The following is a 461,373-nucleotide window of genomic DNA, read 5'->3' as shown; positions in this document are numbered from 1 at the left end:
ACTCATTCACCACTTATACCGATGATTTTGGAACAGCACCTACTGCCAGTACGACCTACGGTGGAGGTGAGCAGATATTCTACGTAGGTCAATCCGGAGCACCTGGAGTCGCTTTGACGAGCCTTACCCCCAATACACTATACCATTTTCAGGTTGATGCCTACAATGAATGCACGGGTTTTCTGAATTATACTACTCCGCTTAGTTATACCTATACGACTTGCGGAGCAGCTCCAAGTGCGATCACAGCAGTGGATGTAAGCGCCGTGTCAACCACAGAACTCAAGATCAATTCTTTCACTGGAGGAGCTGCCAATCACCCTGATGCAACATTAGGATACGTGGTAAAGATCAATACCGCTAATTCATTTACCGCACCTACGAATGGTAGTTTACCAACTGCAAACACCGTTTATGCAGGAGGAGAACAAGTCGTATATGCAGGGACAGCAGCTTCCCCCAATGTGACGATTACAGGTCTTACGGCAACTACTCAGTATTATTTTCAGGTCTATACCTACAGCCTTTGTAGCACTGTTCCGTACTTTGAAACAACAGGTTTTAGTACTGACCTCTACACGTGTGGACCCCCACCCAATGGTTACAATTCTGGAATTGGTACAACCGGTGGAAGTGTTGGTGTAAATAATTTGGCTCCGGTAGTTTTCAGGAGCAACACCCTGACTCCCTCAGGATTTCTCGTATATGTCAATGATGTGAACAGTTTTACAGATCCCGACGCTACTTATATGACTTTACCGACTCAAAACACTGTATATGAGAATGCTGGTCAGCAACTGATTTTTGTCGGAGGTGCATCAAGTGCCCTTGCTTCAATATCCAATTTGGACCCCAATACCCCTTACTATTTCAGGTCCTATGTGTATTACACCTGCAATGGCACCAGTTATGTTAACGTGGCGGACTATAAGGAGATCACACTTACCACATGTAATTTTTCTGACAATACAGCTACGAATCCGGTGTTTGGGACGGTCACTGGCAGTAGCATGGAACTAAATTCATTTACTCCGCTTTCCCCAGATGAGCCTGCAACTGCACCTGATGGCTATGTGATCAGAATGAACACGACCAATAGTTTCACTTCTTTTGCCAATGGTACAGCCGTACCAACCGGTGATCCAGCGTATGCCGGTAGCGGTGAGCAAGTGATCTATGCGGGCAATTCAGCTACACCCAACATCACGGTCACGGGGTTAAGCACTAATACTACATACTACTTCAACATTGTCGCACATTATCCTAGTTGTCATTTGAATGGAGTTTTATGGCAACAGCAAGGTTATTCCTTCTCAAAATCCAATGACGTAAGTCTTGTCGATCCGACAATCACTTTTAATGATATTTCCAAAGGATTATCCGATCCTGATTTTACTTTGGCTGCTTCTTCTAATTCTACAGGAGCGATCAATTACCAGATCATTGACCAAACCGGAATTAATACCTCGCTAAGTGGAGCTAATAACGCAACAGTGACTTTGGGCTCTGCAGGGACTGTTACGATTGAAGCGACCCAGGAACCTTCTGGTGGATTTGCAGGAGGTACTGCAACAGCGACACTTACCATTACTGCTCCCGATGCCATGATAAGTGGAGACCCATTTCTCCTCATCAATTCCTCATTGGATTTGAATACCCAGATCACGAGTAACTCTCCTGGGGCCTTTACCTACAGCATCTTAGGTCCGGATCTAGGAGCGAGTATTTCCGGGAGCACAATAAATTCAGCAGGTTCCACAGGAAACATAGTCATTAAAGCCACTCAGGCAGCCACTTCTCAATACGCAGAGACCGATTATTTTGTCCTGGCTTTAATTTGGGACGGGGTGGTTTTTAAGCTTGACAGGGCGTTCAATATATTTGATGCAACCGTTCAGGCGGGAGAGTCACTTGCTATCATTCAGGCTAATGACTTTGACAATACTGATGTCACTTATACGATCATCGCCCCTGACGCTACCGGTTCAACATTTAACAACATTACAGATGTATTTTCAGCGGGCTCTCCAGGTTCTGTGACACTAAGAGCATCTTCACCCGATAATTCATTTTACAATGCTTCTACCAAAGATGTCACCATTACCATTGAAGGTCAACCTCAGAGCATAACCTTTAATCCATTGGCTAATGTCACATTAGGTGACCCGACATTCAATCTAACAGCGACAGCCAGCTCTGGCTTAGGGGTGACTTTTACAAGCGCTAATACATCAGTGGCCACTGTTTCGGGAAATACAGTCACGATCGTGGGTGAGGGAACTACCAACATTACTGCAAGTCAAGCAGGAGGAGGGGTTTATGATCCAGCATCGGATGTGATACAAAGCCTTACAGTAGATCCAATTGGCTTAATTGATCAAACTGTAAGTGCATCTGAAACATCAGCAATTTGTGAAGTGACTACCACTGTTTCTGTAGGAAGTACACAGCAAAATGTTAATTACTATCTAAGGGATAATTCGGATAATTCTGTAATTCAAGGTCCTGTGGTAGGTACGGGCGCTGGTATCTCATTTACTGCGGAAACTCTGACAGCCAGCAAGACTTATGAAGTATATGCCGAGTTGGGATCAAGCTCATTAGTCATGACTGACAAGCCTGTTGTGACAATTACTCCCATCCAGGAGCAAACAGTTGTATTAACGCAATCGAATGCCACATCAGCAGATGTTTCTTTGAGTAGTTCGCAACTAGGCGTTGATTATTACTTGAGAAATAACTCTGATAATACGGTTCTTCAGGGTCCTTTGGCAGGAAATGGCTCGGTGCTGGCGTTTACTACAGAAACGATTTCCGCTCCTACTACCTACAATGTGCTTGCTGCTGCCAGCGTGCCAGGAGATGGTGTCAGAAATTCCTTAAGTTTTGATGGTGCGGATGATTATGCAACAATACCTGTTTTATCGGGAGGGACTATTTTTCAATCAACAGTTGAGACATGGGTATATATCCCATCATCTGATGATACAGATGTGAATGCATCCATTATAACCCATGAACAATTTGATAGTGGTTTTGGAGTAGGAATTCCATTATACATTAACATATCAGGAGGGCTGATATTTGCAGGTAATTCTGATCCTGAGGAAGGGGTAACAAATACTACTGGAGTTGCTTATCCAAAAGATGAATGGTTCCATGTCGCTGCAAGTTTCGATGGTAATTCATTATTATTTTATCTAAACGGAATTCAGGTTGGAAGTGGTTTTTCATTCGGCTTTGGGACTTCTTTCGGCGGTAACTGGAGATTAGGAAGAAATCATGAAGCCACCAGTGATGCAACAAAGTTGATCGGTGGTGCTGTAGCCAATACCCGTATTTGGAGTGTGATCAGGTCCGCTTCGGATATCGCTAACAACATGAACACCACTTTCACTACCCCGCAAACCAATCTGGTATTGAATTATACCTACAGTGAAACATCCGGCAACAGTATAGCTGATTTGTCCGGTGGCAACCATACCGGAACATTGGTAAATGCCCTTGGTAATAACACCAACTGGATCGAAGAGTTGATCTTGAATGGGCCTTGTTCGTTGCAAATGACAGATACGCCAACCGCATTTGATAAACCCCAAATTACTGCTTCTGATGTGACATTCAATGCGCCAGCAAGCCTGATCTTCGATGGGACTGAAAAAGCTTATACCGTAAGTGTGGCTACCTTGACACCTCCTATTCCTGTTGGGGATCTTGAACTGACCTATGAGGGAAGAAATGGAACTACCTATGCTAGCAGTGCAACAGCACCAACTAATGCTGGTGACTATACGGTAACTGCTTTCGTGAAAGCTTCCAATACTGATTACGCGGGCAGTGTCAGTGAAGACTTTTCAATTACAGCTTTTGCGACGACTATAAGTCTGAACTTGCCAGGTACCAATCCGGAATACTCAGGGAGTCCACAGGGAATTAGCCCAACTGCCAATGATATTAGTAGCAATCCTACACTAGCTATTCTGACGGAATACAAAATTCAGGGGTCCGCCGATCCATTCAGCAATACGGCACCAACCAATGCAGGGATTTATGATGTTCGAGCAAACCTTGCTTCAAGTGAGATCAATTATTCCGCTGCTGAAGTAACAGGCACCTATACGATCGATCAGGGCTCACAAACGATCACTTTCAATGCCATTCCTGAAGTGGCATGTGGGCAAACAACGATTGATTTATCGCTTTATGCTACCTCAAGCACAGGTGCTACTTTGACTTTTGTTAGTGATGATTTAGGTGTGGCGACCATCTCTGGTAACATTGCAACCATAGTCGGTGCCGGTTTTGCTACTATTACCGCTTCTCAGGCGGGTGATGTGAACAACGCTCCGGCAATTGATCAGCAGCAAATACTGACGATCGCCGCTACACAAGAGAATTTTTCTGTTGATAATCCGGCAGACGTTTTGGTCTGTGATGGTAGTCCATATGTGCTACCAGCCTTGACTTCAGGAAATTATTTTTCAGCACTTGGTGGTATGGGTACAGCATACAGTGCCGGAGATCCAATTACCAGTACGGCTACGCTGTACGTTTACGGAACGGGTGTAAATCCATCCTGTATCGATGAGAATAGTTTTACCATCACAATCGAGAACTTGCCCGTTGATCAATTGGCAGATGTTACCACCATTGGTACATATACGTTACCAGGTCTTACTAATGGGAACTATTTCACTGCAACAGGAGGAACAGGTACACCCTTGAGTGCGGGAGACCCGATAAGCAGTACACAAACAATCTACATCTTCAATGAAGATGCGGGTACTGGATGTACAAGAGAATCCAGTTTTGTTGTTACCATCAACCCAGCACCAGCCCTGCATTTTGATCAGGCAGGTAGTCTGTCAAATTATGATTACCTCTCGGTTCCAGATGCTAATTCATTGGATGTTAATGAATTTACTTTCGAGGCATGGCTGAATTTTGATCAATTGAACACTGTGGCTGCTGGTCTTGATTGGAGAGCTATATTTAGTAAATCGAGATACAGCGATAGTTATGGTTTGATGGTCTATGCCCCATCTAAATTGATGCGCTTTTATCATGCTGGTGTTGGTGCAGGATTTACAGATTATACTTGGTCTGGACTAACTGCTGAAACATGGCATCATTTGGCTGTGAAATGGGATGGTACAGCTCAAAAAACGTCTATTTTGATAGATGGAACTGAGGTTTCATCAAATACATCTGTGACTGGTACTATGGCTACAAATACTGAGCCTTTGTTAATCGGAGCAAGTAGGGATGTTGCCGGTGATCCATATCCGTTTGATGGAGCTATGGATGAGATCAGATTGTGGAATGTGGCCCGTACTGATGCTGAAATTCTTGCAAACAAAGACATTGAACTTCAAGGTACTGAATCAGGACTTGTGCTGTACTACAACTTCAGCGAAGGAACCATCAATGGAGATAATACTGGGTTGACTCAGGTACCTGATCGAAGCACCTCTGGAAATAACGCGACATTTAACTCCTTTGCTTTGACTGGTTCTGTCAGTAACTATGTGGATGGCTCCGGAAACGGCGTAGTGGAGGGATTGCCACAGTCCATCACTTTCAATGCGCTTTCGAATGTAACTTTTGGCGATGCAGATTTCAATTTAGGGGCTACCGCCTCTTCAGGTCTTGGGGTAACATATGCAAGCTCTGATCCTGCTGTAGCCACCATCTCCGGAAACACTGTTACAGTAGTAGGAATAGGAACTACGACGATTACAGCCTCGCAAGCCGGCGATGGTACCTATTTGCCGGCAACAAATGTGACACAAAATCTAACGGTCGATCCTTTTGCCTCTACTATCAATTTGAATCTGCCGGTTACCAACCCTACTTATTCAGGTATTGGTCAAGGCATTAGCCCTACGGCCAATGATGCTGGAGGAAGTCCGACTTTGAGCCTGATGATCGAATATAGCCCTGAGGGAACTGGAACCTTCAGTACGACCTTACCAGTAGACGCAGGAGCTTATGATGTGCGGGTAAATCTCGCGGCGAGTGAAACAAATTTCACTGCAACACAAGCAACCGGTACGTTTACTATTGATAAGGCGCCGTTGACCGCTCGTTTGGATGATGCAAGCATTGTCTATGGTGAAATCGGCGCCAATAATCATCCGGCTACTTATACCGGGTTTGTAAATGGTGAAACCGAGTCTGTTCTCAATGTAACTTTAGGCTCACCAACTGCCATCTTTCTGAATTTGGGAACAGGTGGTAATTACAACGTTGGTGGGCCTTATGTCGGTGCCATTACCTGGGAAAGCAATCCGGAACTGCGCATAACCTCGAATAATTATGCCATCACTTTTGAGTCAGGTGATATTACTTCCGTAACTGCGCGTCCCGTGAATGTCACAGCCAATCCGAAATCGATCACCTATGGTGAGGATGCGAATACGGGACATTCGGTGATTTTCGAACCCTATGATGAACCAGGTAAGCGTGGCCTGGCCAATGGAGAAACGGCGGCGGATTTTGCCGGTACGGTCTTGTTCGACATCATCACAGAGGTCAACGTGGGAGTGTATGCAAGTACCATCATCCCAAATGGAGGATTGACCAACGCAAACTATGCCATCAACTTTGAGGCAGGTGAATTGACCATTACGGAGAAGAATCTCACGATTACAGCGGATAACCGCAGCATTACTTACGGCGACGATGCCGATGCAGGAAATACGGTTACTTATTCAGGGTTCATTACCGGCGAAGATGAAAGTGTGCTAGGTGGAGACTTATCATTCACGAACATCACAGATGTAAATATCGGAACCTACTCGGGAGTGATCATTCCTGAAGGTTTGACCTCTTCGAATTACAATATCTCGTTTGTCGAAGGGGATTTAACCATAGGGACAAGGTCAATCTTTGTCCGAGCACAGTCAGAGGTCAAAATTTATGGTGATGTCGATCCGTCTATTACTCCAATTATTGCATCGGGAAGTTTGGTAGGAAGTGATGCATTTACTGGTGCTATGACCCGAGATGTTGGTGAAGATGTGGGTGCCTATACCATCCAGCAGGGAACGTTAACCTTAGGCGCGAATTACCATATCACTTTTTTGACTACTGGTTCATTGTCCATTACCAGAAGAGATATTACGGTAACGGTTGATGCGAAAAGCAAGACTTATGGTGACGCTGATCCAGCTTTTACCTACCGAGTGACTGCCGGAGACTTGCAGGGAAGCGATGTGCTTATCGGCAGTCTGACTCGTGTCGCTGGTGAAAATGTGGGTACGTATACCATCGAACAGGGCACGATTGATAACAGCAACTATGCCATCACTTTTGATTCCAATGATCTGAGCATTAATGCCCGACCGATCAACGTAACTGCTGATGCGCAAAGCAAGGTATATGGTAATGCAGATCCCACATTGACCTATCAGGTTACTACTGGAGCATTGCAGGGAAGCGATGTGCTGACAGGAGATATGTCACGTGCTGTAGGTGAAAACGTCGGTAATTATGCCATTGAACAAGGGACATTAGATAACAGTAACTATGCAATCACCTTCGTTTCCGATGACCTTACGATTAACCCATTAGGCATATCGGTGACCTCAGAAATCAAATCCAAATTGTATGGGGATCCCGATCCTGAATTGACCTTTGGTATATTTAGTGGTACGTTGATCAATGGCGATGTGCTTTCTGGTTCTTTGGAAAGAGTAGCAGGTGAGGACGTGGGCACCTATTCCATCAACCAGGGAACGCTTGGAAATCCCAATTATACCATTTCGTTTCTCTCCGAAAACCTGACCGTTACAGCCCGCCCAATCACGGTGACCGCAGATCCATCTACAAAAGTGTATGGTGATGCTGATCCATCGCTTACTTATCAGGTGACAAATGGCAGTCTGGCAGTAGGTGATACCTTTACCGGAAGTCTAACTCGCGAGTCTGGCGAAACGATTGATGAGACCCGGTCTGGACTTCCTGGTGGTTTGCCCTTAAATATCAATCAGGGTGATTTGTCTGTTACCAATGCTGGAAATTATGATTTAACTTTTGAATCAGGTACTTTTTCCATCACCCGACGCCCGATCACCTATTCCATAGAGGACGCAACAGTCGTTTACGGTGAAAGCTTCCCCGGGGCAGTATTTAACATCTCTGCAGGTTCTGTAGCACCAGGAGAAACACTAACCTTAACGGAATCATCAGTTTTTGTTCCCATTGTTCAATTACGCGGCGTAGGAACTCATGTATTCACCGAAAACAATGTGAATGATGCTACTGGTGTTGAAATTTTAGATGGTAGTGGTGTAGACCGTATATTCAATTACGATGTGACCACCTCCAATAACTTCAACCTCTCCGTGACTGCAAGACCCATAACCGTCACCGCGGATCCAAAAAGTAAAACCTATGGTGATGCTGATCCGGTACTGACGCATCAAATAACTAATGGATCTTTGCTAAGTACCACAGCAAGCACGGATGTTATCTCAGGTAGCTTGTCGCGTGTAGTTGGTGAAAACACTGGAGCTTATACCATTGAGCAAGGTACGTTGGATAATGCCAATTACCATATCAGTTATGTTTCAGATGATTTGACTATTGGCGCAAGGGCAATAACGGTAACGGCGGATGCGACAAGCAAGACCTATGGTGACCCTGATCCTTCGCTCACCTATCAAGTTACCTCAGGTGCACTACAAGGAAGTGATGTTCTTTCCGGGGCACTGACCAGAGATGCGGGAGAAGGGGTAGGAGCATATTCTATCAACCAGGGGTCCCTGGATGCGGGCAGTAACTATACGATTACCTACCAATCAGAGGACTTGACCATTAATGCTCGACCCCTCTTTGTGAGGGCGCAATCAGAGGTTAAAACTTATGGGGATATTGATCCTGCATTTACACCGATTATCGCTTCTGGTACTTTGGTGGGTAGCGATATGTTCACAGGTGATTTAACCCGAGACCTGGGTGAAAATGCAGGTACTTATACGATCAGGCAAGGTACCTTAACGGCCGGATCAAATTATGACATTACGTTCATCAGTAATGGTTCTTTGTCTATTACTGAGAGAATCCTTACGATAACGGCGGATCCTCAGAGTAAAACTTATGGTGAACTGGATCCTACGTTTACATATCAGATCGCAAGCGGCGCTCTGCAAGGAAGCGATGTGTTGAGTGGGGCGCTAGGTAGAGCCAATGGCGAGGATGTTGGAAATTATGCCATCAATCTGGGTACACTCGATGGAGGGATCAATTACTTTTTGAATTTTGTGAGTAATGACCTGACCATTGGTACCCGTGCAATTACCGTAACTGCTGATGCACAAACTAAAACCTATGGTAATTCCGATCCTCTGCTGAGTTATCAGCTTAGTGATGGAGCTTTGCAGTTCAGTGATGCTTTTACCGGGGTGTTGACTCGGGATGCCGGTGAGGACATAGGTACTTATGCCATCAACCAGGGTACATTAGATGCAGGGTCTAACTACGATTTGACCTATGTTCCTGATGATTTAACCATTAGCCAAAGACCCATTGGGCTTCTTGTTTCCAGTCCTGATAAAATATATGGTAATAGTGATCCAGAACTGACTTACAGTTTATTTCCAGGCTCCATTCTGGTAGCTGGGGATGAATTTACCGGGACATTGGCACGTAATCCGGGCGAAGATGCGGGAAGCTATGCTATTGGTTTGGGAACACTGTCGGCAGGACCTAATTACACGCTTTCCATCGTATTGCCCGCTACATTGACTATCGATCCAATTGCCTTATCAATTACAGCGGACAACAAAACGAAAGTACAAGGTACGGCAGATCCTGCGCTCACATACACGCTCACTTCAGTGGCTCTGATCAATGGAGACCAACTGACTGGTAATCTTCAAAGGGTAGTTGGAGAGACGTTGGGTGATTATGCAATTCAGCAAGGAACGTTGACAGCAGGCGGAAATTACAACATCAACTTCACGGATGGCACGTTGACCATCACCGATAGATTGCTGCAGATGATCACCTTCAATGCGTTGACTGATGTGACTTATGGAGATGCGATGTTCACTTTGGGTGCAACCGGCGGAGCCTCTGGAAATGCGGTAACCTATATAGGGGATAATCCTGCCGTTGCCACGGTAACAAGTACGGGCGAGGTAACGATCGTAGGAGTGGGTATGGTGAACATTACTGCCAATCAAGCTGGGAGTGCGACGTTTGCAGCAGCCGATCCGGTAATTCAGACTTTGACGGTGAATAAGAAAGACCTGGTGGTGACGGCTGATGACCAGAGCAAAACTTATGGTGCTGCAAATCCGGCTTTGACGGTGAGTTACTCAGGTTTTGTGAATGCAGATGATGCCGGTTTTTTGAATACAGTTCCGGTTGCCAGTACCACCGCTACTGCTGCAAGTGTGGTAGGTGACTATGCGATTACTGCTGCTGGTGGAGTGGATGATAACTATTCCTTCACTTATTCAGACGGCACTTTAACCGTGAATAAAGCCACATTGACTGCTCGATTGGATGATGCCAGCTTTGTCTATGGAACTACTACGGTCCAAAACCATCCGGTGACCTACTCTGGCTTTGTAAATGGTGATGATGCGAGTGTATTGTCGATCAGTCCTGATGGGATCATCGCGGATGTGAATGAAGGCGGAACACTTTATATCAATGGCCACTATCTGGTGGATGCGGTGCCTTATGTAGGTGCGATCAAGTGGTTCGACACGAACAATACGATCACTGCAGCCAATTATGAGATCAACTACACCAATGGAGATTTGACGGTTACCCAAGCTTCCTTGACCATCACTGGGGATAACAGAACGGTCACTTATGGGGAAGATGCCAACACTGGTAACACTGTTAACTTCGGCACTTTTGTATCGGGAGAAGATGAGACGTTCCTGACTGGAACCCTGGCCTTCAACAACATCTCCGATGTGAATGTAGGCACTTACAGTGGCGTCATTGTTCCAACAGGCTTGACCAGTGATAATTATGTTATTACCTATATAGCTGGCGACCTGACGATCAATCAGGCGACTCTTACCGTAATAGCTGACGATCAGAGCAAGATCTACGGTGCATCTAACCCAAGCTTGACTGTGAGTTACTCAGGTTTCCAGAATGGCGATGATGAATCGACATTGACGACAGTACCAACAGCAAGCACAACCGCTGATGAAACAATTCCTACGGGATCTTATGCGATCACATCAAGTGGTGGCCTAGCGGATAACTATTCGTTCACTTACACCGATGGAACCTTGACGGTCAATCAGGCTACACTTAGTGTAACTGCAGATGACCAGAGCAAAACGTATGGTGCAGCTAATCCTGCTTTGACCGTGAGTTATTCAGGCTTCCAGAATGGAGATGATGCCACGTCATTGACGACTGAACCTACTGCAGCAACTACTGCTGATGAAACAAGTTCTACGGGAAATTATGCAATCACAGCTTCAGGAGGGGTAGCGGATAACTATACGTTCACTTACACCGATGGCTCATTGACTATAAACCAGGCTACACTAAATGTAACTGCTGATGATCAGAGCAAGACATATGGTGCAGCCAATCCTGCTTTGACCGTGAGCTATTCAGGCTTCCAGAATGGGGACGATGAAACAAGTTTGAGTACAGCACCAACCGCAGCAACTACTGCTGATGCAACAAGCGCAGTAGGTACCTACGCAATTACGGCTTCAGGTGGCGTAGCGGATAACTACACGTTCACTTATACTGATGGTACCCTGACGGTAAATCAAGCTACACTAAGTGTAACGGCTGATGACCAAGGCAAAACGTATGGTGCGGCTAATCCTGCTTTGACAGTCACTTACTCAGGCTTCCAGAATGGAGATGATGAGACGTCATTGACCACCGAACCCACAGCCAGTACCACGGCTGATGAGACAAGTCCTACGGGAACTTATGCGATCACAGCTTCGGGTGGCTTAGCGGATAACTATACGTTCAACTATACCGATGGAACATTGACGGTAAATCAGGCTACACTAAGTGTAACGGCAGAGGATCAAAGCAAAACGTATGGTGCAGCTAATCCTGCTTTGACCGTGAGTTATTCAGGCTTCCAGAATGGAGATGATGAAACGTCATTGACCACTGAACCTACTGCAGCAACTACTGCTGATGAAACAAGTTCTACGGGAAATTATGCAATCACAGCTTTAGGAGGGGTAGCGGATAACTATACGTTCACTTACACCGATGGCTCATTGACTATAAACCAGGCTACACTAAATGTAACTGCTGATGATCAAAGCAAGACATATGGTGCAGGTAATCCAGCATTGACAGTCACCTATTCAGGCTTCCAGAATGGGGACGATGAAACAAGTTTGAGTACAGCACCAACCGCAGCAACTACTGCTGATGCAACAAGCGCAGTAGGTACCTACGCAATTACGGCTTCAGGTGGCGTAGCGGATAACTACACGTTCACTTATACTGATGGTACCCTGACGGTAAATCAAGCTACACTAAGTGTAACGGCTGATGACCAAGGCAAAACGTATGGTGCGGCTAATCCTGCTTTGACAGTCACTTACTCAGGCTTCCAGAATGGAGATGATGAGACGTCATTGACCACTGAACCCACAGCCAGTACTACGGCTGATGAGACAAGCCCTATAGGAACTTATGCGATCACAGCTTCGGGTGGCTTAGCGGATAACTATACGTTCAACTATACCGATGGAACCTTGACGGTCAATCAGGCTACCCTAAGTGTAACGGCAGAGGATCAAAGCAAAACGTATGGTGCAGCTAATCCAGCATTGACAGTCACCTATTCAGGCTTCCTGAATGGGGACGATGAAACAAGTTTGAGTACAGCACCAACCGCAGCAACTACTGCTGATGCAACAAGCGCAGTAGGTACCTACGCAATTACGGCTTCAGGTGGCGTAGCGGATAACTATGCATTCAGTTATACCGACGGGACGTTGACGATAAACCAGGCTACCCTAAGTGTAACGGCTGATGACCAAGGCAAAACGTATGGTGCAGCTAATCCAGCATTGACAGTCACCTATTCAGGCTTCCGGAATGGGGACGATGAAACAAGTTTGAGTACAGCACCAACCGCAGCAACTACTGCTGATGCAACAAGCGCAGTAGGTACCTACGCAATTACGGCTTCAGGTGGCGTAGCGGATAACTACACGTTCACTTATACTGATGGTACCCTGACGGTAAATCAAGCTACACTAAGTGTAACGGCTGATGACCAAGGCAAAACGTATGGTGCGGCTAATCCTGCTTTGACAGTCACTTACTCAGGCTTCCAGAATGGAGATGATGAGACGTCATTGACCACCGAACCCACAGCCAGTACCACGGCTGATGAGACAAGCCCTACGGGAACTTATGCGATCACAGCTTCGGGTGGCTTAGCGGATAACTATACGTTCAACTATACCGATGGAACATTGACGGTAAATCAGGCTACACTAAGTGTAACGGCAGAGGATCAAAGCAAAACGTATGGTGCAGCTAATCCAGCATTGACAGTCACCTACTCAGGCTTCCAGAATGGAGATGATGAGACGTCATTGACCACTGAACCCACAGCCAGTACCACGGCTGATGAGACAAGCCCTATAGGAACTTATGTGATCACAGCTTCGGGTGGCTCAGCGGATAACTATACGTTCAACTATACCGATGGAACATTGATGGTAGATCAGGCTACCCTAAGTGTAACGGCTGATGACCAAGGCAAAACGTATGGTGCGGCTAATCCTGCTTTGACAGTCACTTACTCAGGCTTCCAGAATGGAGATGATGAGACGTCATTGACCACTGAACCCACAGCCAGTACCACGGCTGATGAGACAAGCCCTACGGGAACTTATGCGATCACAGCTTCGGGTGGCTTAGCGGATAACTATACGTTCAACTATACCGATGGAACATTGACGGTAAATCAGGCTACACTAAGTGTAACGGCAGAGGATCAAAGCAAAACGTATGGTGCAGCTAATCCAGCATTGACAGTCACCTATTCAGGCTTCCAGAATGGGGACGATGAAACAAGTTTGAGTACAGCACCAACCGCAGCAACTACTGCTGAAGCAACAAGCGCAGTAGGTACCTACGCCATTACGGCTTCAGGTGGCGTAGCGGATAACTATGCATTCAGTTATACCGACGGGACGTTGACGATAAACCAGGCTACCCTAAGTGTGACTGCTGATGATCAAAGCAAAACTTACGGTGCCACTAATCCAAGCTTGACAGTGAACTATTCTGGCTTCCAGAATGGAGATGACGCCACGAACTTAACGGCTGAACCTACGGCAAGCACGACCGCTGATGAGACAAGCCCTACGGGAACTTATGCGATTACCGCATCAGGCGGCGCAGCGGATAACTACACATTCACTTATGTGGATGGTATGCTGACGGTGGATCAGGCAGCTTTGAGTATCCAGCCGATCGATCAAACCATTTCTTATGGCGATGCGATCCCAAGCTTTACAGTGAAGTACGCTGGTTTTGTGAACAATGAAGATGCGAAGATTCTGACTACCTCACCGACGATTAGTACCACGGCCACCAGTACGAGTGGAGTAGGTACCTATCCGATCACTGTATCAGGAGCCACTGCGACCAACTATGTGATTAGCTATACAGATGGTACCCTGACAATTGATCAGGCGACCCTGACGGTGACGGCAGATGATCAAAGCAGAATGTATGGTGCGGTTAATCCAACCTTGACGTTTACCTATTCAGGATTCCTGAATGGAGATGATGCAACGGTCATCACTACCGTACCTACGGCTACTACCACTGCTGATACGACCAGTCCAGTAGATACTTATGCGATCACAACTTCAGGTGGAGCATCTGATAACTATTTGTTTAGTTATGTAAATGGTACCTTAACCATCAATAAGGCGACATTAACGGTAACAGCAGAAGATAAAAGCAAGACTTACGGTGCTGAGAATCCAACGTTGACGATTGCTTATGATGGCTTCGTGAATGATGAGGATGCCAGTGCCCTGGATGTATTGCCTACGGCCAGTACGCTGGTGAAGGTGACCAGTGAGGTAGGTACTTATGCCATCAATTTGAGTGGACGGGCAGATGATAATTATGAGCTCAACTATGTCAGCGGCACTTTGACGGTCAACCCTGCGGAGTTAGTCATTTCAGCTGATGATCAAAGCCGAGCATTTGGTGAAGCGAATCCAACCTTGACAGTTACCTATACAGGGTTCGTCAATGATGAAAACCAACTGGTGCTTTCCACAATTCCTGTTATCAATACAACTGCTGATGAATCCAGTACTCCTGGAGACTATGCGATTGACGTATCAGGAGCAGAGGCAACGAACTATAGTATTACGCATGTGGCAGGCACCTTGACGGTGATGAAAGCAGACCAACAAATCGCGTTTGACTTCCTACCGGTGAAGACCACTACGGATGAGGCGTTTGATCTGACAGCAACAGCCAGTTCAGGACTCAATATCAGCTACACCAGTACAGATGAAACTGTGGCTACGGTCAATGGAGCTACGGTAACCATCATCGGAGCAGGTACCACGCTGATCACTGCAAGCCAGACGGGGGATGACAATTACAATGCGGCAACGGATGTAACCCAGCAACTGGTGGTGACCCAGGCGAATGACACGCGGATCACTTCCAGTATTGAGATTGACCCGATTGCTGATCAGACGGTGGGCAATGCTCCAATCACATTAACGGCAATTACCCGCCCGGTAGATGCTCCAATCACCTGGGAGATCATATCTGGTCCGGCTACCATCACCGAGAGTGTGCTGACTTTAGGAGATCAAGCAGGGTTGGTACAGGTGAAAGGATCAATCAAGGAAACTGACGAATATAAAGGTTCGGAAGATGTGGTTGAATTTGCTTTACTGGATGCGAGCCTGGTTACTCCGATCATTGATTTCATCTTGCCAACCGAAGTACTAAACACAGCAACCATCACCTTAACATCCACAGTAGATGTGCAAGGAGCGACGACTGTAAGTGAAGCGGATGTGATCTACACGGTCGTGTCTGGACCTGGTACGATCACCAATACCAATGAGCTGTCGTTCACGGATATAGGAAGGGTGATTGTAAGTGCGAGTTTAGCGGCTACGGCAGAGACAAATGCGATCTCGGCTCAGTCAAGCGTGGAAGTGATTGCTTTATACAGCATCACAGGAACGATCAGAGATGAGAATGGGGACCCGTTCACAGACGGCATTATCATTGTGGGTGACTTGAATGACTTGACGAATAGTCAGACAACCGCGATCAGTGCAGACGGCACCTACACTTTCTCGCAACTACGATCAGGCGATTATGAATTGTTTGTGACTCCCTTCAGCATTGACTATGTGATGACGTTCTATGGCGATATATCTCCGGTGATCGATGAGGATGCCATTCCTTTAGGACTAAACATCACCACAGATCTGACGAATGTGGATGTGACGATGCAATTGGCCCCACAATCGAACATCGATTTCCTGCCAGCGGAAGAAGGCGGTATGATCAGCTTCTTTGCACAGAACAATCAGGGCAATGGGAACCGATTCGTGCAGGGCAGGGTAGAGAACGGCGATCCACTACCCAACACGCTGGTGATCTTGAAAACAGCAGCGGATGAATACGTAGCAGCGGATGTGACGAATGACCTGGGCTTGATCGAGTTTACGGGCTTACCGACAGGGGACTACAAACTACTGGTAGACATCCCTGGAGTGGGTACGATGAGTGCATCCGTAGGGGTGATAGAAGGTCAACAAGTGGATGTCACGGCCTTGATCGATGAGTCGGGTGCGGCCTTCAATGTGGATGAAGTGCTGAGCACCATTCCAGCGGAGATGAAGCAGATCCGGGTTTACCCGAATCCGGTACAGGACTACTTCGAGATCAGGAGTCTGAAGCGAGTGGAGCAGGTACAGGTCTATGACCTGAACGGGCGATCAGTCCAACAATTTGGACAAAGAGATCAGTACGACATCCGGGAATTACCTGAGGGACTGTACATGGTCAGGATTATCACCAGCGAGGGTGCGACCATCCAGCGATTGATGAAACAGTAACACCAGTGATCATTTCACTTGATATGAAGTGATCACTAACTCTCCCAACAACAGGAAAGAAGCTGTCTCGATAGGGCCAGCTTCTTTTTGTTTTGGTCAAGGCTAATTTCTTTTAGAGATAAACCTTTAAACAGACTCTTCCTCAAAACCTGATTGGATAAAAGTCAATGCTTCTTCCAGGCTACCTACTTCATAGTTATTGATGCCGCCTAATGCTCCTTGCCATCTTTTGTTCGCATTATTCGACAGAAAACTTGTGCTATTCACCGTGATAATATCCCGGACTCCCAGTGCAAATAGCTTTGGTACATTTACTTCCCCCCACCATGCAATGGTGTCAGGTAAGAAAACACTTTTCGTGTTGTGCATATCAGCGATAATCGTAGTGACTTGATGTTTTTCTACATGAATGTTGATGAGTTCTTCCCAGGTTTTTGAGACGATGGTCACTGGAGCGGCATTATGATGCCATTCAAGACGAACCACATTCAGGTCGGAATGATACCAGATCGTGGCATACTTATCCATTTTTCCGATTTCGGTTGGCATGTATTTTAAATCTATTGGTTTAAGTAAATAACCTAAACAAACCTCAATAGTTTTCATATCTAACCGTACAGGCGCTGAGCTGGATTTAAAGAGGCTGAACCTGTTGATATCTGGTCTGAATTACATACTTCACAAATGTTCCGGTCTCTTTTGCTTAATTGGATTATAATCAACCCTAAAACCTGATAAAAATATTGGCTTATTACGTCCCACAAAACGTCTGATAACTCGCATCGAAGTTGGCGGGGACCATCTGAAGGATGGAGGAGTCATCATAAGGAGAAGCCAGTTCATTGAGCAGCAGGTGGAATGGTTGCATTTCTCCCGAAACCGCGGCATTTAGTACATCTTCTACCATGTGATTTCGTGGGATAACGACCGGATTGGTTTGTACCATCAGTGCCTCACTTTCAGCAATTGTAGCATTCCTTGATCTTGCAATTTCCCATTTTGAATGCCAGGAATTGAAAGATTCATCTTGACTCAGACGGTCAATCAATTCACCACCACGCCTCAGCTCGGTAAAGAAGTTGGTATAATCGACGCGATGATTTACTAATTGATGCAGACATCCTTGCATCAACGCACCATCTTCTTGAATAGGATGTACAATGCCCAGTTTTTGGGCCATCATGTCGAAATTTGCACTGGAGAAATCTTCAGGAAAGCGATCCAACGCTGCTTCTGCTTTTTCTTTAGCAATTGCTTCGTCCTTATCAATCAAGGGAAGGAGTGCATTGGCAAAAACACTCAGATTCCAGTAAGCCATGTTAGGTTGGTTTCCGAAAGCATACCGCCCTTGTGTATCGATGGAACTAAATACCGTTTTAGGGTGATAGGCATTCATAAAGGCACATGGACCATAATCAATGGTTTCACCAGACAAGGCCATGTTGTCCGTGTTCATCACACCATGGATAAATCCCACCCGCATCCAGTCGATGATCAGGTCTTTCTGCTTTTTCATAACCGTCTCCAGTAATGCCAACGCATGATTTTGATGATCCAGTAGTGCCGGATAATGCCTTTGTATGGTGTATTGCAGCAGCGCTTCCAGGTCGCCGGGTGCACCAAAAAAGCGTGCATACTCGAACGTGCCTACACGGATATGGCTAGCAGCTACACGGGAAAGGACCGCACCCTCACTTACTTGCTCCCGGTACACCGGATCGGTGGTTTTTACAACCGCCAGGCTCCGCGTGGTTGGGATACGTAATGCATGCATGGCTTCACTGATCAGGTATTCCCGCAACATGGAATAGAATGTCGCGCGACCATCTCCTCTTCTTGAATAAGGCGTTTGTCCCGACCCTTTGAGCTGCAGATCGTATGTCCCTAGTTCAGTTTCAATTTCGCCCAATAGTACGGCACGACCATCACCCAATTTGGTGAAATGACCGAACTGATGTCCGGCATAAGCTTGAGAAATCGCTTTGCTACCCGGTACCAATTTATTGCCGGAGAGATAGGCAAGGGCTTTTTCCTCTTCCTGTAGATCTCCTCCGATTCCCAGGGAATTGGCCAGTGATGCATTGTACAAAACCAGGTCTGGATTTCCTATGGGTGCTGGTTTTTGCGCCGAGTAGAAAGTACCGGGAAGTTGTGTCGCGTATGTGTGTTTTAGCCAGGACATGAAGATGCGTTTGTTGTCTAACCAATAGCGAAAATAATTGGTTCTGGCGAGGTGTTAATCGATGCAAGTCTTTACCCCGATAAAAACAGGCCACAATCCCATAATCGAATTTCCCTCCTAAGGACAGAGGGAAATATGTCCGACAAATGCTTACATAAAGGCAATGATCATTGCGGCAATCACAAGACTAAGAAAGTGGTAGCCTGTATTGATGAAAAATAACGTCCATGATTTTCGTTCCCAGGTGACAACACCAATATCCACAGGTAAATAAAAGCCCATCCAGGTGAAAAAAGCGGCCATCATTGCCACACCATAAGCTGGATAGGGAGAAGGATCAAAACCCCAGGTGAGTGGATTATAAGCTGCCATGTTGTTGGCAAGTACCCAGGCAAAAAGAAAGTTTCCGATCACCATAGCAATCATTCCGCCAATCATCAGATTTTTAGGGGGTTTCTCATCCGGGTCAAACCCCATTTCTCGAGACCAGACTTTTCCGAAAAGTGGTGTATACCAGGCGAATCCAAAGAAAAAATTAGCGACAACTGCAATGAGTACAGCAGTCATATTTACACTTATTTCAGGCATATTTTAAGAAGGTTTAAGTTTTTCGTTAACAAAGCTATTGGGGGTGAAACTGCCATGAGATGGTCATTAGAGACATACTGTGGGGTTGATAGTGACCAAACCACGTGGTACTTTTGATCAGGACTTAAAAGCTCAAAAATGAAACATGTATCGGTACTCGTACCAGAAGGACCGGCAGTGCTCAGCAGCATCGTTGGCCCTTTCAAGCTCTTTGGTCAGGTGAATAATTTCCTGGCACAACAAGGGTATCCGCCTTATTATGATATTCAGTTAGTCGGTCTCAATAAAACCACCACTTTATACGATGGCATCTTTACCATCCAGCCCCACGTCACCATCGATCAAGTTGATAAAACAGACCTCATAGTAGTCACAACGATCATGGGAGATATGGAGGATTCCTTATCCAAAAACAATGCTTTCCTGCCGTGGATCAATGCCAGGTTTAGGGAAGGAGCGGAAGTAGCCAGTCTTTGTATGGGGGCATTTTTGTTGGCAGCCACAGGTATTTTGGATGGCAGACGAGCCACCACTCATTGGGTCGGAATTGATCAATTCAGTGAGATGTTTCCGGAGGTATTGCTGCAACAGGATAAGATCATTACAGATGAAGATCGGACCTATACCAGTGGTGGTGCCTATTCGTTTTTGAACCTGTTGATCTATCTGATCGAAAAGTACAATGGCCGGGACATGGCCATCATGAACGCAAAACTTTTTGAGATAGATATTGACCGCTACAGCCAATCGGAGTTTGTCATATTCGAATCCCAAAAGACCCACAGTGATACTTCTATTCAAAGTGTTCAGTCGTTCATTGAAAGCCATTTTGGAGAAAATATCACTTTGGAGGCGCTCTCGGAACAGGCGGCGCTCAGCAGAAGGAACCTGATCCGGCGGTTTAAGAAAGCAACACAGAATACGCCTTTTCAATATTTACAAAGAGTGAGAGTAGAAGCTGCTAAAAAATTGCTTGAACGGACAGATAAAAACATCACGGAAGCAATGGTGGAAGTGGGCTATTCTGATAATAAGGCTTTCAGGTCTGTTTTTAAAAAATATACCGGCATATCACCTGTTGACTATCGCAATAAGTACAACAGTCATTTTTCCAGGCAATCGTAATTTCAATCTCTATAACCTGGGATTTTTCCTGAGAAATAGTGCCGGATCGATTGTCGCTATTTTATTGAAAGATTACCGGTATTAAGGTATTTGAAGGAAGAACACAAGGTTGCGACAAGGGACCAATCATGTATGGTAGGCCGGTCCAAGGCATTCGCTGCAAATGCACTTTTGACCATCTTTTAAGAACAGATTCCCCAAAGATATTTTTCAAGACTCCACAGGTTATTATTTTTGTTGGAAGTCAACCAGATTCTCCCTATTTCTATTTATTGCGATTCCTGAATACTAAATTGTGTCAGGATCTTGGAATAGAACCGTTTGTGGCATGATGGCATGTAGGGTAAGTGAGCCCTGGCCTGGGTGCTTCTTTTGATGATAAAATGATCAACCAACCTATACCAAAGGCATTTTTTGCCGCTTTAGCTGTTTGCCTGAATGTTTCAGTTCTGGCCCAGGATACCCTGAACGTTGTTCAAACTCATGATTACATAGAGGCTGGGAGTAAAGTTGAAATGACCCTCGAAAAATTCGGGAAAGCCATTTACCGATTGGACAGCCAACAAATTGCTTCCAACAAAGGGAAAGACATTTCCGATCTACTCAATGAAATTCCGGGTATCCATGTAGATGGAAACTTCGCCGCCCCGGGAACGAGCCTTAATCTGTGGATCAGAGGAGCCCAAAGTGATCAGACTTTGGTTTTGATTGACGGAATACCCTTTAATGATCCCTCGGGTACTGCCCAGGAGTTTGATCTAAGGTTACTAGATCTCCTTCAAATTGAGTCCATAGAAGTGATCAAGGGGGGGATGGGGTCCCTCTACGGAACGGGGGCATCCGTAGGCGTGATCAGTATCGTTACAAATCAACCAGCGAATGAAAAGTTCGTTGGAAACCTCAATTTCGATTTGGGTAGTTTCAACACGTCTGCTACTCATATCGATTTGTCGGGTACCTCCGGGGGCTTCAACTACCTGGTCAGCAGTACAACCCGTGGTTCCGGTGGTTTTTCTGAAGCAAGAGATACTTCCGGAAAACAAAATTATGATGATGATGGGGCCAATTCAGTCAACTTCCTTGGGAAGGTTGGCTATCAATTCTCAGATCAATTTTCAATAGGCTTTACTTCTGCCTATCATCAAGTTTTGAGTGATATTGATGGCACGATGTTTTTGGATAATGTTTCATTTGCGGATTTGAGCTTGCTTCGAGTGGCATTTAATGCTAACTACAATTGGTCTAAAGGAAGTATACGTGGCAATTTTTCTTATCATAGAAACAAACGAACCAATGATCTTCAGGGTATTGGTGGTCCCGCGGATCGTAAGATCTTCAACTTCAGTGGTAATTTTTTACAGGCCGATGTGATGGTCAATCAGAAGCTTTCGAATGAATTAGAAATGATCGGAGGTATCAATCTTCAGCAACCCACCTGGGAACCGGAAGAAGAAATGGCAGATACAGTAAGCTTTACAATGTTAGATCCTTACATGTCGTTCATCTATAATAAGGAAAACCTCAATGTCCAACTCGGTGGCCGATTGAGTTTTCATAGTATTTCCGGTACCAATTTTGTGTGGGATATTAACCCGAGTTATTTATTCGATTTGGGGTCAGGTAAACTCAAAGTATTTGGAGCTTATGCTACCACTTTTCTTACACCGACTTTGAGGCAGTTCTACGGAGGGGATTTAAATCGGCTGGTAAACGATGCAGGAAACCTGGACCTTGACGCGGAACAATCTGAAACCATAGAAGGAGGAGCTAACTGGATTGCGATAGGCAAATTGAGTGGCGGAGTAGCTTATTTCTTTCGGAAAGACAAAAACTTCGTCGAGTTGGAACTCAATGAGGATAGGACAATAGGCAGGTATGTCAATCTCACAGCCGAAAGGGAAGTGAATGGGCTGGAATTGAATGCCCGGTATGCGTTTTCGCCACAACTTAGCTTGTCGGGCTATTATACCTACACGAATGCACTGACGAGATTTACTGTCTTAAGAAGAATACCTAAAAATAAATTCCTCTTCACCCTTTCTGCTTTACCTGTGGAAAAACTGCTGGTAAAATTGACATACTTAGCTGTTGGTGAAACGCGTGAAAACAATGACATCTCACTTGATACCTACGACGTTTTCGATTTGGATGTCTCTTATGATTTGAGTGAATCCATTTTTATAGCCGGGAGTATCAACAATGTGTTTGACGAGGGTTTTGTGTCCAGGAATGGATTGAATTCCACTAAAAGAAATTTCAATATCGGGTTGAGATATCGCTTCTAGTCCTTCAACTCATCCGTGAGCTCATCCATCACGCTATTGATTTTCTGTTTGAGGCCACTTAAGTCTACATCAACGTCCTTCAACAGATCATCCGTTTGTTTTTTAATGTTTTCCCAATTCTCATCGGATGCCTCAGCTACCTCCTTCATGGATGCGTTGATGTCCTTTTTCGTTTTTAATAATTCCTTTTTGGCTTTTTCCAGGCGTCGTTTCGTTCGCCCTTTCTCACTGGCAATTTTAGTATCCAGTTCTTCAATGGCCTGATCAAGGTCCGCGCCAATGGATTCAAATTTGCCGGTCAGCTCTTCCTTTTCTTTATTGAGTTGGTCTAATCTCCGATCCTCTTTCGTCCCGCTGCAGGAGGTAATGAGTAAGGCAAAGGCGAGAAAACACGTGATGATTACTGGCGATGTGATTTTTTTCATGTCGGTCAAACTTATGATCAATAATTCGAATTTTCCAGATTTTAGTTCCTTTTCGTAAATGCTTTTTGAATAGGCGAGTAGGTCGTATTCCATTATGAAATCAACTAATAATCACTGCGATTCTGATTTTAATAATTGTATGCGTTATGCTCTAAATACGTCAAAGTTGGATTTTTGATTTGGAAATTGATTTACATAATTTCGTGCCGTTACTGGTTTCATGGATGCGAAATTGTAGCCATGAATGAAAAGGGAATCTTGTTAAAATCAAGAGCTGTCCCCGCAACTGTAAGTCCATAATTGTTGAAGTCATATCTAATCCACTGTTGAGATCTTGAAGGTTTTGATGGGAAGGAAGCTAAAACAGGACAAGCCAGGAGACCTGCCAATAACATGTTAAGCGGATGCTTTCGGTGGAAGAGCTGAAGATGACGATCGTATGAATTCCAAAGACCATTTCGGCTAATTTGTCTGTAAGTATAGTCCACGAAAGTTCCGCATTAATTAGAAAACACGTTAATCATAACTGACCTTGATTTATTACATCAGTGGAGGCGAGCGATCAGGTAAAAGTCGCTATGCGATGGACCTGGCAAAGGGATTGAGCGATATGCCAGTCTATTTGGCGACTGCCAGACGGTGGGATGAGGATTTTGAAGAAAGGGTGGCTCGCCATCAGGGTGACCGGGATGATCGTTGGGAGACATGGGAAGAAGAGAAGGCGATCAGCCAGTTGGATCTGGAAGGTCGTGTGATTGTCATAGATTGTGTGACGCTCTGGTTGACTAACTGGTTTGTAGACCTGAAACAGGACATAGATGCTTGTTTGCAATCCTGTAAACAAGAGCTTGAACTAATGTTCGAGCAGGAAGCCACTTTGATTTTTATTTCCAATGAGATAGGCATGGGCGTTCATGCCGAAACACATGTCGGACGTAAGTTCGTCGAACTGCAAGGATGGATCAACCAATTCATTGCGCAACGAGCGGACAAGGCATTTTTTATGGTATCAGGTTTACCCTTACAATTGAAATAACTACTAGCAAAACATGAAGAACAATGACTCAGAATGGTCAATCGCATCCGTAGACACTACCCTTGATCAGGAGATTTGGAATAAACTGAACTTGAAAACCAAGCCACCCGGTTCTTTGGGAAAATTGGAGCAGTTGGCGTTTCAGGTGGCACGAATTCAAGGCAGTCTCAACCCATCATTAAATAAGCCCGTGGTACTCGTCTTTGCTGGCGATCATGGCATAGCCAGCTCGGGTCTGGTGAATCCCTACCCACAAGAGGTCACGCATCAGATGGTTATGAATTTTCTTCAAGAAGGGGCAGCGATCAATGTCTTCGCCAAGGTGGCGAATATGCAGGTAATGGTCGTCGATTCGGGCGTCAATCATGCGTTCGGCGAAACGCCCAATCTGGTCAACGCTAAAATGGGTATGGGTACTACAGATTATCGCCAAGGACTGGCCATGTCCCCCGAAACCTGTCGCCAGGCACTTGGAAAAGGAGCGGAGATCGTGAAGCAATTGGTCCGAAAGGGAACCAACGTGATTGGATTCGGAGAAATGGGAATCGGCAATACTTCGGCCGCTTCATTGATCATGAGTACGGTCTGTGACCTGCCTTTATCATCCTGTGTAGGCAAAGGAACCGGAGCCGAGGATGATTTCCTAAAGCAGAAATTACAAACATTGGAAGAGGTCAGTACCTTTCATGGGCTGGATGCCACGACAAAACCTGAAGAGATCCTTGCGACTTTCGGCGGCTTTGAAATGGTCCAGATGGTAGGAGGGATGTTGGCTGGTGCTAGCAGTAAGTGCCTGCTTCTGATAGATGGCTTTATCTCTACCGCGGCCTTTCTGATTGCTCAACAGATCCGACCTGAGGTCAGGGATTATGCCGTGTTTACCCATCGTTCAGAGGAGCAAGGCCATATCGGTATGCTGGCTCACCTGAAGGCCGACCCTTTATTGGAACTAAACATGCGATTAGGAGAAGGGACTGGTTGTGCGACCAGCTATCCGTTACTGCAAATGGCAGTAAATATGTTAAACGATATGGCCAGCTTTGATACAGCTGGTGTAAGTACTTCTACCACATGAGAGAGGAGATCAAAATATTTTTCACTGCGCTAATGTTTTACACCCGAATCCCATCCCCGTCCTGGGTGGATCACAGTCCGGAGTACATCAACAAATCGGTACGGTATTTTCCAATGATTGGCTGGATCATCGGTGCACTCTCGGGAATAGGCTTGTTGGCTGGAAATTGGATGGTGAGCCCCTTGTTTGCCAGCATGATATTTATTGCCATCTCTGTGTGGTTTACGGGCGCTTTTCATGAGGATGGGTTTGCGGATGTTTGTGATGGTTTTGGCGGCGGCTGGACCAAAGAACAGATCCTGACCATTATGAAAGACAGCCGGGTGGGGACTTATGCCGTAGTAGGGCTTTTGATCCTATTAGGGTTGAAAGTATCCCTTTTGATACAGATCATCCCAAAATATGACCCATTGCTGTTGTTACTCATCGTCATCAATGGACATACTCTCAGTCGAATGATCGCCGGTACCGTGATATTTACCCATGAGTATGTAAGGGAAGACGAGCAAAGCAAAGCAAAACCCGTAGCCAAGTCCTTTTCGATCACTAATGTTATCGTATCGCTTCTGGTGGGCCTGATCCCCACCGCGGTGATTGCCTTCATGACCAATGATTGGTGGTGGTGCCTGGTGCCATTGCCTTTGTATTTGTTCAAGATGTATTTGAGTCGCTTCTTTCAGAAGCGGATCGGTGGATATACCGGAGACTGCCTGGGAGCTACCCAGCAGATGGTAGAAGTAGTGTATTATGCCGTCGTAGTGATCTTATGGAAATATATTTAGTTCGTCACACCACCCCCGACATTGCTAAAGAGATCTGTTATGGGCAGTCCGATGTGCTTCTGTCCGGCAACTTTCCAGAAGAAGCGAAAGCGGTCTTGCAACAACTTCCCGACAAGATTGATGCAGTGTACACCAGTCCTCTAGATCGATGTAAGGCATTGGCAAAAATGATTCCCAGTCCAAAATTGACGGAAGCAGCTGAGATGATGGAAATGAACTTTGGAGATTGGGAACTCCGGCCCTGGTCAGCTATTGACCAAGAAGAACTTGACCCATGGATGGCGGACTTTGTGCACCATCAGGTACCCAACGGAGAATCCATGCAACTCCTGGTCAATCGCGTCAATACCTGGTACCAAAACCTGTTGCAAAGCACCGACACACGGGTAGTAGTGGTATGCCACGCTGGCCCCATCCGCGTTTTGCTTTCCCTCATCAACCATACACGGCTGGAAGAAGCTTTTCAGCGCTACAGCGTGGCTTATGGAGAGGTGAAGCGTGTGGAAGTTCCCGGTTCTTAGATGATCGTTTTGGATTTTCTGCTAAGAGTGGTTGGGTTATAATGTAACGCGATCTGTTTCGATGCAATTGCTAATGAATTAAGCGCCGAGTCAATCCCAGGATTCGTAATGATAAGGTATTTAGTTGATAACGTTTCAAGATACGTCTAAAACTCATTAGCTTAGTTACTATATTAGAAATAGAAGGAATAAAGAACATTCTATTTTGATGTTGTCAACAACAATCACCACTCGATCATTTTGCGAATATGAACCGAATCGACTTTCCCACCTTTAGTTACCTCATCATTTCAATTATGGGCGGTCTCCTAATGTGGGTTGGAGCCTTGACAAAGGAGTTGATTTACGCTTCAATTGGAGGGGCGCTAATAGGTACTGGAATTAGCGGTTTGATTGAAATTTTCAAAAAGAAGAGTCAGTATGATGATTTCAATAACATATTGAAGAACTCGCTTAATCCAGAAGGCTTCAAATCTCGAGAAGAGGATATAAAAGCGTTTAGAAGAAAATGGCATTTATACTGGTCAACTGTCAACAATAGTGGCTTGGAATTTTGGAACTATACTGTTCTTGATTTTTCGAAAAAACCAAGTGTTGGCAACTTAACGGCTGAACTTAAACTTCTTAATTATGAGAAGAAAGAATTCAATTACAATCTTGAGGCTTTTAAGAAAGATAATTTGAGTCCGTTCACTATGATTCATCAATCTTTGAGTCACAACGAAGCGAGAGCGATCTATATTTTTCAGGATTTGAACTTGGAAGCTCTTTATGGCTTTCAATATCATATGGACTGGCAAAAAGAGAGAAGGATTTCTTGCACAATTATGAGTCCTGACCCATTCTTTAAAAACCAAAAAACTGGACCTCTTGACAATTCTCAAGGAGACGAACTCCAGTCCAAATGGGATCAGAACTTTAAGAGAAAGACTAGAATTTTCACTAACAAAAGCTGATAACAGTTGCTGAAGTTGCATATGCTGACGTGCTTCTACTACTTCTGTGTAATCCCGCTCGGTAGCTTTTGCAATGCTGTCGGATGTTTTTGGTTTATAATATCACAGAGGTAGAACGAAGCAGGTTCGCAGGAGTGGGGGAATGGGGTAGCTCTCTATAAGCGCTTAGTTGTTGGTTTTAGGTTTTTCGCAGTAAATGGCTTGGTGATGGGAGGGGTATGTTTTATTTTCACTGTTTCAGTACAGTTGTACTTAATTCCAGCAACAAGCGCTTGGGATTGATCTCCAAGGTTTAACGCTTAAGCATAATACGCATTTGTACTTGTTCTATGGATATTTTAGTCATCACTCGAAAGTTATGAGAGAAAAGATATGGGGTAACTTTATTCGAACTAAATATCAGGCTCTTTATTTGAGTCATTTCAATTCGTACATCCGAACCTTTGATAGGATAGCCAATGTAACAGTTGCAATTGCATCATCTGGAACAATAGGCGCCTGGCTTATTTGGAAGGAATACCCTATTGTTTGGGCATCAATTCTTGGTGCCTCACAATTAACTAATATCATCAAGCCATTTTTGCCTTATTTGAAAGACAAACAGACACTTGCAGAGTCATACATATTTTATGAAACTCTTCATCTCGATTACGAGAAACTTTGGAGTGAATTTGAAACGAACGAGGATGAAAAAATGGCAACCGAGAAATACTTTCAACTTAGAGACAAAGAACTCCAAATTCTTGACAAACTAAAAAGTATTAAGGTGAACAATAATAAAAAAGTTGAACGATTAGCACGCAATGAGTGGGCTAACTTTCTAAGTTCAAATTATAATGTAACTGTTGAAGACTAATGGCAAATGAGAGATCAAATCCAACACCAAGGCCAACTCCACCGACAAGGCCCACTCCGCCACCTCCAAGTACCCCTAAGAGGACAAATATTCCAACACCAAGAAATCCACCACCACCGCCACCTAGAAGGTAAGAATTAATATGTATTAGTCATGTGCCGCCAGCTTTTATAAAGTGTCTATCCATCAGCATTCTCATTACTGGTGGAATGTTTAGGTATCTCATACGCCTTCAAAGGAATTTACTTTATCAAAAGAATTGAATTTATGCAGGTGTAGAGAAATAGTATTAACCCCTTTGGAGAAGTTCAGCTTGCAAATGCTAGTTTCATTGCCCACATTAATTATTTACCATCCATCATGGAGCTAGATTATTGCTATCGGTGTGGACAGCCAGCAAACTCGAGAGAACATGTTCCTCCGTTATGCCTTTTTCCCGAATTTAAGGACGTTAAACTTAACCTTAGAGAAAATTTGATAACGGTTCCATCATGCGATCTGCATAACTCAAGAAAGTCCAAGGATGATGAGTTTTTAATGTTATCAATTACGAGTCTATTCCAAAATAACCTTATTGGATTTCTACAAACACGTACTAAGATTAACAGAGCATTTCGGAGAAAAAGCAAAGATTTTTTGAATAAAGAGATCGTCAGAAATGCAAAGTCAGGTGTCGTACGGACTAAGTCAGGAATCGAATTTCCAGTTTTACAGGGGAATATGAATACTGATCGCTTAATAGATTGTTTTGAGAATATTTCCTACGGGCTTTATCGGCATGAGTACAAGAAAAACTTTAATGGAAAGATTACAATACTGCTTGGGTTTGCCACATTTCAAGAAAAGAACGATGAAACAATGAAAAATTTCATTGCTAGAAGATTTGAATTAGAAGAAAGAGCTTTAGCTATACGTGGGGCTAACCCACATGTATTCACATACCAATTCTGCTCACCCGATGAATTTGGAATAATTGGAATGAAAATGACTTTTTATGAAGGAACAGCGGTTTATGTTGCGTATTTACCATCGGGCACAGAGAAACCGTACAACCTGGGGTTTGATTTGATAAAGCAAGGGTTTCGAACAACAGTGTCCCTAGGTGATGAAGAATTTACGTTCAATGAAAACGACTAGACTAATTGCTTTTGGGAATAAACCAATTGTCTGAAACACTAATGTAAAACAACCCCCCACTCGCCACAACTTGCTTTTTGTCCATTCAAATGCCTCTAAAGCACATGCGCAATCCAATTACGATCTAAAGAAATCATTCTTCTTTTTTTCATATTAACTTGATAAGAAGAAATCACACCAGGACATCATGAATAGCAGCAATTCCGAAATACAGAATAAGGTACAGGATAGAACAACAAAAGCCTGGCGGAAGCTTTGTGAATACATAGAAGAACTTGCTGAAAATGGGGAAGATGAGTTTGTGCCGAGGGAGTTTTTGGGAGATGAATTATTTGCACAGATTCATACCTTGCCAGAGACCATTTCCAAACTCAAGAAGGTCAGAAAAGTTGGGCTGTACGGAAGTGCTCTGAAGAGAATTCCGCCCGAAATTGGGGAAATGGAATCCCTCGAATATTTTGATCCTTATACCTCCTATGATTTACACTGGTTGCCATATGAGCTAACCAAATGCAAGCAATTAAAGGACAGTCGAATCAGTACGAGGGCGCTGTATGGTAACTACAAAAATCGAATGACTTTCCCATCGCTGGATCATAATCCTGTCAGGTATGATGGGGCTGTTTTGAGATGTAGTGTGTGTGAAAAAGAACTAACCTACGAAACGACCAACCAAATGTGGATCAGCGCCTATGTTGGGACCGACACAATACCTATGCTTGCGAATCTCTGTTCAAAAAGGTGCGAACAGGATTTACTGACTCCCCCTAAAGATTATGTTCAGGTTCCTCATAAAGGTGGGGTTGATTTGATCCAACCCCCTGATGAAGATGAATTATGGAAACTTGAAATAAAAGCACTAGAAAAAGCTGAGAAGGAAAATCACCACAAGGAAGAACTTGTCAATCGATCAAATAAGGATCCTGAAAAAGTTAAATTGAATATGTCGAAACTTCCGATGTTAAAACTTGTTCGCAAAATTTGGGAGAAGTAAAAATGATAGTCCATTCTCCAGGAAAGACCAATAATGATGAGGTGAAGGAAACAACCTCATTCGTATAACTTTCTATGCCGAAGATCACCATTAATCATCCGAATTGTCTTCGAGGAAATTGGCTATCTTTCTCAGGAATTATCTAATGCATCTGCTCATTTTGAATGCAAGTGACTCGTGAACTAAAACATATTCTACTTTACGGTCTCATTTTAGCCGCGCTTATATTCGGATTGAAGTGGCTGCAATGGAATTTTTTGATACTGGATAATGCCATAGATATTTACATCGGTTTGATAGCAGTAGTTTTTACCGTGTTAGGAGTGTGGATCGCTTCGCAAAGTATCAAGCCAAAAACCGAAACTGTCATCGTAGAGAAAAAAGTAATCGTACCGCAATCCAAAACATTCATTTTAAATGAAGCGGCTTTGAGGGAGCTTGCTCTTACCAATAGAGAATTTGAAATTTTACAATTGATCGCGAAAGGGCATAGCAATTCTAAAATAGCTGACCACTTGTTCTTGTCCTTAAGTACCATAAAAACGCATGTTTCCAACCTTTTTACCAAGATGAACGTCAATAGCCGGTTCCAGGCCATCACCAGGGCCAAAGAATTGGAACTTGTGGAATAATACTTTGGTATGACATTTATGATTTAGGCACAATCGGTACCAAAGTATGAAGTGCTTTATCCGCTAACATTCTAGTTTCACTGGAAATTTAAATCGAATACCTATGAAGAAGGTCATCTTAATTTTTGGCAGTGTGATCGGGTTAGTATTAGCGACGAATTCCATATTCCACATGGACATGATGTATTCCAATCCCGACTATGTAGGGAACGATGTAATTGGATATGCGACCATGGTCATTGTGTTTTCAGTGATTTATTTTGGCGTAAGGAATTACAGAAACAAGTTGCTGGATGGCCAAATTAGTTTTCTGAAAGCCTTGAAAACAGGTGCCTTAATTTGTTTCGTAGCTTCTACCTATTACGTGGTTTTGGGTCTGCTGTATTATCATTTTGTAGTGCCGGATTTCATGGACGTCTATGCGGATTATATGATTAAAAATGCGCCGGCCAGTGAGGTAGAGGCCACAACAGCTCAGATGGCAAGTTTTAAGGAAATGACAAAGAACCCGTTCTTCCTTGTTTTATTTTCTTATTTCGAAGTGTTGCCCATCGGTATGATTGTCGCGCTTATCTCCGCATTGATTGTAAAGAAAAAGTAAGTGCTACCAGCGTAAGCTGGATGGTCACGTGTATGATCAGGGATTGACTCTCCTCACGACTACAGCATTTGGAGTGATCAAGCCTCCTTTGCCCGGCGTGATACGGTTACTTACAAAGGAGCCATTGCTGGTATACATGGGAACGGAGGAACTGCCACTGGCTCCCAGCAGGAGATTTCCATTCAATGTGGCCACGCCTTCTGGTTGCGCAACCCCGGAGATAAAGGTTTCCAGAAAAACGCCTTCCGAATCAAATCTTTTCACACTATTAGCCGACCAATCATTGACGAGCATATCCGATCCATCAAACCAAATGTCCGTGGGCCCCACCAGATTGGTATTGATGAATGTGCCGATCTGGTTGCCCTCCGGATCGAATTGTAATACGAATCCACTTCCGCCATCATTGAATGAAGCGACATAGAGGTTGCGTTGATTATCCCACGCCATACCGATGGCTTCATCGATCGAGGTATCGGTAAAGTCATCGACAAAGGTCCCATCTTGCTCGTATCTGCGAACTGGTCCGCCATTCCACTGAATGGCATAGATGAGCCGGTCAGGCCCAATATCAATCCGTGTGGGTCCGTTAAGGTTGGCGGCAAAGGTGCCTTTGAACTCACCTGTTTCAATATCGTATTGATTGATGTTGTTACCGCCGAGATTTGAGACCAGCACGATCTGCTGATCTTCCAGAAAGATGATGTCCTGAGGTCTGGATAAGGCGGTAGAGATGAATGCTTCGGGATGTTCTCCGTTCTCGTCATATCTCCAGATACGATGCGGCCCGTTTCTGTCATTGCCCACGTCACTGACGTATATTTCGGTTCGTGGAGCTGAACTGTCCCAGATCGAGAGGCTGGCTTCGGCCCGGAGGTCGGAAACCTGCGCTACGACAATCGCTGTACCTACCGATTGGGCCGTAAGTACGCCATTTTGAGTGATGGTGGCGTGATCATTTTCAACAGACCAGAGGATTTCATCATTGATCTCAAAAGGTTGATTGTTCTGGTCAAATCCGTCTAACTGCAAGGTGGTTTGTTCGGAGGAAACGACATCTAGCCTGATCCCCTGGTCCGTTACAATTCGTATTGTGGTAAGCACCAGAGGTGGTTCCTCATTAGAGCTACAAGAAGTGACAAAAAACAGGAAGATGAAAAAATAGGTAAGGTGTCGCATGAGGTGGGCTTTTGGGATTAACAACCCGAATGGCCAAAAACCTCATATGGAGGGGCCTCGTAAAAATATGAGAATACGCCTGCCTTATAGGTCACAAATAATGGAAAAATGGAGTTATTGCACGTGAGCTAAGGTTCCTTCACTTCGACCGTCAATACTTAGATCAACAAGGGACCGTTTTCGATCGGGAATCCTTCTACGGGATTACCGGATAGTTTGACATCCTTGTATTCAAAGTGGGCCAGGGCTACAATTGAAGACTGTAAGGCAGTTGTCATTTATTGTTAATTCAAAAAGGGATGTGCTCCATAGTTTTTATTCCTTCTCAAATGTCCTTGTCTTTGATGTATGAAGAACCACCTTACTATTTTCTTGACCCTGATGATCTGCTATTGTAGCAAGCACACAGTAGCACAAGATCTGACAAATAAATCCCCTGTCTATAAACATAACATGGCGGAAGACTATGAAGTCAGCTTTCCTGAGGATGGAGGACAGGCTACGCTTGTTTTGTTTGGTGGATTTCCTCAACGGGCGACTGACATCAAGGAGGAATTTGATTTTTTGGAACTTGCTAAAATGCATCAACTGTCCGTAGTGTACATGAACTACAATCGAAAATTGTGGCTCACGGATGCGGAGAAACAATCATTGAGTGAAAGGTTGGTTGCTATTTTTAATACCCTCAATCTATCTACAGATAAGGTACATATTGGAGGCTTTTCCAGTGGAGGAAACATTGCCTTACTGCTTTCTAATTATCTGGTAGCAAACGAGCTATCCGTGCAACCCCAAGGTGTATTTGTGGTGGATTCACCGGTTGACTTGCTGGAACTCTATCGGTTATGTGAGCGGAATATTACCCGACAGTTTTCTCAAGCCTCCATGCAGGAAGCTGCCTTTTTGGTGCGGTTCTTTGATCACTTTTTTGGTCCTCCTGAAAAGGATAAGGAACCTTACGAAGAACATTCTCCATACACTTCGGAAACGAAAAACATCGAGAACCTTTCAAGTTTAGATGGTGTGAAAATCCGGTTTTATTCCGAACCCGATGCACAGTGGTGGAAGGACAATAGACAAAACGAACCAACAGATATGAATGCCCATTGGATTGAGAAGCTATCGACGCAGTTAGCTGAGGAACTACCGAATACCAGGGTAGAATACATTACTACTGAGGACAAAGGCTACCGTGCCAATGGCGACCGGCACCCCCATAGTTGGTCCATTGTAGATCAGGAAGAATTGGTTCGCTGGATGCTTGGCAATTGATTGAAGTTATGCTTTTACCGCAGCCAAATTCCCTTCGATTGCCTTCTCCAACACCGAATATTCACTACCAGGCCCTACCGTTAGCAGTTTGGGTCCGGTAGTTGGTTCGCCGTAAAAGGGGCGAATGTTGATGGTTCCGTCCGGGGTGCGCTCAAAGAATGTGTAGTTTTCCTCTGTACCTATTTTGGTACAGCCTTTTACGCGGAGCATGCTTTTGGGTAATTCTTTGCAGATGTGTTGAATACAACTCATGTCTGGCAAAACAGGGAGGTCGATGGAGCATGAAGACCAGTGGGCTTTCAGGTGATCCAACTTTGCGGCTTTATTGGTAGAAGGCACAAGTTTAGGAAGGAGCGATACATCGATTTCGTCTGAGGTGATGATCTCCGCGGTAGGATTCAGTTCGGCGATGCCTTCTCTGACTTCCACTTGTCTCTCAGGTCGGGTATTTTCCAGATGGGTGAGCACAATCAGGGAAGAGACCTGGATTTGATTCCTTTCTAATTCATTGTGTTCGGCTCGTCGTTGCCAGTTTTTGACATCCACCACAGAAACCTGTACCGGAGGTAAAAACCGATCTTCCAATCCAACTCCTAGAAAACCCATCAATGAACATGCATCGGAGGTGCCATTCGCTTCAATCAGGGTAATGCCATTTTCTCTTTCCGGGATGCTGTTGACGTAATATCGAAGTTCACCGATACCACTGCAGCATATGCAACTGCCATTGAGTGGCATGATCTCTTTCGGACCCAGCTTTTCCAGGAACTGCTGCATGTCAAGGGAAGCATTTTCATAGTCATTGAGGATGATATATGGACTCCAACCTGTCTGCAAAAAACGATTGGTCAATTGCTTGAGCAAGGTGGTTTTACCTGCTCCTAAAAACCCTACTATGGTGATGATTGCTTCCATAATTACTTGTTTATCTCGTCATTGCGAGACTTCCGAGATGGCTATTCGGGAGTTGCGGCAATCTTTTGACGAGAATAGGCATAGCCCCGCGAGATTAACTCTATTTGGAGGTCGCTTAGTTCCTGCGAAAGTAGGCATATCTCCACTTCTTACTTGTTTGCGACCAATGGAAAAGTTTAAGCTTCAGCATCCACTTCAGCCTCATTTATTTCTCTCAGTAAGCCCGATAAAGACTTGATCCTTCGGATGTAAAAAAACCAGGCATATCCGAAAAGTGTCAGATTGATGATGATCAGTAAAAAGATGAGTAGCACACCGCTGGATGCAGACAACCATTCACCCCAAGGAAGGCTTGGAGCAATTCGTGATTTTGCGGACACCACCACAATGCAGGCGAAAATTTCTACGGTAAGCATAAAGGTGATGACAAAGGACTTCAAGATGCGGATACAATTCGTGAGGAATTCCCGTAGTTCATCCAATAATTCTAGCCTTTTCAAGCGCCAGAGGGTACTCAGGTTTAGGATTCCACCGACAATGGAAACGAGGCAGACCAATACAAATAACTCAACACCCATCAGGTCTACTGCGAACCAAAAAGGGATCAAGAGACCAAAAGAAGCCAACATTTCAACCTTCAATACTTTTTTGAATCGGTCGATTTCTGATACTGACTTTCCACTTATAATGTTTTCCACGACTTTCTCATCCGAAGGACTTTCGGGAATGTCATTCCATATCTCTTGCAAATCGTTCATCAACAATTTCTTTTAATTTTTTCTTAATTCGATTGACTTTTACTCCGACGTTTGTAGCGCTTAACCCAACGACATCCGCAATTTCCCGGAGATCTTTTTTCTCCAGATAGAGCATGATAATGGTCCGGTCTATGGGACGCAACAAGGCAATGGATTCGTACAATATTTTTACGGGACTATCAGGCTTAAAAAATTCATGATTTTGTTCCTGCAAATCCCGAATGACTTGTGCTTCTGTTGGATGATCCACCCTTTTTTTCCTCTTACTCAGGTTATAAAGACAAACATTCAGGGTCAGTCGATAGACCCAGGTGCCTGACTTTGATTTGCCCTCGAATCGATCGATGGATTTCCAAAGTTGATAGTACACCTCCTGTACATTGTCTTCAAAGTCCTGCACGGAATTGGCATATCCACGGCACAACTTATGGATGATACCCCGGTGCTCTTTCAAAAAGAGATTGAATCGCGCTTGTTTTTCCTTTTGGTTCATGCTCCCTATTAGGCTCCGTGGGGATTAGTGCAGCTCTTCCTCGATTTTTTACACTGATGAAAAAATATTTTTTGAAATGTAAAAAACAGCTCGATCTCATTACTGATGTCTCCAAACAATCCTTAAAATGAAAGTCATAAAAATCATCATCGTGGGAATCATAGTAGCTATTATTTCCATGCGTCATGTCGTCGGACAAGACCTGTTGATCTACAACGTACATGTCATCGATGTAGAAAAAGGCATACTTAGTGAAAATCAGGATATTCTCATTGAAAATGGTATGATTGTCCGGATGGCCAAAACTAAGAAGCGCCGAAAATTGAAGTATGCAGGTAAGGTAATTGACGGCACGGGCAAATATTTGTCTCCCGGTTTCATAGAGACCCATGTTCACCAAACCATGGGACCGGCGGATTTGTCTTTTGTCAACAGGAAACCGACGCTTCGTTTAAATCCATCAGATAGTCTGCCTGAGATTAGCGCTAAACTATTGTTAGAACATGGGATCACTACTGCCAGAGACCCGGGAGGAAAAACGGAATTAACGGTCAGGGCAAAATCGGATATCGAGTCAGGAAAGCTCTTAGGGCCTGAATTCTTTGTAGCAGGCGATATTTTGGATACCCTGGAATTCATTAATCTGACGGTAAAAGTGACCAACGAAGATGAAGTAAGGAATGAAATACTTCTGCAAAAGGAATCTGGTGTGGACTTTATTAAGCTATATACTTCACTGACTCCAGATTTACTTGGGTTTGCTATTAATGAATCTCAAAACTTAGGACTCAAGACTATTGCGCATTTACATACTACGTCATGGACAGAAGCGTCCGAACTGGGAGTGGATAACATCGTCCATATTGTGCCGGCGCATGAGCGATATCTACCAGAAATGCATAGAGATGATTATCGAAGGGCGGCCATGATGGGGGCCATTGGATTCTACAAATGGTTTGAGTATGTGGATTTAGGTAGTCAAGAAATATCTGAATTGATTCAGACCTTGAAAACAAACCATACTTCGATTGATCCTACCCTGGTGGTTTTTCATGCCACGTTCTTTGGAAATACGCCGAAGTATACTTCCAATGCGATGTTGGATAAGCTTCCGAAAGAGTTGGTAGAGAACTGGAAGACCACTTTTAATTTTAATATCGGTTGGTCGGAGCAGCATTTCACTGAAGCCCAGCGCGCATGGCCAAAGGTGCAGCAGTTCGTGAAAAAACTCCATGATGGGGGCGTTTTACTCACTGCTGGAACAGATAGCAATAATCCGTGGATTGTTCCCGGAGATAGTTTTCATGATGAATTAGCGTTACTAAAAGATTGTGAGCTGACCCACGCGGAAGTGCTCAGAATAGCTACGTTAAACGGTGCTGAAATGCTGGGTATTGATCATCGAACCGGAACCATTGAAATCGGTAAGGAAGCAGACCTGGTGCTCTTAAATGCCAATCCATTAGAAGACATACGACATAGCCGGGATATTCATATTGTATTGTCGAATGGTATGGTTATAGAATAAGTGATTAGCAGGCACGTTGTTGATTCTTAGCTGTCGCGCGATTAAAATAAATCGCGTGACTTTAAATATTCGCGTTGAAAACGCGTACAAGCTTTAGGCAACTATCAGGATCCGCTGATGATTTAAATTCATGCGACTATGGTTGATTTATGTTAAATTCATCTTGATGCAAACCGATATCATAAGACTTTTTGCGACAGTTGTCCTGTTGATCTGTTTTCGACCAACTATACAGGCGAAGGATTCCATCAACTATCGGCTTTACAACCATGTGGTTGACATTCCGGATAAATACGAAAGGAGTAAAAAACGATTCATCAAATACCTTCAACTTGAGGCGAGCAACGATGCCGAAATGGTAGAAAGTATCTATTACTGGATGACTTTCAATATTGCATACGATCAAGCTATTTATGATAAGACACAAAATCTTTACCTTTTTACAGACTCCTTTTTTTCCAGAAAAGGAATTTGCTCGGAGTATTCCCGGCTATTTGTGGAATTGTGCGATTTGGCTGGTTTAGAAGTAGAGTTTTTGGCTGGTTATGCCAGGACAAATACGTTTACAGGTGCGTTGGATTCCAATGCCCGCCATTCCTGGAATAGGGTAAAACTCAATGACGAATGGAATTTGATAGATACGACCTGGGGAAGCAGATCAAAGCTTAAAGGAGAACAAGTGATCAAAAGAAAACCAAATCTCTATTACCTGTTTATCAGTCCTGAAGACCTGATCAAAACACACTTTCCTGCAAAGACTGAATGGCAAATGCTGGATAAACCATTGACGGAGCAGGAGTTTTTGAGTCAGTGAAAATTGCAAATTGTATTTTTCCTATTTTATCGAAAACAAGTTTTGGAGAGTAGCGTAAAAGCGAAAGGTCAAAAGCCAACTATTTCATGATAATTATACGATTTGCGAGGATTTTGCTTGTGATGATTCTCCTGATTGCTCTTGCTGGAGGTTGTAAGCCTTATGAGCGATTACCCATACCTCCTTACGATTTAAAGGAGCCTGCGATTGATAGTCCCTATTTTGAGGAATGGTTGTCTTCCGGATGGAAGTTGGAAGGTTCAAAAGCTGATGAATTAGTAAACGAACCTAATGATGTAATTTCTCTGGCACAACATCGGCCAGAGGCATCCATGTCTCACCTGGATAGTGCGACGCAACTTGTCGTTTCACATCGACAGATCAAATTTGAAAAAGTGCTAAACTTTCGAGATCTCGGAGGGATCAGGACGGTAGACGGTCGGCAGGTGCGATGGGGAAAGATCTATCGATCGGGTAAGCTGGAAAAGCTTCAATACGATGAGTTTGAAGCCATGAAAACGCTCAATATCAAAACGGTCGTGGACTTGAGAACGGTAGGAGAGGTAGACCATGCGCCTGATAAAATTCCACCAAATCAAGGAGTAGATTGGATACACATTCCTATTTCCGGGATTACCGATGAAGAGTTAGAGAGAACCAATAAAGAGATCAGAAAGCAGACTGCAGAAGAATTTAACGGAGCAGGTAAAATGGAAACGGTGATGGAGCGCTTCGCCGATCAGGGTGCTAAGGATTTCGCCAAAGTATTCAATTTATTGCTAGATGAGGATAACAATAGTTTGGTCTATCACTGTACCGCTGGCAAAGACCGAACGGGGTTGCTTACTGCGCTAATACTGTCCGCACTTGGGGTGTCAGAAGAAGTGATCATGCAGGAGTATTTACTCTCCAATTATTATCGGCATGAGAAGATGGAGCGGAATGCCCGACTGGGTGCACATATTTTGGGTATTGAAACAGCGGCTTCACGAGCGATCATGGATGTACGACCCAATTACCTGAATTCCTCTTACAAACTGATGAAATCAAAATACGGTTCGATTCAGAACTACCTTCGAGACGGACTTGGACTGAGTACTCAGGACCTGGATCGGATGAAGGCACTGTACTTGTATTGATTCCTTTTCATCTAGCCTTTATTGCCCTCGTTCGTGTCTCCACGAACGAGTTTTCGGTTGTAGCTACTTTCATTTCACGTTTGTGAGGACACAACGTCGGCGTAAGATTCCTTTCCATCTAGCCTTTATTACCCTCGTTCGAGTCTTCACGAACGAGTGTTGGATTGCGATTATTTCACGTTTGTGAGGACACAAACGTAGGCCGCAAGAAGCATTAGCAAGCATTCAAAAACACGGATAATCCCACTTAAACAGGGGGCAAGGGGGATTTTTTAAAAATCGTTTTTGAATATAGAGTTAGTAGAGACTCAAATTTAACTCCCATTCCTCACCGGATATCCCATTTGCGCCCAAACCAGGATACCTTCATCGATGATTACCGCATTTTCAAAGCCATTACGTTTCAGGGTATTCCTCACACGATTGGAAGCTGCATGGGGACATGCGCAGTAAATCACGATTTGGGTGCCATCATTGGGAATGTCATCGATGAAGTTTTCAGGGTCTTCATAGTACGGGACAGGTATTGCACCCGGAATGTGCGTCTGACGCCAGGCCACTTCTGATCGCGCATCCAAAATGATCATGCGCAAGCTGTCCTGATACGCTCGGTTCACTTGTTCCGCAGCTACATATTTACCGTCTTTTAATTCGAAAACCGGATCTTCTGCATCGGGATTGAGCACATATTCCTCGGGTGAGGGGACGGAAACGGTATCGGACTCGGGAATGTCCCATCCGGACGCTCGACTTCTCAAAAATGCGGTTAATCCATCAATCTCCTTGGCATTTAAGCTGTCCTTGAATCCGATCATGGGTGTGCCATCACGCCCTTGGGCAATAGCATATCGAAGGAAATGGTCAGTGGCTGTAGCCAACAGCATCGGATTGCCTAATGCCGGGGCTGAAATGCCTTCTCCGTTTGCTCCATGACAAACCGAACAATTTTTGGAATACAGTTCAGCACCCAATGCTACATCGCCAAGTACCGGATCTCTGGGAATTTCTACGGATTCATCCACTTCGCTTACCTGATAAAGCCATTCCAGGAGTAGCTCAATTTCAATGTATTCCATCGGTCCACCTTGCGTGTTAAGATAGCCCGCCATGGCCGTATTGGCACGACCGTACTGCATGGTATATCGCATGAAATTCGTTTCCTTACTCGATGCAAGCAACGATTTTGAACGAAGCGAAGGCGCATGGTCAGCGGCGTATCCTTCTCGGTCTGACCCATGACACAAGGAGCAGTACTTGTCGTAAAGTCCTGAAGCATGCTGTAGGGCCAGACTGTCCAGTTCATCTTCTGGTGTCAACCTTTTTGCCAATTGACTTTGAGAATCAGGCTCTTGCACAAATTCCAATTGAACCCCGAACGCATGTTCTGGTTGAATAATCACATGTTCTGCAGTTCTGGAAATCGCCTCTGAAGGTAGTTCTTTTTCCAGGTACTGGTAAGTAGAATCCAGATTAGTAACGTCAAATCTTACGGCGAATACACCTTCTCCTCGCGATGTGACAAATGCTGTGAGTTGCGGGTTGTTTTTCGCTGAGACCAAATGCAATTCCTGATGCCTGAACACCTGAAACCGGATGATCGAATCACTTTTTTCGATTAGCTCAAGTCCCATTTCCTGATAAGTCTTATGCGCTTTGATAAGGTCTGCTACTGCTATCCGAATTGCGGATGTGCCTACCACTCCATTCGGATGGTCATTGAACCACCGACGATAGATGTAATATGTCCTCCAGTCCTTTTGAACATCAGCATATCCATAATCGATCTTTTCGATGAACCTGGGAAGGAATGCAGGCGGATCTGTTGCATTGAAATCTAAACTTCTTCGTTTTGGAGATCCATCATCCCAGGACCAGCCTTCTGGAGTTTCTGAAGAAGTGCGGTAAGATTGGATGGAGTCCAGTTGATGACCAATCGAAGTGAGGCCCAACAAGGTGGAATCGGTGGAAGAAGTGGATAAGGAGTATAAACGAACGCCTTCGTTGGAATCAAGGAATGACTGCATGAATTCCGATTTTTTATTCTCTTCCAGCGAGTCAGCCATTGACATCAGTTCGAAGGTAGTCATGTCTCCCAGGTTGATGGAAGCCGTGATGGACCCAGCAAATGGACCTTCGTCTCCACTTCCTCTGATGTTGAAACCAAGGGTATCTTCAAAATAGGTGATTGCCGCTTCCAGGTCATTGACCATTAAAGTGGCACCATCGATCCCAGTACCCCGGCCCGTGAGGAAAGGGGATTTTACTTGTTTAGGTTGGCAATTGATGAAAATCAATCCCGAAAGCCACAAGATTAGCATTGATCGAACCATTGGAATAATTTTCATCTCTATTCGAATTTTTGGCCTTACGGCTTTATACGTCAGTAAATATGATGAAACCCGGATCACTGTTGATGCATGATCCGGGCTTTAACTTTTCGTTTATTGGATTACTCATCCTTTTTTAGGCCTGAAAACTTTCATGTGTGTTTCATCAGTTTCCAGATAAGGGCCTTCTATCAGATCAATGCAATAGCAGGAAACACTGCTTCCAGGCACTCACTAATCGATTTGGGTTTTCCTGGAAGGTTGACAATCAGGGATTTACCACGGATACCAGCCGTCTGTCGGGAGAGGATCGCGGTAGGTACATATTGAAGGCTGACTTGTCGCATCAGCTCTCCAAATCCGGGAAGCAGTTTTTCACTAACAGCCATGGTGGCTTCAGGAGTCACATCTCTTATGGCCGGTCCCGTGCCTCCTGTTGTGACGATGAGACAACAACCTTCCTGATCTACCATCCGGATCATCTCCGTTTCTAATTGATCTTGTTCGTCAGGGACTACCGCGTAAACTGCCTCCCATTCTGACACCAGCCACAGATCTAGAAGGCGTTTTACCTCTTTTCCCGGGAGGTCTTCATACTCACCCCGAATGGCGCGATCGGAAACATTAATGATGCCTATTCTTGCTTGCTCCACGTCATTTTGGGTCTTGAAAATGCAACATGGTTGCAATTGTAAGCATCAAAAACTAATTTTCTCCCAAATCGAGATGAATAGGCAAAATATTTTGAGGAAAGTATCTTTCGTAGTATCCATTGCTGCGATGGTGTACTTTTTCGTTTTAGAGAAAGATAGCCCTAGTTGGCATGCCCCATCTGACGATGCTTCCTTCAGTCATTGGAAGATGTTTGCTGAAATCACTTCGGAAAGGAAGTATGTTGAATCAGCCAGCAGTCATTATCGTTTACCCGTTTTCACACCGGATATCCTGGAGATGGAAGGTAGTGATATCAAATTGTCTGGTTACTTTTTGCCTTATTCGAAATGGGATTCGGTCATCATCATTTCGCGATTTCCCAATTCCAGTTGTTTCTATTGTGGACACGCAGGAGTTGAATCCGTTGCGATGGTAACGTTGGAAACTGAAGCTCCTTCGTTTCGAACTGATCAGCGTCTGGCGGTGACGGGAAAACTCGAGTTAAACAACAGCGATGTTAATAAATTAGCGTTTATCATAACTGGTGCCAAGGTGACAAAAGAAGCCTTTTAACCAATTTGCTGAAGATAAAAAGTTATTTAGTATATGGTTCAGCATCTGTGAGAATGAAATTGCATTGATCAAAGTCATCCTGATTTAATTTTAATTTTCCCCTGATGGCCACTCGCTGATCTATTGTGAATTTAGGATGCCCCGGTTTTAATTCTAATTGTACAATAGAGTCAGGTCCGGCAGCTCCGCAGAAAAAACAAGACGCTAATGGATATCGGGAAAGAATATGGAATGTTGCTTCAGATTCCATGATCAGCATGAAGCCCTTGATAATGATTTCCTGACCTTCCAGTTCCTTCACCGACTCACCGAAATTTGGATAGTGAAAATTAGCATCATATTCCTCATTATACTTTTCGGACCAGTCTACGTCCTGCAATGTTTTCCAGTTGATTTTGGTTTGTGCGAGCATCGGAAAAGCCATTGAGAAAGAGAAAAAGAAAATGAAAACCAGTCTAACCATGATGTTTGATACAGTCAATTGAGAACAAAACTAAGTAACTATCATTCTTAAACGCAACTTTGTTGCATCTATGATTGTTATGGTTCTATATTTGCCGCCTTTTAATATGAATTAACGCTCGGATTACCCGGCGGCTTCGGAGTTTAAACACAGATATGAAAAATAGATTCGTAGGACTGCACATAGATTTTATTGGTTTCAGTGCGTCTATGACCTGTGCCTTGCATCGCATTACCTTTTTTACTCACATTCGCACCATTAGCTGGTCTTGAAGTGCTGGAGAATCCATGGATTGAATTTTCTTTCATTGCCGCAAGTTTTGCAATTGCTATTTCATCTTTATCGCATGGCTACAAGAAACATCACCATAAGCCCCTGTCATTGATCGTTGCTGGATTAGGATTTCTAATGATCAGTGCTGGTCAGCTGATCCATTCGGAAGCTTTGGAAGTTCCATTGATGGCTGCTGGGGGATCATTGGTTGCGATTGCACACCTGATCAATTGGAAACATATTCAACAATCGGAGGTGGAGTATCCGGATTGTTGTGAGGAGTAATATTTTTTTGTAGATGCATCGGTAATGAGTGCACCTTACCAACACTTAGCATCCTAACTTTGGAGCAGCTAGTGTAATCATTATGATCAAAAAAATAACCTTCACTTTCCTCTTTGGTTTATTCGTTCTCGCCAAGGTTGAGGCACAGGATATCAACACCCTCAAACAAGCTATCAATGAGGTAATTGACGGGAAATCAGCAACGGTTGGTGTCGCTATCTGGGGGAATAAACCGGAAGATAAGATCAGTGTCAATGGCAGTAAGCACCTGCCGATGCAGAGTGTTTATAAATTTCATCTGGCACTCGCGGTATTGCATCAGGTAGATCAGGGAAAGCTTAGCCTCGATCAAGAAATATCAATTGATAAGTCCTTCATGGAAACTTATCAGCACTTATGGAGTCCACTTCGTAAAAAGTTTCCTGATGGTGTTGAAATCAGTTTAGCGGAGGTTGTTCGGTATACCGTGGCCTGGAGTGACAATGTAGGCTGTGATGTGCTTTTTGAGTTGGTAGGAGGCACTGAAGTGGTTCATGACTATATCCATAGCCTGGGAGTTAAGGATATTGCGATCAAGTACCCGGAAATTGTCATGCAAGACAAATGGCATATTCAATATGAGAACTGGACAACTGTTGATGCGGCAAACCAGTTACTCCAAATTTTCCATGAAAACAAAGGAAATACCTGGAGCGACGAAAGCCATCAATTTTTGCTGCAGATTTTAAAAGATACTCAGACTGGCAAGAAAAGAATTCGGGGGTTCCTTCCAGCGTCTACGGTCGTTGCACATAAAACCGGATACTCAGGAAAGAATGAGGAAGGGCTCTCTGGAGCCGTGAATAACATCGGGATCGTCTTTTTGCCAGACGGAACCTATTTCTATATCAGCGTATTTGTGAGCGATTCTATGGAAACCGATGACACCAATCAGGAAATCATCGCGAGGATTGCAAAGTTGGCCTGGGATTATTTTAATGATTGAACCCATATCAACCTCAATCCAGTTATTCGTCTTTAAATTGAAAAATATCAAGTGAGCAATACAACAGAAAATAATGCTTCAAACCGAATCCCAGCAGTTGTCCTGAATGGATTCCTGGGATCGGGGAAAACAACGCTTTTCCGAAAATTACTGGCCCAATCCAAGAAGAATAACATTCCCGTTTGTGCCATTGTCAATGACATGAGCGAATTGGATGTAGATGGCGAATTGATTGCGGGTACGGATGCTGTGGAGGACAACAATCAGATCATGGAGTCCATTCATGGTTATGTTTTAAGCAGTAAGAAGGGATTGGAATTACTTGATCAGGCGCTTGAAAAGTTGTTATCTACTCAAAGCCCTAATCTCATCATTATAGAGACATCCGGGAGTTGCCATCCACTTCCATTGACCGAATACTTTAATGGCCATGAGCAAGTTCAGCTTGTAGGTATGTTTGCTCTGGTAGATAGTTTGATGCTGGCGCATGATTATAACTACGGTGAGAGTCTTATTCCCCGCTTACAACGAAACCTGACACAAGGCAAGCGTGACACGACCAACCTGTTAGTGGAGCAAATCATGTTTTGCAGTCATTTGATCCTCACAAAAGGAGACCGGATCGAGGAAGGTCGGCTGACAGAAATTGCCTCCTACATTCGACAGATCAACCCCTATGCTTCAACGCATTCTGTTTTCTTTGGCAAGCTCGCAATCGATTCTTTGTTTGAGTTGGAGGAATACAACTACTTCAAGATTGGCAAACTGGTCAAAGAATTGAAGCCCGTATTGGAGGAAGAGGAGGAAAAAGCGGACCGACCTTACGATCTGGCTACACGGGTCATCAAAGATGACCGGCCCTTCCATCCGCAACGCCTCTGGGACGTTTGCCATCAGCACCTTGATCAGCGCATTTATCGCAGTAAAGGATTCTTCTGGCTGGCCAGTCGTGATAAACTATCTCTGCTATGGAATCAGGCCGCAGGTAGCATCAGCCTGGAATTGATCGGCTACTGGCGTGCAGGAGTTGTTGAAGAGGATAATCCCAACATCTCTGATTTCGAGATCCAGGAATTGAAGAAGATGTTGGAGAAAGAGCCTGGTCGCTTCGGGGATCGATGCTGTGACCTGACAGTAATTGGAGATGAGGGACAAGTAGACCGCTTTACTGATGCCTTAAAGGCTTGCTTCCTTACTGACGAAGAAATAGACCTGATGCACTCCGGACACCAGTTTCCCGATCCATGGCCGAAGAACATCGTGCGTGTGGGGGATTGAGATATCTGTCAAATAGATATACCCAAAACTCGAATGAACTTTTTGAAGGATAAAATCGAAATTACGCTATCATGAAACATTTCATTTTAGTTGCTGTGATTTTAGTCTATGGCTGCGGCAACACTAATCAAACTGATCATCGTTGGATCAGGGCATATTCGGACAAGACTATCGAATCGGCAACAATACTCGTAGAGGAGAAGGGTCAAATGAGTGAGGATATGCGGGTGCTAGCTAAAATGAAGGACCTGAATTTACAGATGTCTAATTTATTTGATTCTATTCACGTTCTTCCTAAAGAAGAAATACTGAAACGAACTTCAGTATTCATCGAGGAAATGGAAGTGCAATCAAGTCTCCTGAACAAGTTTTTTAACCTGACTGCAACTTCATCAGATGAGGATTTTCAACTTCAATTATCCTTATTAGAAATTGAACTGCTGAATTATTATCAATCCAGAATTGAAATAATGGAAGTAGCCTTTGATCGATTGGAGCTAATTTTCATCCCAACAGAGTTTAGTTCCAAAAGAATCAAGGGTGAAGTAGTTTTTGTTGCTATCAGTGATAATGTCGAGAAGTTTTCAAAAATTTACATTAACGGTAAGGAGATAAAAGTAAAGAAAGGACGTGGACTCGTGGACATGCCTGTTTCTGAATTAAAGGATGGTAATGTGAATGCGAAAATCGTCATGGAAAATTCACAATATCAGGTAGAACAGGAGCTTAAGTTACTTCGTGAATTCTGATAGCTTTTTTGAAAGATGAAACTATGAAAGTGAATCCTTCCCACCCAAAACCTATCGGGGAAACGACAATTAAAATATCTATTCGGGCAATTGTATAGTTAATTGAAGAGATTAGTAAACAAATGGTTTAACCTTCCGTTATCGCAAGAAAATTAGAATACTATGAGATTATCGATTGCCTTTACGCTAGTCCTTGCATTCCTTACCGGGGCTTGCCAGACAAAATCCGGTTCAACAGAGGAATTAAACTCATACCCCATCCAAAAAACTGACACGGAATGGAAATCACAATTGTCGGATTTTCAATTTTACGTACTGCGTGAGCAGGGAACAGAACGGGCTTTTTCGGGAGAATACTGGAACAACAAGAAAAAAGGGATCTATTATTCTGCGGCTACCGGCCAGCCTTTGTTCAGTTCGGAGCATAAGTACAGATCAGGGACAGGATGGCCAAGCTTTTACAAGCCCATCGAAGACAATGCTGTTGCAGAGATCGTTGACAGAAGTCATGGCATGGTCCGTACAGAGGTCGTAGATACCGGAAGTGGCTCTCACCTGGGACATGTGTTCAATGATGGTCCGGCACCTACTGGGCTGCGTTATTGTATGAATTCTGCTTCTCTGCTCTTTGTAGCAGAAGGAGATGAATTGCCGGCCATCGTCAAAGAATGGCAAGCAAAGCAGGGTGAGTGATTGTCCGTATTCCTGATTTATGCAGAAGATTTCTCAAAATGAGACTTATTGGTCAGATTGATTAGGTGTGGCCAGTCTGGTGTTTGTTAATAGGAAGAATCTCCTTGCTTGCAATCAGCTGCAGAATCCGATATTTTAGACGTATAAATTTCCGTCAAATCTCTCTCTTTCATGGATGATTTGACGCCAAATTCGTGGAGATGAGGAATCTGGTCTTATTCGCTTGGTTATTTGGTTTCACTCAGGTTTTAGCCCAAAACCTTGAACCATCTCAGGTAAATGACGACTTGACTTATCTAGCGGATAACATTAAGACATATAATCCTGCGCTTTCATATTATCACCCGGAATTTGATCATCGATCCAATCAACTCATCAGTCAATCCGCGGGCGAAGAACGATCTACCTTACATTTTTTCTCTCTGGTAAGTCAACTGTGCGCCATGGCCAATGAAGGCCATTTTGTGGTGCATGATTGGGAAGATGAGCTTCATCAAGGGTTTGGAAACAATACTTATGCCTATCTGCCCATTCAAGTAAAGATCAGAGCACAAAGGCTCTATGTCTACGGAGATTTTACGGATGAACAGCCATTTGAGAGAGGAGATGAAATCATAGCTATCAATGGTGTCAAAACCGAACAGATCTTACGTGAATTAGTCAAGCATGTTCCTTCGGATGGAGACATCCTGACGTACGCCCATCGGAAAATAGAAGATCGATTTTCCACATTGTATTATTTATACCTCGAACAGCCCCAGACCTTTGAGATCACCTTTTACGATAAAAAAGGAGTGGAGCAAATCGTGTCATGTGCTGCGCTGGTACGGGAGGCTTTAGTGACTAACTTAAGAAAATACTACCCATCTGAGCCAGGTAATACCGCGACAAATGAACAAGGGTTTTATGATTTGGATTATCATGCGCAATACGCCTATTTGAAGTTGCCTTCATTTGACTTTAGAAGAGTCAACAAGTACCGTGTTAAATCCAAAAAGATGTATAAAACCATCTTTGAAGAGTTGCAAAACAAGGAGATCAAACACCTGGTCATTGATCTCAGGAATAATACAGGTGGCAGGAACGAGTTCGCAGATGATATGATTCCTTTCATCTCAAAGTCATCAATCAATGATCCCTTTGTAAAAAAAACGATCTCATGGGATCAGCAAGAGAAAACTTACAAAAAGCCGAATCCCTCAAAACTGGCTTTCAAGGGTGAGATATATGTTCTGATAAATGGGAAGACTTATTCTGCTGGAAATACCTTGGCCAGGTACCTGAAAGAATACGGTAATGCGAACATGATTGGTGAAGAAACAGGAACACGATACGAAGGCTTTGCGGCGGGATCGACACAGGAAATCATTTTACCTCATTCAAATCTAAAAATTGGAATACCCAGATATCTCATCAGTTTTCCGGCCTCAGCTAAACAAAAGACTTCAAATAGGGGGCTTTTGCCTGATCATGAAATTGAAAATGCACTTGAAGTTCCCGTTGCTGGACCTGACGCCTATCTGAGAAAGGCCATTGAGTTAATCACCGAATCTGATTTTAATTAATCCCCTGGAAGAAATCAATTTTTGCAATGCATCACTTCAACTATAAAAACAGATCCCTAACTTCCGGTCCCCATCTGATCGGTGCACTGTTCATTCTTGCCGGCTTGTTTGCGCTAGCGAGTCCATATATTTTCAATATGGTGGTTTCTACAGAACGTGTAATGGCTGTAGGGATCGGTGCCACACTCTTTGGCCTCTTGATCGTTACTTCATACAGCGGGGTATTGATTGACTATAGTCAGAAAAGGTATAAAGAATATACCTCCGTTGCTGGTTATAAGTTTGGCGAATGGGAGGTGCTTCCGACGGTATCAGAAGTTCAGGTCTTGTCTATTAGTTACATTCATACAAACTCGCCGAATGGTGTAAGCCCCACGCTTTCAGGTAGAGTGACCGACTACAAAACATTGCTTTATGCGGATGATGGGCAGCCCTTGCTTTCATTGGACTACACGAATAAGAATCAAGCCGTAAAACAAGCTGAGGACCTGGCGTCCAGTTTGAATGCTGAACTGGTGTTCAAGCTTTCCTAATTAAAGGGGAGATCAGTCTTTTCGGGTATTTTGTTGTCAATTAAAATCACCCCGGAGTTGTGTTTCGTGGTGATTTTACAATTTTTTCTGTTCGACTGTAATATTTCATTGACTTGAGCGACTAATGCCTCAGAATCGAATGAATGGCCCAGGTATTACTGTGAAAAAGTAATGATCAGGTACAACATTTTTAAATCTCAAAAGTCAAAAATCAAACTATCTCAACAATGAAAAAATCACTTTTCTTTCTATCATTAATCCTCCTGGTCGGTGCATTGAAAGCACAGACCGTAGAAGGTGATTGGAGTGGGAAATTGAATGCCGGAGGGCAGGAAATTCCCCTGGTGTTTCATTTCTCAGGAACCGATGATGCCCTCACCGCTACCATGGACAGCCCTTCACAAGGTGCGAATGGTATTCCTGTTGAAAAGGTCAGTTTTACCGATGGTGAGCTAAACCTTTCACTAATGGGAGGGGCAATTGCTTATGTTGCTCAGATCAGCGGAGACAAAATGGAAGGTACTTTCAAACAAGGAGGTGCTGAACTGCCACTGAATATGTCCAAAGGGGAATTGGAAAAGCCAGGGAATACCACATTGCCAAGCACAGAAGATCAACTGGCGGCCCTATCCGCCAAAGAAAGAGGCAATTACAAATACTCGGTTGCAGATTACTTCGCCAAACCTGCTTCTTCCTCGTTCCAATTGTCTCCGAACGGAACTTACATGAGTTATCGTGAAAAAGATGAAAAACTGAAAAATCATGTTTATGTCAAAAACGTTCAGACCGATGAGGTCAAGCGCGTGACCACGGAGGGTGAAGAATTGGTGCGCGGTTACGGTTGGGCCAATGAAGACCGCTTGATTTACGTAATGGACAAGGGGGGCAATGAAGATTATCACTTGTTTGCCGTGGATGTGGATGGAGCCAATGAAAAGGAACTGACGCCTTACGAAGGGGTTAAAGTGAACATTCTGGCCTTGATCAAAGAGGACAAAGATCATATGATCATTTCCATGAACAAGAATAATCCTCAGGTGTTCGACCCGTATAAAATCAATATCAACTCAGGGGAATTAGTGCAGTTGTACGAGAATACAGATCTAGCCAATCCGATCATGGGCTATGAATTTGATAAAGATGGCAACCTTCGTGGCTTTGCCAGGCTGAAAGGTGGCATCAATACCGAAATGTATTATGCAGTAGAAGAAGGAGATTATCAACTGAAGAAAACGGCCAAATGGGACGATACTTTTAGTATCCTTAGCTTCAACTACGCAACCGAGAATCCACATGATGCCTATGTGCTTTCCAATCTGGAGTCGGACAAGACCAGGATCTACCTCTACGATTTAGAGAAAGACGAAATGATTGAAGAGCTATTCGCCAATGAAAACTATGATGTTTCGGGAATGGACATTTCTCGCAACCGAAACTGGGAGCTGGATTATTTCAGCTATGAAGGTGAGAAATACAAAATCGTTCCGGTAAGCAAATACTACAAGAAGCTGCATAAGAGACTAGAGAAGGAATTTCCTGATTACGCTTTTTACCTGACAGATCAGACAGATGATGAAGGTCAATATTTGATCTATGTAACAAGTGATAAATTATATGGTAAATATTATTCCTATGATGTTGCCAAGAATGAGATCAAATTGTTGTTTGACCTCATGCCGCAGTTGAAAGAAGAAGACATGGCTGAAATGCTTCCTATCTCTTTCACCAGCCGTGATGGAATGTTGATCCATGGATACATCACGTTACCAAAGCAAGCACTACAGGGAAAGAAAGTCCCTGTCATTGTGAATCCACATGGAGGACCACAAGGCATCCGCGATTCCTGGGGCTTTAATCCAGAGTCGCAATTATTTGCCAGCCGGGGATATGCGACCCTGCAAGTGAATTTCAGAATCAGCGGGGGATATGGCAAGGAATTCCTCCGAAGTGGATTCAAGCAGATTGGACGTAAAGCCATGGATGACGTAGAAGATGGCTTGCAATATGTGATTGATCAGGGCTGGGTAGACAAGGATAAAGCGGCCATTTATGGTGGTAGCCACGGTGGATATGCGGTTTTGCGTGGAATGACCAAGACTCCTGACCTTTATGCATGTGGTGTGGATTATGTTGGCGTATCCAATCTCTTTACTTTCATGGAAACGATTCCTGCATATTGGGCACCTTATCTTCCCATCCTGAAGGCGGTATGGTATGATCCAGAAATTCCGGAAGAAAAAGCGATCATGGAGGAGGTATCTCCGGTATATCATATTGATAAGATCAAAAAGCCACTATTGGTGGTGCAAGGAGCCAATGATCCAAGAGTGAATATTGACGAGAGCGATCAAATTGTAGAAGCACTTCGTAGCAAAGGAATGGATGTTCCTTATCTGGTGAAGTACGATGAGGGTCACGGATTTGGCAAAGAAGAAAACCGAATGGATTTGTACGAAGCGATGATGGGCTTCCTGGCGGTTCATTTGAAAGAAACCATCGAGATAGGTACAGACTAAGATTGAATTAATAGAAATATTGAGCACTACTAGCGAAATGAGAGGTTCATTTGCGCTGGTGGTGCTTTTCTTTTTTTAATCGATTTGTTGGCGTTAATTACCAGCAGCACCAATGAGTAAGTGCTGGTCAGTAACTGGATATTTTTCAAAGGTTGAAATGAAATAAGTCGATTAAAGATAAGTGATATATTTCTGTATTTGCAACATAGTTGCATTTTAATATTTGCAGGTATATCTTCGTTTCTAATTATGTAGAATTAACCATTCGACATTAGTTGTAAAGTGTTTCCTGATGACTATTTCAATTGGAACTGCGGAGAGGCAAGGAAACAAAATCAATAAAATCAACATGCAATTAATTGATTCAAATCAAAATAGGTTTATCAGAAACCGCTCAGAGACAATGCCACTCAAGAGTTTAACTATGATGTTGCTCATCGTCACAATTTTAGGCGTTAGTTGTAGAAAGGCATCAACAGATAGCGCAACCGAAGAGACATCTGTTACATTTTATGAAGAGCTCGCGATTCCTGATTTCACAATTGCAACTATTCAAGACAGTACCGGTTTCAGTTTTTCCAGTGTAGCTCAAAATGAATTGGTACTCATTAAGTATTTCAGCCCGGATTGTGACCATTGTCAGCAAGAAGCGCAAGCCATTGTATCAAAGAAAGATAGCTTGCGAAATATCAAGATGATCTGGGTGGCTGGCGAGTGGGCGAGTTTGACTGCTGTAGAGGAATTCGCTGAAACTTATCAATTAGAACAGCTCAACCCTCTTGTCATTGGTAAAGATGCATTCCATGATCTCGGACCATTTTACGAGATAACTGGTGTCCCTTTTACTGCGGTTTATAGAGACAATCAATTGATCAAAGAATACCGTGGATCAATCGATTTTGATGAATTGATTGGTATCAATGATGGTACATACACGCCTGAACCTATGGTGCCTGAATTATAAAAGGAAGAAAAACCTGAGGATGAAGAGAAGTAAATGCCAGAAGACGACCTTATGCTGACAGAAGAACGACAATATCCCAATGCCATCTGTGGAACACAAACTGAGCTTTTGGAAGAAATTCATCAAAAGGAAAATAGCATTGCTATCTACCAGCGCGACATCCAGGCACTTGACTATGAGTTGTCAAGAATCATCCATAAGGATATTACCCATAAAGGGAGTGGAACATTGGAAGAAATTGCTTCTGGCCTGGCCTCATTTTTCGGTCAGGAACTACCTCAATGTGAAAGATTGCCTTTAGATATTTTGAATCTTGTTAGGCTCTTCGATGACGTGGTGAAAGGTGAATCTTATCGTCTGCTATTTTCGACAGTGAGCGGTAACATGTGTCGAAAATTCCATACAGACATCAATGATTTGAGGCTGATCTGTACCTATTTCGGAGAAGGAACGCTATGGGTTGCTGAAGATGAATCTTCGAAAGTGAAAGAAGACGATTCAATCAATGATGAATACATTCATCAGGCGAATGCAGGTGATGTCCTCATATTGAAAGGGGCACTTCATCCGGAAGGAAATCCTGTCTTACATCGGAGCCCAGCTATCGAAGAAAATGGTAGTAGACGTCTTCTACTTAGACTCGATACCAATAACCTGCTTGAGTTTTAATCTCTTTCTGGAATTATTGCAGCACTTTGTAGCTGGTTAAATCTATCCTGGTTTTTGATGGTGCATCTATCATTTGGTACAGTGGTGTTTATACCGCGTATACAAAGTGTTGCATTATGAAGTTCAGGCAACTCTTTTGAAACTTGCCACGTCTAGTCAGCGTCAATCCAAAACATAGCTGGATTGGTAATCATAGTGGTTGATTTTCGGGATGAGTCGGTTAGTAAATTTTCCCGGAAATCGCATTAGCGGATTGCGTCAAACCTTTCCGCAAGTGGTGATCAATTTTGGCGGATTAGATCATCACGCAGGTGAGCAACCTCCATGTAATTGGAGGTTGCTTTTTTTGTTTTAATTCAAATAGCTTTTTGTGAGTTAAAGCGAAAACGGAATAAGCGGAATTTCTGCGCATCCAACTCTAAAAGTGGAAAGTTTGATTTACAGTATCCTGCCACTGTTGTATTAAGAACCGCCGCGATCCTTTGTAAGAAATAAGAAATCGCCATTGCAGCATTCAGAAAACCAAGTGTCTTATTAACCCAATCGTTTTGATCAGTTGAAGAATAGGAATACTCTCATGGAATTCGGATTGATCGGGAGTTTGTTGTTCAATGCTTTAATTGTCAAAGGAATTAAGGCATTTAAAAGAACATCTGCTATATTTAACTGAACACCGATTTTTCGGTAGTTCGATACACCTGCATGAGCTTAAAATACCTGACCGATTCCTGCCATAAGGTCGCATTCCATAAGATGGGATGGATATTCCTGCTATGCCTCTTAACTCTTGTGCCGAGACCCACTTACGGTCAGGAACTTGGACTACCTCCCTATCAATATTATAGTCCTCAGGATTATCAAGCTGCAAGTCGTAATTGGTCCATTGTGACGGATTCCACAGGAGTGGTTTATGCAGCCAATGAAGATGGCGTTTTACGTTATGATGGTATCAGATGGGAATTGATTGAGCTTCCTTTTCAACAAAAGGCCTACTGGGTTGAAATTGACGAAGAAGACATTATTTATGTCGGTGCCAATGGAGATTTTGGCATGCTGGTCTCTGATTCAGTAGGTAAGATTGTCTACCAATCTCTAGCCAAAGATTTGCCTGAAGCATTCATGGATTTTAATGTTGTTTGGGAGGTGGTTTCTACCCGGTACGGTGTGGTATTTCGTTCGAGGAATTACTTGTTTCGATACTTTGGAGGGGAATTGGAAGTGTTTTCAGTACCTGAAAAGGGGAGAATTTTCGATGCAGCATACACAGACCGTGGTATGGCTTATTTTCGAATATATGATCTGGGGCTTGGGTATTTGGATGAGGAAGGTATTAAGGTCTTGCCAAACTCTTCTTTTTTCGCTGAAAGAAAAGTAAACGGTATCTATGGTTATGGGAAGGATAAGTTGCTTATTGCTACAAGATTTGAAGGCTTATTTCTGTACGATGAAAGAGAAATCGTACCCTTTAGGTCCGAAGTTGACGAATATTTAATCGAGAATAAGATTTACGATGGCCATCATCTGGCGGATGGTAATTATGCATTGGCAACGATGGCTAGTGGACTGGTGATCATTACACCGGAAGGAAAAGAAGTAATGAGGTTCGATTCGTCCAATGGATTGGGCAATAACGCCACGCTTTTTGTGACTGAAAGTAATGGTCATTTGTGGCTGGCTACTAAAAATGGCATCATCAAGATGGCGCATGAAGCACCCTATCGATTGGTAGGTAAGGAGTTCGGGTTGAGGGGACAAGTCAGCGATATCTTTGAATGGTCCGGTGAGCAATATGTGGCTTGCAACGATGGATTTTATCGTTTAGACAAAGATTCACGAACTCCTATTTTTCAGTCGGTTAATGAAAATACGATCATTGATTGTGTCAATCTGTTTGATCATGATAATACACTGCATGTCACCAGTCTGGAAGGTGTATATCAATATAGTAAAGCGGAACTAACAAGACTGTCCCGGTTTTCAGGAAGAGAAGTCATTCCAACCAATATCAAAAATACTTATCTGGCATCCGAATTTTACTTCGGGTTGTACTTAGTCACCATAGAAGACGAAACATTAAGTGAGACCAGGGTAGAAGGTATCAATCGAATGATTACGCAAATTGTTCGAATGGAAAATGACCGTTTTTGGATTCGTTCCATTGATGATGTACTGTACCAAATTGTGGTTTCGGAAGCGACTGACGGCAATGCCGTCGCTCGAATAGAGCAGGAATTACCATTATCTCCCGATACGTATATTTTGAAAAAAGGAGCGGAGATTTTGTTATTGTCTGGAGATCAATTGTTTCAGATAGTAGACGGTAAACTGACAAACACCAATCACCAGATGTCATTTCAATATCAACCTCAAAAAATTGTCTTCGCGGCTTCTTTAATAACAGATACCTGTTTAATTTGTTATGAGGATGCTCAAAGCAGCACATTTTGTGAAAAGTTTAATTTTGATCAAAGTGGAAACCTCGAAACTGCAGGAACCTACATGTACGTAGGATTTCGCCCAAATACTTTGTTTTATGATGTTGCTCGTAATGAAATCTGGTTAGGCGGCGCAGACGGTATCAGCATATTTTTTGATCAGGAACCTGCAAGCGAACAAGAGTCTGCTATTTTGATCAGACAGATGATGGTGAACGATTCAGCAATTAGTTTAAAGCCTGGTGTTCTTCATGAATTATCACATCAGGAAAATAATATAGAGATTTCATTTACCTCTAACTCTGGATTAAGTGAGGGTAAGTCGCTTTTTCAGTATCGTCTGTTGGGTGGAAACGAAGATTGGTCAAATTGGTCAGATGAACTGAAAGTGATTTACACAGATTTGAGCCCCAGTAATTATGAGTTTCAGGTCCGAACAAAATCTCCATACTCAGGCCTATCTGATATCAGTATCCTGGTTTTCAAGATTTTGGACCCCTGGTATAAAAACACCTTCGCTTATCTGTTTTACTTTTTCATGACCATCATCATGGTGTATGTTGCTTATAGGATAAGGGTAGCAGCATTAGTAAACAATCAAAGACTTTTGTCCAAGTCTGTGGAAGAAAAGACAGGTGAATTGGCCAGGGCAAATAGTGATTTGAAGGATAAAGCAGAGAAACTAGAACGACTCAGTGAATTCAAGTCCCGTTTTTTGTCCAATGTATCCCATGATCTTCGAACGCCCATTGCGTTGCTCTCGGGTAGAATACAATTACTTTCCGAAGACGGTGGAAGTCAGCTATCGGATCAAGCCAGTCTATACCTGCAACGAATAGAAACTGACACCTCCAAAATTCTGGGTCTGGTCAATGATATTCAGGAATTGGTACAGATGGAGGAAGGTCAGCTCTCAATGAATTTTCAAACGCTTGAAGTTGACCCTTATTTCAAGAGTATTTCAAGTTTGTTTGAATCCTCCTGCCACGAAAAGGGGATTGAGTTGAGGCTCAATTCGAGTATTGAGGCTGGTGTGGAAGTTGAGTTGGATCCTCATTATTTTGAGCGAGTCGTTTTTAACCTGATTTCCAATGCTCAGAAATTTACCAGGAGTGGAGGACTGATAGAAGTGATCCTCAAAGAAACTGTTCAATACTTAATCATTGAAATCAATGACACAGGTGTAGGCATTCCTTCATCGGAGATTGACGAAATTTTTAATCGTAGTTTTCAAGCAAACAATCAGCTTAAACACGACCAAGGCCTGGGAATCGGTCTAAATGTGGTACGGGAGCTGGTTCATATGCATCGCGGTAAAATTCAAGTACAAAGTGAAGAAGGTGTAGGGTCTAGCTTTTCAGTTTCTATTCCTTGGAACCAGGAAGCTGAGGATCAATAGTCAGGGGATTATAAGGGATTACTTGTCTAGCCTTAGACAAGCCCGTCTGTCGGAAAGGGCAGGCTCAGGCTGACAAATAAAGAAATACCATCCCATTGACAGGCACTCGATTCTTAAAGCGCGTAATATTTCTCGGTGTTACCGAGTCATAAGTATTACAATCCAGCGACCACCTGGCCATTCTCTACCAGAATATCGTAATAGTATCCGGAACCAAAGTCTTTCTTTACAGCTACTGTACCGGTTAAGGTGATCTGGTGACCCACAGGCACATTGGTTGCGCTGGTCACGACCAGATCAAAGTCATCTTTGCTGCCGTCTTTGAGGTGCAACCAGTTTCGGCCCATGATACGTGCATTTACCTTGGTGCATTCAGCCGTCAGTTGGATGGTCTTTCCCGCATATTTTTCAGGATTACTGATTAATTCTGCGATTTTGATCGAGCCGGGAGCTGCTTCGATAGGGCCTGTTTTTCTAGTGTTTTCACTACTTGCATCGGGGGTTTCATTGCCCGTCTTACGGCCATGATTCACGGGCACCAATGAAGAAACCAAATACAATTTATCAAACGTGCGATTGTGTTCCTTGCTGCGAAAATTTCGCTTCAGTAGACCGGCACGATAAAAGTAGGTGTCACCGATCGCCACTTCCATTTTATTGGTCGCTACCCAGTATTCCTCTCCCTTCTCATCCACTTTCAGGTAGATGTATTTCGAAGTGGGCAAGGTTTCCTTCACAACGATGGTGTGCAATTCAGAGGTGCCTGCCGTTGGTTTGCTCCCTGTAGTATTGAGGTCAATCAGAGGTTGCTTTCCTTCATAGAAAATACCTAATTGATATTGTTCCTTCTCCGCACTAGTCGCTTCGATGACCTTGGGTTGGTCCGAGCAGCTGAGGAAGAAAGTGGCGAGAGCAAGTAAGCTTAAGAATTGTGGTTTTTTCATGATTAATATGCTTAAATCCCCCTTTGTAAAGGGGTGACTAAAAGGCGGGGACTTTAAAATCTTTTGGTCAATTGAATATTGAATCGGTTTTTATACTCTGATTGTCTTAGGGAGAATTCTATTAATCCCCCTAGTGAGAATTTGTCGCCGAAGAAGTAATTGAACTGCGTCCCAGCAAATTGTTGCAAGATGGTCACGTCTCTTTCCGGATTGTGTGAGTAGGCCACGCTTCTCAAGTAAGTAGATGCACTTACTTTAGTTCTAAAGTAATAGCGACTGTGCCTCAATGTCGTGGAAACCGAATTCAGATAGTTCGATTGATTGACATTCAGGTTGGCGCTGATCACACCACCAATGACTGGCATGTTTCTGATAGAACCAAATAGGTTGTAATTATCAGAAGCATTGGCCATGTTATTTTGATAACGTTTGCCATAAGCTGCGCCTAAGGTTACGCGCTTGAATGGTCTGATTGTTACCCTGGCTCTTATTCCTTGCCTGGCTTCATCATCTGCAATCAATCGTTCAAGATTTGTCTGGAAGGTTTCGTAAAAGATAATTTGTTTTCTGGTGTCATAGTTGGCCGAAAATCGAACCATTTTATTGAGTCGATAATTCGCAGAAATATGAAAGTTGGTCAACCGATTACCGCCCTGAGTCAGGTCTGAATTGAGGGTGTACAAATCCATTTCGGCTGAAGAGAACAGGCTGAATCCATATCCCAGACTGGCAGTGCCCTGGACATAGACATACCTGCGATCAATGGCATTTCCATTCTTTTGTTCCAATAAGCCAACGGTGAAGTCAAATGAGTTTTCTTTTCCTTGATGAGAAACACCCAGGTATCCACCCATTTGGGGCATGTTGGTGTTGAATCCATTGTTCTGGAAATTGGACCGAAAACCGGCGATACCGCCTACATGAAAACTGCCTAATTGCTTCTCAAGGTGCACTCCATCGATCATGCCCAGGGAAGCAACCCTTCGGTTGATCTTACGCCCAACTCCAATAGAATAATCGTCCTCTTTTTCGTATTTCAAGAACAGGTTATAGACATTGAATAACCCCGGACTTTGATAGATCGTGTCTTCAGAAGCTTCCAGGTTTTGTCGGTATATTAAGTGCGTTGACAATGAGAACCGGGAATCATTGATCTCATTCATGCGTAATCTAACTCTGGCCAGGTTCCTGGCATCGAAATCGGTGGCCGAGGAGGCCTGTACATTGGAACCTGCGGATATAGAACCCCTGATCGGATCTTTTTTCCTGACCAGTATTTTCTTTTCAGGAACATTGGTATCCTTAGTTTTCAAGTTTTTTCCATTGAACTGCAATAGATCTCCTTTGCTCAGCTTTTGCTCAGCTATTGATGTAGCCACAATAGAAAGCGAGGACTTTTGTCCCACCACAGCAGCAGGAACCAGCTTGTTGTCCTGGAAGCTGTAAAGCGTATCGCCCTTCTGTATGGTCTGTGTGTTATCAAACTTGACGTACACCCTTGTTGAGGTAACATATGAAACCATACCTGTTTGTGTTTTGCCTGATTGAGAGAACGAAAGAGTAGGCAACAGGATGGCTAGTAAAACTAATAGGTAGCCACACACTCGTCCTTGTTTAAAACTGGGCCGCGTAGGTGCAGGATGACTAATGATCTGCGTTTCAAACGCGGACCAGTTCTTGGTCATTACTTTTAAAAAATTCATCTTAATCCTCCTCTCCGTTAGGGTGGCACCTTAAACATTCGGAACTGACGTAGCTGTATCCGGAAACGTCATCATGCTCATCGTCCATGTCATTACGGTTGTGTTCATGACATTCCAGACAGCTGAATATGGAGTAGTCATTCGGGTTGATATGACACACCGTACATTCGTTCCATACACCCCGCGCGTGATTGCCCCTTGTAATCGGGAAGTACATGTTGTCGTGATCAAAATTGGCATCTTCCCAATCATTGATGTTATGACAGTCGATACAATCTGTCGAAAATCCAACTTGTAAATGATTAGGATCAGTAGTCGCATTGTAATCATCCAGATGACAACTCACACAATCCGGATCAGCGTCACTGAAGTTATCAGTCACATGACAGGCAGCACAATCATTAATGTCATGTCCTCCTGTGAGGGGGAAGAAGTCGTGATTTCCTGCATTGAGTGTATTCCAGGAAAATATGTCGTGACAGTCGTCACATGCCTGACCATAGCCCACTTGTTGATGGTTAGGCATGGTAGTAGCGAAGTAGTCATCTGAATGGCATCCGAAACAATCATTCGGTATGTTGTCATCATCATAACCGCCATCTACATGACAATCGGTACATGCAGTACGGTGACCACCTAATAAGGGGAAGAAATCGTGATCGAGCGTTTGACCTTCCCAGCCAAAAGCAATGGCATCGTGGCATTCCAGGCATTCCAGCGAATAACCTTTTTCAATATGATTCGGATCTTCTGCTTCATTGAAATCATCAAGGTGGCAATTCACACATTCATTGCCCAGCCGATCAAACCTCAGATTGATCTCACTCGCATGACAATCCACACAATTCAATGTCGAGTGGGATCCGGTGAGTGGGAATCCATTTTGTTCATGGATCTGTGGAATGTCGTTGACCAGCCAGCTGTCCTCATCATGGCAACGGGCGCAATCTCTTCCAACCGAACCACTGTGTACATCTTCATGACACCCTGCACAATCCAGTGAAGCTTCACTGAAGACAAGTGTTTGGTGACACTCGACACAACTAATGTCTTCATGAGCGCCCACCAGCTCAAATTGAGTGGTGTCATGGTCAAAAGGCAAAGGGTCGACCAGGGTCCACCAATCTCCAGCCACATGACAGGTTTTACAGTCTGCCGGGCCATCATCTCCATGAGGAGAATTCTCCTGAGCAGCTAGCCAAAAGCTACTCAACAGGCCGATTATAAGGAATGACAGTCTACACATTCAAATTTTGGGATCTGATATTCAACAAAAGTTTCACCATCAATTAGGGTAGGCTTGTGGCAGGCGGTGCATTCTACTTCGGCATGTCGGCCTTCCAAAGCAAATGCGGTATTATCGTGATCGAACAGACGTGGGAACCAGTCTTCAGAATCATGGCAGATTGTGCAGTCGGTGGTGCTTGCTCCGCCACCAGGCGAGACTGACTCAGCAAACTGACCTTTATGGATGTCGTCGTGACAATCAATGCAATCAGCTCCCAGGTTGCGGAATGTCCAGTGAGCGGGTTCTTCATCTGGTAAATGGCAAGCGGAACAAGGTGTTGCCAGGTGTGCACCTTCCAGCGGAAAATTAGTATCTTGATGTTGCTCAATCGTATAAATTGTTTCTTCGAATCCAACCTCAAGGGAATGGCATTCCACGCAATTGGTTTGCACATTATCGACCAGGAATTCTCCTTCATGATAGTCATCATGGCAATCGAAGCAATTGTCGAAGGCCAAAGCGTCGGTATATTTCTCAGTGGTGTGACACTCTTTACAATCAACCTCTCTGTGCATGCCTAAGAGTGGGTAGTTGGTCATGTCATGATTGAAGTCATCCAGTACACCAGCCATTAGCCAGTTTTCTTCATTGTGACATTCGGCACAGTTTTCCCCAAAACGACCTTCATGAATGTCCTCGTGGCAAGCAATGCATTCGCTTTGCCCAACATTCAAGTGATCCTGGAAGACAGCAAGTGGTTCTGAGGTATCCCGATGACATTCGAAGCAGCTGACGTCCTGATGTTTTCCTCGAAGCTCGAAATTGGTGGTATTGTGATCGAATCCAGTGTCGCCAATGAAAGTGGTAAAGGCTTCTACATTGTGACATTGGGTACAAGTTCCTGCCAACTGACTTTCATGTGGGTCTTCATGACAGGATACACAGTCGCTAAACTCCAGACCGGTAAATTCCTGAAATTCTTTTCCATTTCTGGTAGTCATCGCGTGACATTCGATGCAATCCACTTCTATATGTGCGCCAACCAATGGAAACGCTGAGTCATCATGATCAAATCCAGGAGCAGGTCGAAAATCCTCAAAACCATGACAAGAAGCACAATCGTCTACCAGTGTGTTTTGGTGATAATCTTCGTGGCACGTTTTACAGTCTTCTTCCAGGCCTAAAAAGGTATTTTCCCTGGCGGCAATCTCAGGGGCCATAATGTAGTCTGGATTGTGGCATTCTCGACAATCAATGTCAAGATGACCACCTTCCAACACGTAGCCTGTAAGGTCATGATCGAAGTTGTCTTGGTCAAAGCGCATCATGTCAAAATCACGTCCATGATGCTCGCTATGACATTCCACACATTCCTTATCCACGACCTCTTTGCTAGCATGATATCCCCGGTTCATATCGATTAGGGACTGGATGTCTTCGTGACAGGCCAAACACTTGGCGGTCGAGGGAAGTCTTTCGCCCAATACATGGCATTCGGTACAGTTACCCATACCTTCTAGCTCTTTATGTGCATCGGTGAGGTCCCCAGGAGAGATTTGGGCGAAGGTGGTGAATGTGAAAGATAAACACAGAACCGTCATTGCGAGCTTGCGAAGCAATCTTAGACTAAGAGGATAAAATCCCCCGCCTTGCAGGCACCCCTGCTTCCGCGTACGGCTCAGAATGGGGATTAATTTCCAACTCGACTGTCCCGCCTCTTTTACAGGCGGGATTGAGCCGATTTCCCGTTTCGGCGTACCGATCGTTCCGGCGAACCGGGGTTGAACGTCTAAGCGGTTATCTTTATCTCTTGACAGAATCCTACGCATGCTGTTTGAGGATATAATTGAAGCGCTTGGTGATTTCCACGCCAGCATTCTGTAAAAAATTGCTCGGCAACTCACCTCCAGCAAAAATGTATACCAGGTCGTTCGGCACTTCGGTAGTACAGCCTTCCTGCTCAATGAGCACCCGGTCTTCCAGAATGGAAACAACATTGGAGTTGTACCACATATCAATTTCCTGACCATCGATGCATTCCATGATGCGTTCCCGGTTTTTGGGTTTGATCCGGGCAAACTTGTCTTTTCGGTAGGAGAGGATCACCTCATTTTGATCTTTAAGCAGCATCGCAGATTCCACGGCCGAATCACCGCCACCGACCACCACGATCTTCTTGCCGGAGATCTGCTCAGGGTCAAGTAATCGATAAGCGACCTTTTGAGATTCTTCACCAGGACAACCTAGCTTTCTTGGACTACCTCTTCGACCGATGGCCATCAACACATGATTGGCCATGTAAGTCTCTTCAGCATTGGTTTTCACCTTGAACGTGTCATCCTTCATGGGAATTATGCTCTCTACTTTGACACGTTCATGGATTTTTAGATCATTTTCCGTGATCACTTTCTCCCAAAGCGTGATCAATTCGTCTTTGTTGGTCACCTTCATCTTGACCTTACCATGGAGCGGTAATTCCATCGGAGAAGTCAAAACGATCTTGTTTCTAGGATAGGTCGCCACCGTACCTCCAAGTGATTCTTGTTCCAGTGTAATGGCATTAATTCCTTGCTTTTTAGCTTCCAAAGTCGCGGCGATACCTGCCGGGCCAGCGCCTATGATCACCACATCATAAACCCCTTCTTTTTTTGGCTTGTTGTTTTTGACCATGTTTTGTACGGCCTGACTTCCTTGTTCAATGGAGTTTTTAATAAGTCCCATACCACCCAATTCGCCGGCAATGTAGATGCCATGCATGTTGGATTCGAAATTTTGATTCACATGAGGGAGGTCTACACCACGCTTATCGGTACCTATCCTGAGTGAAATGGCTTCTACAGGACAGGCATGGAAACAGGCTCCGTGTCCTACGCAGTTGGAAGTATTGACCACAGTCACTTTACCATCGACCATTCCCAGGATGTCTTTTTCCGGGCAATCCACAATACAGGCAGCACTGCCAATACATGTATTTAGGTCTATGTGCGGGTACAGCGATACGGGTTCATGAAGGCCTTCTTCTTTAGCGATGGCAACCTTCTTTAGGGTCTCTTTCGTTTCTTTGCGGTGACGGTACAAGTAGATGCCCACGATGATCGCGCACATCAAAAAGACGATCCCATACACCAATATTTGTTCTCCTAACAATCCCATTCTAAAAAATCCAGGTGTATCCAAAAGCAATAGCCACGCCCACGTGAAGCACCACAATGATCAACATGATCAGTGCGAAAGGTAAGTGAGCCACATGCCAGTATTTAAATAATTTTTGCATTGTTTGTAGCCGTTCGATCCGACCTGCCAGGGTGATTTCCTCATTCACCATTTTTAGGATGTTCCTGCGTTCACGTGCACGGATATCTTTTTCCGTTAAGGCCTTCTTGATGGTAGAAATGGCATTTCTTCGATTGAAATATCGTTGAACGTATGAGGCATTGGCTGTCGTGCCATCCGTGAAACTGGTGATCAACTGACTCATGTCCTGATCCAGGCCGAAACTCACACGCAGGGTTTCGGATAGGACCGACTTCATGTGCTTGACCTGTCCCAGTGTCATTTCCCGGCCTTCAATGGTTCTTGGGATCTGTATGTAGATAAAACGTCCGATGACCCCACTTGCCACGATGGCGACCATGCTCCAAAAAGCAATCGATACAATGCCTCCGAATTTGAAAGCAGTATGGAAAAGGACCATGATCGGCCCGATGGTGCAGAGGAAAATATGAAACTCCAGTAGGTACTTCAAGCGAAGGAACTTACTCAGGAAGTTGTATCGCTTTCTCAAGATATAGATGACTACACCAATGACCATCAAAAGGGTCCCAATAACCCCCAGACCCTGTCCAAAGATCCCGCTGGGTTTGAACCAGTCATGTGAATCGAGGTAGAAACGGTCCGTTTCCGGAGTAGCATAATATTCGAATCCAGCAACTGCCAGGTAGATCGTCAATGCTACTGTAATCAGTGACATGCTCCATATGTAGATCTTATGTCCTAGTTTGCTCACTGCTGATTCAATTGAGGTTTAAGATCCATTTTTGGTTTAATGACCATCTTTTTATCAGATGGTTTAGTCGAGGATAGGTTCACTCTTCGATGCTGGATATATGCAATTATCGTAATGGACAGGATAGCTGTTACGACGATGTAAACCCAGTCAGGAATCGGAACCGGATCACCCGCGGCATAAGAGTGTAATCCCGATAAGTAGTAATTCACTCCGTAATAAGTCATGATCACCGAAGCCAACCCGAAAATGGTTGCGAAGTTGTAAGCGAACAGCCCAAATAACTTAGGAATGATGCGCATGTGCAGGATGAATACATAGACCAAGATGGTGACTAGAGCCCAGGTTTCTTTAGCATCCCATCCCCAATAGCGACCCCAGCTTTCATTGGCCCAGATACCTCCAAGATAAGTTCCTGTAGAGATCATGATCAATCCACCGATGAGCGTTAATTCACTTAGGTAAGACATTTCCTTAACTTTCCGATTGACCCGGTCCTTGTTGCTGGGGGTAAGGAACATGAAAAGGATCAGGTTAATGATTCCGATCACGGCACCCAACATCAGAAATCCATAAGAACCGGCTTCCAGTGAAACGTGAATGGTAAGCCAATAAGATTTTAATACGGGAACCAAAGGAGTGATCTCCGGATCCATATGACTCAACAAGGCCACTAGTAGAACCGTGGCTGCCAGAACAGAGGTTGCTGCAAGTCCACCCCAGGATTTTCTAGTGAACAGAATACCGGCGAGCATGGTGGTCCATGCGATGTAAATCATGGATTCATAACCATTGCTCCATGGTGCTCGACCGGATACATACCACCGCAATCCTAAGCCGGCCGTATGATAGACAAAACTTAAAAGCAATGCACCGAAGACAATTCGATAGGCCCACTTCAGGTTAACCTGAGGTTTGAATACGGTAAAAAACAGAAAGAACAGAAAGACCACACCAAGCAGGGCATAGATTCCTGCCAATCGGTTGAAGACGTTCATTTGATTCAGCATGATCTCCAGGTTGATCGTGGCGGCTGAGGGTCGTACCTGGCTTCCCACTTCCTCTTGATAGGCATTTAGTTCTCTTAGGATCTGGTCAGGTTTGGCATAATTGCCTGATTTTAGCGATTTGACCAGTTCGCTGCGATAAGTATCAAAAAATCGTTTGGCTACCGTGAGGTCAGCATCGCTGCTGTGGTTATGGCCCTGATGTGAACTCATCGATGAAGTCCATTCGTTGTTTTCATCTCCGGCTAGCGGCACTAGTCGGAACATACGTCCGGAAAACACCATGTTCAGGATATTGACGCGTTCGTCGATTTTGAGAAGTTCTTTTTCATAAATTCCACGATCGATGGGTTCGAGGCTGTATACCTCTCTTACCTCGTCTCGGAATTTGTATGCGCCTTCTTTTGTGAAAAAGTCACTGTATCTCGCTCTGGGACCTGCAACACCCAATTGCTCATGGATCTTAGGGTGTTTGCCTAATTTGATCAACGGAACATGCAGCCAGTCTCTTCGATTGGCGAACATGCCTAAGATGACCTGATCAGCACTCAACCCCAGTACACTTTCTTTACGCACCACCTTTCGCATGATCTCTCGCGAAAGGGTATGCATGGGCTTCATTCTGCCTCGGTGATCCTGTACCACAATCTTGCTGAATTTTTCAGCGTGCTCGGCACTGATAAATATTTGATTAGCTGCCTGATCGATGACTTTTTGCGCATTTCCAAGGTTTGGCAATAGCACAAACAGAATAACTACAACTCCAGCCGTTCTCATTTTCTTCAGGCTTTGTTGCACCTGATAAAAGCGACTTTTCTCGCTAAAGAGTGCCAGTACCATGCCCAACGTCAGCATGAAATATCCGACATACGAGATCCATGTGCCCCACCAGTCATGATTGACACTCAGATAGGTCCCTAACTCATCCCGATCAAAAGAACTCTGGAAAAAGCGATATCCTCCATAATCTAAAATGTGATTCATGTAAATGCGATAGTCGTATTCAGTGCCTTGGTTTTTGTCAATAAGACGGACTTCACTTGCGTAAGAGGCCGCATTGTCCGTACCTGGGTAACGTTCCATTTGGAAGTCATGCAATTGGATAGCGAAGGGCAGTTCCACTGGTTTTGATCCATATGAAACGCCAATGGCCAGATTGGACAACTGTGCCTGTACAACTCTGCCTGGCATGCCTTTCTGACCATAGACATACAATTCTTCTTGGTCACCATTCACAGTGACATCAAGTTTCAGTGCGGTATGGCTTTCTCTTTTGACCTTTTGATCAGTTGAGACGATAGATACTTTGCTTTGAGGGTGGTAATCCCCAAAGACAAACCGGCCTGAATTAGCAGTATACAGTGATCTCAGCATGAGTGGTTTCCAGGTGCCATCGGCCAGTAATGTATCTCTCTGTTGAGTAGCCATCACCATCTGTGTAAGCCCTTCATCTGACTGAATCTGAAGCCGATCTCCGGCTTTTCTGATGTTAATTGCACCTGGTCTGAAGTCACCCCGGAAGTTGAAAATCAGGTTTTTGATCCGTTTTGCTTCTCCTTGTGAGATGAAGTATTCTTCACGTCCGTTGCCACCTCCGAATACTACTTTTAAGGTTGGTTTTCCTTCTGGATCGGCATTGAGCGTTTGTTGTGGATTGGGAATGAATTCCGTGACTTTTACCTCAATCAGATCGGTCCCCAATAAATATTGTTCTTCAAAGTCATTGTTGCCCAGGGAGGCAAACGATACTTGTTCATCAAATTTGAAGAGTTGATCCCCTTTTTGAACTTTGAATTGGAGGTAAGTTTCTGAGGATAGAAACGAATTGGAGGATTCATTTTCACGAATGTGCATGATGCCTTCAAAACCAAAATATCTCGTTACTCCTGCACCGATCAGAATGACGATCATGGCCAGGTGAAACATCAATAAGGCCCATTTTTTCTGCTGGATCATTCGGAATTTCCAGATGTTGACCAGAATACTTAGTCCAAACAATAGCAGGAGTAGCGTAAACCACCACGACTGATAGACCACTTTTTGTGCGGCACTTGTCCCAAAATCATTTTCAATAAAAGTCGCTACGCCAATGCTGATAGCAAAAAGCAGGATGTATGCTCCTGCTGCACGTGTATCAACCAGGCGGAGGCCAATAGCTAGTAGTTTTTTCAAAATTTTGTTCATATCACCTACGTCGGATCAAAAGATGATTCGCTGCCCGGACGTTCGTTGAGTACAAACGGTTGCCTGAGGTGATAAATTATTGATTAAGATGGATTATTGGGAAGATGTAACACTTTGTCTATGGAAGCAACCATTCTCAATACTTCTTCGTCCCGTCAACAACATCACCAAACTAAAATTTAAAATGAGCCAGAAATTGGACCTGAAGATCGTTGGGAGCGGACTCGGAAGAACAGGAACGCTATCACTAAAACATGCACTTGAGACCATTACCGGAGAACCATGCTTCCATATGACGGAGCTTTTGAAGGATACGGGAGACCTCAAATTCATTAAGAAGAAAGATTGGATTGCCTTTAGTAAAGGCTATGGTTCCGCCGTGGACTATCCGATTTGTCTATTCATTGAAGACTTATTGCAACTCAATCCCGAGCTAAAAGTAATCCACACAAAACGTGACCCTCTAGCCTGGTATGAGAGTGTCGAAGAAACCATTTATCGTCCCTCTCCAAAAAGCAGTAAAGATGTATTGAAGATCATTTGGAGTGCCATTCGTTTTCCGGAGTTCCGAAGAGTAGCGCCTGTGTTTCGATACAATGAGCAGCAAATATGGAAAGGTCAGTTTGAAGGTAGGTTTCAGGATAAGGCATTTGCTATTGATGTTTTTCAACGCCATGAAGCTTACATCCAAAAGGTTGTTCCGAAGAGGAATTTGTTGATGTATGAAGTACGGCAAGGTTGGAAGCCATTGTGTGATTTTTTGCAGCGGCCTATCCCTCACGCTGAATTCCCCAGGACGAATGCGAAACAAGAAATCAATCAGAAGATTGATCGGTTGTTCGAAAAAGGGGAGTTGGTATTTTGACCATTAATAACTGTCTACAAATCATCGACAAATTGTTACGAAAAGAGTCATTTTAACTGATCCCTATATGAAATAAAAAATATTCACCTCAGGCAACCACCGATCAAGCTCCAACGTCTAGGCGACGTTCAAAGGAACAAACAGACTAGCACTATGAATATTTTAAACCAACGAATTGAACGTTTCAGGGGTTTAAAGACGGTTTTTCGTCTCAAAAGCTCCATGAAGAAAAATATATTACCAAACGGGAAGAGATTTCCGAAAAGTCCTCTTTTGTGCTAGTCAGGATTTTTCAGAAGATGGGGGTGGCGATTATGCCCCCCTTATGTCCTTCCCATCGAATGAACAGGGAAGAGATATCTTTGCTCAATAATGGTTGTGGATTCATGTTTATATGAAACAGGCGACCCTCATAAAAGAAGACTCTTCCCGGTTAATGATATTGCGGAAATCCTCGGAACTCAAAAAGTTGCTGAAAAAAGCTCAGAAAGGTGATCAAAGAAGCCAGTTTGAGTTATATGAGCAATTTTATGGGTATGCGATGAGTGTCGCTTTAAGATTTTGCGATTCTCGCGAAGTAGCGAAGGAAGTAGTGCATGATGGCTTTATTAAGGCTTTTGCGAAACTGGCTTCTGTTACGGGCGAGGATTCCTTTAAACCTTGGCTAAGAAGAATAATTGTGAATACAGCCATCGACTATCACCGGAAGGAGATGAGCAGAGGAGTTCATATGGATATCGTGGAGCATGATGTCGTTGACGTGTCAGAAGACTCTTTGTCCAAACTATCTGCAGAAGACATTTTCGAAGCAATCAAACTGCTTCCTCCTGCCTATCGCATGGTTTTTACATTGTATGCGGTTGAGGGCTTTAAGCATGAAGAGATTGCTCAAAAGCTTAATATTAGTGTTGGAACTTCTAAATCAAACCTATCTAAGGCCAGAGTGAAGCTTCAGGGTATATTGTCACAAATGGAAACGCCAAAGTTGATGAGCAATGGATAGTTCACGATTTGACAATATCATCAAAAATAAGCTGGAGGATCATGTAGACCCTTCAGGACCGAGTGCGGCTGAAATGAGCCGTATGCTGGATAGCATGCCCCAAACACCAGGGGGATTGAGTGGTATTTCTACAGCCACCAAGATCTCAACCGCTGCGAGTGTGATTTTCATGATAACGACGATCTTTTTGATCTATCGAACTTACTTGCTGAACGACACGCTTACTTCGGTGCAGCACGAGCTCATCAATTTGGGTAAGCAAAATCAAGAAATACTTTACAAATACGACACCTTGTATTGGAACAGCCTGCAGCATTATACACGTCAGGCCATTCGAGAACAATACACACAGCAACCAGTTCCTGTTACGAGTCAGCAGCAGGCAGGTTTCCAGTTCAATGCCGCGGATTCCGAAAGACTGGTCGGGCAATTATTGAAAGATCTGCAAAAGGCCATTGAAGAAGACCCTGAGTTTCGAGCTACTATTTTGCAACAGTTGGACCTGCCGGAACAAGAATTGCCTGCATTTGAGCCATTCGTGACAAATGCTGAAGAAGATGAAAATCCCATAAAAGAGGAAGAGGGATTGATTAAGGCAGCAGTGACCCAACCGACCAAGACAGACCTGACAGCTGTTTTATTGGACCTTGCCTCGAATGAAGAGCATGCGAAAAAACTGACCAATATTTTAATGGGCATGGATCCGGATACCCCGGAAGAAGACCAATTGACCATGCCGGCTTCCGATGTATTGAAGGCTGAGTTGATGGCCATGTCAGAGGAAGAACAAGCTGATATGATCACGGACTTTTCCAGAAGTGAACCGCAAGTGACCAATGCATCTATCAGAAGTCTTGGTTTAGATAGTGTCTTTGAAAAAACGCTGGATAGGAACGAGTTTTTGCTAAGTACCCTTACCGTAGAAGAAGACTCACTTCAGCTTTCAAATACTACAGAAGATGAAATGCCCCCTGTAATTCGAAAGGAGAAGAGGCCGGTTGCCTGGTGGCTCAATGTAGGTGGAGGAGCTGGACTTGTAAGTATTAATTCTGCAGGAAATCCTTCTACTACCATTTTTCACGCAGGTGTGGAAAGAAGAATAGGGGATCGCATAGGAATTTTGGCTGGTGCAGAGTTTCAATCGACAGAAGGTGAATCATATGATGTAGAGAATTTTGATTTCTCTGTTTTTGATGCCTTCGAATCGGAAGACATCAAAGAGATTAAGACCTATTTGACCTGGATGGATATTCCAATAGAGGCGCGCTTCTATGTGCTACCTGGGCGAAAGGTCAATCCGTTTTTAGGTGTTTCTCTAAAGGTGAGGTCCTTGCTTCGAGAAAGGTACGTAGTGGAGACCAATTCCGGAGGAGAGCTGACTCCAGCCTTTACAAACAATAACAGTGCGATTTCATTTCCGGCCTTCGGAGCAGGTGCAGGTGCCCAATTCTATCTCAATCCACGACTATTCGGAGAGGTAAAAGTTAGTCAGTCCTTCGGTGGTAGTGAACTGGACCTTTTAGGTGATCGATTGAATAGTTTGCAAGCGCAGGGAAGCCTGTTTATACGCTTGTCTAAGTAGCACAGTTTAATTTCAGTCGTCAGTGCTTTGCCTTCGGAAAAACAGGAGGTATTCTTGCGTTTCTAGCAATATTCAACCTGTATAGAGATTCATGTATCGCTCCTTCCTTAAACTGGACTTTAATAAGAGAATTATAATATTTCTTTTAGTGGCCACCACGTTCGCCTTTCTTGTGCTTCGGGCAGCGATCTTTATTGGGTATCCCAATGGCTCAACTCCCAAGTTGCAGGGATATTGTTGTGCATATTGCGAACATAAAGAAGCCTGTGTGAAAGCGGCTGTCAATAGCACCCCTGGAGCAGTATTGCCGGATTCAGTTTGCAATATCTGTGGAGACCAAAGAAGAAAATATGAAAATTATCGTGGCCATTCGGTCAGTGTCCCTATTGCGCCGTTTGATACCTGGACCAATGTCGCTTACATTGTCATTGGCCTGCTTCCTTTTGCACAGCGTATTCGGACCAGTACGTTTAGCACACTCTTTAGCGTCTTTACGATTGCTTTAGGGTTTGGTAGCGGACTTTTCCATGCGGGTGGTTCTGTTACCGGACAATTGGCGGATATGGTTGGCATCTTTTTGGTTTTTGGCCTGATTGGAGCACATGCGATTCAGATTCTTTTAAGACAGAAGAACGACCTGTTGTTGATTGTACTGTTGGTCGTTCTTGTGATCATTCAGTTCTACTTAAGACATTTCAGCGGAAACGTTACCGCACTGCTTACCATTGGTTTAATCATTGTGGTCCCGCTCTTGATTCGAACTGATGATAAATCCCTGAGGCTTAAAATATTGTTCAGTGCGATCATTTTCGCCATTGCAGAGACCTTCAGACAGCTAGACCCATATCTATGCAATAAAGTAGCCGAAAATGCCCTATTCTTTGGCGAACAATCAAAAATCCAGGCCCACGGACTTTGGCATGTTGTATCCGCCATTGGTATTGGGTATGTATTTTGGATGGCGCAGGAGATCATGGCGGCAAAACAGCAATCAGGAGAGATACAGGAGTTCATAATGGACTGAAAAAGATGTTACCAAGTCAGTCCGAAAATCAAAAATGGTAAAAAAGCCCAGGTTTTTTTATTCCGTCGATTCATAAATGGACTGGAATTTGCTGTCACCGGGACATTTCCTTCAAACCCTCGAAACCATGAGATTAGCCTTTAGCCTGTTGACTTTGATATTTTTATTTGCACTGATTAGTTGTAGTGATGACGATCCAACTTTTTCTTGTGATGATCAGGCAGTCATCAGTGATAGCGAACTAGATACAGCACCACGAGATGCGGTTACTATCCAAAGTCTTGAGATCGATGGGAATTGTCTGAAGATCCGTTTTAGTGCAAGTGGATGCGATGGCGATTCGTGGCAAGTGCGATTATTGGGATCTGAATTGGTCATGGAGTCTTTTCCGCCACAACGCGGAATGCTTTTATCCCTGGATAACGATGAATTATGTGAGGCAGTCATCACCCGGGAAATGACTTTCGATATCACCTCAACAGAAGTAGATGGACCATCCATCTGGCTAAACTTCATTGACACAGATCAAAGGATTCTCTATGAGTATGAGTGATTCTTGATAAGTGATGAGAATCACTTCAATCAATAGATTATTATCCCAAGTTTATTATAGCGTTTTATTTCATATTCTATTTATGTAGATTAGTGTATGTCGTAAGCACTTTGAAATAAATACGAATGAGTTTTTTATATCGATTCCTGAAAAGGCTGCTTTCAATTTTTTCTGAAAACGAGTTTCAGACCACCCAAAAGCTTAATCCAAATGATCATGCGCCGCAGTTTCCCAGTTTACTTCAGGGTTTCAACAGGCGTTGGTATGCCAACAATTGTTTAGCTGTTTATTTGTGCTATTCGGCAGATGGTGTTCAAAATGCACTGGAAGAGGCCATAGGACTTTATGGAGGTGCGGTGAAGGTTAAGAGCGGCGGGCACTGCTACGAAAATTTTGTATTCAGTGAAGAAACCAGAGCCATCATTGACGTGACAGGTTTAGATAAGGTCGGATATGATGATGCCAGAGGATTTTACCTGGGAAGCGGAGGCACCAATTGGGGGGCTTTCAAAGCACTGTTCCGTGACTATGGAAAAGTATTGCCTGCGGGTTCCTGTTACTCAGTGGGGCTTGGAGGGCACATCTGCGGAGGAGGCTACGGCCTGCTTTCCCGGCTCAATGGCCTTACTATTGATTGGCTCACGGGAGTGGAGTTGGTCGTTAAAGATAATAAAGATCAACCTGCCAAAGTCATCTATGTCTCCAAAGAAGACACGGGTGATGAAGCGGACTTGTTTTGGGCACAGACAGGTGGCGGAGGGGGTAACTTTGGTATCATTACACGCTACTATTTTAAAACGTTGCCCGACGCACCCAATAGCGCTTACATCACTACTTTTGCATTCGAATGGGATCAATTGACCCCTGCAATTCTTTACGACTTGCTGGAGTGGTATCGCCTCTTTTCAGCAGATAAAAACAACTGGAACCAATTCGGTTTATTCAAGCTCAATCATGAAGCAAACGGAGAGATCCATTTGATCATTCAGACGTCTGTTCATCAGGGCATGGCCTCCGCACATGAGTGTGAATCATTGATGAAAATGCAATCGGATGAATTAAATGCCATATGCCCGCACCGAGCGCCGCAATCACCTATTGTAGGGCATAGTAGCCATTACAATCCATTGATGTCTGTTGATAACGTCAACTATACCATCTATGAAGCCACGCAAACCCTCAATGGCTCCGGGCCTAATCAACGAGGAAAGTACAAGTCGGCCTATATGCGTAAAGGTTTTACCATGGAGGATGTGCAAGCCATTTACAAAGCGCTGAAAACAGTTCCTGCGGGCGTTAGCGCCACGGATATGAAGCAGAGCTTGTTACAAGTAGATTCTTATGGAGGGAAGATCAATACGGTACCTTCTGATGCCACTGCGATACCCCAACGTGACTCGATCTTTAAGCTTCAATACCAGACGTATTGGTCCTATGAAAAAAATGATGCCGCCTTTTTGGGCTGGATTCGCGATTTCTATGGTGCAGTATACAAGAATACCGGAGGGACTCCTAATCCGGCTTTGGATCCGACTAATAATGTCGATGGATGTTACTACAACTATCCGGATGTAGACCTCAACGATCTGGTGGGTGCAGAGGGAGCATTACAATTGTATTTTCTCGAGAATCTGGATCGTTTAAAGCGAGTAAAGAGAAGATGGGACCCCAACAATTATTTCAATCACGCACAATCAATTCCTGTAGTATAGCTGAATCTTAGGGTTTCTTTGTAGCTAACTTCTCAAGACCGGAAATCAGCCTGAGTTATGAGGGTGATCTGGGATAGCTAAATATCAGGAAAATTCTAAATCATAAATTTCGTAAATGATAATCATAAAAAAATTAAAAATGATTTATGATTATTTTACCACATCTTTACAAAAAGTAAACCCTAAGTATCCTGACATTCAAAAGGTTAAGAGGCTTGCTTTCATTGATTCAAAAAAAAATTATACGATGAAGAATACTATTTCCCTAATAGGACGGAGCCTTATCCTGGGCGGTGGATTTGGTGCTACGATTGGACAATTCCTTGGACAATACGCAGCAAACCAATGGGAGTTGATCGGCTTATCGACAATTATCGGTATTGTGATCAGCCTGGTATGCGTAATAGGAATTTATTCTGTTCGCCCCTTGTCTCAGCAGCAATTTACCATGGATAGCTCATCGTATGGACTTTCCGGGAGTGGGTCGCTACAAGAAAAGAGAGCAGCCTAACGGCCGTATTCCTATATATATAAGACATTCTTCAAAAGCTGATCTTCACGGTCAGCTTTTTTTTGGCCTTTGCGTTGTTGAATACAGGTTTCATTCAAGGTAAGTTGTGTTTCAATACTTGCTAGCCGCAACAAGAAACGTTATTTTTAGAGGGTATTAATACTGCTTATCCCACCTATGAAACGTTACCTGATCCTGATCCTTGTCGCCTCGAGCGCCTGGCCTGGACAATGCCAGAAGCAAGAAATAGCTAAAACATTACCCGCAGATGTTATTGAAGCCATTGAAAAACGCATTACCGCGGACTATTCGCCCAGTATGGCCATAGCATTGATAGATTCGTCAGGTACTTACTATTTTAACTTTGGAAAAGCCACCAAGGATGGAAAGCTGGTAGATGAAAACACGATCTATGAAATTGGTTCGATCTCCAAGGTATTTACCGGGATTCTTTTGGCGCAGCAGGTATTAGATGGTGATTTGGACATTGATACGAAAGTCAATGAACTATTGCCCAGAAGTGTGCAAGTCCCGGTAAAGGGAGAACAGGAGATTACTCTGGGCCACCTCACCGATCATACGTCTGGCCTTCCCAGAATGCCAAATAATTTCACCCCGACTAATCCAGCAAACCCATATGCAGATTACTCGGTTGAACAGATGTACGCTTTTATCAGTAGTTATACGCCTACAAGAGCAGTGGGAGAATCTTATGAATATTCGAATTTAGGACAGGGACTATTAGGATATGTACTGTCAGTTAATAAGAAACAATCCTTTGAGCAGTTAATGGTCCAGACCATTGCCGATCCCCTGTCAATGCCGAATACGCGGATTGCCTTTACCGAAGAAATGAAAGCTAATTTGGCACTAGGACATAGTGGAGGCGAGATTGTAGAGAATTGGGATATTCCCACCCTGGCAGGTGCAGGTGCCATCAGGAGCTCTACGAAAGACATGATCAGGTTCATCGCAGCGAATTTGGGCTACATCAAAACACCTTTGAGGGCGGCCATGGATTTATCACATCAGCGGAGGCATGATAAAGCAGGCGAAATGTCTGTGGGCATGGCCTGGCACATCAAAAAAGGTGCTGATGGAGATGTCATCTGGCACAATGGAGGAACCGGAGGCTATCGGACATTCGCAGGTTTTGTGAAAGAAACAGGAAAGGGAGTAGTCGTGCTTACTAACTCCTCTCAAGGTTCTGATGATATTGGATTCAATTTACTGGATTCAAATTCTAAGCTGGCCAACCCAAAATTAAAATCTGATGCGGTCAAATTATCTGAAGCGACACTTTCCAGGTATGAAGGCGTTTATGCATTGAGTCCACTGTTTATGATCACGGTGACGAGAGAAGGAGATCAGCTATTTGGTCAGGCAACTGGACAAAACAAGTTTCGGATGTATCCTGAAAGTGATACCCTGTTTTATTTGAGGGTGGTAGAAGCCGAAATTTCCTTTCAACTCGAAGAGGATCAAGTCAAAAGTTTGACGCTCTTCCAGGCTGGACGTGCCATGCCTGGAAGGAAGGTCGAATAAGAATGAGCGCTTATGTTAACGAAAGCGAAAACAATCACTTTATTTGTCCTTGTAATGCTGTTGATCAGCAGTCAAAGCAACGGTCAAAACCCTTATGTGTACGAAAGAGGGACCTGTTGGCTGACGGATGCTTATGACCTCATCACGTCCGATGATCCCTCTACATTTGAAAATCTGGCTTATGTCAACGAAGCAAATGCACAAATGTGGGATCGGGAAGCCAACAACGATCAGGGAGCATGGGTTACACCCCTTTCATGGATCTATCAGTTGACATATGAGGATGGCATCACTTCCAAAATCAGGGTCCGACAATTAGGTTTTACGAAAACGGAGGCAGATTCTCTGGCAGCACGATATGGTTATCAAATGGGGCAATTGCCAGCTTGCTTGCGGCGAGGAACGGAACTAATCAACATCATGCGGGGGGATGCGCTTTATGGAGGCAACATCTGGAATCATTCCATCGATATTACTATCGGAAAAACGTCAGAGCTTTATCATAGAACAGGCAACATGGAAGAAATCCTGTTCCATGAAGCGACACACGCCTCTTTGGATTATTTGTACAGGGAGAATTGGAACGATTACAGTAATGAAGATCCCAGATACATTTCGAAATATGCTTCGGATAATCCTGATCGAGAAGATATTTCGGAGAGCTTTTTATTGACAGCCGGCCTTACCTTCAGGGCGGAAAGAATTCCATCTTTGGCCGATCGGATCCTTAGTAATCTGGCGAATCGAATGAAATACCTGGAAATCCTTTCGCTGGACATGTATCCGTTTACTGATAACATGGAAGAAGAAGATTCTGAAAAGGTTTCAGCACCTGTTGAAGCACTTGATTACTATCGATTGACTTGCTCGTGGCTTGGGGCTGAAAAATCACTAACAGTGATCAATAATCAAGTACAGATGACCACTTCCAGTAATTCCGCTTCGCAGCAATGGAAACTTGAACCTTTAAGTGAGGGCTATTATCGATTGACCAATAAGTTGAAGGGTGTGGGTTACTCCTTAGATGTCATTAACGATCACATGGCAAATAAGCTTCAGCTTGCATCTTCTGGAGATTATACCGGACAATTCTGGAAGTTGGAAGCATTGGAGGATGGTTACTATCGTTTGACCACCATGTTTCAGGGCGAAGGAAAGTCCCTGGATGTGATCAATGATGGCCAGAACGATAAGTTACATCTGGCGCCATCAGGCAATTATTCCGGCCAGCTATGGAAGCTGATAAGGATCAAATAAGCCTGAAAACTTCCTGATCTTTTTTGGATTATTATAGAATAGTGCCATCGAAAAATTGCGATTGATCCCCTCTTGGGAGGGGCGTAGGGTGGGTTATACCTCCCTATTTTCCTATTATGAATTTAATTTATTATGCTTTTTTCAGGTTATTCACTTTACGTTAATAACAAAATCATAACCCCCGACATTCCTAACATTCAGAGATTTTGATTAGATCGCATATGGATTTAATCACTGACTCATGCGAATCTTCCTCTACGCGATCATCATAATAAGTTTCCTTTCGGGTTATAGCCAGTCTGATCTTCCTCACCGTATCAAAGCCGGAAAAGGAGAAAAACAGGCCAAAGGTTTTGTGTATCACGATACCAATAGCAACCGCACAATGGACGATGGAGAAAAAGGGATTGCAGGCGTACTGGTCTCTAATGGAATGGCGATTGTGCAGACGAATGCCGAAGGAGCTTATGAGTTACCGGTTGCTGATGATGCTGTCCTTTTCGTGATCAAACCGAAAGACTGGATGACACCCGTCAATGAACACAATTTGCCTCAGTTTTATTACCTGCACGATCCGCAAGGATATCCTGATAACTTCACCTACAAAGGGACTGATCCTACTGGAAAACTCCCTAAGACAATCAATTTTCCACTTTATCCCGAAAGTGATGCCGATGAGTTCAAAATGGTTGTTTTTGGTGACCCACAGCCTTATAACACTGATGAAGTAGACTTTTTCGCAGAGGATGTGGTGACAGAGCTCATTGACCGGACGGATCTTGAATTTGGAGTGACGATGGGGGATATTGTTGGGAATGACCTTGAATTGTTTTCTCCGATCAACGAGGCGGTGGCTAAGGTAGGAATTCCCTGGCACAATGTGTTGGGTAATCATGACATCAATTTTCAGGCGCCCAATGATCGTTTGTCGGATGAAACGTATGAACGTGTTTATGGCCCGGCCACCTATGCGTTTGTGTATGGCGATGTGCATTTTCTGGTGGTGGATAATGTGATCAAGGAAGAATCCATCGGTTCAGGGAATTATATAGGAGGCCTAAGGCCCGATCAATTCGAATTTGTCACGAATTACCTGGCCATCCTTCCCAAGGAAAATCTAGTGGTGCTCATGATGCACATTCCTTTGGCACAACATGATGAAACCTTTCGCAAAAGCGATCAGAAAAAGCTATTTGATCTCTTGAAGGCATTTCCAAACACCTTATCCATTTCTGCCCATACCCATAAGCACGACAATCGCTTTTATCATGCTGGTTCTTCCGATTGGCAGCGCGAAGAACCTCATCATCACTTCAATGTGGGAACGACTTCCGGCAGCTGGTGGAATGGCATGCGCAACGAAAAAGATGTACCCCATACGATGATGCGAGATGGGACGCCCAATGGCTACTCTTTCATCACTTTCAAAGGCAAGGAATACGTCATTGACTGGAAGGTTGCAGGTAGTCCGGAAGATCATCGCATGAACATTCATGTGCCCAGAGGGATCGTCGCAAATTCTACTGAACTGACCAACCTGACAGTGAACTTTTTCAATGGGAGTGAACAGTCCAAATTGTTTTATCGGGTGAAAGGCCTGACCGATTGGCAACCCATGAAAAAAGTGGAGAAAGACGATCCTTATTTCGCATTGTTGGGAAAACGATGGCAGAAGTTCGACAAGATCAATTTCAAAGCCCAGTGGAATGCAGATAACACTGTAGACCTGCCCAAATTAGGGGTATGGGATCTGCCAGAACCAGAACCAAGCACCCACCTCTGGGAAGCTAATATCGGTACCAACTGGCCCGCCGGCAGGCACGTCATCGAAGTAAAAGCCGAAGATCGCTATGGCCGAACGTTCACGGCCTATCACATGATGCGGGTAGTGGAGTAAGAATACTTTTTTTCCGTCATTCGGGTTTTTGAAGTGAAACGGAGAAATACCGCCAGGCGGCCCTGAGGAATCTCAAGAATACAAGTACTAAATAATTTTGAGATCCCCGCATACGCGAGGATGACGTAATAACATTTTTGGGAAAGTTGAAAGCTTCCCCCGTCCACATTTAAGTCCTCTCAAACGATCAATAATAGGGTCCACAGTCTCAAGCCTACCAATAACATTCCCACAAAATGATTTGATCATTATTGCGGCATGTGTTATATTGATGGTGCAACGAAACACCAATGCAATGAGCAAGAAGCCAGTAGTGATGATCAGCAGTACGGCCAGGGACCTAACTGAATACCGATCCATGGTCATGGATGCCTGTCTACGTGTGGATACTACACCGAAGATGATGGAGCATCTACCTCCATCAGACGCTGATGCGATTGAGGCTTCTCTGGAGATGGTGGATGAATCAGATATCTATATTGGAATATTTGCACATCGATACGGTTATATACCTAAGGGCCATGACATCTCCATTACTGAAATGGAATACAATCAGGCGGTAGATAGTGGGATTCCTATTTTGATCTTTATCATTGATGATGACGTGCCGGTAAGGCCCAAGGACTTTGAAAGAGGAGAGGCTGCCGAAAAGCTCGATACGCTCAAAGGCCTGCTCAAGCAAGAGAGAGTCGTGGCTAAGTTTAAAAGTCCGGAGGATCTGAGAGGATTGGTGATACATGGTTTAAGTAAAGCCAAAAAGCAGCTACAGGAGAAGGAAGAGGAGCCAGAAGATAGAGGTAAAGTATTAGCAAAAAGCCTGCACCACACTTCGGCAATTCCTGAAAAACCACAGCCATTTATAGCTCATCCGTATACGCTTCTTCAAGTAAAGGGACTCATAGGTAGGCAAAAGGAATTGGGATTACTCACCGATTGGATTACCCAGCCAAATTATGAAGAGATCTCAATTTACAATGTGGTAGCGATTGGAGGTATGGGTAAATCAGCCCTCACCTGGCATTGGTTCAATGAAGTGGCACCACAAGAAAAAACATGGGAAGGGAGAATCTGGTGGAGTTTCTATGAAACCGATGCCACGTTTGATCATTTCATTACCAAGACCTTGGCTTACGTTTCTGGTAAATCTTTAGAAGAGATCAAAAAACTATCCCCATCAGAACAACAAGATACCTTGTTTCAAATTCTAAATAATCATCCTTATTTGATTGTGTTAGATGGACTGGAAAGGATTTTGGTGGCTTATGCAAGTCAAAATGCCGCATTTATAAATGATGATAATGACTTAGATGAAGAAACAGCGAATAGAGTTGCAGGTGCCATTGGTTTGCCAGAAAGCGGTGCAAAATCATTTGTGGGCAAACATCGCCTAAGAAAAACGACAGATACCCGAATCGGTCATTTTCTTAGAAAATTGAGCCAGGTTCAAAAAAGTAAATTTTTAGTCAGTACCCGACTTTATCCGGCCGATTTACAGGCTGTAGACGGTAATCCTATTTCAAGGTGTTTTGCCCTTTTTCTACCTGGACTTAGTGATCAGGATGCGTTAGACCTATGGCGGGCTTATAGAGCAAAAGGATCCAGGGAAGCAATGTTACCTGTATTCCAAAGTTTTGACAAACACCCGCTGTTGTTGAAGCTGTTGGCTTCTGAAATCGCGGAATTCAGAGATGCTCCGGGTGATTTTGATGCCTGGCGAAAGGCCAATCCTGATTTTAATGTATTTGGTTTACCACTTGTACAAGTACAGTCTCATGTGTTGACCTATGCTTTGAAAGGACTTTCTGAAGCCGAGTTGCGTACCCTTCAGGTAATTGCTGGCTTCAGAATGCCAGCTAGTATGATGACTTTGAAAGCACTTCTATTCGAAAGCGGGGATAATGAGAGCGGACGGAACCCTGTTTTTACTTCAGAAACTGCCTTAGATCGGGCTCTTACCATTCTTGAAGATAAGGGGTTGCTGGGCTGGGATCGTCATTCTAATCGCTATGATTTACATCCCATTGTTCGAGGTGTAGTCTGGAATAATTTAGATTCCGATAAACGACTTGAGATTCATGGTTCCTTTAAGAGTCATTTTGAGGCAATGCCTGTCATCGAAGATTATGCTCAGGTTGATAGTATTGAAGATTTGAGGCCTGCCATTGAATTGTATAATTCCTTGATTGAAATGCAGTTGTATGATGAGGCATGTGATGTTTTTAGAAGTAGTTTATATAATGTGTTTTTTCGCAGATTTAGTGCGAATCATTTAATTGTAGAATTTTTGGAGAGATTATTTGCGAGAGAAAATGATCAATTTCCAGCTCTAGGTTCGAAAGAAGAGCAATCATGGGTTGTTTATTCCTTAGCAATGGCGTATAACCTTAGTGGTTTTCCTGAAAAAGCAATTTCACTTTTTGAACGTGTCCAAGAATTTCTTTCAAGTTTTAATAACCACAGGGATCTAGGAATATCATTAGCTATGTTTTCGAAATCATTAAGGTTCTCAGGTCAAATATTTAGAGCAGAATATACGGCGAAGAAAGGCTTAATTCTAGCCAGGGAGCTTAATGAATATTTTCCTGTATTAACAAATTTAGGTTACCTGGGACAGGTAATAGCATTTAGAGGTAGGCACGATGATGCTAAAAAAATATTGGATTTGAGGTTGAATCTTGCTGTTAAAAGAAAGTCGAAACAAAACGAATGTGTAAGTAAAGCACATCTCTCTCTAATTTCAATATTAGATGGTGACAGTCGTTTTGCTCAAGAAAAGGCTGATGAGGCGTGGGAAATAGCGTCAGTAAGAAAGAATGAGCGCGACATAGTTAGCACTGCTTATTACCAAGGCTTGGCTTCCTTAAGAAATAATGATTTTGATACAGCCAATAAACGTCTGCTCTTTGCCTTGAAACGAGTTCGAGCTATTCAATTAGTAGATTTAGAGCTCCAAATTCTGATCGCTTTGGCTGAGTTTGATCTAATCCAAAATGATCGAGAAAAAGCCAGAGATCACTTAGATGAAGTTTGGGATTATGCTGAACAAGGTCCTTTTCCACTTTTATACGCGGATGCCCTCAATGTGTTGGCGCAAATTGAAATAGCCGAAGGTAATCAAGAAAAAGCTATAGATGCTGCGACGCTAGCCTATCAAAAAGCCTGGTGTGATGGGCCGCCCTATACTTATCACTATGGGTTAGAAAATGCGAAAAAACTGTTGAAACAGTTGGGTGCTCCTGAACCTGACATGCCACCTTTCGATCCTTCCAAATTTGAACCCATGCCGGAGGTAGAGATAGATCCCGAGGGGTTGTTGGATTAGTAGCAGAAATTATGCGGCAGTCTGTCCCGGCATCAATTTCAAATTCCTGAATTGCTTGACCATCACATCAATGCTGATGTCCAGGGCAAAATCAACAAGACTGTAAAAAAGTCCGCTGGATTGAATGAATCCCAGGTCTTTGAGGACGGCCATGAACAGGTTTTTGGCATAACTCTTTTTCTCAGGTCCTGAAGCGTTTTTTAATCCTTCTGCGAGATTGATGATGTCAGTGAGGATGTTCAGAAAGGCCTTCAGTTCTTCCTGATGGTGTCCGATCCAGATCAGGGCATCTACGCCTGTTTTTACATGATTTTTCTTTTCACCCTGGTTCCAGACTGCTACCAGACGATCTACTTTTTCCGTGAGCGCCGGTGATAGTTTCGGAGTTCGTGTTGGGTTGAGTTTTGCGATCAGGAATAAAAGAGGAGTAAAAAGTTTTGCGATAAAGCCCGCCACCTTGAACCACCATATTTCTGGATAGACCCATCGGCTTTTAGGAGCCTGGCCAACGCCATCCCAGGCTCCACTGTTTTTATTGTACAGCTGAACCACTATGGAGATCATCCAGTCAACCGCTTTATTGATGATGAAAGGCTCCAAATAATCAGGAACATTGGGCAGGTCAATGTCTTTCTTTTCGAAGAGGTATTTCACCGTGGCTTTCACTCTTCGTGCTTTCAGTTTTCCGAGGTTGCGCTGTTTTCCGAAAGTCTTTTCGTTTTCTTGTACCAATTCTCCAACCAACTCAATGAAAGCCGTTAGAAAATCAATGATCTGTTGTCTGTTATCACCTGTTCTGGATAATAGGAATTTGATGTCCGCCTCTATTTCGGGCGTAAGCAGCCGGTTGAGATTGGCACGAAAAGTCAGGATGGTAGCGGCAAAGGCTTCTTGCTGTTTTTTGTCCTGGGACCTGGATGTTGAACCCCTGAACAATAAGCAATTGTCGATCAATTGTTGGGTAATAGGGGTCATTTTAATTTAAAAATTTGAATGAAAAGCCAAACCCATAAGAGTCCCAGGGTTGCCCCAAGCCCAATGGTCGATCCGGCTCCAAATAAGTTTTGGATGGTTGATGAGCCCAACAGAATGGCTACGCCTACAGAAACCAATCCAACGGTGATCATTTTTACCCGCTTATTGCTGGCCTGTCGGTCTTTATTTGATTCGATCGTATTGACTGTGATGGCGAATTTGTTCTCCGCCAATTCGGTAAGGATGCCCAGTAACATCCCTGGGGTCTCTTTGAAAAGGTTAAAGACGTTCAATAAGACCGGTTGTATGCTTTCCGGCCGAAGGGAGCGCATGATTTCATCAATCTGAAAGCCTTTGAAAAACTCACGACCTACATCACCGAGATTTACTTCAGGGTCCAACTGATGAGCTACGGATTCGGCGGTCAGCAATGCCCGGTACATAGACAATACCCTTGCTGGAACAGAAAACTTGTGCGTTCGAGCAGATCGCATTACATCGATCATCCAGGTGGCATAAATGGATTTTGTCTGTTCACCCGCCTGACTTTCACGCATGAACCGATCGGTATGCTGATAAAATGCTTCTTTGAAGCCGTCTTCATCGGATTCCGGGGTTCGGTTAAGGACTTCCATGATCCCATAATAGATGTCCCTGGATTTGCCTTCATATAAGGCCTGCAGGTATTTAAGTTGCTTGCTTTTCACGTTTTCATCTATTTGGTCACACAAACCAAAATCAACGTAGCCTATGGCATTGCCAGACATGGCAAATAAGTTCCCAGGGTGAAGGTCGGCATGAAAATACTGGTACCTGAATATTTGATTCAGGTTTGTTTGGATCAGGTTAGCCGCGAGCTGCCTCAAATCGTAACCATGCTTGTGCAAGTGTTTCACGCCTTCAGGTCCGGATTGTCGGAATTGTAGAATATCACTGAAGGAAAGCCCCTGGATGTAAGAGATGGTTAAGATCCTTTCTGTCGAAAATTGTGGGTAGGCATTGGGAATGACCTCAGCCTTGGGTTGATTGGCCAGACGCTTAAGTCGCTGTACATTCCGTAGTTCCTGCTTGAAATCAATCTCGCTTTGAAGCCATCGAATGATCTCTTCAGCTACTTCTTTAGGTGAGGTGATGAACTCCGCACCAAAAGTCTCCAACAAACGGGCTACTTTACGGAGCCTTGCAAAGTCATTGCGAAGCTGCTTCTGAATACCAGGGCGAAGTACTTTGATCGCTACTTCCTGTCCATCGTGAAGACGGGCGAAATGCGTTTGGGCAATCGAACCAGATCCAATGGGCTTATGTCGAAAATAGCCGAATATTTCCTCGATGGAACCACAAAGGTCTTCTTCTACGATCTGGCGTGAGATTGCAGGGCTGAATTCAGGCACCTGATCCAATAGCTGCATCAATTCGTCCCGATAAGGTTTCTCGACCAGATCGGGTTGTAAGGCCAGGTACTGGCCCACTTTGATGAATACCGGGCCCATTTTGGTTAGTTGCTTTCTGAGCGCCACCGGATTGCTGATCACGCGCGATATCAAAGGGATCCAGGTCATGAAGTTGATTGATTGATGCGGAGGAGGGCTACCACCTGCCAAAGTGATAAAGTTGCCGGTACAAATAGTAGAAGTTGTATGACAGATGAAGACAGTCCCATGGTTCTTCCGAAGAAGACCAGAAGGATAGCATTCATAAGGAAGAACGCAATTTTATAATACCTGGCATCCACAGAAGGACCATGATGCCTCACCCTCGCTATGGTTTGGGTGGGAGGATTATTTCGCAATGCCAACAGCTGAGGATGTATTTCGGCCCATTGCTGCTGTAAGTACCTGCCTTCCTCGCTGTAAAAAGAGTCAGCGACTTCTTTGACAAACAAGCTATTTTTCTCTTCGTAGAATTTTTGAAGGACATCCAGCAACTTGAACGAAGGGTCTAGTAAGGAAGGGATGGATTCTAAGAAGATCAAGGCCCTCCAGTACAGCAGGAAGTCCATTTTCATTCTAAGATTATCACGTCGCATTTGTGCGGTGGCACTGAAATAGAATGATCCGGGTGAATGTGATTCCGTGTCGAATTGTATGGATTGGGTCCATTTGGCCAGATTACTTTGCACCATTTTTTTGTAGGAATCGTAATCTGAATCTTCAGTAACGATACATAGCTTGGTTAGGTACAGGGCTGAAATTGCTGTATTACCCAAAGCAAGGTTTCGAATGTAATTGTTGGTGATGATCAGGTCTTCTTTCGACAGATTTCCGAAAATGCCGAAATCGACGAAACCTACTGAGTTGTTTTCCATGACCAGAATATTGCCAGGATGTGGGTCTCCATGGAAAAAGCCATTGTTAAATAGTTGGTTCAATACGGCATTGCAGAGATTGTTGAGAAGCGTGGTAAGGTCCAGGCTGGGGATCAGCCCTTTGGCTGCTGACAGGCCATGCTCTTTGATGATCTGGCTGACTTTTGCGAAGCTGTTCCCCTTCAGGAAAGTCATGGTCAATATCCGACTAGTAGTAAGCTCCCAGTGAATCTTAGGAACCACTTCAAAGGAAAGGGCATTACGTCGCAATCGATCTGCAGTTTGTCCTTCGGAAATGAAATTAAGCTCGCGGCTGGTATAATCCCCAAACTCTTTCACAAAGTCCTGCATGGAAATGGATTTGAGCAATTTAAAGGCATCTACCACACGGGCGATCCGGGTGAGGTTGCGAATGTCCGATGCGAAATCCCGGTTGACCCCACTACGCTGAACTTTCACGGCCACTAATTCACCTCCTTTGGTTGTGGCCTTGTGTACCTGTGCTACAGATGCTGCGGCGATAGGTACTGGATCAAACCACTGGAATAATTCTTCGATTGATTGTCCTAATTCCTGCTTTACACGACGGCTAATGGAGTCATAGCTTTCAGCAGGAACGGACTCATAAAGTTTGTTGAGCTGGGTGATGTAATTAGCGGGCACCATGTCATGACGCATCGCAATGAACTGGCCAAGTTTCAAGTACGTCATTCCCAGGCTTTCGAGCGTGCGACGTACGGAGAACGCCATGCTAGCCTTCGTGCTACTGCGATTAAATGCCGAGTGTGCTAGAAATACAATAAGTTGCCTCACGACGACATAAAGAACGAATCCTGTTCTTTTGAGGTCGGTGAGGAGGTTGGAAATATGCTGCGAGGTAATTACTTGGAAGTTACGTCCTCTTTGATCCGCCCATTGAACTTATCCATGGTCTTCTTTGGGATGTCGAAGATCTGATCTACTACATCGTTAACCGCAGAATCGGTTTTGGTAATGGCATTCAGATAATCAGCCATGGCATTGGTGGTCAACCTAAAGCCTTCAACGCCGGCTTCAACGGAACCACGGAGCAGCCGAGAAGACTCATCGATCATGGTATTTGCACTGTCAGTGAAGGCATCTGCACCTGTACGATCCTTTGATCCTTCACCAGCATTTCCTTTGGACAATTGAGCCTCGAGTTCACGGACTCTTTTCTTAAGTGCAGCGATTTCTTTATTCTGATCTTCGGCCATGGTCTTAGAATTTTTACTAAAGTTACGTGTTTCGGCTGAGAAACCGAACTACTGTAATGTAAATTAATGGCCAATAGAATATTTTTTGCTAAACAACGTAAGATAGTTATTTGAAATAAATAGGTGATCAGCCATAAATTGAAGTAAGTCTATGAAGTTAACCCACACAAATTACAGCTTCATTTCTCATAGTCGAAATCGTTGACTTGCCTGTGTCAGCCTCTAAATGCATGGTGATTAGCAGTTCATCCTTATATTGCTAGATAATCTAAATGCAAATGGAAGAGAATAACGTCAATAAAGGGTTTATCATTTTGATCACGATTGTAGCCGCGCTAGGAGGTTTCTTGTTCGGATTCGATAGTGGTGTGATCAATGGAACAGTCAAAGGATTGGAGACCGCTTTCGACTCACAGGATGTGGGTAGTGGATTCAATGTTGCCTCCATGTTGCTTGGCTGCGCCGTGGGAGCCTTTTTTGCCGGAAGCCTGGCCGATCGCTTTGGGCGAAGAGCCATGTTACGCTTAGCTGCGTTATTTTTTCTGGTTTCTGCATTTGGATCGGGGATCGCGACATCTTCATTCGAATTCATCATTTATCGAATCCTCGGTGGTCTTGCAGTTGGGGCAGCTTCAGTAATGGCTCCTGCCTATATCAGTGAGATTTCGCCGGCGAAGTATAGAGGCGCATTAGCAACTACCCAGCAAATTGCCATCATATTAGGGTTGTTCACTTCGTTTATCAGTAACTATTTTCTGGCAAAGTATTCAGGGTCTGCAGAAAACATCCTGTGGCTCGATTTTGAAACCTGGAGATGGATGTTCTGGATGGAAATGCTCCCTGCGTTGATCTTTCTGGTTGCCTTATTTTTCATACCGGAAACACCTCGTTATTTAACTGCAAAAAACAAAGAGGAGGAAGCGACTACCGTTTTAGAGAAGCTGTACGGAAAGATCGCAGCCTCTCAATTGCTCAAAGATATTCGGGTGTCCTTGTCCAATGATCATTCCCCATCATTCAAAGACCTCATTGATCCCTTAAGTAAAAAAGTGAAGATCATTGTTTGGGTAGGAATTGGATTGGCCACTTTCCAGCAATTAGTAGGAATCAACGTCGTGTTCTACTACGGGGCCGTACTCTGGCAGGCAGTAGGGTTTGAGGAAAGTGATTCCTTATTGATCAATGTAGTTTCAGGAGCCCTCAGTATTGTTGCTGTGATCCTTTCATTGCTTTTGGTAGACCGTATCGGGCGAAAGCCGATATTGCTAATAGGATCCATTGGTATGACGGTTACATTGGCAGCAGTAGCGTGGGCGTTTGCCAGTGGAGTCATCAACTCCGAAGATGTATTGGAACTACCCGGAAATCTAGGGATAGTAGCGCTGGTCTCAGCCAATCTTTATGTAGTCTTTTTCAATTTTTCCTGGGGTCCGGTCATGTGGGTAGTGCTTGGTGAAATGTTCCCCAATCAAATGCGTGGATCCGGCCTTGCTGTCGCAGGCTTAGCACAATGGATTTCTAATTTTGCCATTACATTGACTTTCCCGATCCTGCTGTCATCTTTAGGACTATCCTTTGCTTATTCGATCTATACCTTCTTTGCATTGGTCTCTATTTTCTTCGTCATTCGTTATGTTCAGGAAACCAAAGGCAAGTCTTTGGAAGAAATGGATGCAGTTTATGAAGATTAGTGATCTGATCAATAAATCATTTTAACGCTCAATTCGCTATAGCGAAATCGTCAATCATAAAGCCTGCAATCTTGAAAGATTGTGGGCTTTTTTTTGCTCCATTTTATAAAGGCTTCAGGGGAAAAAGGACTATCCTTTATCGCAATCCGATATCCCCTGAGTTTTTTAATGCAAATACTGCCTACGTTGTGGCTTCTTCCAAATATGGATCGATTTCTTCAACGATCCATTTTCGCGCAACCCATTCCCAGTCAGAGGTCTTAGAGGCGTCCACAAACCTTTTAGAATCGATCACATGCGATGCTTTCGATAATCTTCGGAATTGCATAAACAAGATTGTACTGTTCACCACAGTTGCGGATCGGGTGAGACGCTCTGCCACAAGCCCCTGTGAAGAAGTGATGATGGCTTGACTTTCCGGGCCGAGTGGTTTTAACTCCCGCATATCCACGAGGATCCCGAATTTTTCTGGCAAGGAAGGCAGTATTCGGGCCAGTTCGTCTTTATATCCTTGCGCCTGTTCCGGCGCCAGATGGCCGGAAAATATGACCTTAAAGCCAAAGTCAGTTAATTCAATTTCGTACATAATAATAATCAGTCAACATGGTTTGAATCAAGGTAGAAGGATTCAGTAGACTTCCCTTTTTTGTTCCTCCAAGCCGAGTATATGGCCGTTGAATTGGTTTTTTTCCATTTGAAAGATTGATGTAGGGAGTATACAGCACCGTTAGTTATTCTCCGAACTAGGTAGAATTTGATCTGGACATTTATCTGGTAGTCAAATAAAAACAAACAATCATGTCCCTGGTATCTCAAACACACTACCGCCAAACCCTATAGGTGAACTTCATCTTGGCTTTGCATCACTGAAGATCTATTTCAAAAGCAAAACTCTGATGGAAATAGCTCTTTGATGTATACATATTCCAGATAAAGAGATAATTATTGCTGATGTTAAGTTTGAATTGTTGGAGTTAAAGGCTTTTGAATGCTACGATCACTATAAACTTCTGGTCATCTATCTTTATCCCATGATCAGAACCCTTTTATTACTATTTGCCTGCGCTATACTGATTTCTTGTGGTTCATCAAGTGAACGAAATACTGAAGAGGTAACAGCACACGAGACGACCCGAATTCAGCAACATACATTTGGTAAGATGCCAGATGGAGAGGAAGTACATGAATATACCATAAGCAATTCTAACGGGATGCAGGTATCCATAATCACCTATGGTGGCATCATCCGTACACTATTGGTGCCTGATAAAAATGGGGAGTTGGCAGATGTGGTGTTGGGGTACGATAGCCTTCAGGGCTACCTTGATAGCAATCCATACTTTGGTGCCATAGTTGGCCGATATGGCAACAGGATAGCAAAAGGGCAGTTCTCACTTGACGGAGCTGATTATCAACTGGCTACCAACAATCTCGGTAACCACCTACATGGGGGTGTTATCGGTTTTGACAAAGTACTGTGGGAAGCAACTGTTATGCAGGAAGGAGCAGGTCCAGTGTTAAGGATGACCTATCTCAGCAAAGACATGGAAGAAGGCTATCCGGGTAACCTGGAAGTGACTGTCGATTATCGACTAACGGAAGAGAATGAATTGTCTATCGAATATCAGGCAACAACTGATAAGAAGACCATTGTCAATCTTACCAGTCATAGTTATTTCAATTTGTCAAGTGCGGCTGATATCCTTTCACATCAATTGCAGATCAATGCGGCGAATTACCTGCCTATAGATGAGACCCTGATCCCTTTAGATATTACTCCTGTGGCGGATACTCCCTTTGACTTTAAGATATTGAAGGCCATTGGAACGGACATCAACCAGCAAGATGAGCAATTGACAAACGGAGCCGGATATGATCACTGTTGGGTTTTGGATGCATCGGATGAGCACATGAATCTGGCGGCCAGATTGTACGATGCCCAATCTGGAAGGAAAATGGAGATGTACACGACCGAACCCGGACTGCAATTCTATTCAGGCAACTTTCTGGATGGAACCATTACTGGCAAAGGGAGTAAGGTTTATCATAGACGATCGGGCCTGTGCCTGGAAACACAACACTTTCCTGATTCCCCCAACCGACCTGATTTCCCTTCAACAATATTAAGCCCGGGAGAAGTGTACCGTACGAAAACGGTTCATAAGTTTTCGGTAGAGTAAGTGTGTAAAGATTGACCTTATCCAAAAATGGACCGGGTCAATAGGGTAGAGGCAGCAGTTTTATTGCGCTGCAATTCGAATATGCTATGAGAATTGGCCGGGCCAAATAACAATCCTAAACCCAAAAAAATGGCCAATTCAACATAGCAAGGAGTTTCGTCAACTATGGGTTTTAGTGACTTCATTTTTGGTTGAAGGTTCAATCTGATCCCATATTTCTTTCGTAGCGAAGAAGGGCAGGTCTGGAAACAGGTGATGCGACAAATGATAATTCTGACCTAACATGACCCAAAACAAGAGCGTATCGACTCGGCTTTGCATGATCCGGGTGGCTCCAAAGGGTTTTCTCCGTTGGGTATGCCGGTACGGCACATGTGGTAGATAATCCAAAAACAAGGTCAAAAAAAACAGGGCAATCCGGAATGGAATGATCCAAAAAACCAAAAATGATCCAAGTAAAGGTCCCTGGATGATCCATAGAACAATAATGACAAATAATCCTAGCTGCAGGATTTGATGGACTTTAGCTGATCGGCTTAGCTTGTACCAGTACTTTAAGGTATATAGCATATATCCCAGATCTGTGGTCATCCATTTGATAGGTAGCAATAATTTGAAGCGGGAATTGGCCCAAACATCAGGATCCCTATCTAATTCGTTGGTAAAATAGTGATGTCTCAAGTGGATCATTTTGAATGTTTCAAAGGCAAAGCCGGGGTGAAAAAGGAATACTGTCAAGTGACCTAGCAAGGTATTAGCACGCTTACTTTTGAAAATGGCATCGTGTGTTGCATCGTGCATGACAATATATAGCAGGTAAAAGGCCAGACTATTCAACAGTACGATCGCCCAGGGAAGTGAGCCAATAATCAGCATTAACATGGAAATGCTTAAAAGACTAATGGCTGCAACGAATACTCCTATCGTCTTCCACTGGACTGCTTTAGCCAGATAGTGAACTGCCAAACCACGCACAACTGGACTAAAGACTTTTGAAGATTCACTCATGAACGTTGTTTTTTTTCATGGTCATGAACAAGTTGATTCCTGTGTCATCAGCAAAGACCTCTGTATGCTCATAAGGAGAAAGCTGTTCGAAGCATAGGAAGTCTCTGTATATCAAGGGCCAGTCAAAGATGACATTCATCCATGCTTTCTCAGGATTGGAAGGGTGCATGTTTGTCGTGAAGAACATCCCATCTTTTCGAAGGAATTGCCACAAATACTGAATGAGTTCCTTGCAGATATTATCTTTTAGGTAGTCCATGATACCCGCACTGTAAACCAGGTCAAAGTAATCCTTTTTAAAAAAGGCATTGCCTGATCGATTGTAGCGTAGCAAACTTAATAGGGACGCTTCGGCCGTTTCAACATGCACATCCAATTGATGTTGGTCAGCTACCTGATTCAATTGCCTGGAGGCAAATTCCAGCGCTTCAGGATCATGATCAATCAATAGAATTTCAATAGGGCCTTCTGGTTGAGTAGTTAAGAAACGTTCCAATTCCCAGGCAGGCCCACAAGCAAGTGATAAGATTCGAGTGGTCTGCGATGATTTTTGATGGGATTCCTGAATATAGGACAGCATCCTGTCACTGCGATTTCGAACTGATTGAGGTATTCCGGGAAGCACATTCAGTAAATGCACCACTTTTTCGAAAGGTGAATTTCCTAGCGGAGCAGGCTTCAGGATCATGTTCATCATCTCATAATCACCCGCGTACCCTCGGGGCTTTTTGAACGCGCGTGCTACAAATGGAGCATTGAGCAACAGGGGATGCAACACCGTTCTTACTTGATTGATCTCTTCTTGGTTGAGGGGTTTTTCACTGGCTATCTTCTCGAACTGACGATAGGTTGGCATCCAGATTGGGATCAGTGCCTTAGCAAAAGCAATGTAATCCTTATCAGTACTGAGGCCGGCAGGGTTGCTTAGTTTTTCCTGAAGGAGTTTAAGATAGTCTTCAATTTCCTGAACAGAATCTTGCAGAGACATGGTTGGATGATTCATAGCTTATGTATTAGATCGTCTTTGATTGGATTTGTGTAGCGCTAGGTGATTTCAGGTCCCAGACCCAGCCTAAGGCGGCGAAAAACTCCAGTAACCACCTGCCTGGGTCCAAATGATGTTTTTTCATTTGCAGGTGGTAGGAATAAGGAAATGCATGGTGATTGTTGTGCCATCCCGCTCCCCACATCAAAAGGGAGATCAGACCGATATTCGTACTATTATCCCTGGTGAGAAATGACTTTTTTCCGAAACGGTGGCAAAGAGAATTGATGGCCCAAACGGTGTGTTGAGCAAAGGCAACCTTAACAAAGCCTGCCCATAGAATAAGGTCGACGAATGCTGCAGTGGTTCCGTCGGTGAATGGAAACATAATTATTGCCGGTGCAATGAGTGTCAGGACGAAAATTAGGAGATAATTCCTGTTGATACTTCTGATGTGTTTTTCTTTTTGAAGGTCACGAATAGGAGAGGTGCCTTCATTGATTGAGACCGACAGCAGCCATCCAAAGTGTGCATGAAGGAGTCCCTGTTTTCCCTGTGCTTTGAACGGTGCATGCGGTGAGTGTGGGTCACCATGCTCGTCGGTGTGTCGGTGATGTGTCCGATGATAGGAGACCCAATAAAAGACGGGCCCTTGTCCTCCTGCTGTTCCCAGAATGAGCAAAATGGATTCCAACCACTTTTTTGCTTTAAATGATTTATGAGAGAAAAGTCGATGATAACCGATTTCAAGCCCTGCGGCGGTGAGCGTATAAGCTACTAACGCCGCACCTATTGTGACCAGTGAAACTCCTTGTGTAAAGGCCCTGAAAATCGCGATGATCGTAAAGAAAAGAGGAACAGTGATGGTGAGAAGAGCCATGACCTTCTTCCGTTGTTCCACGTGAAGATTGATTTTCATTTATTGTCTTTCTAGCATCTACGTAAGTCACTTTTCTAATGGATTATGTGTGGATAGATAAATTGAAAATCAGCGTGGGAAAACGCTTATGTTGTTGATGCCTGGGTTCTTTATTCGAATAGGGATTGAAGCTGCGCCTATCCTAATAATTTTCAGAAGGCATGCTCTGTAGCTATTGCATTGCCTGCCCCGGCTCAGGCACAATTGTATTGCCTGCCTCGGCAAGGCGGGTGGCTGCTTCTTATGCCGCATTTGCAATGCCTCCTCCCTCACTGGTCTTAGCGTCTCGCTGAGACACTTAAATAGCCCACTCCCTCATCCTCTCAATCACTTCCTGAAAAGCAAGACTCGTCTCGTGCGTGACGACTTCTGATTCGGTTTTACCGGCAAGCAGATCATTGTTGACTGCTTCGATCTGGTATTCAAATCCATTGCCTTTTCGCTGATCGTCAAAAGTGTCGATCACTCGCTCCCCTTCGTAAAGCACGCAGCCACGGGCACGCCAGATGTCGTGGATGTCGATGTAGCCCTTTTCTCCGATGATATACAGATGATTGTGCAGCTTGCAACGAAATGACGAATGTAGGATAGCGGACACCTCTCCATAGTTGATCTGCGAGAGAACGTCATTATCTACTCCAGTGGGCGCATGATGCATCTGGGTATGAATGGTTTGTATGTCCTTTCCGATGAAAAGATGTGCCATGGCCACGTTGTAGATGCCCATGTCCAACAAGCAGCCACCTGCCAGGTCCGGGCTATAATATCGGCTATTTTCAGCATAGGGCACCGGATAACCAAAGCTGGAACGATCATGAAGCACGGCACCAATTCGTCCTTCTTCTACCCAGGATTTTGCTGTTCGGATCGCAGGCAGGAAATACGTCCACATACCTTCCATGAGGTACAAGCCTTGGGATTGGGCCAAATGGATCAGCTTTTTGGAGGAATCAGGTTCTTCTGTCAAGGGCTTTTCACAAAGGACAGCTTTGCCTGCTTCCATGGCGCTTTTGCTCTGCTCAAAATGAAAGGTATGCGGCGTGGCGATGTAGATCGCATCGATATCCTGGTCCTGATAAAGCTGTTCGTAGTTGTCATAAGCATGAGGAATGCCATATGTACTAGCAAATGTTGAAGCACGTTCAGCAGAACGAGATGCCACTGAATGAACGATGCCATTGGTCACGTGTGCGAAATCCTGCACAAATTCGTGTGTGATGATGCCCGGACCGAGTATGCCTCATTTGATCTTTTCCATAGGATCAAAACTCATTCATATTTCATCAAGAATAGGTATCCAAATGGCCTTGACGTAGTGATGAAAGCCAGTTGAAGTAAACATGTCGTAGGTGATTGAGGTGTATTTGGAAAAAAGCGAGACACATTTGTGAACAAACTATTGAACGCATGGATTACGCTTTGTTGGCAAAGGACTTTAAAGAGCAAGGTTACTTGCATATCCCCGCTTTTTTTGATGACGAATTGATGACCCGCATCAATCGCACCTGTCTGGCGCATTTTGGAATGAACCCGGATTGAGAACATACCGACGAGTTCATCAAAGCATCCAATTGTGAGATTGTGCCCTGGTTTCCCTTGCGGGAAGGAGTGGAGGAGTTCCGAGCAATAGAAGAACATTCGGGACTCAATCAATTGACCCAAGCCATTCTTGGCAATGGCTGGAATAGCCTCTATTGTATGTCCATGTTTTCCAAGCAAGGCACCGCAGGTCAGGTGTGGCATCATGACTCACCACCCGATGATTCCAGCCAGTTCAATCTGAATCGTTTGGTCTACACGCATGAAATCTCCGAAGCAATTTGTGGCCAGGTGGTAGTCGTGCCGGGCTCTCATAAACGAGGGATCATTACGGTGGGTGACCCCAATGAAGTGTTTTGTGACCAGACTGTACTACTGCCGAAAAAAGGTGATTTGGAGCTGTTACATGGACATTATTGGCACAGTGTGTTACCCGTGACAGGCGCTTATCGTTTGTCAACCAATTTTCGCGCCATGCCGAACGGAACACCAGCGGAGATCACTGATACAGCCATCTACCGAAACATGAAATACTACTTTCCGACCAATGAAGTGGTAGAGGAGCGTGTTTAGATCTTTGGCGTCATTCCGGCCATCGCTATGGTATTTAGATTTCTTTACATTCCAAGATCGATGTGCCGGAATCTCAAGATTTATTAGCAGGTATTCCTTTTGTTTGAGATTCCCGCCCGCCTGCCGGTCGAGGCACGGTACGATCAACTGAAAATTGTGGTAGTGTTCTTGATCCCGTTGTGATCCCGGGAATGACGGATAAAGTGATGTTTGCTGGAACCCATTGAGATCAATAAATGTCACAATCATCTAATATTGGCCGGGATTTTCAATATACTGACGTATCATTGACGTAATTTTAAAAAGCAATTGCGTCGTGTTGTTGATAGGGTATGACATAGGGAGTTCTTCAATAAAGGCAGCCATTTTTGATGCGGCTAAAAATCAGACCATCGGAGTGACGAGCTATCCGGAATCGGAAATGGACATGATCTCCCGTCAGAGCGGCTGGGCGGAACAACAACCCGAAATCTGGTGGCAGGACCTAATCTATGCTACTCGAAAGCTGTTGACTGATACCGGCGTAAACGGCAAAGAGATCCGTGGCATTGGACTTTCCTATCAGATGCATGGACTTGTACTTGTAGATAAAGACAAACACGTATTGCGCCCTTCGATCATCTGGTGTGATAGCCGTGGGGTAGAGATCGGGAAAAAAGCCCTGGATGAGATGGGAGCGGACTATTGTTTTGAAAACCTCCTGAATGCACCAGGGAATTTTACAGCCTCCAAGCTGAAATGGGTCAAGGACAATGAGCCAGATATCTATCAGAAGACAGACAAATTCATGCTTCCCGGGGATTACATCGCCATGAAACTGACGGAAGAATGCCGAACTACTTCTGCCGGCCTATCCGAAGGGATCTTTTGGGATTTTCAACAAACTGGCGTATCAAATGAGGTGCTGGATTATTACGATTTTGATCGTGATCTGATTCCTGAGCAGGTGCCAATCCTCGGTGAACAGGGGATGCTCAGCCAGATGGCAGCTGATATGTTGGGACTAAAAGCAGGGACGCTTGTAACCTTCCGGGCAGGAGACCAACCCTGTAATGCCCTTGCTTTGAATGTCCTGAAACCAAATGAAATCGCAGCCACTAGTGGTACCTCAGGGGTGGTATATGGCGTGGTGGATCGACCCATTTACGACAAGAAATCACGTGTCAATTCCTTTGCTCACGTCAACTATGAGACCAATCATGATCGTATTGGTGTGCTGTTGTGTCTCAATGGGGCGGGTATTCAATACAGTTGGATGAAACATCAGGTAGCACGTGGAGACCGGAATTATACAGACATGGAGCGCATGGTATCTACTGTGCCGATTGGGAGTGATGGCCTGTGTATCCTGCCATTTGGCAATGGTGCCGAAAGGATGTTTGAGAACAGAAATGTTAATTCCCACATTTTCAACATTGAGTTTACTCGGCATAACCGTGCGCATTTATATCGTGCGGCGCTGGAAGGGGTTGCCTTTTCCTTTGTTCGGGGCATCAACGTTCTGAAAGAGCTAGGTCTCAACGTAGATGTACTTCGGGTTGGGAATGATAACATGTTCCAATCAGAAGTTTTTGCTTCAACCATTGCCACCATGCTGGATTGTCATATCGAAATGGTGGACAGTACCGGGGCCATTGGTGCCGCCCGAGCGGCGGGTGTCGGTATCGGGGCGTTTAGCAGTCTGGAAGAAGCCATGATGGGGGTCACGACCGAAAAGATCTACGAACCAAGGCTTAACAAAGCGCTGGTGAGTCAGGCTTACAATTTTTGGGAGTCTTGTTTGGGAAATGTATTGAGTCCTTCTCAAAGTGGTCCAAAAGCGTCTACGGATTCTTTGAAAAATCAGATCCTGACCCAGGAGAAATTGATTTCAGATCGGGAAAAGCAATTGGCCACCACCAATTTGAAATTACAATCCAAGGATGATTTTTTAGGAGAGATCCGTAAAGAATTGAAAGACCTTTCGAAGCAGCTGGACGACAAGACCCGTACCCGTCTGGAAAGACTGTCCCGTAAGATCGAATCCAATCTGAATACAGATTCCTGGAAATCATTCGAAGAACATTTCGAAATGATCCATACCGATTTTTTCAAGAACCTGAAAGGTAATTATCCCGAATTGTCAACCGAAGAGATCAAGCTGTTGGCTTATCTCAAGATGCAGGTGACGACAAAAGACATTGCCCAAAAACTGAACCTTTCGGTCCGTGGCGTTGAGACACGACGTTATCGTATCCGTAAAAAGCTCAATCTGGCTAAAAATCAGGGGTTAGATCAGTTTTTGGCGGGAGTGTAGCCCGTACTTAGGTACACCGGTAATGTCGCCTAATATTCATGAAGTGCTGATTTATCAAAAATTATGCGGGTGTTCATCAGTGCTTTTAATAGACTAGTTGTTAGTTTGTAGTTGTCAAAGACCAAAAGTACTACCACCATCCTATGCTAAAAGGATTGTCCATCCGTCTGAAAATGTTGGTCCCGATTCTGGGAGTAGCATTGATCACCTATACAGCTTCAGTCATATATGTTGGCCGCGTGATGAGCCAAAACTCAGTTGAGAATGCACAAAAGCTCACAGACCTGGGATCAAGAGAAAAAGCACGCTTGATCCAGGCAGATTTTGAAGGGTACCTCTCTTTGTCAGGAGCCATGTCTAAGCTCATTGAAGATTATGTAGAATTATCAGGTGTCGAGCGCCTTGCTAACGAACGACAATTGCTACAAAAAGTCCAGGAGAGTGATCCTGAGTTGAGGTTGGTGTGGATCAGTTGGGAGATGAGTGTACTGGACCCAAATTGGCAGAATGATTTTGGCCGCGAAAGGCACGCCTATGTGATGGATGCAACCGGAGCGATAGCAGAATTTCAGGATACTACGGATGTTGAAAGTTTTGATCCTGAGAACTTCTATTATGTCATTCGCGAAAGCAGAACAGAAGGGGCCGCGGAACCTTATTTGTACAATCCGGTCGCTTTTCCCGACGATCTGGGAACGAGCATTGTGAGTCCTATCCAAAAGGGAGACCAGTATTTAGGCCAGGTTGGCTTTGACTTTTCCATTGATCGCTATCAGAGCACCACTTCATTCGAAACTTTCGAAAGAGGCTATGCGATTGTCATTTCTGACCTTGGAAGGATAGTCGCACACCCAGATGAGTCATACATCAACAAATATGTGGATCAATTGAGCTTATTTGAAGACGAAGATATTCTTCAGGTAAGGTCAAGCTTATCTAAAGGTGAGGCCGTTCCTTTGGAGAAATTTGATGCCCATCTAGGGGCAGAAGCTTACGCCAATTTTGTGAACGTGCCTATCGGAAATTCCAATTCTTTCTGGACCGTAGGAACCGTAGTTCCGGCGGCAGAAATCAAAAAAGACGCCCGGGTGATCATTCGAAATGCTTCCATATTAGGTGTGGTAGGATTGCTCGCATTAACCCTGGTGATCGGACTCATCACTCGACACATTGTAAACTCCCTGCGTAGATCTGAATCACTACTCAATGACCTGGCAAAGGGCAATATTGACAATAGCAGCCGGTTGGTCATCGCCGGGAATGATGAATTGGGAAGGACTTCCAGGTCAGTAAATGCGTTACAGGAAGCGCTGAGCCGCAAAGCGGCATTTGCGGAAGAGATAGGCAATGGTAACATGGAGAGTGCTTTTGAGATTTCGGGAAAGAATGATCAACTGGGCCGGTCGTTGGTTCAGATGCGCGACAACCTGCTCGATGTGCTGAATGAATTGAAGACGGTCGTGTCCGCTGCTGCGGAAGAGGGTGACCTGAATTTACGGATTGAGGCAACTAACAAACTGGGTGCCTGGCATGAACTCACTCATTCCATGAATAATTTGTTGACGTCATTTCACCAACCGTTCCAATCGATAGAGACCATTGCCCACCTCATGGCAGAAGGTGATTTGACGGAAAGGCTTGATGAAGACATGCATGGCGACATTGGGGCAATGATGCGGAACTTGAATCAGGGGCTACAGAACCTGACCTTGCTTTTGTCGGAAGCTACTGCTGCAGTGCAGGATATTCGAGGATCCGCTGAAATCATGCTTCGTGATGGATTGGAAATGGATAGCAGCACTTCAGAAATCGCCCAGTCCATTCACGAAATGAGCAATGGTGCCAAAAGTCAGCTGGATCAAATCGATCGATCTTCGCAACTTATTGAGCAAATCATGCGATCCTCAGAGGAGATGGAAGGGCAAGTACAAGACATCAATGAAGCGGCCAAGAGTAGTGCGGAGAAGAGCCAACAAGGTCTTAGCCTTATTACGAATGTCAATGAAAACATGGGAGATATTTCCAATTTTTCCATGAAAACTAATGCCTCTTTCAGGGCCTTCGTAGAGCGGAGTAATGAGATATCCAGGGTACTGAGTGTGATCACAGATATTGCTGCCCAAACCAATCTTTTGGCGTTGAATGCGGCCATAGAAGCGGCGCAGGCCGGAGATGCTGGCCGGGGCTTTGCAGTAGTCGCGGAAGAGATTCGAAAACTGGCCGAAGACTCTCGCCAGTCAGTCAAATCCATTGCTTCCCTGGTGGAAGATGTGCAATCGGATTCCAAAGAAGCGACAGAAGTGTTGTTCATGATGAACGAACGCATTCAAGCGGGAGCTAAAGCATCGCAGGAAGCTTCAGAAGCATTTAAAGGCATTACCGAAGCCACCGACGGTACACTCGCGCTAACCGAAGGCATCAATGTGACCAGTACCCAACAAAAAGCGGCGATTCAGGATGTAGTGGGTATCACCGAGTCTGTGGTGATTATCGCTGAGCAAACGGCAGCAGGTACCGAAGAGGTGGCTACATCAGCCACACAACTGGCCAATGGCATGGCAGGGTTCAAAAAACGCTCAGAGGAGTTGGAGCAAATTACCCAAAGGTTGATCGCCGCCTTTGAGAAGTTTAGGCTGAAGGATTGAGCTAAGTAATAAGGTTACTTAAGTAACCTGGTCTGTAGGGAGTAAGGGTGACCTGGATCCGGTTTTGAAAGATTTGTAGGCTTTGTTATTTTGGAGGTACGATTCACAGCTGTCAATTAACCACAACTAAAAGAAAAATCACACATGAGAAACCCCGAACTTTGGGCAAAGCTTCAAGTATTCCAACTCGACGATCCCAACAGTCAATTCACCTTTACGCAAAGACTGGCTAGAGATAATAACTGGACGGTGGAGTTCAGTAATTCGGTCATCATCGAGTACAAAAAATTCCTTTATCTCTGTTGTGTCAATTATGGAGAGATCACGCCAAGTGATGCCGTGGATCAAGCCTGGCATTTACACTTGACCTACACAAAATCATATTGGATTGAATTATGTCAACAAACGCTTGGTAGACAAGTACATCACAATCCTACGAAAGGAGGTGCTCAGGAAAATAAGCGTTACTCCAATGATTATGACGTTGTTCAAGAAGCCTATCTCAAAGAATTTGGAGAAGTTCCTCCAAAAACCATCTGGCCTGGTAATGAAGAACGATTTTCTAACTTCAACTTCAAGCGAATCAATCTGTCGGACTATTGGATGATCAAGAAACCTGGAATAGGGCATTCGCAGCTGACTTTATTGCTTCTCCCGATAATCGCTATGCTCTTTATCCAGTCAGAAAATTCAGTTCCATGGGGTTCGCTTATTCTGGTGATTTTCCTTCTGTTAATCGTTGTTCGGACCATTAAAGGAAGTGGTAAAAAAGGAAGAAGAAGAGGAGGTGGTGGAGGTTCTGCGACGGGCGGCACTTGGTGGGATGATTTCTGGGGATGCTCGAGTGAAAGCTCAGGCTGTAGCAGCGGATGCAGTAGTGGCTGCGGCGGAGGTGGCTGCGGTGGAGGTGGTGATTGAGTAAAAAACAAATCAGGTTACTTGAGTAACCTGATTTGTTAGGTGAATCTTATCTACCTCCTTCTCCGCCACCTTCATCATTTCCGCCTCCGGATTTCAGGTCGTCATTGGAGACCTTCTTGACTTTCTTAGGCGCACGTTGAGTCAGCTTACCAATACGGTAGCTGAAGTTGATTCTGAAGTTCAGTAGCTGCAATTCGCGTCGATTTCTTTGGATCAGGAATGGCGTATCTACTTCAGAATCCAGGATGTTTCTCGGGGTAGCAAAGTTGTTGGCACCAATACCGATGCTACCTTTCTTGTCATTGAAGTTGCGGTTGATGCTCAGACTATAGATGTAGAATGGATTGCTGAGACCCTGGAGCTGCACCCTTTGGCTGCGGTAAAATCCAAACATCTGCAAAGTCCATTTGTCTGTGAGCTTGTAGCTACCAAACAGACGAGTATTGAATACAAATCCTTCGTTCTCTGCGCGGAACAACGGATCATCAACGTTGTTGGTCAGTATGGAGTAGAATGCATCGATACCACCGTTCAAAGTCAGTTTACCTTTTCGAATACTTCCGAAGATATTCACCCCATAGGCATCTTCTTCACCAATATTCTGGAAGGTGGTGAAAACCGTGTCCTGACCAATGGTCTCTCTAACCGACTGGATACTACCATTGGTGGACCGGACGAATGCAGTGATATTCAGTGAAGTAGCTCGCTTAAAGCTGCTCAAAGAGAGCTCTACCTGATCCGTGAATTCCGGTTGCAAGTCAGGATTTCCCTGAGAGATGTTCAGTGGGTTTGCTGCATTGATGTTAGGGTTAAGAAATTGTAAGCTAGGCCGGGCGATCCTCCTGGAGTACCCCAATTTCAAGGTCTTGTTGTTCTTCAATTTCTTTGAAGCGTTCAAGCTGGGAACGAACGTACCATAGTCACCGATCTCCAGATCGACTTCATCCGAAAAGTTGGCACTGATAGTGGTATACTCGTATCGACCTCCTGCCTGTATTGTAAAATCAGCGGGAAGTTCTACCAGACCAGAAACATATCCTGCAGATACGTTCTGCACATACCTGAAATCATTGCTAAAGTTTGTTCCTTCTACCGCAGTATAGGGGCCGTCTTCCTGTCTGCTGAATAGCTGAAAGTCACTGGTCACCGTTCTGGAAATATTCTTCAATCCGGTCTCGAATTTGGCTTTGTCACCAATCGGTTCGACATAATCCAATTGCATTGTGAATTCCCGATTGATACTCTTGTTTTCGTTTTTAGTCCCTCCGGGCGTGTTCAGGTCATCGATACTGAAGTCATTGTTACGAGAATCCTGGCTATACAGCGTGATGAAGCTGACCTCTTTGTCCTTTTTGTCAAATGATCGGATGTAATTGAAATTTACATCCACACTATTGGAATTCGTCAATGTGAATACATCCTGTAATATGGAGCTCGATCGGGTAGGGCTGGTAATTTCCGTAAGTCGATCATTCTGATCACCACGCGAATCAAAGATTCGGTAGTTGACACCTCCACCGATGAAGTGGTACTTGTTGAAGGTATAATCCCAACCAAAGTTGTATCGGCCAGAAACCCTGGAGCCGATTGTTTTTGCTGTTTGGTTGGTTGTCGAAAGCTCATTACCAGCCGCATCGGTAGCAATTTGACGGTTGTCCAATGCACCTCGAATGTTGTAACCTGCATAACCATTTCCACCCAAGGTCAATCCTAGCTTTCCAGTTCGATAACCCGCATTCAATCGTAAATTAGAGCCCTGATAACCAACACCCGAATTGATAGAAAGTGTCCCGCCCTGGAGGTTGTTCTTCTTGGTAATGATGTTGATGATCCCTCCGGTGCCTTCCGCATCATATCTGGCAGAAGGAGAGGTAATGACCTCCACCGATTTGATTTCATCGGCTGGAATTTGCCGAAGGGCATCCGCAAGGTTCCCGGCTGTGATAGTGGAAGGCTTACCGTCGATCAAAACCGTGATGTTACTGCTTCCACGTAGGGAAACATTGCCATCCAGGTCTACAGAGAGTAAAGGCACTCTTCTTAGTACATCAGATGCATCACCACCGGCCGTGGTAAGGTCTTGTTCCGCATTGTAGACGATCCGGTCTACTTTATCTTCAATCAATTCACGCTCACCTTCCACGGTGACGCCCTCCAGTGCAATGGCTGATTGCTTCAGCGGCAATTTCCCGAGGTTATAGGATTCACCTTTCCCCGTCACCGTGAAAGGCCCTTGCTCTAGTGGCTCATAACCAATGAAAGAAATCGTGATTTTAAATTCGCCTTCCGGAACGCTTTTGATGACCCACTTGCCGGCTTCATCGGTGATCGTACCATTCATCAATTTGTCATCTTTGGTGTAGGCTACTTTGATCGTAGCATAAGGCACAGGTTCGCCGGTTTCGTCCAGTACGGTACCACTGAATTTTCCATATCCGACTTTAGGGCCGGAATTCCCTTTTCCACCATAACCCGCGGGAGGACCACCCGGTCTTTGTGCGTAGACGGTTGTAATACTAAAACAGGCAATCACTGCCAGAATAACTAGGTTGCGTAAGCGTTTCAAAGTCGTTGGTTTTCAAATTCAACAACAAGACAATGGAGTTACACGGATTGTTTTGCCAAATGAGGTTTTTGTGATGAGTGGTTGGTCTTTTATAAACCTATGAGGTTTGATCTAAAGCTTTTTATGGACCTCATAAGGTTCTATTGAAATTGATAGGTAGAATAGTCTTTGTACCTTAACCCTATCAGAGTTTCTACCCTCTAATAGGGGTTAAGTCTAACGATGATACAACAAATCATAAAGCCCCTCTGAGGCCTTCAGGTACTTCTCCTGGCTGGTGATTCTTCTCCAGCGAGCACTAATGGAATCATTGAGATGCAATCGGGCATCTATGCCTTTGAAGGTTGGATTATTCACCCACATAGGATGGGAATCCCAATGACAATTGATGTAGCTCACTGCTTTTACCACATCCGGATTTTCATCGATGGCCTTGAAGAAAGGAATGAACCACTTCTGCCAGGCTTCCTCTGCTTGAGTAAGATCGGAAAGCTGCGTCTGGATGGTATTGCCGGTAAACTTGGTATTAAAGTCAGAGATGGTAGGAGAGGCTTCCGCAATGAACACCGGTTTTCCTTTTTTACGCGCATACTCGAACATTTCTATCTCTCTCCAACGATTGAAGAAGGATACACCACACCAATCTACGTACTCATCTCCCGGGTACCATGCATCCAGTTGATCCGGGTGTGAAATGAAACCTGTGGATTGCCACACATACGCCGTGTTTTCTACCCCCTTAGCTCGTAATCGATCAACGATTCGGCGATAAGCGGCGACCGTACTTTCCCGATCATAGTGGTTCCAGGGATCACCATCAAATTCATAGGCGATACGAAGAAAAACAGGGCGTTCACCCAATTCCAGAAGAAAATCACCCAACCGATCGATGTAGGCATCATGAGCTCCTGAAGCTACTTTCTCTTCATGATTCACGAATTGCAATCCGATCGCCATGGCCATGTTGGCATAGTCCGGATCATTGTGTTGCAGCATGGCATTGTAATCATTGTCACCCCAGTCATGCGTATCCCACAAGCCATCCAACCCTTCCTGTACTCGGCCAAAAGACTCTTCACCTGGATTGATATTGGAGTAAGTAGTCCATCCACCAGGCGCATCAAAGTGGTCCATGTAACCATCACTGTACAGGTCATTGGCCCCGACAGCTTCCAACTCCTGGCCAGCAAACAGGATCACCTGTCCGTGTTCTGGTTCGAACTTGGCAAGAGGGCGAGTCCTTTTCGGAGTTTCTGTTTCTGTAGTTTCCGCTCCTTCAGGACAAGGTTGTTGGCAAGCAAGAAGCAGGGCAAGCGATAGGAAAGGGATGAGTTTGTGCATGATAAATTCTTATTTGATGTTTGATTTAGGGGAAAGATTGCGCATCATACTTTGATTGATGTGCAGGATAAAAATTTGGTTCGTCATCGCGAGTCTACCTGGCGAAGCGATCTTACTATGTTGATCTTGCACTCCCGCAATAGATTGCTTCGTTCCTCGACCTGGAGGCATGAGAAACTCGCAATGACGGGAGATTGTATTTATATAAGATGAGAGAATTCATCATGAATGATTTTCTAAATACTGGAAATGTTTAAACTGAGCGATGGCCCCGCCATCAGATAAGTCCTGGCAGCAGAGGCCAACAAATGCACCTGTAAAAGCAGCTTTGTAAGTACCATTGTCGTGCTGTACATAGTCATCTGAAAGGATAGAACCATCCAGGGTTTCGCCAATAGCATTCCAATCACCACCTGCTTGCTTCCAAAAGAAACGAATGGCATTACGGATGAATTGACCCTTCAATTGAATAGGGCCATCGATAATCGGACTTTCTGCTACAACTTTTTCATTTCTTCGATCGCAAGTAATGATCTTGAGTTTTCGCCCTTTATCGAAGGTGAGGTGCAGGTAGTGATAGTGACCCGAATTGTAATAGAAAACCAATCCAGCCATTTCTTCAGAAGAACCAGGCTTGAATTGTAATTCAGTAATGACTTCAATATCGAAAGCCATCACTCGTCTCGCAATCAGGCTTTGATTTTCCCAGGATTGCAACGATTGTCGGCCTAGCAAGGTCAGACCTCCGGTACCGATGTTCAGCCATTCTTTGGCGATGGGTTCTCGCAATGACTGCCAATGAAACTGCAGAGACGAGCCACTCGTGAAATCATCAAATGTGTTCGCAGCAACCTTAGGATTCGGTTTGCCTATTTGTACCCTCGGAGCATCGTTTGGCCCTTTCAATTTGGGCCAGCCTTCTTCCCAAATGATTTCTTCCATGGCCGTTTCGCGTCCGAGGGTGCACCTGCCTCGTGTTGTAAGTGGACGTCCCGTCAGAAAAACCACATACCAATTGCCATGGCCATCATCGACCAGATCTCCGTGACCCGTTTTCTGAAGTGGCCACTCCGGATGGTGCATCGTGCATACGATTGGCCCGAAAGGACTGGCTTCATATGGACCATGGATGTCCTTCGACCTGGCAACAGAAACCGCATGGTCATATTCCGTACCACCTTCAGCGGTGATCAGGTAATAGTATCCATTGATTTTATATAGGTGCGGCCCTTCGGTTTTTCCCAGTTCGGTTCCTTCAAAAATGACTTCAGGTTCCCCGATTAATCTCTTCTCCGTAATACCATATTCCTGTAGGATGATCCCTCCGAAGATGTTTTTACTGTCTTCATCCAACCTGAGACTCAGGTACCATTTGCGGCCGTCATCGTCGTGGAATAGACTCCCATCAAAACCTTCATTACTTAAGAAGATCGGGTCGGACCAACCTGCAGTGAGATCTTTCGTAATGACCAGGTAATTAGGAGTCTGCCCCCAAAGTGGTTCAAACGACTTGACATTGGAATAGACCAGGTAATAAATTTCTTCATGATAGGAGAGACAAGGCGCCCAAACACCGCACGAGTCGGGTGCGCCTTTCATGTCCAGTTGACTGACCCGATTCAAAGAACTCGGAATCAATTCCCAGTTTTCAAGATCTTTACTATGATGAATTCTAACCCCCGGAAACCATTCAAACGTAGATGTAGCAATATAGAAATCATCATCTACTCGAATGATAGAAGGGTCAGGATGAAATCCCGGTAAGATCGGGTTATGGATGTTGATCATTTAATCAAGTCTTTTTCAAGTGTTTCCAGCGATTTTCCTTTGGTCTCGGGTAAATACCGGGCGATTAAAAGTACACCGATTGAGGCAAAACGATATAGAACTTAATAATGGTCATTCAAAGATTGCACCTATTCTTCATACTGTTTTTTTTGGACTCCAAAACAAGACATTTCACTGTCTATTCTGCGAGAAATGCCTACTGCATCCTTACACCAAAACTGGATAGAAAATACGTCAATACTACGTCATCGAAGTGATGGAGAGGATTGGAATCGGTGTAAGATGAGGGATTGCTGACGTAGATAAGAATGATGGTTGACGAGATGATGTAGTACTGTTTTAGGAGATATCAATGAATAAATAGGTCTCATTTGTGCCAAATAAATTCAAATGAGGAAGTATTTACTAGGTTTTGATGTCGGTAGTAGTTCCGTAAAAGCAGCATTGGTAGATGCAACTACCCAGGAAAGCTTAAGAACTACCTTTTTTCCAAGAGTAGAAATGGATACGGTTTCCCGTCAAAAGGGCTGGGCGGAACAATCTCCCGAAGTATGGTGGGACAACCTGTGTCACGCCTGCCACCGACTGTTGGATAAAGCCGATATTGATCGAAATCAGATAGCCGCAATTGGTATTTCCTATCAAATGCACGGCCTCGTGCTTGTCGATAAGGATAAACATGTCTTAAGACCAGCGATCATATGGAGTGATAGCCGTGCAGTGAAAATAGGTGCCGAAGCTTTCTGCAAAATCGGTCCGGAGAAATGTCTGGAACATCTACTGAATTCACCAGGAAACTTTACGCTTTCCAAGTTAAAGTGGGTATGTGATAATGAGCCGCAGGTTTATGATCGCATCCATAAGTTCATGCTGCCGGGTGACTACATCAACATGAAACTTACCGGAGAGATCAATACTACAGTAAGTGGATTGTCTGAAGCCATTTTATGGGATTTCAAAGAAAATCAGTTGGCAGACTTCATTTTGGACTACTTCGGGATTGATTATTCACTAGTACCGAATGTCGTCCCAACTTTTGGGGAGCAAGGAGAACTGTGCGATGAAGCAGCGAGACTTTTGGGTTTGCCCTCAAGAATTCCTGTGACTTATCGTGCAGGTGACCAGCCCAACAACGCACTTTCCCTCAATGTTACAGAACCAGGTGAAGTGGCTGCAACAGGAGGTACTTCCGGAGTAGTATATGCAGTAACAGATCAGCTTGCCTACGATCAAGGCTCGAGGGTTAACAGCTTTGCCCATGTCAATCACGACATGGATCAGACAAGGATTGGCGTTCTCTTATGCATCAATGGTGCCGGCAGTCAATACAGCTTCATGAAAAATCAGGTGGCGCGCGATGGCACAACCTATGAAGACATGGAGCGACTCATCAGTTCCGTACCCATCAGTTCCGAAGGGCTGCGTGTTTTGCCTTATGGCAATGGAGCTGAGCGGGTATTACATAACCAGGAAATCGGCTCACACATCATCAATTTGCAATTTAATCGGCATGGACGCGCGCATTTGTATAGGGCGGCCATCGAAGGGATTGCTTTTTCATTCAATTATGGTCTGGAAGTATTGAGAGGAATGGGCATACCTCTGGATATGATCCGTGTAGGGAATGACAACTTGTTCCAGTCAGAAGTATTTACGAATACGGTAGCCATGTTGTCCAACTGTGAAATTGAAGTGGTTGGTACCTCCGGCGCCGCAGGAGCGGCATTGGCGGCAGGCTTTGGAAAAGGACTGTATCCAACCTTGAAACATGCGGTGAAAAAGCAACAAGTCGTCAAGCGATACCTCCCTGACGGTGATAACAGTGAATACGTTAGGGCATATGAAATATGGAAGAGTGATCTGGAGAAACTGATCCACTCAAATAGTCAAGTAGTAGTAAAATAATTATTGAAAATGAACGCAATTGATACACTCCAGGTGGTGACCGGAGATAAGAAATTTTTTCCTGAAATTGGTCGAATTCCTTTTGAAGGCAGAGGCTCGGATAACCCATTGGCCTTTCAATACTATGATCCGGAAAAGGTGGTGGCCGGAAAGTCGATGAAAGACCACTTTCGATTTGCCATAGCCTATTGGCATACCTTGTGTGGGACAGGAGGAGATCCATTTGGTGCAGGAACCAAGGACTTTCCCTGGTTGACAAGCAATGATCCTGTCGAACAAGCCAAACAGAAGATGGATGCTGGTTTTGAGTTCATCACGAAAATTGGTGCTCCATATTACTGTTTTCACGATTTCGATTTGATTGAAGAAGGGGACACGCTGGCGGAAAGTCAAAGGAGACTGGAAATCATCACCGACTATGCACAGGAGAAGCAAGCTCAATCAGGCGTGAAGTTATTATGGGGTACCGCCAATCTGTTTTCGAACCCTCGCTACATGAATGGGGCAATGACCAATCCGGATTTTGACGTGGTGGCCTATGCGGGCGCGCAGGTAAAACACGCCCTGGATGCAACCATCAAGTTAGGTGGCGAAAACTATGTGTTTTGGGGAGGTCGTGAAGGATACATGAGCTTGCTCAATACCGATATGAAAAAGGAACTCGATCACATGGCGCAGTTCCTGCATATGGCCAAAGATTACGCCCGCGAACAAGGATTCAAGGGTACCTTTTTCATTGAGCCTAAGCCCATGGAACCCAGTAAACATCAATATGATTTTGATGCCGCAACAGTCATTGGTTTCCTCCGGGAATATGGCTTGATGGATGATTTCAAATTAAACTTAGAAGTCAATCATGCAACGCTGGCACAGCATACGTTCCAACACGAACTTCAAGTAGCGGCTAATGCGGACATGTTGGGTAGTATGGATGCCAATCGTGGCGACTATCAAAATGGATGGGATACGGACCAGTTCCCCAACAATCTTTATGAATTGACAGAGACCATGTTGGTCTTTCTAGACAGTGGAGGCCTTCAGGGTGGCGGGATCAATTTTGATGCAAAGACCCGAAGGAATTCAACGGATCTGGAAGATATCTTCTATGCCCACATCGGAGGGATGGATGCATTTGCCCGGTCTCTGGAGATTGCTGATGCCATCCTACAGGATTCGGAATATTTGAACTTGCGGAAGGCGCGCTACAGTTCCTTTAGTACCATTGATGGGAGTGCTTTTGAGGCAGGTAAGCTCTCATTGGAAGACCTGCACCGCATGGCTTCGGCCAATGGAAATCCACGATTGAGAAGTGGGCGTCAGGAACTGTTTGAAAACCTGATCAATCAATATATCTGAAGACATTTCTAACTCCTTGTTCTTCAGCTTTAGCACCAGCTCCTCGAAGATCCGCTCTTTGCAGGGGTTGGTGTCTATTAATTTAGCGTTAATAATCTTCTTCTTCGTATGGCTCCTCTGAGGTAGATCCATCAGCATTGAAGAAAGGCAATTTTTCTAAATAGGGGATGAATGCTTCGTGATAGCTCAATTGCGGAATCGACAATGCTTTGATGGCCTGGTCCAGATTCGTGAAATTCGATTGGGGGAGATGCAATGGGATTTTATAAAGTTTCTCGTCATGCTTATCAAAAGGACAAGCAACCTTGGAGCCATAGAGTAAGGGCAATAGGCTGATGCTGCAACTCAGCGCAATCCGATCAAATTCATAGTAATCAAAAAGTTCCTGAAGGGTAGTGTTGATGTTTTCGAAAAAAGTGGTTGTTTCTGCTAGCCTGACCCTTGATCCGGCCCTGGATTTGCCCTTTTTATTCAAGTACTTGATTTGACTATAACCTTGCTTTTTTCGAGTCATATATGCACCGAAAGTCGTGTGGTACAGGTTTTCTTCACCTTCCGTGATATTTATTGCCGCGCTTCCAGATTCAATAGCAATATAGATGGCCGTTCCCCAAACGTTGATAATTGCTAATGATGAGTCAAGTGTTAAGTGAAGAGGTAAACGTAAATAGCCTTTCGTGTCATCATTTTCATCCTGTAACTCAATCAAATGCCGTTTGTAATCGTATTTCAGTCCCGGAATCTTAGATGGTAACGCCGTAATTATCTCATCATAAGAATAATCGGTTAAAGTCAATTGATGCATGAGCTCAAAGTTACTGTCAAGCTACATTCAATCTGATTGATCGTTCTTCAACTTTGGATGTGTAAACGCCATGAAAGCGAAGGCTAATCCAAAAACGACATATACACCCGTCATGATGAGTAGGGTTGTAGAACTAGCATCCTTTATGACCAATTTAATGAGCGCAAAACCGCCGATCATGAAATGAGCAAAATTGGCTATGACAATAGGCCTGCCATAAATGCCTCCTAGAATTTTTTCCTTATTCATCCAGTTAAGCATGGCGAATCCCATGTAGCCAGCACCCAATAATTGTAGGAGTATGGGATCACTTTGCAATGCCAAAGCGCGGGCAATTTCCTGTGGTAAAAAAGAGAGAGCTACTCCAAGTGCACCAAGGATAAGCGCATTGGTGGTCATCAGTAATTTCGTATTCATAAAAAAGAGTTGATGATCCTTACGTTGAAATGGATACCTCAGCCGAAGAAAAAATCATTTTCTGTCTTTAGGCAACTCCGCCCATGAACGAGAGCACTTTACTGGCAGCTTCAGCACCTGCCTGCATGGCTTTTGAAATATCCTTAAGCTGCAGCCAGTTGATAGAAAACGCGGCCTGGAAGGCATCACCACAACCAGTTGTATCAACGACTTCCGCAACTTCAATGGCTTGCTGGTTATAAGTTTTGCCATCATAAAACGCAATACTTCCTTTGGCACCCAAAGTTGTGACTATCATTTTTCCATATTGACTGGAAAGTGCCTGCAACTTAACCAGTGATTCTTCTTTTCCACTCAAAAACACGATATCGATATTTGCAATATGCTGTTCGATAAAGTCCAGTGCTAAATAATCAAGAAAGTCAATCACGACCAATTGATCATCATGTCTTCTATGGAGTAATGCTTCAAGATTAGGATCACCTCCGGGCATGGCAATTAGATCACTTTCCTCAACTAATTTCCAATCGTTCTCAGACAATCGAAATGCATCGAAAGCACCACCTTGCCAACTGTCCGCGTTGAAATACCGGTCACCTGCTTCATTGACGTATATTTTATTGGAGGCTGTAGGCTCGGCGATGGTGTATAAATGACGATGGTTGATTTCGGCCTTCTTCAAATGGTCGCTGATCAATCGCCCAAATTCATCATGGCCAATCCCTCCGATCACAGAGACATCCTCAATTCCTGACTGCTTGCATTGCGTTGCGAAGTTCAGCGAATTGCCACCTACATAGATTTGATCTTGTTCTGGGAAAAAGTCCGCGCAACAGGAAGTTAGGGCAGTGATTTTCATGATTGATATTTAATGATGTTCAATTCTCCCTTTGAAAATATCGTTTGGCGTAAACTGTCAAATCATTGGCTCAAAGGGTCAAGCAATCAGCTTGTTCAACATTCAATTTTACTTCCGAATTCAAAATCAAACAAGAAGTAACATGAAACACAACATCTTAGTCATCGGAGGAACTGGTAAGACCGGTCGCCGAGTTGCAGAAGGATTGACACAATTGGGGCATGATGTTCGTATCGGAACACGTAGCAATGATCCTAAATTTGATTGGGAGGATTTCTCCACTTTTGGGCCAGCCTTGCGAGGGATGGATCGGGCATACATCGTTTATTACCCGGATTTAGCTGTTCCTGGGGCTAAAGAAGCGATCACCGCATTGACAGCCGCCGCTCTGAAAGAAGGGTTAGAAAAAGTCGTACTGCTTTCCGGGAAGGGAGAAGCTGAAGCAGAAGCTTGTGAGCAAATTGTGGCCAACTCCGGATTGAACTACACCCTGGTCCGTGCTTCATGGTTCAACCAGAACTTCAGTGAAGGAGCCTTTTTGGATTTTGTGTTAGCCGGACAGGTTGCCTTGCCGATGCCTGACGCAGAAATACCTTTTGTGGATGCCGGGGATATTGCAGATGTTGTCACCAAAGTGTTGGTAGATGATACATTCAATGGTGAAACGATCACAGTTACAGGCCCCAGAAAAATGACTTATCGTGAAGCGGTTACTGCAATGTCAGAAGCGATTGATCGGGAAATACAATACCAGCCGATTTCTATTGAAGCGTTCAAGGAAGGAATGAAAGCTGCTGGATTACCTGATTCCTACGTTTGGCTGTTTGGGTACTTGTTTCTGGAAGTGTTGGGTAATCCTGATAATCAAACGGTATCTAATGATATAGAAAGAGTGCTTGGTAGAAAGGCCCTGGATTTTAAAGCCTATGCCAAAGCTACGGCAGCTACAGGTGTTTGGAGCCAAACCATTCCACATAGTATCTGAGTTTGTTGAGTCTGCAAGGTTGAGATTTCCTCACCCTTGCTGGCTTTTTGGTTGTTCCATAATTAATTGAAAGTCTTTCTTTTCCGTCTCACGTCCATTGACAATGACCGCTACTTGATGGAGCCCTGGATATAATTTTCGAGTAGTAATGAGTTTAAATGGCTGCTGTCTGGTGATGTGGGTCATAGAATCTCCGTCGTATTCCCTTTCACTGATCTTGAAGACTTTCCTGGATAGATTGCCATTTGCTTTCATGAAATAGATGGCATATTCCAGTCGGATCAGCTGTGGCGCTGTGTCCTTATTGATCAGATCAAATGAAAAACTTAAATCATAGCCAATAGCTACACTGGGTGTTTTGATTTCAAGTTGTTTGATTTCAATATTTCCTGAAGAAGCAAACCCAAATAGTGGCATGATCTCAGGATTACCTTGCTTAAGTAATGTCCGACAGCCATGCTTGACCACCCAGTCGGTAGTTTTGCTCTTTCCGAACAACTTTTTTGCCAAATGGATCACCACATCCGGGTTGTCTTTGGCGATATCATTCATATTATTAGCGACGCTTCTTCTGACAGATTCCGATTCATCATCGTTCAGCTGTTCCAGGATTGGAATGACATCTCCAGGATCTTTTTTGAAAGCAGGAATAGCAATTGCCCATGGTAGCCTTGGTCGTGAACCTTCTGAAGCTAATCGCCGCACCATTGGGTGTTCATGATGGGCCCATTGTAGAAGTTGATTGACCATGACTTCAGGGTATCGAAGAATAAATGGTCTTACCGCAAATTCGCAGCTGGTGAATTGGGTGATGTACTCCATGGCCTGTATGGAAGCTTCTTGATGATCGGTGCCATACACTTCGATATAGTCAGGAAGAAACATGTATTCGAAGCTGTTTTCTTTGATGCCATTTGATCGGAGTTGCCGAACTATGTCTATTAGCAAAGTTGCATTTTGCTCAAAGTCATCAGTTAGATACGCGTGTAAGGTTACCGCGAGGTGTCGCATTCTTTGTTTTAGCTCTTTTCCGGGCCATTCATCATCAAAAATGGCATTGATATAAGCAGCACGATCAAAGTTGGGAATAACTTGAGTCACAGCTTCGGTAAACGGTTCCAGGAACTGCTGATCGTAGACATTTTTTAGAAGTTCTGCCATATTGAGTAAGCAACGAAATCGTCTGAGTCGTGTTACTATTTCTTCGCGTTTTCGTATTGAGCTTTCAGTTCCGGCGAATTTGGATAGTAAGTAACCGCCAGTTCTAATAGTTTCAATAGCGCCGGCTTTCGACCTTGCCGGTTGAGCCTACGGGCCGTTCCCTTAAGGGTTTGACCTGCGTAGAAGGCATCTTCCAGTGGAATAATTTCAAACCCATAGGCATCTGATAATTGATCGTACCAACGTTTCAGTTCACTGGCTGGATCTTCCGAATTCCAAAATGCTCGATAAGGAACGGTCCACATGTCAGGGGGATAGATGTTCTCCAAACCATGCTCAATTCCAGCAATGGCCATTCCATAATGATTCTCCTCTTCTAAAATTTCTATCCGGTAATTGATATTGGGATTAGCTGTGTTTTCAAGTTTTTCGTTTAGTTCCGCATAAGCGAGGCGTTCAGCTTCAGGTCTACGTTTTAGGTCATCGCCTGCTTTACCAATATAAATAGCACCCTGTTGACGATCCGTGTCCTGTATAGCCTTGAGTAACTTTTCTTTCACCGTTTCTCCGCTTGAAGTAGTGAGTGACACTTCGGCTGCAAGGACAATATGTGCGTTAAACAGGTCAGGTTCGTCCCAGAATGATTGCAGAACAGGCCCGAAAGTAGGAGACATTCCAATAATTGTTTGGTGATGATTGACCCGATAGCGATTTTCGATAAAGGGTACGACCTCCTGCGCCAAAAAGGAAAGGTAATCATTGATCTTGGCCCCGTCTGCGTCACCGAAAAAACCACCACCATCAGGAAATCGCAATTCCATGGCCATGTCATAGCGACCGTCAGCCGTATTGGGTATTCCGATGACAATGCTCTCGGGCATTTCATTTCGGGAGGATTTGATATTTACAATTGATCGGGTGAGTTCAAACAAATATTCTCCATCTAAAACCAGGATCACAGGATATTGATGGATATTTCGGTCATAGTTATTTGGTAGAGAGATCAAGAGGTCCCGTTGTTCATTCAATACTTCGGAGAATAGACTAATTCGATGGCCAATGACCACACCCTGAGACGATACTTTTTGTGACTGGGCAATAAGAATCAATTGACTTGCTGCCAGCATCACTGCGATGAGATACCTTTTCGCCTTCATTTTTCAGAAAGTTTAGCTGCTCTATCCAGATACTCTTTTGCTTCCTCTTCCTTGCCAGCGGCGGTCATTGTGTTCCCGATCTTTGTTAATAGGATGACGGATTCAGGATACTTTTCAAGCAGAAATTGATACAATCGAGTGGCCTCCTCATGACCTGCATTTTTGGCAAAATAATCAGCCAGATCGCTTATTCTGCTATTGGATAATTCTGGAAAGAATTCTTCGAGTTTGAGCGCTTCACTGAAATGAATAAAATTATCGTATTCATCGGCACGCATGGCACTTCTGATAATCGTGAACTTGGTCCAGGGAGAGAGTTCTTCTGAATATCCATAAGCCTGAGCCCTGATTTGATTATACTGAATGGCATATTCGATGGATCCCTGCTCAAGGAATTTATCCAGATTATCTATCTGCAGTTCTGGGTAATATTCAAAATATTGCTTGATGCCATGATAGAGTGTAGGATAAGGAGTAGATCGGTGTACTTCTTCCGATAACTTGAGATAAGTCCACTCCAGACCCGTAACATTCCCTGTAGATAAGATGGAATCCAATCTATTCACGCCGTGATTTACGGAAAATTCATCAGGACTCACGGAGAAATAGAGGCTCTTATTGTCAAATGTTTTTTGGGCCATTTGAACCGTCTCATTGAATACAGGGAACGGGCTGGCGAGTAGATAACCATTGAACAATGCCTGATCTGAAAGCAAGGTGTGAAAAACCATGCTTCCACCGTATTCCCAGCCGAATAACAACCTTTCATCGGAAACGCGATAGTTACTTGCTATCAGGGGGATCAGTTCGGATTTTATGAACGAAAGAAAGTCATTTTTTCGATTGCTGAAATAACTGAACCGTTTTGGATAGTTGGTGGAAATGCCGACAACAATAAATTCGGGAGTAAGATTGTATTGCTGATAGGTTTCCAGCAGACTAACGCCATAAAGAAAGAACCTTTGGCCGTCCAACAAATAGAGCGTCGGATACATTTCTTCTGAGTTTTGATAACCTTCAGGCAAGTACACCTGAATTTGTAGTGAATCACCTAGAGATTGCGTGTGGATATGATGGAGAAAACCTACGCGATTATCTTCTACTTGCCCAGAGGCATATTGTAAGAAGAGCATGCAAAGCATGAGACCAAGGAGACGGAAGTGCATATTTGAGTTTTTGAGTCTTTCCGCAAATCAACGACAAATTGAGGAAGAGACATGGCTCATGAAGACAGAATCAATAAAAATTGGAAAATTGCAGATCATTTTGACTTTGGAGATCCAATCCCGTAAGGAGGATGGTCTTCGGTTATCTTTGTCCTAAATTTTTGAAGTTTATATGAAAGCCTACCTGCTTAACCGATCTGGCAAGCCAGAAACCCTAAAGATACATGAGGTGCCAGAGCCTGTTCCAGGTGAAAGAGAGGTCAAAGTAAAAGTGGAAACCATAGGGATCAACTATGCTGAAATTCTTTCCAGAAGAGGCCAGTATAGATGGGCGCCAAAAAGGCCATATATACCCGGGATGGAAGCGTACGGCGAAGTGGTTGAAGTTGGCAGTGGCGTGAAGGATGTTCAGGTTGGGGCAAAAGTGATTGTAGGTAATCAATATGGTGCCTATGCGGAATTCATTTGCGTTCCTGATCACCTGGTATTTGCAGCCAATTCTGAAGTGACTCCAGAGGAGAATGCAGCACTTGTGGTAAATTTTATGACAGCCTGGGTTGGATTGGTCAAACAAGCGCGTGTATCAGCAGGAGAAACCGTCCTTGTACAGGCTGCAGCAGGAGGTGTAGGAACAGCCGCCATACAATTGGCCAAAGCGCTTGGATGTAAAGTGTACGGTACTGCCAGTCGGACATCAAAACTTGAACTGATCCAACAACTTGGGGCTGACCAGGCGATCAATTACGCATCAGAAGATTTTTATGAGATCATCAAATCCAGAGAAGGAGGAATTGATTGTGTGTTGGAAGTAGTCGGAGGGGAGGTTTTCAAGAAAAGTGTATCATTACTGAATCCATTCGGAAGATTGGTGGTAATTGGATTTGCCAGTATCAGTTTCAAGAAGTGGAATCCACTTACCTGGTGGAAAACATGGAAGGATGCTCCGAAAGCCAATGTGATGGCCATGGCGCAGGGAAGCTATGGGATATCAGCCAGTCACATAGGATACCTGACTGAAAAGCCTGCAATCGCCAAAGGAGCCTATGCAGAGATGATCGAATTCATTAATCAACATCAAATTAAACCTCATGTGGGCAAAGTCTTTCCGTTTGAGCAAATGGCAGAGGCCCATCGATTCATTGAATCAAGAGAGAGTACAGGCAAAGTTGTCGTAAAACTGAATAATATCAATTGATATAATTTTGGATGAAAGTATAGCAAATGATAATAATATTTTGTTTTTAGCAATATTTTGAAATAAAATTTTGGTACTTAGCGTATGGTTCTTATATTTGTATAGTCACATGGTTAAGCCAGCTAGGGACCTTTAGTTGTTTAGGAGGACTTCATTTCTTGGAGTCCTCTTTTTTTGTTTAAAACTGAAAACACTTCCTGATATCGCCTATTCAAGGCAATCAGCATACTTTTTGACATAAATCCAGGAGCATATACAGCCCGAGATGAGATAAGTATAGTTCTTTCGTCTACTCTTGAAATTTAACATTATAGCAATTGATAGCTTTTGAATAAATCTATATTCAATTGATATAAATATTTGGCAAAATTATTTATTGATAAAATATAATTTTGAATAAGACCAATTTAGTGTTTACCTTAGTAGAGTAGATATTATCCAGCTATGGGATTTTACTCCCTATTTAGGAGAGCTTTTGATTAAGGGGCTCTCCTTTTTTATGTTTTACATGAAACCCTATCAGTGTTCTGAAACGGCCCTGGCCGGGGCTGGTAATGATATTATAGCAAATGATAATAAATAGATATCGATTTGTTTGCAATTTTATCATTTGATATTATTTTTGAGTCAAATAGTGAGTATCTATTTTCCATAGCTGGTTCTTAATGAGGAAGGATTGCGTTTAGTAATCCTTCTTTTGTTTTTAGCTATTGCATTTTTTGCGACATCAATGTATCTTTGGTCATAATGATCATTAACGACCGTATCAATCAACTTATTGAGGTTCTAGATCAGAATCCCAATTCCTTTGCTGAGTTAATAGGTGTAAGGGGTGCGGTAGTATACAACATCATTCGAGGAAGACGTAGCAAACCCAGCTACGACGTGCTTAATAAAATTCTGCTTCGATTCAATGAGGTAAACTCTGAATGGTTATTAAGAGGAGAAGGTAAAATCCTTGATTACACCCGAAAGGCAAAAGATGCCAAGGAGTTAAAGTCCAAACGAGCTACAGTAAAGAACCTCAAAGTAAGCATTGAAAGGCGTCTGTATGAGTTATTTGATGAACTGAAAATCGAAGGAGTGGCCATCGAACAAGTTCAGGAAATCTCCGAGCTCGTGAGTCACCTTATTCGTGAGAACGAAGAGCAAAAGCTCAAAATTCTGGACCTACACGAAGGCAATGCCAGCCTGGTCAAAGTGGTTCGGGAAAAACTCAACCTGGAGGTTTAAGCTCCGATTTCATCCGACTTATTTTTATTGCATTCGCTCGGCTACTTGGTAGGCCTTAAGTATTTATCCTGATTAATCAATATTTGATCATTTAGGAAGTTTTAAGTCATAATCCTTAAGACCTTCCTTCATAAAGTCTATTCTCCAATAAAGGCTTAGGATTGACGTCAAGACATTTTTCGGAGAGAAAGAAGATCTGCTCAATAATTCTAAAGTACTGGCTTATATGGCTTCCCATTTATGTACTTAGGTCAAAAAGATAGGGAGGGGCTGCCTTTTTGACGAGGAATTAATTCACCCTTATGCATTTATGCTAGATGCAATGTATGGAAATTACAATGAACCGCTGAAAGGTCTAAAGTGCGCTTTTAATGTAGGGCTTGAGGGAAGCTTCCAGGTCTTTGCGTAGACGATACTTGCGGTACTGAAAGAATGCAATGATCAGTACAATCAACGTTACCAGGAACGAACCGCCAACGGCAGAATAGTATTGGATTTGTTGATTGCGCTCTTGTTCGGCAACTAAAGCAAAGTATCGTTGGGTGATTAGATCAAGGTTGTACTTTTTATCAGTCGCTTCCACTTTTTGTTGCTCTTTCAGGTAGTTTTCGAGGCTACTGGCATATAAGTCCTGATATTCAGTATACAGATTGATATTCCCTTGCGCTTTTGCTACGAGGCCAATGAATTTGAAAAGTTCGTAGTAGTTTGAAGTATTCTTGGATTGTTCGTAATGTGTTTCAGCTATTTTCAAGTAGTGGATTGCGGAATCGTAATTTCCAGCAAGGAGATAAGATTCTCCAATATCCTTCGATGTAATGAAAATGGATTCTGATTTGTGTGAGAATTGATGTTTTAGTTCTAATGCCATTTTATAATTGGCTATAGCATCATCGTAATTCCCTTGATCGAAATAGACATTTCCTAAATTATGAAATGCCCTGGTTGTATATTTCTTGAATAATTTTTCCTCATTCTTAACAAAATCAAGCAATTTATCAAAATTGATTTTTGCACTTTCCCAATCATTTGCCCTAATAGAAATTAGGCCAATTTGATTATAAATGTTAGCAATTGTTTTCTTGCTAATCAAATTGAAGTTTGAAAATGTACTTTCCAACAATGCTGTGGCTTCAGCATATTTACCTTCCTCTTTAAGAACCATTGATGTTAAGTATATCAAGTGCGTATACTTCTCAATGTCCTCATCCAGGGAAGCAACATTCATTGCTTTTTGATAATATTCTTTTGCCAGGCTGTAATTGCCGAAACGCTTAAATATGATGCCTGAATTCTGTAATAGGTTAACTAAGTCCTTATTTGCCTCTGGATACTCTGCCGATTCTGCATATCTGATTCCCTCAAGATAGTAGATCACAGATTTTCCATAATCTCCCTCTGATTTTTTAAGGTAACCTAGAATATAATTGCTTTTAACAAGCCCGAAGCTATTTTGGGTGTTTTTCGCTTCTTGTAAAATTTGTAAGCTAAGACTTTCGCAAGCTATTTTGTCCTTCGATAGTAAACTTAAGGCACTATCAATCTTTGATTCAATAGAGATTGCCTTCCCAAACAGGGGTATCATCAAAATAGTGATTAATACCACCGTGGTGAATACTGTTTTCCGCCTTGTTCTTATTTGCACCTTGCGAATATAAAAAAAAGCGAGGTTAACTCGCTTTTTTATTATTCAAAAAAGTGACTTCTTTTTATTATTATCGAATTATCCCTGTCCTGTTGCTGAAGGAGGAGTGTCCCCTTCGTCTTCATCATCTGTATCCAGACTTGGAACCCCTAGTTCTGTATTATCGATGATTTCTTCTAAGATTGCATCCTCTGCACATGAAGATAACGTGAATACTGAGATCAGGATAAAGGCATAGCTGAGGAACTTAAGTCTTTTCATAACGTTATATTTAATATTCTCTTTGTTTTATTGATTTCTGCTGCTAAATTGGGCTCGCATTCCCGAAAAAATGGCAAATAAGGGTAAAAGAAGTTAACAAGTTGTGAACAGCTAATCATCTTAAAATCAGATAGTTATGCACAGTAAATGGATGGTATCAAGAGGCTTATTCACAAAGAATTCACTTGTGAAGAGTGTGTTGTTTTTGTTATTAACTTTGTAAGTTTTTTCAAGGCACTACAAAAACTAATGCACCTGACTTACAATTGGGGTAGCTGGAACTTATCTGAAAGGGTCTTAGGTAGATGATATAGGAAACCTTGGCGGGTTTCGACAGTATGCCGTGGTTAATCCGGGTTTACTGCTCTTTATGGCTGTACGATGTTATCACAACTTTGGGTAAATCACAAAGCCTAATCGATAAATAAACATGATTTTTCGACTAAAAATGATAAGCGGCAAAGTTTTTTTTAATTTTTTTTAGAAATAAATGCAATTATTTCAGGTAGTGCCAATTCTTAATGGAGCTTAAGTGACTTTTATGTAATAAATAACTGTAAAGAGTAAACGTTAATTTAACTGCTATACAGGCTTCTTGATTTCTTTTTAATGAAAATTTGGCGAAAACTGGTTCCAGTGACCATGCCAAACCCAGAGATCAAACCTCCAATTAATCCTGTTGCAATGATTAAGTAGATCACTTCATTTACTGGAAACAATTGAACGATTCTGTTTGATAAAACGGACTGAGTTTCATTATCAATCATCCAGGCAAGTACCAGCCATACTGCTCCACCACCCAAAAAGCCTGAAATGAATGAATTTAGCGCATGACCTGAAATCACAAAGCCAATGATCATCGCAAAAAATGCAAGCGTCCACCAGGGTAGGACATAAGGAACAAAATACGCGACAAGTCCTATAAGAATGATTCGAAGTAATATTTTCATGGTTCTTAGTTAATTGGCACTTGAATCGGGTGAAAGTTTGATGTTTTTGATGATCCTTTTGTCATCAGCGGAAATTTCTGGTTCAAACAACAACTCGTAATAATTGCCAGAAGCCCAATCATCGATCATATGAGCGTAATCAGGGTTGCCAGGGTTACCACTTTGACTTCCGGGATAAACACCCCACCCTTTTGTTCCTTTCTCAGTTAATTGAACAACCATTCGCCAGGAAGGGCCGTGACGACCACTAGCCGCATTGACTATATTATGATTGCCTCCTATTGGTACTCCCGAAACAGAAAAAGGAGTTAATGGAGGCAGTAGATGTTGAATGGTCGTATTCTTGAATTTATACCATGCATAGTCTTCAGAGTTGTCCGTTTTCCATTCCTGCAAGGCCTGAGAAGCTTCATAGAACGCTTTTCTATAAAGATCACCAGTGGTTTCGATTACGTTGGTGGATTGAATATCTATGAATGAAAATGTAGGATTATTTTTCAGAAGATAGATTGTGTTATACGAATTGGGTCGTGCCAGACTTACTTCCTGGGACTCATATTCATCCCAAACGATGGGGTATAAGTGGTCCCACCATAATTCAAATACCGACGGTGCCTGTTCGTCTGGGTGGTTAAAGTAATCCCAGGTATTCAGCTGCTCAAATAATACTTTGTCAGACTGACTCAGGGATAAAGAATCTCTATTCAGGCTATCCAGCATCGATGGTAAGATCTCAGAGGCGATGTAATTAAAGTTATCGTGCTGGAGTTCCATCATGTCCTTCACTGTGATATTGGTCATTACTTTCAGGCGATCATTGATACGCCGGTTCCGATAGTATTCAAAGGTTGCATCATAATCGTAATAGGGATAAGTGCTATCTCCAGGGTGTTGATTCGCAGAGCTTACGAAGTTTCGTGGTGGGTTGAACGATTCATAAATGTGTTCATAAGGCATAAAAGTTTTCCATTCCTGTCGGGAATCACGACCGTCCATGATGAATTTTCCCTGGCCTTCCCATTTTACGGGGAACTTGCCGCTGATGCGGATCGCAATATCTCCGGAAGCTGAGGCAAAAGAGACGTTTTGCGGTGGTCCGGTATAGTAGCTATAGGCCTCTTTAAAATCATCATAGTTGTTGGCCTTGTTCAATAGCATGAAAGCTTTGAAGTCTTTCGAGGCGTCATGAGCAGTCCAGCGCATAGCCAGATTGATCTTTTCAGAATTGACCTGAAAATTACGATCGTAAGTCACTGGACCGTAATGCGTATAGACGATCGTGTCATAGAACGTCTGGCCATTTTTCACAGTGATCTCTTCAACAATCTTCTGTGTTTTCAGCCATTTATTGTCGTATCGGTACTCCTCTCTTCGGTCATCTCGAAACTCGATGTGGTACCAATCTACCAGATCACGTTTAGCATTGGTGTCTCCCCAGGCAATGGAGTCATTGAATCCGATGACAATCCCTGGTGCTCCAGGTAAACTCCCACCGATGGTGTTATAGGAAGGACTATTCAGATGAGCCAGGTACCAAATGCTGGGTAGGTTAAGAGCCAGGTCGGGTTCATTCGTGAAAATAACACTCCCGTCGGCTGTTTTCTGCCCATTAACGATAAAGCTGTTACTGCCATTTCTTTCATCGGGCTCTTCTATTTTTTGTTGGGTGAAAATTTGAGGGAAAGTCACATCGGGCTTGTCGACAAGAATGGGTTCAAAATCAAAAGATGTCCCAACTGGTACAACAGGATCCAGTCCAGGGTGGGTTTCCGGATATAATAGATCAAAGACTTCTTGCCCCCATAGCTTTAGCGCATTGGTGTTTTGCAAATCTCGTTCGCCTCTGGAAAGCTGATCTGACATTTCTTTCATCAAAAGCACGCATTTAAAAACAGTCCAGGGTTCCGGTTCGTAATCCAGAAATTTATATTCGATCGGAAGGTCGGCATAGGATAATCCACTGATATAGGCATTCACACCATTAGTGTAGGCTTGAAGCATTCGGAATGCCTCAGGATCTTTTTTAAGTTCTTCTAAACCGCGCTGTGCTCCGTAAGTAAGGCCGCTTCTGCGTTTTCCTCGATCATAATCCAGTGCTCGATCCCCGAATACTTCAGACAGTCGTCCCGCTGTAGAGAGCAACTGAAATTCCATTTGCCACAATCGATGAAAAGCCGTGATATAGCCTTGCGCATAGAACAAGTCCTCGTCGTTTTTTGCGAAAATATGTGGGATCACCTGCTCATCGAAACGAATCGTAACGTCTTCCTTCAGTCCGGGAAGATTCAACTCTTCCGGGATGGTAATGGCTTCTTTTTCAGCATTTTGCCAAAACCCTTGATGTGGGTTGAGTAATTTTCCAAGAGGAGGATTTCCTTGAAACGGGTTATTAAGAATAAGGATGAGGGCAATGGTGATCGCCAGAAAGAAAGCGAAACGAAATACTTTCATCGAAGGGGGTCAGACAAGAAAACAACTATAAAGGACTAAAATGTTCAAAAAATCATTGCTTTCAAACCGAAGGAAGAATTGTTTTCAAACTTCACTTTAATTTCGCTTAGACATAGCAGAATTCTATTGTATTACTGTGAGTAACTCAAGAATCTATTTAAGTCCACCTGAGTTCGGAGTTCAGGAAATTGAACACATTACTCACGCGATTCAGAGTGGGTGGATATCCACGGTAGGTGAGCAAATCACAGTATTTGAACAAAAGTTAGAGGCACTAATTAAGACAAAACGAGCCTTGGCACTCAACTCCGGAACGAGCGCATTGCACCTGGCATTGAAGCTCTCTGATATGAAACCGGGAGATCGTGTAGGAGTTAGTACGTTGACGTTTTGTGCCTCTGCGAATGTAGTCTTGTACGAACAAGGAGTACCTGTTTTTATCGATAGTGAGATGGAAGGGTGGAATCTGGATCCTGCCTTATTGGAAGATTACCTTTCCAAGCATCGGCTACATGCATTGGTTCTTACTCATCTGTACGGAATGCCTGCCCAAATTATTGAAATTAGGAGAATTTGTAGGGAACATGGGGTAGTGCTGATCGAGGATGCGGCGGAATCTCTTGGAGCTACGGTTGCAGGAGAATATACAGGTGCCATTGGTGATTTCGGAATATTCTCATTCAATGGAAATAAGATCATTACCACTAGTGCAGGTGGGGCCTTGTTAGGAAATAAAGCTTCGTATGAAAAAGGATTGAAATGGGCAACGCAATCCAAGCATCAGGATTCGCTGGCCTACCACCATGAGGAAATTGGTTACAATTATCGGATGAGTAACCTGTTGGCTGCTTCGGGAGTGGCTCAGCTGGCAAAATTGGACGAGTATTTGATTAGAAAAGAAAAGATCCATCAGTTTTACAAAAGACACCTGCCAACTTCTTGTTTTGAGTTTCAGCAATCCTGGTCTCCGGAAGTGAAAAGTAACTTCTGGCTAAATGGCGTACAAATCAATGCGTCTCTGAGAAAGGAGATCAGCCCCATGAATATAATTGCCCAACTGGAAAAGTCTAATATTGAATCCAGGCCGTTTTGGAAGCCGATGCATTTACAACCTTTGTATAAGCAAGCGGAAAGAATAGGGGGAGAGGTTAGTGAGGTGCTTTTTAACTCTGGGTTTTGTTTGCCTTCAGGAGTGGGGTTGACAGATAGTGATCTGGATCGAATTGTAACTGTTATTCAGGAGTTGTTAGTAAGCCGAGGGCTTCTTGAATAAGGGCCCTGTATTTTTTCGCGGTAGAAAGACTTCTAACCGAAAACTAATGTATAAATAACTGTCATTTCGATCAGGGTTACCCCTGGGAGCTCCTGCAACTTGTGCATCGTAGTGTTCCTGATTCACAATGAAGAACTCATTATCCCTGGTTCGGACTTCATCTTTTCTGTTTGAAAGCCGACCGGCAATGGATCCATCACTTTCGATAAATACAGTAGAGACGTCATCCAGATAATCTGTGAAGGCATATCGATACCCCAGTTCCATGTTGAAGTTTACAAATTCATTGAATCTCATTTTTACTCCGAAAGTAAGTGGTAGGACCAGTGCAAATTGGCCATATTCAACACCTTCGGTTTCGAGTTCTCTTAACTTGTATGTGACACTGTCCAATTCAGCAGTTGGGCTGTAGGTCGTCACTCCAACTCCCAATCCCATGTAAGGGTCGAAGGCCCACCTTTTGTGATAGTCACCTCTATATTTTCTGAGAAAAAAGATGCCCTGAAGATTTGCTTCAACATTTCTGGAGAAAAAGGAAAGGTTCCTTTGGCGATTGAAGCTGCTGTCCTCGGCGTAAAGGTCATCACCTTCCAAAGAGTAGTAAATGACTTCAGCTCTTGCAGCTACACGACTCAATAGACGTGCCTCAAGTCCTATGGAAAAGTTTGAAAATTCCTGTCTTATGCGGTTATTGTCATTGAGTTCGCCGAAGTATGCGGTCATTCCACTTCCAGCGATCAGGGAAAAATAGCGGTCATTGTACTGCCAATTGAAAAAGCTTTGAGAAACTCCTTCAACGGCGAGCAAAATGAATATAAGTGCTATCAATCGCTTCATAGTGCCAAAATAGGTCATGGTATCTATTCTAGAACTTAATTTATTGTCATTTATTTCTGAGGAACAACAATTATTAAGCCGTTTTAGCCTCCAGGTTATGACAAACAGGAAATAAAAAACCCTCAGAAGTTACCTGAGGGTTGTCTGGAGGTTCCGAGCGGATTCGAACCGCTGTAAAAGGTTTTGCAGACCTCTGCCTAGCCGCTCGGCCACGGAACCTTGATGTGTTCGCAAATGTAGTATTTTATATTAAGTCGGTCCCTGAATCAGGAACCGACTTTTATATAATTTATTCTGCGTCTTTGTCGCCACCTTCCATCTGCTGTTTCAAAGCAGAAAGTGCAGCGATATCTCCCAAGGTAGATTTCTCTGAACCTTGATTGATCTTATCGAGCGTCTTATTCTTATTACCACCGCCGGTACTGGCTTTCTTCTTAGGTGCAGGTGCTGGTGCATCCGCTCCTTCTTTCCAGGTAGCTGTGTGGCTCAAAATAATTCTTTTCTCATCCTTGGCAAACTCCTGAACTTTGAAGTCAAGTGTCTCTCCTTCATTGGCCATGCTGCCATCTTCTTTCTGAAGGTTTTTGTTGCTACACTGTCCTTCCAGACCGTATGGCAACTCAAGCAACGCGCCTTTGTCGGTTTTGCCGATGATCGCACATTTGTGAACCGTTCCTTTCATGAATACGGTCTCGAAAGTATCCCATGGGTTTTCTTCCAAATGCTTGTGGCTCAATGCCAGTCTGCGATTTTCAGTATCCAACTCCATTACAACTACTTCCAGCTCGTCACCAACTTTCACAAACTCTGAAGGATGCTTGATCTTCTTCGTCCATGACAGGTCAGAAACGTGAACCAGACCATCGATTCCTTCCTCAAGCTCGATGAACAAGCCGAAGTTGGTCAGGTTGCGGATGATACCACTGTGCTTGGTGCCTACAGCGTATTTGGTAAGTAGGTCTTGCTTCGTCCATGGATCTTCGGTCAATTGCTTGATACCCAAAGACATTTTTCTTTCATCTCTGTCGATGGTAAGAACAACTGCTTCCATTTCATCGCCAACTCCCATGAAATCCTGAGGATTTCTCAAGTGCTGAGACCAGGACATTTCAGAAACGTGGATCAATCCTTCTACACCAGGGATGATTTCAAGGAATGAACCGTAATCTGCTACGTTTACGATCTTACCTTTCACCTTAGACCCGATATCGATAGTAGAATCCAAAGAATCCCAAGGATGAGAAGTCAATTGCTTCATACCCAGAGAAATTCGCTTCTTATCATCGTCAAAGTCAAGTACTACTACATTCACTTTCTCATCAAGTGCAAGCACTTCCTCTGGGTGATTGATACGACCCCAGGAAATATCTGTAATGTGAAGCAGACCGTCGACACCACCCAAATCGATAAATACACCGAAGTTGGTCATGTTCTTGATCACACCTTCCAGTACTTGTCCTTTTTCCAGGTTGTTGAGGATCTCCGTTTTCTGCTGCTCAAGATCTTTCTCGATCAGTACTTTGTGAGATACTACTACGTTATCATTGGTGTAATTGATTTTCACAACTTTCACCTCCATTTTCTTCCCTACAAAGACATCAAAGTCTCTGATAGGCTTCACATCAATTTGTGAACCAGGAAGGAACGCCTCAACACCGTAGATGTCAACGATCAAACCACCTTTGGTACGTCTCTTAACCATACCGTCGATGACTGAATCATTGTCAAGAGCACTTTGGATGTTCTCCCATGCTTTAACGATTTTCGCCTTTCTGCGAGAAAGGATCAATTGACCGTTAGCATTTTCCTGCTCTTCAATATAGACCTCAACTTCGTCTCCGGCTTTGAGATCTTCCATGTCGCGGAATTCTGAAAGAGCAACCAGACCATCAGATTTAAATCCGATGTTCACAATTACATCTCTGTCAGTGATTCCTACTACAAATCCTTTGATCAGTTCTTTTTCAGCGATCTCAGTAAGCGTGGAAGTATACAGGTCTTCCATTTGCTTTCTTTCTTCGTCGCTGTAAGTATCACCAAAACCATCATCTTCGCCCATTGACCAATCTTCGATTGCAGGCTTGTCTTCAGTCTTAGGTGCTTCTTTTTTGGCTGCTGGTGCTTCGGCTGCAGGAGCTTCAGCGGGTGCCTCTTCTGCTACTGGAGCAGCCTCCTCTGCGGGAGCTTCTTCTACTGCAGGTGCAGTTTCCTCAGGTTGGGCCGCAGCCTCTTCTGTAGGTTCTGTTGAGCTTTCAGGTGCCGGAGTAGCTTCTGTGTTGGCCACTTCGTCGTTTGAAAGTTCTTTTTCTTCGTTTTCAGACATAATAACGTAAACGTCGATCCTTTGTACTCCATCAAGATCGGATCAGGTGATGATGGAATTAAATGAAACAAAAATTTCGTCCCAACAGAGAACGAAACCCGATTTTTTAAACCGGAGCGCAAATTTAAAAGATTAAGTAGAAAATGGTAATGAAAAGAGAAGATATTAGTTCAATGTTATTGGCTTAAGCTTCGTCATTGCGAAGAATGAAGCAATCTATTTATAAATCCCTGCTCGAAATGGTATTAAGATTACCGCTCGGCGGTCCGATTCGTAGACTCGTAATGACGGTTCTTTTTCCTTAAGTCAATGACAATGGATAATCATTATAAATTTCCTCTGTATTATTTTTATTGAAAACAGCAGCACAATTATTAGCTAAATCGAATCATACACTTTCATCAAGTTACCCGTGCATTTTTCAGGATCAAAGTGATGCAGGGCATAGGCGTAATTCATTTCGACTGTAGCCTGATCCGTATCCAAAACCTTTTTTAACCCGATGACCAGACGTTCCACATCGAATGGATTCACTAAAACGGCACCTGGCCCAGCAGCTTCCGGTAGAGAAGACGTGTCTGAAGTTAAGATAGGAATCTTACACAAGGCTGCTTCTACTATTGGAATCCCAAATCCTTCATACCAGCTTGGGTACAAAAAGGCCTTGCTATGTTGGTAGATGCATTTGAGTTCTTTTGTGGAGTCAATGTTTTCAAGGAAAATCAATTGATCAAGGATTTTCAGTCGCCGGGCTTCATTCAGTAATTGGGTCTTGTAATTTTTAGTGCCTCGACCTAGCAAAACCAAAGGTGTGATGTCCTTGACTTGTGCATAGGCTGTGATCAAATTCAATAGATTTTTTCGGGTAGCAATGGCACCCACATATAATAGGTATTCATCGGGTAAGTTTAAGTTCGTGGGTTTCGGAAGTTTTTCCTCATTATAAAACAGAGGATCACAAGCCTGATACACCACACTGACTCGTTCTTCATCCAGATTGAAGTACTTCAGTAAATCGAGACGTGTGTGTGAACTGATGGCTACAATATGGTCAGCATATTTCAGGGCATATTTCAAGCGCTGTTCGTAAACCGTTCGGTCAATAGATGAATACGTTTCAGGAAAGATTTTATGGATCAGGTCATGGATGGTGACGACTGATTTGATTCCTGTATGATGAATACCTCTAGGTAATTGATGGCTCAGACCATGAAAAATTTGGATGCCATCTTTTTTAAGATCCTTCGTGATGGTGTGCGACCTCCAAAATGGTTTGATCAAGTGAGGGCTATGTTTTTGGAAGATGGGTTGGTGAAAGTCCACGGTGTTATCATTGACCGGTGTTTTTGTCGCATATAAATGATAATGATGTTCTGGATAATAACGCTGTAGATTTCTGACGAGGGTGCGGCTGTAATTGCCCAACCCTGAGGAGTTGTTGAATAACCTTTTTGCGTCAAAACCAATTTCCATGTAGTACCCTGGCGTTAAGTAATCACGAAACTACCGAATATCCTTTGACAAAAAGCAATGTCCATGATGACTCCTTGGTCTAAATTTGCCGGCCTATGAACGATTATGGCTTGACAGAGCTTGAGAATGGCATCCGGGTGGTCCATCGTGAAATCACACACACGAAAGTGGCACATATAGGTATCATGCTGGATATTGGTAGTAGGGATGAGTTGCCTGAGGAGCAGGGTATCGCTCATTTTTGGGAGCATATGGCTTTTAAAGGCACGGAAAAGAGAAATTCATTTCATATCATCAATCGGCTGGAATCGGTAGGTGGGGAATTGAATGCCTACACGACCAAGGAAAAGATCTGTTTCTACGCTACCGTGCTCACAGAACACCTTGATCGGGCACTGGAACTATTGGTTGACATAGTCTTTAAGTCAACTTTTCCTGAAAAGCAGATCGATCGCGAAAGGATGGTGATTCTGGAAGAGATGTCTATGTATCGCGATACACCGGAAGATTCCATTCAGGATGACCTGGATGAGATCGTATTTCCAGAACATGCCTTGGGACGAAACATCCTGGGCACAGAAGACACGGTTTCGAAATTCGGGCAGGATGACTTCAGGAAGTTCATTGATCGGAACCTGAATACAACCAAAATTGTGGTTTCGACAGTCGGGAACTTTAAAGAACAGCAACTCAATAAATTGGTCAAAAAATACCTGACAGAGATTCCTTACAAGAATCATACAAAGGATCGGGATTGTTTTAAACCTCTAGCTGCACAGCAAAAGCTGGTCAAACGACCCATTTCGCAGATTCATGTGGCATTGGGTAATCATGCCTATCCAATTAGTGACTCCAGAAGAGTTCCTTTGTTCATGTTGACGAATATCTTAGGAGGACCCTACATGAATTCCAGACTGAACATGTCTTTGAGGGAAAAAAATGGGTTGGTCTATCACGTTGAGGCCAACTATTCATCTTATTCCGATACTGGATTGTTTTCGATATTTTTCGCTACAGATCCCCGCAATTACAAAAAGAGCGTGAAGTTGGTCAATAAGGAGTTGGATCTGCTACGGTCAGCAAAGATGAGCGCTACACAATTGGACAAAGCCAAGCAACAGATCAAAGGCTTTTTGGCCATGTCGGAAGAGAACAACAATGCCACGATGTTGATGATGGCCAAAAGCCTGCTGGACATGGAACGTATCCCGTCCTTGAATGACGTCTTTCATCAGATTGAAGAGATAGAAGCCGAGCAATTGCTGGAGATAGCCCAGGATATTTTTCCCGAGGAAATGAATTCTCTGATTTACGAGCCGGAGCCCTAGAAGTAAAAAACAGCTTTAAATAAGAGCCGGAATAAAAATTCAAGATTTTTGATCAGAGGTGACTCAGTCAATTGGGGCTTCTCTAACTTTGTAACCTATGGATTTTTTATCCCAGGACCTGAATTCCTATGTCCAGCGACATACTGGGTCTGCATCCGAATTGCTAAATCGGATCGAACGGGAAACCCACCTCCATGTATTAATGCCTCGAATGATCAGCGGACACCTGCAAGGAAGGGTGTTGAGCATGCTCATGAAGATGATCCAGCCTAAATTTATCCTGGAGATCGGTACTTACACCGGATATTCCGCGTTATGCATGGCAGAAGGATTAGCTGCTAATGGCAAACTGGTCACTATCGATAAGAACGAAGAGTTGGAAGATCGTGTCAAAGGTTATTTTGAGGCCTCTGCATATCAGTCACAAATTGACTTTTTAGTAGGCAATGCCATGGAAATTGTACCAACATTAGATCAACCCTGGGATGTGGTTTTCCTGGATGCGGATAAAACCAATTACCTCAATTACTATCAAATGGTTTTTGATCAGGTTCAGCCAGGGGGCTATATCATCGCCGACAATGTGCTGTGGAGTGGAAAAGTGCTGGATGAAAAAGTGCTTGATGAAGATACCGAAGCTTTGAAACTCTTTAATAAGGAGGTTCAGGCCGATTCGAGAGTAGAGAATGTGTTGTTCCCACTCAGGGATGGAATCATGATTGTTAGAAAATGCTAAGAACAAAACGACTGCTTTTCCTCGCTTTTTTCCTTGTGGCACTAGGAGGTCATACTCAGAACATACCGCAAGTACCTTCAAAAATTCAAATCGCGGACATTAAAGTAACCATTACTGAAGGGGCGAAAAAGGATATTCAGAAGGATGTGAATATGCTCCGTTCCAGCGAAAAGTTTTTCAAGATCAAACTGGATCGAGTGGTGTTATATATGCCATTAGTCGAGCGTATCCTTAAGGAGGAGGGAATTCCGAATGACATCAAGTACCTGGCCATTCAGGAGAGTTCATTTATTCCTGATGCGGTATCTACTTCTAAAGCAGTTGGTTATTGGCAGTTTAAGGATTTCACGGCCCGGGAGGTGGGCATGCGGGTGGACAACAAGGTCGATGAGCGAAAAAACATCCATGCTTCAACCAGAGGAGCTGCTAAATATTTTAAGACGCATCAAAAGAAATTGGATAACTGGGCCAATTCGATCAATTCCCATATGACTGGCCTTGCGGGAATTCAAAAATACCTTTCTCCTAAAGACAAGGGTGCCAAGAAAATGACAATTACCAAAAAGACGCATTGGTACCTCAAGCGATTCATTGCTCATAAAATTGCCTTTCAGGATGAGCTTGATTATGAGAATTCCAAAGGCCTGGAACTGCTTGAATACAAAAACGGAGCAGGAAAGGATCTGGCGAAGATTGCAAAAGAGTTTGATGTGGATGTTGAAAAGCTGAAAGCTTACAATAAGTGGTTAATACATGGACGTATTCCCGGGGACAGGAGATATGTTGTTATAGTTCCCGTACAACGTGGTAATCGCAAAGCAAGGAAACTGGCGGAAAACTCAGACCTCATTGAAAGAAAGAAAGCAAAAATTGAGACCCCTGCTAAATCTCAACCAAAAGCAGAGGTGGTTTATCCGAAAGGTAAAGTTGCAAGCTTTGTAGGAGAACAAGCTGGAGTAATCCGCATCAATGGGGTGAAAGCCATATTGGCGAGTAGTTCAGATGATTACGAATCCATTCTGGTGCGATCCGGATTAAAGGAGAAGAAATTCCTGAAATTCAATGACCTGGGTAGCCGGCCACAAGTGAAGGCAGGAGACATATATTTCATCAAAAAGAAAAAGAAAAAATCTTCTATGGGCTTCTACACGGTGGATCGTGGAGAGTCCATGTGGGATGTTTCCCAGAAACTGGGAATGAGATTAAGTGCCTTGATGAAAAAGAACCGGATGACCATTCGAGACGTTCCTAAGCCGGGTAGAGTACTTTGGTTAAGTGTCAATAGACCATCCAACGTTGAAGTCGAATATCAGGAATTGCCCCCTCTGGTTGAAAAACCGACAGAGTTTTATACCAAGAAGACAATTGCGAAGAATCCTCCGGAAGCGGAAGAAGTCAAGCCGGTTCAGCAGGAGAAGGTAGAAGAAGTAGAGCCAAAACCTGAACCAGAGATTGAGGAAGAGGAGCCACCTCTCAATACGCATATCGTACAGACAGGAGAGACGTTTTGGCGAATTGCAAAAGCGTATGGCGTTACGGTAGCAGAGATTTTGAATTGGAACAATTTAAAAGAAGGGACAGCTTTAAGCGTCGGACAGAAATTGTTGATCGATGGCGTAAAGCGTGTATCTGCTGAAATCAAGGAAACTCCCATAAAAAAGGAGAGACCGACCAAAACGCATATTGTTCGAGGCGGAGAAACCATTTTTGCCATTGCGACTAAGTACGAAATGAACGTCAACGATTTGTTGAAATTGAATGACTTGACAGATGCAGACGTCCTTTCTGTCGGGCAGGAGCTGAAGGTGTTTGCAAATGCTACCGAAAATGATTCCGATACTAAAGAAGTAGAAGCAAATGAAACTGGTCCGGAACCAGTGGAAAAGGGAGCTTCCATACATATCGTGAAAGCGGGTGAAAGTTTTTACGGGATTGCACGGCAGTACGGTCTCAAAGTCGATGAGCTTTTGGAATTGAATGGTATGAATTCAAACGCGGTACTTTCTATTGGTCAGGAATTAATGGTAACAGGTACTCCTGCGCAAGAGGAAAAGCAACCAGAACCCATTCCGATGCCGGTTAAGCGTGAAACCACCACCCATAAAGTGGTGGCAGGTGAAAGCTTTTATGGGATTGCAAGACAGTATGGACTCAAAGTTGACGAGCTATTGGAATTGAATAATCTGGAGGCAGATGCCGTATTGTCCATCGGTCAGGAATTAAAAGTTGAAGGCAATGCTTCGAAAGCAGAGGAAAAAATCGAAACACCTGTGTCGGATAAAAGAAAAACGACTATTCATGAAGTGAAAGCTGGCGATACCTTATATAAAATCGCCAGGGAGTACAACATGACCCTGGATGAGCTGAAGCAACTCAATGATAAGCAGGACAACAGCCTTTCTTTAGGTGAAAAGTTGAAAGTGTACGAGTAAAAGTCTTCAAAACGCGACTAATCCCTCTTTTTAAAGATGGTGAAGGGAAATTCTTAAAAGAAATAGTTTTGTAGACTGTTGATCTGAAAATAGATGACCCTCAACCTGGATGTTTGGAAAATTAAGATCCCTTCCCGGATTTTAGCCTTGATCCATTAATTTCAGGTATTCAATGATTCCTACACCTAACCCTTACCTATGAATTGGCTTGATTACGTGATTGTCGTAGCATATTCCGTTGGATTCTTGTTTCTTGGAAATCTGTTCAAAGGTCAAAGTAGTAAATCCGAATACTTTCTGGGTGGGCGCTCTTTCGGCTGGTTACCTCTTGGTTTGTCCGTTATGGCTACACAGCTTTCAGCCATCAGTTTCATTTCAGCACCTGCATTTGTGGGATTGAGAGAAAACGGCGGTATGCAGTGGTTGAGTTTTGAATTTGGCGTTCCTCTTGCCATGATATTCTTATCGCTGTTCCTTTTGCCAAGATTGTACAAGGCCGGTGTAGTGAGTATCTATGAGTATTTGCAACGCCGATTTGACCGATCCACCCGGTTATTGATCAGCGCTGTTTTTCAGATCAGTCGCTCTTTTGGAACGGCGGTTATGGTATATGCCGTGGCTCTCATCCTCATGAGTATTTTGGATATCCCATTTTGGCAAACAATCCTGGTTATTGGAGTGATCACTTTGATCTATTCCTATCAGGGAGGAATGAAAGCAGTGGTCTATGGAGACATGATCCAAATGATCATTCTTCTCATAGGAATTGGTATATGCATGGTGGCTGGCTGGAGCTACCTGGGAGGTTGGTCGGAGTTGACGGCAAATGTAGATGCATCGCGATTGAATGCAGTAAATTTTGAAGTGCTGGGCATTGGAGGAGATGGAGGCTTTGGGTTCCTACCCATGGTTTTCGGAGGGTTTTGTTTGTATGCTTCTTATTATGGAACTGACCAGTCACAAGTACAGCGCTTATTAAGTGCCAAAGACTTCAAGACGGTCCAAAAAACCTTATTATTCAATGGGCTGATCCGTTTCCCTATTACATTGTTGTATTGCCTGATGGGATTGGTGATCGGTACCTACGTATTGACTACTCCGGAATTCCTGGCTAAGATCCCTTCTGATCAGGTGGATTTGATGATTCCTATTTTCATCAGGGATTACTTGCCGCACGGGATCATTGGTTTATTGATCGTAGCTATACTCTCTGCAGCCATGTCTTCTTTGAGTTCAGCCATCAATTCGTTGAGTGCAGTAACCACGGAGGATATTCTGGTTGGGAACAAAGAAGTGTCTGACGAACTATATGCCCGATATTCTAAAGGAGCCTCTCTGTTTTGGGGGGTAGTTTGTATTGTGCTGGCCTTCTTTGCGGGTGACATTGCCGATACGGTCATTGAGGCCATCAATAAGATTGGTTCAGTATTCTATGGTCCGATACTAGCCACCTTTATTGCGGCGGTAGGGTTGAAATTCATCAAAGCCCGAGCGATGAACATAGGACTGGTACTGGGTGTTGGAGTGAACATCTTCTTGTGGCTAGTCGTCGGTGATAACCTGTTCTGGTTCTGGTGGAATTTGGTGGGAGCAGTAGTCACTTTAGGAGTGGCTTTATTGGCTGCGATGGTGATGAAAGAGACTTCTACCGAAGCAGAAACAGCTTCAGATGATATGGACGTGAGCGCCAATCGTCAGTACATGCTGATGCTTGTGGCTTCATTTGTGTTGATGGTACTGATCAGCTTATCGATCAAATATTGGTTTTAATTCAATGTATGAAGCTGTCCGAAGGATAGATCATTACCCTGAGCCACACTGAGGTTCTCGAAGTGAGGCTCCTCAAGAATGGTCCAAGAATTTTCTACCTATTCTTTAAACGGTAAAACCAATCATTACCGACTTGGTTAACTTGGTCATATGATCATTTAACCTAGTACTACTTATGAGATTTTTTTTCACGCTGGCTTTTTGCGTGATCGCGAGTAGTCTCATCGCACAGGAGACCTTCCTGAGCAATGATACACCCGATAAAAGGCCAACCTCCTATGCATTCACCAACGCGACCATCATGGTGGATGCCACAACCAAACTTGAAAATGCCACCCTCCTGATCGAATCGGGAAAAGTGGTTGCAACTGGGGCAGAGGTATCCATTCCCGCAGGGACGACCACCTTCGATATGGAAGGAAAGTTCATTTACCCGGGCATTGTTGATCCATATACCAATTATGGCTTACCAGCTGTCAAGAGTCAGAGAAGAAGATCCGGAGAAACACCACAATATGTTTCCGAAGTTGGGACTGCCAATAGCTGGAATGAGCACAATCAGGCGCACTACAATGCCATTTCTGAATTTAAATTAGATAGCAAAGCTGCAGCAGAAATGAGAAAGAATGGCGTCGGTGCAGTGATGAGTTACCGACCAGATGGTGTTTTGAGGGGCACTTCTGTATTGTCCCTCCTCGCCGATGATCCAGTTAACGAGGTAATCATTAACGACAAGGCTGCTGCTCATTATGCATTCCGTAGAGGTTCTTCAAAGCAGATCTATCCTAATTCTATCATGGGTATGGTTGCGCTGATCCGCCAGACATTTTATGACGGTGCGTGGTATGCTGCTCAAGCTGATCCTGCTTTTAATCAGACATTGGACAATTTCAATGCCAGCAGAAACCTACCACAGGTCATTGAAGCAAATTCCAATAAGCTCCGAGCTTTAGTTGCCGATAATCTGGGAGATGAATTTGGAGTGCAATTCATCATTAAAGGAAATGGTGATGAATACCAGCGATTGGATGAGATCGCAAGAACCGGAGCTTCTTTTATCCTTCCTGTGAATTTCCCTGCGGCTTATGATGTAGAAGATCCATACAAGGCCATTGATGTCACCCTCGCTCAAATGAAACATTGGGAAATGGCACCTGCCAATGCAGCCATGCTTTCAAAGGGTGGCGTGCAGTTTGCTTTTACTCATGCTGGTCTAAAGAAAAGTTCCGAATTCTGGGGAGCCGTAAAAAAAGCAGTGAAGCATGGACTTTCAAAGGAAGATGCCTGGAAAGCCATGACATCAAACCCTGCCAAAATGCTTAAAGCTGAAGGTCAACTCGGATCATTGAAAAATGGTCGGTTTGCGAATCTGATCATTGCAGATGGTGACTTACTTGAAGATGGTGATATCCTGGAAACATGGGTCAAAGGTGATCAGTTTGTGATCAAAGTAAAAGAAACTGTTGGCCTGGCAGGTACTTACGACCTGAGGGTAGGAGCGACGGCCTACGAAATGGAGGTCTCTGAAAAAGAAAACAAACTATCTGCCAAAATCGAAGTGAACGATAGCACCTCCATTACTGTACGCATCAATGTGACCGGTGAACGAGTGAATTTATCATTTGTTCCAAATGGGGCTGACAACAAGACACGCCTGACTGGCTGGAGAGTAACAGCTACCGATTGGAAAGGCACAGGTGTGGACGGATCAGGTGAGGGCGTAAATTGGACGGCTACCAGAACAAAAGCGCAGGAATCCAGGTCTAGAAAAGATAAAGCTATGGACGCTCCTGAATTTGGAGAAATGATCTATCCTTTTGTAGCCCATGGCTGGATTGAAAAACCCACTCAGGAAACCATTCTTTTCAAAGGAGCCACCGTGTGGACACTCGAAGGAGAGGGGAAATTTGATAATTACGATGTGCTGGTTGAAGAGGGAAAGATCAAGCAAGTAGGGCAAGACCTGTCTGCGCCGGGAGCCAGGGTAGTAGATGCTACAGGCAGACATTTGACACCTGGAATTATAGATGAACATTCACATGCGGCACTTAGTGGAGTGAATGAGTCTTCGCAATCAGTCGTTGCAGAAGTGAGGATGAATGATGCCATTGATTCGGAAGACATTGATATCTATCGGCAATTGGCAGGTGGAGTCACGGCCGCACAGTTGCTGCATGGCTCAGCAAATCCGGTTGGAGGTCAGTCTGCGGTCGTGAAGTTCCGTTGGGGATTGAGTCCTGAAGAAATGAAGATCAAAGGAGCGGATGGCTATATCAAATTTGCACTGGGAGAAAATGTGAAGCAATCCAACCGTTCCAGTGATTGGGTCAACCGATTCCCACAAACCAGAATGGGCGTAGAGCAGGTTTTCGAAGATGCGTTTACCCGGGCAGTAGAGTATGGTAGAGAATGGGATACCTATAATTCATTGCCAAGAAAATCAAAAGCTGCTGCAACTGCTCCCCGACGAGATTTGCAAATGGAGACTTTGTTAGAGATTGTCAATAAGCAACGATTCATCTCCTGCCACTCTTATGTTCAGTCCGAGATCAATATGCTGATGAAGGTGGCAGAACGCTATGACTTCAATATCAATACATTCACGCACATCCTGGAAGGATATAAAGTGGCGGATATCATGGCTACGCATGGTGCAGGGGGTTCGACTTTTGCTGATTGGTGGGCTTATAAATATGAGGTGAAAGAAGCGATTCCTTATAATGCGGTGCTGATGAGTCAGGCGGGCGTGGTTTCGGCCATCAATTCTGATAATGCAGAAATGGCGCGTCGATTGAATCAGGAAGCAGCCAAATCCATCAAATATGGCAGTATGGATGAGATCGAAGCTTTGAAGATGGTGACCTTGAATCCAGCTAAACTCATGCATTTAGACAAACGCATGGGGAGTATTGAAGTAGGCAAGGACGCGGATCTGGTTCTTTGGAACGATCATCCTCTTTCTATCTATGCGCGCTCTGAAATTACGATGGTGGATGGCTCCATCTACTACAGTATGGAGCAAGACAATGCGAGAAGAAAAGCGATTGCTGATGAGCGAACGAGACTGATCAATAAAATGCTCAAAGTCAAAAACAAAGGAGGTAAGACCCAGCCTGTCAGGAAACGCGAAAGGCGTGCCTGGCATTGTGAAGACGATGTAAATGATTTACAACTTTTAAAAGAGGCCCATAGTCATGAGTAAGTACATAAAAACCCTATTCCTGGCCTTATTGGCATTTACAGTACAAGCACAGGTGCCACAGCCCGCTGATCCTCAGGAAGGACCGATCGCGATTGTGAATGCGACAGCTCATTTGGGTAACGGTCAGGTCATCGAGCAATCGGTGGTCGCTTTTGATCAGGGAAAATTGACGGTAGTAGCTGATGCCAGCACGCGCCCGGACTTGTCAGGTCACCGCGTCATTGAAGCGGAAGGAAAGCATGTTTATCCTGGATTCATCTTGCCTAAATCTACACTGGGACTTGTGGATATAAATGCCGTACGCCCCACCCGGGATTTTGCTGAAGTAGGTGAGTTTACACCACATGTAAGATCGTTGATCGCATACAATACGGATTCAGAATTGATCGCTGCTCTGAGGTTCAATGGGATATTGCTGGCTCAATCTACGCCTACAGGTGGACGAATTTCAGGGACTTCCAGCATTATGATGTTGGAAGGTTGGAACTGGGAAGACGCTGCTTACCGAGCCGATGACGGCATTCACTTAAGTTGGCCAGCATTGTCATTTGGTGCTCGGTGGTGGTTAGGCGAAACGGGTAGAAGAAAGAACGACCGATATGCGGATCAGGTCTCCGAATTGTTGACGTTTTTGCGCGATGCAAAATCATACCATAAAAAGCCTACAGCGAAGAAGAATCTTTTGCTGGAAGCGACCCGTCCTTTGTTCACGGGCGAAAAGCAGCTGTTTGTGGAAGCCAACAATGCTGCTGTGATCGTAGAAGCCATTAACTCTTTGAAAGCAACAGGTGTGCAAAAGATTGTTCTGGTCGGTGGGCGAGATGCCTGGCATGTCAAAGACCTCCTTGTACAAGAAAATATACCAGTATTACTTAATGAGGTACATAGTCGTCCCAACCGGGATGACGAAGACATTGATCTTCATTTCCGGATGCCTGGTATTCTGACTGACGCTGGGGTTAAAGTAGGATTGATGTATCGGAGTTTACAGAGCTCAAGGAACCTGCCATTTTTCGCGGGATCTGCAGTGGCCTATGGAATGGAAAAAGAAGAGGCTTTGAAATTGATCACTTCTAATACTGCTGAGATTTTAGGAATAGGTGATCGTGCTGGAACACTTGAAGTGGGTAAAGATGCCATCTTATTTGTTTCACAAGGAGATGCATTGGACATGCGGACAAGTAAAGTCGAAATGGCCTTTGTTCAGGGAAAGGAACTGGAGCTGGTCGGAAAACAGCAAGTCCTTTTCAATCGCTTCAAGGAAAAGTATGAAAAAGGGGAATAATGCCGCTTTCCCGTACGGAAGCATGTTTTTTGAAATGAAAACCATTTTTTATTCTATGATTTAGGAATAAGCATTGAAAATATTTTAATTGATTTATGTAACTGAATTTCAGGTACTTGCATTTTTCATTAAGCCGTTTAACAGAGATAGACGGCTTTTTTTGTGTTCATTAAACCATATTTTTTGAAAGTCTTAAAATTGAAATCGCTATTCATTCCAAATTATGTAAATATTTCCCAAGTGAATTAAATATTTCCTTACAGAACGCCTTAAAAATTATTTTGTTGATAGCATTGCTGCGGTTTTAAATCAAAAAATTTAAAAAATTCCTGTTTTGATTGAAACAATCAAAATGAGATCACACTACCTAAAATCATGAATGTGAATTCTGTAAGTACGTTAGAAACTTCGCCAGCCCTTGAGGAGACATCAAGTGTCGCGGAGGTTGCGGTAGCAGCTGTGGATTATTCCACCCAAATCGGAGATGCGGTATTTACCGCAAACAATGTATGGATGATGTTAGCTACTGGTTTAGTATTCATCATGCACCTTGGCTTTGCGGGTGTAGAAGCGGGGTTTGGGCAATCTAAGAACACGGTTAATATCTTGTTCAAGAACACCCTTACACCGATTATCGGCCTGGTTTCTTATGCACTACTAGGTTTTTTCCTGATGTATCCTGGTTTTGAGACGCCAGGTTGGTTTGCTTTTGATGGTTCCGGCTGGAACATGTTCTGGTTTGCTTCAGACAAAGCAGACGTTACTACGGGTTATGCTAGTGGTGGCTATACTTACTGGACTGATTTCCTTTTCCAGGGAATGTTTGCTGCAACGGCAGCTACCATTGTATCAGGTGCAGTTGCTGAGAGAATCAAGCTTTCTGCATATTTGGTATTTACGGTGATTTTCGTTGGTATTGTCTACCCGTTGATCGGAAGCTGGAAATGGGGTGGTGGAGCCCTTGATGATATGGGATTCTATGATTTTGCAGGTTCTACGCTTGTACACTCCGTTGGTGGATGGGGCGCGCTTGCAGGGATCATCGTCCTTGGACCCAGATTAGGTAAGTATGTAGATGGTAAAGTAGTTGACAAGCCAGGTTCAAGTGTGCCTTTGGCAGTTATCGGTGTATTCTTACTTTGGTTAGGATGGTTCGGTTTCAATGGTGGATCCGTATTATCTGCCGATCCTGCATTGACTTCTTTTGTATTGGTGACTACTTCCCTGGCTGCATGTGCAGGTGGACTGGCTGGTTTCATCACTGCTAAATTTGTATTCAACAGATTGGACCTGGGTATGGTGCTTAATGGTATCCTTGCCGGGTTAGTAGGTATCACTGCCGGTGCAGATGTAATTCCTCCTTTGTATGCAGTACTAGTGGGATTGATTGCAGGTGTTTTGGTTGTATTCTCGGCCATCACACTGGATAAATTCAAGCTGGATGATGTGGTAGGTGCTGTATCTGTGCACTTGACTTGCGGTATCTGGGGCACTTTGGCTGTAGGTATTTTCTCAACAAATCCGGAGCACAGTTTCCTTACTCAATTGATTGGTGTAGCGATCTGTGGTGCGGTTGCTTTTGCTGCTGCAATGATCATCTTCTATGTACTTAAAATGACCATGGGAATCAGGGTTACAGAAGAGCATGAAGAAGAAGGATTGGATAGCCATGAGCACGGTATCAGAGGTTATACCATCACCGTCGAATAATCAGAAAAATAAAATGGGGTGTTGAGGAAGACTAGTCGGAATCGACACCCAACCTTACAAAAATTCAAATAATAAAGTTGGCCTCCTTGTTCAAAGTTGGACGCTCGGAAGCAAGAAGGCCTGCATTCAAACTACATAATAAGATGAATACGTTTACAAAGTTAAACATTAAAATGTTGGCCTTGGCGATGCTGGTATCATTTGCCGCTGTTGCCCAGGACGAAGAGGAGGAAGTGCAGTCTTTTTCAATTTCAGGTTCCGTTGATACTTATTTTAGAACCAATTTCAATACAAGTGACGATCCCGATGAATTCATGATGGATGCAGATGGAAACGAGATTGGAAACACGTTGGCTCCGGCAACTTCTTTCGCTAATCAGCCAGGTTTTTCATTAGGGATGGCTAATATCATTGCTTCATATGAAGGCGATAAGGTTGGATTCACAGCTGACTTGGTATTCGGGCCAAGAGGAGCAGAGGCTGTTTTTGGTTCTGAGGCACCGTTGAATATTGTCAACCAGTTGTACGCATACTGGAATGTGTCAGATAATGTAACCCTGACGTTTGGTAACTTCAACACCTTCCTTGGTTATGAAGTCATTTCTCCAACGGGGAACTTCAACTACTCAACGAGTTATATGTTCTCTTACGGACCATTCTCGCATTCTGGGTTGAAGGCTGACTTCACATTTGGGGACTTTACCATGATGTTGGGGGTATTTAATCCAACGGACGCTACGGATTTCAATCCTACAGGTGAATATGTTGGAGGTGCACAACTGGGATACGGTGGTACATACCTGAACTTCTTGTTTGATAATGACTTTTTCCAGGTTGACCTTACTGGTGGCTGGGACTTGTCTGATGCTTTCTACCTCGGAGTTAATGCTACATCAGCTTCTGACAGCTTTTATGGTGGCGCCTTTTATTTACAGAATTCATTCTCTGATGATTTTGCTCTTGGAGTTCGAGGAGAGTTCTGGCAAGATGAAGGTGTAGGCGTTCTGTCTACAGGGGAAAGTGTAATTGACCTTACCTTAAGTGCCAATTACACGGTTGGAAACCTGACATTCATTCCTGAGTTGCGATTAGATAGCTTCTCTGAAGACGATGTGGTTATCACCAACGCAAGAACAGGTGAGACAGCCAATTCCTTGTCTTCTTTCTTGTTGGCAGCTGTTTACTCTTTCTAAGAGAAAGAAAATTATAATGGTTTTGAGTCTCTCCACTATCGGGGAGACTCATTGCTATAAGTTGAATTGATAGAAAATTGATTACTAAAAATTAATTGCTCCGAAAAATGGCAAAAAGCAAACTCGAATACATTTGGTTGGATGGCTACAAGCCTACCCAAAGTTTGAGAAGTAAAACGAAGATACTTTCCAACTTCAGCGGTAAGTTGGAGGATGCACCCATGTGGTCTTTTGACGGAAGTTCTACCGAACAGGCAGAAGGTAACTCTTCCGATTGTCTGTTGAAACCCGTTGCGATTTTCCCCGATCCTGCACGCAAAGACGCTTACTTGATCATGACAGAAGTCCTCAATGCGGACGGAACTGCACATGAATCTAATGGTCGTGCCACGATCGATGACGATGACAATGACTTCTGGTTCGGTTTTGAGCAAGAGTATTTCCTGTGGGACCCTCAAACAGACTTGCCACTTGGCTTTCCGGCTGGAGGTTACCCTGCTCCGCAAGGACCATACTACTGTAGTGTAGGTGCTAAAAATGCTTACGGTCGCGAGATCATCGAAGAACACCTGGACCTTTGTCTGGAAGCAGGTATCAATGTGGAAGGAATTAACGCGGAGGTAGCAGCCGGCCAGTGGGAATTTCAGGTTTTTGCCAAAGGAGCAGCTGAAGCTGGAGATCAGATCTGGGTGGCCAGGTATATCCTGGAAAGAACTGCTGAGAAATATGGCTTGGCCATCAATTGGCATCCTAAGCCACTCGGAGCTACTGACTGGAATGGATCAGGAATGCATGCCAACTTCTCCAACTCTACATTGAGAGAAGCAGGTAATAAAGAGACTTACGACAAGATCTGTCAGGCGTTCGAGCCAGTAGTTGCAGAACACATTGCTGTTTATGGAGCAGATAATGATCAGCGATTGACCGGTCAGCATGAGACGCAATCCATCGATCAATTCAGCTACGGCGTATCCGATAGAGGTGCGTCTATCCGTATCCCTGTAGCGACCGTTGAGAATGGCTGGAAAGGTTGGTTGGAAGACAGAAGACCTGCTTCCAATGCTGATCCTTACAAAGCCGCTGCCAGAATTATCAAGACCGTAAAAGGTGCTTGATACTTATCAATTGCAGATAGGTTATAGATAATTTAATAAAAGTGATTAAGCCTTCTTCGTACTGAGGAAGGCTTTTTCTTTGGCGAACAGTCGCTATTTTTAGGCATGGCCTTCTACCAGTTCAAACAACAGCAATTCATTCCCGCGACCATGGATGAAGTTTGGGATTTCATTTCCTCGCCTGCCAACCTCAAAGAGATCACTCCTGATTACATGGGTTTTGATATCACTTCCGGAGACCTAGCCGAGAAAATGTATGAAGGGATGATCATAAGTTATGAAGTAGCTCCGGTTTTTGGGATCAGAACCACCTGGGTCACGGAGATCACCCATATACGAGACAAGGAATACTTCGTAGATGAACAACGAGTAGGACCATATGCACTTTGGCATCACCAGCATTTTATCGAACTAAGGGATCAAGGAGTATTGATGAAAGATATCGTGAGCTATTCACCTCCATTTGGAATACTCGGAGCCATCGCCAATTCCCTCATGATCCGAAATAAACTCAAAGAAATTTTCGACTACCGCACCGAAGCGATAAACAAAAAATTCCCCTCTTGAGACCGTCCGCGGAAGCGGGGGCAAAGGTGTGTATTCCACTACCTACACTAGATAATTCCTCAGTTTTACCACTAATTGCAATATAAGCGCACTGATTTCAATAGGATTACTTAAGCCCTGGACATGTTTTCTACCTAATTAAATCACAATTCACTTCGTGTATTCTAAATATTTATGCCTGTCTAATACACCCCAATCCAATCTTTTCCTTATCATTATTTCTAAGGTAAGTATCAATTAATTAATAATCATTTCACTAACTTTAATCAGTTAGTAACAAGTAATCATGGAGCCAGCCCAATTTGAGGAGACTGTTGAACGAATGATTCAGATCAGTAAGGAAAAACCCTTGCTGCCAGAAGAGTTCGTCCCATGGGATGATGAGCCGACTTCAGACACCTTGTTTATGCCTGATGGACTTGTATCACTGCAAGGCCATGAGCGCTGGGATGACCTGACCAAAGAACAGCAAATTGAGCTGGGAAAGCTCGAAATGGTACAAGTGATGTACTCCTATGCCTGGTCCGAAACGCTAGCTTGTCAATTTTTTAATCGACACTTACTGACACTTAATCCCAACTCGGTGGAATACCGCTTTTTGGTGCGTGAAACGATCGAAGAATACCGCCATCAGGAGATGTTTGGGATGGCTGTAAGAAAGCTTGACAGAGTGCCGGAATTGCCAACCGGACTGCATAAACTATTTGGAAATCTGGTCACTCGATGGTTCCCTTCCTCATTGGTTTTTATGTCGGTGCTGTCAGTGGAATTAATGGCCGATATCTATGCCAAGCATATTCGCAAAGACGAACGTGTCTTTTCCGTGCTGAGAAAAACCTCCGAGTTGCATCACATCGAAGAAGGTCGACATATTTTCTATACCAAACTATGGCTAGACAAGTATACGAAGAACGCCAATTTTATCATGCGTTCTACCTACAGCCTGATCATTATGCTCAATGTCTTTTTCATGCGGACGCTCTATGTGAGAAGGAGCTTTTTCGTACAATTAGGCTTAAAAGAACCAGACAAATATTTTAAAATCGCCAGGGCGAACTTCACTAAGAAGTTTCCCGACTTTGCTATGGATGAGGCGGTTTCGTTTGTGGACTCTTTCAAAGGGTTCAATTTTTTCACTAAACCACTATGGAAATGGATACTCAAAGTGAACGTGTGATGCGTGCATCCATTGTGGATGTAGATACCTATTTTCCTCAGCGAGTCGTTGATGACAAGACGATACTGGAGCGGATCAATTATAACAGTCCCAGTATTAGAAATGGCACCTTGGAACGGCTGATTGCGACGAAAGACAGGCGTCATGCCGAAGAAGGAGTGCAGGTGAGTGATTTGGCTGCTTGTGCTGCAAATAAGATTCTGCAAAGAAATCCCAAAATCAAACCAGACCTATTAATTTTTGCTGCAGCCTCTTCCGACCTGATTGAACCAGCCACGGCGAATATCATACAGACCAAACTTGGCTTGCAATGTCCGGTGATGGATATCAAGAATGCCTGCAACAGCTTTGTTACCTCCATGCAAGTGGCCTCCTCTTTTATCGATTCAGGCGTATATCAGCATGTACTGATTGTCAATGGGGAGAAATTGAGTGAAGTGATCAATTACCACCCTACCGACGATGAACACCTCATTCAATGCATTTCATCTTTTAGTCTGGGCGATGCAGGTGCCGCAATCTTGATGGGAGCACACAAGCGAGCGCAGCTGATCTATCAAAAATTTTGTTCATGGGGTGATAGCTGGGGGTTGTCAACGGTAAAAGGAGGGGGGTCGCTGGCTTTTCGTGACCTGAGTCAATACTATTTTGAGAGCAACTCAGCCGAGCTCAATAAAGTCATGGCAGTCAGACTGCCAGAGTTTGTTTCAGGGGCGTTCAAAGAAGCTGGGTTCAGCTACAAGGATGTAGATCATTTGCTTACACACCAAACCTCCAATACCACCATTAATAAGATTGGTAAATACATGGGGATATCTTCAAAGAAGTGGGTCCGAACTTATGATAAATATGGAAACATTGGCGCTGCAACCATTCCAGTGTCGTTGACACAGATCATCGCAGAAAAAAAGCCAAAAGAAGGAGATTTAATTTGTATCATTGGGTTGGCGGCTGGTATTAGCATTGCCGTTCAATTGATTCGCTGGTAATGCTGTATACCAATTTTTTTGTCGCCTCTCTTCAAAATGCCGCTCCTGATAAGGTTTTGCTGGAAGCAGACGGCAAGGAAATTCAGACCCAATTACTGTTAGAAGGGAGCATGGCCATGGCCATGGCGTTACAGCAAAAAGGAGTGAAAAAAGGAGATCGGGTCATTCTGGCAGTGAAACCTGATATCCAATTCCTGAAGATCTTCTATGCCAACATGATGATTGGGACGGTGATGTCCATAATCGATCCTGAGATGGGTCGGGACAACTACAAAGCCAAATTACTTCAGTTTGATCCACAGGTCGCCTTTGTAGATAGCAGACTGGTATTGTTGAGTGAGCATCCCATTGCCCGATGGGCGATCAATAAATGGAGACCGGGATTGCCTTATATCCCCATTTTGAAAAAATGTAAAGTATTTACGGCCGGACCTTGGCTACCCATCGTTCAGAAGCACCACCCAGTAGCCACATTATCGAGTGAAGTAGCAGAACAGCCAAAATTGCAGGCACTCGATGAAAAGGAGGAGTTTCTGGTCACCTACACCAGTGGTACGGTCAATGAGCCCAAAGGAGTTTTGCACAGCTATGCCACACTCAGAGGTAGTATTCATAATCTTTCGGAACTCTTTCAACAGAATAAGGATGAATCAATTGCCACGCATTTACCACCCTTTGTTTTAGTAGGGATCAGTAGTTCGATCAAGGTTTACCTCTGGGATAATGATTGGCCAGCGGATCGAAAGATGGAATTCATCACGAAAAACAAGATCACTACCCTGTTTGGCCCACCGAGTGATTACCTTCCCTTGATGGCTTACTGTCAAGAAAACGGAATGCATTTCCCAAAAAGCCTCAAGAATATTTACCTGGGTTCTGCGCCGGTTTATACGGCGTTTTTAAACGATATTCTAGGTTATGTAGGAGCAGAGGTCAATGTCGTTAGCATCTATGGGATGACCGAAAACCTTACTGTAGCCTATGCCAATGCCCGGGAGAAAATCGTCAGAGAAGCGGACGGAGATTGGGTAGGGTTTCCTTTTCCGGGAGTGGAAATTGCGGCCAGCGAAGATGGTGAACTGGCACTGAATTCTAATCAACTTTTCATGAGGTATTGGCACTTGCCGAGTAGACAAACGCCCCATCAAACGGGTGATTTGGGAATGATCGATACCGATGGTAGCGTAGTACTTCAAGGTAGGAAAAAAGACATGATCATCCGGCGAAATTTCAATATCTACCCAGGCTTATATGAACCTACGATCAATAAGATCAAAGGAATCACTGAAGCAGTCATGATCGGTGTATACAGCGAGCAGAAAGCAGATGAAGAAATCATTCTAGTGGTGGAAGGCAAGGAAGGTCTGGATGGAAATGCTATTCTGGAGAAGTTGAAATTCGGGGAGTATTCAATCGACAAGGAAGCGTGGCCCGACCGGGTGGCCTTTATGCCTCTTCCTCGCTCCGGAAGACAAAACAAGGTCAACAAGAACCAGCTTCGAGCAGACTTAGAACAAAAGCGATTGTGAAAATTCTGATCACAGGGGCTTCTGGTTTTATCGGTGGTTATTTAGCTGAGCAATTAGCTGGCAATCCCGAATTTCAGATCCTGGCTACAGGTAGGTCAGTCTGTCGGCGATTCGATGACTTAACCAACGTGACCTATTTCAGACTTGATTTATCAGTTATATGCTCTGAGAAAATTGAATGTGATATATGCATCCATGCAGCGGGATTAGCGGACGACCAATCATCAGAGGCAGAATTGATGCGAGCGAACGTAGATACGGTAAACAACCTGGCTGAATCGATCAGCAACTGCCAGTGTATGATCCATATTTCATCCTCTTCCGTGTACGATTATTCGGATGGGCAGGTGAAGTCAGAGACTGATGCTACTTTGGATAAACGCCTTTCTGATTATGGGAAATCGAAATTACTCAGTGAGCAAGTAATGGCTAAGGTGGGAATTCAAAGGATTTACATATTACGTCCCAGGGCTGTATACGGACCTGGAGACCGGACCTTATTGCCGCGTATTCAGAAACTGGTACGAGGTAGCTTCATGATTGCTCCAGGAACTTTGCACTTTGAAAGTAGTCTTACACATGTGAGACAACTACTTGATGCGTCTTTGTTGTGCATGGACCAGTCCAAAAAGGGATTGCATGTCTACAACATAGCGGATGATCGGACCTATCTGTTGGAAGAGGTCTTTTCCGAAATAGCCTTTCACCAAGCGGGTCATCGGAAGCTAAAGCACATCCCTGCTTCTCTGATTGAAAAAATCATCGCGTTAAAGGAGTGGTTAGGGATCAGAGTAGGCGTATCCAGGCAATCATTTGATTATTTGAATCAGCATTCGGTATTGTCCATTGAAAAAGCTAAAACAGAATTAGGGTATGCTCCTAAGACAAGCTTTTTCGATAGTATCTCTGAATGGTTTAATAAGCGAAATGATTAAGCCTCACCATAACTAAGCGTAATCTCCTTCAGCTTATCCAGTAGCTCCTGCTTGTTTTTGATGTCTTTCAGGTCACTGAAAGGGACCACATCGCCGATGGTCACATTGAGGCTTTTACCCATTTTATTGCGCGCTTCGTGCAGTAACATACCCATGCGTAGTGTCTCGTGGATATTGGTCGCAATCTGAAAAAGCCGACTGTTTTTTCCGTGGAAATAGATTGGAAGCACATCAGCTTCCGCCTTGGTGATCAATTTCACCACGAACCGCTTCCATTCCAAATCCTCAGCCGGACCAAATGGCGTCTTCGAGGTGGCGACTCCCCCGGAAGGGAAGATGATCAATCCTTCTCCACGTTCCAGTCGCTCAATAGCGATTTTACGGGTCTCGATATTGGTGGCCTGTGCTTCTTTGGTCGCATCAAAATTGATTGGAAGTAAGGAATCACCAATTCTAGGGTCCAGTTCACACAATGCGCTGTTGGTGAGAATGGAGTAGCTTTCACGAACCATCGCTCCGATTTCACCCATGATCAGACCATCCACCACACCAAAGGGATGATTAGCAATAACTACCAGCGGCGTATTTCCACGCAATCGTGTTAGCTTATCACGGTCAAAATCCCGTTTGATCTCCAATTTATTCAACGCAATCGACCATGACTGATGTGTTTCATAGTCCATTTTTTGGATCTCATCATAAAGCCGCTGGATCTTGGGCCTTCCAGTAAGGATTTCCAGCAAATTGACTAACACCTTTCGGATCGCAGAATCGTTTTCCGAAACGTATGTCAGCTTATTGCGGGATGTGCCTTCCTGGCTCATTTCACTTGCGTGGCAATGTAAGATTTGAATATTTTGATCAGGTCCTGCTCAGCCGTTTTTGCGATGGCAATGATCTCCTCGATGTTTACTGCTTGCAGGTTATCCGGATCACAATCATCGGTCAATACCGAGATTGCCGAGACGGGTAATTCCAGCTGATTGGCTGCAATGATTTCAGGTACAGTAGACATGCCCACTACATCAGCCCCGGCTGCGCGTAAAAATCGGTATTCAGCTTTGGTTTCCAGATTTGGTCCGGCAACGGATACATAGGTGCCTGTGTGTAGAGGGATATTGTTTTCGGCAGCTGCTTCCTGAAGCCCTTTATTGATAGATTCATCGTAAGGTGCGCTCATATCAACGAAAAGGGGTCCGAATTCCGCAGCACCGTTTCCTCGAAGGGGATTGTCAGGCTGTAAATTGATGTGATCTGTGATCATCATCAACTGACCTTTTTTCCATGAAAGGTTCATGTTTCCCGCGGCATTGGAGATCAGTAATTGTTCAATACCCAGAAATTTCATCACCCGGATGGGGAAGACCACCTCTGCCATGGAATAGCCTTCATAAAAATGGAAACGTCCATTCATGGCCAGTACTTTCACGCCATTTATGGTGCCGTAGATCAGCTTGCCCTTGTGGAATTCTACCGTTGAAACAGGGAAATTAGGGATGTCCTCATAAGAAACTTCTTTTTCAACTTCAATTTCTTCTGCGAGTGCACCTAGTCCTGTGCCCAGGACGATTCCTATTTGTGGAGCGTCAATTCCAGCCTCTTTTAAAAATTCTACCGTAGTTTCGACTTGTCTTTTCACAGCTATTGGTTTTGGTTCAATGATCTGCGCAATATGACGTAAAATAGTCGAATCACGACTATGTATTTGCAAAATTCAAAGCCATGAATTGCATCGGTGGAAAAAGAATTGATGCGGAATAATAGCATAGCTTGCACACTATTTATAAATTGAATCCGTTTTTGGAATTGTTTGACAAATTATGAGAAAACTATTTTTTGCATGTGCGCTATTGGGTTTCATGAGCTCATATGCACAATCTCCACTCACCACCACAGATTTTGAATTGTACGGTGATCATATTTTTGTAAAGGTCAGTGTGGATGACTCTGAGCCTCTGGATTTCATTTTCGATACAGGCGATGTATTGACTGTGATTGATATGGATGTTGCTCAAAAATTGAATTTACCGATCAATCACAAAGAAACTGCGACTAGTGCGCAGGGAAGCATTTCCGGCGCATTGATCAAACACAATAAAATTCAGGTCAATGACCTGGTTTTGGAAAAGAACATCAAAGTATATGCAACGGATCTGGATCACCTTGAGATCAGTATTGGTCGTAATATCGATGGAATTGTAGGTTACGAGATGCTACACCACCACGTGGTTCGTCTGGACTATGATGCCATGAAATTGGAACTTTATGATTCAGGAAGCTATCCTAAGAGGGGCGAAGAATTGGCGTTCAAATTTCATCACACGGTCCCTACAGTGGAGGCAACCATCATGCTTAACAATGGTGAATCATTGAGCGGAAGCTACTACATCAATACCGGTGCGGGTACCACTGTGGATTTCAATACACCTTTTGCCAACGCAAATAACATCATTGATAAAACAGGAGAACACTATTCATACCTGGTTAAAGGCTTGGGCTCAAAAGAGACACGTCACTATGAAGGACGGGTGAAAAGCTTCACTTTTGGTTCTAATACCGTTGATAACCTGCCTATTGGTATCAGCCAGGTAACAACCGGGATCCAGGGAGAAAAGAAAATTGCTGGGATCATAGGAAACCGGGTAATGAGTCGATACAATGTGTTGTTTGATTATAAAACACATAAGATCTATCTGGAGAAGAATGGAAGAAGCGGTGAGGAGTATGCAGTCAACTGTAGTGGACTTGATGTCCAGTTGAATAAGGATAAATCAAAAGTTTTGATCCATCAGGTATTTGAGGGTTCACAGGCAGCATCAAAAGGTATCAGCGTCGATGATGAGTTAGTAAGTATCAATGGAGAGTCAGCGCTAGGTATGGGATTGCCTGCCGTAGAGAAAATGCTCAAGAAATCAGGGAGTTCAGTGACTTTAACTTTGAACTCCGGAGGTTCTACTAAAGAGGTTTCTTTAGACCTGAAGTCTTTGCTATAAGATATCACGGGAAAGATTTTGATAGAGCCGGAGGTGAAAACTTCCGGCTTTTTTTTGCTAAGACGTCACTCCCCGGATTGTTGAGATGGCGTGAATTTTTGTAGCTTTTCAATACAATGATAGGGGAGTCTCTCCTTTATTCCTGATGCTTATTTACATTGCGATAGAAGTGAATCTGATTGGCGTCAAGGATTTTCTATCGCCTCCATGATCTTACCACACGCAACACGAATTTCATCTTCGGCAATCGTCAATGGCGGTGCGATTCGCATAGAATAGTCATTGAATAAGAACCAGTCAGTGATCACACCAAGTTCAATGGCTTTATCAATGATCGGTTTCACTACCTCAAACGATTCAAATTCGACGGCCATCATCAAGCCAATACTTCGGATCTCTTTGATCTTCGGATGTTGGAGTAAGTCTCGGATCATAGCTTCCTTTTGCGGAACAGTCTCAAGCAGTTTTTCCTCCTCAATGGTCTTCAAAGTAGCCAGGGCCGCAGCGCAATTAACAGGGTGACCCCCAAATGTGCTGATGTGCCCAAGGATAGGGTCATTTTTCAAGACACCCATGATTTCTTGCGGAGCAATAAAACATCCAATGGGCATTCCACCACCTAAGCCTTTGGCACTAACCAGAATGTCAGGAGTGACACCATAATGCTCAAATGCCCAAAGTTTACCCGTACGCCCGGAACCACACTGAATTTCATCAAAAATCAACAAGGTTTCAGTTTCATCACACTTCTCCCGTAATTGGCGAAAATATGCTGTATCTGCTTGCACGACACCTGCTTCACCCTGCACCGTTTCGATGAGTACAGCCGCAACATTGCTATCAATTTTGTTGATGCCTTTTTCACAACCGAATTTGAGATGCTTAAAACCAGGAACCAACGGGCGAAAATTTTGCTTGAATTGCTCGTCTCCACTAGCGGAAAGCGCACCATGCGAAGAGCCGTGATAAGCATTCTTAAAAGTGATCACATCCGGTTTTCCCGTATACCTTTTGGCTAGCTTGATGGCTCCTTCAACCGCCTCACTACCTGAATTAAGGAAATAGACATTATTCAAGTGCTCTGGCAAGGTTGCGGACAAAGCCTGAGCCAGCTTGACTTGTGGGCTCTGCACATATTCTCCATAAACCATGATGTGGAGGTATTTATCCAGTTGCTCCTGAATGGCTTGTATGACTTTAGGATGCCGGTGACCAACATTGGACACCCCGATACCAGAGATCAAATCGATATATGACTTGTCTTTGTCGTAGAGGTAGACACCTTCTGCCCGTTCTATTTCCAGGGCGAGTGGAAAGTCAGAAGTCTGTGCAACGTATTGCTGAAATAACTGTCGTTGGGTAAGAATAACTGTATGGGTTTGAAGAGATGCAAAAGTAGCAATAACCCTGCAGATGCTTAAGTCTGTTGTTTCCAGTTCCGACCAAAAGAAAAACTCCCACCTTTTTGATGGGAGTTCGTATCATAAGATTTGGCTTGCTTGTCGAATACTCTAACCTGACTGGGCGTCCCCGAGTCAATCGAAGTGTCAGGTTGAGCCTGCCTTGTCGGCAGACAGGCCTGTCGAAACCTAGCCTTTTCTTCCAATCACTTTCTGAGCGGCAGTCACTATGTTCTGGGTGCTCAAGCCATACTTGTCCAGTAATTCTTCGGGTTTGCCACTTTCTCCAAACGAATCATTTACTGCAATCATTTCCATCGGGTAGGGCGTATTTCTAACCAATGTTTGAGCAACGCTCTCGCCAAGGCCGCCATTCATTTGGTGTTCCTCGCAAGTCACGACACATTTGGTTTTAGCAACGGATTTCAGAATAGCTTCTTCATCCAGTGGCTTGATGGTGTGAATATTGATCACTTCAGCACTGATACCAGTGGCTGCCAATTGTGCTTCTGCTTCGATGGCTTTCCATACCATGTGTCCAGTGGCAATGATGGTTACATCAGACCCTTCGATCATATTCACTGCTTTTCCAATCTCAAACTTCTGATCGGAGGCGGTGAAAATAGGCCATTTCGGTCGGCCAAACCTCAAGTAAACAGGTCCGTGATAATCAGCAATCGCGATGGTGGCTGCCTTCGTTTGCTCGTAATCACAAGGTACTACCACGGTCATATTAGGCAACATCTTCATCATGCCTACATCTTCCAGGATCTGGTGGGTTGCACCGTCTTCACCCAGTGTCAGACCTGCATGTGAAGCACATATTTTGACATTCTTTTCAGAATAGGCAATGGATTGACGGATCTGGTCATAAACTCGGCCAGTAGAAAAATTGGCAAATGTTCCTGTGAATGGGATTTTACCTGCGATGGCCATCCCAGCAGCAACGCCCATCATGTTAGCTTCTGCAATTCCGATTTGCGTAAATCTTTCCGGAAACTCCTTGATGAATGCGCCCATTTTCAGGGATCCGATCAAGTCTGCACAAAGTGCTACTACATCAGGGTTGGTTCTGCCTAGCTCCAACAGGCCATCTCCGAATCCTGAGCGTGTGTCTTTCTTTTCAGTGAAGGTATATTTCGTGTTCATCTGTTTCTTTTCTTAAGGTTGATCAGTAATCCCCAAGGGTTTCTTCTAATTGACTCAAGGCACTGGCTAGTTGCTCATCATTCGGAGCGACACCATGCCACTTGTGCGTACCTTCCATGAAGTCCACACCTTTGCCCATTTCAGTTTTCATGAGGATCATGATGGGTTTACCATTTCCTTCTCTCAAACCAGCTGCTTCAAGTGTAGCAACCAATTCTGACATGTTATTGCCATCGCATTCCATGACATCCCAGCCGAAAGCTTCATATTTCAATTTCAGATCACCCAGGGTATTGACCTCATCCACGGGACCGTCAATCTGCTGACCATTATAATCGATCGCAGCAATTAGATTATCTACTTTTCTACTAGCAGCTAACATCGCAGCTTCCCAAACCTGACCTTCTTGCTGTTCACCGTCTCCCATCAAGCAATAGACTTTGCGGTCATCCCCGTCCAGTTTTTTAGCAAGAGCGGCACCTACTGCGACAGACAACCCTTGTCCGAGTGAGCCAGAAGCGACACGAATTCCTGGGAGCCCTTCTTCAGTGGCAGGATGGCCTTGCAACCTGGAATTAATTTGACGGAAAGTCGCTAATTCCTTCACATCGAAATAACCCGACCTACCCAATACGCTGTAGAATACAGGAGAGATATGTCCATTAGAAAGGAAAAACAGGTCTTCTCCTTTACCTTCCATGTTGAAACCGGTATCGTGTTTCATTTGATGGAAGTACAATGCCACTAAATAATCTGTGCAGCCCAGCGACCCTCCAGGGTGTCCTGACTGGCACGCATGTACCATTCGTACAATATCGCGACGAACTTGCGAAGCGGTCTTTTCGAGGTTAGATATGTCGGCCATAATCGATAATAAATTGCTAGGCGAAATTAAACAATAGATGTACACTTCAGACCATACGTCGTTTAAATCGTTTGCATGATCTCGAAGAAGATTGGTAATGTCTTATCAGTTTCAGAATGCCGATTTGTTTAGAGGATAGATCGATAGGAATGAAGTGCTTTCTCAAGTAAATTACATTCCGCAATCATTAACAGTTAATCAAACAAAACTCATGAATCGAAGACATTTCATTTATAGCACGGCCATGACCTCTCTGGGCTTTGTATCCTTATCCAGATGCACTTCAAATTGGGGCGAGAAAGCACAATCGGCTTCAGTCGGAGAAGGCCAATTGGAAATCGTTCCTGACCCGAAGCAGTATCTAGATTTACCGAAAGGGTTTGAATACCGCATCATATCCAGGTCTGGGAATAAGATGTCTGATGGGTTATTCGTTCCAGGGAGACCCGATGGAATGGGTGCCTTTTTAAATGAACAAGGGCAGTGTGTGTTGGTCAGAAATCATGAGAACAGTCCAGGGTCTCTGAAGCATAGTGCATTTGGTGAGAATGACGAATTTTTAGGTGATGTAGATATGGGTCTTTTGTATGATGCAGGTCGCGGAAAAGTGCCGGCTCTAGGAGGAACTACTACGGTCATCTATGATGAAAAAACAGGAGAAGTGATCGAAGAATACCTAAGCCTCGCTGGAACCACGAGAAATTGTGCAGGAGGCGTTACACCATGGAATAGCTGGTTGACCTGTGAGGAGTCCGTAACGAAAGCTGATGAAGAGACGGTTGAAAAGGACCATGGATATGTATTTGATGTGCCGGCTTTCAACAAAGGCCTGGCGGACCCAAAGCCGATTGTGGGAATGGGCAGGTTCAATCATGAGGCAGTGGCAGTTGATCCGGAGACGCACATTGTGTACCAGACCGAAGATCGGCCTGATGGCTTGATCTATCGATTTGTACCAACGGATAAAACAGATCTTCATCAGGGTGGGCAACTGGAAGTTCTGGCGATCAAAGGAAAGAAATCGCTGGATACCAGAAACTGGGAAGGAAAAACGGTGAATTTAAACGAACCTATGGAAGTGGCCTGGATGCCCATAGATGATGTGGAATCACCTGAAGATGATCTGCGATTTCGAGGATACCATAAAGGAGCAGCAAGATTTGCTCGAGGTGAAGGCATGTGGATGGGAGACCAGGAAGTTTATTTCGCCTGTACCAATGGTGGACCCAAAAACTTTGGTCAGATCTTCAAGTATGATATTCAGGACAATACCCTGGAGTTGTTTGCTGAATCTGAAGACAAGACGGTATTGAACATGTGTGATAACCTGACGGTCGCTCCAAATGGGATGCTTTTTGTGTGTGAAGACAACAGCGATCTGAATCGAATCCACTATATCAACAAAGAAGGGGAAGTGAAGCAATTTGCTATCAACCGAAGCTCAGATTCAGAATTAGCGGGTGCCGTGTTTTCACCTTCTGGCAAGACTTTGTTTGTTAATATTCAGGTGAATGGAGATACTGTAGCCATTACTGGACCCTGGGAGAATTTGGTTTAAACATTACTCGTCCAGAAAAGGGAAGTTTAATCTCCATATGATACCGTCTACAGACTCGGTTTGTTCAAAATCATCATTAATTTCCTGGGCTAATTGTTGATTGGACAAGGTTGAAAAACTATTGTAAATACAGCCTGAATAAGGACTGATATTGCTTTTCATGATGATGAACCTGATTATCACTGATCAGCGTTTTAATAAGCAATTCTGGTTGCGAGGATGTACGCATATGCTTTAGATAGCTGCTGATCAAATTATTGATAATCAAGTCCATTTGTTTGGCTTTGGCAGCATCGACTTTGATGCGTGTTAGTTACCATATGGGTTCCCTACCAAGATCGAATTCGGCCATCATTTTCGAGAACAGGTCCTTTAAATATTCATCCAGACAGAGGTCCTTTTCAAATTTGGAGTCTGAATGATTTTTGGAGGGATTGACTTGAATGCTCGAAAAAGATTCTTCAGAAGGAAATGACTGGATATTGGACGATAACATGACAATTAATTGAAGTATGAGAAATGAGAATTACTTCAATCAAGTTTTTACAAATCCAGGGCAAGACAAAAAAGTTGAGTGTTCACATGCTTTTTGTGAGGGATGACCAAGGTTTATTTAGGAAAAGATTTTATGCCGTTTTTAGCCGTAAAATCAATGTACATTAAAGCCTGCTGATCAGATTGAAGATTTCTTCTCGGTATTGTTGACTAACTGGAATTCGCTTGTTTTCAACTAACAAGGTATGGCCCTCATACCCACCAATGGCTTCAATGTTGATGACATAGCTGCGATGCACCCTCATAAAGTGTGATTTAGGGAGTTTCTTTTCTAACTGCTTGAGCACAATTGAGTAGAGGTATTGACCATACTTGGTGGTTACAGAAGAATAGTTGTCTTACGCTTCTAAATAATGCATCTCGCTGATCTTGACCCGTTGAAAGGAAGTATTCTTTCTTAAGAACAAGCTGTCTTGAAGAAGTAAGGCCCTATTATCCCCGGAACTAAAGTTGGGTTTATCGTCCGGTCCTTTTGATGTTTGATTCCTTTCGAAATTGACGAGAGTTCATATATGGATTCCCAATATAATTGGCGACAACATAACAGAGTTCAGAATTTCTAAAAAGTATTGGATTTTGGGACTGGCTAATACTCAATTCGTATAGTTATTTCGGGACTATTTCCAACTTAACCCTACCGTTCCAATCCTTTTCTGGATAACTCTTTAAAACGAGTCCGGTAACATCTATTGGTAACCTCATACTTCCAGTTTCATTAAATGAAAGGTACATTCGATCTTCAAATATTGATTCATTAAATGCCCAACTTCTCAACAAGTCTTCGGGGTTGCTTTTTTTTGATAAGGTTATTACTATTCCCTTGGCTATAATTGGGATGACAGGAGTTGAAAGCTCACCAACAACAGTTTGTGTTTGATTTTGCATTTTTTTAATGAATAAATGATTAAAAATAATTCTTAATCCAATAATCCATCACCAATCATGATTCCACAAACAGATTCGTAAACCACCCCTTTCTCTGAGGCAACTAGACAATTTTCTGAGGATTGCTTTTCTCTGATGTGTCGTTAACCCTACTTCCCCAACCACTCCCATAAAATCTGCCTGTTCAATTCAGTAGCCCTCCATAAATTACCGGCAGATCACAATTAACCTGGTTCTCATGAAGCGATTCTTCTACCTATTGGCCTTACTGGCTTGTTCTTCTGTTTCTGCGCAATACCTTACTTCCGATCCAAAAGTCTACGACATCATCAATGATGTGAGTGCGGAACGACTGGAAGCGGATGTGAGAAAACTTGCTGGATTTGGTACGCGACATACCATGTCGGATACGGTTTCTGATACCCGAGGAATTGGTGCAGCCAGACGCTGGATCAAAGCCGAATTCGAGAAGATCTCACAAGAATGTGGAGGATGTTTGGACGTGTATGAGCAACGTACGCTGGTGAAAGGGGATAATAATACCCGCATCGCCACGGATACTTATATCGTGAATGTCTATGCCGTTAAGAAAGGAACGAAATACCCTAACCGCTACATCATCATGAGTGGGGACATTGACAGTCGTATTTCAGATGTGACAAATTTTACCGATGATTCCCCCGGTGCGAATGACAATGCTTCAGGGATGGCGGGTGCCATTGAATTAGCGCGTGTGTTGTCCAAGCATGATTTTGCTTCCAGTGTCATGCTGGCTGGACTAAGCGGAGAGGAGCAAGGACTCTATGGAGGTAGGTTCCTCGCTGAAAAGGCCAAGGACGAAGGCTGGGAGGTAATCGGCATCCTGAACAATGACATGATCGGAAATATCGAGGGAGTTGATGGGGTGATTGACAACCGATCTTTCAGAATATTCTCAGAGCCTTATTCCGTGACTGAAACCGAGCGGGAATTAAAAAGAAAACGTTTTTATGGCGGTGAAAATGACAGTCAATCACGGCAACTGGCACGATATGTTCATCAGGCCACGCGGACCTACATGCCGGAAATGAATCCCATCATGATCTACCGACTGGATCGATTTGGTAGGGGAGGGCACCACCGACCCTTTAATGAAGCTGGCTTCGCAGGAGTTAGGATCATGGAGGCGCATGAAAATTACAATCGCCAGCACCAGGACCTTCGCACCGAAAATGGCATTGCATATGGAGATGTTATAGAAGGTGTCAACTTCCCATACTGCGCGAAGATGACCGCTGTGAATGCGGTTAGTATGGCTACGTTGGCCATGGCGCCACCTAAGCCTCAGGAAGTGCGAATTGGTGGTATTGTTCGTCCTTCTACACGCTTGGCCTGGGAAAAGGTGGACGGTGCTGTGGCTTATAAGATCTACTGGAGAGATACGACTTCACCAACCTGGCAATTTTCTCAATTAGTGGATGGAGACCTGACGGCTTACACCCTCAAAGGCATCGTGATTGATAATTTCTTGTTTGGTGTAGCTGCAGTAGGTGCCAGTGGTCACGAAAGCATGGTGAGCTATCCAAGCGGATTGATTCCGAGATAGTACAGCTGCTAGTTCAAATAAATTTCTCACCCTCTAGGATTGTGCTAAATGAAATTGATCAAAAAACTGATTTACAGAATTAGTTATTCAATTCCACGACAGTAATATAAAACGCCCCGGTATCTTCATTTCCACGCGGGATGTACAGGGTATTGTTCTGCTGATCAAAACTGAGGTCACTCATATAATCCCTCTCCACTAATAGGGGAGCGGCTTCCCAGTCGGAACTAACATGAAATAATGAACTCGTACCTGCAGACGTGATGAAATAACCATTCTTGCCGTCGCTGACAATTCCCTCCAGGTCTTTGATGCTTGGATGGGTGTGTATATCGTCTAGTCGTTTGGGATCGAATTGTATACTGCTCAGGTTAAATCCAGCGACCAATACATCTCCTTTTTGGCCCAACAATCCATTTGCATACTTGAGCTGAACTTTGTCCTGCACCCACAATTGCAAAGCCCCATCCACTAACTTGAAAACAGCACCTAATCGTGAAGCCGAAACATAAACATCACCATTGTCATCGATGGTGACATCATTCAATGCGGAGCCCTGGATACTTTCTTCATACCTTTCAATAACCTCACCAATTTTAGTATTGATCCGTAATAATTGATTGAGATCAGCCACATACAATTGATCACCTTTTAATGCCATACCCGTAGGCCTGTTAAGGCCAGTGATCCATCTAAGGTCAATTTCAGTGCCGTCTACACTGGCTTTGGAAATAAAGCCATCTGTTCCGGGGATATAGTCCTGGCCGTTGGTGATATAAAGGACTTGATTCTGTTGATCGTGGAGTACACTTTCCACGTTTTCGAGTCCCTGATCTAAAAACAAGTTCTTAGAAGACTTTACCTGCCATGGGCTAGAATGGTCATGTTGGTGACTGGTTGTACAACCAAAAATGATAAGTCCTGAAAGTAAAATGAGGTAGGTTGAAATCTTCATCTGCGATTATAATAAATCTACGGATGAAGTCGTCTTTAAATTGAATGAGGGTTGTTTAACACAAAGGTTTTTCCGGAGCTTACATCAAGGCAGTCTGAAGCTCTCGAATTAATATCGAGTTACTCATGGAATTGGTATTAAGAAACGCTGAGGCTCTCGAAGCGTGAAGCTCGAACCATCACCCCAACTTCTCCATCGTCAGATCAGCCACTTGTTTTCCAATAGCAAGACTAGAGGTTGCAGCCGGAGAAGGTGCATTCCCCACATTGATGATGTTATCATTCTCCAATACCAGAAAATCGTCCAATAGGCCACCTTTACGATCACAGGCCTGGGCCCGAACCCCTGCGCCACCAGCGACAAGGTCTTTCTTCTCTACCTCAGGGATCAACTCTTGTAGTGCTTTGGTAAAAGCACTTTTTGAATAGGAACGGTACAATTCTCCAAAACCGGTCTTCCAGTATTTTGCGGCTACTTTTCTGAAGCCGGGATAAAACAACGATTCGAAAAATTCACCCAGATGAACGGCTGATTTGGTATAGCCTTCTCTGCGATAAGCAAGAACCGCATTTGGGCCCGCTTCAATGCCACCATGGATCATTCGTGTAAAATGGACGCCAAGGAATGGAAAGTTGGGGTCAGGCACCGGATAGATCAGATTTTTGACCAAATGCTCTTTCTCGGGTTTCAGTTTGAAGTACTCGCCACGGAAAGGGATGATCTTGTAATCCACTTTGGTTTGCGTGGTTTTGGCCACTTTGTCCGAGTAGAGTCCAGCGCAGTTGATAAGAAATCGAGTAGTTAGCGTTTCATGACTGGTCTCCACTTGAAGTAGCTTGTCCGTTCTTTTAGTGACTTTCTTGATCTTATTATCCGTGAAGATCTCACCTCCAAAATGCTGGAACTTCTCGGCGTATTTATTGGCTACTTCAACATAATCTACAATACCCGTTTGTGGAACGAAGATTCCAGCGATGCCATTGACATGTGGTTCATATTCCTGGATCTCTTCTTTGGAACTTAGTTTTCTAAGCCCTGACAACCCGTTGGCATTTCCACGCTCATACAAAGTCTCTAAAGGTCCTAACTGACTTTCTTGTGTAGCGACAACTACCTTGCCACAGATCTCGTAAGAAATGCCTTCTTCCTCACAGAAACTGACCAGTGAATTGTATCCCGAAATGCAATTTTTGGCTTTGTAACTACCGGGTTTATAATAGAGGCCGGAATGGATCACACCACTATTGTGCCCGGTCTGATGACTGGCGAGTGTTTTCTCCTTTTCAATGACCGCAATCTTGAGCTTGGGATTAGCTTCTTTGAGTCTCAAAGCCGAAGCCAGACCTACGATTCCCCCACCTACAATTACAACGTTGTACATATGCACCTGAATTGACGTGCAAGAATAAAAAAAGCGATGAGTAAACCCATCGCTTCTTTGGATTATCGTTCAATTATTTTTTACTCATCCAACTGGATCGCGTCGATCTTAGCGGCGTAAACAGCTTCGTTGAATGCTTTCACCTTATCCGTCACGATCACCATCAATTGATCAAGGTATTTATCGATCTCGGCAGTAACTTCCTTCTTGAAGGCCACAGCCTGATCGGTTGGTTTCGCATCACCGATACCTTCCAATGATGCCAGATGCCCCAATTTGTTATTCAATCGGATCGGGAAGTTCAAAGGGTCCTGACCACTTTCATTTTTGGTCTGATAAAGTGCTTCCTCAATGGATTTCATCTCTTTCAACATTTCCTTGCCGAGTGTTTTGATGTTCTCATCCTCCGTGCGGGACATCACACCTTTGATTTGCCCTCGAGCTTTACGAATATCAATGATGGCTTGATTAGTCTCCGTCAATTTATCGCGAACAGACATTAAGAAATCGAATTGAGTCTCGAGATCAGCTTGAGTAGCACTGCTCCTTGGGTCCTTCATCAATTCGAAACTGGTTTCCTGACTTGTTCCATTGACGTCCATCTGAACCGTATACGTGCCTGGAGTCACCTTAGGGCCCTGGGTAGTTGCCCACCACAAAATCATGCCTTTGAAGGTTTTAGCACCTGGGTATCTCATGTCCCAATTCATCATGTTCAGTCCTGGCGCTACTTTGAGTTTCCCTTCGTTATCATCCTTGTTAGGATGGGTTGAGAACTTCCGTATAAGGTCTCCGGACTGAGTTTTGAAAGCAACACTGATCGTGTCAGTTGAACTCGTGTCCTTCACATAGTAATGGACCATAACTCCTCCAGGATGATTAGTTCCTGATGTTTTAGACGTTCGTCCATTGCCACCACCCATGCGATAAGTAGGCATTGGAGCAAACAAGTGATGTGACTTCTGAGCTACGTCATTGTTCAACTGATGCAGCACAGTGAGGTCATCAATCAGCCAGAAACTTCTACCTTGAGTGGCTGCGATGAGGTTGTCATTTTTGATGGCAAGATCAGTGATCGGTACAATCGGCAGGTTCATTTGTAGGGATTGCCAACTAGCACCATCGTCGAATGAGGCATACATGCCATTCTCCGTTCCGGCATATAACAAGCCTTTTCTTTTTGGATCCGCTCTTAACACCCGCGTGAAATCCTCCGCACCAATGCCATTGGTGATCTTTTTCCAGGTAGCACCATAGTCCTCAGTTTTGTACAGATAAGGCGCATAGTCTCCAAGCTTATATTTCGTACCTGCTACGTAAAGCCCTCCTTTGTTAAAAGGATCGATCTCTACACTGTTGATCATCATCCATTCTGGCATTGCTGGAGGAGTCACATTTTGCCAGTTTTCCCCACCATCTTTGGTGACGTGGATCAGTCCGTCATCGGATCCTGCCCAGATCACACCTTCTTCATGATAAGACTCTACCGCTGCGAAGATGGTACAATAGTACTCTACACTGGTGTTATCCTGGGTGATAGGTCCGCCAGAGGAACCGAGCTTACTTTTGTCATTACGAGTCAGGTCAGGACTGATCACTTTCCAGGATTGCCCTTCATCTGTACTCAAATGCAATTGGTTGGAAGCAGTGTAAAGTTTGCTGGCATCGTGCGGGGAGAAGAAGATCGGGAAGTTCCATTGGAAACGATATTTGAAATCTTCTGCACCGTGCCCCATGGGGTTGTCCGGCCATACATTCACTGCACGCACTTCACTGGTTTCATGATTGACACGCGTCAAAAATCCATCATAACTGCCACCGTAAACGATCTCATCATTTTCAGGATTTACTGCAATGTGAGCGCTTTCACCTCCTGCCGTAGGTTCCCAATCACTGTCACCGATGAATCTTCCATCTGTTCTGTGAGCAATTCGTACGGTACTGTTATCCTGTTGAGCACCATAAATTCGATAAGGGAATGCATTATCCGTAGTAACTCGGTAGAACTGCGCGGTAGGCTGATTGTTGTAGGTAGACCAGTTTTCTCCAGCGTCGAATGAGACTTGCCCTCCGCCATCATCGGCGATGATCATGCGCTGATTGTCCGTTGGGTCGATCCATAAGTCGTGGTGATCGCCATGTGGTGCGTTGAATGTCTGGTAAGTTTTACCTCCATCTTTGGATCGATGGTAACGCACATTCATGACGTATACCATGTCTTCATCCTGTGTATCGGCGTATATCTTGGTGTAGTACCAGGCTCTTTGTCTCAATTTACGCTCTTTATTGACCAGATTCCAGGTTACTCCAGCATCATCTGACCGATAAACACCACCATCTTTGTTCTCAATGATGGCCCAAACGCGATTGGAATTTACGGGAGAGACCGTAATTCCTGAGATTCCCCAAACTCCTTTAGGCAATCCGGTGTTGCCGGAAATATTTTCCCAGTTATCGCCACCATCGGTACTTTTCCATATCGCTGATCCAGGACCACCACTGGAAAGGCTGTACGGAGTTCTTCTGATTCTCCAGGTGGAGGCATAAAGGACTCTTGGGTTATTTGGGTCCATCACCAATTCAACAGCTCCTGCATCACTGTTCACAAAAAGGACCTGTTCCCAGGTTTTTCCCCCGTCTTTGGTTCGGTAGATCCCGCGTACATTCGAAGATTTGTAAAGGTCTCCCATCACAGCGGCATAGACCAGATCAGGATTTTTTGGGTGAATTCTCAACCGTACGATGTGGCGGGAATTATCCAGGCCAATTTTGCTCCAGGTTTTGCCAGCATTATCTGATTTCCACATGCCACTTCCGGAGGAAACATTTCCGCGAACGGTCACTTCACCGCCTCCGACATACATAATATTTGGATCCCATTCACTAACGGCAATAGCACCAATCGATCCGCCAAAATAGCCGTCTGATATGTTTTCCCAGGAATTTCCAGCATCCGTAGTACGCCAGATCCCACCACCAGTCGCACCGAAGTAGAACAGGTTTGCTTTTCCGGGCACGGAAGTAACGGCTGCAGATCTGCCACCTCTAAAAGGGCCGATGCTTCGCCATTTTAGACCCTCATAGAGCTTTTGATCGAATTTGACCGTGGCTGGAGCGGAATTGCCCCGACGCCTGCGCTGTGCTTCCAGTGAAGTAATGCTAATGAGCATCACACCGAGTAGGAAGACATATTTTGCCATTTTCATTTCTTTATTAGGTTAGTTTTTGATTCAATATTCGCTTTAAACTTGGTGTACTTGCTGTAAGTTTGAAACAAGAAAGGGCGTGAACGGAGTATTTCCGTGATCAGAGTATTCAATTTTTAACCTAGTGATACCCGTTGATACTGTCAATTTCTATGTTGATCCGTCATTCTTAAAAAAGAACTAGCGGCTCTCTTAATTTCCGCCCTGATTAATTAGACAAATAACCTAAACGTAGGATTTAACTTTCTATCCTTTGGAATCCACATCGCAATTGAAAGCGGAGCTGAAAAAAGCCCAGGACCAGATCGCCGAGTTGCATCGCGAAAAGAAGAGCTTCTTAAAAATCGTATCTCATGATTTGAGGTCGCCCATTAGTCGGATCATTGGCTTTGCCGATCTTCTCAAAAGAGATTTGGTAGATGATGAAGACCTGCGTCCATTTGCCGAAAATATCGAAGCGGCTGGCTGGAATTTAAGCAAAACCATTGCCAGGATTGTGGAAGTAGAACATTTTCTGTCAGAGGACCGTGAGTTAATTTTTCAATCGGTGGACTTGCATGCCAGCGCCGAATCCCTGGTTTTTGACTTGCAAGACAAATACCCTTCGGCACAGATTGTCATTTCCGAATCCGCGGACCCTGTTGAAGCCAAAGTCGATAAGCCCTATTTTGATCATATTTTCACAAATTTGGTGAGTAATGCTTGCAAATTTTCTGATCCGGATACACCGGTGAAAGTCTCGTTTGAGGCAAAACCAGACGCTATTTCGATGTTGGTTTCAAATGTGGGAAATGAAATTCCAGAAGAAGAACACCCACTCTTGTTCAAAAAGTTTGCTAAGATCAGTACCCGCCCGAATAATGAAGAAGCCAATGTGGGACTAGGCTTATTTGTGGTCAAAACATGCGTTGATGCACTCGGTGGAGCAGTCAGCCATGACCGAACCCCGAAAGGGGAGACCATCTTTAAAGCAAATTTTCCTGTGGAGAATAACTGATCTGCGCACCTGTACGTACATGTAACCTGCAAACCATTTCAAGTACGGTATTCCCCTTTCATCAATTTTCTTAAGGTTGTTGTAACAAAAGTCTGTTAAGACCAGTCTTATGTATCCAACAATCCTTTACAAATTTTTTTTGGTCAAATACTAACTCTAATGAAGTCCCGTCAATTAATCGTTGTGGTTCTAGCGGTTTCGATCATCGGTGGATCGGCAGCGCTTGCGGCATTTTTTGCCAGCCAGAAAGCTCCTCCCGAGGAGAAGGAGCTTACCGTATCAGTTCGTTATGTAAAAACAGCGCCGGTTGAATATTCCGATGTAGAAACCAGTGTTGTTGCCTTCGGGCGTGTTGAAACTGCCCAGTCTTTAGATCTGCTTTCGGAAGTGGGTGGAAGAATGTATGAAGGTAAAATCCGACTAAAAGCCGGACAGAATTTCAGGAAAGGTACCTTGTTGTTCTACATCGATGATGACGAAGCAGCATTGAACCTTAAATCTCAAAAAAGCAACTTCTTACGTGATCTGGCGGCGATTCTGCCTGATTTGAAGATAGATTTTAGCGATTCTTACGATAACTGGCAGGAATACTTTTCCAAAGTTGATATCGATAATGCGTTACCAGAGTTGCCTGAGAACAGCGATGAGAAAGAGAAGACATTCCTGGCAACAAAAGGGATTTACTCTTCTTACTACAGCATTAAAAGTGCGGAAAGCAGGTTGAAAAAACATCGCTACTACGCGCCATTTGATGGAAGTATTTCCGAAGTGGCCATGGAAACAGGTGCATTCGTAAATCCCGGTACCAAAATTGGTAAAATCATAAGAGCCGGAGCTCATGAACTCAAAGTGAGTGTGGAAACCCGCGACATCAGTTGGATACAAGAAGGGGCAGAGGTAAAGATCTTCAGTGATGAAACCCAACAATACTGGGATGGGAAAGTGCTGAGAATCTCAGATTTTGTGAATCAAAATACACAATCTGTAGATGTCTTTTTGGCCATTCAATCAAATGGTCAGCGTCTTTACGATGGGCAATTCCTGCAGGCGGCTATTCCCGCAAGAACGATCAAAGATGGCATGATCATGCCCAGAAGCGCGATCTACAATCGAAGTGAAGTTTTTGTACTGGAAGATACCTTATTGAAAGTGAAAAAGATCAATGTAGTTCGATTAGAACAGGAGTCGGCGATTTTCACAGGCCTTGAAGAAGGAGAAGCATTGGTAGTGGAGCCTCTGATCAATGCACACAATAATATGGTGGCGAAGAAGCTTGAGGAAAAGGAGATTGACCTGGAACGCAAGACCGATGCTCAGGGGCGTCTCGTGTCAGGATCTGCAGGGAATTAAAACCTAAGCCATGAGAAGCATTATCGAACATTTTGTCAAGTATCCGATACTTGCCAATATCGTCATTGCGCTTACGCTATTTGCGGGTGCGTTGGCGTTGGTTAATACCAAGAAGTCGTTCTTTCCTACGGCTAAGGATAAGATCATTAACATCAGTGTCGCGTATCCTGGTGCCTCTCCCGAGGAGATGGAAGAAGGAGTTACCCTAAAGGTAGAAGAGGCATTGAAATCCATTGCAGGAATCGATGAGATCAATTCTACTTCCTCTGAAAATTCAGCAAGCATTTCCATTGAAACGCTGGACAACTACGACATTGACGAGTTGTACACAGAAGTGAAGAATGCTGTAGATGGGATCAGTTCATTTCCGGCTGGTGCAGAGAAGCCCATCATTTTCAAGCAGCGATTTCGGACAACAGCACAATGGCTGGGGCTCACAGGAGATGTGGACCTCAAGACGATGAAGTATTATGCTGAGATCATTGAAGATGATCTTCTAGCCAGACCAGGGATCAGTCAGGTCAATGTGACGGGCTTCCCTCCATTAGAAGTTTCCATTGAGGTCAGTGAAGAGACCTTGCGACGTTACAACCTCACCTTTGACCAGGTAGTGGCCGCCGTTCGATTGAACAACCGGGATGTTTCTGCTGGTTCTGTGAAGTCAAGCCGGGAAGAGATCCTGATTCGATCAAAAGCAAAAAGTACGGATGCGGATATCATCGGTGAAATGGTCGTTCGCAGTAATCCTGACGGAAGTGACCTCTTGTTGAGAGATGTGGCGGTTGTCAAAGAACAGTTTGCAGATCAGCCGTCTAAAAGTTTTCTCAATGGCGAGGAAGCGGTTTTCATCGAAGTGCGGAAGCTTGAAAATGAAGACCTGGAGCAGATCTCGGTAGAGGTTAATGATTACGTTGAGGAGTTTAACCAGAAATACAGTGCAGTTACACTTGAGGTAAACTGGAACTTCATGGAGGTATTGCAGCAGCGACTGGACCTCCTTACTGGAAATGGCCTGGTAGGGCTTTTATTGGTTTTGGTGGCTTTAGGGTTATTCCTGAACATCAAGCTTTCTTTCTGGGTAGCCTGGGGAATTCCTTCTTCCTTTTTGGGGATGTTTATCCTCGGAGCTTTTGTCGGATTGACCATCAATATGATCTCGCTTTTCGGGATGATTCTGGTCATTGGAATTTTGGTGGATGATGGAATTGTAATTGCAGAGAACATCTATACACACTTTGAGAAGACGCAGAATCCAATCAAGGCAGCAGTAAATGGTACCATGGAAGTACTTCCCGCGGTAGTAACCTCCGTTACCACGACAATTGTGGCCTTTACGCCGCTATTATTGCTAACTGGCGGATTCGAATTCCTGAAAGACATGGCCTTTGTTGTGATCTTTAGCTTAGGCTTTTCATTGCTGGAGGCTTTCTTCGTGTTGCCGGCGCACCTGGCCAGTAAGAGTGTGTTAAAAGTGAAAAAAGAGGATACACGTAGCTACAAGATCCGAAAAGCCATCAATGGTTTCATTGATTATTTAAGGTATCAGTTGTATGGCCGGGCGTTATCCTGGACCATGCGCAACCGCTACATTTCCTGGTCCATCAGTGTCAGTTTTGTTGTCTTGATTGTAGGTCTGCTGATGGGTGGGCAGATCAAAGCGACGTTCTTTCCTAATATCCCGTTCAACAGTTTTCAGGTGAACCTGGCTTTCAAGCCCGGAGAAAGAGAAGACAAAGTGGAAAAATTTCTCAAGCGTTTTGACGATGCGATTTGGTCAGTCAATGAGAAGATGCAGGAAGAATTTGATACCGACGAGGACATCATTCGCTTCACCTTCATGAACACCGGATTTGGTAGTGGAGAAACGGGTTCGCATGCAGGACAGGTCAATGTGATCTACGAAGAGCTGGATGACTATGGCATGAACCAATTTGATTTGATCGAAAGGATCAGAGATGAGATTGGATCTGTAGATGAGGCAGAGAAGTTCAGTGTAGGTGCAGATAGTAGATTCGGCAAGCCAGTATCCGTCCGGTTGATCGCCAAAGATTATGATCAATTAACGGCGGCAACGGCTGCGCTGAAAAAAGAACTTACGACCATCTCCGAATTAAAGGAAATCGAGGATAATGTGGCCGTCGGTAGACGCGAAATGCTTTTTGACCTCCGTCCGGAAGCTTATTTTCTGGGTCTGAATCACAGTGATGTAACTACTCAGATTCGGCAAGGATTCTTTGGCGAGGAAGTGCAGCGATTCATGAAAGGAAATGATGAATTGCGCGTATGGGTGCGTTATCCCAATTCCGGAAGACAAAGTGTGGGCCAGTTAGAAGACATCAAAATCAAAACCAATAGCGGCCAGGAATTTCCTTTGACACAGTTGGCCGATTATGAAGTGGAGCGTGGAGTTGCTGGTCTAAGGCATTTTAATACCAGCCGTGCTGTCACCGTGGATGCGGAGATGGTCGATCCTTTCGGAGAGGTACCACCGATCATTGAGAATGTGCAGAAAAACATCATTCCTAAACTTCAGGCAGATTTTCCATCCGTAAAATTCGACTATGGGGGACAAGCTGAAGAAAGCCAGAGAGCTGGGCAGGAGATTGGTACCTATTTTGGAGGTGCCTTTATCGTTATCTTCTTCATTCTGATGATTACATTTCGGTCGGCTTATCAAGCCGTATTGATCGTAGGAATGGTGCCAATGGGGTGGTTTTGTGCCATGTTAGGGCATGGAATTGAATCATGGATAAACCCCGACGCTGATTTTCCGGTTTCCATATTGTCAGCCTGGGGCATGTTTGCATTATCGGGGGTTATCATCAACGATGCCGTGGTGTTCCTGGCAAAGTTTAATTCACTGGTGAAAGACGAGGGAATGACCGTTTATCAGGCAGCTTATCAGGCGGGTATTGCACGATTCAGAGCGATCATGCTGACCTCCCTGACGACTGTGGCGGGTCTGTTTCCATTGATCAAGGAAACCAGCTTTCAGGCACAGTTCCTGATTCCAATGGCTATTTCAGTGGCTTACGGAGTGTTGTTCGGTACGATCATTATTCTGCTGTTTTTCCCTGTTTTCATCCTACTCATGAACGATCTTCGCGTCGGAATCAAGTGGTTGTGGACAGGTAAAAGACCCGCAAGGGAAGAAGTAGAGCGTGTGATGATCGATGAAAAACGCCTTGAAGAATACCGGGAATCCGCATAATCAACCTGACCAATGAGTAAAATGAAACATAAGTTTTTAACGGCAATCCTTCTGGTAATCACGGTTTTGCCGTGCGTGAAGGCGCAGGATGATCTTTCGCTCAATGATGCGGTAATCATAGGGCTTGAGCGCAACTTTGATATTAAAGTTGAACAAAGGAACATCGAGATCGCACAGATGAATAATAACTGGGCGGCCCTGTTTCCCAGTTTATCTGCCAGCCTTCAGGGTAGCAGAAACACGTTCGATAACCGAGAGGCCCTGAGTCCATTTGCTATTTTAGCAAAAACGACAACCAACCAGATCCAACCTGGTGTAAATGTGAACTGGAACCTGCTGAGTATCGCTAACATTACTGTTGGGAAGCGGCAATTGGAGCAATTGCAGGCCGAATCTCAAGGCAATGCAGATATCGTAGTAGCTAACACCCTACAGGCCATTGTGCTTGGTTATTATGGGGCAGTTTTGCAAGAGCGAAGACTTGACGAGTTCGGCAAACAATTGGCACTAAGTAGTGACAAGTATGAACTATTGAAGGTTCGGTTGGAAGTAGGTACGGCAGTTACAACGGACTTGTTATTGGAAGAAGGCAATTACCTGACGGATAGTGTTAATTACGTCAACCAGTTGCTGGTTTATCAAAATGCAGTTTCCAATTTGAATTTCCTGTTGGATGAACCTAATCCAGCTCGACAGTACAATTTCACGGATGATCTTGATGTGGAATACAATGAGCTTTCCTATGAGGACCTGGAACAACAGATTGAATCACAGAACGTGGATCTACGCAAACAGTACCTCACGCAGCAAGTATTGGCATCAACCACAAGGTTGCGTCAATTGGATCGTTATCCGACTTTGAGTTTAGGAGGAAATTATTCCTGGACCCGAAATCGGCAGGATATCAGTGACTGGCCGCTTGATTTCAGAACTGATCAACAAACAGGTGCAGTTACGAATGCAGGGAACAATGAAAACTTTACCTATGGTATAAACTTCACCATCTCCTGGAACCTCTTTCAAGGAGGACAAGTAAATCGTGCGATCCGAGAAGCAGTATTGAGAGAAGATATCGCCAATATTCAGACAGAAAGACTGAAAGCCACGATTCGTAGGGACCTGGTGCAAGCATTGGACCAGTACCGGGTTAGAAAGCAGTTATTTGATATCAACGATCGCCGCTACCAGGCATCCGTTCAGAATCTGGAAATTTCTGAGGAGCGATTTAAGAATGGTACCATCAATTCCTTTGATTATCGAACGGTGCAAAATAATAATCTCGCCGCAGCGACAGTTCGATTACAATCCATCTTTGACCTGCTGGATTCTCAGGTTACATTGATGCGACTTACCGGGGGACTGACGCAGAAATACGGTCAGTAAGAATCACGGATATCTTCAAGCAGGGTCTGCATGGCTCGCTTGATCTCTGCATTAGATCGGGTAAAATGGTTGTTCATAAAACTGAAGATCAACGTTTTACCCGATTTTGTTTTTATGAATCCACTGAGACAATGGTTGTGCCTTAAAGTCCCGGTCTTCGCAAATACATAAGGTGCTTCCGCACCATACCAGCTCCTGATCGTACCACTAACACCCCCCGTTGGGAATACCACCTCGATTTCAGGCCATGGCGTATTGAGATAAGTTTCGTGGAGGATACTGACAAGGGTCCGCGGAGTTAACATATTGTATCGACTTAGTCCAGACCCATCGACCCAGATCAATGAATCCGGAGCGAATTTCATGTCTCCAGTTTTCATGCTATGAATGAACCCTTCCATGCTTCCTGATTGTTTTTGAACAGCCGCCATGTACAGCATTTGTTCTGCGAGGAAATTATCACTTCGAAGCATCATCAGGGCCGTCATTGGGAGAGAACGTCCGTTGAAAATGGTATCCGGTAAAGAATATTGAGTGGCTACTTGTGAAATGCCCGCCTTTAAGGTATCAGCGAGCAGTTCATGTACCAGTTCTCTGGATGGAACAAAAGGTGAGACCTGGATCAGGGTGTCGAGATCGGGTGATTTTTTGATGAATTGAAACAAGTTTTGGTTCCTGTCCCGGCGATATGGAGGACGTACCTCCGTAAATTCTACAAAGTCTTCAAAGAAATCAGGTGTTACTTTGGTTGCTGAATGCTGTTCTACCCAAACCAAATTGCCATAAATCGGGAAAGCATTGCGTTCAGGCTGAAAGGCGTACCCGAAATCATCCCACGACCATCCGGGACCATAACCCGGAAAATCAATTTCAGGATACTGGATGTATAATTTTTTGAGCCCAAAACCCCTTAATCGCTGTATGGCAACCTGTTGCTCAAAATCAGGATGCAGGAACGTGGGGTCACCTAAAGGTTGAATAATCAGGCTGTCGCCGCGCTGCGTGTAGGCGAACGTTGGAATGGAATCTTTCAAGTTCAATTCCGACGCATACAACGTCAGTAACTTGGTATTCGAGGCAGGAGTAAAATACTTGTCTGCATTGATGTCGACCACATATTTCTCTAAATAGGGATCGTAAACGGACATTCCGATCAATTCATTTCGGAAGACATCAGATTTATCGACCAGGCGCCTGACATCCCTTTCTACTGCAATTCGCTTCACTGAAGAGCAACTGATCAATATCAGGCTAACCCAAAATATTGCAATCGGAAATAGGTAGGTTTTACGACTCATGGATTGTAAAAAACGCCAATATCTTTGAAAATGACATAAGTTTTGCTGGATTTCGCCAGATGAATTTAAGGTGGCTTGATATTTTTTTTGTAATATTTTTATTCTTACTTTGGGTCGATTTTTAAAGGTATGAATTACACCTATCGCCAATGAGTATTCTCGACCTAATCACGCTGCTAATTTTTCTGGCAGCTGTATTTACATTGATCAACATCACAGTACTGAAGTTGCCCTCTACCATAGGGTTGATGGCTATTGCTCTGATGATGTCGGTTGTGATCCTATTGCTTGGATACGTATTTCCTGCAGTCGGTGGGGTTGCAGAATCTATTATAGAAGAATTTGATTTTCAGGAAGTCCTCCTCAATGTCATGCTCAACTTCCTGCTGTTTGCAGGAGCATTAAGTATCAATTTGAAGAAATTAATGGAAGAAAGGGTGCCGGTATTTACCCTGGCGACACTTGGGACGCTCATGTCCACTTTCATTGTTGGATACCTGATCTACTGGACTTTCCCAATACTGGGTTACAAAATTGAATTGATCTATTGTTTGTTATTCGGGGCATTGATCTCACCTACAGACCCAATTGCAGTATTGGCACTCGTGAAGAAATTCAACCTCTCCAAAAACCTGGAGATGAAAATCGCCGGAGAATCGCTTTTTAATGATGGGGTAGGTGTTGTGGTATTCCTGACTATTTTGGGAATCGCCGCACCAGAAGCCATGCATCACGGAGGAGCAGAAGCTGCTGAAGCACATGCTCCTGGGGCGGCTGATATCGCCATGCTGTTCGGAAAAGAAGTGATTGGCGGCGTGCTTATGGGAGCTATTTTTGGTTTCCTGGGTTTCCGATTATTGGATTTTATTGATAATGATCACGTAGAGCTTGAAGTTCTCGTTACCCTGACACTTGTCATGGTAGGCGGGCGCATTGCTGAGTTGCTACACGTTTCAGCTCCTTTGGCTATGGTGGTGATGGGACTCTTCATTGGTAACGAAGGTCGGGATGAAAATCTCGCAAATGCGACCGGAGAGTACGTTTTCAAATTCTGGCACTTACTCGATGAAGCTTTAAATGCCATTCTGTTCATATTGATCGGATTGGAAATGATCGTTATTGCGAAAACTTTCTCTATCGACATGATCATTGTTGGTGTAGTAGGGATTATGATTGTGCTATTTGCCAGGTTTTTGGGAGTTTCTATTCCTATCAGTATCCTTTCGCTTCGCAGAAAGTTTGAAGAAGGGACCATAAAAATATTATGGTGGGGAGGCCTTCGTGGAGGTATTTCTGTTGCGCTGGCGCTTTCTTTGTCTGATGTAGCGGGTATTCCTGAAGAAGTGAAGAATATTATATTGTTCACCACCTATTGTTGTGTGGTGTTCTCAATCCTGGTACAGGGGCTTACCATCCCTATGCTATTGAAAAAGTAAATGTTTTTTCCAAAATTTGCATTTGGAAAATAGAATAGGTTCGATTGGTCAATCCCTCAACCAGATCGTCAATTGGACTCAATCATTATGAAGAACCACCAGGCATGCAACGACCTGAAGGGTTAAGCTGGAGAATCAGAACCGAATTCTCTCAAGTTGCAAGACGAAAAATGCTGTAGACTGATGAAATTAAGTATCGCTGAAGGATTATATCTCATTGCTATGGATGATGAAGAGGGTAGATTGTTATCTGCTGCTGAGAAAAGAATCATCCCTGGTGTTATTAGTGCGATTGTACTCGAACTATACATTACCAAGAAAATTAGCCTGGAAGGAGGCGTCGTTAAAGTGATTAGTCAGGAGGGAACTGGTAACAAGATCCTCGATGACGTTGCTAAGAAAGTAGTTTCCGGGAAAAATGTAGTGACTCAGGTAGAACACCTATCTGATCATTTCAAAGATATTTTGGCGGACCTGGATGAATTACTCTCTCAAAGAGGAATTCTGAAACGTGAGGCCACCAAATTGCTTTGGATCCCACTATCGGAGCGAATGGGTAATGCCAACTATGCTTACGAGAAGGAAATTAGAAACATCCTGCGGGCCATGGTATTTAAGAATGCCAAGCCTACTCCTGCGTTCGTTGTGTTAATGTCCCTGATCTATGATTGTAACATTCTTGATGAAGTATTCAGAGATAAGGACGAATTGATTGATGCAGAGAAGGTGGCGAAGGATGTTGCCGATTCTATTGCGGTTGATCCTGATACATCAAAAGCATTGCACGATCTGCGTGCTTACTTTGAGAGACTTCCTTAAAGAAGGAATAAAAATTAATGATTGATAGATGCCAGTACTTGAATGTGCTGGCATTACTTATTTGTCCTTGTCTTCCTTGGGTCTTCTTCGGGTCCGGGTACTCACAAACTCTTCAGATTCCAGCTTCTGAATTTCCTTCAGTTGAGTACTTAGATTGTCTTGTAGCAACTGATCAGTGAGCACCTGGGCTTCTTCCAGAGGGGTTTTTGTGAGTTCTGCGTAAATCCGTGTTTGCATATCCGTGACGGTCTGTAAATACGCCATCAATGAATCTTGCTTTTCGATTAATACATTGGCTCTAAAAGCCATGAAGCCAAACCCTTCGTGAGGATTGTTGTTGTCTCTTTCCAGAATCAGGTAATCCACGCCATCTACTTGGATTGGGTCAAAGTGAAAAGTTATGTTCTCATGGCGTTCCTTTGGTTTGAAGGCTTCTCCTTCATTGAGCGCTTTGTTTCTGCAACCTGCTAGAATTAGTACCAGCATGATCATCGTAAGGATGGATGTGATTTTGCTACGCATCTTACGATTTTTTCTTGTTCTTGAAAACACCCTCTTCAACGTTGAAGACCTTCTTCAGTAGTTTGAATGCCTTTCCATTCAGGATCACGATCAAGTAGTCACCCATGCCGATCTTCAGGTCTCCTAATGGATTTTTGATCAATCTTTTGTTGCCGTATTTATCTCGCTTGGTAATACCAATCAATACAGAGTTGTACTTCTTTTTCAGTTCAAAGAAGGTCTCCTGATACGTTTTGCCTACATAAGGATTGCTAGGTGTCACCAGGAATTGCTTGATGTCATAGTCGCCATCTGACTGTGCAAATGACATGATGGACTCACTGTAAGAAGCAACGTCCGGCTCAAACATATAGCTCGCCAGAAGTTTGGACGAGATCTCATGTTTAGAAATGGTGTTGGTCACTCCGGCACTGATAAAAGTGTTCTTTAGGTCGCCATTCTCCAACGTCACTACAAATTCCAGATCGGGGTATACTTTCCTGATATTGACTATCCATACCAGTTTATCCGTATCATCCGGAAGATTTACAAAAACGATAGAACTGTGCGTTATATTGACTTTTTCCAACGCTTCAAAGTTTTTCAAGTCGTTGTAAAAGACAAATATGTTTTTTGTATCGTACGTCTCATAGATGTGCTCAAGCTCCAATTTATTGTCAGTAACGATCACAATCTTTTTACCCACCCCCATGAGCTGTTCTACGACCATTTTTCCAAAGTCATCCCATCCGATGACGATGGCATGATCAGTGAAATTAATGCCAGCGAGGCCAAGTTTTCGGTTTTCCTTTATGGTTGACATGAGATTAACGAAAGTTCCAATTAATACGATATGAACGCTCAGGCTGAGCAAAACAAAAACTGCTCCAATGAACCGGCCATAGACTGTTGCAGGGAACAGGTCGCCATAACCCACCGTAGTGAGCGTGACAATAGAATACCAGAATGCATTGGAGTAGGTGGTGAGTGCTGATTGGTCACTGATACTTTCGACCCGTACAAGGGTAATAAGCAGTATCACATAGATGACAACACCGACAAAAATGTCAAACAAAATCCCTAACTGAGGATTCTTGAAAAATCTTCTAAACATGTATAAGACGGCTTGGTTCAAATATAACCAAAAGCTTGGATTACCATCACTAGCACGACATGAGGCTTTGAAATAATCCGAAGCTGCCGATCAAGATAGGTATAAGTTGCTAAAATTCAAGTATCGATCGCTTAGTTGATTATTTTGGTAAAAAAATGAATTCATTCTGTTTAAATCTATAATTTTTCATTGTTTTCTTTAAGAAAATCATATTTCTTGCGCTTTCATTTTATTTAGATTCCCGATGAGCAGACATACTTATGATTATGGAGTGATTGGAAATTGTGCTTTTACAGCGCATGTTCACTTAAATACTAATATTTCCTGGCTATGCTGGCCCCGGTTTGACAGTAGCTTCATATTTGGAGGAATGATCGATCCTGAAAAGGGTGGGGAATTCTCCGTACGGCCACAAGGCGATAAGCTCATTTCTTCTCAATATTACATTGAGAACACCAACGTGCTTTGTACGGAGGTAGAAGGAGATAGTGGCGTGTATCGGATCACGGATTTTGCTCCTCGATTTTATCAGCAAGACCGATACTACAAGCCATTGATGTTGATCAGAAAGATCGAACGAGTCAGAGGGAATCCAAACATCATAGTGAAATGTCAACCTAAAGGGGGATACGGTGAAGTAGAGCCACAACATAGCCTCGGAAGCAACCATGTCCGTTTTCTTGGTTTGGAATCGGAGGTTAGGTTGACGACCAATATTTCGCTCAACTACATCATGGAGGAACAGAGCTTCATCCTGAATGAGACGAAATACCTGGTCATGACCTGGGGACCGCCAATGGAAGCTGCCCTGGAAGAAACGGCGGAAGTGTTCTTGAACAAAACCACCAAATATTGGCGAGATTGGGTAAAAACGGCGAGTATCGTTAACTTTTATCAACGTGAAGCCATACGGTCGGCATTGATCCTGAAGATCCATCAATACGAAGATACAGGTGCGATCATTGCAGCGACTACAACGAGTTTGCCGGAATCACCCGGAAGTACCCGAAACTGGGATTATCGCTATTGCTGGATGCGAGATACGTTCTATACACTCAACGCCTTCAATAATATTGGCCATTTTGAGGAATCGGAAAAGTATTTCCACTACATCCTCAATACCACGCATGATGAAAAAGATCGGTTCCAGCCACTTTATGGCATCACCGGAACCAAGAGTCTTGATGAACGCTCTACGGACCTTTCAGGATACATGGGTAATGTCCCGGTTCGGGTAGGTAATCAAGCTTATACGCATATTCAGAATGATGTCTACGGTCAGGTATTGGTGTCGCTGTTGCCATTGTACAACGACATGCGGATCATCTTTACAGATCGCTTTGATACTTCGGAATTGATCTGGAAGACCCTGAAAATGATCGATAAGACTTTTGATGAGCAGGATGCGGGTCTATGGGAATTCCGAAACCTGGCACAACATCATTGCTATACCTACTTGTTCCATTGGGCAGGTAGTAGTGCGGCGATGAAGATCGCTAAGGTTCTGGGAGACCAGAAGATGGGTGATTTGGCGGCCAAACTGAAAGTGAAATCTGCCAAAATGATTGAGAAGTGCTACGTGCCGGAGAAAAAGGGTTTTGCTCAGGCCGTAGGGGTGGACCGAATGGATGCGAGTACTTTGCAGCTCATCATGATGAATTACCTCCCTGGGAATACCGATAAAGCCAAGGAGCATTTGAAAGCCATGGAGAAAGAACTTCATGCGTCAGGTGGACTGTTTTACCGATACAAGCATCAGGATGATTTCGGTGAGCCTGAAACTACTTTCCTGATCTGCGCTTTCTGGTATGTGGAAGCATTGGCCTGTGTTGGTAGATTGGATGAAGCCATCGAGTACTTCCAAAACCTGGTTTCCTATAGCAATCACGTTGGTTTACTCAGTGAAGATGTGAAGGAAGGAGACGGAAGCATGTGGGGGAACTTCCCTCAGGCGTACAGCCATGTTGGATTACTCAATGCGGCAACACGCATCGCGAAGAAACTGGATCAACCGGATTTTTATTGATCATACGATCTTGGACAATAAAAAAGGCGCGAACCTTCATGATTCGCGCCTTTGTTTTTTATTCGTATTTGGTGATTTAAGCCCCCAACCCAGACAGCAATTCCCGAATCGCTACGTAATTCTCCACCCTATATTTTGCGACGGATGAAGTTGTACCTACTTTGATGGTATACGCATCTTCAGGCATGTTACGAAAGGTGTCTTCATCGGTCCAGTCATCACCACATGCCAGGTAGAATTCTGCTTTGTTTTTCCGCATCCAGGCTGCAGCCGCTTTTCCTTTGTTTACCTGAGAGTTTTTGATCTCAACGACCATGTCACCTTCCAAGACTTGCAGGTCTTTATCGTTGGTGATATACTTCAAGTGACTGGTAAGCTCACGGGTTCGGATCTCACCTAAACCTGTCTCGACTCTTCGGTAGTGCCAGACCAGCGAGTAGTCCTTGTATTCCACGAATGAGCCAGGTGTTCGATCCACGTAGCTTTTCAAGAGATTGTCGATTTCTTCCTTCCAGTCATTGTTCATATGGGTCAACATCTTCCAATCGCCATCATGGGCTTTGTTCCAGACGCCATGTTCTGCAATGATGTCGATGGGGTAAGCTGCAAGCCATTTCTCCAGTGTTTCTTTTCCGCGACCACTGATCACGACCACCTTATTTTTAGGATCACCGGTTAAGTTTTCCAAAATGTTTTTCAATGCTTTGTCCGGCTTTGAGTCATTCGGGTCGGAATGGAAGCCAACCAGGGTTCCGTCATAATCGAGGAACAATAAGCGTTTCTTGGCTTCGGCGTAATGATCCATGACCTTGTCCTTCAGTGCCTGGGTCATTGGTTTGGTTCTCAAACCTTCTTGTTCTTTTTTGATGAATTCCAATCGGGACATGAACAGTTTCACCCAATGATGGATGTTGTAGTGCTTCAGCGACTCCTGCATGCTGTCCATTCTCCGGATCTGTTCCTTTTCAGGCATGTCCAGGGCCTCTTTCATGGTTTGGGCTGATTGCTCTATGTCATTAGGATTGATCAGGATCGCATCCGAAAGCTCTTTTGAGGCACCCGCCATTTCACTCAGGACCAAAACGCCTTTCTTATCCAGTCGACTGGCAATGTATTCCTTACAAACCAGGTTCATTCCATCACGCATAGGTGTTACCAGTGCCACATTGGCCATGCGGTAAAACGCAGACAAGGCTGTAATTGGGAAACTGCGGTAGAAATAATGAACAGGAGTCCAGTTCATACGGCCGTACTTACCATTGATCCTACCAACCAACAGGTCAATTTCTTCTTTTAATTGGGCGTATTTCGGTACTGTATCTCGAGAAGGCACCACGACCATGATCAGGGAAACTTTGGATCGATAGTCAGCATAGGTTTCGAGAAATCTTTCAAATGCTTTCAGTCGCTGCGGAATGCCTTTAGAGTAATCTAGCCGATCGATGGACAACATGATCTTGTGTTGACCGACAGACGTTCGATAACGTACTTCGCGCTCCAGCGTTTCCGGCATGGCAGCTGAAGCAGCATACTTATCATAGTCGATACCCATAGGCATGGCATCTGCTAAAACCAGTCGCTGACCTACACTTATCTGCCCGTTCGAATTGCCGAGCCCGGCCAAACGGCTGACTGATGAAAGAAAGTGACGCATGTCATCATAGGTGTGGAAGCCTAAAAGGTCCGCACCTAACATTCCGTTCAATAATTCACGTCTCCAGGGTAATAATCGAAAGGATTCGTATGAAGGGAAGGGGATGTGCAGGAAAAATCCGATGGCCACATTGGGCATAATGCTTCGGATCATCTCTGGTACCAAAAGCAGCTGGTAATCATGGATCCAGAGAGTGTCACCTTCTTCAACCACGCTTTCCAATTCCTTGGCAAACTTCCGGTTCACTTTTTGATAAGCCTTCCAAAGTCCCTCATCATAAACCGTGTATTGGTTGAAATAATGAAAGTTGGGCCACAGGGTTTCATTACTGAATCCCTCATAGAAATCCTCAATTTCCTGAGCACTTAGGAAAACGGGTTTCATACTCTCGGTGGCGAGATGTTCAACGATCTCGGCTTTTTGTGAGGCTTTCGTGACAGCAAGCCCAGGCCAGCCTACCCAGATGTTATCGCCTTCGCGATAAATGGAACCAAGCCCGGTGGCAAGTCCACCTTCACTGGTGTGATAGGATAATTTATTTTTTTCTTGCGAGATCTTAACCGGTAAACGGTTAGATACAATGATGGTTTTTGCCATGATTGACAGTAGTACTTTCTAGAATGTAATATATACTGAAAACCTACAGCGGGGTGTATTGTAAGTCTTAATCAAATTTAACCCAGAATTATCTTCTGGGTTCAAGGGTTATCGGATCACTTACCGAAACTCTTCAATCTAAGTTGGGTCAATTTTCGTTTGGTGTCAAGCGGGAAGTCACCTTTCATCATCCAATCATAAAAACTGGGTTCTTTTTGAAGGACTTCAAGGACAGGCTTTCCACGGTGTTTTCCAAAATTGAAGCGTTCAATACCTTTATCATCGTAGACCATTCTTCCGGCCAGGTCAATCATCTTTTTATTGGTGAGATCATCGATCACATCCATGTCATTGGCGATGTTTCCAACTTTCTTGCCCAGTAGATCAAATACTTCCTGACCATCGTAACGCTCAATTTGTGCCTTAAACACATCCAATGTGGCCTGGGTATCGGCAAGAGCACTGTGTGCGTTGATCAAATCCTTGCCTGTGTAGAATTTAAGCGCTGCTGATAAATTTCTTTTTTCCATCATATGGAAAATCTTCTGGGCATCCAATAGCCTTCTGCTGTCCACCTCGAACTCTACATTGGCCCGTAGAAACTCTTCAACCAGTACGGGAACATCAAATTTCAGGATGTTGAATCCAGCCAGATCACAACCTTCAAGAAATTGTGCCATGCTTTTGGCTACTTGCTTGAAGTTTGGTTCGTCCTTTACATCCTCGTCGTAGATGCCATGGATCAGGCTGGTTTCCTTTGGAATATGCATTTCCGGATTGAGCCGTCTCGTTTTTTCAATTTCTTCCCCTGAGGGCATGACCTTGATCATTGCGATCTCTACAATTCGATCATGAGCAATATTGGTTCCCGTGGTTTCAAGGTCAAAAACCACTAGAGGACTTTTTAGATTTAGTTTCACTTGTCTTTAGTTTGGGTAGCTCTGGTAAGCTTTATCGAACATTTCGTCCGTAATTCCTATTCGTTTCAATAATCCCTTGGCTGCGCTGGCCCTTTCATTCAGGTTATCGATATTGCCGTACTCGATCAGCTTAATGTCTTCGCGCTCACGTTCTCCTGCAATCAGGTTGGCTACATTGTCATCCTGATAATACAATATCGTTCCCCCTTTGGGTGTTTGATCTGCCAGATTTTCAAACTGAGCCAGATAAGCTTCGAAGGAGCCGTAGGATTCCGGAAACTGATCTGACACGTGATGCAATACAATGATATGATGCTGACAATCAAAGAATTTGGCCTTATTCCCCTCGGAGGCCTGATCTTGTGCTTCTATGAGAATGACGGGTGCATCACTGAGGGAATGTTTGCCACTGGCCCACCAGAAGTCAAATTTCCGTTCATTTTGGTCAAGTACGTGCAACGCAATTTTCATGATTTCAGAGGACCCCTCACTGTCAATGATCACGATTCGCTGCTTATCCTGGATCTGCTCAAATTGTACTGGCATGCAATTGGGTTAAAGCTGCTAAAATAAGCCAATTTTAGGTGTCGAACCAATTCACTTTTTGGCTGTTGATAAGCTGTTAACATCGTGGTAGAAAACTTATTCTAATTTACCCGATATGACGACCCGATCATTTGCCGTAAGTTTGTCTTCGGTCCTTAAAAAATCTGTGTCTAATCGCCAATGGAAAGCAACAAAGCCGAAGCCCTCCGTGTAAATCCACGAACCCGAAAAACTGGTATTCAAGAACTATCAAATCAGTTGGGGAAATTGCCTCCTCAGGCGGTAGAAATTGAGGAAGTGGTATTAGGAGCGCTGATGTTGGAACGTGATGCTTTATCTACGGTAATTGACATCCTAAAACCAGCAAGTTTTTATCGCGATGCGCATAAACTGATCTATGAAGCCATTGTTGAATTGTTCAACAATACGGAACCTGTAGATATCAAAACAGTCGTACACCAACTTCGAAAGACTGGAAACCTTGAAGTGGTGGGTGGGGCTTATTATATCGCAGGCCTAACGACCAAAGTAAACTCTGCCGCGAATATTGAATACCATGCAAGGATCATTTCCGAGCAATCGATCAAACGGGAGTTGATCAAGATTTCAACAGAATTGCAGCAGGAAGCCTACGAGGATACCATTGATGTATTCAAACTATTGGATAAGGCCGAGCAAGCTTTGTTTGATGTGTCTGAGTCGCATATTCGAAAGAACTATGACAAGATGAGTTCTTTGCTGAATCAGGCCATTCAGGAAATAGAGGATCGTAAGAATAAGGAAGATGGCCTCACTGGAGTGCCTTCCGGATTTACGGCACTGGATCGGGTTACTTCAGGTTGGCAAAAAACGGACTTGGTCATCATTGCAGCACGTCCTGGTATGGGTAAGACAGCTTTTGTGGTTTCCGCGATCAGGAACGCGGCCATTGAATTCAACAAACCTGCGGCCATATTTTCGCTGGAGATGTCTTCCGTTCAGTTGGTCAATCGTCTTGTATCTGCAGAAGCAGAGCTTGAAAGTGAAAAACTCAAGCGAGGCGACATGGCGGAGCACGAATGGCAGCAGTTATTGCATAAAACCAAACAACTTGCAGAAGCACCTATTTATATTGATGATACCCCTGGACTAAGTATCCTGGAACTCAGGGCCAAGGCGAGACGTCTGGTAGCCCAACATGGTGTTAGCCTGATTGTGATTGACTACCTGCAATTGATGACAGGAGATACGTCAAAGAGTGCGGGGGGTAATCGTGAGCAGGAAATTGCTTCGATTTCCAGGGCTTTGAAGGGGATTGCTAAGGAATTGGATGTTCCGGTAATTGCACTTTCTCAGCTGAGTCGTTCCGTTGAAACACGTGGAGGCGATAAACGACCGCAACTTTCCGACCTCAGGGAATCAGGTTCGATTGAGCAGGATGCGGATATGGTAATGTTCCTTTATCGTCCGGAATATTATGGCATTACCCAAAGTGAAGATGGCATGCCTTTGCAGGGTACAGGTGAAGTGATCATCGCCAAGCACAGGAATGGTCGATTGGAAAATGTGCAACTGAAATTCATCGGTAAGTTCACCAAGTTTGCTGATCTTGACGGTGTAGATATGAGTGGTGGCGGAAACGAAACGTATGGCAATAGCTTCCCATCTGCAGGACCGCCCAATACTGATTTTACCATCACACTTCCTAGTAAGGCCAATGGAAATGACGGTCCTCCTTCAAATGACGATGTGCCTTTCTAAGTACTCGCTTTTCTTCAGATAAGCGAATTCACAGATTCATTTCGGATTTTTACCGTTGACTATCTTTTTTGCAAACAGGTAAGAAATGTTCCAGGATATTTCTAAATTGTTAAAGACCTGGATAATTGAACCCTTTGTCTGGAACAAATCAGTAACTGTCTTTTAAGTTGGATAGTGCCGAATCGTTGAAGACAATTTGAGGGAGTTTTCCTTAGCTATGGAAATGTACACACACGACTTTAAAGCATTTTTCGATCATTCGACGGACCTGTTGAGTATCACCAGTTTTGATGGCTATTTTCTAGAGCTAAATAACCAATGGAGCAATGTGCTCGGGTTTTCGCAGGAGGAATTGACTACAGCTCCATTTCTGGACTTTGTACATCCCGAAGATCGTGAAAAGACAGCTCAAAGAGTACAGGATTTTTTAGCTGGTTTGCCCCGAAAAAGCCACTTTGAAAACCGCTACAAAACCAAGTCCGGAGAAGACGTATGGTTGGAGTGGAATTCTACATTAGACAATGAAAAGCGAATTATCTATTCGGTGGCTCGTGACATTACAGCCTTTAAAAAAAGAGAAGAAGTCGAACGTCAATTCAGTAAGATCGTACTTGAACATTCCAAACTCAGTACGCTGGATACCTTAAATATTGATGACTTTACCCAGTGTTTATTGAATGCTACCATTGGGCTTTTTGAAGTTGATAGTGTGAGCTATTGGCGTTTATCCACGGACCGAAGGAAGATTTATTGTACCCATTCTGCTGAGCGTGATAATGCCATTCCCAGAAAAAACAAAGAATTACTGGAAATGGATGCACCCCGGTATTTTGAAGGGATACTTAGCAATAAAATTATCTCAGCAGATGATGCAAGGATCCATCCGAGTACGACTGAATTCAATAGTGGCTACTTACAGTCATTTGATGTCTGTTCCATGTTGGATGCTCAGGTCACCGGCGAATCGGGGTTGTGGGGGATCATTTGCCTGGAGAGTTCAGTAATCCTTAAATGGAGTGTTGACGAGCAGAATAGGTTACTATCTCTGGCGTCAGTGCTGTCTATCGCTTTGCTCAATGATGAAAGAAACAAATCCAACCAACGACTGGAACGCCTCTCAAATATCCTGGATAATGTGAACGAGGGGGTGTTCATTACTGACGCCCGGGGTGAGCTGACATTAATGAACCGCGGGTTTGAGCGGATGACGGGTTATGAGACTTCAGAACTGAGGGGCCTGGATATGGAGGCGATGCTTCAAATGTTTCAAACAGATCTGGGTCATTCAAACTTGATTTTGGAAGGGATACAGATGGAAGCACCTTTCAAACAGGAAATGCGACTCCATACGAAAGCAGGGGTCCGCATCTGGACAGAATTATCTATTGCTCCGTTTTACCAGCAAGAAGGAAAGTTGGAAGGCTTCTATGGCTTTCAGATGGACATTACCCGCCGAAAACAGGCGGAAACAGAACGAGAAAAACTGAATCGTTATTTTCAGCAACATCACCGGCTTTCTACCCAACAAGCACTGGATAGTACTGCCTTGATGCAAGCCTATGTTGAACTTGGACTGGAACTCTTTCAGCTGGAAACCGGCGTAATCAGCCGAATCAATGGCAATTCTTATGAAATCTATGCAGAGGCTTCCCAGTTGGAGGAGCCTTACCGGATTGGGGAGTCTTATTCACTTGAAAATACCCTTTGTCAGGCCCTGATTAAAAAGGGTCAAGCCATTGCAACAAATAATGTCCCTGAGAGTGCCGTAGGACTGCATACTGTTCAAAAAAATGAAGGTGTGATCGCTTATATCGGTGCTCCTATTTTTGTTAATGATGAAATCTATGGGATACTGAATTATTCTTCTCAGCATCATCGGGCCACAGACTTCAGTGAAAAAGAGATCAGTTTGCTGGAACTCATGGCACATGACTTATCAAAAAGGCTAGAGGCGGACCATACCCAGCATCAACTTCGTGAGAGTGAGGAACGGTATCGTTCAGTGGTAGATGCGTTGAGCGAAGGAATTGTAATGCAGGATACGCAGGATGCTGTGACCATGTGCAATGAAGCAGCAGCTAGCATCCTGGGACTTACCACAGATCAATTGATCGGAAAAGATTCCTATGACCCTCGCTGGAAGGCCCTGGACATGAAAGGCGATCCGATTTCACCAGAAGATCATCCTTCGATGGTCACCTCCAAAACAGGCAAGCCTGTTAGGGGGTTTTTGATGGATGTTTGGAAAGCGGATGGAGAACGGTCCATCATTTCCATTAATTCAGAGCCGGTAATCAACGAACTAGGTGAGCGATATGCGGTGGTTGCCTCTTTTTCGGATGTGACTGCTCAAAAAGAGGCGGAACTTAGCCTAAAGAAAGCTTTAGCAGAGAAAAATTTGCTTTTCAGAGAGTTGCACCATCGGATCAAGAACAACCTGAACATGGTCAATAATCTCTTGTACCTCAGGGCGCGATTTACGGAAAATGAGGAATTGATGGACTTTATCAAGGATACGCAAAACAGGATTTTATCCATCGCGAAAACTTATGATCTGCTATTGAAACTGGAGGAGTTTGACCGACTCCACACGAAAGCGTACATTGATGATCTATTGACGAGTCTGGTCAGGATCTATGCCACCCATCCTGATCGGTATGAATTGAAAATTGCCATTGAAAATCATAAATTAGATGTAGATAAAGTGGCTACTCTTGGACTGCTGGTTTTCGAGATCGTAACGAATATTTTTAAATATGCCTACGATCAAAACGAGGGTGGCGTAGTAACGGTCGATTTGGAGAAAGTCAATGATCGGTTGGAGCTGAAGGTGTCGGATAAAGGAAAAGGGCTTGATAGCCAGAAATATATGAATGGCTCTTCCATGGGAATGAGCCTGATCAAAGCCTTCGTGGCGCAACTGAAAGGAGACCTTCAAATTGAAGGAGAAGGGGGAGTTTCTTATTTAATATCATTTCCAATGACCTGATATGGCGAATAAAGTGCTGATTTACGAGGATGATCTGATTGCTTCCATGGTACTGGAAATCATGATGAAAGATCATGGGTGTGAGATTCTGAATAAATACGATTCTGCAGATGATCTGGTTCAGAATGTGTCAGATCATGCACCGGATTTCATTTTGCTGGATATCATGTTAGTAGGTGAAAAATTGGGAACAGAAGCAGCCATTGAGTTACGAGAGCATTCGAATTTACCCATCATTTTTACCTCGGCGCTAAATGATAAAGGTACGATCGAAACGATTGATGCATTAGGTAACGCTGTTTTGGTCAGCAAACCCTATGACTCAGATCGACTTGCTGAAGTGATGCGCGAGTTGCTGGATTAACGGCTGCCATTGATCAATTAGGCTCTGGTGTAGCCGCCCATTTGGCGGTCCTTAGTTTCTTGCGTCGGATCAATGATCCTGGCAAAATGAGCGCAGCAGCGGCCATGCTAAAAGTTGCCGAACCAACGTACAATTGCTTTTCGAAATCACCACCCGTTAACGATTCTCTCACGCCAAGAATTAATCCTAATGCCGCAGGTATAGCGACCAGTGTACCTTTACTGATCAATTCTCCACTGATCATTTGCTTTTTGAAGCCATGAAAAATGATCATATAATTCAGCGACCCCATTGGAATGGAATGCAATCCCTTTTTGGTAATGACCGTTAATGTATCTGCAGATAGAGTATGAAGAAATCCTTTCAATCGCCTGTTCTTAAAGGCTTTGGCCTTTACTTGTGTGCCTTTGATGACTGTGATGGACTTGCCTTTTTTCGATCGGATCTTTTTGAAGATCAGTGAGTCTGCTTGCCAGACAGGTCTTTTTAGTGATTGATGGATGTGATTGGTTTGTGCCTGGGTAAAATGGATCAGGCTGGTACAGATCAATAGCAGTAACGATAGCAGTTTCATCGGTTTTGTAGGCAGGTTTCCTATTCAACGACAGAAATGGCCATTCATTACAGGTCGAGCAAAACAAACGTAGAAAAAGCTTGAAGCTGTACACTTTCTAATGATCTAAACTTGTCCTTAGCTCCTTGCGGATTCATGATCCAGTAGCCAACGTTTCCTTTCCAATCCTCCTCCATAACCAGTGAGCTGACCACCTTTTCCAATCACCCGATGGCAAGGCACCATAATGGAAACCCGATTGTGACCATTGGCGGAGGCTACTGCGCGGACAGCTTTAGGATTGCCAACATGCACCGCTTGCTCCTGATAGCTTCTGGTATTACCATAAGGTATGGTGAGCAGTTGATCCCATACTTGTTGCTGAAAATCGGTGCCGGGCGTGTCAAGAGAAACTTCGAATGCGATCCTTTCACTGGAGAAATATTCCCCGAGTTCTTTTTTGGCTTGCACAATGTGTTGATTTTCCCCTGTAATGATCTGTGCCTTGAGCAACCGTTGAAGGTCTTTCAATTCCGTTTCAAGCATACGTCGGTCCACAAATTCCAGTAAACAGATCCCTTTGTCCGTGGCGGCAATAAACATAGGCCCTAGCGGTGTTTCCGTGCGACTGATCAGGATCAATGGCTGTTCCCGTGTATTGGTTGGAGAGCTTCCAGTGAGCTTTTTGTAGGTGTAGCCAAAACCACTTAACGATTCATAGCCATTACCGAATGCAGCATGAGTGGCCCGGTCTCCTTGTTTGAGCTCCATGTAAGCATTGTTGATCCGGTACATGCGTTGGTAAGTCTGAAAGGTAATCCCATATTGACTTTTGAACCAGCGGCGTACTGCTTCAGGACTAATACCTTGTTCCCTTAATCGATAATCGGTGATCTTTTCTTTGGGATGATCCCGCACCATGGAGATGGCCGTCTCTACAAAATCGGGGGCCGTATTGGCATTTTCAGTAGGGCGACAGATCTTGCAGGGACGATACCCCTGATCCAATGCATCCTTGAAGGAAGTGTAGAATTCGACGTTTTCTTTTTTGGGTTTTCGGGCCCGACATGTGGCAATACAAAAGACAGATGTCGTTTTTACACCGGCATAAAAGATGCCGACATAATCTGACCGCTTTTCCACCAGGGCATCATAATACGTTGTAATTCTATTGGGGTCAGTCACCAGCATCCTTCAAATCTTTAATTTTTCTCAAAGAAACCCAAGCCTTCAAGGATACTGCAACCGAAAATTGGACAAGTATTTTTTAAATGATCAGATGCTATGAGAAACATTCAATGTTGTCATCAGTGGGCTCTCTAGGGAGAACAAGTTTTGGTCACAGACCGAATTGGGTATAGACAATTCAAATCGATCAGCAGCAATGATAACGATGGTTCTGAGCAAGTATTCATAGGCGCTGTGGTCTGGTAATTCCGGGAAGCATTCTCTCACCTGTCGAACCAGTACACTTCTCGGATATGAAAGGGCAGGCATGCCATTCACGTCGAAGAATTTGAGCGTGCCATCTTCATCCATTCGAGCGTCGACCCGTGTGACTCCAGTGATTCCCACGGCTGCAGCGAGTTTTGGCATCTGATCTTGCAGTTGTTCCAGAACTAAAGTGTCTTTTACAGGAGGCATGATGATCGATGAACCTCCCCACGGACCTGTACCAATGTCCCGTTCCACCACATGGGTGTTTCCTGATACTTCTAATGATTGATAATACGTAGGAAGCAATAATTGCTGATCTCCCATCGCCAGATAACCACAGGTGACGTCTTCGCTGGGTAAGAAGGTTTCTAATAAGGCATCGCTATTCGGGAAGTCATGAAATAATTGAGTGATATGTTCTTTGGCTTCATCAAGGTTTTCTGCTTTTAGAATTCCCATGCTGCAGGATTCACTGGAGGGTTTAATCACAATGGGCCATTGCAATGCGCTTTTTTCAATTAGACGGTCTATTTGTGTGAGTCGATGGCGTGAGATGGTCAAATGAGCGGGTACCGGAATATCTGCTGCTTGCAGAAGTTGATGTGTTAGATTCTTATGGAGCATGTTCTTTAACCCTTGAACCGGGGTACCAACATAAGGCAATCCACGTTCTTCGATGTATTCCTGCAACCAGACCACCTCACCTAATGCATTGCGAGTGTAATAGGCATTGGGCCAGAGCAATGTCTGATAGGGTAGGCGGCCCAGTAACGATTCAAGTGCTTCAGATGACCGTATTTCCTCGCAATTGACATTGATGCCAAAGCCTTTGAGGGTATCCATGGCGTATTTAATGCCGGTGGGAGTATTGAGCCATCCATTGAGCCAGAAGTGCTCACTATTGATAAAAAGTATGTCCATGATGTCTGAAAAAAAATCAGCTGGTAGTATTTCTGATGAATATTAATGAATATAACTAAAACAGTTTTAAGAAATACATAGGATTTGATGAATAGTGTTAAGATTCAATGAATATGCCATTTCGTGGTTTCGGGATCATTACCGTGGAGCAAAGGATGCTGCTTTCCAAAAAAGGTAGCTAGGACTAAACCTATTCCTTGAGCGCGTGTTATCCAGTCAGATGAAACTTCGAATCACTACTTCGGTAAAAGCACCACTGCAAACTGTGAAAGATGGGTTTACCCAGGATTTATTTCTTTCACTAAATCCTCCTTTCCCACCGGTTAAGCTGCAACAATTTGATGGTTGCAAAAAGGGAGATAAAGTCCAGTTAGAATTGAACTTCATCTTTTTCAAACAACAATGGGTCAGTGATATCACAGAAGATGCAGAAACAGGAGATCGTTGGTACTTCATTGATGAGGGATCTAAACTTCCTTTTTTTCTAAAATCCTGGAAGCATCACCATTCTGTGGAGCAGCGAAACGATGGCTCCGCCATTATTGATGATATAACTTTTTCCACTGGCACTATTTTGACAGACCTGCTCATGTATCCCGCACTGTTGGGACAGTTTTTGTATCGAAAGCCGGTGTATAAACGGACTTTTGCAGGAGTGTAACAATTACCTGGATTCAGATCTGCTATGCTGATTGTATGGATTGTTGAAACCTAATTTGATAAAGTTAGTTCATAATAGGTAACAACAGATACAGCTAAATCATGCGCATCCGGCCTTTAGTCCTTATTATTTCTTTGTGTTGGATTCCATTTCTGCTATTTGGGCAGGATAATCCTGTAAATGAAATCAAGAACCCGGGACCTAAGCGAATAAAGAAATGCCGGAAATATTACGATATTGTTTCGAAACTCCCGATTGATGTACGCTACGACCTGGAGGTGAAAAACGGAGAGATCTATTTCTACTTTCGGGACAAAGATTACTTTGACAAAATATTTGATAAGCGTAAGGATGGAATTGCGGTGGACATCATTGATCGGTCTCAGATAGATTGTGAAACTGGCAACCAGTTGGGAGATAGTTGGGCACACAGAGGTGAACTACTTCCACCTATTTTCCGAAAAGAACTTAAGAAAAAGATTATCCCTTATGGCAATGGGGTAATGATCAATTTTGGTCAGTTACCAAAACATTATGATCCCTCAGAGATTGAATGTAACCTGATTGTACTGCAAAAACGATTTCATTGTGGTTATTACCTGACTTCTGGAATGGAATTCAATGATTGGGAGTTACTGGAAATGGGGCTATACAGTGACTCCATCCCCAGGGAGATCCCAAACGAATTTGAAGCAAATAAATCGTTGACGTTCACTATTCCATTTGAAAAGGATCGGGCGGCATATGAACCAGATGATATTCGTCCGATATACGATTCTCTACACCTAAGTGACTATGATATCAAATCCGTAGACATTCGGGCGTACACTTCGGTAGAGGGCACGACCACTCGAAATGAAGCATTGCAGCATCAGCGAGCTGCAAGTCTGATCAAAGCAATGGAGGCGTTTCAGCATCATGAGATTCCTTTTAATGTGTCCGCAATAGAGAACTGGAACTCATTTTATCTGGACATACACGGAACTCAGTATCAATATTTATCCAGAAAGCAGCGAGACAAAATCAAAGAAGAACTTCAGGAGTTGTCAGAAGAAAGTGAAATGGAAGCAATTCTGTCCAAACATCGAATCGGGGTGATCACAATGAACTTACAGAAAAAGGTAACCGTATTTGACGATCCCGAGACTTTGGTCGAAGTGTTTGCCCAGAAGGTCAAATTAAAGCAATTGACCTCTGCCAGGTTCCTTCAATATACCATTTTTGAGCAGATCAGAAACGAACGACTACCTGACGACTTCATCGGGCGTCTGGAAATACCACAAATAGCGGCCTTAGGTCCTTTGATGGTGAATGATCTGGTTTTTCAATACGGATATGGGAGATTTTCTGATGATGAACTTTTGAAGGCCTTTAAGGAATTATCAGTACTTATTCCAGATAATCCGAAAGTACAATATAACCTGATTGCGTTGCAGCTCAGGTCGGCCAATAGCGTTACTTTCGGAAAGGACCGGAAGTCCATATTGGCCTTGATCAAAAAGTTGCGACACAAAATAGACCCGACGTTATACACCCGGATTTGGGTCAATTACAACTTACTCGAAACAGGTTTTTTTGATCAACGCAATGCCTATCGGCATAAGAACAAGGCCATTCGTGCGATCTATCAGAATTACAGGTCTCTAGATCTTTCAGATGAAGAAAGGTTGTACCTGGCCAGGTTTCTATCACGGTACAGTCGATTTAATTGGGCTGAAAAGGTTTTGGCACAGCGAGTATATGACGAAGATGTTGACCCTGAATTGATTGACTATTACTTCCGCCTGACGCTGAAAAATTCTGAATATTTGAAGAAATCCAACTATCAGCAGCTCATTGCCTTTACCGCAGAAAATCACAATGCCATCTTTTGCAACCTGTTTAAAACCAAAGCCAAAGGAGGATATACTTTTCAATTGCTACTGAATGAGTCCCTTGCCGATACTTACTGTGCGTCCTGCAATTAAGTAACGATAGATGATCTCATCGTATTTATTGTCTCTAATTACACCAATCATCTATTAATCATGTCTGTTGGTCTAATTCAAAAAGCCACAGCCAACATTTAGAAAGGTCAGTCGGGTACAGGGGAGAAGTTTTTTAATGATAAACATCAAACCATGCTCAAGCTTACCTCAACAAGCATCAGGAAAAGAATGAGCTCCAGCTTATTTCTAATGATATGCCTCATAGGTGCTACCTATGAATTACAGGCCCAAAACCGATATTATATTGAAGAAGGGAAAGTGGCCTTTGAGTCCGATGCTCCTCTCGAATTAATCAAAGCCAGTACGGGTTCCATTTTGGGAATTCTTGATCGTGAGAAAAAGGCCTTTGCGGTATCTATTCCCATTTCTACTTTCAGAGGATTCAATGCCCCACTTCAACGGGAGCACTTCAATGAAAACTATATGGAAACGGAAAAGTATCCCAAGGGCATATACAAAGGGTTGATCACTGATGACATTGATTTTACCAAGAATGGCTATTACACCGTGACGACCGAAGGGAAATTGCTCTTACATGGGATCGAACAGGCACGTACGATCAAATGCGACATTGTGGTGGAAGATGATGTCGTTCGACTCGCCTCCAAATTTCAAGTTGAACTAGAGGAACACAACATTAAGGTCCCAACAATTGTCAGTCGGAAATTGTCCGAAGTGATCACAGTAAATATTGAAGCTGATTTTGTTTTAAAGAAATGACGGTAATAGGAAATAATAAACGAAAAGTATTCGAATATTTCTTCGAATTCTTGGTGCTCTTTGCCAGTATTTACATTGCCTTTGAACTGGAGGAATGGGATGAAGACTCGGATTTCACTGATCGGGAAATTGCCTATCTGGCCAGTATGCATCAGGACCTGTCCAAGGACTTTAATCAACTCAATAGAAGGATCATTGAGTACGATGAAAAAATCAACAGTGCATACAATGTGCTGGAGTTACTGGAGAACCCTTATACTTCAGTTCGAGCGGATATACAGCAGGAATTCAAATTGCATTTGTTTTCACACTTCAATTACAATCCAATCAATAATACCATTGAGACCTTAAAAACCAGTGGTGATCTGAAGTTGGTCAAAAATCACGGTTTCAAAATACTGCTATCGGAATTGGACAAGTCCTATGTCTCTACGGTGCATCAGGGAGAGATCTTTAATGATTACATCGAGGGAATGGAGTGGTCCGGATTCTTCATCAATCATTTCGATATGAGTAGCTTTCAGGTGTTTGATGATCAGGGGAACTTCTCCATATTGTTCCGTAATCGTGTAAGGCATTATATCTCACTGGTTGAAAACTACTACTTCCATATGCAAGGGAGCTTAAAAAAGACGGAGGAAGTGAAACTGGCTTTGGAACAGGAAATGTCACGTCGAAACATTCAATACATACCTGCCGAAATTGTCCAAACCAGTACTTCTGAAGAAGAATGGGATGACCTTAATGATGAAATGGATGCCTTTTTAGATGCGAGTGATTCCAGTGAAACGCCATCAAAAGAGAAGGAATCTGGTTCGAATATCGATACTGAAACCGATGACTTACTCGACGAATTGAACAGCATTGGGAATTGAACCAAGCTTCAGGGAGCAAGAATTTTCTATTTTGCATGATTGATACTAGAAAACAATCTAATGCTGAATTCGATCTGCCGCCTGGCGATGGTGCTGATCTGTACCTGTTTATGCTCCCCACTTAATGCCCAAATTTCAATTGATCCTGCATTATGGTTGGATGCAAATAAAGGGATAAAGGTTCAGGGGATTCGAGTCGTGGACTGGGAAGATCAGTCCCGTCATCAAAGAGACTTGAACCTGTTGCAAGGATACAATCGGGCAGATTGGGTCGATGGCGTTGACGGAAAGAAAGCGGTAGCCTTTAGAAAAGCGCACTTTGCTTTTGATGGAAGTTTTTTAGCTTATTCCGATTATACGGTTTTCATCGTAGAGGACAGGAGAGGGGCGCACCTCGCTAACTTTTTTATGGGAGGAAGGTCTTCTGTCAGGAATAGCAATCTGGTTTTAGGCTATGAACAATCCAGTCTACTTCGAATGGCGCATTATGCCAATGACCTGGATGTAAGGGTACCTCCCAATTACCTTAAACCGGGTTTGTCAGCTTTTAGGTTCAGCAGAGCAGAAGGCCGATCCATTTTCAGGCACCTGAAGGAAGTGCAATCAAGCAACACGTCGAACGATCGACAGCCACTCACTTCGTACCAGGGTGCAGTAATTGGAGGTTTTCCAGCGTTGGGACGCAGTTATACTGGTAGGATCTATGAGTTGATCATTTTTGATAGGGCCTTGTCTGATCAAGAGCGAATAGCAATCAGTGATCATCTGATCCGGAAGTATCAATTATCAGTAGAGCCACCAATACCTACAGCTGCTAAAAAAGAGATTTCCTTTACTCCTATAGATATAGAAAACATCCGCGAATTGCCAAGGTCAACGAAAACTAATTGGAAGTCTTATCAGCATTTTCCTGTTTCGTCTATTGGTGAAATAAACTCTATCACCTTGTTTGTGGATTTTGGGGACGAACCAGCAGATGGACTTGAAACCATGGCTGTAGCCTTAAACCTTCAAAAAACAGATACACTGGCAAGCTTTTATAAGAAAGTAAGTCGAGGTAAGCTCAGTGTGCGTCACCGATTCATTCACGGCTGGCGAAGGATGGAAAGTAAAGCCTATGAATTTCATGAAGGACACATCGTTATCGGGCCGAAAACTCCCAGAAAATACATTCAAGAAGCAATGGCGTTGTTCCCTGAGATTGACTTCACCCAATATCAGATTGTGAATGTGGCCACGCCGCCGATCCGGGAGTTTAGTTTGTCACCAACCCATTATTACATTAAAACACCTTCAGGAAATCGGGTTGGTTCAGTGACGATCGGTTGGGATTCACATCATGCAAGAATTCCGCCTCACAAGATTCTTATTCATGAATATGGTCATCAATTGGGACTTCCTGACCTGTATCCATATGCAGGTACAGCCGGACCGAAAGATCCGAAATCTGTACAACAAATTGCGATTGGGGAGCTGGACATGATGGCCAATGTCTATGGTTCCTGGGACATGTTGGGCTGGCATCAGTATTATTTGGGTTGGTTAAGTCCTGATAATATCGCCTTCGTTGAAGGGAAATCCTGGCAGGGCAGTATTTCGCGGATCATGGGTGATGAAGGAACTACCATGGTACTTTGGCAAAAGGAATTCAATGAAAATGAACGACCGATGATCTATGCCATTGAACAGATTGACCCACCTAAATACTATAAGAGATGGCAAAAATCGGTTGTTGTGTATTCCATTGATGTCATGATAGGTTCAGGTAAGCATCCGGTTTGGTTACATCGGAATGAAGGCGAAACCTTCTATGAAGCGCCATTACTGGTAGGAGAGAAACTAGATAATTCTAAACTTCCATTTACGGTCGAAGTGCTAAGTGAGAAGGGCGAAGACTTTGAAGTGAGCGTGGAAGTGAGGGAATAAAAAAGTCCGAGCGAGAAGCTCGGACAAGTATGTGTTTTGATGGTCTACCCTTCCTACCTGTCGACAGACAGGGTTCTCGAACCCTACTCTTCCAATATCACTGCTGGCAGCCCCAACTCCTCATACATGTCATTGAAGGCTTTCAACTCCACATCTATCAATTGCTTTTTAGCATCAGCAAAAATTTTCCATTCGGCCATTAGGTCATCGTGACGTTCCGCTGCACCGTCCGTTACCTGAGGTTCGGCTACGTCAATGGCACCTTTCAGGTACATCAGGTGGGCATTCAATTGGTTATGGAAATTGATCACATCCTGAAATGTCTTTTGTTTCGGTTGTATCAGGTTGTTTTCCCATTCTTCAATTTTAGTCACCAACGACTTGGCCGTATCCAATAATGCCTCAGCAGTTTCATTACCTTTCAGTAATTTCTGGTAGCCCTGCAGCTGGCTTTTGGCAGATCGCATGGTGTTTACCGACTCGTGGATATCCCGAATGGTCTCCTCAATTCCAGTCAACTTGCTTTGCTGGTTGGCCCAGTCAAGAGGACTGGCTTTGATAGATGGATTGGCTAAGATAGAAACTGTGGTTTCTACCGAGTCATCTTCATGGATGAGCCGCAAAGTGTACTCGCCTGGACCTACTCGCGAACCCCGATAATCTCCGAATGCAAAGACTTTGGAAACCGCGGGTAGTGTGGCTCTTCGGAAATCCCAGGTGAAGCGATTGACACCTTTCTTGGCTGGAAGAGCAGCTGGTTTAGGAGGTCCGCCGGCCCAACCTCGGAAGTCTTTCGCTTCTTCAGATGTATAACTTCGGATCTCTGCACCATTTTGAAGTACTTTCAAAGTGATGGAAGTACTGTCCAGTTCATTAGGTAAGTAGTAATCCAGCGTGACACCTTCTTTTGGGTTTTGTCCCCATCCGGGTGATGGCATGTCCTGACTACCTCCGAATAAGCGGTAGGTATCTTTCGGGGAATACAGTGCCAGGGCATCTCCAAATTCACCTTTGGATTGCTGAATAGCCCCCAGGTCATCAAGGATCCAGAAGGATCGTCCAGCCGTAGCAGCAACCAGGTCATTTTGACGTACCATGAGGTCGTTGATGGGAACGACTGGCAAATTCAATTGGACTTTTTGCCAGAAGGCACCATCGTTAAAAGAGACATAAAGTCCGGTTTCTGTTCCACCATACAACAGGCCTTTCACTTTGGGGTCTTCTCGTACTACCCTAAAAAAGGAAGGGGCTTCATCGATACCATTGGTGATTTTAGTCCAGCTGGCTCCATAATCATTGGTCTTGAAGGCCAGGGGAGTAAGGTCATTGAACTTATAGCGCATTACGGCGATGTAAGCAGTTGCAGGATCGTGTGGTGATACTTCGATGGAATTGATGATCCCTTCCTGTAAGCCTGTGGGAGTGACATTGCTCCAGTTTTCTCCACCGTCTTTGGTCAGGTGCACAAGTCCGTCATCGGATCCAGCCCAGATTACTCCTTCTTCATGAGGGGATTCGGTTAGGTACATCAACGTGTTGTAATTCTCACCACCAGCTGCTTCATTAGTGAAGGGTCCACCACCTTTTCCCTGCTGATCGGGATTGTTTCTGGTGAGGTCGGGTGAGATTGCTTCCCAGGATTGACCTCCATCTTCCGTTTTGAAAACCACATTTCCTCCATGATAGATCACGCTGCGATCATGGGGTGAGGAAATGATAGGCGCATTCCAATTGAATCGATGACTGAAGTTAGCAGGCACATTTCCCAGACGTAACTCAGGGTATTGATTGATCAATTTGACTTCTCCGGTAGCTTTGTCCCACTTTTCAATGATGCCTTGATAGCAACCTCCAAATACGACTACTGGATTGTCAGGATCAAAAGCAGCGTAAGCACTTTCACAACCTGCCACGGAATACCAGTCTTTCCATCCGATGCCACGACCATTCGTGCGGCTTGCGATGGCAATTGCTGAATTATCTTGCTGGCCTCCGTACACGTTGTAAGGAACCAAATTATCCGTATTGACCCGGTAGAATTGAGAAGTGGGTTGATTTTGTTGTGTAGACCAGCTCTTTCCACCATCGAAGGTTACGTTAGCGCCACCATCATTAGAGTTGATCATATTTTGATTGTCATTCGGATTGATCCAGATGTGGTGGTTATCGCCATGTGGAGTAGGGAGATTTCCGAATGAACGGCCTCCGTTAATAGATTTCGTGACAGGTGCATTGGCCACATAAACCACATTTTCGTCGACAGGGTCGGCAAAGATTTCCATATAATACCACGAACGAGCAATGTTCACCCGGTCTTTATTGACTTGCGTCCATTGCTTACCTCTGTCATTGGACCGATATACGCCTCCTTTATCTCCTTCTGCTTCTATTACTGCGAATACCAGATCGGGATTGGCTCGGGAAACAGAGATCCCGGACTTTCCGAAAGCTTCCGGAAGCCCTTCCTCCATTTTCTCCCAGGATTCCCCCATATCTGTTGATTTGTATAAGCCAGAAGATTCCCCACCTGACTGCATGGTCCAGGCATAACGGCGGTGTTCCCACATGGAAGCGTAGAGAATACGTGGGTTGGTGTAATCCATAGAAAGGGAAGAAGCGCCTACATCGGAATTGACTTGTAAGACGGGGCTCCATGAATCGCCTCCATCGGTAGATTTATAAACCCCTCGCTCGGGACTGGTACCGTATTGTGGACCTTGTACCGTGACGAAAACAATATCGGGATTCGAAGGATGTATGACCACATCTGAGATATGTTGTGAGTTTTCTAATCCAACGTGCTCCCAGGTACGACCAGCATCCGTAGATCGATAGACTCCATCGCCGCTGGAGGTCATTACTCCCCGGATGGCATGTTCACCCATTCCTACGTAAATCACATTAGGGTCAGATTCAGCCACAGCGATCGCACCAACGGTTCCTGTTTTGAAGAAGCCATCGCTGATGTTTTTCCAGGTGATCCCTGCATTAGTGGTTTTCCAAACGCCACCACCAGTTCCACCCATATAATAGGTCATCGGATCACCCACTACACCGGTACTGGTAACGCTCCTACCACCGCGATAGGGGCCAATGTTTCGCCATTTCAGACCAGAAAGTAGTTCCGTGTCAATTTTTTCATACTGTGGTTGATTTTTCTTTCTTTTCTGGCCGAAAACCAGGATTGGAATTGTCAGCAGTAGCAATAGGACAATCTTCTTCATTGGAGATTTATGGTTAGGTTGGTATTGAACGTGGATCACCAAAATAATAAAAAGTGATCAGTCCTTCGGGAGTTGTTTGATTGACGGTAGGAGGGTAATAAAAAAGGCACCATAAGGTGCCTTGATATCATGTATTGTACGGGACTTAACCCAAAATCTGGGCCGTGTGATCTTTGGTCTTGACCTTTTCTATCACTTCGGTGAGTGTACCTTCCTCGTCAATGACGAAAGTAGTTCTCAAAGTACCCATATAGGTTTTACCATACATTTTCTTTTCACCCCAGGTACCAAATAAGTTGTGAATGGTGTGGTCGGTATCTACCAGCAAGGTGAATGGAAGTTCATGTTTGGCAATGAACTTTTGGTGAGAGGCTTCACCGTCCTGACTTACACCCAGTACCTCGTAACCCTGTTTTTGCAGTTCCTCATAATTATCTCTTAGGTTACAGGATTGCGCTGTACAGCCTGGGGTATTGTCCTTGGGATAGAAGTACAGGACAATCTTTTTTCCACGCAAATCGGTTGATTTAACGAGATTACCATTTTGGTCTTTCCCTTCAAATTCAGGCGCTTTATCACCTGCTTTCAGTGTGATCATGTTGTAGGTATTTGTTTTTCGTAAATCCGTTCGTTTCCAGCATTATCGGTAATTTCTAGTCTGAAATTCCCTTCAAGGGGCTGGTCCTTTACTCTGGGTACGGCCCAGATTTTCTTTTTCTTAGCGTCATAGGCCATCATGAGCCATTCGCCATTTAGAAATGCTTTGTAGCTTTTGATACCGGATTTGGCATCATCGATCAATAAAGTGATCCCGTCCCGGGCCATTTTCAGGTTGCGGACGGTGGGAGGGCTGATGTCTTTTTCTATGGTGAACTTGCCCAGATCACGCGTGTAGAAGGTGATTTTTCCGTCTTTCCATTCCCCTCCGATAAAGGAGGATTTTTTACCCCAGACACTGTATACATGATGTTGCTCAGTATATTCCTGTTCAGGGCTCAGCGTAACTTTAACGGGTCTGCGCAGCGGAAAATCAGCATGTGGTAAGTCCCAATATTCCTTTGTTCCCTCGGATGATTTTTCATACCTCAGATAAAGGGTGTCAAAAAGAACCGTCTTCTTAAACTCAATGTCGATACCTTCCTGCGCAAAGTTGATGGTTTGGTTATTGGGAATGGTTTGTTGAAATCGAAAGTCCACCGTATCTGAACTCGTCATGAACTGTGTGGGCAATCCCTTTCTGAGGTCCCACAGATAGAACTGTTTTTTCAATTGTGTGTATGGCTCCAGGCGAACCGTATCATTTTGCAGCACTACCTCAGCAGAATCGCCTAATGCTGATTGCAGATGCAGCCAGTTTCGCCGAAGCAGAAAACTTCTGAACGTTGGTTCCGGTCGATTGACTATTTTTCGGTTGTTTACTTTGGTTTCAAGAATGGAAAGATTGCCATAGGCATCCTGAAGATAAATGTTTAGTAAACTACCTTCCGAATTAAATTTCACACCTTCATTATTGATCAGGTAAATGCCCAGTGTATTGCCTTCATCTTTGAACAGTTTGTTGAATTTCCTTCGTCGATTGACGTAGGTTTCGTAATCCATGTGGACCACAATGTTCCTCATTTCATTAAAGGCCATTCTGGCTTTTCTTTGATGGAATACCGTGTCATTATCAACGGTCATCATGATTTCAGGAATACCATTTCTGGCGCTGGAACCATTGTGCCGATCGATGTAATCAATTTCCACTCCAATTTTCCCTTCAAGTTGCAATGGCTTAGGAATACGGTATTTCCCTTCGTTTTGGATCACTTCAAATTCAAACCGACCAAAAACGCCATTCACCCGGGCTTTATCATCCAGGCAGACAAAGGCTACTTTTCGAAGTGTCGGAGCGATATTGTCCCGGATTTCTTTAAAATTAAATTTTAACGGGTCAAGTACGCGCTGCTTGGAATCACGGATCTCAAAATGTAAATGTGGTCCGCTTGAAGATCCGGTATTGCCGGAATAGGCCAGCATTTCTCCCTGTCGGAAGGGGAAAGCATTCTTATCTGGAAAAAGATCTAATTCGTAAGACTTTTTTTTGTATTGCTGTTCCCGCAAGTATTCCTCTAATTCCGGTGCAAACCGTTTGAGATGCGCATAAACAGAGGAAGTGCCATTCGGGTGTTGCATGTACAGTACATGGCCGTAGCCACCTCGTTGGACCCGGATTCGGGAAATATAACCATCGGCGGTGGCCAATACGGGTAATCCTGTTTTACCACCCGTTCTGATGTCAATGCCTCCATGGAAATGTGTCCCACGCATCTCACCCATGGTTCCTGCCAGGTAATGGGTTTGGCCAGGATAGATCGGGAAAAGGTAATAATTTTCAGAGGTGAAAGTCGGTGACTGAGCTCCCAGAAATAGGGGCAACACCAATACCACCGTATATAAAAATCGCCAGTTAATTATCGTCATCTGCTAGTTGAACCGCTAAAAAATCGAAATTAGTATGCTTCATGACGAAATAGAAGGCGATTTACTCAAAATCACCCTGTGAGTTGCGTATTTAACAAAAGATAGTGTGGGTTTTGTTTCAAAAAATGAAAAGAATTATTGTCAGTAACCAGAAATTAAACGAGGACTGCTTTTCGGATTTTTCTCCGGCGCAATTTATCAATTACTCTTAGCGCTACATGATAGCAAATAAAGGAGAGTGGAATAGAGATGATTAGGTTGCCAACTAGCATTCTGCGGGTAAAGTGCACGATCTGATTCAGGAATTCGGCATGAAAGTACACTTTGGCCTCGTTGGAAAATATAACTTCTCCAAGCCAGGCACTTAAGGCGAAGATGGGGATCAATGTCCAGATGTTCCAAATGACCATTGCCAGCAATACGCCCGGACGAGAAGCGGGTTTCATTAATGCTGCTACACCTAATCCGATGAAAATGCTTAAACCAGGAGTCGGTAATAGTGCTATAAAGGACCCTACACCAAACCCAAGAGCAACAAGATGCTCTTGTTCATCCATCAGGATGGTTACTAACCTTCTTTTCAAATTGAAATTGAACCTTCTCAAATAATTGACCAACACCACGTACCAACAAGTTTTGTTCACCTTGTATCGTGAAATGAGGAGGTAAGGTTGCGGTATTTGAATTAGTAAAAGTTAAGGCTGATATAAGTGAAGATCGAACTACATCTCTAAAAACAACGAGTATAAAAAACGCCCCGAAGGGCGTCTTAATATTCTCAATAGATGCGATATCTATTATGCAAGTTGAGCAGCTAATTTCTGATCCAATACAGCTTTAGGCACTGCTCCAATTTGTTTGTCAACGATCTCACCGCCTTTGAAAACCAAAAGGGTCGGTATAGAACGAATACCGAACTTGGCAGATACTTCAGGATTTGAATCCACATCTACTTTGCCCACTACCGCTTTGCCTTCGTATTCGCCGGCCAATTCTTCAACTACGGGTCCGATCATCTTACAAGGACCACACCATTCCGCCCAGAAATCAACTAGTACCGGTTGATCTGAACCTATTACTTCTTCGAAATTCGAATCAGTTATTTCAATTGCTTTTCCCATGGTATTTATAATTCTACTAAGTCAACGCAAAGCTACTGTAATTGTTCTAGTTACGTTTAAAGAAACGAATATATGTAAGTACACAGACAATGTCGCATCGAATGCCTATTTGTTATGACAATTTATTTATTAAACATAGCTGTTTATTTATACTTCAATCGTCCTACCTGTACGTTTAATGCTTCCGAGCCGGGTTGTGTATTGGCAAAATACAGGTAGTCATTTTGAACAGCCATTTGAGGAAATCCGCTAAGTCGGGCGCCCGATGTTTTCGTGATCACCATCTCTTTCAGGACCATACCAGATTTATTAATGATTTTGAGTTTGATCAAACCCTCTTCTCCATTCCTGGCTAACCAGGTCACGCCAATCAGATCTTCACTCAATAAATTCACAGCGACTCGACCAAAGGGTTCTTTGCTGTCAATGAGAATGGGCGTTTCAAAGGATGTACCTCCGTTTGAAGATATTGCCAATTGTACCCTGGGCTTATTTTGTGCGCCAGTGAACCAACCTAAGGCAACCAAATTTCCATTAGCATCAATACTCGGTCCATTGACCGGACACCCTGCGATTTCCCAATTATCCATGGATATAGATTCATTGTATACCCAGCCCAATTCAGATGATTCCATCAATTGCACCAATGAAATATCGCGAATTTCATCTGGGGAGCGATCCCTGTAAGCGACTATTGGACCATTGGTAGTCGCTACCGCTGCTGTGGCGCAACAATCACAAACACGCTCATCCAACCGCGTTCGTTCAGAAACATTGCCGGAATGATCAATCATGGCCGTTCTCAGTGTCATGGCACCTTCATGGGCTCCGGTAGTATTTCTGCCATCCAACCAAACCAGCCGAAATTGATCACCCGCTTGCGGAATGATGGAAACGAATCCGTGTTCTGTTTCCGTGGAATCATCATGTACTTTAAAGGGTTCACTCCAACCTGATGAATTTCGAACCTTGACTTTTACATCATAGGCGTAAGTATCCGGGGCACTCTTCTGCAGATAATGTGCGATCATTACATTTTCCGATGCCGATATTTTTGGATAATCGGCCCAATTGACAAACCAATTTGTGCCACTGGCCACTTTCTCAGGGGTAGTCCATTGCTCATTCTGAAATGTTGAAAACTTCAAAGTGGCAGTATCCCCGGAAGTTTCGACCCAGGAGCATCGTAATACCCCGTCCAGACCTGTTTCCAAATAGGGAAGGCCATTGTTACCAATTGTGGGTAAGTCGAGCCATTCTATCTCATGAAGTTCAGGTTCCGGTTGAGAACAGGCAAATAGGAATCCTAGCAGAAGCAAAAGAAAATTTCGCATCAATGATCGTTATCATGGCCGCCATCGCGGCAACAAAACGGCAAGTTAGTGTAAGCTTTTGGATCTCTTTTAACCGAATCAGCATTGTATCCAACACCAGAAATGCCCTTTCTGATGTCTTCAACAGAAATCTTTTTAGGATTGAATTCAACCGTTACGATTTTTGAGTCAGTATCTAGCTCTACGAACTTGATCCCCTTGGTGAAGGTCAATTCATATTCGATGGTTTCCTTACACATTTCGCAGATGGCACTTGTAAGGATTTCCGCTTTCTGGGTTTTGTTTTCCTGGGCGAGAGCTGTGCCACTCAATAAGATGGCAAAGCATAGGGTGGTCAATAGATTTTTCATGTTTTTAATTTTCAATGCTCTTGGAGAAAGGTTTTGGTGAAAACTGAGAATTGCAAAAAAACACCCTTGTATTCCCTGAAGGGATGTTCTGTTCTCACCTTTAGGGGTAAAGGGGCTTTTCGAGTATCGTCAAAACCTTTCAATTATTAATTTCTTTTAATTCTGTATCTAAATCCGGCATATACCAGCCGGCCGGCAATAGGTCCCCATACCAGTGACCCATCGAATTGTTCTCCAAAAGGATTTTCAGCATCGATGATGGGGTCATCTTGTCGGAAATCCAGCAAGTTTTCCGATCCGAGGTAAATACTTCCCCAGCGAAACCCTCGGGAAATTTGCGTGTTGACAAGGGAATAAGCTGGAGCAAAGGATGCTTTTTGAAACTCTGCTGGTTTGTCCTGAGTATTGGGTAAGCGTTTTTTACCTACCCAGTGCAACGTGGCATCCCATGTCCATTTGTCAAATTTGGTGGCGTAGCTTGCGTTGACAAAGAACCGGTTACGGGCTGTAAACGGTACCTGCCGTTGCACTCCGCCAAACTGACTTTGGACGTTGTAGTACTTGTAAGCACCCTTTAGTGCCCAATGCTCATTGATGCGCATAGAAGCTTCGAACTGCAAACTGTGTGCAAAAGACTCGTTTGCCAAATTAAAGAACTGCACTTCCCTGGAATTGGCATCCAGATCCATTACCAGTTGGTTTTCGAAGAACGTGTAGAAGTAGTCTGCGATCACATCTATTTTACGTTCTCCCAACTGAACAGCTGTTACAATACTTCCACCAGCATTCCAGGACACTTCTGGTTCGATGGCTTCTAATACCCGAATGGAACGATTGGAAATCAGTACACGGGTATTTTCTGCGATTACATTTGGTGTTCGATACCCACGTCCTACAGAAGTCCGCAAGGTGGTGACTGGATTGAGTTGATACCGGAAATGAAGCCTTGGAGTATAATAAGTGCCATATAGGTTATGAAAATCAGTCCTTGCTCCGGCCACCAGGGTAATGTCCTCTGTGGGCAACCAGGAGTATTCAAAGTACGCACCAGGCACTTCTTCAGTCCTGGAAAAGGCTGAATCTGCATAGCTTTCCTGATAGCGATCGTAAAGGAAACTAACCCCGGTTTTGTATTGATGAAATGAATTCCCGATGATGTTTTGATGGATCACATTCCCGTACAAAGTTTCCTGACGGCCGGAATAGTCATTTCTACCGAAGTTGGAATCCATGTCCTGAATGGTACCTGAGTAAATGAATCCCCAACCTTTGTATGGCGTCTTAGGAAATAATAAGCCAGTCTTTCCAAACACTTCGAACTTCTTCGTCAGGTTGGAAAACCCATATAGCGAAGAGGTACTGGCGTCATCGCCAAACCCGAATCCTGTTTCTCCACCCGCTTTTTGATCAACCATCACATTTACTCCAATTTGTGAAACCAACTTTTCGCCCTGGAATTTGTACCGGTTCATCAGGTTGATCTGCCTTGACTTGGGGAGGTCCAGAAAACCATCATCATTGCGATCAATTTCATTATCAAAATAGTCGGAATGAAAAAGGACCGCACTGCTCCACTTGTCATTAAGGTCGTATGCCGAATTGAAATTGAGCTCGGATCTCCCAAACGCATTTGCATAAGCATTGAGGTAGACCTTTTCACTGTGTTCAGGCTTTTTGAATTCCAGGTTGATCTGTCCTGTCATGGATTCGTACCCATTGACCACAGATCCCGCACCCTTGCCTACATCTATGGACTGAATCCACGTACCAGGAATATATCCCATACCAAATCTGGAGGTAAGTCCTCGAACGTTAGGAACATTTTCTCGCTGGATCTGTACGTATTTTCCGTCTAGTCCCAGCATCATGATCTGCTTGCTGCCGCTTACCGCATCACTAAAAGAAACGTCTACAGATGCATTCGTTTCAAAGCTTTCGCTCAGGTTACAGCAGGCCGCCTTTAATAATTCCGACTCCAGAATGACCTGATTGTGAATCGGATCCAGTTCATCGTAAAAACTAGTTTCCGCTTTGATGACCACTTCCTGTAATTCTGAAGCTGCAGGTGCTAATTGTATGATCGCTGGAATGTTGTTGGCAGCAATTGTATCATTCGTATAGCCAATGAAAGAAAAGACCAGGTCACGGTCTGGGTGATGAATGGCTAATGTAAAAGCGCCATTAACATCTGTGGTAGTACCATGAGTAGTTCCAGATACGAAAACTGCTGCTCCGATCAACGGGTTATTGTTTTCGTCCACGACACGCCCTTTGAGGGGAATTTGCGCTTGAGCCCAATAAATTGAGCCAATGAACATTAAGGTTAATATTTTTTTAAACATGTTTAGATCTGAAATGCCAATTCAACAAATGAATGATCAGTGCTATCGCTATGCCTGGATAGCAATGGGATCACTGATAAGAATTGGGATCAGATCAAATCAAGAAGGTATCGTACAATACAGGGAGGTCGCTCGCAATGAGCGGAGGGGAGTATTGGTAGTAGGGAAGTTTTTTTAACGGAATCTGCTCTTCTGCTATTTCGTCTACTTCCAGAAAGCTGATAGGAAGCAAAAAGGATAGCTTTTGATCCAAATCGAATTGGAATGAAACAAATTGGTAGTTGTCTACCTCAAAATGTTCCTCCGTATCGTGGCAGCAGTCCATGGGGCAGGGGGTTCCTTTTTCAAGACCCATTTTTTCGGCGCAGTTCTCTGCTTTATGCAGGATACTGACCTCTGCCAACCTTCCCATGCAATAGTGTTTGTTAAGGGTAATACCCATCGTACTCACCATCAAGAGGAGGGCGAGCATTGGAGAGAGATATGTCCTTAACTTTTGCACGTTGTAAAATTACGTAATTCGGATCAGAAGGTTTAGTGACACGCTTTGTTGAACTTCTTCAACTTGAAGTAATTGTAGGGCAGGGGAGTAATGAAGCCTGCAACCAGTGCCGGGACCAATGCCAGCCAGTATTGCCATTGATCAAAAGCCGCTTTGCCACCAGTGAACATGAAATCTGTGGCCGTCATGGCAATTTCCATGGCTACCATAGAGATAAAAGACATCCCAAAGGCGGTCTTCAAAGCCAGGGACCAGTCAAACTTTTCGCGTCTTTTCAACAGGATGGTTTCCAGCGCGATGGAAGTCATCAGACCAGCAATGATGGCCAGGGTCATTTGCCAAACCATCGGTGTGTTTGGATAAAAGGCTTGTAAAAAGAAGATCATTCCAAAATCCCCGATGGAGCAGCCAATGAGGCAATTCAGGGTATTGAAAGAAGCTCTTTGCCAAACTTGATTATCCAGCCAAAATGAAGGTTTTGGCGGATTGTTTACAATGGAATAGCCTTCTTGTGACAATAAGCCCTGTAAATAACCAGGATTGACGCCTTCGCCTACCGCACTCAAGGTTTTCACACCGTCTTCCGTATCAATCGACCAATTATTGATCATGCTTGCTTCATTCAGCAATGGCGTCACTTTTTGTACACAGTGATCACAATGCAAGTCCGTCTTCACTTTTACCGCTTCCATATCGGCAAAGAAAACATGCGGCTTCTCCAAAGAATTCCAAAATTCAGGAAAAGAGTTATAGATTTTTGCAATCAGACCTGATCCAGACCTTTTCTGGTCAGTTGATTGGATTTCAGGTACTGCGAAGGGGTTACACCGACGATTTTTTTGAATTGGGTGGAAAGATGTTGCACACTGCTGTATCCCAAATGGTTAGCGATCTCACTGATGGACAATTCACCGTAAGAGATCAGCTCTTTGGCCCGTTCTATACGCTGATTAATGAGGTGTTTTTCTATGGTTGTTCCCGTCGATGAAGAGAATATCCTGCTGAGGGAAGTGTAGTCTTTTTCCAGGCGCTGCTCCAGGTAGGTAGAGTGATTTTGATTGCCTAACAGGCCTGGTTCAAGAATGCTTTGTAGTAATGCTGTTTTTATTCGTGAAACCCATTGCTCATTGCTGTCTTCGAGCAGTTGAAAACCTCTTTTTTGTAAATACAAGGCCAATGATTCGAGTTGCTGCTGGTTGGCATGCACACCACTGACCTGCCCCAATTGTACTTCACGAAAAGGAATATGGGCGGATTGAAGCGCTTCGGTTACCGCTTCGATGCATCGGTCACATACCATATTCTTGATATGCAACGATTCTTTCATTACATATCTGATTTATTCCTGAATGTTCGAGCGGTCAAAACCAATACCACCAATCCCCATACGGCAAGTAATGACATTTTTGTCTCAGTGCTCCATTCGGCACTATTGTCCAAGACTTCTTCCGCCTCCTGAACCTTTTCCTGGGCCAGAAGAATGCAAGTCATAAAAAAGAACAAAAGAAAAGAGAATACACGCTTCATTCGACTAAGATAAAGAAAGACTGGAAACCTTGTGATTAATCCGATTTGGGTTCACTTAGCAATTGCTTGATCACTGTGATCTGTTCCGGAAGTAGCATGCCCGTTTCATTCATGAAGTAGGTGATGTACCGCTCAAATTCCGGATCGATGTTCATTTCCTTGCATCGCCACAAATTGGCCACAATAAAATCCCGGTCTTCTTCCAGGTGTTTACTCATCATGAGGATTCTAGGTAGATGGAATTCAATGGCAAAGCGTAAGAATCTGATTTCCAGATTATCCATTTCCTGGTCTACCGCATCCAGGATCATCTTCTCATACCGATTGACTTGTGAGAGTTTGGCCAGCGGATTCCAGAGCGTTTGAGCCATCATAGCTTCACCGGCTGCCTGATAAGCCATGATCGTAGGAGAGGTTTGATCTACTTTTTCGATGAATTTGTGATAATTACTAATGCTATCCTGACTCAATACTGCCTGATGAAACCGCTTTCTGATCTCTTCCAGACCTTGTCCGTAAGACAGGCTGACTGACATCATCAGTAAGAAAAAAGAAAGCGCGTATTTCATTGTAGCATTTAAACGACCAAAGTTCAGTTATGGTGATCGAAGTAGGAAAATAATTGGAATAATTCGTCCGATGGCAGACGCTAGACGATGGATTATCTTAGAATAAAAATAGAAGCAGCAGCATAATAGCAATGCCAATCAGTAGCCATCGATAGGCTGGATTTTGAGTTGGAAACTCGTATTGGCAAATCGGGCAGATCTCTTCCTCCTTATCTACCTGCATCGCACACTAGGGACATTCTTTGGTTTTCATTTAGGGTGCGAAGATAGACGGATTATGATGGGATAGTCGCCAAATCGGACAGCATTAGATAGGAGATTCAACTATATGGAACCTTTAAATAAGTACAGGAAAGTGCGGACGAATTATTCATCGGACCATCTGTCTAGTCGCTTTTTCACCACAAAAAACCGGATAACACCGACTAGAAAGAGCAGGATTGCTAATCCCATGAAAAGGTAACCAAGCGATTCCAGATTATTGAGGAAGTCAACTTTAACAAGGGTCAACCCTGATCCAAAAACCACCACAAAGGTTCGGAAATAGGCCAGGAATGTTCGTTCATTGGCCAATTTGGTTCTCTCCAGGGCTAACAAGTCTGTCTTGTTCATTTTTCAAAAATTGTTCATTGATCGAGAATGAAATCAAAAGCTGCCTTTGTGTGGACTTTTACGGTATCAAATATCGGAATATTTAAGTCTGTAGCTTGGATCAAAATTGGAAATTCAGTGCAGCCTAAGATGACGCCTTCTGCACCCTGATCAACCATTTCCTGAATACAGTTCAAAACAAAGTCCTTGGAAGAAGAAATGATGTTACCCAAAACCAATTCCTGATGAATGATTCGATGCAACTCTTCAAGTTTTTCAGAGCCAACGGGCGTAATTACTTCGATATCGTGTTTTGAAATTCTATTGGTCACGAAATCTTCCATCATCGTAAACTTCGTACCAATAAAACATACCTTTCTTAATCCCTGTTGTTGAATTGCGTTTGCAGTTGCGTCAGCAATGTGAAGAATAGGGATAGCCATTGTTTTTGATACAGATTCATATACCTTATGTGTGGTATTTGCACAGAGAAGCAGTGCCTCAGCACCTGCTTTTTGTAGCCTTTCGCCTGCATCAATCACCAATTCTGCAATCTTGTCCCAATGGTTCTCTTTTTGATGTTGATGAATAACCGCATGATTCAGATTAAACAGGATCAATGGCGGGTTGGAGTTATTGCCAAAATGCTCATTAATGGATTGATTGATATTTTGGTAGTAATGAATCGTCGAATGCCAGGAAGTTCCACCGATCAGTCCAAGAGTTCGCATGTTGCTCATAAAAATGGTTGCAGTTAAAAAGTCGTTAGTTGATGAATTACTCTAGGTAAATCTAAGGTTATGACATGGTTTTCGTTGAATCCGGTCGGCTGCTACAGTTCTCAATTCGGAAACTTGAATTAACAAATTCTCATCCTGATCAATGATTTCAGCTCTCTTATTGATAAAAATCAAATGAAAACGAGGAAAAGTTTGGATTTTGCATTGGTTCGTTTTAAATTGGTCGACCAATTATTGATCAATTAATGCTTTAATTCTTCAATTAACCTGAAGTCTAATCTATTCAATGGAAGTACTCAATAGTTTTTCTCAGATCGAAATCGAATCTCCCGCTGATAAGATCATCCGTCAAATTAAGGAATTGATCTCTTCAGGGCAACTCAATCCTGGGGATCGCCTTCCTAGTGAGCGGCAAATGTGCGACCGTTTGGGAGTAGGCCGAACACATCTACGTGATGCGCTAAAGAAACTGGAATTCTATGGGATCCTCAAAACCCTGCCTCAAAGCGGGACAGTAGTTGCGGGGATGGGACTTCCGGCCCTAGAAGGGCTTATTACTGATATGCTAAGTCTTCATAACAACGATTTTAAATCACTGGTTGAAACACGTGTATTACTTGAGACTCAGGGTGCCATTCTCGCGGCCAAAAACAGGACTGTCGAAGATTTGGTGGAACTTCAAAAAGCACTAGAGGCTCATAAAGAAAAGGTGCTCAGTAACCAGGATGCGGCAGAGGAAGATCTTTTGTTTCACATTAAAATCGCCGATGCAGGCAAGAATTCAGTTTTGAAATCATTGCTAATGATCATCACTCCAGATATTCTGGCATTTTTTAAGAAGCACAAGGTATGTGATGATGTCTTGGTTGAAGTTGCCATAAAGCAACATGAGATGATCTTAGAACACATACGTAATCAGGATGCTACGAAAGCGGGTGAAGCCATTGCAGAACACTTGAGCAATATCAGGGATTATGTGAATTCAGCTGATTTTAAACAATTGTCCAACGGCCAACCATAATAAGCATGGGATGAATACCAATTGAACAAAAAAAATTGGATCAGCCCAGGGCTAATCCAATCAAGTCGGGACACTTCAACTTGAAATACAATTTTGCCGATCGTAGTTCTTCAGTGTTGAAGGTATTCCTTTCGCCTCAAATATAGAAAATCGCTTTTTTATTTGAAATTATTATTGTGAGGAGTGCCTGAATTTTTCCCGACGCTATCTAACCTATTTACAATTCGAAAATCTTAAAAAATGAATAACATTTTACAAGGCACAAGAAAGCATCTGAATCACCTGCGTGGCTGGTTGTTTGCGATGCTTTGCATGTTCTCTCTGTTGGCGTATGCCCAACAGTCGATTTCCGGGAAAGTTACGGACGAAGGTGGTGAAGGCTTACCTGGAGTAACCATTCGCGTGCAAGGAAGTACCGTGGGTACTGTTACTGACATTGATGGGAATTTTACCTTAACTGCAGCCAGTAACGCTTCATTAGAAATTTCCTCCGTAGGATTTACTACCCAGATTGTGGGCGTCAATGGACGGTCTACCATCAACGTGACGCTTGACGTTGATATCGCCGAGCTGGAAGAAGTGGTCGTTGTGGGGTACGGTACTCGAAAGAAGTCTCACAATACTGGTGCAATTGCACAGGTTGAGGGGCGTGATGTAGCGGCCATCCAGGCAGTACGAGTAGATGATGCACTCGCCGGTAAATTATCGGGTGTGTTAATCCAGAACCAAAGTGGGGAGCCTGGTGCTGATCCCAGAATACAGATTAGAGCAGCATCGACCGTTAATGGAAATTCAAGTCCACTCATTGTTGTTGACGGATTCCCTATTTCAGGAAGTTTGGCGACGGTTAATCCAAATGACATTGAAAGCCTGGAAGTACTGAAAGATGCTGCTTCCGCTGCAATCTATGGTTCACGAGGAGCCAATGGTGTCATTCTGGTGACTACCAAGAAGGGGAAATCAGGCAAAGCAAGCTTTTCTTACAATGGATATACGAGTGTGTCCAACAGGTATAGAAATGATAATATTACCCAGACCGCAGGAGAATGGGCCAATACCATTGATAATGGCATCGCTAATGGAACATTCAACGTATCTGAAGTAGATCCTGAATTATTGGCATACCGCTTAAATGGATTTAGGAATTCTCCGGATGTGGTATCCGTAGAAGATTGGCTTTTCCGAACTGGATCAATGCAAAGCCATGATTTCAGTGTGAGTGGAGGAACGGAAGACATCAACTACTTTGCTTCTGTAGGTTATCAGAATACAGAAGGAATTGTGATCACCCAGGGTTTTGAACGATTCAATGGACGTTTGAATTTGGATGCGAAATTGGGAAAACGCTTTAAGACTGGCTTGAGTATCAATGGTTTTGTTTCAGATCAGGACATTGTCGCTCACGACATGAGAGACCTATTAAGAGCCTACAGTGTGCATCCTATTTATCATACCGAGGCTTCTATTGCGTTCGTTCAGCAGTTAGATCAACAAGCACAGGCGCTAGGCCTCGCTGGTTTCGATGCTGGATTTAGAGGAGGAGATGATGCTCCATGGAATAACAGTATTTACACGTTACAGCCAGGTGAGTTTGCTGAAGATTGGCACTATGGCAGAAGTGGAAACGGGATCGGTGGATCTGGTGATGCGGGTCCTGCTGCTAAGCTGGACAATGCGGACCAGTGGCAAAAGACGTATTTCGCCAATGTGAGCAGCTACTTGCAATTTGAGATCATTGAAGGATTGAATGTGAAAACGGTAATCGGTGCTGATATCCGGGATACGCAGGATTACTATCATCAATTACTGCGAGCAGATTCAAGAGCTCGAACCAATCAGACGGACCTGGATCAAACAGATACGAAGCGATCTTCCATGTTGAGTGAAACCACTTTGAATTATGCTCAGAAATTTGGAGATCATGATATCTCAGCGGTAGTAGGTGTGGAATTCCAGAATTTCAATATTAGTGCTACAGCTCTTAGGGGTACGAATGTGCCTTATGGACAACCATTAAATTTTGCATTACTCGATCCTGCTGATATTAGTATAACTGAACGAGATGAGACAATCGCTCGAAGAAGTATTTTCGGAAGAATCAATTATGCTTATGATGATCGTTATCTGGTATCTGTTTCTCTTAGAAGAGATGGAGATTCTCGTTTAGGGAGAAACAATCGCTTCGAAGCTTTTCCTGCTTTGTCATTGGGCTGGAACATTCATAATGAGGATTTCTATAATTTGAATTTCCTGAATTTGTTGAAGTTGAGATTTAGCACAGGATCTTTGGGGACTACTTCTGATCTGGGAGCATTTAGCTCATTGAGTTTGTTGAACCCTCAAGCATCAGTTTTTGGAAACGCTTTCCTTATTCCTACAGATGTAGCTAATCCTGATTTGACGTGGCAAACCAATACCGAGACCAATTACGGGATCAATTTTGGAATCCTTCAAAATAGGGTAACATTAGGTATTGACTACTACACTTCGGACATTGAAGACATTCTTATTAATCAGAGTGTATCCGAAGTACTTGGTACGACCTCAGTGAGATTGAATTCAGGAGACTTGAAAAGTTCTGGTTTTGAGTTCGAGTTAGGGTTAGATGTGCTGGAGAGGGGAGATCTCACCTGGAATATGTCTGGTAATCTGTCGACGGTGAATACTGAAATTACTGATCTCGGAGGTCTAACGGAGCTTGCACCTACTATTTACGGGCAGAGTGGTCGTGGCCCGGTATTCAGAAACTATGTTGGCGGAGAAATTGGCGAAATGTGGGGACTGGAAACCATCGGTCAGGTAGAAATGGAGCACGTTGCAGATCCCACAAGAAACAATGGAATCACTAGCGGTGAATACTATGTAGTAGACCAAAACGGTGATGGCGTCATTGACCGAACAAGAACGGTTGAAGAAGGTGGCGATCTGGTTAAGATCGGACAAAATACTCCGGATTTTTACTGGGGGATGACTCATTCCTTGCGTTACAAAGACTTTGATATGACCTTATCGTTTCAGGGAGCACAAGGTGGAGACGTATTCAACATCGATCCGTTGTATTATGAATCACAATGGGGTGGAAGATTGCGTGATAGTTTTGATGCAGATGATGATGGTATTGCTGATCATAATGGACTTCATTATGCACGAGCCAGAGATCAAACTGACGCGATGGTGCAGGATGCTTCTTATATAGCTTTACGAAACATGACCATTGGTTACACACTTCGTCAAGACCTGATTAGTAAAGTCGGAATAAGATCTGCGCGAGTATATGTTGCAGCGACAAATCTGCTATATCTATGGGCAGATGATTATACCTCTTTTAATCCTGAAGGTGTGGAAATTACAAATGGTGGTTACCTCGGACCTACTACTTATGGAGTACAAGTGGGCGCAAGTCCAATTGTAAGAAGTTTCACTTTTGGTGTAAATGTTAATTTCTAAATAAGAAACTAATGAAAACGATATATAAATTATTGGCGGTCTTATTGCTTGTTTCGGCTTGTACCGAAGACCTGGATCAATTTCCCCCTAACATCGCTACTTCAAATTCTTTGACAGATTTTGATGGGGTATTGAACGCCGCTTATTTCTATCAGCATGGTTCTGCCACACCGATGGCGGTCATGGGGGACTTCAGGGCTGACAATGCTTTCATGTTCGAAGCGCCATTTACAGAATTTGATGTATTTGGTCCGGATCTTACCGCGATGGAAGATCAGTTTTTCAGTCCTTTCTATTCAGCACTTTACAAATCGATCTTGAGTGCGAACAATGTGATTGAGAACTCAACCAATGACACAGAAGTTGGGGAGGCCAAATTCTTGAGAGCGCTTTCCTACTTTAAACTCGTTCGAGTATTCGGTGATGTGACTGTTAATTTAACTTCTTCGCCAAGTGTAACGGATCCTTCGATATTGACCAGGCAACCTGCGGCTCAAGTGTATGATAATGTGATCATTCCTGACTTACAGGATGCGATTTCCGCATTGAGTGTTAACATCGTAGATGGCAGAGCATCACAATTGGCTGCCAGAGCTTTGCTGGGTAAAGTTTATGTGCACAGAGGTGATTTCGGAAGTGCGGAATCGCATTTGGCAGCAGTGGTAAATGGGGCAGCTGCCGCTGGAATCGAACTGCAGGCCAACTTTGCAGATATCTTTGGAGTGGACAATGATTTGAATTCAGAGATTATCTTCGCTACACAAGTATCAAGTTCTATTACTGATGAGTATGGCTTCTCTGAGTTTTGGTCATGGTCAGGTGGCCTAGATACCAAGTCGTTGTTGCCGCTGGATTCTGATTTAATTGCCGCATTCGATGCAGTAGCGTCAGAGGCTCTAGCTGGCGGTGATTTGAGAAGAGCAGTGACCATCGATGAAACGACAATGGCTTCGCCTAAATTCCCTCAGACGGGAGGTCCTGATCATGATTGGATCGAAATTCGATTGGCTGATGTCATCTTGTTGTATGCGGAGACTTTAAATGAAAACGGATCTTCAGCGGAAGCTGTTCTGGATTTGTTAGATCCCATCAGAACAAGAGCAGGACTGAATGTGCTGGATCATACCGTGCTGAATTCGCAGGCGTTGGTACGTCAAGCCATTCAGGATGAGAGAAGGTTGGAGTTGGCATTCGAAGGTCACCGTTGGTTTGATTTGACCAGAACAGGAACTGCACAAGCAGAAATGGGAGAGTCATTTGGAAATGAGTATTATCTGTTTCCTATTCCTATTTCTGAAGTGTTGTCCAGTTTTGGGGAGATTACTCAAAATACTGGTTACTAATCCTAAGAATATAGTTCATAATTTGGTTTAGATAGAAACAGGAGATCTTAGGGGCTGATACAATGGTTAAAGTGCCTGAGTCCTCCTTTTCATTTACAAACTTGAAATTTTAAAAACTTAAATCTAAAATCACCCAACTCAGATCAATGAGTCCACAACTAATGAAGAAAAGTAAATTGTTATTTCAGGTCAAAGGTAAGATTACAATGCCTCAATTGCTGGAGATGGATACTTGCTTCGACATGAACCCTAAGTCTTTAAGGACACAAGAAATTATCAAAATACACTAGTGAGAATATTACTAACGATAGTACTTTTTCTTCATATGACCTTCACTTGGTCTCAGGATCATCCTCGTTTGATCCTGACCAGGTCGGGGGTTGAAAATATTCGAAACTCCGCCGGGAAGATTCCTCTGTTTGATCAATCGCTGAAAGCTGTTCAAGAGCAAGTGGATCTGGCCCTGGCTGAAGAGATGGATGTCCCCGTACCGAAAGACCTGGCTGGCGGATATACACATGAAAAGCACAAGTCCAATTTCTTCACCATGCAGAAGGCCGGCGTGCTATTTCAAATCACCCAGGATGAGAAGTATGCGGTGTACATCCGGGACATGCTCCTGGCTTATGCAAAACTGTACCCAACATTAGATAAGCACCCAGCAACCAGATCTTATGCTCGTGGTAAGTTGTTCTGGCAATGTTTGAACGATGCGAACTGGTTGGTCTATACCAGTCAGGCCTATGACTGTATCTACGATTGGTTGGATAAAAAGACACGTAAAAAATTGAATCAGGATTTGTTCAGGCCTTACGCAGAGTACGTTTCGGTTGAGAACCCTCAATTTTTCAATAGAATCCATAACCACAGTACTTGGGGCAATGCGGCTGTCGGAATGGTCGGCCTGGTGATTGGAGATGAGGAATTAGTACAGTGGGCATTGTATGGCTTGAAGGTGGATATGTCAAATCAAGTGAGTGTGGATAACGATGGAGGGACAATCAAGCCAGCCCATCAAAAAGAAGCCGGGTTCCTGGCCCAAATGGATCATTCATTTTCACCTGACGGATACTATACCGAAGGTCCTTATTACCAACGCTATGCCATGTATCCCTTCCTGATCTTTGCACAGGGCCTTGCCAACAAAATGCCGGAATTGGATATTTTAAATTACCGCGATGGAGTACTGCTCAAGGCGGTAAGTGCTTTAGTAAATCAAACGAATGCCCAGGGTGAATTCTTCCCGATCAATGATGCACAAAAAGGGATGTCGCTCGCTTCTAGAGAATTGGTCAATGCCGTGAGTATGGCCTATCATTTCGGGGGAAAAGACTCAGGATTACTTTCTATCATCGAAAACCAGGGACGAGTCCCCTTAAATGATTCGGGATTAATCGCTGCTAAAGCGATTGCTGAAGGAAAAAGTACACCATACATATTCAGAAGTATGGAGCTCCGGGATGGTGCCGACGGTGACGAAGGAGCCATTGGTATTGTCAGAGCAAAGGATTTGACACTAGTAATGAAGTACGCCAAACATGGCATGGGACACGGTCATTTTGATCGGTTAGGGTTTTTACTCTATGACGAAACAGGAGAAGTCATACAGGATTATGGAGCAGCCCGATGGGTGAACATCGAGCATAAAGACGGGGGAGGTTACCTCAAAGAAAATCACAGTTGGGCGAAAGAAACCATCGCTCATAATACGCTGGTAATTGATAAAGACTCGCATTTCGATCATGATGTTAAAGCAGCTGACGCGACTTCTGGAACGCCGTATTATTTTTCAGGAGGTGATGCAGTACAGATCGTAAGCGCCACAGAAACCAATGCTTATGAAGGTGTAACCATGCATCGGACCATGGCTGTTATCTCCATCGATGAATTGGAGCATCCCATCATCATTGATCTTTTTGCGGTGCAGGCACCTGAAGGGACCCGATACGATTTGCCCTTGTATTATGTCGGAGAATTCATGTCCTCCAATCAAACATTTAAGATGAATAACGATCTTACTCCTATGGGGAAGGCGTCTGGTTATCAGCACCTTTGGGCTGAAGGTCAATCTGCTGTTCAGGATGACATCATGAACATGACCTGGTTCAATGGAAAGAAATTTTATACCGTTACTTCAGTGACGGAACCAGGTGATGAGATCCTATTGACACGTATCGGGGCCAATGATCCCAATTTTAATCTACGAAGGAATCCAGGTCTCCTTCAACGGAGAACAAGTGGTAATACAACTTTTGTGAATTTGTATGAGGTGCATGGAAGTTATGACTATCCTTCAGAGCGCCCCCTGAACTTATTTACCTCGGTTGAAGACTTGAAATTATTACATCAGTCTGAAGCATACGTGGCCATTCAATTTCGGTTGAAAGGCGGCGAAACATATCAATTTGCTTTTTCCCTGAAAGATAAAGGTCAATCATCTCAACACGAGATTACTACCCCTCAGGGAGAATTGAATTGGCAAGGTATTTACGACTTTAAAAGAATTGATCAATAACATGGAGAGAAATAGCGATAAATATGTCCTAACCGAAGGCATGGAATGGGAGGAACTCGGAGGAGGAGTATCCAGAAAAATGCTTGGATATGATAACCAGATCATGATGGTTCTGGTGAAATTCGAAAAAGGTGCATTGGGTTCACCGCACAGTCATTTTCACACCCAGGCAACTTATGTGGTCTCAGGTTCATTTGAATTTGAAATCGATGGTGTGAAACAGGTGGTCAAAGGGGGAGATGGCGTTTATATCGAGCCTAACTTGCTTCATAGTGCCCTTTGCCTGGAAGAAGGGATGCTGATCGATACATTCAGTCCGGTAAGGGAAGATTTTCTTAGTGGAGCGGGAGTATCTTATTTCGGTGATAAAGATTGATCAACCCAATAACTGATTTATGAAATTACGAGGATTAAGATGGTGGGTGGTAGGCCTGATTGCGCTAGCAACCATCATCAACTACATCGACCGGCAAACCTTGAGTGTCCTTTGGCCTCAAATTGCCGATGATCTTTTTCCAGACAAAGGAATTGATGAACGCAAAGCGATCTATGCTAACATCACCATCATTTTCATGTTCTCCTATGCATTTGGTCAGGCCATTTTCGGGAAGATTTTTGACTGGATAGGAACCCGCATAGGGTTTGCTTTATCCATTGGTGTTTGGTCCATTGCTACAGCGCTTCATGCGTTTGCAGGCTCATTTACAACCTTTGCCTTATTTCGATCCATTTTGGGGATCTCAGAAGCGGGAAACTGGCCGGGAGCCGCAAAAGGGAATGCAGAATGGTTTCCAACCAAAGAAAGAGCTTTTGCACAAGGGTTATTTAACTCAGGTGCAGCGATCGGAGGACTTGTTTCTATTCCAATCATTTCATCATTATCTCTTGCACTTGGGAGTTGGGTCGCTATCTTCATTGCAGTGGCGGCCCTTGGTTTCATCTGGTTGATTCCCTGGTTTGCTATCGTAAAAGCTCCTCCTAAGTCACACCCATGGATTACCGACGAGGAAAAGGAATATATCCTCAGTGGCCAAAAATCAGCAACCGGTAATCAAGATTCAAGCAGCGAGGAAGGATATAATCCTAGTACAGGAAAATTGCTTACCCATCGTCAAAGTTGGGGGGTGATTATTGCTTCAGCTGCCATTGACCCCATTTGGTGGTTATTCATTTCCTGGATTCCTATCTACTTGTTCGAAGTATACAACATGGATGTCAAGGGGTTATTGATTTACGGATGGGTGCCCTATGTTGGAGCCATGTTCGGTGCCTGGTTCGGAGGTCTATTGGCTCAGAACCGATTAAAGGCTGGATGGTCTGTAGACAGGGCTAGAAAATTAGTGATCACCATCGGATGTTTGATCATGTTGCCATCTCTACTGGCTTTGGCGAGTCCAGGTGGTCCGACCACAGCGGTAATCATCATGGCAACTATTCTTTTCGGATTTCAAACAGCCATTGGAAATATCCAAACCTTACCGAGTGATTTTTTCAGTGGTAAGACGGTAGGTACGCTTGCCGGATTTGCAGGTATGGCTGCTAAACTGGCCGCAGCAGGGTTGACCTTTTTCGTGCCCTGGCTAACCAGTGGAGGGAATTACCAACCAGTATTCTACATCGGGTCGGCATTGGCCTTGATAGCCCTGGCTGGCGTGTTGCTTCTATGTGGCAAGATTGAGCCACTCAAACCAACTGCTTAAAAACTTAAATCATTTAAAAACACGAATAAAATATTACAGTAGACATAAAATGGAAAAATCAAATAATAAAGTAGCAATTGTAACGGGAGCCACTGGTGGCATAGGTTTTAAAGTAGCCTGTAGACTAGGAAAAGATGGTTTCATCGTCATCCTGAATGGCATTGAAGATGAAGCCGGTTCCCAGCGAGTGAAAGAACTAGAAGCAGAGGGAATTACAGCAGAATACTATGGGTTTGATGTGACCAAAGAAGAAGATGTAACGGCTAATATTAAAGCCATTGGTGAGAAATATGGCCGAATTGATGTATTGGTAAATAATGCCGGCGGACTTGGCGGCCGTTCAAGATTCGAAGAGATGACCACTGAATTTTACCGAAACGTCATGGCACTCAATCTGGACTCTGTATTTTTTGCTTCAAGGGCGGCAATTCCATATTTGAAAAATGGAGAGCATCCTACGATCATCAACTACACTTCTAATGCGGGATGGAATGCAGGTGGTCCTGGTGCTGGAATTTATGGAACATCGAAAGCAGGAGTTCACGCCATCACCAGGGCATTGGCCAAAGATTTGGCGGAGTACGGCATCAGAGTAAATGCAGTTTCTCCTGGAACGATTGATACCCCTTTTCATGCGCAGATCAAGTCAACAAAACCAGAAGTATTTGCTTCGTGGAAGAATAATATCATGTTGGGAAGATTAGGCGAACCGGAAGAAGTAGCCTCTGTCGTATCCTTCCTGGCTGGGAATGATGCGTCATTTATTACGGCTGAGACCATTCAGATTGGCGGCGGTCAGGCACTAGGGATTTAAAAAATCTGTTTTAAAACATTACATTGAATGAAGTTGGAAGGAAAAGTAGCTGTTGTTACAGGTGGCGCGCGTGACATTGGGCGCGCTATCTGTGTGAAACTGGCAAAAGAAGGGGCCAAGGTAGTGGTCAATTATTTCAATAGTGAGTCGGATAGCGCAGACACACTTGCCGCTATTAAAGACGTTGGGGGTGAAGCGATTGCGGTAAAGGGAGATGTAACAAAACAGGGAGATATTGATCATCTGGTTGCTAAAACCAAAAAAGCCTTTGGTTATAAGTTGGATATACTTGTCAATAATGCTGGAGGGCTTTTTGCCCGTAAGAAAGCAGAGGAATTGGATGAATCTTTCTATGATTTGGTCATGGGAGTCAATTTCAAAGGAACGGTTTTTGTCACACAAGCAATGAAGCCATTGATGGGTAAAGGAAGTTCGATTGTTAATCTTGCCTCGCAGGCAGGACGTGATGGAGGGGGACCCGGTTCTGCGCTCTATGCTTCCTCGAAAGCGGCAGTCATGACTTTGACAAGAAACTGGTCCAAGGAATTTGGCCCGGAAGGAATTCGAATCAATGCAGTTTGCCCAGGTATGATTGCGACCAAATTTCACGATGATTTTACCAAAGATGAAGTAAGGGTCAATGTGGCGAATGCTACCCCGTTAAGGAGAGAAGGAAAGGCAGAAGAAGTAGCGGATTTGGTGGCTTACCTGGCTAGTGACCAATCGTCATTCATGACAGGAAACAATGTAGATATCAATGGGGGATTGGCCTTTTCATAAGCCGAAATTTGATCAGACTTAGAACGACAGTAGCATGCTCGGCGCAACGATTCATATTTTTGGTTTTAATTCGCTTTTGAAGGTGAATAAGATGAAAAAGAAAGTTGGTCCCCTGGATACTGCCGTATCACTCGATTCCTACAAGTGTACACTTGCCGTTGAATGTTGTGTTTTCGGTTTTCAGGAGAATGAACTTAAGATCCTTTTAGTGAAGCGATCGATCGAACCATTCAAGGATCACTGGTTGCTACCAGGTGGGACCATGGGAGAGGGGAAAACCCTTTCAGAATCTGTGCATCAGGTCTTGTTCAATTTGACTGGGATCAAAAAGATACCTCATGAGCAAGTGGCTTGTTACAGCAATGTCAATAGACATCCGATCAAACGAGTGGTTTCAGTGTCATTCTATGCGTTGGTCAAACCAGAAGATTATCCAGTGATACCTAGAAACTACATTTCGGAGATCAATTGGTTTTCATTGGATGATTTGCCGAAGCTTGGGTTCGATCATGAAATTTTGCTATCAGAGGCACTCGAGAAGCTTCGTAATAATCTGAAGCAAAACCTGATTTTCGGAGAGTTGCTGCCAGACCGCTTCACATTAACAGAACTCCAGGAACTTTATGAAAGTATACTTGGTGAAAAACTGGATCGTCGCAATTTCAGAAAGAAGATTTTGCAAATGGACATTCTTGAAGCGACCAACGAAAAGAAAACCGGCGTAAAAGGCGGTCCGGTGTTGTTCAAAAGAAAATAAGAGAAGGATTCACAGGTAATTTGTAAATTCCTTAAACTGTGTATAAATTACACAGTATTAAATATTAACCTATTGTAAATCATATAATTAGATGGATCAAAAAGTCGTAACATTTGGAGAAATCATGCTTCGGTTAGCCCCTCCTGGTTTCTTGAGGTTTTCACAAGCCAACAGTTTCGATGTGGTTTATGGAGGCGGTGAATCAAATGTCGCGGTATCGTTGGCGAACTACGGCGTGCCGGTGGATTTTGTCACTCGATTACCTAAAAATGACATTGGAGAATGTGCCTTAATGGAAATGAGGAAGCGGGGTGTAAACACCCAGAATATCATTTTCGGCGGAGATAGGTTAGGGATCTATTTTTTAGAAACTGGTGCGGTAAGTAGAGGCAGTAAAGTCGTTTACGATCGAGCGCATTCAGCCATGGCTGAGATTGAACCAGGAATGGTAGATTGGTCAAAAGTATTTGAAGGAGCTGCCTGGTTTCACTGGACAGGAATTACGCCTGCCATTTCACAAGGTGCCGCAGATGCCTGTTTGGAAGCAGTAAAAGCGGCTTCAGAAATGGGCATTACCATTTCTACGGATCTGAACTATCGAGCGAAACTGTGGAAGTATTGTAGTGCTGATCATCGGGAGGCTATCATGACAGAATTGACTGCTTACTGCGATGTAGTACTTGGTAATGAAGAAGATGCCGAGATGCATTTTGGGATCAAACCAGAAGGGATTTCAGTCCAAACGGAAGGCCACAATGTGAAAGCAGAAGCCTTCTTATCCGTTTGCCAGCAGATGATGAAAAAGTTTCCGAAAGCCAAGAAGGTAATTACGACACTTCGTGGATCAATTTCTGCTTCACACAATACCTGGGCAGGTGTACTCTACGACGGAACTAAAATGTATGATACCCGCCAATATCAAATCACAGATATTGTTGATCGAGTAGGTGGAGGGGATTCATTTATGGGAGGATTGATTTACGGACTGTTGCAGTATCCGGATGACGATCAGAATGCTCTGGATTTTGCCGTAGCGGCCTCTTGCTTGAAACATACGATTAAGGGGGATGCCAATTTGGTGACTGTTGCCGAAGTGGAGAAACTCATGAAAGGAGACGCCTCCGGAAGGGTGGCGAGATAAGAATTGCCTTGGGAGTCAGGCAATCAATTGTAGTTCATAAGTTTTAAACTAGCCTGGCCCCTTTTTTTAATTTTTCAAATCGTGAAACCTAGCGTTGTTATTATTTGTGGCGGGGGACCTGCCCCCGGGATTAATACCGTGATTGCCACGGTGGCCAAAGCCTTTATTGCCGATGATTACCGGGTGCTGGGCATCCACCATGGCTACCAGGGGCTGTTTTCGGAAAATCCGGAGATCAAGGAATTTGATTTCGAGCATGCTGATCGGATTTTTAGCCGAGGTGGATCAACTCTGATCATGAGCCGATTCAAACCAAAGGACACGGATTTCAATACCCGCCTGTTTGAAAAAGAAAATGTCAAATTGTTGGTGACCATCGGTGGCGACGATACCGCTTCTACGGCCAATAGAATTGCCAAATACCTGAAATCAAACAACATTGACATCAGCAATATCCATGTACCGAAAACCATCGATAATGACCTGCCGCTCCCAGATCGGAATCCAACTTTTGGGTTCCATTCCGCCAAAGATGAAGGGGTGAGGATTGGCCATACGGTTTACGAAGATGCTCGGACATCAAGACAATGGTTTGTCATGTCTGCCATGGGAAGGTCCGCGGGACATCTGGCATTTGGTATCGCTACCGGGTGCCACTTCCCGATGATGGTCATTCCGGAAATGTTTAACAAAACCGAAGTGACCCTCGATAAAATCATCAACCTTATTATTTCCTCCATTGTCAAGAGAAAGATCCTGGGAATTGAGTACGGGGTAGCGATGGTGAGTGAGGGTGTTTTTCATATCCTCAACATAAAAGAAATTGAAAAGAGTGGGATCTCATTTACTTACGATGCCCATGGCCATCCGGAGCTAGGCAATGTAAGTAAGGCCCATATTTTCAATATTTTGCTTCAAAAGCGCTTGCAAGCACTTGATATCCATATCAAAAGTCGACCCACGGAGTTGGGTTATGAATTGCGATGTGCCCGACCTATAGGGTTCGACCTAACGCTCTGCTCACTTTTGGGATTAGGCGTAAAGAAGCTGTTCAATGAAGGCATTACTGGCTGCATTGTCAGTGCGAATTCTACGGGAGATATTAGCCCCATTTATCTGGAAGATTTTCAGAAAGATGGCAAAGTAGAACCACGACTGGTAGATATTGAAGCACAAATCTCCAGGTTGTTTCTGGATGAACTCCATTACCTCACACCTGGAGATAGAGAGGCCGCGAAATCGTATTTACCAGATCCTGAGAATTATGAATTTGATCAAGTATTGAACTGGGCATGAGCAAGAAGGTCGTCACATTTGGTGAAGTCATGATGAGGTTGTCGCCTCCGGGTCATGCCAAATTTTCCCAGGCGACTACTGTTGATTTGGCTTATGGCGGAGGAGAAGCAAATGTGGCCATTTCACTCGCTTATTTTGGTCTTGAAGCGCTCCATGTAACGCGATTCCCGGATAACTTACTTGGCAAGTCAGCCACGCAATTTTTAAGACATCACTGGCTGGATACTTCCAGAATCATCTATGGTGATGGCCGAATGGGGAAGTACTTCCTGGAGAAAGGAGCTGTTCATCGAAGCAGTGAGGTTGTTTATGAACGTGATCAGTCTGCCTTTTCAAGTATAGCACCGGGAATGGTGGATTGGGATGAGATTTTGAAGGAGGCTTCCTGGTTCCATTGGACGGGCATTTCTCCGGCGATCAGCCAAAGTGCTGCGGACACCTGCCAGGAAGCCATTGCTGCGGCGAATAAACTTGGCATTCCTGTATCAGGAGATATTCATTCCAGAAAGAGTTTGTGGCAGTACGGGAAAAGCCAGCAAGAGGTCATTCCTGAAATGGTAGAGGGGTGCGATGTGGTCATTGCCAGTACGTATGACATGAACGAAATTTTGGGTATTGGTGAAATTGATTCTCCGTTTGAAGAGAGTGCAAGGCAATTGACGAATGACTATCCTCGGGTAAGGAAAGTCGTTGATAAAGACCGGGAAAGTGTTAGTGCTTCACATAATCGAATTGAAGGTTTTATGTGGAGTGAAAACAGCATGTATCGGTCACCGTCATTTGACGTCACACACATAGTGGATCGAGTGGGTACCGGGGATGCGTATGCTGCTGGATTGATTTATGGCTTATTAAGTTACGAAAGAGAACAAGATGCAGTGAATTTTGCAGCTGCAGCTTGTGCATTAAAACATACCGTCGAAGGGGATGCCAATGTGGTATCTGCGGAAGACGTTCAAAGAATTGTAATAGGAAATACAACAGGAATAATCATTAGATAATTATGGCAAGGTTTTCAAGAATTCAGGTTTACACTGAAATGGCAAGAACGGGGATGGTTCCCTTGTTTTATCATGCCGATATTGAATTGTCAAAAAACATACTACGGGCATGCTACCAGGGAGGTGCCAGGGTACTTGAGTTCACCAACCGGGGAGATTATGCCCATGAGGTTTTTAGGGAGCTCAACAAGTTCGCGGAGCAAGAATTACCCGAAATGATCCTGGGTGTTGGTTCTGTAACCGATGCTGGATCAACGGCACTTTACTTGCAATTAGGGGCAAATTTTGTGGTGACTCCAGTCTTCAGAGAAGACATTGCGATAGCTTGTAATCGAAAGAAAGTATTGTGGTCGCCAGGGTGTGCTTCCCTTACGGAAATTGCACGAGCGGAAGAGATGGGTTGCGAACTGGTTAAACTATTTCCGGGAGGGACATACGGACCAGGATTCGTGAGCGCCATCAAAGGTCCTCAACCCTGGACCAATATCATGCCTACAGGGGGCGTTTCGCCGACTGAAGAAAATTTGAGAGGCTGGTTCAATGCAGGAGTCACCTGTGTTGGAATGGGGTCTAAATTGATCTCTAAGGATGTGATTAAGAACAACGATTATGCAGGATTGGAAGCCAGTGTACGAGAATGTTTAGAATTGATCGATAAAATCAGAACTGCTTGAAAAATCTGATCAAATTTCTATTGTCCTTTGGCCCCGGAATTTTTGCCATAGGTTATACCATTGGGACGGGCAGCGTGACCTCAATGATCGTTGCAGGGAACTCATTCGGTATGGACCTGCTATGGGTTTTAGCCCTTAGTTGTCTTTTCTCCGGTGTTTTGATTTACGTTTCAGGACAATACTATTTGATCACCAGGGAGACTGCCTTATTTGCCGTAAAAAAGCACTTGCCGATGGGTAAGGTGCTGGCCTGTGCGATCATCATTTCGGTGGGAATAGGTCAATGGAATTCCCTGATTGGTATTCTTGGAATTACTTCCAATGTCATTTTTGAGATCATCCAGCTCAACTATCCGGGAATTACCAATCCATATCCCGTGGTGTTAGGCATTGCTGTAATAATCATTGGGACATTTTATCTCCTCCTGTTGAAGGGGAGTTATTCTCTTTTTGAAAAAGTATTGGCCCTGTTTGTATCGATGATGGGGCTGTCCTTCTTTTTTACGCTGTTTTTTGTGATGCCGCTACCAATGGAGGTTATTAAAGGCCTTGTTCCAAAAATCCCGCAAGTGGATGGAGCAGGTATTCTGTTAGCGGCATTCGTGGGTACCACTATGGCTGCGGCTACCTTTTTATCACGACCTCTGTTTATCCAGGGGAAAGGATGGACACGAGAAGATCAGGTTACACATCGCAATGATGGAATTGTAGCTGCGATCCTGATTTTTATTATCAGCGGATCCATCATGTCCGTGTCTGCTGGGTCGCTCTATGGTACAGGTACCGAGATCACTAAAGTACTTGACATGTCTGGGGCATTGACACCCCTCGCAGGAAAATTTGCAGTGGGGGTTTTCTTTGTTGGAACGTTGAGTGCCGGACTTTCTTCCATATTTCCTTGTTTGATGATTGTGCCGCTAATGGTTGCTGATTACTCTTCTGGTAATTTAGATGTGACTTCCAAAAGGTTTCGGATCATTACCGGATTTGCGAGCCTATTAGCATTAAGTATTCCCGTCTTTGGGGTAAATCCCATCAAAGGGCAAATCCTTTCTCAAGTACTCAATGCCTTCGGATTACCACTGGTGGTTTTTATTTTCATCATGCTATGGAACCGTAAATCTGTTGTGGTTAAATGGAAGCCAATCATAAATTTGATATTGGTAGGAGCGTTGGTCTTTGCATTGATCATCACTTATAATGGATTATCGGATATTTTGACTTAAGTATTCCATGGTAATAGAATTGTTTTCACCCCTTCAATTATGAAAATATTTATCCATCTTATATTTATTTTGAGCATAGCAGTCCTGCTGGAAAGCTGTGGTTCAAAGTCTGCAACATCGAATGAAGCAGCAACACAAGAGGCACAATTTCCGAGCGACGTAATGAACTCTCTGGGACAGTGGAAGATCCTTCTTGGTAATGGTGAAAGCAAGGATGACTTGATAGAGTTTAAGCATGATGATTATTTTTTTCACACAAACGATGGTGCTGACTGGGTGGTGTACAAAGCACCAAATGGAGGAATTACCTCACCTAATTCTCATAATACAAGATCGGAATTGGGACAAATCGAGCGATGGACTCCTGACATTGGTGGCAAGTTGACTGGAACGCTCAAAGTCATGCACGTGAGCACTTCTGGCGATGCGCGAGTCGCTGCTTCCTACGCTGTGGTAGTAGGACAAATACATAGTGCGGAAAAACATAAGAATGAGCCGCTAAAGATCTTTTATAAGAAATTTCCCGGGCATACGAAAGGCTCGGTATACTGGAATTATGAGATCAATACCGATGGCGATAACTCCGGAAGATGGGATTTTTCTACGGCAGTATGGGGGTACGATATGTCAGTAGTTGGCGATGCACCGGAAGAATACCCCCAGGAACCTCTAGATGGCATTGCATTGGGCGAGGAGTTTAGCTACGAAGTGAATGTTTACAAGGGTGTGATGTACCTCACCTTTTCCAGTGAGGGTCATGAAACAAGGACTTTTCAGAAGAATCTGATACAATCAGAATTCTCCAGTACATCATTGCCTCAGCAAATTGTGGACTTGTATGTTCCTATTGGGCAAGATGGAACGGAAAAGCCCAATGCCTATGAAGGTGAATTACAATTTTTTAAACAAGGTGCGTACAACCAGACCAACGGCCGAAGCCCCGAAGACAACATGGTTTGGGGGACTGGATCTGCGACCTATGATGGAGATGTAGCCTTACAATATACGAATGGGAGTTATGCGGAAGTTTGGTTCCGTTCATCGTCCGTTGGCCCCGGAACACCTCCCAGATAGAACACCTGGCATTCACCCCACATGACCCAAAATTTAAAAACATGAAACGTCTTTTATTCTTAGTTACTTCCTTAATCATCCTCATAGGTTGCCAACAGTCAACTTCTCAAAAAGAAGTGATGGTTTCAAATATTATGGAACTAAATGAGGCCATTTCCAGTGCTACCCCTGGCACTGAAATCATCATGAAGAATGGCCCCTGGAATGATGCCCAAATTCGTTTCGTTGGGAAAGGAACTGAAGGAAGCCCGATCATACTCAGAGCGGAAACTTCAGGGCAAGTCATTTTGCAAGGCGTTTCTAATTTGAAGCTTGGAGGTGAGCACCTGGTGGTGGATGGGTTACATTTTGCCAATGGTGCCTCTCCTTCGAGAGCTGTTATCGAATTTTCCGTCAATGACGATACTCTGGCCAACCACTGTAGAGTGACCAATTGTGTGATCGATGCTTTTAATAAATCACAGCGAAACAAGCAGGATTTGTGGGTCTTATTTAAGGGGAGACACAATCAGTTGGATCATAGTTATTTAGCAGGTAAATCCAATCGAGGACCGACTATTCGAGTAGATCTTGCTGGTAATGAAAGTATCAATAACTACCACCAAATCAATAACAACCATTTCGGACCCAGACCTCCAAAAGGCGGGCCCAGTGCGGAAACGATCCAGATAGGAAACAGCTTCACATCAATGGCCCCTAGCTATACACAGGTTTATGAAAATTTTTTCGACCGATGCAATGGAGAAGTGGAGGTCATTTCCAGTAAGACCAATTTCAACGAATTCAGGAACAATGTTTTCTACAAGAGTGAGGGATCTTTGGTTACGCGTCATGGGAACTATTGCATTGTAGATGGCAACTACTTCATTGGAGATGAAGACTCACCTCATGTTGGTGGAGTAAGGTTGATTGGCACCGGACATTGGATCACCAATAACTATTTTTATAACCTAAGGGGAGAAATTTTCCGGGGACCACTTGCGGTAATGAACGGAATTCCTAAATCACCGCTCAATCGATACATCCAGGTTACAGATGTGGTGGTAGCTCATAATACCTGGGTGAACTGTAAGTCCCCCTGGCAATTTGGAGTGGGGTCTAACATTGACCAAAGAGAGGTGCTACCACCTTCGGAAATCCGATCTGAGACTCCAATTAGAACTTTGGTGGCAAACAATATTATCTACAATACAAATGGTGACGAAGTGCCGGTCCTTCGGTACGATTCTATCGATGGTATTGATTTTCGTAGCAATGTGATCAACAATCAAGGAGTTGCTTATCGGGGAGTAGATGGACTTTTGGAGAAGGATTTTGCCATGAAGCAAGTGGAAGAGAACATATTGATTCCTACCTCAGACTTTAGTGATGTTGATGTCCACAAGGGATTTGAGTTTGAAAAGATCAGCAAAGACCTTTTCGGTAACGACCGAAGCGCAAATAATGCTATTGGGGCAACAAACGGTTCAAGTGAGCATGCACCCAATTTGATGGACATGTCTCGATATGGGCCAATAGGGTATGACCCAGGTGATAAAAATGATGTTGAGCCGGTGATTCATCAGGTAAGAAATTCAGATGAGCTGATACAAGCAGTAGCAAAAGCATCGAAAGGAGATGTGATCAATCTGTCCGCTGGAACCTATGAGTTAAGTGCCCCTTTAGCTGTGAAGACGAAACTGACCATACAAGCTGCGGTAGCTTCCGAGAAACCTACCATTAATTATGTTGGAGCTGCTGAGACTCCTGCATTTGAAATGAATCCTGGAGGTGATCTGTTCCTGAAGTCCATCGGACTCGAAGGAAATGGCAAGAATTATGCCTTTGCCAGCCTCAAGGAAAACATGTCTAGTCTCTACAATTTAGAGGTGGTTGAATCTGAGATTTCCAACTTTGATTATGTACTAAAGGCTTATAAGTACTCCTTTTCAGAGTTCATTGAATTCAATTCGTCAGTGATCAAAAACTGCAACAATGGCCTGGAGCTTGCTTCCGAAGACGATGATCGTGGAGAGTACAATGCAGAAAATTTGTTCATTCGGGATACCCAATTCGATGGCGTAAAAAGCAATGTCATCAACTATTATCGTGGCGGTTATGATGAATCAACTGTCGGTGGGAATTTGATCATTGAAGGAAGCGCTTTCTCCAATAGTGGTGCTAAAGACCCAAATGGTATTTTGATCAATACGTATGGTATCATCAATGTGGATATTTCAGGTAATACTTTCCAGAATAACCGGGTCAAACTGGTGGCGCGACTGTGGGGTGCAAAGAACAACTCACATGCTAACAATGACATCCAAAATTCAGGCAAATTGATCCTCGAACAAAACCTGCCATTGAAGCTGGTTTACTAGTCTATTCCAACGTTTGGGTCATCGCTCGGACCGATCAATTAATCATAGCATTCTTCTTAATACAGAGGATTCATTAGCTGGGATTTCTAGCTGATGCAGTCATGCTATTGCATTTATAACAATTCAAATAAGCGTACGAGCCCTTCGATCGGCTTTTTTCCAAAAAATAAATGGTCAAAATGTTTTATTTGTAATTAGTCTACCATAAATTGGTCGACCAATTCAGGGTTGTTATTGAAGAAATGGAATTACTTAAGAACTTTTCTCAGATAGAGATTGAGTCTCCGTCAAACCAGATCATTCGACAGATCAAGGGTTTGATTTCGTCAGGGCAACTGAATCCTGGAGATAAACTACCCTCCGAACGATTGATGTGTGAGCGGTTAGGTGTAGGTCGGACTCACCTGCGAGATGCACTAAAAAAATTGGAGTTCTATGGCATACTAAAAACACTCCCACAGAGTGGTACGGTTGTGGCCGGTTTGGGACTTCCAGCGCTGGAAGGACTGATCTCCGACATGTTGAATTTGCATGGTAATGATTTCAAGTCGCTGGTTGAAACCAGGGTCATGCTGGAAGTGAATGCAGCTATGCTGGCCGCAAAGAATAGAACATCCCATGACCTCTTTGAACTGGAGAAGGCCCTGGAGGCACATAAGCAAAGGGTGCAAAATGAGGAGCCTACTGTAGAAGAAGACCTCTTATTCCATTTGAAGATTGCTGAAGCAAGTAAGAATACGGTGTTGAAATCATTGATGTTAATCATCACACCGGATATCATGGCATACTTCAAAAAGCATAATGTCTGTGGCGAGGGGAGAGCAGAGGTCGCACTAAAAGAACATGAGTTGTTGGTGGAGCATATCTCCGCAGGAAATTCAGACGAAGCAGGGGCACTCATCAAAGAGCACTTCAACGAAACCCTTAATTATGTCAATCGCCTGGAGTTTACCTCTGAAAACTTGAAAGCAGTATAAAAACAGAACTAATAAATCTTAAATAGAAAACCCGAGTATTATGAAAAACCTAATAACAAGGACATACAAGCAAGGTATCTTAATGGTGTCTTTCTTGGCGACAATGGTTGTACTAATATCCTGTAGTGAGGACGAACCTGCACCACCGGATCCGGCTACAGTTAATGCAGGCTTTACTGCTGAAGTAGATGTGGATGATTCTTTTACTTACACATTCACCAATACATCTGTGATTCTAGGTATTGATGACCTTACTGGAACTTATGCCTGGGATTTCGGAGGCGATGGAACTTCAACTGAAGCTAGTCCTACACATACTTTCTCAGCTGCAGGGGATTACAACGTTACATTAACAGTAACTGCCGCTGATGGGGAGCAAGGCACTGCATCCGAGACGATCACCGTAACCGCACCTTTGAATAAGTACGGTTCTATCACGGATACAACAGATGATGATACTGGTGAGCTTAGATTATCTGTAGATGTGATTCAGACAGGTCGTGTAACATTCATGTATCGTGTACACGCAGATGCGCAGGATGGCTTTATTAATGTTGCAGGAACATCTACAACAGGCGATTTCTCTATCGTTGAAGTAAGATTGAAAGATGATGGAAGTCATGCCTTCCGTGAAGGAGCTTCTGATGATGCCATTGCAGCGGCGAACTTCCCAGATCCAAAAATTGATGTTTGGGTTCCCGTTGAAGTAAGCTGGTCGGCAAATGGAACAGATGTACCCACCTGGACCGTAATTATGGATGGTCAAACTGTATTGGCCGATGCCGTAAGTACTACGAATGGCGGTGACGGAGATGTTGCTGGTCACTTAGAAGCTACTATGGGAGGCGCTGCTAATTTCCAGTGGAAATATGCTTCTAATTCAACCATAGATGAAGGAACCTATGAAGTAGATGATATCGTGATCTATTCCTCAGATTCTGGTTCTGAAGTAGTGGTGTTTACCGATGACTTTCAGGCTTTCCAGGTAGGTGCTAACTTGAATCCCGGTGAAGACCTGGAAAACCCAACTACTGCCTATCATGAGAATACTGTCGATGCAACTGTTGCAGAAGAACAATAAGAGTTAATTACGATAGTGAGAAATTAAGGAAACTTAAAATCCACAACATGGGAGCGTTCATAATGGCGCTCCTTTTTTGTTTCCGATGAAAGAAGACGATAGTCATTTCATTGGAAAATTCTTAATCTTCCTATAGTAGGAAAATGATTATGAAAATCTGCTCATATTATTTGGCAATGAAATTGGTATATCTTAAATTGGTCGACCAATTAGATGGTTTCTTGTTTGTAACTGGACTATTATAATAGGGCAGTAATTATGTGGATTAGCTAGTGTGAATGGAAGTTGTTTTTTGGAGACTCACTATGCTTCACTTGAAGTAAGCTCAGAAGGACACCACCTGACTATTTAAAAACTATTTATCAATGAATTATTTTTTACGAAGTACGATTGGACGAGCCAAAGGGGTGATGTGCCTCCTGGTTATGTTCTGCTGCTTGGTTTCCATGAGTGCCCATGCACAAGGAACCATCAGTGGTCGGATCACCGATGAGAATGGTGAAGGGTTACCTGGAGTTACAATTAGAGTTCAGGGGACGAGTACAGGTACAAGTACTGATATCGACGGGAATTTCAACGTAACAGCTGCTAGCGACGCAGTTTTAGAGATTTCATCAATTGGATTTCGGTCGGAATCTATTGCTGTTAATGGAAGAACTATCATCAATGTCACCATGGAAGTAGACGTTGAAGAGCTGAATGAAGTGGTGGTCATTGGATACGGCAGTGTTCAAAAAAGTGATATTACAGGAAGCGTATCTTCTGTCAAAACAAAAGACCTACAGGCATTCCCGCTATTGAACGCGGCACAAGCGTTGCAAGGTAGAGCGGCAGGAGTCGTTGTGCAGTCGGAAAATGGAGGAGAGCCTGGAGCTTCCATCGATATTAAAATTAGAGGGGCAACGTCTTTCTCAGCGAGCAGCTCTCCACTGGTCGTGGTGGATGGTTTTGTCGGAGCGACCATGCCCCAGCAAAATGACATTGAATCGATCGAAATTTTGAAGGATGCCTCAGCTGCTGCGATCTATGGCTCGCGAGGATCAAATGGTGTGATTCTGGTGACCACTAAAAAGGGAGTACCGGGAAAGGTGACCGTTGAAGTGAATTCGACTATTTCATCTTCAGAAACTTCCAACAGATTGGACTTGCTGAATGCAGATCAGTTTGCGGAATTTCAGCAAATCTTGAATCCTGCCTTTGTGCAAGGGCCTGCGAATACAGACTGGCAGGAGGTGCTATTTCGAAATGGAACGGTTCACAACCATCAATTTTCCGTAGCTGGAGGAAGCGAGAATATCAATTTTTATGCATCGGCTAATTACTTCAATCAGGAGGGAGTCATCATTAACTCCGCCTTTGAGCGAGTATCCTTTCTTGCCAATATGGATGCAAAGGTCAATGATAAGGTGAAAATAGGAGTGAGTCTCTTTACACGTAGAAGTGTAAAAGATGGCGTTTCTACGCAATCCACAGGACAAACTGCCAATGGAGGTGGAGATGATGTGATTGGCCTGATGTTTAGGTTCAGACCTGACTTGGGTATTTTCAACGATGACGGAAGCTTCACTTCTCAAAACATAGGAGGATTACTCGATAACCCGTTTGCGGTTGCTACCGAGCGCATCGAGGAGACCAAGGAAGATAGAAATAGAGCCAATCTATATTTGGATTATAAAATCATTGAAGGCTTAAGTTTTAGAACAACACTTGGTCTACGATCCAGAAATGAAAACATCAGTACCTTCATTCCATCTACGCTCACCGAGACTGATGGTGGTTTAGGCGGTACAGCGCGCATAAGCAATCGTCAGTCCAATCACTTGCTCAATGAAAATTTCATCACCTACACCCGAGGAATAGGAGAAGGTAATTTGACATTTGTAGCAGGTCATTCTTATCAAAGAGATGTAACCGAAAGGTTTTCTGCGGGAGCACAAGGATTGATCAAGGACAGCTTTAGCTTCCATAATCTGGCAGGTGCAGATGTTGCTTTGACACCTACTTCTAGCTTTTCCGAGACGGAAATCGAATCGCAATTTGGTCGGGTCAATTTTGATTGGGCGGATAAATACTTAATTACTGCCACGGTAAGAAGAGATGGATCTTCCAGATTTTCAGAAAATGAGAAATATGCGATTTTTCCTTCAGCTGCCGTAGGCTGGCGGGTGTCCAATGAGCCTTTCCTAAGTTCTAATCCTTTTGTTTCTAACTTGAAAGTAAGAGCGAGTTATGGCGTAACCGGTAACACGTCTATTCCTGCCTTGTCTTCTTTTGCCACTTTCGACGATGTAGCCGGATTAGGCGTGGGTGGAGTGGTTGCAGGTGTGGTTCCTGATCAGGCCGCCAATGGCAACCTTCGCTGGGAATCATCCTATCAAACCAATCTTGGTCTTGATCTTGGCCTATTCGATGATCGGGTAGAGCTGGAATTGAATTACTACAACATTGATACCGAAGATTTATTGATGCCTGATTTCAATACGCCATTGTACCTGGGGAACCTGACCCGATTTGCACTGACGAACATTGGAGAAATTAATAATAAAGGATTTGAGATATCATTAGGAACGAGCAACATCATCACCAATGACCTGCAATGGACCACTGATTTCAATTGGTCCACGAACCGAACCGAAGTAATTACTTTGATTGACGGCCTGGATGTATTTTTAGATGCATCTCCCGGGTATTTCAGTAGAGACCGGACGCATATCCTTCGTGAAGGCGAAGTGCCAGGTATGTTTTGGGGATATGTATACCAGGGCGTGTTTACTGGCGGGGCACTTCCCGAAGGGACAGCCATGTTTGAAGGAGGAACCATTGGTGATCCTATGTTTGCAGAGGTGGCAGATGTGGAAGGGAATTTTGATGGGGTGATCGATACCAATGATCAACAAATCATCGGCGACCCCACGCCAGATTTTACATTTGGTATCAACAACACGGTTTCTTACAAGAATTTTGACCTAAACGTCTTTATTCAAGGTTCACAAGGGGGCGAGATCTTTAATTTGACCCGCGTACAATTGTTGAATGGCGATGCGAATGCCAGTACGGACATTTTGAACGCCTGGACCCTGCAAAATCCGGATAGTAACATCCCAAGAGTGGGGAACAATTCACAAAGAGAGTTGTCGACACGGTTTGTTGAAGATGGAAGCTATATCCGTCTGAAAAACCTGGCACTGGGCTATACGCTTCCAGCAGAACTTGTTGAAAAGGTTGGATTATCCTCCGCGAGGGTGTCATTCAGCGCACAGAACCTATTAACGATCACTGATTACTCTGGATTAGACCCTGAAGTAAGCTACTTTGGAGGAGGCGGTGAAAGTACCGGTGATGCCAATACGACCAATGGTTTTGATTATGGGAACTACCCGACCATCGTGTCCTATACGTTCAGTCTTAACCTAAAATTTTAAACCCAATTCAAATGAATAGATTTAAGCTTTTGCTTTTGTTGATCCTGGGATTATCAACATTTGGATGTTCAGATTTACAGGAAGAGCCCATTGGAATTTTGGTTCCGGAGACTTTCTTCACGGATGTGGCCTCGGTTGAGTCTGCCCGAAACGGTATCTATGCCAGAATGCATCACCGATTTTTCCTTGCCAGGGAAACCTCCATTCAGATCATGTTACGAAGTGACATGGTGGACATAGGTAACCTGGGTACGCGTCAGGAAAGAATTGACCACAACAATTTTAATGACATTGCCGATAATGGGAACACGTTAGTTTCATGGGGAGCGATGTGGGATATCGTATCTGCATGTAACCTGACGATATTCGGAGCTTCCATTGCTTCCGGAGATGAAGATGAGTTGAATCTGTTAAGTGGACAGGCCCATTTCATCCGTGCGATGACCTATTACCACATCGTTAGACAGTTTGGACCGGTGATTTACATTGATGAGCCTGTTTCCGATGTTGCGGCGTTGAGTAGTGCCTTTCCAAATTCAGTAGAAGAGATTTACAGTGAAATTATTTCTGATCTGGAATTCGCTAAATCGGTATTGCCGAATACGGTTTCTAATAAGTCAGTGCCTTCAAGGGCGGCAGCCAGTGCGTATCTGGCTTCTGTTTATTTAACGACTGGAGACTATGCGAATGCACTTGCAGAGGCAGAGGAAGTCATTGGGAGATCGATTGATGATGGAGATGGAACGTATGCATTGGGTTTAGAGCCTGACTTTCAGAACTTGTTCCATTATGCGAATGTGAAAAATTCCCTCGAACCCATTTTCGTGCTGGATTATGTGGGTATTGTTGGTATCAATGCGACCAACTGGTACACGGACTATTTAGCACCACTGACGGGCATTGAAGGAAACTTCAATGGAAAGCAGGGTGGATGGACTGTGATGGTTCCTTCTTTCGACGTTTACGACACTTGGGATGGTAGAGACTATCGCCGGGCCGTGAGTTTCGATACGACTGGAACTAATCAAGCCGGAGAAATTGTGGATTATACGCAGTTCAGCACGTTAGATCCATTGAACTCCAACCGACCACATATTGCGAAATATCAACGGTTCGCAGGAGAATCTGATAACATCGGTGCAGAGTCAAGAGCTTCCGAGTTGGATTACCTGCTGATGCGCTATGCAGAAGTATTACTCATTGCTGCTGAAGCTGCAGTAGAAATGGGTGATAACAATAAAGCACAGACCTACCTGAACAGGGTTCGGGCACGTGCCAGAAATGGAGCGGTCGATGGTGATAATGTGAAATATCCACCAAGTTCCTTTCCTGCCGATCACTTTGGTTCTGTAACCGTGGAGGATGTTTTGGAAGAGCGAAGGCTGGAGCTGGCCTTCGAAGGAAAGCGATGGTACGACATCATAAGAAGAGATTTGGGCCAATCGGTTTTTAGTGCCGCAGGATTAGAGGGAGAGAAGCCCGGCTTTGTTTACCCGACTGATTACCTGATTCCGATTCCAGCGGATGAAGTACTCCGAAATCCGAATTTGAGTGGAGGTTAAATACCTTCATTATCAATAGAGAGATAGATGAAAGCATCCTTCCTTGCAGTGGAGGATGCTTTTTTTATTCTATTTCGTAACTTGACGAAAGTCCAAAATCGAACATCCAGAATCATTGAAATCAATCTAACATAATTCATTCATGATAGATAACTTTTATAGCCTTTCGAATTCGAGAAGGAGAAACCTCTTGATCCTTGGATGTTTGATTTTATTCATAGCCGGCTGCCAAAACACTGGAAATCAGAATAGAGAAGAGGGCCAAGAGAAACCTGAAATAAGCTATGAGGACCGGATACCTCATATGCTGGATTATGATGTGAATGAAGCTGGTTTTCCCAGAAGCGTGGAACCGAATGGCAGCATCAGGAAGGTCAAGTCATCGGACTGGACCAGCGGTTTTTACCCAGGAAGCCTTTTATACCTCTACCGACTGACCGAAAATGAAGCCTACCTGGAAGCCGCTCAAAAATGGCTTCCTTTTAGTGCAATAGAACAAACGAATGATGGTACCCATGACATGGGGTTCAAAATCTACTGTAGCATCGGCAATGCGAATGAAATTGTGCCAGATTCGGCATGGCAGAAAGTCATCGTTAAAAGTGCAGCGACATTAAGTACCCGATTCAACGAAAACACGAGTTGTATCAAGTCCTGGGATTTTGGAGGCGATCGCTGGCAATTTCCGGTCATCATTGATAACATGATGAACCTTGAACTGCTGTTCGAGGCGAGTAAAATATCAGGGAACCAATCCTTTCATGACATTGCTGTGTCACATGCGGTTAAAACCATGGAAAACCATTTTCGTGAAGACCATAGCTCTTATCACGTCTTGGACTATGACCCCCAAACAGGGGAAATCTTGCAAAGATTGACCCATCAGGGAATCCATGCGAAATCTGTTTGGTCCAGAGGACAAGCCTGGGGGCTTTATGGATTTACGATGACTTATCGGTATACGGAGGATGCTCGTTTTCTGGACAAAGCAATAGCGATCGCAGATTTTATCATGAGTCTACCTGATATGCCCAAGGATAAAGTCCCTTATTGGGACATGAGTGACCCGAAGATTCCCAATGCTGTTCGTGATGCGTCGGCGGCGGCCATCACCGCTTCTGCATTATTGGAGCTTAATTCATTCATGCCAGGGAAGGGATACGGTGATTACGCGTTAAGTATTCTGAATTCATTAAACAGTGGGGCTTACGTGCTGCCCTCTGATGTAGAAGGACCTTTCATTCTTGATCATAGCACAGGTAATTATCCTGCAAAAGATGAATTAGACGTTCCGATCAATTATGCGGACTATTACTTTCTGGAGGCATTGTATCGATCCAAAACCGGGCAATTTTAGTATGGTATGCTGTCACTTCTTAATGACCTTGAATTCCTGTATTGAATGATTTTCATGAACCACATACAAGATGTACATGCCGGTCCTGAGGTGATCAGTACGCAATTGCGAGATTCCTGATAAGGGTGGCGCTATTTCTATAGAAATTAAAGCGCCAGCCGCATTAAATAACTTGATGTCCTGGATGGGCAATTCCGATTGGATCATTAAGTTTTGATTAAACGGATTTGGAAAGGTCACGAGGGTCACTTTTTGCTGTTCGGTATTCAAAACCTGATCAACGACAAATACAATGGTGACGGATGATTCGCTTCCATGATTGTCTACGGCAATCGCTTCCAATTCATAATTACCCGCTGGCATTTCAAAAAGCTCCGGGTCTAAACTTCCTTGCACTCCCCATGTATAGGGTGGGTTCAGTTCTGCTCTTTGAAAAGTGCCATTCAGGTACAGTCTCACTTCATCTATCTCACCGTCATTGTCTGTCGCATTCACATCGACCTGGACATTAGCGCCCTGCTCAAATACATCTTGTTGAGTGGGTTTATTAAATGAAACCTTTGGAAAATCATTGACGATTAGGTTTTGAGTTGCCTCTGTTACCAATCCGTCATTATCAGTTGCTACCAATCGAAGCGCGTACTCGCCACTGATTAATGAAGCCAGTGCAGATTCATTCTCCCATAGGAAAGGAGCTGCTGTGATGGTACTGACTAATACGTCATCAAAATAAAGAGAAGCAGAACTAATGGTGCCATCCGTATCTGATGCGGAAGCTTCTATTGTGACTGGTACTCCTGAAGGTACAACCTCATCATTCGAAGGACTGACGAAATTGATTGTTGGAGCTTTTCCGACGAAGGCTTTTACAGCATCAGTGGATACATTCCCGTCCTCGTCTGTGGCGGCTATTTTTAGTTCATAGGTACCTGGACTCAGGTTAAATAGATTAGGATCCAGATTTTGGTCTTGTCCCCATCGGTAGGGCGCACTGGTAAGCGTTCTTTGTTCAATACCATTGATATAAAGCACCACCGAAGAAACACTGCCATCGTCAGTTACATCCACCTCAACACTGAGATCACCGTTGATTTCAACTTCAACGCCGTAACCTGGCGCCAGCCAACTGATCTTCGGACCGGATTCAGCTAATCGAAGTTCCAGTTGTGCTTCAAAAAGAGATCGGGGACTTACCATTTGACCTTCCATCTGGTTAAGACCTTCATCCATGAAAGTGACCTCATTATTGGCTTGGAACCCTATGAAATTGGGATAGGCATAGGTGTTTCCATTCCTGATGATCGACCAAAAATCATAGGTTTTGGCTGTGGAAGATTTATGTCGGTAATTCCAAAAGGTGAAGTCTTGTCCGTGATGCGGGTAGCTGTCGTGTGGGCCACCATTTTGACTCATGACCCCTCCATCCACATCATCCATAAGGGTAGCATATGGCTGACCACTGTGACTGTCTACGGAAATATCTTCCAACATACTGTGTCGAAGGTAAACTGTATTGACCCCACTGTACCCGGTACCAGGGCCATGATGTTGTCCTGCCGGGTCTGAACAGTCTTTGACGAGCAAGCCATAACTTCTTCGGGTCAGAAACGAAGCATGACCTTTTTTGCCTGAGATCGTGACATTGGAGATCGTGACACCAATGGATTCTCGGACATCAATGCCTTGATTCCAACTGGAAAATTCACAGTTACGCACCCATCCATTCCTGATATGATTGAACTGCATGGCATTCCAGGCATAGTCATGGATATCGTCTTTGTGATGAACGAAATCTTCCGGATAATTAACCCAATCGCTAGTGAACAGGATGTCCTCAACACCCACTTCCTGCATGGTGCTATAGGGTTCAACCACATAAGGTTCTCTTAATGTAGGTAGGTCGGTCTGAACGGGATTGGTAAAGGTGATGCGCGTACCAGTGATTGATTTTATTTCATGCAACTCATAAACCCGCATACCCCCGGAACCAAAAAGTCGTGTCCATTGCGAGCTTAGCGGCAAATCGCCAAAGTGATGTTCAGCGAATTCCGGACTCTGGTGAGAGATCAAAACGACCTGACCTGTAGAGAAGCCCGAAGCTTCCTGTACGATGATCGAATGTTCACCCTGCGCAACCGGTTCGGTTATAAGTGTGGAGGAACCTGAATGGGTACTGACCGGATCAAAACTAAATTGCCAATGCCCGTTCTGGACACGCATCTCTTTCATGAAAATTTCTGTTCCACCCACTTCGGAACCACTTCCTTTGAGGACAATACTGTCTCTTGATATCCGAATGTATTCATTGGTGTTATTGTTGTCGCTCACCATAAACCGGCCGGAAGGAAAGAAGACAACCGCGGGACCAGTATGATCTTCCGCTGCATCAATGGCCGCCTGAATAGCATCATCGTCAAACCCATCATCATCCGCAATGGCGCCAAAATCAACGACATTGAAGTGCGTCCATCCATCAATGTTGGGAATCTCTTTTTCAGAAAAGTGATAGCCCGTGAAGGAGTAATCATTTAATTCAGGAATGATGCCATTGCTTTTATCGTCCAGGTAATCCTGCCATATTTCAGGAGTCTGGCCAAACAACAGAGCTTGATATAAAATACCGGTCAACAAGAACAACAGCTTCTTGATTGATGCATTCAGTTTTATGGTCACCATAATCTTCACTGTAAGATTTACTTAATGACTAATTTCTTCACAAACTCCTCACTGAAAGTTCCAGTTTGATCAATGTATCTTCCTTTCAGAATATAGGTCCCAGATGGAAACTCCTCCGTTTGAATGATCAATTCGGATTGATCGATTAGATGAATTTTAGAGTAAACGGGCTTACCATTCAGCTGAAAGATTTTGATCGATAAATCCCTTGTTCCAACTGGGAAGTTTTTCAATAAAACCCGAGCCTCGGTAGGATTGGGGTAAATGAGCATTTCGATTTCTTCCACAGGAGTATTGAGAATCACGGGATCAGCCGCCCTTTGATTGATGTCGATGGTTACAGATCCGGATTCTCCGCTGATGGTCACCGTCCCTGAACGTTCCACTTCTTCTTCGTTGGCACGGGTAAAGATGGAAAGGGAGGCATCTCCAGAGCCTTCTGTTAGGTCCGTGAAGATCCAGGTGTTGTCACTCACCGTCACTGTCCAATCCACATTGCTGGAAATCTTTACGAGTTGATCCTCTTCACCATTCCCGAAAAAGAGCAGGTCATCATTGACTGTAACATATTCGATCAGGTTGTCAAATAAGTAGCTTGGACCTGTGTTCATTTCATTTACATGGGGTTGCACCAAAACCGTAGCTGAAAACTCGGATGCACCAATGGCTCGATCAGAAATGGCTTCAGGTCTTGATGATTGCATCAGGTCAAGAAGGATCTCATGATCATATTCCAACCCTTCAAACAACGGAACTTCCGGAAAGCCATCTGTAGCATTAGCAAGCGCGGCGCTCTCTGATGCTGGTTGAAAAAAACCTTCACTATTCTCTTCTAGCAAGGGATCAGTTTCTGAAAGTCCGGACGATGGTCGATCTATTCCCAGCGTGCCAAAGGAAAGGTTTCCAACCCAAGTCTCCGTTCCGGTAGCTTGTTCAAAAAGCTCACTCTGAGGGTTAGCAAAAATGTTGTTGGCAATCGTGACGTTCGTAGGAGGGTTGGACCCACTGCCACCACCAAGAATCATGTCCGCCGAATTCACAATGGTGTTGAAATACACATGAATGTTGGACAAAGGATCAGAGGGATCATTTTGTAGGTAGATCGCACGTCGGTTGATTCCCTCGAAATAATTGTTGAAGATATAATGGTTGGACCCTTCTCTGACGCGGATGCCTCCCATGTTATTAATGAAGAAATTGCCGTAGACGATGGCTTCATCTCCATGACGAAGTACGAGTTCAGCTACAGGATTATTCTCGAAAGTGTTGTAACGGATGACATTCTGAGCGGCTTTATAAGAGATCAATTCTCCATCACCGTTGCAATTGGTAAAGTAGCAATATTCCACGAGCGTTCTGCTGTCGTATTCCGCTTGTGTGCTCACCCCGATTCTGATCGGCTCGATCCCTAAATCATTGCCAGTTCCGTCAAAATTTTTGAACGAACAATACTGGATTTTATGGAAGCCTGGTTCATCCCTATCCACTAGTATAGACAGGATGTTTTGATCGGCACGGTTGAGACGGTTTTCGAAATTGCTGTAGCTAATGGTAACCCTTCTTGCATCCTCATTGACAATCAAGTATTTATGGCAGGTATAATTCTGAATGTTGATGTGAGTAAACAATACATCACTGCTATTGATCGTGATGACGTGTAAGGTTGAAATGTTTCCTCCTATGTATTGGAAGCCTGAAAAAGTGGTGTGATCTGCATCAATGACCGCACGAGATAATCCAGTAAACATTACCGTGCCGTATGGCGCCGCTGTAACGATCAGTCCCTCCTTACTGATATCCATTCGGATGTCGGAATAGGTGCCTGCCTCCCAAACGATTGAATCTCCGGCACTTGCCTGGTCATGAGCCGCGTCAAATTCTTCTACAGAAGAGACATTGAACCGTGTTTGAGCACACAGAATCGTGGTTAATAGTAAAAGTGAAAGTTGAAACAGGTATTTCATTGCTAGTGAATTAATGGAACAGTGAGAACATGATGGTACTTTTAATATTGAGTCATAGTGTCTGAAACGTCATCAGTTGGATTCTGAGAAATTGACAACAAATGTCGTTTGCGATGCCACATTAAAACTGCTAATACCAATCAGACCAACATTATATTGCTATATTAGCAATAAATTGGTCGACCAATTACTAGTCGTCCATAAAAAATTAAATAATATTGGCAGTACACACTAATGTGCTGTTGGGTTAGACATTGTTTTTAATTGTAAATCATGGAAGAATTGATTCGAGGTAAGGTCGCTGGGTTCATGGGTTGCTCGTTGAAACCTCTTTGCTTTAGGTTAATCGCATTACTATTCATTTGGAGTGTGTTTGGTCATTTTACCAATGCACAAGAGCTAGACACAAGTGTCCCGCCTAGTGGTAATTTCGACCTTTCCTATTGGAAACTGACGCGACCCAATCAGCAAGAAGTCCCTGTTGATGTGTTATCAAACGGTTTCAACAGAGAAGGGGAGTTTTATACCGATCCCAATACTGGCGCCATGGTTTTCTGGTGTCCGAATGACGGGATGACAGGAGGGAGCACTTACCCTAGAAATGAGCTGAGGGAAATGATCCGGAGGGAAGATAATAGTATTCCCACACAAGGAATCAACGGGAACAACTGGGTTTTCTCTTCATCAACCATGGAAAACCAACAAGCGGCTGGCGGTGTAGATGGCGTCATGACTGCTACACTGGCAGTGGATCACGTGTCAGAGACTTCAGATGAGTTTCGTAAGGTTGGACGAACGATCGTGGGCCAAATACATGCTTCTGATGATGAACCTTGTCGATTGTATTATCGCAAATTACCTGGGCATACCAAAGGGTCCATTTATGTGGCGCATGAACCTACTACTAGTGCTGAGCAATGGTATGACATGATCGGTAGCCGAAGTGATGATGCCGAAGACCCGGAAGATGGAATTGCCCTTGGAGAGAAGTTTAGCTACGAGATCAAGGTCGTTTTCAACACCTTGACGGTAACGATCATGAGAGAAGGTAAAGAAGATGTGGTTCAGGAAATAGACATGACTGATAGTGGCTTTGCCAATGACTGGATGTACTTCAAGGCTGGAAACTATAACCAAAACAATGCGGGAGATGTCGATGAGTATGCACAGGTATCATTCTTCGCATTGGATGTATCACATTCAGCGCCTGTTCCCCCAACTGAGTATGCTGCTCCATCTGATATTCCAAGATTTCAGCCATTTCTGGCAGAATGTAAACTGCAAGCACCTACCAGTTCAACGCTGAGAGATAAAGATGCCTTGAATGATGGCTACACCCATCCTGAATATTTCTATGTTGTGGATGGTGATAAGATATTGTTCCATCAGTCAGGAGAAAGCATGCGCACAGAGCTTAGAAATGAGACGAATTGGGACCTCACCCAGGGTAATCGCTCTTTACATGGGAGAATTGATATTGTGGAGCAGACCTGTGATCAGGTCACTGTCATGCAAATCCACGATGATGCCAATGTCGGTGATGGACCCAATAAACCTTTATTAAGGATCTATAAACATCAGACGAAAGCGCCGGCCAATCACATCTGGGCAGCCATTAAGACTGATGACGGAGGTGTCAATACGACCCACATTGATCTAGGTGAAGATCCCGGAGGATACTTCAATTGTGATATCCGTTTGGTAGATGGCAACATGATCATCGACTTTGAAGGGGAGGAGAAAGTGAATATGGATGTTTCCTTCTGGACCTTCCCAAGCTACTGGAAGGCAGGGGTATATCTGCAAGACAATGGTGAGGCCACGGCACATTTTGATGAGTTGTTTGAAGAAAACGGCGAACAACAGAATCGATTTCCGTCCATAAGCATTACCTCTCCTGCGAACAACACCAATTTCGAGCCGGGTAGTGACATCACGATAACGGCAGAGGCAGAAGATTCAGATGGAACAATTACCAAAGTAGAATTCTTTGAAGGTGGTGATAATAAGATAGGAGAAGTTGCCTCAGCTCCATATTCATTTACCTTGACTGGATATGAGGAAGGTGCCTATACTTTCACCGCCAGAGCGACTGATAACGAAGGAGGTTCCAGAACATCGTTGAGTACGAATATCACGGTGAGTGTTCCTGTAGATGTGACCGGTGTGAACCTGGAAGAGATTGATGGAGCAGTTGCTATTGGAGGGATTTTACAACTGGAAGCGGCTATTTCACCTGCTGATGCGACGAATCAAATTGTCAATTTTGTTTCTGAAGATGAAAGTATTGCCACCGTAAGCGAAGATGGTTTAGTAACCGGAATTTCTGCGGGAACAGTTACCATAACGGTGACCACCGATGAGGGAGGGTACACGGATACGATGGTCATTCAGGTTCTGGCGCTATCAACGGAGTTAAATTGGGCATTAGGCCAACCCATTGTCGGTTCCGGTACTGCTGATGGAGCTAATGTGCCTGCCAATCTTGTAGATGGTGATACCGATTCAAGGTGGTCCGTCCGGGACTTTCCGCAATCAGCTACCGTGGACTTAGGGGGAGATATTGCCATTAGCCAGGTAGAGGTTGTATCCCATGAAGCACGCGCCTATCAGTTTACGATTGAAGGTTCTCTTACGGAAGACGGGACTTATTCGACACTGGTTGATAAATCTAATAACAGCGCACCTGGTTCGGTTGCAGCTCCAATAGTCGGCGCAATTGACAATGTTGTATCCAGGTTCATAAGAATTACAGTAACAGGAGCCCAGGATTATACTGGTCCCTGGGTCAGTCTGACAGAACTCCGCGTGTTTGGGGAAGGTGAGCGGGAAGAAGTGTTGGTGACCGGAGTTGTACTGGACCAATCAAGCATCGAGCTTTTGGAAGGAGAAACGCAGCAACTTACGGCCACCATTAGCCCTTCACATGCAACTAATAAAGCGGTTAGATTTAGCTCCAGTGATGCGTCTGTAGCCAATGTTGATGAGAACGGACTAGTAACCGCGATAACCGCTGGAACTGCCACCATTACAGTAACGACAGAGGATGGGGGATACATTTCAACCACAGAAATCATTGTAATAAGTACCATTTTAAATGCTATCCAGGACACAGAAGATGAGATCGTCTTTATGCCTAATCCTGCAAACGCAACTGTAAGTATTCAGGGAGCAGCGGAATATGATCGCCTCACGGTTTACGATCAGTCGGGAATGGTCATCATGAAAATTAACATCCCCGAAAGCAAGACACTAGATATTGGTGCCCTGAAAGCTGGAATTTATCTTGTAAAATTGGAAGGTAGGGGAACGATCCAAAGGTCTAGAATTATCAAGAGATAAGCCGTTGTTAGTAGATCTTAATTGCCTGGAATAAACAGCTACTCTCATTATAAAGAATTATTGTATTTAAATTCAATCTCGATGTTGGCTTAGTGCCTTGATTGCCAATCAGTTATAATTAAGGCTGTTTTTGCTTTACAATCGTTTGCGCAGAAGAAGATGTCAGAATTACGCATTATTAAGCACATTTTCTGAAGAAAGGTCCGCATTTGCTGATTTGACATTAATCTGATTCCGATTAAATTTGACTGACCATCATTTCATGATGACAGTTTAAATTGAGCATAGTATACGATGGAGCTACTTAATAGCTTTTCAAAGATAAAAGTCGAATCAACGCCGGATAAGATCATACGACAAATCAAGGACCTGATTTCGTCAGGCCAGATCAAGGCAGGTGATAAACTGCCCTCCGAACGTCGGATGTGTGAAAAATTGGGCGTAGGTCGAACCCATTTAAGAGATGCACTTCGCAAGCTTGAATTTTATGGTATCCTAAAAACACATCCTCAAAGCGGAACGGTGGTTGCGGGATTAGGTTTGCCAGCATTAGAAGGTTTGATCACGAATATGCTCAACCTGAATACGACAGACTTCAAATCGTTGGTGAATACAAGAACGATCCTTGAGAGACATGCCGCTATGCTTGCGGCAGAGAAGCGGACGGAACAAGACTTAAAGGAAATTGAAGAGGCACTGTTTGCTCACAAAGAAAAACTGATAAAAGACGAGTATGGCGTTGAAGAGGACCTTTTATTTCATATAAAAATTGCAGAAGCCAGTAAAAACACAGTGCTTAAATCTCTTATGTTGATCATCACGCCAGATATCCTGACTTATTTTAAGGAGCACGATGTTTGTGGTAACGGGAGGTCCAAAGGGGTTGATTTGCAACACGAAAAGCTACTTGAAAAAATCAGAATTCAGGATGTCGAGGGAGCCGGTCAAGTCATGACCGAGCACTTGAGAGACATCACTAATTTTGTGAATGAGCGCGAAGTTTAGACCTGAAAGTCCAGGCATTATTCATCAACATCGTTATTATCTTTCTAAGTCCTGAATTAATCAATTGTTGATTTGAATCAGTGGAATCAGCGGTGGTTAAATAGATACTACAAACCTTATTTTAGCCCATATATATTTAGTAAATTTAAAGGAGTCCTTCAAGGGGGGAATCTTGTACTTGCCAGCCAAAAAAAATTGCTAAAATGAACATGAGATTTGTGCCGAAACTGTTATTTCTGATGGGAATATCAGTATTATTCGGTTGTTCGAATAAACAACAGCATACAGAAAATTCGGAGGCTGATGAATTAGCCTATGCCAGTGATGTTATTCCGTTTTTTGAACATTGGAACCTGATATTGGGTGATGGTTCAAATGCTGGCCAGGCGATTAATTTTAATCATCAGGATTTCTTCTATACAACCAAACAGAGCTATGGAAATTGGGTGGTATTCAAAGCGCCGAATTCGGGAGATACACATGGCACTTCAAACAATACCAGAACGGAGCTGGCCCAACGAAAAAAGTGGTTGCCAACAACAGATGCAAAACTTACGGCTACGCTAAAAGTAATGCAAGTATCCGCTACTGGTGACGCTAGTGTAGCCGCATCTTATTCCGTTGTAGTAGGTCAGATTCATAGTGCGGACGGACATGAGAATGAACCGCTGAAGATTTTCTACAAAAAGTTTCCCGGGCACACCAAAGGATCTGTTTTCTGGCATTATGAGATCAATACAGCAGGAGAAGACAATAGTGGACGATGGGACTTTTCAACGGCCGTATGGGGTGATGACTTTTCTGTCGTTGGAGAAGACGGAGATACTTATCCTGATGAGCCCGAGGAAGGGATCGAGCTTGGTGAAGAATTTAGTTACGAAGTAGAAGTCAAGGATGGATTGATGCACCTGACTTTCAAAAGCCAAGGACATGAAACAAAGACCTTTACTAAAAACCTCATCAAATCGGTTTACACCGCGGCAGCAGATATCCCCAATCAAACGCGGGACTTATTCCTCTCAATTGGGCAAGATGGACTCGAACGAAGTAATGCCTATGCAGAGGAAGGGCTGTTTTTTAAATTGGGTGCTTATAATCAAACCAATGGCAAGTCGCCTGATGTAAATCCACTGTGGTGTTCCGCTGCTGATATTTATGGAGGCGATATTCGAAAACAATATGAAACGGGCAACTATGCTGAAGTATGGTTCAAAGAAGCGACCATCGTGGTGAGTGACGCTGCAATCTCTAATGAAGGTTATTTCATTAAGAACGATTGATGTCAATTTTGGTAGGATGATGTTTTGAAATCTTTTTACTGCTTGTCCGAGATTTTCAGGTATTCATCGATTGGGAATGAAGTTTTCCAGCATGCTTCACTATGAAATACTGAATTAAGGCTATCTTCATTGCACAAAGCTGCTGGGTCAACGATAACTTTCTTCAGATTCAGTCAGTTTTAAAGAGAGTGATCAGGAATTAGCCATCCTGATTGCTGGTATTGACAAATAATCGACCTGACATGTACATCGCCGCCATTCACCACAAGTGTGTAATTACATACGCCATTTCTGCATTTATCTTATTGTCATGTTTACCTGGAAGAACCCAGAGTTTTGAGCAGCAAATCGGGGTGATAGAAAAATACTGCAAGAAAATTGACAAGAACCTCACGGCTTTCAGCATACAGGAAATGAGGGGCTTTGAGTTTTCAAATCAAGGGAATGAGGCGACCAAGTTTTTCGACAATCAAGCATTGGTGAAGGTTGATGCGGCTGACTTTACGAAAGAATTTCGCCAGGAACGGGCATTTTATCTGCGGAAAGGAGAATTACTCATGATTGCTGAGGTCTATTACAAATACAACGCACCTATTGATCAGGATGAGGGTCGCGCCAGGATGATGGGATTAAAGAAATGGTATGACCCAGAGAAAACCAGAAAGACAACAAAAGTGTACTATTTCCAAAACGATGAGTTGATCGGTATGAAGGCTCGAGGAAAGTACCAGCCGCGATCTGAAGGAGATAATTATGACGAGTACGAAGCATATTTTTTGAAACTCACAGAATCCTACTTAAGCCCCGCTGAAAACAATGAGTGAATACCATTGCATTTTCTGGAAGAAAATGCAGCATTTATAAGAAAAAGCCTGATTGAATAGATGATTTACCGCCGTAAAATACAGGCCTTTTCCGGTTGTAAAGTGTTCGGTGATCTTCTATTTAGAAGAACAACTTCCTTTTGATCGAATATCTGCCCTCAATTGTCGGTTGAAACAAAAGAATTAAATTTTATTGGCTTGAATTTACCAAACACATGCAGATGATCTTAGATTTGTTGAAGCGTCTTTGAATGCTCCTTTCTCAACGTTAGGAACCATTGAATGGCGTTAAGCATACACCAACATAGACGAGATCAGCATGCCGTTAGAAAAGAACCCACTCACTGGGAATCAGAAGGCCATATGGCTGGAAGAACAACTATATCCCAACACCGCTGTTTATAATATTGGTGGATATAATCATGTCAAAGGGCGATTGGAGAGTGTCCGATTTAGAAAAGCAGCTCAACAGTTTTTTGCCGAAAATGACGCTTTTCGAACTCAAATACGTCTTTTTGAAGAAGAGCCCTATCAGGTTTTCCTACCTGAGATCGAAATTCCAATAGATGAAGTAGACTTTTCGGATCGGGATGATCCCTTTGCAGTGGCATTGGATTTTATGAAGGATGATTTCAAGAAACCGTTTGATCTTACGTCCTCGAATCTCTTGTTTCATTACTTGTTGTTGCATTTAGGCCCGAATGAATCCATTTGGTACATCAGGGCACATCATATCATGCTTGATGGCTGGGCGATATCCCTCATGGTAAATCGCGTATCAGACATTTATACGGCGATGAAGGAAGATGAGTCATATACATCCGACAAAATCTTCTCCTTTCAAGAGTTCATTTATGAGGACATCAAGTATGAAAAGTCTGAGCAATTTGCTGCTGCCAGATCTTTTTGGAAGAATAAAATATTTCCTCTGCCAGATTCACTGCTTCCATCCCCGGAAGGGGTGTATCAGCCGGGAGTAGCTCCGAAAGAAACGATATTCATCGATAGAAAAAAATACGCCAGAGTAATTGAAGCATGTACTGAACACAAGGTATCGGAATTTCACTTTTTCCTGGCAACAATATTCTTATACTTCAGTAAGATTTACCAAAAATACGATTGGGTGATTGGCATCCCGATCCTCAACAGGGGCAATTTCGCGGAGAAAAATACGTCTGGACTCTTTACTGGTATATCTCCACTGAGGTTGCAAGTTGAACCCGGACAGAACCTGCTCGACCTGATGAATTTGATCAAGTCCGAGCTCAGACAGAACTACCGGTACCAACGATTTCCTTTCAACGAGATCCAAAAGGATATAAAAAGTCATGCAACTGAATTGGAAGGGAATCTGATTGACATCACGTTTTCATTTGAGAAACATCGTTATACACCAACGATCGATGGTTCCCCTTCGAGAATCATTCCCCTTTCAGGAGGAGTGGGAGCGATGCCGCTTACTTTTTTCATCAGGGACTATCAGGACGATGAAGAGATAGCCTTTGATTTAAGTTATAATAAGCAATATGTGGAGGTAGATCAGGTCCGCCAAATACTTGGACATCTGAATCATCTGATTGACACGTTACCTGATTCGCTGGATACGTCTATTAGTGAAATAGCACATCTACCTAAAGCTGACAGGCATTTATTGCTGGAAACGTTCAACGAAACCGAAAAACCATTTCCAGGTGATCAGACGTTTGTTGATGCCTTTCAAGCTCAAGCTTCACTTTCACCCAAGAATACAGCGGTCTTTTTTCGTGATCAATCGTGGACTTATGGCACACTCAATGCCCATGCCAATCGACTTTGTCATTATTTGCAAGAGCTGGAAATCGGACCGGGAGATTTTGTTGGTGTCTGCATGGATCGTAGCTATGAATTGCTGGTAGGAATTCTTGGCGTCTTAAAATCAGGAGCAGCCTTCGTGCCCATGGATGCTTCAAAGCAAGGTGATCGCCTTTCGTCAGTGATTGAAGATGCTTCGCTTGAATTGCTACTCACCCAATCTCATTTGGTTGGTCAGTTGAATGTTGCCAACCTGGACTTATTGATGTTGGACGAAGGAGAAATTACTGATGATTGGCTGGAAGGCTATGAGTCAACCGACCCTGAATCCTCAATTGATCCGAGCGAAGTAGCTTATGTGATCTATACTTCAGGTTCTACGGGACGACCTAAGGGATGTGTCTTGCAGCATCAGAATCTCCGTAATTATCTGAATTGGGCCAGTGATTACTATTTCAATGATGGCGTAGCAGGGAATTTCGGCCTATTCACTTCCATAAGTTTCGACCTTACCCTGACCAGTATCTTCAGCCCTTTGTCACGGGGCAAATCCTTATCCATTTTTCCAATGGATACTGGGGTAGATGAAATTTTAGGAGCGGTATTTAGTGCTGACACTCCTATTGATACGGTGAAACTTACGCCTACCCACATTTCGCTGATCCCGGAAATGAAGGAGAGCAATGTACGGGTCGTGATCACCGGCGGAGAGCAATTGAAACGAACGCACACGTCGAAGTTATGGTCCATTAACCCTGACTTGTGCATTGAAAATGAATATGGGCCAACGGAGACCACCATTGGCTGTATTGCCGGACCGGTTTCTAGCGAAGGGCTCATTGATATAGGAAAACCCATCGACAACACCAGGATCTATATCCTAAATCAGCATAGAGAGTTAGTGCCTGTTGGGATGGATGGGGAGATATGTATCGCAGGAATTGGAGTAGGAGCCGGATACCTCAATCAAGAAGAGATCACGAATCAAAGGTTCGTGGAAAGTCCATTTGTGCCCGGGGAAAAGATTTATTGTAGTGGAGACAAAGGCCGATGGTTACCAGATGGTCGCATCGTTCTGAAGGGGCGTATCGACGATCAAATCAAAATCAGAGGCTACCGCATCGAACCTGGCGAAGTTGAACATCATTTGTGTACCCATGAAAGTGTATTGGATGCCGTAGTAATGGCGATGCCGGACCGCTTAGGAGAGAGTGCTGAATTGTTTGCCGTTGTGGTTACAGAGGAGGAAGCATTGACCTCTACAACAATGCATTTAGAGATGAAGCATCGACTACCGGACTACATGGTGCCGAATCGTTTTTCTTTCATCAAACAATTGCCACTCACCAGCAACGGCAAGACAGATAAAAGAGCGTTGGCAGAATTGTATGCTAATCTGGACAGTGACTCGGTTGAATTAGAACTTCCCGCTACTCAAGAAGAACAAGTGTTATTGGATATCTGCCGGAGTGTATTGAATCATGCACACATCGGGATTTCCGATCATTTCTTCCACATCGGAGGGGATTCTATCAAGGCCATTCAGATCAAGTCGAAGCTTCAGAATAAGCAGTATGAAATTGGTTTGAGAGAAATCTTTGATTTCCCGGTCCTAAGAGATCTGGCAAAACAAATGAGGACTTTGCAACGCGTACCAGATCAGTCTTTGATCCAAGGGGCTGCTCCACTTACACCCATCCAAAAAGAGTTCTTTAGTTGGAAATTAACTGCCGCGCATCACTACAATCAATCGGTATGGCTGGATATTCCCGAAGGTATTGATTTTGAAGGGCTACAGTTGATGCTCAACCACTTGTTAACACATCACGATGGGTTGCGTTTGGTTTTTGATGGCGACAGCCAAGTGAACGGCGGGATAGAGCATCCATTCGTATTAGAATGGATTGATCTTAAAAAAGAAACCGAGCATCAAACAACTGAAGAAATAGAAGCCAAAGTTCATGCATTACAGCAGAGCATTGACTTAAAAAACGGTCCTCTGATCAAGGCGGCAGTTTTCGAGACCGACGAAGACAGACGGTTGTTGATGGTCGTACATCACCTGATCGTTGACCTGGTTTCATGGAGAATTTTGACGCAAGACCTGGCGACACTTTACCAACAGCATCATAAAAGTCAATCTTTTGAACTACCGCTCAAGACGGATGCTTATCTGTTCTGGGCAGAAAAGTTGATTCATGAAATAAGTATACCCGAAAAAGAGCTGGATTATTGGAAGAAACTGGAACAAGCTGAGCTAGATGTATTGGTGCCCGATCATGATTCTGTTGATTACCTCAGCAAGGACACCCGGTCAGTTTCTTTTCAATTGTCAACAGCTACGACTGAAAAACTCCTATTTGAAGCCCATCATGCTTACAATACACAAATCAATGACCTGTTGCTTTCGGCATTGTCCCTTGCATTAGCGTCACAATTTGATGTGCATCGAATAATCCTGGCGATGGAAGGTCATGGCAGGGAGGCTATCCCAGATGAAGTAGATGTGAGTCGAACAGTAGGCTGGTTTACTAGTATTTTCCCGGTGGTGCTGGAAGCAACAAGCAAATCGGAAGACAGGTCTCATCATCAGCTCATTACAACGAAGGAAATGCTACGGAACATCCCTAATCATGGGGTGCATTATAATATTCTGAAATGGAATGAAAACCATGCGTTTGAAACCAAACTGACACCTCAGATCAGCTTCAATTTCTTTGGGCAATTGGATAATGAGTCCGGTGATTTTAGGATCTTATCGGCCGCTGCTGGTTCTCAAAGTATTCACAATCAGTGCCAATATGAATTGGACGTCTCCGGATTTATCAGCGATAACCAATTGGCGCTGACCATATCCTACTGTAAGGCGCGCTTTGATCAGGAAACGATGCAATCCCTGATGCAATCCTATCAGCAGCATTTAGAAGATTTGATCACCTTTTGTGTGTCGGTTGATCAACAAGTAGCAACTCCTAGTGATTATACCTTCTCCCAGCTTAGCTACGATCAATTAGAAATGGTCAATCATCAGTTCACTGGTGAAGTGGAAGATATTTATTCCCTCACACCGCTGCAGGAAGGCATCCTTTTTCATGAATTGTACGAACCTTCGGCAGGGGCCTATTTTGGCCAAATGAGCTATAAGCTTAAAGGAGATCTGAATTTGGAGCGGGTGGAATGGGCCTACAATGTGTTGATGCAGCGGCATGAGGCTTTACGTGCAGGATTCATTTTTAAAGATTTTGATCAACCCTTACAGGTTATTGCCAGGAGCCGAAACATTGAATTTAAGTTCAGAAACCTGATCGATGAAGGCGTTACTATTGAGGAGCAATCACAGGTTATAACAAGGTATAAACAGGAGGACCAACGACGAGGATTTGACCTGGCCAGTGATGTGCTCATGCGGATCATGGTATTTGCCTGTTCTAACCAGACCTATCAGGTGGTTTGGAGCCATCACCATATCATTACTGATGGTTGGAGTAATGCACTCCTGATGAAAGAATGGATCGCAATTTATCAAGAAGGTTTTGTTGATTCCTTACCTGAAGTGAAGCCATTTAAAACCCACTTGAGATGGCTCGAACAGAACGAGGCGGATTTGGCGCTGGGTTACTGGGAAGCTTACCTGAAAGATTACCGACAACATTTGACGATACCTGGTAAAAAGCCATTGAACAGCGAACAATATGATAATCGCAAGTATGAACTTACCTTGAGTGATTCCGTAACTGCGGAATTGAAGAAGGTTGCTGCTGATCATCATGTTTCGCTCAATACCGTGATGCAGACCTTATGGGGCGTACTGTTGACCAGGTACAATTTGGTGAATGATGTGGTTTTTGGGGCAGTTGTGTCGGGGAGACCTCCGGAACTGGAAGGTGCCCAGGAAATGGTCGGACTCTTCATCAATACGGTTCCGGTTCGGATCAATTTTGGAAAGGAAGATACCCTTGAAGAGTTATTACTCCAGGTGCAGGAAAAGTCCCTTTCGAGTACACCTTATCACTACACGGCGCTTTCTGAAATTCAGCAGCGCTCAGAGATGGGTAATGCACTGATCGATCAAATCCTGATATTCGAAAACTATCCGATTGAGGATCAGTTATTCAAAGCACTTGCCGGTACATCAGATAAGCAGACATCAGCAGGATTTACGCTAGATGGTCACTTCGAATTCCTGGAACAGACCAATTACGATTTGAATCTGGTCATGATCCCTAGCGATCAATTGACCATCCAATTCAAATACAATGGGGCATGTTTTGAGGAGAAAGACATTGAGCAGGTGGCAAGAAATCTGGAGTATTTGGTTACCGGTGTGTCAGGTATCCTGCGTTTTCCGGTACATAATATTCCGATCATAACCACGAAAGATGAGACCTTACTGAAGTCATTCAATGGGCGATTGGCGGATTACCCGGTTGATCAAACGCTGGTTGCGCTCTTTGAAAAACAGGTGGCTCAGTCGCCAGAGGCAATTGCAGTCGTAGCAGGTGAGACTAGTTTGACCTATCGATCGCTTAATGAAAAAGCGAATGGACTGGCTGCTTTATTGATCAATAATCATGACATCCTGCCGGACCAGGTGGTTGCGATCATGTCCGATCGCAGTGAAGTGGAGATCATAGGGCTTTTGGGTATTCTGAAGGCAGGAGGGGCATATCTCCCAATTGATCCCAATACCCCTGAAAGGCGGTTAGAATACATACTTGACGATAGCGAGGCCAAGCTCTTATTGACGGATAAGATCATGCCTGAGAAGCTTGACCGAATGGTTAACATACCTCAGGTAACAATACAGCCTCAACTTTTCAATGAGCCTCAAAATCCGACCAAAAAGATTGGAGCGGACAATCTGGCATACGTCATTTACACCTCTGGTTCAACCGGCAAGCCCAAGGGAGTCATGGTAGAACATCGGGCCATTCTTAATCGGCTATATTGGATGAAAGATGAGTTCAATTTGACCTCAGAGGAAGTCTTTCTTCACAATACACCGTACACTTTTGATGCTTCTTTGACGGAATTGTTCATGCCACTGCTGGTTGGCGCTCGCTTGTGCATACTGCCGGGAGGAGAGGAACGAGACTTAGAGGCTCTCACCCTGACCATTCAAGAACACGGGGTAACACATCTCAAGGTGGTTCCTACGATGGTTGCTGCATTGAACGAATATTATCAGGAGAAAGAACAACCCTCAGACTTATCTTCTCTGAAATTCATGTACACTGGAGGTGAGGCCATTACCCAACGCCAGGTGTCTGAATTTTACCAATACATCGGACATCCCTATGATATCTCACTCATCAATACGTATGGCCCGACCGAAGCAGCAGTGACTGTGGCCTATTTTGATTGCAGTAAGAGTGAAGAATATCCCTATGTTCCAATTGGTAAGCCGATTGCGAACGTGTCGTTGTATATTCTCGATACCTCAAAAAACATTCAACCCATTGGTTCTCCGGGAGAATTGTGTGTTTCCGGTATCAACCTGGCTAGAGGATACCTTAATCAAGCTGGGTTGACGGAAGAGCAATTCATCAATCATCCTTTTGAGGAAGGGCAGAAGCTTTACAAAACAGGTGACCTGGCAAGGTGGTTGCCAGATGGAAATATCGAGTTTCTGGGCCGAATTGATGATCAGGTAAAAATCCGTGGTTATCGGATTGAAATAGGAGAAATCGAACATTCCTTGACGAGTTATCCGGATATCAAGGAAGCCTCCGTTCAATTAAAGGTCGAGGCAGGTGGAGAGAAAATCCTGTTCGCAGGGATCGTTGCAAATAAGGATGTGATTGATCTGCGGGAATTAACTGGCTTTTTGAAAGAAAGCCTGCCACTGTACATGATTCCTGGACAATTTGCAGTCCTTGACGCTTTGCCCCTGACCTCCAATGGGAAGGTCAATAAGCAGGCATTGCTTAAGATGGAAAGCTTACAAAATGGTACTCCGATTGCCAAAACAAGTCCTAATTCCAGGATAGAGCAGCAGTTGGTTGAAATCTGGTCGGAGGTCCTTGAGCGACAACCTTCTCGTATCAATGTGACGGATCATTTCTTTGCGGTAGGGGGACATAGCCTTAAAGCGACGCGTGTCGTATCACGAATACATCGGGACATGGGGCTTGATATATCGATTCGAGAAATTTTTGAGTACCCGACCATACGAGAATTGGCCGTTCAATTGTCCACCAGACAATCCAAGGAGTTTTTGGCCTTGGAACCGATACAAAAGCAGGCAAATTATCCTGTTTCCAATGCCCAGAGAAGACTTTGGATACTTGATCAATTGGAAGGACAGACCGGTCTTTATCACATGACCTCAACCTTCTTGTTGAAAGGTCATATCCATGTAGAAGCATTTAGTCAGGCATTAAGTGCCCTGGAACAGCGTCATGAAACCTTAAGAACAACATTTGAGCGAATTGAAGGCAAGCCTGTTCAAATCGTGCATGATACCGTCGGACTCAAGCTGGAATACCTGGATTACAGTAACGAATCCAATGTGGATGAATTGCTTGATCAGGTTGAAGAACAAGACATGCAATTGCCATTCAGTTTGTCAAAAGCACCTTTGCTAAGGGTCAAATTGATCAAATTGAATGTCGAGAAAGCGAATTCATCAAAAGCGTACGATTTCGCCCTATTTTTCAATATCCATCACATCATCGCGGATGGTTGGTCCACAGAAGTGATTGCCAAAGAGTTGATGGTGTACTATCAAGCCTTTGTGAATGAAGATTCGCCTGTTCTGCCAGCATTAAGAGTCCAGTACAAGGACTATTCCAGCTGGCAGAATGAATTGCTAGAGGGCGAGTACGCGAATGTTTTAAAAAATTACTGGCACGAAAAACTTGCCGGAGACCTCCCGGAATTGCGCCTGCCTTATAAACAAGCCAGGAACAAGGTAAAGAGCCATAATGGGACTATCGCCAGGTTCTTGTTAAATGACGAAATAAATCAGGACCTGGAAGCACTTGCCCAGCGGTTGGACGTGAGTCTGTTCATGACACTTACGGCTGTGGTTAAAGTGTTATTGCATCGTTACAGTGATCAGGAAGACATTATTGTTGGATCCGCTGTTGCCGGACGAGAGCATACTGATTTGGAAAACCTCATTGGCTTTTTCGTCAACACGCTGGCCATACGGACTAAAATCGACCCTACTCAGAAGTTCGAAGCTTTTGCCAATGACATCAAGGCGAACATTACCGGGGCGCTGGATCATCAACTGTATCCGTTTGATGTGCTCGTGGAGGAGTTGGTAGAAGATCGTGACAGAGGTCGAAATCCAATATTTGATGTAATGGTCACGTTGGTAGGCGATAAGGAGATTGAGCTACCGTTTGATCAGGTGGAGGTTTCGCAACAGGCATTCAGTACGAAATACAGCAAATTCGACCTTACCTTCCAATTCAGTGAGCACAAGAACGGCCTGCAACTTGAACTAGAATACAATACAGATCTGTTTGAGTCAGAGACCATCGATCGGATGTTTGAACACTTTGTCCAGTTATGTGGTGAGGTAATCAAAGCGCCTGAAACGACGATAGGACTTCTGAATATCATCTCAGCGGAAGAGCGTCAAGTATTGCTGACAGATTTCAACGATACTCAGCAGTCGGTATTTGAGGTGATGCTTAGTCAGATTGAGCGTCATGCGTTGGAAAATCCGAATGGTCTTGCCCTTGCTTCTTCGGAAGGTGACCTGACCTATGCGGACTTCAATGCAAAGGCCAATCAACTGGCGCACTACCTGATAGAACAGGAGATTGGTTCTGGAGATAAGGTCGGTGTGTTCATGCAACGCGGACCAGCCTTGTTGATCAGCCTGTTGGGGATACTCAAGACCGGAGCCGCATTTGTGCCGTTAGATCCCGAACAGCAAAGCGAGCGGTTGTCCTACATGGTCGCGAATGCTGAGATTGAATTGATGCTCGTGCAGGATCATTTGATTGACCAATTGGAATTATCCGCGCTGGATATCATGGTGCTCGATGATCAAATTTTGGAGCCAGACTGGTTACCGGAATATGAGCGAGTTAATCCAGAAGTTGAAATTGAGAAGAATTCAGTTGCTTATGTGATTTACACCTCTGGATCTACAGGGAAGCCCAAAGGTTGTAAGGTCAGTCATGATAACCTCAACAACTATGTACAGTGGGCGGATCAATACTATTTTGGAGCTGCCGAACATGGTCATTTTCCGTTGTTCACGCCTTTAAGTTTCGATCTTACACTGACCAGTATTTTCTGTACGCTCACTCGTGGGAAAACCCTGTCGATCATGGATCCGTCATGGTCTCAGGATGAAGTGTTGCGACATTGTTTCGATCCAGCTTCACCAATTGATGCGATCAAACTTACACCTGCCCATATTAGCCTTTTACAAGGCCTAAACCTGACTCAGACCAACATCAAGACAGTCATCATTGGTGGTGATCAATTGAAATCATCCCATGTGGATACTTTGGTTGCTTTGGGTGATAATCTAAGGATTTACAATGAATATGGCCCTACAGAAACCACCATTGGTTGTGTAGCATCTGAGGTGCACCAGGGGCAGTCAATTACGATCGGGCAACCGATCGCGAATACTTATGCCTACGTACTAGATGAAGCACTCAATCCGTTGCCAATAGGCGGAGTTGGAGAGCTGTACATTGGTGGTGCCGGAGTAGGGCAGGGTTATCAAAATAATGAAGAAGCCACATACGGACGATTCATAGACAATCCTTTTGCAGAGGAAGGCCGAATCTATCGTACGGGTGATTTGGCGAGCTGGTCTGCAGACGGAACACTTGATTGCCTTGGCAGGAAAGATGACCAGGTGAAAATTCGAGGATATCGGATTGAACTAAGTGAAGTAGAGTTCCACGTACAGCAATTGAATCAGATCCGTGATAATGTAGTGCTCGCCATCGAAAACGGTGAACAAAAGGAACTCCACGCTTATATCGTATCAGAGCAGGCTGAACTGGATTTGATTGAGATACAGAATAATCTCAGACAAACCTTGCCTGAGTACATGATTCCTGCTCGGTTCCATGAGGTCGAAAAAATTCCCTTGACACCAAATGGGAAAGCAGACAAAAAGGCCCTTTTGCGTATCAGTAGTGTTGCTTTAGCCGCAAATGACACTTATTTGGCGCCTGATACACTCGAAGAAAAGCTGCTCGCATCGGTTTGGGCGAATGTGCTCAAACATGAAAAGGTTAGTCTGCATGATAATTTCTTCTACATCGGCGGAGACTCTATCAAGGCCATACAAATAGCCTCTCACATACAGGAAAAAGGATATGAACTGACCCTTCGGGACATGTTTGACCACCCCACTTTGAAAGACCAGTCATATGCGATGCGTAAGACCCAACGTGTATCAGAGCAGGGAGAGATAAAGGGAGAACTGCCATTGACACCTATTCAAAGCACATTTTTTGAATGGGAATTGGAGGATCCGCATCATTTCAACCAGGCAGTGATGATCCAGTTGCCCGAAGGCATTGACGCTGAAGCCTTGAACAAGATGTTTGGACATCTGCAGCGTCACCATGATGCGCTAAGGATGGTTTTTGAAGGGACTGAATCCGGAGTGCGTCAGATCAATCAGGGATATGACAGTCCAACAGTCATTGACATCCACGATTTCTCAGGTCAGTCCTCGGAGCATTGGAGGACAATTTTGGATGACCAGATACACGAAGCACAGAGCAGCTTAAACTTGGGACAAGGTCCGCTGATGAGGCTTTCGTTGTTTGAATTCAACGATGCTTATTTTCTGTTGGTGGTCATACATCACCTTGTTGTGGATCAGGTTTCATGGCGGATCTTAGCAGAAGACCTGGCGACGTTGATGCAACAGCATCAAGATGGATTAGCATTCAATTTGCCTGCTAAAACGGATGCTTTCCAATATTGGGCCAATAAGCTCGCCGATTACCCATCGAAACTAGACAGCACCGGTGCGGAATACGATTACTGGCAACAATTGACCACTAGAGAAACAGATCGCCTTCCAGTGGATCATGTAGCCGGTAGCGACAAGGAGGAACATACCGATGAAGTCATCTTGTGGCTAAGCCGCTCACTGACATCTGATTTGCAATCCGGTGCACATCAGGCCTACAATACCAATATCAATGAATTGTTGTTGACCTCTCTGGGAAAAGCAATTCACGACCAATTTGAAGTAAATACCATCGGTATCGCCATGGAAGGTCATGGGCGAGAAAGCCTTTTCGACGATTTGAATGTCAGCCGAACAGTAGGCTGGTTTACGAGTATTTACCCTGTCATTCTTGAATCCGGTAATGAGGTTGAATGGGCTACCGCACTTGTGGAAACCAAGGAGATGCTTCGAAAGATCCCTAACCATGGTGTCGGTTTTGGAATACTTAATCAAGAGAGCGCTCTACAAGGAAGAAGTGCTTTCGATCAGACCAATTTGCCTGTAAGCTTCAACTTTTTCGGTCAATTTGATCAGGGTGTGGGTTCCGAAGGACCAATGTCTGTTCATACCAATATCCAGGGAACCAAAAGCGCCCGATCTTCCAGACGACATGAAATTGACGTGACCGGGGAGATTCGATCCGACCAATTGCAGCTTGCCATTCAATTCAGTAATCAGCGATTTGATCGTGTGACTATTGAACAATTGGCTGCAAAATACGAGGCTTGCCTTGAAAGTTTGATCGCACATTGTACTTCAGTTAAGGAAACAGTCCCTACACCTGCTGATTTTACTTTCAAAGGGCTGAGCATTTCACAACTTGCAGCGATCACTGAAAATACTGGAAGCAATATCCATGACATCTATCCATTGACCCTTGCGCAGGAAGGGATGTATTTTCATGCTCTGTACGATCAGGACAAAAGTGCTTATTACGAGCAGGTGAGCTATCAGTTACAAGGAGAGATCAATCCTGAATTGGTAGAAGAAGCTTTCAATAAGCTAATGAGCCGTCATGAAGCGTTGCGAGCAGCATTCATATTCAAAGGGTTGGATCAGCCGGTTCAGGTGATTTTCAAAAAACAAAAGGTTGAATTTGAATTTAGTGACCTGTATGACGCTGATTATGATCCTTCTCGGTTAGCTAAAGTGATCTCGGTATACAAAAAGTCTGATCAGGAACGCGGGTTTGAATTGGATAAAGATGTCCTGATGCGTATCCATTTGTTTAAGAAAGCTGCATCAGATTTCGAACTGGTCTGGAGTCATCACCACATTAACATAGATGGCTGGAGTCTCGGACTGATCATGACAGAATGGTTTGAGATCTATTATGGTTTGGTGAAGTCAATCGCTCCAGAACTTCAGACGATCCGTAAATACTATAAGAACTACATGTTGTGGGCTCAGGCGCAAGATCGTGCTACCGGATTGCAGTTCTGGTCGAGATATCTTAATGGCTATGGAGCTTCCCTGACCATTCCTGGTGCTAAGGCGGTTGTTCCTTCCAAACATGAAAACCGAAAACATCAAATTACATTACCTGAAGACCTTACGATCCAATTGAAGCAGATTGCTTCTGAAAATCAGTCTTCGTTAAATACTTTACTTCAAATCCTTTGGGGGGTTTTGTTGGCCCGTTACAATCATCTCAACGATGTGGTCTTTGGGGCGGTGGTTTCCGGCCGTCCACCTGAGCTGGAAGCGTCGCAGCACATGGTTGGGTTATTCATTAATACCATCCCTGTCAGGATAAACTTTGAAGTAGATCAGACCTTTAGCCAGATATTACAACAAGCACAAGATAAGTCGCTGGAAGCCGCGCAATATCACTACAGCGCGCTTTCCGATATTCAGGAAGCCAGTGGTTTACATCAGGGATTAGTAGACCATATCATGGTTTTTGAGAATTTCCCGGTTGAAGAGCAATTGCTTCATGTGGTTTCAGGGAAGATGAAAACCCAGGCCGATTTTCCTTTTACATTCACCGGTGAAATGGAACGTTTGGAGCACAGTAATTATGATTTTAATGTGATAGTGCTTCCAGGTGACGCATTGCGCATCAAGTTTTCTTACAATACCCTGCGATTCGAACAAAGTAGTGTTCAGCGGGTCGCTGATCAATTTCTCTACCTTGCGGAACAGATCGCCAAAGATCCTAACGCATCTGCTTCTGCCCTTAAGTTGGTTTCTCCGGAAGAAGAGGAACTTTTGAATGCTTCTTTTAGTGAGCCTCAGGAACTGATACCCGTAACCAGCAATGTGATTCAACAATTTGAACATCAGGTAGGCTTGACTCCAGCGGAAAAGGCCGTGACCTATGGTGGGCAATTCCTGACCTATGATGTGCTCAATCGGAAAGCGAATCAATTGGCGCACTACCTGATGGAACAGGATTTTGGACCAAAAGATAAGATCGGGGTTTACATGAGGCGCGGACCGGCCTTGATGATCAGCTTATTGGGTATCCTAAAAACAGGGGCAGCGTACGTGCCCCTGGACCCGGAACAGGAAGGGGAGCGATTGTCTTACATGATCTCGGATGCGGATATTGAGTTGATGCTCGTTCAAGACCAATTGGTGGATCGTTTGCAGCTGTCAGCACTAGATATCATGATCCTTGACAATGGCATTCTGCAAAACGATTGGTTGTCAGAATATGAGCACGATAACCCGGAAGTTGAGGTCGCGATGGATGAATTGGCCTACGTTATTTATACCTCAGGATCTACGGGTGTTCCAAAGGGGGTGATGGTTTCACATCTGGGATTAGCTGATTATTTGACTTTCGCCAAAGACTTTTACTACGATGAACAACTAGCTGGAAGTTTGGTTGGAACCTCACATTGCTTCGATATCACCCTTCCCTCATTGTATTTGCCCTTGCTAAAAGGAGGAGTAGTCAATTTATTACCAGATGAAGATGAAATTGTTCATTTGGCGAAGGGACTGGAGAATTCTGGAGAAACGAACTATTTGTTGCGCTTTACTCCATTGCATTTACAAGCGATCATTGATTTAATAGGTCACTATGAGCCTATCTCAGCGGCACATGTCTTTGTTGTCGGAGGTGCGGCGTTTTCGGTGGAGCTATACAAGATAGCACAAGCGCTATTCCCTAAAGCTACTTTTTATAATCACTATGGCCCGACTGAAGCGGTTGTAGGGTGTGCGATCTTCAACATTACTCAAGAACTGGAAAGTAAGCACGAGGTTCAGGCCATTCCTATTGGTACGCCGATGGCCAATACGAAGCTTTATGTCATGGATGAGGGGCTTCAGCCTGTGTCGGTCGGTATGGCGGGCGAATTGTGTGTGGCAAGTGAGGCATTAAGCCTTGGATACCTCAATCAACCGAAGCTTTCGGCCTCGGTATTTGTGAAAGATCCTTTTGGCGGTACGGTAACCGACCATAAATGCTACAAAACTGGTGACATGGTGAGGTGGCTGGAAAGTGGCAATTTGGAATTTATTGGCCGCATTGATGATCAGGTGAAAATCAGGGGGCATCGCGTTGAACCCGGTGAAATATCCCATCAATTGAAGCAGCACACTGCTGTGAAAGATGCCCTGGTATTTGCGACCACACACGATCAGGGTGAAAATGAACTGATTGCCGCGATTGTTTCGGAAAACGCGAATCTGGATACCCATACCCTGGAAAGAATGCTGTCCAAAGTGCTTCCACAATACATGGTTCCGAGACGGTATGTGGTGTTACCCAATCTGCCTTTAAATGTCATTGGTAAAGTGGATAAGGCCGCCATCCTTGCTTTAGAATCGGAAGGTACGAACCCGGAGAAAACGATCGAAGCGCCGAAGACAGAGATTGAAGAACAATTGCTCAACATATGGCTGGAGGTACTGGAATTGAAAGAGATAAGCACCAGCGATAACTTCTTTGAATTGGGCGGGCATAGCTTAAAGGCTACGCGTATGCTGGCCAGGATCCATAAAGAGATGGATATGGAAATTCCATTGAGGTCAATTTTTGAAAACCCTACAATTGCTGAGTTGGGCATGGAAATAGAGAATGTGACCTGGGTGGAACCCGAAGAGGGAGATGCAGAGAGTACAGAAGATTTAATGGAGATAGACCTATGAAAATCAACGTGTTGATCAATCAACTGCGCAAGGTAGGGGTGGTTCTTTCTCTAGAAGCGGGCAAGCTAAAGGTAAAGGCACCAAAGGGGCAAATACCTCCTGAATTACTTCAGGAGCTTAAGGCTCAGAAAGAGGCCATTGTGGATTACCTAACGACGAGCCAAAAGTCCAGGTCTTATGAAAAGATTCCCCATTGTCCTGAGGACACGCACTATCAGGTATCTCATGCGCAGCGAGGGCTGTGGATCCAGGATCAGCTGAGTGAGAAAAGCCTGGCATACAACATTCATTCCGGTTATAGACTTCAGGGAAAGTTCGATGAGTCTGCCTTTGAAAAGGCGCTCGATGCCATCAGCAAACGGCACGAAATTTTAAGAACATCCATTGAGACTGTGCAGGGAGAACCTGTTCAGTTAATTCAAGATGACTTCTCTTTCCAACTGCTAAAGGACGACATTAGCGACCACAAGGATAAGGAAGCCAGGATCGAGCAGCTTTCGTATGAAGAAGCTGTGACGCCTTTTGATCTGAGTAAAGCTCCTTTGTGGCGGGTCAAATGGGTACGATTGGGAGCGGATGAATTCCTATTACTATTCAGCATGCACCACATCATTTCGGATGGTTGGTCGCTGCATGTGTTGGTGAAAGAACTGCTGGCTTTATATCATGGCTTTGTTCAGAATAAAGATCCTCAATTACCTCCTTTGCCGATCCAGCACAAGGATTACAGTCATTGGCAAAATCAGGTATTGGCCAGTGACAAGGGGAAAGCTTCCTGTGCATATTGGCAAGATCGCCTTGCTGGAGAGCTTCCGGTATTAAACCTTACATCAGATAAAAAGCGCCCAAAGATCAAGACGAACCACGGGGCGGTACGGACACATGTGATCGATGCAGAGACCTTGAACTTGTTGAAATCCTGGTCAAAAGCACATGATGCGAGCCTCTTTATGACCATGACCGCTATCCTTAAGGTCTTGTTGTATCGATATACGGGACAGACTGATCTCATCATCGGCTCACCCGTGGCGAACCGATTGCATTCGGATCTTGAAGGGCAGATTGGTTATTTCGTCAATACCATTGCCTTACGAAGCGAAATCGATGGCGGTGTTGGGTTCAATTCCTTTTTGACCCAGGTAAAAAATACCGTCCTGGGTGCCTTTGAGCATCAGATGTATCCTTTTGATGCCATTGTAGATGAATTGGATACGGAGAGAAACCTCAGTCGAAACCCCATTTTCGATGTGGTCATCATGATGCCGAACAATGATCAGGCCGACTTTCAATTGGAGGATGTGCATTTGTCCAGGCTGAATAATCCACATCATACAAGTCGATTTGATATGCACTTCAATATCATCGAAAAAGAAGAGGAGCTGCTTTTGCACGTCATTTACAACACGGACTTGTTTGAGGAAGGTCGTGTCCAAAGGCTACAACTGCATTTTGAACAGCTGTGCAAGCAAATCCTGACAGATGAGCTTACCCCACTGTCTGCTTTGCCAATGCTCCATGAGGATGAAAAACAGGTCCTGTTGAATGATTTTGCCAAAGGGTCAGATGTTCCTCATGATAAGGGGTTGATCGAATGGTTCCAAAAGCAGGTCGAAACATCACCGGATCAGGTGGCGGTATCGACGGAAGAAACCAGTCTGACTTATCAGGAATTGAATGAGAAAGCCAATCGCCTCGCACATTTTCTGATGGAAATGGAAATGGAAGAGGGCGAAAGGGTTGGTGTCTACTTGCAAAGAAGTCCACAATTAATGATCAGTTTATTGGGTATACTGAAGACTGGAGCCGCCTACGTCCTGTTAGACCCACATCAACGCGGGGAACGCCTGGGCTATGTGATCGAGGATGCTGAAATTGAAATGGTACTGGTCGAAAAAGGCCTGGTCGAAAACCTGAATTTATCGTCCATAGATATCCTGGTCATGGATGATGATGTAATAGGACCGGATTGGCTGGAAGTCTATGAAACGACCAACCCAGAGAACGAAATCAATCCAGCATCTACGGCATATATCATGTACACGTCGGGTTCCAGTGGGAAACCCAAAGGTGTGGAAATTCCACATGCGGGCTTATCAGACTATTTAGGGTTTGCTTCTGAGAAATATTATGAAGACCACCTACAAGGTAGTCTGGTGGCCAGTGCACATTGGTTTGACCTGACCTTGCCATCGTTGTATTTACCGCTACTCCACGGCGGACAGGTTCGACTATTGCGTGAAGAGCAGGTATTGACAGATCTGACAGAAAGACTTAAAACTACCGATTCAGATAGTTATCTGTTGAGGTTAACTCCCGTTCACATCAAAGGCTTGTTGGAGCTACTGGCGGGAACCATGAACTTGCCGCAAAAACATGTATTTGTCATTGGTGGGGCTCGTTTTTCACCCGATTTATACAGGCAATTGCGTTTGGTATTTCCTCAAGCAATCATTTACAATCATTATGGCCCCACAGAAACGGTGGTCGGATGTGCCATCTATCAGGTAAATGATCTTGATGAAAATTCAGATACCATTCCGATCGGTCGCCCCATGAATAATACAAGTTTGTATGTTTTGGATGAGGCTTTAAAGCCAGTGCCAATCGGCGTGCCAGGAGAATTACATGTCGCAGGAATATGTGTCAGTAACGGTTATTTGAATCAGCCTGATTTAACACAAGCTCGATTCATCGATAATCCTTACGGACCAAGGAGGTTATACAAAACCGGAGATTTGGCGCAATGGAGAGCCGATGGCTTGCTCGATTATGTCGGGCGATTAGACGATCAGGTCAAAATCCGAGGACACAGGATTGAGCCCGAGGAGATCGCCCAGGTGTTGATGAAACATGATAAGGTTCCTGAAGCGATCGTCCTTCCCATTCAAAATGATTTGGAAGAGTATGAACTGGTTGCTGGTGTGGTTGCCAGTCATTTAGAGCTTAATGGAAGTTTACTTCGGGATTTTCTGGAGTCGAGGTTGCCTGATTACATGATTCCACAACACTTTGTGTTATTGGATAGCATACCAACTACCACAAATGGCAAGGTGGATAAAAAGGCCGTTTTGAAGGCGGTTCAGGAACAAAATTTGGGTGAAGAAGATAGCTATGTGGCACCCCAAACGGCCGGAGAACGTTTGTTGGCTGAAATATGGAAAGAGGTTTTGAGTCGGAAAGTGGTCAGCGCCACAGACAACTTTTTCCATATAGGAGGCGATTCCATTAAAGCCATACAGATTTCATCGCGGGTTCATCAGGCAGGACAGGAACTTACTCTAAAAACCATTTTTGAATACCCGGTCCTTAAAGATCAGGCTAAGAAGCTCAAAACGGTCATTAGAATGCCCGATCAAGGCATCATTGAGGGAGAGGTGCCTTTCACACCGATACAACGGAGGTTTCTCAATCGACAGCTGGCCACACAACATCATTACAATCAGGCAATTCTTGTTCGCATACCGGAAGAGTTGGATGAATCAACACTATGCAAGATTTTCGAGCATCTTCAGCAGCATCATGATGCCCTGCGAATGGTATTCCCTGATGATTCAGGATCCTTAACGCAATACAATCCCCTTGACGGACAACCCATCGACCTTGCCACTTATGATTTCAGGTCGATTACCGACGAAGAACTAGAGGTTAAGGTGCAAGATCAGGTCAATGAAATTCAGGGAGGCATTGATTTGCAAGCAGGACCCTTGATGAAATTGGCGCTATTCACTGAGCGTGATCAACGAAGACTTTTAGTGGTGATCCATCACCTCGTCATCGACCTGGTTTCGTGGCGAGTGCTTTCGGAAGACCTGGAAACATTGTACGATCAACATCAACAGGGTAAGGAATTCAAGTTACCGCCAAAGACAGATGCCTACCAACTTTGGGCGAATCGGCTGGCAGAAGCTTCCAAAGACAAAAGCTTTTCAGCACCATGGGACTACTGGCGCAAACTAGATGCACAGATCGTAGATCGATTGCCACTAGATCACATAGAGGGCAGTAATCTTGAATGCAACAGTGTAAGTAAGTCCATTCGCATCGAAGGTGAGATGCTCGAATTATTGACAAATCAGGTCCATCAGGCATTCAATACTACTATCAATGATTTGTTGCTATCTGCTCTTGGGGCTGCGGTTGGTGAGTGTTTTGGCGTGCAAAAAGTGCCCGTCATGTTGGAGAGTCATGGGCGAGAGATTCCTTTGGAGGACTTGGATGTGAGCCGAACTGTGGGTTGGTTCAGTAGTGTTTATCCAGTTTTGGTAGAGACTCATGGAGCCCCTGCGGAATTGCTGGTAAATGTCAAAGAGATGCTCCGAAAAATACCTCAGAAAGGCATCGGTTACGAACTTTATCGTCAACAAGTTGCGAGTGAAGCGAAGCAAGGATTGCAGCCCCAATTGATTTTCAATTTTACAGGACAATTTGATAATACAGTCAGTGAAGACGCTGCTTTTATTCTCTCTGGACAAGCACGAAATACCCTGCATCCTGAGACTCCTCGATTGTACGAATTGGACTTTTCCGGGCAGCTATCCAAAAGCGAATTAGTACTTACGGTCCGTTACAGCGATCAACGTTACCGATCTGATACCATCGATCATTTGATGGCGAGTTTAAGTGAACAATTGACAACCCTCATTGAAGCTTGTGCTCAATTGGTCCAGCCAGTCAGAACGCCTAGTGATTTTACTTTCGGTGCATTGAGTGTAGAGGAGTTGGCGCAACTCGAGACTCAATATCCTGGAAATATAGCAGACATTTATCCCTTGTTACCTACGCAGGAAGGGATGTTATTCCATGCTTTATACGAAAAGGAAAAAGGCGCATACTTCGAACAAAAGAGTTTTCAATTAGGAGGTTACATGGATCCTGATCTGGTGGAAAACGCCTTTAATGTACTCTTCAAGCGCCATGATATCTTAAGGGCGGCACTCATTTATGAAGATTTGGATCAACCTGTCCAGGTCATCCTGAAACAAAGGGAAATCGATTTTGCCTTTCATGACATCAGAGAAATAGCCCCTGAGCAGCAGGAGCAAAGGATTGCGACGTTTAAAGCGCAGGATAAAGCCAAAGGGTTTGAATTAGATCAAGATCCTTTGATGCGTGTATCACTTTTGCAAACCACGGAAAGTCAATATGAAATCATCTGGAGTCATCATCACATGATCCTGGATGGATGGAGTTCCAGTAAGCTCACCGAAGAATGGCTGCAGGTTTACCAGGAACTGAGTAAGCGCAGTGTTCCTGAAATTGCAGAGAATCGGGTTTTCAAAGATTATGTGAGATGGCAACAAAGTCAGTTGCCGGAAAACAGTCTGGACTTCTGGAAAAACTTCCTACAGGGCTACAGCCAACAAATATCCTTGCCGGGTCGTCAATCGTCCTCTACTGGTTCGGAATATCGAAATCGCAGGAGTCAAATCACCCTGGATGCTGAACTTGCTGGTCAGCTCCAAAGACTTGCCAATGAGCATCAGGCATCATTAAGTACGCTGATGCAAACCATTTGGGGGATTTTACTGAGTAAATACAATCAAACCAACGATGCGGTATTCGGAGTGGTGGTGTCAGGAAGGCCTCCTGAGGTAGCTGGTGCGGAGGATTTAGTAGGCGTATTTATCAATACCATCCCTTGTCGGGTAAGCATGAAGGAAAATCACCGATTTGACGATCTGCTGAGCCAAATGCAAGGAAATTTCATTGAGACGGCTCCGCATCAGTATGTTGCTCTGTCGGATATACAGCAGGTTTCTGAATCAGGGTCATCGGGTGAATTAGTCAATCATATCATGGTTTTCCAAAACTTCCCGGTAGAGGAAGATCTGGTACGTGGCCTTATGGATGCGGAAAAAGACGAGCAGTCATTGCCATTCTCTTTTGCAGGTCATGCAGATATTTGGGAGCAGACCAACTATGATTTCAATATTGTGGTGGTTCCCTCAGGAGAGGAATTGATCATTCGATTCATGTACAATGATTTGATCTATCCTGAGAGTAACATGGACCGGGTGGCTGAACACCTCAAATGCATGGTCACTCAAGTCGTAGATCAGCCCAATATCGAAATTGATGCGATTAAAATCATTTCGGATGCTGAAGAAAAACTCCTGGCTGAATTGAGCGGTGGTCAATCTATTAGCCATCCTGAACATCAGACAGTCATTTCCCTTTTCGAAAAACAAGTGGAGGAGCAACCAGATGAGATGGCGTTGGTCTACTCTGATCGAAGTTTGACTTATCGGGAACTGAAGGATCAGGTTGATCAACTGGCTCAGTATTTAGTTCAAGAAGTTGGGTTACAACCAGAAGAAGTTGTGGGTTGCATGACAGGGAGGGATTCCTGGTCGGTAGTTGCTCTGCTAGCAGTAATGAAAGTAGGGGGAGTCTATCTTCCATTGGAACTTACCTTGCCGAATAAGCGATTGGTTTACATCACCGACAATAGTCAATGTCAAGTTGTCCTGACCCATAAAGAACAACTTGACTTATTGAAAGAAAATGCCATAAGTGCCGTTGACGTATCCGCCATTTCATTGGACGGATTTGACGCAACTCATATTGATGATGCGGCTCGCGCGGGTTATCTCGTTTATACGTCAGGATCTACCGGAAACCCTAAAGGCGTACTAGGGACACAAGTTTGTTTGCACAATCTGATTTGCTGGCAGCATGAACAGTTCCAGACCCAACGAGGGCTCAAATCATTACAATACGCCGCTCAGGGATTTGATGTGGCCTTGCAAGAAATGCTGTTTTCTGTTGTCTTTGGAGGCACGCTTTATGGTGTATCTGACGAAGTGAAGTCAGATCCCTCCTTATTAGCAGGGGTGATTGCAAAGCACAAAATTGAACTCATCACCATGCCGTTTGCAGGACTCAACCTGATGTTGAGCAATGCAGATACCCGTTCCTTCCTTGTTTCTTTGAAGCATCTGATTACTTCAGGTGAGCAGTTGGTAATGCACGATCATATAAGGGAATTTTTGCAACAGAATCTACAGGCCCAATTACACAATCAATACGGCCCTTCGGAGACACATGTAATTACTGCGCATACCCTATCGGGAATAGAAACCTCTTTACCTACGTTGCCGCCAATTGGAAAACCCGTTTCCAATGTTCAGGTTTATTTGTTGGATGAACGTGGAGGTTTAGCACCATTCGGGTCTACTGGCGAGATTGTAATAGGCGGAATTGCTTTAGCCAAGGGTTATGTAGGGGATACATCGTTGACTGAAAGCAAATTCATAGAACACGATCGATTCGCAGGACAAAGACTATATAAGACCGGAGATAGAGGCAGATGGACAGAGAATGGTGAATTGGAATTTATCGGAAGAAACGATCATCAGATCAAAGTCCGTGGATTTCGGGTTGAACCCGGTGAAGTAGAACATCATCTACTGAATCACGAAGCTATTTTGGAATGCGCGGTAATTGTGAAGGAAGAGGAGCAGACCTATCAAAATGAGTTAGTTGCTTTTATTCGAATTACATCTGAGATACTTGATGAACAGTCGATACGTGCATTCCTTTCCGATGATTTACCAGGATACATGATTCCGGCGCAGTTCATCGTCTTAGAGGAAATGCCTCAGACTTCCAGTGGTAAAATCGACCGAAAAGCCCTGGTCTTTCAAAACGGAGAGACACTTGAAAGTGGACTGGATTACTTGCCACCTGAATCTGATACGGAAGAGAAGCTCGTGAAAATTTGGGAGGAGTTGCTTGAAAGAGAGCGCATTGGAATCCGGGACCATTTTTTCGAAATCGGTGGGCACAGCCTCAAGGCAACAAGAATGATTGGGCGTATTCAAAAGCAATTTGAAATCAAGGTGCCTTTGAAGCGATTATTCGAGGCACCGACCATACAACAATTAGCATTAGTGATTGATAACATCCTGTGGCAACAGCAGGCCTCCAGTACCATGGAGCAACCTGAAGAACGAGAAAAAATAAGCATATGAGCATTCATGAATTAATCAATGACCTGAGGAAGGCCGACATCATGTTAGAGTTGTCGGAGGGAGAGTTGAGTCTGGATGCACCCAAAGGAAAGATTGATGATGTACTACTCAAACAGCTCAGGAGCAGAAAATCGGAGCTAATCGAGTTTTTGCAAGAAGCCAATGAAAGTAAGGAGGCTCTACGGTCAATCCCTGTCACCGAGGACCAGCCGTATTATCCGCTATCCCATGCACAAAGAAGACTTTGGGTGCTCGATCAGTTGGAGGAAGATAGAAGTGCCTACAACCTTGCTACAGCTTTCATGATGGAAGGAATGATCAATGTAAGCGCGCTGCAGCAAGCACTAAATGCCATTGGTGATCGGCACGAGACCTTTCGTACGTCTTTTGATACGGTAGCTTCTCTTCCGGTTCAGGTCATTCACCCAAAACCTCAATTGAAGTTGTATTATGAAGATATTAGCCAGCAACCAACCGATAAAGAAACGTTGCAAATACTGGCTCAAGAAGAAGCTTCTACACCTTTTGACCTAAGTCAGGCCCCGTTGTTGCGGGTTAAGTTATACCGGATCAAAGAAGCAGAATATCTGCTATTATTTACCGTGCATCACATCATTGCCGATGGATGGTCGATGAATATTTTTATTCAGGAATTACTTCAACTTTATTCCCAATTCCAATCTGAAAAATCGTCTTCCCTTGAGCCACTGCCGATTCAATACAAAGATTTTAGCCAATGGCACAATGAGCTTTTGGAAAAAGATGAAAAGCTAGGACATTATTGGCGAGAAAACCTCTCAGGAGAACTGCCAGTGCTGCAATTACCTTATCGGCAAACAAGGCCGGTGGTTCGAACCCAAAATGGCGATCATACCTCCTGTGCCCTGGACGCACAATTGACCACCCGACTTAATGATTTAGCTAAAGCACATGATGTCAGCCTGTTCATGGCTTTGAATGCCCTGGTAAGTGTACTGCTCCACAAGTACAGTGGACAAACAGATATCATTCTCGGTGCGTCCGTAGCTGGGCGTCAGCATACCGACTTGGAATCGTTGATAGGATTCTTCGTCAATATTCTGCCGTTGCGGACACAGATTGATAAGCAAAGCACCTTTGAAGACCTGCTAAGTCAGACCAAGACTATTGTGACAGATGCTTTTGAGCACCAGCAGTATCCATTTGATCAGATGGTGGATGATGTGATGGTCGATCGGGATACAAGCCGACATCCGATTTTTGACATCAACATTGTCATGCACAATAATGACAAGACCGCCCTTTCTTTCGAGGGAGTTACCGTCAAATCCATTTCCAATGGAAGTCGAACCAGCCGGTTTGATATGGCATTTAGTTTTAGTGAACGAAGGGATGATCTTTATCTGGGTGTAGAATACAATTCGGACCTATTTGAGCCGCAATTGGTTGAATCGATGATGGGTCATTTCGAGCAGCTTTGCCAAGAGGTAGTTGAAAACCCCAGATCAGCTATCTCAAAATTAGACGTCCTAAGACCGGAAGATATTTCGGTACAGCTTGAGCAATTTCAAGGTTATGAAGGTGAGGCTTTGCCCAATGCCGATTCCGTACTTGATTGGTTTGAAAAACAAGCGGAAGAAAAACCAGATCAGGTTGCACTGGTTTGTGAAGGTCAAAGACTGACGTATAAAGAGCTGAACGAACAAGCAAACAGGCTCGCTCATGGGCTAAAAACGCAGTACGACCCAAAGCCAGAAGAAGTCATCGCCTTTATGTTGGACAGGGATGAGTGGGTTATTGTTAGCATATTGGGGATATTGAAATCCGGTGCGGCGTATTTACCGATAGATACTAAACTGCCCTCGGAAAGAAAACAGTACATGCTTCAGGATACAGCACCCAGAGCCCTTTTATTGCACTCTGATTACATGTTCGATTTGCCTGAATATTCCGGCGAATTAATGGCGCTAGATATACAGTTTGATTCCCTCGAACAGAAAGTGGACAATCCAGCCAGGGCATTGGAAGCCCAACATTTGGCTTACATCATTTATACCTCAGGATCTACAGGTCACCCGAAAGGAGTGATGATTGAGCACGGAAACCTGATTCACTCAAGTGTCGCAAGGGTTCATCAATATCCGGTGGAACGCATGCTATTGGTCTCACCCATCTCTTTCGACTCTTCAATTGCCGTTTTATGGGGAACGTTGCTGCGAGGAGGAACGCTTGTGTTAGCCAAAGAGACCTTGCTGATGGATCCTGAAAAAACCGCAGCGGCCATTGTTGAACATGAAATCACGGACATGCTTTGTGTTCCAACTTACTACAGCAATTTAATGCCATTGCTAGCGGAAACCGATCAGACAGTACCGCTTCGTCGGTTGATTCTGGCAGGAGAGGAGTTGCCTTTGTCTTTGGCTCAAAAGCATCATGAGCAATTTCCTGAGATAGCGCTCTTCAATGAGTATGGTCCTACGGAAAATACAGTATGGACAACCATGACCCCCGTTCGAGAAGATGACCAGCAAGTTTCGATTGGGCGTCCGATAGATCGCGTCAATGTCTTTGTGATGGACCAAGAGCAGCAATTATTGCCCATTGGTGCTCCCGGTGAACTGTGCATTGCGGGTCCGGGACTTGCTCGGGGCTATCTCAATCAGGATGACTTGACTGCTCAGAAATTTGTTGATCATCCATTTGTTCCAGGAAAACGCATTTACCGAACAGGAGATTTGGCTCGATGGACCTTTACCGGCGAGCTAGAATTTTTAGGACGATTGGATCAGCAAGTAAAAATACGTGGCTACCGAATCGAATTACCAGAGATCGAAGATTGCCTGTTGAAGTATGCACAAGTCAACGAAGCGGCTGTGTTGGTGAAAGCCGATAAAGATCAACCATACCTTTGTGCATTCGTCAGCGGTCAGAACGGACTGTCTACAGATGACCTCAATCGTCACTTAACACAACGTCTTCCTTCCTACATGGTCCCTTCCGCCTATGTCAAATTGGAAACGATGCCTGTCAATTCCAATGGAAAACTGGACAGAAAGCAACTGTTAACTTTTGAGCAACAAGGAGAAGCCATGACGAAAGGCTATCAAAGGCCTCAAAGCAAGGCAGAGATTGAATTTGCAGATGTATGGCAAGAGGTATTACAAAAAGACAGAGTAGGAATTGATGATGATTTCTTTTTGTTAGGTGGAGATTCGTTGAAAGCCATTCGGGTAATTGCGAGGCTTCAGGAGAAAGGATACGAACTTTCATTGAACGATTTGTTCAAATACAGGAACATTCATGCTTTGAGCATCATCTCCAAGAACCTGAAAACGGATGTAACACCCAATCAGGCACCTTCCTACCTGTTGAATGAATCGAAGGAAGATTTATTGTTTGCTTTTCCTCCATTGTACGGTGTAGCGATCAGTTACATGAATCTGGCCAAACAACTGGATTCGTTTGGGTTCGTGGCTTTTGATTTTACGCCCGAAGCAGATCCGGTAGTACGATATTACCAGTCGGTTAAGGCCTATCAGCCGGAAGGACCTTATGTGTTTTGTGGTTACTCCGCCGGTACGGCATTGGCTTTTGATGTGGCCAGGTATTTTGAGCAACAAGGAGACGTGGTTTCCGATCTGATACTCATTGACGGTGTGCCTTCTGAGGGCAATTCACCCAAAACACAGGAACAGCTAGAGGAAGATGCGGACAAGTTGCTGACGCTGAGTGAGGAAGACCTCAAAGACAATCAGGCCGCTCATATGATTGAACAGGATGCCTCACTACGTCAGCGAGTGAGAGAAGTGCTCATGGCTTATGATCAATACCTTTCCACCGAATCGACCATTGGGCAGACCAAAGCCAATATTCACCTGATGGTGGATGAAGAGATGGATGAATCCATCATTCAACGGAAAATGAGCTGGCAAAACCATACCCAAAGCGAGTTTTCTGTCATTCAGTGCCAGGGAATTCACCGACAATTATTTGTGTCTACCAACCTGGAGGCTAATGCATCTATCTTAAATCAAGTTTTACAAAACGTTTTTGACCGATCTTAATCCAATAATTCATGGAAGATATTGTTTACTTAAAATCTAATGTCGTGCCTGAACCATTGTTTGATCAATGGTATGCCTGGCCTTATTTGATTTCTCCAGCTACAGCTGCGATGAACATTGAGGGGCGACATTTGAAAATCATGAATTCGTATATCCAGGCACCACAGATCCATCAAGCTGCGGTGAAAAACCCGAAAATGCTTGGCGGACCATTCATGGATTACGATGACAATAAAGCTGAAGAGGTCAAAGCGTTGAAAGAGCAAACAATTGAGAAGCAGGCTCATATGCTCGAGTTTGCAAAAGGCATAAAAGCGTTGAATGAACTCTTGATGAATGAGGCCAAAGGCTACTCTCTGGAGCCGCTTTATGAAAAGGTACCGGAAGTGCTTAAAGGTTACGTTGAACTGGTATACGATTTGAATAATCAGCCCGCATTCAGGTTTTTTGAGCCGCTGCTTTACAACAGTCCGTTCTATAATGAGTCCAATCAGAGCGTGAGGTTTTATACCATCCACGAGGATGAAAGGCCTTTTGTCTTGAGTACACCACGATTAAGCGACGAAGAAGGGCTTCACTTGCCGATACCTTTCAAAAGTGAAGCTTTAGATGAGCTCTATCGGATGCAACGAGAACCCAATAGCTATGAACGCATTAAGACGATGATGGGTGTATCGGATGAGCAGGATGAGTTGTTTCGCTCATTTTTCACCACTGAACCCCCTGAACCATTCAAAAGATATACGGGAGAAGGGGTGAGGACGCGCTATTTCGGACACGCCTGTATCATGGTTGAAACCAAGGATGTATGCATATTGGCCGACCCTGTGATCAGTTACGGTTACAATGCGGAGATTTCAAGGTTGACCTACACCGATTTGCCAGATAAGATCGATTATGTATTGATCACCCACAATCATCAGGACCATATCCTGTTAGAAACCTTACTTCAACTTCGTCATCGCATTGGACAAATTGTGGTACCTAGAAACGGAGCTGGGTACCTTCAAGACCCTAACCTGAAGATCATGCTCAATGCCATTGGTTTCGATAATGTCATTGAAATGGGGGAATTGGAGAGCGTTAGTCTTCCGGGTTGTACCATTACAGGTCTTCCATTTTTGGGTGAACACTCCGATCTGAACATTAAAACCAAATTGTGCCATCATGTAAAACTGGATAACCTTTCTGTGCTCTTTGCGGCTGATTCCTGTAACATAGAACCTCGCTTGTATGAGCATATCCACAAGTTTGTCGGAGACATAGATGTCTTGTTTTTAGGGATGGAATGTGATGGTGCGCCGCTTTCCTGGCTCTACGGTCCACTATTACCCGAACAGCTACCTAGGGAAATGGATTATTCCAGACGGCTTGCCGGATCTAATTATGAGCGAGGATTAGACCTGGTGGATCGCTTCAAACCAAAAGAATTGTATATCTATGCCATGGGACAAGAACCCTGGTTGAACTACATCATGGCAATTAAGTATACGGATGAATCAAACCCAATCATCGCTTCAAACAAACTCCTGGAAGTATGTCAGAGCAGGGGAATGATCGCAGAGCGGTTATTCGGACAAAAAGACCTGGAATACAATGAGGTAGCCGCATTGTGATGTGATTGAATCAATTCAAAAGAACAAGAAATTATGACCTTACAAACCAGTAACACGCCAACAACCGCACAAGATATACTGATGCAGGTAGATGCAGGAGGTAAAAAAGCCATTGATTGGGCAACAGAACATCAGGAAGAGATCGAGGCCAGATTGGTTCGAGATGGCGCCTTATTGATCCGAGGATTGAATATTTTGAGTAGCAAGCAATTTGGCAAGCTGCTGGAAGCCATGTTTGGGGCTCCTTTGATCAATTATTCTTTTCGGTCCACGCCACGCACCGAGCTCCGTGGTAATGTATACACTGCGACGGAATATCATCCAAGTGAAGTCATTCCTCAACACAATGAGAACGCTTACACCAATTCCTGGCCGTTAAGAATAGGTTTTCTGTGCATGGTGCCATCAGAAACCGGAGGACAAACCCCATTGGCGGATAGCCGACTAGTTTATGATCTGATTCCAGCGGAGATCCGAGAGGAATTTGATCGAAAAAAGGTATTGTATGTCCGTAATTACGGAGATATTGATTTACCCTGGTCAGAAGTTTTCCAGACGGAAGACAAATCCGAGGTAGAGCAATACTGTAGGGATAATGGGCTGGAGTTCGAATGGTTGGGTGACCATCGATTACGTACAAAGCAAGTAAATCAAGCCACGATCAAACATCCCTTCACCAGCGAAAATCTTTGGTTCAATCAGGCGCATTTATTTCATGTGAGCAGTCTGGAAATGGAAGCGAGAGAAAACCTGCTATCCATTATGGATGAGGAAGACTTGCCGAGAAATACCTATTACGGCGACGGAACTCCGATAGGAAGCGAAGAATTGAATATCATTAGAAAGGCTTATGAGGACACGCAGTTTTCTTTTGCCTGGGAGAAGAACGATTTCTTATTGCTGGATAATATGCTCTTTACACATGGTAGAAGGCCATTTGCCGGAGATAGGAAAGTGCTGGTGGGTATGGCGAAACCAATGAGTGCAACGGCATAAGGTCTGTAAAAGGTTATCTTGCCTCTTACTAGTTGAAAGCCTCTAAATAGTGTTTAAAATGTTAAAAAGTAGATATGATTTGCAACTGGATCATATTCGAAAAAAAACGGCATATTGACATGAATCAAGGTAAAATTGAATAGATTTGTTTAACATATAATCCTTTATAGACATATCATGGCAAAGCAAAATTCAAAAGCAGATAGCGCAGATCAGACTACACAAGCATCAGCTGGTACAGATGCTGCGACTGGTACCGATGCAAGCTCTACATCTGTAGATCCTTCTGGTATCATTAATACCCACTCTGGTGTTGCAGCCGCAGCCGCTTTGGTTCCTGTACCTGGTTTGGATTTGGTCACACTGGTTGGAATTCAAGCGAAAATGGTTCATTCCATCGGTCAGGCACACGGACAGTCATTGAATAATAACAAGCTGAAAGTGGCCATTACTTCTTTAATTACTGCTGCACCAGCAAGTACTTTTTCAGCTCTTGGAGCGAGCGCATTGAAATTAATCCCAGGCCTGGGCACAGTATTAGGTGCATTGGCTTCTCCTGCTTATTTTGGTGCTTCAACTTACGCGGTAGGAAAAATCTTTCACATGCACTTTGCTTCTGGTGGAAACCTATTGAATTTTGATGCCGACGCGGTAAAAGATCATTATCAGGGGCTCGTTGATGAAAAGACCGAGGAGAAGACCGCTGCAGCTTAAGCGAATTCAGATTTCCATTGATATTTATTGAAAATAGTCAACGGTTGACCCTATGTTAAGCATATTATTCCCGGTGGTCTACGTATTGCTATGTGTTCTCGTGGCGAAATTATTGGACAATCGAAACGGTGGTTTCTATTTGATGTTAATATTATCATTGTTGTTCACACCGTTGGTAGTAGGCTTTGTAGGGATTCTGTTTTCCAAAGCTGATCAAGAGTGAGTTGGTCTGACTGCTGATTGGTTTTTAATTTCAATGAAGTAATCACAATATATTATATCATGCCCCTTCAATGGAGGGGCATTTTTATTTATACTGCCTAACCGAAAAGAGTGGCACCTAACCATAAAATACTCTTTCTGAACGAGTATTAATAGCCTCTAGATGAACGTACTTGACCTTCTGCGTAAGGAATCTGACTCATCAGCGATTACATTGGTCATCATGGGAGTAATCTCAGGAGTGAGTAATGCTTTCCTGTTGGTTATTGTCAATAAGGCAAGTGAACATGCCGATGATGATAACACGTTGTTATTTATTGCCAGTATCATCAGCGTTTCACTGTTTTTGGTGACGCAACGATATGTCTTAAGGGAAAGCACACAACAGGTTCAGGACATTCTGGAACGAATACGGGTAAGGATTATAAATAAAATCCGTAATGGTGAATTGCAGATGGTCGAGGAACTGGGTGATTCGGAAGTTTATGCAAGGATCACCAATGATACCCAGGACATTGCTTCTGCATCATTTGTAGTAGCCAGGGCGTTTCAGGCGGCTATTCTTGTGATTTTTTCCTTTGTCTATATCGCAATGATGTCCATCCCTGCCTTGTTCATCATCTTGGCAGTGATCGTTTTGGGGACTATTAGTTTTTTCAGATCTAGTAAACGGTCAGACAGTATTTTTAGAGCAGCCTCGAAAAAGGATACGGCCTTTTTTCATGCTTTATCTGGCATTCTTTCGGGGTTCAAAGAATTAAAGGTAAATAAGCGAAAAAACGAAGACGCATTTCAAGACTATTCGGATGTTGCCAGGGCTGTAAATAGGTTGCGTGTCAAGGCCAGATTTGCCAATATCACCAGTCAATTGGTTACTGAGAGCTTGTTTTACGTCATGTTGATTAGCGTTATTTTCATCATTCCGGTATTAAGCCAAACGGCAAATCCCAATATCGTGAAAATTTCGGCGGCTATACTCTTCATCATTGGCCCGATAACTGCAGTAATTGGTGCCGTACCAGCTTTGTTGGAGGCGAACCACGCAGCTTATAACATCCACAACCTCGAAAAGAAGATTGAAAATGAATTGAATTCCGACGAGCAGGAAACTGAAGAAGATCGCCCTAAAACACCTCTGAAGCCATTTGATTTAGAAAAGGAAATTCGTCTCGAAAACCTGCAATTTGAATACCCCCGACGCTACGAGTCAGATGGTTTTCATATTGGCCCGATCAGCCTGATCATACCGAAAGGACAATTGACCTTTATTACTGGGGGAAATGGTTCAGGTAAGTCTACCTTATTGAAGCTGATCTGTGGATTATACTATCCGGAGAGTGGAAAATTGCAGGTAGATGGGCAAAATGTTACCAGGGACAACTATCAGCGATATCGCGAGATGCTTTCGATCATTTTTACTGATTTCCATCTCTTTGACCGGTTGTTCGGACTGAGGGAAATAGATCAGGAACGAGTAAATGAATTGCTTCGGAAGATGCAGATCTCAGAAAAAACACAGATCATTGAAGATCGAATTACGGATTTGAACCTATCTACCGGTCAGAGGAAACGTCTTTCTTTGGTTATAGCTATCTTGGAAGATCGACCAGTTTATGTATTTGATGAAGTGGCAGCCGATCAGGATCCTGGATTTAAAAAGTACTTTTACACCGAGTTATTACCTGAAATGAAGAAACTTGGTAAGACCCTGATTGTGGTAACACACGATGACCAATATTTTGATGTAGCTGATAGCTGGTATAAATTATTGGATGGTAAATTGATTTCAACTGATTCTAACGGAGATCATGTCTAAAGGAAACCAAGTAAAGAAAGCAAAGCTGAAAGTCAGGAGACATTTACTTTCGATCACCGTTCTATTCATGATCTTGTTACTGTTCGTGCTGTATTTCGCACCACGAATATTCATCTTGATCTATCCCGGGCAAGCAGGTGTGCTTTACAGGACATTTGGTGGGGGAACCGTGACTGAACAGCACTATAAGGAAGGACTTAATGTCATTTGGCCCTGGGATTACATGTACATCTACGATGTTCGATTACGTGAAGAGAGCAGGTTGTTAACCGTATTGACCAAAGATGGGTTAATGGTTGAAACAGAGATTTCTGTGCGATTTAGTCCCAATGTTGAGAACCTGGGTATTCTTCATAAATTCATAGGTCCTCGCTACGCTGAAAAAGTCGTCATTCCTGAAGTTGAAGCACGTACGCGAAACATCATCAGTTCCTATGACCTGGAGGGATTATATAGTACCGATAGGAGAGAGATTCAATTGATTGTTTCTGATTCGGTCCTTTCGCAAATCAACGATCAAGTCATCATCGATACCCTGCTTTTAGATGAAGGTAAAGCCAATACCTACATCATCTTTGAAAACCTGTTCATCAAAAACATTCGGTTGCCAGATCAGGTATCGGATCGGATTGAAAAGAAAATCGTGGCAGAACAAGAATACCTTACCTACGAATACATCTTGAAATCGGCGCAACAAGAAGCCAATAGAAAGCGAATAGAAGCAGGAGGTATTGATACATTTCAGACCATTTCGAATATTCCGATTTTGAAATGGCGAGGCCTGGAGGTAACTGAGAAACTCTCACAATCACCCAATTCCAAGTTGATCCTACTTGGTACAGATGAAAGTTTACCGATTATCTTAAATGGAGATGTGCCAGATTCGACGGCTAACAGGTAAGTTGGGTTGATCTTTCGATGTGTTGGAATAGCCCCAAAAGATACCCATCATCAATGGGAAGTCTTTGAGTGGAATACCTTATAGCACAATTTGCTCTGGCTGACATACTCCCAGTCAAGCCTACCGGTTTTTAATTCTGTTCTACCCTGAATTTTGGCGATTCTACCGAAAAACCTAACCTTTGGATTTGCCGATAACTAATTTGCTGACTTCACAAACAGGTGTAAGGGGGCAGTGAATTATTCAGGTCGCTTCCCGGACACTGCTATTGTGTCATAGGCTAGATGATGGGGGTTCATATTGGATCCTCTTCATCCTATGATTCTGAAATCACATATTGAAGAATTAAGGAGGTTGGTCCTCTAAATGCCTGGATAATTTATCTTCATTGATTTTTATGCGAAGACTGGAATTATTGGCTAAGGTAATTGCGGTTGATGAGGTGACTCGGGAGTTGATTCCCAAGCCACATATCATTGTGCTCGATCCTTTAACTGGAGCTTCACATACTCCGCGGGATATCGATGTAGATACTTTTGAATATGTCATTCAACCCCACTTAACTTATGATGTAGCCGGAGCTAAACGACAATACTTCGCAGAGCATGTAGATCGATTTTCGGATGATGATAAATATGGGGAAGTTTTCTGGATAGTGCCACTAAGAGAGATAGAACGGAACAAAGCCATCGAATTGAAGAAGATCTTCTATGATTAAACAAAGCCGATATCCGACCGGATGCTGCCATTGAGTTGAGTTCACATACCGATTCAAGGGGATCAGACTTTACAACAAAAGACATTCTCAGCGCCGGGCTAATTCAGCAATATCATTAGTAAGGGAATTGCCTCTAATCGCATTGTCGCCAAGGGTAATGGCGAAAAATCACTGGTGAATGATTGTGCAAATGACGTTCCTTGTACCAATGAAGAACATCAACGTACTAGAAGAACGGAGTTTAAGGTGACTACTTACTAATCAGGGATTATTATTCGAAGTGAAAGCCTCCTAACAGGAAAGCTTAAAATATGTAGTCGGAAGGATTCAACGATGCGGAAAACCGCTCGGACCGCCAATGCGACTTCAACACCCCAGAGCGGAATCTGGTATCTGTGATTCGTGAATTAAGAATTCAATTGGACTCTGATAAAGAACAATCAATGAAAAAATCAATGTGTTTGATGTTATTTTGAAATATTCATATCTGCCAACATGCAATTAAAACCCTGTGTCGGGAGTATGGCCAGAAGGCTTGACGAGTTGTAGAGAAAAAGTGACTTAGCGAATTAACTCGATATAGGTTTTCACATTATTTCCTATATTAAATGCTTGCACTCTTGATAAAGCCAATTCTGCAAACGTAGCCATCAATTCAGGGTTGTTGAGCGCATGATGCATGGCTTTGGTGAATAAAGAAATATTTCCCACGGGGACAAGAATGCCATGCTTTACGATTTCAATATCATCGAACGTTGCAGGAGCTGCTGATACCGGAGAAGCAGAGAGAATTTCTCTGGGGCCATAATCACAATCAGTAGCTATTACAGGTAGTTTACATGCGAGTGCTTCCAGCAAGACATTGGGTGACCCCTCATAGTCCGAGGATAGCGTTAGACAATCAGCTTTCACCAGGTAAGGAAATGGATTACTGACTTCTCCCAAGACCAGAACTTTATTCTCCAATTGTAATTCGTCGATAAGGTTTTTTAGGTACTCGTTATCTGTTCCTCTTCCAATCAACCACAATTGACAGTCGTGACATTGTAATTGAGCAAAGGCACGGATTAGCAAGTCGTGATTCTTGGCACGACCAAAGTGGCCCACATGAATAAAAACGAAATCTGTAGGAACTATTATATGCGTTGGCAAAGGTTCCTTCGATAATTGTGAAATTTGAGCCATGTCCACAGGGTTAGGAATGTAGGTAAGCTTACTATGATCGATTTTGATTTGATGGACTAAACTCTTCATCAGACCCATGGAAGGTATTACAATTTGATTTGAAAACGGATAAAACCGCTTAATGGAAAATATGATCCAATTCTTTTTGAGTAAGCTGTAGGTTTCCAATTCAAGTTCATGATTATTGATATGGTTGATGATTACCTTTCCTCTCCAGCCGAGGACCTTGTTCAGTATACAGATCAAATTGGGGACATAGTCGAAGGCATAGGTGATATCAATTTTATGTTTTCTAGTATAGTATAAGAGTCTGAAAATGATGATCGGTAACTGTCGCCATGAATCTTTGAGTAGCGAAAGCGCACTGCCTAAAGAATGAACTTTAACGTTTGGCGGGATCTCATAATCGATGACCTTATTAAATAAGAAGAGTTCGATTTGAAAGTGAGGAGCCAACGCTTTCATGATTTTGTGAGCCTTCCCCTCAGCTCCGCCCTTACGAAGGGAAGTCAAAACAAATGCTATTTTTTTAGCGGACATCTGTACTACTTCAAGATAGGTCAAATTTGAGATAACATGAGATAATCTGTCGCATTAGGTTCTTAAGAAAGGTAATTATATACTTTCTGCAGCGCTTCATAATGTCGATGGATATTGTACTTTTCCTCCACTGTTTTTCTGCCTTCCACACCCATAGCTATGGTATTCTGCTTCTTATCAAATGCGGAAACAATTTTTGCCCTTAGATCAAACTCGTCATCGGATTTGAACAGAAGGCCGTTTTGCTGATCTGTGATCAACTCAGGGATGCCTCCTTCATTAGTGCCAATAACCATCTTTTCCAGGGCAAAGGATTCCAAAATAGACATAGGGCATAATTCATACACCTTCGAGGGTATTACTGTACATAATGCACCCGATATTAAATCCAACAAAGCCTGGTTTTGTTGAAAAGGTAAAAAAGTGATGTGATTCAGGTTTTGATGTGTGACTTTTTCTTGTAATTCTTCTTTAACAGACCCTTCACCGGCTATCACCAGGTTGATATGTTTTAATGGAGCTACAGCATTGATGAGTGTATGCAGCCCTTTGTATTCCTCCACACGTCCGAAATAAAGTAAATATTGTCCCTTTTTCCCGGTTGGCGAGAAGTATTTCGTGTCAATGAAATTTGGAATAGTGGTAATTGATTCTTCAGGAAGTATGTTGTATTGTAGCAGTTTTTGTCGCTGAAATTCACATACTGAAATAAAGTGGTTGATGGATTTTATACTGCCTTTATATTGGGCAAAATAGCTCTCTGCAAGGGTAGCAAAACTTCTCAAATAGGAACCTCGGTTGCATTTTTTTGTGATCACCTGCCAATTTGAACCTGTTCCACATGCTTCACAGATTTTTTCCTGACGGTAGAAAGAGTAGGTAGGGCAGACTGGTTTGTAATCATGTAAGGTTTGAACTATTGGAATGCCCGATTCCTTTAAGGGTGCCAGAATGGAACTAGAAAACTGCGAATAAATATTCAGGTGAGCGATGTTCACGGTTTCCCGAGATAATAGATTTCTGATGCTTTTTTGGGCTGCTCTGGAATGGAACAGATTAATGCTACTGGTTAAACTGTAATGATCAGTACTATTGGGCGGTAAAAAATACGAAGACCACTTACTGGTTTCATTGAGCTTGTGACTCGTGGTAAATGGAATAGCAGAATACCCCTTTTCATTTAATAATTGTACGAGGTTGATGAAATACCGATCTGAACCACCTTTAGGATAAAAGTAATTCCCAACACAAAGCACCCTTTTCATTAATGACTTATTCAACGAGAAAGTTAGAGACATAATTCTTATTGACTAAGAGACCATTGAGTGATTGAAGGGCTTGGGCTGTCATGTTCACATGATCCCTGTATAGAAAAGATGCTGAAAGATTACAGTTCATAGCTGGCGGATTGTAGCAATTTTCAAGCAAAACCGATCCCAGCAAAACAGTGCAAACCCAAGGGGAGAGGAGAGTATTATCAAAAGGCGGTCGATAATGGGTAAGTCCTTTTCAAAAAATGGTTTGGCACCATGCCAGCTGAATCGTTGATAATTTACGATGGCTCTGAGGTAAGGCATATTTCGTTTGTAATATTTCTTCTTTTGAAGAATCATTTTATGATAACTTCTTGTTCCATTGGGAGAGGTGGATTGAATCCTTCTGATGTTTTTTGTGATATTATCATGTCCGTTAGGAAAATAGGTTTCAAAAGGGAGATTGATAAACAGAAGAAGGCGATCATCTAATGAAAACCAAAGGACGTTGGTAGGAATACGATGCTCTCCTTCAAAGAACTGGACAGGAATATTTTGTAGTACTTTGGTTAGTATGACCTCAACCTTGTTTCCCCATACCTGATCATCGAGCCTCATCGCGATGTAAGAGCCAAGTTTTAAGTGAGAGGGAAAAGAATCTCCAAAAGTCACACCAGCAGAAGTTTCAGAAATCCCACATATTCCCACAATTGCAGAGTTTTCATTTCTCAAGCGATTCGCTTCTTCAATACCTTGGATCATATTCATAATATGCTTTTTTTCCATTATATCATCCGAGTCCAGATCGGTAAAGTACATCCCGCTTGCATGCCTAAGTGCAAATACAAGTGCAGAGAGTTTTCCGCCATTTGTTTTCTCAAGTAGTGTGACCGATAGATCGCTGAATGCAATGAAATCTTTCACTGTTGTTACATGCTCAGCGAGTGACCCATCATCAACCAAAAGGTATTCTATTCGGGCATCGTAATACAGCTTACTTAATAATTCACAAGTAATTTCTGGGCGATTGTAGGTGGTTATACAAATACTTAAAAGCGGCTGACTCATGTATTAGGTCATTTAAGCAGAAATCCTCCGAAATAAATTGAGGTAGTCAGATTGTACCGATTCCAAAGAATAGTGATCGGAGCAGTATTTTTTCCCCCTCACGATCAGGCTTTCACGGAACGTCCTGTCTGTATATAACTTAGTAATGGCACGAATCCATTCTTCCTTCGATGAACAGCATATAGCAGGGGAGTCTAAATATGAGGGAACTGGAGATGCCACTACCGGAATACCGGCTGCCATGGCCACTCCAATTTTTGTGAAGGAGTGTCCAAGGTTATAGGTATCTGTGAGGTCTCTGGGGGCTATAAAAATATCAGCCTGAGCCAGGTGTTCTGGGATACGATTGTGTTGATAAGCTCTAAATTCAATGGGAACAGTCAGAAGACTCAAGTCTGGCTCTTTTTCCGCAACAATAATCACGATTAATGGTGTGTTTTGGTGCAGCTCTTCCAATACATTTTTGATTTGTAGAAGGGCCGCTGCTTTATGAGCATAGCCTATCCAAATAAGGGTCAGTGAATCTGAATCATTTATTTCCCGGATTCTAAAGTAGTTATTTGATAAGGTCTCATTGATCATGTAGGTTACCTTTTCTGTAAACCTTTGTCGAAGTATACTCAATGTATGAGGAGAGTTGGTAATGATTGCGTCACTGATGTTTGCAAATGCTATTCCTTCTTCCAACTGTTTTGTAGTTACAAAATTTGAGCCTTTTTCGAAAATATTGATGTTGATGTCAAAGACGATCCGGGTTCCTTGTTGTTGTAATTTTATTGCAAGTGTTTGAGCGGAAGCATTATATGTTTTTAGAAAAATGACTATATCATAGTATCGATGGTTTCGGTAAAGTTCCAGGTGAAATTCACGGTTATTCCTGAAAGTCTCAATGATGTCGTAAACCCTAATCCTGGTAGAGGCATCGACCTTGCTATAGAACCCTACAGAAGGGACTATAAAACCTATTTTTTTATGAGTCGAGTAAGTCGAAAAAGACTTGAGTACTTCTTTGACGAGGAATTTCATTTGATGTCAGCCTTAATGGCCTTAGTTGCTACACTATTCCATCTGTGTAGATAAGTTTGGGTCAAATTAAACGGCTCTTAATTAATTTCTTCAATCGATGCTTGATGGTTATGGGTTCCGCCCACTCGCAGGTTCTGCAAAGTAAATCACCCTTTTTTCCGTTCATCCTTGCTATCACCTCCTTAAAGGCCTCGCTTTTGTGCAAATGGTCGTAATTGTCTCTCATTAAATTGCCTATGATATGTCTTTTGCCATAGTCCACACAGCACAAGCTTACATCTCCATTCGGTAGAAGTACGTTTTTCTTTTCACGATTTCCTGGGCACCACAACGCTCCGTTTATAATTGGTGGACTACCTGTTTCTTCATTAGATACATTCCCAGCTCTACTGGTCAGTTTTCTATTGACTGTTTCCAGGTGTTCCATTAGAGACAATACCTCTGGATGTACTCCAAAATAATCAATATATAGAATATTGGGAATGTGGCTATTCATTAGCAGTTTCATTACTTCGAGGTAAGACTCATCTATCCTGACACGCATGTGGACACCATCATCGGGTAAGTGCACATTGAATTTTTTGAACTTTAGCTGTTCTAATTCCCTAACGTGTTCAGTCTTTAAACCTTCTACAGTAGTATAGACAGAAACTTCATGCCCTTTCTGATAAGCAAACTTGATCATGTCAATACAATCGGGGTTTAAAAATGGCTCTGAATATCCTGAAAAGTGAATATCCACATCAATGGGGACAGACGAAAGGCTTTTTTTGAATGTTTCAAGAGTCATCAGTCGGTTATTGCTAACTTTTTTATGCTCCAGCGCAAACATGGCCTGGGGGCAATAACTACAGCTTATTTTACAACCTGCTATTGTGGTTATCTCAAGGTGTCTTTCTTCTACTTTCATTTCCAGTGACTCAAGTCTCGATCAAGAAACTGACCTAATTTATCGTTGTGAGGCTTGAAAATTTGCTGCAATTCATGCCTCATCTCGTTTGATAAAGTGAATTCGCGATTATTACGACCATCAAGCATATCCTTCAATATGTGGCGTACGCCCTTTGACTTACCTTTCTCGCCACTTACGTTTTGAGGCACATCAATAATGGAAGGCTGAAAATTGGTATCTACCTGTAGGAATTCAAATACCTCTTTCGCATAGGCACGTGGGTTAGCCTGAAGGTCATCAAAGAGTACTATTTTTATATTTTCTGATGGAAAAAACTCTAAAAACCTATTAATCCAATGCATATAAAACCCTGATAGGATCCACTCATCGTACAGTACAAAGCTACCGATATGCTTTCTTAGAAATAGATCATCAAAATTATAATTAATTCGCCTTTTCCTTTTTTGATGCCACCAAAGTGAAAGGGCCCTATCTATGGGATTACGTAAAGTAAAAATGAACCTGGCGTCGTGTCGAAACCGGCTAATGCGTTCCGGCACAAAGGGATCCTTGATATATTCAGGAGTGGGATCCAAATAGATTTGATTTGAGGACTGAAAATCGAAATGCTCTTTGTACCAGTCAATCCCCTTTTGATAGTGCAGACTAAAATAATTAATGCGATCTAATTGGTGAGACGTACAGATTTCAGGATGTTCCAGAAAAACCTTCCAAAGCCAGGTAGTGGCACTTTTCGTTACACCAGGCATAAAATAAAAGGGAATATGCTGATCGCTGAAAGCTGTCATTCAATGGTCGTAATTAAAATAATTGAGCACCCTGTTTGCTTCAAGGTCAAAACTTTTTCTATCGGACCTGGATAGCCGGTCCTGATGTCTGGCGCCTATATCTGCCATCAAAAAGTGGTGAATATCCTGTCTACTGAACCAGTATTTGCTGTTAAGCTCCCCATAAGGCACGTCATAACTGTCATTCGATTGAATCACTTTTTTTGATTTAAATCTCAATTTTGGCAATTGATCGGGCATCTCATTTGTAAAATCGAAAAGTTTTTGGGAAGTGTCGAAAGGTGCCTTTATTACGTCTTCAAATCGTATGACCATTGAATTTTCATACTGCTTCGTCTGCGTTAAGATTTCATCAAAGAACCGCGCATAATAATAACCTGCTCTTTTTGCAGAGACACCCCTTCTCAGCCAGGATTCACAGACCGCATGACCATGCCGCATGAGGTAAATGAAATGAACCGTGGCAAATGATTTATAGAGAAGTTCGGAATACTGTATGTCCCATAGTGAATTATTACTGACCCCTTTTAGGCACAATGTGGCATTTGCTACCTCGTTCTCGGTATAAAGTTCTGATTCACTTTTATACTTGTTGTCGTTATCCTCAAAACTGAGTCGTTTACGGTTTATGAAACTTTTAGAAACTGCCTTTCTCGTGTATGATTCAGCTAACCCCAACGCATCAAGGCTTCTTAAAAAGTAGAAATATGCCCTATTCTTGCTACGCTTTCCCAGCACATGATTGATCTCACACATGGGAGATACAATATTAGGGTGTGACTGCAGCATGTTCCAGGTAATATTGGTCCCCCCTCGGGCAAGTCCATTGAGAATAATGACTTTCTGATCTACTTTCAAGTGTCTAAGATGGTAAATTTTTAGTGACCTTATACGACTAAAACAAATCTAGTTCCAGTCGAGCTTTCTATCTAAAAACTCCTCCAGTCGCTCGTTATGAGGCCTGAAAAAATCTCTTAAATTCAATCTTGTCTTTTCATTCATGTTTTCATAGTCAGCTACATTGTAGGGGGTGAAATCGTTGGGCAAGGTTTGGCTGATACTCAAAAAATCGTACACCTTCTTTAGTTCTTTCCGGGGATCGGCAAAAAATGTTTCACTGATTAAAATGAGTATTTGATCTCTTTTATACCATTTAAGCCAGTGTTCAATCTGATCTATGTAAATGCCACGAGAAAGGTATGACGTATTTTCGAAAGTATGGTGGTAGTCCAGAGGGTTTGATAATAGATCTGTTTTAGCCTCATGTATCCTTTCCATCTCTCCTTCAATGGCCTCTTCAAAGCTGTTATGAACTTCTCTACCCTTTCTGCATTCCATCTGATATTGCGAAAAAGCACGGTTGATCGGGTTACGTAGAATCACGATTATTTTGGCTTCGGGGCATAAGGAATAAGCTCTTTCAGGAACAAGCGGATGAAACAAGTAATAGGGAGTATTGTCTCCGGCAAGTTTCTTTGAACTTGCCAGTGGAAACTGATGTCGATACCATTTCTCACCTTTGCTGTAATATCGGTCAAGGAATTTTGACTCTTTGTCGAAAGACATTCCCAGCTGCGGATGTTGTCTCAACCACCAGTATAGGGTGCTGCTACCGGATTTTTGGGCACCAACACAAAAAAAATCAGGAAGCTTTCTACTACTGGCTGTAAGCAGCCGAATACGTCTTTCTGCATTGAAGGCGCTATGACGAATCCATGATCGAATAAGCCTGGGAATGAGGTGCTTTAGTATCAATTTGAATGCTTTTGTGATAAAGAAAAGCCAGTGAATATGCGGGACTGGCTCAGGCGGTACCGCAATTTCATCCATTTGTACTGCCAGTTTACATCGCTGCGCACATGGTACTTTGCCTGGTTGTTCACACAGGAATCCTGAAACTCTTGCAGTTTTGAATTGGTAAGGATGGTGGACAAATAATGGTCAACCTTAGATAAACCAGAAGCAAGAGGAACTTTTGTAAAGTCAAACCCAATACTCATCTTCCAGTTTTCAAATTTATCAATGTAGTAACTGGGCGCTAGAGGAAGGTCATTTACGTGTGCTTTTCCTGCTGTCATACCACCTTGAATGGCCAAATAGTCTGGATCGTTTCCCCAGTTTTCAGGCCAGCCTCTGATGAACCTCTCAAGCTTTTCGCGGTTTTTGACTCCTTGCAAATAGCCTTTTCTGTATAAGTCAAAGTAATCTTGCTCAAAATCATGAATACCTACCAAACATATATCCCGATAATAGTGGTAGCCTTTAAGTGCCATTTCTTTTCGAATATATGTGTCGGGCCTCAATTGATCAGTTGTTTTGGGGAGTAATGACATTGCTTCAGGTATATGTGCTGTCCTGATGATTTTATTGCCAGCCGACCTGAAACTGTTCGTGAGTTTGTCGAAGACCATTCCAAAGTGGAAGAAAGAATTTTCAGGCCTTTGAGAGGCTGTTCTAAGCAGTTGCAATATGCCAGACTCGTGTAGCAAGACATCCGCGTCAATTTCTACGATCCACGGTTTTCCACCATCCATACCCATCTCAAAAGTTCTTTTGATTGCCTTGTGCATGGGACGCTCGTCCATGACCATTACGTTTCCCTCATCAAAGATAGCGTTAGCTTTTGCCAGAGCCCACGCTGTTGTGCGTTCACCTGCACTTCTTATTACGACGATGCATTGGTCAATCAATGCCTCGGATCTGTTTTTATCTTGGAATGGGTCTTGAATCACTTGTTACAACAATGTTCAAATATACAAGCAGTAGAGCCAAAGCTCTTCTTGAACTTAATTAATAAGCTACCGAGATATCTTATTTCTGATTATTGTCTAATTTTTCGCTGCCGTTTTTCAAAATTGATTCGAAGAGAGCCAAGGTGATTTTTTCAAGAGAAGTGAACTCGTTTCGGAGGAGACTGAGCAATAAATTCTACTTTAATCAGTGGAGTTTGTTATTTAGTATGGAGGGATTGCAGGAAGTACCCTTTTCATTCGACCATTTTAAACCGATAGTACCGCCTCATGATCGTTTTTGGGCCGATCCATTCGTGATTTTCAGAAACGGCTTGTACTACATTTTTGTCGAGGAGTTTTTCTATGAATCGAAGAAGGGTGTAATCTCAGTAATAACACTGACAGAAGAAGGTCAATATTCATCGTCCAAAGTTGTATTGAATAAAGATTATCACTTGTCTTATCCATTTCTGTTTGAAGAGGAAGGTGATTTGTATATGATTCCTGAGACCTCCCAAAATGCAACTATCGAGTTATACAAATGTGTGGACTTCCCTTTAATGTGGGAATTGGAAAAAGTTTTGATTGATGACATTAAGACAGTGGATACCACACTGCTCAAGCATGACAGCAAGTACTGGCTTTTTACCAATGAGAAAGTGGTGAAAGACAGTCAGAACTGGGATGTTCTTAATGTGTTTTATTCGGATCATCTCTTAAATGCAGCATGGAAAAGACATCCTCAAAACCCTGTTGTGCAAGATATTGAAGCTTCGAGACCCGGAGGGAGCATTTTCAGTCGTTCAGGTCAGATGTTTCGACCTGGTCAGAATTGTCTGAAACACTATGGACACGGACTAACGATCAACGAGGTGATCCACTTAACTGAGACATCCTATAAAGAAAAACGTGTCCAGTCTATCTATCCCGATTGGGCAAAAAACATAATCTCTACACATACTATAAATTCCGTAAACCAACTAACAATCATCGATGTGTTGGTAAGAAGAAAAAAGCTTCTTAGACAAATATGAGTCTACCCAAAGTCTATATTTCTCATCTCTTTCAGGAAGGTCCATATGGGGGTAGTAACCAATTTGCTCGCGCATTAAGAGACCATTTAAAATCGCAAAACCTATTGACTGCCCAAGCGGAAGATGCTGACGTTATGCTGTTTCTAAGTCATGCCAATATCAGGGAGGTGGTCAGGTTGAAGCAGTCATTTCCGGACAAAATATTTATTCATCGGGTAGATGGTCCGGTTTGGCTTCATAGTAAGGGGAGTAAGTATAGAGATAAGATTACGCATTGGGCCAACAAAAACATTGCCGATGCGACGGTTTTTCAATCTGATTGGAGCCGGAATGAAAATTGCAAACTAGGATTTCCGAAGAGCTCTGCTGAAAAGGTAATCATAAACGCCGCACTTCCCTTATTGTTCAATCGGTTGGGTAAACAGGCATTTGACCCAACTCGTAAAACGAAAGTTATAATCACCAGTTGGTCTTCCAATAAAGCAAAGGGCTTTGATGTATATTCCTGGCTGGATCAGCACCTCGATTTTTCAAAACTTGAATTGACCTTTGTAGGCAATAGCCCTGTTTCCTTTCAAAACATACAGCAGGTTGCCCCTCTGCCTCCTCAAGCATTGGCGCCGATTCTAAAAGAACATGATATTTATCTCACTGCATCAGAAAAAGATGCTTGCTCTAATGCATTAATTGAAGGACTTAGTTGTGGGTTGCCGGCTATCGCTAAAAATGATGGCGGACACCCTGAAATAGTGAAGGACGGAGGAGAATTGTTTGACAGCCCTGAACAAATACCTTTTCTACTGGAGAAACTGATCAAAGAATATGCTCAATATCAAGATCGGATTTCTATACCATCTATGGAAGAAACAGGTAATCACTATTTGAGGTTTATTACGAAAGTTTTCAATCAGTCCTCAATTAAACCTAAGAGATTAAAGAAAAGCGCTTTATTACAATTCGCAGGAATAAGCTTGGCCAACCGACTTCATTCTCTTATGGCCAAGATGAAAAAGTATGTGCGAATCCTCCTGATTAACATGCTATTGTTGCTGATAGGATTAATGGGAGTAGAATTGATATTTGGGGGCTGGTTTTCGCAAGAAAATAAACTGAACAGTTTATTTGTGGTACGCGATCGTGTAACCGAATTTGAGCTTAATGGGCTTTACCCTTATCATAAACCCACCATCAAGATTACTAAAGATCGTTATGGTTTTCGTGGTGGGGCTTCTACTTATAATAATCCGGCCGCTATTGATATCCTTTGTATCGGAGGTAGCACTACGCAACAAACCTATGTCGAAGATGGGTATACCTGGCCAGATGTGCTAGAGAAGGAGTTGAAGAAAAATGGCTTGGATCTAAATGTAGCGAATGCCGGAATTGATGGGCAAAGTACATTTGGCCATATCAAGAACTTCGAACTTTGGTTTTCCCAAGTCCCAGACTTAAATCCAGATTACATATTTTTTTATGTTGGCATCAATGATTTTCATCGGAGCCGAGCATTAGCTGGTAGTGATGAAATAATGCGGAATGACTTTTCATCAAAAGTTATCGGGAGCATAAAAAACAACGGTGCTATTTATCGGTTGTTCAGATATATATATGGAATGATTGAAGCCAGTAGATCAGAGCTTACACATGGAAAAGTGGTTTTTAAAGATCATGACTATGTTAAGAATGGATTGTTACCCGAGTCCATCGCTAAAGAAATTCTTACTGCAGGTCTGGGTGCATATGAGCAACGGCTAAGGAAATTGGTAATGTATTCTGAGGAGATTGGAGCAACTCCTGTTTTTATCACACAACCAAGCAGGCGATTCAAGTTTAATGAGAAAGGCGAAGTTTTGGGACTTTCTTCGCCATTTAAAAAGAAGTTGTCAGGCTATAAGTTTAATGGTGTAGATTACTACGAGGGCATGCTGGAGATGAATGAGATAGTAAAAAATGTAGCCGACTCATATAAGCTGCTAGTCATTGATCAGACCGGTCTTGATTTTTTGACCGATGAGCATTTTTATGATTTTACGCATACTACGCCTTTGGGATCGAAGCTTATTGGAAAGCACATAGCCTCTGTTTTTATGGAGTCTTTGGGAAAACACTATGAAGTCCCATTGAGGCCATAGCGGTTGATATATGCAGGAGCTTATTGCAAAAATTCATTGGTTGTTAGAAAGGAGGGAAGATGCATATCCAGTACAAGATCAGTCCTATCGAGAGTTGATAGAGGCCATTGCGCAATTGACCGAGCTTTTACTTCATCAGGTAAAAGAGATTAGCGACACCTGGAAGCCTGATCCACAACTGGTAAAAAAGACTCATGAATTTATAGAACAGCCGGTTTTTATCTGTGGCGCGATGAAAACAGGAACAACCTTACTTACCAGATTACTTGATAACCACCCTTCTCTGCTAGTGATGCCTGGAGATAGCCATTATTACACCAATTTCAGAAAGTTTTCAGGAGACTATGCTGACTTGTGCCACTATTGGATGCAAAGATTGGTGAATCCCACTGGGCAGTGTCCATTTTGGTTTTTGGGTGAAAGTATAGACTCCTACATAAAATTCTTGTTGTACCTAAATTACTTTTTGAAAACAGATTACGATACGTTTCAATCGGTGGTGGCTGCCGTTTTTTGTGCCAACCCGAATAGAAGTATGTCCACTAGGTATTGGGTAGAAAAGAAACCCGAGAATGAGTGGTACGTACAGTGGCTGGTCAAACGTTTCCCTAGGGCCAAATTTTTACATATAGTGAGGAATCCGTTGCCAAATATTGCATCCATCAAGAAGTTGAATGAGTTCAAAGCCATCCCCTTTCGTGCCATTAGCTATAGTGTCAGACTAAAGCACCTGATGAAGTTAGGGGTTGATAACCTTGAGTCTCTTGGAAACGGTACCTACAAAATTATCAGGTATGAAGACTTATTATCCGAACCGGAAAAGGAGATTTCAGCTCTGGCTGCTCATTTGGATATACAGATTGATACCAACTTAACCATTCCATCAGAAAATGGTGTGCCGGCAAAAGCGAATTCTATGTATGCTGCAAATCGGATAACGGGAAGTATAGCTGGCTGGGGAGATGATAAGAAATGGAAAAGTATGCTGACTCAGAAAGAGAAGGAGGAAATTGTAACTGTCTTGTTCTCTCAGGCAGTCTCGAAGGATTATGAGTATTGGTCGGACGAAGAGATTAGGGCGTTTAGAAAGTCCAGTAATCTAAGAGGCCTATGGATAACACTGCTAGCAAGGGTGATTGCGTTTAAACAGCGTTTTGCATAGAAAACTTACGTCAGGTGCATAATGTTGATATTGAAATAGAAAATTGCTTTAGGGGCGATCAAAATCACGTAAGAAAGCTTCGGACAGGAGACGAGTATAAAATTCTGCTCCCTGGGATGACAAATGGCCATGATCAAAATGGAATTTTGACATATACAACTCCGGGTATTTTAGGGGATGACCCAAATCTAGTTTATGACCATTGGGAATATCATTGAACAAACCCCATACATGTTCTTGAATAGGGACTCGAACAAATACCAGTTTTATATTTTTTTCTGAGGCCCTGTGAATAAGGTCTTTGATTTTTTGCAGGTGAACTACATTTGGTAGTTTCAGAGGTGAGTTCATTTCTGCAAGAACCCTTTTTCTTCTTTCCCATAATTCAAGGGTATCCGCTTCAAAGCGTTCTTTTCTTACTTCTATTGATGCCAAATTAATTCCTAGCCTGATTTGATTCGAGAAATTTATATGGCCATTTTGCAATGGCCCCAGGGCAAATTGCGTGTCTCTCTTTTTCCTCATAGATTGAAACTGCTGTCTGCCCATACCAAATTTGGTTTGCGCCTGAATCACACTCTCCGTATATCTTAATAGGGTTCTGGGAGCACGTTTTTCCATAAAATTGGCCAAACCAAACTGATAATTATCCAGAGTCATCCAATAGTTACGTCTCACAGACATGTCATTTTTGATAAATGCCTGATGTACATCTATCAACTCGATGATATAAGTCTGATCTGCAGAATCGGCCTTTTGATTGATAAGATGCTCCACGATCATATAGAGTTCCGGAGGCTGTGTACCAGGCAGGCTGACATTGAATGATTTGAGACCTGTCAGGCTATCAAAAACCATTGGATCCGTATTTCGAAAACTTCGACTGCTGCCCAGAAACAGCACATCATATTGTATGTTTTGTTTTTGAAGAAAGTTCAGCTTCACGTACAGGTCATCATATCCCCAATACCATGGAGTATAATGGTCTAGTAGCTTTTGAGAAAAAAGCAAACCGATGAATAGCATCAGAAAAAGAGCACACTTTATGGCAAACCGCTTCATCTCCTTCAAAATTGAAAATAAATAAACTCCTTAGGAATGTAACCATACCAATTGATCAGAAAAGCGATAAGTAGATAAGCACCCCACCGTAAAAGTGTGGATTGTTGACCTTTATCAAATTCAAGGGTATGCTGTTTATTACGTTGAAGCCATTCTACCACAAAGAAGGCAGTTAGGAGACCTAACACTTCAGTTTCAGGAAGCTGAGGAATGTCTAGGAGCGAACTAGAAAATATACCCTGGAAGTAAAGCAGAGCGCTTTTGAGATCGGGTGACCGGAAGAAAACCAACGAAATAGCTACAGCCAAAAAAACGTTGATCATACCAAGAACATTACTCAAGGCAGTTTGTTGAATAATTTTTGGAGTAAAACGACTTATCGTTTTGTACAGGAACATACTGGGAAAGAAGTAAAGCGCGTTGAGTACTCCCCATATGACATAAGTCCACTGAGCACCATGCCATAGCCCCATGATGGAAAAGGTCGCTACCGTGTTAAAAAATTGCCTCCACTTCCCTTTCCTGTTTCCACCCAGTGGTATGTAAATGTAGTCACGACACCAGGTAGTAAGTGAAATGTGCCAACGTTGCCAGAACTCCGTAATCTGTGTAGCAAAAAAGGGAAAGGCAAAATTTCTAGTCAGAGAAAATCCGAATAATTTGCCCGTACCAATGGCGATATCTGAATAGCCTGAAAAGTCTCCATAGACTTGTATAAAGAAAAAACAACTGGCCAACAGGAGCGTGCTCCCCGAATAATCAGCATAGTTGTCAAAAACCTGATTAACAAAGACTGCACAATTATCGGCAATCACCATTTTCTTGAATAGACCCCAAAGGATTTGCCGCAACCCATCGACTGCCTGGCTTTCTGTAAACTTACGTTTTTTATAAAACTGGGGAAGCAGGTTGGTTGCGCGCTCGATAGGGCCAGCTACTAATTGTGGAAAGAAACTTACAAAAGCGGAGAAAGCAATGAGGTCTTTTGTCGGCGTTATTTTACCTCTGTAAATATCGATGGTATAACTCATCGTCTGGAAGGTATAGAAACTGATGCCTACAGGTAAAACAATATCCAAACCGCTCCAGCCGATGGCGTAGCCAAAGAAGGTAAAGGTGTCAGTAAAGCTCTCAATAAAGAAATTACTGTATTTGAAAAAAAACAAGAGTCCCAGGTTTACCCCAATACTGGTCCATAGGAGTGTCTTGCGCTTTTTAGAAGAGGAAACAGTGTAAAGGCTTCTTCCTACCCAAAAGTCAACTAACGTGCTGATAGCAATTAAGGCAAGGAAACGTTCGTCCCACCAACCATAAAAGACATAGCTGGCAGCAAGAATAAATAAATTCTGGATGCGTATGTCCTTCCTGGACAGTAGCCAGTAACCCATGAAAACCAGGGGCAAAAAAATCGCAAAATCGAAGGAGTCAAAGAGCATGCTTAAAGTTGATAAAAGGGGTTTGGTTTTACTTTCATCATGTTATTGCAAAATTGGATATCCTCTTCGCTGAGTTCTTCTTTATATCCCCCAACATGACCTTTTCGCACTTTGAAAGAATTCGGGTTTTGCGGATTTCCCGGAGAAAGTGCGTAGGCATAGGTTCGTTTTATATCTCCAGTTTCTTCCATTTTTCTCATATTTTGAAAGGAACTGTCGGCAATAGCTTCGTGTAATTTTTGATCAGATACTTGCCAGTCCAAAAGTCGTAGAATTTTGCGCATTTCTCCGATCGTATCTGCTCTCAAAGCCTCATAGGTAATCAGGATACTCTGATCTACCAAAGATTGGTTTTCGTAACATATTTGATGGAACCTAAGTACCTTCTCAATACCAAAACGTGGGTGTCTTACGAATTGGGCAAGCTCCTTATCGAAGATTTTATCACGGTGCAATGCATCGTAATACGCGGAAACTACCGTATCCCTGGGATCTCGTAAAAGAAAGATAACCTTGCGATCTCTTAGTTTGGTGTTGAAGGTCATATCCTTAAAATGCTTCCCTTTTTTAGGGACAGCATCCCCATGTACATAGGCAATGGACACCTCCTTTTCATTGAGTGTGTCCAATATCAACCTTAACCAGGTTCTACCTGATTTCGGATAAGAGTAGACATATATTTCCTTCTCATTTGCGGTTTTCCGAAGTGCTTTCCGCAAGCGTCTCAGCAGGTAAAAGCCCTTGTATTTAAATCTTCGAATACTCGCTTTCAAGGGGAGCAGCGGAAAATTGAGAAACGATTAGTGTTCATGGGTCGGTAGACTTTGTCCGTTAAGTTCTGGTACAGGTTGCTGACCAGAGGGTGAAATTAGGAATTCTCCTCCCTCTTTTAAAGCATATGTCCTATTTACCGCAAGGCCGTCGAAGAATTGCCATTCATTTGAGCCCTGCCATTTTACCTGGACACTATCGATGTGCGTGGCTTTACCTACTCCAACTTCCAGTTGCAGAGAATTGGCTCCAAAGCTGCCCCCGGACGAAATTGTTCTATAAATATCCTTGCGCTTCCCTTCGTAACTATAAGAAATTCTAACCTGTGTCCCAATCGCACTTCTATTGGCATTAACTCCTTCCAACCTGAGATTGATCCAATTATTATCGCCCTCACCCGGATTTTGAAAAAGTGCATTTTGGAAAGTGTCTCCATAAAGCATACCACCCATTTGAGCCAGAATATCCTGATCTCCATCATTGTCAATATCGCCGATTGCAACACCATGTCCTTTTTGAATGTGACCTACTCCCTTTTCCGAAGTTACATCTGTAAAATATTCACCATAATCACTGTAAAACATACGGTTAGGATAAATGCCCATATAGTTAGGTTCTCCTGTTCCTAAATAAATATCCAGGTACCCGTCATTGTTGAAGTCGGCATAATTGGCTCCCATGGTAAAAAGTGGGAATGTCATGCCTAGTTCCTCCGCCTTATTCGTAAAGGTACCATCACCATTATTCCGGAAGATTGCCGGCCATACGGAGTTTATTTTTTCCCCATCGTACGATTTTGCTACCCTTTCCACTGAGTTGGAGTCTCTTGGTCCGTAGACCGAAACATATAAATCCTGATCTCCATCATTATCATAGTCCCAAAACCAGGAAGTAAAACTGGCATCTGTGTTAGCCACTCCGGCCTGAGCAGCGACATCTTCGAACGACAGCTGGCCCTTTTGATCAGGCCCCAGATTTTTATATAGATAGTTTTTGCCCGCCTTATTGGAAAGGAAGAGATCTGTCCAGCCATCGTTATTGTAATCAGCAGCAGCAAGGCCTTTTACAAATGTGGTAATACCCAACCCTGCTTCCTGTGAAACTTCTTTGAAAGAACCATCCTGATTGTTGAGGTAAAATTCACTGCTATAATCTCCTTTGTCCCCGCGAGTCTCGTTTCCTGCAAATAGATCTAACCAACCGTCATTGTTGAAATCGGCCCAAACCACATTAAGTGTTGGTTTAAAGCTCAGCACACCAGCCTCTACAGTAACATCACTGAATGTGCCATCTCCATTGTTTTTCAAAAGTGAATTGGGTGTAAGGCCATGATTGTGGAGCCAAGCTCCCCGTGCTACGAAAAGGTCAGTATAGCCATCGTTGTTATAATCTGCCTGAAAGAGGTTGAATCCTCCTGTCAAACCGGTTAGCCCTGCATCTTCCGTATGATTTTCAAAACCACCTTTTCCATCGTTTTTATAAAAAGTAAGTTGCGTTTGCTTCCTACCGGAAACCATCATGTCCAGATAACCATCATTATCAAAGTCTTCTAAACAAGCCCCGCCAGCCAAACTATTATGATCTACCCCCAGCATTGGAGCAATATTTCTAAAGTTGTCCAGCGAGTCAAGATCTTCAAATGCTTTTGGGTTGATGAGCCATTGTTGCGGTACGTTTTCGGGGTATTCTCCAAGCGTTTGGTAAGCAAGATTCATCAACCAACGATACCGATAGTTATCCGGATACAAGGAAAGCAGGAAGTGATAGATTTCCAGCGCTTTCAATGTAGGTGCTTTTAATTCATAAATTCCGGTGCCCTGTATGGGCATTACACAAGACGCGCCATTATGATCGAGTATGCAGTTTTGTTCTTCGCCTTGCCTCAGGTAGCTCATCGCCATCCACTCATTGATTTTTCTCATCAATTGTGCATCGCTGGATTCAGTATTCCAGTTCAGATGAGATATTTCTGAAAGTGTGTTGACGGCTTTTTCAGTATTACCAGCCTGGAGATTATAGACGCCAGTCAGCATTTTGCTGGCCTTAGATTCGTAAAAGAAATTAGCTAACTGCCGTTTCCATGATGGACTTTTTCTGATGACTTCCTGTTCTGCTACCCAGGCGTTGATCATTGCCAGTAGCTCCACCATAGGTTGTGTTCCGGCGGCTAGTTCATAGTCCAGCACCCAAGTCATTGGCTTTGGGGTTGCTTTTTCGGGCAACACAGCTACAAGTGCCGGGATCAATAGTGTTAGGCAAAGAAAGATGTACTTAGGCTTAATACGGGAGACCATTCCAATGGAAATTTATTCAAAGATAGAAGCTTAAAACAATTGGGTTTATCAATTATCTTCGTCCCCATTTAGAACTGATTTGCTTTATCAGCCGTCACTGTCAGTAATTTGAAAATCCGACCCACGACTTTGAAATTCTTGCTAATTGGCCTATACATTGGTGTTTTAGCTTATTTTTTCTGGACATCTTCCCGCTATCCGGCGTTGAATGAAAAGGCCATTATGGAAGGAGCAACATCAACATTAGGTATCGGATTTGATGAAGTATTCCTCATAGATGCCGATATGGTTTGGTATGAAGAAATCTGGTTCAATACCCTGAACTGGATGTATACCAATAAGCAAGGGATGACCTTCGGGGTACTTTTTGCCACAGGGCTGATGATGGTATTTTCCTTAATTAGGAACAAGACACTTGAAAACCAATTTCTACAGGCAGGTTTTGGTATGTTGTTGGGAGCTCCCTTGGGGGTTTGTGTGAATTGTGCAGCCCCAATTGCACAAGGCATGAGGAAAGGCGGTGCCAGCGTAGCAACTTCCCTTGCGACTATGGTGAGTTCTCCTACATTGAATGTAGTCGTGTTGAGTATGCTGTTTTCCCTGTTTCCATGGTATATGGTAGCGGTAAGACTGTTTTTAACCATCGTCTTTATTCTACTGCTGATCCCTTTGATTGGGAAATATGTTGGCAGTAGTGTAGTAGTAAAACATTCGGACTTGTCTAAATTGGACGTTAATCAAACCTCCACCGCTTTACCCTTTTTTGACGACATTATTCCAAAATATGGCGAAGGCTTTTGGGGAACGGTATACTGGTTTGTGGTGAAGTGGTTGAAGAGCTTTTGGTATATCCTCAAAATGACGGTTCCATTAATGTTACTGGCAGGTCTTCTGGAAAGGAGAGAGGCAGGAGAGCTCACTCCGTGCTCCTGCCACTTTTCCTGAAGGCCGCCTGGGTACACGGGGCTCCTAGGCTCTGCCCAGGCCTGGGCATAAAGCTTCTCCTGTGACAGAAGCTGGAGACCTGGAGGGCACACCCAACACGCCTGCCCCACCTGGCTGGCATGCTTTCAACAGGAGAAAAAAAAAAAAAAAAAAAACACACACACACACACACACACACACACACACATAACAAAAAAAAAAAAAAACACCCCGCCTGTCTTTTTTTTACAACAAAGGGGAACAGCATTTTATAAAGAAGGACTTACATGACATGGGGGGGAAGCCGCTGCACAGTGCCCGCGCGCGCGCGCGCGCGCGCGCGGGCTCTGGGCGCGCTGTTCCAGTGGGCCTGCCCCGCCTGGCAACAGAGACAGCACTGGGAGTGGCAAGCACCCCCCCCCCCCCTGCGCGCGGGCGCGCGGGCGGGGCGGGCGCGGGGCGCTCATCAGCGGGCGGGCGCGCGCGCGCGCGCGGGGAAGAAAGATCCAAACAAAGCCGCCCCACCCTCCACCCTGTGGTGTCCCCAAAAAACAGTAAAAATTTATAATCATCGAATATGTGTGTGTGTGTGTGTGTGAGAGAGAGAACAAACAACACACAGACAGAGAGCGCGCGCGGGAAAACAACAGACAGACGCGCGCGCGCGCGCGCGCGCGCGCGCGCGCGCGCGCGCGCGCGCGCGCGCGCGCGCGCGCGCGCGCGCGCGCGCGCGCGCGCGCGCGCGCGCGCGCGCGCGCGCGCGCGCGCGCGCGCGCGCGCGCGCGCGCGCGCGGGCGCGCGCGGGGGCTCATATAAATATAAATAACAAAAACAAACAACACACACACACACAGACAGACAGCTATAATGAATATCATGTCAATGCAAGCACAAACATTCTACTAAGCACTGTAAATTTTGAAGGAGCTATTCCCCGTCAACTTCCAAATATTGATGGAGCCTGGCTCACCAGACCTATCGCATTTGCTGACTTTGACCGGGATGGTGATCTGGATATACTTTTTGGAAACTATACCTCAGCCAATTATAACCAGATCAGGAATGGACGTTTCGAATTTCCGGAAACCTCCAGAAATGCCCTATTGATCAATGAAAGTGGAATTTATAACCTAACCCAATTGCCTACGAGTATTGTGGGCGAAACCCTTACCCTACTTTGGTCGGACCTTGATAATGATGGTTGGGTAGATTTGATAGAAACGAATGATTTTGCTCCACCAGATGTATTCTACATGAACAATAAAGGTGTTTACGATCACCCTGTAAGCAATACTGAAAAGAAGTTTGAGACCTCTACCAAAACGACCATGTCAGTCATTTCGGCAGATCTGGACAATGATCTGTCCCCTGAGATCTATATTGGTGAAATTGCTTTGATGGGGCTGGCATCAGATGAATTTCTGGAAGTTGATAAGGATGCCATACAAATCTGTGCGGAACTTGCAAGTGAAACCGATCGGCAAGCATGCCTCAATTATCTAAAGCTATTGACCATGGATAGAGCCATGAAATGGCAAAGAAAGGCACAGGAAATTGAGAGTCGGTCGAATATGGAGTTTCTCGTCTTTTTAAATAATATGAGAAGGAATAATCTTACTTGCGATGATATCCCAAAAGAATGGAGTTTTCTGAAGAGGCATTGCGAACGTGTTTTTAACAGTGATTATAACACGCCGGAAAAAGCAGACATCAAAGAGGCAATTCCTTCACCCGGATTAGGTGAAAATGTGTTACTGGTGAATGACGGCAACAATCGATATCAGAACAAGGCTTCGGATTGGGGAATTGCGACAGGAGGCTATACCTGGAATGCCAAATTTGCGGATTTGAATGCGGATGAGTATCAGGACCTTTACATCGTGAATGGCAGTCATGTCCATCGTACTCGACAAAGTAACTTCTTCTATATTAATGAAGGGGGCAATCGTTTTCAAAATCAAATAAGCGAATATGAAGCTTTGAATTCGTTTCTCGCGACTCAAACGTATACTTATACTGACATAGACAATGATGGTGATCAGGATATTATAACGCTACCGGTAATTGGCCCCGCACAAGCACATTTCAATGAGATGAAAAAGGGAAATGTCATTGCTTTTGAACTTCGTGATCAAATGGGGAATAGGTATGGCATTGGCAGCAAAATCACGATCCATTATGGAGATAGTAGTGATCGACATCAGGTCAGAGAACTATTGGCCAGTGGAGGGCATCTTTCTTATGATCCTTACATTGCTTACTTTGGTTTGGGCAACTACAAAGAAGTTAAGAAAGTCACCATTCAGTGGTCCACAGGCGAAGAAACGCAAATGACCGGACCATTCCATTCGGGTGCCAGGTACGAGGTGAGGAGAAGTGATGAATTATTAAACTAAATTCTCAAATCCGTGAAAAATCTGGGTTTTAAACCACTTGTGCATGTATCCTGATGTCATTTACATTGGAGCTCCCAGAGCTGGTTCCACCTGGATTTGGGAAAACTTATCTCAACATCCTGACACCTGGACACTCCCCTATAAGTCGGTGGAATATCTTAATGATAAAGCAAGTCTCAGGCGCAGAAAAAATTTTAAAATAAACAAAGAAGAAATTTTCAAAAGCAAGAGCCTCAAATCACATCTTTGGGATCTGCACTATTTCTTTTATCCATTCACAAACGATCACTGGTATCAACGCTTATTCAAATCAGGTACTGATAAAATTAAAATAGACATAGCACCTTCCTGTATCAGGCGGTCGCCAGAAAGAATTATATCCATTCACAATCGCATGCCTAACGCCAGGTTATTACTTGCACTACGCAACCCTGTTGAGCGAACCTGGTCTCATGCCATGCAGCACTTTATCAGAAACAAGAAGCGGAAATTAGAGGATATCAGCCATGATGAATTGATGATCTTTTTTGAGCAACCCAATCAGTACAAGAATGGATGCTATGCCGAGATACTCGAAAGGTGGGAAAGCACTTATCCTTCAGATCAGATTTATGTGTACTTTTTTGAAGATATTTTGACAAGACCGGATTGGTTACTTCAGGAGATTTGTGCCTTCCTGGGGCTTGAGCATAAACCAGAATACTTTGACCATACACTCCGAAAAGCTGGAAATTACACAGGTGTTAGAGAGATTTCGGAGGACGTTGAAAGCTATTTGTATAAAAAGTTTGAAGAACCTATTCGTACAGCGCAGCAACGTTTTAAAGGTTATACAGATCAATGGCTAATCAACTTGGAGAACCGAACAAAATAGCTTGTTGAATGTGTGGAATAATTGCCCAAATGAATGTTGCCCAACCTGTAAATCAGATGGAGTTTAATGCCGCACGTGACCTGATGTTTCATCGTGGACCTGATGGGGCGGGTAGTGATTTTTTGGACGATGGTCGTGTCGCATTAGGGCACCGAAGGTTGTCGATCATTGACTTGACAGCCGCTGGAAAACAGCCCATGTCAAATGAAGCTCAATCGATTTGGCTCACTTTCAATGGGGAGATTTATAATTACAGGAGCCTAAGAAGACTACTTGAAGCCAAAGGGCATCAGTTTTCTTCTAACACAGACTCTGAAGTGCTCATACATGGATATGCAGAGTGGGGAGTAGATTTGGTCGACCAACTGAAAGGCATGTTTGCATTTGCGATTTGGGATGATATAAAAAAAGTAATGTTCATTGGCCGTGATCATTTTGGAGTAAAACCAGTGTGTTTTTATCACGATGACACCACCTTTATCGTTGCCTCCGAACTGAAGGCCATTACAGCACTATCAACAGTACGACCTGAGCTTGATTTCAGATCGGTAGCCGACTTTTTCACTCTGCGTTACATCCCTTCTCCACAGAGCATTTGGAAAAATGTAAAAAAGCTGAAGCCAGGCCATTGCATGTCATTTGATGTCGACGGTAAACTTAAAGAGTGGTGTTATTGGAAACCTCAATTTCAGAGAAATAGCATAGCGCCAAAACACGCAAAAGAGCACTTGCATGACCTGCTTAGTACCTCGATTCAAGAAAATTTTATTTCAGATGCGCCTGTAGGTCTGCTACTGAGCGGAGGCATCGATTCAGCTACAATAGCCGCTTATGCAACAAAGCAAAAGCAGAATCTAAGCACGTACTGCCTTGGTTTTGAGGGTTGGGAGGGTAGCGAACATTTAGATGCTCGTGTAGTTGCGGATTCACTGAATACAGTACACCATGAATTGATGGTGAAAGATGAGTTTTCTGATTTGGTGGACAAGCTCACTTATTTTTTTGACGAGCCACTCGGCGGCACCGCTTTTTTGCCAACCTATCTTGTTTCCAAACTCGCTAGTGAAAATGTGAAAGTAGTGCTAGGGGGGCATGGTGGCGATGAAGTATTTGCAGGCTATGCCTGGCATAGCCGTATGTATCAACAATGGAATTGGAGTTTGAGAGGTAAATTGAGGCGATTGAGTCTGGGTAATCAGGGTTATTTAGTCGAAGCTACGTTTCAAGCCCGGTCATGGACTAAATGGCGGTACAGCCAACTCAAAAAACTCGTCAGTGATGAAATTTATGCCGAATTCGATGACCGTGACTATCATGTTCATTTTGATCCGTTTTTTATGAAGGGTTTTGGTCCGATAAAAAATGCACAATCACTCGACCTTTCTTTATTTCTACCAGAACTCAATCTGAGTTTTTATGATAAGGCCAGTATGGCAAATTCCATTGAAGGAAGGGTGCCATTACTTGACCATAAATTGGTGGAATTTGTTTTATCACTACACGAAAGTACTTACTTCAAAAGGAGCCATAACAAGTACCTTTTGAAAGAACTCTTAGCGGGTCATGTTCCTGAAAGTATTCTGAATAAACCTAAAAAGGGATTTGGTTTTAAGATTAAGCGATTCATATCACTGAGTCAAATGGAGTCAGAAATCAGGGACTCAAGATGCTATGCCGAATCAAGGATATTCCGGAAAAAATTTCTAGAAGAATTGTTTCAAGTGGGACATATGAATGGAATTTGGGCTGTTTTTCTTTTTTGCAAATGGTACGATAGATGGTGCTGATTAGTACAATAAAATTAAATATAAGTGTTTCAATTTTGGGTGGATATGTGCACCAAACTTACCAATGCTTTACATGTATCTGTTGTTTAATACCCAAATAAGCTCAAATCCAGCCCTATCTCCTGACTAAGCTCTTGATTACAGACCTTGTATCGATCCGCGACCCACTGGTTGATTTCAATTTCCATCTTCCGTTTCCTTAGTTCGTCAAGCCGAGGAGGAATGAAGAATGCGGCAGCCTTTGCCATCAGAGATACAGCTTTGCCCATATACCTGTTATTTAGTGAAGAGTAGTTGTTTAAAGAGTTACTCCACAAAAAGTGATTGGCAACCCTAAAGTGGTAGTTGATGAAATGATTAGAGGTTTTATTGATCTTTTCATCAAGATTAATTTGATCAAAGGCTAGTTTTCTGCCTACAAATTGGCCTATTTCAGATAGAAACTCATTTGAGTTCGTCTCAAGTAGTTCAAGAGGAATGACCTTTACATTGTGCTTCCCAAAAAGTTTGCTGTAGTGTCTGGTCAGCGGTAAATAGTTAATGTGATTAGGAGAGAAGTGAGGTCTCTTACCATCATATCGGCTGTTCAGGTATCGCTTTAGACTCATCGTTCCACCACGAGATAGATATAGAAAATAGATTGAAAGAATAATACTTCTTTGATCACGAATTGTGATTAACACTTTCCCATTTGGAAAGGTCGACCTTAACCTGGAGGCGACTTGAGCAGCGTCAAACCCTGCCGCATGGGCATTCCCTGCAAGTCGTTCATTCGAAAGCACAGGTATTTTTCCTTCAGGAATAGGGTTATTATCTAGATGCCATTTTAAGCTATCCTTGATATTCTTTAGATTTTCATCAAATGGAGAAAGTAAATTACCCTCAGGGTCTTTAAAAAAGTGCCTGGCCAGATTACTTGCTCCCGAATCTCGCTCATTTATAGGCTCGAATACCTTGTCACCTCGCTTAAAGAGTGTTTTTTGAAGCCAGGTTGAGCCTGTTTTTTGATATCCGATGTGAATAAGAACTTTATCCAAGATGCTTGAAATTAATCAAATGATGTGGAAACAGTCAACCTATCTTCTTCCTGTAAATAAGATATCTGGCACTTAGGATTATATACTTCGATTCTATCTTCTATGAAGAAGGCTATTACGATGGAGAGTAGCTAGAATATGTTACGATATTGCTCAGCAATATGCTCCCAGCTGTAGTTTTCTATTGCTACGGTTTCCAAACGTTTTCCTAATCCTGACAAGTCATGTTTTTCAAGTTCATTTAACTGAGAAACAAGGTCAGCCTTATCAGAAAAATAAAGACCTTTCGAATGCATGGTTACCCGGTTAAAGGATACATCTTTGGCAATAACCGGAACTCCAGATCTCATTGCCTCTACAAGTGAAGGATTGGTACCACCAGCCGAGTGCCCATGAATATATACTTTACACTTCTTCCTCAGCGCTTCGACTTTGGATGCATCATAGATCGGGTGTCTTAAATCAATGTTAGGAATCAATTTGTACTTCTCAAATAGGTCTTTACTGTAACCATTGTGTAGCCAGTTACCCACGAAAATAAGGTTGAGGTTAATACTTTCTTTGAAAGTATCGAGTATAGTTTTCACATTGTTTTCAGGTACAATTCGACAGAGCGCCATGGCATACTCTTCTCTGGGTATCAAGCCACTTGTAAAGTGCTTTTGATATCCTTCGTTGTTAGTTTCTGATCCATAAGTGATCAGTTGATATTGTCTCTTGGGATACTCAGCTAATACCATATCCCTAAGCGCCAGGTTATCGAGTATAATTTCATCCGCGTGCTTAATAGCAATACGCTCAGATAGTTTGAGGAACTTCCTGGCGAATGGTCGCCACTTATCTCTTCTCCATTCAAGTCCATCGATATGTACAATTGTTTTGACTTTAAATAAACTCAAGATGGGCAGTATTACCATGCCAGTAACACCGAGAATCAATAGTGTGTCATGCTTTCTGATCGCATGGAAACATGACCAAATGTCATAAAATATTCCCTGAAACCCATTTGCTTTTAGAGGAATATAGTGCAGTTCGGCTTTGTTATGATACTTGGGTTTAGCATTCGATGAATATGAACTACAATAAACGGTCATACTAAAACAAACTGCCAAATGTTTTGCAAGACAATCGGCAAGTGTTTCAAATCCTCCATAACTGGAAGGAATACCAACTGCACCAATTATAGCTACGCGCTTACGTTTTGACTTCTGTTTCAAGCCGTGAGATTTGAACTTGGGCAATATGTTACTTAGTTGGTAAATAAACTATCAATCAAGCGCAAATAAACACCCTTCATTCTGAGCAGAAGTAGAAACCGCTATTAAAGTTGAGTGAGAAGCTGGTTAATGTAATGCGATTTAGACCCTGTTCTAAAAGAAGTTCATGAATATTTATATTTCGCTGTATTAAAGAAGTAAGTGTTATAAAATCGACATACTACCCAATAAGATATGGAACCAATTTGAATGGATAATTCCAGAAGTATCTCGTATGATAATTCTCGTTTTGGGGTACCGATTTCTTTATTAAAGATAGAAATAAGAGATAATTAACTGATATTCAATGCTTTAAGAATGGAAGGGTGCTCTTTTTTAGATGGAATTCTGGGGTACCGATATGGGCACTAATGGAACGAGAACTAATGAAAATAATGAAAGTTCAGAGAGGGGGATAAAAAAAGCCTTGAAAATCAAGGCTTTATGAATTTTTGAAGATTTTGAATCTTGAAAAGTGCACTCGGAAGGATTCGAACAAGATTTACAAATTACTGATATTCAGTTATATAGTCAACTAAAATAGACTATAATAACCGAAGTGATAACCGCGAATTATAGCGCATTTTGTTGCTTTTTGATATTGCTGATTTCGTATGTAACAACCCACTTTTTACTGAGTACCTATCAATCAAGTCCACCGGTTTTTATCTGATTCCCATCGTAGCAAATGGTGTTTCTACCGAAAAGCCTTACTACCCAAGTTGACCGGGACTACTTTGCTATCATTCACAAACGGGTGTAGGGGAGTGGCTAAATTATTAGGTCGCTTCCAGACACTACTATTGTGTCAAAGGCAAGATGATGGGGGCTCAAATTGGGCTCTCTTAATCCTATTTAAAGTCAACCATATGGATCTTAAAGATTTAAAATTTAGGCCTCTTGAGAAATTCACGCAAGCTATTGTCTTCAACCAGAAGGGAATCGTCATAGAATCAGATGATAGTTTGGTGGCTATTGATAGATCTACCTACAATGTTTTCGAAGATTCTATGTTTTGTGGCATGGAAGATTTGTTCGCGGAACTAAAAGAAGAGGAAGAATTAGCGTTCGACTGCCTGGTGACTGAAGTATCAGATCGTACATCATATTATGATTTTATTATCAAGCGATTACCCGGAGAAGGAGTTCGATATGGTTGGCTGATTTACGATCATGCTAAACAGTATGAAAAGCTTTTCACCCTTCAGCAAGAAAGAAATGAAGCCCAGATCGAATTGAAGCGCCATCAAAGAGAGGCCAAAAGCAAAAATCTTTGATATGCTACCATTGGTCGAATCATTTAACACGTTAGACGGTTTTTGAGTTTCTCCCAGTGAAAGTGCAATAATTTCGAGTCATGACTTCTGGTGATTATACACCACAATCACAGAGTTAATACACCTAACACGAGCCACTCCTCCAGTCAAATAAAATCGATCTTTTCATTTAATCGCCAAAAATGAGAACGCTACTTAGTACCCTTATAACTGTCATATCGATCAGTTGTCTTGGACAATTACCCGAACTGCCTGATTTCTACATTGAAAAATGTGGTGTATTGAAGGTAGAAGGTGAAGTTAAACTGAATGAATCCTATCTGTATCGTTGGCGTCTTCCCAATGATGAACTTATCTATGGGGAGACCATTCATCATTGTTTTGAAGACACTGACAAACAAGAACTTTTGCTGGAATGGGTACATTTCAGTGATCAGGAAACAATTTTAGGGCGAAAGCCGGTGACAGTAATACTTCCTAGACTATTTGAGTTAGGAAGGAGTATTTATCAACAAGAAGGGCGGTATATCATGGCAAGCCCACAATTCATTTATAAAGATGAACCTGACAGTGTTTCTTATACCTGGTCTACAGGAGATGGGCAATACATAGAAGGCAAAGCATTTAACCACAACTATCAACAAGCTGGTAGCTATACAGTGCAAGTTGTAGCAAAAATCAAATATCAGGATCGGGTGATCATGCTGTCATCTAAATCAGATATTAAGGTTGATTAGAGTTGTTGTTGTGCGTTACTTGTAAGTTAATAATGAAATCAAAAAATGCTAAAAAAACACCTGTATCGAATCATTTCGGCGAGTTTTTTAGGCATTTCATCGATAATCAGAACATTTGTCGTACTCTCCTATTATAATTGAGACGCTTATGACAAAGATCACCTCTATTCTAACCGTGTTGTTTTGCGGAATTGCTATGCTATCATTTGGGCAGTCCGCAGATTTCACAACATCTATTTCCACTAATGCGATCCCCAATTTGAATTGCGGGGGCGCAGTTGTTGGATTCACCATAGATACCGCTCCACCGAATGGTACCACCTATGAATGGGATTTTGGGAATGGTGCCACCAACATCACAGGTACTATTTCAGGTACTGACGATGGAAGCGTAGCATCCACCTACATTACGGCACAGGATTACACAGTGACCTTATCGCTAAACGGCGGTGCTTCTTCAACCAATCAAGTCATCACAATTGCTGCGAATCCGGAACCTGAATTTGAAATTCCGACTACTTCAACTTGTTTAGATGGTGGATCTGCAAATTTCAGTTTCAATTATACGGGTACTGTACCTACGGGCGGTGCAGCTATTTCGTCATGGGTTTGGAATTTTGGTGATGGAACGGGCGATGTTACTTTATTAGCCTCCGGTGGAGCAAATGGGAATGTAAGCCATACCTATACCACTGCAGGTATCTATGATATTTTCCTGCAGGTTACCGATGCCAATGGCTGTACGGCCAATTATTTCGAGGTTCAGGCAGTAGAAGTATATGCCGAACCAACAGCAGCTTTTAACGTGGCAACCGCCACTAGTTGTGATTTTCCATTGTCATTGGATTTCACTGATGCCTCAACCGTAAGTGACAACAGTATTGCTTTCTGGTCTTGGGAAGCGGAAGAACAGTCTTCTCCAGGAACCATAGTCGCTTCAAGTACATTGCAAAACCCAAGTTTGAGTTTTCCTTCTGCAGGAACCTATGATGTCAAATTAACGGTGACCACTTCTCCAGGAGGCTGTACCGATGAAATCACGCAGACAGTAAGTCTGGAAGATAATACAACGTCGTTTACGCAGAGCGTTACTAGTCTTTGCGCAGTTACTGAATCTATAAACTTCACGAATACTTCGGTAGATGGAAATGGCGGAACACCTACTGCTTACGCCTGGGATTTTGGAGATGGCAACATGAGTACCAGTGAAAACCCGACCCATACTTATACAAACGCCGCAGGAGGGACTTATGACGTTTCCCTTACAGTAACCTTCAGTAATGGCTGTCAGGTCACCGAGTTAGTGCAAAATGCGGTGACAGTCTTTCCTATTCTGGAAACAACGATTGTTGCAGATCAAGCTAATAGCTGTCAAGATTACACGGTGACTTTTACGGGTACTTCAGGGGCTACCCTTTATGAATGGGACTTTGATACGGATGGAACTTATGATGAAAGTGGGAATTCAAACACGGCTTCAAACGCTTATGCGGGTGAAGGAACATATACCGCCACCTTGCGGACCACTACCGCAGATGGATGCGTAGAAACCAATACTACCACGATTGAAATCGACTATCCCGAACCTGCTTTTACAGTAACCTCTGGTGAAGAGGGATGTGTGGGTGTTATAGCCAATTTTGATGGGTCTACATCAGCCAATAATTTCCCGACTGGGAATGCAGCCATTACCAACTACTCCTGGGATTTTGGAGATGGGAATTCCTCTCTGGTGAACGCCACTGCAACCACAAGCCACAATTATACCGCCACTGGTCTGTACGATGTTACCTTGACCATTACCACTGCTGATGGATGTACAGCCTCGACCACAGTGAATGAAGCAGTCGTGAGAGGTGATGCTCCAACGGCAGTAATTACCGCCGATCCAGACGAATGCGCGGAAACAAATACCACATTTACGAATGCCTCCACTGCTGGAGGTACAGCTATTGATAGTGTCATCTGGTCCGTAGATGGGGTTGCGGAATTCCAGGGTGCTCCTCAAAATTTCAACCGCTCATTTGATTTACCAGGAGATTATACGGTGACGCTAGAAGTTTTTAGCCGAGGTTGTTCTAGTGGTGAAGTAGACCATGACATCACGATCCTTGAACCTCATGCTGAGTTTGCGGCAGATGCGGGTGGAGATTCATTTCTTTGTTCTGATCCAACTGGTACAGCGTATACCCTTGATGCAACGGCCAGTACGGGTGTAGAAAGATATCGTTGGGATTTTGGTGACGGTAACATCGAACCTGCAGGAGGAGGATTCACAACTGGAACAGATCCATCAACGACACATACTTTCGCTGCAGTTGGAGACTACACGATAACACTCACGGTGGAAAATGTCACCACAGGTTGTACCGATGATTTTACCCAAACAGTGAATATTTCCACAGGAGCAGTTGATTTTACTGCTGATGATGGGATCGAGACCGATGGCGAACAAGCCTGTTTAAATCAGACAATCAACATTACCAATAATTCAAGCTTCAATACCACTGGAGGTGTCACCTTCAATTGGGACTTTGGATCGGGTGCAACCCCTGCGACAGCTTCAGTAACGACAACTGCTTCACAATCGGTGAGCTATTCCACGCCTGGATTAAAGACCATTACCCTGACGATGGTAGAAGCCAATGGCTGTGAAAGAACCCTTACAAGGACCGATTATCTGGACGTTAGAGGGCCCGTTCCTACTTTTAATATTGCCAATGCAATTCAGTGTTTAACGCCTGCATCGCCCACCACATTTACCTCTACCAGTGACGCGTCCACTTCCGCGGCCTCAACCAACAACACCAATACGAATGTTTCGTATGTGTGGGATTTCGGAGCAGGAGCTTCGCCGGCGACGGCCACGGTGACCAATGAAAATCCTATTGATGTAACTTATTCAACATCAGGAAGTAAAGTCGTTACTTTAACGGTCACTGATGATGAAGGTTGTTCGGTTACTGTTTCAGATAATGTTCAGGTTCAAGTGCCTGATGTGACCGCCGATTTTAATGTTTCTGCTACCAATTTTTGTAGTGGTGAGACCATCACATTTACTGACAATTCCACAGCTGATGTAGGTACGATTGCGTCTTACAGCTGGGATTTTGGAGCAGGGGCGTCTCCAGCTACTGCCACAGGTGCCGGACCACATAATGTGACCTACAGCCCCAACGGTAGTGCCCCTGCTAACGAAGTGAAGACGGTTTCTTTGACAATTACAACTTCTGATGGATGTCAAGGCACCTACAATGAAAACGTAACCATCTACGAACCCAACTCATCCTTCACCGTGCCTACCGGATTGGGATGTGCACCTACGGTCGCGGATTTCACCAATACATCAGTAGATGCAGTTGCTTACTTGTGGGACTTTGGTGACGGTAATACTTCCACCGATGAGAACCCTTCACACCGATATCTGTTTCCAGGTCAGTATGATGTGTCTTTGACCACCACCAGCATGGGAGGATGTCAAACGACCACTACCCAAACGGCTTCTGCAAGTGTTGATGGACCCTATTTTGATACCTTCGATTACACTCCTTTGGTAGGCTGTCTGGCTTCTCCGACCGATCCGGCGGTAACATTCACCATCACAGGACTGGTAGATACGAAAGTGGCAGCCATGGACTATGGTGACGGAAATGTAGACCAGGTTGTATTTGCAGATGTACTTAATCCCACGGATCCTCTGATTTTCAACCATACGTATACCACTACCGGTACATTCGTGCCCGTGTTGACCCTGACTGATGACGTCACACAATTAGGTTCTTGCGGTTCATTTCAGTATAAGAAACTAGATGGTGATGGAGAGCCAGTAGAGATTGTGATTAGTGAAAAACCGACACCTTCTTTTTCTTTCGAGACACTCACTGGAAATGGGTGTGAAGATGTCGAAATTCAATTTACCGATGATACCCAGGCTGATGGGGGGATCAATGATGCACGCTATCCCATTACTGATTATTCGTGGGACTTTGGAGATGGATCTGCCGTAGTTACAGGATTCGAGCCAAACCCCACGCATACTTACACCGCACAGGGCAACTATACCGTGACGATGACCATCACCACAGAAATTGGCTGTTCAGAGTCCACCACAATCAACGTAGACATCCTGCAAGCATTAACGGACAATACAGTAGGAACCTCTCAAACCATCTGCGCGGGAGATACGCCTACTTTGGATGGAGATGGCGAGACAGCAACATTGTCAGGAGGAGATAGCGGTTACACTTTCCTTTGGGAGACCAGCCCTGATCAAACCAATTGGTCCGATGCCCCTGGGACGAACAATACAGAAGATTACACTATTGTTGCTACCAGTCCTTCAGCGCAAACTACAACTTATTATCGCCGGATCGTGAATTCCGGATCATGCGACAATACGAGCGCAGTATTTACAGTGATTACAGATCCTACGAGTGATGGAGGTACAGTCAATTCGGATGCGACCGAATGTTTTGGTGATAACAGCGGAACCTTATCCGTGACAGGAGTAACAGGTGATATTTTGGAATGGCAATCAGATGATAATGCTTCCTTTACCTCACCTACAGTCATTGCTAATACGAGTAATACGCAATCTTATTCCGATTTAACGGAGACTACCTATTATAGAGTTCGGGTCCAAAGTGGCGTATGTCCTGAAGCGTTTTCCAATGTGGTTACGATAACTGTTCTGGGACAGATCACAAACAATACGATTTCAGGGGCTGCTTCTATATGTTCCAACGACGATCCGGCGACTATTACCGGTACGACACCTACAGGTGGCGGAGGAAGTTTTACCTACCAATGGCAATCAAGTACCACCAGTAGTACTGCAGGGTTTTCGAACATTGGAGGTGCTACCTCTGCGGATTTTGATCCCTCTTTTCTAACGCAAACCACCTGGTTCAGAAGGGTAGCTACTTCCGGCAATAATTGTGAAGAAACCACGAGTGCTGTAGAGATCAACGTAACGACCAGTCCGATCACTACCAATACCGTATCTATTGTGGATGCCACACGTTGCGATGATCAAACCATGCAAGTGAGGATCCAGAATTCTGAGAATGGTTACGACTATGAGGTATTAGATGCCTTGAATGGTTTTGCGGTGATTGGAACAGGAACGGGGAATGGTGGTACATTGACCATCACCATTGCGGAAGCCGATTTACCGGATAATGCGGGAACAACGGGATCTGAACTCGTAGAATTTCAAGTACAAGTAACAAATGATCAATCTGGAAGTGGAGGGATCGCTTGTACGGAAACGTACTCGCCTAACTTAACCGGTTCGATTGATGCCATACCAGACTTAACATTAACCACCAATCCATTCGGTGATCTCTGCGATGGAGACGACTGGACGATTGAAGTGGAAAGTGCAGAGGCTGGCAATCGGTATCAGTTACAAAGCCGTGCCAATAACACAGGAGGCTGGACCGCAAGAGAAAATATTACTCCTGGAGTTACTGGAGATATTACATTAACGATTGATGCTGCTGATATCCAAAGCTCAGGGACTGTTGGATATAGAATCCGTGTACGATCTGATAATGCCAATAATGCTTGTCAAAAGACTTTGGTCCAGGGAACTTTTGATGTAATTCCTACGCCGGATGGAAGTCTTACGGTGAGTGATCCTTTTGTTTGTGAAGAGGACTTACCGACTACTGCTTCCGTGACCGTCGAGGATTCTGAAACCAGTGTGAGTTACCAATTGAGGAATGGAACTACTAACGTGGGTAGCGCAGTAACCGGTACAGGTGGAGACATTACATTGACCATACCTTCAGGTACTTTGGCTACCACGACTTACAATGTCCTGGCTACTTCCACTTTATTAGATGGAAGTGGAGCATCCTGTAGCGGTGTTCAGTTGACTGATAATGCAGAACTTACTGTCATCGATGAACCTACCATTTCTTATACAGTAAGTGATCCTACTATTTGTGAGGAAAATCTTCCTGCTACCATTACTATTTCCGGTTCTGAGACCAATACCACGTACAGAATTAAGACTGGTGGGGCAACCGGAACAGAAGTTGACAACCAAACAGGTACTGGAAGTGCAATAACTTTTGATGTTTCGCCATCGGCAACTACGACTTACACCATTACCGCCCAATCTACTTTGAACAGCAGTGCCTGTGATGAGTTTGCCTTAACTGATGTAGGGACTGTAACAGTAATTGAGACCCCTGAAACAGGGGCTACTTTGGTGGTCAATGACTTTGAATATTGCGAAGAAGATGCCGGGGCTACACCCAACCTTGTTTTCACGGTGACCAATTCACAATCGGCGAATAATTACGCTTTGAAAAACGGTGCCGGTACTACAGTGCAAACCCTCGCTGGTAATGGCGGGACCATCACTTACACAGGCATAACACCACCAACTTCGTCAGAAACGTACACCGTAGATGTGACCCCTATTGCTACGGAAGATGGCGGAGGTACCTGTGCAACCGTAACACTAACGGATCAGGGAGTGATTACTGTGGCACCGATCCCTGACTTTGATGATAATCAACCTATCTCTAGCCCTACTATTTGTGAGGGAGATGACGCGACCATCACCTTGGAAGATTCAGAAGTAGGGATTGAATATCAGTTACGTGAAGATGTCGGGGATGTCAATGTAGGAACTGCCATTGCAGGAACTGGCGGTGATATTGATTTCACGGTTTCGGCACCATCAAGTACGACAGTATATAATGTTTTGGCTACGGCGACAACCGTATCTGGTTGTGATAGCAAAGAGTTGGTGAATTTATCCACGGTGACAGTGATTCCTACACCTACGACTACTCTTACGGTTACTCAGGATGAAACCACCATTTGTAGTGGTGATCCGATAGTGATTACCGTGCAAAGCACTGAATCCAATGTGACCTATCAATTGCGAGATGACGATGATAACAGCAATATTGCCGGCCAGTCGTTCACAGGAAATGGAGGAAATCAGACCTTTAACATCAACCCAACCGAGACGACTACCTACAATGTATTGGCGCAATCTACTTTGCTAGATAGCGATGGAGCTTCTTGTGATGCGGTAGAGCTTACCACTTTGATTACCATCACTGTTGAAGGGCCGATCACCATTGATACGGATGTGTCCGATCAGACCATCTGTAGCGATGCTTCTCTGGTTCAGTTTGCGCCGGAGATATCCAATCCAGGTTCAGGTACTATGACATTCCAATGGCAGGAAAACAGCGGAGGTGGATTTGTGAACCTTACAGATGATGCTACCTATAGCGGTAGCGCCTCCAGAATTTTAACTATTTTCAACCCAGTAGTCTTAGTAGGCAATGAATATCAACTGCTGGTATCGACTACTGAATGTAGTACGGTTACTACCGCCGCTGGAGAGTTGCTGCTAGAAAATACGCCTAATACTACTGGGTTGGCAGTAAGCTTGAATGACATCTGTTTGGGATCAAACAATACCGCGACTATCTCCGGAGCTTTATCGGATGGTACTTACATCTTCACTTATAGCATAAGTGGTGCAAATGGCGTTTCTAATGCGACGGAAACAGCGACTACTACTGGTGGAGCTGGCAGTTTTACCATACCCTCGGGCAGCTTGTCCAATGATGGTTCCAATGTATTTGTGATCAGTGAAGTCGCCTTTAGTAGCGGGGCAGGATGTAACGTGACCAGTCTTTCTGTATCGGACAATTTCGACGTAGAACCCAATCCGATCACGACGGGCTTAGCAGTGGCCCTTGGTGATATTTGCCCTACGGACGATGCAACTGCTTCCATTACAGGTAGTCTGGCTAATGGAAGTTATCAATTCACCTATAACCTTACTGGTGCGAATACGGCTACTGGACTCACTGCTACTTCAAATTTCGTAAATGGTGATGGAACGGGTTCCTTTACTATTCCAGGAGCTAGCCTGGGTTCAGCGGGTGCTACTTCAGTAGTCATTACTGAGGTGGAATATACAAATGGACAAAATTGCTCTATAACTGGTTTATCCACAACCGGTGCATTCGCCGTTGAGGCCGATCCCGTTACGGCAGGACTTGCGGTTTCCCTTGCTGATATTTGCCTGGGAGATGACGCCACAGCCAGTGTCAGTGGAAGTTTGGTTGATGACACCTATGATATTACCTACAGCTTAAGTGGAACCAATGTCGCCACTGGCTTGACGACCACCATCACCACTACAGGTGGCGCAGATGATTTTACGATAGCCGCTGCAAATCTTTCAGCATCCGGGAGCACAACAGTAACCATTACCGAGGTAGCTAACACTGCAGGACAGTTTTGTTCCGTGAATGGATTAACTGTTTCAGATGCATTTACCATTGAAGACAATCCGATCACTACAGGACTTACGGTAACTGTAGGCGATATCTGTGAAAGCAATGGCGTCACCGCTAACATTACGAGTAACCTGGTGGATGGTTCTTATCAGTTTACCTACAACCTCACGGGTGTCAATGTTGCAACTGGGCTTACGGCAACTGCATCAATTGCTTCAGGTGATGGAAACACCTCTTTTACTATACCTGCAGGTAACCTGACCAATACAGGAACCACGACTATCACCATCACCGAAGTGGCTTACACTACCGGGCAAATGTGTAGTGCAACGCTGAGTGCAACGGACGACTTTGAAGTTGAACCGGATCCAATAACGACAAGTCTTGCGGTAACGATTAATGATCTTTGTGCTGGTTCGGATGCGACGGCCATGATCAGTGGGAATTTAGTAGATGGTTCTTACCAATTCACCTATAACTTGTCCGCTCCGAATGCTGCGACAGGACTTACTGCGACTGCCACACTTTCTAATGGCAATGGGACAGGAGACTTGATTATTGACGGAACTAATCTGACAAATGCTGGAACGACCACCCTTACGATCACTGCTGTAGCTTATACTACGGGTCAACAATGTGAGGTTTCGAGTTTGACCGTGACGGATAACTTTGAAGTAGAGTCCAATCCAAATACAACGACATTAGGCATTTCAGTAGGGGATGTGTGTGAAGACGAAGCCCTAACCGTCAATGTGACGGGTTCTTTGGATGACGGTACTTATACGTTCACTTATGACTTGAGTGGGACCAATTCATCCACTGGATTAACATCTTCAGGAACCATTGCTGGTGGTAGTGGGGTGGGAACCTTCACGATTGCGGGTACGGACTTACCAAATGATGGAAGTACGACAATTACCATTACGGATGTAAACGTGCCAAGTGGATCAATTTGTTCTACAACAAGTTTACCGACTACTACGGCAACTTTCGATGTGGAACCAGACCCCATCACTGCCGGCATGACGGTATCGATCTCAGATGTCTGTGTGGATGAGAGCACCACTGCTTCGGTGACGAGTAACCTGGTGAATGGCTCTTATCTGGTGACTTACAATTTATCAGGAGCGAACAGTGCCACGGGCTTGACCCATACGGAAACGCTGACCAGTAGCGATGGTAACTTTGATATTACCGTTCCTGGCGGCAACCTGGGCACAGTTGGAACGACGACTTTAACGATCACTTCAGTGGCTTATACTACTGGTCAGCTGTGTGAAGTGACTGGATTAACCGTAGCGAATACATTCGAAGTAGAGCCACTACCGATCACGACGACTTTGAACTTATCAATCGGCGATATCTGTCCAGGCGAAGATGCAACGGTGAACCTGACTGGTTCATTAGCAACAGGATCATACATCATAGAATATGATCTATCGGGAGCAAATACGGCAACGAGCTTAACCACTTCTGCTGTGTCTATCACGACTGGGGCTGGAAGTTTTGAGGTAGACAATACAAACCTGACCAACTCAGGAACTACTACAGTTACGATCACAGATGTGACGTATACGACTGGCCAACAATGTACGCAAGGCGGGTTGACGGCCAATAGCAGTTTTGACGTAGAGACGGCTCCGGTAACGACGAGCTTAGCAGTGAGTCTCAATGACATCTGTGTAGGCGATGATGCTACGGCGAATATCACAGGAAACTTAATTGATGGTAGCTATCAGTTCACTTATAATTTGAGCGGAGATAATACAGCTACCGGATTAACCGCTACAGGTACTTTGAGTGCAGGAGACGGCACGGGAACTTTTACGATTCCAAGTGCAAGTCTAACGATGACAGGTAATACCAATGTGATCATCACGGGAGTGGAGTTCACTACCGGTCAGATGTGTAGTGCCTCAAGTTTGTTGGTGATTAACAACTTTGATGTAGAAGCCTTACCGAATACCTCAACCCTGAACTTATCAGTAGCAGATGTTTGCGATGGTAACGATGCAACGGTGAATTTGACCAGTACGTTGGTTGATGGCAGCTATCAGTTCACTTACAACCTATCTGCCCCGAATGCAGCCACAGGTTTGACGGCCACAGCGACTTTAACTGCTGGTGATGGTAGTGGTAGCTTCACCATTCCAACAGCAAATATTTCGAATACAGGAACGACAACTGTAACGATCACGGATGTACAATTTACCACCGGCCAGAGTTGCGACGTAACCGGGCTGACTTCTAACACGAGCTTTGAAGTAGAAGAGCTACCAGATGTTTCAACGTTTACGGTGGCCAGTGCGGGTAATATCTGTCAGAGCGAGAGTGGCACGATTGACATCACCAGTAGCCTTGCAGATGGCGATTACATCATTACTTATAGCCTAAGCGGAGCGAACACGGCGACCAACCTGACGTCCAACACGACCTTAAATGCGGGAGATGGCTCGGGTACCTTCACAATCCTGACGGCTAACCTGCCCAATGATGGCACCACGACGGTAACAATCAATGAGGTGAACATCAATGGCGGTCAGAACTGCCCAACGACAGGCGGGGTAAGTACGAACACGAATCTGGTTGTAGAGCCACTACCAGTAACCACAGGCCTGGCCTTCACAGTTGGTGATATCTGCCCTGGAGAAAATGCAACGCTTAACCTGACGGGAAGCCTGATTGATGGCGCTTATCAGTTTACTTATGATTTGACCGGAGCCAACAGCGCAACAGGAGTGACCGCTACAGCAACACTAAGTGCAGGAGATGGCACAGGATCCTTCACGATTCCATCGGCAAGTTTGTCAAGTACAGGAACGACGACAGTAACGATCACCGACATTGAGTTCACGACAGGCCAGACTTGTAATGTAACTGGCTTGACGGTTACGAACAATTTTGAGATTGAAGTAGCCCCGGTAACTACAGCGTTGACAGTATCAGTCGGCAATGAATGTGACGGTACCGATGCGACAGCTAGTATTACTGGAAACCTGATTGATGGTAGCTATCAGTTCACTTATAACTTAAGTGGCGCCAATACTTCAACGGGCAACACGGCAACCGCAACGCTGAGTGCAGGAGATGGAACTGGCTCTTTCACGATTCCAACGGCACAAATCGCCACGACAGGAACCACGACGGTTACGATCACAGATGTGGCCTTCACCACTGGTCAGAACTGTACCGTAGGTAGCCTGACGGTGACAGATAATTTTGAAGTAGAGCCTAACCCTAATGTGACTTCTTTAGCGATAAGCTTATCCGACATCTGCGCCGGTGATGATGCAACTGCTAACATCACTGGGAATTTGATTGATGGTTCTTACGAGATTACCTACAACCTGACTGGGGATAATATAGTAAGTGGTCTGACTGCCAATTCGACCTTATCAGCAGGAGATGGAACAGGAACGTTCACGATTCCTACAGCGAGCTTAACTAATGAGGGAACGACGACAGTAACAGTTACTTCGATTGCCTTTACGACAGGGGAGACTTGTACAACCGGAAGCTTGACCATTACCGATTCCTTTGATGTAGAACCAAATCCGATCACAGCAGGCATGACAGTGTCAATCAGTGATGTCTGTGTAGGTGATAATACCACTGCTTCAGCAACGAGTAACCTGGTGAATGGCTCCTATCTGGTGACCTACAATTTATCAGGAGCGAACAGTGCCACGGGCTTGACCCATACGGAAACGCTGACCAGTAGCGATGGTAACTTTGATATTACCGTTCCTGGCGGCAACCTGGGCACAGTTGGAACGACGACTTTAACGATCACTTCAGTGGCCTATACGACGGGTCAGCTGTGTGATGTAACTGGCTTGACGGTAGCGAATACGTTTGAAGTAGAGCCACTGCCGATCACGACGACCCTGAACTTGTCAATCGGCGATATCTGTCCAGGCGAAGATGCAACGGTGAACCTGACCGGTTCTTTGGCAACAGGTACTTACATCATTGAATATGATCTATCGGGAGTTAATACAGTAGCTAGCCTAACAACTTCGGCAGTGTCCATTACTGCAGGAGCGGGGAGTTTTGAGGTGGACAATGCGAACCTGACCAACTCAGGTACAACGACAGTTACGATCACCGATGTGACTTATACGACCGGCCAACAATGCACGCAAGGCGGGTTGACGGCCAATAGCAGTTTTGAGATTGAAACGGCACCGGTTACGACGGCCTTGGCTGTAAGCCTAAATGACATTTGTGTAGGCGATGATGCCACAGCGAATATCACAGGAAACTTAATTGATGGCAGTTATCAATTTACCTATAATTTGAGTGGAGATAATACCGCTACAGGATTAACCGCTACAAGTACTTTCAGTGCAGGAGATGGCACGGGAACTTTTACGATTCCAAGTGCTAGCCTGACCATGACGGGCAATACCAATGTGATCATCACGGGAGTGGAGTTCACTACGGGTCAGATGTGTAGTGCTTCAAGCTTGTTGGTGATCAACAACTTTGATGTAGAAGCCTTACCGAATACGACGACATTAAACCTTGCTGTTGCAGATGTCTGCGATGGTAATGATGCGACAGTGAACCTGACCAGTACGTTGGTTGATGGCAGCTATCAGTTTACCTACGACTTATCTGCACCGAATGCTGCTACAGGCTTGACGGCCACAGCGACTTTAACTGCTGGTGATGGTAGTGGAAGCTTCACCATTCCAACGGCAAATATTTCGAATACAGGAACGACAACTGTAACGATCACGGATGTACAATTTACCACCGGCCAGAGTTGCGACGTAACCGGGCTGACTTCTAACACGAGCTTTGAAGTAGAAGAGCTACCAGATGTTTCAACGTTTACGGTGGCCAGTGCGGGTAATATCTGTCAGAGCGAGAGTGGCACGATTGACATCACCAGTAGCCTTGCAGATGGCGATTACATCATTACTTATAGCCTAAGCGGAGCGAACACGGCGACCAACCTGACGTCCAACACGACCTTAAATGCGGGAGATGGCTCGGGTACCTTCACAATCCTGACGGCTAACCTGCCCAATGATGGCACCACGACGGTAACAATCAATGAGGTGAACATCAATGGCGGTCAGAACTGCCCAACGACAGGCGGGGTAAGTACGAACACGAATCTGGTTGTAGAGCCACTACCAGTAACCACAGGCCTGGCCTTCACAGTTGGTGATATCTGCCCTGGAGAAAATGCAACGCTTAACCTGACGGGAAGCCTGATTGATGGCGCTTATCAGTTTACTTATGATTTGACCGGAGCCAACAGCGCAACAGGAGTGACCGCTACAGCAACACTAAGTGCAGGAGATGGCACAGGATCCTTCACGATTCCATCGGCAAGTTTGTCAAGTACAGGAACGACGACAGTAACGATCACCGACATTGAGTTCACGACAGGCCAGACTTGTAATGTAACTGGCTTGACGGTTACGAACAATTTTGAGATTGAAGTAGCCCCGGTAACTACAGCGTTGACAGTATCAGTCGGCAATGAATGTGACGGTACCGATGGGACAGCTAGTATTACTGGAAACCTGATTGATGGTAGCTATCAGTTCACTTATAACTTAAGTGGCGCCAATACTTCAACGGGCAACACGGCAACCGCAACGCTGAGTGCAGGAGATGGAACTGGCTCTTTCACGATTCCAACGGCACAAATCGCCACGACAGGAACCACGACGGTTACGATCACAGATGTGGCATTTACTACTGGCCAAAGCTGTATGGTAGGTAGCCTGACGGTGACAGACAATTTTGAGGTCGAGCCCAATCCTAATGTAACTTCATTAGCGATAAGCTTATCCGACATCTGCGCCGGTGATGACGCGACGGCCAACATCACAGGGAATTTGATCGATGGATCGTATCAAGTATCTTATTTCTTGACCGGTGACAATGTAGTGAGTGGCTTGACTGCCACCACTACACTTTCTGCAGGAGATGGAACAGGGACATTCACGATTCCTTCGGCAAGTCTTATCAATACAGGAGCTACTACTGTCACCATCTCAGCTATCACTTTTACAACGGGAGAGAGTTGCGTTACCTCTGGATTAGCCGTATCCAATGCTTTCAATGTAGAGCCTAATCCGATCACGACGGGAATGACGATTTCCATAGCTAATGAGTGCAATGGTACGGATGCAACCGTAAGTGTGGTAAGTAATTTGATCAATGGATCGTATCTGTTTACTTATAGCCTGAGTGGCGCGAATACGGCCACAGGACTCACGGCCAATGCAACAGTCGCTGGAAGTGATGGAAATACAAGTTTTACCATACCTACGGCCAGCCTAAGTAGCGATGGAACTACAACGGTGACCATTACAGGAATTGCGTTCACAACAGGTCAGCTTTGCGACGTAACAGGGCTATCGATCACCAATAGTTTCGATGTAGAAGATAATCCGAATGTAACCGGATTGGGACTGAGTTTCGCCGACATATGTGAAAATGGAGCTGCGACTGCTCAGGTTAATGGTGCTTTAGTAGATGGATCTTATACATTTACTTATGACTTAAGCGGAGCAAATACAGCTACAGGATTAACTTCCACAGGGACTGTAAGTGGCGGATCAGGAAATGGAACATTCACCATTTCAGCTAGCGACTTGTCAACTACGGGAACCACAACTGTAACGATTACAGGGGTAGCCTTTACTGATGGAGCCACTTGTGGCGTATCCGCTTTAAGTGTTGCAGGCAATCTGGATATTGAAGACAATCCAGTGACCAATTCCCTCGTGATGGCCATTGATAATTTTTGCCCATCCGAAGGTGCAACGGCTCAACTTTCAGGAAACCTGGTGGATGGTAGTTATCAGATTACCTACAATTTGACAGGAACCAATACCTCCACTGGAAATACCGCAACAACGACCTTATCCAATGGTGACGGAACGGGATCATTTACCGTGCCAAGTGCCCTTTTGACCAATACAGGTTCAACGGACGTGACCATTACTGCTATTGAGTTCACGACGGGTCAGGGTTGTAGTGTCACCGGAATGTCGCTGGTAGAGACTTTCGAAATAGAAGTGTTGCCTGTGACCGGAGGATTAGGCGTAAGTGTACAAAATACTTGCTTAGGTGAGGCTGCAACAGCTAGCCTGACCGGAAACCTTGTCGATGGATCTTACACGATTACTTATAATTTAACGGGGACAAATGCTGGGACTAGCCTGACCTCCACAGCTACCTTAAGCAATGGCGACGGGACAGGAACATTTGCGATTGCGTCTAGTGATTTGTCAGCTACAGGTTCCACTTCAATTGAAATCATTGGGGTGGCGTATGCTACTGGACAGAATTGCAGTGTATCAAGTCTTTCAGTTGCAAGCACATTCGAGGTGGAAGTAAATCCTAATACCTCAGGGTTGGGGATTGATATCACGAATGTTTGTCAGGGAGATGATGCTACCGTGAATATCACAGGAGCCTTAATCGATGGAAGTTATCAGTTCACTTACAATGTTTCGGGAGCTAATTCCGCATCGTCACAAACGGTAAACGTAACCCTTGGATCGGGCGATGGTACCGCAAGCTTTACCATTCCAACCGCTTCAATCACCAATACTGGAAATACGACAGTAGTCATAACTGACGTAGCTTTCACGACCGGTGAGAGTTGCGATGCATCTGGTTTATCTGTCTCTACCAACTTCGATGTAGAAGTCAATCCCAACGTTTCAGGACTAGCAGCTGCTACCAGTGATATCTGTCTGGGAGCTGATCTTACCGTAAATGTCTCTGGTAGCTTGATTGATGGCAGTTACCAATTCACTTATGATATATCTGGAGACAATGCTGCAACAGGATTAACTGCCACAAGCACCTTGTCCAATGGTGATGGAACCGGATCGTTTACAGTTCCTTTGTCGAATCTAACTACCATTGGAACATCTACCGTAACCATTACGGCAGTTGCATTTACAACAGGTCAGAGTTGTAATACCATCGGGCTTTCTGTGGCCACAGGTAGTTTCAATATTGGTGAAAACGCAGACATCAGTTCGATTGACTTCACGGTAACTTCTCCGATTTGCAGCGGCACTGCTACCACTTTAACGGTGACGGGATTAGCTGCCAATACGAACTTCTTGATAGGATACAACAATAATGGAACGGCAGCCAGTGAAAGTGTTACCACAGATGCTTCTGGTAATGCTACCTTAACCACAGCGGCTATTACTGCGGATGGTACTTATAACATTACTTCTGTGCAGTTGGATGGCCTGGCGACCACTTGCCCTGTCAGTGTTACTTTATCTGCTAAGTCGGTAGATGTGGGTTGTGCGCCCACAAGTGCAGATGCCACGGTAAATGTTGATGAGGATCAGACTTACACATTCCTTTCATCAAACTTTGCCTTTAGCGATACAGATGGAGATTCGAGAAGTGCGGTGATCATTACTTCACTGCCTGCCAATGGTTCGTTGTTCTACAATGGTGTGATCATCACTGCGAATGATGTTACAACTGGTAGTGAATTTGCTGATCCTACATTATTCACCTATACACCGCCTTCTAATGCCAACGGAACCGGATACACCAGTTTCCAATTCAAAGTGAAGGATGATTCCAATGATCCCGACACAGAAGCAAGTACGACTGCTTATACCATTACTATAGATGTGAATCCCGTTCAGGACGCACCGACCGTATCGGATGTGAGTGTTAACGTGGATGAAGATGCGACGCTGACGTTTGTAGCGACAGATTTTAGCTCACAGTACTCAGATGCAGAAGGCTCTGATCTGACGGCCATTAGGATAGATGACCTTCCTGGTAATGGTACATTATTCCTCAATGGAGTGGCCATCACAGCAGGTCAGGAAATTCCTGTTGCGGACATTGCTCAAATTACGTTTGAACCGAGTGATAATTACAATGGCGCTGTTTCCTTTAACTGGAGTGGATCGGATGGAACAGATTATTCTACCAGTTCAGCATCAGTTGCGATCACGGTAAATCCAACCAATGACCAGCCGCAGGCAGAAGATGATGAAAATATTGCTAATGAAGGAACAACTGCTACAGGAAATGTATTGGACAATGATACCGACATTGATGGGGATGATTTGACAGTAAGTCTGGTAGCAGATTCCGGTCCTAATGAGGGAACACTGGTACTGAATGCTGATGGTTCCTATACCTACACACCTGATGGAGGTTTCAATGGTACGGATTCATTTACCTACCAGGTTTGTGATGGCGGTTCTCCTGAAATGTGTGATACCGCCACGGTGACCTTCGACGTGAATGATACCGGCTTGGATACGGATGGGGATGGTATCCCAGATAATGTAGAAGTAGGAGAGGATTCAGGAAATCCTATTGACTCTGATGGCGATGGTATCCCTGATTATCAGGATACTGATTCGGATAATGATGGTATAGCTGATGAAGCTGAGGCGGGATCTGATGGAGAAAATCCTATAGATACGGATGGTGATGGCACACCTGACTACCTAGATACTGATGCGGATGGAGATGGTATCCCGGACTGGTCAGAAAGTGGAAGTGGTGTGACCCCAAGCGGCGAAGATGCTGACAATGATGGTATTGACGATGCCTTTGAAGTTTCGAATGGTGGACCAGGACTGACTACCAATCCACAAGACTCAGACGGTGATGGTGTTGATGATTATCGAGATACCGACGATGATGGCGACGGAATTCCAACTTCCTCTGAAGATCTGGATGGCGATGGCGATCCAACTAATGATGATACAGATGGCGACGGAAACCCTAACTACCTGGATACGGATGATGACAATGACGGTGTACCTACCAGCTCAGAAGACATCAATTCCGATGGTGATCCTACAGATGACGATAGTGACGGGGACGGTACGCCAGACTATCTGGACAGTGATGATGATGGCGATGGAATCCCAACCAGTGAAGAAGATGTAAATAGTGATGGTGATCCGGCCAATGACGATACCGATGGTGACGGAACACCTGATTACCTCGATACCGATAGTGATGGCGATGGTGTGCCGGATGCCACTGAGGATATCGATGGCGACGGTGATCCAACGAACGACGATACTGATGGAGATGGTATACCAAATCACCTGGATGATGACGATGATGGCGATGGAATCCCAACTTCAGAAGAGGATCTGGATGGTGATGGTGATCCGACCAATGATGACACGGACGGAGATGGTATACCAGATTATCTGGATGCCGATGATGATAACGACGGTATCCTGACTTCTTCAGAAGATCTCGACGGAGATGGTGATCCAACGAATGATGACTCTGATGGTGATGGAATACCCGATTATCGTGATCCTGATGACGACAATGATGGTGTAAATACCGCTGATGAAGATGTCAATGGTGACGGCCTATTCAATGACGATTCCGATGGTGATGGCATTCCTGATTATCTGGATACCGATGACGATGGCGATGGTATCCTAACCAGTGATGAAGATGCCAATACAGACGGTGATCCTACTAATGATGACAATGATGGAGATGGCGTACCAAATTATCTTGATAACGATAGTGACAATGACGGTGCGTCCGACATGGCAGAAGACCTGGATGGCGATGGTGATCCGACTAATGACGATACTGACGGAGACGGAACCCCGAACTATTTAGATACAGATGATGATGGAGACGGTGTTCGAAGTGAGGACGAAGACATCAACGGAGACGGAGATCCAACGAATGATGACACGGATGGAGATGGCAAGCCGGATTATCTGGATGCCGATGATGATGGAGATGGCGTACCTAGTTCTGAAGAAGACGTAGATGGCGACGGTGACCCTACTAATGACGATACGGATGGGGACGGTATTCCGAATTACCTGGATGCGGATGATGATGGCGATGGCGTCCCAAGTTCTGAAGAAGACCTGGATGGCGATGGCGATCCGACTAATGACGATTCCGATGGAGATGGTATTCCAAATTATCTGGATACGGATGACGATGGTGATGGTGTACCCACTTCCGAAGAAGACTTGGACGGGGATGGAGACCCAACGAATGATGATTCCGACGGTGATGGCATTCCTAATTACCTAGATACTGATGATGATGGTGATGGTGTTCCAAGCTCGGAAGAAGACCTGGATGGTGATGGTGATCCGACTAACGATGATACGGATGGTGATGGTATCCCGAACTATCTCGATACAGATGATGATGAAGATGGCATCCCGAGTTCGGAAGAAGACCTGGATGGCGACGGTGATCCAACCAACGACGATACGGATGGAGATGGCATTCCAAATTACCTGGATGATGATGATGACGGAGATGGCGCCTTTACCGATGAAGAAGATGTAAATGGAGACGGTGACTACACCAATGATGATACCGATGGTGATGGCATTCCAAACTACCTGGATACGGATGATGATGGAGATGGCATATCTACGATGGATGAAGACCTGGACGGAGATGGAGATCCCAACAATGACGATTCAGATGGCGACGGTATTCCTGATTACCTCGATAACTCAACAGATGAAGATGGTGATGGAAAAGAAGATGCCTTAGAAGGAACTGGAGATTGCGATGGTGACGGTATACCGAATTTCATGGACCCTGATGACGCTTGCGAAGAAGTGCCAATCACCTTACCGAATGTGTTTACCCCTAATAGCGATGGTGTCAATGACATGTTCATGATCGAAGGAATAGAGGATTATCCGAACAACACCGTCAAGATTTACAATCGATGGGGTAATGTGGTATTTGAAATTGAAGGGTACAACAACCGAGATCGTGCCTGGGAGAGCAATACCAATTCCGGTCTGGTGCTGGGAGCGAAGTTCGTTCCCGATGGAACCTATTATTATGTGATCGATCTGGGTGACGGAAGTGACCCGATATCAGGATTTATTGTGATCAACCGCTAAAAGAGAAGACATGAAGAAAATTGGATTATTTGTTATGCTAATCGGTGCGTTGGGTACTTTAAGTGCCCAGCATCAGGCCATGTTCACCCAGTACATGTTTAATGCTACGGCGATTAACCCGGCTACGGTGGGGAGTCACGAGACATTGAGCCTTACGATGCTGGCGCGTGAGCAATGGGTCGGAATTGAAGGTGCGCCATCTACGCAGACATTAGCCTTGCATGCGCCGATGAATCAGGATAAAATCGCCGCAGGAATATTAATTATGAGAGATCGAATTGGAGTTTCCTCTCAAACAGCAGCATTTGTAAGTGGGGCATATCGCATTCTATTTGCGAAATCTACCCTTTCCATGGGGATTCAGCTGGGGTTCAGTCAGTACAATGCAGACCTTACTTTGTTGAATCCTAACAACCCAGATATAGATGCGAGTATTCGTACGGATAACAGAAGTTCTTTTTTGCCTAATGTAGGAACTGGATTTTACTGGTATTCTGATCGATTCTACGTGGGTATTTCAGCCCCGTTACTATTGAATAATTTTATTGATAATGATTTTGGAGACATTCAGGTAGAGAACAACAGACCTGACCTGGAGCGACATTATTTTGGGATGGCAGGTTATGTTTTTGATATATCCCCGTCCCTAAAGTTTCGTCCAAGTATGTTGATGAAAATGGTGGAAGGAGCGCCTATTGAATTTGACTTCAATGCCAATTTCTTGTTTGATGATGTCTTATGGTTAGGAGTATCCTACCGATCTTTCGATAGTGTCAGCGGATTGGCTGAAGTTCAGATCAGCGACGCTTTTAGGGTAGGCTATGCTTATGATTTTACCGTTTCCGATCTTGGACAATTCACCTCCGGTTCCCATGAGTTAATGATCAATTACCGATTCTCATTCCGCAGAGATCGGGTGATAACCCCAAGATATTTCTAAGATGAGAGCAGTTATATATTTTATGTTGTTCGCTTTGTCTTACACCTTCGTGGAGGCACAGGACATGTCTTACTTTTCCAAGTCCCTGGTTACAAAAGGAGACAAGGAGTTTGATCGATTCGCTTACCAATCAGCCCTTTCTTTTTACTTACGAGCACACAAATCAGAAGGTAATAGCCTTACGTTACAGGAGAAGATCGCCCATTGCTACCGATTGATCAATGATCAAAGTAAAGCGGAAGTGTGGTATCAGAAGGTGATAGAAGATGGTGGGAGCGATCCTGAAAATTTCTTGTATTATGCGCAAGCGCTGGAAAGTAATAAGCAGTATGAAGAAGCCTCCGTTTGGTACGAAAAGTACAATCAAGTCAAACCCCTGGATGATCGAGTTCAGGATAAAATAAAGGGACTGGACAAGGTGGCTGAGTTTTATAGCGATTCCGGCTATTATGCCATTACTCCGGTACGGATCAATTCTAAAGCTCCTGATTTTAGTCCGGCATTTTATGATGCAGGGATCGTATTTGTTTCCGGCCGTAGAAAATCACCGATTGTAAAGAAAGTATTCAACTGGGACAACAGTTCTTACTTAGATCTTTTCTACGCTGAAATAGATGAAGAGTACTTCTTACATCAGCCGAAGCAATTCAACCGTCGGATCAATACCAAATATCACGAAGGCCCATTGGCATTCTATCAGGATGATTCCAAAGTAGTGTTTACAAGGAATAATTTCTATGAGGGGAAGGAGCAGAGGAGTGAAGATGATATCAATAAATTGAAATTATACTTCGCTGAAAATAACAATGGCGATTGGTCCAAGATTGAGGAGTTCGCTTATAATGACAATGAATACTCAGTAGGTCACCCGACTATAAACGAAACCGGTGACTTTATGATTTTCGCATCTGACATGCCTGGATCACTTGGAGAAACGGATTTATGGTATACAGAATGGTCAGAGGCGGGTTGGACCGTTCCTAAAAATCTGGGTCCTGATATCAATACCGAAGGACATGAGATGTTCCCATTTCTAAGAGATGGTAATTTGTATTTTGCCAGCAATGGTCGAGAAGGGCTTGGAGGGTTGGACATCTATCGTACAATAGGAGATGATAAGGCGTTTGACGGAGAGGTGATCAACCTAGGATCTCCCATTAATTCAAGTAAAGATGATTTTGGCTATATCACAAAGGATGGAGGTCGTTCCGGCTATTTCTCATCCAATAGAATTCATGAGTTATATGATGACCTGTATCATTTCAATTTTACTAAACCTCGAATTACTAGCATCAGTGGTTTAGTGGAACTAGAGAAAGATTCTTCAGTCATTGAGTATGCCATGATTCATCTATTGGACAGTCTTTCGGGTGATACCATTGAGGTTGCTGAGACGGACCGTAAAGGTCGATTCGCCTTCCAGGTAGAATGGGATAAGAAATACATGCTTTCTGCGTCTAAACCCAATCATCAGACGATCAACTTTCCTGTAATCAGCACTTATGGACATAAGCGAGAAGAGACGTTGATCTTCATGCGAAGACTTGAATTGCTAGCTAAAGTCATTGCAGTTGATGAGGTGACTCGGGAGTTAATTCCCAAGCCACATATCATTGTGCTCGACCCTTTAACTGGAGCTTCGCTAACTCCAAGAGAGATTGATGTAGACACTTTTGAATATGTCATTCAACCTCATCTGACTTACGATGTAGCAGGAGCCAAGCGGCAGTATTTTACAGAACATGTGGATCGTTTTTCAGGAGATGAGCGATATGGCGAAGTATTCTGGATTGTGCCACTTGGAGAGATTGAACTTGACAAAGCCATTGAGTTGGAGAAGATCTACTATGATTTGAACAAAGCTGATATCAGACCGGATGCTGCCATCGAATTAGATAAGCTGGTCAAGATCTTACGGGAGAATCCTGAGATTACCATTGAGTTGAGTTCACATACCGATTCGAGGGGATCAGACCCCTATAACAAAAGACTATCTCAGCGTCGGGCCAATTCTGCAGTGGCCTATATCATAAGCAAAGGAATTGCCTCCAATCGCATTGTCGCAAAAGGTTATGGCGAAGAATCGCTGGTGAATGATTGTGCAAATGACGTTCCTTGTACTAACGAAGAACATCAACGCAATCGACGAACGGAGTTTAAGGTGACTTCTTACTAGATTCTCGAATGATGAATTGATAATCTGTATCGAGAAAATCGTTACTTAAGGCACAATATTCCCCTCACCTACATTGAGTTAACCACAAATACTAATCCCGTTAAAGTGCAATTTCTTTTGGCGAAATTTGCAAAGGAAAAACGCATACTTTTCGAAACCTTTTGTTCGTTTTTAAGTCTTTAATACTCGTTAAGAACTCAGAATACTTACTATTTCGGACCTTTCTAGCACACAATTGCTGGGTACAAGGGCACCGCTATTTCCGGTCCCAAGTATATAAGAATAACTAAGAAACGTCACGAAATGACTAAAAACAGACAACACTTTGACGATCTATTAGATCGACTGAAAACTGACATCTTAAAAATTGATAATTCCGCTAATAACTGGATACAGTCAATGATAACATAGACACATGTAACCAACTTATCAAAGAACTCCGTGAACGGTACGAACAGATCAGTTTAACAGAACAAGAGCAAATAACTTTTTTCAAGCATATCAAACCATTGTTCTCTTCTGAGCTATTATTTCTTGGTCTGGTTTTACGATACTACCAGGGAAAGCCTAAGAACAATCCTAAAGGGGTCAGAGTCTATATCAAGGATACCAGAGGTAGTGTCAATACCTTACTAGCCCAATATCAGGAGCTACACAATTACATCGAATTCAAGTCCATCCACTTAGACCAACTCTACTTCAGTCACCGCCTCTATGAAGCCCGATTACATGGGTCGTTAATCATTCCAATAGATCCTCAATTCAGTTCTCCAGCGGACCCCACGCTATCTTTGATCCTCGCAAATGAAAAGTTTCTTCAATTCTTAAGACAGGAATATGCATTGGTTGCAGATACCAACGGCAGCTCAAATGGAAAATCCAGGAAGTCCCCTAAATGGCTAGGGTCCAAAACAGAATTTGTTCTTATGCTGTACGCACTCATCTATTATGGGATAATCGACATGGAACTCAATGTCTTGTCAACACATGCCCAGCAGTTTTTCAATATAGAGATTGACAACATCTACAGGACCTTCAATGATATTAAGAGAAAGAAAGATCCAACAGAATTTCTGGACAAACTGAAAGACAATCTAAATGAACGCATAAGGGAGGAAATAGAGTCTAATCATGCTTAGACTTAAAGTAACCATTAAGTAGGAGAGGTAACAAACGTCGGGTGTTACCTCTTTTTCTTAACATATCCTGCTTTAAGCACGTTTTAACCCCTTTTATTGTTCCCACTCGGGACCAGGTGGGAATTCCCAAAAGCCACTTAATTCTATAGGTAAATTCAACTTTTTCAGGTTAATTCATAACAGTGACAGACGCTTAATACTTAGGAATAGTTCCAGAGCTGACCCACACTCGTCTCAAAACATAGGTAACTTCTCCATTTTGCTTCATTTCTACAGGCAATCATTGCAGGAAGTGGACCTGAAAGGTGAAAAGCGTTCAGAAATCAGAAAAAAATGAAGAAAATTCAAAAAAATCCGTTCCCACCTCATTCCCACTTGTGAATAAAAGTTGAAAACCCCTTTCATATTTGAGCCATTGAAAACAAAAACAAATAAACGTTTCTTATGGCTACAGAAAACATCGTTTCGAGAACTCCGCTGAAAACAGGCGTCTCTCGTGATCAAATCATCACTAAAGAAGATCTCCGTGAATTCAAAACAGAACTATTAGGAGAATTACACTCATTGATTCAGAACGCAGATGAAGGTCCAAAACGGCAATGGTTAAAGTCTTCAGAAGTACGCAAGATGCTAAAGATCTCAGCAGGCTCATTACAGAACCTACGAGTGAACGGACATCTGCCCTACACCAAAGTGCAAGGGATCATCTTTTACGAATACCAGGACATCATCGACATGATCGATAACAACAAGTACAATCACGCTTAATACTTAGAGCGTCATACCGGAAAAATGGTCCTCATATTTTTCATAGGACCATTTTGTCCCTGGTATCTCTTTGGCGCTCTAATAAGCTCAATAGATGTTTAGGATGTCAGTATGAGTAATGTCAATTACATCGCACATCTCAATGGCTGGTTCGAAAAGTCCTATGAGGACCGGAGGCTAAGTGCCGTTCATATGTCATTGTACATGGCCCTCTTTCAGTTCTGGAATCTCAACAGATTCCAGAACCCTTTTACTATCATTCGAGAGGATATCATGAAGGCTTCCAAGATCGGATCTAAGACCACTTACACCAAGTGTTTGAAGGACCTCCACACGTGGCAATACATTAAGTATGATCCATCCTTTAATCCACATCGCGGAAGCCAGGTTTACCTGTACACATTTGGGAAAGGTACTGTACAGGTAGTGGGAAAGGTAAATGGACCTATATATAAACAGTATAAACATAATAAACAGGTAAACAAAAATGTCTCCCAAAATAAAAATTACAATGAACCTCTTTGATACCAATTTTCCAGCGGCAATGGTCACAGTGAATGGAACTTTTAGAAATGGGCAAAACCAGTATTCATAAAATAAAGCGAAAGCCTGCGGGCCAGGACGCCCAGCGCTTTAACTCTGATAAGTTCCCATTTTCCGAATGCCTCTCCGTTCTTGAGCATTCCGGAAAGCGATTTTACGGCGACCACTTCCGCATCGTTGAAGAAGATCACGAAGTAATATTCAAGCTCCTGGTATATTTCATGAAAGACGAGGACAATGCGAAACAGCTGGGCATTAGCTTCAGAAAAGGCATCCTATTGACCGGCCCTATCGGTTGTGGCAAAACATCCCTCATGAACCTCTTCCGATTCATCACAGCAGCTTACAACCATCACACTATGGTATCTTGCAGAAAGGTCTCATTTGAATTCATCCAGGAAGGCTACAAAGTAATCCAGCGGTACAGTGATCAGTCCTTCGGACACAACAACATGGAGTGGCAACCCAAGACCTTTTGCTTCGATGACCTGGGAGCCGAAGACACTTTGAAGTACTTTGGTAATGAGTGCAACGTGATGTCAGAGATCCTACTCTCCAGATATGACCTCTTCATTTCTCAGGGTATGCTCACACACTTGACCACCAATCTCAACAGCAACGAGATCGAAGAACTATACGGTAACAGAGTCAGAAGCAGAGTCCGGGAAATGATGAACTTGGTTGGATATGAGAATGGGCGGGATAAGAGACACTGACCTTAGCAACGAAAGAATTCCGAGCGTCATTCCCAGCTGTTGCATTAACTATTCTCCATTTGATGATATAAAATCAGCGTCGGGAATCTCTTTTGCGCTCGGTCCTAGGCCAGAATTTATATGTTCCAACTCATCCTCCACCACATCCAGAAAATCAAACAACGCCGGTAGTTCCTTCATGAAGACCTGAAACTCTGCACTAAGCTCCTGGTGCTCCCGATTCAAATAATAGAAAGTAAGCATCCGAATTATTCTGCTCATCGTCTTAAGATCACCCCCTTCAAGTAGCTCCACCAACTCCAGGATCATCGGCTCAGTGATGGGATAAGACTCAGGGATGTGGATTGTTTTGGTTAGCAGGCTCATACAGAATGTCAATTAACTATATGACAAACATAAATATCAAATATCATTTGTCAAACTTTTATATGACACTATTGTCGTATTGTTCGTTGACATTTGATTCGTGACTAAAGACGAGCTAAAAACCAAAATCGGTCAACGAATCATTGAGCTAAGAACAGAAAAAGGATGGAGTCAATCTGATCTAGCCAGGGCTTGTGGCAAAGACCGTCAAGCAATTGAAAAGTTGGAGAATAGAAAGGTGAACCCGACGCTTTACAGTTTGTATGAAGTGGCAAAGGCTTTAGGTGTTTCGTTACCGGAGGTCGTTGATTTTTAGTTGGTCGAGAAAGCGAAGGAGTTAAGAAGCTTCTAGTAGGTAGGTCAAGGTTAAAGACGCGTTAAAATCCGTAAGCTGGACATCTGTAAGTATCGAGAAAGCTATCCTACGAACCTTGGCAAATACCTCCGTTAGACTATGGATTTCAGCACTTATTGGATTTTTGTTAGCCGCCAATTGCAGAATTCCTCAGCCACACTCTTTGGCAGCTTTGGCTGAGGGGCTGGCATGTGACCTGAAAATGTCTATGGTGTATTAAAGTGCATTTCTTATTTTATTTATTTCGTAATCGATTAAGCCATGTTTTTTGAGTTGTTCATTGTTCATTCCACTTATGAATTGAACCAGTACTTCTGGTGCTCGACCTGAATTTAAGATATTGCTTAGTTTTCTAATTGCGGAGGAGGGAATGTCATACTCCATTAATGCAGCCAAATTAGGCGGTAGAAAGCCATGTTCAAGGTTGCTTGCTAGGAAGGTGTAATCACCCGTTGTATACGATGATACTCACTTGATGCTGATCGAAAACAAAACAGGGAATGTGCATCGCATAAGGCGTCTAAACATCTTCAATCAAGTGCTAGAGCGTTGGAATAACGAATTTCCACCAGATATTACAGGGCAGAAGATGAATAAGCGGCTACAAATAATTGGCGAGAAACTGGAATTAAATCGAATGGTCATTGTTAAAGAAGGTCCAACCCCTCTATTTAAAAAACTGACTTCCAAGGTTGGTAGAAAGACTTTCATTTCACAGTTGGTTATTGCAGGTGTACCGCATGATATCATCGCTAGTATAACCGATACATCAATTGATGTGATAAAGAAGCATTACGCGAAATCTTACTCTCAGGAACAGCTTGATGCTTACACTGAAAGACTAAATAACTTAAGGTAATATGAGTGAAATCTCAAGAGGTTCTGTAATGACCTATGTGGAAGTCAAGGAGAAACAAATAGGGGTTCCGATCCATGAAAAGGAATATCTGATGAAGTCAGAAGCCGCAATTTATGCCAACGTGAGCAGGTCAACTATTTACGGATGGATTGAGAAAGGATTTTTAACCCTACATAAGTATCCAGATATTGATAAACACTATCTACGCCGTAGTGAAATTGATCAGGCTTTGAAGCGAAATGAAACCACGCCGTACATTGAGTATCAAGTACCAGTCTACTACTCTGAAGCAATTCATATGGCAATGATAAGAGGTGAAGACCTTGATGAATTTTTAGAGTCTAAGGCAGGTTTAGATTTGATAGATAAGTGGGAGAAATTAGAAAAGAAATATGTAAATACAATCAAATCATTTAAATAGGTAGTTCCTCTCCAAATCACAATCACACTTTAAGCTTAGGTCCAGTCTGAAGTGGGAAGTAAAACTTAGTCAAAATCAAATTAGAACCCACTTTGAGGATAGTCCAAATTTTCAATGACAATTAAACACTATACTTTGAGGTAGATGTGATAAATAGTAACTTGGCTCAGGTTCACGAATGTTTTCGGCAAAGGATGAGATTCAAGTACATAGATCATAGGGATGGTTTTTTACAGAAAGTGATTGAACTTGGCGATCGCAATTCATCGACACTCGGGCATTTCACACGAGAAGCCTTCAAAGCTGTTGCAAAGAAGAAATGGATTTTGATCTGCCATGAGGGAGAATCGCTTCTAGGCTACATAATGTTCAGGGTTGTTCAAAAGAGCAATAGCTTAAGTATTACTCACCTATGCGTAAATGATGATTGTCGGGGAAAGGGTGTAGCTAATGAGTTAATCCGAAACTTGCGTAATAAATACGAGCCACAATTGAGGGGATTTGGTCTCAATTGCAGAGATGATTATTTCAATGCAAAAAGAGTCTGGAAGAGACTAGGATTCAAACCAATTAAAACCAAGAGAGGTAGAGGGAAAAGGGATTCAAATCTTTCACTTTGGTGGTTGGATTTTAATGCGCCGACCTTGTTTTCGGAGGATATTGAATCAGGAAAACAGAAAGCCCTAATCGACGCTAATATCGTTATTGATCTGCGAGACGAAACAGAAGGCAAGCCGTTCGTCAAGGCATTATTATCTGATTGGTTGATAGATGATGTAGATTATTATTTCGCCAATGAAATGTATTTGGAAATTGATGCTGATCCTAATACTGAGAGGAGAGAGAAAACAAGAGCTTTCATTAAAAGGAATTTCAAGAGAACGAAATTCAAACCAAGTGAATACGATTCAGTATTGACGTTCTTGAACTCAATAAAAGATTGTAAAAATGAAAATGACAAGGCCGACCTTAGACAAATAGGAGAGGCTGTATCTTCAGGATGTAGCTACTTTCTTACTCAGGATAGAGAAATTCAGAAATTGAAGGATCAACTTTTTGATAAGTATGGGATATACATAATGTCTCCTGATGAATTCTTAATAGAAATAGATAGCTTAATAAATTCCTCTAATTATCAGCCTGCTCGATTAGCTGGAACTAGCTATGAATTTGGATTAGTTCACTCGAAGGAATTGAATATGGCTGTTGATGAATTTTTGAAAAACAGCGAGGCAGAGAAAAAAACAGATTTTAAAAGTTCGGTTTCCAAACTTGTTTCAAATGGTAATGCCCACCTTAAAGTTGTAAAGCATGAAAGAACATTTTTTGGATTAATTGGCCTTATTGAAAAAGAAAAGGAATTGATAGTTGAGGTACTGAGGGTGGGTAATCACTACCTTTCAGATACACTCATGCAACAATTGTTGACTTACACAATAAGAAGGGCGGTATCAAGTAAAAAAGGAACAATCTTAATACTGGAAAAGTATCTAAATGATAATCAGATATCTATCATTAGGTCTTTTCAATTTCAGAAAGTGAATAACACCTGGAGAAGAGACCTAGTATGTGGTATTTATAATGATTTGAGTCTCATTCAGCAAATTGAGCAAGAAAATATCATAGTGGAGAATGGGTTGATTTTGAAGGATATGACTTTCCATCCCAAAATTGAAAGAGTTCTATTTCCTGTAAAATTGAGTAGCAATGAAGTTGACTGCTTTATAGTTCCTATCAAGCCATATTGGGCTGCACAACTATTCGATCATTTTTCTGCGGGCGCTTCACTTTTTAGCGCTAGACCAGAATTGTCATGGAATAAGGAAAATGTCTACTACAGAAGTGCTAATCCAAGGATAATCACGGGAGTAGGTCGAATACTCTGGTATATTAGCAACGACGATAGAGCACAAAGAAAGAAGTGTATTGTAGGTTCTTCATTCATTGAGAATGTGGATATTGATGAAGCCAAAACCTTGTTTATGAGATATAAGAGATTGGGTATTTATGAATGGAGAGATATTGAGAGGCTGACGAATAAGGATCATAGAAAGGAGATAATGGCAATCAAATTTGCGGATACTGAGTTATTTCCAAATGCAATCAATCTTAGCGAGGTACAAGGTCTAATCAATAGCGCTACAGGAAAACATTACACATTTCAATCGCCAGTTAGGATCAGTAATGATATATTTATTGAATTATATCGAATGGGGTTTAATCAAGAAATAATGGTGCATGAGTAAGATTCTTCTTATATCCATCAAGCCACAATTTGCTGAAAGAATATTCAGTGGTAACAAGTCAATTGAACTTAGGAAGACATCACCTAAAGTCAGCGAAGGTGATTTGATTTTGTTCTATGTTACTTCTCCTGAAAAAATGGTAAAGGGGATAGGAAGGGTAAAGGGATTAATTGAGGATACTCCAGCAAACATATGGTCCGAGTACCAGGAAACAGCAGGCATAGGTGAAGAATTGTACTTTGACTATTATCAAAATTCTAATCGAGCGATTGGAATCCTGTTGAAAGATGTAGTAGAGTTCAAAAAAACTGTGTCATTATCAGATATCAAGTCTACCTTTCCATCATTTGCTCCACCCCAATCATATAGATATCTTTCGAAATTTGACTTTCTTAGGAAATTCAGCCACTTCTCTGCTTAAAGCTTGGGTCCTTTCCATTAACTATGTTGTAGTTCCATTACCTTCATTTGTGGGATTTTATATTATCTAGTTAAGTACTATATTTAATTTGAGCAAGACGAGTATTTCGGATGGAATCAGTTTATGACTCTTATATCTTGATACTCCGACTTCCAATGCCTCCCAATGAAGAGACTGAAAATCCCACATTTGATAATAATTGTCTTATGCCTTTGGGTATTAACTGCTATTATTACATTTTCCTTTTATGGGTTTTTTCCAGAAGTCGAGAACCCTGGAACATTGGGTGATTCTTTTGGCGTGGCTAACTCACTTTTCACTGGCTTGGCCTTTGCCCTGTTGATCTACGGTACTTTCATTCAACAACAAGAACTAGCTGATCAAAAAGAAATATTGCGTGACCAGAAGGAAGTATTGAGCCTGCAGAAGGAGGAATTGGCGTTAACTAGAAAGGAATTAGAGCTTACTAGAGACGAGCTTTCTAAGACAGCCAAAGCTCAAGCCAAATCAACTGAACTTCTCGACATTCAAATTAAGAATGAAAGAGATAGAAGGAAAAGGGATATTATGCCTTCATTAACATTGAAATCGCCAAATGTTACTTCCGATAACTTTACTTTTGATCTAAAAGTCACAATAAATCCTTTAATACCGGTAGCTTTCAGTTATGATAAGAAATTAGGGTCCTTGGGGTATAAGGAATTTAATAGAAACTTGCTTTCTGTAGGGACTGGATTCAGCTGTCGCTTCACATGGCATTCAGGAGTGAAAATCCAAGAACGGTATAAGCTGAAACTTGAAATATTGTTTCTTGATATTGACCAGAATTCATACAATCAAGAAGTGACGATTCTACCGGTAAAAGGTTCAGATGGTTTTTTAAAAAGTGTTGTTAAAATATCCGTACCTGAATTACAAACAGAAGAATCGTAAGGTTTCCTGGTGATAGTGGCCTAAAACAATCTTGCAAAGTACTATATGCACCCGGCCTTGGGCAATTCTAGCAGAATCAATCTCTGAAATGCTAATTGTGCGATCTGTCACTTACTTCGATTTCTACGATCTCAAGAAATTGGAGGATCGTAATAAGTTCTTTGAGGTATACCCTGAATTCTTCTGGAAAATCTGACTTATTCACAAATTCTATTGAAAGCATCGTTAGAATTCGTCGGAACCTGTTGATTTCGATTTGGTCCAATAGTTCACCTAATTCGTCCACAATCATCTGTGTAACTTTTGAGCATCTTGGAGCTGAGAAAGTCTTATTTTGAACAGTCGATTTGTTTAGCATTTTTTGTATATAAGTAAGGTATATATTGATTCTTGAGATTGTAGGTGAATCTTTAATTCGGAGAAGCTATGACGAGTTCCCTATTGATTAACGGAACGTGGAAATTAGTTCGAATTCACTCTTCTCTTACTGAATGTATATACACCCTTTCACCGTACTTTTTTGGGCCTGATTCATAGTGTTTGTGGTACCTAATCCCAATAAAAACTTGTTCATAAGCTATTAGCAACTTCTTCTTGTCTAACGATTCAAGGTCTTCATGATTGCTTAGATACATTTTCACCAGGGATTCGACTTGGGTTTTGCCAATCCGATTGCTCATTACTTTTATATTCAATGAAGGTATTCCCTTTTTTATTCTTACAACACAGGTTGCGTCAGTTATGGGATCGCCATATCGTGATTTTTCCCGGATAAAGTCAATGGGGGCAGTAAAGGAAACCGTAGTATACCTGCTTTGCCCTCCATGGTTTGTCAAAAGCTTTGGTTTGGATTGGAGTTGAAATAATGAGAGCTGATTTCTTAGGTTTTCCGAAACAGGAAATACCATGGAAAGCGGGTCTAACATTTTCGTTCCACGCTCTTTGTATTTATGAAAAATGATCTCTATGCTATCCTTTAGAATCAAACGTTGATTTTGGTCAAAGTATAATTGGGCGGTGAACTGAATATAACTGTCTTCCAGAATGTCACCTTCTTTAAGAACATTGGATTCTCCATACTGAGGGTTTGTTGAGGCATGTGTCGGAGGACTGTAAGTTCGATAGAAATAAAGGATTTGTTCTTTCTGGAATTTGTGATTATTTGATACGCTGGGATTTTGCAGCCCAATATCAATGAGCTTGAAAATTTTTTCAGCCAATTGGAATCCCATTTTGTTACCTCCTAAAGATGGAGCTTTCTCCATGTCACTGAGCGCGTAGAAATCTTTTTTCGGACCTTCATAGTGGAATTGAGCTTTAGACTCAATTAGTACGGTTAAACTGAATAGAATTAAAAGTGTGCTTTTCATGATAGAATGTGGTTTTGTGCTAAGAATAGCATTATAAGTAGATTATTAGCGATAACGTACTAATCTACTCATAAAGTAAAAATGAGGATTATAGTCCTCATTTAAAAATTATCTATGGCAATATTTTGCCACCCGTGGATAAACTCGCGACGATCTTTGGAAATATCCTTAGAGAGGAAAGAAAACAGAAAGGAATGAGTCAGGAGAAACTTGCGAATCTTTGTGATCTTGACCGGTCATACATTTCGAGGATTGAGAGGGGAATCATTAGTCCTACAGTGAAAAGCCTGTTTGTGATTTGTGCGGCCCTAGAAGTTGAACCAGCGGATTTTGTGTCTAAGATTTCAGTGCAGTTGTAGTTCAGGGACATAGTATAATTGAAAATTGAGTAAACATTTTGAATTGATTCAATGAATGAACGCCAAAAGGGTTTTTATGCCCAATTAGGTAAACTCTCCGTAAACTTCGCAATAATGGAGTATAAGTTGCGTGTAATACTTAACTACCTGATTGGGGCAGAGGATGAGCTGATTGCTGCTACAATTACTGAAAATAACAACTTATACGGTACTATTGAATTAATCAAAAAAGTAAATCGAATTAAGTCGTTTCAAGAAGAGCGAATGACGGAACTCCTAAATAGAATAAGCAACATTAAATCTGATAGAAACTTCTTCATTCACGGTATTTGGCATGATCCGATTGAAATAGAAAATGACATAAGCATTGTCTGTGATAATCGAAAAATAAAATATCGGGAATTGCCAACTATTGATGGGACTGCTAGAAGTTGGCAATTCAACAACCCAAAAACCTATAAACTTTCATTTCTAATAGAATTGACATCCAATATTGAAGATATCATCAATACCGAGGATCAAATGATAGAGGAGCTAGAAAAGGAAACATGGTAAAGGGATAGCATTCTTTCAGAATTACCATGTTAGTTTTCTCCACAAAGTGAAATCATTTACTAAGTATTCTATATTTTCATTACGGCACTCCATCTAAAATCATCGAAAGAGGGGCCCTGATCAAGTTTTTGAAAATTGGACTTGCTTGACAGATAATTAATTTGGTTGGCCTGACTTTAACTAAAGTCATTCAACTCTGGGAAGTCAATACTTGGCTCAATCCCTTTAAAGATTTCATACTTCAGCAACATTGATCGGTTCATGCCTTCCATTTCTGTTACCAACCAGATAATCAACTTCTCCTGGTCTGACAGTTGTGCCTTTAGGAATTTCGGATACTGAGAAAAGTCCGACTGTGGATTGTTGGTCGTAGTGTAGTCTAGGTACTCCAGGATTTGAGACAAGTGAGATAGATGTTTCTTGAAGTCTGACCTAAACCCTACGTAAAATTGGAAAAATGCGAGTTTCACATGACATGATTTACTCTTATCGATATTGAAGTTGTTAAGCAGTTCGAACTTGTGTGTCTCAATACCTTCTTCGTATTTCTTGTTGAAATAATTCAGGTATTTTGCCTTTAGGTCATTGGGGTCGGTGTTGGAAAATTTTGGTAACTGCTCATAAAAGTCCTGAGTGATTGCTAAAGCACGGGCAAAGAATCTGTTACCGGCATGCGTCTTTTCTTCAATATCTTTCTTTGAGCCTGATGTCTTTGTTCGTATGGTATCGACAAACAATGAGTTTACTATATCGTTTTGGGCTTTCAGAAGGTTGAAAAAGGTATTGTCAAACTTTTGGAGGTTGAATACCTGTCTAGTTTCCTCAAGCTCTTGCCTCTGTAGTTTGAACTCCGCGATCTGTTGTTTCAAGACATCCTGATTGATTTTAAGGTCTTTTCTCTGTTCGGTAAGAGCAACGTAGAACAGAATAACACCGGCCAATGCCCATATTGATCCTACCAGACCCCCAATAAAATCACCGAATTGGCCGAATTTCTCTTTATTGATTGTCCCGGTTGCCGATAGTTGAAGTTCATTCCATAGGAACAGCAGAAGACCCAGGGCGATCAAGAATATACCAAGGAAGACAAGAATCAAACTTGCTTTTTCACTAAACAACTTCTGAATGGGGGTAGTTTTTTTCATAGGGAATTATGATTCTGAACGTTTGAAAAAGGGGGACGGTCCTTCGTCCCCATGGTTTTACCGGTTATGGATCCTCAAAGAACCACAAGGCCCAACGCAACAATTCCTTGATTGCTGGTTTGAGCCAGAATGGGGTTCTAGGGGAATCCTGAAACTTACGTTTCATGATATACCTCCTTTCTTTATTGATCATAGCCCCGATACCCTAGGCCACAATCATTTCATAAATGAAAAGAAAGTCCGAAATTGCTTTTGCCGTTGCTTCGGTGTGACTACTTTTGAATTGCTAAAAACATAGAGTCACACAAAAGATTCTGCAAAAGGTCTTGGTATCAGCCGGACCTTTTTTCCTGTCTATCCAAATTTCGACAATACCAAGGGCAATTTCCAAACAAATAGTTTTACACCTACAAATCAATCCATAGCGTGTGGATAACTATATAATTCACTGGTTATTAGTTAGTTATACATACAAATGGAACCGTTATATTAAGCGTTTTAGCTAAAATTGCCAGATTGACCCTTGAATTAAAACATTGAATAAAGTTATCCACAGGTATATTAAATTTAGTTGGTCTTGATTCTTGCTTTTTTAATCATTTTTGTTCCATAGTTCTCTGTTTGGGTTTTAGGCGCACGCTGTGGGCATTGATAGTTTAGTTGGGTTGTTGGTTGGTACTACGCGGCGGCCTATCGGCCTTGCAATACAGGACTGTCGTCCCGCCCTTCGGGTTCTTCTTTTACCCCCTCGTGCCTCGGGGGTTGACTCACTTTTGTTTTGTATGAATATCAGAAGGTGTTATGCGGCGCTTCGCTTGCAGTTTCGGACTATCGTCCGACCCCTGACTGGGGATTACTTTGGCCCTGGCGAGCCTTAAATTTTCAGATATAACTATTTATGATTTTATTCTCTATGAAATTCTTGTAAGTCGTTGATAATTAAATGAGTAAAATTATATTATTTATAACGTGATAGTCCACTAGCCTCTAGCAGTTAATATGGATTTAATTTATCCTCCACATAGACAAGGGTTTTCCTTTTGAACCATTCAGACTTTATCGACTTCCTTTTTACTGGTTTGAATAATTGCTTGATAATCTTATCAAACAGAAATCTTTTATTTGCTGGGTTATCAAAGCCGCCTTGAATCAATATACGGGTGTCTCTTTCAATACCCATGTATGACCGAAGTACCCTGTTGAATTGTTCCCCTTTAGGTTTTTGAATAATTCTGGCTTCGATCCTAATGAGGTTTGGTTGTTTCTGGTAGATACAGACTGAAACTTGACTTGACTCTAATGATTTTGCGTTAAACAAGTAAAAACCGTCGTTATGATCAGGGTGCCTCTCTTTAGTCCATCGTGGAGGTGTTTCAACGTATTTAAAGAAATCGTCAATGGAATCGGAAGTTTCAATGTTAATCGCCTGATCAATACGTGAAATCTTATTGTACTTAAGGGCGAGTTCCATCCCTGAAGGCTCGAAATCATCATAATTATCGGGATCATACTCGTATTTCTTTATTGTTAATTCGAAAAAATTGATACCAAGAAGCCCCTTAATGATCTTTGTGCATTGCTTTATTCTCCTTTCATCTCTTAGATATAGGTTATTTCCAAAAAGTAGGCTGCCAGGAGAGAAAATGATTGTGCAGGGATGGGTGTCAGTGCCCTTGTAGCCTTTGATCGTCCTCATATTGATATGAAAATGGCCGTGCGGCAGATAAATAGTATAAACGAAATCACAGTTGTCGCCTGGCCGCTTGTGATAGGATGGCTCTTCTGGATACTCATTGGGTGGTAGTATCTGAGGAATACGTTTAATTCTCCTTTTTTTTAGCTGCGATTCGGTGTAATAGGCGCCGGTTATGGATATTTTGTCGTTTCCTGGGCTGAAAATTTCTGATTCTATTGGAGGAGTAATGGAATAAGGTGTCCCATCGGGGTAATGATAGTGAAAATTGCTTTCACTGTCTGTGTATGAATTTGATAATTCTGGTTTTCTTTCAATTTTTTGTTTGTATCCTCTAATTAATTCTTTTAATCCAGAATATTTATCTTCTAAAGGTTTTGTGGATGCCGGGTCTTGAAGTAATTTTGTGCTCATGCTTACGGGTTTTAGTGCCTTGTGGGTGTGTCGATATTGAACGTATAACAAATGGTCCCAAATTCTTCCCACGGATTGGGACCGTTTTTTGATTAGTAACCGATCTTGTTCAGTTTGAAAAGTCCATGTCTTCCATGGGCCATCTCATATCGCTTTTTCCTTCTGTTGTTTTGAAGTAGTTGTTCGAATGCTGCACAAAATTACGGAATCGAATTCCGTAGAAAAAACTTTTATAAACCTTTATTTTCTTGCTATACGTGCTTGAAATGCACTTTTTGAATGAAAAATAAGTAAAATTTAGTTTGCAAAAGTCAGGGAAATCGTGTGTTTTCAATTTTCATGCATATAACGTATATGTGATTTGTTTTACTATTATGAATATGAGTTTTTGTCTTAGAAAGTGCTACACTCTAGTAGGGCTTATGGGACATAAACAGTACTGATTTAATTAACTTCGATTGTGGGGCTGATTCAGGCTCTCCACGTCACGATCTTTACGGTTTTGGGATAGACAACTTTAGTCTAAAAAGTAACGACAGAAGGGCTTATAATTGGTGGCTGGAGGTTAATCAGTCTCTCTGTCTATATTCTCGTTCTTATTGACGATCTTTATTCGTAAAAGTGGGCTACGAAATTGAAATGTTTGACAAATGTTTGACTTTTCTTTTCAAGCCTAAACAAAAAGCCCCTCTATACGCGATAGAGAGGCTTCACTTGTGCACTCGGAAGGATTCGAACCCTCAACCCCCAGAGCCGAAATCTGGTATTCTATCCAGTTGAACTACGAGTGCTTTTTCACTCTCGTACAATTGTCCCAAAACTAAATCTGGTATTCTTCGCGTCGGCGAACCGTCCAATTGAACTACGAGTGCTGAAAAACGGATTGCAAATATATACGTTTACGGGAATCTCAATATGGCAAAGTGATTTTATCGCATAATTTAAAGAAGATTACCCGGCAGAAACCAACCTTGGACAAATGACCTTCCCTAAATAGCATAAAAAAAGCCACCCTTGGCGGTAGCCTTTTCCTAAACCTAATTTTTATGAAGAAGAATAATTAGTACTCTGATTCGTTTTTATGTGTCATTGTTCTTCTTGTGGAATAGACATATCTATCTGCGAAAAAGAAGAGCAATAAGGCGGCAAAACCCATGGCTAATGACAACCAGGGATTATCCGGGAATAGTGAAATGTGTTCGTAGTTCATGGCGGGTCGAGTTTTAATTCCTCACTACGAAGATAGAAATCACCTCAGCCTGTCACAATACCAGAAAAGTGGTATTTTTCATGAGTCCAGGCCCCAAAATGGGGTATAAAAAGCTAATAAGTAGGGGATTAAACCTGAGAGATTAATATAGACCCTTAAAGAAACCTGTCAAATACAAAGGTGATTTGACCGTCTTGCGATGTGCGGGTGATTCGATGACCATCATTATCGATGCTTACAATGTCCCAAACGCTCGTTTCTCCAAAAATGGTAATGGTAAGCTGCGTTTCATCAACACTAAGGATCCAGGTACCTGTATCGCCTGGAGGATCCGTGGGGTTACACGTTGTGTTGCCTTCATTTTCAGTATAGCGGCCGCCGGGGAAATATCGAATAGTATTGTCAGTAATACATTCATCTAAAATGATGGTGCCATTGATCTCGAACAGGTCAATTTCTGCGGAGGAAATGAAATAACTACGCCCTTCTTCGTCTTCACCTGCAAGAATTTCAGCGCGTGTAAGTTCACGATCAAATCCTTCTTCCGAGCATGATATCAGAAAGAACAGAAAGAAAATCGTACAAAGCAAAATAAGCGTTTTGAAGAGCTTCATATCCTTGGCGTTTCCTGTAAGTCAATGCGTTACGCCAATACCCCCAAAACTGCTTATTAGTTTTTTAATAGAAAGTCTTTGAATCTTTCAAAAGAAGTATCCATTTGATCGGCTACTTTCTGCTTTTTCATCAACTCCTTGGTGAATTCTGGAAGCTCATATGCGGGCTGTACTTTTTCCACGACATTCAGAAATTTGCATGGATGTGCAGTTTCAAGAAAGATTCCTGTCTCATCGGGTTGAATTTTTTCTTCCAGAGCTTGATAGCCAATAGCTCCGTGAGGATCTGCCAGGTATTCATTTTGCTCAAGACAAGCTTTCATAGCGGCCAGGGTTTGTGAATCGTTGAGGGTAAATCCGGAAATCAATTTTGTCATGGCAGAATAATCTGAATGACATAGTTCAAGCATCCTTGGGAAGTTGCTGGGTTTGCCTACATCCATGGCGTTCGAATAGGTAGCCACGGTTGGTAACGGCTCATATTTTCCATTCACCAAGTATCGGGGAACAACATCATTCGCGTTACTCGAAGCAATAAAGCGTGAAATAGGTGCACCCATTTTGTAAGCAAGCATTCCTGCAGCAAGGTTTCCGTAGTTTCCACTGGGAATGGAAAACACCAGATTTTCACGATCAGCTAGTTGAGCACAGGCCCATAAGTAATATATGGATTGTGGAATCCAGCGTGCGATATTGATAGAATTTGCTGAAGATAAATTCAGGCTTTGATTCAATTGTTCGTCGAGAAAGGCTTCTTTGACTAGTTTTTGACAATCGTCGAAAGTACCATCTATTTCTAATGCATGGATGTTTTCTCCTAAGGTAGTCAACTGTTTTTCCTGCAATTCACTGACTTTCCCTGAAGGGTATAAGATGATCACCTTTACACCAGGAACTTTATAGAATCCGGCGGCCACTGCTCCTCCCGTATCACCAGAAGTCGCAACCAATATGGTGACTTCTTTGTTTGATCCTTCGTTGAAGTAACCAAGGCAACGGGCCAAAAATCGAGCCCCCACATCTTTGAAAGCATACGTAGGGCCATGGAATAACTCCAGGCTAAATACATTTTCCCTGACCGGAACTACTGGTAGTTCAAAGGAAAAGACATCTTCAACGATTTCCAGCAATCGGTTTTCAGGAATGTCCGGAGTACAAAATGACTTTAATGTTTCAAAAGCAATTTCATGAAGGCCGATATCTTTTCGTGTCAGTGTTTCCTGGATGTTTGGTATCTCCGAAGGGAAGTAAAGCCCATTATCAGCAGGTAAACTTTTGATGACTCCCGTTTTGAAATCGACGGATGGTGATTGGCGATTGGTGCTGTAAAACTGCATTATTCGATGATATGGGTTCCTTTTGGATTGATTTTGGAAATATGAAAGAAAGAATCGATGCTTAGGCGATTATAAATGTCTCGGATTTCGTCAATTCCTGCTTTGGCCTCAGATTCGTTGCGATAGAAGCTGAACATGCTAGGCCCCGATCCTGAAATATTGAACCCGAGTGCGCCGTTTTTCAGAGCAATCTCTTTTACATCTTCATAGTGTGGGATTAGGTTTTTACGCACAGGTTCTGCTACAACATCCACTAAAGATCGTTCAATCAACCCCCAGTCTTTCTTCATTAAACCGGCAGTAAGTCCTGCAACATTTCCCCACTGTTCACGGGCCTTGTTCAGGCTAATGGTATCACCAAGCATGCGTTTTGCTTCAGCGGTCTTTACCTGAACTTGCGGAAATACGATTAGTATTACCAATTCTTCAGGATAGTCTATCTGAAACACATCAACATCTGGCTCACAACTTCTTACGATCGTAAAACCTCCCAACATGGCAGGTGAGACATTATCCGCGTGCGCAGACTGTGAGGCAACGATTTCGCCAGCCATGGCATTTTGGATCAATTCGGATTTGGTGAAAGGATTGCCCAAAAGTGCATTTGCTGCAAAAGCCGCTCCGGCAGCACTCGATGCACTGGAACCCAGGCCACTTCCTGGGTTTACATTCTTGTGGATTTCAATATCAAACCCCTGAGTGGAATGAATTCGTTCCAAAAGACTTGAAATAGCCACTGTAGCCACGTTCTTGTCAGGACTCAATGGAAGTTCTGCTCCTGATACTTTGGTGATTACCAATTTGCTGTCGTTCCTTTTGGTAAGGGTGATCTCATCACCGATATCATAGAGCGCAAATCCGAAAATGTCATACCCACAAGCGACATTCGCGACGGATGCTGGAGAAAAAACTTTGATACTATCCATGATCAATTCAGGCTGACTTTTAGAATGTCTGCAAATATGCCGGAAGCTGTTACATCTGCACCAGCACCAGCACCTTTTACAACCAGAGGCTGTTTGGGATATCGATTGGTGAAGAACAAGACAATGTTGTCCATGCCTTCCAGGTGATAAAACGGGTGACTTTCTTCCACTGCTTCAAGTCCTACTTTTGCGCCTTCCGGAGTAAAAGAAGCAACTACTCTAAGTTTTTTACTACCACTAGCAGCTTCTTCATAGAGGGTCTTGAAGTGAGATTCTGTTTTTGTGACTTCCTCATAGAAATCATCTATGGTATCTGCGGCGTGACATGCTTCAGGCAGAAAGGAATCCAACTTTACATCTTCCATTTCCCAGGCATAGCCACTTTGACGAGCAAGAATCAAGATCTTTCTTCGTACATCTTCTCCGAAAAGGTCCAGTCGGGGGTCGGGCTCCGTCAATCCAAGCTCCTTGGCTTCTTTGATGATTTCAACGAATTGCCGGGACCCATCATAGGTATTGAACAGGTAATTCAAGGTGCCGGACAGAACGGCTGCAATTTTATGAACCTTGTCACCGCTTCTGATCAGATCACCTAACGTCGAAATAACAGGAAGTCCCGCGCAAACATTGGTTTCGAATAGGTAGTGTACGTTGTGCCTCGCTGCAGCATTAAGCAAGACCTGATAGTTCTCCCATGGACTTGTGGCCGCAATCTTATTGGGGGTTACTACGGAAATACTATTTTTCAACGCGTGGTTGTATAATCCGGCAATGTCACTATTGGCCGTGATGTCGATGAAAATACTATTTCGTAGATTCATCGTGTGCATGGTATCCATAAATGTTGTCGCATGGAAAGCTTCACCCTCACCCAATGCATCCTCCCAGTTTTCAAGGTCGATTCCTTCCTCCTTAAAGATCATTTTCCTGGAATTCGCCATACCTGCAATCAACACTTTGGTGTTGTGCTCTGCTAACAGGTAATCGTATTGCTGCTGCACCTGACTGATAAAAGCCTTCCCAACATTACCTACACCAATAATGAATAGGTGTATCCGTTTTCGTGAGGATAGGAAGAAACTCTCATGCAATACATTAAGTGCTTTTTTGAGATTCTTTTGTGGAATTACTGCTGAAATGTTCCGTTCCGAAGATCCCTGAGCGATCGCTTTGACGCTCACACCGTTCTTGCCTAGAACATGGAACATTTGGCCACTTACACCCACCTGATTTCGCATATTAGATCCAACTAACGCGAGGATAGCAAGTTCTTTTTCTACTTCAATTTCACTGATCTTGTTTGTTTGGATCTCATAGGCAAATTCCTTCTTCAACGACTTCAAAGCTTTCTTTAATTCTGATTCCGAAATCGCTGCACAAATGGAATGCTCGCTTGAAGCTTGGGTGATCAGAATAACATTTACTTTTTGAGCAGCAAGTGCCTGGAAGAATCGATTGGAAAATTCGGGTATTCCAACCATGCCAGCACCTGTAAGATTGATCAGCGAAACATTCTTAATACTGGAGATTCCACGGATCAGTTCCTTATCCTCATCCCACTCTCGGGTGATCAGCGTACCAGTATCCTCGGGTGCAAAGGTATTTTTGATACGGATAGGAATGTCTTTTGATAAGGCGGGCTGAATACTAGGAGGATAGATGACCTTGGCCCCGAAGTGTGACAATTCCATGCCTTCTTCATATGAAATATGCTCGATGACTTTCGCCTGGGGAACCAGATTTGGATCAGCGGTAAGCAGACCACTAACGTCAGTCCAGATCTCCAATTCGGTGGCATTCATGAAGTTGGCTAAGAGTGCCGCAGAATAATCGGAACCTCCACGCCCCAGCGTAGTGGTTACACCTTCAAGGGTAGAGGCGATGAATCCGGGAAACAAGAGTACTCGGGACTCTGTTTTGATCTCTTTAATTTTCTTGAAACTCAATTCAAAATCTACTGCTGTTTCGCCAACCTCTGGATTGACGATGATGAAATCCCGGCTGTCATAGAGGTCAACGGAAACGAATGTTTCAAAGTAAGTAGAGATGATGTAGCTGGACATACGTTCACCGAAACTCATGACGTAAGCATTGCTCTTGGTCGTCAGTTCTTGTAATAAGGAAATCCCATGACAAACCTCTTTCAGCAGTTTAACACCTTTTTCGATTGGCGTAGCGTTTCCACCGGGCACCAGTGTTTCGAATACATCCAGATGTTGTGCTTCTAATTGAGCGATGATCTCAAGGTAGCTGTCCTTTCCAGCGGCAGCCTCTGTTGTGAGTTCCTCCAATCGATTGGTGACACCACTGAATGCAGATACAACTACCGCTAATTGATCTGTTTTGGATTGATCAGCGATGATCTCGCCAACTTGTTTGATTGCACTGACGGAACCTACGGATGTCCCGCCAAATTTTAAGACTTTCATGTTTAATAGTCCTTGAAAGGCCTTTGGGGTAAAAGGCTTTGATTTTTTTATTGCTTAATATGGGTCTAGGTTGAATGTAGTGTAACGCAGAAAGCTATAGAAAGATTGCCTATGCGTTTTTAAACCAAATAATTCATCAAATCGGGTTGTTCATTGAGGTATTCGCCGAAAAAATTACGTTCATGCATCCTTTTCAGTAACGGCTCAAAATCTCTGCTATTCTTGAGTTCAATTCCGATCAATGCAGGACCTTTTTCCCGACTCGTTTTCTTGGTGTATTCGAAATGGATGATGTCGTCATTGGGGCCAAGCACGTCAGCTACGAATTCTTTCAGCGCACCTGCTCTTTGAGGAAAGCGGATGATGAAATAGTGCATCAGCTTTTCATAGAGTAATGACCGCTCGCGAATCTCTTCTGTACGTGTAATGTCGTTGTTACTCCCTGAAAGTAAACAGACTACCGATTTGCCTTTGATCTCTTCTTTGAAATCATCCAGAACAGCCACCGACAAACAACCGGCCGGCTCCAACACGATACCGCTTTCGCTGTACATCTGAATCAGCGTAGAGCATACCTTTCCTTCGTCTACTAGTCGCACTTCATTCAGATGTTCGTAGCAGATAGGGAAGGTTTTATCGCCGACTTTCTTGACTGCCGCACCGTCCACGAATTTATCGATCTTGTCCAGCTCAACAACTTCTTTGGCTTCAAAAGACCGGTACATGGCCGGAGCATTCAGGGGTTCCACACCAATGATTTTGGTTTTCGGGCTCATCAACTTCACGATGCTGGATACACCAGCAGAAAGCCCACCTCCACCTACAGGTAGAAACAAATAATCAATGTGGAACTTACTTTGGTCCAGGATTTCGAGACCAACTGTGGCTTGTCCTTCGATTACCTTTTCATCATCGAACGGATGGATGAAGGTAGCTTCTTCCTGATCACAGATCGCCATGGCGGCCTTATATGCATCATCAAAAGTATCTCCGGTAAGGATCACTTCAACCATGTCTTTCCCAAACATCTTGACTTGTTGTACTTTCTGTTTAGGGGTAGGAGCAGGCATAAAGATCTTTCCTTTCACCTGTAGAAGTTTACAAGAAAGCGCCACACCTTGTGCATGGTTACCTGCACTGGCACAAACAATGCCTTTTTTCAGACTTTCCTTTGGAAGAGAAGTGATCTTGTTATAGGCACCTCGGATCTTATAAGATCTTACGACCTGGGTGTCTTCTCTCTTCAGATAGATCTGACTATCAAATTGTTCACTCAGGTTGAAACTGTGTTGTAATGGCGTGTCATTGATGACATCTTTCAGCTTATTGGAAGCTGCTTTTACATCACTGATCTGCGGAAAATACACTTCTGATTCGACGGTATCCATGGAATGTTGCTTTGTTCCCCACCTTTGGCGCACTTCGATAAACTAAGCATGGCAAAGGTGGGGTTAAGCGTTTAAATTAAGCGTTTTCAGGACGGAGCTTGCGCACTGTAGCGCCAGCTTGCCACATTTCGGAATCCTGAAGTTCTTTCAGTTCTTCTTCCAGTTTCTCTCTGTAATCTGCCTTTTGATTCGCCTCGATGGTGATTCTGGCCTCATTGCCAGTTTCTACACTATCGTAAAGCTCTTCGAAAACAGGAGCCACTGCATCTCTGAATTTCTTCCACCAATCCAATGCACCACGTTGTGCAGTAGTAGAGCAGTTGGCGTACATCCAGTCCATGCCATTTTCAGCGACTAAAGGATAAAGCGATTGTGTTGCTTCTTCCACAGTTTCGTTGAATGCCTCAGAAGGAGAGTGTCCTCTTTTTCTTAACAAGTCGTACTGGGCAGCGAACAGTCCCTGAATCGCTCCCATCAGGCTGCCACGCTCTCCGGTAAGGTCCGAGTAAACTTCTTTTTGGAAATTGGTTTCGAATAAGTAACCAGATCCTACTCCGATACCTAATGCAATTACTCTATCGCGAGCTTTGCCAGTCGCATCCTGGTGAATGGCGAAGCTAGAGTTCAAACCTTTGCCAGCTACGAAAAGTCGACGTAAGGAAGTTCCTGAGCCTTTTGGTGCTACCAGGATCACATCTACATCTTCTGGCGGAACAATGCTGGTTTGATCCTTATAGGTCACGCCAAATCCATGTGAGAAGTATAATGCATCCCCTGGCTTCAGTTTGCTCTTGACCATCGGCCATAGAGCAATTTGACCTGCATCGGAGAGTAAATACTGAAGTACCGTTCCACGCTCGGCTGCTTCTTCCAACTCAAAGAGTGTTTCTCCTTCAACCCAACCATCGGCTAATGCCTTGTCCCAGGTTTTGGAATCTTTCCGCTGCCCCACAATCACATTGAAGCCATTGTCTCTCAGGTTAAGTGCCTGACCTGGACCCTGAACACCGTATCCTAAGATTGCGATGGTTTCATCTTTCAGTACTTCCCTGGCTTTTTCAAGCGGGAATTCCTCACGGGTAACAACTGTTTCTTCCGTACCTCCGAAATTAATCTGTGCCATTTTTCTAAAAATGTGTTTACAAAAACTGTTTAATAATCTTTAATGCTTAATTGATTGGATCTGGTCTCCTCCAGTTCCTTGATGAAGGCCTCTGTCTTACGTTTGGATTTTGAGATGGCCACTCGACCAGATCTGACAAACTCCAACAAGCCATAAGGCTCCAATTCTTTGTATAATCGATGGGTTTCTTCTTTATGCCCCGTTTTTTCAATTACTATGTGATCTTTTTCGATCACGAGGATTCGCGCGCCACTGTTCCTGACCAGGTTTTCAATGGTGTTACCATTGAGGAAAATGTCCGTAGGTACCTTGTACAATGCGATCTCCTGATAGTAGATCTCGTCATCTTCGTAGACGAAGGCTCCCAATACATCTATGAGTTTTCTGATCTGCTTTACGACCTTTTCGGCCTGATCTCTGGTGCTGGTAATGACGATGCTGAATCGACTCAAACCAGGAACCTCAGTGACAGAAACATTGAGACTAACAATGTTGATCTTCCTTCTGGTGAAGATGATCGTAATGTGATTGAGAAGACCGGATTTGTCCTCCGTCAGGACGGATAGCGTGTAATCTTTGATTTGCTGTTCGTCGCTACTTTCGCTGTATATTAAGTTACTCATGGGGATTTAGGACAATCGGATCTCAGAAACAGATGCCCCGGAAGGCACCATTGGGAATACATTTTCTTCTTTTTCTACCACTACTTCGAGTAAGTAAGGGCCTTCATGGTTCAAGAAATCATCCATGGCTCCGGATAAGTCATCACGTGCCTCAACTTTGTTGCAAGCAATACCATACCCTTGAGCAATCAGCTGAAAGTCAGGGTTGACCAGCTCTGTGGAGGAATACCTTTTGTCAAAGAATAATTGCTGCCACTGACGCACCATTCCAAGGAAATTGTTATTGAGGATGAGCACTTTGACTCCAATTTGATATTGGAAGATCGTCGCCAATTCCTGAATGGTCATTTGGAAGCCTCCGTCGCCAATGACGGCTACTACCTGCTTATCAGGTTGTCCCGTTTTTGCTCCTAAAGCGGCAGGCAAAGCAAAGCCCATGGTGCCCAATCCTCCGGAAGTAACATTGGTCCGCGTGTCTTTGAACTCGTAATAGCGGCTAGTCACCATTTGGTGCTGTCCTACGTCGGTAACAACGATAGCCTTACCTTCAGATTTCTCTGAAAGTAATCGGATCACTTCTCCCATTTTGATTTCATCTGTCGTCGGGAAAAGCTCATTGGTGATGACCTTTTCAGTTTCTTTTTCGTCACATGCTTTAAACTCAGCAATCCAATCGGTATGCTGTCTTTGCTCCACTAAAGGAATCAAACCGTGAAGGGCAGCTTTTGCATCTGCATTGATGGCTACATCTGTTTTCACATTCTTATCAATCTCTGCCGGGTCGATTTCGATGTGTATGACTTTTGCCTGCTTGGCATACTTGTTCAAGTCTCCGGTTACACGGTCATCGAATCGCATGCCTACAGCAATCAGCAGATCACATTCATTGGTCTTGATGTTAGGACCATAATTGCCATGCATACCGAGATACCCGACATATTGTGGATGATCCACTGGCACTGCAGAAAGTCCCATTAGAGTACTTGCTGCAGGAATGCCGGTTTTTTCCATGAAGGTCTTTAGCTCTTCCTGAGCACCTGAGATCAATACACCTTGTCCGATCAATAAGAAAGGCTTTTTGGCTTCATTGATCAACGCAGCGGCTTCAGCAACTTTATCTTCCTTCAGGATCGGGTAGGGGTGGTAGCTACGGATCTTCTCGCACTTTTTGTAGCTATATTCCATCTCTCCAAACTGCGCGTCTTTCGTGATGTCGATCAGAACTGGTCCAGGTCTCCCGGAATTGGCAATGTAAAACGCTCGGGCAATCGCCCATGGAATTTCTTCTGGTTTGGTTACCTGATAATTCCATTTTGTGACTGGCATGGAGATTCCGATCACATCTGTTTCCTGAAATGCATCTGTACCTAACAAGTGAGACGGCACCTGGCCTGTGATACAGACGATCGGTGTAGAATCGATCTGTGCATCCGCAATCCCAGTGATCAGGTTAGTAGCCCCTGGACCAGAGGTAGCAAAGCATACCCCAGTTCTTCCACTGACTCGGGCAAATCCCTGAGCGGCATGCGCTGCTCCCTGCTCGTGGCGAGTGAGCATGTGCGTAAGTCGGTCCTGAAATTTGTAAAGCTCGTCGTAAATAGGCATGATGGCACCACCGGGATACCCAAAGATTGTCTCTACACCTTCTTCCAACAGCGATTGTAGCACTGCCTCAGATCCCGTCATTTTTCTTTTCTCTACCATCTTCTTTTGTTCGATCGATAAGGTTGAAGTGTTCATGCTACTCGTCGGTTACACATCCTTCTGAAGCCGAGGCCACAGACTTGATGTATTTTCTCAATATTCCTTTCTCACCTTTGTAAGGAGGCTGTTTCCATGCTGCTTTACGTACCGCCCATTCCGCATCGGTGAGTTTTACATTCATTTCGTTTTTGACTGCATCGATAGAGATGATGTCACCATCTTTAAGCAAGGCCAGCGGTCCTCCTTCTTGAGACTCTGGGGTTATGTGTCCCACGACAAACCCATGAGATCCCCCAGAAAAGCGTCCATCGGTTATCAAAGCCACATCTTTTCCAAGTCCGGCACCCATTACGGCGCTGGTAGGCTTGAGCATTTCCGGCATGCCCGGAGCTCCTTTTGGGCCAGACTGACGAATGACAATGACTTCCCCTTTTTGTACTTCTTTACCGATTCCCTCTATTGCCTCGAACTCGTCATCATAGATGCGTGCAGGGCCTTCAAAGTATTCTCCTTCTTTTCCCGTGATTTTAGCTACAGAACCTTCAGGAGCCAGATTGCCATATAGAATCTGTAAGTGCCCTGTTTTTTTGATCGGCTTGTCAAAAGTCAGGATCACGTTTTGTCCGGCTTTTAATTCAGGAGCAGCCGCCAGATTTTCTTCCAGTGTTTTTCCTGTTACGGTCATGCAACTTCCATCCAGGTAGTTCTCTTTGAGCATGTACTTCATGACTGCAGGGGTACCACCGACCAGATGCAGGTCTTCCATCAAGTATTCGCCGCTAGGCTTCAGATTAGCAATGAAAGGGGTTTCATCACTGATGCGCTGAAAGTCATCCAGTGTAATGTCCACATTAACTGCCTTTGCCATGGCAATGAGGTGCAATACGGCATTTGTACTTCCTCCGGTAACCATGATCACTTTGATTGCATTTTCAAATGCGGCCTTAGTCATGATGTCCTTAGGTCGTAAGTTCTTCTCCATCAGGTTTTTGATGGCCTGACCTACGGAAACACTTTCGGTTTGCTTGTCCTTACTTTCAGCAGGATTAGAGGAACTAAAAGGCATGCTCATTCCCATGGCTTCAATGGCTGAAGACATGGTATTGGCCGTATACATGCCTCCGCAGGCGCCAGGACCAGGAATGGCATTTTGAATGATGCCTTTATAATCTTCATCTTCAATCGTACCCGCTAGTTTTTTCCCGTAAGCTTCAAAAGCAGATACGATATTCAGATCTTCATTTTTCCACTTACCCGGTTTCACGGTTCCTCCATAAACCATCAGACTCGGTCGGTTGAGCCGACCCATGGCCATGAGTGCACCAGGCATGTTTTTGTCACATCCTACGACTGTAACCAGAGCATCATAGAATTGGGCATTACATACGGTTTCGATGGAATCGGCAATGATATCCCTGGACATGAGTGAGTATTTCATGCCGGTAGTACCATTAGAAATACCATCGCTAACACCAATGGTATGGAAAATGAGACCAACCAGATCTGCTTCACGGACTCCTTTTTTTACCTGATGTGCCAAGACGTTCAGGTGCATGTTGCAGGGATTACCTTCAAAGCCAGTGCTTACAATACCTACCTGGCCTTTTTTCATATCCTCTTCAGTCAGTCCGGTGGCGTAGAGCTGCGCTTGCGACGCAGGTTGACTGACATCCTGAGTGATGATCTTACTGAATGGGTTAAGTTCTGTTGACATTTATGTTTAGTGGATATTAAAGGATTGGAAGTCCTTCAAATTCATCGAATCGAACACGTTGCTGGTAGATGAAGTGCAGGTTGTAGGAAGCTGAATCCTCCCAGTTGCCTCGCATCACTTCACCATTGATAGAGTGGATCTTACTGATCTCAGAAGCTGTACCACAGAAAAATGCTTGATCTGCATCGTATAATTCTTCAACTTCAATGTCTTTTTCGACGACCCGAATGTCAAGCTCTTTGCACAGATCGATCAGGTATTCTCGTGTAATACCCGGGAGTATATTCCCTTTTTTGGGTGTATACAGCACATTGTCTTTTTCATAGAAGAAGTTGCTTACCGGCCCTTCAGCGACATTCCCATTGGCATCCAGCAAAAGTGCTTCATCATAGCCCAGATGCCTGGCCTGAGCTGACACCAGTGTTGCCGAGGAGTAGTTGCCCACCACCTTCGCTTCGATAGGAATGGCTTTAGCGCTTGGTTTACGGTATTCCGATACCATGACTTCCAGAGGCTTCAATCCATTGTATTTGGACCATTGCCATGCTGCCATGAATACATGTACTTCGTCAGTTGGCTTTAGCATCATGTCCTGACCTGCATACACCAACGGGCGGATATATGCATCTGTCAGATTGTTCTTTTCCAAAAGATCATATGCGATCTGGGTGAGTTCTTCAGAAGAATAGGGAAGCTTCAAGTGCATTTTCTGTGCAGAACGATGCAGCCTTTCGAAATGCGAGTGTGCTTTAAAGATTTTGAACGATCCTTCGCTTCGGTATGATCTTATACCCTCCAGTACGCCTGTGCCGTAATGCAATGCCTGATCAAAAAGGCTTGTTTTGGCATCTCTGGCTTTGATCCAATTGCCGTCGAAGAAAACTATGGTATCGTCTGTGTAGTACATATTATGGTACATAAAAAACGCCATCCTTTTTGGGGATGGCGTTCTGTATTTCATCTGATATACATTGTTACCATCCCGAGGGTTTGACACCCACGACTAGAATAATAATGGTCACAATAATATTTTCAGTAAATAATTTCATATTTCGGCTCAAATGTAAAAGAGTCAATGGCAATCAAAAAAGATTTTGATTATTTTTTTTTGAAAATTAAAAAACCGGCAAATTTCTGCCGGTTTTAGTGGTGTATTTTACGATTATGTTAATGCAGCCCCATCAATCGACCTAATCGATTGATAAAGTAGCATATTCGATTAAGCCAGAACTTCTTTGACTTTTTCAGCTGCGTCTTTCAATACGATCGCTGAAGTCACTTCCAATCCTGATTCTTCAATGATTTTAGCACCTTCCTCGGCGTTGGTTCCCTGAAGTCTTACAATGATCGGTACTTCAATGTTGCCAATGTTTTTGTAAGCTTCTACTACACCAGTAGCCACTCGGTCGCAACGAACGATACCACCGAAGATGTTGATCAGGATGGCTTTTACATTAGGATCTCTCAAAATGATTCGGAAACCTGCTTCTACGGTTTTGGCATTTGCTCCTCCTCCTACATCCAGGAAGTTGGCTGGTTCGCCACCTGAAAGTTTGATGATGTCCATGGTCGCCATCGCCAGTCCGGCACCATTCACCATACAGCCTACATTTCCATCAAGTTTCACATAGTTCAAACCAGATTGCCCAGCTTCTACTTCCAAAGGATCTTCTTCGGTGATGTCTCTCAATTCCACCAAATCCTTGTGACGGTAAAGGGCATTGTCATCCAGATTTACCTTGGCATCTACGGCCAGGATCTTGTTGTCTGAAGTTTTCAACACTGGATTGATCTCAAACTGAGAAGCATCCGTTGCTACGTACGCCTTATATAAGGAGTAGATGAATTTCACCATGCCTTTGAAAGCATCGCCTGTCAGACCCAGCGCAAAAGCAACTTTACGCGCCTGGAATCCTTGGAGCCCTACACCTGGATCCACCCATTCTTTGATGATCTTTTCAGGGGTTTCTTCGGCAACTGTCTCGATATCCATTCCGCCTTCGGTAGAAGCCATGATCACATTTTGACCGGTTCCACGATCCAGCAGGATAGAAAGATAATATTCTTTTGGGTCTGACTCTCCAGGATAATAAACATCCTCGGCGATCAATACCTTATTTACTTTTTTACCAGCAGCGCCAGTTTGGTGTGTTACCAAAGTTCCGCCTAGAATGCCTTCTGCTTTAGGTTCAACTTCTTCCAGGCTTTTGGCCAAAACAACACCATTAGAGCCAGTTTCCTGAACTTTTCCTTTCCCACGGCCTCCCGCATGGATTTGAGCCTTCACCACATACCAGCTTGTTCCGGTTTGTGCGTTCAGTTCCTTGGCAGCCTCAAGTGCCTTTTGTGGGGTGTCTGCTACGATCCCATTCTGGATGGTAACACCGTAACTTTTCAGGATCTCTTTTGCCTGGTATTCGTGGATGTTCATGTTGCTGTTAAAATTTGGTGCGAAATTAGTCTATCGCACCAGCTTTTTCAAGGGTCTTATTTTATGATTGGATCAAATTACATCCAGAATGCGCTATCAGTTCGTAATGCTCATTTCATTCCGAATTTTCATTGGGATAGAAAGGCCGTTTGGCATTTGCGCATTGCCAGCCATATTCGCAGCACCGTCAATTTTTTGATTGATCGTAGCCTGAACAATCCAGCCAGTGCCGGCATCTACTGAAATAGCTGATTCCATGGTGCCTTTCAGGTCCATGGTTAATTCCATGCCATTGGTATTGATGGTTGCTCCTTCTTCTGAAGTGACGATCGTTCCTGAGCCAGTGATCTGATATTGATCTCCTTGTTTGCCCTCATACGTATAAGTAGTCTCGGCAATCCCTTTCATACCAGAGTTGATATTCACTTCATTGGTCCATTGATCTCCTTTGCTTACTTTTTGCTCCGGGAAGATGGCGGAAACCATTTCAATGTTGCCTTTGACAGCCTCACTACCATAGGTTTGGTTGAGTTGTGTCATGATTTGAGCTTTTTCTGCAGCAGAAATGTTTTGATCAGAGAAGGCAGCTTCCCACATGGCTTCAATGCCTGAAAGCTCTAATACTTTGCCAGATTTGGACATTTTAATGTTGAAGGATTTTCCAATCACACCAGACATGATCTGAGAGAATGCATCACCTTCTTCTGGGTTTTCAGAATCAAATTCCATGGTGGCTTGCATGGATCCCATGGACAACTTCATGCTCTCGAATGATACTTCCATATCGTAATCATCCCGATTGGCATTGACCACTTTGAATATCATACTACTATTAACTGCCAGGTTGATCTCCATCGACTGTCCCATGATCTCCTGCGTAATGGAAGCATCATTGAAAGTTACCTGTTTGTAAGATTCTCCTGCTTTTAAGTTGAGTTGTAATTTTTGCTGTGCCTGAATGGCTGAAATGAACAGCAACAATGCTGCGAAATAGCTTGTAGTTTTTTTCATTTTCATTGAGTTAAAGCACTTGGGCTTAATCTTTATAAAGCAATACTAGAGGGAAACGATGGATTGACCAAGAAACGTGCAATTGACGGTTGAATTGAGTGTTCTTTCAGGTTTATCAGATTGCATTCAAATTGGGTTGGATAGAACACCCATCGGGTAATTCAAATATGGGATTTGTATCCAAGACCTCCTGGTATTTCCCGTCCGAGTCTAATTTATAAGTGGTAATTTGATCAGATCCGGATCAACAATCACGTAGTATTTGATGCCAAAATGTTGATAGAGGTCGAATTTCGTGATGAGGTCTTTTTACCTGGTAGAAGGAGATAAAATTTCCACGACGAGTGTTGGAGGAAAGTCCAGGTATTGTTTTGTGATCGGTTTGTAAACAATTAGTAAATCGGGATGAACGACCGTATTTTCATTTATCAGTAAATTAATGGGTTGATAGACCTTGCAAAACTCAAAAGGTTCTTTTTGCATTCCAATTGTAAACTCCGTAGATAAATTATTGCTTAATTGCTGATACCTGGGTACGGGCATAGGTGTAATAGCATTGGCAATTCCGTCAATTACTTCCCATTAGCCTTCCCAAAGCACGTAATCTTCGTAGGAATAATTGGGTAAAAGTCTTTGAGGGAGCGATATGCTCATTTTGCGTCATAATTGTAACAAACCAATGTAATTTTCGAATTCCTGAGGCAATGGTGTCAAAGTATTGTAATGAAATGAATAAGAATCATGGTGGCAAGAACTATGTTTGCAGCCATGCTCAAGGCGTCTAATATCCACAAATCATACGGAGCTCTTCAGGTACTGAAGGGGATTGATCTTGAAATCCATCAAAAGGAGGTAGTAAGTATCGTTGGTGCTTCTGGTGCCGGTAAGAGTACCCTACTTCATATCTTAGGCACGCTGGATACGGCAGACCAGGGAAATGTGACCCTCAAAAATGAGCAGGTGACTGCCATGAACCCCAAGAAACTGGCGGCTTTCCGTAATGCAGAGATCGGTTTCATCTTTCAGTTCCATAATTTATTGCCGGAATTCACGGCCTTTGAGAATGTGGCTATTCCCGGCTACATCGGTAACAGAAAAGATACTGAGGTAGAAAATCGAGCGAAAGAACTACTGGTTTTGCTGGGGTTGAAAGATCGCATGGATCACAAACCTTCTGAGCTTTCCGGAGGGGAACAACAACGTGTTTCTGTGGCACGTGCTTTGATCAATAATCCATCCATTGTTTTTGCAGATGAACCTACTGGGAACCTGGATTCAAAGAATGCTTCAGAGCTTCACGATCTCTTTTTTGAATTGCGGGACAAATTGGATCAGACTTTTGTAATAGTGACGCACAATCAGGAGTTGGCAGGGATGACCGATCGTAAAATTGAGATCAAAGACGGATTGATGCTCGCATGAATCAAGTCCTGACTCCTGGAGTTCGTTACATGCTTTATGCCACGTTCACCTTCGCTTTGATGAAGGTATTCGTGAAAGCCATACCTCACATTCCTGCGATTGAAATTATCTTTTTTCGGGCTATTGTTTCCCTGGCGATCAGCTTCTATTTCCTGAAGAAACAGAAAGTGTCCATTTGGGGGAATAATAAACCCGTGTTGATTGCCCGGGGTGTTACTGGTTCTGTGGCGCTTATTTTATATTTCTACCTGTTACATGCCATTCCGCTAGCAACTGCTGCTACGTTGCAATATTTGGCTCCAATATTTACTACTGTATTGGGGGTTTTTATTGTGAAGGAAAAAGTAAATCCCTGGCAATGGGTCTTTTTTGCCATCAGTTTCGTGGGTGTGATGGTCGTGCAAGGTTTTGATGTTCGGATTTCGTACCTCCATTTAGGGATTGGTATTGCAACTTCCTTTTTCATGGGATTGGCTTACAATTTTGTGCGAAAACTTAACACCACAGAACACCCACTGGTGATCATATTGTACTTTCCTTTGGTTTTGCTACCTATAGGTGCAGTATGGTCTTATTTCGTTTGGGTCACACCTGTAGGTTGGGACTGGTTGATGCTGTTAGGGGTGGGGATACTTACACAAATAGCGCAGTTCTTCATGACCAAATCCTATCAGCATGAAGAAGTATCGAAAGTATCTATCCTCAATTACGTCGGTTTGATCTATGCTTTATTGTTTGGCTTTTTTCTATTTGATGAGACTTTCAATATTGCAACCTATATGGGAATGGCCCTGGTCGTTGTTGGGGTGATTGCCAATGTAGTGTTTAAGAAGAAAATTGCTGGGTAGTCTTCGAGTACTTGAGACTACCTTGTTTGACAATTATCTTGAGCAACCTGAGGTGCTCGAAGGCTGCTCAAAAAGGCTCCTGATCTAATAACCTTCGATAGATCGGCAGATCCCAACGTGCTTGTGCCGGGATCTTGAATCCTTTACAGTAGAATACCTCCATGACCAGTTCTGTTTTGCTATAGCGAATGACTGGTAGATCGGGTAGTTGCTTGATGGATTCAAAAAATGGAACAACATGAGAGGAGGGAGGCCTATCTTCTTTTTTGTAACGCACATAGATGGCATCCTTACCTAACCACGCCTTAGGCTCGAAAAAATAAGCGTGGTTTCTTGGGTCAGGGTGAAAGATGAGTACATCTTTTTCGCCTCGAAGCGGCCAGTCAATTTTTCCGGTTTGCCACCATTTCTCGGTAGCGACAAACAGGTTGTCATTTTTGAGCCAGCCTTCCTGCTCAAAACGTTTTCTGATATCCGTAAAATCGACTCCTTCCATGGTTGGATCCGTGGTGTTGCCAAATTGTTCTCCAACCAGTTTTGGACCGAACGCGCTCCAAAACCCAGTGGTCATATGGACAGTGAGTAGCAGCGTAAAGACCAAAGTGATGGCAATCGATGAACGGAGCCATTTTCTGGTACTCCGCTGGTTATTTTCCAGGTTTTTGGCTACAGCATTTCCTAATAAAAGGAATGCAATAAGGTATCCTGGTGCTTGCCAATGGAAATGAAATCCGATCCTTGCGAAGGGCGCGATGAAGGTGAAAAAGACAATGGGTAAGATGGCCAACCAAAATAGGAATGATTCCTTTTGACTCGGTTCAGTACTCCGGACGGTTTTAAAAAGGACGATGATCAATGGAAACCAGATCCAAGGGGCTATCCAGGCCATCTGGCCAACAATACTGCGAATGAGTCTGGTGAAATCCACCTGATATCCGCCAGCTCTGGATCCCTGAAAATTGAAGGAAACCCATTGATGCTCGGCGTTCCAAAGTAAAACAGGTGTGAGCATAATGGCTGTGATCAGCAAAGCTAAATAAGGTCCAGGATGCTTTAACCACCTGCGTTGACCAGGATTGATCACGACAAACAAAAAAGTGCTCGCCATGAGGAAAAGTGCATGGTACTTACTGAGTGTGGTGAACCCCAAAGCAACTCCGATGAATATCCACCACTTGAAAGATGAGCCATTTGGCTCCTTGGGGAAAAAGACCTGAATCAACCCCCAGGTGGTCATCAGCCAGAAGAACATCAGGGGGGCATCTGGTTGGAACCATGAGGCTACTGGTATGGTGAATACAAAACTGATGTTGAGGAGAATCAAGGCTACCAGGCCCACTTTAGGGTTAAATAATCTTGCACCTATTTGATAAAGTAGGTAGGAAGTGCCCGAAAATAATAAAACCGCCGGAAGACGTAAGGCGAAATTGGAAATGTCCAATAGTCGGATAGTGATACCACTTAGCCACAAGAAGAGAGGCGGTTGATCAAAATAGGAAAGTTGCAAGAATTGGGCTCCTCGCCAATAATAGGATTCACCTACGCTTAACCCAGTAAAGGCGGCAAGGTATAGCCTGAATAGGGTAGATATCCCTATGATCCACAATGCCAGATGGCGCGGGTTGGAGCGTTGCAGCATGGCTGCAAAAGTAATGCGGGATTGATCCTGTCGGGTACTCGAAGGAATGCAATTTCAAAATAGACCTGGGCGTGGGCAGTGTATAGGCTTGCGAGGAGTACAGGACTTGCATGTCCACAAAGAGATGCGGATTGTCTCCTAAAAAGTTGGGGAAAAATTGATTAGCTCAATAAATTTGAAGCCTGAACTAAGAACATACCGATTCCAATATGGGAAGAGCATTTGAATATCGACGCGCAGCGAAAGAAAAGCGATGGGACAAAATGTCCAAAATATTTCCAAAACTGGCAAAAGCCATCCAGGTAGCTGCCAGAGATGGTGGGGGTGATCCTGAAATGAACGCCAAGTTGCGGACGGCTATTCAGAATGCCAAGGCAGAGAACATGCCGAAAGACAACATCGACAATGCGATCAAACGTGCCATCGGTAAAGATGCTGACGATTTGCAAGAGGTAACTTTCGAAGGAAAAGGCCCTCATGGTGTACTGGTCTTTGTGGAATGCACTACGGATAATAACAACCGGACAGTCGCCAATGTGAAATCATATTTCAGTAAATCTGGTGGTGCTTTTGTGCCGTCGGGATCGCTAGAATTCATGTTCAATCGAAAGGCGGTTTTTGAGTTCGAAAAGACGGATGAAATGGACCTGGAAGAACTTGAACTTGAACTGATTGACGGAGGTCTGGAAGAGATTGAAGAGAATGAAGGCATGGTGTATGCATATGCCGACTATACTGACTATGGCTCTTTGTCCAAGGCGATAGAAGACAAAGAAATCGAGATCAAGAAGTCTGGTTTGCGAAGGTATCCGACAACCCCGGTTGAGTTCAATGAAGAACAAATGGAGGAGATTGAGAAGATGCTGGACAAGATCGAGGAGGACGATGATGTGCAGGCGGTTTACACGAATATTGCTTAATTAAATCCCCAGGCCTTCGGCCACCCCCTTAAGCAAAGGGGGATTAAATTCTAATCATGGCGTTTGATCTCAACCGTACGATTACCATTCTGGAGCAAACACCAGCTACGCTTAAGGCGTGGTTAGGTAATATGCCTGAACAGTTGCTTCATGCTAGTGAAGGTGAAGGAACGTGGAGTCCCTTTGACATTTTAGGACACCTTAATCATGGTGAACGCACCGATTGGGTGCCTAGAACCAAGATCATACTTTTTGCTGACGATAAGCATTTTGTGCCTTTTGATCGATTTGCCCAGGAAAAGGAAAGTGCTGGAAAATCAATGCATGAATTGCTGGACGAATTTGCGGAACTCAGAGCGAATAATTTAAAGAAATTGCGGTCCTTTGACCTTCAGCCTGCTGATTTCGAGAAGACAGGTATTCATCCACATTTCGGAGAAGTAAAGCTATCCTGGCACCTCAGCACCTGGTCCACCCATGACCTAGGCCATATCTATCAGATCTCTCGTGTGATGGCGAAACAAATGAAAGAGGATTGTGGCCCTTGGGTGGAGTATCTGAGGGTGTTGCAGGAGTAAAAAAAGCTGCCCCTCGCGAGACAGCTTTTCCAATTGTTCTATTTACTACTAAAACCTTAATAATGTAACCCAATCTTGGCACCCGAGGCTACGCACCGCGGACCCTCGAAGGGTGGACAAGAATACTAGTCATTAATAAACTCATCGAAGGTTTTCAGCTGGATCGTGGTGATCCCTTTGCCTTCCATGTACTTCTCCATTTTGAATACTCGCTTGGATTTGATGAAGCTCAAATCATTTCTGGCTTTGTCCATGCGCTCAGAAAGCAGGTTAAGGTTGTCGAGCTCAGAAGCACTTGGTGCCTGGAAGCTGGAAGCCGTTTTACTGTACAAATCAGCAATCTTACTTCTAAGCTGAGGTTCTGCTGAAGCGACATAGTTATCTCCTGTGGTTGTCACAAGCGTCTCTTTCAGGGCGTTGAGGTCTTTGATCACGGCATCAGCAGATTTGCTGCCACCCTGATCTTTCACTTCTTGCGCTTTGGCAAGAATCTCATCGATCTCATAAACCATGTAAGCCAGTTCCTGAGACATGTCATAAAGTTTGACAGTGGTTGCATGATTGGCTTGACGTTCTGCAGCGGTAATGTCCGATTCGGGATCGTTGATCAATGTCATGGAAGTCTCGTAGGTTTTCTTACCCTTGGTCATGACCACTTTGTAAGTTCCGGCAGGAACGCGAGGTGCAGTAAAACCACCAAAAGCAAGGCTTTTTCCTTTCGCCAGTTTAGGCTGTTTGATGCGTCCATTCCAGGTCACAACGTTGATTCCTTTGGATTTCCCAGGCGTGATCTCAATGAGTTTTTCGCCATTTTGGTCCTGGACCTCCATGTTCATCTTGCCGAAAATGTGCTTCTTCTTGAGGTAGTAAACCACTTTCGCAGCACTTGACCCACTTGATCCCACAAATTCCATTTCGGTGGCTGTTCCGCCAAATGGACTTGCCTCTTCAATGATCGTTGGCTCTTGTGCGAAGAAGTGTACGTCTTTGCCCAACACTTCCTGCGTCATGTTGCGAAGCGGACTGATGTCATCAATGATGATCACACCACGTCCATGAGTGCCTAAGACAATATCATTGGTTTTCTTTTGAAGATCAACGAAGTGTATAGCAACAGGAGGGAGGTTGTTCGTAAATTGACTCCAATTCTTACCTCCATTGATGGTTACATATAAACCAAATTCTGTCCCAAGGAACAATAGGTCTTCGTTCACATAATCCTCCTGGATGTTTCTGGCGAAACCGTAAATATTGTCGGTGACGATAGAGGTCCAGGTAGCACCAAAATCCGTGGTTTTGTAGACGTAAGTATTCATGTCGCCGGTAGTATGACCATCAAGAACCGCGTAAGCTGTTCCCTCGCCATGTACACTTGCCTCAATGTGATATACCCACGTATTGGCGGGAGCGCCGGTAAGATTAGGAGTCGTATTATTCCAGTTTTTACCACCGTCTCTGGTCACTTGAATGTTGCCATCATCCGTGCCCACCCAGATGACTTGATCATTTAATGGAGACTCAGCAATGGTGAAGATGGTACAGTGATTTTCAGCTCCTGAATTGTCTTTGGAAATACCTCCGGATTCTTCCTGGTTTTGCTTGGACTTATCGTTGGTCGTCAGGTCAGGTGAAATAATCTCCCAATTATCACCCATGTCATCAGACTTGTGCAGGTACTGGCTTCCCATGTAGAAGCGGTCAGGATTAGATTCGCTCAGGGCCATTGGCGCGTTCCAGTTGAACCGCAATTTGTCTTTGCCTTTTACTTCAAGCGGCTGAACAGTCTTGGTCTGCTGTTTGTCCATGTCATAGCGCCAGACGTTCTGAGCACCCTGCATTTCAGAGTACAGAATTCTTTTCGTCGGGTGACGCACCACCCGGAAACCGTCACCGAATCCTACGACATTCCAGTCTCTTGCTTCTACACCACCGGGAGAAGAGGAGGGACCGTACCAGGAGCCATTGTCCTGCAGGCCACCATACACATTGTAAGGCTCTTCGTTATCTACACTGATGTGATAAAATTGGGAGATAGGCAGGTTCGCCACTATTTCCATGCTAGTGGCCCCATCCCAGGATCGGTAAAGTCCACCGTCTGTGGCCACATACATACGATCCGAATTCTTGATATCGAAAAGGATGTCATGGATGTCAGGGTGCATGTTGCCCAGGTTTTTGAAAGTCTTTCCTCCGTCTCGGCTGATTGAGCCAAATAATCCGGCTTTTACCACCACATCCGGATTTCGAGGATCTATTACAATTCTGGAGAAGTAGAAAGGTCTTACCACAAGGCCAAAATCGCCATTGGTGAGCGTCCAATTCGCTCCAGCATCATCAGACCGGTACAAACCTCTTGCATTTTCATCTTCCGTTTCCCAGACTGCATAAAGGATATTGCTATCAGAAGGAGCGACTGCCACGGCTATTCGCCCCAGTTTTCCATCAGGAATGCCATTGTGGATTTTGTTCCAGGTTTCTCCGCCATCGGTGGACTTAAAAAGGCCACTATTGGCTCCTCCGGATTCAAATCCCCAGCCTGATCTTCGAAACTCCCACATAGAAGCATACAGTACGTTGGGATTATTCGGATCCATGATCACGTCACCGCAACCTGTCTTTGGATCGATGTAAAGCACTTTATTCCAGGTGACACCTCCATCAGTAGACTTATAGACACCACGTTCTTCATTGTCTGACCAAAGCGCTCCCAAAACACCCACGTACATGATGTCCGTATTTTCAGGATGAATTTCGATGCTGGCGATGCGCTCCGAGTTTTCGAATCCAACGCGATTCCAGTTCACACCACCATCCGTGGATTTGTACAATCCATCTCCTACTGAAACACTGTTTCGTGTCCAGATCTCACCGGTACCTACCCAAATGGTTTTGTCCGGGTCTTTGGGATCTAATTTTACTTTTCCAATCGATTGGGTATGTTCTTCAAAAATGGGTTGGAAGGAAGAACCTCCATTAACAGATTTCCATACACCACCTCCAGCAGCACCGACATACAATATCCGATCGTTAGTAGGGTGTTGTTCTATGTCCGTGATCCGGCCACTCATCAGTGCAGGACCAATGTGCCGAGCAGTCATGTCCCCAAAAAGCTCTTTGCCTTTCAGGACGATTTCAGTGTCTTGTGCCTGTAGCTGAGCCACAACGAGCACGAGCACCATTGCCAATATTTTTCTCATGCAGGGATGATCAATTATTCTCCACCGGGAAAGTCAAAAAGACTTTCGTCAATGTCAACATTCACTTCGATGTTTGAGATGCTGAGCGCCTGAGATGGGCCATCCTTAGCACCTTGTGACATAGAGAATGGAAAATAAAGCCCTTCTACTTCATCGTAATCACTTTGCGTACTTCGTAGAATAGTACCAGCTTGAGGACCTTGTTTGGCTTCGGTATCTGTTGCAAGAGGCACGAAGGCTTCCTTATCAAAGTAATAGAAAGAGACATCTTCTACTTCTTTGCCATCGATGGTCAATGGTTCCTTGGTCAATTTCACTTTATAAGTTTCCGCACCTTCAATAGTCTCTGTACCAAGCAATTCGGCGGTATAGCCTTTTGCCTTGTAGTCTAACCATGAATCCGGAAAGTCATTGGAGTTCAAAGCGAAATTTGCGGTAGTCTCGGCATCTGATTTTTCTGCCTTCATGCTTTGAAAGTTGATGCCCCATAATGATTCTCCGTCAAATACATTCTGGAAAAAGTCCGTTCCTTGAAAAGTAAACTTCGTGTAAGTCCTTCCATCAGACAAGTACACAATTTCCAGGGGAATTTCCACGCCGCCTTGATTGACTTTGGCAGTCATTCTTACGTTTTTCAGCGCTTTCCAATTATCTGCTCCTCCGATATTCTCCAGGTAGTTTTCAATGATTTCATCTACCGTGACATCTTGAGCGGATGCACTGAACATGAAAACCAATAGTGCGGCGAGTAGTGTGATTTTCTTCATAACTAACATTTTCAATAAACCTTTGCTTGATCTTTTATTTGAATTTTAGAAGTTAGTTACTCAAATAATTGATTTATTACAATTGACTGGAAAAACTTTAAGTGGTTCCTGTAAAGGAATTGCAAAAAGGGAGAAGATCAATTTCAATACAACCCCGTAAACTCGAACTCTTCTTTTTCTGAGTCACGAACGGCTCCGTCTTCGCATTTCAAAACACGGGCCGGAAATTTGTCCAGAAAATTGTGGTTGTGTGTGGCCATCAAGATGGCAGTGCCACTGCGGTTGATTTCCTGGAAGAGTTTAAAAATGCCTTCTGCCACTTCAGGGTCAAGGTTGCCAGTGGGCTCATCCGCAAAAAGGATCTGTGGTTCGTTGATCAAAGCCCGTGCTACTACTACCCGTTGTTGTTCGCCCCCAGAAAGCTGGTGTGGCATTTTGTTGGTTACCGCTCCTAAGCCGACGCGCATGAGTACTTCGGCCATACGTGATTTCATTTTGGCTTTGTCTTTCCAGCCCGTGGCTCGCATGACGAATTCCAGATTTTCAGCAACCGTCCGGTCAAAGAATAGCTCGAAATCCTGAAAAATGATGCCAATTTTTCTGCGTAGAAAAGGGATTTCTTTGGGTTTGATCTGATGAATTCCAAACCCGGCTACATTGATCTCTCCGTTTTTAAAGGACAGATCAGCATAGAATGTTTTCAATAAAGAAGACTTGCCGCTGCCTGTACGGCCAATGAGGTAGACAAATTCACCTTTGCCAATTTCAAAAGAGATGTCTTTCAGTACCGGATAGCCTTCTTGTAAAATGCTGGCATCGGTTACTTTAAGAACGGGTTCTTCTGAAAAGGACATGATTATATTTCTAACTTCTGGAGTTTACCGTACGAAAGCGATTCGATGATCTCTTTCAGGGCTTCTTCTTTACCTTCCAGACCATACTTTTCCAATTTCTTCAATGGTCTGTCAGCCCGAAAATAAGCAATCAGCACAAAATTGTCGTCGCGTAACTGGATATAATCAGGGATTTTAGCTTTCCCTTTCACCTTAATGATGTACATACTTTGTGATAGCGTCTCTTCCATCAACTAAGCATGCCTATCATTGGTTACCTTTTTTATAATCTGCTAGGAATTTTTCCAGCCCGATATCAGTCAATGGATGTTTCAGCAGGCCAGTGATTACGTTCAGTGGGCATGTCACAACATCGGCCCCTACTTCGGCACATTGGATCAGGTGCATGGAGTGTCGCACGGAAGCAGCCAATACTTCAGTTTCAAAACCAAACGTGTCATAAATGTGTACAATCTGATCGATAAGGTCCATGCCATCAAAGCTGATATCATCCAGTCTTCCGATAAACGGGGAAACATAGCTTGCGCCTGCCTTAGCAGCAAGAATGGCTTGCCCGGCACTGAAAACGAGGGTACAATTGGTTCGTATGCCTTCAGAGGTCAAAGCCTTGATGGTTTTTACTCCGTCTTTGATCATAGGCACTTTCACCACGATCTTATCATCGATCTTGGCCAATTCTCTTCCTTCCGCCAGCATCTTATCAAATTCCGTAGAGATGACCTCCGCGCTTACATTATCATCGACGATGTTGCAGATGTCCTTGTAATGCTTCAGAATATTCGCTTCTCCGGTGATTCCTTCTTTGGCCATCAAGGAAGGATTAGTAGTTACACCATCCAGTACACCAAGATCGTAAGCTTCCTGAATATCGCTAAGGTTAGCTGTGTCGATGAAAAATTTCATGCGTGTATGATTAAGAATTGGTTGGAAATAAAAAAAGGCAAACGAGATATCGCACCGCTCAACCACTTACCCTTGCTTCCTTCCAGACCTGGGGGAGTTCAGCAGGAGCTGGTCGTATCCGTTTGCCGAGGCGCAAAGGTAAAATGATTTGGCAATCTGTAATAGAAAACGTTATCAAAGTTCATCTAATGAGCGGAAATCTTTTGATTGACCGCTGATAAACACAAATTCATCCTCCATATCCGACAATTCTTCCTCTTCATTGAAGAAAGCATGATCCAGTACATCGTCCAGTTCGATAAAATCTGCCTCGTAGTTTTTGGTTTCATTTTCGATCATTACTGAAAATTTATGCAATCGTACGGGATTGAAATAGGAATGTCTGAACAATCAGATTAAGGATTGATCAAGGAATTGTTGGCTGAAGGCTTTTCATGGGAGTCAATTTATTTGTGCGGTCCGTCATGACACTTTATATTTGAAGCAGCAACTAAAACGCTACAACTAAATTTTAACCAAAACTCTGAATTATGAAAATCAAAATTGCTTTATACCTGGGCGTGCTCATTTTTGTCAGTCCTGTTTTCGCACAATCAATCACAACGAAGAATGTAGAAATTGTTGACACAGATACAACCATCGTTGAAGGAGTTGCAGAGTTCAGAGGAGGGCTGAGGGTTGTTGGGCTCAATGCTGATGGTGGAGGTAGATTGATACTCAGTTCCGAATCACCTCGCCTGAATTTTAGTGAATCTGATAATACTGATAGCCGTTTTACTCTGCTCAATGCTGGTGGCAGATTGACATATAAGCGATATGATGGAGATTGGACTTTGATTGATGACCCGATTGAAGTTGGGAGACCAGGAGAAGGCACTACTGTATCAGGAGGTTTGACTCATAAAGATGGATTCCTTGCCTTTCCTCAAGGCACGACTGTAAATATTAATGGAAGTGGTGCGGTATCCGTGGACAATTCACATCATATATTAGATACGTACCAAAGTGCGGCATCCAGTGATTTAAGGAACATCAACTTTGCCGGAGATCCTGTTGATGGCGCCATTATCTACTTAAGGACATTAAATGGGGCAAGAGATGTAGTGATCAAACACAATGATGGAAATATCCGGGTGAATGATGGTGGAGATTTAACACTTAATACCACTCAGAAAATTGCGATGTTGATGTACATGCTGAACCTGGATCGCTGGGTGGTGATCAACGCATGGTAAAAGTTTCCGGAATGTATTGAGGTTTCAGTTCAAATTCATCCAATTTTGGAACCTCAATCATTCGTATCTGGTGTCCAAGTCAAAAAGTACGCTACTTCCTATACTCGAATTCAATTTTGCCATGATACTCATGGGAACCTCGGGTGCTTTTGGTCGCTACATTGACTTGCCGGCTGAGCTTTCTATCGCCATACGCTGTTTATTGGGAGCGCTCTTTTTGGGCATATTTTGTTGGATCAGGGGCGTATCCTTTCGATTGAATTCCCGAAAAGATGTATTGAACCTGGTTTTTATCTCCGTGCTGGTCCTTTTTCACTGGACGACATATTTCATTGCACTACAAAAGTCAACAGTGGCCATCGCGATGCTGTCTTTGTTTACTTATCCCATATTCACCACCTTTCTGGAGCCCTTGTTTTACAAGACCAAATTGCAGCCAGTTCACCTACTGCTGGCATTCCTTACCCTGGTAGGTGTTGCGCTACTGGCTCCTTCATTCGATCTCAATAACCAATACCTCCAAGGTATCTTGTGGGGGCTGGCCAGCGCAGTTGGGTATTCTTGTAGGAACCTATTCGTGAAAAAGCAGGTAGGGGTTTATTCAGGCATGACCCTGATGTTCTATCAACTCCTTTTCGGGGGGGTGATATTCTTGCCGCTATTGTTTGTATATGATCTCAATCCTGCAGAGGAACAATGGATACCACTGGTTGGTCTGAGTCTCATCACCACTGCAATCGGACATACCATGTTTGTGCTTGCTTTACGTCACTTTACGGTGACCTCCATGAGTATCATGAGTACGATCCAGCCCATTTATGGTATTTTGATTGGGATCATTTTCTTAGGTGAAATTCCAGGGTTGAGAGCTGTAGCTGGCGGTGTGCTGATATTGACAACCGTCGTTATCGAATCGGCCAGAAGTGCCAGGAAGTAGCGTGATTAGATGGAAATCAATTCTTCAAATCGATCTTTATCGTGATGATAGGTGGCATCTAAGACCGAAGATTTCCACCTTTCTACCTCTGACAGTGCGTCATCTTCATCACTTTCATTCAGGATCTTCATGATTTTACCGACATTATAAAGTGGTATGTCTTTGATCATGATTGCCAGGGCTTGAATCTTTCTTTTGGCCAATTCAGAATATTCGTTTTCAATTTGTTGTTCTTCAGGAATAATGCTTTCGTCTGAGCGGCCATGGAATGGTAGATCAAATTGGAAGGTGGAACCTTGGCCAGGTTCCGAAATCACATTGATTTTTCCTTTGTGAGATTCGATGGCCAGTTTACTGTAGGTAAGCCCTAGACCCGTTGATGAGATCTCGCCCGATTTACGTGCTTTGTACTGCCAGAACTTATTAAAAATATTGGGCAGTATTTCTTTCGAGATACCCGTGCCCTGATCCTTTACATCAATCAATATTCTATCTTCAATCATATTGGCACTGACAGTAATTTTTGTTCCGGAAGAAGAATATTTTATGGCGTTTGTGAAAAGATTGACGAATACTCTAAGAATGATATTTTTATCGATGTATACCAGTATATCGTTACTAATTGTATTTTGCAAAATAATTCCTCGGGTATCCAGCAACATTTTGACTTCCTGTTTTGCTTCAAACACCAGCGAATAAAGATTAATTGCTTCGGGGTTAACCTTGATGTCGACTTCCTCAAACTTTTGGATATCCAGCATGTTGGTGATCATTTGAAGGATGGTTTGTCCCGACTGCCTGATCTGGCTCATGTTATCTCTGGTGGGTTTACCCTCGGTAAGTCCAATGACCGCATTCAAAGGGTTTTTCATGTCATGCACGATCATGTGCGTTAGTCCTTCTTTGAACTTTGAAAGCGATTTTAATTCTTTGTTTTTGGCTGCCAGTTCTTCATTGTTTTCCTGAAGGCGCTGAGTTTGCCGTGCTATCTCTGTTTTTAGCAATTTTTGATTCCGCTTTAGCCCTACCATGCGCATATGGTGGAAGAAAAATATGATCAGACACATGGCAAATACGTACAGTGAATAGGTGAAATTGGTTTTCCACCATGGTGGGGCTACGTAGATGTCCAGGGATTTCGTAGGTCCCCATTCGCCTCCCGGATTTCTTGCCTTTACGTGAAATTGATATTGGCCAGAAGACAGGCCCGCAAAGGAGGCTTTTCGATTGCTGGCGGAGGTAAATATCCATTCATCGCCTAGCCCGGACAATTGATAAGCGTACGAGATTTTATCGGGATGAGTATAATTGAGGGCTGAAAAGTCCAAAGAGAATACCAGGTCTTTATAGGTCAGGTTAAACGTCGAAATATAGTCTGGGGTCTTGCCTTCGTGCGTCAATATTTGTTCATTCCCAATGTTGAATGCATCGATTTGTATTTCGGGTAGAGGATTGTTCATCTTGACTTGCTTTGGGTCAAAAGAGACGATACCATTCAAACCACCAAAGTATAGTTTCCCATCAGAAGAACGAGCAACTGCACGGGCATTAGGTGTAGTGGTGATGGTTCGATCCTGTTCAGGAATTAGCGTGATCTGTGAGCGATCTTTGGAGAGGGTCACTATACCTGAGGCCGTGCTCATCCATATAGTGGAGTCTTTTGCTTCTATGGGATTAAACACTTTACGTAGCAATTCATGATCTATTCTATTGAATGCATCATTTTCCCAATGATATAATCCTTCTTTGTTACTCAGCCAAAGTCCATCAAATGCTTCTATCAGCATGGAAGGGCGAGGGGCCAGGCCAGGGTCTTCGACTGGTCTGGCCATGGAATCCTCAGTCGGATCATAAATGAATAATTCTGAGTTTCCAGTGATCCAAAGTTTGCCTTCCCGGGTTAATTCAAGGTCGGAGAGATATGATTTCTTGAGGATTTTCCTGACCGAATTTTGTTGAATGTCATAGGCAAAAACACCTGCTCCCCAAATGCCCAGATAAAGCAACTCTTCCGTACCCTCGATCATGAATATATTATTTGCTTCCCAGCCTTTTGGTGTGTTGGAAGAAGTCGAAAAGAAAGACCATTCTTCCTTACCTGGACTTTGCCAAAGCAGCCCAAGATTGGTCCCTATCCAAAGACCAGCCTTGTTTTCATAAATGCTCCAAATCGTATTTGCAGGGATATCTTCGAAGGATTTGAAATGGGTAAACTCATTGTCGGAAGAAATCTTGTATAACCCGCCCTGATAGGTTCCCAGCCAGAGATTCTTTGATGCATCTTCATGTATCGCCCAAAAGTTGTCGGATTCCAATGAACCTGGCAGACTTTTCTTATTCCACCAGGTAAATGCCTGATCATTGAGTTGGGTCATCCAGGGACCACTATAGGCAGTTCCTACCCACAATTGATCATCGTTGATTTCCAGATCTACTACGACGTTGGAAGGTAGCCCTTTGCTTTGCACATCTCCAGCACGATAACGGGTAAACTCTTCCTTTGAAACATCAAAGAAATTCAGACCACCAGCCCAGGTGCCTATCCATAAATTCCCCGATTCATCCTGTTCCAGGGTGTAAGCTTCCGTGCTTGAGATAGCACCTGGATCTTGAGAAGGAAGAAACTGACTGATACTATCCTCCTTCAGATGGAACAGCCCACCACCACTGCTTCCCGCCCAAATAGAACCATCCTTATCCAGGAGCAGATCACGCATTTTGAGCTGAGGCTCGCCCTTGGCATTGTAAAGTCCTTCTACATCGTGGAAATCCTTCGATTCAATGTCATAGGTTATTAACCCTCGGTTTTCGGTGGCAATCCATAATTTTCCACTCTCGTCGTTTTGTAAGTCAAAGGTCATTAAACTACCCCAATCAGTGCTATCCTGTAGGAAGGTGATCGATTGATCCTGAACTATTCGAACCAATCCTTTTTCTGATGAGACCCAAAGCTCACCCGATTGGTCGAGATGTAATGCCACCACCGCTCCGATGGCCAAAATGTCTTGTTCCAGCGTAATCAGATCATACCTTATTAGCTCATTCTGCGTGCCAATCCATATGACATTATTATCCAACTCAAACGCATTGACATAGACGGGATTATTGGGGTCTGATGATAAAGGAACAATCTTTTTTTCATATCCATTGTAGCGGATGATGTCGTCATTGTTGATCATCCAAATTTCTCCGTTGGCACTGACCTTGATCAATCCGGCCCATTTCGACTCCAATCCACTGGAATGGTCGTAGAATCTTAGTTGATTTCCCTGACCCCAAAGGAACGGCAATGCATGAGTCAGACAACATATGACCAGCAACAGTCTCATTAAATCAGTGCTTAAAAAGGTATGGTTATTAGCTCCTGCACCAAAGAAAGTCAGCAATTGGTCAATTCCAAAGAAACGCTCCAGGCATTTAATGAATGGGAAGGGTTTACCCACCCATTTGAAAATGGTGCAAGGCTGTGTCATCCGACATGAGGAAGATAATTAGCCCTATGATAGAGATAACCTGAAGCACACTATGAACATGGGAATTCCGAACATTAAGCAGAATGATGGTCAGATAAATACTTGCAGTAAGGAATTGCGGCCAGGATTCCATGATGTCTAGTTGCTGTATATAAGTATTTTGCCACGCGCTGACCATTAGGGTACCAAGAGCGAGACCGTAAAACCATCTCCACTGATCAAAAAAGTAATGGTTCAGGTCTGTTTCGTGTCCTCGAATCCCTGTAGGAAAAAGCATTCTTGCCAGCAGAAATAACAAGATAGGGTAGATGAGAATGGAAAGGACAATGCCCAGGGTCCATTCTTTGATGACTGCAGAATACTGATAATTGATCCACCATTCTTGAATATGCAGCAGGAATACAGCAAGGGTCAATAGGGCATGAGGAAGGCAGAGCTTTACATTTCGGAGATTAGAGACAATGTCTGCCACACTGGTCAGGATCTGAGCAATGCCCAAACCAAGAATCAGTGAAGTAAGCACTACGACGTATTCGAAGGGTTCCATGAGTCCAAATTAATGAACAATTAGCGGAATGATTTTGAGAATACTGTCGTAATAGAGGCAATCAACAGCTTTTAACTAAAATTCTCATGAACCTCCCTGATCAGTAGATTCTCTTTAATGTATGAATTTAGGGGGTTTCATGAGCTTTAATCGCGGCATCTACTGAACCATGTTTCTCTAGCAGCTCCTTAGCGGCTTTGATGGAAATTCCTAATTCCTCCTTAATGTATCTGGTGCCCCGATCCACTAATTTGTTATTAGTCAATTGCATGTTCACCATTTTGTTGCCTTTCACACGGCCGATCTTGATCATTAGGGAAGTGGAGATCATGTTCAGTACCAGTTTTTGTGCGGTACCACTTTTCATCCGGGTGCTACCAGTAACGAATTCCGGTCCAACGACTACTTCAATGGGGCATTCGCATGCATGGGCGACAGGCGACCCCTCATTATTGGTGATGCAACCAGTCAGGGCATTTTTATCTTTCGCATACGCCAGGCCACCCAAAACATAAGGCGTGGTACCGGAAGCAGCAATACCAACTAGTGTATCATTTGGGCCAAAATCATAGGAAGCCAGGTCTTTTGCAGCTAGTTCCTGGCTGTCTTCGGCAAACTCCACGGCCTTTCTAATGGCTTGATCTCCACCTGAAATGATCCCAATGACACGATCGTGAGGCATACCATAAGTAGGTGGGATCTCCGACGCATCCAGGATGCCCAGTCGACCACTGGTGCCTGCACCAATATAAAATAACCGACCACCATCCATAAAACGTGGCCAAAGGGATTCTACAAGCTTTTCTATTTGTGGAATGGACTTATTCACAGCTTCTGCCACTTTTTGATCTTCCTGATTCATGTGATTCAGGAGTTCTACGACTGACATCTCTTCCAGGTGGTCGTAATGTGAAGCTTGTTCTGTGATTTTCTGGGATGCGTCCATATGAATTATGATTGTGGCAAAACTACAAATCCTATAGTTGATAAACCTTTGACGTGGGAATTGATGAAGTGAATCGTTCTTTATCCACATTTTGAGATACTGATTACTCTTTTATTCAAGAATTGGCTTCGGATCGTGGATAACTTGAATTTAAAATCTGAATTGATCTCCGTAATTTTAAGCAACCCACCTAATCCTCAGCCTTTTGTGAAAAGACACGTCCTTTTCCTGTCATTCGTCCTATCGGTTTACTGTGTTACTGCTCAAGACAAAGTCCATTCCGAATTCAGGGGCGTTTGGATTGCTACTGTTGCCAATATCGACTGGCCGGAAAGTGGGGATGTAGATCGTGACAGCCAAAAACAAGGGTTTCGGGAATTACTGGATTATTATCAAGGGTTGAACTTCAATTCAGTCATTGTACAGGTCAGAACGGCAGGAGATGCACTTTATCCTACGAATTTGGCTCCATGGTCTCGATACCTGACAGGTCTGGAAGGAGATGCTGGTAGTTGGAATGGTGAAGACCCGCTTCAATTCATGATAGAAGAAACGCACAAACGAGGGATGGACTTCCATGCCTGGCTGAATCCTTATCGGGCGACTTTTGACAACAATACTCGCATTCTATCAAAAGATCATGTTTATCATCTGCACCCGGAATGGATGGTTGAATATGGTCCGAAATACTACATCAATCCGGGGATTCCTGAAGCAAGGGCGCATATCGTGGAAGTAGTTGGCGATATCGTGCAGCGCTATGATGTGGATGGTATCCACTTTGATGACTATTTCTACCCTTACAAGATTGAAAATGAAGAATTCAATGATCGTAAGGAATTCGTTAAATATGGTGTGCGTGAATTTTCGGATCGGGACGATTGGCGGAGGAACAACGTAGACATGCTTGTAAAAGAGTCGCATGAGGTGATTAAATCGATAAAGCCATGGGTCCAGTTCGGAATCAGCCCGTTTGGAGTTTGGAGAAATTCAGATATGCATCCGCTGGGTTCGGAAACCAGTGCTAAACAGACGAATTACGATGATCTGTACGCGGACCCATTGAGTTGGGCCAAAAATCGATGGGTAGATTACCTGATCCCGCAATTATACTGGAGCATGGACTTTGAACCGGCTGCCTATAGGGTACTGGCGGAATGGTGGGATGAAAATGTAGAAGGCGTAGATATTTACACCGGTATTGGTGCTTATAAGTATCAAAACAACTTTGACAATGCCTGGAACAGTGTCTATGAGATCCCTCGGCAAATTGAACTGAATCGGAAGCTTGACAACATCGGAGGAACGGCCTTTTTTAGTGCCAAGAGCCTCATCGAAAAACCGAGATTGGCCCATGTGCTTAAAAGAGATTGTTTTGCTAAACGCGTATTCCCAAAAATGATGGAATTGCAGTCTTCTGCTTTGCCCAAGCCGGTGGCGAAGAGGGTCCGTACCCGGAACAATACCTTGTACATTGAGCTGGAGGATATTCCCTATGCAGCAGGCGTGCAACCTGTGGCCTTGAACGGAGAGCTGGGGTTGGGGGAAGAAGTTTTTGGGACATTCGAGTCTTCCACTTTTCAGATTCCGTTAACCGGATACCGCATGAAGCTGATCCTGGCCTTCAAAGACAGGGATGGGAATCTTGGAGAAACCACACGTGCCATTTGGGTAATGAAGGACAAAGAGAAATGGAAGATCCTATAAGAGACATGTTGGTGAACCTGTCCGGTTTACCTTCCTTCCACGAACTGGAGGAGTCAATTTCCTTGCAACAAATTTTGATTCGACAACCGATCGCTCCTGAACGATCAATTGTAATGGACTGGGTAGAAAAACATTTTGCCCGAAGCTGGGCGGATGAAGTAGCAGCTGCCTTTAGCCATCAGCCCATCACCTGTTTTGTAGCGCAAAAGGAAGGCGAGATACTAGGGTTTGCCTGTTACGAAGCCACCAAAAAGAATTTTTTCGGTCCAACTGGAGTTTCAGAGACTGCCAGGGGAATGGGACTGGGGAAAGTCCTGCTTATGAAGTCCCTGGAAGCCATGAAAAACATGGGTTATGCCTATGCCATCATTGGTGGGGTAAGGGCACCGTCATTTTATGAGAAAGCGGTTAGAGCACAGTCTATTGCCGAATCAGGTCTTAGTATTTATCAGGACATGTTGAAGGCCTGAATACGATTATTCCTCTTCTTGATTTTTATTTCTCTGAAAGAGATTTCGCCAGGTCGATTGATGTTTATAGGTGTCCTCATCCAATTGCTCTTTCCAATACTTTTTACCAAAAGGTAGCGGAGGAGCATCCCGCGTGGTATTATCCCATATCGTTTTGACTTTCATCAATATGGAGTTTGTCGCTTTATCATCGGCATGCTGATTGGCCAATTCTATTTGCAAAGTCCGCTTCAAACTGGCAAAAGAGGCTGCAGCGTCATGGTGCCTTACCGCTTTTTCCTGAAAGCCTAGGAAAGCAAGCATGGCCGATAAGATAGGTACGACCAAGCTCAATACAGCGATAATTAGACCGTTCAGGGCTTCATTCATGCCTAATTCTAAGTGTAAACTGGAGGAAGAAAGAATCCCTAACAAGGTAGAACATAAAACCAGCATGGCTCCGAAAATGCGATGATACCGGTAATATACCCTGGCTCTGGTAAAGTGGGCGGCTTCAACTACTTTAGTCCTTTTCTCCCATTTTGTGATAAGATCTTTCATAAACGAAAAGTGCGTTATCAACAATATAGGAAATTAGCGTCGGAGGTTCAAAAAAGATCGCTATTGGATGCTTCTGTGAGTAGTGCTTATTATCTCTTAAGACATATGAGTCACCAGGCCTGGTCCAGAAGAGTTATTTCTTCGTCGGTTTGTCAGACACCTTCATCGTGATCATGGCAGCTACTACCACTTCGCCGTTCGTGTCTTTAACTTTCACATCACATGGAACTTCCGTGCAATTCTCCCAGTCTGTGCTACTTAAATCAACTTCTGCGGTAAGGTCGGTTGCTGCTTTTTTGACATAGCTGACTTCCATGCCTACAGGGATCCATCTTCGGTGTTTAGGAATAGAGGCCTCCATGCACACACCCGCTGCGAACTCACAAAGATTACAACATGCGATGGCGTGCACAGTTTGAATGTGGTTGTGAACCGCCTTTCGCTTCCGCATGGATACCTTCATGTAATTTTCCCTCAACTCAATGATCTGAGGTTTGATGGTAAGGAAATAAGGTGCGGATTTGGCCACAAAGTAGGAAAAGAGCTTTTTGCCGAAGGGCTTGTTTTCCAGTTTCGCTTGCAGTTTGAGCAATCGGTTCATGAGTTAGGTGATCTATTGGGTCTCTAATCTAATAAGAATAGGTGATCGATTCGATCTCCTCATTAAAGCCATATGCAATGTTGAGAATCACGACACCTCCATCTACTTGCAACTCTTTCACGTTGAAAATGCCTCTTTTTCTTTTTGTCGCCGCACAGCCACCGATTGGATGAGTGACCAGTTTCAGGTTTCGTTGTGGTGGAAAAGATTCAAGTACTTCTTCCGATTCTACAAGATAGGGCTCCCATTCGGAGAGCAAACATCCACTGCTCCTATAATCAAGTATCAGATAATCACCCAGAAGCTGCGCTGAATCAATAGAGATACCTGCGGTTGTTACTTCCTGAAAAAGTTCATTGTTGCTCATCACTTCGAGTTGTTCGTAGAGTACAAGATTACTAACGGTGCTCTGAACAAAGTCTTTGTTGCACTCACTGCCATCTTTAACCACGTCATAAGTCATCACGACCTGCTGCGTATCCTTGAAGAAATAGGCCTTGGCCTCAAAATATTCATTGTAGGGATTGCCAAGATGATAAGCACCCGATTCTGTTTGGAAATACAGGTCACAGGGTGAACCTGTGCTATCATGCAGAATGAATTCCCCTTCCAGAAACATGACCTCAGGTTCTTCAACGACCATCCGATCATCGTCCCTACAGGCTACCGAAATAACTAATAGGGAAATGATCATGACCGATATTATAAAGACTTCTTTCCTGATTTTTGGTGATTTAGTTGTCGAATTTAATAGTGGTCTTGTCATAGCTAAGGGGCAATTTAATGATCACTTATCGTAGAAGAAATGAATATTTGAGATGAACAATTGATTAAAGTCGCCACGGATTAATTGTTGCTTGGTGTTTTCTTTCAATCCGGTAGTATCAATGGATATTGAGAAGGAATGAGCGCCTCGACTGAATTCATTGAGGTCAGCGAAAGCAGTGAATCCATATTCATAAGTAGTCGGGTGTTGACTGTTGAACCATTGGACATTTTTTAATTCCGTGCTGTCAATTTTCAAGGCCAGCCACTTATTTAAGTATGCAGAGGATGTTTTGGAGTCAAGTGATTCCCAATCTTCGTTTACCCCAATTTCAGCATTATAAAGCGTATTGAATACCGATAAATCTTTCAAGAAAACCCGTAAGGTTTTTTGATTGACAATGTCCGATTGAATAGTAGCCATGAGTCGTTCATTTCCAGGTCTGAGATTTTCGTAGTTGTTGCTCAGGAAAGTAGGCTGAGTACTATCGTTCAGGTACTTTTCGGTCCAATTATCTCTTTGTTTTTTGTTGAGAAACACATAACCAAAAGTCACTGTCAGAATCAATAAAGGGATCAGATATGATTTCCAGCCTTTTGTGTTTGAAATCAGCACAAGCAATGACCTTCGATAGAGGAATGAGAGGGTAATAATTCGGAAGAAAATGGCGACATAATAGAACCATTTTGCTGACCAGGACCACCTTCTAAACAGTCCATTGGTGATAAAGTCGATAAATACTATCAGGCTGATGAGGATGTAAAACAAGATGAAAATCCCTATCAAAATGGCGGCTACGGTATGCTCGTTCATGACAGGATTGACTAACTCAACGCTTACGATCAGTGAGAAGAAGAAGGTACCGAAACCTACAAGTGTACCAAAGAGAATGAAAGAAATACCGTAGATGGTAGAAGATAGTTCTTCCAGTCGGAGCACAGTCTTCACCAATGAGGATGTATTGCTTAATTCTTTTTTGAATTTGCCCTTGAACCTCAACTTCTCCTGGTCTATTCCCCCTGGAAATACATAACTCATACCAACTGAAGCGACCCACATCCCTCGAACCAAAATGTGTAGGATGTATCCGAAGCTCAATAGCAATACTGCGCGCTTGATGATCTTGAAAAGACCATGTAATTGACTATCTCTTGCGAAATTCTGCAAAGCCAATTTGTCCAGGTAATCAGGCACTTGAAATAAGGCATAGAGCACCAAGGCGGAAATGAGCAATTCAGCCTCCCAGCTATTAAGTTGGATGGTCTTTAGCCACTTTGGTGTTTGTTCGGTATCTGATCTCTTTTTGGTCATTCGGTTGGTTTTCAGACGATTGTAGTATTATGGAATCAGGTTTTGTAGTACAAGCCGGATCATTTAAAACTTTAATTTTTCTAGGTTGTTTTCATGCTTCTCGGATGCTTGCAACAAATACCCGCTATCTGGTCTGATATTCTCGACTAAATTAGCTGGTCATGAGTGAAGTTCAAAAGCGCAACCCCTGGGCTTGGATACCTACCCTTTATTTTGCTGAAGGGTTCCCCTATATCGTAGTAAATGTTGTTTCTGTGATCATGTACAAAAGGCTGGACATTTCCAATGCTGACATTGGACTCTACACCAGTTGGTTGTACTTGCCCTGGGTGATCAAGCCCCTTTGGAGTCCGATAGTTGAGATCCGATCTACCAAAAGGAACTGGTTCCTTATCACGCAATTTTTAGGAGCAGTTTGTTTTTTAGGAGTCGGACTTGCGCTCAATTTTAGTGCCTTTTTTATGACCACTTTGGTGTTCTTTTGGTTAGCGGCCTTTTGTTCGGCGACTCATGATATTGCGGCTGATGGCTATTATATGATGGCCCTTAGCGAGGAAAAACAATCCTTTTTCATTGGTATTAGAAGTACATTCTATCGCTTGGCTGTCATCAGTGGACAAGGGGGGATTGTCGTGATTGCCGGACTGCTGGAAACATCTACAGGTAATAATCAATTGTCCTGGAGTTGGGCTTTGATGATTGTCGGTGCTGTGCTTGGCTTACTCACATTAGCGAATTATCTGCTTACACCAGTCATTCAGGAGCCCAAACAGCTATCAGAAGGTTGGAAGGGTATCAAAGAAGTCTTCGTTTCCTTTTTTAAAAAAGAACATGTGGGGATGGGCATTGCCTTCATTCTCTGCTACCGATTGGGGGAATCGCAACTGGTTAAAATGGCCTCTCCATTTCTACTGGATCAGCCGGATGCCGGAGGTGTTGGGTTAAGTACGACAGAGGTTGGGACGATTTATGGTACGATAGGGCTGGTGGCACTTTCACTTGGTGGAATATTAGGTGGCATTGTAATTTCCCGACATGGTTTGCGTAGATGGATCTGGCCGATGGCCATCGCACTGAATTTGCCCAATTTGCTGTATGTACTGCTGGCCTGGTCAGGCACAACCTCTATTACATGGGTCACGGCGACAGTGATTGTGGAGCAATTTGGCTACGGATTCGGATTCACGAGTTTTCTCATGTTCACCATATATATCGCTGAAGGTGCCTCTAAAACTTCACATTATGCCCTCGCGACAGGGTTTATGGCATTGGGAATGATGCTGCCTGGGATGATCAGTGGATTTGTGCAGGAGTATTTAGGTTATCAAGGGTTTTTCGTCTGGGTGGTCATCGCAGGCTTACCAGGTATTTTACTCATCAAATTTTTGAAATTCCCATCGACTTACGGGATGAAAGCGGACGCATGAATGAATTAGAACGACAGGTCGGGCAGGCTTTTTGTCCCGCTGCCTTTATCCATGATACTTCGGAAGGCATCGCGAAAATTGAGCGCTACATCCGCGATTTTCAGATAGGCGGGTTGACCTTTTTCTACAGCCGCCAAAGTGTCGAAACCAATTTTGATCGCAAAACATACGTTCGAGAGAAGGACAGTGTACAGCAGTTGGCCAGGATGATCGATCGGTATCAACAGCTGAGCAAGGATCCTTTATTGATCAGTATTGATGCAGAGTGGGGACTTGGCATGCGCATCGATAGTCATCCGCCCTTTCCGTATCCGTTAACGCTGGCTGCTGCCAGAAACACAGATCTGGCATTCGAGATGGGGCGAGCGATTGCGCAGGAGCTGAAAGCAGTTGGCATTCAATTCAACCTGGCACCGGTCGTCGATATCAATAATAACCCGGAAAATCCAGTCATTGGTTACCGGTCATTCGGAGAAGACCCTGAAAAGGTTTTTGATTTGTCCTGGGCTTATTATCAAGGCATGAAATCAGAGGGATTACTCGGATGTGTGAAACATTTTCCAGGACATGGTGATACCCACGTAGATTCACATCTGGGAATACCGGCCATCGATAAAAGTCGGAATGAGCTAGATCAAAATGAACTTTACCCCTTCAAACAATTTGTGGAGCGAGGAATTGAATGTGTCATGGTGGGGCATTTGTTGGTTCCCGAATTAGATGCGGAGCTCCCAGCTTCCATTTCTCCTCGTGTGATCAATGGATTATTACGTGATCAATGGGGGTTTCAAGGGGCAGTCATGTCTGATGCCCTCAATATGAGGAGTGTTTTTGGAGACAAAGCAGCCGGTCAGGTAGAATTACAAGCATTTAATGCCGGGAATGACATCCTGTGTTTTACACCGAACCTGCCAGAGGCTTTTGAACGCATTGTGAATCAGGGTGACCAGCAACGAGTTGCTCTTGCAGCCGATCGTGTGATGGAACTGAAGAAAAGTGCCAAATTGATTGAGATGCAAGGTGATACTATGCTACCTGAAAGCATCGAATTACGAGAGCGCATCGCTTATGAAACCGTGACTGTTTTGAAGCCGGTTTCGGTCCATTTGGAAGCATCTGATACAGTTTTGTCCTTTTTCTGTTCATGTAAACAGGCTGAGAGATTTGAAAGCCATCAAGCGTTGATGAGTGATCATGAACTGCCTATATCTGAGCATCTTGGCGCAAAACAAGAAGTATGGGTCGTAGCAATTCCCCCTTCACAGAAACCTGGGAATCAATTCGGAATGAGTGGGCCGATGTTGACTGCACTCAATGAACTGATTGAAGAACAACAAGTAAATCTGGCCTGGTTGGGTAATCCCTATTCGATGAAATACGTGAACTGGAGAGCGTGCCGAAGTGTGGTGCTGGCCAGACAATCACTTCCTGAAATGGAAAAAGTAGTGTTTGATTATTGGGAAAAAGGACTACAACCTAACGGGCAGCAAGTCATCGCTTCACTTTAGGGCCGAAATTGACAATCCCTCCAATTTAATTCAAAGGATAGAGCAGGGATTTCCACTCACTGGGAAGTTGTTTGAGCGTGTAAATCTCAAAATCATTTCTTCGTTCTGTAGCGATGGCTCCGTTTTTGTCAGCCAGAATAGTTTCTTTGTCAATCTGAAAAAGGGCTCCCGTTTTGGAATTTAAAACCAGCACGCCCAAAGGGCGAAGGTTGGGGACATGATCGTAGTAGGTTCCATAGCTAGAAGATCTGATCGTGAAGCTCCTTTCGATGTATCCGGGGGTTTGGAAGACAATGGAATACTTCTCTTTGGCCAGGTATTCGTCATTGGCTTGCATGGTAGCAAAAGCTGGGGTTTGGCTTTCGAGGACCACTTTACCCTTTTTGTCTAAAATCGTCACTTTGGTTTCGGGATGTTCATGGAGCGGCACAACCGTAGCCAGGTTTCCGTTACTATTGATCACCAAACAAGCACTAAGCAGGGTTAGGCAAACGGTGACAGTTAAAAGTTTGATTGAAAAAGCTTTCATGGAATTCGATTGAAGTTTTGTTATCCTTGATAAAGGTATGACATGATAAACGTTAAACCTTATATTCGAGATTAGTTCTTATGAAAGATTCTTCAAATTTTTATCAGGTAATCGGGTTGATGTCAGGCACTTCCCTCGATGGGTTGGACATGGCGTACGTTCAATTTGAAATAAAAGAAGGCCAATGGCATTTTGAATTAGGGCCTTCACAAAGTATCGACTATTCCGAAGAATGGCGGTTCCGTTTGAAGCATAGTGTGGACCTTTCAGGATTGGCGTTGAGTTTATTAGATCGCGAATATGGTCGTTGGTTAGGACACCAGACCCGGCAGTTTATCGAATCTAATGACTTAAGAATAAACTTTATTGCCAGTCATGGACATACGGTATTCCATCAAATTGATAAGAAATTCACTTTACAAATTGGTCATGGTCAGGAGCTTGCAACAGTATCCGGTCAGCGAGTAATTTGTGATTTTAGAACCAAAGACGTGGTATTAGGAGGCCAGGGCGCACCTTTAGTCCCCATTGGAGACGAACTACTCTTCGGTGAATATGACTATTGCTTGAACCTGGGTGGGATTTCGAATGTGTCTTTTCGTCATGAGGGAAAACGCAAAGCGTATGATATCGGTTTGGTCAACATGTTACTGAATTACCTGACCAATCAGATTGGCAAGGCTTACGATAAAGGAGGTGAGCTGGCAGCCACAGGAACATTGAATCAAACCCTTTTTGATGAGTTAAATGCATTACCCTATTATCAGGAGCCCTTTCCTAAATCAACAGGATACGAGTGGTTTTTGGAACAAGTGGTTCCAATCGTTGATCGCCATTCGGGTTTACCCATGGAAGATCGATTATGCACGGGCGTTCACCACATCACCTACCAAATTGCGGAAGCTGTAAAATCACATAGTGTCCAGTCCGGAGAACGACTATGGGCGACCGGCGGTGGTGCTAAAAATGATTTTCTTGTCGGAGCCTTACGTGACTACCTGGGAAGCCAAGTGGAAGTGATTACTCCTGACGAGAGCCTGATCGAATTCAAAGAGGCCATTGTATTTGCACTGATGGGTGTCCTTCGAGAAAGAGGAGAAGCCAATTGCCTGTGCTCAGTTACCGGTGCTAGTTCGGATAACAGCGGGGGAGTGGTTTACTTTCCTTAGAAATGGGTACTGCCACTATTTTATAATGGGTTGTACCACGATTTTAATGGAACTCAGGTTTGTAAGCCCTGCCATGAAATGAAATCACCCAGCGAATAGTAATTAGCGAATAGTAGTGGTATCTATTCTTAAAGTGGGGTTTTCATTGTGCTGAGGCACAATTTCGTCCTGCTAACTATTTTGAGAAGTTTCATGCTAAAACAAGGGCTTCCACCAAAAAGGCAGAAGGACTTAAAAATGAAGTCTCAATCATTTTTATTTAGCTGATTCAACCTTTTCAACAAAAGTGTAGACCTCAGATAAAGATTGGTAATGCCCCAGTTATAATTTCGCAAGAGGATTACACCGTATTTGGAGTTTTTCTCTAATAATAAGTCGGCCCGATATCCAGGGGTTCCACCCTGATGTCCAATGGTGTGTAGCGTACTGTCCTGATAAATAGAGAAACCAAGTCCATAGTTTTCCTGCCAATTTCCTTTTGGTGTCTGTGTGGTTTGCATCATTTCCAGATGTTGTTGATTGAGTAAGTCAGAATAGCCTGCATTGCCGATCATGAATCGAGCAAGATCATTGGCGGTCGACCAAATGCCGCCGTTCGGAACGCCCCAACTTCGTCCGGGAAGTTCTCTTCTCGGACGATCATCATCGTAACCGCCGATAGGACCTCCAGATCTTCCCTTTGCCCAGTGCTGCATTTCGTTTTCTGGAATGACGTAGAACGTATGATTCATTTGTAAAGGTTCGAAAACCTCGGTCTGCATCAATGTTGTAAATGGGCGTTGCGCAGCTCTTGAAATGGCCAATCCCAGGATGCCGAAACCGATATTGGAATAGGCATATCGCTCGTTTGGTTGATACCGGAAATGTGTTTTTGGGAGGACAGTTAATAATAGTGAATCCCATGCTGCTACCTGGCAAGGTACGAAACGCGTTTTGGGTAAATGTCCTAACCCGGATGTATGACTGGCAAGTTGTCTGAATGTGAAGGTTGTGTGTTTTGAATACCCCACAATCCTTTTGACTTCAGGTAGATATTTCTCCACCGGATCGTCCAATGCAAACACTCCCTTTTGAACTAGTCTCATCATAAGAAAAGCGGTGAAGGATTTAGAGACAGAGCCAATTCTATAAATACTGTTAGTATCTGCCTTGGAGTTTTCAAGGTCAGCGATCCCGAATGCTTTTGTACGGATGATTTTGTCACCTTTGATGACTGCCATGGATAAACTTCCATTTAAATCGTCATCGTTGAGGTCTTTTTGTAGTTGCCATTCGAATTCATCTAGAATCGTCTCCATCTCGGATTTAGTCTTTGATGGCTTGCTGCATCCGAGCAAACCTATCAGAAACAAAGGCATGAGTATCTTATTCATGGTATATTTTATTATGAAGCGGAGTATTTGATGTGTTACTCAACCTAAATGTTCCTAGGTTGGTATCCTTGTTACCATATTCTTTCAAGGGCATGCGTCTTCTTAGACAAATACCAGCACTTAAAAGATCATTCGTCTTTTAAGTGAATCACAGGATTGGTTCGTTCGATTTGCACGGAAAATAGGGTTGCAATCAATAGAACCATAGTCATTAATAAACCGAGTGGAGCCAGGATATGCTCAGCACCCAATTCTATTTGGAATAGGAACTGACTTTTCCATTGGCTGAGATAATACAACGCTATAGGAATTGTCAGTGTAGCGGTAAAAAGCATGGTTAAAATGGGGCCTCTACTCAGGTTTTTAAGGTGATCCCTGAATTGCGCACCCAATACTTTCATGATACTCAGACTGCTTTTCCTCTGATTGATTTCAAAAGTTAGGAAACTGAATAATCCAAGTAAACTCACCAAAATAGCTATGGCTGAAAAAGAAGCCACTACTTTGGCCAGGATACTTTCCTCCTTCATGAGCTTTTGGTTGTATTCACTCTCCATGAATCGTAGACCTAATTCAACAGGAATATTGATAGCCGCAGAAGTTGTTCGGACCATTTCGCTCAGATCCCCTTGATTGATTCCTGAATAACGAACGATCAGATGACGGAATGCTTGCGGATTGTTAAGCGTCATCATCATAGGCTCCACTGCTTCTTTCAATGATTTATGATGGAAGTCTCGAACGACGCCAATGATCTTGAAGTTTTTCTTTCTGAACTTATATTCTCGCTGAAGGGCCGATTCGCCTCCAAGCATGGTCAACGCTTTTTGGTTTATAATGATAGATTGTGCATCTGATTGGAGCTCCTGGTCGAAATTTCTACCAACTACCAGTTCGATGTTCATACTTGGAATAAAACCCGGGTCCACACCAATCCAATAGAGCCGATGCTGCTCCTGCTGTTGGATATCTTCTAATCTTGACATATTGTATTCTCCGATTCCTGGGAATACGGCCAGTCCGGTTGAAAGTACCGAGGCTTGTTGGTCCAGTGCATCCTGAAAGCTGTTCCAGGTATTTAAAGACACCTGCTCAGGTCGTTTGATGGTCACTAGATTCTCGTAATCATATCCTACTTCAGCGTGTTGCAATCGTGAGGTTTGTTGTACGATGAACAGGCCACTGGTTACTGCAAAAAAAGTGACCATGAATTGTCCTGCTAATAAGAGTTTACCCAAATTGAATCCGAGTTTTCCAATTTTAAGTTTGCCGCGCAAGCCATTTTGCACATCGTATGCATTCATCTGTGCACTTGCGATCAAGACCATTACCGTAGCAAATAGCCCGGCTCCTAACAGGATGGGCAACAGCCATTCCGGATAGTGAAGGCGAACGGGCTCGAATCCTAAAAATGCAGACAAAGGTTCATTGATTGCGTATAGCATTCCATAGGTCAACGCAGCCGCAAATAGCAGCTGGAAGTATATTTCGAACAGCAGGCTTTTTGTAATGGCCGAAAAAGATGAACCCAATACTTTTTTGGTCGTGATTTCTCTGATTCGAGCAGTGATCTGGTTGTAAAACAGGTTAAAGAAGTTGAATAGGGTGACCAGGAAGATGAGTACGCCTGTGGAGGTCAATAAGGTCAGGTACTTCGCGTCGAATTTTTCAAAAGTGTCAAACTCGATACCAGCACTTAAATGTATATCTGAAAGCGGCTGAATGCCGTAGCTTGACTGATCCGTTTCCTCTTGTTCATTGATGAAAGCAAGGATGGCGTTTTGAGTTCCAGATGATGAGGCAAGAAACGTCTGGAAAATGGTCCAGGGGGCTTCATCATTCCAAAAGGGTGTACCCGGACCAGTTAGCAAATAGTCAAAAGACAGACTACTGTTATTGGGAAGGTCTTCTATGACTGCCTTAACAGTCAGATTGAGTTTTCGAGGACCCATTTGTACCGTAATTATTTCATTGATACCACTTTGTTCATCAAACAGCTGGTTAGCCAAAGTTTGTGTGAGGATGATGCCGTTTGGTTCATCGAGTAGGTTGTAATCGTCCAGACCTGGTAATTGAAAAACCTCCGGAAAAGCTGGGTCTACTAAAAGCCCATTGTTTGTCGGAATAATGCGCTCCTCATACGCGAATGACAGGTCCACAGGGGTCTTCATGAAGTGTGTGACGGAAGTCTCGAAAAAGTTGGAGGTGATTCGATCACGTAAAATTCCCTTAGTCAACGCGATGGTCCTACCATTGGATTGTATCGTGTTAATTCTACTGATTTGAGGTGCATTTTCATAAAATGAATCGTAGGAGTATTGCTGGGCCACAAACCCATATATGATCAGGCAAGAGAGCATGCCCAGGACCAGGGTGAATTGTCCAAGTGCAAAAACAGAGCGTTGTTTGTTGATTCTTCTGAATAGGTGTTTGGTCATTGTTTTTTTCTGATAGAGTGGTCTTTGAATATAATAAAACCTGGTGCGCGATTGAATTCCGGTCGCGTAGAGCGGGTCCCTATACTAGTGCGCGATTAAATCGCGTACCAATAAATACACTCGTTTCAAACAAGCACCATCAAGAGTTCCTAATTTGACTAAAAAAGTAGCACGCGTAGTTTAAACGCGAGCCAGATTAGTGTCGCTAAGACGCGCGCCAATTAAGTTTTGCTTACTTCTCAGCTATGGAGATTGCGCGTGGAATACCTTTTCTTACGGCATTGTATTGCGCACGATTTTCATCGTCAAGGAAGCGATCAATTTCCCACCAGCCTTTTCCATACATTTCCTTAGCACGTTCATCATAGATCTGATTAAATCCTTCATTGACGTATTGGAGATTCGCCAGGTAGTTTTTGTAAAGATCATCATCGTCAAACTTGGCGCTAACAACGTAATTAGATCTCCCTCGCTCCATTTGTTCTACTACGAATTCGTAGACCGTTGCTTGATGTTCTGCAGTAGCGGGTATGCCAATGTTTAAATACAATAACTCCAGATCATGTTCCTTGATATAGGCGTCATCGATTTCCGGAAGTGAATTTTCCGCATTCACAGGAGGAGGGAGTAAGATCGGTAATCCCTGGTGACTGCCATTTGCGTTCAGGCCAGAATAGAGGAGTTTCCGACGACCGGCCACTCGCAGTTCATTTTGAATAGATCGCACCATCCCCATGGTCTGATCCTGGTCTATCCTCATGATTACGACACCTCTTTCATTCACACGCTCTCGTACAAGGGTACCCAGGTCATCTATAGTAGTGGCTATACCGTCTGCATATAGACCGTCCTGATTCAAGGAGAGTATGATGGCATTATCTGTTTCACTGGCTTCATTCAGTTTGAACCCATTCGCAGCGATAACTGGAAGGTTTACTTGTACAGGTGCTATAGCTACCTCCTGAATGGTAGCTTCTGGTTCTAATTGTTCTATTTTGGCATTGCACTGCACAGTGATGATTGCAATTATCATACCCAGACACAAGGCCAAAGCCATTTGCGATTTGCTTGTCCAGCCTATTTTTTGAATTTTCATCATGGCTATTCTCTTTTTAATAAATGTTAAATTGAAATTGTGTACCAACCCATAGGAGTTGTTGCTGATCAACTGCTGCAAAAGCAAGGTCTGATACTCATTCACGGAATAACCCTTAGAAATCATTTGTTGGTCTGCTCTATATTCATGTGTTGTTTTTAGAGATTTAATCAGCCACCATGCGGCAGGGTTGAACCACTGCAAGGCCGCCAGAAATTGTACAATCATTAAGTCTATCGAATGCCGTTCGCGAATGTGCGTACGTTCATGATCCAGGATCTGCTGGAAACCTACTTCTTCCACCTGTTCCGCTGAAACAAATACATATTTCAGGAAAGAGAAGGGTGCTATTGGCTGATCCAATTTCACCAGTGTGAGTCCGTCTCGCTCCTCGAGCGAGCCTTGTTTTTTCAACCGCAGTAGTGTGAAGTAGATCCAACCCATCCGGATCAGGGACAGGGCCACACCCGTCAGGTAAAGCGAAATCAATCCTACCATTAGCCAGGAGGTTTTACCCTGGTGGTGGATGGTATTTTCCGCGCCAGTCGTTGGAGCTGCTGAAGGGACCATCCATTCATCCATTTTCTCGTAATACGTCATCCTGGCATCGCTCAAAGTTGTCACGGGAGCCTCGATGTAGGTATAGTTTTCCGTCGGTAGACTGATATCGATCAAAGGGATCAAGAAGGATCCGGCAAATACCGAAATCAGGAAAAATCGATTGAGCGTAAACAGTCTGCCTTTACGCAGGAGCACCCAATAGAGGCTGTAGAGCAAAGCCAAAAGCAAGCTGCACTCCACTAAGTATACGGTCAAATCAATCATTTTTCTGCGATTTTAAGTCTTCCAGCATCTTCATTACCTCATCCAGCTCGTTCTGGTCGAGCTCCTTGCTTTCCGAGAAGAAATTGACAACTTGTTTCAGCGAATTGTTGTAATAGTCCGAAACCAGGCGTGACAACTGTCCTTTGCTGTACTCCTCCTTACTGATCAATGGGTGATATTGATGAGATTTCCCAAAAGCTTTGAATCCCACGATCTCCTTTTGCACCAGCACCCGCACGATGGTGGATACGGAATTGTAGGGAGGTTTGGGGTCGGGGTACTGGTCGATGATATCCTTGATAAAACCTTCCTTGATGCCCCAGAGGATCTTCATGATCTTCTCTTCCGCTTTCGTGAGTGTCGTCATTACTTTCACATTTATTGATCAGCAACGCAAGCTTAAAACTTATTTTTAAGTTATACAACTTATTCTTACGTTTTTAAACTTATTTTTAAGTTATAGGAGTGATTTCCTGCCTAGAAGCCACCAAAGTTTGTACCCCGACAAACTTTTGTAAAACGATAGAAATCATCATTTTCAAAGATTTTTCCAGCCCTTTTTGGTGCGCCCTTCGCTCAGGCCTTCTGGTAGCCCTCCTCTAAGCGTGCCTACCAGGGTACTACATCTTTCATAGTTTTTCCCACCAAAGTTTGTGTCTCACAAACTTTTAAGAAACGATAGGAATCATCATTTGGAAGACTCATACGATGGTAGGTAGAATCTTCACCTTGTTAGTAATAATACAAACGGACTTATTTCTTCGAAGATGACTTTCCCGCCAAAGTTTGTGACCCCACGAACTTCTTAGGTTAGGGTTTTTCCCCTGCCATAGTTTGTGTCCTCACAAACTTTCAGGGCTAAGGTTTTTGTCGAATTAAAAGGAGTTATTATTTCGAGGATGATCTTTTGTTCCTTCTAAGCTGCACCTTTCTGATGATCCCAAAGACCACCAAAAAAAGAATAATGCCCATAATCGCCGGATACGCCATGATGAAATCCCAGGCTGCTGTAGCGAAATTCATGGCTGTTTCAGGAACCGCCACAACGATAAAACTCGATGCGATGTAGCCTTCTGTGCCCTGGTATTCCACCTTCCACCAAAATTCATTGGTCTTTTCCAGTACCTCGATTTTTTCCCCACCGGCGACAGTTCGTAGGATCTTTTTCTTATTGCTGGGACCCTTGCGCAAATTCACATCTGAATCGATCTCGTAGACCCATACAGATGCAGCGAGTAGTAGACTAAAAAAGGCAAGGACGAGTTTCATTTTGTGTTGGTTTGACCTTGTGGGTGTGAAGATAGGAGGCTTTAGGTAATTTGAAGCTTAATTGCACGCCTTTCCATTCGAGTAAGGTCTGATCAATGTACTCCTGAGTTATTGAATTGTATATTCACACTTTTCCTTAACCTTGCTGGTAGAAGAATCGCCCGTGCACCCATTAAAAAAGCATATTGAAGAAATTACGCCGATCTCGGATGAAGAATTTGAATACCTACTGAGTCACTTTGTTACGGTCAAGAAAAGGAAACATCAATTCATCGTGCAGCAGGATGAGCCGGTTTACCGTGAATACTGGGTTCAAAAAGGATTGCTCAAGTCTTATGTGCTGGACCAATCCGGAAAGGAGCACATTCTCATGTTTGCGATGGAAGACTGGTGGGTTACCGATTACGACGCATTCACCAACCAGACTGACGCTAAGATCTCAGTAGACTGCCTGGAAGACTGTGAGTTGCTTTACATTGATTATCAGAACAAGGAAAAGCTGTTGCGTGAAATTCCCCTTTGGAACAAATTCTGGGCATACAAGACCAAGCACGGTTACATTTCACTACAAAACAGGATACTTTCTCTATTGAAAAATACGGCACAGGAGCGATATGATTTGCTCTTCGAACAATACCCACAATTATTTCAACGTGTCCCTAAGAAACTCTTGGCTGCTTACCTGGGTGTTTCACGCGAAACCCTGAGCCGATTCCAGAGCTAAGTGATTTGGATCACACAAAAGCCGTGATCTAGCCCCTATTAGCTCTCTACCCGATTTTTTCTCTTTGATGCATCTAAAATGATGTGAATTAAAACAGAAGAAATCATGGAAATTAACAAGCAAACAGACAAAGCACTATTGATCATCAGAGTATTGGTAGGCCTATTGTTGATCCTACATGGATTTGGCAACTTGCTGTCCGGTTATGCCTTCATCGGCAGCGTAATGGAAAACACAGGACTCCCGAAGTTCTTTGCCTATGGGGCATTTATCGGTGAAATTGTCGCTCCGATTCTATTGATCATTGGTTATCGTGCCCGATTGGCAAGTCTTGCCTTGTCCTTTACTATGCTGGTGGCCATTTTGCTGGCACATTCGGGAGACATATTTGCGCTCAATCAATTTGGTGGCTGGGCCATCGAACTCCAGGCATTCTACTTATTCGGAGGGATAGCCATCTTCTTCTCAGGTGCAGGCAAGCATGCCCTTTCTATCTCAAATGACTGGGACTAATCCGGGAGGAGTTTTCAGTGATGCGTACCAATAAGATTTGGATCCCCATCCTGGTGATGGGGCTGATGAGAGCGACGCTTGGCTGGTCGCAGATTGAAGATATTGCCGTCAGCGAGGAGGTAACGATTGATAGGTTATATATCGGCTTCCTCGCTGAATCCCGGATCCATACTAAATCGCTCAATCAATCGAGGAATCTGACCTTCCAGTCTGGAGCACGTATCAGCCTGACAGTCATCCCAGGGGTGATGAAGGTTCGATCTTTTGGAGTCCTAAGGGAGATAGGGGATGATGACCCGAAACCGTTTACCAATTTTGAATCCATCATCACACCTGGTAAGCGATGGGCGATTCATCTGGGGTTGATGGCCACGCCTACAACAGAGCTGCGGCCCAATCCATCCACCTGGCAAAGTCAGGTTGAAACCAATGCGGAACGGACCATTCCGGGAGGGAGACCTGGCGTCAAAGTGAACTATCAGTTCTCAAAGGAATGGAAAATTGGGATGGGTCTACACCAACAGGACGGAGCGCCTGCCTATCACCTGAAATTAGGATATAACATGTTGTCAGTTTCGGGATTCATTAGGAATAATGAGCTCTTTGTGGCAGCAAGGAGAGTGGATGAAAAAACCGAGTTCGTTGCAAGTTTCGACGAAAACCATATGGCATTTTCCGCCATTGTTCACGCCTTCGAAGACTTGAGTTTTTACGCAGACCTGGAGGTCGATACCGGATCAATAGATCGGGTCGTGAGCAAGTTGGGCATCCGTAGATATTATCAAGGACAACATGCCCTTCGGGGCTTCTTCTCGCTCAGTTATGATCGCGTATTACATCGGGTAGAAGGTGGATTTTTTATCCATATCTAAGGTGTGATCCAGATCACTTCAAAGTGGTGATTTAGGCCCTATAAGATCAGCCAACTAACCGGGAATTTTGTATTCATCAATAATTAATAAAAACAAATGCCATACATCAATATCAAAGTAACCGATGAGCAAGTAACGCGTGCGCAGAAGCAGCAACTCATCGCAGGAGCCACCCAGTTGGTGGTAGACGTTTTAGGCAAGGTGCCTGAAACTACCCATGTAGTGATCGACGAGGTAAATGTCGACAACTGGGGTGTCAAAGGAAAAATGTATTCAACACTCAAAAATTTAAAGTAACCATCATGGACCAACAAACAGCCATCATTACCGGTGCGTCCACAGGGATAGGAAAATCAATCACCCAACTGTTTCTAAAGGAAGGTTATCATGTTGTGATGAATTCATCCAGTCAGGAAAACCTGGAAAAAGCCCATGCAGCTTTTGGATCACCCAACAACGCGGTACTCGTGGCAGGGGATATTTCCCGACGAGCAGTTGCAGACCAGCTGGTGAAGACAGCCGTTGATAAATTCGGAAGCGTCGATGTATTGATCAATAACGCGGGCGTTTTTACACCTAAACCCTTTTTGGAGGTAGATGAAAGTGAGCTTGATGCCTTCCTAACGGTAAATTTGAAAGGAACCTATTACGCGTCTCAGGCAGCAGTGAAACAAATGTTAATGCAGTCAGGTGGCAGCATCATCAATATTGGGACCGTACTCGTTGATCATGCCATTGCTGGCTTTCCGGCTACGGCACCCATCGCCAGTAAAGGAGCGATCCATGCCTTCACTCGACAACTGGCAGCTGAGTTTGGTAAGGACAACATTCGTGTGAATACGATTGCACCCGGTATCATCAGAAGTCCGCTACAAGGAAAAATAGGTGTCGATGATGCCGATAGTTTAGCAGGCTTGCATTTACTGGATAGAATTGGGGAACCAGAGGAAGTCGCTGCGGCGGCCCATTACCTGGCTACTGCTGAGTTCGTAACCGGAGAAACATTCAATGTAGCCGGAGGTCATACCGTGGGACATGCTATCTAAAACCGGAATCATGATGTACGAAGAACATGTAAAAGCGATCCAAAAAGTGATCCGTGCTTATTTTGATGGGGTATATGAAGGAAATATTGATAAACTTCAGCAAAGTTTTGCTCCAGAAGCGAGGCTCTATGGCGACATCAAAGGAGAAGCATACGCCAAAACCCTGGACGAATACCTCGCAGGAGTCAAAGGCAGAAAGAGCCCTTCCGAGCTTAGCGAGAAATTTGGAATGGAGATCGTGGGGATAGAAGTTGTGGGTAATATAGCGCTGGTCAAAGCGCATTTAAGGATGCTAGGATTCAATTACTATGACTTCTTGTCTTTGTGTATCGTAAATGGAGATTGGAAAATCGTGAATAAAGCTTTTGCTCATGTGGAATAACACAACAGTAAGTGAAGCCTTAAGGATCAAATATCCGATCATACAGGGCGCGTTTGGCGGAAGATTTTCTTCCGTCGAACTCGTGGCTGCGGTTTCCAATGCAGGAGGGATGGGATCTTTCGGACTCAATGCCCGATCACCACAAGAAATTCTGGAGATTAATGCAGCCATCCGCAAATGCACTGTCGCGACCTATGCACTTAACTTGTGGGTGCCCCTTGCCGATGATCCCGTTAAGGAATTTGATGAACTGGCTTTTGAAGCGTGGAAACATCGATTTGAACCCTACTTCGCAAAATTGGGTTTGCCTCTTCCTGAAAAGCCTGATTTGCCTCGACGTAGCTTTGAAGCACAATTGGAAGCGGTGCTTCAAGCAAAGCCGCCAGTAGTAAGTTTCATTTTTGGCATTCCTTCAGATGAGATTTTTCGTGAGCTAAAACATCGCGGGATTGTTACCATCGCCTCAGCCACTACGGCCGATGAGGCCCGGTTGTTAGAGGATAGTCCTATCGACTTGATCATTGCAACCGGACAAAATGCCGGCGGTCACCGACCTTCCTTTCTGAAGTCACCGGAAGATTCCCTGACGGATACGAAATCGCTGGTGAAGCAAGTTTTGGAAGTAGTCAAAAAGCCCGTGATTGCGGCTGGTGGTATTTCAAACGGTATTAAGGCCGCGGAGTATTTACAATTGGGAGCATCAGGTGTCCAAGTCGGCACAGCATTTCTTGCTACGGATGAGTCCGGGGCTTCAGACTTGCACAAGACGAACTTACGATCAGAGCATTCCTATCAGACGGACCTTACGAGGGTGTTTACTGGTCGGCTGGCCCGGTCCATTACTTCAGAGTTTATACAGGACTTTAATGAATCCTCCGAACCAATTTATGCACCCTATCCTTTGCAAAGTAAGCTCATGAATGGATTATGGAATGTGCCCGATAAGGAGCAAGCTACGTCCTATATGCCTCTTTGGGCTGGCGTGCCTTCCGCGATCCTGAAGCATACCCATGCGGAGGACTTGTTTGTTTCGCTGGTGAATGAGATCAATGCGGAGATGGGGTGAGTTTTAGATGTGCAAAACCAATTTTCCTTCTTTTTCAAGTACTTCAGAATATCTTAAAGTTTGACATATTGAAGTTCGCAGTAACCTAATGGTTTTGAGAGTATTGCTCCCATCGATTGCAATTTTCCGGCGCTTCTTCTTCGATCATTATAGGGTCTTACGTTCAGGTTACAAGAGTCATAATTGTTATTTGCATAATATACGTAGTGGAATACCCTTATGTAGAAATTCGTAATATGATCGAATGAGCGAAATATTGACCTTTATCCTTGGTAATTGAGGATTCTAAGTCCTTACATTTGAATGAGTTAGGTTCTGTTTAGGGCTTGCTTTTAAGAAGGGTTAGAAAACTACTGCATCTAGTATTTGTGTGTTTTATCTCCCTTGGCAAATGATCGAAATTGATTGGTAAGTTAGGAAGCTTACTGTTGAGGTTTCTTCGATTTTTTCGTGCGTGCTCTGAGTGATACCTAACCTCTTCTAGCGTCTGGAAGGACTTCTTGGAAGAAACGAAAATCATTCATTCACATACCACATTGCCATGTTACGCCAATTACATCCGCTAATTCCTGCAAGAATTCTTTGCCTCTTTTTATTCATCCTGTGTTTATTGCCTGTGTCGCGTGCTCAGGATGAAAACGCCTGGCTGGAGCTGACGGTAGAAGAGATGATGGAGCAGGAAATTACCATCGAGTCTACCTTGAGTTCCATCTATGGCATGTCGGACGAAGACATGCTCAAAGCAATGGATAAAGCCATTGCTCTCTACGCTGCTGCTGGTGGAGATTACGATCGCTTACTCATGCCAGATGTCTATTTTATTAAAAGTGTGGCCTTATGTCAGTTGGATCATTACGACGAAGCAACAGCTGCCTTGAACGAACTCAAGGAAAATGGCTTTCCTGTGTTTGATACAAATAACTTGTTGAAATCAGAGGCCTATGCAAAATTAGGTGATGCCAACGTCGTATCTGCTCGAGACAAGGATTATCAAAAAGCAAAATCCATCATTGAGGAGTCTATTAACATTCTTCCCACCTTCAATGCGTATAAGTTCAAGGCAGTCATGCATCAAATGATGGAGGAGTCTGATAGCCTGGAGTACACATATACGAAAGCCTTAGAGGCACCTTTTGCGCCAACGGTGGAGTTCGCTGCCATGCTTGAAAAACGAGGGCGCCTCTACTTTGACCAGAAATTGTATGCCAAAGCCAAGGATGACTTTACAAAAACACTTTCTTACGGACCATCCTGCATCAGTTCCTACTACCGTGCCCGATGTATCCTGGAATCCAATCAATATCAGGATAAATCCGAAGCCAACCAGGACATGATGTCGATCGTGAATGATGATTGCGGCATGTTAGGTGCGGCACCCCTTTCGTATATTCATGAAAAATTGGGTGACTATTATCAGGAGATAGGTAGTTACTCAAGTGCACTGACCTACTATTCCAATTCTTACAATTACGATCCTTACTACTACAATACAGGGTGGGCGGCTATTGCTGCATTGTCCAGCCAAAATTATTCTGCCTGCATCAACTGGGCATCCAAATTTGAAGCAGAGTTGCAACGAACGCGATCCAGTGATTACCTCAGCTGGTTGGCTGGAGAAGTATTTTATGCCAGTGGGTATGCTCATTGGCAAAATGGTAACACCGATCGTACCGTTCGTGATTTTGAGCGCGCCAAGCGCCTCGGGAACCAAACTGCCGCGCAATACCTGAGGGACTACTTCAATCGATAGATGATGAGAAGGTTCATTTTGTGGTATCTGACCTGTCTATTTGTGAGCTTCACCTTTGGACAGGTTTACAGTACGAATGATACGAACTTTAAGAAAGGCAGGGATGCCTACAAGAACAAGGAGTACCACGACGCTTTCTTACACTTTGAGCGATATATTGATGTAGAAACTTCCAGAAGTGTCCACGAATCACGCGAAAAAAAGCTCATGTATGCCTATGTATACGCAGGTTTTTGTTCGGAGGAAATCGAACGATTTGAGAAAACCATATCGTTTTATCAGCATGGTTTGACCCTGGCACGGAAGCTCAATGAAAAGTCTGATATGAGCTTAATCCTCAATAACCTGGGGATGCAATACCAACGGGTTGGCAAGTTTCAGGAGGCCATTGATGCACATAAAGAATCTCTCAATCTGGATATTGAACTGAATGAACGCCGGTCGGTAGGAATTGACTATTCAAATGCTGGCGACGCTTACATGAAATGGGGCGATTATTCCAGGGCACTTGAAAACTATGAGAAATCCAGAGAGATCCACTTGCAAGATGGAGATCTGGGGAAGGCAGCCTCGAGGGAGGTTGGAGTAGGAGAGGTTTACTTGCGGTGGAATCAATTGGACCTGGCCATGGTCACCTTGCAAAATGCTACCGCCAGGATGCTGCAGAACAACAGGAACCCATCCAGTGGCGTCATGCTAATGGCTGAGATTCATAGGAAGAAGGGAGATTTCAGTAAGGCTGAGTTTGAGATTAGGCGTGCATTGGACTATGATCGTCGTTCAGGAAATGAAGGCAAACTGGCCGATCGATTGAATGGATTGGGCTTGTTGTATCAGCACGAGGGCCGAATGGGCCAGGCGATTTCTTCCTATGAAGAAGCCTTGTCCAATGCGCGGTACCGAAAAGATAAAGATAACATTGCCCGCATCCTGTCCAATCTAGGATCTGTTTACTTCGTGGAAGGTGATTACCCCAAAGCCATCGTCCACTTTAAGGAGTCCGTGGAACTGAAAGAAGCCCTTCGGAAATCCGCCTTCGGACCTATCCGACGAGAATACCTTTCCAGTCAGATCCAAACGTACAAGTATTTGGCAGCTTGTTATATGAAGACCAATCAGGTGGCCGAAGCTTTCGACGCGATCGAAGCCAGCAGGTCCAAGTACCTTGCGGAGCAAATTGTAGGTAAAGGCACGGAACCTGCGCTATTGTCGCTTCAAGACACCCAGGAACTGTTGGGTACTGATGATGTGGTGCTTGTTTATGCGAATGCCGATTGGCGTGAGAAAATTTTGATAGTCATCACACGGGACCAGGTGAAAGGCATGATCCTGGATGATCGCGCTTTTCTTAGAGATGCCATTGACCTGTCCAAAAAAGGGACACAGGCAGCCAATCTTCAGCAACGTGGAAGTTTGAATTTCGTCGTGGACAAACTCCTGTCGAAGGAGGCTGCGGGCCCGGTTCCTGATTCCGATATTTTTGAAGTAGCCATCAATTTCTATCGAGATATCCTGATCAACCGACAGGAAGATCGGGAATGGTCCAGGCTCTTCTATGACTTATTGCTCCGGCCTGTAGCGGAATTTGTGAAGCAGAAGCAAAACCTGATCATTTCTCCAGATGGCCTGTTGAATTATTTGCCCTATGAAACACTCATGGACAACCATGGTAATTATGTGGCTATATCAAAGGATGTGAGGTACACGCAATCCATGGCTGTTTTAGAGGCATTGAACGCCCGCAACTACCCCGATTCCAGAAAATACATGCTGGCATTTGGAGGTTCTGTGTATAACGAGTCCACTTACAAAACGGACATGGGGCTACCCGAAGGACAGACCTTGCCCGAAGAGGAATTTACCTCACCTGGGAGTTTCAATTTCGATTTATCCATTGGACGCAGAAAGGCTCCGTCAGATCTGTTATTGACAGAAAGCCTGCGGTCGGAACTCAATCAAGATCCTGATCAGTCACTTCGTGATACTTACAAGCAGTTGGGCATTAACACGATGAACAATCTCCCCGGTACCCTTTATGAAATCGAGCACCTGCGGGAAGTAGTCCCGGACATAAAAATGTATTCGAAATATCAGGCCAATGAATTTTATGTGAAATACATGAATGACAATGGGGAACTGGGGGACTACAAGGTGTTGCATTTTGCGACGCATGGTCTAACCATCCCAATTTTGCCAGAGCTGTCAGCAGTGGTATTAAGCATCTACGATGATGAACGAAGTGAGGATGGCTTTCTACGGACGAGTGAAATCAATGAATTGGACATTCGGGCTGATTTTGTGAACCTCTCGGCTTGTGAAACGGGATTGGGGAAAATATACGGCGGGGAAGGAGTAGTCGGACTTACACAATCCTTTTTGATCGCCGGTGCCAATGGCTTATCCGTTTCCCTATGGTCAGTTGCAGACAATTCCACGGCAATTTTCATGGTTGAAATGTATCGTAAGGTAAACCGGGATGGGATGGATTACTTTGAGGCGATTGCGGAAACTAAACGAGAATTTATCAAAGGACAGTACGGAGAAGCCTTTAAACTGCCTTATTACTGGGCACCATTCGTCTATTATGGGAGGGAGAACTAAGATGGATACCTGTTACAAAGCCGAAGATCGACCGCTGGAACCGGCGGAGCTCAAGAAGTAGCAACGTGGCATTTGGGTAATTCCCATTTTCCTGATCATTTTCAGTGGGTTCTTCACTTTATTTTTTAATAATCTGAATCCCAATTACTAGTGTCCGGGGAGATTTTTCGTAATAGCAAAAAGCCTGCTACTCACCTATTGCCAGCTTTCTTAGGTAATGTTTAGTTACTGTTTCGATCTCCACCAAATACAGCCCCTTATAAGAACGCTTAAGAGGTAATTCAAATTCAGCCCTGTTAACCTCAAATCGTTCAATCAATTTACCTGAAAGGTCCCTGAGGTTGATGACTTTTATCCGTGAAGGAGCGGAGATCATGACACGCTCTATGGCTGGATTTGGATAGATACTAAGGCGTGGTTCTGGGTTGTTTTCGAGATTGAGAATTTCACCGAATTCACCGATTTGCCAGTTGGACGGATCATTATTGTCCGCATTGGGATCAATGACTTCCATGAATTCTCCAAGACCATTGGCAGCTTCAGGCCACGGAGCGGTATTGTAGTAAGTCACTTCATCGATGACATTACCGAATCCATTCAATAGCAAAAGCGTTTCACTTTCATTGTCCAGGCTGCGGTTGAATTCATCATAAGGAGTAAACCCGTAAACCGAACGAAAAGCCAAACTTTCATTGGCCAGATAGACTGTACTACCAGCATTTAGGAAGGTGTTGGGATCGAATTGATAGACAAGGTCTGTTCCTCCAAAATATACCCCGGTCAGGTCGACAGTGGCGTTGCCAATATTCGTGACAGCCACAAACTCCAGGTCTTTTTCATCAAAACCACCTTGCGAGCCAGGATTGTAGTTGATTTTTGAAATAATCAATGACGGAACATCTTCACCGAGGCAAGCCCTGGGTGCCCCCAAATTTGTTGTAATCCACTGGATACGGTCAGTGATCCATTCCTTCATGATGTCAATATGCGCCTCATAGTTGCCCAGCGTATTCCATCGTGCTTGTTCTCTGGGCCTTGCTTCTTCCAGCAAGAGGATCACTTCATCCATGAATTGAAAAATAGATTCGGGATGTAAGGGCTGGCCTTCGGTTGTCAATTCATGCCATCTGCTGGCCATATGGCAGCGAAAGGGTTCGCTTTCAAACAGGTCTTTCCAAAACATTGCACCTTCATTGTCACCATTGTCAAACTGCCAGACGTCTTCATGACTCCTGTCCAATCCAAACTGGAACAAATCATTGCCGTAGGTCAGGTTGAAATCCCAGACGGGTCCTGCCCTGAGTTTGGCGTTTCTGTCTTTGTGAAAAAACGTGCTGAATTGGTACCCATCTACATTAGAAGCCAATTCATTGATGATCATAAAATCAATAAAAGAAGGAATATCAATGATAGATGGATAACCATCTTCCAGTGACAAATTATTGTTACGCGATTCATCGGCCAGGTCGAGGAAAACGCCTTCAATATATCCATCCTGAGCGTTGGTCACCTCGTCATCCTTAGGCACTTCATGAATAAATGCGACTGTTGCGCCCGTATTGGAGGGCATGGTCCAGGCAGCAAAGTCATTCCCTTCGGTTTTGTCTGCTTTGGTAATGTAACCACCGGTGATCAGATCATCTGAATTATCGAAAGCCCCGATTTTATTGATGTCAATGCGATCATCATCGGCCTTTAGTTTTTCCTGTAGGATATAGATGCCCCGATAGTCCCCATTCAATACCATTTCACAGTAGATGCCTCGCGAAGCATATTGTCCGGTTTTCAAGGCCATCTGGTAACTGAGGTAATCACGCATCAAAGATTGGTCAAAAGCCAGGCCATTGAGTATCCAGTCATTTTCCTCGGGTAAGCCCAATAAACTGACATTGTCTTTGTCCTGCCGGTCTTCAAACGTCGTGAGTGCATACTGTTTTTTGTCGAGTAATTGAGAAGAGCTGCCCCGTATTTCTATACCGATCAATCCTGAGAAATCGAGGCTTTCAGAATTGTCTATATCGGTCAGGAAATTACGTTCACCAGCTCCATTATCAATGATGGACATTTGCGCCCAGATCTTGGGTTCATCGGGAATGCTCTGACCATTTTCCGTTTCGATGATCACAATAGGAAGATTCGACGAAGTGAATTCAGTAGAAAGAAATGGCGCACTAAACCAGGAAGGAACGTCCCGGTAAGCGCTACTCGAAGTATTAAGACCCACTGATAAAACAGGTAGGGCAGTTAAGTCTGAGGAGTTGATGTTTTCATTATGCACTTCCACGGCCAGTACATTGGTTCCATTGACCAGCAATTCATGATCGACTTCAAAACGATCGGGAACTTGTCCGGTGTAGAGCTTGGCCTCATGAAAGTCGTTGGCACCTTGATCAAAAGCAGGAACATCTCCGGAAACAAATGCACGGGCGATTTCAGTACCGTTCAGGTAGGCGACGAATCCATCGTCAAAGTCCATGTCTAGCAGCAGCGATTCAATTTCATCGACGGTCACGATTTCAAATTCGTACCTCATGTACAGCGATAAAGTAGCATCGATGAGAGTTGCATCATCTCCGTCTCCGTATCCGATGCCGGAATTTCCGGTTGACCAATTTGAATCATCAAATGAAAGGGAGGTCCAGGAAACATCAGGTTGTTCATCAGGAACCAGGTATTGCCACGAATCTTCGGGCAGTACCACACTTTCCCAGTGATCTACCTGGCCAAAAGCGATCAGGTTGAGAAACAAAAAACAGATAACAAGTAGCAATCGATGCATAAGAAGTCCTGACCTATTAAGATGAATAGCTAAAATAGGGAATCTAACATCTGCATTCATGGAATTCTGAACCATAGAGGCATTGTATTCAAATCAAAGACCGTCATTCTGGCGATCAGTAAATTTTTATCGAAAGGGTTGCACAACTAAGAATGATCTGCCGGAATCTCATTATTGATTAGTAGTTGCTCTCTTGTGTGAGATTCCTGCCTACGCAGGAATGACGTAACAAAAAGTGGCTCGGTCACGCCATTCAGAACCGTCATTTCGGTTATCATAGTAACTTGATGCTTTCTTAGTATGATTTAATTGATATACCGCCAGGCGGCCCTGCGGAATCTCAAAGTGTTTTAGTACTTCTCCTTTTGGTGAGATTCCGGCAGATCAACTTTGGAGGCAGAACTAATAGGAAGTAGTTCAATGATCGCCGGAATGACGGGTTTGTTAATTGTGATCTAATATATCGTCATACAAATTCCTCCAATCAGGATTGAAATCTCTGATGATGTTATCCTTGAACTCCCGCCTCCATTTCTTGAGTTGTTTTTCTCTTGCAATTGCAGATTCTATGTCTTCAAAAACTTCATAATAGACCAAGTCAGTACAATTGTATTGTTTGGTAAAAGCAGAACCGTGACCTGATTTGTGTTCATAAATTCTGGCTTGTAAATGGCTCGTTACTCCAATATAAAGTGTAGTTCTGTTCTTGTTTGTTACAATGTAGACATAGCCGCCTTTAGTCATAAGGGGTAATGTAGTAAAAATCTAGACCTTCCTTATCCATTACAAGAGTCACCCCTAGATGGTGGAGTGCCTAGAATCTCAAAATATGATAACAGCCATTCCTTTTGTTGAGATTCCGCAGGGCCGCCTGGCGGTATTCCTTGCTCCGCGCTGGAAACCGGAATGACGGAATAAAAAACAGAAATATCATTCAAAACCGTCATTCCGGTCGGAACATAGTGTAGTGCCGGAATCTCAATAATTTTTAGCAATTCTTTACTTAAATCCTTTGCCTCGCTTACAGCTTATCCAACTCCGCCAACATTTCATCTAACCGTGCTCTATCCATATAGTTTCCTTGCTTGATCACCGCATTGATTTGCCGGGTATGATCAATGTTCTCCAGAGGGTTGGCATCCAGTATCAGCAGATCTGCCCAATGGTTTTCCTTGATTGTTCCCAATTCATTCTCCATGTTGAAGTACCTGGCCGGGTTGTAAGTAGCTGTTTTTAGGGCGTCTAACGGAGAAAGTCCGGCATTCACCAGGACAACCAACTCCTGATGTAAGCTTCGTCCTGGAGTCAAAAAGAAAATAGGGCAATCCGTTCCCGCCATGATATCAATGCCCGCTACATGCACTTTACCTACCATGTTTCGAAACCATGTGGTGTATTCCAACTGAAATTCCGTGGGTTGTCGAGTATTCACAAAGTCTTCAATGTTCTGTTTCCATTGATTTTCAACATTTTCAGGTAAATACTTGAAGCTCTCCTGATACTGTACTTCGGCAAAAGGCCTTTCCGTGACATTCGTCGCTAAGGTCAGGGTAGGGATCTGCCAGGTTTCATTGGTGGCCAACACACCAAGCACTTCATTGGCACGACCCTCGTCGTAGTTTTCAATGGCAATGGGTCGCTGGGCCGCATGGATCCTCGAGCGAAGTATACCCCCTTTGTCGGTCCTTCCTGAAAACAACATGTCCCGGCGTTGTTGAAGCAAGGCTTCCCAGTTGGAGGCGCATGATATCTCCAGGTTACGCATATGCTCCATGCTGTTCAATCCGGCATTAGAGGCCGAGATCACATCCATACTCAGCGGTACATGACCGGTTACTTTGAGACCCTTTTCCCGAGCCATTTTTGTAACCGTTGCGAACTGTTCCGGGGTGAGCATCTCGTACGCTTTCAGCAAGTCTACATCCATGCTGTCCAATAGTTCAATTTGATCCTGTACGTCGGCCACGGTACCCAGTCCAACAGAAAGGGGAGGGTGCCCAGGATCGCTACCATCGTATACGTTAGGAAGGCCATCCAGCAGCGGACCTGCGATCATTACTCGCGGAGCACCGGTCGGATTGCTCAAGGCTTTTTGTTTCCATTGATTAACGAAGTTGATATCACCGCCAGTATCACGGACACTGGTGATGCCATAAGCAAGAAAAAGATCCAACATCCGAGGAGCCAATTCTTCCATGTATGAGAAATGCACGTGGGTATCCCAAAGTCCGGGAATCAGGTATTTTCCAGTGCCATCGATGATTGTGTTTTGGTCAGATAGCTTTAGTTCTGCTGAAGGAGCAACCCGATGGATCTTTCCATCCTTGATGACTAATGTCTGATTCTCTTTGAGCCCATCGATGGGATCGATGATGGTGATATTTTGGATACACAGGGCATTTTCGAATAATTCTCCGCCAGGTTGACAACTGAGGAGCGTTAGTAGCAACACGCTACCAATCAAGATGGGCTTATTCATTCAACTAGGTTAGGGTGGTCAATCAGACCTGAATTTAGTGATTATTGGAGTGAATTGTTCATTAAGAAACGTCATTCCGACGGCCGTCGCTCCGGTGGTCACTGTAATTCCTAGGTAAGAATAGAATCCTACACTTGACCTGACGGGCGCACGGCCAGTGAATCTCAATATGTTTTAGTAGTTATTCCTTTTGGTGAGATTCCGGATAATTCTTCCGATTCTTTCCAGAATTTCCGGAATGACGGAAAAAATATAGAAACGTCATCCCGGTTATCATCATAGTCCAATTGAATTTGGAGCACATGGATGAGCTAGAAATAGATAATTAATGTCAGTCTGACTATGCGCGGCCGGCAAGGCGCGGCCGGCAAGGCGTCCCCGAGCCCATCGAAGACGATTAGGCAGTGATCACCGTGATCACGATGTTATGAGCTCCCGAAACAGCCTTTTCATACACCGTATGAGTAAACTTCAAAGCGTCGCTTAAATACAGCATCAATAATCGTTCATGATCATTCAGGTCACTGAGGTCCTCTTTGTTTTTTAGCAACACCTCATCGTAATCATCAAACAGGTGTAAATCCTTCTGCAGGAGTTGTGCAATCAGGATGCCTACAGGACTATCTTCTTCCCAATAGGAATGGTACAGGTCCGGGTAGTTTTCCATGAATGCTTTCATATAAAGGAGCATCGTCCAATAGGCCCTGGCGCAGGACCTGGGCGGTACATCTGCCAGATGGTATTTACTATAAAGAAGCAATCCCTTCAATTCGTCCTCATCGAAATATTTATATGTGCCTTGATAAAGCTCGAGTATATCAAGGAAGGTATACTCCATGGCCTCCATTTGATGATCCTGGACACCATCGTCGGGGAATAGCTCTATTTCTTCATTATTTGAGTTAATTGTCCAACTTGCTGATATGTAGGTGTAGGAACTCACAGGATGCTTTTTACTTGACGTGTCAAGATCAAATTAACATCAAATTGGGCAATAGCTGCCATAATGAGTTTTCCACCGAGTTTGTGTCTCCACAAACTTCCATCCAGCCACTGAAGGTGTTATCACCGAAGTGAAACAAACGGATAAGGTCTTTCGAAGAGATGTTTAGTACACCTGATTGGTTTTGCTTACGTATCCGCGCACCTGATTCGGTAAAAAATCCAGTAAAGCTTGCCATTCAATGCATTTCTTGTCATTCGCTGCAAATACTCCGCTGTATCCATCTCCTAACCGTATCCAAATAAATCCCAATTAGAATCAAAAAACCATATGAAAACCTTAAAAATCATCCGATCATTGGCGTGGAAGATCTGCGCCTTCAGTTTATTCCTCATCTCTTCATGTTCATCCGAAGACGAGCCAGAAATTGTATTCAATCCCATCGAATTGAATTCCTTTTCTGCCATTGATATTGGCAACATCGAATCTTCAACAGACATCCAGGTCAAGTTCAATTTCAGTGAAGGAGTGGAGGCCATCAACTTGTTTATTGTGCCTGCTTCCACAGCGAATAACCTTACGACGGAGCAATTACAAGCCGTACCCGAAGGCTCCTTTCTTGCGGTGCAGGGTGTAACTGCTACCAAGAATGAATACGAATTCCAATTGCCTGATCTATTAGATATGAACAGCAACACCTTGCAGCATGATTTGGCCTATGTTGTGGTGTTAATGTTCAACATTGAAGGAAAAAGCTTCATCGCCGAGAGAAAAGCATCCATTACCTTAACCGATAAAAGCACCATTCTGGGCAGGTATGTCGGCACCTGGGATGATAACCTGTTTTCCAATGTGCCAGTTTCGTTTTGGCTCAGAGAGCAACAGGGATCTCGCGTGAGTGGCGATTTCTACATTTCTTCTACCTTCCAGCCGGCTTATGGTGGCGAGGACAATGATGGAACCATTACGGTACTACTGTCCGAAGACGGGACCAACACCTTTACTTTCCAATATAGGCAAGACTTGCCAGACTATATGGGAGGTTGCCCAGGCGCCTATACCGGGGAAGGCCAATTTGAAACATTGCGTGTTGCCATATCCTTTACAGGAGAAGATTGCGATGGCGTTCATGAGGATGGAAGCATTCAGGTGGAGCGGTCTTATTGATAGCTGCTAAAATATCGTCATTCCGGCGATCACATTGCGACCTTGCGTTTTTGCACCTATTCATTGATCTGCCGGAATCTCATAAATATTAGAAGTACCACTAAATAATGAGATTCCGCAGGGCCGTCTGGCGGTATTTCTTCGCTACATTACAAAAACCGGATCGCCGGCCGCCGGAATGACGGAACAAAATTGAGATATTTATCCAAAAAGCTGTCATTCCCAGCCTGCTTGGAGGACAGGCAGGGATCACTCCATAAGCATGAATGATACTGTTTTTATTAGTGATCGTACAATGCCTCGCGGCAGGCGGGCGGGAATCTCAATGAACTTTAGCAGACACTCCCTTCTATGAGATTCCAACTTCCACCAGAATTCATTGGTCTTTTCCAATACCTGGATTTTTTCGCCGCCTGCCACAGTTCATAAGATCTTCTTCTTGTTGCCAGGACCCTTGCGTAAGTTCACATCCGAATCGATCTCATAGACCCATATGGATGCAGCCAGGAATAGGCTAGAAAATGCAAGGACGAGTTTCATTAGGTGATGGTTTGACCTTGTGGGTGTGAAGATAGGATGTTGTTGTGATGCATTCATGCTTGTAGATGGGTATTAATGACTAATTTCACCCCGAAATAACTGTTAAAACAATGAATTTTAAAGGCTATCTACCCCTCACAGTATTACTGTTGGCTTCCTTGATCACTTACGCGCAAGTGCCGATTAACCTTGCTTCAAAAAGTCCTAAGCTCCAGAGCTACCCGTTTTACCGAATGGTAGAAACATTCGAGGATGCCATCTACGTGGGCGGCAACGTCGCATTTCATAATGGTCGTGCAGTCAGCCCGATCATCAAAATGTCGGCAACAGGCGAACTGGATGAGTCTTTTAATCCCAAGATTCCTTACACTAATGATTTTTTTAATGACCTGGCTGGCGGTCATGCTTTTTGGAACGATTCTATCTACTACCTGCAAAATGGAAATTTGCTCAAAGTATCGGGTGACAGTGGCATAGAAGGTGTTGAATTGACCAGTGATTTTGGTTATATACTGGATATTGCGGTTCATCAGGATTCACTTTTAGTGATTACCTCACCGGGCACACTCACCCTGGTAGGTCAGGATGGGGGCACGCGTGTAATTGAAGAAGAGCTTACCAGATCCTATGCCAGCGTCATTCCTATTGACGAAACTTCATTTATGATCCTTTGGGAGAATGATGAAGAATCCATTCATGAATTGATGCGCTATAAGAATGGCGAGCGGGATTTGCAATTTACAACGATCATGGTCGATGGTAACTTCCCGCCGCCCCATGTGGAAACTTTGGCCAGTGGAGAACTACTTATCGTTAGTGATAACATTCAGATTGAGGGCTTAACGACCAATGGTATTTTCATTTACGATGATTCCGGGTTTTTAACAGACAATTCCTTCCATGATGCGGACTTATCGTTCATGGAGCGCATTGATTTTGCCACACCCGATGGGGCGGGAGGTTATTTTCTACTTGGCCAAGATGGCAACTTCGAGAATGTACTCACCAAGGTGAATGCAGCAGGAGTTCGGGATGACCTTTTTGAATCGCGTAATTATGAAGATTATGGCTTTTTAGCCATCCGGCCCAGGCTGCTTAAGCTAAGTGCGAACAGATGGCTGCTGGTGGCTGAACACGCCGAATATGATGGAAACATAGCCAATGGTTTGACTGTGATTGATCGGGATGGAAATCAGGCGGAAGATTTCGCTATTCTCCATGGCTATGCAGCTCCCTCCAATTTTCAGCCACTGTCGGGAGGTCAATTCACCATCGAAGGGCGCAACATCCTCAACTCAGCCGCAGGAGCTTCAGGGTTTCTTACCTGGTCTTTGGAAGATGGGCCTCAGGCTCCCGAGTTTGGTTTCGAACTAACTCCCGAAAATGGCGTAGGCAGTAGCTTGCTGTTGTCCACCGGCGAATTCCTGATATCCTATGATGACACAGAAGATTTCAATCAGTTTGAAGTCTACACGGGCGGGGAGCGGTTGGATATTCCGCTTTTCCTCAGGTCCAATACGAGTAGCGGAGCCGGTGCGATTACCAATATGCACGAGACTTCCGACGGGGGCATTTTATTGACCGGTGATTTCTCTTATCAGGTGGATAACGCTTTCGTCCGAACCGGAGCCCTAAAATTGACGAGTGATTATGAGGTCGACGCATCCTTTTCTTTTCCGGATGTGAAAATTTATCAATCTACGCTTGTGGATCAAGATAGACTCATCGTAATGCAGCGGGAAGACGATAACACGGTGAAAATAACGCGTTTACTTTCGGATGGATCAGAAGATACTTCATTTGGGAGCATTACGTTAGATACCTCTTTTGGGATGAGCTCATATTTTTATGTCAATGAGTCCGTCCTGCTGGTGTGGGAGAGCGATTCCAACAATCCTCAAGATGTCCGGACTTATGACCAGGATGGAAATCTGCTCAATTCCGCTTTGTTTAGCATAAATGCTGACAAAGCCATTTTAGATGTCGAACAGATCAGTGATACCACGATACTCATCGCTGGAAATTTCGATCAGATCAACTCCATCGAAAGAAAGGCCTTGGCATTAGTCAATTTCGAAAGTGGACTAGTCTACGATGACCTGAACTTAAAGTTTGAAGGAGTGATCAACCAAATGGAGGTAGAAAATGATACCTTAATCCTGCTTGGGGCAGCTTCGATGGGCGGTGTGAATACTGGTGGATTCAATACCATTAAGATTTCAGGACCGGAGGCAGCAGCCATTACGACTATAACCAACGACGAGGCTGGTAACATCCACCTTGATTGGGAATCAGATTTGCAGGCCAGAAGCTTTCAGGTGATTCGATCTGATGCGGACGAAACCGTGACGCTCGCAACGCTGGATCGGGGTACTTCAACCTATGTCGATGAATCAGCGGCTCCCAATGTGCCCTACAGCTATACGGTTGTGTCTGCGAACGTCTTTGGAGAAAGAGCTTCAGCAGCGGTGGATTATCAGCTAATTGTTCCGGTAGCCCCTTCGGATTTAACTGCGGAGCGCACGGACACGGAAGAGACCGTCGCTTTGAGTTGGAGTGATAATTCTGACAATGAAGTAGGCTTTGAAATCTTCAGGTCACAGGATGCCGGTGAGGCATTGTCGCTTGCGGTGGTGGATGCTGATCAGACGACCTATACGGATAGCGATGTAGTGACCGCAAGCGCGTACGGCTATACGGTCAGAGCACTCAGTGAGAACTTCGTTTCCGAATCATCCAATGAAGCGGTGGTGGACATTATTTTGAACCTGGCCACATCAAGAGATATTTCTATATACCCAAATCCTACAGCAGGACAGCTCCACATTGTGATGGATGTACCCATCGAGGGCATTCAAGTCGTTGACTTCTCAGGGAAGGTCATGTTGGAGCGCATGGGCGACCAGAAGACGTTGGACCTGTCGGACTTAACTTCAGGACTTTATTTATTGCGTATCTCTCAACGCGATCAGGTTTCCACCTATCGGGTGCTGTTGGAAGATTAGGGGAGTGAGGACGTATCTACTGTCATAAAAAGACACCTCCGGCCAATGAGGAAGGAGGTGTTTTTTATTGATCGAAGCACCCAGAACGGGTTGAAGTGCTTGTCAATTAAGACACTGCAAATAGCACTTGGGGCAGAGCATCCAGGGATGTGCTGAGGCACCTACCATCTTTCGGATGGCGATTACAAATTGTCCGTTTAAGTGATCTTTCAAATCACGAAAAATAATTACTGTAAATCCGAAACTCTTGATTTGAAAATGGAGAATATTTGACGTAATTTGTTTTGTAATCCTAATATTCAAAACAATTTTAATCAAATGCACTTAAAAATATTTTCTCTTATGTTTAAGCGCATAAGTGTAATATTACTTTTTTCTTATTCCATTATTATCCCTGTATCAGAGGTCGTTGCTCAAGGTTCCTCTGAATCGCTTACCCCTACAATTATTAGTACTCGACCTAATGAGTTAACCTTTGTTTCACTCCAGGAAGATGGCTTCCATTTTAGTTTTGATGTGCCTGTAAGCTCCCTTTCCGGTGAGGCTCGACTAGTTAAAACTTCTACGGGTGAAATAGTCAGAACTTCAACGATAGGTGATAATTGGTTGGATGACAGCATAAGAAAGATCCGCCATTTGGATTTTGGTGCAGACCTTTTAGAAGCGAGTACTGTTTATCACATTGAGATTGATAGTAATGCTTATCAGGATGAAAGTGGCAACTTATTCGGTGGTTTATACAATAGCGTCACCTGGTCTTTTAAGACTGAGGATGCCAAAACGGATTCACCGAAAATTATAGCATTCTTTCCTCAAAACGGAGCATCAGGTATACAAATAACCAAACGAAACTTCGAATTTCACTTGAGCAGAGCGGTATCTGCAGTAGCAGGGCAAGCAAGGCTTGTCAAAACCGCTACGAATGAAGTGCTGATGACAACAGATCTTCTCTTCAATGGACGCTTATTTGGTCACGACCCTCGACAAGGCTTTAATTTCGATTCTGATGGTACGCTGGAATATTCCACTAAATATCATATTGAAATAGATAGTGCAAGTTACAGAGACATCTATGGAAATCTGGTCGAAGCAATTCTTGACAGCACCATTTGGTCATTCACTACAATATTAGAAGATACCATACCCCCTAAGTTCACAAGACTAATTCCACCGAATGCTTCGGAAAACATAGGCATAACTCAAAATAAGTTTCGAATGTTTTTCGATAAACCTGTCAGCATAATTGAAGGCGAAGCGAGTCTCATCAAAACGGCTACCAGCGAAGCAGTAGCAACTGTAGATGTGACTGATTTTAGTTTTCCGTCTAGCAGGATTTATCAGGATTTAGAATTTGGAGATGAAATAAAACTGGAAGCATTAACGGACTATCATATTGAAATTGATTCCGGAAGCTATCGGGACGTATTCGGGAATATTTTTGAAGGCGTCCATGACAGCCTGACCTGGACTTTCACAACGGAAAAAGCTGATAACGCCCCCCCGATCATCAAAAGTCAAACGCCAGGTAACGGAGAAGTAGGGGTAGATGTAAGCATCAATACTTTCGGATTAGTGTTCGATGAGGTAGTGGAAAGTCATTCCGGTGAAGCAAGAATGATCAAAACCTCCACGGGTGAAATCATTAAAACTACAACAGAGTTTTGGGACGCGAATGGCTATGATGGCCTATCTGTTGATAAATATTTCTTCTTCGACCAAGAATTTCTTGAACCGTCAACTAAATATCACATTGAAATAGATGAAAAAGTCTTCAGAAATTCCAGTGATATTTTCTTGGAAGGAATTTCAGATAGTACAATTTGGTCTTTCACTACGGCTCCACTAGATACCCTTCCTCCGGTTGCTACAAACTCATTCCCTATAAATGGAGCCACGGGCGTAAGCATTACTCAGACATTATTCAGTATTTACTTCGACGAACCGGTTATAGGGATTGGAGGTGAGGCCAGAATTATTAAAACAGCAACTGGTGAGGTTGTGAAAACAAAAGAATTGGACGTTTTTACCTCTCCTAAAACTAGCATAAACTTAAATTTCAATTCCGATCTTTTCGAACCTTCTACTGAATACTATTTGGAAATAGATGCGGGTAGCTACCAGGACAGCTCTGGAAATGAGTTCGAAGGTATTGCGGATAGTAATTTCTGGGCATTTACTACATCCCCGAAGAAAACAGAACACCCGCCAATAGTGGAAATGTCACCTTTATCGGGAGCATCAGATGTAAAGGTGGATTTAAGATCAGTCACTCTTAATTTTGAAGAACGTACAAATCCTGCATACGGAGAAGTTCGACTCATCAAAACGAAATCAAATAAGATTATCAAATTTTGGAATCCAATAACAAATAATGGACTTTCTTATTCGGTTCATCCCACAACATTAGAACCATCTACAACCTATCATATCGAAATTGATTCCGGATCATTCGTTGACTACTTTGGCAATGAATTTGAAGGAATCAACGATACAACCCTTTCATTTACAACAGAATCAGGTTCTTCGGACCTTCCTCGATATTATCAATTTCTTCCTGAATCCAGGAAAACGAATGTTTCAGTTGCTATGGATGAATTCCAGATAAGATTTGGCTCTCCTGTCAACTCTCTGGAAGGTGAAGTAATGCTGATTGAAAGTAGTACCGGAGAAGTTGTGAAAATTGCAAACATTAGGGACTTTCCTGAAAAGAATAGTCGATTTCACCGTGTTATTTTCCAGCCAGGATTTTTGAAACCTGAAACAAGGTACCACCTGGAAGTGGATGATGCGATCGTGGAAAGTATTTATGGTGTTCCGTCCAAAGGTTTCAAGTCCCCGATCTTGTGGAATTTTATAACACAAAGTGTCGATGAACAACCCCCGGTAGCGCGCAGATTTTCCCCCTGGAACCTGGCTGATGATGTGGGGGTAGGGACCACAGATTTTGTCATTTATTTCAATGAGAAGGTAATTGCCAGGGAAGGTTCGGCCTATCTCTTTAATGCTGATTCTGATGAATTAGTCGGAACTTTGAAAACCCAGGCATCGGAAAAAATTTCAGAAAGCCATACTTTACAATACGCAGGAGATTTGCTGCTTCCAGAACAGTCTTATTACATTCAGATTGACTCTAATGTCTTCTTTGATGGCTTTGAAAATACTTTTAGAGGTATATATAGTCCGGATAAATGGGTGTTTAAAACACAGGCGCCTGAAACGCAAATGCCGGAAATTACTGAGCTATCACCGGGGAACGGATCCATTAGGGTTGACTTGAGCACAAATTATTTTATGCTAGTGTTCGATGAACATGTCAAACCTGTTGACGGAACGGCCTCAATTGTAGAGACGGCCACTGGTCAGATCCATGAAACAATTCCCATCAATCAATCCGCTCATTCTAATACGCAAATCCTTCAATTTGAAGAAAGGTTATTGAAACCCAGAACTAAATACCGCATATTGATTGACCCAGGAGCATATGAGGATCTATTTGGAAACCCATTTGCCGGTTTTGAGGATGATGATTGGACTTTTGTCACCGGAGTGGATGAAACCGCACCATTTATCAGCTCAACTGTACCCTCAAACAGAGCGGAAGCATTACCCAATAATTTTGCCAATTTCTCAATAACTTTCAATGAAGAAGTGCAGGCAGTGAATGGGCTGATCCACTTGTTTGATGGCGATTCCGGCGATCCGGTTTCAAGTACTACGGTTGAAGGGACAGAAAAGACATTTTTCTTTAGTTTCGATACGACCTTCACTTATGATACCCCTTATTATATTGAAATAGACGAATATGCCTTTGAAAATGCTAACGGAATCCGAAGTGAGCCTTATCTAGGGTCCGAGTTTTGGTCTTTTACGATTGGAAGCGAAAAAGTATTAGGCTTCGCCAATGAACCCTCAGTTCAACTATTCCCGAACCCGGCTCAGAACTTTGTGAATTTGTCCGTTAAACAACAGGACGTTTCGGTGGCCATATTCACATTAGTTGGTACGAAAGTTATCGAATTGAATGTAACCAACCGCCGAGAACAAATTGATGTTTCCGCTTTGAGGAATGGTGTTTACACCATACAAATCAGAGATCACGGAAAATTAATTTATGAATCTCGCATGCTAAAGAAAAACTAAAAAGTAGCTACAGTCCTAATTACTGGGCCAGATTTCAAATCCTGCCGGGCACTGATATGTGCGAGGCACTCGAAGAAGATAGCTCATTTTATGCTTTTGGGTATCAACTATAAAGCCCCCAGGAGCCTTGCATTATAAGACTTTAGATGTCATTATACTCAATTGCCATTGCATTGCGATTGAATTTTCATCGACATTTAAAATGCCCAAAACATCTGTCAGAATTGCAAATGTTGTAGAACTGGGTGCTGTTACCGTCCTCATCGTCACTGCGAGTTCCGATTGCTATCGGAACGCGGCAGTCTTTATACGATGAGGTGAAGTGAAGCATTCGCTTTACACCCTGCACTTTTTTTAAGACCGTCATTCCGGTTTCCTATGCGAACCTAGGAATACCGCCAGGTGGCCCTCGGCCCTGCGGAAACTCAAAGTTTGATAGCTGTTACTCCTTGCTGTGAAATTCCAACGCAACCTGCCGTTACGGGCCGGACCGCTGCCGCCGAATATATTCCCGATGGATTAAACCTATAAGGTCTTTTGCAATGCTCTATTGATGGACTTATTGGTTTTATTTCTCATTCCGTTTGACCTGAAACCTTGAGTCGGAACATGACTGCTAGATACCAAAAATTAGGTATTGCGTCGGTTTTAAATTTTTCAGACCTTGTAGTTCATAAGCACAACCTCAATGAAAAAGAAGAAAATATATATTGCTGGTTCAGGTTCAGGGGAGTCATATGGGGAAATCGCGAAATTGATTGCTCTGGCCTTATCTGAAGGAAATTACGAACTTATCATAACCACTACGCTACAGGAACAATGGACTTTTGAAGAATATGTTCTCGCAGAAATCAATACCTTATTGAAGAATAATGGAACTTCTGCAGCCGGTGATGACACAAATGGAGCTCAGACAATCAATCAAAGTACGAGCAGCTATCAGGTGATCCATTACGAGAGCGAATCTGATGCTACTTTTCGAAAACGATATGACCATATCAAATTCATAAAGAAAAGGGTCAAAGGGAATCGGCAGTCTGTAATTATTGAAGCGATAAATGCTTCAGATTGTATTTTGCTGCTTGGGGGTAAAAGAACAGTTGAGTTAATAGGTCAACTTTCTATCATCATGGGAAAATCAATGATTCCAATACCCTGGCTACGGCTCGCTGAATTTGAAGATACTAATAACTCTGAAAGCTCATCAGATCGGCTTTGGAAGGAATACGGGGATCGATTTGATCAAGTTTCCACCGGCATCATTGATAACATGGTCATATCGGGAAAAGTGGTACCTTCCAATCCTTTAGTCGGTGAATTTGTGTCGTTAATCAATAGTGTGATCAAGAACAAACCATTTGAACAAAAACGGAAGAAAGGAGTGTCCTCTGCGGTCGCTCTTTTAACGACTGTAGTGTTGAGTTTGGGAGGGTGGTATTTACTGTACATTTCCGGCTCGAATTTGGCTGTTAACTCAATCAATATTGACGTAAGTAAGATTGACGGAATGGGTAAATTCTGTGTTACACTTTATTCCTTTCTATGCATACCTATCAGTGTATTTCTGGGTACGGTGCTAAGAGTCGGGTCATTCATAGATGTGAGGGTAGTACTCATTGAAATTTCAAAGTCTTTAATCGTTTCTTTCGGCCTTGTACTCATCTACATGTACGCCGGTTTCCTGGCATCAGGAAACGTACCTACTCCATATGCTGGTCATTTTGAGCGGGTGACGATCAATCTGAGTATTCTGGGCTTATTATCGGGCATGTTATTACAACAAGCTGAAACGGTACTTAAAGACCGATTGACTTCTTTTCTGGATAAAGAAACAGAATTCAAGTCGTAGCCTTTGGTGATTACGCATTTGGAAAACATTAACCGAAGGACATCAAGAAAGCAATTGGGCTACCAGTAGTGGAGAATAGGAAACTTTAGGTAAACCTATAAGGTCTTTTGGAAAAGCCGTAGAGTAGACCCTAATGGTTTTAAAAATTTGATGTATTGTAGAGGTGCTTTACATTCGTTGTAAATCATTTTACCTTGAAGCCTCTAGTCTTTGTCCAAAATCAATTGACCGAAAAACCTTTCCAGTGGCTAATATCCATAGGTGTGGTCGGTTTGGTTGCTGGCGCAATGTTATTTGTTCTTCAGCCGTTGACTTTTGAATTGAAAAGGCAGGAGCCTGTTTCCAGGTACAAGACCGTTCGCTACTGCGATTTAAATTTTGATGGGGCTTATGAAAGGATTTGCATGTCCATCAATGAACCAGTGGATCATTTAAATATCATTCATGATGATCGCGTAAATGGTCAGGCCAATGTGAAAGGCAAATGGTTCAGGTTTAGTAGGCCTTATTTTGGAGATTACAATAATAACGGACGAAAAGAGGTTTATGGGGCTTCCATCAAAGAAGATTCCATATATGTTACTGCCTTCGAATACGATAATTATCAGGCGCCTCTTTTTGAAAAGTTTGTTATTAACACAGAAACAACCTGGGATGACCTGTACTTCGATGAGAACACTGTCTGGCTGCACGACATCAATGGTGATGAGTACAAAGAGTTGATCTTTTTCCTGGGGGCCGGGCATGGAATCGACCCCAGGATTGTAGGGATATATGATATTCATCGTGATTCCTTGTGGCATAGCCCCACCGATTGGGGTGCCTGGTTCAAACCCTGGTATGTCGGTGATATTAATGCAGATGGCGAGACGGAATTGATCCTTGGTAGTTACGCCCCGGGAAACATTAAGACCAATGATTATCGTTTTGGTGACCAGGATGCCACACTATTAATTACTGATCCTTATTTTAATCTGTTAACGGATCCACTAACAGCGGCGGGTGAATCGAGTGGAGCCTTTGCTTTTACTATGAACGATGAGATCATTGGTGTGCTACAAAGTGGAATAGATCCTGTTCGGATTTACCATTTTGAAGGGGCTCAATGGCGGGAAGTAAATCTACCTTCAGATTATGAACAGGCGACCAGGATTCTCGCACAAGAAGCCATCAAATGGAGGGACAAGACCATAGTGGGTTTGTCTGATATCGATCAAAAAGTCCAATATAGTTTCCTGAATGAAAACCTAAAAAAAGAGCCGCTACCGGTGATTTTAAAGTCCCCACCGAAAGTTTTTGATATAGATCAGGATGGTCAAGAGGATATTATTGTGCTTCAAGATCAGGAGATTGCCATCTATACGGGCGATAATTGGTGGAAGTCGGCCGTTCCCGAACCTATGGTAGGGTGGCTTGATTTTGGGGTGAGATTCGGGCAAACAGAATTACTTTTCGAAAGCCATGACCTTCATAAGTATTATGACCTTCGTAAGAATCCCTGGTTTCGATGGATATGGCCCATATCGATCACCGCGGGTATCCTGACATTTATTATCTTCGGATTTGTCTCGAATTATCGAAAATATCGCCAGGAAGCGTTTAATCAACGTTTCTATTCGCTGCAATTGAAGGCCCTGAAAAATCATGTGGATCCTCACTTCACTTTTAATATTCTCAATTCAATCCGGATGCTGATCATCAAGCAAGACAGTCTAAATGCAGAGAAGTACTTTGATGAGTTCATCAAACTTATGCGTCATAATCTGGTGAATGCTGATACTTTGAAAAGTACGATAGCCGAAGAGTTCGGTCTGGCAAAGAGCTACCTGTCTTTGGAATCCTATCGATTGAAGTCGAAGTTTTTATTCGAGGTGACTTTTGAAGAAGGATTGGGAGAAGAAAGCATTCCGAAAATGTTGGTCCAGACGCACCTGGAAAATGCGGTCAAACATGGTGTTTTTCATTTGCAGGATCGTAAAGGACAGATCATTGTACATGCCAAAAGAAAGGCCGGCGAGATCATCATAGTCATCAGTGATAATGGCATAGGTCGAGAAAAGGCACGTGAGATTGGTTCAGAAAGTACCGGAAAAGGGATAGGGATCACTGAAGAGATCATCAAGATTTATAACGCTCTTGAAAGAGCCAACATTCACCAACAAATATTGGATTTAGATCAGGGAACGTCGGTTGAGATTTCCATGTAATAAGGTTAAATTGAACATTGTCTGCAAAATGAGGAAATGATTAAAGCTGTGATCATTGATGACGATCAGGATTCTATTGATTACCTGAAATATCTGGCAAGCCACCGGAATGACCTGTTAATTGCCGGTGAGGCGATCAATGCTACCATGGGAATTAGCGAAGTGAGAAGACACAATCCTGAAGTGTTGTTTCTTGATATAGACATGCCACTAAGAAATGGGTTGGATTTATTAGATGAATTGGATCGAGAAGCATTCAGTTTCAGCACCATCTTCACAACAGGGTATAGGCAGTTCGCCATAGACGCCATAAAGAAAGGTGCCTATGATTACCTGCTTAAACCCATTGATAAAGAGGAGTTTAACCAAACCATTGATCGCTTGATCGGGCAGCAATACCTGTTATTGAAAAATGGGAAACGGATCAGAATGGAAGACATTATTTTTATCCAGTCGGAAGGGAATGATCTGATTTTTAATATGAATTCAGAGGAGGATGCTCCACGAATTCGACAGACTTTCAAAGAATTACTCCCACAACTTTCAGATGCTTTTGTTCACTTGCATCGTTCTTATGTAGTTAATCGGAATCACATCAATGTGATCAACAACCATTCCGTAATGATGAGCAATAGTAAACTCATTAATGTCTCTCCAAAACTGAGCCATAATTTGTTTCATCACGGAATTTGAGGTTTTCGTAACAAAAGTACGAACCTACAAATTGGCCTTATTCTTCTTCTATTTGTGTATGCACCCAGATTAAACTAAAACAGCTAAAATCAATTAAAAATGGCCCTAAAGGGGCTTTTTGGTTAAAAATTTTGGATCACGATTGGTTCAGTCCTCGTCGCTAAAAGTTCGGTTTCAAATGTCAGACAAGGTTATTGCATGTTTTGGTGGGTCGTATATTGAACACCACGGTAGCAATATCATATTACATTCATTTAAACCTTAACCACTTAATACAAAGACATGGAAACAATTATTGAATTTATAGTAGAAAACTGGGGCGCGCTTTTCTTCATAATTGGGATTGCCATACTGGCTGTAATGAGCACTATCATCGCTAAATCATCGACAAAGTCAAAAACTGTATCGATTTCACTTGTTATCATTCAGGCACTTTTTGCCTGGTATTTGACTGCAGAACTCGATGACGACATTAAGTACTACAAAGCTCAGAATGAGCGGCTACAGAAGCGTGTGGTGGTCGAATTGAAAAAGCTAGGAGCCACTTCTGCCCAAATTGATAAAGTCACTAAAGATATCAATACAAAAGCGGATTCGATCAATATTAACATCGACAGGAGTTTTAAAGAACTCACCAGTAGGCTAGATGATTTAGGAGATAAACTGAACAAAGTTTACAATATGTCAGAAGACCATGAATGGGGTGAAGTGTTGGAAGCATTGATTGCCAATGTGGAGGCCCGATCACAAATTCATCGGGAAATCATCAACCTCTATTCCAACTACAAGGTGGCGGAGGATAGTGAAATTCAGGCCAAGCTGATTGATTTGATTATTTGGACTAATGTTTATAGATATAATAATAACAACGGTATGGTTGAGGGCATTATTACTACGGAGATCGAAAATACCAGAAGACTTATCCACAGGAAAGTTTCAAAAAGGAAAGAAAGAAATTCTTCTCTCCAATATTTGGATGAGTTGTCGACGGTATTGATTTGATTAGGTAATACAATCCTGGAAGCCGTTTATGGTGTTATTAGCGAAGTGAAATGTAGGTAATTCAAAAAACATGCAGGTGAAAACACCAGAAAGCGCCGGGAGGCGGTGGCATTGGGAACTGATAAAAAAACACCCCAAACCGGGGTGCCTTTTCCAAAATGACTAGAATGAAATCTTTTAATACCCACTCTGTTAACGGTTGAGAACCCTAACAGCGTTGGTTGCTCCCTTAAGATGCTGCTAATACCGTTTCTTCAGGTGTATTCGTAGAAGAGAACTCTTCGCTACTTTCCGTGTTTCGAGTTCTCCGGGCCCTTGCTGTCGACATGATGCTATTGGTAATCACATTCATTTTATCGATTACAGCCGTATAGTTTTCAGTCTCCGTTTCTCCCAGAATATCGACGGCTTCCAGCAGGCCATTCAAGTGCTTCACCATTTGTGCTTTCGCATCTCTTAGCGTCGGATATTGTTTGGTAAGATCCTCGGCAAGTCGTTGATCGTGGATGGTGATGAAGTCTGATTGCGCTTGCTTCAATTCAGCGTAGATTGTAGTCGCATTGAGGGTGGTCATAGCTGTTTGGTAGTCAGCCTGGTCCAGTTTCTCAAATAATGCTTCCAATCTACCCGATTGTGCTGCATACCCCAAGGTGTATAGACGAGTTCCTGCACTTTTGATTACTGGCCATACCAATTGCCAGGACTCTTGTATCTCTGTCTGTTGCCGTCGCTTACTGGCATCCACCAGGTCTCTGAATCCAATGAACAAGTCGTCTCTGATCGCATCGGCTTTAGCTAGTTCTGTGACCAATTGGTTCTGTCTCACGGCAGTGAGTACGGTTGACATTTGTGTCAGGTCTTCATCCAGTAAGGTGAATATTCGTTCAATAAAGGGTTCTATGGTTGCGGGAGGTTCAGTCTCGCCAGGTAGGATGCCCTGATCGATGAGTGTTTGTTTGTATCTGGTTGTTGTGTCTGCTAGCTCCGCAGGTAAAAGCAGACTGGTCCTCAGTTTTTCTAACATGAATGGTAAAAATTTAAAGTTGTTAAAGAATAATTGTTTTGGACTAGTAGTCTCGTGCGGCACTATTGCGCCACATACCATAATGTACGAGGACTTACGGGAAGGGTTACAGCATTACGATAACTTTCTATTAAACACCCGATATGTCCTTGCCTGCAGGACTACAGTTGTTTGGATAGGAGCTCACATCTTCATAAGGAGAACTACAATCGAATTAAAGCTCGTCATGTACTGAATTAAGTGACTAATTCTGTTTTGAAGCGCAATGCATTCTTGCAGGAAACACTACAATCGTTTTGAAAGGCGATATGTTCTAGCCAGGGCCTCTACGGATGTTTTTAAGCACGACATGTTCTGAATTCGGTCTTCTACGAGTATTTTGAAGGATGACAAGATATTGCACTGAGGTTTACAGTTGTTTTGAAATGAAACATGATCTGGTTTGGAGTAATACTGCGGTTTTGAACGTCGACACGTCTTTGCTTCGGGGTTCTACGATTGTTTTGAGAAGAGATATGTTCTAGCCTGGGCTTCTACAGATGTTTTAGAGCTCGACACCATCTTACAAGCATCATCACATTCATTTTGGAACAAGACAAGTTCCTGCACGGAGTACTCCGAGTGTTTTGGTCGGTGACATGTTCTGGTTTGGAGTACTACAGCGGTTTTGAAGATCGACATAATAATAAGACGTCATTCCGGCCGAAGTTTACGAAGTGCCGGAATCTCAAGGTTTGATAGCAGGTCTTTCTTTCCGTGAGATTCCGCAGGGCCGCCTGGCGGTACTCCACTTCGTTCCAACCGGAATGACGTATAAAAGCATATTTTCACCCCCATGACCATCCAACTTCCCTAAGGCTCCACAGACCACATCCAACACCCTGCCCAGCTGGTAGATATCATGCAGCGGGTGCTTCCACCCTTCTTATCGATGCTAGCGAGGCAAGTTCACTTATAAAAGATCGCATTTTTACGTTTGATCGCAATTGTAGCAGTACCTGGATTTAAGCCATTTTTTGCTTTGAAATTGTTTTCCGTACTAGTTATTCTATTTTTGGAGGAACTAATGAATAAAACAACGGTATTCAAACAACAGATAGTAGGAGGCGGAATCAAATATTTCAATGGTTTCATTTTGTGCATTTCTTTAATTCTTCTCTTTGATTCATGTAATCAGGACGAACCTTTACCCATGGTTGTTTGGGGTTTTGAACAAGATTCGCTGCGCATGAATTATGGTGATTCCATCCTGATAACTGGGGAGTTTGCTCCTGGGGATCAAGGATTGACAACCATAGAACTTTTCGCTAACGATGATTTATTGGCGTCGGATACTGGAAATACTTTTCTTCATTATGTCAAGACCCTGGGGCCCGGAGATTATAATTTAAGACTTTTAGCAAATACAAACGGACAAGAACAAGGGAGATCCAGCATTAAAGTGCTAACTGTGGACCCTACCGAATTTAGGTTCAGTATTCAAAGGATATTTCCTGGTGGTTTCTCGCGTCCGACGATCATTGGAGATACCGTTAAACTGGGCTTAAGAACTTTTGGCTCCATGGCTTCTTTTGATCTAGAAAGTGTTACCTACTATAGAGATGATGAAGTCTTGGCCACATTTGATGACCCGGATCAAGAAGCAATTTGGGTGGCTTCGGATGCTGGAGAATTTTCATTTCGTGCTACACTTAATGATATAAATGATGTGCCCTTTAATTCTATAGATGAGGTGGAAGTTGTTGTTCAGCAAAATACACCGCCGGTAATTGATGTGATTCGGTTAAAAAATGAGAACGATCAACTTTATGACCCTACGGATTTGGCGTATGTTCCAGGAGAGGCATTGCAGATCATGGTGGATTTTTCGGATGAAGACGGAAATGAAACCCTCGATCGAATGGAGTTAAGACTTGGGGAGGCGCTTTTGGATGTATCAGAGGAAGGAAGGTTTCAATATGACCTTATCTGGGAAGAAGCTGTAAGTGGAGATCATGATTTGGAAGTTTGGATATTTGATGTTCATGGAGGATCAGATTCCGCCCGAGTTCCTGTACACATTCCTGCTGGAATATTTGCACAAGGTTCTATTACTGATATTACCTCTACCGATGATCGGTTTTATGCATTGGACAATGGAGCAAATGCCATGTTGGTGATCGATGCAACCACAAAAAGCGTCATTCGGAGTGTACCTCTGGGAATACAAAATCCAGTCGGTATTGAAGTGGTGAGTTCACTCAACCGAGCATATATCACCGGTGAGTTTTCAGGGTCATTACTTGTGGTGGACTTGTCAGATTATTCTATTCGGTCCATTGAGTTCGATCCAAACGCTGGTGGTGGACCTTTGGTGTATAGTAGTCCTGCTAACCGTTTATTCGTAGCGACAAGAGCAATTGGTCGAGAGCGAGCACTTTATTCACTGAATTTAGAAACAGAACAATTTTCATTTTTAATTAATAGTAGGGAATTGGATTTTCTGGCGACTAGTCCGACTGATAAATGGTTATTTACAACTTCAAAGGGCATTAGTCCGGCAACCCTCCATCGCTATGAAATAGCGCAGGATACCATTTTGTTGTCGGAGACTGATCGTCCCGAAATTGGCACCTCTTCCGTTTTGAGCATAGGCTATGACGGGGAAAAATTGTTACGACCTTTTCGCGGATTTGCGATTGACCCCTTAAACTTCTTGAATATTCTAGGAGAGTGGATAATTGATGACCGGGAAAGGATAAGTGAGCTTTTGCCCGATCACGGTACTGGATTTGTCTATGCGATCAACGGAAATTTTATTGAAAAGGGATTTTTATATCAACTTGATTATCATTCTTTTTCATTGACGGGGAAGATACCATGTCAATTTGCTGATTCTAATTACCGTGATCGAATCATGTCTATCAGCAAAAATGATCAAGTAATAGCTATTTGTGGGACTAATGCTTTCAATAGGTCGAATCATGATGTGATTCTATTACATGATGTTAGTGATTTTGAAACACCTTAAGCAAGTACATGATCCTACCATACACGGTTAGAAAATGATGGTATGTTAAGGTATTCGGCTATTACCATGTAGCAATCACTCGGCCTTAAAGAGCGTGGATAAAACTTAATCCGATAGGGTCTGAGGGAAAGCTGAAGGGTAGGACTCAATGGGAATATCTTCGTCACTCCAATCTATACATACCTATAAGGTCTTTTAAGAAGTTGTAAACCACCCCAACCCCTACCTTCCTCATCGTCACTGCCCGCTTCGCAGCGAAGCAAGCGAGGTTATTTCATTGTTTAACATTTTTAATCCAATTTCATTAACCGCGGTAGCCTCTATACGATGAGGTGAAGCGATACATTCGCTTTACCGGAACGCCGGCCGCCGGAACGCCGGCCGCCGGAATGCCGGATCACCCAACCCTAAAGGTGGCGAATGATAAGTGCCAAAATATTGAACCGTCATTCCCCGCCCGCCTGCCGGAACGAGGCAGGGATCACAAAATACATTCCAAATGAACTGGGTATTCATTGATCGCAGGGGAATCTCAAGGTTTGATAGCTGGTCTTTCTTTCTGTGAGATTCCGCAGGGCCGCCTGGCGGTACTTCACTTCGTTCCAACCGGAATGACGTTTAAAAAAGTATATTTACCGGTAATGACAGTCCAACCCCCACCCTTCGAGAGCCCAGCCTTCGGACGAGGCAGGCTCAGGGTGATCATTAGCCTTTATTTTTGGTGTCAGTCTGAGTGGATAATTTTCGGTTTCCCAAAAAACACAAAACGGAAATGACAGACTAAAAAAAGCGCGTCATACCTGAATTTTTTGGCATAAAATCCACAGGATGCCTAAAAATATCCGGTATCTCTTTCTCGCGCTTCATGCTGTATTCATCGAATAGATCTGCAATCTGTCATTGATAGCCCTTCGAAGACGACCACCAATACAAAGCCGGCCAAATCCTCAACATCGAAGTAGCCGACCACCTCATCATCTCTGAAGATGCCCACCTCAGCTTCGAAAACTCAGGCCTCATGGCCCAGATCCGTGCGAGCGACAGCTACAAGATCCTCAGCAAAGAAGAACAACTCCTCCAGCAGTTTAAAGTAGATGCGGAGCGCACCAAAGCAATTGAAGAAGGGAAAATCAGAACAGCAAAGAAGATGAAGAAGGATGGGATAGATGTGGAGACCATCAAGAAATACACGGGGTTGAGAGTAGGGGAGATTAGGAAGTTGTGATCATTCGCTTTACCCCCTAGCCCCCTAAAGGGGAGCGAATGAGCATCATCCAATATTGAGGTCTTTTAGGAAAGCTGTAGAGTGACTTATAGGTTTGATGATTGGGGAGATTTGGACGCACTAGGCCTAAGGTTAATGCGTAGAAGTACTATCTTAAATTCTCAAATAATACACTTGTCCATGATACAACCTATTCCATACGAAGAAGCCCGCTCCATGATTGGTATTACGGAAGTTCAAGTGCCTACTCTTGGTAACAGGTCTTCCTTTGCCATTTGGATAGAAAATGGTCTGATCATGATGAGGAATTCCAGAGGCTCAATCGGGAAAATTGACAAAGTGCATTGGGAAGCAGTGATGCAGCGGATTTCTGCCGTCCCTGAAAATGAGAGAGAAATGACCAGCCGATATGTTTTAGGAACTTATCCTTACAACTGGAATCAGCCACCGAATAAAATCTTTAGTCCTGCAGTACCCGCAATTGTGAGGTATTTGCAAGCAATGAGATAATTAATTAAAAAAGTCTTTGTAATATAGGGAGCTATGGATTTTTCCTCTAATCCAGCTTACTTATTGCTTCCTCCAATCCCTTCAATCTAATATTCATCTCTACCTTTTCATTGAATTGTTTACTCTTGGATATGGCCGATTTGAGGTCCGATATGGCCTTTTTCAAGCGGTGAATATCTTGTTCATTTTTCAGAATATTGTCAAAGGACCTGCCATATAGTTGAGGCTTGCCTGTCAATTGAATGCAGAAATCTTTATAGACTGCATCGAGACTCTCTTTGAGAATGAATTCGTAGTTGATTTCGTGTACTTGAAACCAGCTTGAAGTAAACGTCCAGTCAATGACCGCTATGTTGTCGTTGGTAGGGTGAGGGTGTTTCGGAGAAGTGGAGATAAATACCTCCTGATTATATTCTACCCAAAATACAATGTGATAGGGGATGGCTTTGTTGATAACTTCGAGCACTGTTTTGATCTCTGACTGCTCTTTGAGTTCTATTTTAAATAGCTGAATTTCGTGAACCTCCATAGCCCTGAGATTCACCGTTTCCTGAGAGAGTTTATGGGTCCAGGTGATCCGTTTGATCAGGTCGGTGAAAAGCTTTTTCTGTTTGCTATTGGTGTATGCATCAAAAGCATTCTTGGGAACCACTCTGCCTACTTTAGTTCGGTCGGGAAGGTTGAAGAATGCCATCAACGAACAATTAAGAAAGTAACCAGCTTAAAGTCTTCAATGCCATTGAACTTTTCTCCCAGAGCTGTGGTACCGCCGGCTTTGAAAAGGCTCATGACTTCCTTTTCTTCTTCCTTTTGTAAGATGGTGCCAATGCTTTGTTTCAGAAGACCCGAGTATTCATCCATTTGATGATATTCATCGGTTTCCTCTGCAATGGCCTTGCAAATGTCCTCAATAGGAGTCGTTTGCCCTTTAGCGCTCATGCGCATTGCGTCCAGTATTTTCTTGGATTCTACATGGTTCAACACCAGTTCGCCGTTCATTTTGACGTAGACCAAATAGAAGGGGTGAAGCCGGTTAAGTTTATTGATGTTGACATTTGGGTTTACATTTTTGAGGACGAATATGACACCACGCTCCAGTTCGGCACTGGCCTTGACAGCCGCATGTAGCCCTTCGGGTATGTTTTTGAGTTCGCCGTAGGTCTTGATCATGTTGGATAAGTCCACCCGAAAATCATTTAGGCCCAGGTCCGTAATGCTGATACCCTCTCTCAGGTCTTCCAGATCAATCACCTCCTCCTTCAGCCGTTGAAGTTGTATTTTTCGGTATTCAAGGTCCTGTTCTTCTGTATTCAGAATATTGTCGTCACCTGTGCTGGCCATGTTGCTGATCAGCATCTTGTTTTCTACCCGCTGTTTCAGGTTGATGTAATTATCCAGGGTCACATCCGGCCAAAAATTCACCATCGTGATGGATGTATTCGTTGAGCCAATTCGATCGATCCTGCCAAAACGCTGGATAATCCTTACGGGGTTCCAATGGATGTCATAATTGATCAGATAATCACAGTCTTGCAAGTTTTGGCCTTCGGAAATGCAATCCGTGGCTATAAGTAAGTCGATGGAATCGTCAATGTCCGGATACAGCTGGGCTTTGCCTTTGGAGAAGGGCGAGAAGCACGTTAAAACGGCATTAAGATCCGCAGGCACCTTTCTGGAAGTGCATACCCTCCGTGAACCGGTGATCAGTGCGGTATGTAGATCAAACTCGTTTTTGAGATGGCTGTGAAGGTTTTCATACAAGTAATTAGCAGTGTCCGCAAAAGCAGTGAATACGATGGCTTTTTTATTGCTGACATTGAAAGGTTGCTGGACTTTTTCATTGATCAACGTAATCAGGTGTTGTAGCTTGGTGTCTTTTTCGCCTCGGATATCTACGATTTTGCTCCAGAGTTCATGTAGTATTTCTAAGTCCTGGCTTAGGTCTTCGCGCCACTTTGTACTGTCCATGTCCGCGATATGGACTTTTACTTTTTTCCCAATGACTTGCTCTTCATCCGCCCAATTGGCGTCCAGGTCATAGTTTTCTTCACTGAGCAATTTGTGTATGCCTTCATAACTGTCGTCAGCACCTTTATCAATGGCTTTTATGGCACTTTCGATTTGTTCGATGATGCCTTCCAGTGTAATGCGAAATGAATCAACCGAGCTCTCTAGTCGCTTCAGTAGATTAATCCGCATCAGAATCCGCAAACTTTGCTCCCTGTCTATCTGGGACAATTTGCTGGAACCCGCACGTACCTCCTTGTCATACAAGTCAGCGTACAATTGCACCTTACTGGGCAGTATATAATTCAGCGGAGTGTATATGGATAGGTTGAGTAAGGTGAGTTGCTCTGCAATGTCTACATAAGTAACTCCGCCGGGTGCAGTTAATGGGCTTTCGATAGATACCGGTTTATTTCGGTCCGGGAATTTTCCGATTGCCGAGGTGTCATAGTAGGTGGTGATGTGTTTCCGTGACCTGGCGATGGTCAACGCATCAAGGATCTCGAAGAAATCGAAATCGAGCATGTCCAGTAATCGCTCCGTCGTACGTTCTGCGGTTTGGAATTTGCTCCAGATATTGAAGGCTTGTTGCGCTTTGCGGAACACCTGATCTATGCCACTTTGCGTGTCGAGCTTATGATCAATGTTTTCGGCATCTCCCTCATAGGCGAGGGCCAATTGGTTACGTAGATCATTGAAGCGGTTGTTGACAGGTGTGGCCGAAAGCATCAGAACTTTCGTCTCTATCCCTTCCTGAATGATCCTGCGCATCAACTTCTGGTACCGGTTCTCTTTGTCAATCACCGTATGGTTATTTCGGAAGTTGTGGGATTCATCAATCACCACCAAGCCGTAGTTACCCCAGTTGACATTGGCCAATTCCCGACCATTACTGATTCCGCGTTCACGTCCCAGGTCGGTATGAAAGAGTAAATCAAACCTTAGTCTATCGTCAGCCAATATATTGTTCTTGTCGTTGTGGCGATAGGTATTCCAGTTGGCTTCCAACTTCTTTGGGCAAAGGACCAGCACGTCTTTGTTGCGCATTTCATAGTACTTGATCACGCCCAGTGCGGAAAAGGTCTTCCCAAGCCCGACAGAATCAGCTAAAATACAGCCTTTGTATTTTTCCAATTTGTTGATGGCACCGATAACCGCATCTTGCTGAAAGTTGAACAGTTTACTCCAGACTGTGGTTTCTTTAAATCCGATCTGCTCATTGGGGAGGTTGTCCAGCGATAGATCGTCCAAAAAGTCGTTGAAGATATTGTATAGCGTGATAAAGTAGATGAACTCCGGACTGTTTTCCTTAAAGGCAGTTTCGAAGTATAGTTGCACTCTTTCGGTTACATCCTGCAGGTACTCCTGGTTATTCCATACTTCGTTGAACCAATCCAGATAGGCCATGCTATCGGGGTATTCTGCCTTTTGGATTAAAGTGGGGAAGCCTGTTTTTTTCGGTGTGAAACCTAAATCGGAAGTCGTAAATCCACTTACATTAGAGTAAGACTGAGCGTTGTATAGTCCATTACTCAGGTGGATCATGCCATTGAGTGGCAGGTTGCTCTGGACATTCGATTTGAACGATACCTTCTTTTTCACCCACTGTGAGCATTCTTTGGCAATAGCTCGTTGATTGAGTTGGTTCATCAGTCTCAGCTCAAACTCTCCGCCACAGAGCTCTGCTTCCTGAACAATATGTGGGATATGAAACCTTGGCGTTTCTTTTTTGAATGCTTCTTCGATGAAAGTGGGTGTGCTGAAAATAAAGCGAAGCTCTTCGATGTGGGAGAGCTCCTTTTTCAATGCCTGAAACGCATAGATGGAAAACGAAGAGGCAGCGATACTGACTTTGCTTCCTTTTTTGATTGATTCCTTGAGGTCGTCCCCTAAGCGCTGGTTGACATTGTCTATGTTCATTGAATTTTCAACGATTTTAGGGGTTTACGCGTAGCTTTAATGAGTTTACCCATCCGATCAACAATACTTTCTACTGCATTGCTCCAACGATCTTCTGTGTCTTTATAACCACCTTCGTCATAATTCTGGCGGATACTGCAAACACGGTAGTTTTCCAGTTCTTCCCAGGCAAGAGGTTCTCCAAATGCTTGTTCCACTTCTACTCTGTGGTCTCTGAGTTGGGAAAGGATCTCCAGATTCTCTTCATCGGACCCCTTACCTCTATCGATCCTCAATTCGATCCGATAGGAGTGCTGGTTGATCCAAAAGACGTAAGTGAGTCCCCGGTAGCCGGTACTGGCCCCTATCCAGGCATCTTGTGTTGGTGAAATGGCATCGAAGGTATTGATGTTTTTCTGTTTACACAGGTCCAATACTTCGACCCAAAATTTGTACCTGAGCCTATGTCTCTCCGAATCTTCTTTCTTGACCTTTCCGATTTGTTTAGCTTCTTCGCTAGGTCCGATGATCTTGGTGAGGAGTGGAGCCAGATTGCTTTCTCCGATACGAATGGCTTCAATGGTCAATAAGTAAAAATCACAACCGTTTTCACTTTCGTTGAGCCAGTTAATGGCGTTGATGTGCTCCGTCCGAGCACCTTCTACGATCCATATCCCGATCTGCGCCTCAAATGAAGTGAGGTAGGTGATGAGCTTGCCCAGGTGATCGTGGTTGCTACTGCCATATTGGTTTTCGATTACCACGATACGTCCGTCATCGGTCTCTGCTTTGATATCCACATGGAAGTTTCCGGTAGATTGTTCCTTGCTGGCGCTGGTCAACTCAATCCCAATAGCTTCACTTACCACGTCGATGTTGTCTGTCAACCAGGGTGTCAGGTGTTTGTCTTCGTATCTGAAGGCCTCTTTGATCGGCACACGCGTGATTTTCTTAATGTCCTCCATTGCTGTTAGTTCAATTGCACAATATCCATCAGCTTGCTATAGCTACTGACTGTTTCGAATTTTACTTCTGCGCCGCTGATTTCCCTAAAATGCTCCTTCGCACAGTGAATCTTCAACTGCTCTATTTCGCGAAGGTCCAGTTCTGAGTCTGAGCCCTTTGTCTCCGCCACGAAGTAGATATGACGGACTTTTTCCTTATCAAAAACGATGGCCCAGTCCGGGCTGTAGTTGGCGACAGGAGTAGATACTTTGAAGCTCTTGGGGAGTTTGGCGTATACGACTACCTCCGTGCTAGCCTCCAGCGCAGTGGCAAAGTCCGCCTCAATTTTTGAGTCTGAAGTGAGGAAATCATAGACGTGCTTTTTCAGCAGGTTGGATTGCCGTAGGGCAAACTTGTCGTTGGTGAATACCGTCCTGGCATCGTGTCGGGCTTCCGTTTTGTGATAGACGATGTTGTTGATGATCAGGCTTGCCTTTACTTCATTGATGAGCCGGGCACTCCTGGCAATGAACTCCTCGGGGTTTTTCCGTAACAGGAGGAACTTCTCGGGCTTGATTTGCTTCAGAATCGCTACGATGGTGTGGCGGGTCAGGTTGGTTTGCTGCTCTATCTCACCAACGATATCGTAAACCGTGTGGGTGTACAAATCATTTTTGAGCTTCAGGTGCTCGCGATTGGATTCCTTCACCAAACTGCCTGCTTTCATTTCTTCTGCCGTCCCGTCTTCCAGTTCACCGGTTTTTACCTCATAGACCCGGTCGCCAATATTGAGCTGCGCATCTATCCTGATCTTCGCATCCCTGATCAGCTGATCGGTATCAAACTGTACCTCATAGATGGTTTTCAAATTGATCTTTTTCCACAAGGCCTGAAACTCCGCCCGCTCGAAATTTTTATTGGTGTTCAGCGTGATGGTCTGGCGTTCATCTTCCGGTTTAAATTCTGCGCCGGTGTAAATGGCTTGCAGCAGTTTACAAACGGAGGTTTTGAAAGGTTCGAGCTTTTCAGGCAGGTCAATCTTCTGTTGTTCGATCAGTTCTTTTCCTGTAGCAGTGATCTTGTAGTCTTCATCAATGACCTGACCAACAATGAGCTTGAATTGCAGTTTTTGGGCATCGTCTTCCGTCAATCTCAGGGTTTCTCCGGCCTCATTGGTCACTACCTTGCTTACGAAGTAGGCGATTTCCGCTTTTTGAGGACGTTCTTTCAGGGTGTCGGCAATTTCACGTTGCAGTCCTTTGGCAAAGGCTTCGTAGCTTTCAGAAGCTATCACGGTAACCTTATTCAATTCATGCACCTGATCTCCGACCAATTCAAAATCCTGTCGGATACCACGACTGTCTACACATAAGCGCATGCCGCGACCCACTTCTTGTCTGCGACGGGTAACACTGCCACTCTCCGCATGTTTCAGGGCACAGATCTGAAAAACATTGGGGTTGTCCCATCCTTCTTTGAGCGCAGAGTGCGAAAAGATGAACCGCGTAGGTTCTTCAAAGCTGAGTAGCCGCTCTTTGTCCTTCATGATCAGGTCATAGGCCGATACGTCTTCCGAATCTTCTTTGCCGCGTTTTACGGTAGGGTTTACCGACTTTCCTTTCTTGTCTACGGAGAAGTAGCCATTGTGTACTTGTGCCGGTTCATCCCGCATCAGATAGCTATCGTAATCGGGCAGGGTCAGGTCGCGTTCCTGATCACGGATCTTGTGATATTCTTCTTCAAAGATCTGGGCATACTCACCGAGTTGCTGTTCGCCCAGCTCATCATAGACCCGGTACTTTTCTACAGTATCAATGAAAAACAGGGACAGTACTTTGATCCCTTTGCCATAAAGCTGCTTTTCTTTTTGCAGGTGGGAGAGGATGCACTCGCGGATCTGTATCCGGCGAAAAGCATGTTCGTCAGTATCGTTGAGGATGTCTCCGGGGTGGATGTCCTGACCACCAATGACGACCTTGTTGAGATAGCCGTTGATTTCTGTGACCGTCTGATTCTTGTAAGCGGGCATTTCACCCGACTGCTCATGGATATTATAGCCTTCGGCCGCCTTGGCTCGCACCTTGACGATGGCCCCGGCTTTCGTTCGTTTCTCGTGCTCAATCCACGCGTAGGGTGGTCTGGTAGTGCTCAGGCTGATGTTTTCCAGATAGAGATAGCCTTGCGTACCCGTGGAGCCTTTCAGGTTGATCCCTTTTACCTGTATCTTTTTTACCAGTCGCTTGTTGTAGGCATCCAGGGCGTCCAGTCGGTACACCTTGTTGTACTCCACTTTGTGCGTAGCCGAATACCGCAAGGTGAAGAGTGGCTTAAAGTCCTGCATGCTCTCCAGCGTTTTGGTGCCATCCACGGACTGAGGCTCATCGATGATCAGGATGGGGTTGGTCTCCGCGATGATCTCAATCGGGCGCCGGGTGCCAAACTGATCCAGCTCCTGATAGATCCGACGCGCGTCCTTTCCTTTTGCATTGAACGCCTGGGTGTTGATGATCATGACGCTGATCCGGCTATCAGAGGCAAAGTTTTCAATGTCTTGCGGACTGCTGGAGTTATAGATGAACGGATTGATCTTGTGTCCGTAAAGTTCCGAGAAGTGTGGCTGTGTCACCTGAAAAGACTTGTACACGCCCTCACGGATCGCGATACTGGGTACGATCACCAGAAACTTGCTCCAGCCATAAGTCTTATACAACTCATACATCGTGCGGATGTAGGTATAGGTTTTCCCTGTACCGGTCTCCATCTCTATGGTCAGGTTGAAGCCGGACTTCATGCCCTTGGGGCGTTCGATCTGCGGACTTTCCAGTAAATCGCCCTGTTGCTGTATTTCATGAATGTTTTTGAGCAATTGCGCCTCGGATAGCTGGAGGGTGGCATTACGGTAGCCGATTTCTTCTTCTATGGCAAAGTCCAGGGTTTGCACACCAGCGGCGGCAAGTTTGGCTTGACGGATGAGATCGGAGGCACGCTCCAGGGTGAAGCGATTGGTTTTCAAGGCCTGCCCGGCAAAGCAATTGACCACTGCCGAAACAGCTTGCAGCTGAAAGTCTTGTTCTTTGAATTGTAACTGCACGTCAGATCACTTTCATTTCCGTTTCAGGACTGAGCTGCTTCAGCAACTGCTTTACGTTGGTCTTGGCCGTGTCGTTTCTAAAGCCACTGTCTTTGAAGACGATGCGCAGGGGTTTGTCTGCGGCAATGGCCTTGGCAAAATCTTCGTCTATTCCTTGGTCGAAGCATGCGTAGAGGGAGTCCTCCGCCACTTTGAAGAGTTGTTTGCCTGCTATGGTGGCTGGTTCGATTTTAAGCGATAGGGGAAGACCCCAATCCAACATCACCTGAGCCAGCAGGTCGTCGGCGGTGCGATCCGGCTTCACATTATCCGCGAACAAGTCCAGGTTACTTTGGCCATAGTCTTGAGGGCTGTAGTACACATCCTGCATGTTGCTGCTGTCCAGCCGGTAGACCCGAAAGCCATAGTCCTGCTCATCCGTGAAGTCCGCAAACAAGCCATCCTTCTTGGCCTTCTCCAGCTTTTCTTCTTTGATTTTTTTGGCAGCACGTCGAATGCGTTCTTTGCCTATTTCACAAATAGTTTTATATCCTGCATTATATGCTGCACTTTTATCATTGGTAGCTTCAGAAAGTTGAACCATTATATATTTACGATTGCCAGAATCCCGTAGATTCATTTGCATTACCGCATGGGCTGTCGCAGAGGAGCCTGAAAAAAAGTCTAGTACTAGGCTATCTTCAGTTGTACCTTGTTCAATGAATTTAGTTAATAGCTTGAGCGGTTTTGGAAAGTCAAAGTATTTTCCATCAAGCAATTCTGTTAGCTCTCTAGTTCCGTCAGTATTGAATGCCACTTCTTTTGATTCTAACCATGTAGAAAACCCTGTAACAGTGCTGTTAAGACTAGAAAGAAACTTTTTTTCTCTTGGACGCCCGTCTGGTTTCGATGGGAAGAGAATTCGTCCATCATCAATCATTTTCTCGACTGTTTCTCTACTTTTTGACCATCCTCTATTTGGGTTTGGAGCATATTCTATTCCTGTTTTGGGATCAACAATATTATAGTGAAGGTTAGGCCTTTGAGTTGCAGTTGCCAAACCTGATAAATTAGTACTAGCCCAAGGGCCTCGGGGGTCTTGATCAGGGTTTTTGTATTTCGATTCATCAATATCCTTACCTCTGAGTGAAGCAATACTTGATTTCGAATAGGCTAAAACACATTCATGATCAACGGATACTCTAGTTTGATTTCTATTATCTGTCGTTTGTCGCCTTCTCCATTGAAAAGATCCAAGTAAGTTTTCATCACCGAATATTTCGTCACAAACCCTCCGAAGGTTGTGAACCTCATTATCATCAATTGAAATGAAAATTAAGCCATCTTGGTCAAGAAGGTTTCTAGCTAATTTCAATCTAGGATACATCATACTCAACCAATCGGAATGATAACGTCCTGCTGATTCAGGGTTAGCGACAAGCCGTTGATTCGCTTCATCAACCTGACCACTGTCGATCAATTCTTCCTGGCCACTTTTACGGAAGTGATCTCTGTAAACAAAATCATTACCCGTGTTGTAGGGTGGGTCAATGTAGATCATTTTGATCTTGCCCAGGTAGCTTTCTTGCAGGAGCTTGAGCACCTCCAGGTTGTCACCTTCTATGTAGAGGTTTTCGGTATTGTCAAAGTCTACCGAGTCTTCCCGGATGGGGCGCAGGGTTTTGGTGGTAGGTAAGTTGGCGGTGACGATGGCTTCTCGCTTGCCCGGCCACTCCAGTCGGTAGCGTTCTTTGTTGCCTTCTATTACCTCATGGTTGAGTTCCTGTTTCAATAGGTCAAAATCCACCACTTTGCCATCGGGTCCTTCAGTGACGCAGTTTGGGAATAAGTCCGCGAGTTTTTCTAGGTTTTGGTTGACTATATCAGGTGATTGGAGGTCCAGTTTTTCTTCGTCCATTAAGCTTGTTCAGTTTTGCAACAAGTAATTCCATTCGATCATAAACAGATCGAGGTTTTCAAATTCTTCCAATAAATAAAACCGAAGGTAATGAGAAAGAGGGGTATTGTCCTAATGCAAATTGAACCTTGGCTATGAGGCCATTTAATTGCCTAACACTTCACGAACGGAAGCGGTCATTTCACGGATAAAGAGATCATTCTATAGACTTCAGTTAGATGATTTCGTAACTTCTTGTGTATTAAAGAATCAGTAGAATTTTGAGTAAGAAAATTAAACCACAGGACAACAAGTCAAATCAAACGAATGCCAACAAAGGCACTCCAGGTACGAATAGACAGTATGATCAGGCACAAGGGAACAGAGGCAAGCAGATAAATCCGAATAGGAAGAAGTAATTCCTTGAATTTATGGCAGAACTTAGTGTTAGTCGAAAGACCATCGGCAAACTCCTTGGAGACATGCAAGGAAGAATGTTTATCATTCCCGATTTTCAGCGTCCTTATAAATGGGATGAAGAGAAATGTGAAACCTTATGGAATGATATCGAAAACTTTGCTTTGACGGAAGCAAAGGCTGGAGCCGAGTATTTTTTAGGAACCATCGTAAGTTACATCAATGCACGAAAAAATCAGGAAGTCATCGATGGGCAACAGCGTTTAACTTCCTTTTTTCTGCTTTTACGCGCTTTTTATAAGAAGCTTGAGGGAATGCCGGAGGATGAAGATGTGATAGGACTTAAGAATCAAGTGGCTCCGTGTATCTGGGACATAAACCCCATCTCACAGAAAGTGACGGACAAAACCGTCATTCATATTCAGTCTCAGGTGGCTACAGAAGAGGACAATGAGGTTTTTCATGGTATTTTACAATCTGGCGAGACGGATGATTCGCGATCAGATAACTACAGCATCAATTATAGATTCTTCAAGAAATGTTGTGATAATTATGCCACAGAACACCCAATGCAATGGAAGCAACTCTGCATTACAATTCTTCAGCAGTGCATCATTCTTCCCATAGAATGTGATACACCCGAAACTGCGCTAACCATTTTCTCTACATTGAATGACCGGGGGATGCCGCTTTCAGATTCGGATATCTTCAAAGCTCAGCTATATCGCAATTTTGAGCATGAAGAGGATAGACGGAATTTTACAGAAGACTGGAAGGTACTGACACAGGTATGTGCAGGTGCCTTTATGGACATTGATGATGTATTTAGGTATTACTCGCATGTGATCAGAGCAAGAAATGGGGATCGATCCAAAGAAATTGGATTAAGAAGGTTTTATGCACATGACAGCTATGCCAGACTTAAAGCTCCTGAATTGATGGAAGAGGTCATGAGTCTTGCCGATTTCTGGAGTGCTGTAAATACGGGTGAGGATCCGGATGGAGATACTCCTTTTACGCTATCATTTAATTCCAGGAAATATTTTCATTGTTTAGTGAACTATCCGAATGAGTATTGGAAGTACATCACCAGCGTATTTTTTTTGAAGAATAGAGGTAGCAATTCTTTCGATGATGATTTAGTTGAATTCCTGGCTAACCTGGTTGCATTCCTCTTCGCAAAATTCATCGAGAAACCATCGGTAAATGCCATTAAAGATGATATTTATTCAGGAAACATCGCCATTCAAAACAATAGTGAAATAGTGTTTAGATATGCTTATGTAGAAGAGAATTTGTCTGAGTGGATTGTTGACTATTACCGCTCAAAGATTGCTCGCGCCTTATTGTTATTACATGCTTACCTAAATCCGGAACAGACATCATTGATTCCCAGGTTTGATATTGAGCATATTTTCCCGAAAAGATGGCAGGACACCAATTACAATGGCTGGAATATTGAAGATGCCTGGGATTATTTAGATCGTTTCGGTAATAAGGTTGTCTTAGAACGAAAGATAAATATTCAGGCGGGAAATGGTTATTTCGGAGTTAAACAGGCTAGGTACATTTCATCTTCCATTGCATCTGTTATTGATCTGGCCAATTACCCAAAACCGGATTGGCTAAAAGAAGATATAGAACTTAGAGAGGAACAGTTTGTACGGGATATTATGGGCTTTTTTCGAGAATACTTAGGTTAGAAATCATGATCCGTCATCAATGAATCCTTTTCCAAGCTGGTCCAAGTAAGCTGCCAATAGTGCCGGTGCCTGAGGAGGTTAACATTGGAATTATTAAATTTTGTCATAGATCTTAGGGCAGCCACGGCTGTCCTTTTTTGTTGGTGTCTCTTTCCGCACGTTCCTTTCAGGTTGAATAGTCGTAGCGTAAAGATTGAGGGGCATTTTCCAGAAACATATTCCAGTTATGAATGAATAAATAAAGATCATGGCAGAATAGCACGATATTTTCGTATCTTTCTGGAAGGATTAGTTAAATATTGCCTTATGGAACATGGCTATTCGGATAAGCAATCCGCATTTTCTTCGAGCGGACATGAGTCGCCTCCAAAAACGTCTGGTGCGCAGTTGAAGGGCAATCGAGCAATTGATGACAACATCGACCAGCTGCAAACATTGATCATAGGAAGTGATCGATTTCAGACTGACGCACGACAGAGGAAGGCCATTGAAGCGTCGACAGTTGGACAAAAACCATTATCGAACTCCGAAGATCCTATCCAAAGAATCATCATTCATGTAGGGGATGGGGGGCTGCGTGCGGATATGGCGCGACCCGACAAGGGATGGATCACCTCTTCAACCTTGCAAGTGGCGATCGAACATGGTCCTCCTGGTCAGGCGATCATTGAAGCTGATCAAATCCGACATGCGGGTGAAATTGGCCAACATGAGAATATCTACTTCGTGGGACATGGGATGAGTGGGTACATGGGAGTTACCGATCCCAGAGCTCTGGCAGATGCAACTGGGTTGATCTTGCCGGAAGGGTATGATGGGAAGATCATTTCTCTTAATTGTAGTTCTGGTCAAGGGGTAGGGGCCTCTGCCGTGGCGGATTTCACAGAGCGGCTCAATTTGTTGGGTGTGGTAGTCGATGGACCCAGAGGCCCAAGCTTGCATCACCCGGATATACCGGGTAAAGTCAGAGTGATTAGGCCGGCCCGTGTGAATGCAGTAAGTGATCAAATCAACGCAACTCAGGGAGCAACGCAAGAAGCGTGGAGGAAAAAACGGAATGAAATCATACATAGTACCGCATACGCATTGGCAGGTACCGAAGGAAAAATAAGACTACTGGCAGCAGCCTCTGTAGAATTATCTAGTGTGTTTTATCGAGCGCTGGTGATCTGGGCTGATGCAAGAGGTTACTTATATCCCATTGACGAGTCGCACACCCGTTCGGAAATGGTAGAAGCGTAGGTTGTGGATCGCTTTAAGCAACATCGCCATGTTTTGTAAAAAGATGACGGTCTTTTTGAAAAAGGTCTCGACGTTTTCCCCTATTGTAATCAGGCGATTAAAATAGCAATCCGAACAGCCTATTTGACTATGGTCGAATGGTCTATACGTCCCTAGTCGACTACCCTTTACGACACAGGTCAACTACACGATACGAGCCTTGATTGACTCACACCTTCGCGATGACGAGTATGTATTGGTTGTAGTTCTATATCACCCCCCGGACTGGGCGTCTTTAGGGGGCGGGGGTAGCTAGTAGACGTTAAAAGATTTTATATCAATTCTACCTTGAAAGTTTGAGATTCCGCAGGGCCGCCTGGCGGTATTCCTCCCTCCAGTCAAAAACCGGAATGACGGTCATTTTTTTGAAACTCTAACCGTGTGTCCCTTAATGAGCCTTAGGTTCAGGACCACCGTCGAAAGATCGTCGCAGAAAGCTCCTTCGTCACTCCTTCGCGATGATGGGAAGAAATGTAGGCAGTTCCAGATACTCCTTTAGGGACGCCCGGTTAGGGGGCGGGGGTAAAAAGTAGACGTTAAAAGATTTTATATCAATTCTGCCTTGAAAGTTTGAGATTCCGCAGGGCCGCCTGGCGGTATTCCTCCTTCCAGTCAAAAACCGGAATGACGGTCATTTTTTTGAAACCCTAACCGTGTGTCCCTTAATGAGCCTTAGGTTCAGGACCACCGTCGAAAGATCGTCGCAGAAAGCTCCTTCGTCTCACCTTCGCGTTGACGAGTATGTATTGGTTGTAGTTCTAATCACCCCTTTAGGGACGCCCGGTTAGGGGGCGGGGGTGGCCAGTAGAGACTTTACCATGCTTCAGATTCCTTTACTGGTGTGTCTCCTAGTCGGACACCCCTTCAAGTCCAATCGCTTGTTGCGAATCCTCAGGATGACGCCCCTGGTTCAACACTCAGGGTGACACTTGGTAACTGGATTTCTAAAATCCCAGGACATTGCTTAGTTTACTTGTGCTAATTCAATTGTCATTTCAAATCTGGACTTGAGATTTTACTAAAAGCGATATATGACATAATTGTAATTGCCTCTAAAGAGTTTGGCGATATGGTACATGCTATTTGATTTGTCGATACCAATCCGTTTCGCCTTATATGGTGATCTCCTTTCTATCGTTTTGGTACACCAAAATAGATTGAAGATATCATGGAATACACAGCTCAGCAATTTGATCGCATGATTGTTGATGTGATATATGGAAGATTGCGAAAAAG

Annotated in this window: 315 protein-coding genes, 2 tRNA genes, 1 other RNA gene, 2 pseudogenes and 1 riboswitch (1 of these 321 running past the window's edge); of the genes and pseudogenes, 175 read left to right on the top strand and 145 right to left on the bottom strand. The window is 43.7% G+C overall.

Translation table 11 applies throughout. The annotated features are described in order from the left end of the window. Window positions 1-17,099, top strand: the 3' portion of a protein-coding gene (locus R8G66_11365; GenBank protein MDW3192959.1) for an MBG domain-containing protein. It extends 607 nt beyond the left edge of the window; 17,099 of the gene's 17,706 nt are visible here — the last part of the coding sequence; its start codon lies off the left edge, out of view; the stop codon is at window positions 17,097-17,099. Window positions 17,100-17,225: 126 nt separating this feature from the next. Here R8G66_11365 and R8G66_11360 read toward each other — a convergent pair whose 3' ends face one another. From R8G66_11360 to R8G66_11350, 3 genes are all read right to left on the bottom strand, one after another. Further along, window positions 17,226-17,648, bottom strand: coding sequence for a hypothetical protein (locus R8G66_11360; GenBank protein MDW3192958.1), 423 nt, complete (start codon window positions 17,646-17,648; stop codon window positions 17,226-17,228). A gap of 202 nt (window positions 17,649-17,850) precedes the next feature. Further along, the gene (locus tag R8G66_11355) at window positions 17,851-19,281 is read right to left on the bottom strand and encodes a YdiU family protein (protein ID MDW3192957.1); all 1,431 of its coding nucleotides are present in this window, start codon (window positions 19,279-19,281) and stop codon (window positions 17,851-17,853) included. Window positions 19,282-19,431: 150 nt separating this feature from the next. Further along, window positions 19,432-19,869, bottom strand: coding sequence for a DUF1761 domain-containing protein (locus R8G66_11350; GenBank protein MDW3192956.1), 438 nt, complete (start codon window positions 19,867-19,869; stop codon window positions 19,432-19,434). 138 nt (window positions 19,870-20,007) lie between these two features. On the opposite strand from R8G66_11350, the gene R8G66_11345 reads away from it, so the two are divergent. Together R8G66_11345 and R8G66_11340 are read left to right on the top strand one after the other, a co-directional pair. Then, on the top strand, window positions 20,008-20,994 hold the full coding sequence (locus R8G66_11345) for a helix-turn-helix domain-containing protein (protein ID MDW3192955.1): 987 nt from the start codon (window positions 20,008-20,010) through the stop codon (window positions 20,992-20,994). 347 nt (window positions 20,995-21,341) lie between these two features. After that, complete coding sequence (locus tag R8G66_11340) at window positions 21,342-23,279, top strand: TonB-dependent receptor (GenBank protein ID MDW3192954.1); 1,938 nt, start codon at window positions 21,342-21,344, stop codon at window positions 23,277-23,279. Here R8G66_11340 and R8G66_11335 read toward each other — a convergent pair. Continuing rightward, window positions 23,276-23,797, bottom strand: a complete 522-nt coding sequence (locus R8G66_11335; GenBank protein MDW3192953.1) for a hypothetical protein — start codon at window positions 23,795-23,797, stop codon at window positions 23,276-23,278. The genes R8G66_11340 and R8G66_11335 overlap by 4 nt on opposite strands. Window positions 23,798-23,900: 103 nt before the next feature. Then, window positions 23,901-24,109: riboswitch (cobalamin riboswitch) on the top strand. A gap of 127 nt (window positions 24,110-24,236) precedes the next feature. On the opposite strand from R8G66_11335, the gene R8G66_11330 reads away from it, so the two are divergent. The 10 genes from R8G66_11330 to R8G66_11285 all read left to right on the top strand — a co-directional run bounded on the left by R8G66_11330 (window position 24,237) and on the right by R8G66_11285 (window position 32,294). Continuing rightward, complete coding sequence (locus R8G66_11330; GenBank protein ID MDW3192952.1) at window positions 24,237-24,740, top strand: bifunctional adenosylcobinamide kinase/adenosylcobinamide-phosphate guanylyltransferase; 504 nt, start codon at window positions 24,237-24,239, stop codon at window positions 24,738-24,740. A gap of 13 nt (window positions 24,741-24,753) precedes the next feature. After that, window positions 24,754-25,815 (top strand): nicotinate-nucleotide--dimethylbenzimidazole phosphoribosyltransferase, encoded by a 1,062-nt coding sequence (gene cobT, locus R8G66_11325; protein ID MDW3192951.1) that lies wholly within the window; start codon window positions 24,754-24,756, stop codon window positions 25,813-25,815. Further along, window positions 25,812-26,597, top strand: a complete 786-nt coding sequence (locus R8G66_11320) for an adenosylcobinamide-GDP ribazoletransferase (protein ID MDW3192950.1) — start codon at window positions 25,812-25,814, stop codon at window positions 26,595-26,597. Before cobT ends, R8G66_11320 begins: the two co-directional genes overlap by 4 nt. After that, window positions 26,582-27,118: an alpha-ribazole phosphatase gene (gene cobC / locus R8G66_11315; protein ID MDW3192949.1), complete on the top strand. Its 537-nt coding sequence runs from the start codon at window positions 26,582-26,584 to the stop codon at window positions 27,116-27,118. The genes R8G66_11320 and cobC overlap by 16 nt, the downstream gene beginning before the upstream one ends. A 248-nt stretch (window positions 27,119-27,366) precedes the next feature. After that, entirely contained in the window at window positions 27,367-28,074 is a 708-nt protein-coding gene (locus R8G66_11310; GenBank protein MDW3192948.1) for a hypothetical protein, read from the top strand. A 358-nt stretch (window positions 28,075-28,432) separates the two neighbouring features. Beyond that, window positions 28,433-28,930, top strand: a complete 498-nt coding sequence (locus tag R8G66_11305; GenBank protein MDW3192947.1) for a hypothetical protein — start codon at window positions 28,433-28,435, stop codon at window positions 28,928-28,930. A 636-nt stretch (window positions 28,931-29,566) separates the two neighbouring features. Beyond that, window positions 29,567-30,067, top strand: a complete 501-nt coding sequence (locus R8G66_11300) for a hypothetical protein (GenBank protein MDW3192946.1) — start codon at window positions 29,567-29,569, stop codon at window positions 30,065-30,067. A gap of 187 nt (window positions 30,068-30,254) precedes the next feature. Then, window positions 30,255-31,061: a leucine-rich repeat domain-containing protein gene (locus tag R8G66_11295; protein ID MDW3192945.1), complete on the top strand. Its 807-nt coding sequence runs from the start codon at window positions 30,255-30,257 to the stop codon at window positions 31,059-31,061. A gap of 164 nt (window positions 31,062-31,225) precedes the next feature. Next, a complete protein-coding gene (locus R8G66_11290) occupies window positions 31,226-31,693 on the top strand; it encodes a response regulator transcription factor (protein ID MDW3192944.1) in 468 nt (155 codons plus the stop codon). A 103-nt stretch (window positions 31,694-31,796) separates the two neighbouring features. Further along, window positions 31,797-32,294 (top strand): DUF4199 domain-containing protein, encoded by a 498-nt coding sequence (locus tag R8G66_11285; GenBank protein MDW3192943.1) that lies wholly within the window; start codon window positions 31,797-31,799, stop codon window positions 32,292-32,294. A 36-nt stretch (window positions 32,295-32,330) separates the two neighbouring features. Here R8G66_11285 and R8G66_11280 read toward each other — a convergent pair whose 3' ends face one another. Continuing rightward, window positions 32,331-33,473: a hypothetical protein gene (locus R8G66_11280; protein ID MDW3192942.1), complete on the bottom strand. Its 1,143-nt coding sequence runs from the start codon at window positions 33,471-33,473 to the stop codon at window positions 32,331-32,333. Window positions 33,474-33,821: 348 nt separating this feature from the next. On the opposite strand from R8G66_11280, the gene R8G66_11275 reads away from it, so the two are divergent. Beyond that, on the top strand, window positions 33,822-34,745 hold the full coding sequence (locus R8G66_11275) for a hypothetical protein (protein MDW3192941.1): 924 nt from the start codon (window positions 33,822-33,824) through the stop codon (window positions 34,743-34,745). A 6-nt stretch (window positions 34,746-34,751) separates the two neighbouring features. Here the strand turns inward: R8G66_11275 and R8G66_11270 are convergent, their stop codons facing one another. The 3 genes from R8G66_11270 to R8G66_11260 all read right to left on the bottom strand — a co-directional run bounded on the left by R8G66_11270 (window position 34,752) and on the right by R8G66_11260 (window position 36,911). Beyond that, entirely contained in the window at window positions 34,752-35,660 is a 909-nt protein-coding gene (locus R8G66_11270) for a GTP-binding protein (protein MDW3192940.1), read from the bottom strand. A 176-nt stretch (window positions 35,661-35,836) separates the two neighbouring features. Next, complete coding sequence (locus R8G66_11265) at window positions 35,837-36,418, bottom strand: hypothetical protein (GenBank protein MDW3192939.1); 582 nt, start codon at window positions 36,416-36,418, stop codon at window positions 35,837-35,839. Beyond that, complete coding sequence (locus tag R8G66_11260; GenBank protein MDW3192938.1) at window positions 36,390-36,911, bottom strand: sigma-70 family RNA polymerase sigma factor; 522 nt, start codon at window positions 36,909-36,911, stop codon at window positions 36,390-36,392. The genes R8G66_11265 and R8G66_11260 overlap by 29 nt, the downstream gene beginning before the upstream one ends. A 127-nt stretch (window positions 36,912-37,038) precedes the next feature. Here R8G66_11260 and R8G66_11255 point away from each other — a divergent pair, with 127 nt between their 5' ends. From R8G66_11255 to R8G66_11245, 3 genes are all read left to right on the top strand, one after another. Then, complete coding sequence (locus tag R8G66_11255; GenBank protein ID MDW3192937.1) at window positions 37,039-38,439, top strand: amidohydrolase family protein; 1,401 nt, start codon at window positions 37,039-37,041, stop codon at window positions 38,437-38,439. Between the two features lie 166 nt (window positions 38,440-38,605). Next, on the top strand, window positions 38,606-39,253 hold the full coding sequence (locus R8G66_11250; GenBank protein ID MDW3192936.1) for a transglutaminase domain-containing protein: 648 nt from the start codon (window positions 38,606-38,608) through the stop codon (window positions 39,251-39,253). A gap of 86 nt (window positions 39,254-39,339) precedes the next feature. Then, window positions 39,340-40,392 (top strand): tyrosine-protein phosphatase, encoded by a 1,053-nt coding sequence (locus R8G66_11245; protein MDW3192935.1) that lies wholly within the window; start codon window positions 39,340-39,342, stop codon window positions 40,390-40,392. A 314-nt stretch (window positions 40,393-40,706) separates the two neighbouring features. On the opposite strand, the gene R8G66_11240 is transcribed toward R8G66_11245, so the two are convergent. Together R8G66_11240 and mog are read right to left on the bottom strand one after the other, a co-directional pair. Next, a complete protein-coding gene (locus tag R8G66_11240) occupies window positions 40,707-42,737 on the bottom strand; it encodes a c-type cytochrome (GenBank protein MDW3192934.1) in 2,031 nt (676 codons plus the stop codon). Between the two features lie 108 nt (window positions 42,738-42,845). Next, a pseudogene (gene mog, locus R8G66_11235) lies at window positions 42,846-43,372 on the bottom strand (molybdopterin adenylyltransferase). A 73-nt stretch (window positions 43,373-43,445) separates the two neighbouring features. On the opposite strand from mog, the gene R8G66_11230 reads away from it, so the two are divergent. Further along, window positions 43,446-43,946 (top strand): hypothetical protein, encoded by a 501-nt coding sequence (locus R8G66_11230; GenBank protein ID MDW3192933.1) that lies wholly within the window; start codon window positions 43,446-43,448, stop codon window positions 43,944-43,946. 22 nt (window positions 43,947-43,968) lie between these two features. Here the strand turns inward: R8G66_11230 and R8G66_11225 are convergent, their stop codons facing one another. Then, window positions 43,969-44,409 carry a DUF3299 domain-containing protein gene (locus tag R8G66_11225; protein MDW3192932.1) on the bottom strand — a complete coding sequence of 147 codons (441 nt, stop codon included), beginning with the start codon at window positions 44,407-44,409 and terminating at the stop codon, window positions 43,969-43,971. A gap of 216 nt (window positions 44,410-44,625) precedes the next feature. Here R8G66_11225 and R8G66_11220 point away from each other — a divergent pair, with 216 nt between their 5' ends. From R8G66_11220 to R8G66_11170, 11 genes are all read left to right on the top strand, one after another. After that, a complete protein-coding gene (locus R8G66_11220; protein ID MDW3192931.1) occupies window positions 44,626-44,967 on the top strand; it encodes a MerC domain-containing protein in 342 nt (113 codons plus the stop codon). A gap of 82 nt (window positions 44,968-45,049) precedes the next feature. After that, the gene (gene bla, locus R8G66_11215) at window positions 45,050-45,952 is read left to right on the top strand and encodes a class A beta-lactamase, subclass A2 (GenBank protein MDW3192930.1); all 903 of its coding nucleotides are present in this window, start codon (window positions 45,050-45,052) and stop codon (window positions 45,950-45,952) included. A 51-nt stretch (window positions 45,953-46,003) separates the two neighbouring features. Then, window positions 46,004-47,230: a GTP-binding protein gene (locus R8G66_11210; protein ID MDW3192929.1), complete on the top strand. Its 1,227-nt coding sequence runs from the start codon at window positions 46,004-46,006 to the stop codon at window positions 47,228-47,230. A gap of 71 nt (window positions 47,231-47,301) precedes the next feature. Further along, complete coding sequence (locus tag R8G66_11205) at window positions 47,302-47,979, top strand: hypothetical protein (protein MDW3192928.1); 678 nt, start codon at window positions 47,302-47,304, stop codon at window positions 47,977-47,979. A 162-nt stretch (window positions 47,980-48,141) separates the two neighbouring features. Next, window positions 48,142-48,672 carry a peptide-methionine (R)-S-oxide reductase MsrB gene (msrB, locus tag R8G66_11200; GenBank protein ID MDW3192927.1) on the top strand — a complete coding sequence of 177 codons (531 nt, stop codon included), beginning with the start codon at window positions 48,142-48,144 and terminating at the stop codon, window positions 48,670-48,672. 200 nt (window positions 48,673-48,872) lie between these two features. Next, the gene (locus R8G66_11195) at window positions 48,873-50,237 is read left to right on the top strand and encodes a S41 family peptidase (protein MDW3192926.1); all 1,365 of its coding nucleotides are present in this window, start codon (window positions 48,873-48,875) and stop codon (window positions 50,235-50,237) included. 26 nt (window positions 50,238-50,263) lie between these two features. Beyond that, window positions 50,264-50,770: a hypothetical protein gene (locus tag R8G66_11190; protein ID MDW3192925.1), complete on the top strand. Its 507-nt coding sequence runs from the start codon at window positions 50,264-50,266 to the stop codon at window positions 50,768-50,770. Between the two features lie 227 nt (window positions 50,771-50,997). Beyond that, on the top strand, window positions 50,998-53,286 hold the full coding sequence (locus tag R8G66_11185; protein MDW3192924.1) for a S9 family peptidase: 2,289 nt from the start codon (window positions 50,998-51,000) through the stop codon (window positions 53,284-53,286). 349 nt (window positions 53,287-53,635) lie between these two features. Continuing rightward, the gene (locus R8G66_11180; protein MDW3192923.1) at window positions 53,636-54,250 is read left to right on the top strand and encodes a protein disulfide isomerase family protein; all 615 of its coding nucleotides are present in this window, start codon (window positions 53,636-53,638) and stop codon (window positions 54,248-54,250) included. Window positions 54,251-54,283: 33 nt separating this feature from the next. Next, complete coding sequence (locus R8G66_11175; GenBank protein MDW3192922.1) at window positions 54,284-54,919, top strand: DUF1826 domain-containing protein; 636 nt, start codon at window positions 54,284-54,286, stop codon at window positions 54,917-54,919. Between the two features lie 702 nt (window positions 54,920-55,621). Further along, entirely contained in the window at window positions 55,622-58,753 is a 3,132-nt protein-coding gene (locus R8G66_11170) for an ATP-binding protein (GenBank protein ID MDW3192921.1), read from the top strand. A gap of 155 nt (window positions 58,754-58,908) precedes the next feature. Here the strand turns inward: R8G66_11170 and R8G66_11165 are convergent, their stop codons facing one another. From R8G66_11165 to ccsA, 7 genes are read right to left on the bottom strand one after another with little or no spacing between them, the layout of a single operon-like run. Next, window positions 58,909-59,697, bottom strand: coding sequence for a hypothetical protein (locus R8G66_11165; GenBank protein ID MDW3192920.1), 789 nt, complete (start codon window positions 59,695-59,697; stop codon window positions 58,909-58,911). Window positions 59,698-59,750: 53 nt separating this feature from the next. Next, on the bottom strand, window positions 59,751-61,382 hold the full coding sequence (locus R8G66_11160) for a hypothetical protein (GenBank protein MDW3192919.1): 1,632 nt from the start codon (window positions 61,380-61,382) through the stop codon (window positions 59,751-59,753). Between the two features lie 19 nt (window positions 61,383-61,401). Continuing rightward, entirely contained in the window at window positions 61,402-62,646 is a 1,245-nt protein-coding gene (locus R8G66_11155; protein ID MDW3192918.1) for a hypothetical protein, read from the bottom strand. Then, on the bottom strand, window positions 62,622-64,457 hold the full coding sequence (locus R8G66_11150; protein MDW3192917.1) for a cytochrome c3 family protein: 1,836 nt from the start codon (window positions 64,455-64,457) through the stop codon (window positions 62,622-62,624). Before R8G66_11150 ends, R8G66_11155 begins: the two co-directional genes overlap by 25 nt. After that, entirely contained in the window at window positions 64,450-65,781 is a 1,332-nt protein-coding gene (locus R8G66_11145; protein MDW3192916.1) for an NAD(P)-binding domain-containing protein, read from the bottom strand. Before R8G66_11145 ends, R8G66_11150 begins: the two co-directional genes overlap by 8 nt. 1 nt (window position 65,782) lies before the next feature. Next, on the bottom strand, window positions 65,783-66,634 hold the full coding sequence (locus R8G66_11140) for a hypothetical protein (protein MDW3192915.1): 852 nt from the start codon (window positions 66,632-66,634) through the stop codon (window positions 65,783-65,785). Beyond that, window positions 66,631-69,813 carry a cytochrome c biogenesis protein CcsA gene (gene ccsA / locus R8G66_11135; protein MDW3192914.1) on the bottom strand — a complete coding sequence of 1,061 codons (3,183 nt, stop codon included), beginning with the start codon at window positions 69,811-69,813 and terminating at the stop codon, window positions 66,631-66,633. Before ccsA ends, R8G66_11140 begins: the two co-directional genes overlap by 4 nt. 196 nt (window positions 69,814-70,009) lie before the next feature. On the opposite strand from ccsA, the gene R8G66_11130 reads away from it, so the two are divergent. The 11 genes from R8G66_11130 (at window position 70,010) to R8G66_11080 (ending at window position 85,096) form a co-directional block, all read left to right on the top strand. Continuing rightward, entirely contained in the window at window positions 70,010-70,690 is a 681-nt protein-coding gene (locus R8G66_11130) for a sulfotransferase (protein MDW3192913.1), read from the top strand. Window positions 70,691-71,084: 394 nt separating this feature from the next. Beyond that, window positions 71,085-71,693 (top strand): RNA polymerase sigma factor, encoded by a 609-nt coding sequence (locus R8G66_11125; protein MDW3192912.1) that lies wholly within the window; start codon window positions 71,085-71,087, stop codon window positions 71,691-71,693. After that, window positions 71,686-73,275: a hypothetical protein gene (locus R8G66_11120; GenBank protein MDW3192911.1), complete on the top strand. Its 1,590-nt coding sequence runs from the start codon at window positions 71,686-71,688 to the stop codon at window positions 73,273-73,275. Before R8G66_11125 ends, R8G66_11120 begins: the two co-directional genes overlap by 8 nt. Window positions 73,276-73,423: 148 nt before the next feature. Further along, window positions 73,424-74,299: a ceramidase domain-containing protein gene (locus tag R8G66_11115; protein MDW3192910.1), complete on the top strand. Its 876-nt coding sequence runs from the start codon at window positions 73,424-73,426 to the stop codon at window positions 74,297-74,299. A 127-nt stretch (window positions 74,300-74,426) separates the two neighbouring features. Continuing rightward, window positions 74,427-74,852 carry a hypothetical protein gene (locus R8G66_11110; GenBank protein MDW3192909.1) on the top strand — a complete coding sequence of 142 codons (426 nt, stop codon included), beginning with the start codon at window positions 74,427-74,429 and terminating at the stop codon, window positions 74,850-74,852. A 125-nt stretch (window positions 74,853-74,977) separates the two neighbouring features. Then, window positions 74,978-76,564: a BBE domain-containing protein gene (locus tag R8G66_11105; protein ID MDW3192908.1), complete on the top strand. Its 1,587-nt coding sequence runs from the start codon at window positions 74,978-74,980 to the stop codon at window positions 76,562-76,564. A 247-nt stretch (window positions 76,565-76,811) separates the two neighbouring features. Then, on the top strand, window positions 76,812-77,075 hold the full coding sequence (locus R8G66_11100) for a hypothetical protein (protein ID MDW3192907.1): 264 nt from the start codon (window positions 76,812-76,814) through the stop codon (window positions 77,073-77,075). 177 nt (window positions 77,076-77,252) lie between these two features. After that, window positions 77,253-78,620, top strand: a complete 1,368-nt coding sequence (locus tag R8G66_11095; GenBank protein MDW3192906.1) for a serine hydrolase — start codon at window positions 77,253-77,255, stop codon at window positions 78,618-78,620. Window positions 78,621-78,632: 12 nt separating this feature from the next. Then, complete coding sequence (locus R8G66_11090) at window positions 78,633-79,877, top strand: RICIN domain-containing protein (protein MDW3192905.1); 1,245 nt, start codon at window positions 78,633-78,635, stop codon at window positions 79,875-79,877. A 241-nt stretch (window positions 79,878-80,118) separates the two neighbouring features. Beyond that, the gene (locus tag R8G66_11085; protein MDW3192904.1) at window positions 80,119-81,774 is read left to right on the top strand and encodes a calcineurin-like phosphoesterase family protein; all 1,656 of its coding nucleotides are present in this window, start codon (window positions 80,119-80,121) and stop codon (window positions 81,772-81,774) included. A gap of 271 nt (window positions 81,775-82,045) precedes the next feature. Further along, window positions 82,046-85,096 (top strand): DUF4062 domain-containing protein, encoded by a 3,051-nt coding sequence (locus tag R8G66_11080; protein ID MDW3192903.1) that lies wholly within the window; start codon window positions 82,046-82,048, stop codon window positions 85,094-85,096. A gap of 9 nt (window positions 85,097-85,105) precedes the next feature. Here R8G66_11080 and R8G66_11075 read toward each other — a convergent pair whose 3' ends face one another. The 4 genes from R8G66_11075 to R8G66_11060 all read right to left on the bottom strand — a co-directional run bounded on the left by R8G66_11075 (window position 85,106) and on the right by R8G66_11060 (window position 89,611). Next, window positions 85,106-86,071 carry a hypothetical protein gene (locus R8G66_11075; protein MDW3192902.1) on the bottom strand — a complete coding sequence of 322 codons (966 nt, stop codon included), beginning with the start codon at window positions 86,069-86,071 and terminating at the stop codon, window positions 85,106-85,108. Next, window positions 86,068-87,630 carry an AarF/UbiB family protein gene (locus R8G66_11070; protein MDW3192901.1) on the bottom strand — a complete coding sequence of 521 codons (1,563 nt, stop codon included), beginning with the start codon at window positions 87,628-87,630 and terminating at the stop codon, window positions 86,068-86,070. The genes R8G66_11075 and R8G66_11070 overlap by 4 nt, the downstream gene beginning before the upstream one ends. After that, a complete protein-coding gene (locus R8G66_11065; protein ID MDW3192900.1) occupies window positions 87,627-89,087 on the bottom strand; it encodes an AarF/UbiB family protein in 1,461 nt (486 codons plus the stop codon). The genes R8G66_11070 and R8G66_11065 overlap by 4 nt, the downstream gene beginning before the upstream one ends. Window positions 89,088-89,257: 170 nt before the next feature. Beyond that, window positions 89,258-89,611: a hypothetical protein gene (locus tag R8G66_11060; GenBank protein ID MDW3192899.1), complete on the bottom strand. Its 354-nt coding sequence runs from the start codon at window positions 89,609-89,611 to the stop codon at window positions 89,258-89,260. Window positions 89,612-89,889: 278 nt separating this feature from the next. Between R8G66_11060 and R8G66_11055 the strand changes: the two genes are divergently transcribed. Next, window positions 89,890-91,302, top strand: a complete 1,413-nt coding sequence (locus R8G66_11055; protein MDW3192898.1) for a sugar porter family MFS transporter — start codon at window positions 89,890-89,892, stop codon at window positions 91,300-91,302. Window positions 91,303-91,483: 181 nt separating this feature from the next. On the opposite strand, the gene R8G66_11050 is transcribed toward R8G66_11055, so the two are convergent. Next, on the bottom strand, window positions 91,484-91,888 hold the full coding sequence (locus R8G66_11050; GenBank protein ID MDW3192897.1) for a hypothetical protein: 405 nt from the start codon (window positions 91,886-91,888) through the stop codon (window positions 91,484-91,486). Window positions 91,889-92,333: 445 nt separating this feature from the next. Here R8G66_11050 and R8G66_11045 point away from each other — a divergent pair, with 445 nt between their 5' ends. Beyond that, window positions 92,334-93,482, top strand: a complete 1,149-nt coding sequence (locus tag R8G66_11045) for an aldose epimerase family protein (GenBank protein ID MDW3192896.1) — start codon at window positions 92,334-92,336, stop codon at window positions 93,480-93,482. Between the two features lie 159 nt (window positions 93,483-93,641). Here the strand turns inward: R8G66_11045 and R8G66_11040 are convergent, their stop codons facing one another. From R8G66_11040 to R8G66_11025, 4 genes are all read right to left on the bottom strand, one after another. Further along, window positions 93,642-94,490, bottom strand: coding sequence for a fatty acid desaturase (locus R8G66_11040; GenBank protein MDW3192895.1), 849 nt, complete (start codon window positions 94,488-94,490; stop codon window positions 93,642-93,644). Further along, window positions 94,483-95,478 carry a class I SAM-dependent methyltransferase gene (locus R8G66_11035; GenBank protein MDW3192894.1) on the bottom strand — a complete coding sequence of 332 codons (996 nt, stop codon included), beginning with the start codon at window positions 95,476-95,478 and terminating at the stop codon, window positions 94,483-94,485. Before R8G66_11035 ends, R8G66_11040 begins: the two co-directional genes overlap by 8 nt. A gap of 25 nt (window positions 95,479-95,503) precedes the next feature. Further along, window positions 95,504-96,394, bottom strand: a complete 891-nt coding sequence (locus R8G66_11030) for an acyl-CoA desaturase (protein ID MDW3192893.1) — start codon at window positions 96,392-96,394, stop codon at window positions 95,504-95,506. 298 nt (window positions 96,395-96,692) lie between these two features. Further along, a complete protein-coding gene (locus R8G66_11025) occupies window positions 96,693-97,631 on the bottom strand; it encodes a Gfo/Idh/MocA family oxidoreductase (GenBank protein ID MDW3192892.1) in 939 nt (312 codons plus the stop codon). A 170-nt stretch (window positions 97,632-97,801) separates the two neighbouring features. On the opposite strand from R8G66_11025, the gene R8G66_11020 reads away from it, so the two are divergent. The 5 genes from R8G66_11020 to R8G66_11000 all read left to right on the top strand — a co-directional run bounded on the left by R8G66_11020 (window position 97,802) and on the right by R8G66_11000 (window position 104,365). Continuing rightward, a complete protein-coding gene (locus R8G66_11020) occupies window positions 97,802-97,933 on the top strand; it encodes a hypothetical protein (protein ID MDW3192891.1) in 132 nt (43 codons plus the stop codon). 42 nt (window positions 97,934-97,975) lie between these two features. Beyond that, a complete protein-coding gene (locus R8G66_11015; GenBank protein MDW3192890.1) occupies window positions 97,976-98,506 on the top strand; it encodes a hypothetical protein in 531 nt (176 codons plus the stop codon). Window positions 98,507-98,822: 316 nt separating this feature from the next. After that, the gene (locus R8G66_11010) at window positions 98,823-100,802 is read left to right on the top strand and encodes an FGGY family carbohydrate kinase (GenBank protein MDW3192889.1); all 1,980 of its coding nucleotides are present in this window, start codon (window positions 98,823-98,825) and stop codon (window positions 100,800-100,802) included. A 143-nt stretch (window positions 100,803-100,945) separates the two neighbouring features. Continuing rightward, complete coding sequence (locus R8G66_11005; protein ID MDW3192888.1) at window positions 100,946-103,447, top strand: methyl-accepting chemotaxis protein; 2,502 nt, start codon at window positions 100,946-100,948, stop codon at window positions 103,445-103,447. 144 nt (window positions 103,448-103,591) lie between these two features. Then, entirely contained in the window at window positions 103,592-104,365 is a 774-nt protein-coding gene (locus R8G66_11000; GenBank protein ID MDW3192887.1) for a hypothetical protein, read from the top strand. Window positions 104,366-104,414: 49 nt separating this feature from the next. Here the strand turns inward: R8G66_11000 and R8G66_10995 are convergent, their stop codons facing one another. The 3 genes from R8G66_10995 to R8G66_10985 form a co-directional block, all read right to left on the bottom strand. Continuing rightward, entirely contained in the window at window positions 104,415-106,934 is a 2,520-nt protein-coding gene (locus R8G66_10995; GenBank protein MDW3192886.1) for a TonB-dependent receptor, read from the bottom strand. Window positions 106,935-107,150: 216 nt separating this feature from the next. Then, complete coding sequence (locus R8G66_10990; GenBank protein ID MDW3192885.1) at window positions 107,151-108,275, bottom strand: glycosyl hydrolase; 1,125 nt, start codon at window positions 108,273-108,275, stop codon at window positions 107,151-107,153. A gap of 222 nt (window positions 108,276-108,497) precedes the next feature. Continuing rightward, window positions 108,498-110,063 carry a glycoside hydrolase family 43 protein gene (locus R8G66_10985; protein ID MDW3192884.1) on the bottom strand — a complete coding sequence of 522 codons (1,566 nt, stop codon included), beginning with the start codon at window positions 110,061-110,063 and terminating at the stop codon, window positions 108,498-108,500. A gap of 390 nt (window positions 110,064-110,453) precedes the next feature. Between R8G66_10985 and R8G66_10980 the strand changes: the two genes are divergently transcribed. Both R8G66_10980 and xylA read left to right on the top strand, forming a co-directional pair. Next, window positions 110,454-111,968: an FGGY family carbohydrate kinase gene (locus R8G66_10980; GenBank protein MDW3192883.1), complete on the top strand. Its 1,515-nt coding sequence runs from the start codon at window positions 110,454-110,456 to the stop codon at window positions 111,966-111,968. A 9-nt stretch (window positions 111,969-111,977) separates the two neighbouring features. Beyond that, complete coding sequence (xylA, locus tag R8G66_10975) at window positions 111,978-113,324, top strand: xylose isomerase (protein ID MDW3192882.1); 1,347 nt, start codon at window positions 111,978-111,980, stop codon at window positions 113,322-113,324. 88 nt (window positions 113,325-113,412) lie between these two features. Here the strand turns inward: xylA and R8G66_10970 are convergent, their stop codons facing one another. From R8G66_10970 to R8G66_10960, 3 genes are all read right to left on the bottom strand, one after another. Then, the gene (locus R8G66_10970; GenBank protein ID MDW3192881.1) at window positions 113,413-114,129 is read right to left on the bottom strand and encodes a hypothetical protein; all 717 of its coding nucleotides are present in this window, start codon (window positions 114,127-114,129) and stop codon (window positions 113,413-113,415) included. A gap of 27 nt (window positions 114,130-114,156) precedes the next feature. Beyond that, entirely contained in the window at window positions 114,157-114,546 is a 390-nt protein-coding gene (locus tag R8G66_10965) for a hypothetical protein (GenBank protein ID MDW3192880.1), read from the bottom strand. Window positions 114,547-114,613: 67 nt separating this feature from the next. Next, window positions 114,614-115,405 (bottom strand): PfkB family carbohydrate kinase, encoded by a 792-nt coding sequence (locus R8G66_10960; protein MDW3192879.1) that lies wholly within the window; start codon window positions 115,403-115,405, stop codon window positions 114,614-114,616. A gap of 142 nt (window positions 115,406-115,547) precedes the next feature. Between R8G66_10960 and R8G66_10955 the strand changes: the two genes are divergently transcribed. Continuing rightward, on the top strand, window positions 115,548-116,390 hold the full coding sequence (locus R8G66_10955) for an NmrA family NAD(P)-binding protein (protein ID MDW3192878.1): 843 nt from the start codon (window positions 115,548-115,550) through the stop codon (window positions 116,388-116,390). 30 nt (window positions 116,391-116,420) lie between these two features. Here the strand turns inward: R8G66_10955 and R8G66_10950 are convergent, their stop codons facing one another. The 3 genes from R8G66_10950 to R8G66_10940 are packed head-to-tail and all read right to left on the bottom strand — an operon-like array spanning window position 116,421 to window position 119,874. Then, on the bottom strand, window positions 116,421-117,551 hold the full coding sequence (locus R8G66_10950; protein ID MDW3192877.1) for a DNA alkylation repair protein: 1,131 nt from the start codon (window positions 117,549-117,551) through the stop codon (window positions 116,421-116,423). Window positions 117,552-117,586: 35 nt separating this feature from the next. After that, window positions 117,587-118,708, bottom strand: coding sequence for an alpha/beta hydrolase-fold protein (locus R8G66_10945; GenBank protein ID MDW3192876.1), 1,122 nt, complete (start codon window positions 118,706-118,708; stop codon window positions 117,587-117,589). Continuing rightward, on the bottom strand, window positions 118,705-119,874 hold the full coding sequence (locus R8G66_10940; protein MDW3192875.1) for an alpha/beta hydrolase-fold protein: 1,170 nt from the start codon (window positions 119,872-119,874) through the stop codon (window positions 118,705-118,707). Before R8G66_10940 ends, R8G66_10945 begins: the two co-directional genes overlap by 4 nt. 172 nt (window positions 119,875-120,046) lie before the next feature. Between R8G66_10940 and R8G66_10935 the strand changes: the two genes are divergently transcribed. Together R8G66_10935 and R8G66_10930 are read left to right on the top strand one after the other, a co-directional pair. Further along, window positions 120,047-121,069 (top strand): NADPH:quinone oxidoreductase family protein, encoded by a 1,023-nt coding sequence (locus R8G66_10935; protein ID MDW3192874.1) that lies wholly within the window; start codon window positions 120,047-120,049, stop codon window positions 121,067-121,069. A gap of 747 nt (window positions 121,070-121,816) precedes the next feature. Then, window positions 121,817-122,302, top strand: a complete 486-nt coding sequence (locus tag R8G66_10930; protein MDW3192873.1) for a hypothetical protein — start codon at window positions 121,817-121,819, stop codon at window positions 122,300-122,302. 355 nt (window positions 122,303-122,657) lie between these two features. Here the strand turns inward: R8G66_10930 and R8G66_10925 are convergent, their stop codons facing one another. The 4 genes from R8G66_10925 to R8G66_10910 all read right to left on the bottom strand — a co-directional run bounded on the left by R8G66_10925 (window position 122,658) and on the right by R8G66_10910 (window position 127,609). Beyond that, on the bottom strand, window positions 122,658-123,887 hold the full coding sequence (locus R8G66_10925) for a tetratricopeptide repeat protein (GenBank protein MDW3192872.1): 1,230 nt from the start codon (window positions 123,885-123,887) through the stop codon (window positions 122,658-122,660). A gap of 138 nt (window positions 123,888-124,025) precedes the next feature. Next, window positions 124,026-124,208 carry a hypothetical protein gene (locus R8G66_10920; GenBank protein MDW3192871.1) on the bottom strand — a complete coding sequence of 61 codons (183 nt, stop codon included), beginning with the start codon at window positions 124,206-124,208 and terminating at the stop codon, window positions 124,026-124,028. Between the two features lie 575 nt (window positions 124,209-124,783). Further along, a complete protein-coding gene (locus R8G66_10915) occupies window positions 124,784-125,158 on the bottom strand; it encodes a hypothetical protein (GenBank protein MDW3192870.1) in 375 nt (124 codons plus the stop codon). A gap of 9 nt (window positions 125,159-125,167) precedes the next feature. Then, entirely contained in the window at window positions 125,168-127,609 is a 2,442-nt protein-coding gene (locus R8G66_10910; GenBank protein ID MDW3192869.1) for a penicillin acylase family protein, read from the bottom strand. Between the two features lie 136 nt (window positions 127,610-127,745). Between R8G66_10910 and R8G66_10905 the strand changes: the two genes are divergently transcribed. After that, on the top strand, window positions 127,746-128,882 hold the full coding sequence (locus tag R8G66_10905; protein ID MDW3192868.1) for a DegT/DnrJ/EryC1/StrS family aminotransferase: 1,137 nt from the start codon (window positions 127,746-127,748) through the stop codon (window positions 128,880-128,882). Here the strand turns inward: R8G66_10905 and R8G66_10900 are convergent. The 4 genes from R8G66_10900 to R8G66_10885 all read right to left on the bottom strand — a co-directional run bounded on the left by R8G66_10900 (window position 128,856) and on the right by R8G66_10885 (window position 133,515). Further along, window positions 128,856-129,719, bottom strand: coding sequence for a DUF6089 family protein (locus R8G66_10900; GenBank protein ID MDW3192867.1), 864 nt, complete (start codon window positions 129,717-129,719; stop codon window positions 128,856-128,858). The genes R8G66_10905 and R8G66_10900 overlap by 27 nt on opposite strands. A gap of 145 nt (window positions 129,720-129,864) precedes the next feature. After that, window positions 129,865-129,938, bottom strand: a tRNA-Cys gene (locus tag R8G66_10895). Between the two features lie 70 nt (window positions 129,939-130,008). After that, the gene (gene rpsA / locus R8G66_10890; protein MDW3192866.1) at window positions 130,009-132,042 is read right to left on the bottom strand and encodes a 30S ribosomal protein S1; all 2,034 of its coding nucleotides are present in this window, start codon (window positions 132,040-132,042) and stop codon (window positions 130,009-130,011) included. Window positions 132,043-132,420: 378 nt separating this feature from the next. Then, complete coding sequence (locus tag R8G66_10885) at window positions 132,421-133,515, bottom strand: glycosyltransferase family 1 protein (GenBank protein ID MDW3192865.1); 1,095 nt, start codon at window positions 133,513-133,515, stop codon at window positions 132,421-132,423. 95 nt (window positions 133,516-133,610) lie between these two features. Between R8G66_10885 and R8G66_10880 the strand changes: the two genes are divergently transcribed. From R8G66_10880 to R8G66_10815, 14 genes are all read left to right on the top strand, one after another. After that, window positions 133,611-134,843 (top strand): pitrilysin family protein, encoded by a 1,233-nt coding sequence (locus tag R8G66_10880; GenBank protein ID MDW3192864.1) that lies wholly within the window; start codon window positions 133,611-133,613, stop codon window positions 134,841-134,843. A 97-nt stretch (window positions 134,844-134,940) separates the two neighbouring features. Further along, window positions 134,941-135,579 (top strand): O-methyltransferase, encoded by a 639-nt coding sequence (locus R8G66_10875; GenBank protein ID MDW3192863.1) that lies wholly within the window; start codon window positions 134,941-134,943, stop codon window positions 135,577-135,579. Further along, window positions 135,573-138,011: a LysM peptidoglycan-binding domain-containing protein gene (locus tag R8G66_10870; GenBank protein ID MDW3192862.1), complete on the top strand. Its 2,439-nt coding sequence runs from the start codon at window positions 135,573-135,575 to the stop codon at window positions 138,009-138,011. Before R8G66_10875 ends, R8G66_10870 begins: the two co-directional genes overlap by 7 nt. A gap of 198 nt (window positions 138,012-138,209) precedes the next feature. Then, the gene (locus R8G66_10865; GenBank protein MDW3192861.1) at window positions 138,210-139,781 is read left to right on the top strand and encodes a sodium/solute symporter; all 1,572 of its coding nucleotides are present in this window, start codon (window positions 138,210-138,212) and stop codon (window positions 139,779-139,781) included. 175 nt (window positions 139,782-139,956) lie between these two features. Further along, window positions 139,957-142,983, top strand: coding sequence for an amidohydrolase family protein (locus tag R8G66_10860; GenBank protein MDW3192860.1), 3,027 nt, complete (start codon window positions 139,957-139,959; stop codon window positions 142,981-142,983). Continuing rightward, window positions 142,976-144,268: an amidohydrolase family protein gene (locus R8G66_10855; protein MDW3192859.1), complete on the top strand. Its 1,293-nt coding sequence runs from the start codon at window positions 142,976-142,978 to the stop codon at window positions 144,266-144,268. Before R8G66_10860 ends, R8G66_10855 begins: the two co-directional genes overlap by 8 nt. 375 nt (window positions 144,269-144,643) lie before the next feature. Further along, window positions 144,644-145,978 carry an ammonium transporter gene (locus tag R8G66_10850; protein MDW3192858.1) on the top strand — a complete coding sequence of 445 codons (1,335 nt, stop codon included), beginning with the start codon at window positions 144,644-144,646 and terminating at the stop codon, window positions 145,976-145,978. 143 nt (window positions 145,979-146,121) lie between these two features. Then, a complete protein-coding gene (locus tag R8G66_10845) occupies window positions 146,122-147,171 on the top strand; it encodes an outer membrane beta-barrel protein (protein MDW3192857.1) in 1,050 nt (349 codons plus the stop codon). Window positions 147,172-147,278: 107 nt separating this feature from the next. Beyond that, window positions 147,279-148,286 carry a glutamine synthetase beta-grasp domain-containing protein gene (locus tag R8G66_10840; protein MDW3192856.1) on the top strand — a complete coding sequence of 336 codons (1,008 nt, stop codon included), beginning with the start codon at window positions 147,279-147,281 and terminating at the stop codon, window positions 148,284-148,286. Window positions 148,287-148,391: 105 nt separating this feature from the next. Next, a complete protein-coding gene (locus R8G66_10835) occupies window positions 148,392-148,853 on the top strand; it encodes an SRPBCC family protein (GenBank protein ID MDW3192855.1) in 462 nt (153 codons plus the stop codon). A gap of 286 nt (window positions 148,854-149,139) precedes the next feature. Next, complete coding sequence (locus R8G66_10830; GenBank protein ID MDW3192854.1) at window positions 149,140-150,030, top strand: diiron oxygenase; 891 nt, start codon at window positions 149,140-149,142, stop codon at window positions 150,028-150,030. Beyond that, window positions 150,006-151,019: a 3-oxoacyl-[acyl-carrier-protein] synthase III C-terminal domain-containing protein gene (locus R8G66_10825; GenBank protein MDW3192853.1), complete on the top strand. Its 1,014-nt coding sequence runs from the start codon at window positions 150,006-150,008 to the stop codon at window positions 151,017-151,019. The genes R8G66_10830 and R8G66_10825 overlap by 25 nt, the downstream gene beginning before the upstream one ends. Further along, window positions 151,019-152,548 (top strand): class I adenylate-forming enzyme family protein, encoded by a 1,530-nt coding sequence (locus tag R8G66_10820; GenBank protein MDW3192852.1) that lies wholly within the window; start codon window positions 151,019-151,021, stop codon window positions 152,546-152,548. Before R8G66_10825 ends, R8G66_10820 begins: the two co-directional genes overlap by 1 nt. Further along, window positions 152,545-153,483 carry an NAD(P)-dependent oxidoreductase gene (locus tag R8G66_10815; protein ID MDW3192851.1) on the top strand — a complete coding sequence of 313 codons (939 nt, stop codon included), beginning with the start codon at window positions 152,545-152,547 and terminating at the stop codon, window positions 153,481-153,483. Before R8G66_10820 ends, R8G66_10815 begins: the two co-directional genes overlap by 4 nt. On the opposite strand, the gene R8G66_10810 is transcribed toward R8G66_10815, so the two are convergent. Continuing rightward, window positions 153,480-154,307, bottom strand: a complete 828-nt coding sequence (locus R8G66_10810) for a lysophospholipid acyltransferase family protein (GenBank protein MDW3192850.1) — start codon at window positions 154,305-154,307, stop codon at window positions 153,480-153,482. The genes R8G66_10815 and R8G66_10810 overlap by 4 nt on opposite strands. Continuing rightward, window positions 154,304-155,122 carry a purine-nucleoside phosphorylase gene (locus R8G66_10805; protein MDW3192849.1) on the bottom strand — a complete coding sequence of 273 codons (819 nt, stop codon included), beginning with the start codon at window positions 155,120-155,122 and terminating at the stop codon, window positions 154,304-154,306. The genes R8G66_10810 and R8G66_10805 overlap by 4 nt, the downstream gene beginning before the upstream one ends. 181 nt (window positions 155,123-155,303) lie before the next feature. Here R8G66_10805 and R8G66_10800 point away from each other — a divergent pair, with 181 nt between their 5' ends. Then, window positions 155,304-156,476, top strand: a complete 1,173-nt coding sequence (locus R8G66_10800; GenBank protein MDW3192848.1) for an aspartyl protease family protein — start codon at window positions 155,304-155,306, stop codon at window positions 156,474-156,476. Window positions 156,477-156,661: 185 nt separating this feature from the next. Here the strand turns inward: R8G66_10800 and R8G66_10795 are convergent, their stop codons facing one another. The 3 genes from R8G66_10795 to R8G66_10785 all read right to left on the bottom strand — a co-directional run bounded on the left by R8G66_10795 (window position 156,662) and on the right by R8G66_10785 (window position 159,890). Next, window positions 156,662-157,843: an aspartate aminotransferase family protein gene (locus tag R8G66_10795; protein ID MDW3192847.1), complete on the bottom strand. Its 1,182-nt coding sequence runs from the start codon at window positions 157,841-157,843 to the stop codon at window positions 156,662-156,664. A 222-nt stretch (window positions 157,844-158,065) separates the two neighbouring features. Next, window positions 158,066-159,025, bottom strand: a complete 960-nt coding sequence (locus R8G66_10790; protein MDW3192846.1) for a transketolase family protein — start codon at window positions 159,023-159,025, stop codon at window positions 158,066-158,068. Window positions 159,026-159,047: 22 nt separating this feature from the next. Beyond that, complete coding sequence (locus R8G66_10785) at window positions 159,048-159,890, bottom strand: transketolase (protein ID MDW3192845.1); 843 nt, start codon at window positions 159,888-159,890, stop codon at window positions 159,048-159,050. A gap of 211 nt (window positions 159,891-160,101) precedes the next feature. Here R8G66_10785 and R8G66_10780 point away from each other — a divergent pair, with 211 nt between their 5' ends. Continuing rightward, window positions 160,102-161,448 (top strand): DUF839 domain-containing protein, encoded by a 1,347-nt coding sequence (locus R8G66_10780; protein MDW3192844.1) that lies wholly within the window; start codon window positions 160,102-160,104, stop codon window positions 161,446-161,448. 3 nt (window positions 161,449-161,451) lie between these two features. On the opposite strand, the gene R8G66_10775 is transcribed toward R8G66_10780, so the two are convergent. The 3 genes and pseudogenes from R8G66_10775 to R8G66_10765 all read right to left on the bottom strand — a co-directional run bounded on the left by R8G66_10775 (window position 161,452) and on the right by R8G66_10765 (window position 162,888). Beyond that, the gene (locus R8G66_10775) at window positions 161,452-161,610 is read right to left on the bottom strand and encodes a hypothetical protein (protein ID MDW3192843.1); all 159 of its coding nucleotides are present in this window, start codon (window positions 161,608-161,610) and stop codon (window positions 161,452-161,454) included. A 497-nt stretch (window positions 161,611-162,107) separates the two neighbouring features. Then, window positions 162,108-162,326 (bottom strand): annotated as a pseudogene (locus R8G66_10770) (LytTR family DNA-binding domain-containing protein). 283 nt (window positions 162,327-162,609) lie between these two features. Beyond that, complete coding sequence (locus R8G66_10765) at window positions 162,610-162,888, bottom strand: hypothetical protein (GenBank protein MDW3192842.1); 279 nt, start codon at window positions 162,886-162,888, stop codon at window positions 162,610-162,612. Between the two features lie 238 nt (window positions 162,889-163,126). Between R8G66_10765 and R8G66_10760 the strand changes: the two genes are divergently transcribed. Continuing rightward, window positions 163,127-164,473, top strand: coding sequence for a M28 family metallopeptidase (locus tag R8G66_10760; protein MDW3192841.1), 1,347 nt, complete (start codon window positions 163,127-163,129; stop codon window positions 164,471-164,473). A gap of 79 nt (window positions 164,474-164,552) precedes the next feature. Here the strand turns inward: R8G66_10760 and R8G66_10755 are convergent, their stop codons facing one another. The 3 genes from R8G66_10755 to R8G66_10745 form a co-directional block, all read right to left on the bottom strand. After that, window positions 164,553-165,428: a hypothetical protein gene (locus R8G66_10755; GenBank protein ID MDW3192840.1), complete on the bottom strand. Its 876-nt coding sequence runs from the start codon at window positions 165,426-165,428 to the stop codon at window positions 164,553-164,555. 178 nt (window positions 165,429-165,606) lie between these two features. Further along, window positions 165,607-166,809, bottom strand: coding sequence for an L-2-hydroxyglutarate oxidase (gene lhgO, locus R8G66_10750; protein MDW3192839.1), 1,203 nt, complete (start codon window positions 166,807-166,809; stop codon window positions 165,607-165,609). Between the two features lie 80 nt (window positions 166,810-166,889). Then, the gene (locus tag R8G66_10745; GenBank protein MDW3192838.1) at window positions 166,890-170,009 is read right to left on the bottom strand and encodes a glycosyl hydrolase; all 3,120 of its coding nucleotides are present in this window, start codon (window positions 170,007-170,009) and stop codon (window positions 166,890-166,892) included. Between the two features lie 259 nt (window positions 170,010-170,268). Between R8G66_10745 and R8G66_10740 the strand changes: the two genes are divergently transcribed. The 4 genes from R8G66_10740 (at window position 170,269) to R8G66_10725 (ending at window position 176,956) form a co-directional block, all read left to right on the top strand. Further along, window positions 170,269-171,012 (top strand): HAMP domain-containing sensor histidine kinase, encoded by a 744-nt coding sequence (locus tag R8G66_10740; GenBank protein ID MDW3192837.1) that lies wholly within the window; start codon window positions 170,269-170,271, stop codon window positions 171,010-171,012. Window positions 171,013-171,171: 159 nt separating this feature from the next. Then, the gene (locus tag R8G66_10735; GenBank protein ID MDW3192836.1) at window positions 171,172-172,362 is read left to right on the top strand and encodes an efflux RND transporter periplasmic adaptor subunit; all 1,191 of its coding nucleotides are present in this window, start codon (window positions 171,172-171,174) and stop codon (window positions 172,360-172,362) included. 10 nt (window positions 172,363-172,372) lie between these two features. Then, entirely contained in the window at window positions 172,373-175,573 is a 3,201-nt protein-coding gene (locus R8G66_10730; GenBank protein MDW3192835.1) for an efflux RND transporter permease subunit, read from the top strand. Between the two features lie 21 nt (window positions 175,574-175,594). Then, the gene (locus R8G66_10725) at window positions 175,595-176,956 is read left to right on the top strand and encodes a TolC family protein (GenBank protein MDW3192834.1); all 1,362 of its coding nucleotides are present in this window, start codon (window positions 175,595-175,597) and stop codon (window positions 176,954-176,956) included. Here R8G66_10725 and R8G66_10720 read toward each other — a convergent pair. Then, the gene (locus R8G66_10720) at window positions 176,950-178,182 is read right to left on the bottom strand and encodes a D-alanyl-D-alanine carboxypeptidase (GenBank protein MDW3192833.1); all 1,233 of its coding nucleotides are present in this window, start codon (window positions 178,180-178,182) and stop codon (window positions 176,950-176,952) included. The two genes, R8G66_10725 and R8G66_10720, sit on opposite strands and share 7 nt — an antisense overlap. A gap of 221 nt (window positions 178,183-178,403) precedes the next feature. On the opposite strand from R8G66_10720, the gene R8G66_10715 reads away from it, so the two are divergent. Then, the gene (locus tag R8G66_10715; GenBank protein MDW3192832.1) at window positions 178,404-179,690 is read left to right on the top strand and encodes a sodium:proton antiporter; all 1,287 of its coding nucleotides are present in this window, start codon (window positions 178,404-178,406) and stop codon (window positions 179,688-179,690) included. A gap of 183 nt (window positions 179,691-179,873) precedes the next feature. After that, window positions 179,874-180,509 (top strand): GPP34 family phosphoprotein, encoded by a 636-nt coding sequence (locus R8G66_10710; protein MDW3192831.1) that lies wholly within the window; start codon window positions 179,874-179,876, stop codon window positions 180,507-180,509. Between the two features lie 57 nt (window positions 180,510-180,566). Here the strand turns inward: R8G66_10710 and R8G66_10705 are convergent, their stop codons facing one another. Together R8G66_10705 and R8G66_10700 are read right to left on the bottom strand one after the other, a co-directional pair. Beyond that, window positions 180,567-181,031, bottom strand: coding sequence for a hypothetical protein (locus R8G66_10705; GenBank protein MDW3192830.1), 465 nt, complete (start codon window positions 181,029-181,031; stop codon window positions 180,567-180,569). A 1-nt stretch (window position 181,032) separates the two neighbouring features. After that, window positions 181,033-182,124, bottom strand: a complete 1,092-nt coding sequence (locus R8G66_10700) for an NAD-binding protein (protein ID MDW3192829.1) — start codon at window positions 182,122-182,124, stop codon at window positions 181,033-181,035. Window positions 182,125-182,368: 244 nt separating this feature from the next. Between R8G66_10700 and R8G66_10695 the strand changes: the two genes are divergently transcribed. After that, window positions 182,369-184,150 (top strand): glycoside hydrolase family 15 protein, encoded by a 1,782-nt coding sequence (locus R8G66_10695; protein ID MDW3192828.1) that lies wholly within the window; start codon window positions 182,369-182,371, stop codon window positions 184,148-184,150. 76 nt (window positions 184,151-184,226) lie between these two features. Here the strand turns inward: R8G66_10695 and R8G66_10690 are convergent, their stop codons facing one another. The 3 genes from R8G66_10690 to R8G66_10680 all read right to left on the bottom strand — a co-directional run bounded on the left by R8G66_10690 (window position 184,227) and on the right by R8G66_10680 (window position 187,867). Then, a complete protein-coding gene (locus tag R8G66_10690; protein ID MDW3192827.1) occupies window positions 184,227-186,401 on the bottom strand; it encodes a bifunctional alpha,alpha-trehalose-phosphate synthase (UDP-forming)/trehalose-phosphatase in 2,175 nt (724 codons plus the stop codon). A 116-nt stretch (window positions 186,402-186,517) separates the two neighbouring features. Continuing rightward, window positions 186,518-187,321 (bottom strand): 3'-5' exonuclease, encoded by an 804-nt coding sequence (locus R8G66_10685; protein MDW3192826.1) that lies wholly within the window; start codon window positions 187,319-187,321, stop codon window positions 186,518-186,520. 6 nt (window positions 187,322-187,327) lie between these two features. Beyond that, on the bottom strand, window positions 187,328-187,867 hold the full coding sequence (locus R8G66_10680; GenBank protein MDW3192825.1) for a Mur ligase family protein: 540 nt from the start codon (window positions 187,865-187,867) through the stop codon (window positions 187,328-187,330). Between the two features lie 180 nt (window positions 187,868-188,047). On the opposite strand from R8G66_10680, the gene dnaB reads away from it, so the two are divergent. From dnaB to R8G66_10665, 3 genes are all read left to right on the top strand, one after another. Further along, window positions 188,048-189,607: a replicative DNA helicase gene (gene dnaB, locus R8G66_10675; protein MDW3192824.1), complete on the top strand. Its 1,560-nt coding sequence runs from the start codon at window positions 188,048-188,050 to the stop codon at window positions 189,605-189,607. A gap of 223 nt (window positions 189,608-189,830) precedes the next feature. Beyond that, on the top strand, window positions 189,831-192,596 hold the full coding sequence (locus R8G66_10670) for a PAS domain S-box protein (protein MDW3192823.1): 2,766 nt from the start codon (window positions 189,831-189,833) through the stop codon (window positions 192,594-192,596). A gap of 1 nt (window position 192,597) precedes the next feature. After that, window positions 192,598-192,960, top strand: coding sequence for a response regulator (locus tag R8G66_10665; protein MDW3192822.1), 363 nt, complete (start codon window positions 192,598-192,600; stop codon window positions 192,958-192,960). 13 nt (window positions 192,961-192,973) lie between these two features. Here the strand turns inward: R8G66_10665 and R8G66_10660 are convergent, their stop codons facing one another. The 3 genes from R8G66_10660 to R8G66_10650 all read right to left on the bottom strand — a co-directional run bounded on the left by R8G66_10660 (window position 192,974) and on the right by R8G66_10650 (window position 195,871). Beyond that, window positions 192,974-193,534 (bottom strand): hypothetical protein, encoded by a 561-nt coding sequence (locus tag R8G66_10660; protein ID MDW3192821.1) that lies wholly within the window; start codon window positions 193,532-193,534, stop codon window positions 192,974-192,976. Between the two features lie 117 nt (window positions 193,535-193,651). Further along, complete coding sequence (locus R8G66_10655; GenBank protein ID MDW3192820.1) at window positions 193,652-194,704, bottom strand: methylated-DNA--[protein]-cysteine S-methyltransferase; 1,053 nt, start codon at window positions 194,702-194,704, stop codon at window positions 193,652-193,654. An 84-nt stretch (window positions 194,705-194,788) separates the two neighbouring features. Next, the gene (locus R8G66_10650; GenBank protein ID MDW3192819.1) at window positions 194,789-195,871 is read right to left on the bottom strand and encodes a hypothetical protein; all 1,083 of its coding nucleotides are present in this window, start codon (window positions 195,869-195,871) and stop codon (window positions 194,789-194,791) included. A gap of 220 nt (window positions 195,872-196,091) precedes the next feature. Here R8G66_10650 and R8G66_10645 point away from each other — a divergent pair, with 220 nt between their 5' ends. The 5 genes from R8G66_10645 (at window position 196,092) to R8G66_10625 (ending at window position 202,041) form a co-directional block, all read left to right on the top strand. Then, window positions 196,092-196,532: a hypothetical protein gene (locus R8G66_10645; GenBank protein MDW3192818.1), complete on the top strand. Its 441-nt coding sequence runs from the start codon at window positions 196,092-196,094 to the stop codon at window positions 196,530-196,532. A gap of 101 nt (window positions 196,533-196,633) precedes the next feature. Next, window positions 196,634-198,499, top strand: coding sequence for a hypothetical protein (locus R8G66_10640; protein ID MDW3192817.1), 1,866 nt, complete (start codon window positions 196,634-196,636; stop codon window positions 198,497-198,499). Window positions 198,500-198,652: 153 nt separating this feature from the next. Continuing rightward, on the top strand, window positions 198,653-199,240 hold the full coding sequence (locus tag R8G66_10635; protein ID MDW3192816.1) for a YceI family protein: 588 nt from the start codon (window positions 198,653-198,655) through the stop codon (window positions 199,238-199,240). Continuing rightward, window positions 199,237-200,115 (top strand): hypothetical protein, encoded by an 879-nt coding sequence (locus tag R8G66_10630; protein MDW3192815.1) that lies wholly within the window; start codon window positions 199,237-199,239, stop codon window positions 200,113-200,115. The genes R8G66_10635 and R8G66_10630 overlap by 4 nt, the downstream gene beginning before the upstream one ends. A 60-nt stretch (window positions 200,116-200,175) precedes the next feature. Next, entirely contained in the window at window positions 200,176-202,041 is a 1,866-nt protein-coding gene (locus tag R8G66_10625; protein MDW3192814.1) for a hypothetical protein, read from the top strand. An 83-nt stretch (window positions 202,042-202,124) separates the two neighbouring features. Here the strand turns inward: R8G66_10625 and R8G66_10620 are convergent, their stop codons facing one another. The 15 genes from R8G66_10620 to R8G66_10550 all read right to left on the bottom strand — a co-directional run bounded on the left by R8G66_10620 (window position 202,125) and on the right by R8G66_10550 (window position 216,795). Continuing rightward, window positions 202,125-205,265, bottom strand: coding sequence for a glycosyl hydrolase (locus tag R8G66_10620; GenBank protein ID MDW3192813.1), 3,141 nt, complete (start codon window positions 205,263-205,265; stop codon window positions 202,125-202,127). 145 nt (window positions 205,266-205,410) lie between these two features. Then, window positions 205,411-205,860: a thioredoxin-dependent thiol peroxidase gene (gene bcp, locus R8G66_10615; GenBank protein ID MDW3192812.1), complete on the bottom strand. Its 450-nt coding sequence runs from the start codon at window positions 205,858-205,860 to the stop codon at window positions 205,411-205,413. Continuing rightward, window positions 205,860-207,728, bottom strand: a complete 1,869-nt coding sequence (locus R8G66_10610; protein ID MDW3192811.1) for a M23 family metallopeptidase — start codon at window positions 207,726-207,728, stop codon at window positions 205,860-205,862. Before R8G66_10610 ends, bcp begins: the two co-directional genes overlap by 1 nt. A gap of 155 nt (window positions 207,729-207,883) precedes the next feature. Next, a complete protein-coding gene (locus R8G66_10605; GenBank protein ID MDW3192810.1) occupies window positions 207,884-208,372 on the bottom strand; it encodes a DUF2062 domain-containing protein in 489 nt (162 codons plus the stop codon). A gap of 153 nt (window positions 208,373-208,525) precedes the next feature. Beyond that, window positions 208,526-208,849 (bottom strand): thioredoxin, encoded by a 324-nt coding sequence (gene trxA, locus R8G66_10600; protein MDW3192809.1) that lies wholly within the window; start codon window positions 208,847-208,849, stop codon window positions 208,526-208,528. Between the two features lie 143 nt (window positions 208,850-208,992). After that, window positions 208,993-210,183: an exo-alpha-sialidase gene (locus tag R8G66_10595; protein ID MDW3192808.1), complete on the bottom strand. Its 1,191-nt coding sequence runs from the start codon at window positions 210,181-210,183 to the stop codon at window positions 208,993-208,995. Next, window positions 210,183-210,533: a heavy metal-associated domain-containing protein gene (locus R8G66_10590; GenBank protein ID MDW3192807.1), complete on the bottom strand. Its 351-nt coding sequence runs from the start codon at window positions 210,531-210,533 to the stop codon at window positions 210,183-210,185. Before R8G66_10590 ends, R8G66_10595 begins: the two co-directional genes overlap by 1 nt. A gap of 146 nt (window positions 210,534-210,679) precedes the next feature. Then, window positions 210,680-212,875, bottom strand: coding sequence for a TonB-dependent receptor (locus tag R8G66_10585; protein ID MDW3192806.1), 2,196 nt, complete (start codon window positions 212,873-212,875; stop codon window positions 210,680-210,682). Between the two features lie 94 nt (window positions 212,876-212,969). Beyond that, window positions 212,970-213,347: a hypothetical protein gene (locus tag R8G66_10580; protein MDW3192805.1), complete on the bottom strand. Its 378-nt coding sequence runs from the start codon at window positions 213,345-213,347 to the stop codon at window positions 212,970-212,972. A 62-nt stretch (window positions 213,348-213,409) separates the two neighbouring features. Beyond that, the gene (locus tag R8G66_10575) at window positions 213,410-214,099 is read right to left on the bottom strand and encodes a DUF4396 domain-containing protein (protein ID MDW3192804.1); all 690 of its coding nucleotides are present in this window, start codon (window positions 214,097-214,099) and stop codon (window positions 213,410-213,412) included. 41 nt (window positions 214,100-214,140) lie between these two features. Then, complete coding sequence (locus tag R8G66_10570) at window positions 214,141-214,704, bottom strand: helix-turn-helix domain-containing protein (GenBank protein ID MDW3192803.1); 564 nt, start codon at window positions 214,702-214,704, stop codon at window positions 214,141-214,143. After that, complete coding sequence (locus tag R8G66_10565) at window positions 214,704-214,904, bottom strand: hypothetical protein (GenBank protein ID MDW3192802.1); 201 nt, start codon at window positions 214,902-214,904, stop codon at window positions 214,704-214,706. The genes R8G66_10570 and R8G66_10565 overlap by 1 nt, the downstream gene beginning before the upstream one ends. A gap of 35 nt (window positions 214,905-214,939) precedes the next feature. Then, window positions 214,940-215,473, bottom strand: a complete 534-nt coding sequence (locus R8G66_10560; protein MDW3192801.1) for a hypothetical protein — start codon at window positions 215,471-215,473, stop codon at window positions 214,940-214,942. Between the two features lie 366 nt (window positions 215,474-215,839). After that, entirely contained in the window at window positions 215,840-216,085 is a 246-nt protein-coding gene (locus R8G66_10555) for a DUF202 domain-containing protein (protein ID MDW3192800.1), read from the bottom strand. 14 nt (window positions 216,086-216,099) lie between these two features. Beyond that, a complete protein-coding gene (locus R8G66_10550; protein MDW3192799.1) occupies window positions 216,100-216,795 on the bottom strand; it encodes an amino acid racemase in 696 nt (231 codons plus the stop codon). Window positions 216,796-217,090: 295 nt separating this feature from the next. Here R8G66_10550 and R8G66_10545 point away from each other — a divergent pair, with 295 nt between their 5' ends. The 21 genes from R8G66_10545 (at window position 217,091) to R8G66_10445 (ending at window position 246,352) form a co-directional block, all read left to right on the top strand. Then, window positions 217,091-217,825, top strand: a complete 735-nt coding sequence (locus R8G66_10545) for a FadR/GntR family transcriptional regulator (GenBank protein MDW3192798.1) — start codon at window positions 217,091-217,093, stop codon at window positions 217,823-217,825. 240 nt (window positions 217,826-218,065) lie between these two features. Continuing rightward, the gene (locus tag R8G66_10540) at window positions 218,066-221,272 is read left to right on the top strand and encodes a TonB-dependent receptor (protein MDW3192797.1); all 3,207 of its coding nucleotides are present in this window, start codon (window positions 218,066-218,068) and stop codon (window positions 221,270-221,272) included. Between the two features lie 11 nt (window positions 221,273-221,283). After that, window positions 221,284-222,615, top strand: coding sequence for a RagB/SusD family nutrient uptake outer membrane protein (locus tag R8G66_10535; protein ID MDW3192796.1), 1,332 nt, complete (start codon window positions 221,284-221,286; stop codon window positions 222,613-222,615). Between the two features lie 325 nt (window positions 222,616-222,940). Then, window positions 222,941-225,130, top strand: a complete 2,190-nt coding sequence (locus tag R8G66_10530; protein ID MDW3192795.1) for a heparinase II/III family protein — start codon at window positions 222,941-222,943, stop codon at window positions 225,128-225,130. Between the two features lies 1 nt (window position 225,131). Continuing rightward, window positions 225,132-225,506, top strand: a complete 375-nt coding sequence (locus tag R8G66_10525; protein MDW3192794.1) for a cupin domain-containing protein — start codon at window positions 225,132-225,134, stop codon at window positions 225,504-225,506. Window positions 225,507-225,525: 19 nt separating this feature from the next. Continuing rightward, window positions 225,526-226,830, top strand: a complete 1,305-nt coding sequence (locus R8G66_10520; GenBank protein ID MDW3192793.1) for an MFS transporter — start codon at window positions 225,526-225,528, stop codon at window positions 226,828-226,830. Between the two features lie 49 nt (window positions 226,831-226,879). Further along, the gene (locus R8G66_10515) at window positions 226,880-227,644 is read left to right on the top strand and encodes an SDR family NAD(P)-dependent oxidoreductase (GenBank protein ID MDW3192792.1); all 765 of its coding nucleotides are present in this window, start codon (window positions 226,880-226,882) and stop codon (window positions 227,642-227,644) included. A gap of 27 nt (window positions 227,645-227,671) precedes the next feature. Continuing rightward, window positions 227,672-228,424: a glucose 1-dehydrogenase gene (locus tag R8G66_10510; GenBank protein ID MDW3192791.1), complete on the top strand. Its 753-nt coding sequence runs from the start codon at window positions 227,672-227,674 to the stop codon at window positions 228,422-228,424. Between the two features lie 91 nt (window positions 228,425-228,515). Next, a complete protein-coding gene (locus R8G66_10505) occupies window positions 228,516-229,181 on the top strand; it encodes an NUDIX domain-containing protein (protein ID MDW3192790.1) in 666 nt (221 codons plus the stop codon). Between the two features lie 91 nt (window positions 229,182-229,272). Next, window positions 229,273-230,322 (top strand): sugar kinase, encoded by a 1,050-nt coding sequence (locus tag R8G66_10500; GenBank protein MDW3192789.1) that lies wholly within the window; start codon window positions 229,273-229,275, stop codon window positions 230,320-230,322. Window positions 230,323-230,403: 81 nt separating this feature from the next. Beyond that, window positions 230,404-231,618 carry a 6-phosphofructokinase gene (locus R8G66_10495; GenBank protein MDW3192788.1) on the top strand — a complete coding sequence of 405 codons (1,215 nt, stop codon included), beginning with the start codon at window positions 230,404-230,406 and terminating at the stop codon, window positions 231,616-231,618. Further along, entirely contained in the window at window positions 231,615-232,619 is a 1,005-nt protein-coding gene (locus R8G66_10490; protein ID MDW3192787.1) for a sugar kinase, read from the top strand. Before R8G66_10495 ends, R8G66_10490 begins: the two co-directional genes overlap by 4 nt. A gap of 2 nt (window positions 232,620-232,621) precedes the next feature. Beyond that, window positions 232,622-233,293 carry a bifunctional 4-hydroxy-2-oxoglutarate aldolase/2-dehydro-3-deoxy-phosphogluconate aldolase gene (locus R8G66_10485; protein ID MDW3192786.1) on the top strand — a complete coding sequence of 224 codons (672 nt, stop codon included), beginning with the start codon at window positions 232,622-232,624 and terminating at the stop codon, window positions 233,291-233,293. After that, window positions 233,290-234,519: a divalent metal cation transporter gene (locus R8G66_10480; protein MDW3192785.1), complete on the top strand. Its 1,230-nt coding sequence runs from the start codon at window positions 233,290-233,292 to the stop codon at window positions 234,517-234,519. Before R8G66_10485 ends, R8G66_10480 begins: the two co-directional genes overlap by 4 nt. A 69-nt stretch (window positions 234,520-234,588) precedes the next feature. Beyond that, a complete protein-coding gene (locus R8G66_10475) occupies window positions 234,589-235,593 on the top strand; it encodes a polysaccharide lyase family 7 protein (protein ID MDW3192784.1) in 1,005 nt (334 codons plus the stop codon). Window positions 235,594-235,634: 41 nt separating this feature from the next. Then, window positions 235,635-237,953 carry a chondroitinase-B domain-containing protein gene (locus R8G66_10470; protein ID MDW3192783.1) on the top strand — a complete coding sequence of 773 codons (2,319 nt, stop codon included), beginning with the start codon at window positions 235,635-235,637 and terminating at the stop codon, window positions 237,951-237,953. Window positions 237,954-238,195: 242 nt separating this feature from the next. Next, on the top strand, window positions 238,196-238,930 hold the full coding sequence (locus R8G66_10465) for a FadR/GntR family transcriptional regulator (protein MDW3192782.1): 735 nt from the start codon (window positions 238,196-238,198) through the stop codon (window positions 238,928-238,930). 40 nt (window positions 238,931-238,970) lie between these two features. Next, window positions 238,971-240,011 (top strand): PKD domain-containing protein, encoded by a 1,041-nt coding sequence (locus R8G66_10460; protein MDW3192781.1) that lies wholly within the window; start codon window positions 238,971-238,973, stop codon window positions 240,009-240,011. Between the two features lie 365 nt (window positions 240,012-240,376). Continuing rightward, complete coding sequence (locus tag R8G66_10455; GenBank protein ID MDW3192780.1) at window positions 240,377-243,433, top strand: TonB-dependent receptor; 3,057 nt, start codon at window positions 240,377-240,379, stop codon at window positions 243,431-243,433. Window positions 243,434-243,444: 11 nt separating this feature from the next. Further along, window positions 243,445-244,995, top strand: a complete 1,551-nt coding sequence (locus tag R8G66_10450; GenBank protein ID MDW3192779.1) for a RagB/SusD family nutrient uptake outer membrane protein — start codon at window positions 243,445-243,447, stop codon at window positions 244,993-244,995. A gap of 142 nt (window positions 244,996-245,137) precedes the next feature. Further along, window positions 245,138-246,352, top strand: a complete 1,215-nt coding sequence (locus R8G66_10445) for a glycoside hydrolase family 88 protein (protein ID MDW3192778.1) — start codon at window positions 245,138-245,140, stop codon at window positions 246,350-246,352. A gap of 12 nt (window positions 246,353-246,364) precedes the next feature. Here R8G66_10445 and R8G66_10440 read toward each other — a convergent pair whose 3' ends face one another. Next, window positions 246,365-249,028 carry a DUF4955 domain-containing protein gene (locus tag R8G66_10440; protein MDW3192777.1) on the bottom strand — a complete coding sequence of 888 codons (2,664 nt, stop codon included), beginning with the start codon at window positions 249,026-249,028 and terminating at the stop codon, window positions 246,365-246,367. 17 nt (window positions 249,029-249,045) lie between these two features. Next, window positions 249,046-250,992, bottom strand: coding sequence for a chondroitinase-B domain-containing protein (locus R8G66_10435; protein MDW3192776.1), 1,947 nt, complete (start codon window positions 250,990-250,992; stop codon window positions 249,046-249,048). 273 nt (window positions 250,993-251,265) lie between these two features. Here R8G66_10435 and R8G66_10430 point away from each other — a divergent pair, with 273 nt between their 5' ends. The 13 genes from R8G66_10430 (at window position 251,266) to R8G66_10370 (ending at window position 292,292) form a co-directional block, all read left to right on the top strand. Next, on the top strand, window positions 251,266-254,334 hold the full coding sequence (locus R8G66_10430; GenBank protein MDW3192775.1) for a polysaccharide lyase family 7 protein: 3,069 nt from the start codon (window positions 251,266-251,268) through the stop codon (window positions 254,332-254,334). 294 nt (window positions 254,335-254,628) lie between these two features. Continuing rightward, window positions 254,629-255,339 carry a FadR/GntR family transcriptional regulator gene (locus tag R8G66_10425; GenBank protein ID MDW3192774.1) on the top strand — a complete coding sequence of 237 codons (711 nt, stop codon included), beginning with the start codon at window positions 254,629-254,631 and terminating at the stop codon, window positions 255,337-255,339. Window positions 255,340-255,578: 239 nt separating this feature from the next. Further along, window positions 255,579-256,619 (top strand): polysaccharide lyase family 7 protein, encoded by a 1,041-nt coding sequence (locus R8G66_10420; protein ID MDW3192773.1) that lies wholly within the window; start codon window positions 255,579-255,581, stop codon window positions 256,617-256,619. Between the two features lie 242 nt (window positions 256,620-256,861). Beyond that, a complete protein-coding gene (locus R8G66_10415) occupies window positions 256,862-257,443 on the top strand; it encodes a hypothetical protein (GenBank protein MDW3192772.1) in 582 nt (193 codons plus the stop codon). 319 nt (window positions 257,444-257,762) lie between these two features. Then, the gene (locus R8G66_10410; protein ID MDW3192771.1) at window positions 257,763-273,293 is read left to right on the top strand and encodes an amino acid adenylation domain-containing protein; all 15,531 of its coding nucleotides are present in this window, start codon (window positions 257,763-257,765) and stop codon (window positions 273,291-273,293) included. Further along, a complete protein-coding gene (locus R8G66_10405; GenBank protein MDW3192770.1) occupies window positions 273,290-281,266 on the top strand; it encodes an amino acid adenylation domain-containing protein in 7,977 nt (2,658 codons plus the stop codon). The genes R8G66_10410 and R8G66_10405 overlap by 4 nt, the downstream gene beginning before the upstream one ends. After that, window positions 281,263-285,309: an amino acid adenylation domain-containing protein gene (locus tag R8G66_10400; protein ID MDW3192769.1), complete on the top strand. Its 4,047-nt coding sequence runs from the start codon at window positions 281,263-281,265 to the stop codon at window positions 285,307-285,309. Before R8G66_10405 ends, R8G66_10400 begins: the two co-directional genes overlap by 4 nt. 11 nt (window positions 285,310-285,320) lie before the next feature. Further along, window positions 285,321-286,925: an MBL fold metallo-hydrolase gene (locus R8G66_10395; GenBank protein ID MDW3192768.1), complete on the top strand. Its 1,605-nt coding sequence runs from the start codon at window positions 285,321-285,323 to the stop codon at window positions 286,923-286,925. Between the two features lie 33 nt (window positions 286,926-286,958). After that, window positions 286,959-287,921 carry a TauD/TfdA family dioxygenase gene (locus R8G66_10390; GenBank protein ID MDW3192767.1) on the top strand — a complete coding sequence of 321 codons (963 nt, stop codon included), beginning with the start codon at window positions 286,959-286,961 and terminating at the stop codon, window positions 287,919-287,921. A 177-nt stretch (window positions 287,922-288,098) separates the two neighbouring features. Further along, on the top strand, window positions 288,099-288,635 hold the full coding sequence (locus R8G66_10385; protein MDW3192766.1) for a DUF697 domain-containing protein: 537 nt from the start codon (window positions 288,099-288,101) through the stop codon (window positions 288,633-288,635). Between the two features lie 385 nt (window positions 288,636-289,020). Next, window positions 289,021-290,673, top strand: a complete 1,653-nt coding sequence (locus R8G66_10380; GenBank protein MDW3192765.1) for a cyclic peptide export ABC transporter — start codon at window positions 289,021-289,023, stop codon at window positions 290,671-290,673. After that, window positions 290,666-291,574: a prohibitin family protein gene (locus tag R8G66_10375; GenBank protein ID MDW3192764.1), complete on the top strand. Its 909-nt coding sequence runs from the start codon at window positions 290,666-290,668 to the stop codon at window positions 291,572-291,574. The genes R8G66_10380 and R8G66_10375 overlap by 8 nt, the downstream gene beginning before the upstream one ends. A 397-nt stretch (window positions 291,575-291,971) precedes the next feature. Continuing rightward, complete coding sequence (locus R8G66_10370) at window positions 291,972-292,292, top strand: hypothetical protein (GenBank protein ID MDW3192763.1); 321 nt, start codon at window positions 291,972-291,974, stop codon at window positions 292,290-292,292. Window positions 292,293-292,853: 561 nt separating this feature from the next. Here R8G66_10370 and R8G66_10365 read toward each other — a convergent pair. From R8G66_10365 to R8G66_10325, 9 genes are all read right to left on the bottom strand, one after another. Continuing rightward, window positions 292,854-294,017 (bottom strand): glycosyltransferase, encoded by a 1,164-nt coding sequence (locus tag R8G66_10365; protein ID MDW3192762.1) that lies wholly within the window; start codon window positions 294,015-294,017, stop codon window positions 292,854-292,856. 62 nt (window positions 294,018-294,079) lie between these two features. Continuing rightward, window positions 294,080-295,315 carry a glycosyltransferase family 4 protein gene (locus R8G66_10360; protein MDW3192761.1) on the bottom strand — a complete coding sequence of 412 codons (1,236 nt, stop codon included), beginning with the start codon at window positions 295,313-295,315 and terminating at the stop codon, window positions 294,080-294,082. Window positions 295,316-295,411: 96 nt separating this feature from the next. Continuing rightward, window positions 295,412-296,338, bottom strand: a complete 927-nt coding sequence (locus R8G66_10355; protein MDW3192760.1) for a glycosyltransferase family A protein — start codon at window positions 296,336-296,338, stop codon at window positions 295,412-295,414. A gap of 12 nt (window positions 296,339-296,350) precedes the next feature. Beyond that, on the bottom strand, window positions 296,351-297,364 hold the full coding sequence (locus R8G66_10350) for a glycosyltransferase (GenBank protein MDW3192759.1): 1,014 nt from the start codon (window positions 297,362-297,364) through the stop codon (window positions 296,351-296,353). A 61-nt stretch (window positions 297,365-297,425) separates the two neighbouring features. After that, window positions 297,426-298,274 carry a radical SAM protein gene (locus tag R8G66_10345; GenBank protein ID MDW3192758.1) on the bottom strand — a complete coding sequence of 283 codons (849 nt, stop codon included), beginning with the start codon at window positions 298,272-298,274 and terminating at the stop codon, window positions 297,426-297,428. After that, window positions 298,271-299,065: a sulfotransferase domain-containing protein gene (locus tag R8G66_10340; protein MDW3192757.1), complete on the bottom strand. Its 795-nt coding sequence runs from the start codon at window positions 299,063-299,065 to the stop codon at window positions 298,271-298,273. Before R8G66_10340 ends, R8G66_10345 begins: the two co-directional genes overlap by 4 nt. Next, on the bottom strand, window positions 299,066-299,923 hold the full coding sequence (locus tag R8G66_10335; protein ID MDW3192756.1) for a sulfotransferase: 858 nt from the start codon (window positions 299,921-299,923) through the stop codon (window positions 299,066-299,068). A gap of 48 nt (window positions 299,924-299,971) precedes the next feature. Beyond that, a complete protein-coding gene (locus R8G66_10330) occupies window positions 299,972-300,895 on the bottom strand; it encodes a sulfotransferase domain-containing protein (protein MDW3192755.1) in 924 nt (307 codons plus the stop codon). Further along, window positions 300,817-301,650 (bottom strand): hypothetical protein, encoded by an 834-nt coding sequence (locus tag R8G66_10325; GenBank protein MDW3192754.1) that lies wholly within the window; start codon window positions 301,648-301,650, stop codon window positions 300,817-300,819. The genes R8G66_10330 and R8G66_10325 overlap by 79 nt, the downstream gene beginning before the upstream one ends. A 374-nt stretch (window positions 301,651-302,024) precedes the next feature. On the opposite strand from R8G66_10325, the gene R8G66_10320 reads away from it, so the two are divergent. From R8G66_10320 to R8G66_10310, 3 genes are all read left to right on the top strand, one after another. Continuing rightward, a complete protein-coding gene (locus tag R8G66_10320) occupies window positions 302,025-302,831 on the top strand; it encodes a hypothetical protein (GenBank protein MDW3192753.1) in 807 nt (268 codons plus the stop codon). 176 nt (window positions 302,832-303,007) lie between these two features. Continuing rightward, on the top strand, window positions 303,008-304,963 hold the full coding sequence (locus R8G66_10315) for a GDSL-type esterase/lipase family protein (GenBank protein MDW3192752.1): 1,956 nt from the start codon (window positions 303,008-303,010) through the stop codon (window positions 304,961-304,963). 10 nt (window positions 304,964-304,973) lie between these two features. Beyond that, on the top strand, window positions 304,974-306,125 hold the full coding sequence (locus tag R8G66_10310; GenBank protein MDW3192751.1) for a sulfotransferase: 1,152 nt from the start codon (window positions 304,974-304,976) through the stop codon (window positions 306,123-306,125). A 48-nt stretch (window positions 306,126-306,173) separates the two neighbouring features. Here the strand turns inward: R8G66_10310 and R8G66_10305 are convergent, their stop codons facing one another. The 4 genes from R8G66_10305 to R8G66_10290 all read right to left on the bottom strand — a co-directional run bounded on the left by R8G66_10305 (window position 306,174) and on the right by R8G66_10290 (window position 311,688). Beyond that, window positions 306,174-307,187, bottom strand: a complete 1,014-nt coding sequence (locus R8G66_10305; GenBank protein MDW3192750.1) for a hypothetical protein — start codon at window positions 307,185-307,187, stop codon at window positions 306,174-306,176. Window positions 307,188-307,192: 5 nt separating this feature from the next. After that, complete coding sequence (locus R8G66_10300; GenBank protein ID MDW3192749.1) at window positions 307,193-308,623, bottom strand: MBOAT family O-acyltransferase; 1,431 nt, start codon at window positions 308,621-308,623, stop codon at window positions 307,193-307,195. A 2-nt stretch (window positions 308,624-308,625) separates the two neighbouring features. After that, the gene (locus R8G66_10295) at window positions 308,626-309,342 is read right to left on the bottom strand and encodes a sulfotransferase domain-containing protein (GenBank protein MDW3192748.1); all 717 of its coding nucleotides are present in this window, start codon (window positions 309,340-309,342) and stop codon (window positions 308,626-308,628) included. Between the two features lie 81 nt (window positions 309,343-309,423). Next, the gene (locus R8G66_10290; GenBank protein ID MDW3192747.1) at window positions 309,424-311,688 is read right to left on the bottom strand and encodes a CRTAC1 family protein; all 2,265 of its coding nucleotides are present in this window, start codon (window positions 311,686-311,688) and stop codon (window positions 309,424-309,426) included. Between the two features lie 129 nt (window positions 311,689-311,817). On the opposite strand from R8G66_10290, the gene R8G66_10285 reads away from it, so the two are divergent. The 4 genes from R8G66_10285 to asnB all read left to right on the top strand — a co-directional run bounded on the left by R8G66_10285 (window position 311,818) and on the right by asnB (window position 317,669). After that, window positions 311,818-312,633 carry a permease gene (locus R8G66_10285; GenBank protein ID MDW3192746.1) on the top strand — a complete coding sequence of 272 codons (816 nt, stop codon included), beginning with the start codon at window positions 311,818-311,820 and terminating at the stop codon, window positions 312,631-312,633. A gap of 1,118 nt (window positions 312,634-313,751) precedes the next feature. Then, complete coding sequence (locus R8G66_10280) at window positions 313,752-315,008, top strand: CRTAC1 family protein (protein ID MDW3192745.1); 1,257 nt, start codon at window positions 313,752-313,754, stop codon at window positions 315,006-315,008. Between the two features lie 43 nt (window positions 315,009-315,051). Beyond that, a complete protein-coding gene (locus R8G66_10275; protein MDW3192744.1) occupies window positions 315,052-315,882 on the top strand; it encodes a sulfotransferase in 831 nt (276 codons plus the stop codon). Between the two features lie 8 nt (window positions 315,883-315,890). Next, on the top strand, window positions 315,891-317,669 hold the full coding sequence (gene asnB / locus R8G66_10270; protein ID MDW3192743.1) for an asparagine synthase (glutamine-hydrolyzing): 1,779 nt from the start codon (window positions 315,891-315,893) through the stop codon (window positions 317,667-317,669). A gap of 86 nt (window positions 317,670-317,755) precedes the next feature. Here the strand turns inward: asnB and R8G66_10265 are convergent, their stop codons facing one another. Both R8G66_10265 and R8G66_10260 read right to left on the bottom strand, forming a co-directional pair. After that, window positions 317,756-318,706, bottom strand: coding sequence for a sulfotransferase domain-containing protein (locus tag R8G66_10265; protein MDW3192742.1), 951 nt, complete (start codon window positions 318,704-318,706; stop codon window positions 317,756-317,758). A 131-nt stretch (window positions 318,707-318,837) separates the two neighbouring features. Then, window positions 318,838-319,923 (bottom strand): DUF1972 domain-containing protein, encoded by a 1,086-nt coding sequence (locus R8G66_10260; protein MDW3192741.1) that lies wholly within the window; start codon window positions 319,921-319,923, stop codon window positions 318,838-318,840. A gap of 806 nt (window positions 319,924-320,729) precedes the next feature. Here R8G66_10260 and R8G66_10255 point away from each other — a divergent pair. The 9 genes from R8G66_10255 (at window position 320,730) to R8G66_10215 (ending at window position 348,449) form a co-directional block, all read left to right on the top strand. Continuing rightward, window positions 320,730-321,239, top strand: coding sequence for a hypothetical protein (locus R8G66_10255; protein ID MDW3192740.1), 510 nt, complete (start codon window positions 320,730-320,732; stop codon window positions 321,237-321,239). 182 nt (window positions 321,240-321,421) lie between these two features. Beyond that, entirely contained in the window at window positions 321,422-321,976 is a 555-nt protein-coding gene (locus R8G66_10250; protein MDW3192739.1) for a PKD domain-containing protein, read from the top strand. Window positions 321,977-322,124: 148 nt separating this feature from the next. Next, complete coding sequence (locus R8G66_10245) at window positions 322,125-342,167, top strand: PKD domain-containing protein (protein MDW3192738.1); 20,043 nt, start codon at window positions 322,125-322,127, stop codon at window positions 342,165-342,167. A gap of 10 nt (window positions 342,168-342,177) precedes the next feature. After that, complete coding sequence (locus R8G66_10240; protein MDW3192737.1) at window positions 342,178-343,107, top strand: type IX secretion system membrane protein PorP/SprF; 930 nt, start codon at window positions 342,178-342,180, stop codon at window positions 343,105-343,107. Between the two features lies 1 nt (window position 343,108). After that, window positions 343,109-345,283, top strand: coding sequence for an OmpA family protein (locus R8G66_10235; GenBank protein ID MDW3192736.1), 2,175 nt, complete (start codon window positions 343,109-343,111; stop codon window positions 345,281-345,283). Window positions 345,284-345,669: 386 nt separating this feature from the next. Beyond that, window positions 345,670-346,422 (top strand): RteC domain-containing protein, encoded by a 753-nt coding sequence (locus R8G66_10230; protein ID MDW3192735.1) that lies wholly within the window; start codon window positions 345,670-345,672, stop codon window positions 346,420-346,422. A gap of 444 nt (window positions 346,423-346,866) precedes the next feature. Beyond that, window positions 346,867-347,190 (top strand): helix-turn-helix domain-containing protein, encoded by a 324-nt coding sequence (locus R8G66_10225; GenBank protein ID MDW3192734.1) that lies wholly within the window; start codon window positions 346,867-346,869, stop codon window positions 347,188-347,190. Between the two features lie 111 nt (window positions 347,191-347,301). Next, the gene (locus tag R8G66_10220) at window positions 347,302-347,715 is read left to right on the top strand and encodes a hypothetical protein (GenBank protein MDW3192733.1); all 414 of its coding nucleotides are present in this window, start codon (window positions 347,302-347,304) and stop codon (window positions 347,713-347,715) included. 32 nt (window positions 347,716-347,747) lie between these two features. Then, the gene (locus R8G66_10215; GenBank protein MDW3192732.1) at window positions 347,748-348,449 is read left to right on the top strand and encodes an ATPase; all 702 of its coding nucleotides are present in this window, start codon (window positions 347,748-347,750) and stop codon (window positions 348,447-348,449) included. A 48-nt stretch (window positions 348,450-348,497) separates the two neighbouring features. On the opposite strand, the gene R8G66_10210 is transcribed toward R8G66_10215, so the two are convergent. Beyond that, entirely contained in the window at window positions 348,498-348,815 is a 318-nt protein-coding gene (locus R8G66_10210; protein ID MDW3192731.1) for a hypothetical protein, read from the bottom strand. 100 nt (window positions 348,816-348,915) lie between these two features. Between R8G66_10210 and R8G66_10205 the strand changes: the two genes are divergently transcribed. The 6 genes from R8G66_10205 (at window position 348,916) to R8G66_10180 (ending at window position 354,050) form a co-directional block, all read left to right on the top strand. Then, on the top strand, window positions 348,916-349,131 hold the full coding sequence (locus tag R8G66_10205) for a helix-turn-helix transcriptional regulator (GenBank protein MDW3192730.1): 216 nt from the start codon (window positions 348,916-348,918) through the stop codon (window positions 349,129-349,131). A gap of 514 nt (window positions 349,132-349,645) precedes the next feature. After that, window positions 349,646-350,029 (top strand): hypothetical protein, encoded by a 384-nt coding sequence (locus R8G66_10200; protein ID MDW3192729.1) that lies wholly within the window; start codon window positions 349,646-349,648, stop codon window positions 350,027-350,029. 1 nt (window position 350,030) lies between these two features. Then, entirely contained in the window at window positions 350,031-350,450 is a 420-nt protein-coding gene (locus tag R8G66_10195) for a hypothetical protein (GenBank protein ID MDW3192728.1), read from the top strand. Window positions 350,451-350,644: 194 nt separating this feature from the next. Beyond that, the gene (locus R8G66_10190; GenBank protein MDW3192727.1) at window positions 350,645-352,696 is read left to right on the top strand and encodes a GNAT family N-acetyltransferase; all 2,052 of its coding nucleotides are present in this window, start codon (window positions 350,645-350,647) and stop codon (window positions 352,694-352,696) included. Beyond that, on the top strand, window positions 352,689-353,117 hold the full coding sequence (locus tag R8G66_10185; GenBank protein MDW3192726.1) for a DUF3850 domain-containing protein: 429 nt from the start codon (window positions 352,689-352,691) through the stop codon (window positions 353,115-353,117). Before R8G66_10190 ends, R8G66_10185 begins: the two co-directional genes overlap by 8 nt. Window positions 353,118-353,282: 165 nt before the next feature. Beyond that, window positions 353,283-354,050 carry a hypothetical protein gene (locus R8G66_10180; protein MDW3192725.1) on the top strand — a complete coding sequence of 256 codons (768 nt, stop codon included), beginning with the start codon at window positions 353,283-353,285 and terminating at the stop codon, window positions 354,048-354,050. Window positions 354,051-354,523: 473 nt separating this feature from the next. Here R8G66_10180 and R8G66_10175 read toward each other — a convergent pair whose 3' ends face one another. Continuing rightward, window positions 354,524-355,420, bottom strand: coding sequence for a hypothetical protein (locus R8G66_10175; GenBank protein MDW3192724.1), 897 nt, complete (start codon window positions 355,418-355,420; stop codon window positions 354,524-354,526). 134 nt (window positions 355,421-355,554) lie between these two features. Here R8G66_10175 and R8G66_10170 point away from each other — a divergent pair, with 134 nt between their 5' ends. After that, window positions 355,555-355,779 carry a helix-turn-helix transcriptional regulator gene (locus R8G66_10170; protein MDW3192723.1) on the top strand — a complete coding sequence of 75 codons (225 nt, stop codon included), beginning with the start codon at window positions 355,555-355,557 and terminating at the stop codon, window positions 355,777-355,779. A gap of 51 nt (window positions 355,780-355,830) precedes the next feature. Continuing rightward, entirely contained in the window at window positions 355,831-356,334 is a 504-nt protein-coding gene (locus R8G66_10165) for a hypothetical protein (protein MDW3192722.1), read from the top strand. 176 nt (window positions 356,335-356,510) lie between these two features. On the opposite strand, the gene R8G66_10160 is transcribed toward R8G66_10165, so the two are convergent. From R8G66_10160 to R8G66_10085, 16 genes are all read right to left on the bottom strand, one after another. Next, entirely contained in the window at window positions 356,511-357,479 is a 969-nt protein-coding gene (locus R8G66_10160) for a putative phage abortive infection protein (GenBank protein MDW3192721.1), read from the bottom strand. A gap of 994 nt (window positions 357,480-358,473) precedes the next feature. Next, window positions 358,474-359,586 (bottom strand): hypothetical protein, encoded by a 1,113-nt coding sequence (locus tag R8G66_10155; protein MDW3192720.1) that lies wholly within the window; start codon window positions 359,584-359,586, stop codon window positions 358,474-358,476. Window positions 359,587-360,303: 717 nt separating this feature from the next. Next, a tRNA-Arg gene (locus R8G66_10150) sits at window positions 360,304-360,377 on the bottom strand. Window positions 360,378-360,646: 269 nt separating this feature from the next. Next, on the bottom strand, window positions 360,647-360,796 hold the full coding sequence (locus tag R8G66_10145; GenBank protein ID MDW3192719.1) for a hypothetical protein: 150 nt from the start codon (window positions 360,794-360,796) through the stop codon (window positions 360,647-360,649). Between the two features lie 155 nt (window positions 360,797-360,951). Further along, complete coding sequence (locus tag R8G66_10140; GenBank protein MDW3192718.1) at window positions 360,952-361,410, bottom strand: hypothetical protein; 459 nt, start codon at window positions 361,408-361,410, stop codon at window positions 360,952-360,954. A gap of 56 nt (window positions 361,411-361,466) precedes the next feature. Beyond that, entirely contained in the window at window positions 361,467-362,747 is a 1,281-nt protein-coding gene (gene thrC, locus R8G66_10135) for a threonine synthase (GenBank protein ID MDW3192717.1), read from the bottom strand. Continuing rightward, a complete protein-coding gene (locus R8G66_10130; GenBank protein MDW3192716.1) occupies window positions 362,747-363,673 on the bottom strand; it encodes a homoserine kinase in 927 nt (308 codons plus the stop codon). Before R8G66_10130 ends, thrC begins: the two co-directional genes overlap by 1 nt. A gap of 2 nt (window positions 363,674-363,675) precedes the next feature. Further along, window positions 363,676-366,102, bottom strand: a complete 2,427-nt coding sequence (gene thrA / locus R8G66_10125) for a bifunctional aspartate kinase/homoserine dehydrogenase I (GenBank protein MDW3192715.1) — start codon at window positions 366,100-366,102, stop codon at window positions 363,676-363,678. Between the two features lie 119 nt (window positions 366,103-366,221). Beyond that, the gene (ilvA, locus tag R8G66_10120) at window positions 366,222-367,490 is read right to left on the bottom strand and encodes a threonine ammonia-lyase IlvA (protein MDW3192714.1); all 1,269 of its coding nucleotides are present in this window, start codon (window positions 367,488-367,490) and stop codon (window positions 366,222-366,224) included. A 76-nt stretch (window positions 367,491-367,566) separates the two neighbouring features. Continuing rightward, window positions 367,567-368,613, bottom strand: coding sequence for a ketol-acid reductoisomerase (gene ilvC / locus R8G66_10115; GenBank protein ID MDW3192713.1), 1,047 nt, complete (start codon window positions 368,611-368,613; stop codon window positions 367,567-367,569). Window positions 368,614-368,642: 29 nt separating this feature from the next. Beyond that, the gene (ilvN, locus tag R8G66_10110) at window positions 368,643-369,236 is read right to left on the bottom strand and encodes an acetolactate synthase small subunit (protein ID MDW3192712.1); all 594 of its coding nucleotides are present in this window, start codon (window positions 369,234-369,236) and stop codon (window positions 368,643-368,645) included. A 6-nt stretch (window positions 369,237-369,242) separates the two neighbouring features. Continuing rightward, entirely contained in the window at window positions 369,243-370,976 is a 1,734-nt protein-coding gene (gene ilvB, locus R8G66_10105; protein ID MDW3192711.1) for a biosynthetic-type acetolactate synthase large subunit, read from the bottom strand. A 1-nt stretch (window position 370,977) separates the two neighbouring features. Then, window positions 370,978-372,654: a dihydroxy-acid dehydratase gene (ilvD, locus tag R8G66_10100; protein ID MDW3192710.1), complete on the bottom strand. Its 1,677-nt coding sequence runs from the start codon at window positions 372,652-372,654 to the stop codon at window positions 370,978-370,980. Window positions 372,655-372,670: 16 nt separating this feature from the next. Then, window positions 372,671-373,561, bottom strand: coding sequence for a branched-chain-amino-acid transaminase (gene ilvE, locus R8G66_10095; protein ID MDW3192709.1), 891 nt, complete (start codon window positions 373,559-373,561; stop codon window positions 372,671-372,673). A 312-nt stretch (window positions 373,562-373,873) separates the two neighbouring features. Continuing rightward, window positions 373,874-375,085 (bottom strand): ADP-forming succinate--CoA ligase subunit beta, encoded by a 1,212-nt coding sequence (gene sucC / locus R8G66_10090; protein ID MDW3192708.1) that lies wholly within the window; start codon window positions 375,083-375,085, stop codon window positions 373,874-373,876. 96 nt (window positions 375,086-375,181) lie between these two features. Then, window positions 375,182-376,096, bottom strand: a complete 915-nt coding sequence (locus R8G66_10085; GenBank protein MDW3192707.1) for a DUF6263 family protein — start codon at window positions 376,094-376,096, stop codon at window positions 375,182-375,184. 768 nt (window positions 376,097-376,864) lie between these two features. Here R8G66_10085 and R8G66_10080 point away from each other — a divergent pair. Further along, window positions 376,865-377,518 (top strand): ABC transporter ATP-binding protein, encoded by a 654-nt coding sequence (locus R8G66_10080; protein ID MDW3192706.1) that lies wholly within the window; start codon window positions 376,865-376,867, stop codon window positions 377,516-377,518. Next, window positions 377,515-378,366, top strand: coding sequence for an EamA family transporter (locus R8G66_10075; GenBank protein ID MDW3192705.1), 852 nt, complete (start codon window positions 377,515-377,517; stop codon window positions 378,364-378,366). Before R8G66_10080 ends, R8G66_10075 begins: the two co-directional genes overlap by 4 nt. Window positions 378,367-378,433: 67 nt before the next feature. Here R8G66_10075 and R8G66_10070 read toward each other — a convergent pair whose 3' ends face one another. Continuing rightward, on the bottom strand, window positions 378,434-380,005 hold the full coding sequence (locus R8G66_10070) for a glycosyltransferase family 39 protein (protein ID MDW3192704.1): 1,572 nt from the start codon (window positions 380,003-380,005) through the stop codon (window positions 378,434-378,436). A gap of 209 nt (window positions 380,006-380,214) precedes the next feature. Between R8G66_10070 and R8G66_10065 the strand changes: the two genes are divergently transcribed. Together R8G66_10065 and R8G66_10060 are read left to right on the top strand one after the other, a co-directional pair. Continuing rightward, complete coding sequence (locus tag R8G66_10065; protein MDW3192703.1) at window positions 380,215-380,925, top strand: YebC/PmpR family DNA-binding transcriptional regulator; 711 nt, start codon at window positions 380,215-380,217, stop codon at window positions 380,923-380,925. A 56-nt stretch (window positions 380,926-380,981) separates the two neighbouring features. Further along, window positions 380,982-381,503 carry a DinB family protein gene (locus R8G66_10060; GenBank protein ID MDW3192702.1) on the top strand — a complete coding sequence of 174 codons (522 nt, stop codon included), beginning with the start codon at window positions 380,982-380,984 and terminating at the stop codon, window positions 381,501-381,503. Between the two features lie 125 nt (window positions 381,504-381,628). Here R8G66_10060 and R8G66_10055 read toward each other — a convergent pair whose 3' ends face one another. The 7 genes from R8G66_10055 to R8G66_10025 form a co-directional block, all read right to left on the bottom strand. Further along, a complete protein-coding gene (locus R8G66_10055; protein MDW3192701.1) occupies window positions 381,629-384,700 on the bottom strand; it encodes a hypothetical protein in 3,072 nt (1,023 codons plus the stop codon). 14 nt (window positions 384,701-384,714) lie between these two features. Beyond that, window positions 384,715-385,467, bottom strand: a complete 753-nt coding sequence (locus R8G66_10050) for an outer membrane lipoprotein-sorting protein (GenBank protein ID MDW3192700.1) — start codon at window positions 385,465-385,467, stop codon at window positions 384,715-384,717. 143 nt (window positions 385,468-385,610) lie between these two features. Further along, a complete protein-coding gene (locus tag R8G66_10045) occupies window positions 385,611-386,321 on the bottom strand; it encodes an ATP-binding cassette domain-containing protein (protein MDW3192699.1) in 711 nt (236 codons plus the stop codon). Window positions 386,322-386,323: 2 nt separating this feature from the next. Continuing rightward, on the bottom strand, window positions 386,324-386,527 hold the full coding sequence (locus R8G66_10040; protein ID MDW3192698.1) for a fructose-6-phosphate aldolase: 204 nt from the start codon (window positions 386,525-386,527) through the stop codon (window positions 386,324-386,326). A gap of 40 nt (window positions 386,528-386,567) precedes the next feature. Then, window positions 386,568-387,224, bottom strand: coding sequence for a fructose-6-phosphate aldolase (gene fsa, locus R8G66_10035; GenBank protein MDW3192697.1), 657 nt, complete (start codon window positions 387,222-387,224; stop codon window positions 386,568-386,570). 31 nt (window positions 387,225-387,255) lie between these two features. Then, an RNA gene (ffs, locus tag R8G66_10030) (signal recognition particle sRNA small type) lies at window positions 387,256-387,353 on the bottom strand. A gap of 45 nt (window positions 387,354-387,398) precedes the next feature. After that, a complete protein-coding gene (locus R8G66_10025; protein ID MDW3192696.1) occupies window positions 387,399-387,563 on the bottom strand; it encodes a hypothetical protein in 165 nt (54 codons plus the stop codon). Window positions 387,564-387,754: 191 nt separating this feature from the next. Here R8G66_10025 and R8G66_10020 point away from each other — a divergent pair, with 191 nt between their 5' ends. Together R8G66_10020 and R8G66_10015 are read left to right on the top strand one after the other, a co-directional pair. Further along, window positions 387,755-388,459 carry a hypothetical protein gene (locus tag R8G66_10020; protein MDW3192695.1) on the top strand — a complete coding sequence of 235 codons (705 nt, stop codon included), beginning with the start codon at window positions 387,755-387,757 and terminating at the stop codon, window positions 388,457-388,459. Between the two features lie 70 nt (window positions 388,460-388,529). Continuing rightward, window positions 388,530-389,396 (top strand): DMT family transporter, encoded by an 867-nt coding sequence (locus R8G66_10015; protein MDW3192694.1) that lies wholly within the window; start codon window positions 388,530-388,532, stop codon window positions 389,394-389,396. A gap of 5 nt (window positions 389,397-389,401) precedes the next feature. Here the strand turns inward: R8G66_10015 and R8G66_10010 are convergent, their stop codons facing one another. The 3 genes from R8G66_10010 to murQ all read right to left on the bottom strand — a co-directional run bounded on the left by R8G66_10010 (window position 389,402) and on the right by murQ (window position 394,362). Further along, a complete protein-coding gene (locus tag R8G66_10010) occupies window positions 389,402-392,869 on the bottom strand; it encodes a two-component regulator propeller domain-containing protein (GenBank protein MDW3192693.1) in 3,468 nt (1,155 codons plus the stop codon). Then, complete coding sequence (locus tag R8G66_10005) at window positions 392,832-393,416, bottom strand: hypothetical protein (protein ID MDW3192692.1); 585 nt, start codon at window positions 393,414-393,416, stop codon at window positions 392,832-392,834. The genes R8G66_10010 and R8G66_10005 overlap by 38 nt, the downstream gene beginning before the upstream one ends. Window positions 393,417-393,543: 127 nt before the next feature. Beyond that, the gene (murQ, locus tag R8G66_10000) at window positions 393,544-394,362 is read right to left on the bottom strand and encodes an N-acetylmuramic acid 6-phosphate etherase (protein ID MDW3192691.1); all 819 of its coding nucleotides are present in this window, start codon (window positions 394,360-394,362) and stop codon (window positions 393,544-393,546) included. A 207-nt stretch (window positions 394,363-394,569) separates the two neighbouring features. Between murQ and R8G66_09995 the strand changes: the two genes are divergently transcribed. After that, window positions 394,570-396,069, top strand: coding sequence for a family 10 glycosylhydrolase (locus R8G66_09995; protein MDW3192690.1), 1,500 nt, complete (start codon window positions 394,570-394,572; stop codon window positions 396,067-396,069). Beyond that, window positions 396,054-396,539: a GNAT family N-acetyltransferase gene (locus R8G66_09990; GenBank protein ID MDW3192689.1), complete on the top strand. Its 486-nt coding sequence runs from the start codon at window positions 396,054-396,056 to the stop codon at window positions 396,537-396,539. Before R8G66_09995 ends, R8G66_09990 begins: the two co-directional genes overlap by 16 nt. A 6-nt stretch (window positions 396,540-396,545) precedes the next feature. Here R8G66_09990 and R8G66_09985 read toward each other — a convergent pair whose 3' ends face one another. The 4 genes from R8G66_09985 to R8G66_09970 form a co-directional block, all read right to left on the bottom strand. Beyond that, a complete protein-coding gene (locus tag R8G66_09985; GenBank protein ID MDW3192688.1) occupies window positions 396,546-397,079 on the bottom strand; it encodes an SLATT domain-containing protein in 534 nt (177 codons plus the stop codon). A gap of 133 nt (window positions 397,080-397,212) precedes the next feature. After that, window positions 397,213-397,680 (bottom strand): hotdog fold domain-containing protein, encoded by a 468-nt coding sequence (locus R8G66_09980; GenBank protein ID MDW3192687.1) that lies wholly within the window; start codon window positions 397,678-397,680, stop codon window positions 397,213-397,215. Between the two features lie 28 nt (window positions 397,681-397,708). Continuing rightward, a complete protein-coding gene (locus R8G66_09975; GenBank protein MDW3192686.1) occupies window positions 397,709-398,374 on the bottom strand; it encodes a hypothetical protein in 666 nt (221 codons plus the stop codon). A 93-nt stretch (window positions 398,375-398,467) separates the two neighbouring features. Next, on the bottom strand, window positions 398,468-399,757 hold the full coding sequence (locus tag R8G66_09970; GenBank protein MDW3192685.1) for a hypothetical protein: 1,290 nt from the start codon (window positions 399,755-399,757) through the stop codon (window positions 398,468-398,470). 161 nt (window positions 399,758-399,918) lie between these two features. Between R8G66_09970 and R8G66_09965 the strand changes: the two genes are divergently transcribed. Further along, complete coding sequence (locus tag R8G66_09965) at window positions 399,919-401,184, top strand: MFS transporter (GenBank protein MDW3192684.1); 1,266 nt, start codon at window positions 399,919-399,921, stop codon at window positions 401,182-401,184. Then, on the top strand, window positions 401,181-402,692 hold the full coding sequence (locus tag R8G66_09960; protein ID MDW3192683.1) for a glycoside hydrolase family 3 protein: 1,512 nt from the start codon (window positions 401,181-401,183) through the stop codon (window positions 402,690-402,692). The genes R8G66_09965 and R8G66_09960 overlap by 4 nt, the downstream gene beginning before the upstream one ends. Window positions 402,693-402,717: 25 nt before the next feature. Here R8G66_09960 and R8G66_09955 read toward each other — a convergent pair whose 3' ends face one another. Then, window positions 402,718-403,221 carry a hypothetical protein gene (locus R8G66_09955; protein ID MDW3192682.1) on the bottom strand — a complete coding sequence of 168 codons (504 nt, stop codon included), beginning with the start codon at window positions 403,219-403,221 and terminating at the stop codon, window positions 402,718-402,720. Window positions 403,222-403,301: 80 nt separating this feature from the next. Between R8G66_09955 and R8G66_09950 the strand changes: the two genes are divergently transcribed. Further along, window positions 403,302-404,390 (top strand): anhydro-N-acetylmuramic acid kinase, encoded by a 1,089-nt coding sequence (locus R8G66_09950; protein ID MDW3192681.1) that lies wholly within the window; start codon window positions 403,302-403,304, stop codon window positions 404,388-404,390. 245 nt (window positions 404,391-404,635) lie between these two features. Here R8G66_09950 and R8G66_09945 read toward each other — a convergent pair whose 3' ends face one another. The 5 genes from R8G66_09945 to R8G66_09925 form a co-directional block, all read right to left on the bottom strand. Further along, window positions 404,636-405,763, bottom strand: a complete 1,128-nt coding sequence (locus R8G66_09945; GenBank protein ID MDW3192680.1) for a serine hydrolase domain-containing protein — start codon at window positions 405,761-405,763, stop codon at window positions 404,636-404,638. A 128-nt stretch (window positions 405,764-405,891) separates the two neighbouring features. Further along, entirely contained in the window at window positions 405,892-408,201 is a 2,310-nt protein-coding gene (locus tag R8G66_09940; protein MDW3192679.1) for an FtsX-like permease family protein, read from the bottom strand. Between the two features lie 232 nt (window positions 408,202-408,433). After that, on the bottom strand, window positions 408,434-410,122 hold the full coding sequence (locus tag R8G66_09935; GenBank protein MDW3192678.1) for a M56 family metallopeptidase: 1,689 nt from the start codon (window positions 410,120-410,122) through the stop codon (window positions 408,434-408,436). Beyond that, on the bottom strand, window positions 410,115-410,489 hold the full coding sequence (locus tag R8G66_09930) for a BlaI/MecI/CopY family transcriptional regulator (GenBank protein MDW3192677.1): 375 nt from the start codon (window positions 410,487-410,489) through the stop codon (window positions 410,115-410,117). Before R8G66_09930 ends, R8G66_09935 begins: the two co-directional genes overlap by 8 nt. A 521-nt stretch (window positions 410,490-411,010) precedes the next feature. After that, entirely contained in the window at window positions 411,011-411,391 is a 381-nt protein-coding gene (locus R8G66_09925) for an SH3 domain-containing protein (protein MDW3192676.1), read from the bottom strand. Between the two features lie 163 nt (window positions 411,392-411,554). On the opposite strand from R8G66_09925, the gene R8G66_09920 reads away from it, so the two are divergent. The 9 genes from R8G66_09920 to R8G66_09880 all read left to right on the top strand — a co-directional run bounded on the left by R8G66_09920 (window position 411,555) and on the right by R8G66_09880 (window position 420,345). Further along, entirely contained in the window at window positions 411,555-412,115 is a 561-nt protein-coding gene (locus R8G66_09920) for a Crp/Fnr family transcriptional regulator (GenBank protein ID MDW3192675.1), read from the top strand. 105 nt (window positions 412,116-412,220) lie between these two features. Next, window positions 412,221-412,628 (top strand): DoxX family protein, encoded by a 408-nt coding sequence (locus R8G66_09915; protein ID MDW3192674.1) that lies wholly within the window; start codon window positions 412,221-412,223, stop codon window positions 412,626-412,628. Window positions 412,629-412,648: 20 nt separating this feature from the next. Beyond that, window positions 412,649-413,500 carry a hypothetical protein gene (locus R8G66_09910; GenBank protein ID MDW3192673.1) on the top strand — a complete coding sequence of 284 codons (852 nt, stop codon included), beginning with the start codon at window positions 412,649-412,651 and terminating at the stop codon, window positions 413,498-413,500. A gap of 96 nt (window positions 413,501-413,596) precedes the next feature. Beyond that, entirely contained in the window at window positions 413,597-413,797 is a 201-nt protein-coding gene (locus R8G66_09905; GenBank protein ID MDW3192672.1) for a 4-oxalocrotonate tautomerase family protein, read from the top strand. Window positions 413,798-413,802: 5 nt separating this feature from the next. Beyond that, window positions 413,803-414,546 carry an SDR family oxidoreductase gene (locus tag R8G66_09900; protein MDW3192671.1) on the top strand — a complete coding sequence of 248 codons (744 nt, stop codon included), beginning with the start codon at window positions 413,803-413,805 and terminating at the stop codon, window positions 414,544-414,546. Window positions 414,547-414,556: 10 nt separating this feature from the next. Then, window positions 414,557-414,928, top strand: a complete 372-nt coding sequence (locus tag R8G66_09895; GenBank protein ID MDW3192670.1) for a nuclear transport factor 2 family protein — start codon at window positions 414,557-414,559, stop codon at window positions 414,926-414,928. Continuing rightward, window positions 414,918-415,994, top strand: a complete 1,077-nt coding sequence (locus R8G66_09890) for a nitronate monooxygenase (GenBank protein ID MDW3192669.1) — start codon at window positions 414,918-414,920, stop codon at window positions 415,992-415,994. The genes R8G66_09895 and R8G66_09890 overlap by 11 nt, the downstream gene beginning before the upstream one ends. A 541-nt stretch (window positions 415,995-416,535) precedes the next feature. Then, window positions 416,536-417,744, top strand: coding sequence for a hypothetical protein (locus tag R8G66_09885; protein ID MDW3192668.1), 1,209 nt, complete (start codon window positions 416,536-416,538; stop codon window positions 417,742-417,744). A 42-nt stretch (window positions 417,745-417,786) separates the two neighbouring features. Next, window positions 417,787-420,345: a CHAT domain-containing tetratricopeptide repeat protein gene (locus tag R8G66_09880; GenBank protein MDW3192667.1), complete on the top strand. Its 2,559-nt coding sequence runs from the start codon at window positions 417,787-417,789 to the stop codon at window positions 420,343-420,345. A gap of 187 nt (window positions 420,346-420,532) precedes the next feature. Here R8G66_09880 and R8G66_09875 read toward each other — a convergent pair whose 3' ends face one another. From R8G66_09875 to R8G66_09860, 4 genes are all read right to left on the bottom strand, one after another. Then, on the bottom strand, window positions 420,533-423,124 hold the full coding sequence (locus R8G66_09875; protein MDW3192666.1) for a CotH kinase family protein: 2,592 nt from the start codon (window positions 423,122-423,124) through the stop codon (window positions 420,533-420,535). A gap of 444 nt (window positions 423,125-423,568) precedes the next feature. Next, window positions 423,569-423,868: a GIY-YIG nuclease family protein gene (locus tag R8G66_09870; protein MDW3192665.1), complete on the bottom strand. Its 300-nt coding sequence runs from the start codon at window positions 423,866-423,868 to the stop codon at window positions 423,569-423,571. A gap of 277 nt (window positions 423,869-424,145) precedes the next feature. Continuing rightward, complete coding sequence (locus R8G66_09865) at window positions 424,146-425,603, bottom strand: amidohydrolase family protein (protein ID MDW3192664.1); 1,458 nt, start codon at window positions 425,601-425,603, stop codon at window positions 424,146-424,148. Between the two features lie 397 nt (window positions 425,604-426,000). Further along, window positions 426,001-426,546: a hypothetical protein gene (locus R8G66_09860; protein ID MDW3192663.1), complete on the bottom strand. Its 546-nt coding sequence runs from the start codon at window positions 426,544-426,546 to the stop codon at window positions 426,001-426,003. A gap of 330 nt (window positions 426,547-426,876) precedes the next feature. Here R8G66_09860 and R8G66_09855 point away from each other — a divergent pair, with 330 nt between their 5' ends. The 7 genes from R8G66_09855 (at window position 426,877) to R8G66_09825 (ending at window position 441,149) form a co-directional block, all read left to right on the top strand. Continuing rightward, window positions 426,877-427,713 (top strand): hypothetical protein, encoded by an 837-nt coding sequence (locus tag R8G66_09855; protein ID MDW3192662.1) that lies wholly within the window; start codon window positions 426,877-426,879, stop codon window positions 427,711-427,713. A gap of 650 nt (window positions 427,714-428,363) precedes the next feature. After that, complete coding sequence (locus R8G66_09850; GenBank protein MDW3192661.1) at window positions 428,364-431,258, top strand: T9SS type A sorting domain-containing protein; 2,895 nt, start codon at window positions 428,364-428,366, stop codon at window positions 431,256-431,258. Window positions 431,259-431,600: 342 nt separating this feature from the next. Further along, window positions 431,601-435,398, top strand: a complete 3,798-nt coding sequence (locus tag R8G66_09845; protein ID MDW3192660.1) for an Ig-like domain-containing protein — start codon at window positions 431,601-431,603, stop codon at window positions 435,396-435,398. A 688-nt stretch (window positions 435,399-436,086) separates the two neighbouring features. Then, the gene (locus tag R8G66_09840; protein ID MDW3192659.1) at window positions 436,087-437,247 is read left to right on the top strand and encodes a hypothetical protein; all 1,161 of its coding nucleotides are present in this window, start codon (window positions 436,087-436,089) and stop codon (window positions 437,245-437,247) included. A gap of 194 nt (window positions 437,248-437,441) precedes the next feature. Then, window positions 437,442-439,454 carry a histidine kinase gene (locus R8G66_09835; protein ID MDW3192658.1) on the top strand — a complete coding sequence of 671 codons (2,013 nt, stop codon included), beginning with the start codon at window positions 437,442-437,444 and terminating at the stop codon, window positions 439,452-439,454. A 36-nt stretch (window positions 439,455-439,490) separates the two neighbouring features. Continuing rightward, entirely contained in the window at window positions 439,491-440,147 is a 657-nt protein-coding gene (locus R8G66_09830) for a response regulator transcription factor (GenBank protein MDW3192657.1), read from the top strand. Window positions 440,148-440,429: 282 nt separating this feature from the next. Beyond that, the gene (locus tag R8G66_09825; protein ID MDW3192656.1) at window positions 440,430-441,149 is read left to right on the top strand and encodes a hypothetical protein; all 720 of its coding nucleotides are present in this window, start codon (window positions 440,430-440,432) and stop codon (window positions 441,147-441,149) included. 229 nt (window positions 441,150-441,378) lie between these two features. Here the strand turns inward: R8G66_09825 and R8G66_09820 are convergent, their stop codons facing one another. Next, window positions 441,379-442,173 (bottom strand): DUF6261 family protein, encoded by a 795-nt coding sequence (locus R8G66_09820; GenBank protein ID MDW3192655.1) that lies wholly within the window; start codon window positions 442,171-442,173, stop codon window positions 441,379-441,381. Between the two features lie 1,066 nt (window positions 442,174-443,239). Here R8G66_09820 and R8G66_09815 point away from each other — a divergent pair. The 3 genes from R8G66_09815 to R8G66_09805 all read left to right on the top strand — a co-directional run bounded on the left by R8G66_09815 (window position 443,240) and on the right by R8G66_09805 (window position 446,918). After that, window positions 443,240-445,183, top strand: a complete 1,944-nt coding sequence (locus R8G66_09815) for a hypothetical protein (protein ID MDW3192654.1) — start codon at window positions 443,240-443,242, stop codon at window positions 445,181-445,183. Window positions 445,184-446,201: 1,018 nt separating this feature from the next. After that, window positions 446,202-446,408 carry a hypothetical protein gene (locus R8G66_09810; GenBank protein ID MDW3192653.1) on the top strand — a complete coding sequence of 69 codons (207 nt, stop codon included), beginning with the start codon at window positions 446,202-446,204 and terminating at the stop codon, window positions 446,406-446,408. Between the two features lie 180 nt (window positions 446,409-446,588). Then, on the top strand, window positions 446,589-446,918 hold the full coding sequence (locus tag R8G66_09805) for a hypothetical protein (GenBank protein ID MDW3192652.1): 330 nt from the start codon (window positions 446,589-446,591) through the stop codon (window positions 446,916-446,918). A gap of 46 nt (window positions 446,919-446,964) precedes the next feature. On the opposite strand, the gene R8G66_09800 is transcribed toward R8G66_09805, so the two are convergent. The 5 genes from R8G66_09800 to R8G66_09780 are packed head-to-tail and all read right to left on the bottom strand — an operon-like array spanning window position 446,965 to window position 456,757. Next, window positions 446,965-447,612, bottom strand: a complete 648-nt coding sequence (locus R8G66_09800; GenBank protein ID MDW3192651.1) for a DUF4391 domain-containing protein — start codon at window positions 447,610-447,612, stop codon at window positions 446,965-446,967. Further along, window positions 447,612-450,845, bottom strand: a complete 3,234-nt coding sequence (locus R8G66_09795; protein ID MDW3192650.1) for a helicase-related protein — start codon at window positions 450,843-450,845, stop codon at window positions 447,612-447,614. Before R8G66_09795 ends, R8G66_09800 begins: the two co-directional genes overlap by 1 nt. Next, the gene (locus R8G66_09790) at window positions 450,842-451,789 is read right to left on the bottom strand and encodes a DUF4268 domain-containing protein (GenBank protein ID MDW3192649.1); all 948 of its coding nucleotides are present in this window, start codon (window positions 451,787-451,789) and stop codon (window positions 450,842-450,844) included. The genes R8G66_09795 and R8G66_09790 overlap by 4 nt, the downstream gene beginning before the upstream one ends. Before the next feature lie 5 nt (window positions 451,790-451,794). Continuing rightward, window positions 451,795-454,860, bottom strand: a complete 3,066-nt coding sequence (locus tag R8G66_09785; GenBank protein MDW3192648.1) for a DEAD/DEAH box helicase family protein — start codon at window positions 454,858-454,860, stop codon at window positions 451,795-451,797. 1 nt (window position 454,861) lies between these two features. Continuing rightward, window positions 454,862-456,757 (bottom strand): site-specific DNA-methyltransferase, encoded by a 1,896-nt coding sequence (locus R8G66_09780; protein MDW3192647.1) that lies wholly within the window; start codon window positions 456,755-456,757, stop codon window positions 454,862-454,864. Between the two features lie 410 nt (window positions 456,758-457,167). Here R8G66_09780 and R8G66_09775 point away from each other — a divergent pair, with 410 nt between their 5' ends. Together R8G66_09775 and R8G66_09770 are read left to right on the top strand one after the other, a co-directional pair. Continuing rightward, the gene (locus R8G66_09775; GenBank protein ID MDW3192646.1) at window positions 457,168-458,856 is read left to right on the top strand and encodes a DUF262 domain-containing HNH endonuclease family protein; all 1,689 of its coding nucleotides are present in this window, start codon (window positions 457,168-457,170) and stop codon (window positions 458,854-458,856) included. Between the two features lie 306 nt (window positions 458,857-459,162). Continuing rightward, window positions 459,163-460,098 carry a hypothetical protein gene (locus R8G66_09770; protein MDW3192645.1) on the top strand — a complete coding sequence of 312 codons (936 nt, stop codon included), beginning with the start codon at window positions 459,163-459,165 and terminating at the stop codon, window positions 460,096-460,098. The last annotated feature ends 1,275 nt before the right edge of the window (window positions 460,099-461,373 follow it).

This window comes from Cytophagales bacterium, assembly GCA_033344775.1.
In the GTDB taxonomy this organism is placed as follows: Bacteria; Bacteroidota; Bacteroidia; order Cytophagales; family Cyclobacteriaceae; genus JAWPMT01.
This window is presented reverse-complemented; position numbering and strand designations above follow the sequence as displayed.

Bases quoted from the DNA above. Each gene is read 5' to 3' on its own strand.
- R8G66_11360 (MDW3192958.1), bottom strand. From the start codon at position 17,648: ATGCCAACCGAAATCGGAAAAATGGATAAGTATGCCACGATCTGGTAT.
- R8G66_11355 (MDW3192957.1), bottom strand. From the start codon at position 19,281: ATGTCCTGGCTAAAACACACATACGCGACACAACTTCCCGGTACTTTC.
- R8G66_11350 (MDW3192956.1), bottom strand. From the start codon at position 19,869: ATGCCTGAAATAAGTGTAAATATGACTGCTGTACTCATTGCAGTTGTC.
- R8G66_11345 (MDW3192955.1), top strand. From the start codon at position 20,008: ATGAAACATGTATCGGTACTCGTACCAGAAGGACCGGCAGTGCTCAGC.
- R8G66_11335 (MDW3192953.1), bottom strand. From the start codon at position 23,797: ATGGAATACGACCTACTCGCCTATTCAAAAAGCATTTACGAAAAGGAA.
- cobT (MDW3192951.1), top strand. From the start codon at position 24,754: ATGAAGAACAATGACTCAGAATGGTCAATCGCATCCGTAGACACTACC.
- R8G66_11320 (MDW3192950.1), top strand. From the start codon at position 25,812: ATGAGAGAGGAGATCAAAATATTTTTCACTGCGCTAATGTTTTACACC.
- cobC (MDW3192949.1), top strand. From the start codon at position 26,582: ATGGAAATATATTTAGTTCGTCACACCACCCCCGACATTGCTAAAGAG.
- R8G66_11310 (MDW3192948.1), top strand. From the start codon at position 27,367: ATGAACCGAATCGACTTTCCCACCTTTAGTTACCTCATCATTTCAATT.
- R8G66_11305 (MDW3192947.1), top strand. From the start codon at position 28,433: ATGAGAGAAAAGATATGGGGTAACTTTATTCGAACTAAATATCAGGCT.
- R8G66_11295 (MDW3192945.1), top strand. From the start codon at position 30,255: ATGAATAGCAGCAATTCCGAAATACAGAATAAGGTACAGGATAGAACA.
- R8G66_11290 (MDW3192944.1), top strand. From the start codon at position 31,226: ATGCAAGTGACTCGTGAACTAAAACATATTCTACTTTACGGTCTCATT.
- R8G66_11285 (MDW3192943.1), top strand. From the start codon at position 31,797: ATGAAGAAGGTCATCTTAATTTTTGGCAGTGTGATCGGGTTAGTATTA.
- R8G66_11280 (MDW3192942.1), bottom strand. From the start codon at position 33,473: ATGCGACACCTTACCTATTTTTTCATCTTCCTGTTTTTTGTCACTTCT.
- R8G66_11275 (MDW3192941.1), top strand. From the start codon at position 33,822: ATGAAGAACCACCTTACTATTTTCTTGACCCTGATGATCTGCTATTGT.
- R8G66_11270 (MDW3192940.1), bottom strand. From the start codon at position 35,660: ATGGAAGCAATCATCACCATAGTAGGGTTTTTAGGAGCAGGTAAAACC.
- R8G66_11265 (MDW3192939.1), bottom strand. From the start codon at position 36,418: ATGAACGATTTGCAAGAGATATGGAATGACATTCCCGAAAGTCCTTCG.
- R8G66_11260 (MDW3192938.1), bottom strand. From the start codon at position 36,911: ATGAACCAAAAGGAAAAACAAGCGCGATTCAATCTCTTTTTGAAAGAG.
- R8G66_11255 (MDW3192937.1), top strand. From the start codon at position 37,039: ATGAAAGTCATAAAAATCATCATCGTGGGAATCATAGTAGCTATTATT.
- R8G66_11250 (MDW3192936.1), top strand. From the start codon at position 38,606: ATGCAAACCGATATCATAAGACTTTTTGCGACAGTTGTCCTGTTGATC.
- R8G66_11245 (MDW3192935.1), top strand. From the start codon at position 39,340: ATGATAATTATACGATTTGCGAGGATTTTGCTTGTGATGATTCTCCTG.
- R8G66_11240 (MDW3192934.1), bottom strand. From the start codon at position 42,737: ATGAAAATTATTCCAATGGTTCGATCAATGCTAATCTTGTGGCTTTCG.
- R8G66_11230 (MDW3192933.1), top strand. From the start codon at position 43,446: ATGAATAGGCAAAATATTTTGAGGAAAGTATCTTTCGTAGTATCCATT.
- R8G66_11225 (MDW3192932.1), bottom strand. From the start codon at position 44,409: ATGGTTAGACTGGTTTTCATTTTCTTTTTCTCTTTCTCAATGGCTTTT.
- bla (MDW3192930.1), top strand. From the start codon at position 45,050: ATGATCAAAAAAATAACCTTCACTTTCCTCTTTGGTTTATTCGTTCTC.
- R8G66_11205 (MDW3192928.1), top strand. From the start codon at position 47,302: ATGAAACATTTCATTTTAGTTGCTGTGATTTTAGTCTATGGCTGCGGC.
- msrB (MDW3192927.1), top strand. From the start codon at position 48,142: ATGAGATTATCGATTGCCTTTACGCTAGTCCTTGCATTCCTTACCGGG.
- R8G66_11195 (MDW3192926.1), top strand. From the start codon at position 48,873: ATGAGGAATCTGGTCTTATTCGCTTGGTTATTTGGTTTCACTCAGGTT.
- R8G66_11190 (MDW3192925.1), top strand. From the start codon at position 50,264: ATGCATCACTTCAACTATAAAAACAGATCCCTAACTTCCGGTCCCCAT.
- R8G66_11185 (MDW3192924.1), top strand. From the start codon at position 50,998: ATGAAAAAATCACTTTTCTTTCTATCATTAATCCTCCTGGTCGGTGCA.
- R8G66_11180 (MDW3192923.1), top strand. From the start codon at position 53,636: ATGCAATTAATTGATTCAAATCAAAATAGGTTTATCAGAAACCGCTCA.
- R8G66_11175 (MDW3192922.1), top strand. From the start codon at position 54,284: ATGCCAGAAGACGACCTTATGCTGACAGAAGAACGACAATATCCCAAT.
- R8G66_11170 (MDW3192921.1), top strand. From the start codon at position 55,622: ATGAGCTTAAAATACCTGACCGATTCCTGCCATAAGGTCGCATTCCAT.
- R8G66_11165 (MDW3192920.1), bottom strand. From the start codon at position 59,697: ATGAAAAAACCACAATTCTTAAGCTTACTTGCTCTCGCCACTTTCTTC.
- R8G66_11160 (MDW3192919.1), bottom strand. From the start codon at position 61,382: ATGACCAAGAACTGGTCCGCGTTTGAAACGCAGATCATTAGTCATCCT.
- R8G66_11155 (MDW3192918.1), bottom strand. From the start codon at position 62,646: ATGTGTAGACTGTCATTCCTTATAATCGGCCTGTTGAGTAGCTTTTGG.
- R8G66_11150 (MDW3192917.1), bottom strand. From the start codon at position 64,457: ATGCGTAGGATTCTGTCAAGAGATAAAGATAACCGCTTAGACGTTCAA.
- R8G66_11145 (MDW3192916.1), bottom strand. From the start codon at position 65,781: ATGGGATTGTTAGGAGAACAAATATTGGTGTATGGGATCGTCTTTTTG.
- R8G66_11130 (MDW3192913.1), top strand. From the start codon at position 70,010: ATGAGCCAGAAATTGGACCTGAAGATCGTTGGGAGCGGACTCGGAAGA.
- R8G66_11125 (MDW3192912.1), top strand. From the start codon at position 71,085: ATGAAACAGGCGACCCTCATAAAAGAAGACTCTTCCCGGTTAATGATA.
- R8G66_11120 (MDW3192911.1), top strand. From the start codon at position 71,686: ATGGATAGTTCACGATTTGACAATATCATCAAAAATAAGCTGGAGGAT.
- R8G66_11110 (MDW3192909.1), top strand. From the start codon at position 74,427: ATGAGATTAGCCTTTAGCCTGTTGACTTTGATATTTTTATTTGCACTG.
- R8G66_11105 (MDW3192908.1), top strand. From the start codon at position 74,978: ATGAGTTTTTTATATCGATTCCTGAAAAGGCTGCTTTCAATTTTTTCT.
- R8G66_11100 (MDW3192907.1), top strand. From the start codon at position 76,812: ATGAAGAATACTATTTCCCTAATAGGACGGAGCCTTATCCTGGGCGGT.
- R8G66_11095 (MDW3192906.1), top strand. From the start codon at position 77,253: ATGAAACGTTACCTGATCCTGATCCTTGTCGCCTCGAGCGCCTGGCCT.
- R8G66_11090 (MDW3192905.1), top strand. From the start codon at position 78,633: ATGTTAACGAAAGCGAAAACAATCACTTTATTTGTCCTTGTAATGCTG.
- R8G66_11085 (MDW3192904.1), top strand. From the start codon at position 80,119: ATGCGAATCTTCCTCTACGCGATCATCATAATAAGTTTCCTTTCGGGT.
- R8G66_11080 (MDW3192903.1), top strand. From the start codon at position 82,046: ATGGTGCAACGAAACACCAATGCAATGAGCAAGAAGCCAGTAGTGATG.
- R8G66_11075 (MDW3192902.1), bottom strand. From the start codon at position 86,071: ATGACCCCTATTACCCAACAATTGATCGACAATTGCTTATTGTTCAGG.
- R8G66_11070 (MDW3192901.1), bottom strand. From the start codon at position 87,630: ATGACCTGGATCCCTTTGATATCGCGCGTGATCAGCAATCCGGTGGCG.
- R8G66_11065 (MDW3192900.1), bottom strand. From the start codon at position 89,087: ATGACGTACTTGAAACTTGGCCAGTTCATTGCGATGCGTCATGACATG.
- R8G66_11060 (MDW3192899.1), bottom strand. From the start codon at position 89,611: ATGGCCGAAGATCAGAATAAAGAAATCGCTGCACTTAAGAAAAGAGTC.
- R8G66_11055 (MDW3192898.1), top strand. From the start codon at position 89,890: ATGGAAGAGAATAACGTCAATAAAGGGTTTATCATTTTGATCACGATT.
- R8G66_11050 (MDW3192897.1), bottom strand. From the start codon at position 91,888: ATGTACGAAATTGAATTAACTGACTTTGGCTTTAAGGTCATATTTTCC.
- R8G66_11045 (MDW3192896.1), top strand. From the start codon at position 92,334: ATGATCAGAACCCTTTTATTACTATTTGCCTGCGCTATACTGATTTCT.
- R8G66_11040 (MDW3192895.1), bottom strand. From the start codon at position 94,490: ATGAGTGAATCTTCAAAAGTCTTTAGTCCAGTTGTGCGTGGTTTGGCA.
- R8G66_11035 (MDW3192894.1), bottom strand. From the start codon at position 95,478: ATGTCTCTGCAAGATTCTGTTCAGGAAATTGAAGACTATCTTAAACTC.
- R8G66_11030 (MDW3192893.1), bottom strand. From the start codon at position 96,394: ATGAAAATCAATCTTCACGTGGAACAACGGAAGAAGGTCATGGCTCTT.
- R8G66_11020 (MDW3192891.1), top strand. From the start codon at position 97,802: ATGGATTACGCTTTGTTGGCAAAGGACTTTAAAGAGCAAGGTTACTTG.
- R8G66_11005 (MDW3192888.1), top strand. From the start codon at position 100,946: ATGCTAAAAGGATTGTCCATCCGTCTGAAAATGTTGGTCCCGATTCTG.
- R8G66_11000 (MDW3192887.1), top strand. From the start codon at position 103,592: ATGAGAAACCCCGAACTTTGGGCAAAGCTTCAAGTATTCCAACTCGAC.
- R8G66_10990 (MDW3192885.1), bottom strand. From the start codon at position 108,275: ATGCACAAACTCATCCCTTTCCTATCGCTTGCCCTGCTTCTTGCTTGC.
- R8G66_10985 (MDW3192884.1), bottom strand. From the start codon at position 110,063: ATGATCAACATCCATAACCCGATCTTACCGGGATTTCATCCTGACCCT.
- R8G66_10980 (MDW3192883.1), top strand. From the start codon at position 110,454: ATGAGGAAGTATTTACTAGGTTTTGATGTCGGTAGTAGTTCCGTAAAA.
- xylA (MDW3192882.1), top strand. From the start codon at position 111,978: ATGAACGCAATTGATACACTCCAGGTGGTGACCGGAGATAAGAAATTT.
- R8G66_10970 (MDW3192881.1), bottom strand. From the start codon at position 114,129: ATGCATCAATTGACTTTAACCGATTATTCTTATGATGAGATAATTACG.
- R8G66_10965 (MDW3192880.1), bottom strand. From the start codon at position 114,546: ATGAATACGAAATTACTGATGACCACCAATGCGCTTATCCTTGGTGCA.
- R8G66_10960 (MDW3192879.1), bottom strand. From the start codon at position 115,405: ATGAAAATCACTGCCCTAACTTCCTGTTGCGCGGACTTTTTCCCAGAA.
- R8G66_10955 (MDW3192878.1), top strand. From the start codon at position 115,548: ATGAAACACAACATCTTAGTCATCGGAGGAACTGGTAAGACCGGTCGC.
- R8G66_10950 (MDW3192877.1), bottom strand. From the start codon at position 117,551: ATGGCAGAACTTCTAAAAAATGTCTACGATCAGCAGTTCCTGGAACCG.
- R8G66_10945 (MDW3192876.1), bottom strand. From the start codon at position 118,708: ATGAAGGCGAAAAGGTATCTCATCGCAGTGATGCTGGCAGCAAGTCAA.
- R8G66_10940 (MDW3192875.1), bottom strand. From the start codon at position 119,874: ATGCACTTCCGTCTCCTTGGTCTCATGCTTTGCATGCTCTTCTTACAA.
- R8G66_10935 (MDW3192874.1), top strand. From the start codon at position 120,047: ATGAAAGCCTACCTGCTTAACCGATCTGGCAAGCCAGAAACCCTAAAG.
- R8G66_10930 (MDW3192873.1), top strand. From the start codon at position 121,817: ATGATCATTAACGACCGTATCAATCAACTTATTGAGGTTCTAGATCAG.
- R8G66_10925 (MDW3192872.1), bottom strand. From the start codon at position 123,887: ATGATACCCCTGTTTGGGAAGGCAATCTCTATTGAATCAAAGATTGAT.
- R8G66_10920 (MDW3192871.1), bottom strand. From the start codon at position 124,208: ATGAAAAGACTTAAGTTCCTCAGCTATGCCTTTATCCTGATCTCAGTA.
- R8G66_10915 (MDW3192870.1), bottom strand. From the start codon at position 125,158: ATGAAAATATTACTTCGAATCATTCTTATAGGACTTGTCGCGTATTTT.
- R8G66_10910 (MDW3192869.1), bottom strand. From the start codon at position 127,609: ATGAAAGTATTTCGTTTCGCTTTCTTTCTGGCGATCACCATTGCCCTC.
- R8G66_10900 (MDW3192867.1), bottom strand. From the start codon at position 129,719: ATGAAGCGATTGATAGCACTTATATTCATTTTGCTCGCCGTTGAAGGA.
- rpsA (MDW3192866.1), bottom strand. From the start codon at position 132,042: ATGTCTGAAAACGAAGAAAAAGAACTTTCAAACGACGAAGTGGCCAAC.
- R8G66_10885 (MDW3192865.1), bottom strand. From the start codon at position 133,515: ATGGAAATTGGTTTTGACGCAAAAAGGTTATTCAACAACTCCTCAGGG.
- R8G66_10880 (MDW3192864.1), top strand. From the start codon at position 133,611: ATGAACGATTATGGCTTGACAGAGCTTGAGAATGGCATCCGGGTGGTC.
- R8G66_10875 (MDW3192863.1), top strand. From the start codon at position 134,941: ATGGATTTTTTATCCCAGGACCTGAATTCCTATGTCCAGCGACATACT.
- R8G66_10870 (MDW3192862.1), top strand. From the start codon at position 135,573: ATGCTAAGAACAAAACGACTGCTTTTCCTCGCTTTTTTCCTTGTGGCA.
- R8G66_10865 (MDW3192861.1), top strand. From the start codon at position 138,210: ATGAATTGGCTTGATTACGTGATTGTCGTAGCATATTCCGTTGGATTC.
- R8G66_10860 (MDW3192860.1), top strand. From the start codon at position 139,957: ATGAGATTTTTTTTCACGCTGGCTTTTTGCGTGATCGCGAGTAGTCTC.
- R8G66_10855 (MDW3192859.1), top strand. From the start codon at position 142,976: ATGAGTAAGTACATAAAAACCCTATTCCTGGCCTTATTGGCATTTACA.
- R8G66_10850 (MDW3192858.1), top strand. From the start codon at position 144,644: ATGAATGTGAATTCTGTAAGTACGTTAGAAACTTCGCCAGCCCTTGAG.
- R8G66_10845 (MDW3192857.1), top strand. From the start codon at position 146,122: ATGAATACGTTTACAAAGTTAAACATTAAAATGTTGGCCTTGGCGATG.
- R8G66_10840 (MDW3192856.1), top strand. From the start codon at position 147,279: ATGGCAAAAAGCAAACTCGAATACATTTGGTTGGATGGCTACAAGCCT.
- R8G66_10835 (MDW3192855.1), top strand. From the start codon at position 148,392: ATGGCCTTCTACCAGTTCAAACAACAGCAATTCATTCCCGCGACCATG.
- R8G66_10830 (MDW3192854.1), top strand. From the start codon at position 149,140: ATGGAGCCAGCCCAATTTGAGGAGACTGTTGAACGAATGATTCAGATC.
- R8G66_10825 (MDW3192853.1), top strand. From the start codon at position 150,006: ATGGATACTCAAAGTGAACGTGTGATGCGTGCATCCATTGTGGATGTA.
- R8G66_10820 (MDW3192852.1), top strand. From the start codon at position 151,019: ATGCTGTATACCAATTTTTTTGTCGCCTCTCTTCAAAATGCCGCTCCT.
- R8G66_10810 (MDW3192850.1), bottom strand. From the start codon at position 154,307: ATGAGCCAGGAAGGCACATCCCGCAATAAGCTGACATACGTTTCGGAA.
- R8G66_10800 (MDW3192848.1), top strand. From the start codon at position 155,304: ATGAGAAAACTATTTTTTGCATGTGCGCTATTGGGTTTCATGAGCTCA.
- R8G66_10790 (MDW3192846.1), bottom strand. From the start codon at position 159,025: ATGAACACGAAATATACCTTCACTGAAAAGAAAGACACACGCTCAGGA.
- R8G66_10785 (MDW3192845.1), bottom strand. From the start codon at position 159,890: ATGGCCGACATATCTAACCTCGAAAAGACCGCTTCGCAAGTTCGTCGC.
- R8G66_10780 (MDW3192844.1), top strand. From the start codon at position 160,102: ATGAATCGAAGACATTTCATTTATAGCACGGCCATGACCTCTCTGGGC.
- R8G66_10775 (MDW3192843.1), bottom strand. From the start codon at position 161,610: ATGAAAAGCAATATCAGTCCTTATTCAGGCTGTATTTACAATAGTTTT.
- R8G66_10765 (MDW3192842.1), bottom strand. From the start codon at position 162,888: ATGCAAAATCAAACACAAACTGTTGTTGGTGAGCTTTCAACTCCTGTC.
- R8G66_10760 (MDW3192841.1), top strand. From the start codon at position 163,127: ATGAAGCGATTCTTCTACCTATTGGCCTTACTGGCTTGTTCTTCTGTT.
- R8G66_10755 (MDW3192840.1), bottom strand. From the start codon at position 165,428: ATGAAGATTTCAACCTACCTCATTTTACTTTCAGGACTTATCATTTTT.
- lhgO (MDW3192839.1), bottom strand. From the start codon at position 166,809: ATGTACAACGTTGTAATTGTAGGTGGGGGAATCGTAGGTCTGGCTTCG.
- R8G66_10745 (MDW3192838.1), bottom strand. From the start codon at position 170,009: ATGGCAAAATATGTCTTCCTACTCGGTGTGATGCTCATTAGCATTACT.
- R8G66_10735 (MDW3192836.1), top strand. From the start codon at position 171,172: ATGAAGTCCCGTCAATTAATCGTTGTGGTTCTAGCGGTTTCGATCATC.
- R8G66_10730 (MDW3192835.1), top strand. From the start codon at position 172,373: ATGAGAAGCATTATCGAACATTTTGTCAAGTATCCGATACTTGCCAAT.
- R8G66_10725 (MDW3192834.1), top strand. From the start codon at position 175,595: ATGAAACATAAGTTTTTAACGGCAATCCTTCTGGTAATCACGGTTTTG.
- R8G66_10715 (MDW3192832.1), top strand. From the start codon at position 178,404: ATGAGTATTCTCGACCTAATCACGCTGCTAATTTTTCTGGCAGCTGTA.
- R8G66_10710 (MDW3192831.1), top strand. From the start codon at position 179,874: ATGAAATTAAGTATCGCTGAAGGATTATATCTCATTGCTATGGATGAT.
- R8G66_10705 (MDW3192830.1), bottom strand. From the start codon at position 181,031: ATGCGTAGCAAAATCACATCCATCCTTACGATGATCATGCTGGTACTA.
- R8G66_10700 (MDW3192829.1), bottom strand. From the start codon at position 182,124: ATGTTTAGAAGATTTTTCAAGAATCCTCAGTTAGGGATTTTGTTTGAC.
- R8G66_10695 (MDW3192828.1), top strand. From the start codon at position 182,369: ATGAGCAGACATACTTATGATTATGGAGTGATTGGAAATTGTGCTTTT.
- R8G66_10690 (MDW3192827.1), bottom strand. From the start codon at position 186,401: ATGGCAAAAACCATCATTGTATCTAACCGTTTACCGGTTAAGATCTCG.
- R8G66_10680 (MDW3192825.1), bottom strand. From the start codon at position 187,867: ATGCCAGTACAATTTGAGCAGATCCAGGATAAGCAGCGAATCGTGATC.
- dnaB (MDW3192824.1), top strand. From the start codon at position 188,048: ATGGAAAGCAACAAAGCCGAAGCCCTCCGTGTAAATCCACGAACCCGA.
- R8G66_10670 (MDW3192823.1), top strand. From the start codon at position 189,831: ATGTACACACACGACTTTAAAGCATTTTTCGATCATTCGACGGACCTG.
- R8G66_10665 (MDW3192822.1), top strand. From the start codon at position 192,598: ATGGCGAATAAAGTGCTGATTTACGAGGATGATCTGATTGCTTCCATG.
- R8G66_10660 (MDW3192821.1), bottom strand. From the start codon at position 193,534: ATGAAACTGCTATCGTTACTGCTATTGATCTGTACCAGCCTGATCCAT.
- R8G66_10655 (MDW3192820.1), bottom strand. From the start codon at position 194,704: ATGCTGGTGACTGACCCCAATAGAATTACAACGTATTATGATGCCCTG.
- R8G66_10650 (MDW3192819.1), bottom strand. From the start codon at position 195,871: ATGGACATACTTTTTATCAATAGTGAGCACTTCTGGCTCAATGGATGG.
- R8G66_10645 (MDW3192818.1), top strand. From the start codon at position 196,092: ATGAAACTTCGAATCACTACTTCGGTAAAAGCACCACTGCAAACTGTG.
- R8G66_10640 (MDW3192817.1), top strand. From the start codon at position 196,634: ATGCGCATCCGGCCTTTAGTCCTTATTATTTCTTTGTGTTGGATTCCA.
- R8G66_10635 (MDW3192816.1), top strand. From the start codon at position 198,653: ATGCTCAAGCTTACCTCAACAAGCATCAGGAAAAGAATGAGCTCCAGC.
- R8G66_10630 (MDW3192815.1), top strand. From the start codon at position 199,237: ATGACGGTAATAGGAAATAATAAACGAAAAGTATTCGAATATTTCTTC.
- R8G66_10625 (MDW3192814.1), top strand. From the start codon at position 200,176: ATGCTGAATTCGATCTGCCGCCTGGCGATGGTGCTGATCTGTACCTGT.
- R8G66_10620 (MDW3192813.1), bottom strand. From the start codon at position 205,265: ATGAAGAAGATTGTCCTATTGCTACTGCTGACAATTCCAATCCTGGTT.
- R8G66_10610 (MDW3192811.1), bottom strand. From the start codon at position 207,728: ATGACGATAATTAACTGGCGATTTTTATATACGGTGGTATTGGTGTTG.
- trxA (MDW3192809.1), bottom strand. From the start codon at position 208,849: ATGGGAAAAGCAATTGAAATAACTGATTCGAATTTCGAAGAAGTAATA.
- R8G66_10595 (MDW3192808.1), bottom strand. From the start codon at position 210,183: ATGCGAAATTTTCTTTTGCTTCTGCTAGGATTCCTATTTGCCTGTTCT.
- R8G66_10590 (MDW3192807.1), bottom strand. From the start codon at position 210,533: ATGAAAAATCTATTGACCACCCTATGCTTTGCCATCTTATTGAGTGGC.
- R8G66_10585 (MDW3192806.1), bottom strand. From the start codon at position 212,875: ATGTTTAAAAAAATATTAACCTTAATGTTCATTGGCTCAATTTATTGG.
- R8G66_10580 (MDW3192805.1), bottom strand. From the start codon at position 213,347: ATGCTCGCCCTCCTCTTGATGGTGAGTACGATGGGTATTACCCTTAAC.
- R8G66_10570 (MDW3192803.1), bottom strand. From the start codon at position 214,704: ATGAAAGAATCGTTGCATATCAAGAATATGGTATGTGACCGATGCATC.
- R8G66_10565 (MDW3192802.1), bottom strand. From the start codon at position 214,904: ATGAAGCGTGTATTCTCTTTTCTTTTGTTCTTTTTTATGACTTGCATT.
- R8G66_10560 (MDW3192801.1), bottom strand. From the start codon at position 215,473: ATGAAATACGCGCTTTCTTTTTTCTTACTGATGATGTCAGTCAGCCTG.
- R8G66_10555 (MDW3192800.1), bottom strand. From the start codon at position 216,085: ATGAACAAGACAGACTTGTTAGCCCTGGAGAGAACCAAATTGGCCAAT.
- R8G66_10550 (MDW3192799.1), bottom strand. From the start codon at position 216,795: ATGCGAACTCTTGGACTGATCGGTGGAACTTCCTGGCATTCGACGATT.
- R8G66_10545 (MDW3192798.1), top strand. From the start codon at position 217,091: ATGGAAGTACTCAATAGTTTTTCTCAGATCGAAATCGAATCTCCCGCT.
- R8G66_10540 (MDW3192797.1), top strand. From the start codon at position 218,066: ATGAATAACATTTTACAAGGCACAAGAAAGCATCTGAATCACCTGCGT.
- R8G66_10535 (MDW3192796.1), top strand. From the start codon at position 221,284: ATGAAAACGATATATAAATTATTGGCGGTCTTATTGCTTGTTTCGGCT.
- R8G66_10530 (MDW3192795.1), top strand. From the start codon at position 222,941: ATGACCTTCACTTGGTCTCAGGATCATCCTCGTTTGATCCTGACCAGG.
- R8G66_10525 (MDW3192794.1), top strand. From the start codon at position 225,132: ATGGAGAGAAATAGCGATAAATATGTCCTAACCGAAGGCATGGAATGG.
- R8G66_10520 (MDW3192793.1), top strand. From the start codon at position 225,526: ATGAAATTACGAGGATTAAGATGGTGGGTGGTAGGCCTGATTGCGCTA.
- R8G66_10515 (MDW3192792.1), top strand. From the start codon at position 226,880: ATGGAAAAATCAAATAATAAAGTAGCAATTGTAACGGGAGCCACTGGT.
- R8G66_10510 (MDW3192791.1), top strand. From the start codon at position 227,672: ATGAAGTTGGAAGGAAAAGTAGCTGTTGTTACAGGTGGCGCGCGTGAC.
- R8G66_10505 (MDW3192790.1), top strand. From the start codon at position 228,516: ATGAAAAAGAAAGTTGGTCCCCTGGATACTGCCGTATCACTCGATTCC.
- R8G66_10500 (MDW3192789.1), top strand. From the start codon at position 229,273: ATGGATCAAAAAGTCGTAACATTTGGAGAAATCATGCTTCGGTTAGCC.
- R8G66_10490 (MDW3192787.1), top strand. From the start codon at position 231,615: ATGAGCAAGAAGGTCGTCACATTTGGTGAAGTCATGATGAGGTTGTCG.
- R8G66_10485 (MDW3192786.1), top strand. From the start codon at position 232,622: ATGGCAAGGTTTTCAAGAATTCAGGTTTACACTGAAATGGCAAGAACG.
- R8G66_10470 (MDW3192783.1), top strand. From the start codon at position 235,635: ATGAAACGTCTTTTATTCTTAGTTACTTCCTTAATCATCCTCATAGGT.
- R8G66_10465 (MDW3192782.1), top strand. From the start codon at position 238,196: ATGGAATTACTTAAGAACTTTTCTCAGATAGAGATTGAGTCTCCGTCA.
- R8G66_10460 (MDW3192781.1), top strand. From the start codon at position 238,971: ATGAAAAACCTAATAACAAGGACATACAAGCAAGGTATCTTAATGGTG.
- R8G66_10455 (MDW3192780.1), top strand. From the start codon at position 240,377: ATGAATTATTTTTTACGAAGTACGATTGGACGAGCCAAAGGGGTGATG.
- R8G66_10450 (MDW3192779.1), top strand. From the start codon at position 243,445: ATGAATAGATTTAAGCTTTTGCTTTTGTTGATCCTGGGATTATCAACA.
- R8G66_10445 (MDW3192778.1), top strand. From the start codon at position 245,138: ATGATAGATAACTTTTATAGCCTTTCGAATTCGAGAAGGAGAAACCTC.
- R8G66_10440 (MDW3192777.1), bottom strand. From the start codon at position 249,028: ATGGTGACCATAAAACTGAATGCATCAATCAAGAAGCTGTTGTTCTTG.
- R8G66_10435 (MDW3192776.1), bottom strand. From the start codon at position 250,992: ATGAAATACCTGTTTCAACTTTCACTTTTACTATTAACCACGATTCTG.
- R8G66_10430 (MDW3192775.1), top strand. From the start codon at position 251,266: ATGGAAGAATTGATTCGAGGTAAGGTCGCTGGGTTCATGGGTTGCTCG.
- R8G66_10425 (MDW3192774.1), top strand. From the start codon at position 254,629: ATGGAGCTACTTAATAGCTTTTCAAAGATAAAAGTCGAATCAACGCCG.
- R8G66_10420 (MDW3192773.1), top strand. From the start codon at position 255,579: ATGGGAATATCAGTATTATTCGGTTGTTCGAATAAACAACAGCATACA.
- R8G66_10415 (MDW3192772.1), top strand. From the start codon at position 256,862: ATGTACATCGCCGCCATTCACCACAAGTGTGTAATTACATACGCCATT.
- R8G66_10410 (MDW3192771.1), top strand. From the start codon at position 257,763: ATGCCGTTAGAAAAGAACCCACTCACTGGGAATCAGAAGGCCATATGG.
- R8G66_10405 (MDW3192770.1), top strand. From the start codon at position 273,290: ATGAAAATCAACGTGTTGATCAATCAACTGCGCAAGGTAGGGGTGGTT.
- R8G66_10400 (MDW3192769.1), top strand. From the start codon at position 281,263: ATGAGCATTCATGAATTAATCAATGACCTGAGGAAGGCCGACATCATG.
- R8G66_10395 (MDW3192768.1), top strand. From the start codon at position 285,321: ATGGAAGATATTGTTTACTTAAAATCTAATGTCGTGCCTGAACCATTG.
- R8G66_10390 (MDW3192767.1), top strand. From the start codon at position 286,959: ATGACCTTACAAACCAGTAACACGCCAACAACCGCACAAGATATACTG.
- R8G66_10385 (MDW3192766.1), top strand. From the start codon at position 288,099: ATGGCAAAGCAAAATTCAAAAGCAGATAGCGCAGATCAGACTACACAA.
- R8G66_10380 (MDW3192765.1), top strand. From the start codon at position 289,021: ATGAACGTACTTGACCTTCTGCGTAAGGAATCTGACTCATCAGCGATT.
- R8G66_10375 (MDW3192764.1), top strand. From the start codon at position 290,666: ATGTCTAAAGGAAACCAAGTAAAGAAAGCAAAGCTGAAAGTCAGGAGA.
- R8G66_10370 (MDW3192763.1), top strand. From the start codon at position 291,972: ATGCGAAGACTGGAATTATTGGCTAAGGTAATTGCGGTTGATGAGGTG.
- R8G66_10365 (MDW3192762.1), bottom strand. From the start codon at position 294,017: ATGTCCGCTAAAAAAATAGCATTTGTTTTGACTTCCCTTCGTAAGGGC.
- R8G66_10360 (MDW3192761.1), bottom strand. From the start codon at position 295,315: ATGTCTCTAACTTTCTCGTTGAATAAGTCATTAATGAAAAGGGTGCTT.
- R8G66_10355 (MDW3192760.1), bottom strand. From the start codon at position 296,338: ATGAGTCAGCCGCTTTTAAGTATTTGTATAACCACCTACAATCGCCCA.
- R8G66_10350 (MDW3192759.1), bottom strand. From the start codon at position 297,364: ATGAAATTCCTCGTCAAAGAAGTACTCAAGTCTTTTTCGACTTACTCG.
- R8G66_10345 (MDW3192758.1), bottom strand. From the start codon at position 298,274: ATGAAAGTAGAAGAAAGACACCTTGAGATAACCACAATAGCAGGTTGT.
- R8G66_10340 (MDW3192757.1), bottom strand. From the start codon at position 299,065: ATGACAGCTTTCAGCGATCAGCATATTCCCTTTTATTTTATGCCTGGT.
- R8G66_10330 (MDW3192755.1), bottom strand. From the start codon at position 300,895: ATGGATGAAATTGCGGTACCGCCTGAGCCAGTCCCGCATATTCACTGG.
- R8G66_10325 (MDW3192754.1), bottom strand. From the start codon at position 301,650: ATGGACGAGCGTCCCATGCACAAGGCAATCAAAAGAACTTTTGAGATG.
- R8G66_10320 (MDW3192753.1), top strand. From the start codon at position 302,025: ATGGAGGGATTGCAGGAAGTACCCTTTTCATTCGACCATTTTAAACCG.
- R8G66_10310 (MDW3192751.1), top strand. From the start codon at position 304,974: ATGCAGGAGCTTATTGCAAAAATTCATTGGTTGTTAGAAAGGAGGGAA.
- R8G66_10305 (MDW3192750.1), bottom strand. From the start codon at position 307,187: ATGAAGCGGTTTGCCATAAAGTGTGCTCTTTTTCTGATGCTATTCATC.
- R8G66_10300 (MDW3192749.1), bottom strand. From the start codon at position 308,623: ATGCTCTTTGACTCCTTCGATTTTGCGATTTTTTTGCCCCTGGTTTTC.
- R8G66_10290 (MDW3192747.1), bottom strand. From the start codon at position 311,688: ATGGTCTCCCGTATTAAGCCTAAGTACATCTTTCTTTGCCTAACACTA.
- R8G66_10275 (MDW3192744.1), top strand. From the start codon at position 315,052: ATGTATCCTGATGTCATTTACATTGGAGCTCCCAGAGCTGGTTCCACC.
- asnB (MDW3192743.1), top strand. From the start codon at position 315,891: ATGTGTGGAATAATTGCCCAAATGAATGTTGCCCAACCTGTAAATCAG.
- R8G66_10250 (MDW3192739.1), top strand. From the start codon at position 321,422: ATGAGAACGCTACTTAGTACCCTTATAACTGTCATATCGATCAGTTGT.
- R8G66_10245 (MDW3192738.1), top strand. From the start codon at position 322,125: ATGACAAAGATCACCTCTATTCTAACCGTGTTGTTTTGCGGAATTGCT.
- R8G66_10240 (MDW3192737.1), top strand. From the start codon at position 342,178: ATGAAGAAAATTGGATTATTTGTTATGCTAATCGGTGCGTTGGGTACT.
- R8G66_10235 (MDW3192736.1), top strand. From the start codon at position 343,109: ATGAGAGCAGTTATATATTTTATGTTGTTCGCTTTGTCTTACACCTTC.
- R8G66_10225 (MDW3192734.1), top strand. From the start codon at position 346,867: ATGGCTACAGAAAACATCGTTTCGAGAACTCCGCTGAAAACAGGCGTC.
- R8G66_10220 (MDW3192733.1), top strand. From the start codon at position 347,302: ATGAGTAATGTCAATTACATCGCACATCTCAATGGCTGGTTCGAAAAG.
- R8G66_10215 (MDW3192732.1), top strand. From the start codon at position 347,748: ATGGAACTTTTAGAAATGGGCAAAACCAGTATTCATAAAATAAAGCGA.
- R8G66_10210 (MDW3192731.1), bottom strand. From the start codon at position 348,815: ATGAGCCTGCTAACCAAAACAATCCACATCCCTGAGTCTTATCCCATC.
- R8G66_10200 (MDW3192729.1), top strand. From the start codon at position 349,646: ATGCTGATCGAAAACAAAACAGGGAATGTGCATCGCATAAGGCGTCTA.
- R8G66_10195 (MDW3192728.1), top strand. From the start codon at position 350,031: ATGAGTGAAATCTCAAGAGGTTCTGTAATGACCTATGTGGAAGTCAAG.
- R8G66_10190 (MDW3192727.1), top strand. From the start codon at position 350,645: ATGAGATTCAAGTACATAGATCATAGGGATGGTTTTTTACAGAAAGTG.
- R8G66_10185 (MDW3192726.1), top strand. From the start codon at position 352,689: ATGAGTAAGATTCTTCTTATATCCATCAAGCCACAATTTGCTGAAAGA.
- R8G66_10180 (MDW3192725.1), top strand. From the start codon at position 353,283: ATGAAGAGACTGAAAATCCCACATTTGATAATAATTGTCTTATGCCTT.
- R8G66_10175 (MDW3192724.1), bottom strand. From the start codon at position 355,420: ATGAAAAGCACACTTTTAATTCTATTCAGTTTAACCGTACTAATTGAG.
- R8G66_10165 (MDW3192722.1), top strand. From the start codon at position 355,831: ATGAATGAACGCCAAAAGGGTTTTTATGCCCAATTAGGTAAACTCTCC.
- R8G66_10160 (MDW3192721.1), bottom strand. From the start codon at position 357,479: ATGAAAAAAACTACCCCCATTCAGAAGTTGTTTAGTGAAAAAGCAAGT.
- R8G66_10155 (MDW3192720.1), bottom strand. From the start codon at position 359,586: ATGAGCACAAAATTACTTCAAGACCCGGCATCCACAAAACCTTTAGAA.
- R8G66_10145 (MDW3192719.1), bottom strand. From the start codon at position 360,796: ATGAACTACGAACACATTTCACTATTCCCGGATAATCCCTGGTTGTCA.
- R8G66_10140 (MDW3192718.1), bottom strand. From the start codon at position 361,410: ATGAAGCTCTTCAAAACGCTTATTTTGCTTTGTACGATTTTCTTTCTG.
- thrC (MDW3192717.1), bottom strand. From the start codon at position 362,747: ATGCAGTTTTACAGCACCAATCGCCAATCACCATCCGTCGATTTCAAA.
- R8G66_10130 (MDW3192716.1), bottom strand. From the start codon at position 363,673: ATGGATAGTATCAAAGTTTTTTCTCCAGCATCCGTCGCGAATGTCGCT.
- thrA (MDW3192715.1), bottom strand. From the start codon at position 366,102: ATGAAAGTCTTAAAATTTGGCGGGACATCCGTAGGTTCCGTCAGTGCA.
- ilvA (MDW3192714.1), bottom strand. From the start codon at position 367,490: ATGGATACCGTCGAATCAGAAGTGTATTTTCCGCAGATCAGTGATGTA.
- ilvC (MDW3192713.1), bottom strand. From the start codon at position 368,613: ATGGCACAGATTAATTTCGGAGGTACGGAAGAAACAGTTGTTACCCGT.
- ilvN (MDW3192712.1), bottom strand. From the start codon at position 369,236: ATGAGTAACTTAATATACAGCGAAAGTAGCGACGAACAGCAAATCAAA.
- ilvB (MDW3192711.1), bottom strand. From the start codon at position 370,976: ATGAACACTTCAACCTTATCGATCGAACAAAAGAAGATGGTAGAGAAA.
- ilvD (MDW3192710.1), bottom strand. From the start codon at position 372,654: ATGTCAACAGAACTTAACCCATTCAGTAAGATCATCACTCAGGATGTC.
- ilvE (MDW3192709.1), bottom strand. From the start codon at position 373,561: ATGTACTACACAGACGATACCATAGTTTTCTTCGACGGCAATTGGATC.
- sucC (MDW3192708.1), bottom strand. From the start codon at position 375,085: ATGAACATCCACGAATACCAGGCAAAAGAGATCCTGAAAAGTTACGGT.
- R8G66_10085 (MDW3192707.1), bottom strand. From the start codon at position 376,096: ATGAAAAAAACTACAAGCTATTTCGCAGCATTGTTGCTGTTCATTTCA.
- R8G66_10080 (MDW3192706.1), top strand. From the start codon at position 376,865: ATGCTCAAGGCGTCTAATATCCACAAATCATACGGAGCTCTTCAGGTA.
- R8G66_10075 (MDW3192705.1), top strand. From the start codon at position 377,515: ATGAATCAAGTCCTGACTCCTGGAGTTCGTTACATGCTTTATGCCACG.
- R8G66_10070 (MDW3192704.1), bottom strand. From the start codon at position 380,005: ATGCTGCAACGCTCCAACCCGCGCCATCTGGCATTGTGGATCATAGGG.
- R8G66_10065 (MDW3192703.1), top strand. From the start codon at position 380,215: ATGGGAAGAGCATTTGAATATCGACGCGCAGCGAAAGAAAAGCGATGG.
- R8G66_10060 (MDW3192702.1), top strand. From the start codon at position 380,982: ATGGCGTTTGATCTCAACCGTACGATTACCATTCTGGAGCAAACACCA.
- R8G66_10055 (MDW3192701.1), bottom strand. From the start codon at position 384,700: ATGAGAAAAATATTGGCAATGGTGCTCGTGCTCGTTGTGGCTCAGCTA.
- R8G66_10050 (MDW3192700.1), bottom strand. From the start codon at position 385,467: ATGAAGAAAATCACACTACTCGCCGCACTATTGGTTTTCATGTTCAGT.
- R8G66_10045 (MDW3192699.1), bottom strand. From the start codon at position 386,321: ATGTCCTTTTCAGAAGAACCCGTTCTTAAAGTAACCGATGCCAGCATT.
- R8G66_10040 (MDW3192698.1), bottom strand. From the start codon at position 386,527: ATGTACATCATTAAGGTGAAAGGGAAAGCTAAAATCCCTGATTATATC.
- fsa (MDW3192697.1), bottom strand. From the start codon at position 387,224: ATGAAATTTTTCATCGACACAGCTAACCTTAGCGATATTCAGGAAGCT.
- R8G66_10025 (MDW3192696.1), bottom strand. From the start codon at position 387,563: ATGATCGAAAATGAAACCAAAAACTACGAGGCAGATTTTATCGAACTG.
- R8G66_10020 (MDW3192695.1), top strand. From the start codon at position 387,755: ATGAAAATCAAAATTGCTTTATACCTGGGCGTGCTCATTTTTGTCAGT.
- R8G66_10010 (MDW3192693.1), bottom strand. From the start codon at position 392,869: ATGACACAGCCTTGCACCATTTTCAAATGGGTGGGTAAACCCTTCCCA.
- R8G66_10005 (MDW3192692.1), bottom strand. From the start codon at position 393,416: ATGGAACCCTTCGAATACGTCGTAGTGCTTACTTCACTGATTCTTGGT.
- murQ (MDW3192691.1), bottom strand. From the start codon at position 394,362: ATGGACGCATCCCAGAAAATCACAGAACAAGCTTCACATTACGACCAC.
- R8G66_09990 (MDW3192689.1), top strand. From the start codon at position 396,054: ATGGAAGATCCTATAAGAGACATGTTGGTGAACCTGTCCGGTTTACCT.
- R8G66_09985 (MDW3192688.1), bottom strand. From the start codon at position 397,079: ATGAAAGATCTTATCACAAAATGGGAGAAAAGGACTAAAGTAGTTGAA.
- R8G66_09980 (MDW3192687.1), bottom strand. From the start codon at position 397,680: ATGAACCGATTGCTCAAACTGCAAGCGAAACTGGAAAACAAGCCCTTC.
- R8G66_09975 (MDW3192686.1), bottom strand. From the start codon at position 398,374: ATGATCATTTCCCTATTAGTTATTTCGGTAGCCTGTAGGGACGATGAT.
- R8G66_09970 (MDW3192685.1), bottom strand. From the start codon at position 399,757: ATGACCAAAAAGAGATCAGATACCGAACAAACACCAAAGTGGCTAAAG.
- R8G66_09965 (MDW3192684.1), top strand. From the start codon at position 399,919: ATGAGTGAAGTTCAAAAGCGCAACCCCTGGGCTTGGATACCTACCCTT.
- R8G66_09960 (MDW3192683.1), top strand. From the start codon at position 401,181: ATGAATGAATTAGAACGACAGGTCGGGCAGGCTTTTTGTCCCGCTGCC.
- R8G66_09955 (MDW3192682.1), bottom strand. From the start codon at position 403,221: ATGAAAGCTTTTTCAATCAAACTTTTAACTGTCACCGTTTGCCTAACC.
- R8G66_09950 (MDW3192681.1), top strand. From the start codon at position 403,302: ATGAAAGATTCTTCAAATTTTTATCAGGTAATCGGGTTGATGTCAGGC.
- R8G66_09945 (MDW3192680.1), bottom strand. From the start codon at position 405,763: ATGAATAAGATACTCATGCCTTTGTTTCTGATAGGTTTGCTCGGATGC.
- R8G66_09940 (MDW3192679.1), bottom strand. From the start codon at position 408,201: ATGACCAAACACCTATTCAGAAGAATCAACAAACAACGCTCTGTTTTT.
- R8G66_09935 (MDW3192678.1), bottom strand. From the start codon at position 410,122: ATGATTGATTTGACCGTATACTTAGTGGAGTGCAGCTTGCTTTTGGCT.
- R8G66_09930 (MDW3192677.1), bottom strand. From the start codon at position 410,489: ATGACGACACTCACGAAAGCGGAAGAGAAGATCATGAAGATCCTCTGG.
- R8G66_09925 (MDW3192676.1), bottom strand. From the start codon at position 411,391: ATGAAACTCGTCCTTGCCTTTTTTAGTCTACTACTCGCTGCATCTGTA.
- R8G66_09915 (MDW3192674.1), top strand. From the start codon at position 412,221: ATGGAAATTAACAAGCAAACAGACAAAGCACTATTGATCATCAGAGTA.
- R8G66_09910 (MDW3192673.1), top strand. From the start codon at position 412,649: ATGCGTACCAATAAGATTTGGATCCCCATCCTGGTGATGGGGCTGATG.
- R8G66_09905 (MDW3192672.1), top strand. From the start codon at position 413,597: ATGCCATACATCAATATCAAAGTAACCGATGAGCAAGTAACGCGTGCG.
- R8G66_09900 (MDW3192671.1), top strand. From the start codon at position 413,803: ATGGACCAACAAACAGCCATCATTACCGGTGCGTCCACAGGGATAGGA.
- R8G66_09895 (MDW3192670.1), top strand. From the start codon at position 414,557: ATGATGTACGAAGAACATGTAAAAGCGATCCAAAAAGTGATCCGTGCT.
- R8G66_09890 (MDW3192669.1), top strand. From the start codon at position 414,918: ATGTGGAATAACACAACAGTAAGTGAAGCCTTAAGGATCAAATATCCG.
- R8G66_09885 (MDW3192668.1), top strand. From the start codon at position 416,536: ATGTTACGCCAATTACATCCGCTAATTCCTGCAAGAATTCTTTGCCTC.
- R8G66_09875 (MDW3192666.1), bottom strand. From the start codon at position 423,124: ATGCATCGATTGCTACTTGTTATCTGTTTTTTGTTTCTCAACCTGATC.
- R8G66_09870 (MDW3192665.1), bottom strand. From the start codon at position 423,868: ATGACTAAAGGCGGCTATGTCTACATTGTAACAAACAAGAACAGAACT.
- R8G66_09865 (MDW3192664.1), bottom strand. From the start codon at position 425,603: ATGAATAAGCCCATCTTGATTGGTAGCGTGTTGCTACTAACGCTCCTC.
- R8G66_09855 (MDW3192662.1), top strand. From the start codon at position 426,877: ATGAAAACCTTAAAAATCATCCGATCATTGGCGTGGAAGATCTGCGCC.
- R8G66_09850 (MDW3192661.1), top strand. From the start codon at position 428,364: ATGAATTTTAAAGGCTATCTACCCCTCACAGTATTACTGTTGGCTTCC.
- R8G66_09845 (MDW3192660.1), top strand. From the start codon at position 431,601: ATGTTTAAGCGCATAAGTGTAATATTACTTTTTTCTTATTCCATTATT.
- R8G66_09840 (MDW3192659.1), top strand. From the start codon at position 436,087: ATGAAAAAGAAGAAAATATATATTGCTGGTTCAGGTTCAGGGGAGTCA.
- R8G66_09830 (MDW3192657.1), top strand. From the start codon at position 439,491: ATGATTAAAGCTGTGATCATTGATGACGATCAGGATTCTATTGATTAC.
- R8G66_09825 (MDW3192656.1), top strand. From the start codon at position 440,430: ATGGAAACAATTATTGAATTTATAGTAGAAAACTGGGGCGCGCTTTTC.
- R8G66_09820 (MDW3192655.1), bottom strand. From the start codon at position 442,173: ATGTTAGAAAAACTGAGGACCAGTCTGCTTTTACCTGCGGAGCTAGCA.
- R8G66_09815 (MDW3192654.1), top strand. From the start codon at position 443,240: ATGAATAAAACAACGGTATTCAAACAACAGATAGTAGGAGGCGGAATC.
- R8G66_09810 (MDW3192653.1), top strand. From the start codon at position 446,202: ATGGCCCAGATCCGTGCGAGCGACAGCTACAAGATCCTCAGCAAAGAA.
- R8G66_09805 (MDW3192652.1), top strand. From the start codon at position 446,589: ATGATACAACCTATTCCATACGAAGAAGCCCGCTCCATGATTGGTATT.
- R8G66_09800 (MDW3192651.1), bottom strand. From the start codon at position 447,612: ATGGCATTCTTCAACCTTCCCGACCGAACTAAAGTAGGCAGAGTGGTT.
- R8G66_09795 (MDW3192650.1), bottom strand. From the start codon at position 450,845: ATGAACATAGACAATGTCAACCAGCGCTTAGGGGACGACCTCAAGGAA.
- R8G66_09790 (MDW3192649.1), bottom strand. From the start codon at position 451,789: ATGGAGGACATTAAGAAAATCACGCGTGTGCCGATCAAAGAGGCCTTC.
- R8G66_09780 (MDW3192647.1), bottom strand. From the start codon at position 456,757: ATGGACGAAGAAAAACTGGACCTCCAATCACCTGATATAGTCAACCAA.
- R8G66_09775 (MDW3192646.1), top strand. From the start codon at position 457,168: ATGGCAGAACTTAGTGTTAGTCGAAAGACCATCGGCAAACTCCTTGGA.
- R8G66_09770 (MDW3192645.1), top strand. From the start codon at position 459,163: ATGGAACATGGCTATTCGGATAAGCAATCCGCATTTTCTTCGAGCGGA.